Origin of the sequence: Streptomyces sp. VNUA24 (genome assembly GCF_029167005.1) — a bacterium.
Lineage (GTDB): Bacteria > Actinomycetota > Actinomycetes > Streptomycetales > Streptomycetaceae > Streptomyces > Streptomyces scabiei.
Genome location: NZ_CP119143.1, coordinates 2,985,423 through 3,446,795, shown reverse-complemented (window position 1 = coordinate 3,446,795; position 461,373 = coordinate 2,985,423). Strand labels below are relative to the sequence as shown.

General features: G+C 72.2%; 372 protein-coding genes and 3 pseudogenes (2 of these 375 running past the window's edge). 189 read left to right on the top strand and 186 right to left on the bottom strand.

Features of this window, described 5'->3' with window-relative positions; genetic code table 11:
* Positions 1-116, top strand: partial view of a ferrochelatase gene (locus tag PYR72_RS14360; protein WP_275455726.1) — the final stretch only. It extends 1,015 nt beyond the left edge of the window; the window shows 116 of its 1,131 coding nt (coding positions 1,016-1,131); the start codon falls outside the window, past its left edge; the stop codon is at positions 114-116.
* Between the two features lie 8 nt (positions 117-124).
* A complete protein-coding gene (locus tag PYR72_RS14355; protein ID WP_275455725.1) occupies positions 125-943 on the top strand; it encodes an inositol monophosphatase family protein in 819 nt (272 codons plus the stop codon).
* A gap of 130 nt (positions 944-1,073) precedes the next feature.
* Here the strand turns inward: PYR72_RS14355 and PYR72_RS14350 are convergent, their stop codons facing one another.
* The gene (locus PYR72_RS14350; protein ID WP_005481595.1) at positions 1,074-1,238 is read right to left on the bottom strand and encodes a hypothetical protein; all 165 of its coding nucleotides are present in this window, start codon (positions 1,236-1,238) and stop codon (positions 1,074-1,076) included.
* 418 nt (positions 1,239-1,656) lie between these two features.
* Here PYR72_RS14350 and PYR72_RS14345 point away from each other — a divergent pair, with 418 nt between their 5' ends.
* From PYR72_RS14345 to PYR72_RS14330, 4 genes are all read left to right on the top strand, one after another.
* Positions 1,657-2,310 (top strand): response regulator transcription factor, encoded by a 654-nt coding sequence (locus PYR72_RS14345; protein WP_009340866.1) that lies wholly within the window; start codon positions 1,657-1,659, stop codon positions 2,308-2,310.
* Between the two features lie 6 nt (positions 2,311-2,316).
* Positions 2,317-3,579, top strand: coding sequence for a HAMP domain-containing sensor histidine kinase (locus PYR72_RS14340; RefSeq protein ID WP_275455724.1), 1,263 nt, complete (start codon positions 2,317-2,319; stop codon positions 3,577-3,579).
* 404 nt (positions 3,580-3,983) lie between these two features.
* Entirely contained in the window at positions 3,984-4,280 is a 297-nt protein-coding gene (locus PYR72_RS14335; protein WP_005481602.1) for a DUF4193 domain-containing protein, read from the top strand.
* A gap of 13 nt (positions 4,281-4,293) precedes the next feature.
* On the top strand, positions 4,294-5,244 hold the full coding sequence (locus tag PYR72_RS14330; protein WP_275455723.1) for a hypothetical protein: 951 nt from the start codon (positions 4,294-4,296) through the stop codon (positions 5,242-5,244).
* Between the two features lie 55 nt (positions 5,245-5,299).
* Here the strand turns inward: PYR72_RS14330 and PYR72_RS14325 are convergent, their stop codons facing one another.
* Entirely contained in the window at positions 5,300-5,761 is a 462-nt protein-coding gene (locus PYR72_RS14325) for a DUF3093 domain-containing protein (RefSeq protein ID WP_275455722.1), read from the bottom strand.
* Positions 5,762-5,873: 112 nt separating this feature from the next.
* On the opposite strand from PYR72_RS14325, the gene PYR72_RS14320 reads away from it, so the two are divergent.
* From PYR72_RS14320 to PYR72_RS14290, 7 genes are all read left to right on the top strand, one after another.
* Positions 5,874-6,458, top strand: a complete 585-nt coding sequence (locus PYR72_RS14320; RefSeq protein WP_275455721.1) for a PaaI family thioesterase — start codon at positions 5,874-5,876, stop codon at positions 6,456-6,458.
* Positions 6,455-6,988: a dUTP diphosphatase gene (gene dut, locus PYR72_RS14315; protein WP_275455720.1), complete on the top strand. Its 534-nt coding sequence runs from the start codon at positions 6,455-6,457 to the stop codon at positions 6,986-6,988. The genes PYR72_RS14320 and dut overlap by 4 nt, the downstream gene beginning before the upstream one ends.
* Position 6,989: 1 nt before the next feature.
* A complete protein-coding gene (locus PYR72_RS14310; protein ID WP_013000212.1) occupies positions 6,990-7,769 on the top strand; it encodes a DUF3710 domain-containing protein in 780 nt (259 codons plus the stop codon).
* 241 nt (positions 7,770-8,010) lie between these two features.
* Entirely contained in the window at positions 8,011-10,650 is a 2,640-nt protein-coding gene (locus tag PYR72_RS14305) for a sensor histidine kinase KdpD (protein ID WP_275455719.1), read from the top strand.
* Complete coding sequence (locus tag PYR72_RS14300) at positions 10,647-11,330, top strand: response regulator (protein ID WP_275455718.1); 684 nt, start codon at positions 10,647-10,649, stop codon at positions 11,328-11,330. The genes PYR72_RS14305 and PYR72_RS14300 overlap by 4 nt, the downstream gene beginning before the upstream one ends.
* Positions 11,331-11,373: 43 nt before the next feature.
* On the top strand, positions 11,374-11,772 hold the full coding sequence (locus PYR72_RS14295) for an OB-fold nucleic acid binding domain-containing protein (RefSeq protein ID WP_005481623.1): 399 nt from the start codon (positions 11,374-11,376) through the stop codon (positions 11,770-11,772).
* Between the two features lie 3 nt (positions 11,773-11,775).
* Positions 11,776-12,534, top strand: a complete 759-nt coding sequence (locus PYR72_RS14290) for a DUF3159 domain-containing protein (RefSeq protein ID WP_275455717.1) — start codon at positions 11,776-11,778, stop codon at positions 12,532-12,534.
* A 130-nt stretch (positions 12,535-12,664) separates the two neighbouring features.
* Here the strand turns inward: PYR72_RS14290 and PYR72_RS14285 are convergent, their stop codons facing one another.
* The gene (locus PYR72_RS14285; RefSeq protein WP_275455716.1) at positions 12,665-13,342 is read right to left on the bottom strand and encodes a TrkA family potassium uptake protein; all 678 of its coding nucleotides are present in this window, start codon (positions 13,340-13,342) and stop codon (positions 12,665-12,667) included.
* Entirely contained in the window at positions 13,342-14,013 is a 672-nt protein-coding gene (locus PYR72_RS14280) for a TrkA family potassium uptake protein (protein WP_013000206.1), read from the bottom strand. The genes PYR72_RS14285 and PYR72_RS14280 overlap by 1 nt, the downstream gene beginning before the upstream one ends.
* A 471-nt stretch (positions 14,014-14,484) precedes the next feature.
* On the opposite strand from PYR72_RS14280, the gene PYR72_RS14275 reads away from it, so the two are divergent.
* Complete coding sequence (locus PYR72_RS14275; RefSeq protein WP_275455715.1) at positions 14,485-16,590, top strand: APC family permease; 2,106 nt, start codon at positions 14,485-14,487, stop codon at positions 16,588-16,590.
* A gap of 109 nt (positions 16,591-16,699) precedes the next feature.
* A complete protein-coding gene (locus PYR72_RS14270; protein WP_275455714.1) occupies positions 16,700-18,028 on the top strand; it encodes a class I SAM-dependent RNA methyltransferase in 1,329 nt (442 codons plus the stop codon).
* 136 nt (positions 18,029-18,164) lie between these two features.
* On the opposite strand, the gene PYR72_RS14265 is transcribed toward PYR72_RS14270, so the two are convergent.
* On the bottom strand, positions 18,165-18,629 hold the full coding sequence (locus PYR72_RS14265) for an Lrp/AsnC family transcriptional regulator (RefSeq protein ID WP_275455713.1): 465 nt from the start codon (positions 18,627-18,629) through the stop codon (positions 18,165-18,167).
* Between the two features lie 109 nt (positions 18,630-18,738).
* Here PYR72_RS14265 and PYR72_RS14260 point away from each other — a divergent pair, with 109 nt between their 5' ends.
* Positions 18,739-20,013 (top strand): DMT family transporter, encoded by a 1,275-nt coding sequence (locus tag PYR72_RS14260; RefSeq protein WP_275455712.1) that lies wholly within the window; start codon positions 18,739-18,741, stop codon positions 20,011-20,013.
* 15 nt (positions 20,014-20,028) lie between these two features.
* On the opposite strand, the gene PYR72_RS14255 is transcribed toward PYR72_RS14260, so the two are convergent.
* From PYR72_RS14255 to PYR72_RS14245, 3 genes are all read right to left on the bottom strand, one after another.
* Complete coding sequence (locus PYR72_RS14255) at positions 20,029-20,676, bottom strand: NAD(P)-binding domain-containing protein (RefSeq protein ID WP_275455711.1); 648 nt, start codon at positions 20,674-20,676, stop codon at positions 20,029-20,031.
* Positions 20,673-21,758 (bottom strand): superoxide dismutase, encoded by a 1,086-nt coding sequence (locus PYR72_RS14250; RefSeq protein ID WP_275455710.1) that lies wholly within the window; start codon positions 21,756-21,758, stop codon positions 20,673-20,675. Before PYR72_RS14250 ends, PYR72_RS14255 begins: the two co-directional genes overlap by 4 nt.
* Before the next feature lie 104 nt (positions 21,759-21,862).
* The gene (locus PYR72_RS14245; protein ID WP_275455709.1) at positions 21,863-22,642 is read right to left on the bottom strand and encodes an MBL fold metallo-hydrolase; all 780 of its coding nucleotides are present in this window, start codon (positions 22,640-22,642) and stop codon (positions 21,863-21,865) included.
* Positions 22,643-22,768: 126 nt separating this feature from the next.
* On the opposite strand from PYR72_RS14245, the gene PYR72_RS14240 reads away from it, so the two are divergent.
* The 20 genes from PYR72_RS14240 (at position 22,769) to PYR72_RS14145 (ending at position 45,364) form a co-directional block, all read left to right on the top strand.
* A complete protein-coding gene (locus PYR72_RS14240) occupies positions 22,769-23,695 on the top strand; it encodes a helix-turn-helix transcriptional regulator (RefSeq protein WP_275460411.1) in 927 nt (308 codons plus the stop codon).
* Between the two features lie 1,114 nt (positions 23,696-24,809).
* On the top strand, positions 24,810-25,457 hold the full coding sequence (locus tag PYR72_RS14235) for a response regulator transcription factor (RefSeq protein ID WP_275455708.1): 648 nt from the start codon (positions 24,810-24,812) through the stop codon (positions 25,455-25,457).
* 185 nt (positions 25,458-25,642) lie between these two features.
* Complete coding sequence (locus PYR72_RS14230) at positions 25,643-26,788, top strand: DegT/DnrJ/EryC1/StrS family aminotransferase (protein ID WP_275455707.1); 1,146 nt, start codon at positions 25,643-25,645, stop codon at positions 26,786-26,788.
* The gene (locus PYR72_RS14225; protein WP_275455706.1) at positions 26,785-27,360 is read left to right on the top strand and encodes a dTDP-4-dehydrorhamnose 3,5-epimerase family protein; all 576 of its coding nucleotides are present in this window, start codon (positions 26,785-26,787) and stop codon (positions 27,358-27,360) included. Before PYR72_RS14230 ends, PYR72_RS14225 begins: the two co-directional genes overlap by 4 nt.
* 86 nt (positions 27,361-27,446) lie before the next feature.
* Complete coding sequence (locus tag PYR72_RS14220) at positions 27,447-29,027, top strand: MFS transporter (protein WP_275455705.1); 1,581 nt, start codon at positions 27,447-27,449, stop codon at positions 29,025-29,027.
* Positions 29,028-29,166: 139 nt separating this feature from the next.
* Entirely contained in the window at positions 29,167-30,234 is a 1,068-nt protein-coding gene (locus PYR72_RS14215; RefSeq protein ID WP_275455704.1) for a glucose-1-phosphate thymidylyltransferase, read from the top strand.
* Complete coding sequence (gene rfbB / locus PYR72_RS14210; protein ID WP_275455703.1) at positions 30,231-31,271, top strand: dTDP-glucose 4,6-dehydratase; 1,041 nt, start codon at positions 30,231-30,233, stop codon at positions 31,269-31,271. The genes PYR72_RS14215 and rfbB overlap by 4 nt, the downstream gene beginning before the upstream one ends.
* 86 nt (positions 31,272-31,357) lie before the next feature.
* Complete coding sequence (locus PYR72_RS14205) at positions 31,358-32,704, top strand: NDP-hexose 2,3-dehydratase family protein (protein WP_275460410.1); 1,347 nt, start codon at positions 31,358-31,360, stop codon at positions 32,702-32,704.
* Entirely contained in the window at positions 32,701-33,441 is a 741-nt protein-coding gene (locus tag PYR72_RS14200) for a class I SAM-dependent methyltransferase (RefSeq protein ID WP_275455702.1), read from the top strand. Before PYR72_RS14205 ends, PYR72_RS14200 begins: the two co-directional genes overlap by 4 nt.
* Before the next feature lie 40 nt (positions 33,442-33,481).
* Complete coding sequence (locus PYR72_RS14195; protein WP_275455701.1) at positions 33,482-34,747, top strand: activator-dependent family glycosyltransferase; 1,266 nt, start codon at positions 33,482-33,484, stop codon at positions 34,745-34,747.
* Positions 34,748-34,786: 39 nt separating this feature from the next.
* Positions 34,787-35,767, top strand: coding sequence for an aldo/keto reductase (locus tag PYR72_RS14190; RefSeq protein ID WP_275455700.1), 981 nt, complete (start codon positions 34,787-34,789; stop codon positions 35,765-35,767).
* Between the two features lie 177 nt (positions 35,768-35,944).
* Complete coding sequence (locus tag PYR72_RS14185; RefSeq protein ID WP_275455699.1) at positions 35,945-36,793, top strand: hypothetical protein; 849 nt, start codon at positions 35,945-35,947, stop codon at positions 36,791-36,793.
* A gap of 52 nt (positions 36,794-36,845) precedes the next feature.
* The gene (locus PYR72_RS14180; RefSeq protein ID WP_275455698.1) at positions 36,846-38,084 is read left to right on the top strand and encodes a cytochrome P450; all 1,239 of its coding nucleotides are present in this window, start codon (positions 36,846-36,848) and stop codon (positions 38,082-38,084) included.
* Positions 38,081-39,808 carry an FAD-dependent monooxygenase gene (locus PYR72_RS14175; protein ID WP_275455697.1) on the top strand — a complete coding sequence of 576 codons (1,728 nt, stop codon included), beginning with the start codon at positions 38,081-38,083 and terminating at the stop codon, positions 39,806-39,808. The genes PYR72_RS14180 and PYR72_RS14175 overlap by 4 nt, the downstream gene beginning before the upstream one ends.
* An 85-nt stretch (positions 39,809-39,893) precedes the next feature.
* Positions 39,894-40,547, top strand: coding sequence for an antibiotic biosynthesis monooxygenase (locus PYR72_RS14170; protein WP_275455696.1), 654 nt, complete (start codon positions 39,894-39,896; stop codon positions 40,545-40,547).
* 131 nt (positions 40,548-40,678) lie between these two features.
* The gene (locus PYR72_RS14165; protein ID WP_275455695.1) at positions 40,679-41,320 is read left to right on the top strand and encodes a monooxygenase; all 642 of its coding nucleotides are present in this window, start codon (positions 40,679-40,681) and stop codon (positions 41,318-41,320) included.
* A 185-nt stretch (positions 41,321-41,505) separates the two neighbouring features.
* Positions 41,506-42,834 (top strand): FAD-dependent monooxygenase, encoded by a 1,329-nt coding sequence (locus PYR72_RS14160; RefSeq protein ID WP_275455694.1) that lies wholly within the window; start codon positions 41,506-41,508, stop codon positions 42,832-42,834.
* 32 nt (positions 42,835-42,866) lie between these two features.
* On the top strand, positions 42,867-43,451 hold the full coding sequence (locus PYR72_RS14155) for an NAD(P)H-dependent oxidoreductase (protein ID WP_275455693.1): 585 nt from the start codon (positions 42,867-42,869) through the stop codon (positions 43,449-43,451).
* A gap of 145 nt (positions 43,452-43,596) precedes the next feature.
* The gene (locus PYR72_RS14150) at positions 43,597-44,496 is read left to right on the top strand and encodes an alpha/beta hydrolase (protein ID WP_275455692.1); all 900 of its coding nucleotides are present in this window, start codon (positions 43,597-43,599) and stop codon (positions 44,494-44,496) included.
* A gap of 169 nt (positions 44,497-44,665) precedes the next feature.
* Complete coding sequence (locus PYR72_RS14145) at positions 44,666-45,364, top strand: phosphatase PAP2 family protein (RefSeq protein ID WP_275455691.1); 699 nt, start codon at positions 44,666-44,668, stop codon at positions 45,362-45,364.
* 219 nt (positions 45,365-45,583) lie between these two features.
* On the opposite strand, the gene PYR72_RS14140 is transcribed toward PYR72_RS14145, so the two are convergent.
* From PYR72_RS14140 to PYR72_RS14015, 26 genes and pseudogenes are all read right to left on the bottom strand, one after another.
* Entirely contained in the window at positions 45,584-46,909 is a 1,326-nt protein-coding gene (locus PYR72_RS14140) for a glutamate-1-semialdehyde 2,1-aminomutase (RefSeq protein ID WP_275460409.1), read from the bottom strand.
* A gap of 7 nt (positions 46,910-46,916) precedes the next feature.
* Positions 46,917-47,480, bottom strand: coding sequence for a dTDP-4-dehydrorhamnose 3,5-epimerase family protein (locus PYR72_RS14135; protein WP_275455690.1), 564 nt, complete (start codon positions 47,478-47,480; stop codon positions 46,917-46,919).
* Positions 47,477-48,739 carry a polysaccharide pyruvyl transferase family protein gene (locus PYR72_RS14130; protein WP_275455689.1) on the bottom strand — a complete coding sequence of 421 codons (1,263 nt, stop codon included), beginning with the start codon at positions 48,737-48,739 and terminating at the stop codon, positions 47,477-47,479. The genes PYR72_RS14135 and PYR72_RS14130 overlap by 4 nt, the downstream gene beginning before the upstream one ends.
* Positions 48,736-49,683 carry a glycosyltransferase family 2 protein gene (locus PYR72_RS14125; protein ID WP_275455688.1) on the bottom strand — a complete coding sequence of 316 codons (948 nt, stop codon included), beginning with the start codon at positions 49,681-49,683 and terminating at the stop codon, positions 48,736-48,738. The genes PYR72_RS14130 and PYR72_RS14125 overlap by 4 nt, the downstream gene beginning before the upstream one ends.
* Positions 49,680-50,978, bottom strand: coding sequence for a hypothetical protein (locus tag PYR72_RS14120; protein WP_275455687.1), 1,299 nt, complete (start codon positions 50,976-50,978; stop codon positions 49,680-49,682). Before PYR72_RS14120 ends, PYR72_RS14125 begins: the two co-directional genes overlap by 4 nt.
* Complete coding sequence (locus tag PYR72_RS14115; RefSeq protein WP_275455686.1) at positions 50,975-52,246, bottom strand: DUF4910 domain-containing protein; 1,272 nt, start codon at positions 52,244-52,246, stop codon at positions 50,975-50,977. The genes PYR72_RS14120 and PYR72_RS14115 overlap by 4 nt, the downstream gene beginning before the upstream one ends.
* Entirely contained in the window at positions 52,243-53,268 is a 1,026-nt protein-coding gene (locus PYR72_RS14110; protein ID WP_275455685.1) for an NAD-dependent epimerase/dehydratase family protein, read from the bottom strand. The genes PYR72_RS14115 and PYR72_RS14110 overlap by 4 nt, the downstream gene beginning before the upstream one ends.
* A gap of 3 nt (positions 53,269-53,271) precedes the next feature.
* Positions 53,272-53,919 carry a PIG-L deacetylase family protein gene (locus PYR72_RS14105; protein WP_275455684.1) on the bottom strand — a complete coding sequence of 216 codons (648 nt, stop codon included), beginning with the start codon at positions 53,917-53,919 and terminating at the stop codon, positions 53,272-53,274.
* A complete protein-coding gene (locus tag PYR72_RS14100; RefSeq protein WP_059081550.1) occupies positions 53,916-54,710 on the bottom strand; it encodes a hypothetical protein in 795 nt (264 codons plus the stop codon). The genes PYR72_RS14105 and PYR72_RS14100 overlap by 4 nt, the downstream gene beginning before the upstream one ends.
* Positions 54,707-55,942: a class I SAM-dependent methyltransferase gene (locus tag PYR72_RS14095; protein WP_275455683.1), complete on the bottom strand. Its 1,236-nt coding sequence runs from the start codon at positions 55,940-55,942 to the stop codon at positions 54,707-54,709. Before PYR72_RS14095 ends, PYR72_RS14100 begins: the two co-directional genes overlap by 4 nt.
* Positions 55,939-57,147 (bottom strand): glycosyltransferase, encoded by a 1,209-nt coding sequence (locus tag PYR72_RS14090; RefSeq protein ID WP_275455682.1) that lies wholly within the window; start codon positions 57,145-57,147, stop codon positions 55,939-55,941. Before PYR72_RS14090 ends, PYR72_RS14095 begins: the two co-directional genes overlap by 4 nt.
* A gap of 2 nt (positions 57,148-57,149) precedes the next feature.
* The gene (locus PYR72_RS14085) at positions 57,150-58,382 is read right to left on the bottom strand and encodes an O-antigen ligase domain-containing protein (protein WP_275455681.1); all 1,233 of its coding nucleotides are present in this window, start codon (positions 58,380-58,382) and stop codon (positions 57,150-57,152) included.
* 1 nt (position 58,383) lies between these two features.
* On the bottom strand, positions 58,384-59,904 hold the full coding sequence (locus PYR72_RS14080) for a right-handed parallel beta-helix repeat-containing protein (RefSeq protein WP_275455680.1): 1,521 nt from the start codon (positions 59,902-59,904) through the stop codon (positions 58,384-58,386).
* Between the two features lie 9 nt (positions 59,905-59,913).
* Complete coding sequence (locus PYR72_RS14075) at positions 59,914-61,872, bottom strand: alginate lyase family protein (protein ID WP_275455679.1); 1,959 nt, start codon at positions 61,870-61,872, stop codon at positions 59,914-59,916.
* Positions 61,872-64,049, bottom strand: coding sequence for a bi-domain-containing oxidoreductase (locus PYR72_RS14070; RefSeq protein WP_275455678.1), 2,178 nt, complete (start codon positions 64,047-64,049; stop codon positions 61,872-61,874). The genes PYR72_RS14075 and PYR72_RS14070 overlap by 1 nt, the downstream gene beginning before the upstream one ends.
* Before the next feature lie 16 nt (positions 64,050-64,065).
* The gene (gene asnB, locus PYR72_RS14065; protein WP_275455677.1) at positions 64,066-66,000 is read right to left on the bottom strand and encodes an asparagine synthase (glutamine-hydrolyzing); all 1,935 of its coding nucleotides are present in this window, start codon (positions 65,998-66,000) and stop codon (positions 64,066-64,068) included.
* A gap of 3 nt (positions 66,001-66,003) precedes the next feature.
* Entirely contained in the window at positions 66,004-67,524 is a 1,521-nt protein-coding gene (locus PYR72_RS14060; RefSeq protein ID WP_275455676.1) for a Wzz/FepE/Etk N-terminal domain-containing protein, read from the bottom strand.
* Complete coding sequence (locus tag PYR72_RS14055) at positions 67,521-68,891, bottom strand: Wzz/FepE/Etk N-terminal domain-containing protein (protein WP_275455675.1); 1,371 nt, start codon at positions 68,889-68,891, stop codon at positions 67,521-67,523. The genes PYR72_RS14060 and PYR72_RS14055 overlap by 4 nt, the downstream gene beginning before the upstream one ends.
* Entirely contained in the window at positions 68,888-70,210 is a 1,323-nt protein-coding gene (locus PYR72_RS14050; protein WP_275455674.1) for a glycosyltransferase family 4 protein, read from the bottom strand. The genes PYR72_RS14055 and PYR72_RS14050 overlap by 4 nt, the downstream gene beginning before the upstream one ends.
* On the bottom strand, positions 70,200-71,516 hold the full coding sequence (locus PYR72_RS14045; RefSeq protein WP_275455673.1) for a nucleotide sugar dehydrogenase: 1,317 nt from the start codon (positions 71,514-71,516) through the stop codon (positions 70,200-70,202). Before PYR72_RS14045 ends, PYR72_RS14050 begins: the two co-directional genes overlap by 11 nt.
* Positions 71,517-71,598: 82 nt before the next feature.
* The gene (locus tag PYR72_RS14040; RefSeq protein WP_275455672.1) at positions 71,599-73,062 is read right to left on the bottom strand and encodes a sugar transferase; all 1,464 of its coding nucleotides are present in this window, start codon (positions 73,060-73,062) and stop codon (positions 71,599-71,601) included.
* Positions 73,063-73,894: 832 nt separating this feature from the next.
* Complete coding sequence (locus PYR72_RS14035; RefSeq protein WP_275455671.1) at positions 73,895-74,401, bottom strand: hypothetical protein; 507 nt, start codon at positions 74,399-74,401, stop codon at positions 73,895-73,897.
* Positions 74,385-74,885, bottom strand: coding sequence for an RNA polymerase sigma factor (locus PYR72_RS14030; protein ID WP_275455670.1), 501 nt, complete (start codon positions 74,883-74,885; stop codon positions 74,385-74,387). Before PYR72_RS14030 ends, PYR72_RS14035 begins: the two co-directional genes overlap by 17 nt.
* Positions 74,886-74,962: 77 nt before the next feature.
* A pseudogene (locus PYR72_RS14025) lies at positions 74,963-75,579 on the bottom strand (class F sortase).
* Positions 75,576-75,962, bottom strand: coding sequence for a Tat pathway signal sequence domain protein (locus tag PYR72_RS14020; protein ID WP_275455669.1), 387 nt, complete (start codon positions 75,960-75,962; stop codon positions 75,576-75,578). The pseudogene PYR72_RS14025 and the gene PYR72_RS14020 overlap by 4 nt, the downstream one beginning before the upstream one ends.
* Before the next feature lie 255 nt (positions 75,963-76,217).
* A complete protein-coding gene (locus tag PYR72_RS14015; protein ID WP_275455668.1) occupies positions 76,218-80,405 on the bottom strand; it encodes a molybdopterin-dependent oxidoreductase in 4,188 nt (1,395 codons plus the stop codon).
* Positions 80,406-80,775: 370 nt separating this feature from the next.
* Between PYR72_RS14015 and PYR72_RS14010 the strand changes: the two genes are divergently transcribed.
* The 4 genes from PYR72_RS14010 to PYR72_RS13995 all read left to right on the top strand — a co-directional run bounded on the left by PYR72_RS14010 (position 80,776) and on the right by PYR72_RS13995 (position 84,238).
* A complete protein-coding gene (locus PYR72_RS14010; protein ID WP_037701140.1) occupies positions 80,776-81,165 on the top strand; it encodes a cell division protein SepF in 390 nt (129 codons plus the stop codon).
* An 816-nt stretch (positions 81,166-81,981) separates the two neighbouring features.
* Positions 81,982-83,157: an ATP-binding protein gene (locus tag PYR72_RS14005; RefSeq protein WP_275455667.1), complete on the top strand. Its 1,176-nt coding sequence runs from the start codon at positions 81,982-81,984 to the stop codon at positions 83,155-83,157.
* On the top strand, positions 83,144-83,506 hold the full coding sequence (locus tag PYR72_RS14000; protein ID WP_275455666.1) for a nucleotide pyrophosphohydrolase: 363 nt from the start codon (positions 83,144-83,146) through the stop codon (positions 83,504-83,506). The genes PYR72_RS14005 and PYR72_RS14000 overlap by 14 nt, the downstream gene beginning before the upstream one ends.
* Positions 83,507-83,758: 252 nt before the next feature.
* The gene (locus tag PYR72_RS13995) at positions 83,759-84,238 is read left to right on the top strand and encodes a DUF6099 family protein (protein ID WP_037724058.1); all 480 of its coding nucleotides are present in this window, start codon (positions 83,759-83,761) and stop codon (positions 84,236-84,238) included.
* A gap of 181 nt (positions 84,239-84,419) precedes the next feature.
* Here PYR72_RS13995 and PYR72_RS13990 read toward each other — a convergent pair whose 3' ends face one another.
* Positions 84,420-84,587 (bottom strand): hypothetical protein, encoded by a 168-nt coding sequence (locus PYR72_RS13990; protein ID WP_275455665.1) that lies wholly within the window; start codon positions 84,585-84,587, stop codon positions 84,420-84,422.
* 238 nt (positions 84,588-84,825) lie between these two features.
* Between PYR72_RS13990 and PYR72_RS13985 the strand changes: the two genes are divergently transcribed.
* The 4 genes from PYR72_RS13985 (at position 84,826) to uppS (ending at position 92,128) form a co-directional block, all read left to right on the top strand.
* Positions 84,826-85,749 carry an LLM class F420-dependent oxidoreductase gene (locus tag PYR72_RS13985; RefSeq protein ID WP_275455664.1) on the top strand — a complete coding sequence of 308 codons (924 nt, stop codon included), beginning with the start codon at positions 84,826-84,828 and terminating at the stop codon, positions 85,747-85,749.
* Positions 85,750-85,961: 212 nt separating this feature from the next.
* Positions 85,962-87,452 (top strand): 3' terminal RNA ribose 2'-O-methyltransferase Hen1, encoded by a 1,491-nt coding sequence (locus tag PYR72_RS13980; protein ID WP_275455663.1) that lies wholly within the window; start codon positions 85,962-85,964, stop codon positions 87,450-87,452.
* Entirely contained in the window at positions 87,449-90,001 is a 2,553-nt protein-coding gene (locus PYR72_RS13975) for a polynucleotide kinase-phosphatase (protein ID WP_275455662.1), read from the top strand. The genes PYR72_RS13980 and PYR72_RS13975 overlap by 4 nt, the downstream gene beginning before the upstream one ends.
* A gap of 273 nt (positions 90,002-90,274) precedes the next feature.
* Positions 90,275-92,128: a polyprenyl diphosphate synthase gene (gene uppS / locus PYR72_RS13970; protein WP_275455661.1), complete on the top strand. Its 1,854-nt coding sequence runs from the start codon at positions 90,275-90,277 to the stop codon at positions 92,126-92,128.
* A 205-nt stretch (positions 92,129-92,333) separates the two neighbouring features.
* On the opposite strand, the gene PYR72_RS13965 is transcribed toward uppS, so the two are convergent.
* Positions 92,334-93,230, bottom strand: coding sequence for a hypothetical protein (locus tag PYR72_RS13965; RefSeq protein ID WP_275455660.1), 897 nt, complete (start codon positions 93,228-93,230; stop codon positions 92,334-92,336).
* Positions 93,227-94,342 carry an SPFH domain-containing protein gene (locus PYR72_RS13960; protein ID WP_275455659.1) on the bottom strand — a complete coding sequence of 372 codons (1,116 nt, stop codon included), beginning with the start codon at positions 94,340-94,342 and terminating at the stop codon, positions 93,227-93,229. The genes PYR72_RS13965 and PYR72_RS13960 overlap by 4 nt, the downstream gene beginning before the upstream one ends.
* 154 nt (positions 94,343-94,496) lie before the next feature.
* Between PYR72_RS13960 and PYR72_RS13955 the strand changes: the two genes are divergently transcribed.
* Positions 94,497-95,720: an arginine deiminase gene (locus PYR72_RS13955; RefSeq protein WP_275455658.1), complete on the top strand. Its 1,224-nt coding sequence runs from the start codon at positions 94,497-94,499 to the stop codon at positions 95,718-95,720.
* 116 nt (positions 95,721-95,836) lie between these two features.
* The gene (gene argF, locus PYR72_RS13950) at positions 95,837-96,844 is read left to right on the top strand and encodes an ornithine carbamoyltransferase (protein ID WP_275455657.1); all 1,008 of its coding nucleotides are present in this window, start codon (positions 95,837-95,839) and stop codon (positions 96,842-96,844) included.
* A 27-nt stretch (positions 96,845-96,871) separates the two neighbouring features.
* On the opposite strand, the gene PYR72_RS13945 is transcribed toward argF, so the two are convergent.
* The 3 genes from PYR72_RS13945 to PYR72_RS13935 all read right to left on the bottom strand — a co-directional run bounded on the left by PYR72_RS13945 (position 96,872) and on the right by PYR72_RS13935 (position 98,719).
* Positions 96,872-97,336: an ATP-binding protein gene (locus tag PYR72_RS13945; RefSeq protein WP_275455656.1), complete on the bottom strand. Its 465-nt coding sequence runs from the start codon at positions 97,334-97,336 to the stop codon at positions 96,872-96,874.
* 243 nt (positions 97,337-97,579) lie between these two features.
* Entirely contained in the window at positions 97,580-98,449 is an 870-nt protein-coding gene (locus tag PYR72_RS13940; protein ID WP_275455655.1) for a PaaX family transcriptional regulator C-terminal domain-containing protein, read from the bottom strand.
* 66 nt (positions 98,450-98,515) lie between these two features.
* On the bottom strand, positions 98,516-98,719 hold the full coding sequence (locus PYR72_RS13935; RefSeq protein ID WP_275455654.1) for a DUF5999 family protein: 204 nt from the start codon (positions 98,717-98,719) through the stop codon (positions 98,516-98,518).
* Between the two features lie 269 nt (positions 98,720-98,988).
* Here PYR72_RS13935 and PYR72_RS13930 point away from each other — a divergent pair, with 269 nt between their 5' ends.
* Positions 98,989-99,438, top strand: coding sequence for a DUF6299 family protein (locus tag PYR72_RS13930; RefSeq protein ID WP_275455653.1), 450 nt, complete (start codon positions 98,989-98,991; stop codon positions 99,436-99,438).
* Between the two features lie 80 nt (positions 99,439-99,518).
* On the opposite strand, the gene PYR72_RS13925 is transcribed toward PYR72_RS13930, so the two are convergent.
* The 6 genes from PYR72_RS13925 to PYR72_RS13900 all read right to left on the bottom strand — a co-directional run bounded on the left by PYR72_RS13925 (position 99,519) and on the right by PYR72_RS13900 (position 107,020).
* A complete protein-coding gene (locus tag PYR72_RS13925) occupies positions 99,519-100,334 on the bottom strand; it encodes a carbonic anhydrase (protein ID WP_275455652.1) in 816 nt (271 codons plus the stop codon).
* A 209-nt stretch (positions 100,335-100,543) separates the two neighbouring features.
* Positions 100,544-101,221 (bottom strand): class F sortase, encoded by a 678-nt coding sequence (locus PYR72_RS13920; RefSeq protein WP_275455651.1) that lies wholly within the window; start codon positions 101,219-101,221, stop codon positions 100,544-100,546.
* A gap of 149 nt (positions 101,222-101,370) precedes the next feature.
* Positions 101,371-101,895 carry a hypothetical protein gene (locus tag PYR72_RS13915; RefSeq protein WP_275455650.1) on the bottom strand — a complete coding sequence of 175 codons (525 nt, stop codon included), beginning with the start codon at positions 101,893-101,895 and terminating at the stop codon, positions 101,371-101,373.
* 147 nt (positions 101,896-102,042) lie between these two features.
* On the bottom strand, positions 102,043-103,032 hold the full coding sequence (gene meaB / locus PYR72_RS13910) for a methylmalonyl Co-A mutase-associated GTPase MeaB (protein WP_275455649.1): 990 nt from the start codon (positions 103,030-103,032) through the stop codon (positions 102,043-102,045).
* Positions 103,029-105,212: a methylmalonyl-CoA mutase gene (scpA, locus tag PYR72_RS13905; protein WP_275455648.1), complete on the bottom strand. Its 2,184-nt coding sequence runs from the start codon at positions 105,210-105,212 to the stop codon at positions 103,029-103,031. The genes meaB and scpA overlap by 4 nt, the downstream gene beginning before the upstream one ends.
* Positions 105,212-107,020, bottom strand: a complete 1,809-nt coding sequence (locus PYR72_RS13900) for a methylmalonyl-CoA mutase subunit beta (RefSeq protein ID WP_275455647.1) — start codon at positions 107,018-107,020, stop codon at positions 105,212-105,214. The genes scpA and PYR72_RS13900 overlap by 1 nt, the downstream gene beginning before the upstream one ends.
* Positions 107,021-107,233: 213 nt before the next feature.
* Between PYR72_RS13900 and PYR72_RS13895 the strand changes: the two genes are divergently transcribed.
* From PYR72_RS13895 to PYR72_RS13865, 7 genes are all read left to right on the top strand, one after another.
* Entirely contained in the window at positions 107,234-107,458 is a 225-nt protein-coding gene (locus PYR72_RS13895) for a heavy-metal-associated domain-containing protein (RefSeq protein ID WP_275455646.1), read from the top strand.
* Between the two features lie 149 nt (positions 107,459-107,607).
* Positions 107,608-108,117, top strand: coding sequence for a hypothetical protein (locus PYR72_RS13890; RefSeq protein WP_275455645.1), 510 nt, complete (start codon positions 107,608-107,610; stop codon positions 108,115-108,117).
* Between the two features lie 135 nt (positions 108,118-108,252).
* On the top strand, positions 108,253-109,767 hold the full coding sequence (locus PYR72_RS13885; RefSeq protein WP_275455644.1) for a flotillin family protein: 1,515 nt from the start codon (positions 108,253-108,255) through the stop codon (positions 109,765-109,767).
* 715 nt (positions 109,768-110,482) lie between these two features.
* Complete coding sequence (locus tag PYR72_RS13880) at positions 110,483-111,727, top strand: cation:proton antiporter (RefSeq protein WP_275455643.1); 1,245 nt, start codon at positions 110,483-110,485, stop codon at positions 111,725-111,727.
* 35 nt (positions 111,728-111,762) lie between these two features.
* The gene (locus tag PYR72_RS13875) at positions 111,763-112,938 is read left to right on the top strand and encodes a helix-turn-helix domain-containing protein (RefSeq protein WP_275455642.1); all 1,176 of its coding nucleotides are present in this window, start codon (positions 111,763-111,765) and stop codon (positions 112,936-112,938) included.
* Positions 112,939-113,068: 130 nt separating this feature from the next.
* Complete coding sequence (locus tag PYR72_RS13870) at positions 113,069-116,179, top strand: BTAD domain-containing putative transcriptional regulator (RefSeq protein ID WP_275455641.1); 3,111 nt, start codon at positions 113,069-113,071, stop codon at positions 116,177-116,179.
* A gap of 98 nt (positions 116,180-116,277) precedes the next feature.
* Positions 116,278-116,652, top strand: coding sequence for a peptidase inhibitor family I36 protein (locus tag PYR72_RS13865; protein ID WP_275455640.1), 375 nt, complete (start codon positions 116,278-116,280; stop codon positions 116,650-116,652).
* A 164-nt stretch (positions 116,653-116,816) separates the two neighbouring features.
* Here the strand turns inward: PYR72_RS13865 and PYR72_RS13860 are convergent, their stop codons facing one another.
* From PYR72_RS13860 to PYR72_RS13850, 3 genes are all read right to left on the bottom strand, one after another.
* Complete coding sequence (locus PYR72_RS13860; protein WP_275455639.1) at positions 116,817-118,346, bottom strand: UDP-N-acetylglucosamine 1-carboxyvinyltransferase; 1,530 nt, start codon at positions 118,344-118,346, stop codon at positions 116,817-116,819.
* Positions 118,347-118,449: 103 nt separating this feature from the next.
* A complete protein-coding gene (locus tag PYR72_RS13855; protein ID WP_012999948.1) occupies positions 118,450-118,647 on the bottom strand; it encodes a DUF4236 domain-containing protein in 198 nt (65 codons plus the stop codon).
* Between the two features lie 116 nt (positions 118,648-118,763).
* The gene (locus tag PYR72_RS13850) at positions 118,764-119,486 is read right to left on the bottom strand and encodes a VOC family protein (RefSeq protein WP_275455638.1); all 723 of its coding nucleotides are present in this window, start codon (positions 119,484-119,486) and stop codon (positions 118,764-118,766) included.
* Between the two features lie 923 nt (positions 119,487-120,409).
* On the opposite strand from PYR72_RS13850, the gene acnA reads away from it, so the two are divergent.
* On the top strand, positions 120,410-123,127 hold the full coding sequence (gene acnA, locus PYR72_RS13845; RefSeq protein WP_275455637.1) for an aconitate hydratase AcnA: 2,718 nt from the start codon (positions 120,410-120,412) through the stop codon (positions 123,125-123,127).
* Positions 123,128-123,270: 143 nt separating this feature from the next.
* Here acnA and PYR72_RS13840 read toward each other — a convergent pair whose 3' ends face one another.
* Entirely contained in the window at positions 123,271-124,287 is a 1,017-nt protein-coding gene (locus tag PYR72_RS13840; RefSeq protein ID WP_275455636.1) for a helix-turn-helix transcriptional regulator, read from the bottom strand.
* Between the two features lie 61 nt (positions 124,288-124,348).
* A complete protein-coding gene (locus tag PYR72_RS13835) occupies positions 124,349-128,047 on the bottom strand; it encodes a S8 family serine peptidase (protein WP_275455635.1) in 3,699 nt (1,232 codons plus the stop codon).
* A 490-nt stretch (positions 128,048-128,537) separates the two neighbouring features.
* On the opposite strand from PYR72_RS13835, the gene PYR72_RS13830 reads away from it, so the two are divergent.
* Together PYR72_RS13830 and PYR72_RS13825 are read left to right on the top strand one after the other, a co-directional pair.
* The gene (locus tag PYR72_RS13830; RefSeq protein WP_275460408.1) at positions 128,538-129,020 is read left to right on the top strand and encodes a hypothetical protein; all 483 of its coding nucleotides are present in this window, start codon (positions 128,538-128,540) and stop codon (positions 129,018-129,020) included.
* A 254-nt stretch (positions 129,021-129,274) separates the two neighbouring features.
* Complete coding sequence (locus PYR72_RS13825; protein ID WP_275455634.1) at positions 129,275-130,348, top strand: lytic polysaccharide monooxygenase; 1,074 nt, start codon at positions 129,275-129,277, stop codon at positions 130,346-130,348.
* 56 nt (positions 130,349-130,404) lie between these two features.
* Here PYR72_RS13825 and PYR72_RS13820 read toward each other — a convergent pair whose 3' ends face one another.
* Entirely contained in the window at positions 130,405-134,202 is a 3,798-nt protein-coding gene (locus PYR72_RS13820; RefSeq protein ID WP_275455633.1) for a GH92 family glycosyl hydrolase, read from the bottom strand.
* 473 nt (positions 134,203-134,675) lie between these two features.
* On the opposite strand from PYR72_RS13820, the gene ngcE reads away from it, so the two are divergent.
* The 9 genes from ngcE to PYR72_RS13775 all read left to right on the top strand — a co-directional run bounded on the left by ngcE (position 134,676) and on the right by PYR72_RS13775 (position 147,069).
* Entirely contained in the window at positions 134,676-136,148 is a 1,473-nt protein-coding gene (gene ngcE / locus PYR72_RS13815; protein WP_275455632.1) for an N-acetylglucosamine/diacetylchitobiose ABC transporter substrate-binding protein, read from the top strand.
* A 137-nt stretch (positions 136,149-136,285) separates the two neighbouring features.
* Positions 136,286-137,215 (top strand): sugar ABC transporter permease, encoded by a 930-nt coding sequence (locus PYR72_RS13810; RefSeq protein ID WP_275455631.1) that lies wholly within the window; start codon positions 136,286-136,288, stop codon positions 137,213-137,215.
* Positions 137,216-137,235: 20 nt separating this feature from the next.
* Positions 137,236-138,168 carry a carbohydrate ABC transporter permease gene (locus tag PYR72_RS13805; protein WP_275455630.1) on the top strand — a complete coding sequence of 311 codons (933 nt, stop codon included), beginning with the start codon at positions 137,236-137,238 and terminating at the stop codon, positions 138,166-138,168.
* Positions 138,169-138,370: 202 nt separating this feature from the next.
* Positions 138,371-139,570, top strand: coding sequence for an ROK family transcriptional regulator (locus tag PYR72_RS13800; protein ID WP_059079708.1), 1,200 nt, complete (start codon positions 138,371-138,373; stop codon positions 139,568-139,570).
* Positions 139,571-139,706: 136 nt separating this feature from the next.
* Positions 139,707-140,798, top strand: a complete 1,092-nt coding sequence (locus PYR72_RS13795; protein WP_275460407.1) for a substrate-binding domain-containing protein — start codon at positions 139,707-139,709, stop codon at positions 140,796-140,798.
* Between the two features lie 285 nt (positions 140,799-141,083).
* A complete protein-coding gene (locus PYR72_RS13790) occupies positions 141,084-141,875 on the top strand; it encodes an ATP-binding cassette domain-containing protein (protein ID WP_012999938.1) in 792 nt (263 codons plus the stop codon).
* Entirely contained in the window at positions 141,872-143,203 is a 1,332-nt protein-coding gene (locus tag PYR72_RS13785) for a sugar ABC transporter permease (RefSeq protein ID WP_275455629.1), read from the top strand. Before PYR72_RS13790 ends, PYR72_RS13785 begins: the two co-directional genes overlap by 4 nt.
* Positions 143,204-143,480: 277 nt before the next feature.
* Positions 143,481-145,400 (top strand): 1-deoxy-D-xylulose-5-phosphate synthase, encoded by a 1,920-nt coding sequence (gene dxs / locus PYR72_RS13780; protein WP_275455628.1) that lies wholly within the window; start codon positions 143,481-143,483, stop codon positions 145,398-145,400.
* Positions 145,401-145,545: 145 nt separating this feature from the next.
* A complete protein-coding gene (locus PYR72_RS13775; RefSeq protein ID WP_275455627.1) occupies positions 145,546-147,069 on the top strand; it encodes an amino acid permease in 1,524 nt (507 codons plus the stop codon).
* 77 nt (positions 147,070-147,146) lie between these two features.
* Here the strand turns inward: PYR72_RS13775 and PYR72_RS13770 are convergent, their stop codons facing one another.
* The 5 genes from PYR72_RS13770 to PYR72_RS13750 form a co-directional block, all read right to left on the bottom strand.
* Positions 147,147-147,521 (bottom strand): NTP pyrophosphohydrolase, encoded by a 375-nt coding sequence (locus PYR72_RS13770; RefSeq protein ID WP_275455626.1) that lies wholly within the window; start codon positions 147,519-147,521, stop codon positions 147,147-147,149.
* A gap of 103 nt (positions 147,522-147,624) precedes the next feature.
* A complete protein-coding gene (locus PYR72_RS13765; RefSeq protein ID WP_275455625.1) occupies positions 147,625-149,751 on the bottom strand; it encodes a 3-hydroxyacyl-CoA dehydrogenase NAD-binding domain-containing protein in 2,127 nt (708 codons plus the stop codon).
* Positions 149,748-150,998: an acetyl-CoA C-acyltransferase gene (locus PYR72_RS13760; RefSeq protein ID WP_275455624.1), complete on the bottom strand. Its 1,251-nt coding sequence runs from the start codon at positions 150,996-150,998 to the stop codon at positions 149,748-149,750. Before PYR72_RS13760 ends, PYR72_RS13765 begins: the two co-directional genes overlap by 4 nt.
* A gap of 225 nt (positions 150,999-151,223) precedes the next feature.
* Positions 151,224-152,246, bottom strand: a complete 1,023-nt coding sequence (locus tag PYR72_RS13755) for a LacI family DNA-binding transcriptional regulator (protein ID WP_275455623.1) — start codon at positions 152,244-152,246, stop codon at positions 151,224-151,226.
* Positions 152,243-154,609, bottom strand: a complete 2,367-nt coding sequence (locus tag PYR72_RS13750) for a glycoside hydrolase family 2 protein (protein WP_275455622.1) — start codon at positions 154,607-154,609, stop codon at positions 152,243-152,245. Before PYR72_RS13750 ends, PYR72_RS13755 begins: the two co-directional genes overlap by 4 nt.
* A gap of 160 nt (positions 154,610-154,769) precedes the next feature.
* On the opposite strand from PYR72_RS13750, the gene PYR72_RS13745 reads away from it, so the two are divergent.
* The 3 genes from PYR72_RS13745 to PYR72_RS13735 are packed head-to-tail and all read left to right on the top strand — an operon-like array spanning position 154,770 to position 157,911.
* Positions 154,770-156,086, top strand: a complete 1,317-nt coding sequence (locus tag PYR72_RS13745) for an ABC transporter substrate-binding protein (RefSeq protein WP_275455621.1) — start codon at positions 154,770-154,772, stop codon at positions 156,084-156,086.
* Positions 156,086-157,057 (top strand): sugar ABC transporter permease, encoded by a 972-nt coding sequence (locus tag PYR72_RS13740; RefSeq protein WP_275455620.1) that lies wholly within the window; start codon positions 156,086-156,088, stop codon positions 157,055-157,057. The genes PYR72_RS13745 and PYR72_RS13740 overlap by 1 nt, the downstream gene beginning before the upstream one ends.
* A complete protein-coding gene (locus tag PYR72_RS13735; RefSeq protein ID WP_275455618.1) occupies positions 157,054-157,911 on the top strand; it encodes a carbohydrate ABC transporter permease in 858 nt (285 codons plus the stop codon). Before PYR72_RS13740 ends, PYR72_RS13735 begins: the two co-directional genes overlap by 4 nt.
* Before the next feature lie 232 nt (positions 157,912-158,143).
* On the opposite strand, the gene PYR72_RS13730 is transcribed toward PYR72_RS13735, so the two are convergent.
* The 3 genes from PYR72_RS13730 to PYR72_RS13720 all read right to left on the bottom strand — a co-directional run bounded on the left by PYR72_RS13730 (position 158,144) and on the right by PYR72_RS13720 (position 161,309).
* Positions 158,144-159,439, bottom strand: a complete 1,296-nt coding sequence (locus PYR72_RS13730) for a ribonuclease D (protein WP_275455617.1) — start codon at positions 159,437-159,439, stop codon at positions 158,144-158,146.
* A 198-nt stretch (positions 159,440-159,637) separates the two neighbouring features.
* Entirely contained in the window at positions 159,638-160,297 is a 660-nt protein-coding gene (locus PYR72_RS13725) for a response regulator transcription factor (RefSeq protein ID WP_037724432.1), read from the bottom strand.
* A 340-nt stretch (positions 160,298-160,637) separates the two neighbouring features.
* Positions 160,638-161,309: a DUF3000 domain-containing protein gene (locus tag PYR72_RS13720; RefSeq protein ID WP_275455616.1), complete on the bottom strand. Its 672-nt coding sequence runs from the start codon at positions 161,307-161,309 to the stop codon at positions 160,638-160,640.
* Between the two features lie 186 nt (positions 161,310-161,495).
* Here PYR72_RS13720 and hemE point away from each other — a divergent pair, with 186 nt between their 5' ends.
* Complete coding sequence (hemE, locus tag PYR72_RS13715; RefSeq protein WP_275455615.1) at positions 161,496-162,575, top strand: uroporphyrinogen decarboxylase; 1,080 nt, start codon at positions 161,496-161,498, stop codon at positions 162,573-162,575.
* Between the two features lie 13 nt (positions 162,576-162,588).
* Here the strand turns inward: hemE and PYR72_RS13710 are convergent, their stop codons facing one another.
* Positions 162,589-163,398: a rhomboid family intramembrane serine protease gene (locus PYR72_RS13710; protein WP_275455614.1), complete on the bottom strand. Its 810-nt coding sequence runs from the start codon at positions 163,396-163,398 to the stop codon at positions 162,589-162,591.
* 139 nt (positions 163,399-163,537) lie between these two features.
* On the opposite strand from PYR72_RS13710, the gene PYR72_RS13705 reads away from it, so the two are divergent.
* Positions 163,538-163,876 carry a hypothetical protein gene (locus tag PYR72_RS13705; protein ID WP_012999921.1) on the top strand — a complete coding sequence of 113 codons (339 nt, stop codon included), beginning with the start codon at positions 163,538-163,540 and terminating at the stop codon, positions 163,874-163,876.
* Positions 163,877-164,502: 626 nt separating this feature from the next.
* Here the strand turns inward: PYR72_RS13705 and PYR72_RS13700 are convergent.
* A complete protein-coding gene (locus PYR72_RS13700) occupies positions 164,503-165,906 on the bottom strand; it encodes an FAD-dependent oxidoreductase (RefSeq protein ID WP_275455613.1) in 1,404 nt (467 codons plus the stop codon).
* Positions 165,907-165,944: 38 nt separating this feature from the next.
* On the bottom strand, positions 165,945-166,976 hold the full coding sequence (locus tag PYR72_RS13695) for a DUF4349 domain-containing protein (RefSeq protein ID WP_275455612.1): 1,032 nt from the start codon (positions 166,974-166,976) through the stop codon (positions 165,945-165,947).
* A gap of 213 nt (positions 166,977-167,189) precedes the next feature.
* Between PYR72_RS13695 and hemG the strand changes: the two genes are divergently transcribed.
* Positions 167,190-168,674, top strand: coding sequence for a protoporphyrinogen oxidase (gene hemG, locus PYR72_RS13690; RefSeq protein ID WP_275455611.1), 1,485 nt, complete (start codon positions 167,190-167,192; stop codon positions 168,672-168,674).
* Between the two features lie 5 nt (positions 168,675-168,679).
* Positions 168,680-169,411 carry a hydrogen peroxide-dependent heme synthase gene (hemQ, locus tag PYR72_RS13685; protein ID WP_059079725.1) on the top strand — a complete coding sequence of 244 codons (732 nt, stop codon included), beginning with the start codon at positions 168,680-168,682 and terminating at the stop codon, positions 169,409-169,411.
* On the opposite strand, the gene PYR72_RS13680 is transcribed toward hemQ, so the two are convergent.
* The 7 genes from PYR72_RS13680 to PYR72_RS13650 form a co-directional block, all read right to left on the bottom strand.
* Positions 169,408-170,961 carry an alpha/beta hydrolase gene (locus tag PYR72_RS13680; protein WP_275455610.1) on the bottom strand — a complete coding sequence of 518 codons (1,554 nt, stop codon included), beginning with the start codon at positions 170,959-170,961 and terminating at the stop codon, positions 169,408-169,410. The two genes, hemQ and PYR72_RS13680, sit on opposite strands and share 4 nt — an antisense overlap.
* Positions 170,962-171,091: 130 nt before the next feature.
* Entirely contained in the window at positions 171,092-171,859 is a 768-nt protein-coding gene (locus tag PYR72_RS13675; RefSeq protein WP_275455609.1) for a TIGR04222 domain-containing membrane protein, read from the bottom strand.
* 132 nt (positions 171,860-171,991) lie between these two features.
* The gene (locus tag PYR72_RS13670) at positions 171,992-172,768 is read right to left on the bottom strand and encodes a DUF4142 domain-containing protein (protein WP_275455608.1); all 777 of its coding nucleotides are present in this window, start codon (positions 172,766-172,768) and stop codon (positions 171,992-171,994) included.
* A 248-nt stretch (positions 172,769-173,016) separates the two neighbouring features.
* On the bottom strand, positions 173,017-174,360 hold the full coding sequence (locus PYR72_RS13665) for a DUF692 domain-containing protein (RefSeq protein WP_275455607.1): 1,344 nt from the start codon (positions 174,358-174,360) through the stop codon (positions 173,017-173,019).
* Between the two features lie 196 nt (positions 174,361-174,556).
* The gene (locus tag PYR72_RS13660; protein WP_275455606.1) at positions 174,557-175,360 is read right to left on the bottom strand and encodes a DUF4142 domain-containing protein; all 804 of its coding nucleotides are present in this window, start codon (positions 175,358-175,360) and stop codon (positions 174,557-174,559) included.
* Positions 175,361-175,501: 141 nt separating this feature from the next.
* On the bottom strand, positions 175,502-176,110 hold the full coding sequence (locus PYR72_RS13655; protein ID WP_275455605.1) for a DUF4142 domain-containing protein: 609 nt from the start codon (positions 176,108-176,110) through the stop codon (positions 175,502-175,504).
* 385 nt (positions 176,111-176,495) lie between these two features.
* On the bottom strand, positions 176,496-177,248 hold the full coding sequence (locus tag PYR72_RS13650; protein ID WP_275455604.1) for an aminoacyl-tRNA hydrolase: 753 nt from the start codon (positions 177,246-177,248) through the stop codon (positions 176,496-176,498).
* Positions 177,249-177,318: 70 nt separating this feature from the next.
* Here PYR72_RS13650 and PYR72_RS13645 point away from each other — a divergent pair, with 70 nt between their 5' ends.
* Positions 177,319-178,272, top strand: coding sequence for an ATP-binding cassette domain-containing protein (locus PYR72_RS13645; protein ID WP_275455603.1), 954 nt, complete (start codon positions 177,319-177,321; stop codon positions 178,270-178,272).
* Positions 178,272-178,943: an ABC transporter gene (locus tag PYR72_RS13640; protein WP_275455602.1), complete on the top strand. Its 672-nt coding sequence runs from the start codon at positions 178,272-178,274 to the stop codon at positions 178,941-178,943. Before PYR72_RS13645 ends, PYR72_RS13640 begins: the two co-directional genes overlap by 1 nt.
* Here PYR72_RS13640 and PYR72_RS13635 read toward each other — a convergent pair.
* From PYR72_RS13635 to zapE, 10 genes are all read right to left on the bottom strand, one after another.
* Entirely contained in the window at positions 178,935-179,126 is a 192-nt protein-coding gene (locus tag PYR72_RS13635; protein WP_275455601.1) for a hypothetical protein, read from the bottom strand. The two genes, PYR72_RS13640 and PYR72_RS13635, sit on opposite strands and share 9 nt — an antisense overlap.
* 32 nt (positions 179,127-179,158) lie before the next feature.
* The gene (locus PYR72_RS13630) at positions 179,159-180,037 is read right to left on the bottom strand and encodes a polysaccharide deacetylase family protein (RefSeq protein WP_275455600.1); all 879 of its coding nucleotides are present in this window, start codon (positions 180,035-180,037) and stop codon (positions 179,159-179,161) included.
* 39 nt (positions 180,038-180,076) lie between these two features.
* Positions 180,077-180,349 (bottom strand): DUF397 domain-containing protein, encoded by a 273-nt coding sequence (locus PYR72_RS13625; protein WP_275455599.1) that lies wholly within the window; start codon positions 180,347-180,349, stop codon positions 180,077-180,079.
* Positions 180,346-181,167 carry a helix-turn-helix transcriptional regulator gene (locus PYR72_RS13620; protein WP_275455598.1) on the bottom strand — a complete coding sequence of 274 codons (822 nt, stop codon included), beginning with the start codon at positions 181,165-181,167 and terminating at the stop codon, positions 180,346-180,348. Before PYR72_RS13620 ends, PYR72_RS13625 begins: the two co-directional genes overlap by 4 nt.
* A gap of 127 nt (positions 181,168-181,294) precedes the next feature.
* Positions 181,295-182,668 carry a PhoX family protein gene (locus PYR72_RS13615; RefSeq protein ID WP_275455597.1) on the bottom strand — a complete coding sequence of 458 codons (1,374 nt, stop codon included), beginning with the start codon at positions 182,666-182,668 and terminating at the stop codon, positions 181,295-181,297.
* Between the two features lie 108 nt (positions 182,669-182,776).
* Positions 182,777-183,613, bottom strand: a complete 837-nt coding sequence (locus PYR72_RS13610) for a slipin family protein (RefSeq protein ID WP_275460406.1) — start codon at positions 183,611-183,613, stop codon at positions 182,777-182,779.
* A 268-nt stretch (positions 183,614-183,881) separates the two neighbouring features.
* On the bottom strand, positions 183,882-185,396 hold the full coding sequence (locus PYR72_RS13605) for a SulP family inorganic anion transporter (protein ID WP_275455596.1): 1,515 nt from the start codon (positions 185,394-185,396) through the stop codon (positions 183,882-183,884).
* Between the two features lie 59 nt (positions 185,397-185,455).
* Complete coding sequence (locus tag PYR72_RS13600) at positions 185,456-186,034, bottom strand: carbonic anhydrase (RefSeq protein WP_059079787.1); 579 nt, start codon at positions 186,032-186,034, stop codon at positions 185,456-185,458.
* An 81-nt stretch (positions 186,035-186,115) separates the two neighbouring features.
* Complete coding sequence (locus PYR72_RS13595) at positions 186,116-186,514, bottom strand: hypothetical protein (protein WP_275455595.1); 399 nt, start codon at positions 186,512-186,514, stop codon at positions 186,116-186,118.
* A 236-nt stretch (positions 186,515-186,750) separates the two neighbouring features.
* Complete coding sequence (gene zapE / locus PYR72_RS13590; RefSeq protein ID WP_275455594.1) at positions 186,751-187,866, bottom strand: cell division protein ZapE; 1,116 nt, start codon at positions 187,864-187,866, stop codon at positions 186,751-186,753.
* A 37-nt stretch (positions 187,867-187,903) separates the two neighbouring features.
* Between zapE and PYR72_RS13585 the strand changes: the two genes are divergently transcribed.
* The 4 genes from PYR72_RS13585 (at position 187,904) to msrB (ending at position 191,244) form a co-directional block, all read left to right on the top strand.
* Positions 187,904-188,734 carry a pyrimidine reductase family protein gene (locus PYR72_RS13585; RefSeq protein WP_275455593.1) on the top strand — a complete coding sequence of 277 codons (831 nt, stop codon included), beginning with the start codon at positions 187,904-187,906 and terminating at the stop codon, positions 188,732-188,734.
* Positions 188,735-188,854: 120 nt separating this feature from the next.
* Positions 188,855-189,310, top strand: coding sequence for an indole-3-glycerol phosphate synthase (locus PYR72_RS13580; RefSeq protein WP_275460405.1), 456 nt, complete (start codon positions 188,855-188,857; stop codon positions 189,308-189,310).
* Positions 189,311-189,437: 127 nt separating this feature from the next.
* Positions 189,438-190,823 carry a UDP-N-acetylmuramate--L-alanine ligase gene (gene murC, locus PYR72_RS13575; RefSeq protein WP_275455592.1) on the top strand — a complete coding sequence of 462 codons (1,386 nt, stop codon included), beginning with the start codon at positions 189,438-189,440 and terminating at the stop codon, positions 190,821-190,823.
* 13 nt (positions 190,824-190,836) lie between these two features.
* A complete protein-coding gene (gene msrB / locus PYR72_RS13570; RefSeq protein WP_012999892.1) occupies positions 190,837-191,244 on the top strand; it encodes a peptide-methionine (R)-S-oxide reductase MsrB in 408 nt (135 codons plus the stop codon).
* A gap of 56 nt (positions 191,245-191,300) precedes the next feature.
* Here the strand turns inward: msrB and PYR72_RS13565 are convergent, their stop codons facing one another.
* The 4 genes from PYR72_RS13565 to PYR72_RS13550 all read right to left on the bottom strand — a co-directional run bounded on the left by PYR72_RS13565 (position 191,301) and on the right by PYR72_RS13550 (position 198,611).
* Positions 191,301-192,272, bottom strand: coding sequence for an alpha/beta hydrolase (locus tag PYR72_RS13565; protein WP_275455591.1), 972 nt, complete (start codon positions 192,270-192,272; stop codon positions 191,301-191,303).
* A 229-nt stretch (positions 192,273-192,501) separates the two neighbouring features.
* Positions 192,502-193,371 carry a helix-turn-helix domain-containing protein gene (locus PYR72_RS13560; RefSeq protein ID WP_275455590.1) on the bottom strand — a complete coding sequence of 290 codons (870 nt, stop codon included), beginning with the start codon at positions 193,369-193,371 and terminating at the stop codon, positions 192,502-192,504.
* Positions 193,372-193,474: 103 nt separating this feature from the next.
* Positions 193,475-195,490 carry a BTAD domain-containing putative transcriptional regulator gene (locus PYR72_RS13555; protein WP_275455589.1) on the bottom strand — a complete coding sequence of 672 codons (2,016 nt, stop codon included), beginning with the start codon at positions 195,488-195,490 and terminating at the stop codon, positions 193,475-193,477.
* A 31-nt stretch (positions 195,491-195,521) separates the two neighbouring features.
* Positions 195,522-198,611, bottom strand: coding sequence for a BTAD domain-containing putative transcriptional regulator (locus PYR72_RS13550; protein WP_275455588.1), 3,090 nt, complete (start codon positions 198,609-198,611; stop codon positions 195,522-195,524).
* 274 nt (positions 198,612-198,885) lie between these two features.
* On the opposite strand from PYR72_RS13550, the gene PYR72_RS13545 reads away from it, so the two are divergent.
* Positions 198,886-200,262 carry a monooxygenase gene (locus PYR72_RS13545; protein ID WP_275460404.1) on the top strand — a complete coding sequence of 459 codons (1,377 nt, stop codon included), beginning with the start codon at positions 198,886-198,888 and terminating at the stop codon, positions 200,260-200,262.
* Between the two features lie 393 nt (positions 200,263-200,655).
* On the opposite strand, the gene PYR72_RS13540 is transcribed toward PYR72_RS13545, so the two are convergent.
* The gene (locus PYR72_RS13540; protein ID WP_275455587.1) at positions 200,656-201,114 is read right to left on the bottom strand and encodes a GNAT family N-acetyltransferase; all 459 of its coding nucleotides are present in this window, start codon (positions 201,112-201,114) and stop codon (positions 200,656-200,658) included.
* 292 nt (positions 201,115-201,406) lie between these two features.
* On the opposite strand from PYR72_RS13540, the gene PYR72_RS13535 reads away from it, so the two are divergent.
* The 4 genes from PYR72_RS13535 to PYR72_RS13520 all read left to right on the top strand — a co-directional run bounded on the left by PYR72_RS13535 (position 201,407) and on the right by PYR72_RS13520 (position 208,450).
* Positions 201,407-202,663 (top strand): MFS transporter, encoded by a 1,257-nt coding sequence (locus tag PYR72_RS13535; protein WP_275455586.1) that lies wholly within the window; start codon positions 201,407-201,409, stop codon positions 202,661-202,663.
* 87 nt (positions 202,664-202,750) lie between these two features.
* Positions 202,751-204,526: a beta-galactosidase family protein gene (locus PYR72_RS13530; RefSeq protein ID WP_275455585.1), complete on the top strand. Its 1,776-nt coding sequence runs from the start codon at positions 202,751-202,753 to the stop codon at positions 204,524-204,526.
* Positions 204,526-206,922 (top strand): beta-galactosidase, encoded by a 2,397-nt coding sequence (locus PYR72_RS13525; protein WP_275455584.1) that lies wholly within the window; start codon positions 204,526-204,528, stop codon positions 206,920-206,922. The genes PYR72_RS13530 and PYR72_RS13525 overlap by 1 nt, the downstream gene beginning before the upstream one ends.
* Positions 206,923-207,349: 427 nt before the next feature.
* Positions 207,350-208,450: a LacI family DNA-binding transcriptional regulator gene (locus PYR72_RS13520; RefSeq protein ID WP_275455583.1), complete on the top strand. Its 1,101-nt coding sequence runs from the start codon at positions 207,350-207,352 to the stop codon at positions 208,448-208,450.
* Positions 208,451-208,520: 70 nt separating this feature from the next.
* Here PYR72_RS13520 and PYR72_RS13515 read toward each other — a convergent pair whose 3' ends face one another.
* The 3 genes from PYR72_RS13515 to PYR72_RS13505 form a co-directional block, all read right to left on the bottom strand.
* Positions 208,521-209,336 (bottom strand): SAM-dependent methyltransferase, encoded by an 816-nt coding sequence (locus PYR72_RS13515; protein ID WP_275455582.1) that lies wholly within the window; start codon positions 209,334-209,336, stop codon positions 208,521-208,523.
* 121 nt (positions 209,337-209,457) lie between these two features.
* Positions 209,458-209,718, bottom strand: coding sequence for a DUF397 domain-containing protein (locus PYR72_RS13510; RefSeq protein ID WP_275455581.1), 261 nt, complete (start codon positions 209,716-209,718; stop codon positions 209,458-209,460).
* Position 209,719: 1 nt separating this feature from the next.
* Positions 209,720-210,595 (bottom strand): helix-turn-helix transcriptional regulator, encoded by an 876-nt coding sequence (locus tag PYR72_RS13505; protein WP_275455580.1) that lies wholly within the window; start codon positions 210,593-210,595, stop codon positions 209,720-209,722.
* Positions 210,596-211,090: 495 nt separating this feature from the next.
* Between PYR72_RS13505 and PYR72_RS13500 the strand changes: the two genes are divergently transcribed.
* Entirely contained in the window at positions 211,091-211,531 is a 441-nt protein-coding gene (locus PYR72_RS13500; protein WP_275455579.1) for an ATP-binding protein, read from the top strand.
* 195 nt (positions 211,532-211,726) lie between these two features.
* Positions 211,727-212,638, top strand: a complete 912-nt coding sequence (locus PYR72_RS13495) for an adenosine kinase (RefSeq protein WP_275455578.1) — start codon at positions 211,727-211,729, stop codon at positions 212,636-212,638.
* Between the two features lie 43 nt (positions 212,639-212,681).
* On the opposite strand, the gene PYR72_RS13490 is transcribed toward PYR72_RS13495, so the two are convergent.
* From PYR72_RS13490 to PYR72_RS13480, 3 genes are all read right to left on the bottom strand, one after another.
* Positions 212,682-213,284 carry an ATP/GTP-binding protein gene (locus tag PYR72_RS13490; RefSeq protein WP_275455577.1) on the bottom strand — a complete coding sequence of 201 codons (603 nt, stop codon included), beginning with the start codon at positions 213,282-213,284 and terminating at the stop codon, positions 212,682-212,684.
* Between the two features lie 44 nt (positions 213,285-213,328).
* On the bottom strand, positions 213,329-213,757 hold the full coding sequence (locus tag PYR72_RS13485; protein ID WP_059079803.1) for a roadblock/LC7 domain-containing protein: 429 nt from the start codon (positions 213,755-213,757) through the stop codon (positions 213,329-213,331).
* Positions 213,758-213,831: 74 nt separating this feature from the next.
* Entirely contained in the window at positions 213,832-214,113 is a 282-nt protein-coding gene (locus tag PYR72_RS13480) for a hypothetical protein (RefSeq protein WP_275455576.1), read from the bottom strand.
* A gap of 764 nt (positions 214,114-214,877) precedes the next feature.
* Between PYR72_RS13480 and PYR72_RS13475 the strand changes: the two genes are divergently transcribed.
* Positions 214,878-216,113 carry an acyl-CoA dehydrogenase family protein gene (locus PYR72_RS13475; protein ID WP_275455575.1) on the top strand — a complete coding sequence of 412 codons (1,236 nt, stop codon included), beginning with the start codon at positions 214,878-214,880 and terminating at the stop codon, positions 216,111-216,113.
* Positions 216,114-216,368: 255 nt separating this feature from the next.
* Here the strand turns inward: PYR72_RS13475 and PYR72_RS13470 are convergent, their stop codons facing one another.
* The 6 genes from PYR72_RS13470 to PYR72_RS13445 all read right to left on the bottom strand — a co-directional run bounded on the left by PYR72_RS13470 (position 216,369) and on the right by PYR72_RS13445 (position 221,729).
* Positions 216,369-216,953: a GAF domain-containing protein gene (locus PYR72_RS13470; RefSeq protein WP_059079806.1), complete on the bottom strand. Its 585-nt coding sequence runs from the start codon at positions 216,951-216,953 to the stop codon at positions 216,369-216,371.
* 37 nt (positions 216,954-216,990) lie between these two features.
* Entirely contained in the window at positions 216,991-217,593 is a 603-nt protein-coding gene (locus tag PYR72_RS13465; protein ID WP_059079807.1) for an ATP/GTP-binding protein, read from the bottom strand.
* The gene (locus tag PYR72_RS13460; protein ID WP_012999871.1) at positions 217,571-217,939 is read right to left on the bottom strand and encodes a DUF742 domain-containing protein; all 369 of its coding nucleotides are present in this window, start codon (positions 217,937-217,939) and stop codon (positions 217,571-217,573) included. Before PYR72_RS13460 ends, PYR72_RS13465 begins: the two co-directional genes overlap by 23 nt.
* 4 nt (positions 217,940-217,943) lie before the next feature.
* Positions 217,944-218,378, bottom strand: a complete 435-nt coding sequence (locus PYR72_RS13455) for a roadblock/LC7 domain-containing protein (RefSeq protein WP_012999870.1) — start codon at positions 218,376-218,378, stop codon at positions 217,944-217,946.
* Positions 218,365-220,212, bottom strand: coding sequence for an ATP-binding protein (locus PYR72_RS13450; protein WP_275455574.1), 1,848 nt, complete (start codon positions 220,210-220,212; stop codon positions 218,365-218,367). The genes PYR72_RS13455 and PYR72_RS13450 overlap by 14 nt, the downstream gene beginning before the upstream one ends.
* A 536-nt stretch (positions 220,213-220,748) precedes the next feature.
* Positions 220,749-221,729 (bottom strand): helix-turn-helix domain-containing protein, encoded by a 981-nt coding sequence (locus tag PYR72_RS13445; RefSeq protein ID WP_275455573.1) that lies wholly within the window; start codon positions 221,727-221,729, stop codon positions 220,749-220,751.
* 365 nt (positions 221,730-222,094) lie between these two features.
* Here PYR72_RS13445 and PYR72_RS13440 point away from each other — a divergent pair, with 365 nt between their 5' ends.
* The 5 genes from PYR72_RS13440 to PYR72_RS13420 are packed head-to-tail and all read left to right on the top strand — an operon-like array spanning position 222,095 to position 226,235.
* On the top strand, positions 222,095-223,483 hold the full coding sequence (locus tag PYR72_RS13440; RefSeq protein ID WP_275455572.1) for an ATP-binding protein: 1,389 nt from the start codon (positions 222,095-222,097) through the stop codon (positions 223,481-223,483).
* On the top strand, positions 223,480-223,893 hold the full coding sequence (locus PYR72_RS13435) for a roadblock/LC7 domain-containing protein (protein WP_275455571.1): 414 nt from the start codon (positions 223,480-223,482) through the stop codon (positions 223,891-223,893). The genes PYR72_RS13440 and PYR72_RS13435 overlap by 4 nt, the downstream gene beginning before the upstream one ends.
* A complete protein-coding gene (locus PYR72_RS13430) occupies positions 223,890-224,249 on the top strand; it encodes a DUF742 domain-containing protein (RefSeq protein ID WP_275455570.1) in 360 nt (119 codons plus the stop codon). Before PYR72_RS13435 ends, PYR72_RS13430 begins: the two co-directional genes overlap by 4 nt.
* Positions 224,227-224,883, top strand: a complete 657-nt coding sequence (locus PYR72_RS13425) for an ATP/GTP-binding protein (protein WP_275455569.1) — start codon at positions 224,227-224,229, stop codon at positions 224,881-224,883. The genes PYR72_RS13430 and PYR72_RS13425 overlap by 23 nt, the downstream gene beginning before the upstream one ends.
* 50 nt (positions 224,884-224,933) lie before the next feature.
* Entirely contained in the window at positions 224,934-226,235 is a 1,302-nt protein-coding gene (locus PYR72_RS13420) for a cytochrome P450 (RefSeq protein ID WP_275460403.1), read from the top strand.
* 312 nt (positions 226,236-226,547) lie between these two features.
* Here the strand turns inward: PYR72_RS13420 and PYR72_RS13415 are convergent, their stop codons facing one another.
* Positions 226,548-227,795, bottom strand: coding sequence for a cytochrome P450 (locus PYR72_RS13415; protein WP_275455568.1), 1,248 nt, complete (start codon positions 227,793-227,795; stop codon positions 226,548-226,550).
* A gap of 200 nt (positions 227,796-227,995) precedes the next feature.
* Between PYR72_RS13415 and PYR72_RS13410 the strand changes: the two genes are divergently transcribed.
* Positions 227,996-228,409, top strand: coding sequence for a hypothetical protein (locus PYR72_RS13410; protein WP_275455567.1), 414 nt, complete (start codon positions 227,996-227,998; stop codon positions 228,407-228,409).
* 166 nt (positions 228,410-228,575) lie between these two features.
* On the opposite strand, the gene PYR72_RS13405 is transcribed toward PYR72_RS13410, so the two are convergent.
* Positions 228,576-228,986 (bottom strand): DUF6114 domain-containing protein, encoded by a 411-nt coding sequence (locus tag PYR72_RS13405; RefSeq protein WP_275455566.1) that lies wholly within the window; start codon positions 228,984-228,986, stop codon positions 228,576-228,578.
* Positions 228,983-229,645 carry a DUF6230 family protein gene (locus PYR72_RS13400; RefSeq protein ID WP_275455565.1) on the bottom strand — a complete coding sequence of 221 codons (663 nt, stop codon included), beginning with the start codon at positions 229,643-229,645 and terminating at the stop codon, positions 228,983-228,985. Before PYR72_RS13400 ends, PYR72_RS13405 begins: the two co-directional genes overlap by 4 nt.
* Before the next feature lie 738 nt (positions 229,646-230,383).
* Between PYR72_RS13400 and PYR72_RS13395 the strand changes: the two genes are divergently transcribed.
* Complete coding sequence (locus tag PYR72_RS13395) at positions 230,384-231,037, top strand: Tat pathway signal sequence domain protein (protein ID WP_275455564.1); 654 nt, start codon at positions 230,384-230,386, stop codon at positions 231,035-231,037.
* A 94-nt stretch (positions 231,038-231,131) separates the two neighbouring features.
* Here the strand turns inward: PYR72_RS13395 and PYR72_RS13390 are convergent, their stop codons facing one another.
* On the bottom strand, positions 231,132-232,220 hold the full coding sequence (locus tag PYR72_RS13390; protein WP_275455563.1) for a lytic polysaccharide monooxygenase: 1,089 nt from the start codon (positions 232,218-232,220) through the stop codon (positions 231,132-231,134).
* 385 nt (positions 232,221-232,605) lie between these two features.
* Between PYR72_RS13390 and PYR72_RS13385 the strand changes: the two genes are divergently transcribed.
* The 4 genes from PYR72_RS13385 (at position 232,606) to PYR72_RS13370 (ending at position 236,934) form a co-directional block, all read left to right on the top strand.
* Complete coding sequence (locus PYR72_RS13385; RefSeq protein ID WP_275455562.1) at positions 232,606-234,417, top strand: S8 family serine peptidase; 1,812 nt, start codon at positions 232,606-232,608, stop codon at positions 234,415-234,417.
* Positions 234,418-234,553: 136 nt separating this feature from the next.
* Positions 234,554-235,165 carry a hypothetical protein gene (locus PYR72_RS13380; RefSeq protein ID WP_275455561.1) on the top strand — a complete coding sequence of 204 codons (612 nt, stop codon included), beginning with the start codon at positions 234,554-234,556 and terminating at the stop codon, positions 235,163-235,165.
* Entirely contained in the window at positions 235,158-236,318 is a 1,161-nt protein-coding gene (locus tag PYR72_RS13375; RefSeq protein WP_275455560.1) for a damage-control phosphatase ARMT1 family protein, read from the top strand. Before PYR72_RS13380 ends, PYR72_RS13375 begins: the two co-directional genes overlap by 8 nt.
* Positions 236,319-236,670: 352 nt before the next feature.
* Positions 236,671-236,934 (top strand): DUF397 domain-containing protein, encoded by a 264-nt coding sequence (locus PYR72_RS13370; RefSeq protein ID WP_343245525.1) that lies wholly within the window; start codon positions 236,671-236,673, stop codon positions 236,932-236,934.
* A gap of 885 nt (positions 236,935-237,819) precedes the next feature.
* Here the strand turns inward: PYR72_RS13370 and PYR72_RS13365 are convergent.
* Positions 237,820-238,743, bottom strand: a complete 924-nt coding sequence (locus PYR72_RS13365) for a helix-turn-helix transcriptional regulator (protein ID WP_275455558.1) — start codon at positions 238,741-238,743, stop codon at positions 237,820-237,822.
* Positions 238,744-239,172: 429 nt separating this feature from the next.
* Between PYR72_RS13365 and cyc2 the strand changes: the two genes are divergently transcribed.
* From cyc2 to PYR72_RS13345, 4 genes are all read left to right on the top strand, one after another.
* Positions 239,173-241,380 (top strand): germacradienol/geosmin synthase Cyc2, encoded by a 2,208-nt coding sequence (gene cyc2, locus PYR72_RS13360; protein WP_275455557.1) that lies wholly within the window; start codon positions 239,173-239,175, stop codon positions 241,378-241,380.
* A gap of 147 nt (positions 241,381-241,527) precedes the next feature.
* Positions 241,528-242,145 carry a PDZ domain-containing protein gene (locus tag PYR72_RS13355; RefSeq protein ID WP_275455556.1) on the top strand — a complete coding sequence of 206 codons (618 nt, stop codon included), beginning with the start codon at positions 241,528-241,530 and terminating at the stop codon, positions 242,143-242,145.
* A gap of 259 nt (positions 242,146-242,404) precedes the next feature.
* The gene (locus PYR72_RS13350) at positions 242,405-243,478 is read left to right on the top strand and encodes an aminopeptidase P family protein (RefSeq protein WP_275460402.1); all 1,074 of its coding nucleotides are present in this window, start codon (positions 242,405-242,407) and stop codon (positions 243,476-243,478) included.
* A gap of 48 nt (positions 243,479-243,526) precedes the next feature.
* Entirely contained in the window at positions 243,527-244,453 is a 927-nt protein-coding gene (locus PYR72_RS13345) for an aminoglycoside phosphotransferase family protein (RefSeq protein WP_275455555.1), read from the top strand.
* 42 nt (positions 244,454-244,495) lie between these two features.
* Here the strand turns inward: PYR72_RS13345 and treZ are convergent, their stop codons facing one another.
* The gene (treZ, locus tag PYR72_RS13340) at positions 244,496-246,241 is read right to left on the bottom strand and encodes a malto-oligosyltrehalose trehalohydrolase (RefSeq protein WP_275455554.1); all 1,746 of its coding nucleotides are present in this window, start codon (positions 246,239-246,241) and stop codon (positions 244,496-244,498) included.
* A gap of 255 nt (positions 246,242-246,496) precedes the next feature.
* On the opposite strand from treZ, the gene PYR72_RS13335 reads away from it, so the two are divergent.
* From PYR72_RS13335 to PYR72_RS13325, 3 genes are all read left to right on the top strand, one after another.
* Positions 246,497-247,048 (top strand): DUF1707 and FHA domain-containing protein, encoded by a 552-nt coding sequence (locus tag PYR72_RS13335; protein ID WP_012999847.1) that lies wholly within the window; start codon positions 246,497-246,499, stop codon positions 247,046-247,048.
* Between the two features lie 153 nt (positions 247,049-247,201).
* Positions 247,202-248,566: a M14 family zinc carboxypeptidase gene (locus PYR72_RS13330; protein ID WP_275455553.1), complete on the top strand. Its 1,365-nt coding sequence runs from the start codon at positions 247,202-247,204 to the stop codon at positions 248,564-248,566.
* The gene (locus tag PYR72_RS13325) at positions 248,563-248,970 is read left to right on the top strand and encodes an SSI family serine proteinase inhibitor (protein ID WP_275455552.1); all 408 of its coding nucleotides are present in this window, start codon (positions 248,563-248,565) and stop codon (positions 248,968-248,970) included. Before PYR72_RS13330 ends, PYR72_RS13325 begins: the two co-directional genes overlap by 4 nt.
* Before the next feature lie 58 nt (positions 248,971-249,028).
* Here PYR72_RS13325 and PYR72_RS13320 read toward each other — a convergent pair whose 3' ends face one another.
* The 3 genes from PYR72_RS13320 to glgX form a co-directional block, all read right to left on the bottom strand.
* A complete protein-coding gene (locus PYR72_RS13320) occupies positions 249,029-250,282 on the bottom strand; it encodes a M14 family zinc carboxypeptidase (protein WP_275460401.1) in 1,254 nt (417 codons plus the stop codon).
* Between the two features lie 209 nt (positions 250,283-250,491).
* Positions 250,492-252,834 (bottom strand): malto-oligosyltrehalose synthase, encoded by a 2,343-nt coding sequence (gene treY / locus PYR72_RS13315; protein ID WP_275455551.1) that lies wholly within the window; start codon positions 252,832-252,834, stop codon positions 250,492-250,494.
* A 114-nt stretch (positions 252,835-252,948) separates the two neighbouring features.
* Positions 252,949-255,081, bottom strand: coding sequence for a glycogen debranching protein GlgX (glgX, locus tag PYR72_RS13310; protein ID WP_275455550.1), 2,133 nt, complete (start codon positions 255,079-255,081; stop codon positions 252,949-252,951).
* A 327-nt stretch (positions 255,082-255,408) separates the two neighbouring features.
* Here glgX and PYR72_RS13305 point away from each other — a divergent pair, with 327 nt between their 5' ends.
* The 3 genes from PYR72_RS13305 to PYR72_RS13295 all read left to right on the top strand — a co-directional run bounded on the left by PYR72_RS13305 (position 255,409) and on the right by PYR72_RS13295 (position 258,007).
* Complete coding sequence (locus tag PYR72_RS13305) at positions 255,409-256,656, top strand: SAV2148 family HEPN domain-containing protein (protein ID WP_275455549.1); 1,248 nt, start codon at positions 255,409-255,411, stop codon at positions 256,654-256,656.
* Between the two features lie 149 nt (positions 256,657-256,805).
* Complete coding sequence (locus PYR72_RS13300; RefSeq protein WP_275455548.1) at positions 256,806-257,525, top strand: 3'-5' exonuclease; 720 nt, start codon at positions 256,806-256,808, stop codon at positions 257,523-257,525.
* Positions 257,522-258,007, top strand: a complete 486-nt coding sequence (locus tag PYR72_RS13295) for a GNAT family N-acetyltransferase (protein ID WP_275455547.1) — start codon at positions 257,522-257,524, stop codon at positions 258,005-258,007. Before PYR72_RS13300 ends, PYR72_RS13295 begins: the two co-directional genes overlap by 4 nt.
* 36 nt (positions 258,008-258,043) lie before the next feature.
* Here the strand turns inward: PYR72_RS13295 and PYR72_RS13290 are convergent, their stop codons facing one another.
* Positions 258,044-258,907 carry an aminoglycoside phosphotransferase family protein gene (locus PYR72_RS13290; RefSeq protein ID WP_275455546.1) on the bottom strand — a complete coding sequence of 288 codons (864 nt, stop codon included), beginning with the start codon at positions 258,905-258,907 and terminating at the stop codon, positions 258,044-258,046.
* 146 nt (positions 258,908-259,053) lie between these two features.
* Here PYR72_RS13290 and mgt point away from each other — a divergent pair, with 146 nt between their 5' ends.
* Positions 259,054-260,256, top strand: a complete 1,203-nt coding sequence (mgt, locus tag PYR72_RS13285) for a macrolide-inactivating glycosyltransferase (RefSeq protein ID WP_275455545.1) — start codon at positions 259,054-259,056, stop codon at positions 260,254-260,256.
* 39 nt (positions 260,257-260,295) lie between these two features.
* Here mgt and PYR72_RS13280 read toward each other — a convergent pair whose 3' ends face one another.
* Positions 260,296-261,960: a sigma-70 family RNA polymerase sigma factor gene (locus tag PYR72_RS13280; RefSeq protein WP_275455544.1), complete on the bottom strand. Its 1,665-nt coding sequence runs from the start codon at positions 261,958-261,960 to the stop codon at positions 260,296-260,298.
* A 415-nt stretch (positions 261,961-262,375) separates the two neighbouring features.
* Here PYR72_RS13280 and PYR72_RS13275 point away from each other — a divergent pair, with 415 nt between their 5' ends.
* Positions 262,376-263,809, top strand: coding sequence for a glycoside hydrolase family 43 protein (locus PYR72_RS13275; RefSeq protein WP_275455543.1), 1,434 nt, complete (start codon positions 262,376-262,378; stop codon positions 263,807-263,809).
* Between the two features lie 380 nt (positions 263,810-264,189).
* Complete coding sequence (locus tag PYR72_RS13270; protein ID WP_275455542.1) at positions 264,190-265,146, top strand: CDP-alcohol phosphatidyltransferase family protein; 957 nt, start codon at positions 264,190-264,192, stop codon at positions 265,144-265,146.
* Between the two features lie 94 nt (positions 265,147-265,240).
* Here PYR72_RS13270 and PYR72_RS13265 read toward each other — a convergent pair whose 3' ends face one another.
* Positions 265,241-267,505, bottom strand: a complete 2,265-nt coding sequence (locus tag PYR72_RS13265; RefSeq protein ID WP_275455541.1) for an MMPL family transporter — start codon at positions 267,503-267,505, stop codon at positions 265,241-265,243.
* A 236-nt stretch (positions 267,506-267,741) separates the two neighbouring features.
* On the opposite strand from PYR72_RS13265, the gene PYR72_RS13260 reads away from it, so the two are divergent.
* Both PYR72_RS13260 and PYR72_RS13255 read left to right on the top strand, forming a co-directional pair.
* Positions 267,742-268,290, top strand: a complete 549-nt coding sequence (locus PYR72_RS13260; RefSeq protein WP_275455540.1) for a DUF1697 domain-containing protein — start codon at positions 267,742-267,744, stop codon at positions 268,288-268,290.
* 52 nt (positions 268,291-268,342) lie between these two features.
* Positions 268,343-268,960, top strand: a complete 618-nt coding sequence (locus PYR72_RS13255) for a TIGR03086 family metal-binding protein (protein ID WP_275455539.1) — start codon at positions 268,343-268,345, stop codon at positions 268,958-268,960.
* A gap of 207 nt (positions 268,961-269,167) precedes the next feature.
* On the opposite strand, the gene PYR72_RS13250 is transcribed toward PYR72_RS13255, so the two are convergent.
* From PYR72_RS13250 to PYR72_RS13160, 20 genes are all read right to left on the bottom strand, one after another.
* Entirely contained in the window at positions 269,168-269,911 is a 744-nt protein-coding gene (locus PYR72_RS13250; protein ID WP_275455538.1) for a sirohydrochlorin chelatase, read from the bottom strand.
* Between the two features lie 5 nt (positions 269,912-269,916).
* Entirely contained in the window at positions 269,917-270,819 is a 903-nt protein-coding gene (locus PYR72_RS13245; protein WP_275455537.1) for an ABC transporter permease, read from the bottom strand.
* Positions 270,806-271,618, bottom strand: a complete 813-nt coding sequence (locus PYR72_RS13240) for an ABC transporter ATP-binding protein (protein ID WP_275455536.1) — start codon at positions 271,616-271,618, stop codon at positions 270,806-270,808. Before PYR72_RS13240 ends, PYR72_RS13245 begins: the two co-directional genes overlap by 14 nt.
* A gap of 12 nt (positions 271,619-271,630) precedes the next feature.
* Positions 271,631-272,740, bottom strand: a complete 1,110-nt coding sequence (locus PYR72_RS13235) for an aliphatic sulfonate ABC transporter substrate-binding protein (protein ID WP_275455535.1) — start codon at positions 272,738-272,740, stop codon at positions 271,631-271,633.
* A 219-nt stretch (positions 272,741-272,959) separates the two neighbouring features.
* Positions 272,960-274,294 (bottom strand): GTP-binding protein, encoded by a 1,335-nt coding sequence (locus PYR72_RS13230; RefSeq protein ID WP_275455534.1) that lies wholly within the window; start codon positions 274,292-274,294, stop codon positions 272,960-272,962.
* 2 nt (positions 274,295-274,296) lie between these two features.
* Complete coding sequence (gene cysD, locus PYR72_RS13225; protein WP_059083568.1) at positions 274,297-275,235, bottom strand: sulfate adenylyltransferase subunit CysD; 939 nt, start codon at positions 275,233-275,235, stop codon at positions 274,297-274,299.
* Positions 275,232-275,837, bottom strand: coding sequence for an adenylyl-sulfate kinase (cysC, locus tag PYR72_RS13220; RefSeq protein ID WP_275460400.1), 606 nt, complete (start codon positions 275,835-275,837; stop codon positions 275,232-275,234). Before cysC ends, cysD begins: the two co-directional genes overlap by 4 nt.
* 47 nt (positions 275,838-275,884) lie before the next feature.
* Positions 275,885-276,640, bottom strand: a complete 756-nt coding sequence (locus PYR72_RS13215) for a phosphoadenylyl-sulfate reductase (RefSeq protein WP_275455533.1) — start codon at positions 276,638-276,640, stop codon at positions 275,885-275,887.
* Positions 276,637-276,816, bottom strand: a complete 180-nt coding sequence (locus PYR72_RS13210) for a hypothetical protein (protein ID WP_012999822.1) — start codon at positions 276,814-276,816, stop codon at positions 276,637-276,639. The genes PYR72_RS13215 and PYR72_RS13210 overlap by 4 nt, the downstream gene beginning before the upstream one ends.
* Positions 276,813-278,504, bottom strand: coding sequence for a nitrite/sulfite reductase (locus PYR72_RS13205; protein ID WP_275455532.1), 1,692 nt, complete (start codon positions 278,502-278,504; stop codon positions 276,813-276,815). Before PYR72_RS13205 ends, PYR72_RS13210 begins: the two co-directional genes overlap by 4 nt.
* A gap of 169 nt (positions 278,505-278,673) precedes the next feature.
* Entirely contained in the window at positions 278,674-278,757 is an 84-nt protein-coding gene (locus tag PYR72_RS42950) for a putative leader peptide (protein ID WP_309474722.1), read from the bottom strand.
* A gap of 92 nt (positions 278,758-278,849) precedes the next feature.
* Positions 278,850-279,431, bottom strand: coding sequence for a GNAT family N-acetyltransferase (locus tag PYR72_RS13200; RefSeq protein ID WP_275455531.1), 582 nt, complete (start codon positions 279,429-279,431; stop codon positions 278,850-278,852).
* Positions 279,432-279,507: 76 nt separating this feature from the next.
* Positions 279,508-280,941: a hypothetical protein gene (locus PYR72_RS13195; protein WP_275455530.1), complete on the bottom strand. Its 1,434-nt coding sequence runs from the start codon at positions 280,939-280,941 to the stop codon at positions 279,508-279,510.
* Between the two features lie 191 nt (positions 280,942-281,132).
* Entirely contained in the window at positions 281,133-282,461 is a 1,329-nt protein-coding gene (locus PYR72_RS13190; RefSeq protein WP_275460399.1) for a helix-turn-helix domain-containing protein, read from the bottom strand.
* Between the two features lie 360 nt (positions 282,462-282,821).
* Positions 282,822-284,465, bottom strand: coding sequence for an acyl-CoA dehydrogenase family protein (locus PYR72_RS13185; protein WP_275455529.1), 1,644 nt, complete (start codon positions 284,463-284,465; stop codon positions 282,822-282,824).
* A 111-nt stretch (positions 284,466-284,576) separates the two neighbouring features.
* Positions 284,577-285,587 (bottom strand): 2,3-diaminopropionate biosynthesis protein SbnA, encoded by a 1,011-nt coding sequence (gene sbnA, locus PYR72_RS13180; RefSeq protein ID WP_275455528.1) that lies wholly within the window; start codon positions 285,585-285,587, stop codon positions 284,577-284,579.
* Positions 285,588-285,634: 47 nt separating this feature from the next.
* Positions 285,635-286,675, bottom strand: coding sequence for a 2,3-diaminopropionate biosynthesis protein SbnB (sbnB, locus tag PYR72_RS13175; RefSeq protein WP_275455527.1), 1,041 nt, complete (start codon positions 286,673-286,675; stop codon positions 285,635-285,637).
* The gene (locus tag PYR72_RS13170) at positions 286,672-287,724 is read right to left on the bottom strand and encodes a TauD/TfdA family dioxygenase (protein ID WP_275455526.1); all 1,053 of its coding nucleotides are present in this window, start codon (positions 287,722-287,724) and stop codon (positions 286,672-286,674) included. The genes sbnB and PYR72_RS13170 overlap by 4 nt, the downstream gene beginning before the upstream one ends.
* Positions 287,721-290,183, bottom strand: coding sequence for an amino acid adenylation domain-containing protein (locus PYR72_RS13165; protein WP_275455525.1), 2,463 nt, complete (start codon positions 290,181-290,183; stop codon positions 287,721-287,723). Before PYR72_RS13165 ends, PYR72_RS13170 begins: the two co-directional genes overlap by 4 nt.
* 14 nt (positions 290,184-290,197) lie before the next feature.
* Positions 290,198-292,708 (bottom strand): Pls/PosA family non-ribosomal peptide synthetase, encoded by a 2,511-nt coding sequence (locus PYR72_RS13160; RefSeq protein ID WP_275455524.1) that lies wholly within the window; start codon positions 292,706-292,708, stop codon positions 290,198-290,200.
* Between the two features lie 566 nt (positions 292,709-293,274).
* Here PYR72_RS13160 and PYR72_RS13155 point away from each other — a divergent pair.
* Together PYR72_RS13155 and PYR72_RS13150 are read left to right on the top strand one after the other, a co-directional pair.
* On the top strand, positions 293,275-294,399 hold the full coding sequence (locus PYR72_RS13155; protein WP_173402848.1) for a YihY/virulence factor BrkB family protein: 1,125 nt from the start codon (positions 293,275-293,277) through the stop codon (positions 294,397-294,399).
* A gap of 59 nt (positions 294,400-294,458) precedes the next feature.
* Positions 294,459-295,145, top strand: a complete 687-nt coding sequence (locus tag PYR72_RS13150; protein WP_275455523.1) for a helix-turn-helix domain-containing protein — start codon at positions 294,459-294,461, stop codon at positions 295,143-295,145.
* Positions 295,146-295,166: 21 nt separating this feature from the next.
* Here PYR72_RS13150 and PYR72_RS13145 read toward each other — a convergent pair whose 3' ends face one another.
* The 3 genes from PYR72_RS13145 to PYR72_RS13135 all read right to left on the bottom strand — a co-directional run bounded on the left by PYR72_RS13145 (position 295,167) and on the right by PYR72_RS13135 (position 298,939).
* The gene (locus tag PYR72_RS13145) at positions 295,167-295,577 is read right to left on the bottom strand and encodes a VOC family protein (protein ID WP_275455522.1); all 411 of its coding nucleotides are present in this window, start codon (positions 295,575-295,577) and stop codon (positions 295,167-295,169) included.
* 109 nt (positions 295,578-295,686) lie between these two features.
* Positions 295,687-297,693, bottom strand: a complete 2,007-nt coding sequence (locus PYR72_RS13140; RefSeq protein WP_275455521.1) for a sulfatase — start codon at positions 297,691-297,693, stop codon at positions 295,687-295,689.
* A gap of 205 nt (positions 297,694-297,898) precedes the next feature.
* The gene (locus PYR72_RS13135) at positions 297,899-298,939 is read right to left on the bottom strand and encodes a LacI family DNA-binding transcriptional regulator (RefSeq protein ID WP_275455520.1); all 1,041 of its coding nucleotides are present in this window, start codon (positions 298,937-298,939) and stop codon (positions 297,899-297,901) included.
* Positions 298,940-299,288: 349 nt separating this feature from the next.
* Here PYR72_RS13135 and PYR72_RS13130 point away from each other — a divergent pair, with 349 nt between their 5' ends.
* Together PYR72_RS13130 and PYR72_RS13125 are read left to right on the top strand one after the other, a co-directional pair.
* Positions 299,289-300,299, top strand: coding sequence for a helix-turn-helix domain-containing protein (locus PYR72_RS13130; protein WP_275455519.1), 1,011 nt, complete (start codon positions 299,289-299,291; stop codon positions 300,297-300,299).
* A gap of 214 nt (positions 300,300-300,513) precedes the next feature.
* The gene (locus tag PYR72_RS13125; protein ID WP_275455518.1) at positions 300,514-302,133 is read left to right on the top strand and encodes a carboxylesterase family protein; all 1,620 of its coding nucleotides are present in this window, start codon (positions 300,514-300,516) and stop codon (positions 302,131-302,133) included.
* A gap of 19 nt (positions 302,134-302,152) precedes the next feature.
* On the opposite strand, the gene mmuM is transcribed toward PYR72_RS13125, so the two are convergent.
* The gene (mmuM, locus tag PYR72_RS13120) at positions 302,153-303,106 is read right to left on the bottom strand and encodes a homocysteine S-methyltransferase (RefSeq protein ID WP_275455517.1); all 954 of its coding nucleotides are present in this window, start codon (positions 303,104-303,106) and stop codon (positions 302,153-302,155) included.
* A 134-nt stretch (positions 303,107-303,240) separates the two neighbouring features.
* Here mmuM and PYR72_RS13115 point away from each other — a divergent pair, with 134 nt between their 5' ends.
* Complete coding sequence (locus tag PYR72_RS13115; RefSeq protein WP_275455516.1) at positions 303,241-304,713, top strand: amino acid permease; 1,473 nt, start codon at positions 303,241-303,243, stop codon at positions 304,711-304,713.
* A gap of 59 nt (positions 304,714-304,772) precedes the next feature.
* Here PYR72_RS13115 and PYR72_RS13110 read toward each other — a convergent pair whose 3' ends face one another.
* The gene (locus PYR72_RS13110; protein ID WP_275455515.1) at positions 304,773-306,884 is read right to left on the bottom strand and encodes an autotransporter; all 2,112 of its coding nucleotides are present in this window, start codon (positions 306,882-306,884) and stop codon (positions 304,773-304,775) included.
* Between the two features lie 236 nt (positions 306,885-307,120).
* On the opposite strand from PYR72_RS13110, the gene PYR72_RS13105 reads away from it, so the two are divergent.
* Both PYR72_RS13105 and PYR72_RS13100 read left to right on the top strand, forming a co-directional pair.
* Complete coding sequence (locus tag PYR72_RS13105) at positions 307,121-308,194, top strand: glycoside hydrolase family 43 protein (protein WP_275455514.1); 1,074 nt, start codon at positions 307,121-307,123, stop codon at positions 308,192-308,194.
* An 11-nt stretch (positions 308,195-308,205) separates the two neighbouring features.
* Positions 308,206-309,618, top strand: coding sequence for an RICIN domain-containing protein (locus PYR72_RS13100; RefSeq protein ID WP_275455513.1), 1,413 nt, complete (start codon positions 308,206-308,208; stop codon positions 309,616-309,618).
* 7 nt (positions 309,619-309,625) lie between these two features.
* Here PYR72_RS13100 and PYR72_RS13095 read toward each other — a convergent pair whose 3' ends face one another.
* Positions 309,626-311,320 (bottom strand): rhamnogalacturonan lyase B N-terminal domain-containing protein, encoded by a 1,695-nt coding sequence (locus tag PYR72_RS13095; protein WP_275455512.1) that lies wholly within the window; start codon positions 311,318-311,320, stop codon positions 309,626-309,628.
* Positions 311,321-311,508: 188 nt separating this feature from the next.
* Between PYR72_RS13095 and PYR72_RS13090 the strand changes: the two genes are divergently transcribed.
* A complete protein-coding gene (locus PYR72_RS13090) occupies positions 311,509-312,555 on the top strand; it encodes a rhamnogalacturonan acetylesterase (RefSeq protein ID WP_275455511.1) in 1,047 nt (348 codons plus the stop codon).
* A 310-nt stretch (positions 312,556-312,865) separates the two neighbouring features.
* Positions 312,866-314,617 carry a DUF2264 domain-containing protein gene (locus tag PYR72_RS13085; protein ID WP_275455510.1) on the top strand — a complete coding sequence of 584 codons (1,752 nt, stop codon included), beginning with the start codon at positions 312,866-312,868 and terminating at the stop codon, positions 314,615-314,617.
* Here PYR72_RS13085 and PYR72_RS13080 read toward each other — a convergent pair.
* Entirely contained in the window at positions 314,562-315,977 is a 1,416-nt protein-coding gene (locus PYR72_RS13080) for a hypothetical protein (protein WP_275455509.1), read from the bottom strand. The two genes, PYR72_RS13085 and PYR72_RS13080, sit on opposite strands and share 56 nt — an antisense overlap.
* Before the next feature lie 87 nt (positions 315,978-316,064).
* On the opposite strand from PYR72_RS13080, the pseudogene PYR72_RS13075 reads away from it, so the two are divergent.
* A pseudogene (locus PYR72_RS13075) lies at positions 316,065-316,434 on the top strand (dihydrofolate reductase family protein); the annotation flags it as partial.
* Between the two features lie 31 nt (positions 316,435-316,465).
* Here PYR72_RS13075 and PYR72_RS13070 read toward each other — a convergent pair.
* The 3 genes from PYR72_RS13070 to PYR72_RS13060 form a co-directional block, all read right to left on the bottom strand.
* Complete coding sequence (locus PYR72_RS13070) at positions 316,466-317,062, bottom strand: TetR/AcrR family transcriptional regulator (RefSeq protein WP_275455508.1); 597 nt, start codon at positions 317,060-317,062, stop codon at positions 316,466-316,468.
* A gap of 209 nt (positions 317,063-317,271) precedes the next feature.
* The gene (locus PYR72_RS13065) at positions 317,272-318,591 is read right to left on the bottom strand and encodes a jacalin-like lectin (protein ID WP_275460398.1); all 1,320 of its coding nucleotides are present in this window, start codon (positions 318,589-318,591) and stop codon (positions 317,272-317,274) included.
* Between the two features lie 299 nt (positions 318,592-318,890).
* A complete protein-coding gene (locus tag PYR72_RS13060; RefSeq protein WP_275455507.1) occupies positions 318,891-319,067 on the bottom strand; it encodes a hypothetical protein in 177 nt (58 codons plus the stop codon).
* On the opposite strand from PYR72_RS13060, the gene PYR72_RS13055 reads away from it, so the two are divergent.
* Entirely contained in the window at positions 319,066-321,084 is a 2,019-nt protein-coding gene (locus tag PYR72_RS13055; RefSeq protein ID WP_275455506.1) for a calcium-binding protein, read from the top strand. The genes PYR72_RS13060 and PYR72_RS13055 overlap by 2 nt on opposite strands.
* Positions 321,085-321,183: 99 nt before the next feature.
* On the opposite strand, the gene PYR72_RS13050 is transcribed toward PYR72_RS13055, so the two are convergent.
* The 6 genes from PYR72_RS13050 to PYR72_RS13025 form a co-directional block, all read right to left on the bottom strand.
* Positions 321,184-324,102 (bottom strand): glycoside hydrolase family 2 TIM barrel-domain containing protein, encoded by a 2,919-nt coding sequence (locus PYR72_RS13050; RefSeq protein WP_275455505.1) that lies wholly within the window; start codon positions 324,100-324,102, stop codon positions 321,184-321,186.
* 21 nt (positions 324,103-324,123) lie between these two features.
* A complete protein-coding gene (locus PYR72_RS13045; protein WP_275455504.1) occupies positions 324,124-325,008 on the bottom strand; it encodes a carbohydrate ABC transporter permease in 885 nt (294 codons plus the stop codon).
* Entirely contained in the window at positions 325,005-325,970 is a 966-nt protein-coding gene (locus PYR72_RS13040; protein ID WP_275455503.1) for a sugar ABC transporter permease, read from the bottom strand. The genes PYR72_RS13045 and PYR72_RS13040 overlap by 4 nt, the downstream gene beginning before the upstream one ends.
* 23 nt (positions 325,971-325,993) lie before the next feature.
* Entirely contained in the window at positions 325,994-327,259 is a 1,266-nt protein-coding gene (locus PYR72_RS13035) for a sugar ABC transporter substrate-binding protein (protein ID WP_275455502.1), read from the bottom strand.
* 249 nt (positions 327,260-327,508) lie between these two features.
* Complete coding sequence (locus tag PYR72_RS13030) at positions 327,509-328,798, bottom strand: ROK family transcriptional regulator (protein ID WP_275455501.1); 1,290 nt, start codon at positions 328,796-328,798, stop codon at positions 327,509-327,511.
* A gap of 304 nt (positions 328,799-329,102) precedes the next feature.
* Positions 329,103-330,350, bottom strand: coding sequence for an FAD-binding protein (locus PYR72_RS13025; protein ID WP_275455500.1), 1,248 nt, complete (start codon positions 330,348-330,350; stop codon positions 329,103-329,105).
* A gap of 155 nt (positions 330,351-330,505) precedes the next feature.
* On the opposite strand from PYR72_RS13025, the gene PYR72_RS13020 reads away from it, so the two are divergent.
* From PYR72_RS13020 to rsgA, 6 genes are all read left to right on the top strand, one after another.
* Positions 330,506-331,513, top strand: coding sequence for a hydroxyacid dehydrogenase (locus PYR72_RS13020; RefSeq protein WP_275455499.1), 1,008 nt, complete (start codon positions 330,506-330,508; stop codon positions 331,511-331,513).
* Between the two features lie 121 nt (positions 331,514-331,634).
* Positions 331,635-332,006 carry a hypothetical protein gene (locus tag PYR72_RS13015; protein WP_275455498.1) on the top strand — a complete coding sequence of 124 codons (372 nt, stop codon included), beginning with the start codon at positions 331,635-331,637 and terminating at the stop codon, positions 332,004-332,006.
* 232 nt (positions 332,007-332,238) lie between these two features.
* Positions 332,239-333,582 (top strand): radical SAM protein, encoded by a 1,344-nt coding sequence (locus tag PYR72_RS13010; RefSeq protein WP_275455497.1) that lies wholly within the window; start codon positions 332,239-332,241, stop codon positions 333,580-333,582.
* Positions 333,583-333,905: 323 nt separating this feature from the next.
* A complete protein-coding gene (locus PYR72_RS13005) occupies positions 333,906-335,456 on the top strand; it encodes a cellulose-binding domain-containing protein (protein ID WP_275455496.1) in 1,551 nt (516 codons plus the stop codon).
* Between the two features lie 201 nt (positions 335,457-335,657).
* A complete protein-coding gene (locus PYR72_RS13000) occupies positions 335,658-336,494 on the top strand; it encodes an alpha/beta hydrolase (protein ID WP_275455495.1) in 837 nt (278 codons plus the stop codon).
* Between the two features lie 319 nt (positions 336,495-336,813).
* Positions 336,814-337,923, top strand: a complete 1,110-nt coding sequence (gene rsgA / locus PYR72_RS12995; RefSeq protein ID WP_275455494.1) for a ribosome small subunit-dependent GTPase A — start codon at positions 336,814-336,816, stop codon at positions 337,921-337,923.
* 47 nt (positions 337,924-337,970) lie between these two features.
* Here the strand turns inward: rsgA and PYR72_RS12990 are convergent, their stop codons facing one another.
* Positions 337,971-338,453, bottom strand: coding sequence for a DUF456 domain-containing protein (locus PYR72_RS12990; protein ID WP_275455493.1), 483 nt, complete (start codon positions 338,451-338,453; stop codon positions 337,971-337,973).
* 332 nt (positions 338,454-338,785) lie between these two features.
* On the opposite strand from PYR72_RS12990, the gene PYR72_RS12985 reads away from it, so the two are divergent.
* On the top strand, positions 338,786-340,837 hold the full coding sequence (locus tag PYR72_RS12985; RefSeq protein WP_275455492.1) for a protein phosphatase 2C domain-containing protein: 2,052 nt from the start codon (positions 338,786-338,788) through the stop codon (positions 340,835-340,837).
* A 442-nt stretch (positions 340,838-341,279) separates the two neighbouring features.
* Positions 341,280-341,774 (top strand): ATP-binding protein, encoded by a 495-nt coding sequence (locus PYR72_RS12980; protein ID WP_046774269.1) that lies wholly within the window; start codon positions 341,280-341,282, stop codon positions 341,772-341,774.
* 226 nt (positions 341,775-342,000) lie between these two features.
* On the opposite strand, the gene PYR72_RS12975 is transcribed toward PYR72_RS12980, so the two are convergent.
* Positions 342,001-343,059, bottom strand: coding sequence for a DUF2637 domain-containing protein (locus PYR72_RS12975; RefSeq protein WP_275455491.1), 1,059 nt, complete (start codon positions 343,057-343,059; stop codon positions 342,001-342,003).
* Positions 343,060-343,394: 335 nt separating this feature from the next.
* Positions 343,395-344,261 (bottom strand): (2Fe-2S)-binding protein, encoded by an 867-nt coding sequence (locus PYR72_RS12970; protein WP_275455490.1) that lies wholly within the window; start codon positions 344,259-344,261, stop codon positions 343,395-343,397.
* A 198-nt stretch (positions 344,262-344,459) separates the two neighbouring features.
* Here PYR72_RS12970 and PYR72_RS12965 point away from each other — a divergent pair, with 198 nt between their 5' ends.
* Positions 344,460-345,350: a GntR family transcriptional regulator gene (locus tag PYR72_RS12965; RefSeq protein ID WP_275455489.1), complete on the top strand. Its 891-nt coding sequence runs from the start codon at positions 344,460-344,462 to the stop codon at positions 345,348-345,350.
* A gap of 137 nt (positions 345,351-345,487) precedes the next feature.
* Here PYR72_RS12965 and PYR72_RS12960 read toward each other — a convergent pair whose 3' ends face one another.
* Positions 345,488-346,264, bottom strand: a complete 777-nt coding sequence (locus PYR72_RS12960; protein WP_037724290.1) for a hypothetical protein — start codon at positions 346,262-346,264, stop codon at positions 345,488-345,490.
* Positions 346,265-346,414: 150 nt separating this feature from the next.
* On the bottom strand, positions 346,415-348,100 hold the full coding sequence (locus tag PYR72_RS12955) for a PucR family transcriptional regulator (RefSeq protein WP_275455488.1): 1,686 nt from the start codon (positions 348,098-348,100) through the stop codon (positions 346,415-346,417).
* 340 nt (positions 348,101-348,440) lie between these two features.
* On the opposite strand from PYR72_RS12955, the gene PYR72_RS12950 reads away from it, so the two are divergent.
* From PYR72_RS12950 to PYR72_RS12925, 6 genes are all read left to right on the top strand, one after another.
* On the top strand, positions 348,441-349,331 hold the full coding sequence (locus PYR72_RS12950) for a xanthine dehydrogenase family protein subunit M (protein ID WP_275455487.1): 891 nt from the start codon (positions 348,441-348,443) through the stop codon (positions 349,329-349,331).
* Complete coding sequence (locus PYR72_RS12945; protein WP_275455486.1) at positions 349,331-349,933, top strand: (2Fe-2S)-binding protein; 603 nt, start codon at positions 349,331-349,333, stop codon at positions 349,931-349,933. Before PYR72_RS12950 ends, PYR72_RS12945 begins: the two co-directional genes overlap by 1 nt.
* A 3-nt stretch (positions 349,934-349,936) precedes the next feature.
* Entirely contained in the window at positions 349,937-352,324 is a 2,388-nt protein-coding gene (locus PYR72_RS12940; protein WP_275455485.1) for a molybdopterin cofactor-binding domain-containing protein, read from the top strand.
* A 300-nt stretch (positions 352,325-352,624) separates the two neighbouring features.
* Positions 352,625-354,070 (top strand): NCS2 family permease, encoded by a 1,446-nt coding sequence (locus PYR72_RS12935; RefSeq protein ID WP_275455484.1) that lies wholly within the window; start codon positions 352,625-352,627, stop codon positions 354,068-354,070.
* A gap of 52 nt (positions 354,071-354,122) precedes the next feature.
* On the top strand, positions 354,123-355,289 hold the full coding sequence (locus PYR72_RS12930; RefSeq protein ID WP_275455483.1) for an XdhC/CoxI family protein: 1,167 nt from the start codon (positions 354,123-354,125) through the stop codon (positions 355,287-355,289).
* Between the two features lie 91 nt (positions 355,290-355,380).
* Positions 355,381-356,136: a hypothetical protein gene (locus tag PYR72_RS12925; protein WP_275455482.1), complete on the top strand. Its 756-nt coding sequence runs from the start codon at positions 355,381-355,383 to the stop codon at positions 356,134-356,136.
* A 31-nt stretch (positions 356,137-356,167) separates the two neighbouring features.
* On the opposite strand, the gene PYR72_RS12920 is transcribed toward PYR72_RS12925, so the two are convergent.
* Both PYR72_RS12920 and PYR72_RS12915 read right to left on the bottom strand, forming a co-directional pair.
* On the bottom strand, positions 356,168-356,821 hold the full coding sequence (locus tag PYR72_RS12920) for a class I SAM-dependent methyltransferase (RefSeq protein WP_275455481.1): 654 nt from the start codon (positions 356,819-356,821) through the stop codon (positions 356,168-356,170).
* Between the two features lie 87 nt (positions 356,822-356,908).
* Entirely contained in the window at positions 356,909-357,364 is a 456-nt protein-coding gene (locus tag PYR72_RS12915; protein WP_275455480.1) for an SRPBCC family protein, read from the bottom strand.
* 158 nt (positions 357,365-357,522) lie between these two features.
* Here PYR72_RS12915 and PYR72_RS12910 point away from each other — a divergent pair, with 158 nt between their 5' ends.
* Entirely contained in the window at positions 357,523-358,788 is a 1,266-nt protein-coding gene (locus tag PYR72_RS12910) for a cytochrome P450 (RefSeq protein WP_275455479.1), read from the top strand.
* Positions 358,789-358,898: 110 nt separating this feature from the next.
* On the opposite strand, the gene PYR72_RS12905 is transcribed toward PYR72_RS12910, so the two are convergent.
* A complete protein-coding gene (locus tag PYR72_RS12905) occupies positions 358,899-359,375 on the bottom strand; it encodes a hypothetical protein (RefSeq protein ID WP_343245524.1) in 477 nt (158 codons plus the stop codon).
* A 144-nt stretch (positions 359,376-359,519) separates the two neighbouring features.
* Here PYR72_RS12905 and PYR72_RS12900 point away from each other — a divergent pair.
* The 3 genes and pseudogenes from PYR72_RS12900 to PYR72_RS12890 form a co-directional block, all read left to right on the top strand.
* A pseudogene (locus tag PYR72_RS12900) lies at positions 359,520-360,164 on the top strand (carbohydrate ABC transporter permease); the annotation flags it as partial.
* A gap of 2 nt (positions 360,165-360,166) precedes the next feature.
* Complete coding sequence (locus tag PYR72_RS12895; protein ID WP_275455478.1) at positions 360,167-360,784, top strand: hypothetical protein; 618 nt, start codon at positions 360,167-360,169, stop codon at positions 360,782-360,784.
* A 42-nt stretch (positions 360,785-360,826) separates the two neighbouring features.
* Positions 360,827-361,273 (top strand): ankyrin repeat domain-containing protein, encoded by a 447-nt coding sequence (locus PYR72_RS12890; RefSeq protein WP_275455477.1) that lies wholly within the window; start codon positions 360,827-360,829, stop codon positions 361,271-361,273.
* Positions 361,274-361,327: 54 nt separating this feature from the next.
* Here PYR72_RS12890 and PYR72_RS12885 read toward each other — a convergent pair whose 3' ends face one another.
* Positions 361,328-362,344 (bottom strand): LacI family DNA-binding transcriptional regulator, encoded by a 1,017-nt coding sequence (locus PYR72_RS12885; protein ID WP_275455476.1) that lies wholly within the window; start codon positions 362,342-362,344, stop codon positions 361,328-361,330.
* A 111-nt stretch (positions 362,345-362,455) separates the two neighbouring features.
* On the opposite strand from PYR72_RS12885, the gene PYR72_RS12880 reads away from it, so the two are divergent.
* Positions 362,456-363,607 (top strand): Gfo/Idh/MocA family oxidoreductase, encoded by a 1,152-nt coding sequence (locus PYR72_RS12880; protein WP_275455475.1) that lies wholly within the window; start codon positions 362,456-362,458, stop codon positions 363,605-363,607.
* A 60-nt stretch (positions 363,608-363,667) separates the two neighbouring features.
* Here the strand turns inward: PYR72_RS12880 and PYR72_RS12875 are convergent, their stop codons facing one another.
* Both PYR72_RS12875 and iolD read right to left on the bottom strand, forming a co-directional pair.
* Positions 363,668-364,438 carry a GntR family transcriptional regulator gene (locus PYR72_RS12875; protein WP_275455474.1) on the bottom strand — a complete coding sequence of 257 codons (771 nt, stop codon included), beginning with the start codon at positions 364,436-364,438 and terminating at the stop codon, positions 363,668-363,670.
* A 139-nt stretch (positions 364,439-364,577) separates the two neighbouring features.
* Positions 364,578-366,455, bottom strand: a complete 1,878-nt coding sequence (iolD, locus tag PYR72_RS12870) for a 3D-(3,5/4)-trihydroxycyclohexane-1,2-dione acylhydrolase (decyclizing) (protein WP_275455473.1) — start codon at positions 366,453-366,455, stop codon at positions 364,578-364,580.
* Between the two features lie 533 nt (positions 366,456-366,988).
* Here iolD and PYR72_RS12865 point away from each other — a divergent pair.
* From PYR72_RS12865 to fxsT, 8 genes are all read left to right on the top strand, one after another.
* Entirely contained in the window at positions 366,989-368,008 is a 1,020-nt protein-coding gene (locus tag PYR72_RS12865; RefSeq protein ID WP_275455472.1) for a sugar ABC transporter substrate-binding protein, read from the top strand.
* 5 nt (positions 368,009-368,013) lie between these two features.
* Complete coding sequence (locus PYR72_RS12860) at positions 368,014-369,090, top strand: ABC transporter permease (RefSeq protein WP_275455471.1); 1,077 nt, start codon at positions 368,014-368,016, stop codon at positions 369,088-369,090.
* Between the two features lie 8 nt (positions 369,091-369,098).
* Complete coding sequence (locus PYR72_RS12855) at positions 369,099-370,103, top strand: ATP-binding cassette domain-containing protein (RefSeq protein ID WP_275455470.1); 1,005 nt, start codon at positions 369,099-369,101, stop codon at positions 370,101-370,103.
* A gap of 401 nt (positions 370,104-370,504) precedes the next feature.
* Positions 370,505-370,660: an FxSxx-COOH cyclophane-containing RiPP peptide gene (gene fxsA / locus PYR72_RS12850; protein WP_063649857.1), complete on the top strand. Its 156-nt coding sequence runs from the start codon at positions 370,505-370,507 to the stop codon at positions 370,658-370,660.
* Positions 370,661-370,693: 33 nt separating this feature from the next.
* Positions 370,694-373,099, top strand: a complete 2,406-nt coding sequence (locus PYR72_RS12845) for an FxsB family cyclophane-forming radical SAM/SPASM peptide maturase (protein ID WP_275455469.1) — start codon at positions 370,694-370,696, stop codon at positions 373,097-373,099.
* A gap of 238 nt (positions 373,100-373,337) precedes the next feature.
* Positions 373,338-373,925 (top strand): TIR-like protein FxsC, encoded by a 588-nt coding sequence (locus PYR72_RS12840; RefSeq protein ID WP_275455468.1) that lies wholly within the window; start codon positions 373,338-373,340, stop codon positions 373,923-373,925.
* A 4-nt stretch (positions 373,926-373,929) separates the two neighbouring features.
* On the top strand, positions 373,930-375,264 hold the full coding sequence (fsxC, locus tag PYR72_RS12835; RefSeq protein WP_275455467.1) for an FxsC protein: 1,335 nt from the start codon (positions 373,930-373,932) through the stop codon (positions 375,262-375,264).
* A complete protein-coding gene (gene fxsT, locus PYR72_RS12830) occupies positions 375,261-379,250 on the top strand; it encodes an FxSxx-COOH system tetratricopeptide repeat protein (protein ID WP_275455466.1) in 3,990 nt (1,329 codons plus the stop codon). Before fsxC ends, fxsT begins: the two co-directional genes overlap by 4 nt.
* A gap of 69 nt (positions 379,251-379,319) precedes the next feature.
* On the opposite strand, the gene PYR72_RS12825 is transcribed toward fxsT, so the two are convergent.
* Together PYR72_RS12825 and PYR72_RS12820 are read right to left on the bottom strand one after the other, a co-directional pair.
* A complete protein-coding gene (locus tag PYR72_RS12825) occupies positions 379,320-380,258 on the bottom strand; it encodes an alpha/beta hydrolase (protein ID WP_275455465.1) in 939 nt (312 codons plus the stop codon).
* A gap of 1,095 nt (positions 380,259-381,353) precedes the next feature.
* Positions 381,354-383,090 (bottom strand): serine/threonine-protein kinase, encoded by a 1,737-nt coding sequence (locus PYR72_RS12820; RefSeq protein ID WP_275455464.1) that lies wholly within the window; start codon positions 383,088-383,090, stop codon positions 381,354-381,356.
* Positions 383,091-383,255: 165 nt separating this feature from the next.
* Here PYR72_RS12820 and PYR72_RS12815 point away from each other — a divergent pair, with 165 nt between their 5' ends.
* From PYR72_RS12815 to PYR72_RS12790, 6 genes are all read left to right on the top strand, one after another.
* Positions 383,256-383,687 (top strand): PPOX class F420-dependent oxidoreductase, encoded by a 432-nt coding sequence (locus tag PYR72_RS12815; protein ID WP_275455463.1) that lies wholly within the window; start codon positions 383,256-383,258, stop codon positions 383,685-383,687.
* An 81-nt stretch (positions 383,688-383,768) separates the two neighbouring features.
* Positions 383,769-386,078: a SpoIIE family protein phosphatase gene (locus tag PYR72_RS12810; protein WP_275455462.1), complete on the top strand. Its 2,310-nt coding sequence runs from the start codon at positions 383,769-383,771 to the stop codon at positions 386,076-386,078.
* Positions 386,079-386,166: 88 nt separating this feature from the next.
* Positions 386,167-386,835: an SDR family NAD(P)-dependent oxidoreductase gene (locus PYR72_RS12805; RefSeq protein WP_275455461.1), complete on the top strand. Its 669-nt coding sequence runs from the start codon at positions 386,167-386,169 to the stop codon at positions 386,833-386,835.
* Positions 386,836-386,928: 93 nt separating this feature from the next.
* Positions 386,929-387,759: a VOC family protein gene (locus PYR72_RS12800; RefSeq protein ID WP_275455460.1), complete on the top strand. Its 831-nt coding sequence runs from the start codon at positions 386,929-386,931 to the stop codon at positions 387,757-387,759.
* 152 nt (positions 387,760-387,911) lie between these two features.
* Positions 387,912-388,823, top strand: coding sequence for an alpha/beta hydrolase (locus tag PYR72_RS12795; protein WP_275455459.1), 912 nt, complete (start codon positions 387,912-387,914; stop codon positions 388,821-388,823).
* Between the two features lie 144 nt (positions 388,824-388,967).
* On the top strand, positions 388,968-389,663 hold the full coding sequence (locus PYR72_RS12790; RefSeq protein ID WP_275455458.1) for an alpha/beta hydrolase: 696 nt from the start codon (positions 388,968-388,970) through the stop codon (positions 389,661-389,663).
* Here PYR72_RS12790 and PYR72_RS12785 read toward each other — a convergent pair.
* From PYR72_RS12785 to PYR72_RS12765, 5 genes are all read right to left on the bottom strand, one after another.
* Positions 389,635-390,441, bottom strand: a complete 807-nt coding sequence (locus PYR72_RS12785; RefSeq protein ID WP_275455457.1) for an MBL fold metallo-hydrolase — start codon at positions 390,439-390,441, stop codon at positions 389,635-389,637. The genes PYR72_RS12790 and PYR72_RS12785 overlap by 29 nt on opposite strands.
* 355 nt (positions 390,442-390,796) lie before the next feature.
* Complete coding sequence (locus PYR72_RS12780; RefSeq protein WP_275455456.1) at positions 390,797-391,462, bottom strand: response regulator transcription factor; 666 nt, start codon at positions 391,460-391,462, stop codon at positions 390,797-390,799.
* A 270-nt stretch (positions 391,463-391,732) separates the two neighbouring features.
* Positions 391,733-392,743 carry a LacI family DNA-binding transcriptional regulator gene (locus PYR72_RS12775; RefSeq protein ID WP_275455455.1) on the bottom strand — a complete coding sequence of 337 codons (1,011 nt, stop codon included), beginning with the start codon at positions 392,741-392,743 and terminating at the stop codon, positions 391,733-391,735.
* A 213-nt stretch (positions 392,744-392,956) separates the two neighbouring features.
* The gene (locus tag PYR72_RS12770) at positions 392,957-395,839 is read right to left on the bottom strand and encodes a Tat pathway signal protein (protein WP_275455454.1); all 2,883 of its coding nucleotides are present in this window, start codon (positions 395,837-395,839) and stop codon (positions 392,957-392,959) included.
* A 178-nt stretch (positions 395,840-396,017) separates the two neighbouring features.
* Entirely contained in the window at positions 396,018-397,031 is a 1,014-nt protein-coding gene (locus PYR72_RS12765; RefSeq protein WP_275455453.1) for a hydroxyacid dehydrogenase, read from the bottom strand.
* A gap of 371 nt (positions 397,032-397,402) precedes the next feature.
* Between PYR72_RS12765 and PYR72_RS12760 the strand changes: the two genes are divergently transcribed.
* The 5 genes from PYR72_RS12760 to PYR72_RS12740 are packed head-to-tail and all read left to right on the top strand — an operon-like array spanning position 397,403 to position 402,978.
* Positions 397,403-398,728 (top strand): extracellular solute-binding protein, encoded by a 1,326-nt coding sequence (locus PYR72_RS12760; RefSeq protein WP_275455452.1) that lies wholly within the window; start codon positions 397,403-397,405, stop codon positions 398,726-398,728.
* A 33-nt stretch (positions 398,729-398,761) separates the two neighbouring features.
* The gene (locus PYR72_RS12755; RefSeq protein ID WP_275455451.1) at positions 398,762-399,715 is read left to right on the top strand and encodes a sugar ABC transporter permease; all 954 of its coding nucleotides are present in this window, start codon (positions 398,762-398,764) and stop codon (positions 399,713-399,715) included.
* Positions 399,712-400,578 carry a carbohydrate ABC transporter permease gene (locus PYR72_RS12750; RefSeq protein WP_275455450.1) on the top strand — a complete coding sequence of 289 codons (867 nt, stop codon included), beginning with the start codon at positions 399,712-399,714 and terminating at the stop codon, positions 400,576-400,578. The genes PYR72_RS12755 and PYR72_RS12750 overlap by 4 nt, the downstream gene beginning before the upstream one ends.
* 7 nt (positions 400,579-400,585) lie before the next feature.
* Positions 400,586-402,181, top strand: coding sequence for a glycoside hydrolase family 43 protein (locus PYR72_RS12745; protein WP_275455449.1), 1,596 nt, complete (start codon positions 400,586-400,588; stop codon positions 402,179-402,181).
* Entirely contained in the window at positions 402,178-402,978 is an 801-nt protein-coding gene (locus PYR72_RS12740; protein WP_275455448.1) for an alpha/beta hydrolase, read from the top strand. The genes PYR72_RS12745 and PYR72_RS12740 overlap by 4 nt, the downstream gene beginning before the upstream one ends.
* A gap of 536 nt (positions 402,979-403,514) precedes the next feature.
* Here PYR72_RS12740 and PYR72_RS12735 read toward each other — a convergent pair.
* Positions 403,515-404,699 (bottom strand): magnesium and cobalt transport protein CorA, encoded by a 1,185-nt coding sequence (locus tag PYR72_RS12735; RefSeq protein ID WP_275455447.1) that lies wholly within the window; start codon positions 404,697-404,699, stop codon positions 403,515-403,517.
* 267 nt (positions 404,700-404,966) lie between these two features.
* Here PYR72_RS12735 and PYR72_RS12730 point away from each other — a divergent pair, with 267 nt between their 5' ends.
* Positions 404,967-406,097, top strand: a complete 1,131-nt coding sequence (locus tag PYR72_RS12730) for a winged helix DNA-binding domain-containing protein (RefSeq protein ID WP_275455446.1) — start codon at positions 404,967-404,969, stop codon at positions 406,095-406,097.
* A 111-nt stretch (positions 406,098-406,208) separates the two neighbouring features.
* Here PYR72_RS12730 and PYR72_RS12725 read toward each other — a convergent pair whose 3' ends face one another.
* The 3 genes from PYR72_RS12725 to PYR72_RS12715 all read right to left on the bottom strand — a co-directional run bounded on the left by PYR72_RS12725 (position 406,209) and on the right by PYR72_RS12715 (position 411,306).
* Entirely contained in the window at positions 406,209-407,000 is a 792-nt protein-coding gene (locus PYR72_RS12725) for a serine protease (RefSeq protein ID WP_275455445.1), read from the bottom strand.
* Between the two features lie 355 nt (positions 407,001-407,355).
* Positions 407,356-410,214, bottom strand: coding sequence for a LuxR family transcriptional regulator (locus tag PYR72_RS12720; protein WP_275455444.1), 2,859 nt, complete (start codon positions 410,212-410,214; stop codon positions 407,356-407,358).
* 192 nt (positions 410,215-410,406) lie between these two features.
* Positions 410,407-411,306: a LuxR family transcriptional regulator gene (locus PYR72_RS12715; protein ID WP_275455443.1), complete on the bottom strand. Its 900-nt coding sequence runs from the start codon at positions 411,304-411,306 to the stop codon at positions 410,407-410,409.
* A gap of 101 nt (positions 411,307-411,407) precedes the next feature.
* Here PYR72_RS12715 and PYR72_RS12710 point away from each other — a divergent pair, with 101 nt between their 5' ends.
* Entirely contained in the window at positions 411,408-413,087 is a 1,680-nt protein-coding gene (locus PYR72_RS12710) for an AMP-binding protein (protein ID WP_275455442.1), read from the top strand.
* On the top strand, positions 413,084-414,676 hold the full coding sequence (locus PYR72_RS12705; RefSeq protein WP_275455441.1) for an AMP-binding protein: 1,593 nt from the start codon (positions 413,084-413,086) through the stop codon (positions 414,674-414,676). The genes PYR72_RS12710 and PYR72_RS12705 overlap by 4 nt, the downstream gene beginning before the upstream one ends.
* A gap of 41 nt (positions 414,677-414,717) precedes the next feature.
* On the opposite strand, the gene PYR72_RS12700 is transcribed toward PYR72_RS12705, so the two are convergent.
* Positions 414,718-415,422, bottom strand: coding sequence for a hypothetical protein (locus tag PYR72_RS12700; RefSeq protein ID WP_275455440.1), 705 nt, complete (start codon positions 415,420-415,422; stop codon positions 414,718-414,720).
* Positions 415,423-415,704: 282 nt separating this feature from the next.
* Here PYR72_RS12700 and gcl point away from each other — a divergent pair, with 282 nt between their 5' ends.
* The gene (gene gcl / locus PYR72_RS12695) at positions 415,705-417,489 is read left to right on the top strand and encodes a glyoxylate carboligase (RefSeq protein ID WP_275455439.1); all 1,785 of its coding nucleotides are present in this window, start codon (positions 415,705-415,707) and stop codon (positions 417,487-417,489) included.
* Positions 417,490-418,531: 1,042 nt separating this feature from the next.
* Here the strand turns inward: gcl and PYR72_RS12690 are convergent.
* Together PYR72_RS12690 and PYR72_RS12685 are read right to left on the bottom strand one after the other, a co-directional pair.
* Positions 418,532-419,422 carry a 2-hydroxy-3-oxopropionate reductase gene (locus PYR72_RS12690; RefSeq protein WP_275455438.1) on the bottom strand — a complete coding sequence of 297 codons (891 nt, stop codon included), beginning with the start codon at positions 419,420-419,422 and terminating at the stop codon, positions 418,532-418,534.
* 83 nt (positions 419,423-419,505) lie between these two features.
* Positions 419,506-420,345: a TIM barrel protein gene (locus PYR72_RS12685; protein WP_275455437.1), complete on the bottom strand. Its 840-nt coding sequence runs from the start codon at positions 420,343-420,345 to the stop codon at positions 419,506-419,508.
* 136 nt (positions 420,346-420,481) lie between these two features.
* Between PYR72_RS12685 and PYR72_RS12680 the strand changes: the two genes are divergently transcribed.
* The 6 genes from PYR72_RS12680 (at position 420,482) to PYR72_RS12655 (ending at position 424,385) form a co-directional block, all read left to right on the top strand.
* Positions 420,482-420,733: a hypothetical protein gene (locus PYR72_RS12680; RefSeq protein WP_012999707.1), complete on the top strand. Its 252-nt coding sequence runs from the start codon at positions 420,482-420,484 to the stop codon at positions 420,731-420,733.
* Complete coding sequence (locus PYR72_RS12675) at positions 420,730-421,092, top strand: helix-turn-helix domain-containing protein (protein WP_275455436.1); 363 nt, start codon at positions 420,730-420,732, stop codon at positions 421,090-421,092. The genes PYR72_RS12680 and PYR72_RS12675 overlap by 4 nt, the downstream gene beginning before the upstream one ends.
* 86 nt (positions 421,093-421,178) lie before the next feature.
* Entirely contained in the window at positions 421,179-421,697 is a 519-nt protein-coding gene (gene uraD / locus PYR72_RS12670; protein ID WP_275455435.1) for a 2-oxo-4-hydroxy-4-carboxy-5-ureidoimidazoline decarboxylase, read from the top strand.
* Complete coding sequence (uraH, locus tag PYR72_RS12665) at positions 421,694-422,086, top strand: hydroxyisourate hydrolase (RefSeq protein WP_275455434.1); 393 nt, start codon at positions 421,694-421,696, stop codon at positions 422,084-422,086. Before uraD ends, uraH begins: the two co-directional genes overlap by 4 nt.
* A gap of 3 nt (positions 422,087-422,089) precedes the next feature.
* On the top strand, positions 422,090-422,995 hold the full coding sequence (pucL, locus tag PYR72_RS12660) for a factor-independent urate hydroxylase (RefSeq protein WP_275455433.1): 906 nt from the start codon (positions 422,090-422,092) through the stop codon (positions 422,993-422,995).
* A 10-nt stretch (positions 422,996-423,005) separates the two neighbouring features.
* Positions 423,006-424,385 (top strand): 8-oxoguanine deaminase, encoded by a 1,380-nt coding sequence (locus tag PYR72_RS12655; protein WP_275455432.1) that lies wholly within the window; start codon positions 423,006-423,008, stop codon positions 424,383-424,385.
* A 114-nt stretch (positions 424,386-424,499) separates the two neighbouring features.
* Here PYR72_RS12655 and PYR72_RS12650 read toward each other — a convergent pair whose 3' ends face one another.
* The 5 genes from PYR72_RS12650 to PYR72_RS12630 form a co-directional block, all read right to left on the bottom strand.
* Entirely contained in the window at positions 424,500-426,698 is a 2,199-nt protein-coding gene (locus PYR72_RS12650; RefSeq protein WP_275455431.1) for an alpha-N-acetylglucosaminidase, read from the bottom strand.
* A 452-nt stretch (positions 426,699-427,150) separates the two neighbouring features.
* Complete coding sequence (locus PYR72_RS12645; protein ID WP_275455430.1) at positions 427,151-427,573, bottom strand: acyl-CoA thioesterase; 423 nt, start codon at positions 427,571-427,573, stop codon at positions 427,151-427,153.
* A gap of 83 nt (positions 427,574-427,656) precedes the next feature.
* Complete coding sequence (locus PYR72_RS12640) at positions 427,657-428,310, bottom strand: hypothetical protein (protein WP_275455429.1); 654 nt, start codon at positions 428,308-428,310, stop codon at positions 427,657-427,659.
* A gap of 45 nt (positions 428,311-428,355) precedes the next feature.
* Complete coding sequence (locus PYR72_RS12635; protein WP_275455428.1) at positions 428,356-428,955, bottom strand: histidine phosphatase family protein; 600 nt, start codon at positions 428,953-428,955, stop codon at positions 428,356-428,358.
* Between the two features lie 9 nt (positions 428,956-428,964).
* On the bottom strand, positions 428,965-429,534 hold the full coding sequence (locus PYR72_RS12630; protein WP_275455427.1) for an HAD domain-containing protein: 570 nt from the start codon (positions 429,532-429,534) through the stop codon (positions 428,965-428,967).
* A 98-nt stretch (positions 429,535-429,632) separates the two neighbouring features.
* Here PYR72_RS12630 and PYR72_RS12625 point away from each other — a divergent pair, with 98 nt between their 5' ends.
* Positions 429,633-430,286, top strand: a complete 654-nt coding sequence (locus PYR72_RS12625) for a class I SAM-dependent methyltransferase (RefSeq protein WP_275455426.1) — start codon at positions 429,633-429,635, stop codon at positions 430,284-430,286.
* A 71-nt stretch (positions 430,287-430,357) separates the two neighbouring features.
* On the opposite strand, the gene PYR72_RS12620 is transcribed toward PYR72_RS12625, so the two are convergent.
* Positions 430,358-431,566 carry a pyridoxal phosphate-dependent aminotransferase gene (locus PYR72_RS12620; protein ID WP_275455425.1) on the bottom strand — a complete coding sequence of 403 codons (1,209 nt, stop codon included), beginning with the start codon at positions 431,564-431,566 and terminating at the stop codon, positions 430,358-430,360.
* A gap of 95 nt (positions 431,567-431,661) precedes the next feature.
* Between PYR72_RS12620 and PYR72_RS12615 the strand changes: the two genes are divergently transcribed.
* Positions 431,662-432,294, top strand: a complete 633-nt coding sequence (locus tag PYR72_RS12615) for a winged helix-turn-helix transcriptional regulator (RefSeq protein WP_275455424.1) — start codon at positions 431,662-431,664, stop codon at positions 432,292-432,294.
* 263 nt (positions 432,295-432,557) lie between these two features.
* On the opposite strand, the gene PYR72_RS12610 is transcribed toward PYR72_RS12615, so the two are convergent.
* The 3 genes from PYR72_RS12610 to PYR72_RS12600 all read right to left on the bottom strand — a co-directional run bounded on the left by PYR72_RS12610 (position 432,558) and on the right by PYR72_RS12600 (position 436,334).
* A complete protein-coding gene (locus PYR72_RS12610; protein ID WP_275455423.1) occupies positions 432,558-433,373 on the bottom strand; it encodes a hypothetical protein in 816 nt (271 codons plus the stop codon).
* Positions 433,373-434,653: a VWA domain-containing protein gene (locus tag PYR72_RS12605; protein WP_275455422.1), complete on the bottom strand. Its 1,281-nt coding sequence runs from the start codon at positions 434,651-434,653 to the stop codon at positions 433,373-433,375. The genes PYR72_RS12610 and PYR72_RS12605 overlap by 1 nt, the downstream gene beginning before the upstream one ends.
* A gap of 178 nt (positions 434,654-434,831) precedes the next feature.
* Positions 434,832-436,334 (bottom strand): IucA/IucC family siderophore biosynthesis protein, encoded by a 1,503-nt coding sequence (locus PYR72_RS12600; RefSeq protein WP_275455421.1) that lies wholly within the window; start codon positions 436,332-436,334, stop codon positions 434,832-434,834.
* Between the two features lie 264 nt (positions 436,335-436,598).
* Here PYR72_RS12600 and PYR72_RS12595 point away from each other — a divergent pair, with 264 nt between their 5' ends.
* Complete coding sequence (locus PYR72_RS12595; protein ID WP_275455420.1) at positions 436,599-438,236, top strand: IucA/IucC family protein; 1,638 nt, start codon at positions 436,599-436,601, stop codon at positions 438,234-438,236.
* Between the two features lie 20 nt (positions 438,237-438,256).
* Here PYR72_RS12595 and PYR72_RS12590 read toward each other — a convergent pair whose 3' ends face one another.
* Complete coding sequence (locus PYR72_RS12590) at positions 438,257-439,129, bottom strand: aldo/keto reductase family oxidoreductase (RefSeq protein WP_275455419.1); 873 nt, start codon at positions 439,127-439,129, stop codon at positions 438,257-438,259.
* 139 nt (positions 439,130-439,268) lie between these two features.
* Between PYR72_RS12590 and PYR72_RS12585 the strand changes: the two genes are divergently transcribed.
* Positions 439,269-439,703, top strand: coding sequence for a helix-turn-helix domain-containing protein (locus PYR72_RS12585; protein WP_275460396.1), 435 nt, complete (start codon positions 439,269-439,271; stop codon positions 439,701-439,703).
* 79 nt (positions 439,704-439,782) lie between these two features.
* Here the strand turns inward: PYR72_RS12585 and PYR72_RS12580 are convergent, their stop codons facing one another.
* Positions 439,783-442,656, bottom strand: a complete 2,874-nt coding sequence (locus PYR72_RS12580; protein ID WP_275455418.1) for a LuxR family transcriptional regulator — start codon at positions 442,654-442,656, stop codon at positions 439,783-439,785.
* A 249-nt stretch (positions 442,657-442,905) separates the two neighbouring features.
* On the opposite strand from PYR72_RS12580, the gene PYR72_RS12575 reads away from it, so the two are divergent.
* From PYR72_RS12575 to PYR72_RS12545, 7 genes are all read left to right on the top strand, one after another.
* A complete protein-coding gene (locus PYR72_RS12575; RefSeq protein WP_275455417.1) occupies positions 442,906-445,794 on the top strand; it encodes an AAA family ATPase in 2,889 nt (962 codons plus the stop codon).
* Between the two features lie 320 nt (positions 445,795-446,114).
* Positions 446,115-446,966, top strand: coding sequence for a hypothetical protein (locus PYR72_RS12570; RefSeq protein WP_275455416.1), 852 nt, complete (start codon positions 446,115-446,117; stop codon positions 446,964-446,966).
* A 99-nt stretch (positions 446,967-447,065) separates the two neighbouring features.
* Positions 447,066-447,446, top strand: a complete 381-nt coding sequence (locus PYR72_RS12565; RefSeq protein WP_275455415.1) for a beta/gamma crystallin domain-containing protein — start codon at positions 447,066-447,068, stop codon at positions 447,444-447,446.
* 225 nt (positions 447,447-447,671) lie between these two features.
* A complete protein-coding gene (locus tag PYR72_RS12560; protein ID WP_275455414.1) occupies positions 447,672-448,055 on the top strand; it encodes a beta/gamma crystallin domain-containing protein in 384 nt (127 codons plus the stop codon).
* Positions 448,056-448,384: 329 nt separating this feature from the next.
* Positions 448,385-449,335 (top strand): SDR family NAD(P)-dependent oxidoreductase, encoded by a 951-nt coding sequence (locus PYR72_RS12555; protein ID WP_275455413.1) that lies wholly within the window; start codon positions 448,385-448,387, stop codon positions 449,333-449,335.
* A gap of 94 nt (positions 449,336-449,429) precedes the next feature.
* Positions 449,430-450,344, top strand: coding sequence for a HipA family kinase (locus tag PYR72_RS12550; RefSeq protein ID WP_275460395.1), 915 nt, complete (start codon positions 449,430-449,432; stop codon positions 450,342-450,344).
* Positions 450,341-450,628, top strand: coding sequence for a SelT/SelW/SelH family protein (locus PYR72_RS12545; RefSeq protein WP_275455412.1), 288 nt, complete (start codon positions 450,341-450,343; stop codon positions 450,626-450,628). Before PYR72_RS12550 ends, PYR72_RS12545 begins: the two co-directional genes overlap by 4 nt.
* Position 450,629: 1 nt before the next feature.
* Here the strand turns inward: PYR72_RS12545 and aceB are convergent, their stop codons facing one another.
* Positions 450,630-452,264, bottom strand: a complete 1,635-nt coding sequence (aceB, locus tag PYR72_RS12540; protein ID WP_275455411.1) for a malate synthase A — start codon at positions 452,262-452,264, stop codon at positions 450,630-450,632.
* Between the two features lie 187 nt (positions 452,265-452,451).
* A complete protein-coding gene (locus PYR72_RS12535; RefSeq protein WP_275455410.1) occupies positions 452,452-453,069 on the bottom strand; it encodes a nucleotidyltransferase family protein in 618 nt (205 codons plus the stop codon).
* A 235-nt stretch (positions 453,070-453,304) separates the two neighbouring features.
* Here PYR72_RS12535 and PYR72_RS12530 point away from each other — a divergent pair, with 235 nt between their 5' ends.
* Positions 453,305-453,622 (top strand): DUF5955 family protein, encoded by a 318-nt coding sequence (locus PYR72_RS12530; RefSeq protein WP_275455409.1) that lies wholly within the window; start codon positions 453,305-453,307, stop codon positions 453,620-453,622.
* Between the two features lie 421 nt (positions 453,623-454,043).
* Here PYR72_RS12530 and PYR72_RS12525 read toward each other — a convergent pair whose 3' ends face one another.
* Entirely contained in the window at positions 454,044-454,853 is an 810-nt protein-coding gene (locus PYR72_RS12525) for an IclR family transcriptional regulator (protein WP_275455408.1), read from the bottom strand.
* Between the two features lie 271 nt (positions 454,854-455,124).
* Between PYR72_RS12525 and allB the strand changes: the two genes are divergently transcribed.
* Complete coding sequence (gene allB / locus PYR72_RS12520) at positions 455,125-456,465, top strand: allantoinase AllB (RefSeq protein ID WP_275455407.1); 1,341 nt, start codon at positions 455,125-455,127, stop codon at positions 456,463-456,465.
* A gap of 52 nt (positions 456,466-456,517) precedes the next feature.
* Positions 456,518-457,657, top strand: coding sequence for an allantoicase (alc, locus tag PYR72_RS12515; protein ID WP_275455406.1), 1,140 nt, complete (start codon positions 456,518-456,520; stop codon positions 457,655-457,657).
* A 48-nt stretch (positions 457,658-457,705) separates the two neighbouring features.
* Here alc and PYR72_RS12510 read toward each other — a convergent pair whose 3' ends face one another.
* The gene (locus tag PYR72_RS12510) at positions 457,706-457,909 is read right to left on the bottom strand and encodes a hypothetical protein (RefSeq protein ID WP_275455405.1); all 204 of its coding nucleotides are present in this window, start codon (positions 457,907-457,909) and stop codon (positions 457,706-457,708) included.
* 179 nt (positions 457,910-458,088) lie between these two features.
* Between PYR72_RS12510 and PYR72_RS12505 the strand changes: the two genes are divergently transcribed.
* Both PYR72_RS12505 and PYR72_RS12500 read left to right on the top strand, forming a co-directional pair.
* Positions 458,089-459,375, top strand: coding sequence for a histidine kinase (locus tag PYR72_RS12505; RefSeq protein ID WP_275455404.1), 1,287 nt, complete (start codon positions 458,089-458,091; stop codon positions 459,373-459,375).
* 272 nt (positions 459,376-459,647) lie between these two features.
* A complete protein-coding gene (locus PYR72_RS12500; protein WP_275455403.1) occupies positions 459,648-460,493 on the top strand; it encodes a hypothetical protein in 846 nt (281 codons plus the stop codon).
* 19 nt (positions 460,494-460,512) lie between these two features.
* Here the strand turns inward: PYR72_RS12500 and PYR72_RS12495 are convergent, their stop codons facing one another.
* A protein-coding gene (locus PYR72_RS12495) for an aldo/keto reductase (RefSeq protein WP_275455402.1) crosses the window boundary here: on the bottom strand, positions 460,513-461,373 show its 3' portion. Its footprint extends 168 nt past the window's final position; 861 of the gene's 1,029 nt are visible here — the last part of the coding sequence; its start codon lies beyond the right edge, outside the window; it ends in the stop codon at positions 460,513-460,515.

The following is a 461,373-nucleotide window of genomic DNA, read 5'->3' as shown; positions in this document are numbered from 1 at the left end:
TCACCCCGTGCGCCCTCGGTGCGCTCGGCGCGAGCCACAACCTGTGCCCGGTCGGCTGCTGCCCGGCCCGCGCCCCCAGGCCCGCAGCCGCGGGCGCCGACAGCCCGTACGCGTGAGGAGCACCGTGACCGACCAGCCAGAGCACCCCGAGGGCCTGCGGGCCGACCTGCTGGAGACCGCCCTGGAGGCGGCCCGCCGCGCGGGGACCTTCCTGCGCGACGGCCGCCCCGCCGACCTGGGGGTCGCCGCCACCAAGTCCAGCGCGGTCGACGTCGTCACCGAGATGGACATCGCCTCCGAGAAGCTGATCACCGGCCTGCTGGCCGAGCGCAGGCCGCACGACGGCGTGCTCGGCGAGGAGGGCGCCAGCGTGGAGGGCACCAGCGGTGTCCAATGGGTGATCGACCCCCTCGACGGCACCGTCAACTACCTCTACGGGCTGCCGAGTTGGGCGGTGTCCATCGCTGTCCGGGTGAACGGCGAGACGGTCGTGGGCGTGGTCCACGCCCCGGAGCGCGGCGAGACCTTCCGGGCCGTCCTCGGCGAGGGCGCGTACCTGAACGACCGTCCCGCACGCGTGCGCCCCGCCCCGGAGATGGGGCTGGCCCTGGTCGGCACCGGCTTCGGCTACCGCGCCGAACGGCGGGCCCGGCAGGCCGACGTGCTGCGCGAGCTGATCCCGTACGTGCGGGACATCCGGCGCGGCGGCTCGGCCGCCATCGACCTGTGCGACGTGGCCGTGGGCCGCCTGGACGCCTACTACGAGCGGGGCCTCAACCCCTGGGACTACGCGGCGGGCGACCTCATCGCCCGGGAGGCGGGCGCCCTGACCGGTGGCCGCCCCTCGGAGCCCCTCTCGCCCGAGCTGACCGTCGCAGCCCCGCCCGGCCTCTTCGAGGTCCTCCAGACCCGCCTGGAGGACCTCGGCGCCTGGCACGACTGAGCGGGGCACGACTGAGCGGACGCGCGAAAAAAAGCGGCGGGCCCCCGGCCTGGATCTGGCGGGGGCCCGCCGTGGTGCGTGCGGGCTGGGGCGGTGGGCCGGGAGAACCGGACGACCAGGGCCTGTGGCCCTAGGCGCCGACCTCCACGCCGTGGTCGGCGGCGAGGCGGCGCAGGTCGTCGAGCTCGCCCTGCTCCACCTCGGCGAGGAAGTCGTCGCCCTCGTCGCGAGCCCTGGTCAGGTCGGACTCGGTCGTCCTTATGCGCTGCAGAAGTCCTGCGGTGAAAGCGTCCATGCTGCGCCCCCTCGTCCTGGGTCGTGGGTCGATGGCACGGGGGTGTGCCGTTCGGAAGGGGCGATCACGTCTCCTGTGGATGCCCAGCGCCACCCGGGCCGGGCGGCGACGGTGCCGGACACCCACGCCCGCTCCTGCGGAAAAGCGGATTGCCGCGTACCGCATGGTGGTGCGGCACAAGCGGAGCGTGATCGCGGGGTGTAAAGCCGTCCTCCCCCCGGTCTCCCGGACGGAAACCTCGGCCGGACGAAAAAATCCCGCGTGCGGCGCCCCGCGCCCGCGGCCTTCCCGCCGAAGGGCCGCCTTACAGCCGACTTACGGCTGAAAAAGGCAGGATGGAGGTCCACACACCCACGCACACCCCGCCCGTGCGCGCCCTCGGCGCGCTACGCGGGTGGACACAGGAAGGACAAGCGACGTGCGCGTACTCGTCGTCGAGGACGAGCAGCTGCTCGCCGATGCGGTGGCCACCGGACTGCGCCGGGAGGCCATGGCCGTCGACGTCGTGTACGACGGTGCGGCCGCCCTGGAACGCATCGGCGTCAACGACTACGACGTGGTCGTCCTCGACCGCGACCTCCCCCTCGTCCACGGCGACGACGTCTGCCGCAAGCTCGTCGAGCTGGGCCTGCCCACGCGCGTGCTGATGCTGACCGCGTCCGGTGACGTCAGCGACCGCGTCGAGGGCCTGGAGATCGGCGCCGACGACTATCTGCCCAAGCCGTTCGCCTTCAGCGAGCTGATCGCCCGCGTACGGGCCCTCGGCCGGCGGACGAGCGTGCCGCTGCCGCCGGTCCTGGAGCGGGCCGGGATCAAACTGGACCCCAACCGCCGCGAGGTCTTCCGCGACGGCAAGGAGGTCCAGTTGGCGCCGAAGGAGTTCGCGGTGCTGGAGGTGCTGATGCGCAGCGAGGGAGCGGTCGTCTCGGCGGAGCAGCTCCTGGAGAAGGCCTGGGACGAGAACACCGACCCGTTCACCAACGTCGTACGGGTGACCGTCATGACGCTGCGCCGCAAGCTGGGCGAGCCCCCGGTCATCGTCACCGTGCCCGGCTCCGGCTACCGGATCTGATCCGCCGTGGCCCCCGCCCCCGCGCCGCCCCAGGCGCCCCCGAAGCCCACCTGGGACCCCCGGCGGGCGCAGAACCCGCTGCCCTGGCTGCGCCCGACCATCCGGATACGGCTCACGCTGCTGTACGGCGGCATGTTCCTGATCGCCGGGATCCTGCTGCTGTCGATCATCTATCTGCTGGCCGCCCAGGCCGTGAGCACCGGCAACACCCCGGTGTTCAAGATCGAGGGCGGCGACAACATCAGCGTCTCCAGCGCCCTGTGTCCCACGGTCGACGCCAACACGGCCCCGACCAACCTCAAGCTCGGCGAATTCAACGCGGCGATCTCTGCCTGCATCGACGACCATCGGCAGAAGGCCCTGGACACCCTGCTCAGCCGCTCCCTGCTGGCCCTGCTCGGGCTCGCGGTGATCGCGTTCGCGTTCGGGTACGCGATGGCGGGCCGGGTGCTCGCGCCGCTCGGCCGGATCACCCGCACCGCGCGTGCGGTGGCCGGCTCGGACCTGTCCCGCCGGATCGAGCTGGACGGTCCGGACGACGAGCTGAAGGAGCTGGCGGACACCTTCGACGAGATGCTGGAGCGGCTCCAGCGGGCCTTCACGGCCCAGCAGCGGTTCGTCGGCAACGCCTCGCACGAACTGCGCACCCCGCTCGCGATCAACCGCACGCTCCTCGAGGTGCATCTCTCCGATCCGGGCGCCCCGGCCGAGCTGCAGCAGCTGGGCAAGACACTGCTGGCCACCAACGAGCGCAGTGAGCAGCTCGTCGAGGGTCTGCTGCTGCTGGCCCGCAGCGACAACCAGATCGTCGAGCGCAAGCCCGTGGACCTCGCCGAGGTGGCCTCCCGGGCCATCGACCAGGTGCGCTCCGAGGCGGACGCCAAGAAGGTGGAGATCCGTGGCGAGTGGGCCCCCGCGGTCGTCCAGGGCAACGGCGTCCTGCTGGAGCGGATCGCCCTGAACCTCGTCCAGAACGCCGTCCGGTACAACGTGCCGGGGCCGGGCGGCTGGGTCGAGGTGACCACGGAGCTGCAGCACGGTCAGGCGGTCCTGGTGGTCACGAACACCGGGCCCGTGGTCCCGGCGTACGAGATCGACAATCTTTTCGAGCCGTTCCGGCGGCTGCGGACGGAGCGCACGGGCAGTGACAAGGGCGTGGGCCTCGGCCTGTCGATCGTCCGGTCCGTGGCCCGCGCGCACGGCGGCCATATCGCCGCCCGGCCACGTGAGGGAGGCGGACTCGTGATGCGCGTGACCCTGCCCGTCTGAGAAAATGACCCCGGTTTCCAGGACGTGTTCGCTTTGCGCGGAATTTCCGGGGTACCTGATCGAATCGGTCGTGCACGACCGATGTGTGATCGATCACATGGGCGAATTTCCAGCCATCTACCGAGCGTGATCATGTGACCTCCGGAAAGCCGGGATAATCCGGGTTTTCAGGGGTTGAGATCACGGGAAGTACATGCTGAAGCGCCTTTGATATGCAGCCTCAGGACCGTGTACGGTCCCGTTCGCCATCCAAGCCGATCACTCTTGAGGAGTCCGGTTGGGTGTCGATTGAGTAACAGACCTTGATGTGAGGCAAAATCTCCGCCTCAGGTCGGGCACAAGTCCGGCCTCTCACGCGTTACGTGCGCTGGAGACACCGCAGACACCCAGAGGGGGAGAGCGACATGGCAACGGATTACGACACCCCACGCAAGACCGACGACGACGTCGACTCGGACAGTTTGGAAGAGCTCAAGGCTCGCCGGAACGACAAGTCGACTTCCGCCGTGGATGTAGACGAGTTCGAGGCCGCGGAGGGCCTGGAACTGCCCGGGGCCGACCTCTCGAACGAGGAGCTGGCCGTCCGGGTGCTGCCCAAGCAGCAGGACGAGTTCACCTGCATGAGCTGCTTCCTGGTGCACCACCGCAGCCAGCTGGCCCGCGAGAAGAACGGTCAGCCGATCTGCCGCGACTGCGACTGAGGCAGGGTCGGCCGTGACCGGCTCGACCCCTCCTTGGAAGCGCCGCTCCCGCAAGGGGGCGGACCCGGGGCCCCACGGCGGCTCCGACGGCGTGCGTGACGACGAGCGAGGCTCCTCCGACCAGGGAGCGGCCTCGCTCGAACGTGCGTCCGACATGGCGTCGGGGGGCGCCACGGATGAGCAGGGGCGCCTGCCCGTACCGGTGGAGGCTCCGGCGCCGGTCGCCGGCCGGCGCGCGGCCGTCGTCCGCGCGGGACTGAAAGAGGGCCTGAAGGTCGGGGCCCGCAAGAGCGGTGACCGGGCCCGAGCGGGGCTCGCGTACATCACCGACCGGATCATCGAGATCGCCCCGCGGATTCCCGTACGCGACCTCGCGGCCCTGCGTGCCCAGTTCCCGGGGCTGGGGCCCGAGCAGATCGCCGACAAGCTCGTCGCGGGGGCCGCCTACGCGACCTCCACGGTGGGCGCGGGCGTCGGGGCCGCCGCGATGCTGCCCGCACCGCCCGCCATGCCCGCGGAGCTGGCCGCCGAGATCACCGGGGTCGCCGCGATCGAGCTGAAGCTCATCGCGGAACTCCACGAGGTGTACGGGGCGCGGCCCCCGGGGAACCTGCGGCAGCGCAGCACCGCCTACCTGAACTCCTGGTCCTCGGAACGCGGCATCGACGTGACCAGACCCTCCACGGTCAACTCCGCGCTCGGCGGACAGATGAAACGGCAGCTGCGGCAGCAGATCATGAAGCGGATGGTGCGCGACCTGCCGAACCTGATGCCGTTCCTGGTCGGCGCGGCGGTCGGGGCGGTCATGAACCACCGGGACACCAGACGCCTCGCGGAGCGCATCCGCAAGGACCTGCGGCGCACCCAGGTGCCGTGGGAGGCGCTGCCGGAACTCCCGCCGCTGGAGAAGCCCGCCGACCCCCTGACGGTGGGGGAGCTGCCGAAGGAACTCGGCGGCGGCTGAGCCTCCGGCGGTAAGAGTTCGGCGAGAAAACGCCCCCGCAGGGGCCCGCGGCGCGCTACGCCGGAGTCCTCGCCGCCTCCAGGGCGGCCACCAGGCGCTCCGGTTCGCGCGTCGACAGGTACACGTACGGCGTCGGGTCGGCCGGGTCGGTGACCGGGACGCGCACGGCGGTGGGAACGTATGCGCGCAGGAGCATGAACGCGTGGGGGTTGGCCTTGTACGTGCGCCAGGCCTGGGCCTCCTCGCGGTCCAGGATCTCCGGCTCGCCCAGGGCGCTCACCGGGATCTTCGCCTCGCCCGCGATCAGGGAACCCCCGACGACACGGATGCGGACCGAGCCGTAGGAGCTGGCGACGACCGCCGCGACCGCCGTGCCGCCGGCCAGCCCGCCCAGGAGGGGGAGGGTGCCGAAGGGCAGCAGGATGAGGGCCATCGAGACGCCGACCAGGAAGCACACGAGCCACCAGGAGCGGGGCGCGGTGAGGCGTTCTTCGTACGGCGGGGCGGGGGGCTGCATGGCGTCTAGCTTGGCACGGGCGCCCTCGGGCCCGGGACGAGGGGCGGGCGAGGGGAAACCCTGCCCGTAGGGACGGTGGCCGGACGCTGACGGGCGGGTAAGGTCTGCGCCTGTGAGAGGTACTTCCGCGGCCCTGCGACCCCCGGCGGACGCCCAGGCGCCCGTACGGCATCCCGAGGCGCCCGCCCCCGGTGAGTCGCTCGGCGCGCACTACGGGCAGTGTTTCGGCTGTGGCGGCGAGCAGCCCCACGGGCTGCACCTGGAGGCGACGGCCGGTGAGGGCGTCACCCTCACCGCCGAGTTCACGGTGCGGCCCGCGCACCAGGGGGCGCCCGGCCTCGCGCACGGCGGGGTCCTGGCCAGCGCCCTGGACGAGACCCTCGGCTCCCTCACCTGGCTGCTGCGCACCATCGCGGTGACCGGGCGGCTGGAGACGGACTTCCTGCGGCCCGTCCCCGTCGGCACCGTGCTGCATCTGCGGGCCGAGGCGACGGCGGTGGCGGGACGCAAGATCTTCGCGACGGCGGAAGGGCGCATCGGCGGTCCCGACGGCCCCCTGGCCGTCCGCGCCGACGCGCTGTTCGTCGAGGTGAAGGTCGACCACTTCATCGACCACGGGCGCAACGAGGAGATCCAGGCGGCCATGAACGACCCGGACCAGGTCCGGCGGGCCCGCGCCTTCGAGGTGAACCCGTGAGCGACGGCCGTACCCCCGTGGACGTCCTGATCCGGCGCGTCGACCCCGATGTGCCGCTGCCGGACTACGCGCGGCCCGGTGACGCGGGAGCCGATCTGCGCACCACGCAGAGCCGGGAGCTGAAGCCCGGCGAACGGGCCGTCCTGCCCACGGGAGTTTCCATCGCACTCCCGGAGGGGTACGCGGCCTTCGTACACCCACGGTCCGGCCTCGCCGCCCGCTGCGGCGTCGCCCTGGTGAATGCCCCGGGGACGGTTGATGCCGGGTACCGTGGGGAGATCAAGGTGATCGTGGTGAATCTCGACCCGCACGAAGCCGTGCGGTTCGAGCGCTTCGACCGGATTGCCCAACTGGTCGTCCAGCAGGTCGAGAAGGTGCGCTTCCAGGAGGTGGCGGAGCTTCCCGACTCGGCGCGGGCCGAGGGGGGCTTCGGGTCCACCGGCGGTCATGCCGCCGTGGGCGGCACAACAAGCGGCACAACGGGTGGGAATCGATACGCTTCGGTCGTATCCGACCGGGAAGGACAGTGACGTGTTCGGACGTCGCAAGAAGAAGGGTTCCGCCGAGGACGCGGCGGACGCGGCGAGCGAGGCCGAGCAGGTCGACGGCGTCGCTGGGGACGCCGACACCGAGGCGGACGAGGTCGGCCGGGAGCGCGTGCGGCTCGAACCGGAGCCCCGCCCCGACGGGCCGTGGGACAGCACCGAGGTGCGCGAGCCCGGCGAGGGCCGGGTGGACCTCGGCGGCATCTTCGTGCCCGGAGTCGACGGCATGGAGCTGCGGGTCGAGGTCGCGGGCGACGCGATCGTCGCGGCGACCGTCGTGCTGCGCGACAGCGCGGTCCAGCTGCAGGCCTTCGCCGCACCCAAGCGCGAGGGCATCTGGGGCGAGGTCCGCGAGGAGATCGCCTCCGGCATCACCCAGCAGGGCGGTGTCATCGACGAGGTCGAGGGTCCGCTCGGCTGGGAGCTGCGCGCCCAGGTGCCGGTCCAGCTGCCGGACGGCACCGGCGGCTTCCAGGTCGTCCGGTTCGTCGGTGTGGACGGGCCCCGCTGGTTCCTGCGCGGTGTCATCTCCGGCCGGGGCGCGGTGGAGCCGCAGACCGCCGGGCTGCTGGAGCAGATCTTCCGCGACACGGTCGTCGTCCGCGGTGAGGGCCCCATGGCCCCGCGCGACCCGATCGTCCTGAAGCTCCCGAACGACGCGCAGATGGTCCCCGAGGGCGTCCAGCAGGACGAGCAGGCGGGCTCCCGCTTCTCCGGGGGCATGGGGCAGCTGCAGCGCGGACCCGAGATCACCGAGGTGCGCTGAGCGTCCACCGCTCGGCGAGACCGCCACGAGCCGACCGCCACGAGCCGACCGCCACGAGCTGTGGAGGGGCCGTACTCCCTTGTGGAGTACGGCCCCTTCGTCGTGCGCGCGGCCGTCCGCCGGGGGCGCGTCAGGGTTGCGTCAAAGAGCGGCTCCGGCGCGTCTCCCGTCCCCTTTGCCGTGATTATTGGCCGTAGGGTCGACGCTGCGTAGGCGGCGGTCACGGGAAGACAATGAGGACATGGGACGCGGAAAGCTCCGGATCTACCTCGGCGCGGCACCGGGCGTCGGCAAGACGTACGCGATGCTGTCCGAGGCGCACCGCCGGATCGAACGCGGCACCGACTGCGTGGTGGCCGTCGTGGAGCACCACGGCCGGCCGCGCACCGAGGTGATGCTGCACGGTCTCGAACAGATCCCGCGCCGGGAGCTGGCGCACCGGGACGCGGTCTTCACCGAGATGGACGTGGACGCCGTCCTCGCCCGGCGGCCGCGCGTCGCCCTGGTGGACGAGCTGGCCCACACCAACGTGCCCGGCTCCCGCAACGAGCGGCGCTGGCAGGACGTCCAGGAACTGCTCGCGGCCGGCATCGACGTCGTGTCGACCGTCAACATCCAGCACCTGGAGTCCCTCGGCGACGTCGTCGAGTCGATAACGGGTGTACGGCAGCGCGAGACCGTGCCCGACGAGGTGGTTCGGCGGGCCGACCAGATAGAGCTGGTCGACATGTCCCCGCAGGCCCTGCGGCGGCGGATGGCGCACGGCAACGTCTACCAGCCCGACAAGGTCGACGCGGCCCTGTCGAACTACTTCCGCCCCGGGAACCTGACCGCGCTGCGGGAGCTCGCGCTGCTGTGGGTGGCGGACCGGGTCGACGAGTACCTGAACGCCTACCGCAGCGAGCACCAGGTCTCGCGGATCTGGGGATCGCGCGAGCGGATCGTGGTCGGACTGACGGGGGGCCGCGAGGGGCGGACCCTGATCCGGCGGGCCGCCCGGCTCGCCGAGAAGGGCGCCGGCGGCGAGGTCATGGCCGTCTACATCGCCCGCAGCGACGGGCTGACCTCCGCCTCGCCGAAGGAACTCGCCGCCCAGCGCACCCTCGTCGAGGACCTCGGCGGCACCTTCCACCACGTGGTCGGCGACGACATCCCCGCGGCGCTGCTGGCCTTCGCGCGCGGGGGCAACGCCACCCAGATCGTGCTCGGCGTCTCCCGCCGCAAGAGCTGGCAGTACGTGTTCGGACCGGGCGTCGGCGCGACCGTCGCCCGGAACTCCGGACCCGACCTCGACGTCCACCTCATCACCCATGACGAGGCGGGCAAGGGCCGCGGGCTGCCCGTCGCCCGGGGCGCGCGGCTCGGCCGGGTCCGGATGATCTGGGGCTGGCTGGTGGGGACGGCCGGACCGCTGCTGCTCGCGCTGGTGCTGGTCGCTTCCTCGACCGACCTGGGGCTCGCCAACGACATGCTGCTCTTCCTGTCGCTGACGGTCGCCGCCGCCCTGCTGGGCGGACTGCTGCCCGCCCTCGCCGCCGCCGTGCTGGGGTCGCTGCTGCTCAACTGGTTCTTCACGCCTCCCGTCCACACCCTGACCGTCGACGACCCCACGAACATCGTCGCCATCGTGGTCTTCATAGGGGTCGCGGTGGCGGTGGCGTCCGTGGTGGACCTCGCGGCCCGGCGCACCCACCAGGCGGCCCGGCTGCGCGCCGAGTCGGAGATCCTGTCGTTCCTCGCGGGCAGCGTGCTGCGCGGCGAGACCAGCCTGGAGGCGCTCCTCGAAAGGGTCCGGGAGACCTTCGGCATGGAGTCGGTGGCCCTGCTGGAGCGCGGGAGCGACGTGGAGCCGTGGACCTGCGCGGGCAGCGTGGGACCCCGGCGGGTGGACCGCCCGGAGGCCGCGGACGTGGACATGCCGGTCGGCGACCACATGGCGCTCGCCCTCTCCGGGCGCGTCCTGCCCGCCGAGGACCGCCGGGTGCTGGCCGCGTTCGCCGCGCAGGCCGCCGTCGTCCTGGACCGGCGGCGCCTGCAGCAGGAGGCGGGCCGGGCCAGGGAACTCGCCGAGGGCAATCGCATCCGCACCGCGCTCCTCGCCGCCGTCAGCCATGACCTGCGCACCCCGCTGGCCGGGATCAAGGCCGCCGTCTCGTCCCTGCGCTCCGACGACGTGGCCTGGTCGCCGGAGGACGAGGCGGAACTGCTCGCGGGCATCGAGGAGGGCGCCGACCGGCTCGACCACCTCGTGGGCAACCTCCTCGACATGTCCCGCCTGCAGACCGGCACCGTCAGCACGCTGATCCGCGAGATCGACCTCGACGAGGTGGTTCCGATGGCCCTGGGCGGGGTGCCCGAGGGCAGCGTCGGGCTGGAGATCCCCGAGAGCCTGCCCATGGTCGCCGTCGACCCCGGGCTGCTGGAGCGGGCCGTCGCCAACATCGTCGAGAACGCCGTCAAGTACAGCCCGCCCGGTACGCCCGCCCAGGTCTCCGCCAGCGCCCTCGGCGGCCGCGTCGAGGTCCGGGTCACCGACCGGGGCCCCGGCGTCCCCGACGAGGCCAAGGAGCGCATCTTCGCCCCCTTCCAGCGCCACGGGGACGCTCCGCGCGGGACCGGCGTGGGACTGGGCCTGGCGGTCGCCCGCGGCTTCGCCGAGGCCATGGGCGGCACGCTGGACGCCGAGGACACGCCGGGCGGGGGACTGACCATGGTCCTCACGGTGCGGGCCGTGCGGAAGGGCCCCGGGCCCGATACACCCCCGCCGTCGGGCACCGGCCCGGCCGTGGACACGTCTACGTGGACAGACGCCGTCCCGTCGGGGGGCACGGCCGCCGACGCGTTCGGCACAGCCGCATCGGCAGAGAGGCGGGGCATATGACCCGGGTGCTCGTGGTCGACGACGAGCCGCAGATCGTGCGGGCCCTCGTGATCAACCTCAAGGCACGCGCGTACGAGGTGGACGCGGCCCACGACGGCGCGACCGCCCTCGCACTCGCCGCCGCGCGCCACCCCGACGTCGTGATCCTCGACCTCGGGCTGCCCGACATGGACGGCGTCGAGGTGATCGACGGACTGCGCGGCTGGACCCGGGTGCCGATCATCGTGCTCTCCGCCCGCCACACCTCCGACGAGAAGGTCGAGGCCCTGGACGCCGGGGCCGACGACTACGTCACCAAGCCCTTCGGCATGGACGAACTGCTCGCCCGGCTGCGCGCCGCCGTCCGGCGCGCCGAGCCCGTCGGGGGCGAGGAGGGCGACGTGATCGTGGAGACCGGCGACTTCACCGTGGACCTGGCCGCGAAGAAGGTGAACCGGGACGGCAGGGACGTCCGGCTGACCCCCACCGAGTGGCACCTCCTGGAGGTACTGGTCCGCAACACCGGGCGCCTGGTCGGCCAGAAGCAGCTGCTCCAGGAGGTCTGGGGGCCGTCGTACGGGACGGAGACCAACTATCTCCGGGTCTACATGGCCCAGCTGAGGCGCAAGCTGGAGGGCGATCCGTCGCGGCCGAGGCACTTCATCACCGAGGCGGGGATGGGGTACCGCTTCGAGAAGTAGCCGGGGGTACGGCTTCGTCGGCGGGCCCCGGTACGCTTTTGTCATGAGTGCTGTTCCTCGTTCCGAGAAGCCGGCGGGCCGGTTCCGGCGCATGCTCGACCGGCTCTCCTCGTCCCAGACGGACCTGGAGTCGGAGGAGCTGCGCGAGGACGCGGACACCGCGGGCTGCACCCGCATCTGTGACTGCCACGACCGACAGATCGTGACGGTTACTGGTACCTTGCGCACGGTCACGCTGCGCCCCCGGGCCGGTGTCCCCGCCCTGGAGGCCGAGCTGTTCGACGGATCCGCCGCGCTGGACGTGGTGTGGCTGGGCAGGCGCTCCATCGTCGGGATAGAGCCGGGGCGCAAGCTGATCGCATCCGGCCGGGTCTCGATGAGCCGGGGCCGCAGGGTGCTGTTCAACCCGAAGTACGAACTCAGACCCCTCGGACGGGAGTAGCCGGTGACGTCGCTCGACAAGCCGACGGAAGACGCCCAGCACGGCGTCCAGGACGCACAGAGCGGACAGGACGGCTCACAGGACTCCAGGGCGGTGACGGAGGCCGCGCTGTTCGAGGCGTTCGGTGGCGTGCGCGGCATGGTCGAGACCGTGCTCCCCGGCCTGCTCTTCGTCTCCATCTTCACGATCAACAAGAACCTGCACTTCGCGGCCCTCGCCGCCCTCGCCGTCTCGGTCCTGCTGGTCGTGGTGCGGCTCGTCATGAAGGACACCGTCAAGCACGCCTTCAGCGGTGTCTTCGGGGTCGCCTTCGGCGTGGTCTTCGCGATGATGACCGGCAACGCCAAGGACTTCTATCTGCCGGGCATGCTGTACACGCTGGGCCTCGGCCTCGCGTACATCGTCACCACGCTGGCCGGGGTGCCGCTGATCGGACTGATGCTCGGCCCGGTCTTCAAGGAGAACCTGTCCTGGCGGACACGGAACCCGGGCCGCAAGAAGGCGTACGCCAAGGCGAGTTACGCGTGGGGGGCGATCCTGCTCGCCAAGTGCGCGATCCTCTTCCCGCTGTACTGGTGGGCCGACACCACCCAGCTGGGCTGGGTGCTCATCGCCCTGAAGATCCCGCCGTTCCTGCTCGCGGTGTGGCTGACCTGGGTCTTCCTCGCGAAGGCGCCGGCGCCCATCGACGTGTTCGCCGAGATGGAGGCGGAGGAGCGGGCGGCGGAGGAGCGGAAGGCCGCTGCACGGGCGGGCGAGTAGACATCCGGCGGTGGTGCGGGCCTCGCGGGGGCCGCGCCCCCGGACCCCTGCGAGCGCGGGGACCGAAGGCGACGAAGACTTGGGGGCGCCCGGAAATCTCCGGGCGCCCCCAAGCTCGTACCGGAACCCGCTAGCTCGTCGCGTCCTCGCGGCGCACCGACAGCAGGTCCTCCAGCTGCTCCTCACGGGCCTGGGCGGCCACGAACAGCAGTTCGTCGCCTGCCTCCAGGGAGTCGTCCGCGGTGGGGGTGAGGACCCGGGTGCCCCGGATGATCGTGACCAGGGAGGTGTCCTCCGGCCACTCGACCTCGCCCACCTGCGTGCCGGCCAGGGCCGACTCGGGCGGCAGGGTCAGCTCGACCAGGTTCGCGTCGCCGTGGCTGAAGCGCAGCAGCCGGACCAGGTCACCGACACTGACCGCCTCCTCGACCAGGGCCGACATCAGACGCGGGGTCGACACGGCCACGTCCACGCCCCAGGACTCGTTGAACAGCCACTCGTTCTTGGGGTTGTTGACGCGGGCGACGACCCGCGGGACGCCGTACTCCGTCTTCGCCAGCAGCGAGACGACCAGGTTGACCTTGTCGTCGCCGGTCGCGGCGATGACGACGTTGCAGCGCTGGAGCGCCGCCTCGTCCAGGGACGTGATCTCGCAGGCGTCGGCCAGCAGCCACTCCGCCTGGGGGACGCGCTCGACCGAGATCGCGGTCGGCGCCTTGTCGACGAGAAGGACCTCGTGGCCGTTCTCCAGCAGCTCGCCCGCGATCGAACGGCCGACCGCTCCGGCTCCGGCGATGGCGACCCTCATCAGTGACCGCCCTCCTCGTCGGGGCCCTCGGCGAAGGACGCCTCGACCTTCTCCACGTCGTCCGTCCGCATCATCACGTGCACGAGGTCGCCCTCCTGCAGCACCGTCTGGGAGGTCGGCAGAACCGCCTCGCCCAGGCGGGTGAGGAAGGCGACGCGGACGCCGGTCTCCTCCTGCATCTTGCTGATCTTGTGGCCCACCCAGGCCGACGAGGCGTGCACCTCGGCGAGTTGGACACCGCCGGTGGGGTCGCGCCACAGGGGCTCGGCGCCGGACGGCAGCAGCCGGCGGAGCATCTGGTCGGCGGTCCAGCGGACCGTGGCGACCGTCGGGATGCCCAGGCGCTGGTAGACCTCGGCGCGACGGGGGTCGTAGATCCGTGCCGCCACGTTCTCGATGCCGAACATCTCGCGGGCGACGCGGGCGGCGATGATGTTCGAGTTGTCGCCGCTGGAGACGGCGGCGAACGCGCCCGCCTCCTCGATGCCCGCCTCGCGCAGGGTGTCGCGGTCGAAGCCGACCCCGGTGACGCGCCGGCCGCCGAAACCGGAGCCCAGACGACGGAAGGCCGTGGGGTCCTGGTCGATCACGGCGACCGTGTGCCCCTGTTGCTCCAGGGTCTGGGCGAGGGTGGAACCCACTCGCCCGCAGCCCATGATGACGATGTGCACGACCGTCCTTCCGGTGTCAATAGCTACTGTTCAGCCGAAACGTCGAAAACAGGGTCTCAGACCGTCGCCCAAGCTACACACGTGCGGTCCACCGGGGGCACCCCCGTGCAGACTCCGGTCACATCGTGGGACGACGCCGGCTGATCCGGCGGACGCTGATCCCCGTCAGGACGCCGAGCCCGAGTAGGGAGGCGAGAGCGCCGATCAGCTCCGCGGTCGCGGCCTGCATGAGGTCTCCAGGGAGTAGAGGGGGCGAGAACGTCACGGGTTCCGTCGGACGCCCGGTCCACACACGGCAGTACAGGGGACGGACGGGATGCGTCATACAGACGTGAGGACGTCGTCCATGAGACCGGAGGATGCGTGACGTGACGCACTTCGCAGCCGTCGGGGGACGGATTTCACCCCGGGGCCCGCCGGGATTTCACCCGGATGTGCCCAGAACCAGCCGGGGCGCTTACGATCCTCTGCGTGTCCAAACTGACCGACGTGCCCAAACGGATCCTGATCGGGCGGGCCCTGCGCAGCGACCGGCTGGGCGAAACGCTCCTGCCGAAGCGCATCGCACTCCCCGTCTTCGCCTCCGACCCGCTCTCGTCCGTGGCGTACGCACCCGGAGAGGTGCTGCTGGTCCTGTCCATCGCGGGCGTGTCGGCCTACCACTTCAGCCCCTGGATCGCGGTCGCGGTCGTCGTGCTGATGTTCACCGTCGTGGCGTCCTACCGGCAGAACGTGCACGCGTACCCGAGCGGCGGCGGCGACTACGAGGTGGCGAACACCAACCTCGGCCCCAAGGCCGGCCTCACCGTCGCCAGCGCGCTCCTCGTCGACTACGTCCTCACCGTCGCCGTGTCGATCTCCTCGGGCGTGGAGAACCTCGGTTCGGCCATCCCCTTCTTCGTCGAGCACAAGGTGCTGTGCGCGATCGGCATCATCGTGCTGCTCACGCTGATGAACCTGCGCGGGGTGAAGGAGTCCGGGAAGCTCTTCGCGATCCCGACCTACGTGTTCGTCGTCGGTGTCTTCCTGATGATCGCCTGGGGCGCGTTCCGCGGGCTCGTCCTCGACGAGACCATGCGGGCGCCGACCGCCGACCTGGCGATCAAGCCCGAGCACCAGGGCCTCGCCGGCTTCGCGCTCGTCTTCCTGCTGCTGCGCGCGTTCTCCTCCGGCTGTGCCGCCCTCACCGGGGTCGAGGCCATCTCCAACGGCGTCCCCGCCTTCCGCAAGCCCAAGTCGAGGAACGCGGCCACCACGCTCGCCGCGATGGGCCTGCTCGCCGTCACCATGTTCTGCGGCATCATCGGCCTCGCCATGGCCACCAAGGTGAGGATGGCGGAGAACCCGGCGAAGGACCTGTTCCGCGACGGCACCCCGGTCGGCGACTCGTATGTGCAGAACCCGGTGATCTCCCAGGTCGCCGCCGCGGTCTTCGGGGACGGCACGTTCCTCTTCGTGGTGCTCGCCGCCGCCACCGCCCTGGTGCTGTTCCTGGCCGCCAACACCGCCTACAACGGCTTCCCGCTGCTCGGTTCGATCCTCGCCCAGGACCGCTACCTCCCGCGTCAGCTGCACACCCGCGGCGACCGCCTCGCCTTCTCCAACGGCATCGTGCTCCTCGCGGGCGCGGCCGTGCTCCTGGTGTGGATCTACGGCGCCGACTCCACGCGCCTGATCCAGCTGTACATCGTCGGGGTGTTCGTCTCCTTCACGCTCAGCCAGACCGGCATGGTCCGGCACTGGAACCGCCATCTGCGCACCGAGAAGGACCCGGCCAAGCGGCGCCACATGGTCCGCTCCCGCGCGATCAACACCTTCGGCGCCTTCTTCACCGGGCTGGTCCTGATCGTCGTCCTCGGCACCAAGTTCACGCACGGCGCCTGGGTGGCCCTGCTCGGCATGGTGATCTTCTACGCGACGATGACGGCCATCCGTAAGCACTACGACCGGGTCGCCGCGGAGATCGCCGCACCGGACGGGCCGAGCGACGACGTCGTCCGGCCGTCGCGGGTCCACTCCGTGGTGCTGATCTCCCGGATCCACCGCCCCACCCTGCGCGCCCTCGCCTACGCCAAGCTGATGCGCTCGCACACGCTGGAGGCGCTCAGCGTCAACGTCGACCCGGCGGAGACCAAGGCGCTCCAGGAGGAGTGGACGCGGCGCGGCATCGACGTTCCGCTGAAGGTCCTCGACTCCCCGTACCGCGAGGTCACGCGGCCGGTCATCGAGTACGTCAAGGGGCTGCGCAAGGAGTCGCCGCGGGACGCGGTGTCGGTGATCATCCCGGAGTACGTGGTCGGTCACTGGTACGAGCACCTGCTGCACAACCAGAGCGCGCTCCGGCTCAAGGGCCGGCTGCTGTTCACGCCGGGTGTCATGGTCACCTCCGTGCCCTATCAGCTGGAGTCCTCCGAGGTCGCCAAGCGGCGGGCGCGCAAGCGGCAGGAGTGGAGCGCGCCGGGTTCGGTCCGGCGCGGACCGGCGCACGAGCGGCCGAAGGAGTCCTCGGGCAAGGCGTCGGCCAAGGCGTCGAACAAGTCCTCGTCCTCGGGCGAGGGGCCGGGGGACAAGGGCTGACGCGCGCCCGGCCCGGCGTTCGTGGTCGGCGGCCGGACGGCACCCACGTAGACTGGTGGGTCGTTGTCCGGCCGTTGTCGCGTTCCCCATCTTCTGGAGTCACCCCACCATGCAGGCAGAACCGAAGAAATCGCTGGTGGGAGAGGAGTACGAGGTCGAGGTCGGCCCCGTCGCCCACGGTGGCCACTGCATCGCCCGGACGTCCGAGGGCCAGGTCCTCTTCGTACGGCACACGCTGCCCGGCGAGCGGGTCGTGGCGCGAGTGACCGAGGGCGAGGAGGGCGCCCGCTTCCTGCGGGCGGACGCGGTCTCGGTCCTCACGGCCTCCAAGGACCGCGTCGAGGCCCCCTGCCCCTACGCCGGCCCCGGCCGCTGCGGCGGCTGCGACTGGCAGCACGCCAAGCCGGGCGCCCAGCGGCGCTTCAAGGGCGAGGTCATCGCCGAGCAGCTGCAGCGGCTCGCGGGCCTCACGCCGGAGGAGGCGGGCTGGGACGGCACGGTCATGCCGGCCGAGGGCGACAAGGTCCCGGCGGGCGAGGTACCGGCGTGGCGCACGCGCGTGCAGTACGCGGTGGACGCCGACGGCCGCGCCGGACTGCGCAGGCACCGCTCGCACGAGGTCGAGCCGATCGACCACTGCATGATCGCCGCGCCGGGCGTCTCCGAGCTGGGCATCGAGAAGCGCGACTGGGCGGGCATGGCCTCCGTCGACGCGATCGCCGCCACCGGGTCGCAGGACCGCCAGGTGATCCTCGAACCCCGGCCCGGTGCGCGGCTGCCCCTGGTGGAACTCGACAAGCCGGTGTCCGTGATGCGGGTCGAGGAGAAGGACGGGGGCGTGCACCGCGTGCACGGCCGCCCCTTCGTCCGCGAGCGCGCGGACGACCGGACGTACCGGGTCGGCAGCGGCGGCTTCTGGCAGGTCCACCCCAAGGCGGCGGACACCCTCGTCAAGGCCGTCATGCAGGGCCTGCTGCCGCGCAAGGGCGACATGGCGCTGGACCTCTACTGCGGGGTGGGCCTGTTCGCCGGCGCCCTCGCGGACCGCGTCGGCGACAAGGGTGCCGTCCTCGGTGTCGAGTCCGGCAAGCGCGCGGTCGAGGACGCGCGGCACAACCTCGCCGGCTTCGACCGGGTCCGCATCGAGCAGGGCAAGGTCGAGGCGGTGCTGCCGCGCACGGGCATCGAAGAGGTCGACCTCATCGTCCTGGACCCGCCCCGCGCCGGCGCGGGCCGGAAGACGGTCCAGCACCTGTCGTCCCTGAACGCCCGCCGCATCGCGTACGTGGCCTGCGACCCGGCGGCACTGGCGCGGGACCTCGGGTATTTCCGGGAGGGCGGGTACCGGGTGCGGATGCTGCGGGCGTTCGATCTGTTTCCGATGACGCATCATGTGGAGTGCGTGGCGATTCTTGAGCCCGCCACAAAGGGCCTTTGAGCTGCGACTTTCCTTCTGGCGAGGCGTCACCGTAGGGGCGGGGGCGGCGTGGGTACGACGGCATCCGCCGCTCCCCGCTGCGCTTCTGGCCCGCGAGTTGGTCGTCGCCGTGGTCGCGGCGGTGAGGGTGCCCGGCTCAGGGGATGGGGAGTGGCGAGGGCGGTTTGGTGACGGCGAAGGCGAACGTCGTCTTGATCGAGGACAGTGACGGGAGGGTCCGCAGCTCTCGCCGGACGAGGTCTTCGTACGCGGCGAACGAGTCGATGACGATCTTGACGAGGTAATCGTCGTCGCCGGCGAGCAGGTACGCCTCGACCACCTCGGGAATCGAGCGGATCTTCTCCTCGACGGCGTCGACGACCTCCGAGGTATGTGCGAGGAGCGTCATCCGCACGAAGGCGGTGATGGACAGCCCGAGCGCGTCCTGGGAGAGCATCGCCGCGTAGCGGCTGATCACGCCGCTGTCCTGCAGCGCCCGCACGCGCCGCAGGCACGGTGACGGGGAGAGGCCCACGCGATCCGCCAGCTCCTGATTGGTGAGTCTGCCGTCTCGCTGGAGTTCGAGGAGGATGTGCCGGTCGATGTCATCCAAGGTCATCATGTAGCAGATTCTGCCACCGGAGAACGATATCGCGGCAGGATTCGCAATCGTCTGCTACGGCATCCTTCCTAAAATTGCTCACCTGGAGCAGGGACGGAAGGAGACGGCCATGGCCGATCGGATGCGTACAAGGTTGACGGGTGGGGCCGCTCTCGTTGCCGCGGTCGTCTTGTGGTCCTCGTTCGCCCTGACGGTCAGGGGGATCGGCTCGTCCAGCCTCACCTCGATCGACGTGGCGTTCCTCCGCTTCGCGACACCCGTCGTCATCCTGGCGCCGTGGCTTCCGCGCACCGTTCGCGCGCTGCGTGGCGAACGGATCGGTGTCCTGCTCCTGCTCGGTGTCGGTGGCCTGCCGCACTTTCTTCTCTCCGCACTCGGCGGACGTCTGACCTCCGCCGCGCTCATCGGTCTCCTCGTCCCCGGCACGGTCCCGCTGTTCGTCACGGTGATCCTGTATCTCCGGTGGCGGGAACGGATCTCCTCCCGGCGTCTGATCGCCCTCGCCGCGATCACCACGGGTATCGCGGCGACCGCGATACAGACGACGTCCACCTCGACGACCGCGGGCGTCGGCATTCTCCTCACCGCCGGGTGCGCCTGGGCCGTCTACACGATCGGCCTGCGCCAGACGGGGCTCGGTCCGGCCGGCGTCGTGCTCACCGTGTGCACACCCGCCGCGATCGCGGCGGCCCTGCTCGCCGCCTCCGCCGCGATGCCCTCGCATCTGATGACCGGCACCGCCGGCATCTCCGACGTTCTGCTCTTCACCGGCCTTCAGGGCATCGGGACGGGACTGCTCTCGACCGTGTGCTACGCCTACGCGGTGCGGGCCCTGGGCAGCACCCTCGCCGCAACGGCCGGCGCGATCAGCCCCGTCCTGGCCGCCCTCCTCGCAGTCCCCCTCTTCGGCGAGCCCATCACCTCTGGCGTGAGCGCTGCCCTCGCGCTCATCGTCACGGGCGTGACGGTCTTCAACACCGCCCCGCGCCGTCGTGACCGAGCGTGTCTGCGGCTTCCGCGCCGGGTGCGTCGTTCGCAGGGCGTCCTGCTCGACACACAACGCTCACCGCGCGGTTCGATCTCAGGTAACGCCCCCACGCGGATCGCGGACGATCTGACGGGCGAAGGAGAAGGTCAGATAGGCCGATCCGGTGCGGTCGACGGTGATGTTCTCGGGCTGCTGCTCGGCGGCGAGGCTGAAGTGGGCCGCGATGCGCGGCCGGGAGAGCGGCTCGCTCGTGGCCGTGGCGGTCGCCGCGGAGGCCAGCAGGGCCGCGGCCGCTGCGAGCGTGGTGATGGTGGTGCGGGCGTGCAGGGGGGTTCTCCTGGTGTGCCGGTCCTCTGCCGGCCCGTGGGGGAGGAGCGGGCCGGCAGAGGTGCTTGAGGGGGCTGCGCTGGTTCAGGGTGCGACGATCTTGATCGTGCTGGCCCAGCCGTGGCCGCCTTCGCGGATCTGCAGGGCCATGTGCAGCAGTTGGAAGCCTTCGAGTGCGCGTGCGTGCTTGAGCGCGCCGACGTCGACCGGGTTCAGTGCGCCGGAGACGACGAGGTCGGCGACCTCCTTGCGGGCGGCCTCGTCGTCCCCGGCGACGAAGACGTCAAGGGGCGTGCCGCCCACCTGACCGGAGACCAGGGTGGTGGCGAAGGTGGTGTTGAACGCCTTGACCACGCGTACCCGCGGTCCCGCGGCTTCGGCGATCCGCTCGGCGGCGGAGGTGCCGGGAGCGACGACCAGGGCGTCGAGCGAGGCGTCGACGGGGTTGCTGATGTCCATCAGCACCTTGCCGTCGAGTCGCGGCCCGTAGGAGGCGGCGAGCTGCCTGGCTGCCGCGAAGGGCACCGCGAGGATGACGATGTCCGCCTGGTCGACCGCCGATTCGTCCGCGGCGCTCACCCGCCCGCCGTGCTCCTGCCCGCGAAGCTCGTCGGCGAGTTGTCCGGCCTTGACAGGGTCCTTGGCGGTGATGGTGACGTCGTGGCCGCCGGCGAGGGCGCGGGTGGCGATGCCTCGGGCCATGTTCCCGGCGCCGACGAGGGTGATCTTCATGGGTGTGGTCCGTTCTCTTCGCTGGACTGCCGCACGGCTGCCTTCGCTGGTGGTCCGCCGCGCTCCTGCCTGAAACCGGTGTGCACCCGCACGACGTCGAACGGCAGCTTCGGCTCGGTGATCTGGAACTGGAAGTTGACGATCAGCAGGTCGTCTCCGTCGAAGGCGGCGGTGGACGGGCTGTGCATGCCGTGCCCGTGGACCGTGCGGACGAGGTGGGCCTTGGTGTAGTCCCTGTTCAGCTTCAGTACGGCGATCTGGCCGTCGGGGTTGTCGAGTTCGGTGACGGCGGTGAGGGTGTGGCCCTTGATCAGCAGGCCGTCTCCGGAGATTCCCTCGGCGCCGCCGAGGTCGATCCGGACGACCTCGTGGGTGCGGACGTCCACGCGGTAGAAGGCGTAGCCGTTGTAGTCGGCGAGCAGCACGTAGCGGCCGTCGCCGGTGACCACCAGGCCGTTGCCGTTGAAGCCGGCGTCGTAGACCATCGGCGAGCGGGTCAGGTCGACTCCCACGCGCAGGGGCCGCTCGACGGTCCTGCTCTGCAGCTCCGCGGCGGTGATGCGCCACAGCGCCGGGTGAACGGAGTCGGAGATGTACGCGTCACCGTTGGGCGCGAGGGCCACGTCGTTGAGGAAGACGTCGGTGCGGCCGGTGTCGAAGACGTGCAGCAGGGCTCGGGTGCGGGTGTCGTAGACGAAGACCTTGCCCGTGGCGCCTCCGGCGATGATGAGCCGTCCGGCGCGGTCGGCCTTCATGCCGGCGACCGACACGCGTCCGTCCTTGCCGCCGGGCAGGAACACCTGGGTCGCGCTCCGGCGCACGTCACCGCGGTAGACGGTGCCGTCGGTGGTGCTGCCGACGTAGAAATAGGGCGTGCCCTGCTGGCGGGCGATGCCCTCGGGGTAGGTCTTGTCGCCGGGGATGGTGTAGCTGGTGGGCCGGGACTGCCGGGGGGAGGGGACGGGGTGCCGGGGTAGGTCGCCGCCGGGGGTGGCGAGGGCCGGGGCCGCGGCGCCCAGGACGAGGAGGGCGGCCGCGGCGACGGCCGCGATGCGGGGACCGCGAGCACGCGATGAGGACATGGCGGATCTCTCTGAGGACAGGGCGGATCTCTTCGGGGACATGGCGGATCTCTTCGGGGATGGATGAGCGTGTGCCGGAGGGGAGGTGAGAAACCGAGGGGGCGTCAGCCTGCGGCGGGGAAGAGGGAGCGGTTGGCGATGTCGATGATGAACGGGCCGACGTGGTCGGGGTACTTGTCGACGATGGCCTTCTTGTAGGCGTCGCCGTCCTCGCCGAGCAGCTCGCGGGCGTCGTCGAGGTAGCGGCGGATGCCGTCGAAGACCTCGGGGCCTGTGGGGGCGCCGTGGCCGGCGAGGATCGTGTCGTAGCCGGACTCGGCGGCCATGGCGTCGACGGCCTGCTGCCAGCCGGTGATGTCGTTGTTGCCGAGGTAGAGGTGGACGTCGTGGTAGACGAGGTCCTGGGCGACGAGGACGCCCTGGTCGGGCAGCTTGACGAGGAGTTCGTCGGCGGCCTCACCGCCGGAGACGGCCTCGAAGACGAACTCGACGCCGTCGATGACTTCGCGTCCGGGGGTGATGTCCACGCTTCCGGGCAGGTCGGTGGCGGGGACGGCCAGGCCGCCCGGCAGCTGGGCCGCGGGACGCGCGGCGATCTGCTCGCGTACCAGGGGCAGGACGTGGACCGGTGCGTCGAAGCGGTCGGCGCCGTTGTAGTGGTCCGGGTGGGCGTGGGTGACGACGAGGCGGTCGATCGGCTTGCCGAGACCCTTGGCGTAGGCGACGGCCTCGTCGGCGTAGGCGGGGTTCAACTGGGCGTCGATCGCGATGATCCGTGCCGGGGTCTCGATCAGCTGGGTGGTGACGTGGAAGGTGTCGGCCGGGGACATGTAGCTGTGGATGCGGACCGCGCCCCTGTCGAGAACCGTGACCGTGCCGTTCATGATGATCTCCTTGAGGTGGGGCGGCCTCGCGCCGCCTTGACGACCTCCACTGTTGTCGGAACGCCGCAGGCAGGCGAGATACGCTGGAGACGTCCCATGGTCAATCGAGGACATCTGGAGATCGTGATGCATCCCGCGGGCCTCGACGACGGTGCTCCCTCCCCGGCCGGCGCCATCCTCAGACTGGACTTCAACCCGCCCGAGGCACGGGTCCCCGGCTTCGAGATCATCGATCTGGCCACCCTGCACGAGCGACGTCGCCGACGGGGGAGACGGCCCGATCTGGTGCACCGGGTGGACTTCCACACCCTCACGCTGATCACCGAGGGCAGCGGAGAGCACGCGATCGACTTCGTGACCCATCCGTGCCGCCCCGGCACCCTGTTGTGGGTCCGGCCCGGCCAGGTCCAGCGTTTCGTCCGGCCGGGCACGGCGAACGGCACGCACCTGCTCTTCACGCCGGCTTTCCCGCCGCACACCAGCAGCGCCGACCGGCTGGTGAAGGAGTGGTACGGGCCGGCGTGCCGGCAACTGGGTGCCAGCCCCCAGTACGCCGTCCTGTCGACCCTGCTCGGTCAGATGCGGGCCGAGTACGACCGCCCGGAAGAGACCGTGTCCGCGGAGATCCTCCAACTTCTGCTGGCCACCGTGCTGTTGCAGGTCGACCGCCTGCCCCACCCCGACAGCGGCGGGGACCCGCACGCCGGCGGCGAGGTGTACCGGCGTTTCCGCGCCGAACTGGAGCGCATGTACCCCACGACTCGTCGCGCCGCCGACTACGCCCAACGCCTCGGGTACACCGTCAAGACCCTCACGCGTGCCTGTGTCGCCGCCACCGGACAGCCCGTGAAGCACGTCATCGACGCCCGAGTGGCTCTCGAGGCCCAGCGGCTGCTCGCCCACACCGACGAAACCGTGGCGACCATCGCCCGCCGTCTGGGATTCGTCGAACCCACCAACTTCGGCAAGTTCTTCACCCGTCACACCGGCGTCACCCCAGGCGCGTTCCGCCTGACCCATCAGCACGCGACGAACCCGTCCGAGGGTGCCTGACCTCGGCGTATCCGTGCGGCGCTGAGCGACGGGGCTTTCAACACCAGCCGCCGTGGCGGTGCGCCGGAGAGCGTCGTCTCGGTACTCCGTGACGAGGGGGTGCGCCCGCACGGCATACCCGCCGGTGAGGAGCGCTGGGGGAAGGTCCAGAACGGCTCGCGCCCGCGCGGGAACACCTCGCAGGATCTCGCAGGCCGGGCAACCGCAGACTGCGTCCGGGTACGCGCCGTCCCAAGGCTCCGGCCCCGGGATTCCACGGATCGGGGTGTCCGGTCGGCCCCCGCCCTGACACGCGGAGCGGCCCGGCAGAGCCGTCGCGACTGCACATGGCTGAGGCCGCCATGGTCACCGATCCGGCTCCGCTCACTGGCCTTGCAGGTCGGTGTCCGGGTGCCTGAGTCGGACCTGGGAACGGATCGCCGCAGGGCTTCGACGTGGCCGTCGGCCGGGTCGATGCCGACGTGGTCACCCCCCAGGCGGCCCTGGATGGCCTGTACCGTGCGACGCCGCGCCGGTTTCCCGTGCGGAAAAGGCACCTTGACCAGCGCTGGGGCGGGTGTGACGCGCAGGGGCGCACGATGCTGAATGGCTTGTTCAGAGTAGTTGCAGCAGGCATTTTATTAACGCATGATGGTTCAACCTTTACCTTTGCGCGGGATTTGCTGACCGCTCGCTCCGCGCCGGTGAATGTGCGGCGAGGGCAGTGGTCGACGGGGGAGATGCAGTGAGGGACGAAGCACACGACGATTCAAGACGCCGGTTCACCTGCCGGACGGAGTCTCGGGCGCGCAGGCACCCGCACGTACGCCGTCGTCGGCCGTTCGGGACGTCTTCGGAGATGAACCACCTGCGCGTCGAACAACGTCGGGCCCGTCCCGACGGGCGCCGACACACGCGTGTGGGGAAGTGGCACGGCGCGAGGTGCTCGCGGCTGTCGCCTGTCCTGGCGTAGGCGTAGGTAGGCGTAGGCCCAGGCGGATGCGGAAGGCCGTGGGCCGACGTGTCAAGTACGCGTGTCAGTAGGGGATCTGTGCCTCACGGGCTCAGTGGGTGCGCTTCAGGGATCCCTTTTTCGCACTGCAGCGAGAAAAGCTCCTCGGGAGGAAAGTCAGTCATGTCTGTCGTCCGTGTGCTCCTCGCCTGCGAGAACAGACTTCTCCAGGACGCTGTGGCCGGGGTTCTCTCCCTGCAGCAGGACATCCAGGTGCTGGGCGCGGCGGGTGTGAGCGAAACGGTGGGCCGCGCCGCCACGTTGCACCCCCACGTCGTGGTACTGGCGCCATGGGCGACTCCTGTGGCGGCCCGCGCCGTGAAAGTCCTGCGAAGAGCGGCGCCGAGGACGGCGGTGCTGGTGTTCGGCGCGCCCGGTGTCAGCCGCACGCAGATCATGGCGGCGGGGGCGCACCGGTACCTGCCCGAGGGGTCGGGCCAGGAGGAATTGCTGTCTGCCGTACGGGAGTTCGCGGTGAGCCATGCGGCTGCCGCCCCCGTGCCGCAGCCCGACATCAAACTGTCGCCGCGCCAGCAGGAGGTATTGGTGCTGGTCGCGGAAGCCCTGTCGAACAAGCAGATAGCCCGGAGCCTGGACATCAGCATCGGCACTGTCAAACGACACCTGCACGTCGTCTTCCAGAAGCTGGGAGCCGTGTCCCGGCTGGACGCGGTCGCGCGAGCCCACGCAGCAGGGTTGCTGCCCTTCGCCGGCCGACCGGCCGCAGCGGGCTCCAGGCCCGCCGACCGTCCGGTCCTCACGAAGATCTGACGGGACTTGACGCAGATCTGACATGAGCAGCATTGTGCCCGACGGAGATGGCGAAGAAAGTAGTGAGTACGTTCCGGTGAGTTGTTCCCGAGGGTAATCCCGGGGGCGAGGCGGAGTGGGACAGCTCGAACCGTTGAACCTTGTCGCTCTGATGACAGGGTTACGCATGGGTGAATGGAGCCCCCGTGATCAATGTGTTTCAGCCCAGCCTGGGACAGGAAGAACTCCAGGCTCTCGCGGAGGTTTTCTCGGACAACTGGCCCGGGCACGGGGCGCGGACCGCCGGGTTCGAGAAGGAGTTCGCGGCCCATATCGGTGTGCCGGACGAAAGCGTGCTCTTTCTCAACAACGCCACGGCGGGACTTTTCCTTGCCATGGAGCTGCTGATGTTGAAGCGCGGCGACGAGGTGGTTCTGCCCTCGGTCAGCTTCGTGTCCGCGGCCAACGCCGTCGCGGCCACCGGCGCGGTCCCCGTCTTCTGCGACGTGGACCCGTACACGCTCAACCCCACCGTGGAAGACATCGAGGCTGCGCTGACGCCCAGGACACGTGCCGTGTGCATGCTGCACTACGGAGGATATCCGGGGGAGGTGGCCCGGATCGCGGACCTGTGCCGCAGTCGTGGCATTCCGCTGCTGGAGGACGCGGCCTGTGCCGTCGCCTCCCGTGTGGAAGGGCGGGCCTGCGGCACGTTCGGAGAACTGGCGACCTGGAGTTTCGACTCCATGAAAACCCTCGTCACCGGCGACGGTGGAATGCTGTATGTACGGGACGAGAAGCTGATGGAGACCGCCCGTCGACTGGCCTACTACGGCACTGGGCAGCGGAGTGGATTCACCTCCGCACGCGTCTCCGACCGGTGGTGGGAGCTGGATGTCGAAGGCTTCGGACGGCGGCTCATCGGAAATGATCTGACGGCGGCGATAGGCCGTGTTCAACTGCGCAGACTGCCCGGTTTCATTTCCGCCCGCGAGAAGGTCGCCGCACGCTACACCGAGTTGCTGGCCGATATGGAGGGCGTGCGGCTCCCGCCCCCCGCGCCGCCCGGTCACACCCTTTCCCACTATTTCTACTGGGTGCAGCTGGACAGCAGCCTGCGGGACCAGGTGGCCGCGGACCTCCGGGACCGGGGTGTCTACACCACGTTCCGGTATCCGCCGCTGCACCGGGTCCCGGCGTACGGATCCCGGAAGACTCTGCCGGCCACCGACCGGGCGGCGGAGGAGACCCTGCTGCTGCCCCTGCACCAAGGGCTGTCCGAGGAGGACGTGGAGCAGGTGGCGCGCGAGCTCAGGGCGGCTGTGGCCCGGCGGGGCGGTGGGGGCACATGAAGATCCGGACCACCGCACTCGAGGGTGCGTACGTCGTCGAGCCCGAGCACCTCGACGACGTACGCGGCACGTTCTACGAGGCGCTGCGCACCGAGGAGCTCCAGCGGGTCACCGGACGACCCTTCTCCGTGGCGCAGGTCAACTACTCGGTTTCCCGGTACAACACCCTGCGGGGCCTGCACGGCGTCACCGACCCGCCGGGGCAGGCGAAGTTCGTCACCTGCGTACGGGGCGCGGTGCGTGACGTCATCGTCGACCTGCGGCCCCACAGCCCGACGTTCGGCGCCTTCCACATGAGCGTCCTCGACGCCGCCCGTGGGAACGCGATCATGATCCCCGAGGGGTTCGGGCACGGCTTCCTCGCGCTGACGGACGACACCTGCGTCGGTTACCTGCTGTCCACCGCCCATGTCCCGGGCACCCAGATCGACATCGACCCCCTGGATCCCGAACTGGCTGTTCCGTGGGGGTTCGAGGAGCCGCCGCTCATGTCGCAGAAGGACGCGCGGGCGCAGAGCCTGCGCTCCGCGCTGGCGTCCGGAGTGCTCTCTTCCAGCTCCCCGAAGACGTGATTGACCTCAACCGCGCTTGAGGTCCTAGGGTCTGACCGACCCCCACGGGCCGATCCCGTCGGCCGTCACCGAAAGGAAGAGTCCTGATGCAAGAGAGCTCGTTACGGGCGACGAAACGGGAGTGGATCGGCCTGGCCGTTCTCGCGCTTCCCTCCATGCTGGTCACGATGGATCTGACCCTGCTGCACCTGGCGGTGCCGCAGATGAGCGCGGACCTGAACCCCAGCAGTTCGCAACTGCTGTGGATCACGGACATCTACGGCTTCCTCATCGCCGGATTCCTCGTCACGATGGGCACGTTGGGCGACCGTGTGGGGCGCAGGCTCCTGCTGATGCTCGGTGCCGGGGCCTTCGGTGTGGCTTCCGTGCTCACGGCGTACGCCGAGACGCCGGAGATGCTCATCCTGACGCGCGCCGTGCTGGGCGTGGCCGGAGCGTGTCTGGCCCCCTCCACCCTGTCGTTGATCCGTAACATGTTCCCCTCACCCACCCAGCGCACCACCGCGGTCACCATCTGGTCGACGAGCTTCATGCTGGGCGGCGCTCTGGGACCCGTGGTCGGCGGCGTCCTTCTGGAGTACTTCTGGTGGGGCTCGGTCTTCCTGCTGGCCGTACCGGTGATGGTGCTCCTGCTTGCCGTCGGACCCTTCCTGCTGCCGGAGTACCGTAACCCGCAGGGCGCGCGGGTCGACCTGATCAGTTCACTGCTGTCGCTGATCGCCGTGCTCGCCATGATCTACGGCCTCAAAGAGGTGGCCAAGTACGGCCTGGAACCCGTCCCGCTCGTGGCGATCCTGGTCGGTGCGGCCGTCGGCTACGTCTTCGTGCGGCGTCAGCGCACGCTGGCCCACCCGCTGCTCAACCTGAGCCTGTTCGCCAACCGGGCTTTCAGCGCTTCCCTTTCGACCTTGCTGCTCACCGTCATGTTCCTGATGGGGATCCAGTTCGTCATCGCACAGTTCCTGCAGAGCGTGCTCGAACTCTCGCCGCTCCAGGCAGGGTTGTGGCTGCTGCCCGCAGTGATCTCCGGCATGGTCGCGGCCCTGGCCGCCTCCGGCATCGTCGCCAAGGTGCGCCCGGCCTATGTCTTCGGTGCCGGGATGATCCTGGCCGCCGTGGGGTTCATGGTTCTCTGGGGAGTCTCCGCGGACTCCGGGCCCGGCGTGGTGATGCTGGCGTCGATCCTGATGTTCGCCGGTCTCGCCCCGGTCTCCGCTCTCGGAATCGACATGATCGTCGGCGCCGCGCCGCCGGAGGAGGCCGGCCCCGCCGCCGCGATCTCGGAGACGTCCAACGAGTTCGGTGGCGCCCTCGGTATCGCCGTGGTCGGCAGCATCGGCGCCACCGTGTTCCGGAGCGGCATGGCCGACAGCTACCCGGACGGCGTTCCCGCAGGTGCCGACGACACGCTGGCCGGGGCGCTGGAAGCCGCGGCGCGTATGCCGGGTGAGGGGGGCGAGGCCCTGGCCGCCGCCGCACGCGACGCATTCGCCAGGGGGCTGCAGGTCAACTCGTTCGTGGCCATGCCCCTGATGCTGCTCATGGCCCTGGGCGTCGCCTTCCTGCTTCGACAGGTGAAGCCCGCCGCGCACGAGGAGGAGCTGCCGGCCACCGCCGAGCAGGCCGTCCCCGCCACCGGCGGAACAGAACCCTCGACGATCCGCTAGGAGTCACACCGCACCACCAGAAGTCAGCCCGCACGTCTCACCTTCGCAGGGGTGTCGCCTCGTCACGGGGCGGCGCCCCTGCTTCCTATGCACCGCCGTGGTCCGCCGCACACGGCACGTGGCGGAGGAGAGGAAAGCCATGAAGGCCCTGGTGCTCGCGGGCGGAGCGGGAACCCGCTTACGCCCGTTCAGCTACTCGATGCCCAAGCAGCTCATACCCATCGCGAACAAGCCCGTCCTCGCGCACGTCCTGGAGAACATCAGGGACCTGGCCGTGACGGACGTCGGGATCATCGTGGGCGACCGTTCCTCGGAGATCGTCGAGGCGGTCGGCGACGGATCCCGATTCGGCCTGAGGATCACGTACCTCCCGCAGACGGAGCCCCTGGGGCTGGCGCACTGCGTGCTGCTCGCCCGCGACTTCCTGGGTGACGACGACTTCGTCATGTATCTCGGTGACAACATGCTCCCCGAAGGTGTCAGGGGCATCGCCGCCGAGTTCCGCGCGCGGCGGCCGGAGGCCCAGGTCGTCGTGTACAAGGTGGCCAACCCCCAGGCGTTCGGCGTCGTCGAACTCGGGACGGACGGTTCCCTGCTGCGGCTCGTGGAGAAGCCGCGCGTACCGCGCAGCGATCTCGCCCTCATCGGCGTGTACTTCTTCACGGCGGCCATCCACGGCGCGGTCGCGGCGATCAGCCCGAGTGCCCGCGGGGAACTGGAGATCACCGACGCCGTCCAGTGGCTGCTCGACAGTGGCGCGCGGGTGGCGGTCAGCAGGTACACCGGGTACTGGCGGGACACGGGACGGGTCGAGGACGTCCTGGAATGCAACCGCGACCTCCTCCGGGACCTCGAGCACTCGATCGAGGGCGTGGTGGACGAGTCCTGTCACATCCGCGGGCCGATCGTCGTCGAGGCAGGAGCCCGCGTGACCCGCTCGTGCATCGACGGGCCGGCGATCATCGGCGCCGGCACCGTCGTGGAGGACAGTCACATCGGTCCGGACACCTCGATCGGGCGGGGGTGCGAACTCCGGGGCACCCACATCGACTTCTCCATCGCCCTGGACGGTGCCCGGATTTCGCACGTGACCGGACTGCACGGCTCGCTGATCGGTCGTGGCGCGACGGTCGGGCCCCGGACCGACCGGACCGCGCACCACCGGCTGGTCGTCGGTGACCACACACACATCGAGGTGTCGGCATGAGGATCATGGTGACCGGCGGCGCCGGTTTCATCGGTTCGCACTACGTACGTACCCTCCTCGCCGGAGGGTACCCGGGAAGCGACGACGTCTCGGTCACCGTGCTGGACAAGCTCACCTACGCGGGCAACCCGGCGAATCTGCCCTCGTCCCATCCGCGCCTGGATTTCGTCCGCGGCGACGTGTGCGAGCCGTCCCTGCTGCGGGACCTGCTCCCAGGACATGACGCCGTGGTGCACTTCGCCGCGGAGTCCCATGTGGACCGGTCCGTCGCGTCCTCCGGGGAGTTCATCCGGACGAACGTCGGCGGCACGCACGCCGTGCTCGACGCGGCCCTCGCCACCGGCGTTCCCCGGGTCGTGCATGTCTCCACCGACGAGGTGTACGGATCCATCGACGAGGGGTCCTGGACGGAGGAGTCGCCGCTCCTGCCCAACTCCCCGTACGCCGCGAGCAAGGCGGCCGCCGACCTGGTCGCCCGCTCCTATCACAGGACGCACGGCCTGGACGTCTCGATCACCCGCTGCTCCAACAACTACGGCGCCTACCAGCACCCGGAGAAGCTGGTCCCCCTGTTCGTCACCAACCTGTTCGAGGGACGGACCATCCCGCTCTACGGCACCGGTGACAACCGGCGCGAGTGGCTGCACGTGGACGACCACTGCCGTGCGGTGCACAGCGTGCTGCTGGGCGGCAGGGCCGGCGAGGTCTACAACATCGGAGGCGGCAGCGAGTACAGCAATCTCGCGGTGACGGAACTGCTCCTCGAACTGTGCGATGCCGACCGTTCCCTGATCCGCCACGTCACGGACCGCAAGGGGCACGACCGCCGCTATGCGCTCGACGGCACCAAGATCCGTGAGGAACTGGGCTACGTGCCCGCGGTCTCCTTCGCCGACGGACTGGCGGACACGGTCGACTGGTACCGGTCGAACCCGGCCTGGTGGAAGGCGGCGAAGTACGGCGGCGACGGCGAGCGGGCCACGGACGTTCACGCCGTCGCCACGCGGGTCGCGGAGCACGGGGGCGTGGCCCGGTGATCGGGCGGCGCGCGGCCGTCGGGGTGGGCCCACGCCTCGCGGAGCGGATCCTGCGGCCGCGGGCGGACGCCGCGCACGCCGAGCGTGTGGCCGCCTCGCTGGCCGCGCGGGACAGCGCGGTGAAACCCACCGCGGAGGTGACCCGATGGCTGGAGGAGAGGCGTGACGCCCACGCCTTCCGGGTGCGCCGGATTCCCTTCCGTGAACTCGACGGCTGGCACTTCGCCGCGGACACGGGCGACCTCGTCCACCGCAGTGGACGGTTCTTCGCGATCACGGGACTTCACGTGGCGGTCGAGGGCGACCGCACGACGTCCTGGCGGCAGCCGGTGATCCGGCAGCCCGAGACCGGGATCCTGGGCCTGCTCGCGAAGGAGATCGACGGCGTTCTGCACTTCCTGATGCAGGCCAAGATGGAGCCGGGAAACCCCGGCATGCTCCAGCTCTCTCCGACCGTCCAGGCCACGCGCAGCAACTACACGCGGGCCCACGGGGGAGCGAGGGTGAAGTACCTCGACCACTTCCTCAGCCCCGAGCCCGGCCGTGACCACGTACTCGCGGACTCCCTCCAGTCCGAGCACGGCTCGTGGTTCCACCGCAAGAGCAATCGCAACATGGTGGTGGAGACGCGGGACGCCCCCGTCGTGGACGAGGACTTCTGCTGGCTGACCCTCGGCCAGATCGGTGAACTTCTGCGTCTCGACGACGTGGTGAACATGGACGCGCGCTCGGTGCTCGCCTGTGCGCTGCCCGACGGCGGCCGGCAGGCGCTGCACCCCGACACCGACGTGGTCTCCTGGCTGACCGCGGAGAGGTCCCGGCAACCGCTGCTGGCCCGTCCGACGCCGCTTCGCGAGGTGGCGGGATGGACCGTCGGCGAGGAGGCGATCGAGCGCCCCGACAGCCGCTACTTCCGGGTGGTGGCCGTCGCTGCGGAGGCACCCACGCGGGAAGTGACCGGCTGGTCCCAGCCTCTGGTCGAGCCCTGTGGCGAGGGGATCGCCGCCTTCCTGACGCGCCGTTTCGGAGGCGTACGGCACTTCCTGGCACAGGCCCGCGCCGAGGGAGGACTGGTGCACGGGCCGGAGGTGGCGCCCACGGTCCAGTGCACACCCGGCAACTACGCGCACCTTGCCCCGGCGGAGCGTCCCTTGTTCCTGGACACGGTCCTGGCCTCCGCCGGAAGCCCTCGGATCCGCTACGAGGCGGTCCACTCCGAGGAAGGGGGGCGCTTCCTGAACGCGCAGAGCCGTTACCTGGTCATCGAGACGGACGAGGAGCAGACGCCCCGCGAACCGCCGCGCGGCCACCGCTGGGTGACGTACGGCCAGCTCGCCGCTCTGGCCCGGCACGGGCACTACCTGAACGTCCAGGCCAGGACCCTGCTCGCCTGTATCGGCACCAACCCCGAGTTACGAGGAGACGCCCTGTGATCGCCGATTCCACGACGGAATCCATGGCCTACAGCACCGAGCACGCCGAGATATACGACAGGATCCACGCGAGCCGCGGCAGGGACTGGGCCGCCGAGGCCGACACGCTCGCGGACATCGCCCTTGAACTGCGGCCCCGTTCGGTCTCCCTCCTCGATGTCGCCTGCGGCACGGGGGAGCACTTGAGGCGCTTCGCCGAGCGCTTCCCCACCGTGGCCGGGGTGGAACTCTCCCAGGGCATGTGCCGGATCGCCCGGGGGAAGCTGACCGCGGTGCCCGTCCATCAGGGTGACATGCGCGCGTTCGATCTGGGACAGCGCTTCGACGTCGTCACCTGCATGTGCTTCTCGCTGGGCTACATGACCTCGGTGGACGAGCTGAACCAGGCCGTCGCGAGCATGGTGCGGCATCTGAACCCCGAGGGTGTCGTCATCGCCGAGCCGTGGTGGTTCCCGGAGAGGTTCCTCGACGGGTTCGTGTCGGGCGCGGCGACCCAGGACGAGCACGGCGTGATCAGCCGAGTCTCGCATTCCGTCCGGGAGGGGCGCAGCAGCCGTATGACCGTGCGCTACACGGTCGCCGGCCCGGCCGGCATCACGGACTTCACCGAAACCGAGGTGCACTCGCTGTTCACACGCGACGAGTACGAGACCGCCTTCCGCCTCGCCGGTGTGAAGGCGGTGTTCCGCGAAGGCGGGCCCAACGGGAGGGGCCTGTTCGTCGGGACGCACACGTGATCCACGGCCACCCACACCCAGAGGAGGACCCATGCGTGTCATGATCGCGACATTCCCGTCGACTTCGCACCTCTACCCCGTCATCCCTCTCGCCTGGGCCCTGCAGAGCGCGGGCCACGAGGTCTGCGTCGTAGGACACCCCGGTATGGGGTCGGACGACATGGCGGCCACCGTGACCGCTGCCGGAGTGATGGCCGTACCCGTGGGGGAGAGCGTGGCCACCGCCGACGTGGCGGCGGAGGAGGGCAGTCACCTGGACATTCCGCCCGACGCCTTCGCCCTCGACGTGCAGACCAGCGGCCCGGCCGAGTGGGAACTGCTCCAGCAGCGGCTCCTGTCGATCATCGGCCAGTGCTATCCGCTCGGCGACGACAAGGGCATGGTCACCGATCTGGTCGACTTCGCCCGCTCATGGGGGCCCGATCTCGTGCTGTGGGACCCCCTGTGCCTGCCCGCCGCGGTCGCGGCACGGGTCGCCGGAGCCGCCCACGCCCGAGTCCTGTGGGGCCAGGACAAGATGGGGTGGGTCTGGGAGCGGGTCGGCGGACGCTCCGCCGAACGCGACCCGATGGCACGGTGGATGCGGCCGCTGCTCGATCGGTACGGGTTGGACTTCTCGGAGGAGATGCTGCTCGGCCAGTGGAGCGTGGACCTGGTCCCGCAGGCGGCGCGGCTCCCTCTGGACACCCGTACCGTGCCGCTGCGCTGGGTGCCGTACAACGAGGCGTCAGTCGTCCCCGACTGGCTTCGGGAACCCCCGGAGCGCCCCCGTGTCTGTCTGACCCTGGGTGTCAGCTCACGGCATCTGTTCGGGAAGGACACCGGCTTCCCGCTGGAGGAGATGCTCGACGTCGTGGCCGGCTTCGACATCGAGGTGGTGGCCACGCTGAACCGGGCGCAGCTGACGGGCCTCGACCGAATCCCGGACAACGTCCGTACCGTGGACTTCGTCCCGCTCAACCAGCTGCTTCCCTCGTGCGCGGCCATCGTCCACCACGGCGGCTGGGGGACCTTCTCCGCCGCGGCCACGCACCGGGTGCCGCAGCTCATCCTCCCGGTGCCCACGTGGGACGAGCGGGTCGCCGCGCGGTACGCGGCGCGGCGCGGCGCGGGCCCGCTGCTGCACCCGGCGAACCTCACCCCGGAGGAGCTGGGCCGACAGCTCCGCCGCGCCCTGGAGGAGCCCGACTTCCGGCAGGGCACGGCCGCGCTCCGGAGCGACCGTCTCGCGACGCCCTCGCCCGCGGAGATCGTCCCCGTCCTGGAGCGGCTGACGGCACATCACCGCGGCCTGCCGCCCGGCTGAGCCGGTCCGGCACCGGTCGGCAGAAACCGAGGAGTGACGATGGAGTACACACAGCTGGGTCGCACCGCCCTGCGCGTCAGCCGACTGTGTCTGGGCACGGTCAACTTCGGCGGCAGGGTCGACGAGGACGCGGGTCACCGCCTCATGACCCGGGCGCTGGAGCACGGGCTGAACTTCCTGGACACCGCCGACATGTACGGCTGGCGCGTCCACAAGGGGTACACCGAGGAGACCATCGGCCGCTGGCTCGCCGACGACCCCTCGCGCCGGGACCGCGTCGTGCTGTCCACCAAGGTGGGCAACGAGATGTCCCCGGCGCCCAATGACTGCGGGCTGTCCGCCCGTCACATCGTCGCCTCCTGCGAGGCGTCGTTGCGGCGGCTGGGTACCGACCGGATCGACCTCTACCAGATGCACCACATCGACCGCAGCGCACCCTGGGACGAGATCTGGCAGGCCATGGATCTGCTCGTCGGCCAGGGCAAGGTCCTCTACGTGGGCTCCTCCAACTTCGCGGGCTGGCATGTCGCGATGGCACAGGAGGCGGCGCTGCGCCGGCATGCGCTGGGGCTGGTCTCGGAGAGCTGTGTCTACAACCTGGTGTCCCGCCAGGTCGAACTCGAACTTCTCCCCGCGGCCCGGGCGTACGGCATGGCGGTGCTGCCCTGGTCCCCGCTGCACGGCGGTCTGCTGGGCGGCGTCCTGGACAAGCTCCGTGAGGGTAGGGCCGTCAAGTCGGCACAGGGGCGTGCGGTGCCGGCGCTCAAGGAGCACGAGCAACGCATCGAGTCGTACGAGAACCTGTGCCGGGAGATCGGCGAGCCGCCCGCCCGGGTGGGCCTGGCCTGGGTGCTGTCGCGCCCCGAGGTGACCTCGCCGGTGATCGGACCCCGTACGGACGAGCAGTTGGACGGGGCGGTGGCCGCGCTGGGGCTCCGGCTCGGCCCCGACGTCCTGGGCCGTCTGGACGAGCTGTTCCCCGGGCCGGGTGCCGAGGCGCCGGAAGCGTGGATCACCTGACCCTCCTCTGCCCTCGCGTCGTCCGTTCGCCGTGTACGACCGCCCGGTCCCGTGCCCGAGGCGGTGGTCGGCGCGTCCTGTTCATCCCGTTCACCACGACACTTCCGAGGAGCCATGCGATCGAGACATCCGGCGCCGGCCGGCCCCGTGCCGTACGCACGTCGTTGCGCACAGGCGTTGAACAGCCTGCACTCCATCCTCTACTTCACCGCCGACCTCCGTGAGGAACTCGCTCCCTTCGGTGTCGAGGAGCACTCCAGTGTCTACATGGCGGGCCGCGCCGCGCCGCTCGGGGCGGTCGGTTCCGAGCTGGTCACCGGCGTGTTCAACTCCTTCGCACCCGGCTTCGTGGCCTCCAGGGTGCCCGCGGTGTGGGACGGTGTCTCACCGGTGCGGGCCGTCGAGGCCCGGCAGAGGGCCGCGGACACGGTTCTGCGGCGCCTGCTGGGGCGGGCCGTCGTGGAGTCACGGGCCATGGCTGACGCGGCCGAACTGGCCACCGAGGCCGCTGCGGCGGGTTCGCTCGCCGGCCGGCCTCTCTATGCCGCCAACGCAGCCCTGGTCCGGCCGGACGAACCGCACGTCGCCCTGTGGCACGCCGCGACGCTGCTGCGCGAGCACCGCGGGGACGGACATGTCGCGGTCCTCGACTGGTTCGAGGTAACCGGCCTACGGTCGCTGGTCCTCGACTGCGCGAGCGGGCACGGCATGCCGAAGGAGATCGTCATGCCGATGCGCGGCTGGACCGAGGAGGAGTGGTCGGCCTGCCGCGACCACCTGGCCGCGAGCGGCCTCATCGACGGCCAGGGCAGGCTGACCCCGCAGGGAGCCGAACTACGGGACGAGATCGAGTACGACACCAGCAGGCTCGACCGGCAGCCCTACGAGGCCCTGGGCGGCGAGCGCACCGAGAAGCTGGCGCGGTTCGTGCATGGACTGGTCAACAGCGCGGCGGACGCCGGTGTGTTCCCCCCTCCGCTGCGTGATTTCTTCGCCCCGCCCACCGAGAAGTGGAACGACCTGTGAGCCGCGCCGTCCGCAGCGCGTGCGACCGACTCACCCGGAGAGAGGACCGAACATGACGTCAGCCCTGGCACCGGGCGTTCCCGCACTGTTCTCACCCGCCTACTACCAGAATCCGCACCCCACCCTCGCCTGGCTCCGCGACCATTCGCCGGTCCACGAGTTCCCCTTCCCGGTCGGCGAGGTCCGGACCTGGATGGTGACGCGGTACGACGACGTCAGGGCGGTCCTCGCCGACTCCCGGTTCAGCGCGGAGACCGGCGCCTGGGCCGGCGACGATTTCCGTGAGGCGGGGCTGGTCAGCGCCGCCGGGACGATTCTCGAGCGGGGCATCGCCGTCATCGATCCGCCGGACCACACCAGGCTGCGCAGACTGGCCATGAGCGCGTTCACCACCCGGCGGATCGAGCAGTGGCGGGACACCGTACGGTCGGTCGTCGACCGCGTGCTGGAGGACTGCGCCCGGCGCGGCACCTTCGACGTGATGGACGACTACGCGGGTGAGGTGTCGGCCGGTGTGCTGAGCGCCATCCTCGGCTTCCGCATCGAGCGGCACCGTGAACTCGTCACCGCCCTCAACGAGGCGTTTCCCTCCGATCCGGCGCTGATGCACCGGGTCCCGGCGGCGTTCGGCAGGATCTGCGAGTACGCCGGGGAACTCGTCGAGGACAAGCGGCGCCATCCCGCCGACGACCTGACCTCGGCCCTGATCCAGGCCCGTGACGAGGAGAACCGGCTCGACGGCGACGAACTGACCGGTCTGGTCGCGGCGTTCATCATGGGGGGCAGCGACACCGTACGCGGCTTCATCGGCAACGCCGTCCTGGCGCTGCTGGACCATCCCGGCGAAACCGCCCGCTTGCGCGCGAAGCCCGGCCTGGCAAGGAGCGCCATGGAGGAACTGCTCCGCTACGAAGGGGCGTTGCACACGGCGCTGTTCCGGGTCACCACGGAGCCGGTGGAACTGTCGGGCGTCAAGCTGCCCGCCGGGGCCCCCGTGATCGCCGGGCTGCTCGCGGCCAATCGCGACCCGCGCCGCTTCGCCGAGCCGGACCGCCTGCGCCTCACCGGCGAGAGCCCGCGCCATGTCGGCTTCGGACACGGTCTGCACAACTGCATCGGCGCCGCCCTGGCACGGATGGAGGGCGAGATCGCGGTACCCGCTCTGGTGACCCGCTTCCCCGGCCTCGCCCTCGCGCTGCCCCGGGACCAGGTGCGCTACATCGAGAACTGGGCCATTCGGCGGCTGACGTCGCTTCCCGTCACCCCGCGGACGGAGCGCGGAGAGCCATGACGCGAGCCGTGGCCCACGTGGACCGGACGCTCTGCTTCGGCACCGGGATGTGCGAGGCGATGGAACCCACGCTGTTCGAGCTGACCGAGGACGGACACGCCGTTTTCCGCACCACGGGGGTCGGGGAGAGCGAGCGGCACGACACGGGCGGCGACAGCGGGCTGACGCGCCTGCGGGAGATCGCCGAGTGCTGCCCGGCGGGCGCGATCACGGTGACCACGACACGGAGCTTGGTACGAAAGGTGCACCCAGGTATGGAAGGGGATGTGATCGTCGTCGGAGCCGGCCCGGCGGGGCTCATGCTCGCCGCGGAGCTGCGGCTGGCCGGAGCGTCCGTCGTGGTCCTGGAGAAGGAGGGCGGCCCCAACTCCGAGTCGCGCGGCATGGGCTTCACGGCCCGCACCCTGGAGGTTTTCGAGCAGCGGGGGCTGTTGGAGAGGTTCGGCCCTCTCGGGCGGGCGCCGGGCGGCCACTTCGGGAGCGTGCCGGTGGACTACGCGGTCGGGGACGGCGCGCACGCGAGCGCCACCGGCGTCTCCCAGGCGCGCACCGTGGCGGTACTGGGCGAGTGGGCGCGGGAACTCGGCGTCGAACTCCGCTACGGACATCGGGTGGTCGCCGTGGAGGACGAGGGCGGTCAGGTCACGGTCGGGGTGGAGACGGCCGCCGGGGAGCAGCGGATGACCGCGCCCTACCTGGTGGGGTGCGACGGTGGCCGCAGCCTGGTACGCCGGTCGTACGGCTTCGACTTCCCCGGTACCGACGCGACGACGGAGCTGCTGCTCGCCGACGTCCGCGGCCTGGAGCTGGACCCCCTGTGGTCGGGAGGGCGGCGCCCCAAGGGCATGCTCCTCGCGGCACCCCTGCCCGACGGGGTGATGCGGGTGGTCGTACATGAACGCGGCGAGCCGCCCAGGGTGCGTTCCGGGCCGCCCGACTTCCACGAAGTGGCCGAGGCGTGGCAGCGGGTCAGCGGGGACGACATCTCCGGGGCCACGCCCGTCTGGGTGAGCTCCTTCGGAGACGCGGCCCGGCAGGCGAGCGAGTACCGGCGCGGGCGGGTCCTGCTGGCCGGGGACGCCGCGCACGTGCACCTGCCGGCCGGCGGCCAGGGCATGAACGTGAGCATCCAGGACGCCGTGAACCTGGGCTGGCGGCTGGGAGCCGTGGCGACGGGGCGCGCGGATGAGTCCCTCCTGGACGCGTACCATGCCGAACGGCACCCGGTCGGTGCGGAGTTGGTGCGCAACACGCGCGCCCAGGCGGCACTGTTCCTCGGTGGTGAGGAGATGCAGCCGCTGCGCGAGGTGCTCGGCCATGTCTTCCGCGGCGAGGAGGCGGCCCGGGAACTGGCCGGCATGGTCAGCGGACTCGACATCCGCTACGACGTCGGCCCGGGCGACCACCCGCTGCTCGGTCGGCGGCTGCCGAAAATCTTTCTCTCCCTGCCCGGCGGCGGCCGGAGCACCAGCATGGAACTGCTCCACCCTGCCCGAGGAGTGCTCCTGCTGCTCGGCCCGGACCACGGCGGCACGGCCGTGGCCGAGGGCTGGAAGGACCGGGTCGACGTGGTGACCGCGCGTCTCGACGGTGACCCCGGGACGAGCGAGCTGTCCGGCACGGACGCCGTTCTGGTCAGGCCGGACGGGTACGTGGCGTGGACGAGCGCCGACGGCGACCTGGAGACGGCCCTGCGCCGCCACTTCGGCCCGGCCTCGGTGTGAGTCCCCAGCACGGACGAACCTCGTACGGAACACCTCGCACGCGATCCGGACGTGCGGGGGAGGACCAGCCCTCGTGGAGACGGCCATGACCGAAAGCGTTGCCGAACAGACCACCACGCCGGACATCGCGCGCCCCGACGCGCGCGCGGTCTTCGTCAGCCACTGGTACGTGGGAGACCCCGACCGGGCGCGGTCCGTGCTCGACGGTGTCACGGACGCCTGGCGGCGGGCCCCGTGGCCCGAGGAGGTCCTCACCTTCTCGTGCTACCTGAGCGTGGAGGGCGACACGGTGATGACCTACACGCAGTGCACGGGTGCCCTCACATACCGGGAGTTCGTCGGTGCCCTGCCCGTCGCCGACGCCCGCAGGGAGCCCGTCGAATACCGGCTGCACCGCAGCGTGGTGACGGAACCCGCGGCCGCGCCGCCCGGGGCGCTCGTCACCGCCATGTTCGACGTCGACGGGCCCGAACGACAGCGATTCATCGTGGACTCCATCGCCCGCCGGCTGGAGGAGGCGCCGGCGGACGAGCACGCGGGCATGATCGGCTCCCACTTCCACCTGAGCATCGACGGGACACGGGTGACCAACTTCGCGGAGTGGACGACCGACGAGGCACATGCCGCGTTCCTGGAAGGCGGCACACGGCACGGAAATCTGCGGGTCACGGAACAGACGCCGGGCGTGCGCCCGATCGGCTTCCGGCGCTACCACCTGCACCGGAGTCTCGGCTCGTGAACGTCCGGAAACCGCCCTCAACCAGGCCCGATCAGGCGCCTCGGGAAGGTTAACCTGCAGGCGGGGCACGGTAGTTCACGCTTGTGAAGACCGTGCCCCGGACAGTTCCCGACACCGAGGAGAACCCGAGCATGACCCCTCCGACGACGGCCCCCTTCCCGGACGTCAGCCGTTCCGACTGCGGCATCGTCCTGGTCACGCCGCTGTACGTGGGCTCAGCCGACGCCCAGCGCGCCGAGGCCGAACGAGTCATGGCCCCCTATCGGGAAGGACCGCTCCCGGAGGGCATGCTCTCGATGAGCGTCTTCACCTGCACCGAGGCGGAGAACGTTCTGACGTACGCGCAGTGGACCTCCGACGAGGTCTACCGCGAGTACGTCCGCGGCACGGGCCGGTACGACAAGGAGCCCGACGCCGTCGAACCCGTCCGGTATCGGCTGTACCGGGGCCGGACCCTGGAACCGGGCAGCGTTCCCACTCTGCTCGTACCCCCTGTCTTCGACGTCGACGGCCGGGAGCGGCAGCGGCGCGCGGCGGACAACCTGCTGGACGGACCGCTCGGCACGCCGTTCGCCGGCCTGGTCTCCTCGCACTTCCACATCAGTGTGGACGGCACGCGCGTTCTCAACTGGGCACAGTGGGTGGACGAGGAGTCCCACGAGCGCTTCATGCAGAGCGAGCGCCCCAAGGAGTGCTTCGAGGCGCTCACCATGCCCGGAGTGCGCGGCATCGGGGGCAAGCGCTACCGCCTGGCCGACTCGGTGGTGCGCTGACGGAAAGACAACCGCTTCGGGACAGAGCGCTCCGAACGGGCTGACACAGGTGGGCAGGGCCCCTGTCCGGACGACGATCCTCGGATCGGCCGTCCGGACAGGGGCCCTGCGCGTGCCTGACGACTGCCGGCCGTTCGCCGTCTGCCCGTGTGGACGCAGGCCCTGGATCAAGGAGGAGAGGACAGATGGACACGGATGTGATCGTCGTGGGCGCCGGTCCGGCCGGGCTCATGCTCACCGGCGAGCTGCGCCTGGCCGGCGTGGACGTCATCACGCTGGAGAAACTCCCCGAACGGACCGGCGAGTCACGGGGACTGGGTTTCACCGCCCGCACGATGGAGGTCTTCGACCAGCGCGGCCTGCTGAGCCGTTTCGGGGAGGTGGAGACCAGCAACGTGGGCCACTTCGGCGGGCTGCCCGTCGACTTCGGCGTGCTCGAGGGCGCCCACCAGGCCGCGAAGACCGTTCCCCAGTCCCACACCGAGGCCGCCCTGGAAGCCTGGGTCGGCGACCTGGGGGGTGACCTGCGCCGCGGCCACGAGGTGCTCTCCGTCACCGACGAGGACGACCACGTCGCTGTCGATGTGCGCACTTTGGACGGTGACCCGGTACGGCTGACGGCGCGATATCTGGTCGGCTGTGACGGCGGGCGCAGCATGGTCCGCAAGGCGGCGGGGTTCGACTTTCCCGGCACCGCCGCCACGATGGAGATGTTCCTCGCGGACGTGCGCGGCCTGGAGCTGGCCCCCCGGATGATCGGTGAGACCTTCGAGGGCGGCATGGTCATGGTCGGCCCGCTGCCCGGCGGTGTCACCCGGCTCATCCTGTGCGAACGCGGCACCCCTCCGCAGCGGCGCACCGCGGCCCCCTCCTACGAGGAAGTGGTCGCCGGCTGGAAGCGGGTCACGGGGGAGGACATCTCGCACGGTGAACCGGAGTGGGTCAGTTCCTTCGGGGACGCCACCCGGCAGGTCACGACGTATCGGCGCGGTCGTGTCCTGCTCGCGGGAGACGCCGCCCACATCCATCTGCCGGCCGGTGGGCAGGGCATGAACACCAGCATCCAGGACGCGGTCAACCTCGGTTGGAAGCTCGCCGCGGTCGTCCGGGGCAGGGCCGGAGAGGAACTGCTCGACACGTACCACACCGAGCGTCACCCCGTCGGCACGCGTCTCCTGCTGAACACCCGCGCACAGGGCCTGCTCTTCCTCTCGGTGAGGGGGTGCCTTCCGTCCCGAACCGCCGGGACGGATCGGGACTCGTGCGAAAGCGACTGGGTTGTTGCGACACGTGCTCCTCCTGCGGAACGGCCGTGGGGGGCGGGAGAACGCGGGCTGCTGCGCTCGAGAACGGATGCTCTGTGCGGGACACCGGTACGCCGCGGTGCGCGTAGTGACTCTGGCATACGTACTGGCCGGTCGGTGTGGTTGATGGCACCTTGGTTGACCATGCTCCTCAACTGCGTTGCGCCGAACGATCTCTTGCTCATCCCTGTCGTACCGACAGCGACGTGACCGCCCTTGGAGGGCCTGGTGGAAGGAACAGCATGAACAACGAGCACTTAAGGCTGGCCGTGGTGGTCGGCAGCGTCCGTGACGGCCGGATGGGCATCGACGTGGCCCGTTGGGTGGCCGCCCGGGCGGCCTCGCACGGGAGGTGGGACGTGGACCTTCTGGACCTCGCCGATCACCCACTGCCCCTGGACGTCCCGGGCATGGGCCGGCCCCTGGACGCCGAGGTGCAGCGCGTCAAGGACGGGATCACGCCCCGGGTGGCCGCAGCCGACGCCTTCGTGGTGGTCACACCCGAGTACAACCACTCCTTCCCCGCGTCGCTCAAGAACGCGATCGACTGGCATCTGCAGGAGTGGGCGGCCAAGCCGGTGGGCCTCGTGTCCTACGGGGGAATGGGTGGGGGGCTGCGGGCCGCGGAACAGCTGCGGCAGGTGTTCCCGGAGGTGCACGCGCTGACCATCCGGGAAGCGCTCTCCTTCCACAACGCGTGGGGAGCATTCGACAACGGGGGAGCACCGCAGGGCGCGGAGGTGGCCGTCAAGACGTTCCTCGACCAACTCGCCTGGTGGGCAGACGTGTTGAGCGAAGCCCGGCGCAACCGCCCCTACCGGTTCTGATCACACCGTGCCTGCCGCCGGGGTCGGGGAGCGGGAGGGCGCGCTCCGGCGCCCGGCAGTCCGGCCCCGGCCCGGGGCGGCCGGATGGGCAGGTCCCCCTGGGCGTTTCACGTCCCCCGGCTGCCCGACAACCTACGGAGATCGCATGTCAGAGTCCGCCCGGGCACCGATGACACCGAAACGGACGCCGTCGTCCCCGGTCGTGGAGAAGGTCGAGTTGGCGGCGGGGGACGTACGGTTGTCGGGACTGCTCGCTCTCCCCCGCGGGCAGGAGCCGCGCGCCGTGCTCGTCGCGCTCCACGGCGGAGGCATGGGCGCGGGCTACTTCCACGGCCAGGCCGATCCGTCCCTCTCGTTGCTGTCCCTTGCGGCCGCGACCGGTTACGCGGCCCTCGCCATGGACCGTCCCGGCTACGGCGCTTCCGCGGGCCGCCTGCCGCACGGCATGCGCCTGGCCGAGCAGGCCGCCTGCGTGCGGGCAGCGCTGCGTACCTACGCCGTCGAGCGTGGGCAGGGTGCCCCGTTCTTTCTGGTGGGCCACTCGCTCGGCGGCAAACTCGCCCTGACGACGGTCGCGACGGCGGAACCGGAGGACGGGCTGCTGGGGGTGGACGTCTCGGGAGTCGGTGAGCGATGGGCCCTGTCGCCGACCCAACTCGCCACTGTCGGACAGCGACACGACCACCGCCTGCACTGGGGGCCGCTCGCACTGTATCCACCGGGTACGTTCCGGCTGGCGCGGCATCTTGTCGGTCCCGTCCCGTCCCGCGAGGCCGAGGAGATCCCGCAGTGGCCTCTCCGGTACGCCGGACTGGCCCGCCGCATCCGGGTCCCGGTGCGTTTCACCTTCGCCGAACACGAGCGCTTCTGGGCCTGTGACCCCGAGGCCGTACGGGAACTGACCGCCCCCCTGCTCACCCCGCTGGTACGCACCGACCGTCTGACGGGCGCCGGACACAACATCAGCCTCGGCTACGCGGCACGCCGCTATCACCTGAGCGTGCTGTCCTTCCTGGAGGAATGCCGCGCCCGCGCCACCGCATGAACGTCGGACGACGACATCGTCCCCGCCGTACGCGACGAAGCGGCTGAACCCACGGATTTCGGCAGCCGTCGGGCACGGCGGCGGGCACAATTGATCCGGTCCCCACCGGCGCCGCCACCGAGGCGATCGACGGGACGGGTGGCCGCCAAGGACACGACGGGGGGCGCGGGTGACGGAAGTCGAGGACCACGTCGGTGTCGGGCCCGGCGGACCCGGGAAGCGGTCCGCGCCGTCCGTGCTGCCGTCGGTGCTGCGCGGGTGGCTCGGGGTGGTGGCTGTTCTCGCCGGGCTGGGCGTCGCCACGGGTGCGGTTCTCTTCGCCGGTGACAGTGAGCCCGGTGCGGTGGACGCGCGGGTCTCGGCGGTCGTGGACGGGGTGGGGCCGCCGTGGCGGCACGTCGCTCTGGCCGTCGACTTCCTCGGGGAGCCCGTGGGGGCCGCGGCGCTGGTCGTGACCGTCGTGGCGGGCTGTCTCCTGCTGCTGCGGAGCCTGCGGGCCGCGGTGTTCGCCGTCGCCGCGATCGGCGTCACCGTGGGAGCGGGCACGCTGCTCAAGTCGCTGGTCGGACGCACCATCCACGGCGACGGCAACCTCTCGTACCCGAGCGGGCACACCGCCTTCCTCACCGCCCTCGCCCTCGTGGTCGCGCTGCTCGCGGCCGGCCGGCTCCGCCTCGGCAGGGCGGCCGGCCTGTCCCTCGTGCTCGCCGTGGCGCCGGTCGCCGGGGCCGCCATGGGCTGGGCCCAGGTCGCCCTGGGCGCGCACTACCCGACCGACGTCCTCGGCGGCTGGTGCACCGCGCTGGCGCTGACACCGGCGACCGCGTGGCTGGTGGACCGGACGGCCGACGGCCGACGGCGTCGCTGACCCGCCCCGGACCACCCGGCGGTCGGGCACCGGCTCGCCGACCGGCCCGGAAGCGGGGTCGCCCGCTGTCCGGCGATTCCCGGTTCGCCGTGCACACCCCGGCTCGCCCCGCCGATGCCGGAAGGCCGACGCCGACCGCAACCGCAACCGCAGCCGCGCTGACGTCGGCTCACCCTTCCCTCAGGCGGCCTCGCTCCCCCACTCGTCGACGGTCCGTCCTCACACCCGCCGCCGGAACACCGGCTTCACCGGACGGCCGCCCAGCCACGGTGTCGGGTCGCCGGCGTCCAGGGCCTTGCGGTACACCGCGCACGCCTCCGCCACCACGTCGACCGTGTGCTCGATGTCCGAGTCGTCCAGCGCGGCGCTCACCACGAACGACGGGGCCAGCACCCCGCCCGCGAGGAGCCGGCGCAGGAACAGGGTGCGGTACTCCTGCGACGGCTGCCCGTGCTCGTCGAGGGTGGCGAAGACCAGGTTGCTGGCCCGGCCCCGGACGACGACGTGGTCGCCCACGCCCATGGCGGTGGCGGCGTCGCGGACACCGGCCGCCAGCCGTTCGCCGAGGGCGTGCAGCCGTGCGGTGACGCCCTCCTCGACGTACGTGCTCTGCACGGCCATGGCGGCGGCCAGGGAGTGCGTCTCCGCGCCGTGCGTGGTGGACAGCAGGAACACCCGCTCCCCGGAGGTCCGCAGCCCGCCCAGCTCCATCAGCTCGCGGCGCCCGGCCAGCGCGGAGACGGCGAAGCCGTTGCCCAGCGCCTTGCCGAAGGTGGAGAGGTCGGGGACGACGCCGTACAGACCCTGGGCGCCCGCCTCCGACCAGCGGAAGCCGGTGATCATCTCGTCGAGGACCAGGACGCAGCCGTGCCGGTCGGCCAGTTCGCGCAGGCCCGCGAGGTATCCGGGCGGCGGCTCGGTGTGGGTGGCGGGTTCCAGGATCAGGCAGGCGATGTCGTCCGGGTACCGGGCGAGCAGCTCCTCGGTGGCGGCCAGATCGCCGTACGGGAACGTCACGGTGAGGTCGTGGGTGGCCGCCGGGATGCCGGCGGACATCGGGGTGGTGCCGATGAACCAGTCGTCCGTGGAGAAGAACGGATGGTCGGCGCAGAGGGCCACCCGCGAGCGCCCGGTGGCGGCGCGGGCCAGGCGTACCGCGGCGGTGGTGGCGTCGGAGCCGTTCTTGGCGAACTTCACCATCTCGGCGGTCGGCACCGTCGCCAGGAAGCGTTCGGCGGCCTCGACCTCCACGACGGACGGCCGGACGAAGTTGCCGCCGCGGTCGAGTTCCCGCCGCACCGCCTCGGTCACGCGCGGGTGGGCGTGCCCGAGGCTGACCGACCGCAGGCCGGAGCCGTACTCGATGTAGCGGTTGCCGTCGACGTCCCACACATGGGCGCCGTTGCCGTGGCTGATGACCGGGGCCAGGTGCTCCGGGTACTGGTCGTCGCCCTTGGCGTAGGTGTGCGCGCCACCGGGGACGAGGGCGTGCAGCCGCTCGTTGGCCGCCCGGGACCGGGGCAGTGCGAAGTCTTCGGTGTCCATCACGGTCTCAGCTCTCCCTGTGCTTCAGGACGTGCTTCAGGACCTCGGCCAGGCCGGGCGCCTTCCGGTCCCGCTCGGACATCGACGTGACCGGGAGCGGCCAGGGAAGGGCGAGTTCGGGGTCGTCGAAGGCGATCGTCACGTCCTCGGACGGGTCGTGCGGGCGGTCGATCCGGTACGAGGTGTCGGCGGTCGGGGTCAGGGCCTGGAAGCCGTGCGCGCAGCCCGCCGGGATGTAGAGGGTCGTCTGGGTCTCGCCGGACAGCTCGAAGAAGGCCCGGCCGAGATAGGTCGGCGAGCCCGGCCGCAGGTCCACGACGACGTCGAAGATCCTCCCGTACGAGCACCGCACCAGCTTGGCCTCGCCCGCGCCGGAGCGCAGGTGCAGGCCGCGCACCACGCCGCCCGCCGAGCGGGACATGCTGTCCTGGAGGAAGGCGTTCGGGTCCAGACCCACCGAGCGGACCACGTCGGCGTCGAAGGTGCGGCAGAAGAAGCCGCGTTCGTCGGCGTACGGGGTCGGCTCGAAGAGGTACGCGCCGGAGATCTCCGGGACGTCCGTCGCTTTCATGGCGTCTCCTGCCGGGGGTGCGTGGGCATGGGGGAGGGGGAAGGGGTGCGGGCGCGGCCGGTCGCCGGGAACAGGGCCGCCGCCAGGGCCGCGAACTGCTCGTCGAGCTGCCGGGTGACGGCCCGGTTCCGCTCGGCGAGGGTCCGCCGGGTGTCCGCCGCGTTCTTCTCCAGCTCCCGGAACTGTTCGAGCAGACGGTCGGCGTCGACCTCGCGGGCCGGGTGGCAGTACGCGTCCACGCCCATCAGCGCCATCAGCGCCTCGCTCTTCGCCGCGTAGGCGAGGGCGAGCGTCGGGGTGCCGGCCCGCAGCGCGCAGACCAGGTTGTGGTAGCGGGTCGCCACCACGGTGTCGGCGGCCGCCGTCTCCCTCATCAGGTCGGCCAGCGAGGCCGCCTCGGCGACGGTGACCAGCGGCGAGTCCACCGCGTCGACGATCGCGGCGGCCACCGGCGCGTCGCACGCGTCACCCGTGAGCAGCCGCACGGGCCTGCCCTCCTCGGCCAGCGCGCGGACGAAACGGGTCGTGCCGTCGAGGTAGCGGCGGTGGATCTCCTCGGCCCGGTCGCGGTCGTCGTCGCCGCCGTGGAAGTCCATGACACCGACGCACACCCGGCCCGGCGGGCCGCCGGGCGCGCCCGGTTCCGGTGCAGGCAGGGCGAAGGCGAGGTCCGGGTGGACCGCGTCGCGCGCGGTGTCCACGCCCATCGCCCGCATCGCGTCGCGGGACGGCTCGTCCCGGTACGACCGGTGGGCGGCCAGCCGTGCCGACCAGCGCACCAGGGTCCGGGTGGCCCGGTTGCCGATCGGGCCGGCCCCGACGCCGACCAGCGCGACCCGGGTGCCGGTCAGCCTGCCGCTCGCGCAGAGCAGGAACAGCGCGTACGGGAAACCCCACGGCCGCAGCGGCAGCGTGGCCTCCAGGACGCCCATGCCGGGCACGACGACCACGTCGTGCCGGCGCACCCAGGCGGCGGTGCGGAAGACGTCGACGAGCTTGCCGAGGCCCTTGCCCGCGATCGCGCCCGCGCGGGAGGCGGTCCGGTACTCCCCGCGGTACCAGTGCAGCCGGGTCGCGGGGATGCCGTACCGGGCCGTGACGACCTCGGGTCCGCCGCACAGCGCGTCCACGGCCGCCTCCGGGTGCGCTGCGCGCAGCAGACCGAGGACCGCCTCCAGCGACCCGTCGTTGCCGAGGTTGCCGGAGCCGAGGAGGCCGAACACCCCGACGCGCACCGGTGTCCGGGGCGCGGACGTCATGCCTGCCTGCCTTCGCGGCCGGCGACCAGGGCGTCCACGGAGACGTCGTACCGGCCGGGGTCGACCGGGGCGCGGTCCTCGACCCGTTCGCCCGCGCCCGGCCGGACCCGGCTGGTCATCCACGCGGCCAGATGGCGGTGGCACGCGCGCCGGTCGGCGGAGGACAGCGGCGCCCGCCGGATCGCCGAGACGAAACCCCACACGTACTCGGCGAGCAGCCGGGGCGTCGGATGCAGCGGGCCCGCCCGGCGCGGGTCCAGGTTGACGCACCGGGAGCGCTTGGAGGGGTTCGCCCGCTCGGCGCGGGTGGGGTGGTCGCGGCGGAAGTACAGCAGCTCGGGCACCTGGTGGAAGGGCCCGTGCAGGGTGATCTCGGCGACGAAGGTGCGGTCCGCGTGGTGATAGCTGTCGTGCGGCTTCACCCGGCGCAGCATGTCGGCCCGCATCACCCCGTAGAAGTCGTCGCCGCCGGGCTCGAACAGCAGGCTGCGGAAGCGCTCCGGCGCGTGCGGCGAGTCGGTGGCGAGCCCGTACGCGTAGGGGACCTTCACCTTGCCGTCCTCGTCGATGACCGCCTGGCCGCTGTGCGCGAGGACCACCTCCGGCCGCTCGTCCAGCGCCTCGACACAGCGCAGCAGCAGGTCCCGGGCGTACAGGTCGTCGTGCGAGGCCCACTTGAACAGCTCGCCCCGGCACTCGGTGAACACGTAGTTGTGGTTGGGCGCGGCGCCGATGTTGCGGGGCAGCCGGATGTAGCGGACGCGGGAGTCCTTCGCCGCGTACCGGCGGCAGATGTCCTCGGTCCCGTCGGTCGAGGCGTTGTCGGAGACGACCAGCTCGAAGTCCTCGTAGGTCTGGCCGAGCAGGGCGTCGAACGACTCGGCGAGGTACTCCTCGCCGTTGTAGACGGGCAGGCCGATGCTCAGCCGGGGTCGGTCGGTCATGGCGTCCTCACTTCGCGGATGGAGTCCTGGTGGTGCTCGCGCAGGGCGGAGCGCAGCTGCAGCCACCACACGGCGGAGCCGGCGAGGGTCGCGGCGGCGACGCCCCAGGCCGAGCCGACCGTGCCGGCCGCGGCCGCCCCGCCGAGTCCGCCGCCGACATAGCAGGCGGAGGCGAACAGCTGGCAGCGCAGACTGCGCCGGGCCGCGCCGAGCGCGCGCAGCCCGGCCGCCGCGCCGGTGCCGAGGCCGGCGCCCGCGACGCCGAGCGTGGCGGGCACGATCAGCTGCGAGGCGGCGCTCCAGACGCCGCCGAGCACGAGTTCGCCGTACCGGTCCGGCACCAGCAGCAGCGCCGCGCCCCAGAGCAGCGCGGCGACGGCCTGCGCGCCGCCGAGCAGGAGGCAGAACCGGCCGAGCCGGTGCGGGGCCCGCCGCAGCACCCGGGCCGCTTCCGCCACGGTGACCAGCGACAGCCCCATCAGCACGGCGAGGAACGGGCCGAGCAGCAGTTCGGCGCCCCGGACCACCCCCACCGCGCCGACCCCGACGATCGCGCCGAGCCCGTACGCCCGCAGCTGGGCCGCGCCGCTGAGGGAGGTGTTCTCGACCAGGTAGCGGGAGCCGAGGTCGCGGTGGTCGCGGAGCCAGGCGCGCGCTCCGGCCAGGTGGGGGCGGATACCGGACTGGAAGCAGCCGTACACCGCGGCCACCGCGGCGGACGCGCCCCAGGCGAGGACGAACGCGGCGACGGTGCCCACGCGGGCCGCCACGACCATGGCCGGGACGAGCGCGACGCCCCACACCAGGTCGTTGACGAACGCCTTCCGTCCGGTGCCGGCGGCGAAGAACGAGTACCGCCACGCGTCCTGCAGCAGCAGCCCCGGCAGCATCACGCCGAGGCAGGCGAAGGCGGGCCCCACGTGGCCGCCGGCGGTCGGTCCGACCGCCAGGCAGGCCGCGCCGATGACGCCGCCGACGCCGAGCGCGGTGCCCGACGAGCGGGCCACCGCCCCCCGCCAGGCGGCGTCCGGCACACCGCTGAAGCGCACCACGAGCGGGTCGGTGGCCAGCCCCCGGGAGACGCTGAGCACCACGCCATAGGTCACCCAGGCCAGGCTGAACGCGCCGAACGCGGTGAGCCCGAGCGAGCGGGCGACGTAGATCCCCACCGCGAAGTTGGTCATGCTGGAGGCGGCCTGGTCGGCCAGTCCCCAGGACAGCCGGCCGAGCAGGGCCCGCCGGGCGGGCCGCGCCCGTGCCCTCGCCTTCTCCTCCTCGGTGGTCATGTGCGTCATGCCTTGATCAGTCCGGCACCGTGCAGGGCGCCGGCCGCGGCGGCGACGGTGCCGAAGGGCAGCCCGGACCGCTCGGCGACGTCCAGCAGGCCGTGCTCGCCGTCGGAGAGGCTGAGCACCCACAGCATGGCCATCTGGGCCTCCTTGGCGTCGCTGCGGCCGCCGAGCGAGTCGTAGAGGCCACGGCGGCCCAGCTGCGGTTCGCCGTACGGGCTGAGGTTGACGTACCGCCGGTTGCCGTCGAGCACGGCGAACGCCTCGCGGCACAGGTCCAGGGTGTCCGTCATCGCCTCCGGGGTGACGAAGTCCGGGTTGTCCGCCGAGGTGTGGTACTCCGGGTAGCCCGCGTACGGGGTCCGGCTGAGCGAGCCGACGCCGAGGTCGAAGCCGGGTGAGCAGTACTGGCGCTCGTCGTAGCCGTACGGGGTGAACTCGGTGACGCGGTGCGGGCGTCCGGAGGCGTTCAGCACGTGCCGCATCACCCGGTCGATCTCCGCGTCGCCCCGTCGGCTCTGCTTGTACGTCACCTCGCCCCGGTCACCGGCGCAGGCCAGCACCAGGCCGTGCTTGACCCGCTCGATCCGGTCCGCGTTGCGGGCCAGCCAGGTGATCGCCCCGATGGTGCCGGGTGCGTAGATGAACCGGTAGGTGTAGTACGGCGTCCGCTCCGCCAGCGCACGGGCCAGGAACGTCGCCACCGCGACGCCGGCCAGGTTGTCGTTGGCCAGCGACGGGTGGCAGACGTGGCAGGAGACGATCACCTCGTCGGTGACCTGACCGGGGACCACGTGCTCGGCGTACGTGAGGTGACCGTCGGCGAGCGTGGAGTCGACCCGCACCTCGTACGCGCCGTCCGGCATCGCGTCCAGGGTGTCCTGGGCGAGACAGAAGCCCCACTGCGGCTGGTAGTAGCTGGTGCGGTACGGCACCCAGGACGGGTGCTCCGGCAGGGTGTACAGGTGTTCGCGCAGTTCGGCCAGCGGCAGGGTCGCCGACACCGGCACGCTGTAGCCGAGCACGTGCAGACTGGACGCGCGGAAGTCGACGACCCGCCTGCCGGAGGCGTCCGCGATCCAGGCGTCCCGGATGTTCCACTCCTGCGGCACCGTCCAGTCGAGCACCTGGGTCCCGGTCGGCACCTCGTGCACCTGGAGCGGGACGTACTCGCCGACGATGTCCAGGGTGGCGCGCACCCCGTCGCCGGTGATGCTCCGGCACAGCGGGTACAACCGCTCCACCAAGGCGTGCATCTCCTCGCCGACGGTCATCCGCGCCACCGCAGCGTGTCGTCGACGGTGCCGGCCTCGGACGCCGCCCGCAGCACGGCCAGCCGGGTGAAGCGGCGCTCGAAGTCCTCCTGGGTCAGCCCGAACTTCCGGTAGGCGTCGACGAGTTCGAGGGCGCCCCGTTTCACCGACCACGCGCAGTCGAAGCCGGGGATCGCCGCCCGGAACCGGGAGAAGTCCACCCGGTAGGACCGCGGATCGGCGCCGTTCTCGCCGGTGATCCTCACCTTCGCGCCGGACACCGCCTCGGCGACCTGCTCGGCGATCTCGGCGACCGTGACGTTGTTGGCCTCGCTGCCGATGTTGAACGCCCGGTCGTGCACCGCCTCGCGCGGCGCGTCCAGCGCGGCCGTGAACGCCCGCGCGATGTCGGCGGCGTGCACCAGCGGGCGCCAGGGGGTGCCGTCGGAGAGCACCAGCACCTCGCCGGACAGCAGCGCGTGGCCCACCAGGTTGTTCAGCACGATGTCCGCGCGCAGCCGGGGGGAGTACCCGAAGGCGGTGGCGTTGCGCATGTACACCGGGCTGAAGTCGCCGTCGGCCAGCGCGTGCAGGTCGTCCTCCACCCGCACCTTGGACTCCGCGTACGGCGTGACCGGGCGCAGCGGGGCGTCCTCGGCCACGAGTTCGTCACCGCCGGCGGCGCCGTACACCGAGCAGGTCGACGCGTACAGGAACCGCCGCACCCCGGCGTCGCGGGCCAGCCGGGCCAGCCGCACGGACGCGTGGTGGTTGATGTCGTAGGTGAGCTGCGGCGCCAGCGAGCCCAGCGGGTCGTTGGACAGGGCCGCCAGGTGGATCACGGCGTCCACCCCGGCCACGTGCTCGGCCGTGAGGTCGCGCAGGTCCACCCGGTGCCCCTGCGGGTCGGCGGGCGCCGGGCCCAGCACGCAGTCGGCGAACAGCCCGGCGTCCAGGCCGACGACCTCGTGCCCGGCCTCGGCGAGGACCGGGGCCATCACGGTGCCCAGGTAGCCCTGGTGTCCGGTCAGGAGTACGCGCATGGTTCAACCCCCCAGGTTGAGCGTGAGTTTGGTGACCGCGAACGCCTCGGCGTAGCGCTCGTGGCATTCGATGCCGCGGATCCGGGCGAGGCCGAGGAAGGCCTCCCGGTCGTACCAGGGCCGGTGGCGCTGCGAGGGGTAGTGCTCCTGCAGCAGCCGCACCTTCTGTTCGGCGGTCTCCGCGGCCAGCGGCTGGTAGGCCGCCATGCGGCCGAGGTCGCCGTCCCACTTGACGATCTCGTAGCCGAGCACCAGGTGGTCGCGGAACGCGGTGGGGATCAGCCGCGCCAGGCCGCGGTGGTCCTGGTGGGCGTCGTCGGTGCGCGGGGCCAGCACGAGGTCCGGCTCCGTCGCCGCCCGCAGCTCCTCGACCGCGGACTTGGCCTCCTCCCAGTGCGCGGGCAGCCGGCCGTCCGGCAGCTTGCCCACGGTCAGCCGCAGGTCGGCCCCCGGGCAGAAGGCGGCGAGCGCGGCCCGCTCCTCCTGCTCCCGGTCGGTTCCGCCGCCGGTCAGCACCAGCGCGTCCACGCGCAGGCCCGGCCGTGCCCGGCACAGCGTCAGCAGCGTGCCGCCGGCGCCGATGGCGATGTCGTCGCAGTGCGCGCCCACCGCGACGACCCGGTCGGGGCGGCCGGCGCCGAGCCGGATCACGCGCCCACCCCGGTGGCGTCGCGTTCCCACACGGCCCACGGGCGGTCGCCCCGGGCGTACGCCTCGTCGAGCGCGGCCCGCTCCTTGACGGTGTCGGTCGGCTTCCAGAAGCCGCGGTGCTGGTGCGCCACCAGCCGGCCCTCCTTGGCCAGCCGCGCGCAGCCGTCGGCGACCAGGTCACCGCCCTCCGGGATGTGGTCGAAGACCTCCTGGCGGAGCACGAAATAGCCGCCGTTCTCCCACAGCGGCATGTCGCTCACCGCGGTGATGCCCCCCACCAGGCCATCCTCGCCGAGGTCCACGCAGTGGAACGAGGACTGCGGCGGCACCACCATCATCGACGCGCCGGCGTCACGCCGGGCGAAGGAGTCGATCATCTCCGGCAGCGGGGCGTCGGTGAGCACGTCCGCGTAGTTGGCGAGGAACATCTCGTCGCCGTCCAGGTGGTGCCGCACCCGGCGCAGCCGCTCCCCGATCGGCGACTCGACGCCGGTCTGCGCGAAGGTGATCGTCCAGTCGGCGATGTCGGTGGACAGCAGCTCGGTACGGCCGCCGCGCAGCACGAAGTCGTTGGACGTCGTCTCCTCGTAGGTGAGGAAGAAGTTCTTGATGTGGTGGGCGCCGTACCCGAGGCAGAGGATGAACTCCTTGTGCCCGAAGTGCGCGTAGTAGCGCATGACGTGCCAGATCAGCGGGCGCGGGCCGACCATCGCCATCGGCTTGGGCACATCGTCGGAGGTTCCGTTGCGCATCCGCATGCCGTAACCGCCGCAGAACAGGACGACCTTCATGCCTTGACCTCGACAATGCTCAGTTCCGGTATCGGGAAGACCAGCCGGCCGCCCCACTCGTGCACGTACGCCAGCTGCTCCACCAGCTCGGCCCGCAGGTTCCACGGCAGGACGAGCACGTAGTCCGGCTTGTCGGCGGCGATCCGTTCGGGCGGCAGGATCGGGACGCGGGTGCCCGGGGTGAACCTGCCGTGCTTGTAGGGGTTGCGGTCCACGGTGTACGCCAGCAGGTCGGGCCGGATGCCGCAGTGGTTGAGCAGGGTGTTGCCCTTGCCCGGGGCGCCGTAGCCGACGACCGTCTCGCCGCGCTCGGCCGCGTCGATGAGGAACCGCAGCAGGTCCCGGCGGACCTTGGCCACCCGGGCGGAGAACTCGGTGTAACCGGACAGCTCCTGCAGCCCGGCGGCCTTCTCCCGGGCCAGCACGTCGGCCACCCGCCCGGTGGGCTCGCCGGCCACCTCGGCCGGGCGGGCCCACAGCCGGATCGACCCGCCGTGCGTGGGCAGCAGCTCGACGTCCACGAGCGTCAGCCCGCCGCTCGCGAGGGCCCGGATCGCGGAGGCGACGGTGTAGTACTGGAAGTGCTCGTGGTAGATCGTGTCGTACTGGTTCTCCTCGATCAGGGTCAGCAGGTGCTGCACCTCGATCGAGACCCAGCCGTCGTCGGCGACCAGCGCCCGCAGCCCTCGCGTGAACCCGACCACGTCGGGGATGTGCGCGTACACGTTGTTGGCCACGACCAGGTCCGCCGGCCCGTGCTCGGCGCGGACGGCCGAGCCGGTCTCCGGGGACAGGAACGCCGTGAGCGTGGGCACGCCCGCCTCCCGCGCCGCCGCCCCGACGTTCACCGACGGCTCGACGCCCAGGCAGCGGATCCCCCGGTCCACCACATGCCTCAGCAGGTATCCGTCGTTGCTCGCCACCTCGACCACGAAGGCGTCGGGGCCGAGGCCCGCCCGCTCCACGGCCTCACCGACGAACGTGCGCGCGTGCTCCACCCAGGAGGTCGAGAAGGAGGAGAAGTAGGCGTACTCCTCGAAGGTGTCCTCCGGTGTGATCAGCGGAGGGATCTGCGCCAGCCAGCAGTCCGTGCAGACCCGCAGGTGCAGCGGGTACGCCGGCTCCGGCAGGTCCAGTCGGTCCGCGGCGAGAAAGCTCTCGCACGGTGGCGTCGCTCCCAGGTCGACGACGCTCTCCAGCGCCGTCGAACCGCAGAGTCGGCATCCGTTCATCTACTGCCCCCCAATGATTCCGTCCGCCCCGCGATCGCGGCGCGGTACCCCTCCACCAGGTGCTCCAGCCCGACCTCCGGGCTGAAGTCCCGCTCGTAACGGCCCCGGGCCGCCCGGCCCATCTCCCGGCCCGGGGCCGGATCGGCCGTGATCCGGCGCAGACACGACGCGAGCGAGGCGGAGTCGCCCGGCCGGTGCAGCAGCCCGGTCACCCCGTCCTCGACGAGTTCGACGAAGGCGCCGTGACCGGCGGCGACGGCCGGGACCCCGGCCGCCATCGCCTCCACGACCACCAGGCCGAACGCCTCCAGCCACGTCGAGGGAGCCACCACGGCCACCGACCGCGCGACGGCCTCGCGGACCTGCGCCGTGTCGTACAGGCCGGCGTACCGCACGTCCTCGCGGCCCGCCGCCCAGGCGGTCACCTCCCGCTCCAGCGGCCCCGCCCCGGCGATCACCAGCGGTACGCCCACCCCGCCGCCGGCGGCCAGCTCGTCCCAGGCCGCCATCAGCAGCCGTATCCCCTTGGCCTCCGCCAGCCGGCCCAGGTACAGCAGGTGCTCGCCGTCGCCCTCCCGGCGCCGGCCCGGGTCGGGGACGAAGTTGTGCTTCACCGTCAGCCGCTCGGCCGGCATGCCGGAGCGCACCAGGACCTCGCGCTGCGCCGCCGAGATGCAGAAGAACCGCTCCACACCGGTCCACCACCGGCGCCGGTTCACCGAGAGACTGACCGCGAGCGGCACCGTCGCCAGCCGGGAGTTCCGGTAGCAGCCGTGCCGGACGGCGGGCAGCGGCGTGGACCCGACGCACTCGGCGCACGGCCGGCCGTCGCGCTGCAGCGTGCCGGGCGGACACACCTGGGTGTAGTTGTGCAGGGTCGCGACGGCGGGCACTCCGGCGTCCGCGCAGGCGGCCAGGACCGCCGGCGACAGCAGCGGGAAGACGTTGTGGACGTGCACCACGTCCGGCCGCCCGGCGCGCAGCCGCGCGGCGAGTTCTCGGCGGACCGCCGGGTTCCACGGCACCAGCAGCGGGATCGCGGCCTTGCCCGGCAGCGACCGGGCGGCGATCTCGTCGCTGCGCCGCTCGAACAGCTCGACCCGGTGGCCGGCCGCGCGCAGCAGCTCCACCTCCTGGTCGACGACCTTGTTCTCGCCGCTCGGCTGCGCCGAGGCGTAGCGGTTGTGCACCACGAGCACGTCCATGCTCAGGCCACCTCCGATCTTCTGACCCAGCGCGTGACGCGCCGTCGGGGGACGGTGGGGGGCGGCGGGGCGCCGGCCTCGGCGGGCACCGCCAACAGCGAGGCGGCCACCGCCAGATGCAGCAGATACGGTGAGGCGTCGCCCAGTCCGGCCTCGGTGTACGACGCGATGCCGCAGTAGCTGATCAGGAAGATCGCGCAGGCCCTCGACAGCGACGGCGGCCGCAGCAGCGCCACCCCGCCCAGGACGACGACGATCGCCGCCACCAGCGTCACGCCGGTCATGCCCTGTTCGTTGAAGACGGCCAGCCAGCTGTTGTCGATCGGCAGTCCGCCGAAGGACTTGTCACCCAGGCCCATGCCGAACAGGTACTCCGAGGTCGTGCGGGGCGCCGCCAGCAGCGCCTCCCAGACCTTGGCCCGGCCGGTGAGGCTGGTGAAGTTCTCCTGGCTCTGCCCGCGCAGGAACCACGCCCGCAGCGCGGGCCCGAACCCCACCGCGGCGACGGCGGCGCACAGCACCACCCAGGCGAAGAACCGGCGGGCGGCGGTGCTGGTCAGGAAGAGCGAACCGATCGCCAGCACCAGCCCGATGAGCATCCCGAGCGTCGCCGTGCGGGTGTGGGTGAGCGCGAGCAGGACCAGGGAGGGCACGATGACCAGCGCCGCACTGCCCCGGGTCGTCCGGCGGCCCAGCAGGAGCAGCGCGGACAGCCCGATGATCACCGCCGCGTACTGTCCGATCTGCGGCGGGGTGAGCGGCCAGAGCGCGCCGACCAGCCGCCCGCCGTAGAGCTCGGGCAGGGCGGCGCCCGGGGAGACGACGGCGCCGAGGGCCACCGAGCCGAGGACCACGAAGTACATCCGGATGTGCAGCCGGACGAACCTCAGCTCACCGTCCCACCAGCGGGTGAGCAGCCACAGCGTGCTGACGAAGAGCGCCAGCCGGGCGCAGCGGAACACCGCGCCGAGCCCGGACTCCAGGTCCGCGCTGGAGATCACGCTCGGCACCAGCAGCAGGGTGAGCAGGAACAGATAGGCGTTGGGGCGCACGCGCAGCCGGGGATTGACCAGGAGCGCCAGCGCGAACGCGGCGACCAGCGCGCCCATGGTGACCATCTGGATGAGGGAGCGGGGCAGCGGGACGATGGTCCTCGCCCCGGCGGAGCCGAGCGTGTTGAGGACCAGCAGCCCCCAGACCGTCCCGACGATCTTCGACGTGTGGTCGGTGGCCATCTCAACCGCCCTTCCCGGCGCGGTACCTGCTGCCCGCGTCCTGCCGGTACGGCGTGTCCCGCCACTGGGCGAAGTCCAGGACCCGGCTCGGGTCGTGGACGACGAACCTCCAGGGCCCCCGGTAGACGTTGTCGTGCCAGCGGTTGTGCTGCTTGCGTGTGATCGCCTCGGCCACCCGGTCGCCCCGGTAGGGCGACCAGTCCGGATAGGTGCCGTAGTTGGCCAGCACCGCCATGCGGTCGCACTTCACCGCGCAGTCGAGGACGGCCTTGTCCAGCACGAAGCGGTTGTCGTGGATGTCCACCCGCTGCGTCCGCCACCGGCAGTCGTCGTACAGCGGCGCGGTGGCGATCGCCGGCCGCTTGCAGCGCCCGATGTCCTTCACCAGGAGCGTGCACTCGCCGGAGGAGGTGTTGGCCGGGCTGTTGCAGAACCGGTCCGCGTTCTCCCACAGGGTGATCCCGGACCAGTTGTTCTCCAGCACGTTCCGGTAGATCTCGATCTTGTCGGTGCGGGCCGGGACCCGCGGTTCGCCGCCGGACTCGGAGATGTAGACGGTCGCGAACGGGAAGGTGTCGCCGCGGTCGGCGTAGTCCCGGCCCTCGACCCAGTTGTTCCGCCGGATCCTGTTCTGCCGGATGACCGCGTTGTAGCTGGTCTCGTAGATCAGCGCGGCGCCGTCGTTGTCCTCCAGCAGGTTGCCCTCGATGCGGAAGTCGTTGTTGTTGGTGTCCGCCCACAGCCCGGCCCCGCGGTTGTCGTGCACCCAGTTGCCGCGTACGTCGGCGCCGTCGACCGCCCAGAACTTCACGCCCCCGGTGCAGCCGCAGCCCGGCCGCCGCTTCTCCCAGTCGTCCGTGTTGTTGCCGGTGATCTCGTTGCCCTCGACCACCAGGCCGGTGATACGGCCGTCGGCCTTGTAGGCGTTCATGCCGTACTGGCCGTTGTCGCGCAGGCAGTTGCCGCGCACCCGCTGGCGTGCCCCGGCCATCAGCCCGGCGCCTGAGTTGTTCTGGACCCTCGTGTGCTCGATGACCCAGCCGTCGGCCGAGTCGTGGTTGACGACGCCCTCGTCGTGCGGCGCGACGAACCGCTGCACGGTCAGATGACGGATCGTGACGTCCCGGGCGCTGCCGCCGAACGCGTACTGGTTGGTCTTCCGCCCGTCGAGCACCGCACCCGGCGCCCCGACATAGGTGTCCCCCTCCTTGGGCAGCACCTGGGCATAGCGGTCCGGCCCGAGCCGGTGCTTGCCCGGGAGCAGCCAGAACGTGGTGCCCGGCGGGTTCTCCTCGGTCTTCACCGCCAGGTCGCCGGGCACGGCGGGATCGACCGTCACCGCGCCCGCCGGCGCCTTCGACGGCCCCGCCGGGCGCTCGGCGCACACCCCGGCCACGGCCGTGGGCGGTGCGGTGGGCGGCTTCGGCCGCGCGTCCGGCGTGCTGTCACAGCCGGTCGCCGCCAGCAGGGCCAGCACCACGGGTGCCACGGCCCATGCCCGGTGCCGCCACGTGATCCCCAAGCGTCCTCCCTAGCCGCGGAACCCGAGTACGGTGGTGAACCCCTCCACGCCGTCGGCGAAGCCCGTGCCGATCAGCGTGGTGGCGGGTTCCTTGCGACCGAAGCCGGCCGAGTACCAGCCCAGCGGCGGGTCGCTCTCACCGCGATGCGCGCTCCAGGTCAGCTGCCCGGGCAGGTCGAGCACCGCCGAGCGGTCCTCGCCGTCCCGCGTCCAGGTCAGTTCCGCGCGGTGGCCCACCAGGTCCGCGGCGATCGCCGGGCCGAGGTGGAACGCCAGCCGCACGGCCCGGCGCGGGCCGCGGACCTCGTCGACCACCCGCAGCTCCCGGCTCGCGGCCGTCAGCTCCACCCGTCGGCGGTGCACCGAGGGCGCGTAACCGTCGTGCTCGGCGCACCAGCGGGCCACCCCCTCCCCGGACGTCTCGGACACCAGGACGCGGCTGCGGGCCTGCCGCGTCCACAGGAACGGGCCGCCGGAGACGGACTGGTCGGCCCCGTCCAGCTCCAGCGTGTTGTGGCCGAGGGTCGACCGGAAGTAGCGCCGCCACTCCGGCTGCCCGTGGTAGCAGTACGTCCCCGGGTCGGCGAGCACGTCGACCCCGTCGTGCCGGACCTCCAGGGACAGCGCGTCCGCGTGCGCGTGCGCGGCGATGGACAGGAACCCGTGCGGCCCGCCGTCGCAGCGCACCCAGATCTCCCCCGGGCCACGCAGGATCGTCATGCCGGCGTCGGCGAAGCGGGTGGGGCGGCTCGCCGGGCGGGTCACGGACCGTTCGGTTCCGTTCTCCGGGTACGGCTTGATGAGCGAGGCCAGCAGCGGGGTGCGCACGTCGGTGCCGGTCACCGTCGGCCACCAGTCGAGGCGGCCGAACACGGCGTCCCCGGTGGCCAGCAGCGAGGCCCAGCGGTCGGTGCCCGCGCCGTCCACGATCAGACCGTGCCCGTCGTCCGCGTCTCCCTGACGCGGCGGCCGCAGACGGTTGTCCACGACGGCCGCGAGCGCGTCGGTCATGCGCAGCAGCACCGGGCGGACGGTCGGGGGAACCGGCACCCCGGCGGCGTCCGCCTCGGCCAGCGCGGCCAGGCCGAGCTCCAGGACCAGACCGTGGTACTCGGTGGCCAGCTCGCGGTTGAGGCCGGAGAGATACGTGTTGGCGCGCAGCTGCCGCTCCAGCGAGCGCAACGCGCCGGCCCGCCAGCGTGCCGACTCGGGGAACCAGCCGAACGCGCAGGCCGCGGCCAGCTGACCGGCATCCTCGGCGATGACGTGGTTGTTCGCCGAGGAACCCCGGCTGGGGAAGGCGGCCAGCCAGCGCTGGTGGTGCCAGATCTGGTTCCGCGCCACCGGGTTGTCCTCGAACAGCCCGGCCGCGCCCGGCCAGCCGTCGAGCAGCCGGCGGACCCACACCCAGGACAGCAGCCGGATGCCCAGCTCGATGCCGCTGAGCCAGTGGACGCCGCGCAGCGGGGGGTTGGCCTCCCACCACGACCGCAGGTGCTCGGCCACGCGCTCGGCGTACCGCTCGTCGCCGGTGAGCGCGTAGGCGGCCGCGAGCCGGGTGAGGTACTGGTGCCGGGACGGCTCCCAGATCTGCTTGATGTCCCCGACCGCGTCCTCGCTGCGGTACGGCACGTCGAAGGCGTAGCCCTCGGGGGCCCGGCGCCCGGTCTTCGGGTCGAACCACCAGTCCGGGTCGGCCAGGTCGTCGCGGACCACGCCGAAGAACTCGGCGTGTCCCTCCATGAGCAGGTCCGCCTCGGCGACGAGACGCTTCGCGGCGTCCGGGGGTACGGCGGCGATCGTCCCGGCGGGCAGCACCGCGGTGAACCGGGCGCCGGTCACGCCCGGGCAGTCGGGCGGCGTCGCCCGCCAGCGCCGTCTGCGCAGGGTGTCGCCCACCCGGCCCGCGACCTCCCGCGGCCCCATCCGGGACAGCCGCCGGAGGTACCAGCCCACGCTCATCGTCATCAGGGCCTCGCCAACGTCACCGGCACGCCACCGGCCAGGCCGGCCTGCACGGCGAGGGTGGCCGCCGTGGTGGCGACCAGCGACTGAAGCGGCACCGGCATCGGACCGCCGGTGCGCACCGCCATGACGAACGCGGCCAGTTCGGCGTTCTGGCCCTTGTCCCGCGCCTTGGGCAGCCGCGAACTGACCCACTTCTTACGGCCGTACACCGAGGCCCGTACGAAGTCGTCGAGGCGCAGCGCGCGGCCGTCCGCGACCAGGTCCAGGGTCTCCTTGGGGAAGCCGGAGGGGCCACTGGTGACGTAACTGATCGTGGCGGTGGAGCCGTCGGGGTAGCGCAGCACGACCTGGAGGTCCTCGTTGCCGGACGTGGCGGTCGCGTACACCGAGACCGGGTCCGCGTCGAGCAGCCAGCTCGCCGTGTCGATGAAGTGTCCGCCCTCGCCCACGAACCGCGAGCCCTCGGAGCCCTGCTGGAGGTACCAGCTGCCGTGCGCGAGGCGGCCCGCGTTGACGAGGTAGCGCAGGTGCGCCGGACCGCTCCGGGCGCCGAAGTGGGTCCTGGCCTCCTGGAGCAGCGGCGCGAACCGGCGGTTGAAGCCCACCTGGAGCCGGTCGTTGCCGGACTCCTCCACCGCCGCGAGCACTCCGGACAGCTCGTCCTCGGTGAGGGCCAGCGGCTTCTCCACGAACACCGTCTTGCCGGCCAGCAGTGCCTGCCGGGTCAGGGCGGCGTGCGAGCTGTGCCGCGTCACCACGAACACCGCGTCGACGGACTCGTCGCCGAGCACGGCGTCGAGGTCGGTGGTCGCCTTGGCGAAGCCGAACTTCCGCTGCGCGTTGGCCCCGGACAGCGAGGTCGTGGTGACGACGGCCGACAGCTCGACACCCTCGCGCCGCGCGAGGTGCGGCAGCAGCATCGACGTCGCGTAGTTGCCGGCGCCGACGAATGCCAGCTTCACCGGCGTCTTGGCGACGCGGGCCGGAGCCGTCTTCACCTGCACCGCCGGCACGGCGACCGCCGGGGCCGTCGCCTCCTCCGTCTCCCCCGCCTGCTCGGGGTACCGGAACAGCGCGGTGACGGCCTTCAGCTCCCCGTCCTTCAGGCGCCGGTAGGTCTCCACCGCGTCGTCGAAGTCGGCGACGTGGGAGATCAGGGGCTCCACGTCGACCTTGCCGCGGGCGGCGAGGTCGAGGAAGCAGGCCAGGTTGCGGCGCTCGGTCCAGCGGACGTAGCCGATCGGGTAGTCGCGGCCCTCCAGCTCGTACGACGGGTCGTAGCGCCCGGGGCCGTAGCTGCGGGAGAAGCGGACGTCGAGTTCCTTCTCGTAGTACGCGTTCCACGGCAGGTCGAGGCGGCACTTGCCGATGTCGACGACCCGGCCGCGGTCCCGGGCCAGCTTGGCGGCCAGCTCGACGGGCTGGTTGCTGCCGCCGCCGGCGGCCAGGTACACCTGGTCCACGCCGTGTCCGTCGGTGAGTTCGGCGACGGCGTTCTCCACGGCGGTGGAGGCGGGGTCGCCGCAGGCCGCGGCGCCCAGGCGCTCGGCCAGCTCGCAGCGGGCCGGGTCGGGGTCGGCGCCGACGACGCGGACGCCGGAGGCGGCCAGGAGCTGCACCACCAGCTGGCCGATCAGCCCGAGGCCGATGACCAGGGCCACCTCGCCGAGCTGCGGCTCGCCCTGGCGGACGCCCTGCAGGGCGATCGACCCGACGGTGCCGAAGGCGGCGTGCTGCGGCGCGAGGCCGTCCGGCACCGGGACGTAGAGGTTCTTCGGCACCCAGTTGAGCTCGGCGTGCAGCGCGTGCTCGTTGCCGGCGCAGGCCACCAGGTCGCCGACCTTCACGTCGTCGACGCCGGCACCGGCCTGCTCGACCACGCCGCACAGGGAGTAGCCCAGCGGTGTGTAGGAGTCCAGTTTGCCCATCACCTTGCGGTACGTGGCGGGCACCCCGTTGGTGGCCACGCTCTGCATGACCTTGGCCACCTGGTCGGGGCGGGAGCGGGCCTTGCCCAGCATCGACATGCCGGCCTCGGACACCTTCATCATCTCGGTGCCGGTGGAGATCAGCGAGTAGACGGTGCGGACCAGCACACCGCCCGGCTTGCACCCGGGCACCGGCACGTCGAGCACCGCCAGCTCGCCGCTCTTGTAGTTCTGTACGACCTGTTTCACCGAAGTCCCCTGATTCCTAAGCCGTTTGCCGAGTGCTCTGGTCGGAGCGGGAGGTCGCGTCGCGGTACCAGTACTCGAGGGTCAGCACATGCCACAGATGCTTGGAGAAGTCCTGCTGTCCGGCGGCGTCCTCGGCGACCATCCGGTTCAGCGCGTCCCGGCGCAGGAAGCCGGACCGCACGAGCTCACCGTCGTTGACCACCTCGCGCACCAGCGGCGCCAGGTCCCGGCTCATCCAGGCCCGCAGCGGGGCGCTGAACAGGCCCTTGGGCCGGTAGACGATCTCCCGGGGCAGGATCGAGGTGGCCGCCTCCTTGAGGACCGCCTTGCCCTGCCGTTTGACGATCTTGCGGTCGCCGGGCACGGCGAACGCCGCCCTGACCACCTCGACGTCCACGTACGGCACCCGCACCTCGGTCGAGGCGGCCATGCTGGAGCGGTCCGTGTAGGTGAGGTTCAGGCCCGGCAGGAACATCCGGGCGTCGGCCAGGCACATCCGGTTGACGAAGTCGTCGAGCGTGTTGTCCGCGTAGGTGTCGGCATGCTCGGTCAGCACGTCGTCGACCGTCCCGGCCAGGTCCGGGTCGACCAGGGCGAGCAGGTCGTCCTGGTCGTACATGGTGTAACTGCGCCGGAACGCGGTCTCCTCCGGCAGGCCGGCGAAGGAGAGGAAGCGCTTTGCGAAGCGCACCGAGCGCAGGCCCCGGCGGGACGTGGCGACCGGCAGCCGGTCCACGATCCCGGACACCCCGCGCCGCAGGGGCCCCGGAACGCGCTGGTAGCGCAGGGCGAGCAGGTTGGCCAGGTGTTTGCGGTACCCGGCGAACAGCTCGTCGGCGCCCATGCCGGAGAGCATCACCTTGACCCCGGCCTCGCGCGCCGCCTGGCAGATCAGGAAGGTGTTGATCGCCGCGGGGTCGCCGATGGGCTCGTCCAGGGAGTACGTCATCTGCGGCAGCAGGTCGAGCACGTTCGGGGCGATCTCGATCTCGTGCAGCTCCACGCCGAACCGCTCGGCCACCTGCCGGGCGTAGCGCAGGTCGTCGGGCATGGCCTCGAACCGGGCGTCCTCGGCGCGGAACCCGATCGTGTAGGCGGAGATCCCCGGCTGGTGGCGGGCCGCGAGAGCGGTCAGCCAGCTCGAGTCCAGGCCGCCGGACAGGAAGGTGGCCACGGGGACGTCGGCGAGCAGGTGCTTGCGGGTCGACTCCTCCACGATGGCGGCCAGGTCCGGCCGTTCACCGGCCCGGGCCCGTGCCCGGCCCTCGGCGGCGACGTCCCGCAGGTTCCAGAACCGGCCCCGCTCCACCCGGCCGTCGGCCCGGCAGCGCAGCCAGCTCCCCGGCGGCAGCTTCTCCGCCTCACGGAACGCGCACCGGGAGTCCGGCACCCAGTAGTACAGCAGCGAGGCCACCAGCGCCGCGTGGTCCACCTCCAGCGACCCGCCCGTCACGGCCGCCAGCGCCTTCAGCTCGGAGGCGAACACCAGCCCCTCGCCGCGCCGCAGCAGGAACAGCGGCTTGATGCCGAGCTGGTCGCGGGCGAGCACCAGATCACCGGTGCGCTCGTCGAAGATCCCGAACGCGAACATCCCGCGCAGCCGGGGCAGACAGTCCGTGCCCCACCGCCGCCAGGACTCCAGCAGCACCTCGGAGTCGGAGGTGCCGCGGAAGCGCACCCCGGCGGCCTCCAACTCGGCCCGCAGTTCGGGCGCGTTGTACAGCTCCCCGTTGTACGTCAGGACGAGGCTGTCCTTGACCATCGGCTGGGCGCCGGTCTCGGACAGGTCGATGATGGACAGCCGGCGGTGCCCGAGGTGCACCTCGCCGTCACCGACGGGGTGGCTGTACCGGCCGGCCCCGTCCGGACCGCGATGGGCGAGGACGTCGGTGAGCCGGTCGGTCACGTCCTTCCCGTCGGGCCATCGGTACGTACCTGCGATGCCGCACATGTGCTACCGCGCCTCCTGGTCGCTGTCCGGGACCCGCTCCGCCCACATCGGCAGGCGCTCCGTCCGCCGCCTGCCGGTTCCGACCGGCCGGCCCCGCCGTTCGCTCCGGCCGCGCACCGCCCCGTGCGGCCCGTCCCACAGCGTGCCGTCGGTCCGGTCCCGCGGGTCGGGGTCGATCAGCACCACGCCGACCACCGCGATCCGCTGGTCCGCGAGCTGCCGTGCCACGGTGTGCAGCCACGCGACGCTGCCGTGCCCGGCCCGCACGACGAGCACCGTCCGTGTGCCGAGGTACTGCAGGTCGGTCCACGCCGTGCCGGGCGCCACCGAGCCGACGCCGATCCTGAGGTCCTCGGGCGCCATGGCCTCCGCCTGCGCGCCGCCGACCACGGCCGGGCCGCCCGGCTTCGGGCGGCGGCCCGAGAGCTCCCGGCCGGGCAGTCCGTCGACGACGGCCACCGGCCCCTGGGCCGCCAGCGCCCCGGCGAGGTCCAGGGCGATCTCGCTCGCGTTGCGCGCACAGCCCAGCTCCAGCAGCGACAGCGGGTCCGTCGAGCCGCGCACGGCGCGGGTCAGGGTGAGGGTGAGCCGTTCCCGCGCGGCCCGGGCCGACCGGCGCCGCCACAGCCAGGGCGGCCGGCGGGGCAGCTCCGACAGCACCGAGGTGCCGAGGTGCGCGGCGATGTCCCGACGCAGCACGGGGCGGTCGGCCACGACGGTGCCGACCGCGGCCACCGCGAGACCGAGGGCCAGCCCGAGGACGAGCCCGATCGCCGCGTCGGTCGCGGCGGTCCTGGGCAGCGAGTGCCGCACCGCCCGCGGCGCGTCCACGATCCGGGTGCCGGCGACCAGCTGGGGCGTGCCGATGCGCGCCTCGGCCGCCCGCTGGTCGAAGTCGGAGATACGGGAGGTGAGTTCGGCCCGGCGGGCGAAGAGGGACTCCATGTCCGCCGAGGCGCTCGGGTTGCCCTCCGGGGTGCCGTCGCCGATGGCCTTGTTGACCTTGGCGAGGTCGGCCTTGATGCGGTCGCGCTGCTTGAGCAGGGCCTTGGCCTCCGCGTCCGCCGCCTCCTGGATCCGTCGTACGTGGTCGGCGACGAACGCGTCGGCCAGTGCCTTCGCGCGGGCCACCGCCACCGCGTCGCTGTCCCCGCTCACCTCGATCTGCAGCAGGTTGTTGGTCAGGCCGACGCCCCCGTAGTCCTCCATGAAGTCCTCCGGCTTCTCCGAGGACCCGAGGGACTTCAGGGCCTTCCCGGCGATCCGGGTGGTCTGCAGCAGGGCGACGTCGGTGCGGATCAGCGTGCCGGGGTCGTTGGGCTGGTCCTCCTGGTGCGCGACCAGCACCTTGGTCACCGCGGTCGGCGGCGGCGGCAGCAGGACCGCCACGCCCACGCCGCCGAGCAGCCCCAGCAGTGCCATGGAGCCCCAGAGCCGGCGCCGCCTGCGCACCGACACCACCAGCCCCTGCAGGTCCAGCAGCGGGGCGGCGGCCGACGACTCCGGAGTCGTACTCGTCGTCACCGTGCACCTCTTCTCGCGTCCTCGCCGACCGCGAGCGCGGGCTTCACGGCTTCCGGCGCCGGGCCGGCGGCCCGGGACGTACGCGACGCCCGGACCGGGCCGGCGAGGACGATGCCGACGATCTCGTGCTTGGCGTCCGCGCACGCCTCGGTGATGCCCGCCAGCTCCGCGGCGGTCCAGCTGCCCGGGCTGAGCACGACCAGGACCCCCGACTCGTGGACGCGGTCCGGCACCATCGGCCGGGCCACCGGAACGCCCACCACCCGCAGCAGCGGATCGCTTCCGGCCTCGACGACGAGCCGTTCGGCGGCGCTGCGGGCGGTCTCGTCGCCGTCCGGGACGACGGCCAGCAGCCGCCGGGGGGCCGGTAGCTGTTCCCGCAGCCGGCCGCAGACCCGCCGGTAGCGGATCTGTCTGCTGGCCTCGTCGCCGGAGGTCCGCGGGGCGGGCAGGTCCCACCGGACGTCGACACCCAGCAGCCGGCGCAGGAGCGCCCCCGGGCCGCGGCCGCCCGGCCGGTGCGCGGACCGTCCCACGGGGACGTCGACGGCGCCCAGCAGCACCGAACCCAGCGCGGCGGCGATCTCCGTCTCGGTCCGCAGCCGGCGGCTCATCCGGGCGGCGACGAGATGACCGGCGACCGTGCACAGGAAGAACAGCAGGGCCCCGGCGGCGATGAGCTGGGTCCTGGTGGGCGGGGCCTCGCCGACCGGCCGGGCCGCGGAGCCCATGACCACCAGGTTGGCGGCCTGTTCGTCGGCCGGGTCGGCCTGGTCCAGCTTGTCGATGGCCTCCTGCAGCGTGGTGCGCAGCTTCGCCAGCTCGGTGCGGGTCTGCACGCTCTCCACGGTCTCGCCCGAACCCGCCTGCTCGGCCAGCTCGGTGATGCGGCGGCTGGTCTTCTTCACGGTCTGCCGCAGCGCCTCGGGAGCCCCGGTCTCGGGGTCGGCGCTCTCGCCCGCGACCTGCTTGGCGAAGGCGACGAACTGCCGGGCCACCTGGTCGGAGAGCTGCTGGGCGTGCTCCGGGGTGTCGGAGGTGCCCGAGATCTTGATGATGTTCCCGTCGGTGGACTTGGCGCTGACGTGCTCCCGCACCTCGTCGCCGTCGACCCCGGTCCAGCCGAGCGCCTCGGCCGCGCGGTCCACCACCACCGAACTGGTCGCGATCTCCGCCTGTGTCAGCAGCTCGCGCTCCTCCCACGCCCCCGGCAGCAGCACCGACGCCGAGGTCGTGTACCGGGGCGGAAGCAGCAGGGAGGTGCCGTAGCCGACGAGCGCGCCCACCACGGTGAGGATGATGAGGAGCCGTCGGCGCCGGCGGAGAATCCGCCCGATCGTGACCAGGCGTATCGTGTCTTCACTCAACGGGGCGGCCTCTTTCCCGGCCCGTCCGCGCCGCCCGCCCCGTCCCCTCTGCCGCCCGGCCCGTCCGGACCGCCCGCCTGCGCCGTGCCCGTGGCCGGGCGCGGGGGACGGTCGCCGCAGGCCGCGGCGTACGCGGCGAGCAGCGACCGCTGGGAGTTGCTCCAGGACAGCGCCCCGCCGATCCGCTCCTGGCCGATCTTGCCCATGTGGGCGCGCCGGTCCGGGTCGTCCAGCAGCTCCGCGACGAGCCCCGCGAAGGCCGACTCGTCGTTGGCCGGCGCGTAGACGGCGGCCTCACCGGCGGAGACCCGCGCCTCGCGGAGGTCGAACGAGACGATCGGCCGGCCCATGACCATGTACTCCAGCACCTTGTTCATGGTCGACACGTCGTTGAGCGGGTTGCGGGGGTCGGGGGAGAGACACACGTCCGCGGTGGACAGATAGCGCGCCAGGTCGGCGTCCGGGATGCGCCCGGTGAACTCCACCCGGTCCGCGAGCCCGAGCCGCCGGGACAGCTCCACCATCGCGTCGAAGGTGTCGCCGGCGCCGACGAACACCGCGTGCCAGTCGGTCCGCCCCCTTTCGTCGCGCAGCTTGGCCAGCGCCCGCAGCGCGTAGTCGACGCCGTCCTGCGGACCCATGACACCGAGGTAGCACAGCAGATGGGGCTTGCCGCGCTTCAGCTCCGGCTCGGGCGGCACCGGGTGGAACCGGCCGGTGTCGGGGGCGCTGCGCACCACGAAGACGTCCTCGGGCCGCTTGCCGCCACGGTGTACGGCGACGTCCCGGTAGCTCTCGTTCGTGGCGAGCACGACGTCCGCGGCCCGGTAGGTCCGCCGTTCCAGCGCGCACACGGCGCGGTAGAGCAGGTCCTCGCCGCGGTCGAACCGCGACAGGTACAGCTCGGGCACCAGGTCGTGCTGGTCGAAGACGAAGCGCGCGCCGCGCCGCTTCATCCACAGGGCGGGCAGGAACAGCAGGTCGGGCGGGTTGCAGGCGTGCACCACGTCCACCGGGCCGACCTTGCGCGCCAGCCGGACCGTGTGCCACAGCGCCGAACCGTACTCCCGCAGATAGCCGGACGGCCCCCCGGTGGCCGCGCGCAACGGGTAGCGGTGGATCCGCACCCCGTCGATCTCCGCCTCGGGCTCGGTGTCCCGCTTGGTCCCCTGAGGGCAGATGACGTGCACCGTCCAGCCCGCGTCCCGCAGCGTCGTGCACTCCTGCCACACCCGCCGGTCGAACGGTACCGACAGGTTCTCCACCAGAATCAGCGCGCGCCGGCCCGGCCGGCTCCCGCGCCTCGCGTCACCAGGCAAGGCCCACGTACCCCGGTTCGGTCCGGCGCGCGTCGGCGTCGGGAAGGTGGACGAGGTCGACGATCACCCGGCCGTCGCCGTGCGGCAGCGCCGCCAGCACGGCCGGGTCCCGGGTGCCGACCAGGACCACCTCGGCGTGTTCGAGCACCTCCTCGACGGAGTCCGCGAGCAGCTGGGCGAGGTGCGGCAGCCGGGTCTCGATGTACTCGCGGTTGGCGCCGAGCAGCCGGGAGAGGCTCACGTTGGCGTCGTAGATCTTCAGGTCGTACCCCTTGCCGAACAGGCGCTCCGCCAGTTCGACGAGCGGGCTCTCGCGCAGGTCGTCCGTGCCGGGTTTGAAGGACAGGCCGAACAGTCCCGCCCGGCGCCTGCCGGTGCGCTCGACCAGTTCCACCGCGCGCTGCAGATGGTCGGCGTTGGAGGGCAGCACATGGGACAGGATGGGCACGGACACGTCGGCCCGCTGGGCCGCGTGGACCAGGCTGCGCAGGTCCTTGGGCAGGCAGGAGCCGCCGAAGGCGAAGCCGGGCCGCAGATAGGCGGGGCTGATGTTCAGCTTGCGGTCGGCCAGGAAGACGTCCATCACCTGGTGCGAGTCCACGCCGAGGGCCTGGCACACCGCGCCGAGTTCGTTCGCGAAGCCGATCTTGAGGCCGTGGAAGGCGTTGTCCGCGTACTTGATCGCCTCGGCCGTCGGGACCGGCACCCGGAACACCTCGCCGGGCAGACCGTCGTAGAGCGCGAGCACCGCGTCGCCGCTCGCCGTGTCGAGTTCGCCGATGACGGTCTTCGGCGGGTCGAAGAAGTCCTTGACGCTCGTGCCCTCGCGCAGGAACTCGGGGTTGACCGCGACCCCGACGTCCACCCCGGCCGTGCCGCCGACGTACTTCTCCAGGATCGGCACCAGCAGGTTCAGACAGGTGCCCGGGAGCATGGTGCTGCGGAACACGACCGTGTGCCGCCCGCCCCGTTCGGCGAGCGCGGCGCCGATCTCCTCGGTGACCCGCTCCAAGTAGGTGGTGCACAGGCTGCCGTTGGGCTCCGAGGGCGTGCCCACGCAGACCAGCGACACCTCGCTGTCCATGATCGCCTCACGGACGTCGGCGGTGGCGCGCAGCGCGCCGGTCCGTACGACCTCGGCGATCAGTTCGCCGATCCGCTCCTCCACCACCGGGGCCTTGCCGTCGTTGACCAGGTCCACCTTCACCTGGTTCACGTCCACCCCGACGACCTCGTGCCCCATGCTGGCCAGGCACGCGGCCGACACGCAGCCCACGTAGCCGAGCCCGAAAACGCTGACTCTCATGACCCGTTCCTCCCCCCAGGCAGGCCCCCACGGCCTGCGGTCCGCGCTTCGGCGGCATCGTCGAGTTGCGGTTCCCGGCGCATCAGTAGGCCCCCTGGCCGTGGATCACCGCGCGCAGCGTCTTCCAGAGGATCACGCTGTCGAGGGCGAGCGACCAGTCCTCCACGTACCGCAGGTCCAGGCGCACCGCCTCCTCCCACGACAGGTCGCTGCGTCCGCTGATCTGCCACAGACCGGTGAGGCCGGGCTTGACCAGCAGGCGCCGCCGGATGTCCGGGCCGTACGCGGCGGACTCCTCCGGCAGCGGCGGGCGCGGACCGACGAGCGACATCGATCCGGTGAGTACGTTGAGGAGCTGGGGGAGTTCGTCGAGCGAGTAGCGGCGCAGCACCGCCCCCACCCGGGTCACCCGCGGATCCCGGCGGAGCTTGAACAGCGGCCCGGCGCCCTCGTTGCGGTCGGCCAGTGCGTCGCGTGCCTTGTGCGCGCCGGTGACCATGGTGCGGAACTTGAGGATGGTGAACTCGCGGCCGTCCTTGCCGACCCGGCGCTGGCGGTAGAACGCCCCGCCCCGGCTGTCCATCAGCACGAGCAGCGCCACGAGGGCCATCAGCGGCGCGAACAGCATCAGCAGAATCGTTGCGCCTATGCGGTCGACGACTTCCTTGACCGCCCGGCGGCCCCCGGTGAAGGTCGGCATGCTGACCCGCAGCAGCGGGATCCCGAGCACCGCGTCGACGTGCAGCCGGGGGCCGGCCACCTCCATCAGCACCGGGGCCACGACCATCTCGGCGTCGCTGCCCTCCAGGTTCCAGGCCAGCCGCTGCAGCCGGTGCGGTGACCAGTGCGGGTCCGGGGTGACGGCGACGACGCGGTAGCCGTCGCGGCGGACATGGCCGGCGACGTCCGCCAGACCGCCGACCACCGGCACGCCGTCCAGGAACTCACCGCCGAAGCCGAGGCCGTCCGTGGTGCACACCGCGTCCACCCGCCAGCCCAGGTGCGGGAACTTGCGTGTCCGGGCGATCAGATCGCGCACGGTGTCCGGGCTCCCGGCGGCGAGCACGGGTCTCAGACACCTCCCCTCTTTGCGCTGTCTGTGCAGGGAGAGGCGCAGCAGATAGCGCACGGTCATGGTGACCAGCGCGATCGCGGGAATGGCGACGAAGATCCAGAGTTTGATGTTGCGCGAGGTGAGAGCGATTCCGCCGAGCGCGAGCACGACGGTCGCCGTGAACAGGGAGCGTCCGAGCCGGCGGAATTCCTCGGCACCCTGGCCGAGTACGGCGGGAGCCCATGCCCGGCTCACCGCGAGCGCACCCAGCACCAGCAGTTCGGTGCCGAATGCAAGAATTCCCCACTTCTCGTGCCAGTTGGCCGCGTCCCGGGCCCCGAAGAAATTGCCGATCGCCGCCACCACGGTGGCCGTGGCCACGGTGTCGCTCATGATCACGGTACGGCGGTAGCGCTGCTCCCACTCGATCGTGGTCCCGCTGATGGCCCCGCTCGCCAGACGCCCCCGCGCCGACGGAAACGGGCTGACCAATTCCCCTTGCCGCACAGAACCCCCCAAGGTTCCCAGTGGTTCGACGTGTTCGCCGCACACTGTTTCCTCGCCCCGGGAGGCCCCCGCCCCCCGTACCGTCCCTCCCCTCGGGAGGCCCCCGCCCCCGCGTTCGCGCTTCGTTCTTCCGGGAGGCCCCCGCCTCCCGCACAGGACATCCGGCCGTGCCGGTACGGCTCGGTCCACTCACCGCGGCGGCGGTGGACGCATACGGCCCATGGGCTTTCGAGGCGCGCGAGAACTCTCGAAATCCCGGGTGCTCCCCGCACCCAAGGCCCCCTCCCGGGCTCCGGGAATGATCACCCCAACACCCGGCGACGGGGTCGCGAAAACAGGCTTTCCCCAGGGCCGGACCTATTGATCATTAACGGTCGCCTCGTGCTCGAACAGCTGAAGCACGGTCAATCTAGACCATCGGGGCCAGTCTTGAAGAGGGGATGTGTGTAATTTGTGTTCAAGCTTTGGGGCTGAAACGACCAAGGGTGGCCGCCTATGGATGCCTTTACGCCACCGGGTGTTTGACAAGCCCCACCCGGCCCCCGGACCCGGATTCCGCGACGCCCGGTTCCGGCTCTCCTTTCCGCTGGTCAGGACAGGCGGCCGAGCCGTCCGTCCGCCTTGCCGGAACGGCGTGATCGATCAGCCCCGCGAGGCCCGCGACTTGATCGTGACGGTGCCCCGACGGCACCCGCCCCGCGTCCGGCCCGGCCGCGCACCGCGCGCGGCCGGACCGGACGACCGCCGTGATCGTCCCGGGCGCCACTCTGTTCGACAGGCGCACCGCTTCGCCGGAGCGTGCCGGCGGCGTCGGCTCTCAGCCCGTGCCGGGCGTCGCGCGCCGGGCCGGGGCTTCGGAGGGGCGGGCCGGGGTCGGCGACGACGCGGCGGGCCGCTCCGCCCGTTCGGCGGCCTCGGAAGGGCTCGCCGACGGCACGGTGGTCTTGGTGACGGTCCTGTCCGGCCGGGTCGAGGGGGCCGGGGTCGGGCGCTGCTCGCCGGGAGGAGGCGTGCCGGAGGCACCGGAGTCCGACGGGGCGGGGGAGGGGCTGCCGGTCGCGGGGGGCGGGGCCAGGGGGACCGAGGGGGAGCGGGGGGCGTCGCTCCCGGCGAGGCGCACCGGCAGGACGACGAGCGCGACGGCCGCGCAGGCGGCGGCCGCACCGGCCGCGGCCCGCACCAGCCGGCGCCGGGCGGCCGCGCGGCGCACGGTCTCGAACTGGCCGGGGGGCGGCCCGAGATGGACGGCGGGGGGACGCAGGACGACCGTGAGCGGGTCGTCGTCGGGCTCGGACCCCGGGCCCTCGTCAGGGCGTGTGGTCAAGGCTTCTCCTCAGATGGGCGCGGAGCAGTTCGCGGGCCGCGTGGAGGTCGGCCTTGACCGTTCCCTCCTTGCGTCCGGTCAGCACGGACACCTCCCGGATCGGCATGTCAGCGTAGTAGTGCAACAGGATCGGCACGCGCAGCCGTTCGGGCAGCGACTGCACCAGCAGCCGCACCGAGGGGTCGGACGACTCGGCGTGGTCCGGCAGCGGACGCACCGCGGCCTCGGCGGTGGCCCGGCGCATCGCCCTGCGCTCGCGTTCCGTCCTGCGCCAGTGGTCCCGCACCAGGTTGGCCGCGGTGACGTAGAGGAAACCGTGCGGCTCCGCCACGGACGTCCAGCGGGCCCAGAGCCGGGTGAACGCCTCCGACGCGATCTCGTGGGCCGTCCCGTCGTCGTCGACGAGCCGACGGCACCAGCCGGCGAGGCGCGGATAGAGGGCGGCGAACAGTTCGGACGCGGCCTTCTCACGGGACCGTTTCAACGCTCTCCATGGTCGTGGTGGTGCGGCGAGCGGCAGCGGGGACGGGCCGGCCGCGGGCTCCGGGTGCGGGCCGGGGGTCACCGGGCCGGGGGGCTCAGCGTGGCGAAGACGATCACGTTGTCGCGGTACTCGTTCCCCGTGCGCGGGCCCCCGCAGGTGACCAGACGCAGGGCGGGACGGGCCACGTTCCCGTACACCTCGTCCGTCGGGAAGGCGGACTTGGCGACCGTCGTCACGGCGTCCACGGCGAACCGAGCCGCCGTGCCGTTCTCCAGGCGCGCCTCGATCCGCTCGCCCCGCCGCAGCGACGCGAGCCGGCGGAACACCCCGTCGCCGTGACGGCCGACCGTGACATGGCCCAGGATCACCGACGGGCCGGTCTGTCCCGGCGTCGGTGAGTGCTCGTACCAGCCCGCCCGGTCGTGCGCCGTGATCGGCGGCACCTCCACCGTGCCGTCCGGGGCCAGCCCCAGCCGGAGCAGAGGGGTGTCCACCCCGATGCTTGGGATCAGCAGCCGGACCGGGACCGAACGGCCGAGGGGCCGTACGGCGCCGGACGGCGAGGCCGGGGCTGACGGGGCCGGGTCGCCCGAGGGGGCGCGGTCGTGGTGCGGTCGGTCCGCCCATCGTCGCAGCCCACGAGCAGCGAGGCCGCCGCCGCGGCGGCGAAGGCGCGCCTGGAGAACAAGGTCACGCCCCGTTCGCCCGCCGACGGCGCAGCAGCACGACGGCCGCGCCGCCGCCGACGAGCAGGGCGGTGGCGCCCGTACCGGCCAGCACGCCCGTGCTGCCGGATCCCTCCGAGCCGGTCACCGCCCCCGTGTCGGGCGCGCCGCTGGGAACGACGGAGACCTGGCTCGGCGCCGGGCTCGCGTCCCGGCGGTCCGGGACCTTGGTGGGTCGGGTCGCGGGCTCCTCGGCCGGGGCGGAGGGGACCGCGCTCGGTGCCGCGCTCGGTGCGGTGGATGCCTCGCGCGGGCCGGTGGTCGGGCTCGTGTCGTCGGCGAACGCGGACGGTGCGGTCGCCAGTACGGCGGTGAACACGAGTGCCGTGGCACTGAGGACGGTTCGGCGCATGGGTCGCTCTCTCTCGTCGGGCTGGGCGGGCCGCACCGGCCGCCGTGTCCGGCGGGGGCGACGGCCTCGTGTGCCGCCCGGCCGGGTCACCGGCACGCGGCGGCGTCAGATGTCGAGCGGAGAGACGAGACAGCGGGGGAGCACGTTGTAAAGAAATGGCAAAGCCGTCAGGGGGTGGAGGACCTTCAGAGGGTGGAGGACCTTCAGAGGGTGGGGGACCTTCAGGGGGTGGAGAAAAGAGGAGGGAGCGCGGGCTCAGTACACGTCGCGGACGTACCGCTTCTCCGTCGCGAGCTGCTTCACGTACGCGGCGGCCTCGTCCTCGGTCATCCCGCCGTGGGCGACCGCGACGTCCCGCAGGGCCCGGTCCACGTCCTTCGCCATGCGGGACGCGTCGCCGCAGACGTAGAAGCGGGCGCCGTCCTGGAGCCAGTGCCACAGCTCGGGCCCGTGCTCGCGCATACGGTCCTGGACATAGACCTTGGCCCGCTGGTCACGGGAGAATGCGGTGTCCAGCCGGCCGAGCACACCGGACTCCCGGAGGTCCGCCAGCTCCTCCCGGTAGTAGAAGTCCGTCGCCCGGTGCTGCTCCCCGAAGAACAGCCAGTTGGGCGCCCGGTGTCCGAGGGCCCGCCGTTCCTGGAGGAAGCCGATGAAGGGGGCGACGCCGGTGCCCGGACCGACCATGATCATGGGGGTCGCCGGGTCGGCGGGCGGCCGGAAGTGCGGCGAGCGCTGCACGAAGACCGGCACCTCCAGGTCCGTCCCGCCGTCCGCGAGGAAGGGCGAGCAGACCCCGCCGCGCGGGAGCCCGCGCAGGTTCTCGTACCGCACGACCGACACCGTCAGCGAGATGTGGTGCGGATCGACGAGCGGGCTCGACGAGATCGAGTACAGCCGGGGCTGAAGCCGTTTGAAGACACCCGCCCACTCCTCGCCGGAGGCCCGCACGGCGAACTCGGCCACCACGTCCACGGCCTGCCGGCCCCAGGACCACTGGGCCAGCCCGTCCTTGTTGTCCGGACGCGTCAGCTTCTTCAGCTCCCGGTTGTCCCGCGTCCGTTCGGAGACGAAGCGGAGCAGGTCCGGGGTGATCCGGGTGATGTCGAGATGCCGGTGCAGGGCCTCGGCGAAGGGCACCGCGCCCACCCCGGCGACCTCCACCGGAGCCGAGCCGTCCAGGCCCGTCACCGCCAGCCATTCCGCCACCAGACCGGCCGAGTTGACCGGCCGCACCCCGAGCGCGTCGCCCGCCTCGTACGACAGGCCGGTCCCGCTGGTGTCGAAGGTGAAGCGGCGCACCTCCTTGCCCGCCCCGGGCAGGCTGAGCAGCCGGTTGCCGACCAGCCGGGCGGTGGCGGGCGCGGGCTTCGCGGGCCGGACGGGCGCGGGCACGAGTGCGGGGGCGGCGGGAACGGCGGCGGTGGCGGCCCCCGGTGACGCCGTCCCTGTCCCGGCCCTGCCCGCGTCCCGGGTGCCGGCCGTGCCCGCGTCCGTCTCCGTGGCCAAGGCGGTGATGACCTGGCCCAGCCAGGCGTCCGCCGACGGTTCGTAGTCCGGCTCGCAGTCCGTGCGCGGGGCCAGCCGCACCGCGCCCAGCTCGTCGAGCCGGGCGTCGAGGCGGCGCCCGTGCCCGCAGAAGTCGTCGTAGGAGGAGTCGCCGAAGGCCAGTACGGCGTAGCGCACCCCGTCCAGGCGGGGGGCCTCCCGGTGGGAGAGCGCGTCCCAGAACCCGGAGCCGTTGTCGGGCGCGTCACCGTCGCCGAAGGTGCTGGTGATCAGCAACAGGTCGGCCCCGAGCGGCAGTCGCTCCGGTTCCGCCTCGTCCATCCCGACCAGCGTGGCCCGGTGGCCCGCCGCTCCCAGATGCTCGGCGGCCGCCACCGCGAACTCCTCGGCCGTGCCGGTCTGCGAGGCCCACAGCACCACGACCTCCCGCCCGGCGGTGGCGGTACCGGCGACGGGTGCGGGGGCCGGGGCCGCCGTCCGCGAGTACATCCCGGCGAGCACCCCGTTCACCCACAGCGCGTGCTCGGGGCTGAACGGCGCGTCCGCCGGCAGGACGGGCACCCCCTGCACCCCGGAGCCGAGCCCGGCGAGGAAGCCGGTGAGGTACCGGCGCTCCTGGGCGGAGAGCACGGGCGGCGGTGAGGGGTCGAGACCGAAGACGTCGGCACCGGGGGTGACCGCGGTCGGCACGGTCACCGCGGTCGGCACGGTCACCGTCGCCGGTACACCGGCGCCCGTCGGCGCGGCGGCGGGCGCCGCCGGAGTGCGCACCGGCGCCGCCACCCTCGCCAGCGACACCGCGCACACCTTCAACTCCGGCTGGAACGACAGCGGATCCACCGCGTCGCTCGTCACGGCGTTGATGCTCAGGTACTCCCCGAACAGGTCGTTCCAGTGGAACGGCGCGAACACGCAGCCGGGCATCACGCGGTCCGACACCACCGCCGGGAGCACGGCACGCCCCCGCCGCGAGGCGACCTCGACACTGTCCCCGTCGCGCAGGCCCAGTTCGTCCGCGTCCCTGGGATGCACCTCCACGAACGGCCCGGGATTCAGCTTGTTGAGCTTGGCGACCCGGCCCGTCTTCGTCAGGGTGTGCCACTGGTGCTGCAGCCGCCCGGTGTTGAGCACGAACGGATAGTCGTCGTCCGGCATCTCGGCGGCCGGCAGATGCGGCCGGGCGTGGAACACGGCCCGTCCACTGGCGGTAGGGAAGAGGAGTGCGCCGTCCGCCCCGGCCCCGGCGTACCGGATCGGATTGCGTGCCGGTCCGTCCTCCGCCGCCGCGGGCCACTGCACGGACCCCGACCGCAGCCGCTCGTAGCTCACACCCCGCAGATCCCACCCGGTCTTCGGGTTCCACGCCTGCTTGATCTCCTCGAAGACCTGCTCGGCGGTGTCGTACGAGAACCCCTTCTCGAACCCCATCTCCCGCGCGACGGCCGCGATGATGCGCCAGTCGGCCATCGCCTCGCCCGGTGGGTCGGCGGCCGGGGCGGCGAGCGTGAGGGTGCGTTCGCTGTTGACGAGGACGCCCTCGGACTCCGTCCACAGGGCACCGGGCAGGACGACGTCGGCGTACGCGTTGGTCTCGGTGTCGGCGAAGACGTCCTGCGTGACGACGAACTCGGCGGCCTCCAGGCCCTCGATCACGGTCCTGCGGTTGGCGACCGAGGCGACCGGGTTGGTGCAGATGATCCAGCAGGCCCTGATCTCCCCGTCGGCCATCTTCCGGAACATCTCGACCGTGCCCTTGCCGACCCCGTCGGCGCGCAGGCTGTCGGGAGCCAGGCCCCACAGCTCCTCGACGAACGCCCGCTCCTCGTCCACCAGTACGGACCGCTGCCCCGGCAGCCCCGGGCCCATGTAGCCCATCTCGCGCCCGCCCATGGCGTTCGGCTGCCCGGTGAGCGAGAAGGGGCCGCTGCCCGGCCGGCAGATCGCGCCGGTCGCCAGATGCAGGTTGACGAGCGCGTTGGTGTTCCAGGTGCCGTGCGTGGACTGGTTGAGCCCCATGGTCCAGCAGCTCGTCCACTCGGCGGCCTCGCCGATGAGCCGGGCCGCCTCGCGGATGTCCTCCGCCGGGATGCCGGTGATCTCGGCGACGGCGTCCGGGGCGTAGTCGGCCAGGAAGCCGGGCATCGCCTCCCAGCCCTCGGTGTGGGCGGCGATGAAGCCGGGGTCGGTGTGCCCGTTCGCGTGCAGCAGGTGGAGGAGTCCGTTGAGCAGGGCCAGATCGGTTCCCGGACGGATCCGCAGGAAGAGATCGGCCTTCTCGGCCGTCGCCGTGCGGCGCGGGTCGACGACGATCAGCTTCGCGCCCGCCTTGACCCGGTCCATCATCCGCAGGAACAGGATCGGATGGCAGTCCGCCATGTTCGAGCCGATGACGAGGAAGACGTCCGCCCTGTCGAGGTCCTCGTACGAGCCGGGCGGTCCGTCGGCGCCCAGGGACAGCTTGTAACCCGTACCCGCGCTCGCCATGCACAGCCGGGAGTTGGACTCGATCTGGTTGGTGCGGATGAAGCCCTTGGCCAGCTTGTTGGCCAGGTACTGGGCTTCGAGGCTCATCTGGCCGGAGACGTAGAAGGCGAACGCGTCGGGCCCGTGCTCGTCGATGATCGCGCGCAGCCGCCGCGCGGTCTCGGTGATCGCGTCGGAGACGGGCGCGGGGGCCGGTTCGTCGCCCCGGTCCGCCCGTACGAGGGCGGTGGTGAGGCGGCCGGGCGCGGCCAGCATGTCGGCCGTGGTGGCGCCCTTGGTGCACAGGCGGCCGAAGTTCGCCGGGTGCGCCTTGTCGCCCGTCGCCCTCAGAACCGTCCGCCGGCCGTCGGGACCCATGCCGACGTCCAGGAGCATGCCGCAGCCGACGCCGCAGTACGAGCACACGGTCCGCACCTGGGTCGTGGTGCCCTGCGGGCCCTCGGCGGCCACGGGCGGCCCCTCTCTGTCGGCGTCCGGGGTGTCCGGTCGGTCGTGCGGACCGGCCCGCCGTCGCTGTCCGGTACGGCGGGCCGGTTGCTTCTCAGGTACGGCGGAGGGTCGGCTTCCGCTCAGCTCCGGGGCGCGGCCCGGCAGGCCCGATCGTACGAATTGCCCGTTACGCCTGTGTCACATGACCTGATCATGAGGCGTTACGCCCGCCACACAGGGCCGCGCAAGGGGCTGTGAGGGCGGGTTCCGGCCGTTGTCCCGGAAGCAGGGGTCGCGGTCCGTGTCGTTGTTGGGCCGAACGGGTGACCATGCGTAAGAATTGGCTGATGCAGTCATTCAGTGCGAGCCAGGGGGAAGGCCGGTGAACAGGGTGAACAGCCACGATGTCACCGACGAGCAGTGGGAGGGGCTCGCCCAGGTCGTGCCGTTGCGGGGCCGGGACGCCTGGCCGTCCGCGGTCGGCCACCGGACCATACCGGAAGCCGAGACGGAGGCCCGCCGCCGCTTCGTGGTGCTGCGCGTCAACGTGTTCGCGGACGCCCGTGACGTGGCGGAGACGCTGATGGCGGGCATTCCGGTGCTGCTGGACCTCTCCGGCGCGGAGACCGACACCGCCAAGCGTGTACTGGATTTCAGCACGGGGGTCGTTTTCGGCCTCGCCAGCGGAATGCACCGCGTGGACAGGAACGTGTTCCTTCTCACCCCGCGCGGCACGGAGGTGCGGGGGCTGATGGAGGGGGCCGGGGTTCCGGGCGTCTGAGGCGGGGCGGTCGGGCTTGAGCGTGCCGGAGTCGGCGGCGGTCGAGTCCGATGGCTGTGGCTGTGGCTGTGGCTGTGGCCCGCCCGGCCTGTTGTCGTGGGCGAGCGGGTCGCGAAAGGCGCGTCACGGGACGTACCGAGACGCTCCGGTGCGCGACTCCGGGTCCTGGGGTGACCACGACGGGCGCGGCGCCGAGGCGCGCGTGCGGCGCCGGGCGCCCGGGGTGCCTGATGCGCTCACGCGCCAGGGTGCAGGAGGTGACGCACGCGCCGGAGTGCCCGATGACGCACCGCGCTGGGGCGCCCCATGTGACACACGTGCCGGGGCTGTGCGGCGGAGCCCGCCGCAGAGCACGCTCGACAGGGTCCGGGGCCCTCGCTCTCCGGCGATCGAAGCCCGTTGCGGGCGCTCCCCGCTCCCCCTCGTTCTTCACCTCTCCCGCCCCCGGCCCGGGGGGTACGTGACGCCGGTCTTCGTGCTGCCGCCGCTCTCCGACGGCCCTTCTCCGGCCGGCGCTCCCCGCCGACTCGATCGACAGGTCGCCCCGCCCTTCTGCCTGTGCCCCCCCGCCGGGCTGCGCCACTCACGCCCCTCCGCTGTCCCTTGTCCCTGCCCTGCCCGCCGGAGACGCTCGGTGTCGCCTGCCCCTCCGGGTGCGGGGCGGGGCGCCCGAGGGCGGGGCCGGCCGCTCCCGGATGCCGCGGGGCGCTCCCGTCGGGGCGGGGCGCCCTCGGCCCGTCGAGGGCGCTCCCTCGATCGTAGGAAGATCCACTCGGTGGAACGGTTCGCCTGGCGCACCGCCCCTACGGTCCGCATATGACCGTGTCATCCCTGTCGTCGATGCCGCCCGGCGCGGACGCCGGAGCACGTCCGGAGCGGCCGAGCGTCATCGAGCTGCGGCTCTCCGCCTTCGCCGGACACCGGGGCGCCTTCCTGCCGCTGGGCCCCCTGACCCTGCTCGCGGGCCGCAGCGGCAGTGGCAAGACCACCGCGCTGCGGGCCTACGAGGCGCTGGCGAGACTCGGCGGCGGCGCCCACCTGGACGAGGCGTTCCCCGACCCGGGCGGCTGCGTCCCCGAACGGGCCCGCCCCGACGCCCAGCGGCGCCGCGGCTTCCGCATCGGCTGCACCACCGACGGCCCCGAAGGCCCCGTACACCTCGACATCGCCGTGCAGGCCGAGCCCGAACTCCGCATCGTGGGCGAGCGGTTGACGTCCGGCGGCCTCACCCTGCTGCAGACGGCTCTCGTCGACCCGGGCCGCCCCGTCGTCCAGGCATCCTGGCACACCGCCGGCACCTCCCCGGTCACCCGCGGCCCGCTCCCCGACGACCGCCTCGGCACCGCACTGCTCCCGCTGCGGGTCGCCGGGAAGACGGACGGCCAGCGCCGGGTCCTCGCCGCCGCCGAGCAGACGGTTGTCGCGCTGCGCTCCGTCTACGCCTGCGATCCGCGCCCCGGCCGGATGCGCGCGGCCGTACCGCTCGGCTCCGGCCGGCTGCTGCGCGGCTGCGACAACCTCGCCGAGGTGCTGTGGCGCACGCGCACCGAGTGCGGCCGACGGCACGCGCTGCTCGTCGGGGCCGTACGCGACGGCTGCGCGGGCCCCGTCCTCGACCTGCTGGCCGAGCCGCTGCGCGACGGCGCGGTCCGGGCGGTGCTGGACCGGGGCGACGGGGTGCGGACGGCCCTGGGCCTGCTCGGCGACGGGGAACTGAGGTATCTGGCGCTCGCCCTCGTGCTGTTCACCGGGCCCGGTGTCCTGGAGGTCGACCCGGTCGCGGAGGTGCCTGCGGCGCTGCAGACGCTCACGGTCCTGGCCGACGGCCTCGACCGGTCCCTCGACCCGCGACAGGCGCTGGAACTGGTGCGGCTGGCGGCGCGGATGTGCGAACGCGGCCACATCCGGCTGGCCGGAGCGGTGAGCGACGCCTCCTGGGCCGCCGGGCTGACGGGAGTGACGGTGGTAGACCTGAACCGTGAACGATCCTGAACCCGCCCGGGAGCCCGCGCGAGAACTCGACGTGGCGACCCTGCAACGACGGCTCGCCGAGTTCGCCGCCGCCCGCGACTGGCGGCGGTACCACACGCCCAAGAACCTGGCCTCCGCGCTGAGCGTGGAGGCGTCCGAACTCGTCGAGATCTTCCAGTGGCTGACGCCGGAGGAGTCCGCGCACATCATGGCGGACCCCGGGGCCGCCCACCGTGTCACGGACGAAGTGGCGGACGTGCTCGCCTACTTGCTCCAGCTCTGCGAGGTGCTGGGCATCGATCCGCTGGCGGCCCTGGACGCGAAGATCGACCGCAACGAACGGCGGTTCCCGGTGCCGGGGCGGCCCTGACGCAGCCCGACCGGTTCGGTCGCGTCGGGTCGCGCCCGAACGGGCCCCGGGTCGCGTCCGATCGCGCAGGACGGCTCCCACGCTCCTTCATTGTCACTCTCCGGAGTCAAAAAGTTCTCCACAGCCGACTTGTTATCCACAGATTTCAGACTTCCTCTGGCTTTCCGTCTCAGTGACCCTCACTGTGGGTAATGAACAGGCAGGAGTTCAGGCGGACGTGCGCGAGCGCGTCGCGACAGTCGGGGGCAGCGCATGGATGCGGTGCGGCTCATCATGGCGAGCAGGCGTGCACTGGCGGGCAGCGCCGAGGGGCCGCAGCTCATGGCGGAGGCATGGCAGTCCTATGCCCTCGCCCAGGCGATCGGCAGCCGGCTCGCGGTCTCGGGACCTCCCGAACTGCGCGGCGAGGCACTCGGGTTGACCGAGCTGGCCGGCAGCGGCTGCGGCATACTCGGCGCACCCCCGCTCGGGGTGGGCGCCTTACGCGCCGCCCAGCTCACGGAGTTGGGCGACGCCCACGACTCGCTCGTGCGGCTCGGTGTCCTCCTCGGCGAGGTCGGCATCGCCCTCGTCGGCCTGGCCAGCGGCGCCGGCGACGAGGCGACGTACTGGCAGTGCATGGAGGCGATCGACGCGGCGGACGAGGCCCGGGACCGTGTCCTGGAGATGCTGCGACGCCTGGCGGTGCGGGACCAGGTCCTGTCGGAACGGGACGCCACCACCGGCGGCTGAACCGGGTCGCCGCCCGCTTCTCACGGAGCACACGCCCCCGCTCTTCCAGGGGCGCGGGGAACCGCGCGACCAGCCCCCACTCGCCCGCGCCGGCCCATCGACGCCGACCCACGCCCCTCATGACGAACGCCCGGCCACAGAAGAGGAGGCCGGGCGCGGGACGACACGACTCGGGGAGGGATCAGACGGCGCCGCTCTCCTCCGCGGCAGCGCCCCGCGGCGCCGAGAGATCCGCGTCGAGCTGGGACAGGTCCGCGTTCAGGGCAGCCATCAGCTCCTCCATCTGCTGGAGCAGGCCCTTCGGCTGCGCAGGCGCGGCAGCCTGCTCCGGCACGGCTTCCTGGGACATGTGACGGCCTCCTCGGCCCTCGCCCCCGAGGGGGCACGTGTGCGTGCGTCCCGGCAGCGGCCGCCGGCGACGGGTGCCGGGCGGTCCGGCTCCTCACGGGCAACGACCACCGTTCCCGCCGGTCACTGGAGCGCGCCCGCCCCAGGTGCCGGAGCGGCGCATTTTCACCCGACCGTGGCCCCACGGCACCGGCGGGACCGGTGCCGTTGACCGGGGCCCGGGCATGCAGGATGGAGGTATGGATCTTCGCATCTTCACCGAGCCCCAGCAGGGCGCCACCTACGACACCCTCCTCACCGTCGCCAGGGCCACCGAGGACCTGGGCTTCGACGCCTTCTTCCGCTCCGACCACTACCTCAGCATGGGCTCGTCGGACGGCCTGCCCGGCCCCACCGACGCCTGGGTCACGCTGGCCGGACTCGCCCGCGAGACCAAGCGCATCCGTCTCGGCACCCTGATGACCGCCGGTACCTTCCGGCTGCCCGGCGTGCTCGCCATCCAGGTCGCGCAGATCGACCAGATGTCCGGCGGCCGCGTCGAACTCGGCCTGGGCGCGGGCTGGTTCGAGGAGGAGCACAAGGCGTACGGCATCCCCTTCCCCAAGGAGAAGTTCGGCCGCCTGGAGGAGCAGCTGGCCATCGTCACCGGCCTGTGGGCCACGGAGACCGGCAAGACGTTCTCCTACGAGGGCACCCACTACCAGCTGACCGACTCGCCCGCGCTGCCCAAGCCCGTGCAGGCCAAGGTGCCGGTGCTGATCGGCGGTCACGGCGCGAGCCGTACCCCGCGCCTCGCCGCGCGCTACGCCGACGAGTTCAACATGCCGTTCGGCTCGGTCGAGGACAGTGAGCGCCAGTTCGGCCGGGTCCGCGCGGCCGCCGAGGAGGCCGGCCGCAAGGGCGACGACCTCGTGTACTCCAACGCCCTGGTCGTCTGCGTGGGCAAGGACGACGCGGAGGTCGCCCGCCGCGCCGCCGCGATCGGCCGCGAGGTCGACGAACTGAAGGCCAACGGCCTCGCCGGCTCCCCGGCCGAGGTCGTCGACAAGATCGCCCGGTATCGGGCCATCGGCTCCCAGCGCCTCTACCTCCAGATCCTCGACCTCGACGACCTGGACCACCTGGAGCTGATCTCCGGCCAGGTGCTCTCCCAGGTGTCGTAGCCCGAGCGCCGGCCCGCCCCCCCCCCGGAGCGGGCGTGCCCCTCTCCGGGGAGGCGGGGGAGCGAGCGGAAAATGCCTGAGTGCGGCCCGAACCCGGCCTGTACGTTGGAAGGCGCGCGCCGAAACGTGACGATGCGCAGGTATCCGCAGTTCAGACGCCTTCCTCGACCGGGGCAGCCGCCCCGGACAACTCATCACGAGGCCATCCCACCGTGTTCCTGACGATCAGTACCACCGGTACCCCAGAACGCCCCGCGACCGATCTCGGCTTCCTGCTGCACAAGCATCCCGACCGGACGCAGGCGTTCTCCACCTCCTACGGCAAGGCCCACGTCCTCTACCCCGAGGCGGACGCCGAGCGGTGCACGGCCGCGCTGCTGCTGGAGGTGGACGCGGTGGCGCTGGTCCGGCGCGGCAAGGGCAAGGGCCGCGGCGGGGCGCCGGACGCGGCCCTCGCGCAGTACGTCAACGACCGCCCGTACGCGGCCTCCTCCCTCCTCGCCGTCGCACTGAACGACGTCTTCTCCAGTGCGGTGCGCGGCCAGTGCAAGGCCCGGCCCGAACTCCCGGAGCAGACACGCCCGTTGCGCGTCGAGATACCGGCGCTGCCCGCACGCGGCGGCCCGGACCTCGTGGTCGCCCTGTTCGAACCGCTCGGCTGGACCGTCACCGCCGAACCGGTGGCGCTGGACTCCGCGTTCCCGGAGTGGGGCGCCTCCCGTTACGTACGTCTGGTCCTGGAGTCGGAGTCGCTGACGCTGGCCGAGGCGCTGCGCCACCTGTACGTCCTGCTGCCGGTCCTCGACGACACCAAGCACTACTGGGTCTCCTCGGACGAGGTCGACAAGCTGCTGCGCGCGGGCGAGGGCTGGCTCCCCGCCCACCCGGAGCACAAGCTGATCACCAGCCGTTATCTGTCCCGCCGCTGGTCGCTGACCCGGCAGGCCATGGAGCGCCTGGAACTCGTACGGCTCGCGGAGGCGGACGACAGCGAGGTCGAGGCGATCGACAACGCCGTCGCCGAGAGCGCGGACGGCGAGCCCGAGGGCGAGGAGAAGCCGACGCCCCTCGCGGTGCAGCGGCGGGACGCGATCCTCGCCGCGCTCCGGGAGGCCGGCGCGGCGCGCGTCCTCGACCTGGGCTGCGGCCAGGGCCAGTTGGTGCAGGCGCTCCTCAAGGACGTCCGCTACACCGAGATCGTCGGTACGGACGTGTCCATGCGCGCGCTCACCGTCGCCGCACGCCGCCTGAAGCTCGACCGCATGGGCGAGCGCCAGGCCGCCCGCGTCCAGCTCTTCCAGAGTTCCCTCGCCTACACCGACAAGCGGCTCAAGGGGTACGACGCCGCCGTGCTCAGCGAGGTCGTCGAGCACCTCGACCTGCCCCGGCTGCCGGCCCTGGAGTACTCCGTCTTCGGTTCGGCCCGGCCGAGGACCGTCCTCGTGACCACCCCGAACGTCGAGTACAACGTCCGCTGGGAGAGCCTGCCCGCCGGCCACGTCCGGCACGGCGACCACCGCTTCGAGTGGACGCGGCAGGAGTTCCGGACCTGGGCGGCGGCGGTGGCCGAACGCTACGGCTACGAGGCCGCGTTCGTGCCCGTGGGACCCGACGACCCGGAGGTGGGACCGCCCACCCAGATGGCCGTGTTCACACGGCGCGACGCGAGCGACAGCAACGAGAAGGAGGCGAAGGCGGCATGAGCGAGGACACACAGCGGACCACCCGGGGGCGCGTCCTGCCCGTCACCGACCTCTCCCTCGTGGTGCTGGTCGGCGCGTCCGGCTCGGGCAAGTCGACGTTCGCCCGGCGGCACTTCAAACCGACCGAGATCATCTCGTCCGACTTCTGCCGCGGTCTCGTCTCCGACGACGAGAACGACCAGAGCGCGACCAAGGACGCCTTCGACGTCCTGCACTACATCGCGGGCAAGCGCCTCGCGGCCGGCCGCCGCACGGTCGTCGACGCCACCAGCGTGCAGCAGGAGTCCCGCAAGCAGCTGATCGAGCTGGCGCGCCGGCACGACGTCCTGCCGATCGCCATCGTGCTCGACGTGCCGGAGGAGGTGTGCGCCGAGCGCAACGCGACCCGCACCGACCGCGCCGACATGCCGCGCCGCGTCATCCAGCGCCACACCCGCGAACTCCGCCGCTCCCTGCGGCACCTGGAGCGCGAGGGTTTCCGCAAGGTGCACGTCCTGCGCGGGGTCGAGGACGTCGACCACGCCACCGTCGTCACCGAGAAGCGCTTCAACGACCTCACCCACCTCACCGGCCCGTTCGACATCGTCGGCGACATCCACGGCTGCGCGAGCGAACTGGAGGCGCTGCTCGGCAAGCTGGGCTACGTCGACGGCGTGCACCCGGAGGGCCGTACGGCCGTCTTCGTCGGCGACCTCGTCGACCGGGGCCCGGACAGCCCGGGAGTGCTGCGCCGGGTGATGTCCATGGTCGGCTCGGGCGACGCCCTGTGCGTCCCCGGCAACCACGAGAACAAGTACGGCCGCTTCCTGAAGGGCCGCAACGTCCAGCACACCCACGGCCTCGCCGAGACCATCGAGCAGATGGAGGGCGAGAGCGAGGAGTTCAAGCAGCAGGTCCGGGAGTTCATCGACGGGCTCGTCAGCCACTACGTCCTCGACGGCGGCCGACTGGTCGTCTGCCACGCCGGCCTGCCGGAGAAGTACCACGGCCGGACCTCCGGCCGGGTGCGCAGCCACGCGCTGTACGGCGACACCACCGGCGAGACCGACGAGTTCGGACTGCCGGTGCGCTACCCGTGGGCGGAGGACTACCGGGGCCGCGCCGCGGTGGTCTACGGCCACACCCCGGTGCCCACCGCCACCTGGCTGAACAACACCATCTGCCTCGACACGGGCGCCGTCTTCGGCGGCAAGCTCACCGCGCTGCGCTGGCCGGAACGCGAACTCGTCGACGTACCCGCCGAGAAGGTCTGGTACGAGCCGGCCAGGCCGCTGGCCACCGAGGCGCCCGGCGGGCACGAGGGCCGGCCGCTGGACCTGGCGGACGTGCACGGCCGCCGGGTCGTCGAGACCCGGCACGCGGGCCGGGTGTCGGTCCGCGAGGAGAACGCGGCCGCCGCCCTGGAGGTCATGAGCCGCTTCGCGGTCGACCCGCGTCTGCTGCCGTACCTGCCGCCCACCATGGCTCCCACGGCCACCTCGCACATCGACGGCTACCTGGAGCACCCGGCGGAGGCGTTCGCGCAGTACAAGGAGGACGGGGTCGCGCGGGTCGTGTGCGAGGAGAAGCACATGGGCTCGCGGGCCGTCGTCCTGGTCTGCCGGGACGCGGACGCGGCCCGGGAGCGCTTCGGTGTGGCCGGACCCACGGGCTCCCTCTACACCCGCACCGGCCGGCCGTTCTTCGACGACGAGGCCCGCACCGAGCTGGTGCTCGGCCGGTTGCGCGAAGCGATGAGAGAGGCCGGGCTCTGGGAGGAACTGGCCACCGACTGGGTGCTGCTGGACGCCGAGCTGATGCCCTGGTCGCTGAAGGCGTCCGGGCTGCTGCGCACCCAGTACGCGGCCGTCGGGGCAGCCTCCGGCGCGGTCTTCCCGGGCGCGCTGGCCGCCCTGGAGGGCGCGGCCGCCCGCGGCGTGGACGTGGGGGAGCTGCTGGACAAGCAGCGCGAGCGGGCCGCCGACGCGGCCGCGTTCACCGACGCCTACCGCCGTTACTGCTGGCCCACCGAGGGCCTCGACGGCGTGCGGCTCGCCCCCTTCCAGATCCTCGCCGTCCAGGGCCGCAGCCTCGCCGCCCTGCCGCACCACGAACAGCTGGCCCTCATCGACCGGCTCGTGGAGTTCGACGTCAGCGGTCTGCTGCAGACCACCCGGCGCCTCTTCGTCGACACCGGCGACGAAGGCTCGGTGCGGGCCGGGATCGACTGGTGGCTGGAGATGACCGGCCGCGGCGGCGAGGGCATGGTCGTCAAGCCGGTCGAGGCCGTGGTGCGCGACGGCCGGGGAAGGCTGGTCCAGCCGGGCATCAAGTGCCGGGGCCGGGAGTATCTGCGGATCATCTACGGACCGGAGTACACCCGCCCCGAGAACCTCGCCCGGCTGCGCGGCCGGTTCCTCAACCACAAGCGCTCGCTCGCCCTGCGCGAGTACGCCCTCGGCCTGGAGGCCCTGGACCGGCTCGCCGAGGGGGAGCCGCTGTGGCGGGTGCACGAGGCGGTGTTCGGGGTACTCGCCCTGGAGTCGGAGCCGGTCGACCCCCGTCTGTGACCGTCCGCGTCCGGGGCCCACGGGTCCCGGACGCGAGTTCGGCGGGGCCCCGGTCCGTGCCGGACGGAACCCCCGTCCGGCACGAACCGACCCACGCCCGGGGGGCGACAATGCGGCTGATAATGTCGCAGTCAGGCGTGGCCGTTCACTGCGTTCGAATGGTTCCGGCGGTTCCGGCAGTGCTCGGGGGAGGGTGATCGCGGCCAGTCGCACGCGATCGCTGCCACCCGAGTCGGTCCCATCGGTCCCATTCGAAGGTATGTGGGGTTTCCCATGCGTCGCAGCATCACGCGGTCCGTGTCACGGCCCGGGCGAGAGCGATCGGCACTCGACGCCGCGTACGAGGAGTGCCGCAGGCTGGTCCGCTCGACCCGGCCCACCGAGTACGCCCTGATGCAGCTGATGCCCCCGGCCGTACGCCCCGCCTGCTGGGCCCTGTACGCGGCCCTCGCCGCCGCCGACGACCTGGTCGACTCCACCGAGGGCACCCCGAGCGAGCGCGCCCGGCGGCTGCAGGACTGGCGGGCCGCGCTGGAGGCCGACCTGGCCCGCGGCACCAGCGACGACCCGGTCCGGCACGCGCTGACCGACGCGGTCTGGCACTGGGGGCTCGACCTCGGCGACCTGCTGGGCTCCCTGGACGCGGTCGGCCGGGACGAGGGCCGCGAGGGCGTCGCGACCTGGCAGGAGTGGCGGGAGCGGGCGCACTCCCAGAACGTCAGCTGGCCCGAGCAGCTGATGCGGATGCTGGTCCGGTCCGGGCTGCCCGTGCCCGTGCGCCTGCGGGACCTCCCGGGCTTCACCCGCTTCGTGGACGGCCTGTTCCTCACCGACATGCTCCGCGACCTCCCCGAGGACCTCGACGCCGGGCAGGTGTGGTTCCCCGCCGAGGTGCTCGACCGTTTCCAGGTCACACCGGCCGAGCTGCTCTCCCGCGAGTGGACCCCGGGCGTCCGGCGGCTGGTCGCGCATCTCGCGGGCCAGGCCCGCCAGTGGCTGGAGAACTCCCGCCGGGCGCTGCGGAACACGCTGCCGCTGGGCCCCGCCATCGTGCTCGACAGCGCCGTCGAACTGTTCGGGGCGGAGCTGGACGCGATCGTCCGCGCCGGATCGGCGGTCCTGCACCGGCCGGTCCGTGTTCCCCGGCACATCGAATGGCGCATCCTCGGCCCGGCGCGGGCGCGGGCCTCCGTGGTGTGGCGGCTGACGCTGCCGCCCGGCGACTCCCCGGCGAGGCCGGCGGCCGGGGCCCGCGCGGGTGGGACGACATCCGCCGACGGTTCCCCGGACGGTCCGGCGCCCGCCCCGGCCGACGGCTCCGAACGGCTCACCACCCGGATCGCCGAACCGCCCCTGCCGCCGCGCCCGCACCGCGACGGGGCCCGTCCGCCGGCCATAGCCGACGCTCATCTTCCGCGGCACGTGGCGATCGTCATGGACGGCAACGGCCGCTGGGCGACCGGGCTCGGACTGCCCCGCGACGAGGGCCACCGCGCCGGAGCGGTCGCCCTGCGGGACGTCGTCCAGGGTGCCCTGGAGATCGGCCTGGCCCATCTGACGGTCTACGCCTTCTCCACGGAGAACTGGAAGCGGTCGCCCGACGAGGTCTCCAAACTCTTCGCGATCATGCGCGCCGAACTCCTCGACGGCGAACTCCTCGACCACGACGTACGTCTGCGCTGGGTGGGTTCGCCCGACGGCCTGCCGGAGGACGTGGTGGAGGTCCTGCGGGCCCAGGAGCACGCCACCCGCAACCGTACGGGCCTCACCTTCAACGTCTGCGTCAACTACGGCGGCCGGGCCGAACTCGCCCGCGCGGGGGCGGCGTTGGCCCGCGCCGCGGTGGCGGGTGAGGTCGACCCCGCGCGGGTCTCCGAGCAGCTCTTCGCCGCGTACCTGCCGCATCACGCGCTGCCCGACGTGGACCTCCTGTGGCGCACCAGCGGAGAGATCCGCACCTCCAACTTCCTGCCCTGGCACGCCCACTACGCCGAACTGCACTTCACCGACGAGCCCTGGCCCGAGGTGGACCGCCGGGATCTGTGGGAGGCCGTGGTCGCCTACACCCACCGCAAGCGCCGCAAGGGCGCCGCGTCGGTGCCGGCACCGGTGGAGGAGGCTGAGTAACCGGGTGCGGGGCGGCTCGATTCGTTGTCGGGTGCGGCTCCGGTGGGGCTTCTCGCGCAGTTCCCCGCGCCCCTGAAAGCATCAGGCCCCTGCGGGCCTGAAAGCACCAGGCCCCTGCGGGCCTGAAAAGCTCGGGGCGCAGCCCCCGCTTTTCAGGGGCGCGGGGAACTGCGCGACCAGCCCTCACGCACCCGCACCCGAATCCTCAGCCCACCAACCGCAACCGAACCCCCGCCACCCCCACCCGCACGGTCTGCCCCCACGTCAGCTCCAGCGCGTCCCCCTCCATCCCGTCCCCGAAGACGATGAGCCGGTCCGACTCGACGGTGAGGCACAGCCGGGCGGCCGCCGCCAACTGCCCCGCCACCAGCGACGTCCCGGTGGCCGGCGAGGGCCACGCCTCGCGCACGAACCACAGCAGCCGGTCCTCGCCGGGCCCGGGCAGCGCCAGCTCGCTCGCCCGCTCCTGCCACACCGACCGGATCCACCCGCTCGCCCCGGTCCCCGTCCCCACCAGCACCCCGGACGAGGCCTGGGGTTCGACGGCACCCCTGTCGCCGTCGAACCCCAGGCGGTACCGGGCGGTCTGGTGCCCCGCCGCGCCGAGGTAGATCTCGTTGAGCGCCACCAGCCGCTGCGTGTCGTCGGCGACGGCCTCCACCATGGTCAACTCGTCCGAACCCACGCCGTGCTGGGAGGAGAGCAGCAGCTTCCCCGCCTGATCGGGCCGGTGACGCACCAGGACCCCAGGATTGCGCCGCGGGTCGGGGTTGATCCCCACCACCGGCTGCCCCGCGAGGTACTTGGCGACATTGGCCACCAGCCCGTCCTGCCCGACGACGACCACGACGTCCTCGGGGGCGAACAGGAACCGGTCCAGATCCCCCCGCTCGACCCGCGCCTGACGCCAGGTCAGCGGCACCGAGGACGTGACCTCCGCCAGCGCCCCGCGCTCGCGCCGGTGCCGCTCGGCCACGTCCTCGATGTCCCGCCCCCGGGACCGCAGGAAGAAGGCGGCCTGCCCGTGCGTCCCGTGCCGGGCCACCAACTCCTCGTACTCGGTGGTGCGATGGACCAGCACCACCCGTGGCGCGAGACTCACGCCGAGCCCCCGCCGCCGCCCGCCCCGCCGAGCCGGGAGAGCAGTCCGGTCAGCACGTCCGGCGACACCGTCACGCTCTCGATGTGCGGCAGGTTCTCCGCGAGCCGCGTCGCGGTGAGCGCGTTCAGGGTCGCCGCGTCCACCTCGGCGTGCACCCGCAGCCAGGCCGCCTGCGCCTCGGCCCGCGCCTCGCCCACGGTCCGCGCGGCCCGTGCCTCCGCCTCGGAGAGCCGGACCTGCCGCTCCGCCTCGGCCTCGGCCAGCTTCACGCTCCGCGCCGCCTCCGCCTCCGCGAGCTTCACCGTCCGCTCGGCCTCCGCCTCGGTCAGCCGTACCGTCCGGGCCGCCTCCGCGCCCGCCTTCACCGCGTCGGCCGAGGCCCTCTCCTCCGCCTCCCGCCGGGCGTTCGTGCCTCGCTGCTCGACCAACTGCTCCTCGCGCCGGGCGAGTTCGATCTGGCTGGCCAGCTCGTTCTCCGCGATGGCCCGCTCCCGCTCGACGGCCACCGCCCGCCGCTCGTACGTCGCCCGGTCCGCCTCCTGCTGGATCTGCTCCCGCGCGGGCGTGCGCAAGGCGCGCTCCACCTCGGGCTCGGGCCGCAGCGCCACCACGCGTACGGCCACGATCTCGATGCCGGTGGCCGGCAGCCGGGGCTCGGCCGCCAGGCCGCTCGCCACCCGCTCACGAACCGCCGCGACACCGTCGACGAGGGCCGACGCCAGTGTCGTACGGGCCAGGACGTCCAGCGCGTGCTGCTGGGCCGTCTCCGTCAGCAGGGTGGACAGCTGTTCCAGGGGAGCGCCGCGCCAGACGCCCGTGTCGGGGTCGATGGAGAAGTCCAGGCGGACGGCGGCGGTCGCCGGGTCGCTCACCCGGTACGTCACCGTCGCCTGCACCGCCACGTCCTGGAAGTCGGAGGTGCGGGCGTGGAAGGTCATCGCCAGCTCCCGGTCGTCCACCGGTATCTCGGAGAGCGCGGCGCTCAGCGACCGGTACCAGAAGCTCAGCCCCGGGCCGTCGTGCACGAGCCGTCCGGAGCGGTGGTGACGGATGTGCGCGGTGGGCGCGCCGCGCAGATGCCGCCAGCCGAGCCGTCTGGTGATGTCGGCCATGGATGATCCCCCTCGCCACGATGACTGATCGACACCGCTTAGTGTCACTCAGACGATAATGGAGTGGCCCCTTATCGTCAAGGGGACGAGATGGAAGGGTTCCGATTCGGCCGACCGGAGGGTGAACACGCGCCCGAATGGTCAGGATGAGGACATGGGATTCCATGTCGACTCCGAGGCCGGGCGGCTGCGCCGCGTCATCCTGCACCGGCCGGATCTTGAGCTCAAAAGGCTCACCCCCAGCAACAAGGACGCGCTGCTCTTCGACGACGTCCTCTGGGTGCGCCGGGCGCGCGCCGAGCACGACGGCTTCGCCGACGTACTGCGCGACCGGGGTGTCGCCGTCCACCTCTTCGGCGACCTCCTCACCGACGTCCTGCGCGTCCCCGAGGCCCGGGAACTGGTCCTCGACCGGGTCTTCGACGAGAAGGAGTACGGCCCGCTCGCCACGGACCACCTCAGGGCCGCCTTCGAGTCGCTCCCCCTGACGGAACTGGTCGAGGCGCTGATCGGCGGCATGACCAAGCGCGAGTTCCTCGACGCGCACATGGAGCCGGCCTCCGTCCGCTTCCACGTCATGGAACTGGACGACTTCCTCCTCGACCCCCTGCCCAACCACCTCTTCACCCGCGACACCTCCGCCTGGATCTACGACGGGGTCTCCATCAACGCCATGCGCTGGCCGGCCCGCCAGCGCGAGACCGTCCACTTCGAGGCGATCTACCGGCACCATCCCCTCTTCCGCGACGAGACGTTCCACGTCTGGTCGGAGGGTCAGGCCGACTACCCGTCCACCATCGAGGGCGGTGACGTCCTCGTCATCGGCAACGGCGCCGTCCTCATCGGCATGAGCGAGCGCACCACCCCCCAGGCCGTCGAGATGCTCGCGCACAAGCTGTTCGCCGCCGGTTCCGCGCAGACCATCGTGGCCCTCGACATGCCCAAACGCCGTGCCTTCATGCACCTCGACACCGTCATGACCATGGTCGACGGCGACACCTTCACCCAGTACGCCGGGCTCGGCATGCTCCGCTCCTACACCATCGAACCCGGGGTCGGCGAGAAGGAGCTGAAGGTCACCGACCATCCGCCGGAGCACATGCACCGCGCGATCGCCGCCGCGCTCGGCCTCGACTCCATCCGGGTCCTGACCGCCACGCAGGACGTCCACGCGGCCGAACGCGAGCAGTGGGACGACGGCTGCAACGTCCTGGCCGTCGAGCCCGGCGTCGTCGTCGCCTACGAACGCAACGCCACCACCAACACGCATCTGCGCAGGCAGGGCATCGAGGTGATCGAGATTCCCGGGAGTGAACTGGGGCGGGGGAGGGGCGGGCCGCGCTGCATGAGCTGTCCGGTGGAGAGGTCCGCCGTGTAGGCACGCGGGCGCGCGGCCGAGGTCACACGGCAGGTGACCGTATAGAAATGTGGAACATCGTATAGACTTCCAGTCTTCCTTACGCCGATCCCGTCCCGCCGACCCAGGAGCGCCCCATGGCGACCGTTCCCCACGCCCTCGCCGGGCGCCACTTCCTCAAGGAGCTGGACTTCACCGCCGAGGAGTTCCGCGGGCTGATCGAGCTGGCCGTGGAGCTGAAGGCGGCCAAGAAGGCCGGGGCGGAGACCCAGCACCTGCGGGGCCGGAACATCGCGCTCCTGTTCGAGAAGACCTCGACGCGCACCCGCTGCGCGTTCGAGGTCGCCGCGGCCGACCAGGGGGCCCGGACGGTCTACCTCGACCCCTCCGGCTCGCAGATGGGCCACAAGGAGTCCGTGAAGGACACCGCACGGGTCCTCGGCCGCATGTTCGACGCGATCGAGTACCGGGGCGACAGTCAGGCGAACGTCGAGGAGCTGGCCGCCCACGCCGGCGTCCCCGTCTACAACGGTCTCACCGACGACTGGCACCCCACCCAGATGCTGGCCGACGTGATGACCATGACCGAGCACTGCGACAAGCCGCTCGACGAGACGGCCTTCGCCTACCTCGGCGACGCCCGCTTCAACATGGGCAACTCGTACCTGGTCACCGGGGCCCTGCTCGGCATGGACGTCCGGATCGTCGCCCCGCAGGACTACTGGCCCGCCGAGGAGGTCGTCACCCACGCGCGCAAGCTCGCGGAGACCAGCGGGGCGCGCATCACCCTCACCGAGCACATCCACGAGGGGGTCGAGGGCGCCGACTTCGTCGCCACGGACGTCTGGGTCTCCATGGGGGAGCCCAAGGAGGTCTGGGACGAGCGCATCGGAGCCCTGTCCCCGTACGCCGTGACCATGGACGTCCTGCGGTCCACCGGCAACGCGGACGTCAAGTTCCTGCACTGCCTGCCGGCCTTCCACGACCTCGGCACGAAGGTGGGGCGCGAGATCCACGAGCTGCACGGGCTGGACTCGCTGGAGGTGACGGACGAGGTGTTCGAGTCCTCGCACTCGGTCGTCTTCGACGAGTCGGAGAACCGGCTGCACACGATCAAGGCGGTGCTGGTGGCGACACTGGGCTGAGCGCCGGTACGGCCCCCGCGTCGCCGGCTACGGGTGGCGGCGCTGGGGCGGCACCGTCGGCAGCCTGAACCACACGGCCTTGCCGGACTCCGTCGGCCGGTGACCGCAGGCGGAGCTGAGGGCGCGGATGAGCAGGAGACCGCGACCGTGCTCCTGCCAGGGATCGGGGTCGAGAGTCCCGGGCGTGGTGAGATCACCCGGGGGCGCCGGGTCGGGGTCGTGGACCTCCACCTTGCAGCCGGTCGGCACCAGCTCGACGACCAGCTCTATAGGGCCCTCCCCGGCCGCGTGCTCGATCGCGTTCGCGACCAGCTCCGCCGTGAGCAGCTCCGCCGTGTCGCAGTCCGCCCCGTGCTCCAGCTCGGTCAGCGCCGTACGCACCAGCGCGCGGGCCACGGGCACGGCCGCGGCGGTGGGCGGCAGCGCGATGCGCCAGGAGGCGGGGGCGGAGGGTTCTTGCAAGGCGGCTGGTCCGTTCATGGAGCAGGTCATGGCTCGTCCTGCTTTCAACGTGATGAATGGTACGGCGCCAACCGGCGAAGTCGCTCGGCGGGCGCCGCGGGGGACCTTCGGCCCCGTTGCCGCCGGTCTACCCGGGGCAACGCCTCGCCGCGCCCGGCGGAGCCCGCCGTTACGGCCTTGTCGAACGCCCGTGACCGAGTCACGGGAGCGTCCCCGGGCACCGACGACGGGCGGCTCGCCCTCGCCACGACCGGTTCCGGGGGAACGCGGTCGTCACCGCTCCTCGGCGGTCCCGGACATCCCCGCGGCGCCGTCGCTGCCCTGCCGCGGTGCCAGGCCGGCGAAGACCGCCCCCGGGTCCCGCAACCGTGCGTGCAGGGCCCGGAACACGGCCGCCGAACGCGCTCCGGGCCAGTCCGCCGGAAGCAGCGCGGCGGGCAGCCCGGGGTCGGCGTACGGAAGGTGCCGCCAGGAGTCCAGGGCCATGAGGTAGTCGCGGTACGCCTCCGGCGGCGGGGTGTCCTCGCGGCGCTCCCAGGCGCGCAGCACGGGCGCGTACCGGTCGAGGAACGCCTCGTGCCGCTTGGCGAGCCCGGTCAGGTCCCACCACCGCGCCACGGCCTCGGCGGTCGCCGCGAACCCGAGGTGCTCGCCCCGGAACAGGTCCACGTACGGGTCGAGCCGCAGCCGGGTGAGGGTGTGCCGGGTCTCCTCGTGCAGCCGGGCCGGGGCTATCCACACACCCGGGGCGGCCGTGCCGAAGCCGAGTCCGGCCAGCCGGGAGCGCAGTACATGCCGTTTCTGCCGCTCCGACTCCGGCACCGAGAACACCGCGAGGACCCAGCCCTCGTCCCGCTGGGCCGCCGGCGCGTGGATCCGCCGGTCGCTGTCGTCCAGGAGCCGGCGCGCGTCGTCCGACAGTCCGTATCCCGCCGCCCCCGTCGCCGTCCGGGACGGCACCAGCAGGCCGCGCCGTTTCAGCCGGGACACCGAGGAGCGGACGGAGGGGGCGTCGACCCCGAGCGCCGCGAGCAGCCGGATCAGTGCGGAGACGGGCACGGGACCCGGCACCGAACGGCCGTACGCGCCGTAGAAAGTGACGATGAGCGAGCGTGGTGCGTGCTGTTCCGACACGTTGATCATTTTAGGTTGCCGGTATCGCCGCTGGTCACGCAGGGTGCGTCGCTTCCGTGAGGGTACGGCGGAGGCTCAGGCGGCGGTCGCCAGCGTGCCGGGGGCCGGGCGGCGCGGGGCGATCACGCTGCCGTCGGGAAGGAGTTCACCGGTGTCGTCGAAGACGATCGCCCCGTTGCACAGCAGGTTCCAGCCCTGCTCGGGGTGGGCGGCGACGACGTGGGCGGCGTCGCGGTCCGTGCGGTCGGTCGAGGGGCACTGGGACTGGTGAGCACACATGGCGCACCTCCACGTCGTGGTGAGTGCCGGCGGCGAGTCACCGCCTCGCACCACAGACCATGCCCGCGCCGGAACCCCGTGGCCACATGGTTCCGCGAGACGTGACAGCACCCGGACGTGCCGTGACAGGACGCGGACACTACGCCCGGCGCGCGGGGCGCCGCCGGTAGTGAGGACGGCCGAACCGACGCGCCGACGCGGGGGTGACGATCACCGTCGCGCACCGGCCGGGCCGGTACCCCTGGAAACCCCGTCCAAGGAGGTATCCCATGCCCTTGCCCCCCGTCTTCTCGCAGGTCCCGCGCGTGCTCGGCGCCGCCGCCGGTGCCGCGGCGCTGCTGTTCGCCGCCGCCGCGTCCGCCGGCGCCGTCCACGATCCGGCCGAGACGGTGACCGTCGACCCCACCGGGCACGTCGCCCCGGACGGCACGCTCACCCTGTCCGGCACGTACCGCTGCCTCGCCGGCAGCGGCCCCGTGTTCGTCTCGTCCTCGCTCCAGCAGGGCGACAGCAGGGTCCGCAAGGGGGTCGGCGGGTCGTCGGCCGTCTGCGACGGCGCCGAGCACACCTGGACCAACACCGACCGGGCCGAGCCGGGCCGCTATGTGCCGGGCCCGGCCCGGGTGGAGGCCACCGTCACCGAGCTGTCGGGCGGCGGTCTGCCGCTGCCCCGGTTCCACGCGGTACGGCAGCAGGACATCACCCTCGTCGAGGGCTGAGCCGACGACCGTGCACGGCAGCACGAAGGCGGCCCCGGTGGTGGGTGGTCCACCGGAGCCGCCTTCCGTCTGCCGGTCCCTTACTTGAGCAGGTGCACGCGCTGCGTCGTCAGGTCGTAGCGGGCGCCCACCACGGCCACCTTGCCGGCCTTCAGCCGGGCGGCGACGTCGGGGTCGGCCTCGATCTTGGAGCGGACGAGCCGGACGTTGGCGTCGATGGTCGCCGCGACCCGGGCGTCGCCGGTCACGCTGTGGTCGATGGCCGGAGCGATCTCGTCGGCGATGTACTGGATGCCGCTCGGCAGCTCCTCGCCGCTCTCGTCCACCGCGACGGCGGCCTTCACGGCCCCGCAGGACTGGTGACCGAGCACGACGACCAGCGGGATGTTCAGTTCGAGCACGCCGTACTTGACGCTGCCGAGGACCGACCGGTCGAGCACCTCGCCCGCGCTGCGCACGGTCATCAGGTCGCCGAGGCCCTGGTCGAAGACCAGCTCCGGGGGGACGCGCGAGTCGATGCAGCCGAGAACGAGGGCGAAGGGCTGCTGACCGGTCGTCAGGGCCTTGCGCAGGGCGTAACCCTCGTCCGGGTGCTGCTCGTGCAGGGTCCGCCAGCGGCGGTTGCCCTGCGAGAGTTCCTTCAGGGCCTCCTCCGCCGTGGCCGGACGCTTGTGGGCGGGGGGCGTCTGGTGCGCGGGGGTGGCGCGGGAGACGGACTCGGCGTTCGCCGGGAAGGCGCCGACGGCGAGACCGCCGCCGACGACGGCGGTGCCGGCCAGCGCGGCGCGCAGGAGTGAGCGTCGGCCGCGAGGCTTCGCGGCGGATATCGGAGCGTCGGCGCCGCCGGCGGTCGCCTCGGCGGTGTCGCCGCTGTGGGGTGCTGCGTCAGGATTCACGGGCAGGAACGTACGTCCGGCCTAAACGCTCAAACGTTCAAGATGCCGAATCATGAATGATTGTTGATCAATCATGGCTGACCCTTGAATGGTTCTTGGTCAGTTCGGGGCCGGTCCTTGGGCAGCCGGTCGCCTGCCGTTCAGGCCGCGGGACGGGAGCGCTCTCACCGGCGGCCCCGGCTGTGCGGCTCCCACGTCCGGTGCGGCCCTCATGTCCGGTGCGCGAAGACCACCAGGTTCTCGGTGTAGTCCATGACGCTGCGGTCGTAGGCGCCCGCGCACGTGATCAGCCGGACCTCCGGCCGGGAGGCGTCGGCGTACACCCGCTCGTCGGGGAAGTCGTCCTTCGCGAACGTCTCGACGTCGTCGACCACGAAGGACACCCGCTCGCGGTCGGCGCGTACGACGTGGAAGACGTCCCCCTTCTCCAGTTCGCCGAGCCCCGCGAAGACGGCCGGCGAGGTCTTCGTGTCGACGTGCCCGGCGATGATCGCCGTGCCCCTCTCCCCGGGGACGGCGCCCTCGGCGTGCCAGCCCACGAGGTTCACGTCGTCGGCGGGCGGAGCCTGCAACTGCCCGGAGCGGCCGACGTACAGGGGGACGAAGGGGGCGCTCACCCGGATCCTCGGGATGAGCAGCCGGACCGGCCGGGACCCGCTCGCCCGCTGTGCCGGGGGCTCCGCGGGACGGGCCTCCTCGGCGGGGGCGGCCTGCGGGGCGTGCCGGGCGTTCGGCGGGCCGGAGGCGTCGGTCGGGGAGTCCTCACCGCCGAACAGGCTCACCGCCAGGATCATCAGGCCCACGGCGCACACCGCGGTCAGGTTGACGCGGGCACTGGGACGGGTCGGCACCGGATCGGCGCCGGGAGGAGAAGGGCGGGCTGCCATCGGACACCACCTCACCAGGTACGGCAGCGGAAGGGACGGACGGGCGCAGGGGCCGCCGGGTCACGCCGGAACGCCGGCCGGGCCGCCACACGACACACGGTGTGGCGGCCGCGGCCGCTATCGGGCCAGGTATCGCGCCCGGCATGGGCTCAGGCCACGCTTCCGGCGGTCTTCCTGCGCCGCAGGGCGTACAGGCCCGTACCCGCCACCGCGAGGACGGCCATCCCGCCCGCGGTCACCGTGGGCGAGGCGAGCGCGCCGCCACCGGTGTGCATACCGCCGCGCGGCTTGTCGTGGTCGTTCTTCCAGGACCCCTGCTCCTCGTCCTTCCAGGAGCCCTTGTCCTGCTCGCCCTTCCACGACTCGTTGCCGTTGTCGCCCTTCCAGGACTCCTTGTCCTGGCCCTCCTTCGTGGCCTCCTCCTTGTCCCAGCCCCCCGCGTCGGGCTTGGCGCCCCGCTCCGAGCCCCAGCCCTCCTCGGTGTTCAGCGAGGTCAGCGCACCGCCACCCGTGTGAATCCCGCCGCGCGGTCCGTCGTGGCTGCTGTCCTTGTCGTGCTCCTTGCTGTAGCCATGGTCCTCGTGGTCCCACGTGTCGGCGTAGGCGCCGGGTGCGGCGAGGGCGAGAACGGCTCCGGCCGCCGCGGTGGCGAGAAGCGTGCGAGCAGAACGCATCTGATGGTCCTTCCGTCACGGCCGGGCAGCTGGTGCTTCGTCAGCTGACTTGACCCGGCTCCGACGTGATCCACCGTCAGCCGGATCCCGTCCCGCCACCACTCGGGGCGCTCAGCCGGGTGAACCGCGGCGTCCCGCCCGGCGCGCCTACCCCTCCCGTACGGAGTCCCCGAACGCCTTCAGGATCCGCTCGGCCGCCAGCGTGGCCGTCAGCTCCCCGTCCCTGACCCGCTGTTCGAGGTCCGGTGCCAGGGAGCGGACGCCGGGGTGGGTGCGCAGGCGGTCGAGGAGTTCGTCGCGGACCATCGACCAGGTCCAGTCGACCTGCTGGTCCCGCCGCCTGGCGGCGAGCCGGCCGGTGGAGTCGAGGAGCGCGCGGTGCTGCTCCAGGCGCTCCCACACGACGTCCAGACCGGTCGACTTACGGGCGCTGCAGCTCAGCACCGGCGGCGTCCAGACCGCGTCCCTGCCGTGCATCAGCCGCAGCGCGCCCGCCAGCTCACGGGCCGCCGTACGGGCGTCGCGCTCGTGCGGGCCGTCCGCCTTGTTGACGGCGAGCACGTCGGCCAGCTCCAGGACGCCCTTCTTGATGCCCTGGAGCTGGTCGCCGGTGCGGGCGAGGGTGAGCAGGAGGAAGGAGTCGACCATGTTCGCGACGGCAGTCTCGGACTGGCCGACGCCGACGGTCTCCACCAGCACCACGTCGTGGCCGGCCGCCTCCATCACCACGATCGACTCGCGGGTGGCCTTGGCGACCCCGCCGAGCGTCCCGGCGGTGGGGGAGGGCCGCACGAAGGCCGCCGGGTCGACGGCCAGGCGCTCCATCCGGGTCTTGTCGCCGAGGATCGAGCCACCGGTACGGCTCGACGACGGGTCCACCGCCAGGACCGCCACCCGGTGCCCGAGCGAGGTCAGCATCGTGCCGAACGCGTCGATGAACGTCGACTTGCCGACGCCCGGCACCCCGCTGACCCCGATCCGCCGTGCCCGGCCGCTGTGCGGCAGCAGCTCGGTCAGCAACTCCTGTGCCAGAGCGCGGTGTTGGGGTCGGGTGGACTCGACGAGGGTGATGGCGCGGGCGACGACCGCCCGCTTTCCGCCGAGCACCCCCTCGACATAGGCGCCGACATCGATCACAGGTCGTGCCCGAGGTCGTGCGACAGCCTCTCCACCAGGTCGTACGCCGCGTCCGGGATCACCGTCCCGGGCGGGAACACGGCCGCCGCGCCCATCTCCAGCAGCGTGGGCACGTCCTGCGGCGGGATCACCCCGCCGACCACGATCATGATGTCCGCGCGGCCCTCCTCGGCCAGCTGCTCCTTCAGCGCCGGGACGAGGGTGAGGTGGCCGGCCGCCAGTGAGGACACGCCGACGATGTGCACGTCCGCCTCGACGGCCTGCCGGGCCACCTCGGCCGGGGTCTGGAACAGCGGGCCGACGTCCACGTCGAAGCCGAGGTCGGCGAAGGCGGTCGCGATCACCTTCTGGCCCCGGTCGTGGCCGTCCTGGCCCATCTTGGCGACGAGGATGCGCGGGCGGCGGCCCTCGGCCTCGGCGAAGGACTCCACCAGGCTCCGGGTGCGCTCCACGTTCGGGGACTCGCCTGCTTCGTTGCGGTACACGCCGGAGATCGTACGGATCTGGCTCGCGTGCCGGCCGTACACCTTCTCCAGGGCGTCGGAGATCTCGCCGACCGTGGCCTTGGCGCGGGCCGCGCGCACCGCCAGCTCCAGCAGGTTGCCCTCGCCGCCGGCGGCCCGGGTGAGCGCGTCCAGCGAGTCCCGGCACTCCCGCTCGTCGCGGTCCGCGCGCAGCCGGCGCAGCTTCTCGATCTGCTGGGCGCGGACGGAGGAGTTGTCGACCTTGAGGACGTCGATCTGCTCGTCGGTCTCGACGCGGTACTTGTTGACGCCGACGACCGGCTGGCGCCCCGAGTCGATCCGGGCCTGGGTGCGGGCCGCCGCCTCCTCCACGCGCATCTTGGGGATCCCCGCGTCGATGGCCTGGGCCATGCCGCCCGCCTGCTCCACCTCCTGGATGTGCTGCCAGGCGCGGCGGGCGAGGTCGTACGTCAGCTTCTCGACGTAGGCGCTGCCGCCCCAGGGGTCGATGACCCGGGTGGTGCCCGACTCCTGCTGGATGAGGAGCTGGGTGTTGCGGGCGATGCGGGCGGAGAAGTCGGTGGGCAGCGCCAGCGCCTCGTCGAGGGCGTTGGTGTGCAGCGACTGGGTGTGGCCCTGGGTGGCGGCCATCGCCTCCACACAGGTCCGCGTGACGTTGTTGAAGACGTCCTGCGCGGTCAGGGACCAGCCGGAGGTCTGCGAATGGGTGCGCAGCGAGAGGGACTTGGCGTTCTGCGGGTCGAACTGCTTCACCAGCTTCGCCCACAGCAGGCGGGCCGCGCGCAGCTTGGCGATCTCCATGAAGAAGTTCATGCCGATCGCCCAGAAGAAGGACAGCCGGGGCGCGAACGCGTCCACGTCCAGGCCCGCCTCGCGGCCCGCCCGGATGTACTCCACTCCGTCCGCGAGGGTGTACGCCAGCTCCAGGTCGGCCGTCGCACCCGCCTCCTGGATGTGGTAGCCGGAGATGGAGATGGAGTTGTAGCGGGGCATCCGCTGCGAGGTGAAGGCGAAGATGTCGGAGATGATCCGCATCGACGGCTTCGGCGGATAGATGTAGGTGTTGCGGACCATGAACTCCTTGAGGATGTCGTTCTGGATGGTCCCCGCCAGCTTCTCGGCCGGCACCCCCTGCTCCTCGGCCGCCACGATGTACAGCGCGAGCACGGGCAGCACCGCGCCGTTCATCGTCATCGACACGGTCATCCGGTCCAGCGGGATGCCGTCGAAGAGCTGCCGCATGTCGAGGATCGAGTCGATCGCCACGCCCGCCATGCCGACGTCACCCGTCACGCGCGGGTGGTCGCTGTCGTAGCCGCGGTGGGTCGGCAGGTCGAACGCGACCGACAGGCCCTTCTGGCCGGCCGCCAGGTTGCGCCGGTAGAAGGCGTTGGACTCCTCGGCGGTGGAGAAGCCCGCGTACTGCCGGATGGTCCACGGCTGGTTGACGTACATCGTCGGGTACGGGCCGCGCAGATACGGCGCCATGCCGGGGTAGGTGCCCAGGAAGTCCAGGCCCTCCAGGTCCTGCCCGGTGTACAGCGGCTTGACCCCGATGCCCTCCGGGGTCTCCCACAGCAGGTCGTCACCGCCGGCCGCGTTCTTCACCGCCGTACGCCACTCGTCGGCACCGCCGCCGACGGCCGGGGAACCCAGCTCGATCCCGGAGAAGTCGGGGACGGAGGGGACGGTCATCAGGACACTCCCATGCGGTCGAGGGCCGCGGACAGCACGGCCACGGCGTCGCAGCCCGCGAAGACGAAGGCGTCGACATCGGTGTACGGCCCGGGGCGGCCGGCGAGGAACACGTGCGCGGCGCCGGCGGCCTTCAGCCCGGCCGCCTCGGCAGCGGCGCGCTCCTCGTAGAGCGCGTCGCTGGAGCACAGGCAGACCTCGGCGGCGCCGCTCTCCTCGAACGTGCCCTCGGTGACGGGTTCGATGCCGCCCGCCTGGAAGAGGTTGGCGGCGAAGGTCGTCCGGGCGGTGTGCGCGGCGGCGGGGCCGAGCGAGGCCAGGTAGAGGCGCGGGCGGGAGCCCGTCGCGGCGAGATGGGCGTCCGAGCGGGCGCGCAGCGCCTCGAACGCCTCGTCGCGGCTGACGCGCGGGAGACCGCCCGACGGCGGCTCGGGCGCCGGCTCGCGGACGACCGGCTTCTCGGCCAGATGGGGGAACTCGCTGACGCCGGTGACCGGTTCGCGCCGCTTCGCGAGCTTCACGCTGCGGGCCGCCCAGGTCGCGGCGAGGCGCTCCCGTACGACTCCGGAGCGCAGGGCAGCCGCCTGGCCGCCCGCGCGCTCGATCTCCTGGAAGAACTCCCAGCCCGCGTGGGCCAGTTCGTCCGTGAGACGTTCCACGTACCAGGAGCCGCCCGCCGGGTCGATCACCCGGGCGAGGTGGGACTCCTCCACGAGGACGGTCGAGGTGTTGCGGGCGATGCGCCGGGCGAACGCGTCCGGCAGCCCGAGCGCGTGGTCGAACGGCAGTACGGTGACGGAGTCGGCGCCGCCCGCCCCGGCGGCCAGCGTGGCGATGGTCGTGCGCAGCATGTTCACCCACGGGTCGCGGCGCGTCATCATCACCGGCGAGGTCACCGCGTGCTGGAGCTGTGCCCCGGCCGCCGGCGCCCCGCACACCTCGGCCACCCGTGCCCAGAGCCGCCGCGCCGCCCGCAGCTTGGCGATCGTCAGGAACTGGTCGGCGGTGGCCGCGTAGCGGAACTCCAGCTGCGCACACGCCTGTTCGACGCTCAGCCCGGCCCCGGTCAGCTCCCGCAGATACGCGACACCGGTGGCCAGCGAGGCACCCAGCTCCTGGGCGGCCGAGCCACCGGCCTCGTGGTAGGGCAGCGCGTCCACGGTCAGCGCCCGCAGCCCCGGGTACTCCTCGGCGCACCGGCGCGCGAGACCGGCCACGGGGGCGAAGTCGTACGACTGCCCGGTGCGGGCCTCGTGGCCCAGGGGGTCCGCGCCGAGGTTGCCGCGCGCCGCCTCCCCGGCGACGCCCCGCTCGGCGTACAGGCCCAGCAGCTCACCGGCCGCGGACTCCGTCTCGGCGCCCGCGTCCAGGACGACCGGCGCGAGGTCGAGATACACGCCGTCCAGGACCCGGCCGAGCGAGGACACCGGCAGACCGGCCGCGCCGAGGACCAGCCACAGAGAGGTGACGCCGTTCTCCAGGTCGGCGAGGACCGCGCCGCCGTCCGCGGCCGTGTGCCGCTGGCGTACGTCCCAGCCGCCGACGGTGTTGCCCGCGGCCCGGCCTCCTCGTACGAAGGGCGGGAAACCGGGGAGACCGGACGGGGGCGCGGTGTCGTGCGTGGTGTAGAGAGGGCGGGTGCGCAGCCCGTCCTCCAGCGCGGTGGACAGGGCTTCCTCGGCCTGAGCGCCCTCGACGTCCTTGCCCGACTTGCGCAGCACGCCCGCAACGAGGCGTTGCCACTGCTCGTGGGTTGCGTCAGGGAACTCGCCGGCCAGCTCAAGCCCGTCGTCAGGCAGGACCGTCATGCTCGGATGCTAGGCCAGAGGCGCAAAGGAGCAGCAGGGGGCACGGCTGTGACCTTGCCCTCCCCGGGGTGACCTTGAAATCGGGCCGGTTACCTGCCGGTCACTTACGGGCCCCGGATGAACGTCGTGGGGCGGTCCGCCGTACCTCGTGCCACGCGGCCCGTGCGCCCCCGACGGCACGGTCACCGGGCCGCCCGAGGACAGGAGCGACCCATGGCCGAGAAGTACTTCACCGTGTCCGGAATGAGCTGCGAGCACTGCGCCACGAGTGTCGCCGAGGAGGTCGCCGCGGTGCCTGGCGTCACCGAGGTCGACGTCGACATCCGCGCCGGCCTGGTGACCGTACGCGGGGAGGCGGCCGAGGACGCGGCCGTGCGTGCGGCGATCGCCGAGGCCGGTTACGAGGTCGCGGAGGTCGTGCGGCGGGCCGCGGCCTGAGCCGGAAAGCCGGAAGGGAAGCCGGAAGGGAAGCCGGAAGGAAAAGCATCCGAACATTGCCGGAATCCGGCAGTGAACCGGCCCCCGGACCCGTGTGACGATCCCTCCGAGCCGGAGACCGGCGGCGGGACGGGAGGGGGACGGCGCGTATGGCCTGGTTCTACGGACTCGGCATCACGGGGGTGGCGCTGCTCGTCCTGTCGCTGGTCTTCGACGGGATGCTCGACGGCGCGTTCGACGGTGCGCCGGGCGGTGTCCTGGACGGATGGCTGTCGTTGCCGGTCGTCGCCGGATTCCTGTCGGCGACCGGGTTCGGCGGGGTCCTCGCGGCCGAACTGCTGGGTGCGGGACCGGTGCTCGCCACCGGATGCGGTGCGGTCGTGGGGGCCGCCGCGGGCTGGTCGACGTACCGCTTCGGCCGGGCCCTGGCGGGCGACCGGACGGCCGTCGCGCCCCGGGGTGCCGATCTGGTGGGTACCTCGGGGCGGGTGGTGACCGCCATTCCCGCCGACGGGTTCGGTGAGGTGCTGGTCCGTCTCGCGGGGCAGCCGGTGAAACTCGCCGCGCGCAGCGGGGGGCCGGTGGCGCGGGGGGCCGAGGTGTGGGTGGAGGCGGCGCCGACGGCCACGTCGGTTCTGGTGCGTCCCGTGGAGCGCTGAGCCGCCTCCGCCTCTTCCCTGCGTCCTTCGTGTCACCCGCCGGCGCTCCGCTGCACCCCTCTCTGCGCCCTTTCCGGCTCTTTTTCGGCTTTTCCTGTTCTTTTCTTTCCTCTTTGTGATTCGGGGGCGTTCTTCATGAGTCCAGTTCTTTTCGCGGTGGTGGGAGTCGTCGTACTCCTGGTCCTGCTGGCCCTGGTCGTGGTCACCCGCTACAAGGTCGCGGGGCCCAGCGAGGCGTTCATCGTCACCGGCCGGCGCGGCAAGCAGGCCACCGATCCGGAGACCGGGCGGGTGTTCACCGACAACAGCGGCCAGAAGGTCGTGGTCGGCGGCGGGGTGTTCGTCATGCCCTTCGTGCAGCAGCGGTTCACCCTGGACCTGTCGTCGCGTCACATCCCGGTGGCCGTGCGCGGCGCGGTCACCCTGCGCGGGATCAAGGCGAACCTCGAAGGGGTCGCCATCGTCAAGGTCGGCGGCACCGAGGACTCGATCCGGGCCGCCGCCCAGCGGTTCCTGATGCAGCAGGACGGCATCGTGGGCTTCACCCAGGAGGTGCTGTCGGGTGCGCTGCGGGCCATCGTCGGCCGGATGTCCGTGGAGGACGTCATCCGCGACCGGGCCGCGTTCGCCGGCCAGGTCGCCGAGGAGGCGGAGGCCAGTCTCTCCGGGCAGGGCCTGGTGCTGGACGCCTTCCAGATCCAGGACATCACCACCGAGGGCTCCTACCTGGAGGACCTCGGCCGCCCGGAGGCCGCGCGCGCCAAGCAGGAGGCCGACATCGCCGAGGCCGTGGCCCGGCGCGCCGCCGAGCAGGCCCGGCTGAAGGCGGAGGAGGAGATCGCGGTCGCCCAGCGGACCTTCTCCCTCAAGCAGGCCGAGATCAAGGCCGAGACGGACTCGGCGGCGGCGCAGGCGAACGCGGCCGGACCGCTCGCCGAGGCGGCCCGGCAGCAGGACATCCTCACCCAGCAGGAGAAGGTCGCCGAGCGACAGGCCGCGTTGAAGGACCGTCAGCTCGACACCGAGGTCCGCAAGCCGGCCGACGCCCAGCGGTACGCCGCCGAACAGGAGGCCGAGGCCCGTCGGGTCGCCCGGGTGAAGCAGGCCGAGGCCGAGCGGCTGGCCGAGATCGCGGGCGCCCAGGCGGAGGCGGAGCGGGCACGGCTGACCGGTGAGGGCGAGAAGCAGCGGCGGACCGCGCTGGCCGAGGCCGAGGCCGTCGAGGGCCTCCGTCAGGGCGAGTCCGAGCGGGCGCGGCGGGCGGCGATCGCGGAGGCGGTACGGCTGGAGGGCGAGGCGGAGGCCGCGGCGATCGGCGCGAAGGGCGCGGCCGAGGCCGAGGCGATGCGGCAGAAGGCGGACGCCTTCGGACGGTACGGCGACGCCGCGGTGCTGCAGATGCTCGTCGAGGTGCTGCCCCAGGTCGTCGCCAAGGCGTCCGAACCGCTCGCCGCCGTGGAGAAGATGACGGTCATCTCCACCGACGGTGCCGCCCGCATCCCGCGCGCGGTCGCCGACAACGTCGCCCAGGGACTCGAACTGCTCGGTTCCACCACGGGTGTCGACCTCGCGGAACTCCTGAAGGGGGTCACCCGGGACAAGGCGTCGGCGCGGGCCGGTGACAACGGCAAGGTGGAGATCGGCGAGTGACAGGATGAACCTGAGGCAAAGGGAAATGGGCAGCGCTTTACCTATTGTGTGATTTTACCTTTTCGTAGTGCGCTAGAATCCTTTACCAAGCGCTTACGCTCTGCTGAGCGCTGATTTGCTCATTCGTTCGAGTGTGGATCGGTGGCATACCGACCGCGTGTGGGGAGGCGTGACATGGGGCGGATCATCCGCGTGCGCGTCCTGAACGCCGCGCGCGACGCCGTACCCGATACCGGCCGCGCCGTGGGTCCGAGCGACCGCCGCGCGCACTGACACCCCCACCGCCGTAGAGAAGTCCGTCGACCGCCCGACGCCGTCGGGCGGTCGACGCCTCGCCATGTGAGCGATCGCTCCAGGGGTGGCACCCGCATGCCCGTACGCCACGGCCGGCCCGTCCGTCCGGCGCGCCGGCCCGCGGCAACGGCCCCGACCGCCCGGGTTCTTCGCGTCCCCGCGTCCGCACGCGCACCCGCCATCGAACCCGAACAACGCACTCGACCACGCACCCGCACCGAACCCGACAACGAACCCGCCACCGCACTCGAACAACGCACCCGACCACGCACCCGCACCGAACCCGACAACGAACCCGCCACCGCACCCGAACAACGCACCCGACCACGCACCCGCACCGAACCCGCCAACGAACCCCGCCACCGCACCCGAACCAGGCACAGACGCCGTCACCGCACCCGTCAACGGAGGACAGACGCCCGTGCACGACACCACCGCCATGCTCATCGAACTCGGGGCGATCATTCTCGCCCTGGGTCTGCTGGGCCGCCTCGCCGGCCGGGTGGGCTTCTCACCCATACCGCTCTATCTGCTCGCCGGGCTCGCCTTCGGCCAGGGCGGCATACTTCCCCTGCAGGCCAGCGAGGAGTTCGTCGCCACCGGCGCCGAGATCGGCGTCATCCTCCTGCTGCTCCTGCTCGGCCTGGAGTACAGCGCCTCGGAACTCGTCACCAACCTCAAGACCCAGTACCCCTCCGGCGCGGTCGACTTCGTCCTCAACGCCGCCCCCGGCGCCGCGATGGCGCTGCTGCTCGGCTGGGGCCCGGTCGCCGCCGTCGCGCTGGCCGGCGTCACCTGGATCTCTTCCTCCGGCGTCATCGCGAAGGTCCTCGGCGACCTGCGCCGCCTCGGCAACCGCGAGACCCCGGTCGTGCTCGGCGTCCTCGTCCTCGAAGACCTCTCCATGGCCGTCTACCTGCCGATCCTGACCGCCCTGCTCGCCGGGGTGAGCCTGGCGGGCGGCGCCCTCACCCTCCTGATCGCCCTGGGCACGGTCGGGGCCGTCCTCTACGTCGCCCTGCGCCACGGCCGGCTGATCAGCCGTGCCGTCTCCTCCGACAGCGCCGAGATGCTCCTCCTGGTCGTCCTCGGCCTCACGCTCGTCGTCGCCGGGGTCGCCCAGCACCTCCAGGTCTCGGCGGCCGTGGGCGCGTTCCTGGTCGGCATCGCGCTGTCCGGTGAGGTCGCCGAGGGCGCCAGCAGCATCCTCAGCCCGCTGCGGGACCTGTTCGCCGCGGTCTTCTTCGTCTTCTTCGGCCTGCACACCGACCCCGCCGCCATCCCGCCCGTCCTCCTCCCGGCCCTCGCGCTGGCCGCCGTCACCACCCTCACGAAGATCGCCACCGGCTACTGGGCGGCCCGCCGGGCGGGGATCTCCGTCAAGGGCCGCTGGCGGGCGGGCGGAACGCTGGTCGCCCGGGGCGAGTTCTCCATCGTCATCGCCGGCCTCGCCGTCGGCGTCGAGCCCCGCGTCGGTCCCCTCGCGACCGCGTACGTCCTCATCCTGGTCGTCCTCGGCCCCCTCACCGCCCGCTGGACCGAACCCCTGGCCACCCGGCTCACCCGGTTCGTCCGCCGCGGGTCGGCCGAGGACCGGCGGACGCCGGCGACACGGCCCGCACCCGACCCCGAGCCCACCGCCGAGGCGGTCCACGCGAACGTGTGACCCACCGCGCGAACCGAACGGGGAGGACAGGAACCATGAACGGTCACCACGGGAACCTCACGGCCGTCGACCGCCCGGACGTGACCGGCCGGGGCGGCGGCGTCCGGACCCCGGCCGGTGACGGTGCCGCCGTCGCCGGTGCCACCGCTGCCGGTGAGGACTTCCTCGACGGCTTCGAGCGGGTCCTCGCGGACGCCGCGCCCACCGGCCGCCGTCTGACCCGCGACGAGATCGAGTCGCGGCGGGCGCTCGGCGCACGGGCGGCCGAGGCCGGGCACGGCTGGCGCTCCCTGGTACGGGCGCATCTCGTGGCCGGCCGCGAGAACTGGCCGCGCGCGGCCGACCCGGACAGCGTCCTCGCCGTCATCGAGCAGGCCGTGGACGCCTTCGCCGACGGCTACGAGCGAGCCCAGCGGCTCGTGGTCCGCAAGGAGGAGGCCGCCCGCCGCGAGTTCATCGACGACCTGCTCCACGGCCGCGGCGACCAGGGCCAACTCGCGGCCCGGTCCGAGCGGTTCGGACTGCGCCTGTCGCGCGCGCACGCGGTCGCCGTCGCCGAGGGACCCGAGAAGTACGACGAGACCGACCCCGTGCCCCGGCAGGTGGCGAGCGACCTGTTCGCCCGCTTCGAGAACCGCCGCATCCTGTTCACCACCAAGGACGGCCGGATGGTGTGCATCGCGCCGGGCGACCAGGACGACGTCCTCACCCACTTCGCCAAACGCTCCTACGCCGCCACCGGCCGGGCCCAGGTCGCCATCGGCCGTTCCCGGTCCGGCACGGTCGGCATCGGCCACAGTTACGAGGAAGCGCTCAACGCCCTGGACGTGGCCCAGCGCATGGGCCTGGAGGAGCCCCTGCTCCGCGCCGCCGACCTGCTGGTCTTTCCCGTCCTCGCCCGCGACCGGCAGGCCCTCGTCGACCTGGTCAGCAGCACGCTCGGCCCCCTGGAGCAGGCACGGGGCGGGGTGCGGCCCCTGCTCGACACCCTCACGGCCTACTTCGACACCGGGTGCGTGGCCGCGTCGACCGCCCGCCGCCTCTCCCTCAGCGTGCGCGCCCTCACCTACCGGCTGGCCCGCGTCCACACCCTCACCGGCGCGGACCCGGCCGACCCCGCCGACCGCTACACCCTCCAGACGGCGGTCATCGGCGCCCGCCTCCTGGACTGGCCGACCAGACCCCTGAGTCCGGCGGAGACCACGCCGTAGCGGGGTTCGGCCAATTCCCGGCCCGCTGGCCGGTGTGTGTCTGGCGTCGGATGGGCGGCACGGGGATCGTGGACGGCGAGGGCTTCGAGTGGCGGCGCACACGACCGGTGCGCCACGGTGATCGGGAGCCTTGGGGGAACAGGTGGAGTTCCGGGTGCTGGGGCCGGTCGAGGTGTGGACTCACGGACGAAGGCTGCCGCCGTTCCCGCGCAAGCCGACCGCGCTGCTCACCGCCGGGCTGGTGGAGGCCGGGAAGCTGGTGTCGGTCGACCGCCTGGTCGACGCGGTCTGGGGGGACCGGCCCCCGGCGTCGGCGGCCAAGCTGGTGCAGGGGTACGTCCTCCGGCTGCGCCAGGTGCTGCACGGCGCGGACGACCGGGAAGTGATCACCACGCGCCCCCGTGGCTATGTGTTCGAGCCGGAGGAGGGACAGCTGGATCTCCAGCTGTTCCGGACACTGCTGGAACGGGGACACGTACAGGCGGCCCGGGGCGAACACGGCGGCGCGGCGGACCTCTTCGAGGAGGCGCTGGGCCTGTGGAGGGGACCCGCCCTCGGCGCCCCGACGACCCCGGTGCTCCAGGCCGAGGCGGCCCGGCTGGAGGAGATCCGGCTGGCCACCGTGGAACGCGTGCTCGACGCGCGGCTGGTGGTGGGCGGCGGAGCGGAACTGGTGGGGGACCTCACCGGACTGGTGGCCGAGCATCCCCTGCGGGAACGATTACGGGTGCTGCTCATCACCGCCCTGGACCGCTGCGGACGCCGGGCGGACGCCCTGGGGGTCTACCGGGACGCCCGTCGCCGGCTGCGCGGCGAGCTGGGTATCGAACCCGGCCCGGAGCTGAGGGAGGTGCACGCCCGGCTGCTGGCGGCCGACCGGCCCGTCGGAGTCGGAGTCGGAGTCGGAGCCGGGGTCCTGGAGGAGGCGCGCGCGGGCTGGGGGGCAGGGGCGGGGCGCCCGCCCGGCGGGACGCCGGCGGCCCCCGTGCAGTTGCCGGCCCCGCCGACGTGGCTGACGGGGCGCGAGAGGGAGGCGGCCCGTCTGGAAGCCGCGCTGCGGGAGAGCGGGGAGCACGGCCGGGTCTGCGTCGTGCACGGGATGGCGGGCGTCGGAAAGACGGCACTGGCGCTGCATGTCGCGCACCGGGTCGCAGCCGCCTTCCCGGACGGGCAGCTCCATGCCGGACTGGGCGGTGGGGACCCCGCGGGGACGGCCGACCCCGCCGAGGTCCTCGCGGGGTTCCTGCGCGCGCTGGGCATCGGCCCGGGCCGGATCCCCCCGTCGCTGCCCGAACGGGCCGCCGCGTTCCGAACTGTGCTGGCGGGTCTGCGGGTGCTCGTGGTGCTGGACGACGCCACCGGTGAGGAGCAGGTGCGGCCCCTGCTGCCGGGAGCGGGCAGCGGCAGCGCCGTGCTGATCAGCAGCCGGAAGGCCCTGCACGGCCTGGACTCTGTCGAGCGGGTGGGCCTTGAGGTGCTGAGCCCCGCCCACGCCCTGCGGCTCCTGGCCCGCCTCGCGGGGGCCGACAGGACGACGGCGGAGCCCGAGGCGGCGGCCGAGATCGCCCAGATGTCCGGAGGGCTCCCGCTGGCTCTGCGTATCGCGGGATCCCGGCTCGGCACCCGCAGCGCCTGGCCGCTCGGTGCCCTGGCCGAGCGGCTGCGCGACGAACACGTCCGGCTGGACGAGATGGCCTCCGGGGACCTGGACGTACGCGCCGGGATCGAGGTCAGCTACCGCGCGCTGCCGGAGCCGGAACGACTGGTCTTCCGCCGGCTCGGCATGCTCACCTCACCGGACCTCGCCCCCTGGGTGGCCGCGCCGCTGGCCGGCATCGACGTGGCCGACGCGGAGCGCCTGGTCGACCGGCTGGCCGACGCCCATCTGCTGGAGCCGCTGGGGGCGGACGGCACGGGCCGCGTGCGGTACCGCTTCCACGACCTGGTCCGTCTGTACGCCCGGGAGCGGGCCGAGCTGGAGGACACCCGGCGGACCCGGTCCGTGGCGCTGTCACGGCTGCTGCGCACCTGGCTCGCGCTCACCCGCCGGGCCGGGGACCTCGACCCCACCGGGGTGCCGCGTCTCGCTCCCCAGGGCGCCGGAGAGGGCTCCGACCTGGGACTGGGCGGGCGGCTGCTGGCCGATCCGCGGGCATGGCTGCGGGCCGAGCACGGTTCGCTGGTCGCCGGGGTGATGCTGGCCGCGCGCCTCGGCCTCGACGAGGAGGCGTGCGACGTGGCGGCGGCGCTCGTCCAGGCATCCTTCCGGGTGAACAACCAGTTCGAGGAGTGGCAGCGGACCCACGAGGCCGCCCTCGGCGCCGTCCGCCGGGCGGCGAACCCGCGCGGGGAGGCCGTACTGCTCACCGGTCTCGGACAACTGCGCTACGAACAGGACCGGTTCGACGAGGCCGACCGCCACTTCCGCGAGGCGCTGGCCGGGTTCGAACGGCTGGGCGACCTCGGCGGCCGGGCCACGGCCCTCGCGGGGATCGCCGCCGTCGGCAGGGAGCGGGGCAACTTCACCGAGGCGACGGCCTGTCTGGAACAGGCCCTGTCCGCCTTCGAGACACTCGGGGACGACGTGGGGGCGGCGGGTGCCCGCTACGACCTCGGGTCCATCCTGCGGGAGAAGGGCAACTCCCCGGAGGCGACGGCCCACCTGCGCGAGGCGCTCACGCTCTACCGGTCGATCGGCAGCCGGCGCGGTGAGGGGCTGGCACTGCGCGCGATCGGCCTGGTGCACCGTGCGGACGGTGACCTGGCGCGCGCCGAGGAGCACTGCGCGCGGGCCCTGCACCTCCAGCGGTCGGCCGGCGACCGGCTGATGGAGGCGTACGCCGTACAGGCGTTGGCCAAGGTCCGCTTCCGGCTGCGGCCCGACGACGCGGAACTGCCCGCGCTGCTCGGCGCACTGCGGGTGTGCCGGGAACTGGACGACGGGTTCGGCGAGGCCCTGCTGCTGCGCACGCTGGGCGAACTGCACCTCGCCCAGGGGCGGGTGGACCACGCGTCGGCCTGCCTGGGGCAGGCACTGGACCTCTGGACACGGCTGAGGCACCCGGTCTTCCGCGCCCGCACCCTGCGCGATCTGTCCCGGCTCCACGAACTCGTCGGCGACCGGCCCCGCGCCCGCGCGCTGCGCCAGGAGGCGCTGCTGACCTTCCAGCTCTACGGCACCCGGGAGTACGCCGAGCTCCGCGCGGCCGAGGAGCAGGACCCGAGCGTGCGCACGGGCTGAACCAGGACTGAACCGGCACTGCGCTCCGGCTGCACCACCGTCGCCCACAGTGAGGGGGCACCGCAGGAACACGACCCGAAACAAGGGGGAAGAAACCGATGCGCAAGCGCACCATCGCGACTCTGTCCGCATCCGCCGCCCTGGCCGCCGTGGCCGTCGTGGCACCCACCGCGTCCGCCGAACCGAATCCGCCGGGCTGCGACCGAGGAGCGTTCTGCATCTACTCCGGCCAGAACCAGACCGGTTCCCTGCTGGTGGAGAGCCAGGGCAACTGGTCCGGCAGTGTCAGCGGGCTGTCCGTCTTCAACAACGGCACGAGCTTCCCCGGTGGCGACCACATCCAGCTCACGTGGACCTACAACGGCGGCACGTACAGCGACTGCCTCCACTTCAACCCGGGTCCCGGCGACTACAAGTGGAACTTCGTGTCCGGCGTCGTCTTCAAGAAGGCCACCTGGCGCGGCGAGTGCTGATCCCCGCCACCGTACGCACGGCCGCCGCGGACACCCGCGGCGGCCGTGCCACGTCCCGGGTCGCCGGGTGACCCGACCGCCGTACGGCCTCCATGATCGCGACGCAGGGGTGGATGGCCGGGTTCGGGCGGGGTGAGGGTGATCCCGGCTTCGTGATCCGGCGGTCAGATGTCCCGGAAGATCTCGATCTGTGCCCCCACCGTGTTCAGGCGTTCCGCCAGGTCCTCGTAACCCCGGTTGATGACATAGACGTTGCGGAGCACCGACGTGCCCTCGGCGGCCATCATCGCCAAGAGGACGACCACGGCCGGGCGGAGGGCCGGCGGGCACATCATCTCGGCGGCGCGCCAGCGGGTGGGGCCCTCGACCAGGACCCGGTGCGGGTCGAGGAGTTGGAGGCGGCCGCCCAGGCGGTTGAGGTCGGTCAGGTAGATCGCGCGGTTGTCGTAGACCCAGTCGTGGATGAGGGTCTGGCCCTGTGCGGAGGCGGCGATGGCCGCGAAGAACGGGACGTTGTCGATGTTCAGGCCGGGGAACGGCATGGGGTGGATCTTGTCGATCGGCGCCTGGAGTTTCGAGGGGCGGACGGTGAGGTCCACCAGGCGGGTACGGCCGTTGTCGGCGACGTACTCCGGTGAGCGGTCGTGGTCGAGCCCCATCTCCTCCAGGACCGCCAGTTCGATCTCCAGGAACTCGATCGGCACCCGGCGCACGGTCAGTTCGGACTCCGTGACGACGGCGGCGGCCAGCAGGCTCATCGCCTCCACCGGGTCCTCGGAGGGCGAGTAGTCGACGTCCACGTCGAGGTGCGGTACCCCGTGCACGGTGAGGGTGGTGGTGCCGATGCCCTCCACCCGTACGCCGAGCGCCTCCAGGAAGAAGCAGAGGTCCTGGACCATGTAGTTGGAGGAGGCGTTGCGGATGACCGTCACACCGTCGTGGCGGGCGGCGGCCAGCAGCGCGTTCTCCGTCACCGTGTCGCCGCGCTCGGTCAGCACGATCGGGCGGCCGGGGGTGACCGACCGGTCCACCTCGGCGTGGTACAGCCCTTCGGTGGCCGTGATGTCGAGGCCGAACCGGCGCAGCGCGATCATGTGCGGCTCGATCGTCCGCGTCCCCAGGTCGCAACCGCCCGCGTAGGGCAGCGTGAAGTGGTCCATGCGGTGCAGCAGGGGGCCGAGGAACATGATGATCGAGCGCGTGCGGCGGGCGGCGTCCGCGTCGATCGCGGCGAGGTCCAGCGCGGCCGGCGGCACGATCTCCAGGTCGACACCGCCGTTGATCCACCGGGTGCGTACGCCGATGGAGCCGAGCACCTCCAGCAGGCGGTACACCTCCTCGATGCGGGCCACCCTGCGCAGCACTGTGCGCCCCTTGTTCAACAAGGAGGCGCACAGCAGCGCGACACACGCGTTCTTGCTGGTCTTCACGTCGATCGAACCCGACAGCCGACGCCCGCCGACCACCCGCAGATGCATCGGACCCGCGTATCCCAGCGAGACGATCTCGCTGTCCAGGGCTTCACCGATTCGGGCGATCATCTCAAGGCTGATGTTTTGATTACCGCGCTCGATACGATTCACCGCGCTCTGACTCGTACCGAGAGCCTCCGCCAGCTGCGACTGTGTCCAGCCACGGTGCTGCCTTGCGTCACGGATGAGCTTGCCGATGCGTTCGAGGTAGTCGTCTGCCATGAGGTGAGGTTATCTCAGATATGAGATTGCGCCTCTTGGGGGGCCTGTGGGGGGTGTGGCGAGGGGCCGTTCAGGTGACGTGGTGTCAGCCGCGTGATGCGGCTCAGTGGCGCCGGGCGTTGCGCGTGCGGCGCCAGCCGAAGGGGCCGGGCAGGTCCATCGAGGTCGTACGGCGCCCCGTGCTGCTGTGGGTGTGGCGGGGGCCGTTGCGGCCCCCGGTGGTGATGGACCAGGAGCGCTTGTTGATGTTCAGTCGCACACCCGGCAGGATGCGGAAGCTCTTGCGGAACGTGAGCGGCATGTGTGCCTCCCTCCCGACTACTTGACGCGGACCGGGTACCCCGCCCGGCGGCGTGCATCCCTGTCGTGCGACGGCAACTGCGCCTTCCGGGTGGGGCGTTGGCTCGGGAGTGCGCGTCAGCGGGGCGGCAGTACGCAGAACTCGTGGCCGTCGGGGTCGGCCAGCACCACCCAGTCGACGTCGCCCTGGCCGATGTCGGTCCGCGTGGCGCCGAGGGCGACGAGGCGGTCGACCTCCGTCTCCTGGTCGCCGTCGGCGGGGAGGGCGAGATCGAAGTGGAGGCGGTACTTCCCGGTCTTCGGGGCCACCGGCGGACCTCCCCAGGTGATCTTCGTGCCGCCGTGCGGTGCCTGGATCGCGGTCTCCTCGTCCTGGTCCCAGACCAGGGGCCAGCCGAGGGCCCGGCTCCAGAAGTACCCGACCTCCTGCGAGCCGTCGCTCGCCAGGGCGCCGACGAACCCACAGCCGGCGAGGAACGCGTTGCCCGGCGGGATGACACAGAACTCGTTGCCCTCGGGGTCGGCGAGGACCACGTGTCCCTCTTCCGGGAGCTGGCCGATGTCGATGTGCCGGCCGCCGAGGCCGAGCGCCCTCGCCACGACCTCTCGCTGGTCCTCCAGGGACTGGCTGGTGAGGTCGAAGTGCATCTGGTTGGGGACGGTCTTCTCCTGCCGGCTCGGCAGGAAGCGGAGCCGGAACCCCTTCTCGTCGGCCGGGGCGAGCGCGACGGCGCCGTACGGGTCGTCGGTGGTCTCCCAGCCCAGGACGCCGGCCCAGAACCGCGCCAGACCGACGGGGTCGTGCGCGTCGAAGCAGAGTGCGTGCAGGTGGGAGGTCATGTCGGGGGATCTCCGATCCGCTGACTCACGGCCGCGCACCGGGCTCGTCCCCGTGCCCATGAGGCCCACCATGCTAGGAAGCCCGCGAATCACCGTGCAACGCAAATAGAACGCCCACACGCGCCACGCCACGCCCCGCCACGCGGAACGGCTCGGGGCGTGGATGGAGCGGATGGAGCGGGTGGAGCGGATCGGTGGGGCGGCGGTGGCTGGCCGGTCTGTGAGGCGGACGGGCTGTTGGTGCGGGAATCCCGTCGGGGGCGGTGGCGGCCGGAGGGTGGTGACGGGCCGGCCTGTGGTGGGGGCGGACCAGCCCATGGGGCACGTCCGGCGCGGACGGACGGCCTGGCGCGGACGGAGGGCCCGGTGCGGACGGAGGACCCGGCGCGGACGGGCGGCCCGGCGCGGACGGACCCTCTGGTGCGGGGCGGACGAGCGGCGCGCGGCACGGATAGCCCCTCCCGGCGTCGCGGATGACCTCTCCCCGCGTCGCGGATGACCTCTCCTCGCGGCGCGGACGGACTGCGCCCGCGAGCCGACGAGCCCGGACTGCGCCCGTGAGCCGACGAGCCCGGAATGCGCCCGTGAGCCGGCGAGCCCGGAATGCGTCCGTGAGCCGACGAGCCCTCCGGCGCCGCGAAACAGCCACCCCCGCAGCGCGCCTGAAGTGCCACCCGGCACCATCCGGGCCCGGTGGCGATCGTCCCTCGCCCCGGCGAGATTGGCGCACGCCACATCGGGCCGGGCATGACCAGCCCGCGCCCATGTACTACTGTTATCTCGACATCGAGATATCTGCCGAGGCGCACCTCGGCCGCCACCCCGGTAAGGGGTACCTAACTTAGCCTTACCTTAGCGGATCGGCCAAGAGGGCCTGGCGGCAGGATGCGGTGGTACGCGCACATGGAATGAAGGAGACTGTCGTGTCGGCGAACAGCTTCGACGCCCGCAGCACGCTGCAGGTGGGCGACGAGTCGTACGAGATCTTCCGGCTGGACAAGGTGGAGGGCTCGGCTCGCCTGCCCTACAGCCTCAAGGTCCTGCTGGAGAACCTGCTCCGCACGGAGGACGGCGCGAACATCACCGCCGACCACATCCGTGCCATCGGCGGCTGGGACTCGCAGGCGCAGCCCAGCCAGGAGATCCAGTTCACCCCGGCCCGCGTGATCATGCAGGACTTCACGGGCGTGCCCTGTGTCGTGGACCTCGCGACCATGCGTGAGGCCGTCAAGGAGCTCGGCGGCGACCCGGCCAAGGTCAACCCGCTCTCCCCGGCCGAGCTGGTCATCGACCACTCCGTCATCGCCGACAAGTTCGGCACCCACGACGCCTTCGCCCAGAACGTCGAGCTGGAGTACGGCCGCAACAAGGAGCGCTACCAGTTCCTGCGCTGGGGCCAGACCGCCTTCGACGACTTCAAGGTCGTACCCCCCGGCACCGGCATCGTCCACCAGGTGAACATCGAGCACCTGGCGCGCACGGTCATGGTCCGAGGCGGCCAGGCGTACCCCGACACCCTCGTCGGCACCGACTCGCACACCACCATGGTCAACGGCCTCGGCGTTCTGGGCTGGGGCGTCGGCGGCATCGAGGCCGAGGCCGCGATGCTGGGCCAGCCGGTCTCCATGCTCATCCCGCGCGTCGTCGGCTTCAAGCTCACCGGTGAGCTGACCCCCGGCACCACCGCCACCGACCTCGTGCTCACGATCACCGAGATGCTCCGCAAGCACGGTGTCGTCGGCAAGTTCGTCGAGTTCTACGGTGAGGGCGTGGCCGCCACCTCGCTCGCCAACCGCGCCACCATCGGCAACATGTCGCCGGAGTTCGGCTCCACCGCCGCGATCTTCCCGATCGACGACGAGACCATCAAGTACCTGAAGCTGACGGGCCGCGACGCCCAGCAGCTCGCGCTCGTCGAGGCGTACGCCAAGGAGCAGGGCCTCTGGCTGGACCCGGCCGCCGAGCCGGACTTCTCCGAGAAGCTGGAGCTGGACCTCGCCACGGTCGTCCCCTCCATCGCCGGCCCGAAGCGCCCGCAGGACCGTATCGTCCTCGCGAACGCCGCCGAGCAGTTCAAGAGCGACGTCCTCAACTACGTCGACTCCGTGGACGAGTCCGGCAAGGAGTCCTTCCCGGCCTCCGACGCCCCGGCCGTCGCCCCGAACGGCGCCCCGTCCAACCCGGTCACCGTGACCGCCCCCGACGGCTCGACGTACGAGATCGACCACGGCGCGGTGACGGTCGCGGCCATCACCTCCTGCACCAACACCTCCAACCCCTACGTCATGGTCGCCGCCGCGCTCGTCGCGAAGAAGGCCGTGGAGAAGGGCCTGACCCGCAAGCCGTGGGTCAAGACCACCCTCGCCCCGGGCTCCAAGGTCGTCACCGACTACTTCGACAAGGCGGGCCTGACCCCGTACCTCGACAAGGTCGGCTTCAACCTCGTCGGCTACGGCTGCACCACCTGCATCGGCAACTCCGGCCCGCTGCCGGAGGAGGTCTCCAAGGCGGTCAACGACCACGACCTCGCGGTCACCTCGGTCCTCTCCGGCAACCGGAACTTCGAGGGCCGGATCAACCCCGACGTCAAGATGAACTACCTGGCCTCCCCGCCGCTGGTCGTCGCGTACGCCCTCGCGGGCTCCATGAAGGTGGACATCACGCGTGACGCCCTCGGCACGGACCAGGAGGGCAAGCCGGTCTACCTGTCCGACATCTGGCCCTCCGAGGCCGAGGTCAACGACGTCGTGGCCAACGCCATCGGCGAGGACATGTTCAACAAGTCCTACCAGGACGTCTTCGCGGGCGACGCCCAGTGGCAGGCGCTGCCGATCCCGAGCGGCAACACCTTCGAGTGGGACGCGGAGTCGACGTACGTCCGCAAGCCCCCCTACTTCGAGGGCATGACGATGGAGACCACCCCGGTCTCCGACATCGCCGGCGCCCGCGTCCTCGCCAAGCTGGGCGACTCGGTCACCACCGACCACATCTCCCCGGCCGGCGCGATCAAGGCCGACACCCCCGGAGGCAAGTACCTCACGGAGCACGGTGTCGAGCGTCGTGACTTCAACAGCTACGGCTCGCGCCGCGGCAACCACGAGGTCATGATCCGCGGCACGTTCGCCAACATCCGCCTGCGCAACCAGATCGCGCCGGGCACCGAGGGCGGCTACACCCGCGACTTCACCCAGGACGGCGGTCCGGTGTCGTTCATCTACGACGCCTCGCGCAACTACATCGAGCAGGGCATCCCGCTGGTCATCCTGGCCGGCAAGGAGTACGGCTCCGGCTCCTCCCGCGACTGGGCGGCCAAGGGCACGGCCCTCCTCGGCGTCAAGGCCGTGATCGCCGAGTCCTACGAGCGCATCCACCGCTCGAACCTCATCGGCATGGGCGTGCTCCCGCTGCAGTTCCCGGAGGGTGCCTCGGCCGCCTCCCTCGGCCTCACCGGCGAGGAGACCTTCTCCTTCACCGGCGTCGAGGAGCTGAACAACGGCACCACCCCGCGCACGGTGAAGGTCACCACCGACAGCGGCGTCGAGTTCGACGCGGTCGTCCGCATCGACACCCCCGGTGAGGCCGACTACTACCGCAACGGCGGCATCATGCAGTACGTGCTGCGCAGCCTGATCCGCAAGTAAGCGGCTCGGTACGGCAGTCGAGGGCCGCATCCCCGTGGTACGGGGATGCGGCCCTTCGCCGTGCCGTGTGCGACCGTGCGGCGTGCGAACCGTGCCGCGCGCGACTCGTGCCGCCCGCGCAAGGCGCCTCGGGCGTGCGGGTGCTACACCCAGCCCCGCTGGGCGGCCCTCACTCCCAGTTGGAACCTGCTCGCCGCCCCCAGCCGCTCCTGGAGCTCGCTCACGCGGCGCCGCAGGGTTCGAAGGCTCACCCCCAGATGGCGGGCCACCGCCTCGTCCTTCATGCCGGCCGCCAGCAGCCGGATCAACGCGCGCTCGCCTTCGAGGAGTTCACCGTCGACGGTCGGCTGGCCGAGCGGCGTCGCCTGCTGCCAGGCCATCTCGAAGAGCTTCTGCAGGGCTTCGGTCACCGCCGAGTGCCACACCACGACGGCGCAGTAGCCGCCCGCCGCCGAGGCGGTCAGCGGCAGCATCGCCCGGCACCCGTCGACCACCAGCAGTTTGAGGGGCACGGACGGCAACACCCGGGCCTGCTCGCCCAGTTCCACCATCTTCCAGGTGCGGGACAGTATTTTCGGGTCCTCCAGGGCCGCCGCCGCGTACACCCCGCGGGAGACGATCCCGCGGCGCAGCAGATCGGCCTGGAGATCCACCTGCGGCGCGGGCGGGGCGAGATACGGCGGCGTGTCGAAAAGGCACACCTCCCGCTCGGCGCGTGCGTACATCTCCTCCAGACGCGCCGCGATGGCGCCCTCGCCGGAGGCGACCTCGATCAGCCGGGAGGGTTCCTCCCGCAGGAGGCCGGCCTCGTAGGCGGTGCCCATCTCCTCGGCGGTGGCGGCGAGCAGTTCGGACTCCGTCTCGCGCCGGCGGATCAGCGCGCGGACCGCCACCCGTGGGTCGACCGCCCGTAACCCGCCCATGGAGTCCGGGGGCTGGAGCAGCCCGAGTCCGAGCAGCTGGTTGCATGCCTCGCGCACCCGGGCGGGGGAGGTGCCGGCCAGCAGGGCCCAGCCGGCCGCACCGGCGTCGGGTTGATGGAGGATCGCCTGGTACACCCGTTCCTCGAAGGCGGACACCCCCACCGCGGCCCAGGGGCTCGCGGCAGGGGTGCGTCCCGCCGTGTTCTGTCCGGCCGTGTCACGTGCCGTGTTCACCATGGCTCGGCACGGTAGACGATCTTTGTTAAGGCTGGTGTCGAGCCGGTCGGGCCGCCGCCGTCTACTTCAGACCGAAGGCCCGCACCACGGTCTGGTCGACCGCGTTGCCGTCCCGGTCGGCGGCCCGTACGCGCAGGGACACGAACTCGGCGCCCTTCGGGTGCTTGAGTTTCGCCTTGCCGCCCCGGACCTTCACCTCCTTCCAGGACGCGCCGTCGTCGTACGACACCCAGGCCGTCAGCTCAGGAGCCGTGATGCCCGACTTCTGGTCCCGGACGGAGAGTTCGAGCTTTGACTTCCACGTCGACTCCGTCCGGTTGAGGAGATCGAGCCCGTCCAGGCCGTAGGCGACGGAGAGCAGCGGCAGCGCGGTCTGCTGGTCCGTGTGCGCCGACGCGAAGGACCACTCGGTGTGCGTGCTGGTGGAGTACGTGGCCCACTCGGCCGTGCGCCGCGCGTCGAGCACGAAGCGGTACGAGGACTTCGCCGCCGGCACGTCGAAGGTGCCGTAGCCGCCGAGCGCACTGTTGCCGACCGGCTTCCCGTCCATGTACAGCGTGCCCTTCGCGGTGTCCTGAACGCCGTCCACGCTCGCGTAGTGACCCGGTGTCGAGTCGCTCAACTCCGGCATTCTGAAGGTGAGTTTGTCGCCCGTGCGCTGGGAGAGACCGAACCGTTCGCTGCTCGCCGGGCGGACGACCTGCCGCAGCCACTCCTCGGCGGGCGCCCTGCCCGCCTCGGCGAAGGTCCGCAGGTCGTTCCACTGGCCCCTGTTGGTCTGCCAGTGCGGGGAGACGGTGTTCCAGATGCGGGTGTCGGGATCCACGTTGTAGTACTCGGTGCGGGTCGTGCCGAGGGGGACGTTCTGGCCGGTCTCGATGGCGGCCGACTGCCAGGGGCGGTACCGGTAGACGGCGTCCTTGCCGACGTCCCCGGCCCGGCTCCCGTGGTAACGGACCTTCTGCTTCACGGTGGTGGAGCTTTTCAGCGGGTACGTCTGGTTCTTCGAGATGGCACCGGTCTGCGGGAACATCACGTTGTAGACGTACGGGCTGACCGCGGTGCCGTCCAGATCCAGCGTGACCTTCCTGCCGCTCCTCAGCAGCGCGCCGAGCCTCGCGCCGTCCTCACCGGTGGCGACCATCAGCGGGATCGTCGTGCTGTCCACCCAGGAGATCCAGTACCCCGGCCTGTCCTGGTACGCGATGACGTAACCGGCCCCGGCCTTCGTCGCGTTGGCCACCGCCTCGTCGGCCGTCTTCCCACCGGCCAGCCGGACCACCGCCACCTTGCCCTCGACGTCGAGCCCTTGGAAGTCGGCCACGGTGCCACTGCCGGCGTCCACCGCCCGCACCGTGCGCTTTCCGCTGAACTTCACCGGGAGGCTGTCGCTCACCTGCGAGTAGTCGAGGGGCAGCGCGTACTTCTCGGGGCTGCTGACGCTCGCCGTCAGCTCCTTCTCGTACAGACGGAACTTGGAGCTGAACTCGAACAGGCCCTCGGTGACCTTCTCGGTCGGGGCGACATAGACGCGGTCGGTCCACCAGTTCTGGGCGTAGGTCGCCCCGAAGGCGGTCCCGGGCCCTTGCCTGTGCCAGGTGGTGCTGAAGCTCTGGAACTCGGAGTTCTCCTTCGTCACCGGCTTGATCTCGACGGCCTTGCGGGCGTCGAGGACGACCTCGGTGTCCTCGTCGACCTTGATCTCCGGATCACCGACGACGGAGGTGGCGACCTGCAGTCCGGCCGCGTCCCGCTCCGATATCCAGGTCGCCATGGAGTACGTACCGGCCGGCACCTTGAAGGTGTACCCGCGGCCGAGGAACCCGTGCGAGTCCGGGTACGCGCCGTTCAGCTCCTGCAGGACGAAGAGCGACGCCGAGGTGGACGGCTCGCCCGCGCGGTTGACCAGCGAGACCTTCAGGTCGTAGGTCTTCGGCAGTTTCTCGAAGCCGACGGCCGTGGTGACCTGGATGCCGTCGGCGGTGGCGGTGACGTGACCTGTGTACCGGCCCTCGGCCTCCTCGGCGGGCTCGACCGTGACCGTGGCGGTGGCGGTGCCCTTAGCCGGGACGGTCAGGACATCCGCGCCCAGGGCGGCCTCGGTGAGCGACGACGCCAGCTTCAACTCCATCGCTGTGTCGGTGGTGTTGGTGTACGTGATCTCCTTGCTCACGGCCTCGGCGTCGTCATCGTCCTCGTACAGGCCGAAGCTGAGCGCCGGGGTGGCGAAGACGCCCTGCCCGACGGCCCGTACGGCGTCCACGCGGCCGTCGCCCTGCTCGAACACGGAGGCGTCGGGGCTGGTCCTGGCGGTGGTGGCCAGGGCCTGCTTGATCTGCTGTCCCGTCCAGTCGGGATGCGCCTGCGCGACCAGTGCCGCGGCGCCCGAGACATGCGGGGTCGCCATCGACGTGCCGCTCGCCTTCGTGTACCTGTCGTCGACAGGCGTACTCCCCGGCATGTTGGTGCCGAGGGAACGGGCCGCCGTGATCCCCACACCGGGCGCGGTGATCTCCGGCTTGACGGCCGAGTCGCCGAGCCGTGGGCCACGGCTGGAGAACGAGGCCGGCTTGTCGGACCCGTCGACAGCGCCCACGGTCAGCGCCGAGTCCGCGATGCCCGGGGTGCCGACGGTCTTCTCGGACGGGCCCGAGTTACCGGCCGCGATCACGAAGAGGGCGCCGGTGGACGCGGACAGCTCGTCCACGGTCTCACTCAGCACGTCGGAGGGGCCGGACGCGTCACCGCCCAGCGACATCGAGACGATCTTCGCACCGGAGTGCGCGGCCCAGTCCATGCCGTCGAGGATCCAGGAGGTCTGCCCGCGGCCGTCGTTCGCCAGCACCTTGCCGACGAGCAGCTCCGCACCGGGCGCCACGCCCTTGATCCTGCCGTTCGAGGCCGCGCCCGAGCCGGCGACCGTGGACGCCACATGGGTTCCGTGGCCGTGGCCGTCCTGCACCGTCTGGTCCGGCACGAAGCTCTTCGTCTCCGTGAGCTTCCCCGCCAGGTCCGGGTGGCCGGTGTCCACGCCCGTGTCCAGGACGGCGACCTTGACGCCCCTGCCGTCGAAGCCCGACCGCCACACCTCGGGCGCGCCGATCTGTGGGACGCTCCTGTCGAGGGACACCTGCACCTGGGCGTCCAGCCAGATCTTCTCGATGCCGTCGCCGAGCCGCCGCGCCGCCTTCGAGGTGGGCTCGGTGCCGAGCGCGGGGGCGATGTCCGCCCAGAAGGCGGTGGACTTCCTCGCACTCAGCGCGGCGCCGTCGATCCCCGGGAGCGCGAGCGTGCGGCGTGCGCCGTCCGGGGTCGCACTGCCCTTGGTGTACGTCGCGATCACGGGGGTGGTGCCGGTGGCGGCGTCCGTGTACCCCTGCTTCACCAGCTGGGTGATGTTGAACAGCGCGGGATCGAGGCGGCCCGCCTGCACCAGCGGGATCGCGTCCGCGGGCAGCACGCTGACCTCGCCGTCGCGTTCGGTGGACAGGAAGGTGGCGGCCTCCCGTCCCTTGCCGCGCCGGACGTCGACGGCGCTCTTGCCGTCCGGACCGGCGGTGAGCGACACCGTGTCGCCGGTGAGGAGGGTGACGGTCTGCGTGGTCCCGGCGCGGGCTTGTGCGCCGGCTCCCGCGACGGTCCTCGTGGTCGCGTCGGTCTTGGTGGGCGATCCGTCGGGACCGGCCGTCGCGGGCGTGACCGCCGCCACGAGCAGTCCGGTCGTTCCGGCCACGGCCCAGAGGGCGCGGAGTCTTCGCATGGGTGGACGTCCTCCCCAGAACACTGACGACGCTTCCGGCCCGGTCGGCGGAAGCCAGTGATCAGAGTGGGCGGCGCGACGAGCGGGGCTCAAGGGATTCCTGTGGCCGGTCCGTGCCAACGCCCTCTTCGGCCAGGGCCGTTGGTGAGTTCCGCACGTCCCCGTAGGGGGTTCCGTCCATGCCCGCCGACCAGGTCGCACGGCTCCGGCTCAGCCGGAACACAGGGTTCCCCCGGGCAACGGGGACACGATGCTCTTCTGCGGCCGCGCGGCCGCGCGGCCGCGCGGCCTCGCCGAACTCGTCCGCGAGGTACGCCGCCTCACCACGAGCCAAGTCCGACAGGCCGGCGACACGGCGGAAACCATGCGGAGGCGACTGCCGGGTGAGTGAGCCGGGAACCGCGCGAACCGGCGTCACGAACGTTCGCCGGCCCGGCACCCTGGCGATGCCGAGGCCGGAGGGCGAAGACTTGTCCTCATGGATGCACCGATGCGCCGCCGTGACCACCTGCCCTTCGTCGACGAACACACGATCCTCATCGAGGCGGCCGCCGATGAGGTCTGGTGGGCCCTCGCCGAGACGCTCGACTGGGCCTTCTCCCGTCCCGCCGCTGTCCGTTACGCCAGGCTCGTGGGCTGCGCCGACCACACGGCCTCCGGCCCGCGGCCGCCCGTGGCGGGCTCGACGACGTTCCCCGGCTTCCGCACGGCGGCCGCGGTCCCGCCCCGGGAGCTGACCCTCCTGGGCCGTCACCGCTTCTCCTCCTACACCTGGACCTTCCACCTCGACGCGGAGGGCCCGGACCACGTCCGGCTGCGCGCGGAGACCCACGCCGTCTTCCCGGGCCCGGCCGGGGGCCTCTACCGCCTCCTCGCCCTGGGCACCGGGACGCACGCGAAGCTCACCCGCCGGCTGCTGGCCGACGTCCGCCGGCGCACCGAACGCCGCTGGACGCGGGAGCCGGTGACCTGAGGCGGCCTCGCGGGCGACAGGGGGCGCCCGCAGCCGTTTACAAGCGCGGCGCTCCGCGCTAGCTTCCGGAGTAGGTGGGGGTGGGAGCGCTCCCATATGTGCGGCGGACCGGAACCCGTCGTGCCCGGAGCGGCTCCCACCCCACACCACCCTCCACGCACGGGCACCGCGCACCCGCACAGCGCACCTCCGCACCTTCGCACCGGCACGCGCACGTCCCCCACCTCCCGGCCGTACATGCAAGGAGATCTGTCATGCGCATGACCAATCTTCGATTAAGGCTGCCCCGACGCCACCAGGCACTCCTGCTCGTGCTGCTCGCCCTCGTCACCACGATCCCGGCCCTCGGCCTGGTCGTCACGGCCGGCAGCGGCAAGGCGGAGGCGCACGGCACGCCCATGAAACCCGGCAGCCGCACGTTCCTGTGCTGGCAGGACGCGCTGACCGACACCGGTGAGATCAAGCCGATCAACCCGGCGTGCCGTTCCGCCCAGCAGGTGAGCGGGACGACCCCCTTCTACAACTGGTTCTCGGTGCTCCGCTCGGACGGCGCCGGCCGCACCCGCGGCTTCGTCCCGGACGGCCAGCTGTGCAGCGGCGGCAACACCAACTTCACCGGCTTCAACACCCCGAGCGCCGACTGGCCGTTGACCCATCTGACCTCCGGCGCGACCATCGACTTCTCCTACAACGCGTGGGCGGCGCACCCGGGTTGGTTCTACGCCTACATCACCAAGCCCGGCTTCGACCCGACGAAGACGCTCACCTGGAACGACCTGGAGGCGCAGCCCTTCCTGAGCGTCGACCACCCGCCGCTGAACGGCAGTCCGGGCACGGTCGAGGCCAACTACTCCTGGCGGGGCCAGTTGCCAGCGAACAGGTCGGGCCGCCACCTCATCTACATGGTGTGGCAGCGCTCCGACAGCCAGGAGACCTTCTACTCCTGCTCCGACATCGTCTTCGACGGCGGCAACGGCGAGGTGACCGGCATCAAGCAGCCCGGCAACCCCAGCGAGCCGGTACCGGGCACGTGCTCCGCCACCCGCCGTACGACGGGCAGCTGGTCCGGCGGCTACCAGTCCGAGGTCGTCGTCACCAACACCGGCGACGTGCCGATGCTCGGCTGGATGGTCGACTGGACGTTGCCCGCCGGGCAGAAGGTCGACAGCCTCTGGAGCGGCAGCGCGACCTACAACGGGCAGAACGTGATGGTGCACAACGCCAACTGGAACGGGTCGCTGGATCCGGGCAGGACCGCGACCTTCGGCTATGTGGTGCAGGGGCCGGGAGGTGATCCCGCGACGACCTTGCCCTGCCGGGTGGGCTGAGGGCCCGGCCGTCCGGCCGGGGCCGGGGGCGTCGCCGCTCCCGGTCCCGGCCGCGGTCAGGCCAGCAGCTCCACCTCCGCCAGCGTCGCCGTGCCGTCGAGAACGAGGCGGTAGTGGTCGTACGCCTTCGGGGCCGTGATCGAGAAGGCGCGGGTCTGGCGGTCCCAGGCGAAGGATTCGCCGGAACGCCTGTCGAGGGTCTTCCAGGTGGTGCCGTCGGCCGACCCCTGGAGGGTCCAGCCCGCCGGGGCCTCGTCCCGGCCCGCCGAGGTCAGCGTGTACCGGACCGCCCTTGTGCGGGCCGGTACCGCGAGCGGCACCGTCCCGGCCAGCGCCTTGGTCGCCGAGGTGTCGTCGAACAGCGCGCCCTCGCCCCGGGCGGCGTCCGAGCGGGGCGCCGGAACCCTGTCGTCCTTCGTGATCGAGACCGGAGCCGCCTTCTCGCCGGTGCCCCAGCGGGACGGCTCCGGACCCATGGCGAACCTCAGCGTGCCGCCCCGGGCGAGGAGCGAGTGCGGCAGCGAGGTCGACGTCCAGGGCCTGCCGTCGACCGTCAGCCCCTGGACGTACACGTTCCGCGCGCTGTTCCCGGGGGCCTCGACCACCAGGTCCCTGCCGTTCTCCAGATGGACGGTCGCCCTGGTGAACAGCGGGGAGCCGACGGCGTACTCGCCGCTGCCCATCACCAGCGGATAGAAGCCGAGCGCGGAGAACAGGAACCAGGCGGACTGCTCGCCGTTGTCCTCGTCGCCGTGGTAGCCCTGGCCGATGGAGCTGCCGACGTAGAGCCGGGACAGCACCTCGCGCACCTTCCCCTGGGCCTTCCAGGGCTGCCCGGCGGCGTCGTACATGTAGATCGCGTGGTGGGCGACCTGGTTGGAGTGCCCGTACATGCCCATGCGCACGTCACGGGCCTCGGTCATCTCGTGGATGACACCGCCGTAGGAGCCGACGAGGTCGGGGGAGGCCGTCTCCGGGGTGGCGAAGTACGTGTCCAGCTTCCTCGCCAGCCCGTCGCGGCCGCCGTACAGGTTGGCCAGGCCCCTGCTGTCCTGCGGCGCGGTGAAGGCGTAGCCCCAGCCGTTGGTCTCGGTGTAGTCGTGGCCCCAGACGCGGGGGTCGTACGCCGAGGAGTCGACCCGCCAGGCCCCCTGGGCGTCCCGGCCCTGGAAGAAGCCGGCCTTCTCGTCGAACAGCCGCACATAGTTCCGGGCCCGGTCGAGGAAGTAGGCGGACTCCTCCGCGTAGCGCTTCTCACCCGTCCTCCGGTACAGGGCCCGGCCCATCCGGGCGATGCCGTAGTCGTTGAGATAGCCCTCCAGCGCCCAGGACAGGCCCTCGTGGGTGTCCGTGGAGGTGTAACCGAGGAAGGGGGAGGTGGCCATCCCCTTGCGGCCGACGCCCGGCGAGGGCGGCACGACCGTGGCGTTCTTCAGGGCCGCCTCGTACGCGCTCTCCGCGTCGAAGTCCACTCCCTTGACGTACGCGTCCGCGAACGCCACGTCCGAGGAGGTGCCGGTCATCAGGTCCGCGTAGCCGGGGGAGGACCAGCGGGAGGTCCAGCCGCCGTCCTCGTACTGCTGCACGAACCCGTCGGCCATTTCGCCCGCCTGACCGGGCGTCAGCAGCGCGTAGGCGGGCCAGGTCGTCCGATAGGTGTCCCAGAAGCCGTTGTTGACGTACACCTTGCCATCGACGATCTTCGCCCCGGTGCGGGTCGGGGTGTCCTCACCGGTCATGGGCGAGAACGGCGAGGCGTACCGGTGCTTCGACCCCACCTTCTCGAAGCCCGAGTTGGGGTACAGGTACAGGCGGTAGAGGCTGGAGTACAGCGTGGTCAGCTGCTCGGGGGTCGCGCCCTCCACCTCGACCTTGCCGAGGATCCGGTCCCACTGCGCCCGTGCCCGGTTCTTCACCGTCTCGAAGGCCGTGCCGTCCGGGATCTCCCGGCGCAGGTTGTCCTTCGCCTGGTCCAGGCCGATGAGGGAGGTGGCCAGGCGGAGCGTCACCGTACGGTCCTCGCCGGCGTCGAAGCGGAGGTGGCCCTTCACCCCGGCCGAGCCGCCGTCCGTGACGGGCGCGTCGAAGACCCCGTACACGAAGAGACGGGTCGCGCCCGTGGAGAGCCCGGACTTCACGTCCGAGAATCCCGTGACGACGCCCGCCTCCTTGTCCAGGGTCAGGCCCGCCTGGTCGGTCACGTTGTCGAAGAGGACGCTCGCGTCGTCGCCGGGATAGGTGAAGCGCAGCACCGCCGCGTGGTCCGTCGGCGCCATCTCGGCCCTGACGCCGTTCTCGAAGCGGACCCCGTAGTAGTACGGCCGGGCCGTCTCGTTCTCGTGCCGGAACGCCAACGCCCTTGCGGAGCGGCTCAGTTCGGGGGTGCCGGCGGCGGCCGAGGGCATCACCTGGAAGGTCTGCCGGTCGCCCATCCACGGGCTCGGCTCATGACTGGCGCTGAACGCCTGGAGGGTGGGGAGGTTGTCCGCGTCGTTGGCCCGCGCGTAGTCGTAGAGCCAGCTCAGTGAGCCCGCGTTGGTGACCGGCGTCCAGAAGTTGAAGCCATGGGGCACCGCGGTCGCCGGAATGGTGTTGCCGCGGGAGAACCCGCCGCTGGAGTTCGTTCCCCTGGTCGTCACCGCGTAGTCGGAGAGATGCGCCTTCGGCCGTTCGGGGGCCCGCACCCGCAGGGTGACGTCGTCGAGCCAGCCGCGGAACCTCGCCGGGCCCTTCGGGGAGTCGTACGCCACCACGATCCGGTCCACGGTCCGCCCGGCCGCGACCGAGCCGATCCGGGAGACGACGTCGTTCCACTGGTTGACGTACAGCACCTTCGCCGTGCCCTGGCCGCGCGGCGACAGCGGGAACCCGTGTCCGTCCACCGCCCCCAGCTCGCTCAGCGAGGTGCCGTCGGTGAAGACCAGGTCGACCGAGACGTTCGTGGCGTCGTAATCCAGGTCCCCGGCGGCCATCGACGGGAAGATCCGGTACGCCAGCTCGGTGTTCCGCTCGACGGCCACGTCGACGTCGAAGATCTTGTTGTACGCGTACGCCCGGCCCTGTGCGGTGTGCCGGCCCGCGTATCTGAGCGCCCGCGCGCCGGTGAAGCCCGCACCGGCCTTCGCGGTCGCCGAGCCGCTCGGACCCCGGTCGACCAGCGACAGCATCTCCTTCGGCGCGGGTGCCTGCCCGCCGCCCGTGGAGAAGCGCACGTCGGCGAGCTGGGTGATCATCGAGGCGCCGTTGTTCCTGGTGATGTCGAGCCGGAAGTGCCGGTAGCCGGCCACCGCGCCCGCGGGGATGTCGTACGACTTCGTGAGGAACCGCTGCCCGAAGCTCTCACCGGACCGGGTGTCGAGGGTCTTCCACTCCTTGCCGTCGGTCGAACCCCGCAGGGTCCAGTCCTTCGGGTCGCGCGTCTCGGCGTCGTTCGCCGAGGTCAGCGCGTAGGTGACGACCTCGGCGGGCCGGTCGAGGTCGAACTCCGCCCAGCCGGTGGGCTGGAAGGTGAGCCACTTGGTGCCGGGCTCGCCGTCGACGAGGTTCTCCTTCACCTCACCGCCGCCGGTGTTCTCGCCACTGGCGCGTACGTCGGTGACGCGGTCGGTGACGTCCCCCGGGATGCCGGTGGTGTAGCCGCCGTCGACGCCGGACGCGCGGGGGGAACCGTCCGGTGCCGTGTCGGTCGTGCTGAGCCAGTCCGGCGCCGGGTCGTCCGGTTCGAACGAGGAGGCGAACTCCCGCTCACCGGCCGCCGGCCGGTCCGGTAACGCGACCGCCGCGCCCTGCGAGGCCACCACCAGGGCGAAGGCGGCGGCGCCGAGCGCCCCTGTGAAACCCCGTCCGTGCCGCATCGGCGAGCACCCTCCCTACGTCCGGAAGACATTTCTCGATCAAGGAACGACCGAATGGGGACAACGTTGTCGACCGCGTGAACGCAGGGACCAGTAGGGGTGGAAGTGATGAGTGATGTCAAGGGTGTTGAGCGCGCCGTCCGGGGCGAATGGCGGGAATTTTCCGGTCGGACGACGCGAGGCCGTTCAGATTTCCGGGAGGTCTCAACTCGGAAAAGACCGAAGGCGAACCTTGCATTCGATCTTGCCCCTCTGGCGGGAAGTGGACTATACCTGTCGGCGTCCGCATCGTGGTCACCCAGGCGCGGACGGGCCCTACCTGGGGGGAATTACCGGCGGTCGCGGACGTGTCCGCGCGCGGACCGCCGTCTTGCCCCTGTTGAATCCTCACGCACGACCCCAGCTTGAACCGACCGCGGTGCCGGGAGGATCCGGTTCACCGCCTGAGTCCTGGAGAAGGCGAGGACTTGAGCATGGGATCCACGACCGCCGAGAACGACCACGGCCCCGACGGGGTCGTCGGCACCGGCCCCGAAGGCGTAGGCCGCCGCGATCTGATCAAGCGTTCCGCCGCGCTGGGCCTGATCACCGTCCCGACCATGAGCGTCCTGTCCGCGTGCGCCAGCGGCGGCGGCGGGGACGACACCTCCGAGGAGAGCCAGGGCAAGACCTCCGCGTCCAACCCGTTCGGCGTCAAGAAGGGCGGCAAGCTCGACGTCGTCATCTTCAAGGGCGGCTACGGCGACGCCTACGCCAAGGCGTGGGAGGCCGCCTTCCAGAAGAAGTGGGGGGTCACCTCCACCCACACCGGCACCCAGGAGATCACCGGCAAACTCCAGCCGCGGTTCAACGCGGGCAACCCGCCGGACATCGTCGACGACTCCGGCGCCCAGCAGATCCCGATCGACGTCCTCTACAAGAACGGCCAGCTCCTCGACCTCGCCGAGGTGCTGGACGCCCCCTCGATCGACGACCCGGCCAAGAAGGTCCGCGACACGCTGATCCCCGGCACGCTCGACGCGGGCATGCAGGGAGGCAAGGTCGTCGCCCTCAACTACATCTACACGGTGTGGGGCCTGTGGTACTCCGGCAAGCTCTTCAAGGAGAACGGCTGGGAGGCGCCCAAGACCTGGGCCGACTTCCTCACCATCTGCAAGGAGGCCAAGGCCAAGGACATCGGCGGCCTCGCCCACCAGGGCAAGTACCCGTACTACATCAACGTCGCCATCATGGACCTGATCGCCAAGACGGGCGGTCTGGACGCCATGAAGGCGATCGACAACCTCGACCCGAAGGCGTTCGTCGGCTCCGACGCCGCGAAGGCCGGCGTCGAGGCGATCTACGAGGTCGTCGAGAAGGGCTATCTGATGCCCGGCACCAACGGCCTCACCCATACGGAGTCCCAGGCCCGCTGGAACCAGTACAAGGCCGTGTTCATCACCTCCGGGTCCTGGCTGGAGAACGAGCAGCTGAAGCAGACCCCGGACGACTTCGAGATGACGTTCATGCCGATGCCCCTGCTGCCCGACAGCGTGATGCCGTTCGAGGCGATCCGGGCCGGCTCGGGCGAACCGTTCATCATCCCGGCCAAGGCGAAGAACCTCCCCGCGGCCAAGGAATTCATGCGGATGATGCTCTCCAAGGAGTGGTCGACGCTGTTCGCCAAGGAGGCGAACTCCCTGACGATCGTGAAGGACGGCGTCGACACCGGTGTCTCCCTGCGGCCCGGTACGCAGTCGACGGTGGAGGTGTCCAAGGCCGCCGGTGACAACACGTTCCGTTACCTGTACACCGAGTGGTACAGCGAGATGGACACGGCGATCCAGAACGCGTCGAACGAACTGATGGCCAAGCGGATCCAGCCGGCCGAATGGCTCAAGCGGGCCCAGGCCGCCGTGGACAAGCAGGCCAAGGATCCCGACTCCAAGAAGAACCATCGGGACTAGTCCGGGCGTCGGAGCGCCGGGAGAGCTGCGCACTGTGGTGAGCTGCGGGTTCGTGGCGGCTCGCCGCGCAGTTCCCCGCGTCCCCGGAAAACAGGGCGCGCCTTTCGTCTCATGGAAGCCGAGGCAGGGAAACGGCAATGCGTAAAGGACAGAACCGGTTCGTCGCGGGGTTTCTCCTCGCTCCCGTGGCGCTTTATCTGATCTTCGTGATCTGGCCGTACATCCAGACGTTCGGCTATTCGCTGACCGACTGGAAGGGCCAGTCGCAGACGTTCTCCTTCATCGGCCTGGACAACTACACGGCGTTGTTCCGGGACGACATCTTCCTGCAGGCGATCTGGCACAACATCCTGTTCCTGGTGTTCATCCCGGTGATCACCATCCTGCTGGCGCTGTTCTTCGCGTTCATGCTGAACGCGGGCGGCCGCGGCCGGGCCGGCGGGGTCTCGGGGGTCGCCGGGTCCGGGTTCTACAAGATCGTGTACTTCTTCCCGCAGGTCCTGTCGCTGGCGATCCTCGCCGTGCTCTTCGGGGCCGTGTACCGCAGCGACAGCGGCGGCATGCTCAACGGTCTCCTGCTGAAGCTGGGGCTGGTCGACAAGAGCAGCCCCGTCGAGTGGCTGAACGAGCCGGACATCGTCCTGTGGGCCCTCATCCTCGTCGTGGTCTGGCACGGCGTCGGCTTCTACCTGGTGCTGTTCTCCGCCGCGATGCAGGCCATCCCCAGGGACATCTACGAGGCCGCGCTGATCGACGGCGCCGGCCGCGCCCACACCTTCTTCCGCATCACCCTGCCGCTGCTGTGGGACTCCGTGCAGACCGCCTGGGTCTACCTCGGGATCGCGGCGATGGACATGTTCATCCTGGTCTCGACCATGACCGCGGGCGAGTACGGGGGCGGCCCCGACCACCACAGCGAGGTCATGGCGACCGTGATGATGCGGAACTTCCTGTTGTACGGCAGGAGCGGCTACGCCTGTGCCATGGGCGTCGTGATGCTGCTCCTCACCCTGATCGTGTCGGTGGTCATGCTGCGCGCCACCCGTCGCGAGCGCGTCGAGTTCTGAGCGGGAGAGACGACTGAGTGATGAGTGCACCCCTCAAGACCGCCTCGCGCGGCGACTCGGTCCCCACCGGCCCGACGGTGGACGGGCGCCGGACCGGCCCCGGCGACGAGCGCGGCGAAGGCGTCGTGCTGAACGTGTTCTCGCACGGCTTCCTCGCCCTGTGGGCCCTGCTGATCGTGCTGCCGCTGCTGTGGCTGGTGCTCAGCGCCTTCAAGACCGACGCGCAGATCGGCGGCTCGGCCTTCGGCTGGCCCGAGAACTGGTCCCTGGACGTCTTCTCCCGTGCCTGGGACAAGGGCATCGGGGACTACTTCGTCAACACGGTGATCGTGCTGGTCTTCTCCGTGCCGCTGACCATGCTGTTCGGCTCCATGGCCGCGTACGTCCTGGCCCGCTACCCCTTCACCGGCAACCGGCTGCTGTACTACTTCTTCGTCGCCGGGGCGATGTTCCCGGTCTTCCTCGCCCTGGTGCCGCTGTTCTTCATGGTCAAACGGCTGGACATGCTGAACACCTACCAGGGGCTGATCCTGGTGTACGTCGCCTACTCGCTGCCGTTCACGGTGTTCTTCATGCACGCGTTCTTCCGGACGCTGCCCACCGCGGTCTTCGAGGCGGCCATCCTCGACGGCGCCTCGCACACCCGGACGTTCTTCCAGGTCATGCTGCCGATGGCCAAGCCGGGACTGATCAGTGTGGGGATCTTCAACACGCTGGGGCAGTGGAACCAGTTCATCCTGCCCACGGTCCTGATGCAGCCGCAGAGCGGCGACGACCCCGAGCGGTACGTCCTCACCCAGGGCCTCATCCAGCTCCAGCAACAGCAGGGCTACGCGTCGGACCTGCCCGTCCTCTTCGCCGGTGTCACCATCGCCATGATCCCGATGCTGGTGGTCTACCTCTCCTTCCAGCGCCAGGTGCAGGCGGGCCTCACCTCCGCCACCCTCAAGTAGCCCGGCCCGGGACCTCAAGTAGCCGCAGAGTGACATTTAGTGGTCATTCGGTGGCCCCAGTTTCCCTCAAGGACTTGACTGCGGTAACCCGTTCAGCGGAGCTTGGAGTTCACAACTTGTAAGTGACCCGGGTTCAGCGGCTGTGGCCTGGGTCACGGGCGGCGTGCGGGCCGCCCGTCCTGGGACGGGAGTGGATGAGTCGATGGAGACTCCGGGGTCGCAGTCGTCGCTGCACCGAGCAAATCTCGAACGCGTCGTCCGGGCGGTACGCCTCGCCGGGTCGCTGACGCAGGCGGAGATCGCCAGGACCACCGGTCTGTCCGCGGCCACGGTCTCCAACATCGTGCGCGAACTGAAGGACGGCGGAACCGTCGAGGTCACGCCCACGTCGGCCGGTGGCCGGCGGGCGCGCGCGGTCTCGCTCAGCGGGGACGCGGGGATCGTGATCGGCGTGGACTTCGGGCACACCCATTTGCGCGTCGCGATCGGGAATCTCGCCCATCAGGTGCTCGCCGAGGAGGCCGAGCCGCTGGACGTGGACGCCTCCTCGACCCAGGGCTTCGACCGGGCGGAGCAGCTGGTCACCCGTTTGATAGAGGCCACCGGGGTGGATCGCACGAAGATCGCCGGCGTGGGACTGGGTGTCCCCGGCCCGATCGACGTGGAGTCCGGTTCGCTCGGCTCCACCGCCATCCTGCCGGGCTGGACCGGCAGCAAGCCCGCCGCCGAGATGCGCGACCGCCTCGGCGTGACCGTGCACGTGGACAACGACGCCAACCTCGGCGCCCTCGGCGAGCTGGTCTGGGGCAGCGGCCGGGGGGTGCGGGACCTCGCGTACATCAAGGTCTCCAGCGGCGTCGGGGCCGGACTGGTGATCGATGGCAAGATCTACAGAGGCCCGGGTGGCACAGCGGGAGAAATCGGGCATATTACTCTTGATGAATCCGGCCCTGTCTGCCGCTGCGGCAACCGGGGCTGCCTGGAGACCTTCGCGGCCGCGCGCTATGTGCTGCCGCTCCTCCAGTCCAGCCACGGCACCGACCTGACCATGGAAGGGGTCGTACGGTTGGCGAGGGACGGGGACCCGGGCTGCCGTCGGGTGATCGCCGACGTCGGCCGACACATCGGAAGTGGAGTCGCGAATCTCTGCAATCTGTTGAACCCGAGCCGCGTGGTCCTCGGTGGCGATCTCGCCGAGGCCGGAGAGCTGGTTCTCGGACCCATAAGGGAGTCGGTCGGCCGGTACGCGATCCCGAGTGCCGCACGTCAACTCTCAGTGCTGCCAGGGGCACTTGGCGGCCGAGCCGAGGTCCTCGGGGCCCTGGCGCTGGCCCTCAGTGAGATGGGTGATTCGACCCTTTTGGACGGGACCCTCTCCGCGGCGACCCCTGTCTTCACTTAGAGAACGAAACACGCCGTTGCCAACCCGTTAAGGATTTACTTCTTGACGTCGCACGTGTGGCCGAGTTGACTTCCAGCCACCTCGGCCGCAGTGCTGCGGCCCGTGTCAGGGAGGCACAACCCAAATGAACGCAACGATGCGTAGAGTCGCGATCGGCGCCACCGCGGTTTCGCTGGCGCTGTCCGTCGCCGCCTGTGGCAAGGCCGGCGACGACAAGGACTCGGACAGCGGCAGCGACGGCGGCTCCGGCAGCAAGACCATCGGTCTCCTCCTGCCCGACAACGTCACCGCGCGCTACGAGAAGTTCGACCGGCCGTACTTCCAGGACAAGGTCAAGGAGCTCTGCTCCGACTGCAAGGTCGACTACGCGAACGCCGCCGCCGACCCCACCAAGCAGGCTCAGCAGATGAGCACCATGGTGACCAAGGGCGTCAAGGTCATCGTCATCTCCGCGCAGGACTCCGCCGCCATCAAGTCCTCCATCCAGTCCGCGGTGGACAAGGGCGTCAAGGTCATCGCCTACGACCGCCTCGCGCAGGGCCCGGTCTCGGCCTACGTCTCCTTCGACAACGTCAAGGTCGGCGAGCTGCAGGGCCAGGCCCTCCTCGACGCGCTCGGCGACAAGGCCACCCCCAAGGCCAAGGTCGTCATGATCAACGGCGACGACGCCGACCCGAACGCCGGTCAGTTCAAGGAGGGCGCGCACAAGGCCCTCGACGGCAAGGTCGACATCGCCTACGAGCAGTCCGGCCTGTGGAAGGACACCGTCGCCGCTCAGAAGATGTCCGCGGCCATCACCCAGCTGGGCGCCAAGAACATCGCCGGCGTCTACGCCGCCAACGACGGCATGGCCGGTGGCATCGCCAACACCCTCAAGGGTGCGAAGATCAGCGGCATCCCGCTGACCGGTCAGGACGCCGAGCTGGCCGCCATCCAGCGGATCGTCGCCGGCACGCAGTCCTCCACGGTCTACAAGGCCTACAAGCCGGAGGCCGACACGGCCGCCGAGCTGGCGGTCAACCTGCTGGAGAAGAAGGACATCAAGTCCCTCGCCGACACCGAGGTGACCAGCGGATCCGGTGACAAGGTCCCGGCGAAGCTGCTGGTCCCGGTCTCCGTCACCAAGGAGAACATCAAGGACACGGTGGTGAAGGACGGCCTGTACACGGTCGCCGACATCTGCACCGCCGAGTACGCCAAGGCGTGCAAGTCCGCCGGCCTGGAGTAGCCGCTCCGGTCCACTGAGCCTGTCCGGCGCCCGCCCCATCCATACCCCGCTTCCGGGGCGGGCGCCGGACGGAACCGCCGCCGAGGCGCTCCGCTGGATCTGCCACGACGGGCCGTCGGTTCCCGACCGCTCCGTCGTGGCTGGTCGCGCAGTTCCCCGCGCCCCTTCAGGGCGCGGGTGGGCACGGCGGATCCACGCATGTTCCCCTGTAAGTCTTGTGCGTCACGCACATCCTCCGCGCCCGGTTCCCGGCGCGGCATCCCCGCCGGTCAGGCGGCGAAGGAGATGGTTCACGTGTCCGCTACGCCCGTGTTGGCGTTGCGCGGAGTCTCCAAGCGATTCGGTGCGGTGCAGGCACTCACCGACGTCGAGCTGGAGGTCCACGCCGGAGAAGTGGTCGCCCTGGTGGGCGACAACGGCGCAGGAAAGTCCACCCTGGTCAAGACGATCGCGGGTGTCCACCCCATCGATGACGGCGTCATCGAGTGGCAGGGAGATCCGGTCAGGATCAACAAGCCGCACGACGCGCAGGGACTCGGCGTCGCGACGGTCTACCAGGACCTCGCGCTGTGCGACAACCTCGACGTCGTCGGCAACCTCTACCTCGGGCGCGAGCTGCTGCACCGCGGCGTCATCGACGAGGTGACGATGGAGAAGAACTCCCGGGAGCTGCTCTCCACGCTCTCCATCCGCATCCCGAGCGTCCGCATCCCGATCGCCAGCCTCTCCGGCGGTCAGCGACAGGTCGTCGCCATCGCCCGCGCCCTCATCGGCGACCCCAAGCTCGTGATCCTGGACGAGCCCACCGCCGCCCTCGGCGTCGAGCAGACCGCGCAGGTCCTCGACCTGGTCGAGCGGCTGCGCGAGCGCAACCTCGCCGTCATCCTCATCAGCCACAACATGGCCGATGTCAAGGCGGTCGCGGACACGGTCGCCGTACTGCGCCTGGGCAAGAACAACGGCTCCTTCTCCGTGAAGGACACCAGCCACGAAGAGATCATCGCCGCGATCACGGGGGCCACGGACAACGCCGTGACCCGTCGCGCCGAGCGGCGCACCACGGAGGCGGCAAAGTGAGCGACACGTCCAAGACCGTGAAGAGTGATTCCCCCCAGGCCGCGGCGGAGGGCCAGACCACGGTCGCGCCCGCCGACGACCCCACGGCCGCGCCGGTCACCGTCGTCGACCCCCGTCTGCTGATCCGTGAAGAGGGTCTCAAGGGCTACGTCACCGAGTTCAAGCGCAAGGTGAAGGGCGGCGAGCTGGGCTCGCTGCCGGTGGTCATCGGACTGATCGTCATCTGGACGATCTTCCAGCTTCAGAACGATCGTTTCCTCAGCGCCGACAACCTCTCGAACATCAGCTACTTCCTCTCGGCCACCGGCATGCTCGCCATCGGCCTGGTGTTCGTCCTGCTGCTCGGCGAGATCGACCTGTCGGTGGGCTCGGTCAGCGGTCTGGCCTCCACCGTGTTCGCCGTGCTCGCGGTCAACCAGGGCATGAGTCCCTGGCTGGCGGTGGTCCTCGCGATCCTCACCGGCATCGCCATCGGCGCGCTGCACGGATGGTTCTTCGCCCGGGTCGGCGTACCCGCGTTCGTCGTCACCCTGGCCGGCTTCCTCGGCTGGAACGGTCTGATGCTGTGGCTGCTGGGTGACAGCGGCACGATCAACATCCCGTCCGACACGGGTCCGATCCGGCTGCTCGGCCAGAGCTCCTTCTTCATGGACCAGGCCATCATCGGCGCTTGGCTGCTGGCCGGTCTCGCCGTCGTCCTCTCCCTGGTCGGCAACCTCAACGAGCAGCGCCGTCGCCGGGCCGCGGGCGTCCCGTTCCGGGCGACCAGCGAGATCCTGCTGCGCGTCGGCGCGCTCGCCGTCGCCTCCTTCGCCGCCGCCGCCGTGCTCAACAACGCGTCCGGGGTCTCCAACGCGCTGGTGATCTTCCTCGCGGCGCTGGTGATCGTGGACTTCGTCCTGCGCCGCACGACGTACGGCCGCAAGGTGTTCGCGGTCGGCGGCGGCATCGAGGCCGCCCGCCGTGCCGGTATCAACGTGCCGATGATCCGGATCACCGTGTTCGCCATCTCCGGTGGCTTCGCGGCGATCGGCGGCATGTTCTTCGCCGGCCAGACCGCGAGCGCGACGCTGTCCGCGGGCAGCGGCAACATCCTGATGCTCGCGATCGCCGCGGCGGTCATCGGCGGCACCAGCCTCTTCGGCGGACGCGGTTCCGTCTGGTCGGCACTGCTCGGCATGCTGGTGATCCAGTCGATCCAGACCGGTCTCGACCTGCTGAACATGAACACGTCGATCCAGTACATGATCACGGGTGCGGTGCTGCTGGGCGCGGTCGTCATCGACTCCGTCAGCCGTCGGAGCCAGAAGGCCGCCGGTCGCGCCTAGACGCCGTCGGGGTGCGGTGGGCCCGCGAGTGCTGGTCCGTCGTGGCTGGTCGCGCAGTTCCCCGCGCCCCTTCAGGGCGCTCATGTGCCCGGTGCCTTCAAGGTGCCGGGCACTTCTGTTTGTTGTCGGACGTTTCGTACGGGTACGTCTGCGCAGGATGGTTTACGCCGTTCGCGTGACGTGACAGTCGACCGCCCGGCGGTCGGCCGTCCGCGCGGAAGATTAGACTTCGACGAGCCCGGTAACGCTCGAACAGCACTATCGCAAGGAGGCACGGGTGCCGCTGCTGACCCGCATCAGGGGACCGCGCGATCTGGACCGGCTCAGCCTGGAGGAGTTGGACCAGCTGGCGGAGGAGATCCGGACCTTCCTCGTGGAGGCGGTGTCGAAGACCGGCGGTCACCTCGGCCCGAACCTCGGCGTGGTCGAGCTCACCATCGCGATGCACCGTGTCTTCGACTCGCCGAGGGACAAGGTGCTGTGGGACACGGGCCACCAGTCCTACGTCCACAAGCTCCTCACCGGCCGTCAGGACTTCTCCCGGCTGAAGATGAAGGGCGGTCTGTCCGGCTACCCCTCGCAAGGAGAGTCCGAGCACGACGTCATCGAGAACAGCCACGCCTCCACGGTGCTCGGCTGGGCCGACGGCCTCGCCAAGGCCAACCAGGTGCTGAAACGCGACGACCACGTGGTCGCCGTCATCGGTGACGGCGCGCTCACCGGCGGCATGGCCTGGGAGGCGCTCAACAACATCGCCGACGCCAAGGACCGCCCGCTGGTCATCGTCGTCAACGACAACGAGCGCTCGTACGCGCCGACCATCGGCGGCCTCGCCAACCACCTGGCGACCCTGCGGACCACCGACGGCTACGAGCGGTTCCTGGCCCGCGGCAAGGACCTGCTGGAGCGCACGCCCGTCGTCGGCCGCCCCCTCTACGAGACGCTGCACGGCGCCAAGAAGGGGCTGAAGGACTTCATCGCCCCGCAGGGCATGTTCGAGGACCTCGGCCTCAAGTACGTCGGCCCGATCGACGGGCACGACATCGAGGCGCTGGAGTCCGCGCTGGCCCGCGCCAAGCGCTTCGGCGGCCCGGTCATCGTGCACTGCCTCACCGAGAAGGGACGCGGCTACCAGCCCGCCCTCCAGGACGAGGCCGACCGTTTCCACGCCGTCGGCAAGATCCACCCGGACACGGGCCTGCCGATCGCCTCCTCCGGCGCCGACTGGACCTCCGTCTTCGGCGAGGAGATGGTCAAGCTCGGCAAGGAGCGCGAGGACATCGTCGCCATCACGGCGGCCATGCTCCAGCCGGTCGGCCTCGACAAGTTCGCCAAGGCGTTCCCCGAGCGCGTGTACGACGTCGGCATCGCCGAGCAGCACGGCGCGGTGTCCGCCGCGGGCCTCGCCACGGGCGGTCTGCACCCCGTCTTCGCCGTCTACGCGACCTTCCTCAACCGCGCGTTCGACCAGGTGCTGATGGACGTCGCCCTGCACAAGTGCGGGGTCACCTTCGTCCTGGACCGGGCCGGCGTCACCGGCACCGACGGGGCCTCGCACAACGGCATGTGGGACATGTCGATCCTCCAGGTCGTGCCGGGCCTCAGGCTCGCCGCGCCGCGCGACGCCGACCAGGTCCGCGCCCAGCTGCGCGAAGCCGTCGAGGTCACCGACGCGCCGACCGTGGTGCGCTTCTCCAAGGGCGCCGTGGGCCCCGCCGTGCCCGCCCTGCGCCGCGTCGGCGGCATGGACGTGCTGCGTGAGCCGGGCACCGACACCCCGGACGTGCTGCTGGTCTCGGTCGGCGCCCTCGCGCCGATGTGCCTGGAGATCGCCGACCTGCTCGACAAGCAGGGCATCACCACCACCGTCGTCGACCCGCGCTGGGTCAAGCCGGTCGACGAGCACATGGCGCCCCTCGCGGACAAGCACCGCGTGGTCGTCACCGTCGAGGACAACTCCCGCGTCGGCGGCGTCGGCTCGGCCGTCGCCCAGGCGCTGCGCGACGCCGGCGTGGACATCCCGCTGCGCGACTTCGGCATCCCGCCGCGCTTCCTCGACCACGCGTCCCGCGCAGAGGTCCTGGCCGAGATCGGGCTCACCGCGCCCGACATCGCCCGCCAGGTCACCGGACTGGTCTCCAAGATCGACGGCCGGTTCGGCGACGCCGCGGCACCGGTGGAGTCCGCCCGCGACTGATCGCCCGGTTGGTCCGTTCGGGCCGGTCCCGCCATCCTTTACGGTGGCGAGACCGGCCCATTCGCGTGAAACCCCTCGCGCCGGGGCATACGCTCCACGCCCCCTCTCGATCATGTCGAGGACGACAAGCGTGGGAGGTACGCCTGTGAGCAGCACACTCTTCCGGACGAAGAAGGTCGAGCAGTCCATCCTCGATACCGAGGAGCCAGAACACGCGCTCAGGAAATCCTTGTCCGCGCTGGATCTGACGGTCTTCGGCGTCGGTGTCATCATCGGCACCGGCATCTTCGTCCTCACCGGCACGGTGGCCAAGAACAACGCCGGTCCCGCCGTGGCCCTCGCCTTCGTCGTGGCCGGCGTCGTCTGCGCGCTCGCCGCCCTGTGCTACGCGGAGTTCGCCTCCACGGTCCCGGTCGCGGGATCCGCGTACACCTTCAGTTACGCCTCCCTCGGGGAACTGCCCGCCTGGATCATCGGCTGGGACCTCGTCCTGGAGTTCGCGCTGGGAACGGCGGTGGTGGCGGTCGGCTGGTCCGGCTACATCCATTCGCTGCTGGCCAACGCCGGCTGGGAACTGCCGGCGGCGCTCGGCACCAGGGACGGGGCCGACGGCTTCGGCTTCGACATCCTCGCCGCCGCGCTCGTCCTGATCCTCACGGCCATCCTCGTGGTCGGCACCAAGCTCTCCGCGCGTGTCACCTCCCTCGTCGTCGCCATCAAGGTGACGGTCGTCCTGACCGTGATCATCGCGGGCGCCTTTTTCATCAAGGGCGACAACTACGACCCGTTCGTCCCGAAGGCGCAGGCGGTCGAGGCGGGGGACGGCCTCCAATCGCCGCTCATCCAGCTGATGTTCGGCTGGGCGCCCTCCAACTTCGGGGTGATGGGCATCTTCACGGCCGCCTCCGTGGTCTTCTTCGCGTTCATCGGCTTCGACGTCGTCGCCACGGCCGCCGAGGAGACGAAGAACCCGCAGCGCGACATGCCCCGGGGCATCATCGGCTCCCTCGTCATCTGCACCACGCTGTACGTGGCGGTCTCCATCGTCGTCACCGGTATGCAGCACTACACGAAGCTGTCGGTGACCGCGCCGCTCGCCGACGCCTTCAAGGCGACCGGGCATCCCTGGTTCGCGGGCTTCATCAGCTTCGGCGCCGCCGTCGGCCTGACGACCGTGTGCATGATCCTGCTGCTCGGCCAGACCCGGGTGTTCTTCGCGATGAGCCGGGACGGGCTGCTGCCGCGCTTCTTCTCCCGCGTCCACCCCCGGTTCAAGACCCCGCACCGGCCGACCATCCTGCTCGGTGTGGTCATCGCGGTCCTCGCGGGCTTCACCCCGCTGAGCGAGCTGGCCGAGCTGGTCAACATCGGCACGCTGTTCGCCTTCGTGGTCGTCGCGATCGGCGTGATCATCCTGCGCCGGACCCGCCCCGACCTGCCCCGGGCGTTCCGCACCCCCTGGGTGCCGGTCATCCCGATCCTGTCGGTGTGCGCCTCGCTGTGGCTGATGCTCAACCTGCCCACGGAGACCTGGCTGCGCTTCGCCGGCTGGATGGTCCTCGGCTTCCTGGTCTACTTCGTCTACGGCCGCTCGCACAGCCGTCTGGCACGCCAGGAGGGGGCCGCCACGGGTGACGCCGGCGTCCCGCCCGGTCGCGACGTCCCGTAGCGGCGCCGAGCCCGGTCCCTCGTCCTCCGGCCCCGTACGCCCCGCCCCCGGGTGGGACGTACGGGGCCGGAGGGCGTTCAGGACGTGCCGCGCACCGCTCTCGGCCCCGTCACCTCGGCGCCCAGCTCGCCCACCCGGCGCCGCAGTTCGCGGTCGGCGGTGACGACCAGGCAGGGGCGGTCACGGGCCTCCTCGGCGACCAGCTCCACGATGCGGTCGTCGCCGCTGCGCGGGGCCGCCTCGACCCGTACGCCGGGGACCGGCTCCACGCCCCGGGCCGCGCCCTCGACGACCAGCACCAGCTCGACGGGTTCCTCCCGGCCGGGCACCCCGTCCCGGGCGAGCCGGTCGCGCAGACGTTCCGCCGCGCCGCGCCGGTCACGCCACCAGCCGTCGGGCACGGAGCCGACGACGTTGGCGGCGTCGACGATCACGAGCAGGGGGGCGTCCATGGGGACAGGGTCGCACGGGGTTCCGTCGGCCCGGTGAAGGCGGGTCACATGAGAGGAGGGCCCCCGCCCGGCGGCGGAGACCCTCCTCACTTGTGCATGACCGTCACGCGGGGACCGAAGCCACCCCGGTCTCCAGGAACTTCTTGCCGTTGACCCGCTCGCTGACGCCCTCGCGGTCCAGGTACGGCGTGATGCCGCCCAGGTGGAAGGGCCAGCCGGCGCCGGTGATCAGGCAGAGGTCGATGTCCTGCGCCTCGGCGACGACACCCTCGTCGAGCATCAGCCCGATCTCCTGGGCGACGGCGTCGAGCACCCGGGCCCGCACCTGCTCCTCGTCCAGGACGGAGTCGCCCTGCTTCAGGAGCGCGGCGACCTCGGGGTCCAGCTCCGGCTTGCCGGAGTCGTAGACGTAGAAGCCGCGCTTGCCGGCCTTGACGACGGCCGCCAGGTTGGGGGAGACCGTGAAGCGATCCGGGAAGGCACGGTTGAGGGTCTCCGAGACGTGCAGGCCGATGGCCGGGCCGACCAGCTCCAGGAGCACCAGCGGCGACATCGGCAGACCCAGCGGCTCGACCGCCTTCTCGGCGACCTCGACCGGTGTGCCCTCGTCGATGACGTTCTGGATCTCGCCCATGAAGCGGGTCAGGATGCGGTTCACGACGAACGCCGGGGCGTCCTTCACCAGGACCGCGGTCTTCTTCAGCTTCTTGGCGACGGCGAACGCCGTGGCCAGGGAGGCGTCGTCGGTCTGCTCGCCGCGGACGATCTCCAGGAGCGGGAGGATCGCGACCGGGTTGAAGAAGTGGAAGCCCACGACCCGCTCGGGGTTCTTCAGCTTCGACGCCATCTCCGACACCGACAGGGACGAGGTGTTGGTGGCGAGGATCGCGTGCGCCGGGGCGACCGCCTCGACCTCCGCGAACACCTGCTGCTTGACGCCGATCTCCTCGAAGACGGCCTCGATGATGAAGTCCGCGTCGGAGAAGCCCTCGGCCTTGTCCAGCACACCGGTGACCAGGGCCTTGAGGCGGTTGGCCTTGTCCTGGTTGACGCGGCCCTTGAGCAGCAGCTTGTCGATCTCGGCGTGGACGTAGCCCACACCCTTGTCGACGCGCTCCTGGTCGATGTCGGTCAGCACGACCGGCACCTCCAGGCGGCGCAGGAAGAGCAGCGCGAGCTGGGAGGCCATCAGACCGGCGCCGACGACACCGACCTTGGTGACCGGGCGGGCCAGGTTCTTGTCCGGGGCGCCGGCGGGGCGCTTGCCGCGCTTCTGCACCAGGTTGAAGGCGTAGATGCCGGCGCGCAGCTCGCCGCCCATGATCAGGTCGGCGAGGGCGACGTCCTCGGCGTCGAAGCCCGCCTGGAGGTCGCCGTCCTTGGCGGCGGCGATGATGTCCAGCGCGCGGTACGCGGCCGGGGCGGCCCCGTGCACCTTGGAGTCCGCGATGAAGCGGCCCTTGGCGACGGCCTGGTCCCAGCCCTCGCCGCGGTCGATCACGGGACGCTCGACCGTGACCTCGCCCTTGAGGACGTTCGCCGTCCAGATCAGCGACTGCTCCAGGAAGTCGGCGCCCTCGAAGATCGCGTCCGCGATCCCGAGGTCGAAGACCTGCTGGCCCTTGAGCTGCTTGTTCTGGTTGAGGCTGTTCTCGATGATCACCGAGACGGCCTTGTCGGCGCCGATCAGGTTCGGCAGCAGCGCGCAGCCGCCCCAGCCGGGGACCAGCCCGAGGAAGACCTCGGGGAGGGAGAAGGCCGGGATCGCCTGGGAGACGGTCCGGTAGGCGCAGTGCAGACCGACCTCGACGCCACCGCCCATCGCGGCGCCGTTGTAGTACGCGAAGGTCGGCACGGCCAGCGCGGACAGCCGCTTGAAGACCTCGTGGCCGCCCTTGCCGATCGCGAGCGCGTCGTCGTGGTTCTTCAGCAGCTCGACGCCCTTGAGGTCGGCGCCGACCGCGAAGATGAACGGCTTGCCGGTGACACCCGCACCGACGATCTCACCGGCCGCGGCCTCCTTCTCGACCTGGTCGATGGCGGTGTTCAGGTTCGCCAGCGACGCCGGGCCGAAGGTGGTCGGCTTGGTGTGGTCGAAGCCGTTGTCCAGCGTGATGAGCGCGAAGCGCCCGGCGCCGAACGGCAGGTCGAGGTGGCGTACGTGCGCGGACGTCACGACCTCGTCGGGGAACAGCTCGGCCGCGCCCTTGAGGAGTTCGGTGGTGCTCACTTGTCGCCTCCGGCGTCCTTGTGGTGCGGGTTCTCCCAGATGACCGTGGCGCCCATGCCGAAGCCGACGCACATGGTGGTGAGGCCGTAGCGGACCTCCGGCTGCTCCTCGAACTGGCGGGCCAGCTGCGTCATCAGACGCACACCCGAGGAGGCCAGCGGGTGACCGAAGGCGATGGCGCCGCCGTACTGGTTGACGCGCGCGTCGTCGTCGGCGATGCCGTAGTGCTCCAGGAAGGCGAGCACCTGGACGGCGAAGGCCTCGTTGATCTCGAACAGGCCGATGTCGTCGATGGACAGGCCCGCCTGGGCGAGCGCCTTCTCCGTCGCCGGGATCGGGCCGTAGCCCATGACCTCCGGCTCGACACCCGCGAAGGAGTACGAGACGAGGCGCATCTTGACCGGGAGGTTGTTCTCGCGGGCGAAGTCCTCGGAGGCGATGAGGGAGGCGGTGGCACCGTCGTTCAGACCGGCGGCGTTGCCCGCGGTCACTCGGCCGTGGACGCGGAACGGCGTCTTCAGACCGGTGAGGTTCTCGATGGTGGTGCCCGGCCGCATCGGCTCGTCGGCGGTGACCAGGCCCCAGCCGGTCTCGCCCGCCTCGCCCGCGGCGGAGCCGCTGTCAGGCACTGCGGTGCGGCGCACGGAGATCGGTACCAGGTCGGCCTGGATCTTGCCGTTGGCGTACGCCTTGGCGGCCTTCTCCTGGGAGCGCACGGCGTACTCGTCGGCGCGCTGCTTGGTGATCGTCGGGTACCGGTCGTGCAGGTTCTCGGCGGTCATGCCCATGAACAGGGCGGACTCGTCGACCAGCTTCTCGGAGACGAAGCGCGGGTTGGGGTCCACGCCCTCGCCCATCGGGTGGCGGCCCATGTGCTCGACACCGCCGGCGATGGCGACGTCGTACGCGCCGAAGGCGACGGAACCGGCGACCGAGGTGACGGCGGTCAGGGCGCCGGCGCACATGCGGTCGATGGAGTAACCGGGCACCGACTGCGGCAGCCCGGCGAGGATGCCCGCCGTGCGGCCGATGGTGAGGCCCTGGTCACCGATCTGCGTGGTCGCGGCGATGGCGACCTCGTCGATCTTCGAGGGCTCCAGACCGGGGTTGCGGCGCAGCAGCTCCCGGATCGCCTTCACGACGAGGTCGTCGGCGCGGGTCTCGTGGTAGATGCCCTTCGGGCCCGCCTTGCCGAACGGGGTGCGGACGCCGTCGACGAAGACGACTTCCTTGACGGTACGAGGCACGATGGCTCTCCTCCAGAGGTGCGGGACGGCACTGCTGCGACGCGCAACCGCTGAGCGCGCGCTCAGGCCCATGCTACTTGCGAGTAACAGTGCTGCCCACCCCTGAGCGGGGGAGCGGCGAAGGTCACATCGGGTTCAGATGTTACCGCCGGTTACCCGAAGCCGCCCCGGGGACGCGACGAACGGCGCGACCAGCCGAAACGAACCCGCCCTCCGGTACGGCGCTCAGGGTGCCGTCGCGGTGGACCCTCGCGGAACCAGCACCGGCGTGGCCACCGGACGGGACTCCCCGCCCCCGCCGATCACCTCGAACAAGGTCCGCGCCACCTCCGCCCCGAACCCGTACACGTCATGACTCATCGCGGACAGGGTCGGCCGCGTCAGCCGGCACAGCTGCGAGTCGTCCCAGGCCAGCAACGACACCTCCTCCGGCACCCGCACCCCCATCTCGGCCGCCACCGACAGCCCGGCCACCGCCATGATGTCGTTGTCGTAGACGATCGCCGTGGGCCGGTCGTCCCCCGCCCCGGCCAGCAGCGACCGCGTCGCCCGGGCCCCCGCGTCCCCCGAGAAGTCGGTGGCCACCTGCCGGGCACCCGCGAGCCGCAGCTCGCGCGCCACCCGGTCGAACGCGGCCGTGCGGATCGCCGTGTGCCCCAGCGCGGCGGCGCCCCCCACCCGCGCGATCCGCCGGTGCCCGAGCGCCGCCAGATACCGCAGCGCCTCCGCCACGGCGGTCGCGTCGTCCGTCCACACCGAGGTCAGCCCACCGGTCAGCGACGGATGCCCGACGGCCACCACCGGCATCCCCAGCCGTCCCGCCGCGGCCACTCTCGGATCGTCCGCGCGGAAGTCCACGAGGATCGACCCGCTGACCTGCCGCCCCCGCCACCACGCGTCCTGGACCCCCACCTCCTCGTCCACGGTGCGCACCAGCCGCAGCAGCAGCGCGCAGTCCCGCTCGGTCAGCACGCTCTCCACCCCGGAGACGAACTCCATGTAGAACGGTTCCAGCCCGAGCAGCTTCGCGGGCCGGCAGACCGCGAGCCCCACCACGTCCACCCGCCGGCTCGACAGCGACCGGGCCGCCAGGTTCGGCGCCCACCCCAGCTCCCGGGCGGCCGCGGAGATCCGGTCGCGGGTGGCGTCGGCCAGCCCCGGCTTCCGGTTGAACGCCAGCGACACCGCCCCCTTGGACACCCCGGCGCGGGCGGCGACGTCCTTGATGGTCACGCGGGGGGTGGTCATCGGTGGGGCTCCAGGCAGTACAGGGCCGCCCGGGCGGCGTCCGGACCGGGAGTCTCCCAGCCGTCGACCCCGATGGTCACCCGTTCCCCGGGAAGCAGGGTGACGAGCCCCCGGTCCGCCCGCGCCCGCGGGTCCAGCCGGTCGGCCTGCAGCAGCAGGTCCCGTACGAGGGTGCGGGCCGTCACCGTGACCGAGCCCGGGGCGACGGTCACCTCGAACTCCGGCCGGGGATAAGGGATGTCCCGGTCGGGGCAGGGGAACCGCAGGGCCCGCAGCCCGTCCGCGTCCGCGACGAGGAACTCCTTCGGCCCGGCGGGCTCCAGCCCCTCCGGCACGTCGACCCGGGCCACCGTCCGTCCGGCGGCCGTGAACGCGGTGTACGCCTCCCCGAGCACCGCCCCGTCGACCGACATCCGCCGCAGCCGCACGGAGCCCGTCCACTGCCCGGCCGCCTGGTTGACCACGGCCAGCGTCCCGGCCGAGAGCGTCAGCAGCCGGTCCGCGTACAGCCGCCGCAGCTCGTGGTAGAGCGGCTTCTCCCGGCCGTCCCCGTCGATCGCCGCCCAGGAGGTCACCGGCCAGCAGTCGTTGAGCTGCCACACGATCGTGCCCGCGCACACCGGCCAGTGCGACCGCCAGTGCTCGATCCCGGCGGCGACCGCCCGCGCCTGGTTGACCTGCGTCAGATAGTGCCAGCGGTCGAAGTCCCCCTCGGGCGGGACGAAATGACGCGCCAGGCCCCGGTCCAGCTTCCCGTTGCCGTCCTCGGCCTTCTGGTGGTGCAGCATGCCGGGGGAGTCGGGCGCCGGCTCCTCACCCGGCAGCGCCCGCCGCAGCGTCGCGTACGCGGGCGGCGCCTGCCAGCCGAACTCGGCCACGAAACGCGGCACGTTCGCCCGGTACGCCGCGTAGTCCTCCCGGTTCCACACCTCCCAGGAGTGGTGCGTGCCGTGCGCGGGGTCGTTCGGATGCCGGTCCCAGGACCCCGACCACGGGCTGCCCGCCGTGTACGGCCGCGTCGGGTCGCACTCCGCGACGACCCGCGGCAGCAGCCCCAGGTAGTACCCCTCGCCCCACGACTCCCCGGCGAGCCGCTCCTCCCAGCCCCAGTCCCGGAAGCCCCACAGGTTCTCGTTGTTGCCGTTCCACAGCACCAGCGACGGGTGCGGCATCAGCCGGACGACGTTCTCCCGCGCCTCGGCCTCCACCTCGCCCCGCAGCGGCTGTTCCTCCGGGTAGGCAGCGCACGCGAACGGGAAGTCCTGCCACACCAGCAGGCCCAGCTCGTCGCAGACGTCGTAGAAGTCCTCGCTCTCGTAGATCCCGCCGCCCCAGATCCGTACGAGGTCGACCCCGGCCTCGGCCGCCCGGGTGAGCCGCGCGCGGTACCGCTCCGGCGTGATCCGGGACGGGAACACGTCGTCCGGGATCCAGTTGACCCCGCGCGCGAACAGCCGCTCCCCGTTGACGACGAGGGTGAATCCGGTGCCGTGCTCGTCGGCGCTCCGGTCCAGCTCCACGCTCCGGAACCCGACCCGCCGCCGCCACCGGTCGAGTGCGCCGCTCTCGCTGTGCAGCGTCACCTCCACCTCGTACAGCGGCTGTTCGCCGTACCCGCGGGGCCACCACCGCTCGACGCCCGGGACCTCCAGCCGTACGGTCCCGCGCGTCCCCTCGACCTCCGCGACCGCGCTGACGCCGCCCACCCGGGCCTCGATCCGCAGCCCGGCCTCCACGGCCGACCGCTCCACGTCGACGAGCAGTTCCACGTGCCCGGTCGTGCCGTCCACGGTCACCAGCGGCCGTACGCGCGCGATCCGGGCCGTGGACCATCTCTCCAGCCGGACGGGCCGCCAGATCCCGGCCGTCACCAGCGTCGGCCCCCAGTCCCAGCCGAAGGAGCAGGCCATCTTCCGGATGTACTGGAAGGGTTCGGGATAGGCGTTCGGCCGTTCGCCGAGCCGCTCGCGCACCGCCTCCGCCTCGGCGTACGCGGAGGCGAAGCGCACGGAGAGCCGGCCGCTCAGACCGGTGACGTCGAAGCGGTACGAGCGGTGCATGTTCCGCACGGACCCGAGGACCCGGCCGTCGAGCCGGATCTCGGCGGCGGTGTCGAGCCCGTCGAAGACCAGGTCGCTCTGGTCGTGCCCGCCGGGCACGCCGACGCCGGGCAGCTCCACCTCGTACGTCCACTCCCGGCGGCCCACCCAGGCCACCTCGGTCTCGTTCCGCCCGAGGAAGGGGTCCGGGATCAGCCCCGCCGCCAGCAGATCGGTGTGCACGCACCCGGGCACCCCGGCCGGAAGGGACTCCCCCTCGTGGCGCAGGATCCAGCCCTCGGTGAGCGGTGTGGCGTCCAGCATGCGCACTCCTAAACCGGTCCAGTCGGCTGCCCGGCACCGTCGCGAAACTATTTCGACAGCCTTGGCGGGATAGGGACTTTACCGGTTCAGTAACGGGCTGCCAGAGTGCCGAACCAGCCAACCCACCCGTGCTCGTCCGTCCCGAACGGAGCTGGTGCACATGAACCACCGAAGGACACTCACCGGAACACTGGTCGCGGCCGCCCTCCTGGCCTCCGGCTGCACCGGCGGCGGAGGCAGCTCCAAGGGCGCCGACGCCGAGGCCGCCGAGGACCCGGCACGGGTCTCCGGAACCATCACGGTTCTCACCCACCGGACCGACATCGTGCAGGACGGCACGATGCAGAAGTACGCCGACGCCTTCAACAAGATCTATCCCAAGGTGAAGGTGAAGTTCGACGCGATCACCGACTACGAGTCCGAAGTCAAGATCCGTATGAACACGGAGAACTACGGCGACGTCCTCATGATCCCGGCCGTCGTGAAGAAGAACGACTACCCCAAGTTCTTCGCCTCGCTCGGCACCCGCGACAAGCTAGCCGAGAAGTACCGCTTCACCGGCTTCACCACCGTCGACGGCAAGGTCTACGGGCAGAGCCCGATGGGCGCGGCACCCGGATTCCTCTACAACAAACGGATCTGGGCCGAGGCCGGCGTCACCGACTGGCCGACCACCCCTGCGGAGTTCCTCACCGCGCTCAAGGCCATCAAGTCCAAGACCGATGCCATCCCGTACTACACCAACTTCGCCGCCCAGTGGCCGCTGAGCCAGTGGACCGGCGTGAACGGCTCGGTCAGCTGCGACACCGGCGCCACCACCCGGCTCGCCGAGGGCGACCCCTGGGGCGAGAAGGGTGAACTGCGCGTCGCCGACCGGCTGTTGTACGACATCGTGCACCAGGGCCTGATCGAGAAGGACCCGACCACCACCAACTGGGAGAACTCCAAGCCGCGGCTGGCCAAGGGCGAGATCGCCACGGCCTGGCTCGGCAGCTGGGCGATCAGCCAGTTCCAGCAGGCCGCCGAGAAGGCCGGGGCCGATCCCGACGACATCGGGTTCATGCCGTTCCTGTACCGCGTCGACGGCAAGGCATGCGCGACCGTGAACCCCGACTACAACCAGGCCGTCAACATCCACTCCGACCACAAGGAGGCGGCCCGCGCCTGGATCGACTGGTTCACCGACAAGTCGGGCTACGCCGACGACAACCTCTCCATCTCCACGCTGAAGAAGGCCCCCCTGCCCGAGGTTCTGAAGCCCTACGAGGAGCAGGGCGTCGAACTCATCGAACTCGACGACGCCGACGGCGGAAAGGTCAAGGAGATCGACAGCGCCTCGGAGGTCGGCATCAACGCGCCCGCGTACCGCCAGGACCTGGTCGACCTCGCCCGCGGCGCCAAGAAGGGCAGTCTGGACGACTTCCTCGCCGACCTCAGCGACCGCTGGACCGAGGCACAGAAGACCGTGGGGTCCTGATGCCCCCCGCGCCCACGACGGACCCCTCACGCGCGGTGCGGAAGGCGGCGCGGCCCTCCACGGCCGCGCCCCGGCCCCCCGTGCCCCGGCGCGCCCCTCGCGGGGTGCGCCTGTGGCGCGGGCTCACCCCCTGGCTCTTCCTGGCCGCCCCGCTGGCGCTGCTGATCACCTTCACCTACGCACCCGTCGCCAACATGCTGGCGTACAGCTTCACCGACTGGGACGGCGTCAGCCCGGAACTGAACTACACGGGCGCCGACAACTACGTCGAGATCTTCACCCGCCCCGAGCTGTTCCAGGTCTTCTTCGTCAGCGGCTACTACCTCGCCGCCTCGGCCGTCCAGATCGTGCTCGCCCTCTACTTCGCCACGGTCCTCAGCTTCAACCTCCGCTTCCGCAACCTCTTCAAGGGCGTCCTGTTCTTCCCGTACCTGATCAACGGGGTCGCGATCGGGTTCGTCTTCCTCTACTTCTTCCAGGACGGCGGCACCCTCGACTCGGTCCTGGCGCTCTTCGGCCACACGTCCGACCGCGCCTGGCTCGGCACGGAGACGTCCGCGAACGTCTCCCTCGCGAGCGTCTCCGTCTGGCGCTACATGGGCCTGAACTTCGTGCTTTTCCTCGGCGCGATCCAGTCGATCCCGGGGGAGCTGTACGAGGCCGCCGAACTCGACGGCGCGAACCGCTGGCACCGGTTCCGCTACATCATCGCGCCCGGCATCCGCCCGGTGCTGAGCCTGAGCGTCATCCTCTCGGTCTCCGGCTCCCTGTCGGTCTTCGAGATCCCGTACATCATGACCGGCGGCGCCACCGGCACCGAGACCTTCGTGATCCAGACGGTGAAGCTCGCGTTCCAGTTCAACCGGACGGGCCTCGCGTCCGCCGCCGCGGTCGTCCTGCTGCTGATCATCCTGGCGGTGACGTGGCTGCAGCGCCGGCTGGTCCCCGACGACAGGGTGGACCTCGTATGACGGCTCCGACGATTCCCGCCCCGGTGCGCCGCGGGCGAACCGCCCGCACGCTCACCTACCTGTCCCTGGCCGGCGCGTCGGTCGTGGTCCTGCTGCCCCTCGTGGCGGTCCTGCTGACCTCGCTCAAGACCGAGCGCCAGATGGCCGAGGACAGCGGCGCCCTCACGCTGCCCGACAGCTTCCTGAACCTGGACAACTACGCGACCGCCTTCCGCGACGGCGAGATGCTCGCCGCCTTCGGCAACACGGCCCTCATCCTGCTCGTCGCCGTCACCGGCACGGTCGTCATCGGCTCGATGGCGGCCTACGCGATCGACCGCTTCACCTTCCGCTTCCGCAGGCTGGTGGTCGCCCTGTTCCTGGTCGCCACCCTGGTCCCCGGCGTCACCACCCAGGTCGCGACCTTCCAGATCGTCGACAGCTTCGGCATGTTCGACACCCTCTGGGCCCCGATCGCCCTCTACATGGGCACCGACATCGTCTCGATCTACATCTTCCTGCAGTTCGTGCGGTCGATCCCGGTCTCCCTGGACGAGGCCGCCCGCCTGGACGGCGCCAACCACTTCACGATCTACCGGAAGATCATCTTCCCGCTCCTGAAACCCGCGATCGCCACGGTCGTCATCGTCAAGGGGATCACCGTCTACAACGACTTCTACATCCCCTTCCTCTACATGCCCTCCGACGACCTGGGGGTGATCTCCACGTCCCTCTTCCGCTTCAAGGGCCCCTTCGGCGCCCACTGGGAGACGATCTCGGCGGGAGCGGTCCTGGTGATCCTGCCGACCCTGCTCGCCTTCCTGCTGCTGCAGAGGTTCATCTACAACGGCTTCATGCGGGGCGCCACGAAGTAGGCCCCTGGGCGGGGGAGCGAGGCTCCCCCGCCGCGGCGGCCGGACCTAGGACCTGTCGTTTGGATCACGCCTGGGCCGCGGGGCTTGGCACGCACATCTGCGGCGTTGTCGTCAGTTGCCGACGCTCCGCGTCGACGCCTTCCTCCGCCTTGCAGCTGCACGCACCAAGCCCCGCTCACCGGCGGTCATCAGACACTGTGGCCTGAAGCCGGCATGATCCAAACGACAGGCCCTAGGCGTCCTTCGCCACCGCGGACATCGCGCCCACCAGCACCGGCGTCACCAGTTCCACCTGCCAGGCCCGCGCCCCGTGGCCCGCGAGCACCGCGCTCACCGACTCCGCGTCCAGCGACCTCGGCGGTTCCCAGCACAGCCGCCGGACCGTGTCCGGGGTGATCAGGTTCTCCTGCGGCATGTTGAGCTGCTCGGCCAGCGCGGACACCCCGGCCCGCGCGGCGGACAGCCGGGCCGCCGCCGCGGGATCCTTGTCGGCCCACGCCTTCGGCGGGGGCGGCCCGGTCACGGGCTGCCCGTGCGCCGGCAGCGCCGAGTCCGGCAGCGCCCTGGCCCGGTCGACGGCCGCCTGCCACTGCTCCAGCTGACGCCGGCCCATCCGGTGCCCGAAGCCGTTCAGCGCGGCCAGCGCGGCCGCGTTCACCGGCAGGGCCAGGGACGCCTCGACGATCGCCGCGTCGCTCAGCACCTTGCCCGGGGAGACGTCCCGGCGCTGCGCGATCCGGTCCCGCGCCTCCCACATCTCCCGGACGACCGCCATCTGCCGCCGCCGGCGCACCTTGTGCATCCCGGACGTCCGCCGCCACGGGTCCTTGCGGGGTTCCGCGGGCGGCGCGGAGGCGATCGCGTCGAACTCCTGGCGGGCCCACTCCAGCTTCCCCTGCCGGTCCAGCTCCTTCTCCAGGGCGTCCCGCAGGTCCACGAGGAGTTCCACGTCGAGCGCGGCGTAGCGCAGCCAGGGCTCGGGCAGCGGACGGGTCGACCAGTCGACCGCGGAGTGGCCCTTCTCCAGGACGTAGCCGAGCACGCCCTCGACCATCGCGCCGAGGCCGACCCGGGGGAACCCGGCGAGCCGCCCGGCCAGCTCGGTGTCGAAGATCCGCGTCGGGACCATGTCTATCTCGCGCAGACACGGCAGGTCCTGGGTGGCGGCGTGGAGCACCCACTCCACGCCGGAGAGCGCCTCGCCGAGGCCGGAGAGGTCGGGACAGGCCACGGGGTCGATGAGCGCGGTGCCCGCGCCCTCGCGGCGCAGCTGCACCAGATACGCGCGCTGACCGTAGCGGTAACCGGACGCGCGTTCGGCGTCCACGGCGACGGGGCCGGTGCCGGCGGCGAAGGCGGCGATCACCGCGGCGAGCGAGTCCTCGTCCGCGACGACGGCCGGAATGCCCTCCCGGGGCTCCAGCAAAGGGATCGGCGCCCCCGCTTCAGAAGATCCGCCGTCGTCCGGAGGGGCGCCTCCGGTGGTTCGCAGGGTCCTGTCTGCTGCGGTCTCTTGGGCGTCGGTCACCTGTCAAGGGTATCCGTGTATGGACGAGGCCCGCCGACGGAACGTTCCGCCGACGGGCCATCCAGGGGCGTAAACCAGTCACGTATCACACGTGTCAGTGAATATGTCCGGCGAAACCGGAGGAGTCAGACATCGATCGCGGATTTCGGCCCTTTCCTGGCGCCGTGTCCTCGGTGTCCCGCCCTCGGGCCCCCGGTGTCAGTGGATGATCCCGGTGCGCAGGGCCACCGCCACCATCCCGGCGCGGTCGCCGGTGCCCAGCTTGCGCGCGATTCGGGCCAAGTGGCTCTTGACCGTGAGTGCGGACAGGCCCATGGAGACGCCGATCGCCTTGTTCGACTGTCCCTCCGCGACCAGGCGCAGCACCTCGACCTCGCGGCCCGACAGCTCCCGGTAGCCGCCCGGGTGGCTCGGGGCTCCCGGGGGGCGGCGGTGCATACGGGCGGCGGAGCCGAGGGGGGCGGCCCCCGGGCGGGTGGGCAGTCCGATGTTGGTGCGGGTGCCGGTGACGACGTATCCCTTCACACCGCCCGCGAGGGCGTTGCGTACGGCGCCGATGTCGTCGGCGGCGGAGAGGGCGAGGCCGTTGGGCCACCCCGCTGCGCGGGTCTCGGAGAGGAGGGTCAGGCCGGAACCGTCCGGCAGGTGAACGTCCGCGACGCAGATGTCGCGGGGGTTGCCGACGCGGGGACGGGCCTCGGCGATGGACGAGGCCTCGATGACATCGCGGACCCCGAGGGCCCACAGGTGCCGGGTGACGGTGGACCGGACGCGGGGATCGGCCACCACCACCATCGCGGTCGGCTTGTTCGGACGGTAGGCGACCAGGCTTGCGGGCTGCTCGAGGAGAACGGACACCAGGCCTCCTGGGTGCGGGACGGGGGGCTGATTCGCCGGGCTCGTGGGGTCGAAGCCGGGACGAACCGTGCTTTCAAGGTCACAGAGGTCTTCGGCACCAAACCTCTGCTCCTTTAGAGAATGATCACGATTTAGTGAGTAACAATCCGTGCAATTCGGACACGTCTTCGATCATTCGAAGACCGAACGGTGTCGCTTCGCGTCGATACGCGGCCGAAAGTGGCCGTATCGACAAAGTGACGGGAGTGGCCGGTGTGATGGTCGGGATGGTTGCTCGCACACGAAAAAGGACCGTGCTCCGTGGAGCACGGTCCTGGGGGTCGAGCGGCCGGCGGGGAGGTCAGCGGGTCTGCGGGCCCCGCCGTTGCGGCAGCGTCACCACCGCCGCGTCCCCGGGGTCGACCGCCGGGGGCAGCCCCGCGATCTGGCCCAGCAGATCGCACCACGAGGCGAGATGCGCGGCGGTGTCGGGCACGCCGCCCAGCACCTCGCGCGGGGTCCACGAGGCGCGGATCTCGATCTGCGACGCGGCCGGCCGCGCCGCCAGCCCGCCGAAGTAGTGCGAACTCGCCCGCGTCACCGTCCCGCTCGGCTCCCCGTACGACAGGCCCCGGGCCTGCAGCGCACCGGTCAGCCACGACCAGCAGACCTCCGGCAGCAGCGGGTCCGCCGCCATCTCGGGCTCCAGCTCCGCCCGGACGAGTGTCACCAGCCGGAAGGTGCCCTGCCAGGCGTCGTGCCCGTCGGGGTCGTGCAGCAGCACCAGACGGCCGTCGGCGAGGTCCTCGTCCCCCTCGACCACCGCGGCCTCCAGGGCGTACGCGTACGGGGCGAGCCGCTGCGGCGGTTTGGTCGACTCGATCTCGATCTCCGGCCGCATCCGTGTGGCCCGCAGCGCTTCGACGGCCGAGCGGAACGGAGCCGGTGCCGTCCTGCTCGCATCGCGCTCCCCCTCCTTCGCCTCGTCCATCCCGCCAGCGCCGTCCGACAGTCGTCCCTGAGCCGCAGCCATGCCGGAACATTAAGGGGAACCGGGCCCCGGCGCAGGGCAAGACACCCGTGCGCTGGGTCACTGTCGCATCGCGCTCAGCGAACGCGGGCCGCGCCGCGGGCCGGGAGCCGCGGCCGGAGCAGCGGGCCTCGCGCCCGGCCCCGGCCCCGGCCGTCGGCGCCGGTGAGCCGTGGGAGACTTTTCCTCGTGAGTGCCAATGCCGGCCCCTCGGGCCACCAGCCGACCGCCACCCGCGCCGCCGTCGAGAACTCGGCCTTCCTGAAGGCGTGCAGGCGTGAGCCCGTGCCGCACACACCGGTGTGGTTCATGCGGCAGGCCGGGCGTTCGCTCCCCGAGTACCTGAAGGTGCGCCAGGGCATCGGGATGCTGGACTCGTGCATGCGGCCGGAGCTGGTCACCGAGATCACCCTCCAGCCGGTGCGCCGGCACCAGGTGGACGCGGCGATCTACTTCAGCGACATCGTCGTCCCCCTCAAGGCCATCGGCGTCGACCTCGACATCAAGCCCGGCGTCGGCCCGGTCGTCGAGAAGCCGATCCGCAGCCGCGCCGACCTCGCGCAGCTGCGCGACCTGACCCCCGAGGACGTCTCCTACGTCACCGAGGCGATCGGGATGCTCACCGCCGAGCTGGGGGAGACGCCCCTCATCGGCTTCGCCGGCGCCCCCTTCACCCTCGCCAGCTACCTCGTGGAGGGCGGCCCGTCCCGCACCTACGAGAACGCCAAGGCGATGATGTACGGCGACCCGGAGCTCTGGGCCGACCTGCTCGACCGCCTCGCCGGGATCACCTCCGCGTTCCTCCGGGTCCAGATCGAGGCGGGCGCCTCAGCCGTCCAGCTGTTCGACTCCTGGGCGGGTGCCCTCGCGCCGGCGGACTACCGCCGCTCGGTGCTCCCCGCCTCCGCGAAGGTCTTCGACGCCGTCGCCGGGTACGGGGTCCCGCGCATCCACTTCGGTGTCGGCACCGGTGAGCTGCTGGGCCTCATGGGCGAGGCCGGCGCGGACGTCGTCGGCGTCGACTGGCGCGTCCCGCTCGACGAGGCCGCCCGCCGCGTCGGCCCCGGCAAGGCGCTCCAGGGGAACCTGGACCCGACCGTCCTGTTCGCCGGCACCGAGGCCGTCGAGGCCAAGACCCGCGAGGTCCTCGACGCCGCCGCCGGCCTGGAGGGCCACGTCTTCAACCTCGGCCACGGCGTCATGCCCAGCACGGACCCGGACGCCCTGACCCGCCTCGTGGAGTACGTCCACACGCGCACGGCGCGGTAGCGGGTATCCCGACTCACCAGCCGGGCCGCGCCCGTCTGCCGAACAGCAGACCGCGCGGCTCGGGCGGGGGCGGGGTGCCGGGGCGCAGCGGCCAGGCCAGCAGCATGCCGGCCACGAAACCGACCAGGTGGGCCGCGTACGCCACCGTGCCGACGTCCAGGGCGCCCGCGCCGGCGGAGTTGAACGCCTGGAGCACGAACCAGAAGCCCAGCACCAGCCAGGCGGGCAGTCGCAGCGGCAGGAAGACCAGAAAGGGCACGAGGACCCAGACCCTGGCCCTCGGGTAGAGGACCAGGTACGCGCCGAGGACGCCGGCGATCGCGCCGGACGCGCCGATCAGCGGGTCGGTGGAGTCGGCGTTGACGAAGGCGTAGCCGTACGACGCCGCGTAGCCGCAGGCCACGTAGAACAGGGCGAACCGTACGCGGCCCAGGCGGTCCTCGATGGTGGTGCCGAAGATCAGCAGGAAGAGCATGTTGCCCAGCAGGTGCAGCCAGCCCGCGTGCAGGAACAGCGCCGTCAGGACGGACAGCGCGGGCGACTTGTCGTAGCCCGGCGGACCCAGCGCGCAGCCGCCCGACGGGGCGAGTGCGCCGGTGGGGACGAGTTGCGGCAGCTGATGACGGATCAACTCCGCCGGCACGGCCGCGTACTGCTCCAGGAACGCCTGGGTGTGGCACAGCCGGGCCAGTTCGCCGTCGCCCGGCGCGGAACCGGCCAGACCCGGCATGAAGACGAAGACGAAGACGTTCGCGGCGATCAGCGCGTAGGTCACGTAGGGCGTGCGGCTCACGGGGTTCACGTCGTGCACGGGGATGACCACACCAGAACTTCTGCCCGGGAAGAGGGGCAGGAATCAGCGCCCGCGGCGGCGGCTCGGGCCCCGGCTCCGCCGCTGGTGAACGTACGGGGCGGGTGGTGCGTATGACTCCTCAACCGCGGATCTACGTGAGGAACAGGCGATGAACGACCGAGTTGTCCCGGCGATGCACGCCACCCCCGATGGTGAGGCCGAGATCTCGCTGGTGGTGCGGCTGCCCTGGGAGGACGTCGCCGCGCTCGGCCAGGAGGCCGGGCGGCTGGCGGCGCGGATGCAGCGGCCCGTGACCCTGGACGAGGCGGTGAGCCACCGGCTGCGGTCGGCCCGGCCGGCCGCCGCGCACGCGAAGCCGGCGGCCGCGCCGACGGCTCAGCCGGCCGCGGTGACGTCCGCGGCGTCGGTGTCCTCCCTGCCGTCCCGCCCCCCGACGGAGCAGGCCCGCCAGGCCATCGACCGCATCACCGGCACCTCGGCCGTCTGACGAACCCCCGCCGGGTCTCCTGGGCCTGCGCCGAACCCCTGGACGTGCACCGGGCTTCCGGGCCCGCTCCGGGCCCGGGCACGAGCCAGGCCCCTGGGCCTGCACCGGGCTTCCGGGCTTGCTCCGGGCTCCTGGGACACTCTGGCTTTCCGGACCTGCCCCGGGCTCGGGCACGCGCCAGGCCCTTGGACCTGCGCCGGGCTCCCGGGCCAGCTCCGCGTCTCCTGGGTCTGCGCCGGTCTCCTACGTGCGGCGGGCTCCTGGACGTGCGGCGGGCTCCCGGGCCCGCTCCGGGCTCCTGGGACACACCGGCTTTCCGGACCCGCCCCGGGCTCGGACTCGCGCCGGACTCCCGAACCCACGCCGGGCCTTCCGAGCACGTGCCGGGCTTCCGTGCACGCTTCCGGCTCCCGGGAACGGTCCGGGCCTCCCGGATCCACGCCGGGCTCCCGCGCACGTGCCGGGCTCCCGGACACACTGGCATTCCGGGCACGCTTCGGGTCCCCAGCCGGGCTCCGGCGCACGCGCCGGGCCCCGGACACGCGCCGGGCCCGGGCACACCCCGGGCCCGGGCACACCCCGGGCCCCGGGCACACCCCGGGCTCCCCGGGGGCGGTCCGACTCGGCTAGGCGCCGGCCGATCTGACCGCCGTCGTCGCCTTTCTCGCCGCTACCAGGATCGGGTCCCAGACCGGGGAGAAGGGTGGGGCGTAGCCGAGGTCCAGGGCGGTCATCTGTTCCACCGTCATTCCCGCGGTGAGGGCCACCGCCGCGATGTCGACGCGCTTGCCCGCGCCCTCCCGGCCGACGATCTGGACGCCGAGGAGCCGGCCGGTGCGGCGTTCGGCGAGCATCTTCACCGTCATCGGGGCCGCGCCGGGGTAGTACCCGGCGCGGCTCGTCGACTCGACGGTGACGGTGACGTACTGGAGGCCGGCCCGGTCGGCGTCCTTCTCGCGCAGGCCGGTGCGGGCGATCTCCAGGTCGCAGACCTTGCTGACGGCGGTGCCGACGACACCCGGGAAGGTGGCGTACCCGCCGCCGGCGTTGGCGCCGATGACCTGGCCGTGCTTGTTGGCGTGGGTGCCGAGCGGGATGTGCCGCAGGCTGCCGGAGACCAGGTCGAGGACCTCGACGCAGTCGCCGCCGGCCCAGATGTTCTCGTGGCCCCGCACCCGCATGGCCAGGTCGGTCAGCAGGCCGCCGTGGTGGCCCACGGGCAGCCCCGCCGCCCGGGCGAGCGCGGTCTCCGGGCGTACGCCGATGCCCAGGACCACCACGTCCGCCGGGTACTCGGCGTCCTTGGTCGCGACCGCGCGGACCCGGCCGTCGGCGCCGGTGGGCAGGGCGGTGACCTCGGCGTCGTCGACCATCGTGATGCCGAGGCCCGTCATGGCCCTGTGCACCAGCCGGCCCATGTCCGGGTCGAGGGTGGACATGGGCTCGCTGCCCCGGTTGACGACCGTGACCTCGTACCCCCGGTTGATGAGCGCCTCCGCCATCTCCACGCCGATGTAGCCCGCGCCGACGACCACGGCCCGGCGGCCCTCGGTGGCGGCCAGGGTGTCCAGGAGGGCCTGGCCGTCGTCCAGGGTCTGCACGCCGTGCACCCCGGGGGCGTCGACGCCGGGCAGGTCCGGGCGGATCGGCCGGGCACCGGTGGCGATGACGAGCTTGTCGTACGCGGTCCAGGACTCGGTGCCCGCGTCGAGGTCCCGCGCGCGCACGCGGGCGCCCTCGACATCGATCTCCACGACCTCCGTGCGCATCCGCAGATCGATGCGGCGCGCCCGGTGCTCCTCGGGCGAGCGGGCGACGAGCCGGTCGCGTTCGGGGACGTCGCCGCCCACCCAGTAGGGGATGCCGCACGCCGAGAACGAGGTGAAGTGGCCCCGCTCGAACGCCACGATCTCCAGCTCCTCGGGCCCCCGCAGCCGGCGGGCCTGCGACGCGGCGGACATGCCCGCCGCGTCACCGCCGACGACCACCAGGCGTTCCCGTGAACGTTCTTCCGTACGGCTCATGTTCATGGGGACACGCTACGGCGGTCCCGCCTCCCGGTTCCGCGTCACTCCCGCTCCGACCGCTCCTCCCGCTCCGACCGCTCCTCCCGCTCCGACCGCTCCTCCCGCGCCGACCGCTCCGACTGCTCCGACCGCTCCTCCCGCTCCTCCGGCACGGGAGCGGCGGCCGTCGCCGGGGCGGGCCGGCGGGTGCGGGTCAGGCGCAGCCACAGGAACACCACGACCGCGGTGACCACCGCGAAGGGGAGGATCGCGGCGAGCGCCATCGCCAGCCAGCGGAACACGGCGACGAACGCGTTCCAGCCGCCCGCCAGCGCGTCCACGAAGCCCGGCTCGTCGTCGGCCTTGTCGGCCTTCTTCACCGCGGTCTCGGACAGCGACAGCGTGATGGTGGCGAGGCTCGTACGGTCCTTCAGCGACTTCTGCTGGGCCAGCAGGGACTCCAGGTCGGCCTGCCGGCTGCTCAGCTCGCCCTCCAGGGTGACCACGTCACTGAGCTTGCCCGCCCGGTCCATCAGCTCACGGATCCGGGCCACGCTCGCCCGCTGTGTCTTGATCCTGCTGTCCACGTCGACGACCTGGTCGGTGACGTCCTCGGCCCTCTCCTTACGTGCGATCAGCTTGCCGGTGCCCTCCAGGTCCCCGAGGACCTGCTCGTACTTCTCGGACGGCACGCGCAGGACGACCCGGGTGCGTTCCCGGTCCTCGCCGTCCAGGGTCGTGGACTCGCTGCCCACGAAACCGCCCGCGCTCTCCACGGCGGTACGGGCCTCGTCCAGGGCCTTCGGCACGTCCTTGACCCGTACGGTCAGCGAGGCGGTGCGGATGATGTGGCTGGGCGCGATCTTGACCGGCGCGTCGGCGGCGCCCTGCTTGCCGTAGCCGCTGCCGCTGCCGCTCTCGTCGTTCAGGGCTCCCTCCTGCCGGGCGGCGGACCCGCCCGACTTGGCCGAATCGGCGGAGGCGCCGCCGTCCCGGGGGTCGGAGCAGCCCGTGAGCGCCAGGGCTCCCGTGAGCAACAGCGCGGCGAGAGCCCCTGCGGGCCGCCGGGAACGTCGTACGTGTGTGTGGGCCATTTGCGGCGTACCCCCCGAGGGTCGTGGCAGGCGTGGGTCCGCCCGCACTGCTGACGACCCTTCGACGCCCGAGGCGGCCGGAACGTTGGCGGCCGCCGGTCCCGAAGCGGTCACGGTCGGGACTCGGCGGGGCCACAGGGAGGGCCGGGTCCCGGGCGGGCCGGGGGCGGTACCGGCGTCATGACGGTCCGTGAGGTCTGAGAGGCTGGAGCCATGAGCGGATCAGGTACGGACGCCGGGCGCGGCGCCGGGCACGTCGTCGTCATCGGGGCCGGCATCGCGGGGCTGGCCGCCGCGCACAGGCTGGTGGACCGGGGCGCGAGAGTGACCGTCCTGGAGGCCGCGGACCGGGTCGGCGGCAAGCTGCTGCCCGGTGAGATCGCGGGCGCGCGCGTCGACCTCGGCGCCGAGTCGATGCTCGCCCGCCGCCCCGAGGCGGTCGCCCTCGCGCGCGAGGTGGGTCTCGCCGACCGGCTCCGGCCGCCGGCCACCGCCACGGCCTCGCTGTGGACCCGGGGCGCCCTGCGGCCCATGCCCAAGGGCCATGTCATGGGGGTCCCCGGCACCGCGTCCGCGCTCGCGGGGGTCCTGTCCGACGAGGGCCTGGCCCGGATCGAGCGCGACGCCGACCTGCCGCGCACCGAGGTCGGCGACGACGTGGCGGTGGGGGAGTACGTGGCGGCCCGCCTCGGCCGCGAGGTCGTCGACCGTCTGGTCGAACCCCTGCTCGGCGGTGTGTACGCGGGCGACGCGTACCGCATCTCGATGCGTTCGGCCGTGCCGCAGCTCTTCCAGGCGGCGCTCACCCACACCTCTCTCACCGAGGCCGTCCGGGGCATCCAGGAGCGCGCGGCCGCCGCCGGGCAGACCGGGCCGGTGTTCATGGGCATCGAGGGCGGGATCGGCCGGCTGCCGCTCGCGGTGGCCGAGTCGGTGCGGGCGCGCGGCGCCGAGATCCGCACCCGCACGTCCGTCACCGAACTGCGCCGCGAGGCCCCCGGCGGCTGGCGTGTCGTCACCGGCGGTACGGGCGACGGCGAGGAACGTGTCCTGCGCGCCGACGCCGTGGTCCTGGCCGTCCCCGCCCCGGTCGCCGCCGCCCTCCTGCGCGCCGAGGCCCCCGGCGCCGCGGCCGAGCTGGCGGGCGTGGAGTACGCCTCGATGGCCCTGGTCACCCTCGCCTACCGCCGGGCCGGACTCACCCTGCCCGAGGGCAGCGGCTTCCTGGTGCCGCCGGTCGACGGCCGCACGATCAAGGCGTCGACGTTCTCCTCCCGGAAGTGGGGCTGGCTCGCCGAGGAGAACCCGGACCTGCTGATCCTGCGCACCTCGGTCGGCCGGTACGGCGAGACGGCGATCCTGGACCACGACGACGCCCACCTCGTGGACGTGTCGCGGACCGACCTGCGCGAGGCCACCGGCCTGACCGCCGCCCCCGTCGAGACCCGCGTCACCCGCTGGGACGAGGGCCTGCCCCAGTACCCGGTCGGCCACCACGCGCGCGTGGCCCGCGTCCGCGAGCACCTGGGCAAGCTGCCGGGCCTCGCGGTCTGCGGAGCGGCGTACGACGGTGTCGGCATCCCCGCCTGCGTCGCGAGCGCCACGGCGGCGGTCGACGAGATCCACGGCGACCTGCGCGCGCTGCGGGATCTCACCGCCGACCCGGTGCAGAGCCTCCACGGCGGAGCGGGAGAATAGGAGCCATGAGCGACGTCGCCCCCACCCCCGAGACCGGCCGGATCCCGAACAAGGGCAAGCTGGCCAAGGACCTCAACGAGGTCATCCGCTACACCCTGTGGTCCGTCTTCCGGCTGAAGGACGTGCTGCCGGAGGACCGCGCGGGTTACGCCGACGAGGTCCAGGAGCTGTTCGACCAGCTCGCCGCGAAGGACGTGACCGTCCGCGGCACCTACGACGTGTCGGGCCTGCGCGCCGACGCCGACCTCATGATCTGGTGGCACGCCGAGACCAGCGACCAGCTCCAGGAGGCGTACAACCTCTTCCGCCGGACGAGGCTGGGCCGCGCGCTCACCCCGGTGTGGTCGAACATGGCGCTGCACCGGCCCGCCGAGTTCAACCGCTCGCACATCCCGGCGTTCCTCGCCGACGAGACGCCCCGCGACTACGTCAGCGTCTACCCCTTCGTGCGCTCCTACGACTGGTACCTGCTGCCCGACGAGGACCGCCGCCGCATGCTCGCCGACCACGGCAAGATGGCCCGCGGCTACCCGGACGTCCGCGCCAACACCGTCGCGTCGTTCTCGCTGGGCGACTACGAGTGGATCCTCGCCTTCGAGGCGGACGAGCTGTACCGCATCGTCGACCTCATGCGGCACCTGCGCGCCTCGGAGGCCCGGATGCACGTCCGCGAGGAGGTCCCCTTCTACACGGGCCGCCGCAGGTCGGTGGCCGAGCTGGTCGAGGGTCTCGCCTAGCCCCGCGCGGGGACGGGCTCCGGACGCGGTGCGCACGCCGCGCGCCGCTCCGGCAGCCGCCCCTCCAGCAGGTACGCCTCCAGGTGGCCGTTGACGCAGCGGTTGGTCCCCCAGCCGACCCCGTGGTTGCCGGCGTCCCGCTCGGTCACCAGTACCGACCCCCACAGCCGCCGGTGCAGCGCGATCGCCCCGTCGTACGGTGCGGCCGCGTCCCGCTCGGCCGCCAGGATCAGCGTGGGCGGCAGCTCACCGGGACCGGTCCGCACGTCGAGCGGCCGCTGCCGCGGACCCTTCCAGTACGCGCACGGCAGGTTCGCCCACACGTTGTCCCACGTCTCGAAGGGCGCGGTGCGCGCGAGCCGCGTGTTGTCGCGGTCCCACACCCGCCACTCGGTGGGCCAGGGGCCGTCGTTGCACTCGACGGCCGTGTAGACGGCGCTCGCGTTCTCCTGCTCGACGGCCCCCTCCGGGGACGGACCGGCGATCTGCACCAGCGGCTTCGGATCGCCCTTCAGATAGGCGGACAGGGCCAGGGCACGCTGCGGCCAGTGGTCGTCGTAGTACGCGGCCTGGAGGAACGCCCCGTGCAGCTGTCCCGGTCCCACCCTGCCCCCGGCGGGCCGGGCCGCCAGCCGCGCCGCCGCCCGCTCGTAGCTGCGCAGCACCTTCTCGGGGGTGTCGCCCAGCCCGTACACCGCGTGGTGCCGGGCGGTCCAGGCCCGGAAGTCCGCCCAGCGTCCCTCGAACGCGGCCGACTGGTCGAGGTTGTTGCGGTACCAGATCTGCTCGGGGTCCGGGTTCACCACCGAGTCGAACACCATCCGGCGCACGTGGGAGGGGAACAGGGAGGCGTACAGCGCCCCCAAGTAGGTGCCGTACGACGCTCCCACGAAGGTCAGCCGAGGCTCGCCGAGAGCGGCGCGCAGGACGTCGAGGTCGCGGGCGTTGTTGAGGGAGTGGTAGTGCCGCAGCGTGCTCCCGCCCCGCCGCGCACACCCCCGCGCGAACGCCTTGGCCCGCGCGATGCGTTCCTTCTTGTACGCCCCCGAGGGGTGCGTCGGTGCCGCCGAGGGCCCCCGGTGCAGTGTCCTCGGGTCCCGGCAGGACAGCGGCGCCGAGCGGCCTACCCCGCGCGGGGCGTACCCGACGAGGTCGTAGGCGGCGCCGAGCCGTTTCCAGTCCGGGAGGTAGCCGACGAGGGGGAAGAACATCCCCGAGGCTCCCGGGCCGCCCGGATTGAACACGAGCGCGCCCTGCCGGGCCACCTTCCTGCCCCGGGCGTCCTTGCCCTTGGCGCGGACCCGGCTGACGGTCAGTGAGATCTGTCTGCCGTTCGGGCGCGCGTAGTCGAGCGGTACCTTCACCGTCCCGCAGCGCACCCCGTCCGGCAGGCCCTCCGCCGCCGGACACGTCCCGAACCGGATGCCCTCGTCCGCGGCCCGCCGTGCCACCGGCCCGGTGAGCGTGTCCGTCGCGGCTGCCGGGGGAGCGCCGAGGAGACCGATCAGCAGCCCCGCCGCGACGGTCACATGGAGAACGGCAGCCCGCATGGCGAATCCCTCCGAAGCACGACAGCGTCACAGGGATGTTTGGTGCGGAAGGGGGCGAAAGTAAAGCACCGGCGGGCGGTGTCGCCGCCGCGTGCCCCTACGGTGTCACGGCTGTTCGAACGCCACGGTGTCACCGCTGTTCGAACGCCGCCCGCAGTTCGGGGGAGCCCACCGCCCCCACACCCCGGACGGCCACCGAGACCAGGTCCGGGACGTCGCCCTCGTTCCGTCCCAGCACCGCGTCGAGCACCCGGGTGCCCTCCGGCGACGCCCACCGCGTGCCCGGCGGCCCCTCGACCCGTGCGATGACCAGGCAGCTGAGCGTCAGCACCAGCGGCAGCGCGAACCACAGCGCCACCAGCGCCCGGTGTTCGGCGAACCCCTGCGAGGGCAGCATCAGCGCCAGCGCTCCGAGGCCGCACACACCGAGCGCGGCCCCCCGTACCTGGGTGACCGCGTCGGCCACGCCCGTGCGCGCGGCGTCCGGTACGGCCAGTCCCGCCGCGACGAGCCGGTCGGAGAGGTGCCGGACCGGCTCGGCGGCCGCGGCGGCCCGGCGTACGGGCGCTATCAGGGACTGTCCGTCCGGGCCTATCGCGCCGATGACGGCGCGTTCCATCGCGTCCCGGCCCACGGGGTCCACGACGGTCACCCAGCCGGTGTGGGCGAGGAGGAGCCGGCGCCGGCAGGCCATGGCGACGAGGGTGAGGTCGGCGACGCGCGCCGGGCCGCCCGACAGGAACGCCGCCTCGTACAGGGTGAGCCGGTGGCAGTGGTGGACGTGGTCCGCCCGGATGTCGTCGTCGGCGGCGGCCGCCCGCAGCGAGGTCAGGCAGAGGCGGGCACAGGAGACGCCGGCGGCGGCCCAGGCCAGGAGGAGGAAGAGGACCCAGAGCATGGCGTGTTTCTACGGGCCCGCCCGGAGCGGCCGCAGGCGTTGACCGGAATCCTGAGGGAAGGTTCCCGGTCTCGCCCGTTTGTACGCCGCCTCGGCCCGCAATTGCCAGGCCGTGAGGTGGCGTGCGGTGCTTCAGCCGTCGTCCGAGGGGCCGTTGGCGGCCGGTGGCAGGGAGTAGACCGACGGGGACGGGGAGGGGGTCACCGGGACCGGGGAGCCGGGGCCGGCCTGCCCGTCGGCCGGCGGGGCCGGGGAACTGGTCAGGGGCGGGGTGCTCGCGGAGGCGGTGTCGCGGGCGATCGCGTCGTAGTCGACGAGGCCGGTGGCCTCCAGGACCTTGATGTGGTCGAGGACGGTGGTGTTGGCGTCGTCGGCCAGGGCGCGGACCAGGGAGTTGCGGGTGGTGGCGCGGACCTGGGCGACCACGGAGAAGACCCTGCCGTGCGCCAGCCGCAGGATGTTGGCGAACTCGCGGTCGTAGCTCTCGCCCCGTGCCGCGTCCAGGGTGGCCAGCCACTGCTTCTGCTGGTCGTTGGGCTGGTTGGGCAGCGGCAGGTTCAGGCGCGCCGCGACGTCACGGACGCGGGCGTCGAGGAAGGTGTGCCCCTCGATGAGATGCTCGCCGGCGGTCCGTACGGCCGCGGTGGTGCCCTTCGTCTCGGCCTGCTGTCCGGCGGGCAGCTCCCACAGCCCGGCCAGCCTGACCTTCGTGATGAAGTCGCGGTCCAGGGCGGACAGCGGACCGTACCGCGTCGTCATGGTCGTCGCGTTGAGGACGCTGACGCCGGTGCCGGAGCGGTCCGCGTACGACCAGACCGGGAAGACCAGCGCGACGAGCGTCGCCGTCAGTCCGGCGACGATGAGTCCCGTACCACTGAAGAGTCCTCCCCTGCCCCTGGTGGTGCGCATGACGCCTCCTGCTCGCGGCACCGCACGCGGATGCGCGGCGGGTGCTTGTCGGCCTACGGACCGGTATGTTACTGCCCGGTCCGCGCCAACTGCCGTATGCGGAGGAACGGTTGAGGAGGGGGCAAAACCCGCCGAACGGGGCGTGCGATGTGCCGGACCAATCGGTTCCAAACGGGTCACACGCGACGGTAAACCCGTGCGGGGGACACGGGTCTGTTAATCGCAGCACACTCGGACGGGGCCCCGGCTCAGCGGCGCAGCAGCACCCTGCGGGTGGCGCGGGCCAGCCGGGCCGCGGGACGCCGCGACAGCGGGGCGGGGCCCGAGCGCTCCAGCCACCAGCGGCGCACCTCGCGCAGGACGTCCCCGTCGTCGGGGCGGCCGGTCAGCAGCACGTGCTCGGCGAAGGACAGGGCGTCGCGCCGGTAGCCGTCGGTCATCGGGTTGCCCTGCGCGTACGCCACGAACGCCGGCCGGTACGACGGGCCGAGGATCTCCGGCAGCTCCGGCGCCACCTTCGCCACGACGTCCGCCCGCTTGGCCGCGAGGGACCGTGCCTGGACGCCCAGCCGCACCCGGTCGAACCCCTCGGGCACCGGTGTCCCGGCGACCAGCGCGGACAGCAGCGCGGCCTGCGCGAGCCCGAGCCGCTGCCGGGCGACGGGCTCGGCCTCGGCCTCGGCGGCGGGCCCGGCCTCGGCGGCGGATGCCGTCCCGGCGACGAGGGACCCCGTCCCGGCGTCGCGCACCTCGGCCTTCTCCAGCACGCCCCGGACGGACGCCAGCTCCCGCTCCAGCTCGCCCGGCTCGGGGAAGTTGTCGTCGCGCTCCAGCAGGACACCCGGCGGGGTCACCCGGGAGGCGAGGTCGGCGAGGATGTCGAGGACCTGCGGGGGGACCGGGTGGGCGTGGCTGTCGTGCCAGACGCCGTCCCGCTCGAAGCCGCCCGCGACATGGACGTACGCGATGGCCTCGACCGGCAGCTCGTCGAGCGCCTTCGCGGGGTCCTCGCCCCGGTTCACGTGGTTGGTGTGCAGGTTCGCCACGTCGATGAGGAGCCGGACGCCGGTGCGGTCGACGAGGTCGTAGAGGAACTGTCCCTCGGTCATGTCCTCGCCCGGCCAGTTGATCAGGGCGGCGATGTTCTCCAGCGCGAGCGGCACGGGCAGCGCGTCCTGGGCGATGCGGACGTTCTCGCACAGCACGTCGAGGGCGTCCCGGGTGCGGGGCACCGGCAGCAGGTGCCCGGCCTCCAGCAGTGGGGACGCGGTGAGGGCGCCCCCGGCCCGGACGAACGCGATGTGCTCCGTCACGAGGGGGGCGCCCAGCGTCTCCGCGCGCTCGGCGAGGGAGCGCAGGCGCTGCTCGTCGGGGCGGTCGGCGCCGCCGAGGCCCAGGGAGACACCGTGCGGCACCACCGTCACGCCGCGCTCGCGCAGCCGCAGCAGCGACTCGTGCACATGGCCGGGACAGACGTTCTCGGCGACGGCCTCGACCCAGTCGACCCCGCCCGACCCCGCCATGCGCTCGACGGCGTCGGCGATCTCCGGCCGCCAGCCGATCCCCGTCCCCAACTGTGCGATCTGCTCCATCGTCCCCTCCACGGTCACATCGGCCACGGCTTCACCAGACCCTGTGCGTCTCCTCACGGCGGACCTGTGCTGCGGTGTGACGGAGTCATGGCCCCGGGACACGGGACCGAACCCCTGGGAGGGGACCTTCAGAGCAACATTTGAGCTTTCCGCTGAGCTTCTCACTGAGCTTTCGTCGAGCTGTGTGCCGAGCCCGCTACTGGACCGCCGGCTGGCCCTGGTCCTTGTTGATCTCCTCCGGGTCCGGGCGGCCGGTGGGCACCGCCGACTCGAAGGGCGACGGCTTCGACTGGGTGTCCGGGTTGTTGGACGGCACGGCGGGGGGCGCGGCCGGCGGCACCTGTCCGGCGACGGGCGGCGGCGGGCCGGTCGGGCTGGCCGTACCGGTGACCGAGTTCTGGGCGATGGTCGCGAAGTCGACCTCGCCGGTCGCCTCCAGGATCGTGATGTGGTCCAGCACGGTCTGGTTGGCGTCGGAGGCCAGCTGACGGATCAGCGTGTTGCGGGTGGAGTTCCGCACGGAGGCGATCGCCGGGAAGATCTTGCCGTGGGCGGTCCGCAGCAGGTTCGCCCAGACCTTGTTGTAGTCGGCCTCGGTCTTCGCGGCCGTCATCTGGTCCAGGAAGCCCTGCTGCTCCGCCGTCGGCTGGTTCGGCAGCTCGACGCCCAGCTTGGCCGCGATGATCCGGGACCGCTTGTCCAGGTCGGTGTGGCCCTTGATCAGGTGGTCCGCGGCCTCCCTGACGGACTTGCTGCCGCTGCGCTCCAGGGCCTGCTGCCCGGCCGGCAGCTCCCACAGTCCCGCCAGCCGCACGCGGATGAGCAGGTCGCGGTCGCCGGGGGTGAGCGGCCCCCACTGCGTGGTCACCGTGTCACCGGTGAGCGCGGCCGCGGCCGTCGCGTTGCGGTTGGGGTACGAGTAGAAGATGGGATAGGCGACCGCGGTGAGCGTGCCGGCGATCGCCAGGGCGACGAGGACTGAGCCCTTCGAGCGTCGCAAAAGAGCCTCCCGGAGGAAACCAACTGATCGTTGGGGTCTGACTGTTGCTTGGGGGTGCGGGGGTGACCGCTGGTGCGGAAGATGACCGCTGGGTGTGTCCGGTGGTCCGCGGCCTTCGCCCGGGGCGGGGCCGGGGACGGGTCAGATCGTGCCGTTGGCGATCGCGTCGAAGTCGACCTGGCCGGTCTTCTCCAGCATCGTGATGTGGTCCAGCACCGTCTGGTTGGTGTCCGAGGCCAGCTTGCGCACCAGGGTGTTCTCGGTCTGGTTCCGGATCGCCCCGACGGCCGGGAAGATCTTGCCGTGCGCGGAGCGCAGCAGGTTGGCCCACACCCGGTCGAACTGGTCGTCCGTGGCGTTGTCCATCTGCGCGAGGAAGCCCTGCTGCTGCTCGTTCGGCACGTTCGGCAGCTCGACGCCCAGCTGGGTCGCCACCGCCCGCACCCGCTCGTCGAGGTCCTTGTGGCCCACGATCAGGTGGTCCGCCGCCTCCTTCACCTTCGGGCTGCTCGACCGCGCCATCGCCTTCTCGGCGGCGGGCAGCTCCCACAGTCCCGCGAGGCGTACGCGGATGATGAGATCCCGGTCGGAGGCCGTCAGCGGCCCCCACTGGGTGTTCACCGTGCCGGCGGCCATGTTGGCCTGCGCGGTGCCCGAGCGGTCGGCATAGGACCATACGGGGAACGCCAGGGCGCCTACGGTGACGACGAGAGCCAGGCCGGCGATGAGCGAGCCGTTGAAACGCGCCAAGGTGATTCCTCCCGGATGATGCCAACTGGTCGTTGGGGCAGTTACGTGGCCAGTGCCGGAAGATACGCGCGGGGCGGCGGAGTTGTTCAACGGCCGGTGAACGGCCTGAGGAAGCCCGGTGGAGGCGGACACGATTCAGCGGGGCGCGGACGGGTGCGGTCCGGTGCGGGCGGCGAGGCGTCGGCTGTTCGGCTGCGGGTGGGTGGGGGCTGATCGCGCAGTTCCCCGCGCCCCTGAAAAGCAGGGGCTGCGCCCCGTGCTTTTCGTCCCTGAGCGGCCGTAGGCCCTCAAGGGGCGCGGGGAACTGCGCGACCAGCCCCCACCGCCCGCAGCCGGAGACGCAGGACGCAGCCCCTGGCGCAGGTACGGGTAGGGGGCCTCGGGTTCAGGTGCGCAGGGGGCGGTGATCCGCGACCACCGTGCTGGAGCCGGGGGCGACCTCGGTGAAGCCGGCGTCGCGGACGAGCGGGAGGCCGCTGGTGGTGAGGTTTTCCCAGAGGGACGGGGCGGCGGTGCGTACCGAGAGGGGGAAGCCCGCGTCCCGCCAGGCGGCGCGGGCCCGGTCGTCCAGGTCCCACCAGGCGAGCTGCGCGCCGTGACCGGCCTGGGCCATGGCCTTGCCCGCCGACATCTCCACTCCGGGGTTCAGCCAGAGCACCGGCGCGGCGGGGTCGGGCCCGGCCGGCGGTTCCGGGTCGTCGAGGTCCGTGCCCGAGACCTGGAGGCGGGCCAGATCCTTGGGCCAGCCGTCCAGCGGCACCGGCGGGAAGACGCGCACCTCCGCCGACTTGCCCGCCACGGTGATCCCCGGCAGCGCCTCGGCGCGCCGCCACTCCGCGCCCCGCGCCCGCCGGACCACCTTGCGGATCCGGGCGTCCTGCCAGCCGCGCATCGCCTCGGCCCACTCGCCGTCGCCCAGCGACCGCGCGTCGCTCAGCATCACCAGCACCGCCCGCGCCGCCGTCTCCAACGCGTCCGTACGCGCCGGAGGCGCCCCCCGCTCGATCCGCGCGACCAGGGGCAGGACGTACTGCGGCCCCTCGTCGCGCGAGGTCCGCTCGTCCCGGAAGGGGCTGTCCTCGGCGGCGGACGCCGAGGTGGCGGGGGCGGGGTCGGGGGTCGGGTCGCTCGTGGTCACCCGCCCAGTCTGCCAGGCGAAAAGGGCCCTGCCCCGCCCCGCACTCGCCCGTCTGTACGAGGATGGGGCCATGGAACGCGAGTTACTGCTGAGGCTGGATGGCGTCGGCCGCCGGTACGGATTCCGTGGCCCCTGGGTGCTGCGCGATGTCGACCTGGAGATCGCCCCCGGCTCGCTGACCCGGGTCGAGGGCGCGAACGGCACCGGCAAGTCGACGCTGCTCCGCGTCCTCGCCGGACTCGACGCGCCCACGGTGGGCCGCGCCACGGGGCGCCCGCGCACGGCGTACGTCCCCGAACGCTTCCCCGCCGCGCTGCCGTTCACCGCCGCCGAGTACCTCACCCACCTCGGCGCCGTCCACGGCCTCGACCGCGCGGCCGCGGCCCGCGCCGCCACCGAGTGGCTGGAGCGCTTCGGCGCCGCCGAGTACGCCCGGACACCCATGGGGGAGCTGTCCAAGGGCAGCAGCCAGAAGGTCGCCGTGGCGCAGGCCCTGCTCGCCGCGCCGGAGTTGCTCGTCCTCGACGAGGCGTGGACCGGTCTGGACGCCGACGCCCGGGAGGAGCTGGAGCGCGTGGTCGTCGAGCGGACCGCTGCCGGGGCCGCGGTGGTGTTCGTGGACCACGATCCGGGGCGGCTCGCGGGGGTGCCGGACGCGGTCTACACGGTGGTCGGGGGCGCGCTCGCGCTCCGGGAGGGAAACGGGACCGCACGGGCGGGTGCGGACGGCACCGCGGCCGTCGCCGCTGTCGTCGTCGAAGGGCGCGGCGTCTCGGGGCGTCAAGTGCCGGACGCGATAAGAGAGTTGGCCACAGAGGTCGAGGAGAGCGGCGCGGGGACCCACCGGTTCACCGTCCCGGCGGCGGCCTCGGACGCGCTGCTCAGGGCCCTGCTGGAGGCCCGCCCGCCCTGGCACGTGGTGAGCGTGGGCCCGGCACCCGACCCCGCGCCTCTGACCGCACCCGACTCCGCCGCCGCACCGGAACCCGCACCGCAACCCGCACTGGAAGGCGAACGCGCCTGATGAACGCCCTCCTCCGCTACCAGGCGGCCCTCCTCGTCCGCTCCCAGCGCTGGCTCCCGCCCGTCATCCTCTACGCGGCGTTCCTTGCCATCGGCGTGCAGAAGGGGCAGCCGGTGCTCGACTCGCTCGGCTACACGGCCGCCGCGCTGCTGCCCGTCGCCGCCTGGCTGATGCGGATCTGCGTCACCAACGAGCCGCCCGCGGCCCGCAGTTGTACGGGTGCGGCGGCCGGACCCGGCCGGGCGCACCTGGCCTGCGTCCTGGTGGCGTTCGCGGCGGCAGCCCTTCTCGGCACGGTGGCCACCGTCCTCGTCACGATCATCAGTGCCCCCACGAGCACGGACCACCAGACGCGCGTCGAGTCGCTCCCGGCGGCGGGCGCCGGCCTGCTGGCCGCGCTGGCCTGCGCCCTCCTCGGCACGGCCGTCGGCGCGCTCACGAACTGGCCCCTGCTCCGCTCACCGGGCCGGTCCGTGCCGACCCTGCTGCTGGGGGCGCTGCTGGCCCTGGTCGTGGCCGGCTCCCCGGCCCGGATCGCGGTCACCGCCCTGGTCGACGGCTCGCGGCGGGCGGCCGTCCCGGTCCCCGTCCTGCCGCTGATCGCGGCCGGTGTGCTCGCGGCGGCCGCGACCGCCGTGGCGTGCGCCCTGACGACCCGCCGCTCAGCCTGAACAGACGGCCCGCTCGGCCTCCCGCCACTCGCACACCGGGCAGAGCGTGATCCCCTTGTGGGACTCCGGGTACTCGGTGGGCTTCCGGCACAGGACGCACTCGGCGAAGGGCTCCGCCCCGTCCGCGGCAGGGGCGGACCCCTGAGCCGCGGTCGTCTCTTCGGCTCCGCGGTAGTCGCTCATCCGTCCAGCGTAGAACGACCGGGCGCGTCCCCTCAGCGCGCGACGGCCGCCGCGGCCGTCTCCGTCGCCGCCGCCGTGCCGACCAGGTCGGACACCTTCACGAACCGGTAGCCGCGGGCCCGGAGCACCGGCACGATCCTCCGTACGGCCTTCTCCGTGACCGGGGCGGCACTGCGCGTGCAGTGCATGACCACGACCGACCCCGGCCGCACCCCGTCCAGCACCTGCCGCACCACGTCGTCCGCGTCCGACGCGAACGCGTCGCCGCTCACCACGTCCCACTGCACCGCCGTCACCCCGGACGCGCCGATGCTGCGCAGCGCGCGGCTGTCGTAGCAGCCGCCGGGGAACCGGAAGTACGGCATCGGGTCCGTCACGCCCGCCTCCCGGAACACCCGGTAGGCGCGCTCCAGGTCGGCCCGCATCCGGTCCGGCGCCATGGTCGGCAGGCCGTGGCAGTCCTCGGTGAAGGCGTGATGGCTGTACGAGTGGTTCGCCACCTCGAACAGGGGGTCCCGCCCGATGGACCGCGCCTGGATCGGGTACTCCTCGACCCACCGCCCCGTCATGAACACCGTGGCCGGAACCTTCAGCTGCCGCAGCGCCGCGATCAGTTCCGGATTGTCGAACCGTTCACCGGCGGCGGCCCGCGCCCCCTGGTCCGCGGTCATGTCCGCGTCGAAGGTGAGCGCGACGGTCTTGTCCGCCGTCGTCCGCAGGCCGTGCTCGAACACCGGGGTCAGCCCGGCCGGGCCCGGCGCGAGCGTGGGCGGCCGGGACGCCGAGGGGTCGGCGGTGGCGGTGGCGGTGACGATGCGCGTCGAGGGCTGCGGGGTGCCACAGGCGGCGAGGGCGGCCCCGAGCACGCCGACCGCACAGAGCGCGGTGACTCTTCGTACAGGACTGATCACCGTACGAACGTACGGCGACGGGCTCGGCGGACGGCCGGTTCAGCCGCCGAACGACAGGGAGTCCGGCGCGAAGTCACCCGCCTGGGCGACGAAGGGTGCCCAGGCGGCGGTCGAGAGGACCAGCTCCGGGCTGCCGGGGACCTTGGAGTCACGGACGTGGACGGCGGAGGGGAGGGTGGCGACTTCTACGCAGTCGTCGCCCTGGTCGCTGCTGTACGTCGACTTTCGCCAGGCGAGCGCGATCTCTACGCAGCTGTCGCCTTCGGTGCCGCTGTAGCTGCTCTTGAACCAGGCGAGTTCGGGCCTGCTCATGACGCTCCTCGCAATCGCTCCAACAGCCCCTCGGAATCGGCGGGTGAGAGGGCCTGCGAGCGCAGTGTCGCATACCGCCGACAGAGCACACCGACCTCTTTCACGTCGGAGATCAGACGACCGCTTTTCTGCCCTTCCGCGTAGGCGTGACGTCGCCCGTCCGGCAACTCCACGAGTTGTAGGGGGCCGTCGAGGCAGGCGTGATGCCTGCTGTTCAACGGCATGACCTGCACGACGACGTTCCGCAGCCGGATGCGCTCCAGCAGATGGTCAAGCATCCCGCGTGTTACTTCCGGGCCACCCAACTCCCTTCGCAGGACGGCCTCTTCGATGATGAAGCTGAACGAGGTGTGGGGCAGTTCCCGGAACAGCCGCTGTCGTTCCATGCGGGCGGTCACCTGGGCTTCGAGTTGGTCGTCGGTCCGGGGCGGGATGCTCTCCCCGAACACCGCCCGCACATACGGCTCCGACTGCAACAGCCCCGGCACCAACCGGCACTCGTACGTACTCAGACTGACCGCCTGGCCCTCCAGCCGCGCCCACTTCCGGAACCACGAAGCCAGCCCCGGCTGCCGCGACAGATGCTTGCCCGCCCTCAGCAACGCCCCCGTCCCGCCCAGCACTTCGTCCGCCCGCTCGACGAACACCTCGTCCGCCATCCGCCTGCCCAGCTCGATCGAGGCGACCGTATGCACGCTGAACCGCACCAGCGGCGCGAACTGTTCCCTCGTGTGCCCGTGATGCTCCCGCAGGGCCTGCACGAACGCCCCGAACGTCTTCAGACTGTCGGACGGGTCGGGTTCCCAGTCGACGCTCATGCTCGGCCACCTCCGGGTGAGTCGGATCTCCCCACGATCAACTCACCCAGAGTCACGAACGGTTACGCGTACTGTCCATCGAACACGCATGTACGGCGACGCGCCGTACATGCGTGTTCCCCTCGGGTCAGGTGCGGCGCCACGGTCCCGTCACCGCGAACGTCGTCCCCGGGGTGTAGCAGTTGACGTACATCGTCCGGCCGTCGGGGGAGAACGTGACGCCGGCGAACTCGCCCCATTCCGGTTCGGCCGGGGTGCCAATGTTCTGCGCGTTGCGGGCCATGGCGTAGACCTCGCCGTGGCGGGTGACCCCGTAGACGTGCTGCGCGCCGTTGCCGTCCTCGCAGACCATGAGGCCGCCGGAGGGGGCGAGGCAGATGTTGTCGGGGGACTCGCCGGGGAGCTGGAGGTCGGTGTCGGGGCCGAAGGCGATCACCAGGGTGAGGGTGCGGTGGTCGGGGTCGTAGCGCCAGATCTGGCCGTAGTGGTCGGCGGCCGAGCCGTCCGCGCTGCGGGCGAAGGACGAGACGAAGTACACGCAGCGCCCGCCCCAGTAGCAGCCTTCGAGCTTCTGCGCGTGGGTGATGCCCTTGGGGCCGAAGTCCTGGTGGCGGATGGCCGTCGTCGTGGCCAGGGGGTCGGGGACGTCGACCCACTCGATGCCCTCGAAGCAGGCTCCGGGGTCCTGGATGGGGGACAGGTCCGGTACGCCGGGCACCCGCATCGCCTGGAGCCGGCCGCCCGCGCGGAGTGAACCGAGGCCGCCCTTGGGCTTCTCGGGCAGGAAGCGGTAGAAGAGGCCGAAGGGGCGCTGGAAGGCGTCCTCCGTCTCGTAGACCACACCGCGCTTGGGGTCGACGGCGATGGCCTCGTGCTGGAAGCGGCCCATCGCGGTCAGGGGCACGGCTCCCGAGCGGCGCGGGTCCGCCGCGTCCACCTCGAAGATGAAACCGTGGTCCTTGGTGTAGCCGTTGGTGCCGGCCCTGTCCTCGGTCTCCTCGCAGGTCAGCCAGGTGCCCCAAGGGGTGGGTCCGCCCGCGCAGTTGACGGCCGTGCCGGCGATGGCGACGCCCTCCGCGAGAACCTTGCCGCGGGCGTCGAGCGTCAGGGACGTACAGCCGCCCTTGCCCATCGGGTCGTAGGTCAGGCCCTCGACCGTGGGGACCGGGATGCGGCCGGTGTGCCGGTTCTCGTGGTTGCGGACGAGGTGGACCCGCCCGTGTCTGCCGGGGAAGGCGGACATGCCGTCGAAGTTGCTGGGGACCAGGCCCTCGCCGGAGCGCAGGGCGTCGCCCTCGCGGGAGAGGACCTGATAGCGGAAACCTTTCGGCAGGTCGAGCAGGCCGTTCGGGTCGGGGACCAGGGGGCCGTAGCCGGAGTGGCCGAGGTCGTTCTGTGCGGCGGCGGAGCCCGCGAAGAGTTCGGAGAGGGCTCCGGTGAACGCGATACCTGCGACGCCCGCGCCGGAACGGGCGAGGGCCTGACGGCGGGTCACTGACATGGGGGGACCTTCCTGTTGGCGGACAGGATGTGACCCGCCTGTGTGTACCACGCGGTCACGGCCACGTGAACCACGCGCGTAGAGGGAGGCGGAGGAGTCGGTCCCGTGTCACTCGGTCGGCGGGGGCGGGGACACGGGGGGCGGGGAGGGCGCCCGGGGCGGCTGGGACGGGTCCTGCGGGGGGCCTGCCTGGGCCCGTTCCAGGAAGCGGAGCAGTTCCACCGGGAAGGGCAGGACGAGGGTGGAGTTCTTCTCCGCCGCGACCGCCACCACCGTCTGCAGCAGGCGGAGTTGGAGGGCGGCGGGCTGCTCGGACATCTGCTGCGCGGCCTCCGCGAGCTTCTTGGACGCCTGCAGCTCCGCGTCCGCGTTGATGATCCGGGCCCGGCGTTCGCGGTCGGCCTCGGCCTGGCGGGCCATCGAGCGTTTCATGGTGTCGGGGAGGGAGACGTCCTTGATCTCCACGCGGTCGATGGTGACCCCCCACTCCACGGCCGGGCTGTCGATCATCAGCTCCAGGCCCTGGTTGAGCTTCTCCCGGTTGGAGAGCAGATCGTCGAGGTCGCTCTTGCCGATGATCGACCGCAGGGAGGTCTGGGCCATCTGGGAGACGGCGAAGCGGTAGTCCTCGACCTGGACGACCGCGTTCGCCGCGTCCACGACCTGGAAGTAGACCACCGCGTCGACACGGACGGTGACGTTGTCGCGGGTGATGCCCTCCTGGGCCGGCACGGGCATCGTCACGATCTGCATGTTGACCTTGCGGATACGGTCGATGCCGGGGACGACCATGGTGAACCCGGGGGTCCTCGGGGCACCGCGCAGGCGGCCCAGCCGGAAGACCACGCCCCGCTCGTACTGCTTGACGACCCGGGCGGCGGCCACGACGTAGACGACCGCGGCGGAGCCTACTGCCGCGGCGGCTATGAGCAGGGATTCCAGCATGACGACCCCCTTGAGTCGTCCCGTATCCATGGGATTACCACGATATGTCGGGGGTGGGGGCGTAGGCGAATGCCCGCTGGGCTCGGGCTCGGCTGTGGCTGGGCGGGGGTGGGTGCGTCCCCGGGGCTGTGGCTGGGCGGGAGTAGGAGGCGCTTGCCGCGCTCACAGGGTGCCGCCTGCGCCCACCCGTGCCGCCCCAGCGGCACGACTGCCCGCAGGTGGGGGCAGCCATGGCTGGGTCGGCGCGGGTGGGGTGGTTACGGCGTGGTCAGGGCCTTGCTGACGTGGCCTTTTCTGGTTCCGGCACCGTCATGCGCACCGGCTCCGTGCCGGTCGCGCTGTGGCGGGAGGCCCAGTTCTCCAGGGCCGTGCGGCAGGCATGGTCGAGGTGGTGCAGACCGGTGAGGTGCAGCTCCACCGGACGGTCCTGGGGCAGGGACTCCAGGTTGTCGAGGATCTTCGGCAGGCGCAGGAAGGTCGCGTTGCCGGAGAGGTACGCCTGGACGGGACCCGCGCCCTTGTCGATGACCTCCAGCCTGATGTGCGAGGCCTCCCAGGCGGTCTTGGCCACGGAGAGGGCCAGACCGATCAGCACGCCCTCGAACATGTTGACCGCGACGATCGCCACCGCCGTGGCCACCAGGATCAGCGCCTCGCCCCGGTGGGTGCGCCACAGGGAGACGACCCCGCGGAACGGGATCAGCTTGAAGCCCGCGTGGACCAGGATGCCGGCCAGGGCGGGCAGCGGGATCAGGGCGAGGGCGCCGGGCAGCAGGGCCGCGAAGAGCAGCAGCCAGACACCGTGCAGGACCCGGGACGCCTTGGTCCGCGCACCGGCCTGGAGATTGGCGGAGCTGCGCACGATCACGGCCGTCATCGGCAGCGCGCCCAGCAGCCCGCACACGGTGTTGCCCGCGCCCTGGGCCATCAGCTCCTTGTCGTACGCGGTGCGCGGACCGTCGTGCATCCGGTCCACGGCCGCCGCGCTGAACAGGCTCTCGGCGGAGGCGATGAGGGTGAAGGCGAGGATCGTGCCGAGGATCGCCACGTCCGCCAGCTGCCCGAAGGCGTCGAGGCCCGGCGGCTGGACGGCGTCCAGCAGCCCCTTCACCTCGACGTTCGCCACCGGCAGGTCGAAGGCCAGGGAGGCGAGCGTGGCCAGCAGGACCGCGGCGAGGGCGCCGGGGACCAGCTGGACCTTCTTCGGCAGCCGCTTCCATAGCACCATCACGGCGACGGTGCCCGCGCCGATCGCCAGCGAGGCGAGCGCGGTGGTGCTGCCCAGCGCCCCGACGAGGGCGCCGGGCAGGCCCGCGAGCTTGTCGAGGCCGGAGGCGGGAGCCTTCAGCCCGGCCGCCGCGTAGAGCTGGCCCGCGATGATCACGAGACCGATGCCGGCGAGCATGCCCTCGACCACGGAGACGGATATCGCGCGGAACCAGCGGCCCAGCTTCAGCGCGCCCATGGCGAGCTGAAGCAGACCGGCGGCGAGCACGATCACCCCGAGGGCGGGCAGCCCGAACTGGCGTACGGCCTCGAAGACCAGCACGGTCAGCCCGGCCGCCGGGCCGGAGACCTGGAGGCTGCTGCCGGGCATCATCCCGGCGACGAGACCGCCCACGATGCCGGTGACCAGGCCGAGTTCGGCCGGGACACCGGAGGCGACGGCGACGCCCACGCACAGCGGGAGGGCGACCAGGAAGACGACGAGCGAGGCGCCGAGGTCCTGTCGCAGATGGGGGAACCGGGATATGAGGGGGGACGGGGAGGATGCGGAAGACATGGGGGAGGTCCTGGAACTCTCGGAGGTCTGGTCGGTCGTCTCGGACACCTGGCCGTCGCTCACAGGGTCTCGAACCGGTCGGTGTCCGCGCGGTGTTCGCGCACGGCACCGGTGTGGACCTCGTAGTACCAGCCGCGCAGCCGCAGCCGGCCGTCGGCGAGGCGCTTCTCCACGCACGGGTAGGACCGCAGGCGCAGCAGCTGGCTGAGGACGTGGTTCTGCACACCGTCGGCGACGGCCGGGTCCTCCACGGCTCCCTCGGGGCGCGGGGTGGCGCGGGTCAGCCAGTCCCGGACGGCCGGTACGGCGTCCAGGTCGTCGCCGCGCACCAGGGCGCCGACGGCCCCGCAGTGCGAGTGCCCGCAGACCACGATGTCGGTGACGCCGAGGACCTCCACGGCGTACTCGATGGTGGCCGTCTCACCGGTGGGGCGGTCGGGGGCGTACGGGGGGACGATGTTGCCGGCGGTGCGCAACTCGAAGAGCTCGCCGGGGCGGGCGCCCGTGATCAGGGCCGGGACGACCCGTGAATCGGAGCAGGTGATGAACAGGACCTCGGGGGACTGGCCTTCGGCCAGCCTGGCGAACTCCTCAGGGCGCTGTCCGAAGGTACGGGCGTTGTCGATGAGGGGCTGCATGATGGGGTGACTCCTCCTGGCGCGCCTCGGCGGCGCGTCGGGCTCGCACGGCAAGGTGTGGGGGGAACGGGCTGACGTGACTCAGCAGCGGAAGACCTGGAGCGCGGCCGGGGTGGGGGCCGTGCGGGATCTCGCCGCCCGGTGGTGCCGGGGCGACGGAGGTTCGGACCGGCTCGTGGCCGCCGGGTCCTCGTCCCGCGACGGACGCGCGGGGGGACCGGGAACGGTGTGCGGTGCCGCGCGATGCCGGTCGCGGGTGCGGAGCGGACCGGTCGGGTCCTGAGCGGGTGCGCAGGTGCGGTGGGTGGCCGCCTTGTCACGCACCGGCTTCGCGGTGGGAGCGTTTCCGGGCTCGGCTTTGGCCTTGGCATGACCGGATGTGTGCGCGGCTGCGAAGGAAGCCGCGGGAGCGAAGAACGTGAGGGTGAGCAGGACGGCGGCGAGGACCGACAGGGCGGTCCGGGTCGTCGTACCACGCAAAAGGGGCCTCCTCCCTGGCAGTTCTCGCTGTCTCCCGCGCGTCCGCAGGTGCTCGACTTGGTCAACCGTTGGTCAATCGCTGGTCAAGAAACACGTTAACCCTGCAAAGTTGTTTGCTGGGTTAACTTAACGTTGCGAGCTGAAGAGAGCCTGAAAAGCGTAGGCGGGTTGGCCGAAATCGACCCTTGACCTGGGGGAGTTCGTCAGGGGCGGTGCGTGAAGGGGTGCTGGTGGAGTCAGTGCTCCACGAGTCGCTTCGCGTCGCGCGCGAGGGCGGTGAGGCGCGAGATGGCGCGGAAGTACTTCTTGCGGTAGCCGCCGTTCAGCATCTCCTCGCTGAACAGCCGGTCGAAGGGGAGCCCCGAGGCGAGCACGGGCACCTCGCGGTCGTACAGCCGGTCGGCGAGCACCACCAGCCGCAGGGCCGTGGACTGGTCCGGGACCGGCTGGACGTCGGTCAGACAGACCGCTTTCAGGCCGTCCGTGAGCGCGCCGTACCGGCTCGGGTGGACGCGCGCCAGGTGGTCCAGCAGATGCGGGAAGTCGTCGAGCGAGGCGCCCGCGGTGGCGTACGCCGCCTTGGTGACCTCCTCGTCGGAGTACGGCGCCGGGGCCTCGGGCAGACCGCGGTGGCGATAGTCCTCGCCGTCGATGCGCAGCGAGCGGAAGTGGGCCGACAGGCCCTGGATCTCACGCAGGAAGTCGACCGACGCGAACCGGCCCTCACCGAGCTTGCCCGGCAGTGTGTTCGAGGTGGCGGCCAGGGCCACCCCGGCGTCGACCAGCTTGCCGAGCAGGGTCGACACCAGGACGGTGTCGCCCGGGTCGTCCAGCTCGAACTCGTCGATGCACAGCAGGCGGTGCCCCGAGAGCGTCTGGACCGTCTCCTGGAAACCGAGGGCGCCGACCAGGTTCGTCAGCTCCACGAAGGTGCCGAAGGCCTTGAGCGAGGGCTCGGCCGGGGTGGCGTGCCACAGGGAGGCGAGGAGGTGGGTCTTGCCGACGCCGTAACCGCCGTCCAGGTACACGCCGCGCGGGCCCGCCGGGACCTTGGGGGCCTTCGCCCTGCCGAAGCCGAGGGAGCCGAGGAGGCCGCGCCTGCCCGCGCCGGTCGCGTGCGCCCCGCCGAGGCCCGCCGCGAAACCGCTCAGGACGCGGACGGCCTCGGTCTGGCTGGGCTGGTTCGGGTCCGGGAGGTATGTGTCGAAGCGGACCGCGTCGAAGCGGGGCGGCGGCACCATCTCGGCCACGAGCCGGTCCGCGGGGACATGGGGCTCGCGGGCGCACAGGGACGAGGGGCCCGCTTCGGGTATCGGGCCGATTCCGGACACGGTGGCTGAGGACGACGACACGGTTACCGAGTCTAAGGGTCATGCCAGACTGCACGACATGCGACGCCTGTTCCCTGTGACCGAAGAGACAGTGGCCCCGGCACCCGGCGCGGCCGGCGGTGCGGAGGCGGCCGCGGTACGGACGCCCGGCTCCGTCGACCGGGAGTGGAGCCTCGCCGAGCTGGCCGCCGCGTACGCCTATCCCGCGGCGGCGCCGGGCGGCCGGGAGCCGTGGCTGCGCGTCAACATGGTGTCCACGCTCGACGGTGCCGCCCAGCACGACGGCCGCTCGCAGCCGATCTCCAGCGACGCCGACATGCGGATCTTCGGCACCCTGCGGGGGCTCGCGGACGTGGTGGTCGTCGGCGCGGAGACCGTACGCCAGGAGGGGTACCGCCCGGCCCGGGCGCGCGAGGCGTTCGCCGAGGCGCGCCGGGCGGCCGGGCAGACGCCCGCCCCGGCCGTCGCCGTGGTGAGCGCGAGTCTGGACCTGGACTTCTCGCTGCCGCTGTTCGCCTCGCCGTCCGTCCCCACCCTCCTGCTGACCGGTGCCGCCGCGCCCTCCGACCGGGTGGCGGCCGCCGAGAAGGCCGGTGTCCGGGTCCTGGTCGCCGGGGACGGCACGGGGGTCGACCCCGCGCGCGCCGTACGGGCCCTCGCGGGCCTGGGACTGACCCGGCTGCTCAGCGAGGGCGGGCCCCGGCTGCTGGGCCAGCTGATCGCCTCCGACGTCCTCGACGAACTGTGTCTGACCGTGTCGCCGATGCTCACGGCCGGGGACGCCCAGCGGATCGCCGGAGGACCCTCCGTGCAGGTGCCCAAGCGCTTCGCGCTCGCCTCGCTGCTGGAGGAGGGCGGGTTCCTGTTCGGTCGTTACCGTCGTACGTGAAAGCGGGCGGAATCTTCCGTTCCGTTCAGCGTTCGCCGGGCACACTAGAACCCTGAGGAGTGAGGGCCGCGGGGCCCTCCGACGAGAAGGGCGCCTGTGGTGTCGTTCACCAGCGTATTGATGATCGAGAAGGCTCTGACGTCGGCGGACGTGGAGTTCGTCACGAACCTGCACGGCGACGAGCAAGCCTTCTTCCATGTGCTGCTCCAGCCCCGGGGCAATCAGGCCGACCGGCTGCTGCGGGCCATCGACGACCTCGCCCTCGGCGAACTGGACGAGGCGGCCCGTGAAGGGGAGACGCCGGAGGGGGAGCAGGCGCTCGACGCCGGGGAGCGGGCCCTGGAGGTGTCGTTGCAGGCGCTGCGGGGTGCCGGGAGCGAGGCCGAGGGCCGGCTGATCGAGGACCACCCGCTGGACGCGCTGAAGTCGCTGGTGGAGGAGGTGGGCGCCGATGAGGTGCTGGTGCTCACCGATCCCCATTACGTGGAGGAGTTCTTCCACCGGGACTGGGCTTCCCGGGCCCGGCACAAGGTCGGGGTGCCGGTGCTGAAGCTGTTCTCGCACAGCCGGGCGTAGCCGAGGCGCGCCCCGGAGGGCGCGGCGCCGGGCCACGGCTACAGGGGCGCCGAGGTGTGTGGCTAGGGTGGGGGCGCGCCTGCTGTGGGGCGTGGATCGTCTTCGTACCGTCGCTTGGAGAACAGACATGGCACCCGGACTGCCTTCCGCCATGGATCGGCCGCACTTCATCGGGATCGGTGGGGCCGGGATGTCCGGGATCGCCAAGATCCTGGCGCAGCGCGGGGCGAAGGTCGCCGGCAGCGACGCCAAGGAGTCGGAGACGGCCGAGGCGCTGCGGGCGCTCGGGGCGACCGTGCACATCGGGCACGCGGCGGACCACCTCGCGGACGACGCCACCTGCGTCGTCGTGTCGTCGGCGATCCGGGCCGACAACCCCGAGCTGGCCCGCGCCGCCGAGCTGGGGATCCCCGTGGTCCACCGGTCGGACGCGCTCGCCCGGCTGATGGACGGTCTGCGGCCGATCGCCGTGGCCGGGACGCACGGCAAGACCACCACGACGTCCATGCTGGCGGTCTCGCTGGGCGAGCTGGGGCTGAAGCCGTCCTACGCCATCGGCGGCGACCTCGACGTCCCCGGGTCCAACGCGCTGCACGGGGACGGGGAGATCTTCGTCGCCGAGGCGGACGAGAGCGACCGGAGCTTCCACAAGTACGCGCCCGAGGTCGCGATCGTCCTCAACGTCGAGCTGGACCACCATGCCAACTACGCCTCCATGGACGAGATCTACGCGTCCTTCGAGACGTTCGCGGGCCGGATCGTGCCCGGCGGCACCCTGGTGATCTCCGCCGACCACGAGGGCGCGCGGGAGCTGACCTCCCGGCTGTCCGGGGTGCGCGTGGTGACGTATGGCGAGCGCGAGGACGCCGACGTGCGGGTGCTGTCGGTCGTCGCACAGGGACTCAAGAGCGAGGTCACGGTCCTGCTGGACGGGCAGGAGATCACCTTCGCCGTGTCCGTGCCGGGACGGCACTACGCGCACAACGCCGTGGCCGCGCTGGCGGCGGGCGTCGCCCTCGGGGTGCCGGCGGCCGAGCTGGCGCCCGCGCTGGCGGCGTACACCGGGGTGAAGCGGCGCCTGCAGCTCAAGGGCGAGGCGCGGGGCGTCCAGGTGATCGACTCCTACGCCCACCACCCCACCGAGATGACCGCCGACCTGGAGGCCATGCGGTCGGCCGCCGGGGACGCGCGGATCCTGGTGGTCTTCCAGCCGCACCTGTTCTCCCGCACCCAGGAGCTGGGCACCGAGATGGGGGAGTCCCTGGCGCTGGCGGACGCCTCGGTCGTCCTCGACATCTACCCGGCCCGTGAGGACCCGATCCCCGGGGTCACCAGCGAACTGATCATCGAGGCGGCGCGGAGCGCGGGCGCGGACGTGACGGCCCTGCACGACAAGGCGGAGGTGCCCGGCACCCTCGCGGGAATGGCGAAGCCCGGTGATCTCGTTCTCACCATGGGCGCGGGTGACGTGACGGACCTGGGCCCGCAGATCCTGGACCGACTCTCCGAATGAGGGGCTGAGACGCATGTCGTACGACGTCGAGAAGCCGGACGAGCAGTGGCGCGCGGAGCTGACACCGGCCGAGTACGCCGTGCTCCGGCAGGCCGGCACGGAGCCCGCGTTCGTCGGTGAGTACACCGACACCAAGACCAAGGGCGTCTACTCCTGTCGCGCCTGCGGTGCCGAACTCTTCACCTCCGACACGAAGTTCGAGTCGCACTGCGGCTGGCCGTCCTTCTACGACCCGAAGGACACCGACGCGGTCGAGCTGCTGTCCGACCGCTCGCACGGCATGGTCCGCACCGAGGTGCGCTGTGCCCGGTGCGGCTCGCACCTCGGGCACGTCTTCGAGGGCGAGGGGTACGCCACCCCGACCGACCAGCGGTACTGCATCAACAGCATCTCGCTGACGCTGACCGCCGACGAGAGCTGACGACCGGACGGCGACCGGACGGCGACCGGCCTGTGGCGGGCCGGTCGCCGGGTGGCTCAGCCGCCGTGCAGGGCCGTGCGCAGTGTGCCCGTGGCCAGGGTGATCGCGGCCTGCGCGGCGTGTGTGCCGCGCAGGGCGTCGAGCATGACGAAGTCGTGGATGACGCCCTGGAAACGCACGGCGGTCACGGCCACGCCCGCCTCGCGCAGCTTGTTGGCGTACGCCTCGCCCTCGTCGCGCAGGACATCCGCCTCGCCGGTGATCACCAGGGCCGGGGGCAGGTCCCTGAGCTGCTCGACGCCCGCCCGCAGCGGGGAGGCGGTGATCTGGGCGCGCTCGGCCTCGTCGGCCGTGTACTGGTCCCAGAACCACTGCATGCCGTCGCGGCGCAGGAAGTAGCCGGTCGCGAACTGGTGGTAGGAGGCGGTGTCGAAGTTCGCGTCCGTCACCGGGTAGAACAGCACCTGCTGGACCAGCGGCACGTCACCGCGCTGTTTGGCCATCAGGGTCAGCGCGGCGGTCATGTTGCCGCCGACCGAGTCCCCGGCGACGGCCAGCCGGGTGCCGTCCAGGTCCTTGGAGGCGCCCTGCTCGACGACCCACCTGGCGACCGCGTAGTTCTGCTCGATGGCGACCGGGTAGCGGGCCTCGGGGGAGAGGTCGTACTCGGGGAAGACCACGGCGGCGTTCGCGCCGACGGCCAGTTCGCGCACCAGACGGTCGTGGGTGTGCGCGTTGCCGAACACCCAGCCCGCGCCGTGGATGTAGAGCACCACCGGCAGGACGCCCTCGGCACCGGCGGGCCGCACGATGCGCGCCCGCACACTGCCCGTCGGACCGCCCGGGACGGTGACCCACTCCTCGTCGATCTCCGGTTTCGCGATCTCGCCGGACTGCACCTCGTCGACCGCCTTCCGTCCCTCGGCGGGCGGCAGTTCGAAGAGGAAGGGCGGGTTGGCGGTGGCCTCCGCGAACGCGGCGGCCGCCGGTTCCAGGACCGGGCGGGTCGGCTCGAAGGTGTCGGACATGGGGATCTCCTGGTCTGGTGCGGTGTGTCTGGTGCGGTGTGTGCTGCGGTGCGTGTGCTGATGTGCGGGTGCGTCTGACGGGACAGGCGCGTGGCGGGCGGGTGTGGTGCCTCGTCCGCTTCCGGCGCCTGCTCAGGCCGGCAGGCTAGAAGCGGAAAGCCGTGGCCGATCGCCCGCCGGCGCACCGGAACCGGTCCGAGAGCGCACGGACCGGGTGAGCCGCCGCCGGTCAGGTCCGCCTGCCGGAGTGTCCCGCCGTGTCCCGCCACTCGCTCGGCGACATGCCGTACGCCGCCCGGAACACCCGGCTGAAGTGGGTGGCGCTCAGGAAGCCCCAGCGGCCGGCGACCGAGGCGATGGTGCGGCGGTTGCGCAGCCCCTGCACGAGGTCGCGGCGGCACTCCTCCAGGCGGCGGCGCTGGATCCAGCGGCCCACGGTCGTGCCCTCGTCCCGGAAGAGCTTGTGCAGATAGCGCACCGAGATGTGGTGCGCCCCGGCGATCACCTCGGGCGACAGGTCCGCGTCGGCGAGGTGCTCGTCGATGAACCGCACGACACGCGCCACCATCGGCGACCGGACGCCCGGCGTCCGCGCCACCTCCCGCCCGGACCGTTCCGTGGCGAGGGTGGCCAGCAGGTTCACGGCGTTGCGGGCGAGCATCTCGGCGACTGGGGGATCGGCGGAGACCGTGTCGGCCAGCTCGGACAGGAACGGCGACAGCAGCGTCCCCAGCCGGGAGGTCCGGGCGACCGGGGTCGCCACGACGCGCCGCAGATCGCCGTCCTCCAGTCCCAGTTCCTCGCGCGACACGAGGAACACCTTCAGCCGGCAGTGCGCGGGCAGATCCGGCGACGGCGGGTGGCCGGCGTCGTAGAAGCAGATGTCGCCCGGCCGGAGATGGACGTCCGGGATCCGCCCGGCGAGCGGGGCGCCGGTCCCGCCCACCCCCACCAGCAGATAGGTGCCGCCGGTCCGCCCGGTCAGCCGGTACGCGTCCGCCGCGGGCCGGCCGTCCCCGGGCAACGCCCCGGCCGCCCCGTCGAGGACGGCGACACGCAGGCCCGTCGTCTCCACGAAACCGGTGTCCGACCTGGTCATCTCTCTTCTCCTCCGGGGCAGTTCCAGCACGGCGTCAGCCACTGCCCTCGGAGCGTAGGAAGGGAGATGTGAAAAAAGAGTGACGGTGAAGTGCCGGCGGCCGCTACGGGGTCTGTGGACCTGCGCGATGGCCGTGGGCGGCCGCCAGTTCGGCGGCGAAGACGCGCAGCAGCTCGTGCTGGGCGTAACGGCCGGGCGCGCGCTCGGTGACGAGGTGGGCGTCGGCGAGTCCGTCCAGCAGGAGCCGGGCGCGACGGGCCGGGAGCCCGGCCAGCGCGGCGGCCGCCTCGGGGGTCAGACCGGGCCCCGGGTGCCGGGCCAGCAGGCGGAACAGCCGGGCGCTCTCCGGCGGCAGCCGGCGGTAGGACCGGGCGAACACGGTGCGCAGGTCGGGCGGTGCGCCGGGGTGCGTGCCGGGCTCACGCCCGTGGCCTGCCGGGTCGGTGGCGGCGTCGGGCCTCCTCGCCGGGGCGGCGAAGGCGTCCAGGGTGTCCCGGGTGCGCCGGAGCTCGCTCGCGAGGGCCGTGAGCGGGATGTCCGGGCCGGCGACCGCGTGGGCGGCGGCGATCGCCAGGGCCAGCGGCAGCCGGCCGCACCGGGTGACGATCTCGTCGGCCGCGCCGGGCTCGGCGGCCGGCCGGGCGGGACCGGTGTGCGCCGCCAGCATCGCGCGCGCGTCCGCCGCCGACGGCAGGTCCAGGCGCAGCGGATGGGTGCCCGAAGCGATCAGACCGGCCAGCCCGTGGCGACTGGTGACCAGGGTCAGACAGCCGGGCGAGGCCGGCAGCAGCGGCCGTACCTGCTCGGTGTCCGCCGCGTCGTCCAGCACCAGGAGCAGCCGCCGGCCGGCCAGCAGACTCCGGTACAGGCCGGCCAGGGAGTCCGTGCGCTCCGGCATCCGCGCGGCGGGCACCCCGAGCGCGGTGAGCAGCGCGCGCAGCGCCGCCGCCGGGTCCAGCGGTGCCCCTTCGGGGCCGGACCCCCGCAGCCCGACATCGAGCCGGCCGTCGGGGAAGCGCCCGGCCACCCGGCTGGCCCAGCGCAGGGCGAGGGCCGTCTTCCCGATGCCGGGCATCCCGCTGATCAGCACGGACGCGGGTGGGCCCGGGGCGGTCCCGGTGGCGGGGGCGGCCGCGTCCGTGATCTCCGCCAGACGGCCGAGTTCGGCACGCCGTCCGACGAACACCGGTGACGGGAGCGGTAGTTGCCCGGTTACGGTCGTGGCGGTCGTGGCGGTCGTGGCGGTCGTGGCAGCCGACGGGTGGGGTGCCGGTGTGCGCGGGGAAGGACCCGACGGCGCGGGGGGTGCGGGCGGCCGGAGGGTCGCCCGGTCCGGACCCGTCGTCGCACGCGACCGGGTCGGCCCCCACTCCTGGCGGAGCACCCTGCCGTGCGCCGCGACGAGTTCCGCGCCGGGCGCCACCCCCAACTCCTCGGCCAGCAGCCGTCGTACGCGGTCGTACGCGGCCAGCGCCTCCGCCTGGAGGCCGGAGGCGGCCAGGGCCATGACGAGCGCGGCCTGCAACGACTCGTCCAGCGGGTCGCGTTCGAGGGCCTGCCGCAGCCGGGGCAGCACCTGCTCACTGCCACCGCTCAGGAGCGCCGCGTCGGCGGCCATCCGTGCCGTGGCGGCCAACTCGCGTTCCACTTCCGCGAAGACGGCGTGCTCCCGTACGGCGGCGGGCACCCCCATCCCCACCGGGCCCCGCCACTCGCCGAGCGCGTCCACGAAGTGCCGTGACGCCACCTCCGAACGCCCGGTGGCCGCCGCCCGCTTGCCCCGTTTCGTGAGCGCGCGGAACCGCAGCAGATCGACCTCGTCCTCGGCCGCCTCCAGCACATAGCCCCCGGCGCCGCGCAGCAGCCGCCGTCCGGGTGCCCGGGGCGGCAGCCCGGGTTCGAGCAGCCGCCGCAGCGAACCGGCGTACCGGCGCACCACGTTGCGCGCGCTGGCCGGTGCCCGCTCCGGCCACAGCACGTCCACGATCTCGCCCGCCGGCACCGGCCGGCCGGCCCTGACCACCAGCAGGGCCAGGAGCGCCCGTTGCTGGGGGAACCCGAGGTCGAGTTCCGCCCCGCCCCGGCGGACCCTGAGCGGCCCCAGCACCTCGAACCGCATCAACGACACCCCGCGAGGCCCGGGCCGCCGGTCACCCGCACCGCTCGCTCGCGATCACGTCCCGTACCCGGTCGGCGTCGGGGTGCCCGAGGGTGATGAGGAGGGTGAGGGCCTGCTGGCGGACCTCGTGGGCGGTGCGGTGGTCGCCCGTCGCCGCGTGCGTGTCCCCGATGTCGACGAGGGTGCAGGCCTCCAGGTACGGCACGCCCAGCTCCCGGTAGAGGGCCAGGGAGTGGCCGTAACCGACGAGGGCGTCGGGATGACGGCCCTGGTGGCCATGGGCGTACGCGAGGGTGTGCCACGTGGCGGCCTGGCCGTAGCGGTCGCCGAGCCCCTGGAGCAGGACCAGGGCCTCCTGGCAGTGACGCAGGGCCTCCCCGTACTCGCCGAGCAGCGCGTGGTACCAGCCGACGGAGTTGAGGACACTGGCGTACGCCGCCTGGCGGCCCGCGCCCCGGAACAGGTCCATCGCCAGCCGGTTGTGGTGCAGGGCGCCGGGCAGGTCGCCCTCCTGGTCCCTCGTCCAGCCGAGACTGCGATGGGTGTCCGCCTGTCCGATGTCGTCCCCCAGCTCGGCGAAGAGCCGTAGCGCCCGGTCGAGGCGGCGGCGGGCGGAGCCCTGCAGACCGAGCCGGCTCTCGGCCCGGGCCAGCGCGCGCAGCCCCCGGGCCTCGTACACGGGATCGGCCAGCCGCAGGGCGGCGTCGAGGGCGGTCCGCTGGATCGTCGCCCAGTCGTGCCAGTGGCCCCGGCGGTCGAGGAACGGCTCCAGCGACCAGGCGAGCAGACACGCCGACCGGTCGCGGCCGGACCGGGCCGCCGCCCCGACGACGGCGAGCAGCACCGGATACTCGGCGGTCAGCCAGGCGAGCGACTGCTCGTGGCCGACGAGCGGCTCGGCGTGGACCCCGGCGGGCAGCGGCCCCGGGGGCATCGGGTCGGCGTACGGGGCGAGGAGCGGTTCGGTGGCGTGCGCGGTGTGCAGGTAGTACGCGTACAGCCGCTCGACGGCGGCCTCGCGCCCGGCGTCCGGGACCCGGTCCTCCAGGAGTTCGGCCGCGTGGGCGCGCAGCAGGTCGTGCAGGGCGTACCGGCCGGGGGCGGGCTCGCCCACCAGGTGGACGTCGGCCAGCTCGGCGAGGAGCGACCGGGTCCGGCGGGCGGGCAGCCCGGCCAGCGCGGCCGTCGCGGACACCGAGAAGTCCGGCCCGGGGTGCAGGGCGAGCAGCGGGAAGAGGCGTGCCGCCTCGGCCGACACGGCGGCCAGCGACCAGGAGAAGACGGCGCCCACGTTCGCGGAGGCGTCCGTCCGGCTGAACGCGTCCAGGCTGCCGTGCGCCGCGCGCAGCTCCGCCGCGATGGCCGACAGCGCGAAGTCGGGGTGGGCGGCGGCCCGCGCGGCGACACAGGCCAGCGCCAGCGGCAGTCCGCCGCACAGCGCGGCGATCTCCGCCACCGCCGCCGACTCACCCGTGAGCCGCCGGGCGCCCAGCCTGCGTTCGAGGAACGCCCGTGCCTGTCCGGCGTCCAGAGGGCGCAGCGCCAGGGTGTGCGCGCCGTGCGCGGACACCAGGCCCGACAGCTGGTCGCGGCTGGTGACGATGGTGAGACAGCCGGGCGTTCCGGGCAGCAGGGGCCGCACCTGCTCGGTGTCCCGCGCGTTGTCGAGCAGGACCAGGAACCGGCGCCCGGCCAGCAGGCTGCGGTACAGCGCGGCCTGGGCGTCCACCCCGTGGGGCACCCGCTCCGGCGGGACGCCCAGTGCGTCGAGGAAGATCCGTACGGCCTCCCCCGACCGCATCACCGCACCCGCGGGCGTGAACCCCCGGAGGTTGACGTAGAGCTGGCCGTCCGGGTAGCGGTCCGCGACGCGATGCGCCCAGTGCACGGCGAGGGTGGTCTTGCCGATGCCGGCCATCCCGCCGATGGCGCTGATCACGACGGTGCCGGCGGAGGGCGGGGCGTCGCCCGCGCCGCCCGGGTCGTCGCCGGGGGCGTCGAGAAGGGCCAGGACCTGCTCCAGTTCGGCCCGGCGGCCGGTGAACGTCGGCAGGTCGTGGGGGAGTTGGGCGGGGACGGCGGCGGGCGGAGGGGGCGGCACCGGAGCGACGGGGGGCATGGCCGGGGCGTCGGCCTCTGCTCGGGGCTCGGCTTGGGCCTCCGTTCGGGCCTCCGCCGGGGTTTCGGCGGGGGCCCGCGTTCGGGCTCGGGTCCCGGTGCCGGGCTCGGTTCCGGTCCCGGCTTCGGCCTCGGCTCGGGCCCCGGCTTCGGCCTCGGTTCGGGCCCCGGCCCCGGCCTCGGCTCGGGCTTCGGCCCCGGCTCCGGATGGAGCGGGCGTGGTCGTGCCGGCGGCGCGCACGACCGTCGCGTGGGCCTCGCGGAGTTCCGCTCCGGGATCGATGCCCAGCTGGTCGGCGAGCCGCGCGCGGGCGGCCCGGTAGGTGCTCAGCGCCTCCGCCTCGTGCCCGGCGGCGGCCAGGGTGAGCACGAGCCTGGCCAGCAGCGGTTCGTCGCAGGGGTCGTCGGCCGTGGCCTGCCGGAGCAGGGGCAGGACGGCGGCGGGGGTTCCGGCCCGGAGCGCCGCGTCGGCCGCGTCCCGCAGGGCCGCGGGCCGTTCACGGTCGACCGCCCGGAACCCGGCGCGCTCCCGCACCTCCTCGGGCAGCCCCGCCGCGACGTGGGGCCCCCGCCACAGGCCGAGGGCCTCGGTGAGCAGCGCCACGACCCGGCCCGGCGACGCGCGGCCGTCGGCACCGAGGCGACGCGCCTCGTCCCGCAGTCGGCGGAACCGCAACAGGTCCAGGGAGTCGGCGTCGACCGCGAGCCGGTACCCGCCCGCGTCCCGTATCAGCCACCGGCCGGTCGCCCGGTTGGGCAGGCCCGGCTCCAACAGCCGCCGCAGCGTGCCCACATGACGTCTGATCACATTCACCGCGCTGTCCGGAGGGCGGCGCCCCCACAGCACGTCGACGATCTCGGCGAGTGCCACGGGCTGCCCCGCCCGTACCGCCAGCAGTGCCAGCAGCGCCCTTTCCTGCGGACGCCCCGGCACCGGCTCCGCCCCCGCCCGCTCCACCCGGACCGGCCCCAGAACCGCGAACCTCACCGGCTCCAGCGCCAATTGGCCCTCCTGATATCTCGTATCTCGTATCTTCCCCGCGCCCCACGACGATACGTGAGAGGCGGAAGCACCGAGAGTCACCCGTGCGTCGCGTTCGGTGGGCGGGCCGGACCCGGTCCCGTCTCCGGTGTGCCGATCCGGAGGCTCACCGGCCACGGTGATACTGCTGTGCATCAGATGGATCTCCGGAAAGAAAGGGGTGCGGTCGGTGAACTCGATACGGACGGAAAGCCGTTCGATCTCAGCGGGGGCGGCCGGATCCGCGGGGCGGCACGTGGTGATCGTCGGGGGCAGCCTCGCGGGGCTGCTCGCCGCCCGGGCCCTCGTCGGGCACGCGGGGCGGGTGACGATCGTGGAACGGGACCGTTTCCCGAAGGGGGACGCGCGAGGAGGGGCGTCCCGGCCGGGGGTGCCGCAGGGGCGCCACCCGCACGTCCTGCTGGAGGGCGGACAGGTCGCCCTCGACGCGCTGCTGCCCGGGTTCATGGCCGAACTGACGGCGGCCGGCGCGCCCCGGATCGGGATGCCGGCGGACATGGCGGCGTTCCAGAGCGGCCGCTGGTTCCGGCGGATGCCCGCCTCGACCCACATCCACACCGGGTCACGGGCGCAGATCGAGGGGCTGGTCCGGCGCCGGGTCCTCGCCGAGCCGTCGGTCACCCTGGTCGAGGGGACGGAGACGGTCGGCCTGACCGGGGACGCCGCGCGCGTGCGGGGCGTCCTGGTGCGCGAGCGCGGTGACGGGGCCCGGGGCGAACAGCGGGAGATCGCCGCCGATCTGGTCATCGACGCCTCCGGCCGCGGGACGAAGGCGCCGCGCTGGCTGGCCGCCCTCGGTGCCCAGGCCCCGCGCGAGGAGATCATCGACACCGGGCTCGCCTACGCCTCCCGCGTCTACCGCGACACCACCGGCACCCTCGGCGACGGCCCGGCCGCCGGCACCCTCGGCCTGCATGTCGTGCCCGACCCCACGCAGCCGTACGGTGCCGTCGTCGTCCCGCTGGAGGACGGCACCCATCTGGCCACCTTCTCCGGTCTGCGCGGCGACGAACCGTCCACGGACGAGGAGGAGTTCGAGGCGTACGCCGAGCGGCTGCCGCATCCCGTGGTGCACCGCTGGATACGGGACGCCGAGCCGCTGTCGCCCGTCTCCGGCTTCCGGCGCACCGCGAACGTGCGGCGCCGCTACGACCTGCCGGGCCGCCGCCCCGCCGGCTTCCTGGCCACCGGCGACGCCCTGTGCACCTTCAACCCGATCTACGGGCAGGGCATGGCCGTCGCCGCGATGGGCGCGGTCGCCCTGCGGGACGCGCTGGCCGACCCGCGCCGTACGCCCACCACCCGCAGGGTGCAGCGGGCGCTGCTCGCGGCGTCACGGCAGGCGTGGGACATCTCGGCCGGGGCGGACAAGGCGATGCCGGGGGCGATCGGCAACGCGGTCGCGGGCCGCCCCGTCGACCGTGTCGCCGGCTGGTATCTGCGGCGGGTGCGGGTGCGGGTCCCGGGCGATCCGGTGGTGGGCCGCGCCTTCCGCTCCGTCGTCTCCCTCAAGGAGCCGCTGAGTGCCCTGCTGGCCCCCGAGGTGGCGCGGGCGGTCCTCTTCGGGCCCGTCAAGGAGACGCCTGCCGAACCGCCGATGACACGGGAATGAGGTGCGGGTGCGAGGTGCGGAGAGAGCGATGCCTCCCGGCCCTTGACGCCGATGGAAAGCGCTTGCCGCACTCGCGGCCCGCCCCCTGAAGCACCTGCCGCCACACCGCCGTACGGCCCCGGGCCGCCGTGGGCCCGCGCCACTCCAGGTCAGCGGCGCACGGCGGCGCCACGACCGCCGCACGGCCCGGTCGAATCGCGTTCGACACGGGCCGCCGACCGGGCCGCCTTCCGGGCCTCGGCCGGTCCCGACCGGTCCCGACCGGTCCCGACCGGTCCCGACCGGTCCCGACCGGTTACAGGGCGCGCCCGGCACCCGCTCCCGGGCGCGCCCGCGCTTCCCCCTCGCGCGGTGGCCGGACGGGGGCGCGGTCCCGCGCGCGGGTCGTGCGGGTCAGGCCGGCGCCGCCGCGTAGCACCGGACGGTCACCGTCCGGTCCGGGCCCCAGCGCTGCTCGACCGTGGCCAGGAACTGCCAGCCGAGCCGTTCGTAGAGCGCCGCCGCGGCGGTGTCGGACGCCACCACGTCGAGCACCGGATGCAGCCCGCGCCGCCGTGCCTCGGCGCCCGCGCGGGCCAGCAGTTCCGCGCCGAGCCCCCGGCCCCGCGCGGACGGGGCGACGAACAGCCGGCTGATCACGGCCGTCCGGTCGACACCCGCACCCGTACGCTCGCTCCACAGCCCGGGTGCCGCGTCCCCCGCGCCGCTCCGGGCCAGGCCCACGTGACCGGCGATCCGGCCGTCCAGCTCCGCCACCCAGGCGGCGAGGAGCGCCGGAGGGCTCAGCCAGGCGGCGGGCCGCTCGGGCCAGTCGACCGGGTAGCCGTCGCGCCCGTGCACCTCCGCGAGCACCCCGGCACACCCGTCGAGATCCCCCTCGACGCGACACCGGACCTGGGGGCCGCGCTTCCACCGGTTACGTTCCCGATCTTCACCGCGGCATGGAACCACGGGTCCGGCACTGTCGGCCATCGGGTTTCGCCGGGGGCGTCCCGTGACCGTCGGCCACCTTTTCGGCGTCCCCCGCAACCCACGCGTCACCCCCGCCCCATCCCTCGGCACACAAGCCCGCCGGAGAGCTTGACGGCGGTGATGTTACCGGTAACACTTCGAGGGTTCCCGTCACGGAGAGGTGGATTCCGGCGTGCCCGAAGCATCGACCGCGCACGAGGTGAAGCCCGTCCGCACGGCCCCCGAAAGCCGGGTCTTCAGCCCGGCCGCCGTGGTCGCGTCGTGCGGCGGATTCGTCCTCATCGGCGCGCTCCAGGCGCTCTACGGGCCCTCCATCCCGGCCTTCCGCGACGACTTCGCGCTGTCGCCCTCGGCCGCCGGCCTCGGGCTCAGCGCCCACTTCTTCGGCGGGGTCGCCGGCGTCCTGGTCTTCGACCGGCTGTACGGGCGGCTGGGCAACCGGCTGCTCCTGGGCGCCTCGTACCTGCTGATGGCCCTCGGTGCGGCGGGCTTCGCGCTCGCCCCGACCTGGCCCGTCGCGCTCGTCGCCGCCCTGCTCGCCGGACTCGGTTTCGGCGGCATCGACTACGGGCTCAACCAGCTCTTCGCCGTCGGCTTCGGCCACCGCTCCACCGCCATGCTGAACATCCTCAACGCCCACTTCGGGGTCGGGGCCATCCTCGGCCCCGCTCTGGTCGCCGCCGTGGGCGCCGAGCACTACCCGGCGCTCTTCCTCGCCTTCGCCGCCGCCAACCTGCCACTGCTGCTGTGCCTGCGGGGCGTACGCGACCAGGTGCCCCAGCAGGCCCCCGGCACGGCCGGCACGGCGGCGGGCGGCTCGCCCCTCTCCCGGAGCCTCGGCTCGGTGCTCGCCGTGTTCGTCGCCCTCTACGTCCTGCACGTCGGCATCGAGGCCGGTGTCGGCGGCTGGGAACCCACGCACCTGGAGGCGGTCGGATACGGGGCCGGGGCCGCCGCGACCGCCACCTCCGGCTACTGGCTGATGATGACGGCCGGCCGTTTCCTGGCCGCCCCCCTCGCCCTGCGCCACTCGCCCCGGACGATCATCACCGTGTCCTGCGCCGGCATGACGGTCTGCCTGCTGCTGGCCTCGGTGCCCGCGCTCGCCCCGTACGCCTACGCCGGAGTCGGCCTGTTCATCGCACCGATCTTCCCCACCGGCCTGCCCTGGCTGAACGCGGCCGCACCCCGGGCCCGGCGGGCCGGAGCGCTCGTCATCGCCGCCTCCATGATCGGCGGAGTGGCGGCGGGCCCGGCCCTCGGCAAGGCCATCGAGTGGTCCGGCGTCCGCGCGGTCCCGCTGCTGCTCGGCGCGGTGTCGGCCCTGTGCCTGCTGGCCACGCTGTGGCTGATCCGCGCCACCCGCCCGCCCGCGCCCGTGCCCTCTCCCGTGCCCTCTCCCTCGCCCTTGCGCTCCGCCTCACCGTAGCCAAGCCGCGGGCGACCGCCCCGCCGCCCGGCCCGTACGCCGGACCGTCCCCGCACCCCCCGTACACCCCGCCGAAGGGAAACAGCCTTGAGCACGCCCGCTCTGACCACGTCGTCCGACGGTTTCCTCCTGAACGGTGAACCGTTCCGGATCGTCTCCGGCGCGATGCACTACTTCCGCATCCACCCCGACCTGTGGGCCGACCGGCTGCGCAAGGCCCGGCTGATGGGCCTCAACACCGTGGAGACGTACGTCCCCTGGAACCTCCACCAGCCCGACCCCGACAGCCCGCTCGTCCTCGACGGGCTGCTCGACCTGCCCCGCTATCTGAGCCTCGCCCGCGCCGAGGGCCTGCACGTCCTGCTGCGCCCCGGCCCGTACATCTGCGCCGAGTGGGACGGCGGCGGCCTGCCCTCCTGGCTGACCTCGGACCCCGGCATCCGGCTACGCTCCAGCGACCCCCGCTTCACCGACGCCCTCGACCGCTACCTCGACATCCTGCTGCCCCCGCTGCTGCCCCACATGGCGGCGAACGGCGGCCCCGTCATCGCCGTGCAGGTCGAGAACGAGTACGGGGCGTACGGCGACGACACCGCGTACCTCAAACACGTCCACCAGGCGCTGCGCGCACGGGGCGTCGAGGAACTGCTGTTCACCTGCGACCAGGCCGGCTCCGGCCACCACCTGGCCGCCGGCAGCCTGCCCGGCGTGCTGTCCACCGCCACCTTCGGCGGGAAGATCGAGGAGTCCCTGGCGGCGCTGCGGGCGCACATGCCCGAAGGGCCCCTGATGTGCTCGGAGTTCTGGATCGGCTGGTTCGACCACTGGGGCGAGGAGCACCACGTCCGGGACGCCGAGAGCGCCGCCGCCGACCTCGACAGGCTGCTGGCCGCCGGCGCCTCGGTCAACATCTACATGTTCCACGGCGGCACCAACTTCGGCTTCACCAACGGCGCCAACCACGACCAGTGCTACGCCCCGATCGTCACCTCCTACGACTACGACGCCGCCCTCACCGAGTCCGGCGACCCCGGCCCCAAGTACCACGCCTTCCGCGAGGTCATCGCCCGCCACGCGCCGGTCCCCGAGGAGCCGGCCCCGGCGCCCGCCCCCAAACTCACGGGGATCACCGTGGAGTTGGACCACCGGGCCCTCCTGCTGCCGTACGCGACCGGCCTCGCCGCCGCCGCGGAGCGCACCGAGCAGCCGCCGACGATGGAGGAGCTGGGGCAGCGCTCCGGCTACGCCCTCTACCGCACCACCCTCCCCGAGGCGGGGGACGGCCTGCTGCACTTCGACGGCGGCGTCGGCGACCGCGCCCAGGTCTTCGTGGACGGCGCCCCCGTCGGCGTACTGGAACGTGAACGGCACGACGAGACCCTGCCGTTGCGCGTCCCGCGCGCCGGCGCCACCCTCGACGTGCTGGTCGAGAACATGGGCGGCGTCAACTACGGCCCCCGCATCGGCGCCGCCAAGGGCCTGCTCGGCCCGGTCACCTTCAACGGCACCGCCCTGCACGGCTGGGACACCCACCGGCTCCCGCTGGCCGACCTGTCCGCGGTCCCGTTCGCCCCGGCCGAGGCGGCCCCGGTCACCGTCCCCGCCTTCCACCGCGGCACCTTCGAGATCGACACCCCCGCCGACACCTTCCTCTCGCTGCCCGGCTGGACCAAGGGCCAGGCGTGGATCAACGGCTTCCACCTCGGCCGCTACTGGAACCGTGGCCCCCAGCGCACCCTGTACGTCCCGGGCCCCGTCCTGCGCCCCGGCGCCAACGACCTGGTCCTGCTGGAGCTCAACGCGACGACCAGTTCCCGCGCCGAGTTCACCGACGTCCCCGACCTGGGTCCGGTGAAGCCCTGATGGAGCGGCCGCTCCGCGTGCGCCTGCCACGGCTCGCCGACCCGCCGCTGCGCGGGCACCTGCCCTTCGCCGACGCGCCGGGCGTGCCCGACGCCGTCGAGGTCACCAGCCGCTGGCTGACGCGGGGCGGCCGCCCCTGGTTCCCCGTCTCCGGGGAGTTCCACTTCTCCCGCTGTCCGGCGGGGGAGTGGGAGGAGGAGCTGCTCAAGATGAAGGCGGGCGGGGTCACGGCCGTCGCCGCCTACGTCATCTGGATCCACCACGAGGAGACCGAGGGCCACGTCCGTTTCGACGGCGACCGCGACCTGCGGCGCTTCGCGGAACTCTGCGCCCGCCACGGCCTGGACCTGATCCCCCGCATCGGCCCCTGGGTGCACGCCGAGGTCCGGAACGGCGGTCTGCCGGACTGGGTGCTCGCCCGCACCGACGCCCCCCGCACCGACGACCCGGCCTACCTCGGCCCGGTACGCGCCTGGTACGCGGCGATCGCCGGACAGTTGCGCGGCCTGGACCGCGCGCACGGCGGCCCGGTCGTCGCGATCCAGATCGAGAACGAGCTGTACGACCAGCCGGGCCATCTGCTCACGCTGAAGCGGACGGCCCAGGCGGCGGGCCTGTCGGCCCCCCTGTGGACGTCGACGGCCTGGGGCGGGGTGCGGCTGCCGCCCGACGAACTCCTGCCCCTGTACGGCGGTTACCCCGAGACCTTCTGGACCGAGGCGGACGGCGGCTGGCCCGACACCTGCCGCACGCACTTCTTCTTCACCCACGAGCGCGACGACGAGGGCATCGGCGCGGACCTCCGCCCGACGCGCGAACACGGCCGTGAGGGTGCGCAACAGGCGGGCCGGTTCCCCTGGGCCACCTGCGAGCTGGGCGGCGGCATGGCGGTGGCCTACCACCGCCGGCCGCGCGTCGACGCCGCCGACGTCGGCGCCCTCGCCCTCACCAAGCTCGGCTCCGGCTCGGTCTGGCAGGGCTACTACATGTTCCACGGCGGCACCAACCCGCCGGGCGAGCGCACCACCCTCCAGGAGTCCCACGCCACCGGCTACCCCAACGACCTCCCGGTTCTCACCTACGACTTCCAGGCCCCCCTCGGCGAGTACGGCCAGTACCGCGCGTCCTACGACGAACTCCGCCTCCAGCACCTGCTGCTGGCCGACTTCGGCCCGCTTCTCGCCCCGATGGCCTCCGTCCTGCCCGAGCGGCGGCCGACGGGCCAGGACGACCGGGAGACCCTGCGCTGGGCGGTCCGCGGCGACGACCGGTCCGGCTTCCTCTTCGTCAACAACCACCAGCCGCACGAGCCGTTGCCGGACCACCCGGGGACGACGTTCACGGTGGACTTCCCGGACGGGCCCGGCGGGGGGCTGTCCCTGCCGAGCGAACCGGTCACGATCCCCCAAGGGGCATATTTCTGCTGGCCGTTGCGGCTGGACATCGCCGGACTGCGGCTGGAGTGGGCCACCGCGCAGCCCGTCTGCACGGTCGACGACGGCCGCGGCCGCACGGTCCTGGTCCTGGCCGCGACCGACGGCATCGCCCCCGAACTCGCCCTGGACGTCCGTACGGTGACGACGCTCTCCGTACCTTCGGGCGAGGTCACCACCGTCGGCGACCGTGTCCTGGTGACCGGAGTGCGGCCGGGCACGGACGCGCTGGTCGAGGTCGACACCGCCGACGGCGGCCGGGCCGGCCTCCTGGTCCTGGACGCGGCCACGGCCCGCACCGTGTACCGGGGCTGGGCCTGGGGCGCCGAACGGCTCGTCCTGTGCGGGTCCGGCGGCGGGGTCGTCTTCGACGCCCCCGCGGACGAGGTACGCCTCCACGGCCCGGCCCCGGAACCGTCGTTCGCCGTCCTGCCCGCCCCCGAGCGGCCCCCGGTGGTGCCCGGGGCGGTGGTGAAGGAGGCGGCCGACGGCGTCTTCGTCCGCTACACCGTGGTGCCGGACGAGGACGGGCGCCCCGCCGCGCCCGGCGCGCCGCCCCTCACGCTGATCCGGCCCCCGGGCGAGGCGCCCCCGGTCACGACGGGTGTGCTGGGGCGGGCCAGTGCGCCGGCCGACGAGTACTTCGACACGGTGGCCGCCGAGTACGCCGTCGACGTACCGGACGACGTGCCGCCCGGCACCCTGCTCCGTCTCCACTGGACCGGCGACGTGGCCCGCGCGTACGTGGGCGGCCGTCTCGTCGCCGACCAGTTCTATTCGGGCCAGGTCTGGGAGATCGGCCTGGACCGGCTGCCCTCCGGGCGCCTGAACCTGAGGGTGCTCCCGTTGCCCGCGGGGGCGCCGGTGCACGTGCCGGGCCGGCCGGGCGACCGCGCCGTCCCGGCGACGATCACCCGAGCGGAGTACATCCCCCACCGGACATGGCCCCTCCGCCCCGGCTGACCTCGTGGGGCGCGTTGTCGGGTGCGGGCCCGGTGGGGCTTCTCGCGCAGTTCCCCGCGCCCCTAAAAGCATCAGGCCCCGGCGGGCCTGAAAGCCCAGACCGTCCGCAGGGCCTGAAAGCCCAGACGGCCCGCGGGTCTGGAAGGTGGCCGGTGTCGGGTCTGAAAAGCAGGGGGCGCAGCCCCCGCCTTTCAGGGGCGCGGGGAACTGCGCGACCAGCCCCCACCGGGCGGACGTCTGGGGGTCGAAGGGGCGCAGCCCCTTGAGGATGGGACGGGTAGGGGCGGCGGGGGCGAGAATCCCCCGCCCCACCACCCCGCCCCTATCCTGTGCCCCACACCCCACACCGAACCACCCCACACCGGACCAGCCACCGGACCCAGCCACCGGACCACCCCAGCCCCCTCACAGACAGGAAGACAGCCGCATGCCCCCCAGCACCACGGACGGCACCGCGGCCGAGCCTCCCCCCGCCCCCAAACCCACCCGCACCCGCAGCCGCCGCAACTTCGCCGGCGCCCGCCCGGTGATGGACGACGTCGCCCGCCTCGCCGGAGTCTCCAAGCAGACCGTCTCCCGCGTCCTCAACGACCACCCGGCCGTCCGCACGGAGACCAGACAGGCCGTGCTGGAAGCCATGCGCACCCTCGGCTACCGCCCCAGCCGCAGCGCCCGCTCCCTGGCCAGCGGCCGCACCCGCATGCTCGGCGTGATCTCCTTCGACGCCGCCCGCTACGGCCCCGCCTCCACCCTGACCGCGATCAACACGGCCGCCCAGAAGGCCGGTTACCTCGTCAGCTCCATCGCCCTCGACACGGCGGACCGGAACACCGTCGTCGAGGCGGTCGACCGGCTGTCGGCCGAGGGCGCGGACGGCATCATCGCCATCGCCCCCCAGCGCCCGGTCGCCACCGCGCTCGCGCGAGCCCGCCCGGACACCCCGCTGGTGATGCTGGACAACGGCCTCGGCGACGGCACCCCGGTGGTCTCCTCGGACTTCACCGCGGGCGCCCGGCTGGCGACCGGACATCTGCTGGACCTCGGCCACCCCACCGTCCGGCACATCGCGGGCCCCACCGGCTGGACCTCCGCCGACCGGCGCGCGGCGAGCTGGCGCGAGACCCTGACGAGGGCCGGGGCGCGCGTCCACGAGCCGCTGGTCGGCGACTGGAGCGCCGACTCCGGCTACGAGCTGGGCCGCCGGCTGGCGGGAGACCGGGACGTCACCGCCGTCTTCGTCTCCAACGACCAGATGGCGCTCGGCCTCCTGCGCGCCCTGCACGAGGCGGGACGCCGGGTCCCGCAGGACGTGAGCGTCGTCGGCTACGACGACATCCCGGAGGCGGCGCATCTGCTGCCGCCGCTGACGACGATCCGTACGGACTACTCGTCGATCGGCACGATGGCGCTGCGGCTGCTGCTGCGGCAACTGGACGGCCCGGAGCCGACGGCGGACGAGCCGGAGCGGGACCCCGTCGTCCCCGTCGAGCTGATCGTCCGCGACAGTACGGCGGCGGTCTCTCCCTAGCGCGGACCCGGGAGTGACGAGACCCCCGGTCCGGCGCAGCGCGCCGGGCCGGGGGCGGGACGTGCGGGGCTCAGGGCTTGCGTGCGATCGCCCCGTACATCGCGATGTCCTCGTCGCGGATGTCCTTCTCGCCGGTGCCGTCCGGGTGCCACTTGTGCACCTGGACGATCCCGGGCTCGACGAGTTCGAGGCCGTCGAAGAACTCGTGGGCCTCGTCGATCGTGCGCAGCCGCATCGGCATGTCGCGGGCGGCGTACTCGCGGGCGACGCGGCCCACCTCCTCGGGGGCGAACTCGGCGGTGCCGATGGTCATCGCCAGGTAGCTGCCCGAGGGGAGCGGTTCGAGGAGCCGGCGGACGATGCCGACCGCGTCGTCCTCGTCCAGGACGAAGTGGACGATCGCGATCACGGTGAGCGCGACCGGCTTGCTCAGGTCGAGGGTCTCCGCGAACTCGGCCGAGCCGAGCACGGTCTCCGGGTCCTGGAAGTCGGCCTCGATGTAGGCGGTCCTGCCCTCGGGAGTGCTGGCCAGTAATCCCTGGGAGAGGGTGAGGACGATCGGGTCGTTGTCCACGTAGACGACCCGGGACTCGGGGGCCACGGACTGGGCGATCTCGTGGAGGTTGGGCGAGGTGGGGATGCCGGTTCCGATGTCGAGGAACTGGCGCATGCCCGCCTTCTCGGCGAGCCAGCGCACCGCGCGGTTCATCCAGTCGCGGTTGGCGCGCATGTGGACCGGCAGGGCCGGCCACTCGTGCGCCATCGCGTCACCGGCCTCCTTGTCGGCCGGGTAGTAGTCCTTGCCGCCGAGGATGTAGTCGTAGATACGCGCGGAGTGCGCGTGCTCGGTGTCGATCCGGTCGGCCGGCCATCCGTTGTCGGGCAAAGCCGTCCCTCCCATCAGGTCGTGTCATGCATGTGTACGGTCGGGCGGTGCCGGGGGTTCGGCAGACGGGGAACCCCCGGCGAAACAGGTGGTGCGTCAACGAGGCGTGGCAGCAAGCAGGTCAGAGCAGGAAGTCGGCCTCGCCCGCCTTCACACCGGCCAGAAAACTGGTCATCTCATGAGGGGTGAACAGCAGCGCCGGCCCGTCCGGGTCGGTCGACTGGCGGACGGCGACCCGGCCGTCGGCGAGCTTCTTCACCTCCACGCAGGCACCGCCGGCGTCGTCGCTCCAGGGCCGGTGCCAGTCCTGCCTGCCGAGTTCGCGGGCGGGCATGCCGTTGCGGACGTCGTCGTGTACTCCGTCGGGTATGGGGTGGTGCACGTCAGAGCTCCTTGCGTAGCGCACCGAGGAGGGCCTCGGTCTTTCGGGCGGGCGCCGACTGCGCGCCCAGCCGGTCCAGGGCCTCGCGGTAGACGACGACGTCGTCGCCCTTGTCGAGGTAGACGGCGCCCACCAGACCATTGAGGTAGACGATGTCCGGCAACTCCGGTGCCCTGAACCGGAACAGGTGGAACGCACCGGCCCGCATCGCCGGATGCGGACCGTTGTGGAACGGCATGAGCTGGACCGTCACGTGCGGCAACCGGTTCAGCTCGATCAGGTGGTCGATCTGGGCGCGCATCACCTCCGGGCCGCCGACCGGCCAGCGCAGCACGGTCTCGTCCATCACCACCCACAGCCGGGGCGGCTGGGCGCGGGTGAGGAGTTCCTGGCGCCGCATCCGCAGCGCCACCCGTCGCTCGGTGTCCTCGGGGGCCGCGTGCGGATTCCCGGCGCCGAGCAGGGCGCGGGCGTACTCCTCGGTCTGGAGCAGACCGTGCACGAACTGCGCCTCGTAGGCGCGGATCTGGAGCGCCGCCTGTTCCAGGCTGAGGTAGGCGGCGAACCAGTCGGGCAGTACGTCGCGGTAGGTGTGCCACCATCCGCGCTTGTTGGCCTCGCGGACGGACTTGAGGAAGGTCTCGATCTCCTGCTGGTCCCGCACGCCGTAGACCTGGAGGAGTTTCTCCACGTCCGGGAGGCGCAGCCGGGCGACCTTGGCGGCTTCCAGACGGCGGATCGTGGAATGGCTGACACCGATCGCCTCGCCGGCCTGCTCGAACGTGAGTCCGGCGCGCGTGCGCAGTTCCTCCAGCTGTCTGCCGAGGATCATGCGCAGGACGGAGGGCGCCCCGCCCCACTCGGTTTCCGCGGTCACGCCCACCACCCCCTCACGCCGAGCACTGAGGTCATGTCGAACTGCCTTACGGCTCTTGCGCATTTTCGTTCAAGGCTTGCGCGTTGTTGTGCGAGTCGCTTCGAGTGCGCAGTCTGACACGATCTTGGCTCGATCGGCGACGACATGCGCCCCGCAAAATGCAAATTTCAACTTGCTGGTTGCGAGGTGTTGTTCGCGGATGCCACAGTGGGCATACCGTCACGGCTTCGGCGAACACCGGAGCTGCGCGGCCAGGTTGGGGGAGATGTGGCCGCAACTCAGCGCTGTCCGCCATGAGTTGCCACAGCTCGCGGCGTACGGCGAGACGGCCGTGGCACCGGTGCCCCTCCGGTGCGAAGGGCCAACGAAAGGCTTACGGCGATGGCTTCGCCCACTCTCCCCCCCTCCACGGACCGGTTATTCCCGACCATGTACCCACCCCTTGGAACAGAGACCTACGAACCGCACCGAGCGGGCGTTTTCGGACTGCCCGCGGTGCCCGCGTCGGCGGGCGAGGCGCGCAGAACCGTGCGCGAGCTGCTCGGTGAGTGGGAGGTGCCCGCGGAGACGGCCGAGGACGTCCTCCTGATCACGTCCGAGCTGGTCACCAACGCCCTGACCCACACGGACAGCGAGTGGATCGTGTGCCGCCTGCAGTTCACCGGCCGTCGGCTCCGTATCGAGGTCGAGGACCAGAGCGGCGGTCCCACACAGCCGGCCCGGCGTCGACCGGGCCCCGACGACCAGAACGGGCGTGGGCTCATGCTGGTCGGCATGCTCAGCAGCGACTGGGGGGTGCGCGACACCCCACAACGGTCCGGTCGTGTCGTCTGGGCAGAACTGCCGTCGGAGGGCCGGGAAACCCCCGAGCCCGCCCCTCCGACGGCTCCGCACGAGAACGAGGCCCTTCCGATGAGCGATCCCTCCTGGACCTAGCAGGCCCTGCTCCCACCCCCCCCGCGCCGGGCTGACGGCCCACCTCCCGCCGGGCCCACGGCCCACCCCCCGCCGGGCCCACGGCCCGGCCCCCCGCGGGCCGGTGCGGGTGACCGGAATCCCGCTCCGGTCACCCACCGGCCCGCCCGGACGTACGCTGCCTCCACAGTCGAACCCCTCGCCTCTGGAGGCCCGTTGCACACCGAGTCCGAGATCGATGTCCTCGTGCTGGGCGGGGCCGGCGTCGACACCATCGTCTACGTCCCCGAGCTGCCCCTTCCGTTCGCCGACAGCCATCTGGTGCCGGCCATCGAGACCCGGGCCGGGCAGACCGGCGACTTCCTGGCGGTGGCCGCGCACGGCCTCGGCCTGCGCACCCACCACCTGGACCTCCTCGGCGACGACCACGAGGGCGACCTGGTCCGCGCCCTGCACCGGGACCGGGGCGTGCCGCTCACCGAGGGCCCCCTGCCCGGCGGCACCCGGCGCGCGGTGAACCTGGTCGGCCCGGACGGCCGCCGCTGTTCCCTGTACGACGGCAGCCGCAGCCAGGAGGTGGACGAACTGCCCCCGGACGCCGTCCGGGCGCTGGCCGGCGTCAGCCGGCACGTCCACGTCTCCATCAGCCGGCCGTGCGCGGCCTCCCTGCCCCTGCTGCACGAGCTGGGCGTGCCCGTCTCGACCGACCTGCACGACTGGGACGGCTCCGACCCGTACCACGAGGCGTACGCCCACGCGGCCGACCTGGTCTTCCTGTCCGCCGCCCGGCTCGCGGACCCGGAGCGCACCATGCGCCGGATCATCGAGCGGGGCCGTGCGCGGACGGTCGTCGCCACGGACGGGGCGCGGGGCGCGTACCACCTGGTCGACGGCGAACTGAGCCACGTCCCGCCGGTGACCCCGCCGTCACCGGTCGTGGACTCCAACGGCGCCGGGGACGCCTTCGCGGCGGGCTACCTCTTCGGCCGGCTCACCGGCGAACCGCCGCACCGCTGCGCCCTCTACGGGGCGATCGCGGGCGCCCACGCCTGCACCGTCCCCTCGACCCGCACCGACTCCGTCAGCCGTGCCGAGCTCCTCGCCCGGGCCGGGGAACCGGCCCGCTGAGCCCGGGCCCGGCCCTCCGGCCGGTCCCGCGGGGCCGGTTCGCTCAGCCCGGCCGGAGGCCCGCCGCGACCAGCCGGGCCTCCATCTTCCGGCGGGCCGCGCCGAGCACGGCCAGCAGCAGTTCCCTGCCGGACTGGCGCTGGCGCACGTCGCACAGGAGGACCGGGACGGTGGGCGCCAGGTCGAGGGCCTGGCGGACCTGCTCGGTGTCGGCCTCACGGCGGCCGTCGAAGCAGTTGACGCCGACCGCGAAGGGGATGGCGCGCGACTCGAAGAAGTCGACCGCGGCGAAGCAGGCGTCGAGCCGCCGGGTGTCGGCGAGGACCACGGCCCCGAGGGCGCCGCTGCACAGGTCGTCCCACATGAACCAGAAGCGGTCCTGGCCGGGCGTCCCGAAGAGGTAGAGCACCAGTTCGGGGGAGACGGTGATGCGGCCGAAGTCCAGGGCGACGGTGGTCGACACCTTCCGCTCGACACCCCGGAGGTCGTCCACCCGACGGCCCGCCGCGCTGATGTGCTCCTCGGTCGCCAGCGGGGTCACCTCGCTGACCGCGCCGACCAGGGTGGTCTTGCCGACACCGAAGCCACCCGCGATGAGGATCTTCAGGGCGGTGGGTACGACGGTCTCGGAGCTGACGGACACCATCCATCACCCTTTCGACGAGTTCCGGGCCCGGCCGCCGCGGCGGCTCACGCGTCCTGCACGTAGTCGGACGGCGTCTCCGCACGGGGCGCGGCGCTCAAGTACTTGCCGACCTGCTTGACCAGGGTGCCCATCTCGAACGCCATCATCCCGACGTCCACCTCCTCCGAGGCGATCGCGGCCAGCCGAGCGCCCCGGCCCGCGGCGGTGACGAAGAGGAACGCCCGCTCCATCTGGATGACCGTCTGCTGGACCTCGCCGCCGTGGAAGTGGCGGGCCACACCCCGGGCGAGGCTGTGCATGCCCGAGCCGACCGCGGACAGGTGTTCGGCGTCGTCGAACCGGATGTCCCTGGACTTGCCGATGAGGAGGCCGTCCCCGGACAGCACGATGGCGCAGCGGATCTCGGGTATGCGTTCCACGAGCCCGTCCAGCAGCCAGTCCAGTTGGGGACCGGTTCGTTCCTGCTCTGTCATGTCGTGCGTGTTCCTCACGGTCGGTCGGCGCCGGGGTGGGCGCCGGTTCGTCGGGGCGCCGGGGGGAGCGCCCGTCAGGCGGCGTCGGGGCCGGGCCGTGGTGCCGGCCGGCCGTCGGCGCCGTCGGTGTCGTCCGGTCCGGCGAGCCGGGCGCGGTCCGAGCCGCGCCGGATCGCCGCCATGGCGCGGGCCAGGGACTCCGGGGAGAGGGTGTCGTCCGTGTCGTCGTGCGTTCCGGGGGCCCCGGCCGCGTCCTCGGCGGTGGCGGGCGCGGCGGAGGTGCCGCGGGGCCGGCGGGGCAGGCCCTGGAGGCGGTGCGGGCCGACGGCCTCGGTGCGGGGCGTGTCACCGCTCATCGGGGCCGCCGTGTCGCGGTCGTGTCGCGCGTGGCGCCGATGCGGGGGAGGGTGCCTGGCATCTGCTTCCTCGTACGACAGCGAACGTCCGATGACGGTGGGGGCGCCGCCCGGCAGCCCTGTGCTCCGGCGGGACACACGGCGGCGGGTATCAGCGGGCGGACGGAACGGTATCAGGACACGAGCCCCGTCGTCAGCAATCTCCGGACCGCAACTTGGCGTCGGGGGCCGTCACTTGACGGTCCGTACGGAGAGTGCCCTGGCGGGTCCGGGGCCGTTCGGCGGAACCGTCACCTCCGTCGACGGCGGTGAATGGATACTTGTCGACACGTCAGGGTCTCCGAATCGCCACGGTCCAGCCACATTCGTCGCTTGCTGAGGTGGCTTGAAATATGTGTAACCTTGATCAAACCTGCCCGGACGACGTGTCAGTTTGGTATTTGGGGGTGCACAGCGCCGAGGGAAGCCCTGTCCGGGCGGGGGTGCCTGGTGGTCCGGCCGATGTCTGCCCGAAGTCGGGTCGGGGTGGCCGGGCAAGTTCGGCTTGGAAAGTATCAAAATGTGGACAACCCCCCTTTCCTTTCTCACATTTACGTTCAGATTTCAACTGTCAATGTTTCGGCCAAACCCTCTTAACGATCTTGGCGTTAGAGGTTGATTTGTAGACCATGTTGCAGGTCGGCCCGTCTCCCGAACGGAACCACGGCTGACGCACCGCCACCGCGTCTCCCCCGGGCGCGGGGTAACGCTCAGAAGGGCTCGGCGTGGAACACGTCTTCACCACCCAGGAACACGAGGATCTACGGCAGCGCGTACGCGAGTTCGCCGAGCACGTGGTGCGGCCGCTGATACCCGAGATGGAGGCCTCCCGCACCGCACTGGTGGGGCTCTCCCGGCAGATCGCCCGACAGGGCTGGATCGGCGCCACGATCGACCCGGTCCACGGCGGGATGGGCGCGGGCCACCTCGCCAAGACGGTCATCATCGAGGAACTGTCCCGCGTCAGCGGCGCGATGGGGGCCATGGTCCAGGCGTCCCAGCTGGGAGTCGCCAAGATCGTCCACTTCGGCGACGACGACCAGAAGAGCCACTGGCTGCCGAAGATCGCCGCGGGAGAGGTGCTGCCGACCATCGCGGTCACCGAGCCGGGGTCGGGGGGCCATGTGGCCGGCATGGAGAGCAGCGCGGTCCGGGACGGCGACGACTACCTCCTCAACGGCCGCAAGATCTTCGTCGGCAACAGCCATGTGGGCGATGTGCACGGCGTCGTGGTCCGTACCGGTCCGGGCTCCGGCGGCATGACGGCCTTCCTGGTCGAGTCCGACCGGCCCGGCTTCTCCCTCGCGGAGCAGGTGCCCTCCATGGGGCTGCACGGCTTCAGCTTCGGGGAACTGGTCTTCGACAATTGCCGGGTTCCCGCCGCCAACCGGCTCGGCGAGGAGGGCGAGGGACTGGCCGTCGCCTACTCCTCGTCCGTCCTCTACGGCCGCCTCAACCTGACGGCGGTGTCGCTCGGCATCCACCAGGCGGTGTTCGAGGAGACCGCGCGGTACTGCGCCGAGACCGAGCGCTACGGAAAGCCGCTGGGCCATCTGCCCAACATCAAGATCGAGCTGGGGCGGATGCTGCAACGTCTCACGCTCGCGCGGCAGAGCGCCTACCTCGCCGCGCATCTGCTGGACCAGGGGCGGCCCTGCGACATCGAGCTGATGTCCGCGAAGCTCTTCAACGTCGAGTCGTCCATCGAGTCCGCCCAGGCGGCCGTCAAGATCCACGCGGCCTGCGGCCTGTTCACCGACCGCCCGGTGGAGCGCTACCTGCGCGACGCCTTCCACATCTACGCCCCCGCCGGCACCTCGGAGATCCAGGGCCTGCGGCTCGGCGAGTTCGCACTCGGCGAGAACAAGGGCCAGTGGTCCGAACGCCTCGCCGACCTGGTCCGCACGTCCCGGCCCGAGGCACGGGAGCCGGAACCGGTCCCGGTCGGCGAACTGGTCTGACCACGGCGGCCGGGCGCACCCGAGGGCCCACGGGGGAGCCCTCGCACGTCACGGCCGGGCGGCGGTGCCGGGAGGGTCGGGCACAGCCCCGCGCGGCGGATCGGCCGTCGGCGCCCGGCCGCGGGCGTGGCCGCGTCCCGGAACGCGGAGAAACCGCGGACACGGTGTCGTGTCCGCGGTCTTCGTGTGCGTGGGGGGTGGGCGCTCGCCGGTCCGGTTGTTCTCGACCCGGGGACCGGCGGCCTCCGGCCGGGCTCAGCGGCCCGAGGCGATCGCGTGGATCTGGTCGGACATCTCCTGGGCCATGTGCTTGATGATCTCCAGCCGCTGCCGGCCCCAGGTGCGGGAGTCGGTGTCGACGACGCAGATCGTGCCGAGGTTCATCCCCGCCAGCGTGTCGACCAGCGGCGCGCCCATGTAGGAGCGGATGCCGATCTCGTCCACGACCGGGTTGCCCGCGAACCGCGGGTAGTCGCAGACGTCGTCGAGCACCAGCGCCGCGGTCCGCTTGACGGTGTGCGGGCAGAAGCCGTGGTCCAGGCGCATCTCCCGGCTCATCGAGCTCTCGCTCACCAGCCCCTGCGCGATGTTCACCGGCCCGGCGTCCGGGGTGTAGAGCCCGGCGAAGAACTGGCGCTTGTCGTCCACGAAGTTGACCATCGCGTACGGCGCGTCCAGCTCCAGCGCCAGTCGGCGCGCGAACGCGTCGAACTCGGCCCGGGGGATGTTGGCGAGCCCCAGCTGGGCGAGCCGGGCGGCGCGCTGCGGGCCGCCCGGATCCTCGGGGGTGAGGAGCAGGCGGTCGAGCGGAGGCTCATAGGAGGAATAGGGGCTGTTCATCGGAACTCCGTTCGCGGTAGGCCGAGTTGGAGAAGTATCAACGGAGCACGGGTGGCTCGTACGTCGCCACACCGGGGGTCATGCCGAGCAGGTGCTGCACGAGTTCGACGAGCACACCCGTGCCGGAGCTGCAGTGCCGGGCGTCGCAGAACACGATCGGCGCGTTGGACTTCAGGCCGATGGCGTCGCGCACCTCCTCGACGGAGTACTGGTACGCCCCGTCGAACTCGTTCACGCCCACCACGAACGGGATCCCGCGCACCTCGAAGAAGTCCACCGCGGGGAAGCACGCGTCGAGCCGGCGGGTGTCGGCGAGCACCACCGCGCCCAGCGCCCCGTCGGACAGCTCGTCCCACATGAACCAGAACCGTTCCTGCCCGGGGGTGCCGAACAGGTACAGGACGTGCTCCGAGTCGAGGGTGATCCGGCCGAAGTCCATGGCCACGGTGGTGGTGGACTTCTCCTCCACCCCGTCCAGACTGTCGGTGCGGACACTGGCCGTGGTGATGACCTCCTCGGTGCTCAGCGGAGCGATCTCGCTGACCGCCCCCACGAAGGTCGTCTTGCCCACCCCGAACCCTCCCGCCACCAGGATCTTCAGAGCGGTCGGGAAGGGGTCAGAGCCGTGCGCGTAGGCCATTGAGCACCGCCTCCAAAACATTTCGGTTGGCGGCGGAGGCCGCCTCGACCGCACGGGGCGCCCGTGCGGTGAGCGCCTCGTGCTGCACCAGGTCGGACAACAGGACTTTGGTGACGGCGATCGGGAGGTTCATCCGCGCGGCCACCTCGACCACCGGCACCGGCCTGAGGCACAGGCCGAGCACCAGGTCGTGGTCGGGGCCGAGGTCGGCGGCCGGCCGGACTCCGGTCGCCATCACCAGGGTGAGCAGGTCGAACGACGTCGAGGGTCGAGTGCGCCCGTTGCTGACGGTGAAGGGCCGGACTAACCGTCCGGCCTCCTCGTCCAGGAACAGCTCGTCCGTCATCACGTCACATCCCCGCGCCGGACGGCGCGTTGGGTCGACGGGCCGGAGTGGCGAGGAACGGCTGCACGGCGCGGATCAGCATGCCCATCTCGTAGCCGAGCGTCTCGGTGTGCGTCGTCGCGTCCGCGGTGACCGCCAGCACGGCGCCGTGGCCCGCCGAGGCCACGATGAGGATGCCGTTGTGCAGTTCCACGATGACCTGCCGGACGGTGCCGCCGTTGCCCAGCACCCTGTCGTGGCCGAAGGAACGGCCCAGGGAGTTGAGTCCGGAGGCTATCGCCGCCAGCCGGTCGGCGTCGTCGGTGCTCAGATCCACATGTGCCTTGCTCAAGCCGTCGGACGACAGCAACAGGACCTGCCGGGTGCCGGGGACGGTCTTCTTGAGGTTGTCCAGCAGCCAGTCGATGTTCTGTCCGGTGGGGTGGCTATCGCTCACCATGGTGGGGTTCTTCTCCTTGCGGTCGGGGCGGGGCCCAGCGCGCGTCGTCGACGGGGATCGCGTCGGAGGTCGCGCCGGCGAGACCGAAGCCTCGGTTGATACCGGCCAGGAGGCCGGGACTGAAGGTGAGGTCCTGCTCGTGGGGCTCGGGGCGTGCGGGAGGTCCCTGGCGCAGCTCGGGCGCCAGGTGCTCCATCGCACGGCGCTTGGGCAGGACGGGCCTGGCGGACCCGCCCGACGCCGGACCCTCGTAGCCGGACGAAGGCCGGTACTCGGACCGTGCGCCGGAGACGGGCTGCGACCGCTCGTTCCGGGCCGCCGCCGGCCGGGGGGCGGCCGACCGCTGCGGCACACCGGCCGGGGGACCGGCGTGGGAGTGCGCCGGGGCACCCCCGTGCGACGGTACGGCGCCGGGTGGCGGCGCGGGGGACCTGGCCTCCCAGGCGGGCGCGGGCTCCTGCATCGGGTGGGACGCGGCGGGACCGGCCTGCATCGGGTGGGGCGCGGCGTGGTGTGCCTGGACCGGGTGCGGTGCGGCGGGGTGCGCCTGGACCGGTGGCGGGACGGGCGCCTGGACGGGCGCCTGGATGGGGGTGTGCCCCTCCTCGTCGCCCAGCAGCCCCTGCGGGAGCACCAGGACGGCCTGGACACCGCCGTAGATGTTGCCCTGCAGCTGGACCGCGATGCCGTGCCTGCGGGCCAGCGACGAGACCACGAACAGTCCGATCCGGCCGTCGGCGAGCAGCTTGGCGACGTCGATGCGGGCCGGGTCCGCGAGCAGCGTGTTGATGCGGTCCTGGTCCTCCTGGGGGATGCCGAGGCCGCGGTCCTCGACCTCGATGGCGATGCCGGCGGTCACCCGGCGGGAGCGCAGGAGGATCTGGGTGTCCGGGTGGGAGAACATGGTGGCGTTCTCGACCAGTTCGGCCAGCAGGTGGATGACGTCGGCGACCGCGTGGCCGCGCAGGGTGCCCTCGATGGGCGGCACCAGCTTGACGCGGGAGTACTGCTCGACCTCGGCGATGGAGGACCGCAGCACCTCGGTCAGGGTCACCGGGTTGGTCCACTGGCGACGGGAGATCGCCCCGCCGAGCACCGCGAGGTTCTCGGCGTGCCTGCGTATTCGGGTCGCCAGGTGGTCGATGCCGAAGATGCGCCGGAGCAGGTCCGGGTCCTCGACCTGGTTCTCCAGGTCGTCCAGTTCACGGATGGTGCGGTGGACCAGCGACTGCAGCCGGCGGGCGAGGTTGACGAACACCTCGACCTTGTCGCTGTTGTCGTCGGAGGCGGCCTGGAAGTGGCTCGCCGCCCAGACGAGGGCCTCCCGCGCCCGGTGCTGGGCCTCCGTGACCTCGTACTCCAGCTTCTGGTACGGGTCCTCGGCGCGCGACGCCTGGTAGGCGAACCCGCGCGAGAGCAGGGGCTCGCCGCGCTTGAGCCGGGTCAGGTCCTCTTCGAGGGCCCAGTTGCCGCTGGTGATGGTCTGCCGCAGCGACTCGGCGCGCTTCGCGTCGGACCGGGCCCGTGACCTGGCCGCCCGCACGGCCCCGGCCAGGCAGCCGCACCCGAGGACCGCGCCGCCCGCCAGCACACCCCAGGTGGCGCCGTCGGCCGTGCCCTCCTGCAGCCGCAGGACCGTGCCGGTGACGGCGGTGGATATTCCGGCCATGACGGCGGCCGGCAGCACGGCGAGGCGGGTCAACCGTGGCTGGACCGAGGAGGAGTTCGCGGAATCCGACGCCCCGGACTTTCCGTGCCGGTGCCGGGACGGGGGAGCCGTCGCATCCGGCCGACCGCGTTCCGGGGTCGCTGCGAAGGGCGGGGGTTCAGGCATCGGAGTCCTCTCGATCAGCCAGTACGCGACAGAGTAGCGAAGAACGTCAACCAGCTGACCAGCGGTCCTGGACGCTCGGGGGAGGTCTGTCACCTGAGATGCCGTCAGTGACGGCACGGGTCTGTGACGCCTTTCTACCGTCAATTCAGGAGGCGGTGCCGCAGCAGTTCTTCACACCTTCGCCACGGTCCCCGGCAGTCTGTGAAAGACGGCCGCCGGGTGGCGGGCCACCTGCGGGTTCCTCGTCCCGCGGGTCCGCCGGGAGCGCGCGCAGCGCACAGTTCACGCCATTCCGTCGCCATGCTGTCTCGTGTCAACTTCTTCTGTGGCATGCGGAATCGGGCGCGGAACGGGTTCTGTCGCACAAGGCGCGCACCGCGTACCCGAGGAACATTCACACCGGACGGCCCGGAAATCCGGCCGGACCGGGGGCCCGGACATGCTTTGAACAAGCTTTATACTTCAATCGATCGGCGGGCCGGTCCGGTGTGACACCCTGGCCGGGAAAGGCCCAGCCGTAGGTTTCTCGCCGAACTCTAAGGATTTCCGCCGCAGTTGGGCTGACGTACGCTCTGACGCATCTCCCGCGGGCTCACGTCGTAGCGTCGACGGAAGGCCGTGCTGAGGGCGCTCGCGGACGAGAACCCGGCCGCGTAGGCGAGATCCGTGATCGTCATGTGCTCGCACTCCGCACACAGCAACCGGTCCCGGACCAGGCGCAGTCGCTCCTCCCGGATCAGCTCCCGGGGTGTGGTCCCGGCCTGCTGCAGGGCCAGCTGGATCTGGCGCAGCGACCAGCCGAGGGCGCGCGCCACCGCCGTACCCGTGAGGTTCGGGTCGGCCACGTGGTCGCGCACATAGCGGCGGACCAGGGCCTCCACCTCGCCCAGCTGTCCCGGGGCGTCGGGGCGGTCGTCGCCGGCGGTGAGCATGCACACCAGCTCCACCACCCGGTCCGAGACGGCGTTGAACTCCGCGTCGGACAGGTGCTCCCGTTCCTCGTGCAGCCCGGTCAGCATCGAGCCGACGATCCGGCCGAGGCCGGCGGTGAGGTCCAGGCCGCTGGCCACCGGCGACCGGGTGCCCAGCCGCCCGTCCACCTCGCGGGCCGGGATCGTGAGGACGAACGCGTCGATGGCGTCGCTCTGGAGGCACTGGAAGGGCGCCGCGAAGGTGACCAGCGCCGCCGTCCCGCGGGTCAGCCGGGCCTCGCCGCCGTCCTGCCGCAGGACGATCTCGCCGCTCATGGGGAGCAGCAGCCGGTAGTCCTCGTCCGGGTCCCGGCGGACCTGACGCATCGTGCGGGTGTACTCGATCTCGTCGGACCGGTACTTCACCAACTGGTACGTGTCGGTGCGCTGGCGGACGGTCTCGCCGCGGAAGTCGTCGGAACGGGCGTACCCGAAGCCCATCCGGGACTGGTACGAGCCGATCCGCTCGGTCCAGAAGTCGGCACGCTCGCGCGGGTCCACCTCCTCGGTGCTCAGCGCCTCGACGCTGTAACTTCCCGCGGGCAACGCCGCTCCTCCCTGGTGCCGGCCCCCGAACGCCTGCCTGTGGTCCTCTACGGATCCCGGCGGGAAAATCTTCAATCTCCGAGTGATCAAAGGTAGTTACCGCCCGGTCGGACCCGAAGGGCACCCTAGCGCGGCGAGCGGTCGCCCCGTCGCGGACCGACGGTGGCCGACTATGCCTCCGGAAGAGTCACCGCTTCCCACGCGTCCCTTGCGTCACTCGTGCGCCCTGTGACAACTTCCCTGCGCGTCCCGGAAAGTACCCGCGCGGCGGCGGCGCTAGCGTCGGGCGCTCCGTCAACTCCCGTCCGCCGTCCCGCATCCGCCGGCCGGCGCCAGGGACTTGAGGACGTAAGGACTCGTACTCCATGACCGAACCGATACCGCAGCCGGTGACCTGGGCGCTCGCGGCCGCCCTCCTCGCCGCCGCCGTGCTCCTGCTGCGCCAGTGGGGGATCGCCAGGCGGCAACGCGCGAGGAACGCCGCCCTGGCCGAGGACGTGCGGGCCCGGGAGGAGGAGCTGCGCCATCTGGTCACGGTCCGTCTGCCGGCCCTCGCCGACCCGGCCGGCCGGACCGTCCCCGCCGTCGGACCGCTCGACGCGCGGCTCGCCGGCACGGAGTTCGGCCAGGGCCTCGACGAGGTGCTGACCCGCTTCACCGGGACCGTCGAGCACGCGCGCACCCGTGCGGACCGGTCGGCCAAGGCCGCCCTCAAGGCGTCCATGCGCGCGATCCAGGCCCTCGCCAACGAGCAGCAGGTCGCCATCTCCGAGATGCAGGACCGGCACGACGACCCCGACGTGCTGCGCGACCTCCTCGAAGTCGACCACACCAACGCCCAGTTCGGCCGGCGTGCCCAGGCCATCGCCGTCCTCTGCGGCTCCTGGCCGGGACGGCAGCGCGCCACCTCCCCGCTCGTGGAGGTCGTCCGGGGCGCCACCTCCCGCATCCGCGACTACCGGCGCGTCCGCGTCCACGGCCAGGCCGGCATCGCCGTGGTGAGCCGCGCCGTGGAACCCGTCGTCCTCGCCGTGGCCGAACTGCTCGACAACGCCGCCCGTCACTCGCAGCCCGGCACCACGGTCGAGGTCGACGTCCAGCACGTCCACAACGGCGCGTGCGTCGTCATCGACGACGCGGGCGTCGGCATGGACGCCCACGCCGTGGCCCGCGCCACCCAGCTGCTCGGCGGCCAGGACGAGGTGGACGTCACCCGCCTCGGCGACCCGCCCCAGTTCGGCTTCGCCGTCATCGGGATGCTCGCCCGGCGCTACGGGTTCACCGTCTCCGTGGACACCCGCTCCCCGTACGGCGGCGTCCGCGCCGTCGCCTTCCTGCCCACCGAGCTGCTCACCCAGCCGGAGCCCGCCGTCCCGGAGCCGGCGGCCGGCCCGGCACCTGCGGTCGCGCCACCCGCGCCCGGGTCGGCCGCCCGGCCCGCCCCCGCCGGGAACGGCACCCCCGCGCCCGCCTCCGAGGACACCCCCGTGGGCACCACCGTGGGCGGGCTGCCCAGACGCCGCCGGCGCACCCCCGGGAACACGCCCGCCCCCGAGCCGCGGGAGGCGCCCGCCGCCGAGGACAAGCCCGGCCGTTCGCCCGAGGACAACGCCCGCATCATGGGCGCCTTCGCCCGCGGCACCCGCTTCGGCCGGGCGGCCGGACGCATCCTCGACGAGGACGAGTACGTCCCCGACACCGCCGCCGGGACCGGGCGGACCACCCCCCACGACGAAGGGACCCCCCACGCATGATCGAGCCCACGAACAACGAGCTGGGCTGGATGCTCGACGACGTGCTGAAGGTGCCGGAGGCCCGCCACGCCATCCTGCTCTCCGCCGACGGCATGCTCCGCGCCCACTCCGCCGACATCGACCGCGACGACGCCGAGCGGCTCGCGGCCGGACTCTCCGGACTGCAGTCGATCAGCCGCAGCACCGCCGAGTTCTGCGGCCCCTCCCCGAGCCCGTGGCGCCAGACCCTGATCGAGTTCGGGCACGGCTACGTCTTCCTCGTCGCGGCCGGCGAGGGCGCCTACCTCGCGGTCTCCACCGGCGACGAGGTCGACATGGAGTCGGTGACGTACCGCATGCACAAGCTCGTCGACCGGCTCGGCAAGGAGCTGTCCAGCCCGGCGAGGCTGGACACGGGAAGCAGGGCATGACAGCCCGCCGCCGGCCCGCGGAACGTCTGGTGCGGTCCTACGTCGTCACCGGCGGCCGTTCCCGTCCGACCCGCAACACCCTCGACCTGGTCACCCTGCTGATCGCCACCGGTGGCCCGCCGCCCGCCGGTCTCACCCCCGAGGCGCGCCGGGTCACCGAGCTGTGCCGCCCCGGCGCCCTCTCCCTCGCCGAGGTCGCCGGCCGGCTCTCGCTGCCCGTCAGCGTGACCAAGGTGCTGGTCGCCGACCTCATGGACAGCGGCCACATCGTCACCCGCGCCCCGGTCCCGGCCGCCCGGCCGTCCGACGCCAGAATCCTCCAGGAGGTCCTCGATGGGCTCCGCGCCCACCTCTGACGACGTCTACCTGCGGCCCACGGTACGGACGGCGGCCAAGCTGCTCGTCGTCGGTCACTTCGCGGTCGGCAAGACCACGTTCGTCGGCACCCTCTCCGAGATCCGGCCGCTGCGCACCGAGGAGGTCCTCACCGAGGCCGGTGCCCTGGTCGACGACCTGGCCGGCACCCGGGACAAGGCCACCACGACGGTCGCCATGGACTTCGGCCGGCTGACCCTCGACGACTCCCTGGTGCTCTACCTGTTCGGCGCGCCCGGACAGCAGCGCTTCACCCGGCTCTGGCGCGACATGACCCGCGGCGCGCTCGGCGCGCTCGTCCTCGCCGACACCCGGCGGCTGTCCCACTCCTTCGACGTGATGGGCGCCCTGGAGGACATCGGGCTGCCGTACGCGGTCGCCGTCAACGACTTCGACGGTGCTCCGGTGCACGGGCTGGACGAGGTGCGCGAGGCGCTCGACCTGCTCGACGAGACCCCGCTGGTGCGCTGCGACGCCCGCGACCCGGACTCCTCCACCCGGGCCCTGATCGCGCTCGTCGAGTACCTGCTCGGCCGCGAGACCGACACCGACACCGACACCGAGGCCGGGACCAAGTCCGGGACCAAGTCCGAGACCGAACCGGAGCCCGCGTGACCGCCCCGCCCCCACCCGGACCGCCTCCCGGCTGCCCGGCCCACCAGCCCATGTACGGACCGGAGTTCGCCGCCGACCCGGCCGCGTTCTACCGGCGGGCGCGCGCGCACGGCCCCACCGCCCCCGTCGAGCTGGCCCCCGGGGTCCGGGCCACCCTGGTCACCTCCTACGACGCCGCGCTGCACGTGCTGCGCGGCACGGAGACCTTCGCCAAGGACGCGCGCCGCTGGAGAGACCTCGGCGACGGCACGGTCCCCCCGGACAGCCCCGTCGTCCCGATGATGATGTACCGGCCCAACGCCCTGTTCTCCGACGGCGAGGAACACCGGCGGCTGCGCGGCGCCATCACCGACAGCCTCGCCCGCGTCGAGCCCCACACCCTGCGCGGCTACGTCGAGCGCAGCGCCGACACCCTCATCGACCGGCTGGCGCCGACCGGCGGCGCGGACCTGCTCGGCGAGTACGCCCAGGTGCTGCCCCTGCTCGTCTTCAACCACCTGTTCGGCTGTCCGGCCGAGCTGGGGGTCAAGCTGGTCGAGGGCATGTCCGCCATCTTCGACGGGGTCGACGCCGAGCGCGCCGACGCGCTGCTCACCGCCACGCTCTTCGAGCTGGTCACGCTGAAGCGCGAGCGGCCCGGGCCGGACGTGACGTCGTGGCTCACCCTGCACCCGGCGAAGCTCACCGACGAGGAGATGATCCACACCCTCGTCGTCCTCATGGGCGCGGGCACCGAACCGCAGCAGAACCTCATCGCCAACGCCCTGCGCCTGCTGCTCTCCGACGACCGCTTCGCCGGTGACCTGTCCGGCGGCAGCCTCCCCGTCGAGGACGCCCTCGACGAGGTGCTGTGGACCGACCCGCCGATGGCCAACTACGCCGTGCACTACCCGAAGCGGGACGTGCTCCACGGTGGCGCGCTGCTGCGGGCCGGTGACCCGGTCGTCGTCTCGCTGGCGGCCGCCAACACCGACCCCGCCCTCGGCACGGACCAGCGCACGGGCAACCGGGCCCATCTGGCCTGGAGCGCCGGTCCGCACAACTGCCCCGCCCGGAGCGAGGCCCGGCTGATCGCCTCGGTGGCGGTCGAGAAGCTCCTCGACCGTCTGCCGGACATCGAACTCGCCGTACCGGCCGAGGCGTTGGAGTGGCGACCCGGCCCCTTCCACCGGGCCCTGGCCGCGCTGCCGGTGACGTTCCCGCCCGCACCGGCCCTCGCCGCCCCCGCCCCCTCGGCCACCCGACCCGCACCGGAGCCGCCCGCCACCCCCGACGCGCGCCCGCGCCCGCCGGAGCCCGCCCGCCCGACGAACGGCTGGACCCGGCTGCTGTCCTGGTGGCGCGGCGAGTAGACGGCGAGGGCAGGACACCGGGCACGGCGGACGCGGTGCGCTCGCCGGAGCCGCGCACGGGGCGTGCGGGTATGACCACCGGCTCACGTCCCCGCGCCTCGAAGGGGCGCGGGGAACCGCGCGAGAAGCCCCACCGGACCGAGCCCGTCCTCCGAAGTGGTGGACGACGCCTGTCCACCGCGCGCCCGTCCACCGCACGGCATGTCGGCCGTGCAGAGCGCCGGGGCACTCCCCGGGCCGGTGGGAGCGGCTCTCCCGCCCGTCGGCGCGAGGCCCGTCCCGCGCCCCGCCGGACGCGAGGCGCGGTGCCCGTCAGCCTCTGCGGACCGGCAGTCGGCGGTGACCGTTGGAGATGAAGGACTCCACGTGACCCAACTCCTCTTCCGTGGCCCCCAGTTCGAGGTCGGGGAAGCGTGCGAAGAGGGCCGGGAGCGCGATGCGTGCCTCCATGCGGCCGAGCGGGGCGCCCAGGCAGTGGTGCACGCCGTGGCCGAAGGCCAGGTGTTCCTTGTCGGCGCGGGTGACGTCGAAGACGTCGGCGTCCTCGCCGTGGCGCCCGGGGTCGCGCCCGGCGGCCGCGTAGGCGGCCAGGATCGGGTCGCCCTGGGCGATCACCACTCCCGCCGGGCCCCCGAACTCGCCCAGGTCGAGGTCCTCCACGGCGTAGCGCAGCGGCAGGTTCGCCACCGGTGCCTCCACCCGCAGCGTCTCCTCGATCACGTCGTCCCAGGTCGCGCGGCCCTCCCGGACATGGGCCAGCTGTCCGGGGTGGGTGAGCAGGGAGTGCACGGCGCGGTCGAGGAGGTTGACCGTGGTCTCGTGCCCGGCGCTGACCACCAGCACCAGGGTGTCGAGGAGTTCCTGCTCGCTGAGCCGGGTGTCGTCCTCGTCGCGGGCGGCGATCAGCCCGCTGGTGAGGTCGTCGCCCGGTGACTCCCGCTTGGCGGCGACGAGTTCGCCCAGCACGCCGTACATCCGCTCGTAGGCGGCCGTCATCTCGCCCGGCTCGGCCGAGGTGTCGAACAGCTTGTCCACCAGCTCCTTGAGCACCAGCCCCTTCTCCTCGGGGAGCCCGAACAGCTCGCTGATCACCTGGATCGGCAGCGGGTAGCAGAACTCCTTCCGCAGATCGACCGTCCCACCGCGCCCGAAGCCCTCCTCGACACGGTCGAGCAGTTCCTCGGTGATCTCCTCGATACGCGGCCGCAGCGCGGCCGTCCGCCGCGCCGTGAGCGCCTTGGACACCAGGATCCGCAGCCGCCTGTGGTCACCGCCGTACGCGGTGAACATGTTCTGCACGGCGACCCAGGTGAACAGGGGCCACTCCGGGGTGATCTCGCCGGCGGCCAGCCTCGGCCAGTGCTGCCGCGCGTCCTTCGACACCCGGGGGTCGGTGAGCAGCCGCTTGAGCAGATCGGGGCTGCTCACCGCCCAGGCCTCGACATCGTGCGGCCCCGGGAGCAGGACCCGGGTCGCCGGGCCCCGTTCGCGGATCCGGGCGGCCTCACCGTGGATGTCACGGCCGGTCGGGTCGATCACCAGGGGGCTGGGGTGGCCCATGACGGGTCCTCCTGCGGTCTAAAGGAGTCCAACAGCGCAACGTGCGAGCCCGGTCACGCTACGGCTCCGCGGCGCCGCCCGGCGAGATCCCGCACCCCGCGCTGCGTACGGCGGCAACTTCCCTGCGCGTGCCCGCAAGTCGGGTGCGGCGCCCCGCTCCTAGGATCGGCCGCACCCCCCATCAAGAGCCGGTGAGTGCCATGACTGTCAGCAGGGTTCCGCGCTGGTTGTGTTCCTACAGCCGCGACGTACGTACCGTGCCGGCCGGCCGCTGGTGGTCCGCCGTGCGGGTGCCGGCGGCCCTCGGCGCCCCGGTGCTGGAGCTGCTCGGCGACGAGACGGGCGCCGTCATCGAGGACGGCTACGGCGGCATCCTGTACTGGCTGGTGCCGCCGGGCGCCGCCGTGGGACGGAAGCCGCCCGGTGTGCAGGTCCTCGGCCGCGGCAGCCATGTGGCCGTCCCGCCGCCGGGCCGTACCTCGGGCCCCGGCCTCTACTGGCGGGTCCCGCTCTCCCACGACAGCTACTGGACGAACGCGGAGCGCCTGCGCGCCGCCCTGGCCGAGGCGGTGGCCACCACCTCCCGGAACGACGGATCCCCGCGCCCCGTCTGAGGGGACGCGGGGATCCGCGCGAACGAAACGATCACGGACGGCCGTGACCGGGTGCGGACGGTCGTGAGCCGCTGCCGCAGGACCGGGAACGGCTGCCGTACGACCGCGAGCGGCCGCTGGGCCGCGCGTGTCCGCGAGCCGTCCGCACCCGGCGGACGGCTGTGGACTAGCCGATGTCCAGGGCGTGCTTCTCGCCCTGCTGGGCCGCCGCCCGCTTGGCCGACCGCTTCTGGCGGGGTTCCTGGTCCGGCAGCCAGCCGAAGGCCATCGTGCTGCCCACGGCTCCCATCAGCAGACCCACCACGAAGCCGCCGATGTTCGACGTGAGCCAGGTGCCCAGGGAGAGCATGATCCCGAGAATGGAGTAGAACAGCCGCTGCGTGGGGTTGAAGAGGATCAGCAACCCGCACACGATCATCAGCGAGGGCAGCAGGTAACCCGCCAGACCCTGCATTCCGATCTTCAGGATGACCGGCAGCGGTGCCTTCATGGTCAGCAGGATCTCGGCGCCGCCCAGCGCTAGCAACACACCACCGGCGAACGGCCGGTTCCCCCTCCACTCCCGGTATCGGCTCACTTCGGGCAGCCCCCGCTCGTGAAGTTCATGTGCAGGTCGGGCAGCTTGAAGACGGCCGCGGTGGCGGCGTAGTTGTGCTGGTACAGGTCGGTGATGGTGACCGAGTCGGCCTGCTGGCCGTAGACACCGGGGGGACCCTGCTGGTCGACCTTGTCGAACGTGCTGGAGTCCCGGCCGATCTCGATGTTGTTGAACGAGGCGTCACCCGAGATGTCGTCCGAGTCGATCGCCAGGTTCTTCACGCTCACCGGCGTGCCCTTGTTGCCGGCCGTGAGGACGAGCTGGATGCCGCCGAGGTCGACGCTCTGGCACAGGTTCGTGAGCTTGCCGTTCTTCACGACCGAGGTCACGACCAGCACCTGGCCGCCGGTGTCACCCTCGTTCGGGCTGTTCTCGATCATGTGGTCGAGCGCGCCGAACTGGGCGAAGCCCTGGCCTTCGAGCTTGTCGGCGGTGACCACGAAGGGCATGCCGGAGATGGCGAACTGGACACCCAGAGCGCCCTGTGCGGTGAGGATCATCAGACCCGCGGCGACCGCCGTGGCCGGCACCGCCATGATGGCGGCACGCTTCAGACGGACCCGCCCGCGTCTTCCGGACGCTTCGGGACCCTCGGGTCTTTCGTTGGTGGACGCCGTGGCGTCCGAGGACGAGGCCATGTGTGCTCCCTGGACTTCCATGTCATTGCAGGTGGGGCTTCGACGGCACGTTGTCCTGGCGCGGACACCGGTAGCGGCGCAAGGCTCGACGCACCTCCCGTGGGTGCAAGGGCTTACTTGCTACGCCGCAGTAGCCATTTGGGAAGTTACCGGTGGTTACTTTCAAGGGTCAAGGCGCTTGTGGCAAAAGGATGTTGGTTGTGCCGCCCCTGTGAAACGTGAACATCTCTCACCTTTGGTTTTACCGTCGAGGGCCCTCGAATTTCGGCCAACCCCGCCGTGATCAAGGGCAGCAACTTGCCTACGACGCCTTGACGTTGACTCTTCCTCAGGTCTACAACTCATCGGGGTTTCCCCCACGGATCCGTGGCGCCGGATCCGACGCGCAGCGCATGCCACCGTCCCGAACTCCCCGTCGCAGGCGAGGAGTGGGTGGTACCACCTGATCGCGCTGCGCGGCCCGACGCAGCACCACCCTTCGCCGCGGTGCCGGGCACGGTCGCCTTCCCCTCCACTGGGCCGTGTCCGGACCCCGGCTGTCGCTGTCGATCCGTCACGTACGGAGAAGGCGTGCCACGGATCGGCAGCGACCGTACGGCGCCCTGCGGCATCGCCGCGTCACCCCCGCGCGAACGGTGCCGTTCTCGCGCCCTCAGTCCAGCCCGCTTCCTGAGGGCTGTCACCCGCACCTCCGAGAGCCGTCACCCGCGGCCTCACTTCATGAGAAGAGGCTCCCCCATGCGTACGCGATCCCTCCTTGCCCTCGCCGCCGGCACCGCCGCCCTGATGGTGTCGGCCATCAGCCCCGCCTCCGCCGCCGACACCGTGCTCACCACCGGCGGCCTCGCCGGTGACGCCGTCGCGGTCGGCGACGTGCTCAACGCCTCGCTCGCGGCCGGCACGACCGGCAAGTTCTACTCCAGCGCGACGGGCACGAGCGGCGTCAACTGTGCCGCGTCGACCTTCACCGCCACGGTCACCGACAACCCGGCCGCGCCGGGCACCGCCACCGAGCGGGTCGACGCCCACACCTTCGGCAACTGCACCAGCAACGTCTTCGGTGTCACCGGCGTCAACAGCGTCACCGTCAACAACCTGCCGTACACCACCGCCGTGACCTCGGACGGCGTCGTCACGGTCACCCCGTCGGCCGGTTCGGTCCTGCAGACCACCGTCGTGCTGCGCACCCTGCTGGGCACCATCAACTGCGTCTACCAGGCCGCCAGCATCACCGGCACCTCCAGCAACGCCGACAACAGCATCAACTTCACCGCCCAGCCGTTCACCAAGACGTCCGGCTCGTCCCTGTGCTTCGCCACCGGCTACTTCACGGCGAAGTACTCGCCCGTCACCGACGCCAACCAGGGCAACGCGACGGTCTTCACCAACTGACCCGACCTGGACGTCGGTTACCGGTCCGGCGGCCGGTAACCGACTCGGCCCGGACGGGCCGGCCGCCCGACCGGCGGCCGGCCCGTCAGGCCGGTCAGTCGTCGACACGAGAGCGGTGCCTGCGTCCGCGGAGGAACAGGACGGCGCCCACGGCCAGGACCAGGGCCGTGGCGCCGCCCGCCACCAGCGGTACGGAGGTGCCGCTCTCGTTCGTCGTGGAGGCGACGGGAGCGCCGGGGTCGGCCGCCGGTGCCCCGGCGCCGCTGTCCGGGGGCGGGGCCTGCGTACTGCCGCTCGGCGCCGCCGAGGCGGGCGCGGGCGTCCCCGGGGCCGGCTTCCCGGCCCCGGCCCCCTCGCGTGCGGCGGGCGTCTTCGCGGAACTCGCCCCGCCCGTACCGGAGTCGGCCCGCTTCGTCTTCGGGAACACCACGTCCGAGCACGAGTAGTAGGTGTCGACCGTGCTCGTGTTCTGCCAGATCGTGTACAGCACATGGCGCCCGGACCGGTCCGCCGGCAGCTTCGCCGAGAACCGGTACGAGCCGTCCCGCAGCGGCGGGTCCGTGACCGAGGCGAACGGCCGCTCGGGCAGATCGGACCAGGACAGCGGTTTCGTGGGGTCGTAGCCCGGCTTCGTCAGGAACAGCTTGAAGGTCCCCGTGTGCGGAATCGTCGACCGATAGGTCAGGTTCAGCGTGCCGCCGGGGGAGAGGCGGGTCGAGGGCCAGTCGGCGCGGGCCAGGTCGAGCCCCTTGTAGGGCGCGAGCCCGCCGCTGCACAGCTGCCCGTCCGGGACGACCTGGCGGTCCCGTCCGTTCACCCCGGCGATCCGCAGGTTGTCCCACGCGGTGAAGGGGCCGCCGTTCGCGGCGACGGCCGCCCTGCACGCCGCCGAGCCCTGCGCCTCGCCTTCGGGCGAGCACGCCGAGACCCGGCTCACCGGATCCGTCGGCGCGCCGTGCGCGCGCGCCGGGGTGGCGGTGCCCGCGGTGAGGAGCAGCGGGGCGACGACGACGGCGGCGGCCGTCGCGACCGCGGCCCGGCGGCCGCCGTCGCCACGGCCGGCGTCGCGGTGGGCGGCGTCGCGGTGGGCGGCGTCGCCGTGGGCGCCGGGCCGGTGGGCACCGGCCGGGTGGGTGCCGGTGCGGCGGGCGGACAGGCGGTACATCCGATACGTCCGATCCAAGGGGGCGGGAGGCTGACGGTCCACCGTGTCGTACGGGACCCGGGGGTGCCGCGTTCAACGCCGCGATCCCGTTCGACCGGCCGGATCCGGCCAGGCGCCGCGGGGCGGAGGTGCCTCGGCAAACCCGGCGAAGCGGCACATCGGGACCCGACTGCACTGCCGCATAGGGGAGTTCCCGGGGGGTCGAGGGTTTTCCCCGTATCCCCATGACCAGCACTTTGCCTACTGTCATCGCACAGCCGAACCATAGGTAACCCCTGGTGGACGGCTCGCGCTTGGCCGGCTTTCTGCGCCATCCCTTTCCGGACCCCCCGCCGCTTCGATGAAGAAGCGTTTCACCGCCCGCTCCTCCCCTGACATGAGCAGGCCACGAAAGGCGAAGCCCTTGCGAACCTCCACCTCTCGCCCCACCGGACGGAAGCTCATATCCGTCGCCGCGGTCTCCGTCGCCCTCGTGGCCGGCATGACCTCCTCCGTCGCCGTCGCCCAGACCCCCTCCGCCAAGGCCGACACCACGCCCGCCGTCGCCGGTGCCACCGAGGCCGCGCCCGGCACCACCGCCGAGCGCCTGATCGTCGGATACAAGTCCGGCGCCACCGAGGCCACCTCGAACAAGGCGGCCGACGCCGACGCCGCGGCCAAGGGCAAGGAGACCGGCGAGAGCCTGGACTTCCAGCGCCGGCTGGGCAGCGGCGCCGCCCTCGTCGACCTGGGCGACGACGTCACCAAGGCGGACGTCGCCGACGTCATCGCCGAGTACCGGGCCGACCCGCAGGTCGCCTATGTCGCCCCGGACCGCCTCAACAAGGCGATGGCCACCCCGAACGACACCGAGTACAGCAAGCAGTGGGACCTGTACGAGGCCACCGCGGGCATGAACGTGCCGGGCGCCTGGGACAAGGTCACCGGCACCGGGGTGACGGTCGCCGTCATCGACACCGGTTACGTCGCCCACTCGGACCTCGCCGCGAACATCGTCGGCGGCTACGACTTCATCTCCGACACCACGGTCGCCAACGACGGCAACGGCCGTGACAGCAACCCGGCCGACCCGGGCGACTGGACCGCGGCGGGCGAGTGCGCCGCGGGCGACCCGGCCAGCACCTCCTCCTGGCACGGCACCCACGTGGCCGGCACCATCGCCGCCGTCACCAACAACAGCAAGGGTGTCGCCGGTATCGCCTACGGCGCCAAGGTCTCCCCGCTGCGGGTCCTCGGCAAGTGCGGCGGCTACGACTCCGACATCATCGACGCCATCACCTGGGCGTCCGGCGGCACCGTCTCCGGCGTGCCCGCCAACACCAACGTCGCCAAGGTCATCAACATGAGCCTCGGCGGTGGCGGTGCCTGCACCTCCGCGACCCAGACCGCGATCAACGCCGCCGTGAACCGCGGCACCACGGTCGTCGTCGCGGCGGGCAACAGCAACGCCAACGCGGCCAACTACTCGCCGGCCAGCTGCAACAACGTGATCTCGGTCGCGGCCACCAACCGCGCCGGCTCCCGCTCGTACTACTCCAACTTCGGTTCGGTCGTCGACATCGCGGCCCCCGGCGGCGAGACCCGCACCGTCGAGTCCGGCGGCATCCTGTCCACGCTGAACGCGGGTGCCTCGGGCCCCGGCAGCGAGTCCTACGACTACTACCAGGGCACCAGCATGGCCGCCCCGCACATCGCGGGCCTCGCCGCACTGGTGAAGTCGGCGAACTCCGCGCTGACCCCGGCCCAGATCGAGTCCGCGATCAAGACCAACTCGCGTGCTCTGCCGGGCACCTGCTCGGGCGGCTGCGGCGCCGGCCTCGCCGACGCGGCCAAGACGGTGCAGGCGGTGACCGGTGGAGGCTCCACGGGGGGCACCACCTTCACCAACACCACGCCCCTGTCCATCCCGGACAACGGCGCCGCGGTCGAGTCCTCGATCTCCGTCACCGGTCGCACCGGCAACGCGCCCTCGGCGCTCCAGGTCGGCGTGGACATCACCCACACCTACCGCGGTGACCTGGTCCTGGACCTGGTGGCCCCCGACGGCTCGACCTACCGTCTCAAGGCATCCAGCTCGGACAGCGCCGACGACCTGGTCACCACCTACTCGGTGAACGCCTCCAGCGAGGTCGCCAACGGCACCTGGAAGCTGCGCGTCCAGGACGTCGCGGCCGCCGACACCGGCCGCCTCAACAGCTGGAAGCTGACCTTCTGATCCTCGGCCCCCGGGCCGAACCCCCGGCCGGACGGCCGGACCGCAGGACCGCCACCCCCCACTGCCGGCGGCCGGCCGATGCGAGCGGGCATCGGCCGGCCGCCGGCTCATGTGCGCCGGGCGTTAGCGTATGCGTATGCCGACAGAGAACTCCGAGGCGCCCGCACCCGTGCCGGCCCCGGTGACCTGCCCCCGCTGCGGGGCCTCGGGGCCCGCGGTGCGCACGGTCCCGGACGCCTGCGCCGACCCCGACTCCCGTCGCTCCGGCCTCTCCGACCGGCTCGCGAAGGCCCCGGGCGCGCATTCCCGGTTCGACAGCTTCACGCACTTCCTGGAGGGCATGGTCCTCGCCGGCATCGGCGCGGGCCTCGCCTACAGCGGCGCACAGAACGACAAACCCCTCTACACGGCGGGCGGCGCGGTCCTCGCCGTCCTCCTCCTCGCCGGCACCCTCTGGGTGATCCGCGGCGAGGCCCGCGAACGTGCCGCCGTCACGGCGGGCGGTCCCCGCGCGGACGCCCTGTGGCGGCCCGCCCACCACTGCGCCCCCTGCGACCGCGTCTTCTACCCCACGGGCAGCCCGTGGCCGGTGCCGCTGACGACGGACCAGTTCCGCAAGTACGTCTGGACCGAGGCCGGTTTCGAGCGGTACATGGAAGGACGGCTGGCCACCGTGGAACTCCCGCCCCGGACACCCGCCGGTCCGGCCGGCCCCGCCGACCCGAGGGGCACCTACGGCCATGCCTGACGCCCCCGTCGTCCACGCCGACGACCCGGCCTCCTTCCCGCACGGCGTCCTCGCCGAACGGCACCCGGCCCTCCTCCGCAAGGTCCGCGACGCGACCCCCTACGGCCCCGAACAGCGCCGCGCCCTGGACGCGTTGCTGGACAACACCCTGCACGGCGCGGTCGAACCACCGCCGGACGACGACTGGTGGGACACCTGGGACGTACGCCGCCACGCGGGCCGCTCCTGGTTCTCCCTGCCCTTCCTGGTCGCCGAGAGCTGCTTCTACCGCCAACTCCTGCGCGCCGTCGGCTACTTCGGCCCCGGCCCCTGGCAGGGCGTCGACCCGTTCCGCCCCTTCAAGCTCGCCGAACTGGACACCCCCGAGGCGGCCGCCGAACTCACCGCCCTGGGCCCGCTGTCGCAGCGGCCCCTCCCGGACCAGCTCCTCGCCCTCCTGCACGGCTCCCTCTGGGGCAACCGGGCGGACCTGGGCTTCCGCCTCCAGACCGCGCAGGCCGACGAGAGCGCCGCCTCGTCCCCGCTGGTGGCGGACGACACCGACGCGCTGCTCACCCTGCTGACGGGCGGCGACCACGCCACCGCCGGACGCGTCCTGTGCCTGGTCGCCGACAACGCGGGCCGGGAACTGATCCCCGACCTCCTCCTCGTCGACCACCTCCTCACCCACGGCCACTTCGCCCGCGCCGTCCTGCACCTGAAGCCGTACCCGTACTTCGTCTCGGACGCCACAACCGCCGACACCCTCGACGCCGTACGCCACCTGGTCGCGGCGAAGACCGACGCGGGCCACCGGCTGCACGCCGCCCTCGCCGAGGGCCGCCTGACCCTGCGCGCCCACCCCTTCTCCTGCGCCCCGCTGCCCTACGCGGACATGCCCGCCGACCTGCGCGCCGAGTTCGCCTCCGCCGACCTGACCCTGATGAAGGGCGACCTCAACTACCGCCGCCTGGTGGGCGACCGGCTCTGGCCCCCCACCACCCCCTTCGCGGAGGTCACCTCCACCTTCCCCGGCCCCGTGGCCGCCCTGCGCACCCTCAAGTCGGACGTCGTCACGGGCCTGACCCCCGAGACGGAGACGGCCCTCGTCACCGCCGAGGGACAACGCTGGCGGACGAGCGGGACGAGAGCGCTGATCCAGGTCAGGGGCTGAGGCGGTTGGCGGGACATGCGGCCCGCGCAGCCACGGTTGCCCCGTTTCCGAAGACCTTGCGCGAGTGGGCGATCGGCCATGGCTCCCGCCCTGGAGACAGCGGACCTCGCATTCGTGGGGACTCGACTTGTCGGATCGGCTTATGAGCCGACTGCACGGGAGGTCACGTGCAGGGAGGGGGCGTGCCGTGACGGCATGACACTTCGGCTTTTGCTGAGCGGGGGGTTGGCAGGTGGCCTATCCTCATGGCTGCGCTGCTCGAGTTGGGCTCGACAACTACCGTGATCTGGGCGGCCGCTGATGGTCAAGTGCCCCGCGTTCCCTGTGTACGATAGGGTCCCTGCCGTCCGATATGTCGGAATGTGCGCACTCTTCTGTTCTGCTGCCGAAAGAATCGGGCTCGATGTACCACTCGTGGTCGTATCGCAAATCGACCTTCAGCGATATCGCAGGTAATCAGTGTGTCGAAGTCGCATCTACGGGGCGTGAGGTCCGTGTGCGGGATTCGAAGGGAATGGATCCCGGAGTGTTGACCTTTCGGCCAGAGCCTTGGCGGGCGTTCCTCGGTACGGGTCTCTTGGTGAGTGATGAGAGATCCGCATCCGGCGATATGTGACCTGTTGCCGGACGCGAATCCCCGGTCGCCCGCGGCGCTTGCGCAGCTGCGGTAGATCTCTTGAGTCGTGACGCCTTATCGGCCTGAACCGCCGAGTTGGCCCGCGAGGGCCAGTCCGGCAGTTGCCACTGCTCCCGCAGTCGCAATTCCTGTCTCATCGGGTGTGAGAATCAGAACGATGACCGCTGCGGCCAGTGAGGCCACCGCAACAAATGCGGAGGCCAAGGCGTTGGTGTGAAGACGGTGGCGAGAGTGGGCGTTTCGCGATTCCTGCCCCGACTGTTCGGGTGCGGATTCGTGATCATGCATCGATGTACTCCAGATGGCCCGGGTCTTGGTGGTGCGGAGCACCCTCGCTTGCAGGCGATGGTCTCCTGCAGGGCGAATTCCCTCGGTCCCGCGTGATCATTCATCAGGTGTTGGTCGATGCCATGCGGAACTCTCGAATCCACCGGGTCTGGTCATGGAGTCGGTACATCATTTTGGCGCGCTGCCGATTGCGATCTCGCCACACGCCATGTAGCAGATTGGTGGTTTATTCGGTTGCTTCGGTGAGCACACCTACCTACACGTGGTAGCGCCGCGTCGGCCCGCCCCCTGCATCACCTGGGTGATTGCCATCCGGGCCGTGGTGCGCGACCGTGTTTCCATACGCTGATCTCCGGTGGCCCGGGCGATCAGCAGGGGGCGCGTCTCGTTGCAGCGAAACCGCCCCCGCTGTGGCTTCGCCTGTGCGGAGCCACAGTCATGTGGCCGGACGTTCATCGATGCGACTAGGCATGCTTCTGTGCGCCCCCTTGTGTATGCCGAGCGCCAGCCCCTGCTGCCTGTCGGCCGGTGCCGAGCGCGCTGGGTGCGATCGAGAGAGGACGAAGCCGCGTTGATTCAGGCGGTGTGGGAGATCTCGTCCTCGCCTTCCTGGGAGGGTGGCCTCAGGTCATCCGGCTCCGCCTCGATGTACTCGGCCATCCGGAGCAGGATCCGAGGCACCGTCTCTCCCTTGATGGCTTGCTCCTCCAGTGCCCAGAACAGCTCAAGAAACTTGACGAATTCCTCGGTCGCCGTGCTGACACTGGCGGTCCCGCGAAGGTTCTCCAGGTAGACGAACGGCGGCATGCCCTCTTCGAACTCGAACAACGTGAAGGGACCTTGAGACGCGAGGATGCCGCAACTGAAGGGCAGGATCATGATCTGTCTGCGTGGATGGGCCGCGAGCTGGGCCAGTCGGCGCAACTGCGCCCGCATCACGCCTGGGCCGCCCACCTGCCTTCGCAGTACCGCCTCGTCGATGAGGAAGTAGAACTCGGCGTCATCGCGTTCCAGGGACTCCTGACGGAGCATGCGCCCCTCGAGCATGCGTTGCCGCTGATGCTCCGAGAACCGTTCCGGAGTGAATGCGCGGATGACTTCCGCCGCGTACTCCTCGGTCTGTAGCAGTCCTGGTAGGGCCAGGGGCTGGAAGCTGCGGGTCACCAGTGCAGACGATTCCATTGCGAGGAAGTCCAGGAACTCTTGCCCGTAAATGTCTCGATACTCGACGAACGGCATCTTGCGGCTTCCCCGAGCCAGTTCGAGCAGCCGATCAATCATCACGCGATCGGTGATGTTGTACAGCCTCATCAGCGAGCGAAGATCGTTCGCTGAAATGCCTACCTCGCCCGACTCTATACGGAGCAGCTTGCTCGGCGACCACTCCATCTCGTGCGCCACCTCGCGTTGCGTCAGGCCGACGGTGTTCCTGGCCTTCCGCAGTTCGGTGCGCAGCTGCAGTCGCTGTATCGCGGGGCTTCCTCTGCTCGGTGTCGCCATCCGTCCCCCAAACTGCTATACCGCTGATTGTCGCATCGCCAACTGGAAAATGACTGACCAGTACGACGCATAAAGCAGGCCGTCTTTCTGCGGAGTCACATGACTCGGCCCGCTGTCTCATACACCCCATGCACCTCAGATTTCACTTCGGTCGGCAGGCTGATGTGCAGTCAGCGGTCACATCCGGTCTGTTGACGGTCGGCAGGCGTCGTCCAGGCCTGCGCTCGGCAAATGATTTCGTTCTTAAATTCGCCTTATTGCAGGAAACGCAACGTGCTAGCACGGAGCGTCGGACACATGACGGCCTCCGACTGAGCGGACGGACGCACCTGGAGGGGGAGGTACGAAGAAATCGTCCAGGTTCACGCGATGGTGTGATCATGTGCCCCCGTCCGGATGCCCGCCGGGGGCCACGGGTAGGGCCCGGCCATGACGCAGCCGTTCGCACTCCCGCACTTCTACCTGCCGTATCCCGCGCGGCTGAACCCCCACCTCGAAGAGGCCCGTGCCCATTCCTCCGTGTGGGCGCGGGAGATGGGCATGCTGGAGGGCTCCGGCGTATGGAACCAGGCGGACCTGGACGCGCACGACTACGGACTGCTGTGCGCGTACACCCATCCCGACTGCGACGGGCCGGCGCTCTCGCTCATCACCGACTGGTACGTGTGGGTGTTCTTCTTCGACGACCACTTCCTGGAGCTCTACAAGCGCTCCCAGGACCGGCCCGGCGGCAAGGCCCACCTCGACCGGCTCCCGCTGTTCATGCCGCTGGACCTCTCCGTCCCCGTACCCGAGCCGCGGAACCCGGTGGAGGCGGGCCTCGCCGATCTGTGGGCCCGTACGGTGCCGTCGATGTCGGCGGACTGGCGCCGCCGCTTCGCCGTGGCGACCGAGCACCTGCTCAACGAGTCGATGTGGGAGCTGTCCAACATCAACGAGGGCCGGATCGCCAACCCGGTCGAGTACATCGAGATGCGCCGCAAGGTCGGCGGCGCGCCCTGGTCGGCCGGACTGGTCGAGTACGCGACCGCCGAGGTGCCGGAGTCCGTCGCGGACACGCGGCCGCTGCGGGTGCTGATGGAGACGTTCTCCGACGCCGTCCACCTGCGCAACGACCTGTTCTCCTACCAGCGGGAGGTCGAGGAGGAGGGCGAGAACAGCAACGGCGTGCTCGTCCTGGAGACCTTCTTCGGCTGCGGCACCCAGCAGGCCGCCGAGACCGTCAACGACATCCTCACCTCCCGGCTGCACCAGTTCGAGGACACCGCGCTCACCGAGGTCCCCGCGATCGCCGTGGAGAAGGGCCTCACACCGGGCGAGCTCGCCGCCGTCGCGGCCTACACGAAGGGGCTGCAGGACTGGCAGTCCGGCGGCCACGAGTGGCACATGCGCTCCAGCCGCTACATGAACGAGGGCGCCACGTCCGCGCGCGGCCCCCTGGACCTCGGCGGCGCGCTCCTCTCCGGCCCCGCCCTGGCCACCCGGGCCGGGCACGGCACGTCCGCCGCGGACGTGGGCGCGCTGCTCGCGACCGCCGCCGCGCAGCGACTGCGGGCCCACACGCACCAGCCGTACCAGAAGGTCGGTCCCTCGCGCCTGCCCGACTTCCTCATGCCCTTCCGGGTCGCGCTCAGCCCCCACCTGGACGGCGCCCGACCCCGCCTCACCGCCTGGGCGCACGCGATGGGCATCCTGTCCGAGGGCGTCTGGGACGAGGAGCGGCTCGCCGCCGCCGACCTGCCGCTCTGCTCGGCCGGCCTCGACCCGGACGCCACCCCCGGGCAACTCGACCTCAGCTCCGCCTGGCTGGCCTGGGGCACCTACGGCGACGACTACTACCCCCTGGTCTTCGGCCACCGCCGCGACCTCGCCGCCGCCCGCCTGACCACGGCACGCCTCTCCGACTGCATGCCCCTCGACGGCGAGCAGGTCCCCCTCCCGGCGAACGCCATGGAACGGGCCCTCTTCGACCTGTGGACGCGGACGACGGCGGCGATGACCCCCGACGAGCGGCGCGGTCTGAAGGAGTCCGTCGACAAGATGACCGAGAGCTGGGTGTGGGAGGTGTTCAACCAGATCCACCACCGCGTCCCCGACCCGGTGGACTACCTGGAGATGCGCCGCGCCACCTTCGGCTCCGACCTCACCCTCAGCATGTGCCGGATGGGCCACGGCCCGCAGATCCCGCCGGAGGTGTACCGCAGCGGCCCCGTCCGCTCGCTGGAGAACGCGGCCATCGACTACGGGTGCCTCATCAACGACGTGTTCTCGTACCAGAAGGAGATCGAGTACGAGGGCGAGGTGCACAACGCGATCCTCGTCGTGCAGAACTTCTTCGGCTGCGACTACCCGGCCGCGCTCGGTGTGGTCCACGATCTGATGACCCAGCGGATGCGGCAGTTCGAGCATGTCGTCGCCCATGAACTCCCCGTCGTCTACGACGACTTCCGGCTCTCGCGGGAGGCGCGGGCCGTCATGGGCGGCTATGTGACCGACCTGCAGAACTGGATGGCCGGCATCCTCAACTGGCACCGCAGCGTGGACCGCTACAAGCCGGAGTTCCTGGCCCGCCGCGCCCACAACTTCGTCCCGGACCGCCCCCCGGCGCTGTCCTTCACACCGGTGCGCACGGGCTGACTCCCGCCGGGGTCCGCCGGGCGGGGCGCCGCCGCCCGGGTCCCGGCGGGCGCCTGGGGTCGACATGACGGGGTGTCAGTCTCACTCTTTCGTGGCTCGTCGGGCCATGACGGGCCGGGTAGGTGTCCGGCCGGAGGTGGCGACACCATGGAACAGACCGCGTTGAGACCCAAACCCATGCCGGGCCGGGAGTCCGGTGACGAGCGCCCGTCGGGCATCGCCCGGCGCCCGCACGCCGCGCCCCGTCGCGCCCGGCAACGACTGATCACCCTGCTGTCCGCCCTGGTCACCTGCGTGATCCTCGTTCTGTCGGGCGTGGGGCTCGGCACGATGGGCGCCACGGTGACCGGCATGAGCCGGCTCGCCCCGTCGCGGGAGCCGGCGCCGGCGGACGCCGCCCGGCCCGACGACGGCCGCTCCCGGACGACACCCCTGAACTCCGTGTCAGGGCGGGGGAGTGCACCGCCCGCGGTCCCCGTCGCGGCCGTACGCCCGACCCTCGGCGTCGATGTCGTCGACGCCCCGGGGGACGCACAGGGCAGGGGCGCGCTCGTGGCCGGGGTCCATGTGCCCGGCGCCGGGTACCGCGCGGGCCTGGTCCGCGGTGACGTCGTCCTGTCCCTGGGCGGCACCCGGACCGCCACGGCGGCCGACCTCGCGCGGGCGGTCGCCGCCGCCCGCCCCGGAACGGCCCTCAGACTCGCCGTACGCCACGCGAACGGCGCCCGGCAGTACCTGGTCGCCGTGCCGGGGGTGGCCACCTGACCGCCGCCGGCGCACGCGAGCCCATGGCGGGGGCCCCGCGCCGGCCGGCGTGATGCCGCAATGGGCTCGCGTGCGCCGCGGCGGAGGGGCAGGATGCTGCCCGTAGGCCCAGGGCAGCTCCGAGCGGACGGAGGCAAGGATGACCGGCACATCCGGCGAGGGGGACGCCGCCGCGCCCCGTGGCTCCGACGGCCCGCCCCCGCCCGTCACCGCCGGGGCGCCACTGCCGCCCTTCACCGCCGACGACCACCGGGCCCGGATGCGGCGCGCGGCCCGGGCCGCCGCGGACGCCGGGCTCGACGGGCTGCTCGTCGCGCCCGGCCCCGACCTGGTGTGGCTGACCGGGCACCGGCCGCCGGAGACCGAGCGGCTGACGATGCTCGTCCTGCGCGACGGCGAGGACCCCGTGCTGGTGGTCCCCACCCTGGAGGCCCCGGACGCCGCCGCGGCGCCCGGCGGCCCCGCGCTCACGCTCCACGACTGGACGGACGGCAAGGACCCCTACGAGGCGGCCCTCGCCGTCCTCGGCCCGGGCGGCCGCTTCGGTGTCAGCGACAACACCTGGGCGCTGCACCTGCTCGGTCTGCGGCGGCGGCTGCCGGGGACGTCGTTCACGGCGCTCACCGAGGCCCTGCCCATGCTGCGGGCGGTGAAGGACGAGGCCGAGCTGCGGCGGATGGCGACGGCGGGCGCGGCCGCCGACCGGGCCTACGAGGAGATCCGGCAGGTGTCCTTCGCCGGACGCCGGGAGGCCGAGGTCGCCGCGGACCTCGCCGCGCTGCTGCGCCGGTTCGGGCACTCCCAGGTCGACTTCACCATCGTCGCGTCGGGCCCGAACGGCGCCAACCCGCACCACGAGGCCGGGGACCGCGTCATCCGCGACGGCGACATGGTCGTCCTCGACTTCGGCGGCCTCAAGGACGGCTACGGCTCCGACACCTCCCGGACCGTCCACGTCGGTGAGCCGGCCGCCGAGGAACGCGAGGTGCACGACGTGGTGCGGGCCGCCCAGGAGGCCGGTTTCCGCGCGGTACGGCCCGGCGCGGCCTGCCAGGACGTCGACCGGGCCGCCCGCGCCGTCATCGCCGACGCCGGGTACGGCGACCGCTTCGTCCACCGCACCGGGCACGGCATCGGCGTCACCACCCACGAGCCGCCGTACATGATCGAGGGGGAGGAGCTTCCGCTCGTGCCCGGCATGTGCTTCTCGGTCGAACCCGGGGTCTATCTGCCGGGCCGTTTCGGCGTCCGGATCGAGGACATCGTGGCGGTGACCGAGGACGGCGGCCGACGCCTCAACAACACCACGCGCGAGATGGCGGTGGTCGAGTGACCCACCGCGTACCCTCGCTGCTCTGAGCCCCCGGACGACGGCGCGACCATGACCCAGGCACCGACACCCACCGCGGACAGCGTCCGCCTGCTGGTCCGTTCCCTGCTGCGGAACGGGGCCGGCCGCAGCGGCGACGGACCCGACGTACGGCCCGTCGCCGGGGACGAGACCCACCGCACCTGGTGGGTCGGCACCCGCCATGTGCTGCGTCTGACGACCGACCGGCACGCCGTCGTACGGCAGAAGCGCGAGCTGCGGCTGCGGGACCTGGTGCGTCCGCACATCGGCGTGGCCGTCCCCGTGAGCGTCGCCCACGGGGAGTGGTCGGGCGGGCTCACCTACACGCTCGACACGAGGCTGCCGGGCGGTACGGCCGAGGACCACGATGTGTCCGCGGTGGGCGAGGCCGACCTGGCGGCGCTGCTGACGGGGCTGCGCGAGGTGCCGGCCCGGCAGGCCGAGGCCCTCGGGGTGCCGCGGCTCGCCCCGCGCTCGCTGGAGACCCTGCGGACGGCGGCCGGGCGGGCGGCGCGGGTCCTCGCCGGCGCCGACGAGTTCGACGCCGGGCGGCTCGGGCAGCTGACGTCCGGGAGCGCCGCGCAGCTGACGGCGCCGGGGGCGGTGCTGGTCCACCACGGCCTGACGGGCGACCATCTCGTGGTGAGCGCGGACGGCCGGGTCCGGGGGGTCCTCGACTGGACCGGGACGGTCGTCGGCGACCCCGCCGAGGACATCGCCGGTCTCGCGACGGCCGTCGGTTCCCCGGCCGCCGTCCGCGCGGCCACCCTCGCGGGGTACGGCGCCCGCCCTTGCCTGCGCGGCCTCTGGCTGGCCCGCTGCGACACGGTCATCGCCCTCGCGGAGGGCCTGCGCGGCCCGGCCCCGGCCGCGCTGCCCGCCCTGCGGCACCGCCTGCGGCACGCCTGGGAGGCGATCCTGCTGGAGCGGGTGACGGATCTGCGGGGCGAGGACTGAGGGCGAGGACCGGGGGGAGAGGGGCCGGGGGAGGCCCGGGGATCACGCCACCGTCAGGACCACGCACGACTGCCCGCCCAGCGTCAGCACCCCGTCCGCGCCCGGCGCCGCGACCGGGTCCCAGGACGCCAGCACCCGCGCGTGCGGCACCCCCACCGGGATCGAGGCGGTCTTCTCGCCCAGGTTCAGCGCCACGCACACGTCACCCCGCCGGAAGCCGAACCACCGCGCCTCCTCGTCGTGGGCGACCTTGACGTCGGAGAGGTCGGGGTCGGAGAGGTCGGGGTGGGCGCGGCGCAGGGCGATGAGGGTGCGGTACCAGGCCAGCATCCGGGCGTGCGGCTCGCGCGCCGGTTCGGACCAGTCGAGGCAGGAGCGGTCGCGGGTCGCGGGGTCCTGGGGGTCGGGGACGTCCTCCTCGGCCCACCCGTGCGCCGCGAACTCCCGGCGCCGCCCGCGCCGTACCGCCTCCGCGAGGTCCGGATCGGTGTGGTCCGTGAAGAACTGCCAGGGGGTGGAGGCGGCCCACTCCTCGCCCATGAAGAGCATCGGGGTGAACGGGCCCGCCAGCACGAGCGCGGCCGCGCAGGCCAGCAGGCCGGGGGAGAGGGTCGCGGCGAGGCGGTCGCCCTGCGCGCGGTTGCCGACCTGGTCGTGGGTCTGGGTGTAGCCCAGCAGCCGGTGCGCGGACAGGCTCGTACGGTCCAGGGGGCGGCCGTGGTGGCGCTCCCGGAACGACGAGTACGTGCCGTCGTGGAAGTAGCCGCCCGTCAGGGTCTTCGCCAGACCCGAAAGGCCGGCCCGCGCGAAGTCCTCGTAGTAGCCCTGCGACTCACCGGTCAGGGTGGTGTGCAGGGTGTGGTGGAAGTCGTCGTTCCACTGGGCGTGCAGTCCGAGCCCGCCCCGCGAGCGCGGGGTCACCAGGCGCGGGTCGTTCAGGTCCGACTCGGCGATCAGGAACAGCGGCCGGTCCACCTGGGCGGCGAGCGCGTCGACGGCCGCCGACAGCTCCTCCAGGAAGTGCAGGGCGCGGGTGTCCCGGAGCGCGTGCACCGCGTCCAGGCGCAGTCCGTCGAGGCGGTAGTCGCGCAGCCAGGCGAGCGCGCTGTCCAGGAAGTACGCCCGCACCTCGTCCGAGCCGGGCGCGTCCAGGTTGACCGCGGCCCCCCAGGGCGTGTGGTGCCGCTCGGTGAAGTAGGGCCCGAAGGCGGGCAGATAGTTGCCGGAGGGGCCCAAGTGGTTGTGCACGACGTCGAGCACGACGCCGAGGCCCTGCTCGTGCGCCGCGTCCACGAACCGCTTCAGCGCCTCGGGACCGCCGTACGGTTCGTGCACGGCCCACGGCGAGACGCCCTCGTAGCCCCAGCCGTGCGTCCCCGGGAACGGGCACAGGGGCATCAACTCCACGTGGGTCACGCCCAGTTCGACCAGATGGGCGAGGCGTCCGGCGGCCGCGTCCAGGGTGCCCTCGGGCGTGTACGTGCCCACGTGCAGCTCGTACAGGACCGCGCCCGGCAGCCCGCGTCCCGGCCACGCGGCGCGCCACGCGTACCGCCCGTGGTCGACGACCGCGCTCAGCCCGTCGGGGCCGTCCGGCTGCCGGCGCGAGCGCGGATCGGGGAGGACCGGGCCGTCGTCGACGGCGAAGCCGTACCGCGTGCCGTCCGCGGCCTCCGCCTCCACGGTCCACCACCCCGGCCGCCGCGGATCGCGCTCCATCGCGTGCGTCGCGCCCGCGCGGTGGAGCGTCGAACGGTCGGCCTGCGGTGCCCACACCTCGAACTGCACGGAACGGTTCTCCCTCGGCTGCCGGTCGTCGTCATGGGTGGTCGGGGGCCGAGCCGCTCCGGCACGCACCCGACGCGTCACCGGAACCGCTCGCCTCCATCGTGCGCCACACGGGATCTCCGCGCGGCCGGATCGCCGCATTCGCCCCATGGGTCGCACCTCCGGTCCGGCGGGTGTCCGGGGATGTGTCCGGGGATGGTCACCGTTCACGGCTTGTCTGGACACCCCCGGCTCCCCTGACCGACAATCACACGCGTGACGTCGTCCTTCGAGTTCCACACGTATCCCGCGCGGTTGTCGGACGCCGAGCGCGACCGCGCGCTGAGGGCGCTCCGTGACGGCGTCGCACTCGGCCGCCTGTCCCACGACACGTTCATCCGGCGGATGGAGCTGGCGCTCACCGCCCGGCGTTCCGACGAACTCGCCGCGCTCACCGCCGATCTGCCCGTCGAGAAGCGCTGGTCGCGGCTGGTGCTCGGCACCGTCGGGGCGGTCTCCGGCTTCGGTGTGAAGCTGCGCCGCGCCTGGCAGGCCGAGCGGCTCCCGAAGCTCCAGCTGCCGCACCCGGGGAGCGATCACGCCCTGCGCATCGGCCGCGACCCCGGCAGCGGTCTGCGGCTCAGCCACGAGACGGTCTCCCGGGTGCACGCCGAGCTGAGCCGTCAGGGCGGCCTGTGGATCCTGCGCGACCTCGGCTCCACCAACGGCACCACGGTCAACGGCCGTCGGGTGATCGGCGCGGCCGTCGTCCGCGACGGCGATCAGGTCAGTTTCGGCCGGATGAACTTCCGGCTCTCCTCGGAGTGACCTTCCGACCGAACCCACGGCAAAGCTCTGGCCTGGTCTTTACGCAGCGAGTTTGTCACCTTCCCTTGCCTTCCAGGGTGTTGACGCACGTTCTCGGCCGTGACTGACTGTGGGTACACCATGCACACCAGGTGAACCGACGGCACCACATTCGTGGAGGTGTGTGCCCTGCCGCCACTCCTCCGTTATCCGACCGTGGACGAGTTGTCCGCCCGTGCCGCCCGGCTCGTCGACCGCCACCCGCACCGCGCCCGGCTGCGCCGCGTGGGCACCTCGCGGGCCGGCACCCCGATGTGGCTGCTGTCCGTCGGACGGGGCGACCGCCACGCCCTCGTCGTCGCCGGCCCGCACGCCAACGAACCCGTGGGCGGCGCCACCGTCCTCCGGCTCGCCGAACGGATCCTGGCCGACCCCCGGCCGGCCGACGCCGCCGACACCACCTGGAACCTGCTGCTGAGCCTCGACCCCGACGGCTCCCGCCGCAACGAGGGCTGGCTGTCCGGCCCGTACACCCTCGGGCACCACTTCCGGCACTTCTTCCGCCCCGGCTTCCTGGAACAGCCCGAGTGGCTGCCCGACGGCGCCGGCGGTGCCGTCATGCCCGAGACCCGCACCCTGCTCGACCTCCAGGACGAGCTGCGGCCCTTCTTCCAGTGCTCGCTGCACGGCGTCGACGTCGGCGGCGGCTTCGTGGAGCTGACCCGTGACCTGCCGGGTCTGGACCGGCGCGTCGCGGGCGCCGCGGCCCGCCTCGACATCCCGCGCGAGCTGAGCCCGTACGACACCCTGTACTGGCCCCGCCTCGGGCCCGCCGTCTACCGCATCCCGCCCCCGAGCCGCGGCGACCTCGCCGCCGCCATCACCGAGGCCGCCGTCGAGTCCACCTGGTACCACCCCCACCGGTACGGCACGGTCACCGCCGTCGTCGAGGCACCGATGTGGGGCGTGAGCGCCGTCGAGGACGCCTCCCTGCCGGCCGACGCCGACGCCGTGCTCCGCCGGGTCAGCCAGGCCCTGCGCCGCGACACCCGGCTCCTGGAGGGCATCCTCGCCCGCGTCCGCCCCTCGGTGACCCGCGGCCCGGACGCCGCCCGGTTCCTCGCCCCGGTCGACGACTACCTCCTGGTCGGACCCGGCCTCGCCGACTCCTGGGACCCCGACGTCCACGACGCCGCCGCCCGCCCGCTGCCCCCGCTCGACACCGCCCGGCTCACCACCCTCGCCATCTCCGGACGCCGGGTCGCCCTGCGCACCGCCGGGCTGCTGCACCAGCTGGTGACCCGCGCGGGACACGACCCGGCGGACGCGCTGCCCGAGCTGGACCGGCTCGTCGACCTGTGGTGCGCCGACTACCGCGACGGCTACCGGGCGCGCTGGATCCCCGTCGCCCGCCAGGCGGAGTACCAGGCCCGCGTGGTCCTCGCCGCGTTCGAACTGGCCGCCGGACGGGCGGACGACTCCCTTTCGGGTGAGCCGGGATGGAGTTCCGAGCCCGTCGTGCCGATGCACCGGGAATGACGCACTCCACCCGCGCGGCCCGCGCCGGCCTGCTCGCAGCCCTCGCCCTCCTCACCGTCGCCGCCTCGGCCCCCGCCCGGACCGCCGCCGTCCAGGGCGACTGGCTCTACGTCTCCCTCACCCGGGGCGACGCCCGCTCCTCCGACACCCGCGGCACCCTGCTCCTGTGCGACCCGCCCCAGGGCCACGGCCGCGCCACCCAGGCCTGCGCGGACCTCCGCGGGTCCGACGGCGACATCGCCCGCATCCCGCACCGGCCCGCCGTCTGCACCGAGATCTACGCCCCCGTCCGGGCCTCCGCCGAGGGCCGGTGGAGCGGTCGGCAGGTCGCCTACGAGCAGACCTTCGCCAACGCGTGCGTGATGGCGGCCCGGACGGGAGCGGTGTTCGCCCTCGCGGACTGACGCCCGCGCCGCCTCCCCGGCCCCGCGCCGTGCCCGGCGGTGCGCCGGGCGGGCACGCTCAGAACCCCGCGTCCCCCCGCGCGCAGGCCGCGGCGGCCAGCACCGTCCGCACCTGGTGCTCGACCTGGTCGGCCAACGGCACCCGCCGCGCGCGGAACCGGTCGGCGAACGACTCGCACCACTCGGCGACCAGGTCCTCCAGGAACGGCGCCCCCGGGGCGTCGGCGTCCGCCAGGACACGCCGCAGCATCGCCGCGGCCCGCAACGGCAGCCGGCGCCCGAAGGCGTCCACACTGCCCACGTACGCCGTCGACAGGTCCGGCGGCGGCCCGTCGGTCCAGTCCCGGGCCAGCCCCGGCACCAGGGCCAGCGCCCACCGGGCCGCCCGCAGCAACGGCCCCTCGGGCCCCGGCAGCCGCGGCAGCTCCTCGGCGAGCACCCGCTCCACCCGGCCCGCGTCCGCGAGGAGCCGCCGCGCCAGATGCCGCAGCGCCGCCGCCGGGGCCGGGTGCGGGGCGATGTCGTCCACCAGGTCGCTCGCCCACATCGGCACCTCGACGACCGCGGTCAGGCCGCCGTACCGATGGGCGTGGTACCAGGTGCTGTGCCGGGCGTCGTCCGGCAGGCTCGGGTAGGCGGGGTGACCGCCCGGCCGGGGCATCACGAACACCCCCGGCCCGGACACGGGCCAGCCCGCGGCGTCCGAGGCGCTCCTCTCCACCGGTATGCCCAGCTCGGCCGCAGACTTGGCGAACGGCTCGGCCAGCCCCGGCACGTTCCTCGTCAGCTGCACCCAGCTGCCGCCGAGATCCGTGCCGTGCAGGGTCACCTGGAGGTAGGGCCGCAGCTCGTCCAGCACGCCGAACAGGGCGTGCGTCTCGGGCGGCAGCCGGTCCGGCGGCAGCACCGACGGCGACCACTCCGGCTGCTCGGGACCGGCCGGACGGAAGAACCCCAGGTGGTAGTCGAGGAGCGTGCGCGGCGCCGGGGTCGTGTGCAGGCTCGCCCCGTCCGGGTCCGCGCAGAGCACGAAGTGCCAGGAGACGCCGGAGCGCAACTCCCGCTCCCGCGCCACTCGTTCGGCCAGCGCCAGCACCGTGGAGCCGCCGGTCGGCTCGTTCGCGTGGGCCCCCGCGACGACCAGGACCGCCCGTCTCGCATGGCCGACGGACAGCAGCCGCAGCGGCCGGCCCGCACGGGACACCCCGATCCGCCGCAACGAGCACAGCCCCGGCCGGCGCTCCGTCAGCGTCCGTGCCCCCGCCTCCAGTTCCGCCACCGTGGGATAACCGAGCTCCGACAGCAGACCCACCCCCGTCCAGTCCACCTGGCATCAGCATCCGCGCACCCGGCGCGGCCGGGTGGGAGATATGCCCAGTGTCCGTCCATATGGGGGGCGGCGCCCAGGGGCGCCCGAGCGCACTCGTCGTTTTCGGCCACGCGGGCCGTCGCTCCCCGGCCGCCGGCGTCCGCGTCACCCGGCGGGGCGCCGGCAGGGCCGCGTCCGCGCCGAAGGGCCCGTCACACTCCGACCCGCTCCAGCAGCGCGACCGGCAGGGTCGCGAAGAGGTCCGCCACCCGTACGTCGCCGGTGAACTCCCGTCCCCCGCCCGCCACCTCGGCCCACCGGCCCTCCGGCAGCCTCAGCCGGGTGTCGCCCCAGCCCCCGGCCTCCGCCAGCCGCAGCGACAGACGCGTCACCGCCGTGACCACCTCCCCGGACCGCGCGAAGGCCACACAGTGCCCGGCCCGCGGTCCGTCCGCCGGCAGCGGCACGTACGTCGCCGCGTCCCCGAACACCTCCGGCCGCCGCGCCCGCAGCCGCAGCGCGGCCGAGGTGAGCCGGAACTTGTCGGTGCCGGTCCCGTCGGGCTCCTCGTCCCGCGGCGCGAAGGGCCGGCGGTTGTCCGGGTCCACCAGCGCCCGGTACTCGCCCTCCGTGCCCTGGTAGAGGTCCGGCACCCCCGGCATGGTCAGCTGCACCAGGGCCGCGCCGAGGCTGTTGGCCCGCACGTACGGCTCCAGCTCCTCGCGCAGCGCGGCGACCCGCGCGTCCACGGCGGGGCCCTGGGCGACGAAGTCCGCCACTGCCCGTTCGTACTCCGGGTCCTGCTCGGTCCAGGAGGTCTGCAGACCGGCCTCCCGCACATGCTTCAGCAGGGCCTCCCGCAGCCGGTCCGGGTCCGCGGGTCCGAGCCCGAACGCCGTCTGCCAGGCCGCCCACGCCAGCTGCGGATCCGGTGCGCCGGGCCCGTCCCGGGTCACGTCCGCCAGCACGCCGGCCCATCGCCCGGGGCACTCGGCGAGCACCGCGACGGCCGCCCGCACATCCGCGCTGCGCTTGGTGTCGTGGGTCGACAGCACGGTTCCCGTGGCGGGCCAGTCGCGCTGAATCCGGGCACAGTAGGCGTGGAAGTCCCGCACCGACACGGCCGGACTCCCGGGATCGCCCCCCACCTCGTTCGCCGACAGCAGCGGGACATAGCGGTAGAACGCCGTGTCCTCCACCGACTTCGCCCGCAGCGCCGACGAGGTCTGTGCGAACCGCGCCCGGAACTCCGCGTGTTCGGGCCCCTCACCGCCCCGGCCCAGCACCAGATCCCGTACGGCGTCCACCGAGCGGGCCTCCTCGGGCACCACGAACAGCGCGCGTGCCTCGGCCGCGGCCTCCTCGGTGACGACGAGCGAGGCGTCCTGGGAGGGGTAGGGCCGGTACACCTCCATGCGCGCGAGCAGCTCGCACAGCGCGGTGCGCAGCGCCCACGGCGCCTGGTCGCGCAGCGCGAGGTCGGGGGAGCGTTCGCAGAGCCGGTGCGCCACCCGGGTGAGCCGTTCCACCTCGGCGACCAGCTCGTGCGTGAGCACCCGGTACGCGGCCCGGCGGACGGTCGCCTCCCACGCGCCGCCCCGGTCCGGCTGAGCGGCGGTGAACCGCCGGTATTCGCCCAGCAGTTCACCGGCCCCCGCCGGGTCCGTGAACAGCCCGTCGACGTGCCGCAGCGCGTCGTAGCCGGTGGTCCCCGCGACCGGCCAGTCCGCCGGCAGCGGCTCCCCGTCCGCCAGGATCTTCTCGACGACGGTCCACCGCCCGCCCGTCGCCCCGTGCAGCCGCCGCAGATAGGCGCCCGGATCGGCCAGCCCGTCGGGATGGTCGACGCGCAGCCCGTCGAGGACGCCCTCCTCCAGCAGCCGAAGGACCGTCGCATGGGTCGCGTCGAAGACGTCCGGGTCCTCGACCCGCACCCCGATCAGCTCCGAGATGCTGAAGAACCGCCGGTAGTTCAGCTCCGTCCGGGCCAGCCGCCACCACACCGGCCGGTACCACTGCGCGTCCAGCAGCTGCGGCAGCGGCAGCTTCTCGGTGCCCTCGCGCAAGGGGAACCTGTGGTCGAAGTAGCGCAGCTCCCGCCCCTCCACCACGAACCGCCCGGCCTCCGCGCCGAGCGGCCCGCCGAGCACCGGCAGCAGCACCCGGCCGCCCTGTGCCTCCCAGTCGATGTCGAACCACCGCGCGTACGGCGACTCCGGACCGTCCCGCAGGACCTCCCACAGCGCCCGGTTGTGCCGGGGTGCCATGGCCATGTGGTTCGGCACGATGTCCGCGACGAGACCGAGCCCGTGGTCCCGGGCGGTCCGGGCCAGCGCCCGCAGCCCCTCCTCACCCCCGAGCTCCTCCCGCACCCGCCCGTGGTCGACCACGTCGTACCCGTGCGCGGACCCGGGCACGGCCTCCAGCACGGGGGAGAGGTGCAGATGGGAGACGCCGAGGGAGGCGATGTACGGCACGGCGGCCGAGGCGGCGGCGAACGGGAAGCCGGGCTGGAGCTGGAGGCGGTAGGTGGCGGCAGGCACGACAGAGGTCATGCAGTCCTACGTACCCGCCCCACGACATTTGGAGCACCCCGACACGCGACGCCGCCCGGTCCGCCGCCTGCGCGACGCCGGGCCGGGCGGGTCCGGGCGGGTCCGGGCGTCCGTCTAGGCCCGCCTCCGGAACACGGCCATGCTCCGGTCCACCAGCGCCACCCGCTCCCCGGCCGCGACCTTGGGTCCGTCCGCGGGGACCGCGTCCTCGCGTCCCGTGTCCACGACCAGCTGCCACTGCGGCCCGTGGTTGACCGGCACCACGAACTCCAGCCGCTCCGCCGACGCGTTCACCATCAGCAGGAACGAGTCGTCGCTGATCCGCTCGCCGCGCGCGCCCGGCTCCGAGATCGCGTTGCCGTTGAGGAACACGGTCAGCGCCCCGGCCTGCGCCGAGTCCCAGTCCCGCTGCACCATCTCCTGTCCGCCCGGCGTGAACCAGGCGATGTCGGACAGCTCGTCGTGCGTGCCCTCCACCGGGCGGCCGTGGAAGAACCGCCGTCGCCGGAACACGGGGTGGTCCTTGCGCAGCCACACCATCGCGCGGGTGAACTCCAGCAGGTCCCCGAAGACGTCGTCGCCGGCGTCGCCGTCCTCGCCGGACGGCCACGGCACCCACGACAACTCGTTGTCCTGGCAGTAGGCGTTGTTGTTGCCGCCCTGGGAGCGGGCGAACTCGTCCCCGTGGCTGAGCATCGGCACACCCTGCGAGAGCATCAGGGTGGCGATGAAGTTGCGCATCTGGCGGACCCGCAGCCCGGTCACCCCGGGGTCGTCGCTCTCGCCCTCGGCCCCGCAGTTCCAGGACCGGTTGTGGCTCTCCCCGTCCCGGTTGTCCTCGCCGTTGGCCTCGTTGTGCTTCTCGTTGTAGGAGACCAGGTCCCGCATCGTGAAGCCGTCGTGGCAGGTCACGAAGTTGATGGAGGCCAGCGGGCGGCGCCCGTCGTCCTGGTACAGGTCGGAGGAGCCGGTCAGCCGGGACGCGAACTCCGCGAGGGTGCGCGGCTCGCCCCGCCACAGGTCCCGCACGGTGTCGCGGTACTTGCCGTTCCACTCGGTCCACAGCGGCGGGAAGTTCCCCACCTGGTAGCCGCCCTCGCCCACGTCCCAGGGCTCGGCGATCAGCTTGACCTGGGAGACCACCGGGTCCTGCTGGACGAGGTCGAAGAACGACGACAGCCGGTCGACCTCGTGGAACTGCCGGGCCAGCGTGGCCGCGAGGTCGAAGCGGAAGCCGTCGACGTGCATCTCGGTGACCCAGTACCGCAGCGAGTCCATGATCAGCTGCAGCACGTGCGGGGACCGCATCAGCAGGGAGTTGCCCGTGCCCGTGGTGTCCATGTAGTAGCGCGGGTCGTCCGTGAGCCGGTAGTACGACGGGTTGTCCAGGCCCTTGAACGACAGCGTCGGCCCCAGGTGGTTGCCCTCGGCGGTGTGGTTGTAGACCACGTCGAGGATGACCTCGATCCCCGCCTCGTGCAGCGCCCGCACCGCCGACTTGAACTCCAGCACCTGCTGCCCGCGGTCGCCCCAGGAGGCGTAGGCGTTGTGCGGGGCGAAGAAGCCGATGGTGTTGTAGCCCCAGTAGTTGCCGAGACCCATGTCGGCCAGCCGGTGGTCGTTCACGAACTGGTGTACGGGCATCAGCTCCAGTGCCGTGACGCCCAGGGCGGTCAGGTGCTCGATGATCGCCGGATGGGCCAGCGCCGCGTACGTGCCGCGCAGCTCCTCGGGCAGCCCCGGGTGGCGCATGGTGAGACCCTTGACGTGGGCCTCGTAGATGACGGTGTGGTGGTACTCGGTGCGGGGCCGCCGGTCGTCGCCCCAGTCGAAGTAGGGGTTCACCACGACGGAGGTCATCATGTGGGGGGCCGAGTCGAGGTCGTTGCGCTCCTCGGGCGCCCCGAAGCGGTAGCCGTACACCTCCTCCCCCCACTTGACCGAGCCGCTGATGGCACGCGCGTACGGGTCGAGAAGCAGCTTCGCGGAGTTGGAGCGCAGTCCGCGCTCCGGCGCGTACGGGCCGTGCACACGGAAGCCGTACCGCTGTCCCGGCATCACACCGGGCAGGTACGCGTGCCGCACGAACGCGTCCGACTCGCGCAGTTCCACCGCCGTCTCGGAGCCGTCGTCGTCCAGCAGACACAGCTCGACTCGATGCGCGGCCTCCGAGAAGACCGCGAAGTTGGTACCGGCGCCGTCGTACGTGGCACCGAGGGGGTACGCCTGTCCAGGCCAGACCTGCATGGATACGACTCTTCCAGTTGTCGCGCGCCGCTGGGGCGACTCCGAGGGGAGTCTCCCCCAAACTGACAAAACCTCCTAGGACATACGTCCCTCCTGCCCCGTGACGGGCACTTCGTGACGCCCCGGAGGCCGCCGGTGTCGCCTCCGCGCCGCCCGCCGCCGTGAAGCGGCTCACTTCCGCGACCGACTGCGGGCCGGAACGGCCGGGTCACACGCGGTAGTTGGGAAACGACCTGTCCATCCGGCTGTATCGTCACCCGCTACCGGAGTACCCTTCCTTGATCGTTGAGTAGGGGCGAGCTCGGGTGAGCGGAAGGCGGTGCGCGGGTGGGCTCGGGAGGGCTGGAGCTTCCTCCTGGTGACACGGGCGACACGGGTCACGAGGGGAACTCCACGGATGTCCCGCCCGGCGCGGTGTCCCTGGCACGGCCGATGGAGACGGGTTCCATCGGCCCGGAACTGGACTGGAACGCCGACGCCTGGCTCGAAGTGCGCACCCGCGCCCAGCGGGCGGGCCGCGCCTACATCTGGCTGAACCTCGTCGAGCAGCGGCTGCGCGCCGTGGTGGCCGCCGTGTTGCGGCCCGTCTACGAGCCCGTCCACGGCGACGACTGGGTGGTCGCCGCCGCCGGGCCCGCCGGCCAGGAATGGGTGCAGCGCGCCGTCGCGGTCCGCGAGGTCAGCCGCCGCAAGGGCTATCTGCTCGACCCCGCCGACGACAACGTGCTCAGCTTCCTCACCCTGCCGCAGCTGCGCGAGCTGATGGTGCAGCACTGGCCCTGCTTCGAGCCCTACATCGACGAGCGCCGCGACGTGGAACTGGCCCTGGACGAGCTGGAGGTCACCCGCAACGTCGTCTCCCGCAACCGGGCCCTGTCGGAGGCCGTCCTCGCGCAGGCCGAGCGCGCCTCGGCGAAACTGCTGGAGATCCTCGGCGCGGGCAGCGACGTGCCCTCCGCGCGCCGGCTGCCCGTCGACGCGGTCGAGGAGCTGGTCGGCGACCGGTACGCGGACGTGGTGGGCGTCCACCCCGACCGGGTGCGGCTGCTGCGGCAGTTCCCCGCCGAGGACCTCTTCGGCGGCGCCCGCCGCCTCGACGCCATCGGCATAGGGCTGAACCTCCTCGTGCAGAACTTCTCCGGGCGGCGGCTCGTACGGCTCGCCGAGTCCGGCTGCCGGGCGCGGCTGCTCTTCCTCAACCCGGCCTCCAGCGCCGTCAAGCGGCGCGAGCGCGAACTGGGCATAAAGAGGGGCGAGCTGAGCCGCGCGGTCGAGATGAACATCCTCCACATGCGCCGGGTCCGCTCGCGGCTGCGCGACCCCGGCGCCTTCGAGATCCAGGTCTTCGACGAGACACCCCGCTTCACCGCCTACCTCGTGGACGGCGACGGCTCGGACGGGGTCGCGGTCGTCCAGACGTATCTGCGGCGGACCCGGGGCATGGAGGCACCGGTCCTCGTCCTGCGCGGCGGCAGCAGGGTCCTCAAAGCCGACGAGAACGGCGAAGCCGGGCTTCTGGACACCTATCGGGAGGAGTTCGAAGTGGCGTGGGCGGACTCGCGACCCGTGTCGTGAGCCGGACGTGACGCGGGCGCCGCACGGCCGGTGACGGTGGCGGTGACGGTGGCGCGCGGGCGCCGGGCGGAAGGCGGTCCCCGGATTGTCAGTGGCCCGTGCGATGGTGGTGGTCACTGGGGGAAAGCACCACCGAGGAGGGGGGCCACATGGGTTGGCACCGGCAACTGCTGATCGGCTTCGACCTGGAGACCACCGGGACGGACCCGCGTGAGGCGCGGATCGTCACGGGCGCGGTGATCGAGGTCAGGGACGGGGAGCGGATCGGACACCGGGAATGGCTGGCCGACCCGGGCGTGGAGATCCCGGAGGAGGCGGTGGGCGTCCACGGCATCACCAACGCCCGCGCGGTGGCCGAGGGCAGACCCGCCGACCGGGTCGCCGACGCCATCGCCGACGTCCTCGTCTCCTACTGGCGCACGGGCGTCCCGGTCGTGGCGTACAACGCGGCCTTCGACCTGAGCCTGCTCTCCGCCGAGCTGCGCCGGCACGCCCTGCCGTCCCTGCGCGACCGGCTCGGCACGGACCCGGCGCCGGTCATCGACCCGTACACGATCGACCGCTCCGTCGACCGCTACCGCCGGGGCAAACGCAACCTCGAAGCGGTCTGCGGGGAGTACGGCGTGGCGCTGGACAGCGCGCACGACGCCTCGGCCGACGCCCTGGCCGCCGCCCGGCTCGCCCGCGCGATAGCCGAGCGCCACCCGAAGGTCGCCGCTCTCGGCCCGGCGGAACTGCACCGCCGCCAGATCGAGTGGTACGCCGAGTGGGCGGCCGACTTCCAGGCGTTCCTGCGCCGCAAGGGCGACCCCGAGGCGGTCGTGGACGCGACCTGGCCGCTGCGCGAACTGGAGGACGAGACGGTATGACCGCGACAGCGATCTCCCTGCGCGAAGTACGCGACGGCGACCTGCCGTTCTTCTGGCGGCACTGGTCCGATCCCGAGGCCCGGCAGGTGGCCGCCTTCACCGGGGCCTACCAGTACGACCGGGCACTCTTCGACCGGCACTGGGCGAAGCTGCGCGCCGACCCCGAGGTGCTGAACCGCACGGTGGTCGCGGACGGCGAGGTCGTCGGCTCGATCGCGGTCTACGGCCCCGCGGACGAACGCGAGATCACCTACTGGATCGACCGCGCCCACTGGGGCCGCCACATCGCCACGGCCGCCCTCACCGCCCTGCTCGACCTCGTGCCCACCCGCCCCCTGCACGCCCGCGCGGCCGCCGACAACACCGGCTCGATCCGCGTCCTGCAGAAGTGCGGCTTCGTCGTCACCGGCCACGACCGGGGTTTCGCCCGCGCCCGCGACGCCGAGACCGACGAAGTGGTGCTGATACTCCGGGCCGCCTGAGCCGGCACCGTTCCGCTTCCTTCCGCTCCGCTCCGCTCAGAACGGGTACCAGCGGACCGTCTCGTCCCCGTCGCGCAGCGAGGCGACACGGCGTTCGAACTCCGCCAGCGCCCCGGGACTGCTCGGCGCGTGCTGGGCGACCCAGGCGCAGCTGGCCGTCTCACGGGCGCCCCGCAGCACGGAACAGCCCTCCCACTCCCGTACGTCCCAGCCGTAGGCGGCGGTGAAGGCGTCGTACTCGTGCGCCGGCAGGCCGTAGCGGTCGTGGGAGAGGGCCATGACGACCAGGTCGTGCTCGCGCAGGTCGCCGGAGAAGGTCTCCAGGTCGACGAGGACCGGGCCGTCCGGGCCGACGTGCACGTTGCGGGGCAGGGCGTCGCCGTGGATCGGGCCCGGGGCCAGCCGCGGGGTGAGGGCGGCCGCGGCCGCCGCGAACCCGTCCCGGCGCTCACGGAGATACGCCGCGTCCGCCGGGTCGATCGCGTCCCCGGCCAGGCGCAGCCAGCGCTCCACCCCGCCCAGCAGGTCACGGCGGGGCAGGGCGAACGGCGGGGCGGGCAGGGCGTGGACCAGCCGTAGCAGTGCGGCCACATCGGCGGCGCCGGCCGGGCGGACGGGGTCGGGCAGGCGGTGCCACACCGTCACCGGGTGCCCCTCGACGAGCAGGGCCCGCGCCGAGGCGGCCCGTACGGCCGGGAGGCCCGCCTCGGCGAGCCAGGCCGCGACGGTCAGTTCATGGCGGGCCCGGTCCAGGAGTTCGGCGTCGCGGCCCACCCGGACCACCAGGTCATCGGCGGCGAACACCGCGTTCTCGCCCAGCGCGAGCAGCCGCGCCTCCCGGGCCGCACCGGGCAGTACACCGGCCGCGTCCAGGACGTCCCGCGCCCGTGCCTCGTCCATCCTTCGCCTCCGTGTTCGTACGGCCGGCGCTCCCCTCCGGGGGCACCGGGTTCACGCCCATGGGGCCAGTCTCGCATTCGCACAGGTCGGGGCCTCTGCAGGGAAAGTAGTTGCACGAGACGTCTCGTCTCGCGTACGGTCGGCGCATGACCTTCCACATCGCCATGTTCTCCATCGCCGCCCACGGTCACGTGAACCCCAGCCTCGACGTCATCCGCGAGCTGGTGGCCCGGGGGCACCGGGTCACGTACGCGATCCCGCCGGCCTTCGCGGAGAAGGTGGCGGAGGCCGGCGCCGAACCGAAGCTCTGGCACTCGACCCTGCCGGGACCCGACGCGGACCCCGAGGCGTGGGGGACCACGCTGCTCGACAACGTGGAGCCCTTCCTCGACGACGCGATCCAGGCCCTGCCCCAGCTCGCCGAGGCGTACGAGGGGGACGAGCCCGACCTCGTGCTGCACGACATCACCTCCTACCCGGCGCGGGTGCTCGCCCACCGCTGGGGCGTCAAGGCGATCTCGCTCTCCCCGAACCTGGTCGCCTGGACCGGCTACGAGGAGGAGGTGGTCGAGCCCCTGTGGGCCGAGCCGAGGAGGACGGAGCGCGGCCGGGCCTATTACGCCCGCTTCGCGTCCTGGCTGGAGGAGAACGGGATCACCGAACACCCCGACCCCTTCGTCGGCAGACCCACCCGCTCCCTCGTCCTCATCCCGAAGGCACTGCAGCCGCACGCCGACCGGGTCGACGAGAGCCGGCACACCTTCGTCGGCGCCTGCCAGGGCGACCGCGCGGCACAGGGCGGCTGGGCGCGGCCGGAGGGCGCGGAGAAGGTGCTCCTGGTCTCGCTCGGCTCCGCCTTCACCAAGCAGCCCGACTTCTACCGCGCCTGCGTACGGGCCTTCGGCGACCTGCCCGGCTGGCACGTGGTGCTGCAGGTCGGCCGGCACGTCACCGCGGCCGAGCTGGGCGAGGTCCCGGCCCGTGTGGAGGTGCGGGACTGGGTGCCACAACTCGCGATCCTCAAGCAGGCCGACGCGTTCATCACCCACGCGGGCGCCGGGGGCAGCCAGGAGGGGCTCGCCACCGCCACGCCCATGGTCGCCGTGCCGCAGGCCGCCGACCAGTTCGGCAACGCCGACATGCTCGAGTCGCTCGGCGTGGCCCGGCACCTCCCCCGGGAGGAGGCGACGGCCGAGGCCCTGCGCGAGGCGGTCCTCGCCCTCGTCGACGACCCCGAGGTGGCCCGTCGGCTCGACGTGATACGGCGGGAGATGGCGACGGAGGGCGGCACCCGGCAGGCCGCCGACCTCATCGAGGCGGAGCTGGACGGGATGTCCCCGGCCGCCTGACGCCACGTCACATGACCGTCCCGGACGGGGCGTTCGACGTCAGGCCCAGGGCGCCACGAGGACGAAGGAGCGACTGGCCCGGTACGCGGCCGTGTTCTCGGAAGGGTCGAGCCACAGTTGGAGATCGTCCCGGTGGCGGAGGTAGCGGCCGGGGTAGTTGTACGACTCCAGGGAGACCGAACCGGCCGTGGAACCGGGGCGGGGGCAGAACGTAACGTCCTTGCGGAAGATGGCGGAGCCGTCGTCGGCGTCCAGCCGGACACGGAACGCGTAGTGCCGCAGATACCTGCCCGCGGCGTCCCTGAGGGAGTAGCAGCGGGGGTCGGCCAGGCCGGGAACGAAGGTGAAGGTGGCCGCCCGACGGGTGGCGGCGGAGCTGGCGGCGTTGACCGGGCTCAGGGCGCCGAACCGGCCGGAGCCGCTCACGTAGTCACCGTGGTCGTCGACCGAACGGAGGGAGTGCCGCCCCGAGAGGGGCGCCTCGGCCGTCACGGTCGGTGCCGCTGCCGGCGGCTGTGTCCGTTGCTGCTTCTGCTTCTGCTTCGGTGACGGCGTCGGCTTTCGTGGGGCGGAGGTCCTCGGGGAGGGCAGCGCGGACGAGGGGGCGGGTGACGGCGGGGCGGCGACGGCGGGCCGCGGAGCCGGCTCGTGCGCTCCCGTGAACGTGTACCAGGCGACTCCGGCCGCCGCGAGCGTGACGACGGCTGCGGCCGAGGCCGCGACTGCGGTCGCCGCGGGCTTGGCGGCCGTGGTGCCGATCGTCCGCGCCGCACCATGCGTACCGCCCGCCGCGCTCTTCGCGCTGCCCGCCGCCTCCTTCGCGCCGCCCGTCGCATCCTTCGTGCCGTCCGCCGGGCGCGTGCCCGCCCCCGCGGCCGCTCCGGCGGTGTCCGCCCCCGGCACCCTGGCCAGGACCAGACCGGCCAGGCCGACCGGCACCGGCACCAGCGCGAGGCCGGCCAACAGCCTCTCCGCCGGTATCAGGTCGGACGAGTTCGACAGGCATTGCGGGCAGTCCCGGACATGGCGGGCCAGCCGCTTGCGCCACAGCCCTGACGGCCGCCCGTCCCATGGGGCGAGGGCTGCGGCCAGGTCCGTACAGCGCGGCGAGGCCGTCACGGCCCGGACGACCGTGCGGGCCGTCTCCAGCCGTTCCTTGACCCGCTGGATCCGTACCGCCGCATGTTGCGGCGCGAGGCCGCAGGCCGCCGAGAGTTCGCCCCGGGTCAGTTCGCCGGCGCTCTCCATCCACCACAGCGCGAGCACCTCGCGCTCCTCGTCCTCCAGCCAGCGGGTGGCCTCGACCGCTTCGCGCCGCTGGCCCGAGAGCGCGAGCCGCAGCACCACCAGGCCGGTGAAGTCGGCCTGCGGATCGGCGTCGTGGGCGCTCGCCTCCAGGGGCTCCGCCGTGAGCCAGGGCCGCCCCCTGCGCCACCGGTCACGGATCTGTCGCACGGTGATGGCGACGAGCCAGGACCGGAACCGGTCCGGTCGCTCCAGCCCGGGCAACCCGTCCAGGACCCGCATCATCGTCTCCTGGACCACGTCGTCGACGTCGCCGTGGCCGTTCAGCGCCCGGCCGACGATGTTGTAGACCAGGGGCAGGCAGTCCCGTACGAGCTGTTCCGCCGCCTGCCGGTCCCCGGCCCGCGCCGCCATGACGACGGCGACGTCCGTCCGTTCCCGCGCGTCCTGCGAGCGCACCCCGCCTCACCTGTCCCGTCGCCGTGCCGATCCGTCGCGGCGACAGTGTGCCAGGAGCAGATCCGGAGGACCGGCGCGGGTCACTCCCGTCCTCACCCCACGCACCCCACGTCTCCTCGCCCCACGTCTCCTCGGGGTCGGCGCCATGTGTGCGGCGATTTCCGTACGGCGATTTCTGTTATGCGCGGCGTAGACGGCGCGTCTCCTGTGCGTACCGCTGCCTCTGTCCCTCCTCCCTCTTGACTCCCGTTCTTACGCAGCTCTAACTTCGTGCCCGACTTTACGAACAATGTTCGCAATGTCGAACAAGAGGGATGTGTCGGACTTCCGGCCCGCTCCCGCGGTACACACGCCCGGCACTTCGCTCCCCACTCCGTCCCGGCACCCGCACCCGCACAGAGACAGGAAAACGCGCATGGCAAGGGTTCTCACCCGGCTCGCGGCGATACTGGTCGCAGTCGGCCTCCTCTTCACCTCGCAGTCCCTGACCACGGCCCAGCAGGCGGCCGCCGCCGACCCCGGCTACCTGATGGTGCACTTCACCGGCGAGGGGGCGGCCAACCAGCAGATGTACCTCTCGCACAGCGCGGACGGCGTCCACTGGAACGACCTCAACGGCGGTGCCATGGTGCTGCGTTCCACGATCGGCACCAAGGGGGTGCGCGACCCCGCACTCGTGAGATCCCCCGACGGCAAGAAGTACTGGATCATCGCGACCGACCTGTGCATCGGCTGCGGCCAGGACTGGAACGCCGCCATCAACAACGGCAGCCGCAACCTGGTGGTGTGGGAGTCGACGGACCTGGTCTCCTGGTCGCAGCCTTGGCTGCTCAACGTCGCCGGCGCGATCCCCGACGGCCGCAACGCCTGGGCCCCCGAGGCGATCTGGGACTCCGCGACCAACGACTACGTCCTGTACTGGGCGACGAACGTCCCCCTCAACGGCAAGACGAAGCACCGCATCTACTACGCCCGCACCAGTGACTTCCGCACGATCGGCGCCCCGCAGACCTACATCGAACGTCCCGGCGCCCAGGAGATCATCGACACCCAGATCATCGAGATGCCCTCCGGCGTGGGCAACTACCGCTACGTGCGCGCCTCCGGCGACGGACAGATCACCCTGGAAGGCAGCAACTCCATCCTGGGAACGTGGACCGACCTCGGCAACCTCTCCGGCATCGGTCTGACCGGCGCGATGGTCGAGGGCCCGATGTGGATGAAGTTCAACGGGCAGAACAAGTGGGGCCTCTACCTCGACCAGTACGCCGCCGGCCGCGGCTACATGCCGGTCCTGACGACCGACCCGTCCAACCCCGCCTCATACCAGACGCAGGCTGCGGGAAGCTACGCCATGGGCGGCACGAAGAAGCGTCACGGCTGGATCCTGAACCTGACGGCCGCCGAGGAGAGCCGGGTGCTCGCCCGCTGGCCCAACACCCCGGTCCAGCGCCTGCAGTCGTTCAACTTCCCGGACCGGTACGTGCGTCAGTCCGACTTCGACGTGCGCATCGATCCCGACGTGAGCCCCGCCGACGACGCCCAGTTCCGGATGCGGCCCGGCCTCGCGGGCACCGGGACCGTCTCCTTCGAGTCGGTGCGGTTCCCCGGGTACTTCCTGCGCCACGCCAACTACGACTTCCAGCTGGTGCGCTACGACGGCACCGCGCAGTTCGCCGCCGACGCGACCTTCCGCAAGGTCGCCGGCCTCGCCGACCCGGCCTGGTCGTCGTTCCAGTCCTACAACTTCCCCGACCGCTACCTCCGCCACTACGCCTACCAGCTGCGCCTCGACCCCGTCACCACCGCGACGGGACGGAGCGACGCCACCTTCCGCCTGACGGACTGACCGTGACCCGGGGCAGGCCGGCGCCTCCGTGAGGGAGCGCCGGCCTGCCCGCTTCGGATGGCTGACGTCACCGGCGGTCACGGCCTCCATCGTGATCGCGAAGGCGACGAGAGCGTTCGGCTCGTCACCGGTGAGAGGGCGGATAGCGGGGCAAGCCGTCAGGTTCCACGTGAACCGTGAAGTCCCGGCACATTTTAGGTAACGGTCCGGTCTTTTCATAACGTTGAGGTAACGCCCGTCCCGCGAGGCGGACGCATCGACTCTGATGCCGGGTTGGACCGTTACCCCCTGCGAAAGGTTGTGGTCGGCGCTTCTTGTACCTCGGATGAAGCGAACCCAAGCTGGGTGTGAATTCATTTCGAACGCCAGGAAGTTGACCCATGCGCCGAGACATACCCGACCTCGCGGAAGTGCGCCGCGTCACGCAGAAGAAGCGCGACGCCTGGTGGACCGTGCTGCTCGTCGACCCGGTCGCCACCCCGCTGGTGCGGCTGACCGCGAAGTACACGAGGATCACACCCAACCAGCTGACCTGGGGTGCCTTCGTGCTGGGTCTGGTCTCCGCGGCCTTCTTCGCCCTCGGCGACTGGCGCTGGCTGATCGTCGGCGCCCTTGTCTACCACCTGAGCTTCATCCTCGACTGCATGGACGGCAAGGTCGCCCGGCTCACCGGCCAGGGCTCCGTGTTCGGTGCCTGGCTCGACTTCGTCTTCGACCGCGTCCGCGTCGCCGCGTGCTCGGTGGCCCTGATGGCCGGCCAGTACCACCGCACGGGCGACACCCTCTACATCTGGCTCGCCGCCGCCGTCATCGGCTGCGACGCCCTGCGCTACATCAACTCCCTGGAGACCTTCAAGGTCCGCCACACCATGCGCAAGCAGATCAAGGCCCGGCTGCGCGAGGCCCGCCGCGCCGAGAACGAGCGGGAACTGGCCTTCATGGAGGACCTGCTGCGCGAGAACCCCGAGGCCGACATCGAGCAGGACCTGCGCACGGCCGCCGCCGAGGTCACCCGGACCGCGCCGCAGGCCCAGGTCGTCGACCTCCACCAGGAGTTCCGCCGCCGCTTCCCCGCCTATCTGCGCGTCCGGTCCTTCCTGCTGCGCCACCGGGTCCGCCCCCACCTGGTCAGCGGCATCGAGTTCCAGATGGGCGTCTTCATGATCGGCCCGTTCGTCGACTCCGTGCTGACGGCGACCGTCGTCTCCGGCGCGCTGCTGCTCGTCTTCGAACTCGCCATCGTCTACAAGCTGCTGCTCTCGACCCGCGACTTCACCCGCACCCTCGACTCCTTCGACCGGGGAGACGTACGCGAGGACGTGGCCCAGGCCGCCTGAGCCGGCGGACGCGCCTGTGGGCCGGGGGGCGGTGACACCCCCCGGCCCACAGGCACGTCCGGAGATCCGGAGATCCGAAGACCCGGAGATCCGGTCAGACCCGTACCCGCGTGTCCCGCCCGGCCGGCACGGGCTCCGGGCCCGGCTCCGGCGACTCGTCGTGGGTGAGGTCCGGCAGCCGGTTCAGCCACGCCGGCAGGTACCAGTTGCGCTCGCCCAGCAGGGCCATCACCGCCGGGAGCAGCACACCCCGGATGATCGTCGCGTCGATGAGGACGGCGGCGGCCAGGCCCACGCCCATCTGCTTCATCGACTGCATGGACAGCGTCCCGAAGATCGCGAACACGGCGACCATGATGACGGCGGCACTGGTCACGACCCCCGCCGTGGTGACCACCCCGTGCCGGATCGCCTCCTTCGTCGTACGGCCCCGCAGCCGGGCCTCACGGATCCGCGAGACCACGAACACGTGGTAGTCCATCGACAGCCCGAACAGGATCACGAAGAGGAACAGCGGCAGCCAGGTGATGATGGCGCCGACGCCCTCCGCACCCACCAGCGAGGCACCCCAGCCGTGCTGGAAGACCGCGACGAGGATGCCGTACGCGGCGCCCACCGACAGCAGGTTCAGCACGATCGAGGTCACCGCGATCGTCAGCGAGCGGAACGACAACAGCATCAGCAGGAAGGCGAAGACCACGACGAAGGCGAAGACCGGGACGACCGCTCCGGTCAGCTGGTCGTTGAAGTCCTTGTTGCCCGCGACCTGCCCGGTGATCGGCGCCTCCACCCCGTCGACCTCGCCCAGTGTGGCGGGCCGTACCTCGTCGCGCAGCCGGTCCAGGCTCGCACCCGCCCGGTCCTGGTCGGAGCCGCCCACCAGCGGCACGTACACGAACGCCACGTTCTGCGCGTCGTGGACCTTGATCTCCACCGGACCGCGGGAGGCGCCCGAGGCCACGGCCTCCTTCTTGAAGTCGGCCAGCGCGCCCCGCACCTCGGGGGCGTTGATGTCCTTCGCCTTCACGACCACCTCGGCCGGCTCCGAGCCGCCCGGGAAGGCCTCGTTCACCCGGTTGTAGGTCTGCACGATCGGCAGCGAGTCACCGAACTCCTGGTCCAGCGTGAGGTTCTGCGTCTTCATCCCGACCGCGGGCGCGGCCACGGCGAGCAGCGCACCGGCCGCCACCACCAGCGACAGCGCGGGCCTGGCGAGGACGACCCGCAGCACGGCGTTCCAGAAGCGGCTCTCCGCACCGGCCCCCGAGCGGCCGTTCTTCCGCCGCTTCTCCGGGTGCAGGAACGGGATGCGGCCCTTCTCGACCCGCCCGCCCAGCAGCGACAGCAGCGCCGGCAGCACCGTCACCGAACCGACCATCGCCACGGCGACGACCATCAGCGAGGCCAGGCCCATCGCCTCGAACTCGGCGAGCCCGGTGAACAGCATGCCCGCCATCGCCACGCACACCGTGACACCGGAGACGATGATCGCGCGGCCACTGGTGGCGGCCGCCACCCGCAGCGCGGTCTGCGCGTCCCGGCCCGCCGCACGCTCCTCGCGCTCGCGGCGCAGATAGAACAGGCAGTAGTCGACGCCGACGGCCAGACCCACCAGCAGCATCACGGAGTTGGCGGTGTCGCTCATCGGGATCACATGGCTGACGATGGCCATCAGACCCATGGTCGCCATGATCGCGGTGACGGCCAGCGCCACCGGCAGCAGGGCCGCGACGACGGCGCCGAACGCGATCAGCAGGATGCCGAGCGCCACCGGCACGGCCGAGTACTCGGCCTTCTGGAAGTCGTCCCCGAAGGCGTCGTCGAACGTCTTCATCATCGAGGCGCCGCCGATCTCCTCGATCCGCAGCGACCCGTGCTCCTTCTGGACGCCCTCGACGGCCTTCAGCACCGGCTCGATCCGCTCACCGGCGGTGTCCGACGCGCCGCGCACGTCGAACTGCACCAGCGCGCTGCGGCCGTCCTTCGAGATCGTCCCCGTGTCGTACGGCGAGGTCACGTCGCCGACCCTGCCGGTGCGCCCGACGGCCTCCATCACGTCGTCCACGGCGGCCCGGAACGCCGGGTCCGTGGCCTTGGTGCCGTCGTCCTTCGCCTGGACCAGGACGCTCTCCCCGGCGGGCTCCTCGATCCCCGCCTTCTCGACGATGTGGGCCGCCGCGCTGGTCTCCCCCTTGAGCTGGTCGCTGTCCTTGACCTCGACCGAGCCCATCGCCGAGCCGATCCCCATCGTCAGCACCACGAACAGCACCCAGATCCCGACGGCCGCCCATCGGTGCCGGGCGCTCCAGCCGCCGGCGCGGGCGGCGATCCCCCGCACCCGTACGTCTCCGTTCCCCATGACGGGCCAGCCCCCTCGGTGACGATGGCGGCCCCCTGCCGCCATCTTTCGTTTCGAAGGTATGGGCCGGATAAGCGCATCTCATCGTGCTGCCCGGTGAGCGCCGACGCCTACGGGTCCTCCCCTCGGACCGCACCCTCTCCCCACCAGGGAGGACAGTGGCCCCCTACATCTATCCCGCCCCGTCGGGGCCGCCCCTGAGGGTGCACCGGCCCCGGCCTGCCTATCGTGGCTCCATGACGACGTACGCGGCGCTCCTGCGCGGGATCAATGTGGGCGGAAACAAGAAGGTCCCCATGGCCGATCTCCGCACCCTGCTGACCGGCCTCGGCCACACCGGCGTGGCCACCTACCTCCAGAGCGGCAACGCGGTCTTCACCAGTGACCACGGCGACGAGGACTCCCTGGCCGCCGAACTGACGACCGCCCTCGCCGGGCACTTCGGCTTCACCGTCGACGTCCTGGTGCGCGACCACGCCTACCTGGAGGCCGTCCGTGCGGCGTGCCCGTTCCCGGCCGCGGAACTGGAGGGCAGGCAGCTGCACGTCACGTACTTCTCGGAGACCGTGGAGGCGAGCCGCTTCGAGGGCGTCGACCCCCGGGACTTCCTTCCCGAGGAGTTCGGGCTCGGCGACCGCGCGCTCTACCTCCACACCCCCGACGGCCTCGGCCGCTCCAGGCTGGCGGAGACCCTGGCCAAGCCCCGCTTCCAGAAGGGCCTGATCGCCACCACCCGCAACTGGAACACGGTGGCGAAACTGGCGGAGCTGACCGTGGCGGGCTGACTGTCGCGTTTGTTCAAGAGGACCGGGGCGCGCCGTCCCTAGCGTGGGCCCCATGGAGAGCCACGACAGCACCACGCACCCGCACCACCCGCACCACCCGCACCATCCGCACATGCGCGCATGCGCCGCCGAGGCGGCCCGGATCGCCCGGGGCGTCACGCCGGACCGACTCCCCGCGCCCACCCACTGCGGCGACTGGGACGTGCGCGCCCTGGTCAACCACTGGGTCCTGTACACCTCGCACGGACTCGAACACCGCGCCCTGCGCGCGCCCCTCCCCGAGGAACTGACACAGCGCGACTTCACCGCCGCACCCGACTGGGCCGACGCCTACGCGGCCCGGCTGGACCGCGCGGTCACGGCCTGGGCCGACCCGGCGGTGTGGGAGGGCGACATCGACCTCGGCATGGGCCCGCTGCCCGCCGCCGACCTCGCCGGCATGATCATCAAGGAGATGGCCGTCCACGGCTGGGACGTGGCGACCGCCACCGGCCAGTCCTTCCGGATCCCGGACGACACCGCCCGTTTCGTCCTCGGCGTCGTGGAGACCCACGGCGACCTCTACCGCCGCTACGACGGCTTCGCCGATCCGGTCCCGGTACCGGCCGACGCACCGGTGTTCGACAGGGCGCTGGCGTCGAGCGGCAGGAATCCCGCACGCGGCGTCTGACGCCGGGCGCGGCGGCGGGACGGACTCAGGCCGCGGCGAGCTGCCGCTGTCCGAGGGCGGCGGTGTAGCGGCGCAGCAGCAGCGCGGCCAGTTCGGGGGAGGGGCCGAGCGCCTCGGCGAGGACGTCCGTGTTCGACAGGGCGCTGGCGTCGAGCGGCAGGAATCCCGCTCGCGGCGTCTGACGCCGGGCGCGGCGGCGGGGCGGACTCAGGCCGCGGCGAGCTGCCGCTGTCCGAGGGCGGCGGTGTAGCGGCGCAGCAGCAGCGCGGCCAGTTCGGGGGAGGGGCCGAGCACCTCGGCGAGGACGTCCGCGCCCGCGTCGGCCGCGCCGGCAGCGATTCGGTCCGGCAGCCGTCCGGGGGCGATGACGTACGGCGCCACGGCCACCCGCTCGCAGCCGAGGGCCCGCAGTTCGCGGACGGCGTCCTCGGTGCGGGGCAGGGACGCGGAGGCGAACGCGGGCCGCACGGCGCACCAACCGGTGTGCCACCACTCCCGCGCGATGTCGGCGATCACCGCGATCGCCTCCGGGTCCGAGGACCCCGCCGAGGCCAGCACGACCCCGGTCGAGGACTTGTCGGCGGGGCTGAGCCCCGCCTCGTACAGCCGGCGTTCGAGCGCCGACAGCAGCAGGGGCGAGGGGCCGAGCACCCCTGCCCGGCGGACGCGCAGGGAGGCGGGTGCCTCCCGCAGGACCGCCGGGATGTCCGCCTTGGCGTGGAAGGCGCGGGTCAGGAGCAGGGGCAGGGCCACCACGTCCCGGACGCCCTGGGCCGCCAGCGACTCCAGCACCGCCGGGACCGAGGGGGTGTCGAAGTCGAGGAAGCCGGTCTCCACGCGCAGCCCGGGGCGCAGCGCCCGCACCCGCCGGATGAGGGCGTGCACGGTCGCGGCGTGCCGCGGGTCACGGCTGCCGTGGGCGACGACGAGGAGAACCGGATGCTCGGTCATGGGGACTAGCTCTTCACCAGCAGGCCGCGGCTGCGCAGCACCCACCGCTCCAGCGGGCTGAACAGCAGCAGGTCGATGGCGATACCGACGATCAGGATCAGGAAGATCGCGAGGAACACCTGCGGCATGCTGCTGTTGGTGCGGCCCGCCTCCAGCATCTGCCCGAGGCCCGAGCCGATGTCGGGCGCCTTGGCGATGATCTCGGCGGCCATCAGCGAGCGCCAGGAGAACGCCCAGCCCTGCTTCAGTCCGGCCACATAGCCGGGCAGCGCCGCCGGCATCACGATGTGCCAGGTGCCCTTCAGTCCGGTCGCGCCCAGGGTGCGGCCGGCCCGCAGGAACAGCGGCGGCACCTGGTCGATGCCGGACACCAGACCGTTGGCGATCGACGGGACCGCGCCGAGCAGGATCACCGTGTACATCACCGACGGCTCCAGTCCCAGCCAGACCACCGCGGCCGGCACCCACGCCACCGACGGCAGCGACTGCAGACCGGACAGGATCGGGCCGATCGCCGCGCGGACGATCCTGACCTGGGCCACCAGCAGCCCCAGCGGGGTGCCGATCGCCAGCGCGGCCAGGAAGCCGAGCAGACCGCGCGAGACGCTGGTCCAGATGGATTCCAGGAGGGTTCCCTGCAGCCACGCCTGCCGCACCTCGTCCCACACGGCGGAGGGCGCGGGCAGCTTGTAGGCCGGCGCGACCTCCACCAGTACGAGGAGCTGCCAGACCGCCAGCACCAGGGCGATCGCGATGACCGGGGGCAGCACCTTCTGGACGAGCACCTGGCGCAGCGGCGGTCGCCCGGTCTGCACCGTGTCCAGTGCGTCGAGGCCCGCCTCCAGCCCGGCGAGATCGTCCGTGTCGTCGGCGGGTCCGGGGCCGCTCTTGGTCTCAGTGCTGGCCATGGCGGCGGATCTCCCTACGCAGTTCTTCGGTGATCTCGACGGACAGCTCCGCCACGGCGGTGTCCTCGATACGGCGCGGCTGCGGGATGCCCACGGTCCACTCGCGGGCCACCCGGCCGGGGCGCGAGGACAGCAGGACGACCCGCTCGGCCAGCCGCACCGCCTCGCGCACGTTGTGCGTCACGAACAGCACCGACACCTGTGTCTCGCGCCAGATCCGGGTCAGCTCGTCGTGCAGCACGTCCCGGGTGATGGCGTCGAGCGCGGCGAACGGCTCGTCCATCAGCAGCAGCTTGCTCTCCTGCGCCAGGGCGCGGGCCAGGGCCACGCGCTGGCGCATACCGCCGGACAGCTCGTGCACCCGCTTGCCGTACGCGCCGCGCAGCCGGACCAGACCGAGCAGGTCCTCGGTCCGTTCGCGCCGTTCGTTCTTCGGAACTCCCCGCAGTTTCAGGGCGAGTTCGATGTTCTTGCCCGCGGTGAGCCACGGGAACAGGGCGTGCTCCTGGAACATCAGGGCCGGACGCCCGTCGGTCGTGATGCTGCCCGTGGTCGGGGCGTCGAGACCCGCGACCAGGTTGAGCAGCGTCGACTTGCCGCAGCCCGAGGCCCCCAGGAGGGTGACGAACTCGCCGGGGGCGACATCGAGCGTGATGTCGTCCAGGACGAGCTGCTGCCCGGCCGGTCCGGAGAAGGACTTGGATACGTGCTCGATACGGGCGGCGTGCTCGGCCGCCTGGACGCCGTCGGCGGCCTTGGCGAGTGCGGTGGCCACGGTCGTCACCTCCTGGGAACTCATCGGACTTCGCGGTTACTTGACGCCGAGACCGGCGTCGCTGACCTCGTCGTCGCCCTCGGCCTTGAGGACCTTGTTGAGCAGCGTCAGGTCATAGATCCCGTCGAGCTTCGGGTTCTCCAGCAGACCGGCCTTGACCGCGTGGTCGGCCTCGGTCTGCAGGGTGGACGCCAGCGGGTCGTTGATGAACTGGATGGACTTCCACGCCGGGTCGAGCACATCGGCCGGCAGTTCCTTGCCGGAGTCGGCCTTGAGCTGGGCGTTGGCCGCGGCCTTCGCCTCGTCCGCGTGGGAGTTGATGAAAGCGTTGGAGTTGACCGAGCCGCGCAGCACGGCCTCCACCACGTCCGGGTGCTCCTTCAGGAACTCCTGGCGCACGATGATGTTCGTGATCACGAACTTCTTGTCCGGCCACAGGTCGGCCTCGTCGAGCAGCACCTTCCCGCCCTCGGCGACCAGCTTGGACGCGGTCGGCTCCGGCACCCAGGCACCGTCGATGGCACCGGACTTGTAGGCGTCCGGGGTGACGGAGTTCTCCGTGCGGACCACCGACACATCGCCCTTGCCGGTGTTCGCGTCGACCTTCCAACCCTGCTCCGCGATCCAGTTGAGGAACGCCACGTCCTGGGTGTTGCCGAGCTGCGGGGTGGCGATCTTCTTGCCCTTGACGTCCTTCAGGGACTTGATCTTGTCGGGGTTGACGACGAGCTTCACACCGCCGGACGCCGAACCGCCGATGATGCGCAGGTTGGCGCCGTCGGCCTTGGTGTAGCCGTTGATCGCCGGGGACGGGCCGATCCAGCCGATGTCGATGGAGCCGCCGTTGAGGGCCTCGATCTCCGAGGGGCCGGCGTTGAAGGTCGTGTACTTCGCCTTGGTGCCGCCGAGCTCCTTCTGGAAGAAGCCCTTCTGGATACCGACGAGAGCGGTCGCGTGGGTGAGGTTGCCGAAGTAGCCGATGTTGACGGTGTCGAGGCCGTCGATCTTCTTGGCGCCGGCGGCGACCTTGTCGGTCGTGGACTCCGTGGACTGGGAGCCGTAGCCGCAGGCGGCCAGGGCCAGCAGCGGGAGAGCAGTGAGGGCCGCGAGGGTGCGGCGGAAGGCGGCGGAGCGCGGAGCAGGCACGGGAGGTGTTCCTCTCGGAGGCCCGGCGGTCACGGTCTCTCAGGTCGTGGCCGGGAGGTCGGGTTTTCGTCTGCGGCGGTGGGGGGTGAGGGCGCGCAGGCAGTGCGCGTACGTCAGCGCACACATCGCGCCACTCCACCCTGTCCGCTGCCGAGGGCGCCGCTGCCCACGCGGCCGCCCTCCTTCGCGAACGTCGCGTAGAAGTCCTGGGTACTCATGTCAGAAGTCCCACCCGTCGTCCTCGGCCTCGTCCTTGACGGGCTCCGGGGAGGCGAACGACTCGCCGACCATGCCGGCGGTCAGCGTCGTGCCGTCGTTGGGGTCGATCAGGATGAACGAGCCCGTACGGCGGGAGTCGGCGTACGAGTCGACCGGCAGGGCCTCCGCCGTGCGGATCTTCACCCGGCCGATGTCGTTGGCGACGAGCTGTCCCGGGTGCGGGTGCAGGGACAGGTCGTCGAGCGTCAGCCGGGACGGGATGTCCTTGACGATCGCCTTGACCGTGCGCGTGCCGTGCTTGAGCAGCACCCGGTGGCCCACGGTGAGCGGCTGGTCGGCGACGTGGCAGACGGTCGCCTCGATGTCCTGCGTGGTCGCCGGGGCGTCCTTGCTGGGCACGATGAGGTCGCCGCGCGAGATGTCGATGTCGTCCTCGAGGAGCACGGTCACCGACTGCGTGGTCCAGGCGACGTCGACCGGCTCGCCGAGCAGGTCGATGCCGGAGATCTTCGAGGCACGGCCCGAGGGCAGCACCGTCACCGACTCGCCGACACGGAACGAACCCGCGGCGATCTGACCGGCGTACCCCCGGTAGTCGGGGTGCTCGGAGGTCTGCGGACGGATCACGTACTGCACGGGCAGCCGGGCGTGGCAGTGGCTCAGGTCGTGGGTGACCGGGACCGTCTCCAGGTGCTCCAGGACGGTCGGGCCGCCGTACCAGTCCATGTTCGAGGACGGCTCCACCACGTTGTCACCGGCGAGCGCCGAGATCGGGATCGCGGTGACCTCCGGGACGCCCAGCTCGGTCGCGTACGCCGTGAACTCCTCGGCGATCGCGGCGAACACGGGCTCCTCGTAGTCGACCAGGTCCATCTTGTTCACGGCGAGCACCACGTGCGGCACGCGCAGCAGCGCCGCGAGGGCCGCGTGCCGGCGGGTCTGCTCGACGACCCCGTTGCGGGCGTCGATCAGGATCACCGTCAGCTCGGCGGTGGAGGCGCCCGTCACCATGTTGCGGGTGTACTGCACGTGCCCCGGCGTGTCCGCGAGGATGAACCGGCGCTTGGCGGTGGCGAAGTAGCGGTAGGCCACGTCGATGGTGATGCCCTGCTCCCGCTCGGCCCGCAGGCCGTCGGTGAGCAGCGCGAGGTCCGGGGCGTCCTGGCCGCGGCTGGCCGAGACCCGCTCCACGGCCTCCAACTGGTCGGTGAGGACCGACTTGGAGTCGTGCAGCAGGCGGCCCACGAGGGTGGACTTGCCGTCGTCGACGGAACCGGCGGTCGCGAACCGCAGCAGCGTGGTGGCCGAGAGCTCCTCGGCGGTGATCGTGCTCATGCTTAGAAGTACCCCTCGCGCTTGCGGTCTTCCATCGCGGCCTCGGACATCTTGTCGTCGGCGCGGGTCGCGCCCCGCTCGGTCAGCCGGGAGGCGGCGATCTCGGTGATGACCTGCTCCAGCGTCGCCGCGTCGGAGTCGACGGCGCCCGTGCAGGACATGTCACCGACGGTCCGGTAGCGCACGAGGCGCTTCTCGACGGTCTCCCCGTCCTTGGGGCCGCCCCACTCACCGGCCGTCAGCCACATGCCGGCCCGCTGGAACACCTCGCGCTCGTGGGCGAAGTAGATCTCCGGAAGCTCGATGCCCTCGCGGGCGATGTACTGCCAGACGTCCAGCTCGGTCCAGTTGGAGAGCGGGAAGACGCGGACGTGCTCGCCGGGCGCGTGGCGTCCGTTGTAGAGGTTCCACAGTTCGGGGCGCTGGCGGCGCGGGTCCCACTGCGAGAACTCGTCCCGCAGCGAGAACACCCGCTCCTTGGCGCGTGCCTTCTCCTCGTCCCGGCGGCCCCCGCCGAAGACGGCGTCGAACTTCTCCGCCTGGATCTTCTCGGTCAGCGGCACGGTCTGCAGCGGGTTGCGGGTGCCGTCGGGCCGCTCGCGCAGGACGCCACGGTCGATGTAGTCCTGGACGGAGGCCACGTGCAGCCGCAGTCCGTGGCGGGCCACCGTGCGGTCGCGGTACTCCAGCACCTCCGGGAAGTTGTGCCCGGTGTCGACGTGCAGGAGGGAGAAGGGGACCGCCGCGGGGGCGAACGCCTTCAGCGCCAGGTGCAGCATGACGATGGAGTCCTTGCCGCCGGAGAAGAGGATCACCGGCCGCTCGAACTCGCCCGCGACCTCGCGGAAGATGTGGACGGCCTCGGACTCCAGCGCGTCCAGGTGGGACAGGGTGTACGGGGTGCCGGTCTCTCCCGGGACGGCGGCGACGGTGGTCGTCATGCCAGACCCCTCTCGGTGAGCAGCTTGTGGACGAGCGCCGCGGACTCCTGGACCGTCTGGTCCTGCGACTCGATGCGCAGGTCCGGGGTCTCGGGAGCCTCGTACGGGTCGTCGACCCCGGTCAGACCGGAGATCTCCCCGGCCGCCTGCTTGGCGTACAGACCCTTCACGTCGCGCTCCGAGCACACCTCGACCGGCGTGGCCACGTGCACCTCGACGTACGCGGCACCGCTCGCCGCGTGGTGCTTGCGGACCGCCTCGCGGCTGTCGGCGTACGGTGCGATGACCGGTACGAGCACCTTGACGCCGTTACGGGCGAGCAGGTCGGCGACGAAGCCGATGCGCTGCACGTTGGTGTGGCGGTCGGCGCGGCTGAAGCCGAGGCCCGCGGTGAGGAACTCGCGGATCTCGTCGCCGTCGAGGACCTCCACGAGGTGGCCGTCCTCGCGCAGGCGGCCCGCCAGCTCATGGGCGATGGTGGTCTTGCCGGCGCTCGGCAGACCCGTGAGCCAGACGGTGGCTCCGGTGGCTCCGGTCGTCACGTGGTTCTCCTGGTTCGTCGCGGGGGCACGGCCCGTCCCGGGGCCGGTGCTCCCGACAATGTCGGCTGTCTCTGCGGTGTCTGCGGTGTCTGCGGGCTCTGCGACGCTCACAGGTGCAGCCCGCACTCGGTCTTGTTGTTGCCCGCCCAGCGGCCGGCCCGCGCGTCCTCGCCCGGGGCGATGCGGCGGGTGCAGGGGGCGCAGCCGACGGAGGCGTAGCCGTCCATGAGCAGCGGGTTGGTGAGCACGCCGTGCTCGGTGACGTAGGCGTCCACGTCGTCCTGCGTCCAGCGCGCTATCGGGGAGACCTTGACCTTGCCGCGCTTGTCGTCCCAGCCGACGACCGGGGTGTTCGCCCGGCTCTCGGACTCGTCGCGGCGCAGCCCCGTCGCCCATGCGTCGAACCGGGTCAGACCCTCTTCGAGCGGCTTCACCTTGCGCAGGAAGCAGCACAGGTCGGGGTCGCGGTCGTGCAGCTTCGGCCCGTACTCGGCGTCCTGCTCGGCGACGGTCTGCCGCGGGGTGATCGTGATGAGGTTGACGTCCATCACGGCCTCGACGGCGTCCCGGGTGCCGATGGTCTCCGGGAAGTGGTAGCCGGTGTCCAGGAACACGACGTCCACGCCGGGCCTGGCCCGGGAGGCGAGGTGCGCGACCACCGCGTCCTCCATGGAGGACGTCACGCAGAAACGCTCGCCGAAGGTGTCCGCGGCCCACTGGAGGATCTCCAGTGCCGAGGCGTCCTCCAGGTCGCGGCCGGCCTGCTCGGCGAGGGCCTTGAGCTCGGCGCGCCTCGCCTCGTCCTGGCCGGCCGTGTCCGGCGAGGAGGCCGAAGTGCCGGAATCCGCCTGGACGGCAGTCATATGTGATCCCCTCCGCTGTCGGCTCGCTGGAGTCCCCGGGACAGCAGCCCGAGGAACTTCAACTGGAAGGCTCGATTGCAGGCTCCGCATTCCCACGCGCCGTGTCCGGTCTCGTTGGGGCGCAGATCCTCGTCACCGCAGTAGGGGCAGTAGAAGGGTGCGGCTCGCTCACTCACGACAGCGCCTCCTCGGAAGCACGCGTGACCCACGCGGCGAACCGCTCGCCGTCCTCGCGCTCGTCCTGGAAGCGCTTGAGGACGCGCTCGACGTAGTCCGGCAGTTCGTCGGCCGTGACCTTCAGACCGCGCACCTTGCGGCCGAAACCGGCCTCCAGGCCGAGCGCGCCGCCCAGGTGCACCTGGTAGCCCTCGACCTGCTCGCCCGCGTCGTTCAGGACGAGCTGGCCCTTGAGACCGATGTCCGCCACCTGGATACGCGCGCAGGCGTTCGGGCAGCCGTTGATGTTGATGGTGATCGGCTCGTCGAACTCCGGGATGCGGCGCTCCAGTTCGTCGATCAGCAGCGAGCCGCGCGCCTTGGTCTCGACGATGGCGAGCTTGCAGTACTCGATACCGGTGCAGGCCATGGTGCCGCGCCGGAACGGCGAGGGGTTCACCGTGAGGTCCAGCGCCTCCAGGCCGGCGACGAGCGAGTCGACCTGCTCCTCGGTGACGTCGAGCACGATCATCTTCTGCTCGACGGTGGTCGCGACCCGGCCGGAACCGTGCGCCTCGGCGAGGTCGGCGATCTTCGTCAGGGTGGTGCCGTCCACGCGGCCGACGCGCGGGGCGAACCCGACGTAGAAGCGGCCGTCCTTCTGCGGGTGGACGCCCACGTGGTCGCGCCAGCGGGCCACCGGCTGGTCGGGCGCCGGGCCGTCGACGAGCTTCCGCTTCAGGTACTCGTCCTCCAGCACCTGGCGGAACTTCTCCGTGCCCCAGTCGGCGAGCAGGAACTTCAGGCGGGCGCGGGTGCGCAGCCGCCGGTAGCCGTAGTCACGGAAGATCGAGATGACGCCCTCGTACACGTCCGCGACCTCGTCCAGCGGCACCCACGCGCCGAGCCGCTGTCCGATCTTGGGGTTGGTGGAGAGGCCGCCGCCGACCCACAGGTCGAAGCCGGGGCCGTGCTCGGGGTGGCGGACGCCGACGAACGCGATGTCGTTGATCTCGTGCGCCACGTCGAGCAGCGGCGAACCGGAGATCGCGGACTTGAACTTGCGGGGCAGGTTGGAGAAGTCCGGGTTGCCGATGATCCGCCGCTGGATCTCCGCCATCGCGGGCGTGCCGTCGATGATCTCGTCCGCGGCGATGCCCGCGACGGGTGAGCCGATGATCACACGCGGGGTGTCACCGCAGGCCTCGGTGGTGGACAGGCCCACGGCCTCCAGCCGCTCCCAGATCTCCGGCACGTCCTCGACGCGGATCCAGTGGTACTGGACGTTCTGCCGGTCGGTGATGTCGGCCGTGCCCCGCGCGAACTCCTGCGAGATCTCGCCGATCACCCTCAGCTGGCGGGTGGTGAGGCGGCCGCCGTCGATCCGCACCCGCAGCATGAAGTACTTGTCGTCCAGCTCCTCCGGCTCCAGGATCGCGGTCTTGCCGCCGTCGATCCCGGGCTTGCGCTGGGTGTAGAGCCCCCACCAGCGCATCCGTCCGCGCAGGTCGTTGGGGTCGATCGAGTCGAAGCCACGCTTGGAGTAGATCGTCTCAATGCGCGTCCGCACATTGAGACCGTCGTCGTCCTTCTTGAACTGCTCGTTGCCGTTCAGCGGGGTGAAGTGTCCCGCGGCCCACTGGCCCTCACCACGGTGACGGCTCACCTTGCGGCGGGGCGTGGCGGGGTTCTGCGGGGTGGCGGCCATGGGTGTATGTCCTTCGGGAAAGGCGGGGAGGCGGCTCTGACCTGCGCTTGCGCGCGCATGCGAGCACACGCGGGCAGCGTGTGCGGCGCCTGCGCGTCCTTGCGCCGGCTGAAACAGAGGTGGGTGCGGCGGTGTGGCCCGGGGTCGTCCAACCCCTCGCGGTCGGGCGTCAGCTCACCGGACAGATGGCGCTGGACATGCGGCCGAGGTCGACGTGCCGCCGACTCACCAAGGCAATTCCAGTTCCAGACATGACGGAAGCGTGGCACGGCTCTTTAGACCGAGTCCACCGTCATCCACATGTCGGACAAGGATGTCTCGCATCGCGAGACGGTGTGATGTGGGTCATGGTGTGGGAACGGCCGCTCCGGGCCAGGGGCCCGGTGCCGGGACGTCCGGCTCCTCCGTCACCTTCGTGTCGAACAGCCGGAAACCCCGCCGCCGGTAGTTCCCCATGGCGTGCTCCCCGTCCAGGGAGCAGGTGTGCAGCCAGACCCGCTTGGTCGGCGGCAGCTGGGGCCAGCGCTCGGCGAGGTCCCAGGCGCGGGCCGTCCCGTACGACAGCAGATGTCCGCCGATGCGCCGGCCCCGGAACGCCGGGATCAGCCCGAAGTACGCGATCTCCACGACCCCGTCGTCCTGCGGGTCCAGCTCCACGTACCCGGCGGGCGTGCCCCGGTCGTGGGCGACCCAGGTCTCCACACCCGGGCGGCCCAGGTGCCCCAGCCACCGCTCGTACGGCCACGACAGCCGGTCGATCCAGCGGATGTCGCCGCCCACGGAGGCGTACAGGAACCGGCTGAACTCGGGGGAGGGGACCTCGGCCCGCACGATGCGGACGTCGTCGCCCTCGGGTGCCGCGGCGGGAAGCAGATCGCTGGGCGAGGTCTGCTCCAGGGACCAGGTGGTGATGGGGCTGCTGCTCATGGGCCCAGACAACCACGGGGCCCGGCCCGCCTCCAAAGGCGGGCCGGGCCGCCGGGGTGCGGACCGGGCGGGCGGCCTACTCCAGGGCGCCGTCGACGTCCCGCAGCCGCACCGCGTAGAGCAGGCGCTCCGGGATCGGGTCGGTGAGCGTCCACAGCTGGCCCGTCTCCGGCGAGTAGGAGAGGGAGGAGGTGTGCCGCCCCCAGCAGGCGTACGACTCCAGGTCCGCGCCCGAGGCGCCGCTCGACCCGCCCGCCGGGCACTTGGCGGCGTCGGCCCCGCCCTCGTCCTGCCGCCAGAGCGTGCCGTGCGTGCCGCGCTCCTCGGCGGCCTGGTCGACGTACCAGCCCCCGTGGCGGGCGAGGACGCCCCGGACACCGGTGGCCTCGGTCTCGTACGCCTCGGTGGCGACGGCGTCGCTCCGGTGTCCGCCGGTGGTGAGCAGGCCGGTGCGGTCGCCGGTGATGTCGAGGGCGTAGCGCCAGACGCGGGCGGGCTCCTCACGGCCGGGCCGGAACCGCTCGGTCGCCACGACCGTGGGCGGGGTCGACGTCCGGTCCAGGGAGAGCGAGCCGAGGCAGGGCACCCCGTCGTTGTCGCGGGCGTCGCAGCCGTCGCCCGCCGGGGGGCTGTAGGCGGCGACCGCCGGCAGCGCGTACCGGTAGTGGTGCGCCGACCAGCCCTTGGCCGTCCTGCCGATCGCGTCGCTGTCGGTGACGTCGGCGCGGAGGAAACGGGCCAGGTCGAACACGTACAGGGAGTCGTCCTGCCCGCCGCGGCCGTGCGGGCCCCGCGCGGTGACGATCAGTTTGTCGTCGTACCAGGCCATGCCGCCGAGCCGGGAGCGCAGGCCCTCGAAGCCCTGTCCGCCGGAGGTCGGCACGACCAGCAGGACCCATCGGTAGACCAGGTTCGCCGGGTCGCTCGCGTCGACGAAGGCGACCCGGGCGAGTCCCTTCTCGTCGACGGTGACGGCCGCGCCGCCCCCGCGGCCCGTGCCCGGGCGGTCCGCGTTCGCCGAGCCGCCGCCGGGCGGGACGCTCCGCAGCCCGGTGTGCGACCAGCCGGCCGCGATCACCCGGTTGTCCCGGGACGTGGTCACCGAGCGGGGGACCCACTTGGCGTCGACCGCGTCGCCCGCCTCCCAGCAGTACGCCCGCACGGCCGCCGGCTCGACGGGCAGGTTGCCCTTCTCGCTGTCGAAACAGTCGCCCCGGCCGCGCATCGCGTGGTTCGCGCTGCGCAGCACCTCGTCGACACCGACCGTGCCGCCCGTCCGGCCGGCCAGGGTGCGCAGCGCGGAGGGGTCGGTCAGGGTCTCGCGCAGCTGGAGCCTGCTCAGCTCACCGGCCGAGGTGATCGAGGAGAGCGCGCCCGGCGTGCTGCCGCCCGCGGCCTGTGACGTGCTGATCAGGGTGGCCGCCGCCGTGAGCGCCAGCGCGGTGCCCGCCAGGGACGCGCGCAGCGCACGTCCCCGTCTGCGTCGTCGGTGCCTGCCACGGTGCTGCATAAAACCTCCCGGGGACGGCCAACTGCCGCCCGTGAAGAAGATCTTGACGGGGAGGCAGGTGGGGCGGCCTGGCAGCGATGCTACGGCAGTGGGACACGTGTCACGCCGAGGTCCCCGGAAATACAGGGAGATCCCTCACTCCGAGGCCATGATCCGTTCACCGGGAGCTGCTGCGGATGTTCGAGCGGGGCTCATGGGACCGGCCCGGCGCGCTCGTGTCCCGGTGGCTCCTCGTGCTGCGGGACGCCGAGCGGAACGGCCCCCCGCGCCCGCACCACCCCGGGTGCCACCGAATGCGGCAGCAGGTCCAACGGGACCTCGGGCAGCCGCACTTCGACGTCGGCCCGCTCGGTGAAGCGGTACGGGCGGTGGTCGAGGAAGGCGCCGAGGTAGCGGCGCACCCGGGACATCTCCGCGCGGACGGTGACCGTGCGCGCGGGGTCGCCGAACATGTCGGCGGCGAGGGCGGAGGCGCTGCGGCCGCCGCGGTGCAGGGCGAGCAGGTACAGCAGTTCGGCGTGGCGGGGGGTGAGTTCGTGCGTCCAGGAGCCCGCGCAGCCGGCCACCGTGACGCTCCAGTGGCGCGGACGGGAGACGTCGAGGGTGATGTGCGTGGCGGCCGGGGTGAGCGCCGGATCGGCCGTGGGGCGTATCAACCAGCCGCCGGGCAGCGGCTCGACGGTGCACGGCCCGAGCGCCGGGAGCCGGCAGCGGCCGGGGGAGAGCGACGTGGGCAGGGCCAGGCGGCTGGTGTACGGCATGCCGGTCACCGCCGCCGTCCAGCCGTCCCGGTCGACGGCGACCGCGCGGCCGCCGATGCGGGCGAGGACCGGCGCCGCCACCGCCCGCAGCTGTTCGAGCGAGGTCAGATGCAGGTCCCGCAGCCGGGCCTGGGCGAGTCGGGCGACCGCGTCGACCAGGGCGAGGGTGGAGGGGTGCAGCGTCTCCAGGGGGCCGCTGATGTCCACCACACCGAGCAGCCTGCCGTCCCGCGGGTCCGTGACCGGGGCTCCGGTGCAGGTCCAGGGGTGCAGCGCGCGCACGAAGTGCTCGGCGGAGAAGACCTGTACGGCCCGGCGCGAGACGAGGGGCGTGCCGATGCCGTTCGTGCCGACGGTCTCCTCGCGCAGGTCCGCGCCGATCCCGAGCCCCTGTCCGTCGGCCTTGCGGAGCACGGCCGGACTGCCCTCCCGCCACAGCACCCGGGCGTCGGCGTCCGCCACCATCATGATGTGCTGCGTGGTGTCCGCGAGGGAGAGCAGCCCTTCCCGCAGGACCGGCAGGACGTGACGCAGCCGTGTGGTCCGGCGGCGGCGCTCGATCTCGTCGCGGCCGAGGAGATCGGACCGGAAGTCGTGATCGGGATCGACACCGCTGCGCACCGTACGCCCCCAGGACTCGCGGATCGCGGGGCGCGGGGCGGGTTTCGAGGGCCGTCCGTCGAGGGTGTGGGCGTGTACCTCGCCGAGGACGCGGGCCGCCCGGGCGGCGTCCGTGGCGGTGAGCCGCGCGACTTCCATCGGCGAGTGCGGCACTCGTTCCTCCCCGGCAGGCCGGTGACTCCTCGGCCCCGGTGGCCGCGGAAGCCCGGATCTGCGCGACGGCGTTGACTGCGGGCTTCATAGTCTGCCGCTTCTCGGCCACGGAGGGGCGCACTCCGGCCACAGAGCGCGGACGAGTTGCAACCCCCTGCAACCCTGGCGGACGACCGGGGCCCTCCTCGAAACTTGTGCCACGTCGCCCGGTGCGGCGTACGTGCTCCGCTCGTGGGGGCTCTGGTGGCGGGGGTGGTGCCGTGTCGGCGCAGCACCACCCCCGCGCCGGACCACCCGGAAGAGGGGCGCCCGCCCCCGGCGCGGCGTCCCTCCCGGGGCGGAGCCTCAGCCGACCGGGCGCGCCCGCTCCACGATCGACGCCAGATCCAGGGTGTGCGGCAGGGTGCCGAACGCCGAGCCCCGGTCGCCGCCCAGCCGGGAGGCGCAGAACGCGTCGGCGACCGCCGGCGGCGCGTACCGCACGAGGAGCGCGCCCTGGAGGACGAGGGCGAGCCGCTCCACGAGCCGCCGCGCACGGGCCTCGACGCCCTCCAGGTCGGCGAGTTCGGTGAGCAGGTCCTTGATCGCTCCGTCGAGCCGGTGGTCGGCGCCCCGGGCCGTGCCCACCTCCCGCAGATAGGCGTCCAGGGCTCCCGGCTCGCGCTGGAGCGCGCGCAGCACATCGAGGGCCTGCACGTTCCCGGCGCCCTCCCAGACCGAGTTGAGCGGGGACTCGCGCAGCAGCCGGGGCATGCCGGACTCCTCGACGTAGCCGTTGCCGCCCAGGCACTCCGCCGCCTCGGCCACCAGCGGGGTGCAGCGCTTGGTCACCCAGTACTTGGCCACCGGCACCGCCAGCCGCAGGAACGCACGTTCGTTCTCGGCGCCCGCCTCCGCCGCGTCGTAGGCCGCGGCCACCCGCATCGCCAGCACCGTCGCCGCCTCCGACTCCAGCGCCAGGTCCGCGAGCACGTTGCGCATCAGCGGCTTGTCGATCAGCGGCCCGCCGAACGCCTCCCGGTAAGCGCAGTGGTGCACCGCCTGCGCCACCGCCTGCCGCATCAGCGAGGCCGCGCCCAGCGCGCAGTCCAGCCGGGTGGCCGCCACCATCCCGATGATCGTCCGCACCCCGCGGCCCTCGTCCCCGACCCGGCGCGCCCACGTCCCGTCGAACTCGACCTCGGCGGAGGCGTTCGACCGGTTGCCCAGCTTCTCCTTCAGCCGCTGGATACGGAACACGTTCCGCGACCCGTCGGCCAGCACCCGGGGCACCAGGAAACACGTCAGCCCTCCCGGAGCCTGCGCCAGCACCAGGAACCCGTCCGACATCGGCGCCGAGCAGAACCACTTGTGGCCGGTCAGCTCGTACGTCCCGTCCTCGGCCAGCGGCCGCGCCGCGGTGGCGTTGGCGCGCACGTCGCTGCCGCCCTGCTTCTCGGTCATGCCCATCCCGAAGAGGGCACCCGCCTTCCGGGCGGCGGGCCGCATGTCCCAGTCGTAGAGCCGGGACGTCAGCCGCGGCTCCCACTCCGCGGCGAGCGCCGGGTCCGTGCGCAGGGCGGGCACCGCCGCGTGCGTCATCGACAGCGGGCAGCCGTTGCCCGCCTCGACCTGCGTCCAGACGACGAACGCCGCCGCCCGCCGCACATGCCCGCCGGGCCGCGTCCAGGCCGCCGTCAGCCCCGCCGAGACGCCCTTGCCGAGCAGCCGGTGCCAGGACGGATGGAACTCCACCTCGTCCACCCGGTTCCCGTACCGGTCGTACGCCCGCAGCTTCGGCGGGTTCTCGTTCGCCAGCCGCCCCCACTCCTGCACCTGGGCGGAGCCCGACGTCCGGCCGAACCCCGACAGCTCCTCGCGGGCCTCGTCCACCAGCTCCGGCGCCAGATGCCGTGCGACCGCCTCGTCGAGCACCTTGTCGGCGGCGAAGACGTCGTAGTCCACCAGGGGCGGAGCCTGATTGGTCACTTCGTGGGTGCTGGATGCCATGTCCGGAACCTACCCGGCGGCGGGACGTCGTCACGGAGATGCCACCGGTGTCCGGCTGACGGGTGTCCGGCGCGGACCAGGACGGTCCGGCGCCGGATCACGGCGGCCGCCTCAGACGGGCGCCGCCAGTTCGCCCGTCCCCACATCCCCCGTCCCGAACTCCGCCTCGGGCGCCGCCACCGCCTCCCCGTACTGCTCCTGCGGCCAGCCCGGCCGGTAGATCGTGTCGAGATAGCGCTCCCCGAGGTCCGGGGAGATCGCCACCGCCGTCATGTCGGGCGAGCCGTTGCGGGCCAGCCAGGCGCCCGCGCCGCTGACGACCGTGCCGGTGGACCCCCCGAACAGGAACCCGCGCCGGGCCATGCCGTGACAGGCCCGTACGGTGTCGATCTCCTCCACCCGGACGACGTCGTCCACGCACGACGCGTCCAGCAGCGCCGGGGCCACGCTCGTGCCGAGCCCCGGGATCATCCGGCGGCCCGGCGCCCCGCCGAACGCCACCGAGCCGACGCTGTCCACGGCCACGATCCGCACCCGGCGCCGCCGTTCCCAGAACCACTGGGCGCACCCCATCAGCGTCCCGGAGGTGCCGACCCCGACGAACAGCACGTCCAGGCTCGGGAACTGCCGGGCGACGGCGGGCGCGGTGGTGCGGTAGTGCGCCTGCCGGTTCGCCTCGTTGGTGTACTGGTCCAGCCACACGTACCCCGGGTCGGTGGCGCACAGCGCGCGGACGTACGAGATCCGCGCCCCCAGGAAACCGCCGTGCGGGTCCGGTTCGGAGATGACGTGGACCCGGCTGCCCAGCGCCTCGATCATGCGCCGGGTCTGCGGATTGCACCGGGAATCGGTCACACACAGGAACCGGTAGCCCCGGCTCGCCGCGATCATGGCCAGCGCCACGCCCAGATTGCCGGACGACGACTCCACGAGCGTCGCCCCCGGCCCGAGACGCCCCTCCCGTTCGGCCGCCCGCACCATCTCGGACGCGGCCTTGAGTTTGATCGAGCCGGCGAAGTTGAACCCCTCGCACTTCAGGAAGAGCCGATGTCCGACGACCTGGCGCAGATCGACGTACAGCTCCTCCTCGTTGAAGTCCGTGGGAACGGATATGACTGGCACCGCTGCCCCCCTGGTCGTGCACTGTCGTACGCGCTGCGCCCGGCCCCTCAGCCGTGGCGGCGCAGCTCGTGGAAGAAGTCGTCCACGACCCGCAGTCCGCCGGAGCGGGCCACTTCCCCGTGGACATGGGCGCCGACCGCGAGGTCGAGGACCCCGAGGCCGAAGGGTGAGAAGACGACCGGACGGTCGTCCGGCACGTCCGCCCGGCCGGTGAGGACGTCGTGGAGCGTTCCGTCGAGGAAGTCCCGGTTTCCGGTGAGCCGTTCGGTCAGGTGCGGTGAGGTGTCCGCCTTGAGGCAGTGCTCGACGTCGTCGACGAAGTTCGCCGACGCGAGCAGCACCTCGGGCGCGAGATCGCGCAGCGACACGTGCAGCACCAGCGGGTGGTGGGCGAACCACTTCGGTTCACGGACGTGCGGCTCGCCCGCGATCGTCGCGAACACCACCAGGTCGCTGGCCCGGATCAGGCCCTCGGCACCGTCGTGCACGGTCACCCGGCCCGTGGCGCCGGACCGCTCCAGGTACCCCCGGAACCCGGCCGCGCTGTCCGCGGACAGGTCGTGCACCCCCACCTCCTCGAACACGAACCCGGTCGCCGCGAGGAACGTGTGGACGTACCGGGCGATCAGGCCGGTGCCGACGAAGCCGACCCGGGCCGGGCGCGGCGCCCCCCGGCGCGCGCTCAGCCGGTCGGCGGCCAGCGCCGCCGACGCCGCCGTCCTCGTCGCGCTGACGACCGAGGCCTCCAGACACGCGAACGGATAGCCGGTGGCATGGTCGTTGAGGATCAGCACGGCCGAGGCGCGCGGCAGCCCGGACGCCGTGTTCTCCGGGAAACTGGAGATCCACTTCAACCCGTCCACCCGGACCTTCCCGCCCAGCGAGGCGGGCAGCGCGATGATCCGCGCGGACGGACGGTCGGGGAAACGGAGGAAGTACGACGGCGGGTTGACCGTGTCCCCCGTGTTCCCGTCGCCGTGCAGGAGATAGACGGACTCGACCAGGTCGACGATCTCCCGCTCCCGGCCCCGCAGGGCCTGCTGCACCTGGGCGCCGGAGATCACGGCGAAACCCGGAACCTCGGTCATACGCGACTCACCTCGTCCTTCGTCGGGAAACCGGCCGCCCGTACCGGATCGGCCAGGCCCACCAGCAGCTCGCGGGGCCCCTCGAAGGGCTCACGGCCGTGGGCACAGCGGATGTTGTCGACGAGGAGCAGGTCGCCCGGCCGCCACGCCCGGCGGACGGTGTGCGCCTCGTAGACCTCGTTGAGGGTCCGGACGACGTCGGCGCCGATCGCGGTGCCGTCGCCGTAGCGGGTGTTGAAGGGCAGTCCGTCGGCCCCGTACACGTCCACCAGGTACGCGCGCACCTCGGCGTCCAGGGTCCACTCGCTGAGGAAGGCGATCTGGTTGAACCAGCAGCGGCGTCCCGTCACCGGGTGCCGCAGCACGGCGGGGCGCCGCTGCCGGGTGCGCAGCGACCCGTCGGGCCGCCAGTCGACGTCGATCGCGTGCGCCCGGCAGTAGGTCTCGACGGCGGCACGGTCGTCGGTGCCGAACGCCTCGGCGACCGACGCCCCGATCTCGTCGTTGTACGAGCGGGTGAGCAGCCAGCCCTCCCGCTCGAACCGCTCGGTCACCTCCGCCGGCAGCGCGTCCAGCACGGCGGCCGCGTCGGCGACCCCGGTCGCCCCGCCCCGCCCGGCGGCCTCCAGACAGGCGAAGAGCAGCAGGCCGGGGAAGTCCAGGGCGTAGCTCGACTCGTGGTGCATGCACATCGGCTGGTTCGACGGCCAGGCCGTCGGCGCGTGCACCCCGTCCCCGTACGTCCGCCGGGGCGCGAACGCCTCCCGCTCGACCGTCAGGGTGTCGGTCAGGCCCCGGAAGACCCCGCCCACCTCGGCGGCGTCCCGCAGCCCGAGTCCGCGCACCAGCAGCGAACCGTGCTCCGCGACGGCGGCCCGCAGCGCCCCCCGTCGTCCGGCCGCCCACCGGGAGGCGGGTTCGCCGGGGGTGACGGTGAGGAGCGGCGGACCGTCGGTCGACAGCACGATGTCCGGCAGCGGAAGGGAGACCCCGGTCGCCGTGTCCTCCCGGCGGCGCCCGGCGGCCCGGCGGCGGCTCAGGAAGCTCATGACGGCCTCCCCGCTCCGGCGGCGCCGGCCCTCGTGTCGATCAGCGCGGCCAGCCCGGACAGCACCGGATGCGCGGTCACGTCGGCGGGGGAGACCGCTCGCCGCAGCGCGATCGCGAGCCGCACCGCCGCCAGCGAGGTGCCGCCCCGGTCGAAGAAGTGGTCGTGCCGGCCGATCCGGGCCCGCGGCACCCCGAGCACCTCGGCCCAGGCATCGGCCAGCCGCTCCTCGGTGGCCGTCGCGGGCGGCCCGCCCGCCTCCCGGTCCCCCGTGCCGAGTTCCTCGGCCAGCGCCGTCAGCGCCCGCCGGTCGGTCTTGCCGTTGGCGGTCAGCGGCAGGCTCTCCCGCCGGTGGAACACCGACGGCACCATGTACGCCGGCAGCGAGGCCGCCAGCCGGTCCCGCAGTTCCTCGACGGGCAGGGGCCGGCCCGAGTGGAAGGCCACCAGGTGCCCGCCCCCGGCGACCACCACCGCACCGTCCCGCACGCCCGCCACCCCGAGCAGCGCGTTCTCCACCTCGCCGATCTCGATACGGAAGCCGCGCACCTTGACCTGGGTGTCCCGGCGGCCCAGGAACTCCAGCTTCCCGTCGGGCCGCCAGCGTCCGTGGTCCCCGCTGCGGTAGAGCCGTTCGCCGGGCCGGTACGGGTCGGTGGTGAAGGCGTGCGCGGTGCGCTCGGGGTCGTTGACGTACCCCCGCCCGACACAGACCCCGGAGAAGACGATCTCCCCGGGCGCGCCCAGCGGCACCGGCGAGAGGCTCTCGTCGACGACGTACACGCGGACGTTGTGCACGGGACGGCCCAGGGGCACCCGGCTCCCCTCGGGGGCCCGGTCCATCACCTCGTGATTGGTGTCGTCGGAGGTCTCGGTCAGCCCGTAGGCGTTGACCAGGGGTGTGCCCGGCTCGTGCGCGAACCAGCGCTCCACCAGCTCCTTCTTCAGCGCCTCCCCGGTCACCGACACCCGCCGCAGGTCGGGCAGGGGGCGCGGGTGCCGCTCCAGGTGGGCGAGGACCGCTTCGAGGTACGACGGCACGACCTGGAGCACGTTCACCCGGCCGTCCACCACCCGGTCGACGAACCGTCCGACGTCCAGGATCGCCTCCTGCTCCACCAGCAGGGTCCGGCCGCCCGCCAGGGGTCCGGCCAGCAGCTGCCACAGGGAGATGTCGAAGCACTGGGGGGCGGTCTGGGCGACCGTGTCCCCCGCGCCGATGCCGAGGTCGTCGAGCTTGGCGTACAGGTGGTTGAGCATCCCGGCGTGCTCGCACATCGCGCCCTTGGGCTCGCCCGTGGAACCGGACGTGAAGTAGATGTAGGCGAGCCGGTCCGGTCCGATCTCCAGGCCGAGGTCGCCGTCCTGGTGGGCCTCGTCGTAGGCGTCCTCCACCAGCAGCCGCCGTACGCCGGGCAGGGCGGTCAGAGCCTCGTCCAGCGTGGCCGTGGAGCCCCGCTCGGTGAGCACCTGCTCGCATCCGGCGCGGGCCAGCGTGGTCGCGACGCGCCCGGCGGGGAAGTGCGGCTCGACGGGCAGATAGACACCACCCGCCTTGAACACCGCGAGGACGGCCGCCATCCAGTCGAGGTTCCGCTCGGTCACCACCGCGACCACGCCCTCGGGGCGCAGGCCCCGGGCCAGCAGGGCCCGACCGAGCCGGTTGGCGCGGGAGTTGAGTTCGCGGTACGTCCACCGCCGCTCGCCGTGGACGGCCGCGACGGCGTCCGGGCGGGTCACGACCCGCCGCTCGAACAGCTCGTGCACCCGGCGGTCGGGCAGGTCGCGGTGGGGCCCCGCCAACCCGTCGAGCTGGAAACGGAGTTCGTCGTCCGGCACCAGGCTCCGCCGCTCGTGCCCTTCGTCCGGTGCGGTGGCCAGCAGAGTGAGGGCGGTGACGTGGTAGCCGGCGATCCGGGCCGCGGCGTCCTCGTCGAGCGCGTCGGTGCGGTAGCGCAGCCGCAGCGCCGGGCCGTCGGCGCGGTGCACCAGCCCCACCCGCAGGACCGCGTCCCCGCCGAGGCCGTCGTCGCCCCCGCCGGTGTCGAGCACCGTCTCGAACGGCGGCTCCCCGAGGCCCAGTTCGTGCCGCAGGGCGTCCACCGGATGTCCGGCGTGCGTCCGCAGCTCCGCCGTGGCCCGCCGCGCCCCCTCCCGCAGCGCGCGCCAGGTGCCGCCGGGTGCGACGGTGATCCGGCAGGGCAGCGGGCTGCCGTCCACCAGCAGGCCGGTGACGACCTCGCTCTCGCCCGACAGTGCGGCGAGCACCTTCGCGTGGGCGGCCGTCAGCGCGGCCGTACCCTCCCCGGCGGTGGGCCATTCCTCGGGCAGGGCGACGTCCAGGACGCCCGTCCCCTTCTCCGGGTCCGTGCTCCACCGCGGTATCACGGTCCGCCCGCCGGCGGTGAGCACCTCGTGCCAGTACGCGCGGGCGGCCTCGCCCGACTCCGACCGATCCATCGTTCTCCCCCGATTCACCGTGCTCCGGTGTTCTCCGTCGCCGGGTTCCCGCCCCAGCGCGCGTGCGGTGGCACCTGCTCGCCCTTCATCAGGAAGGAGTCCGGCGCGAGCACCGCTCCCTCGCCCAGGACGACGCCGTAGTGGACGAACGCCCCGACCTCCAGCGTGGCGCCGGCGCCGATCGTGACGTGGTCGGACTTGTAGGTGCCGTCCTCCTGCGAATGCGCCTGGATCTTGCTGCCGGCGGCGAGCGTGCAGTCGTCCCCGACGGCCGTCAGCGTCCGTTCGGTGATGTACACCCCGTCGTCGAAGACCCGGCGCCCGATCCGCACCCCCAGCAGCCGCCAGACGAGGGGTTTGTACGGGGTGCCGTTGAGCACCTCCAGGTGGGCGTCCGGCAGTTTCCACAGCCGCTCCTGCCGCCAGAAGACGGGGTCGTAGATGGAGCACAGCCGGGGCCGCAGCGGCCGGAAGCGGGTCAGGGTCCGTTCCACCAGCGCGTGGAACAGGACGGTGAACACCAGCGCCGCCAGGGGCAGCGCGGCGAGCGCGAGCAGTTCGTGCGGCTCGTCCCCGTGCCCGTAGAGGTCGTAGGCCGCGAAGCCGAGGACGGTGAGCGCGCAGGTGTGCAGCCAGCGCAGGAACAGGAACAGTGCCATCGAGCGCAGGTTGAAGCGGTTCTTCGCGGCGAGCCTGCGGCCGAGTTCCGGGCCCTCGCGCAGATGGTCGAAGCGGCTGTCGCGCTCCACCGAGCGGGGGATCTCGAAGGGCGGCGAGCCGAGCAGCCCGACCCCTTCGCGGATCTCGCCGTCGAGCGGCACCAGCACCTTCGTCGCCAGCAGACAGTTCTCGCCGGTCCGCCCGCCCACCGGGTAGGCGATGGCGTTGCCCAGGAAGTTGTGCCCGCCGATCGCCGTGCGGGACACCCGGAAGGAGGTGGAGGAGTATTCCGCGTTCATCACCGACAGCCCGTCCGCGACCATCGTGCCGCTGCCCACCCGCACCAGGTACGGCGTCTCGTGCTGCACCGCGGTCCCGAAGTTGGAGCCGGTCTGCTCGACGCGCGCGAGGTCGTACCCGAGGGCCCGGAGGCAGGGGACGATGTACGAGCTGTCGCCGCACAGCCAGGTGAAGAACTTCCGGTTGGTCGACCGGACGATCGCGCGGTGCACCGAGTAGTGGAAGCCGTACAGCGGATAGGTACGGTCCGGCCGCACCAGCGGGCGCAGCAGCCGGGGGACGAGGAACACGGAGACCGCCGCGACGACGACGGAGCCGGCGAACAGCGCGAGCGACAGGGCCGTCGCCTCCGCGTAGAAGCGGGCCGAGGTGAGGTGCAGCGCCGCCGGGTCGAGCAGGGTCTCCAGCTCGGGTGCGGCGGTGAGCAGCAGATGGGCGCCGCCGACCGTCAGCGGCACGTACACCAGCAGTGCCTGGAGCAGGGCGGCGAGGCCGTAGCCGGCGCGCCGGAGCGTGCGGCTGGGCAGCGGGGCGACCCGGATGTGGTCCACGGCGGTGCGCCGGGCCGGTGAGCCGTGCCAGCTCTCTCCGGCCGGCACCGACTCGCCGTCCCGCAGCGCGGAGGAGTGGCCGAGCTGGGCGCCGTCTCCCAGGGCGGTGCCGATGTCGAGGACGGTGTGCTCGCCGACGAAGGCGTCCCGGCCGAGGGTGACGGGGCCGGTGCGGATGTGCCCGGCGCGCGCCCGGTAGCAGAGGAAGGCGCAGTCCTTGCGGATGACCGTGCCCGCCCCGATCGTCAGCAGATCGGTGCAGACCGGGAGCGTGCGGCTGAGGATCGTGACGCCCGGTCCGATGCGGGCCCCGAGCGCGCGCAGGTACAGCACGTACAGCGGGGTGCCGACGAGCAGGATCATCGGGCTGGTGCGCAGCAGCGTCCTGACGGTCCAGAACCGCAGGTACGCCGGCCCCCAGACGGGGAACTCCACGCGTTTCCACCGTCCCACCAGCAGCCATTTGGCGGCGACCGGCAGGGCGCACAGGGCGGTCAGGGCGAGCGCGCCGAAGACCGCCGAGCGCAGGTAGACCGCGACGAGCCCCGAGGCGTCCGCCACCCACGCGTACCCCCGTGCGTATCCGGCGGTGGCGAGCAGGCAGTACCCGGCGAAGAGGAGCAACTGCAGGGCCCCGCACAGGGCGTAGCGCAGGGTGCTGCCCACGGGCACGGGGCCGGCGGGCGGCGGCGGGGCGGGTGGCCCGGCCGGGGCGTTCGTCAGCGCGGCGGCGAGGCTGCGGACGGTGGGGTGACCGTAGACGTCCCGGATGGACACCGACGGCAGTTCGGGGTGCTTCCTGACGCGGGCGCAGAAATGCGCCATGGTGAGCGAGTTGGCCCCGAGATCGTCGAAGAAGTGGCTTTCTGCGGGCACGTGTTCGACGCGAGCGACATCGGCCAGGAGTTCGGCCATAAGTCGTTCGATGGTGGTGTTCGATTTCTCCGCGTCCGGCTCGGCCCTCTTGGCCTCGCCCGGTTCTTCCGCCACGGACCGTGGCGCTGGACGTGTCATTGAATTTCTCCGCGACAGGTAGTGCGATGGAAGGCGCCCGGGGGTGAACGGGACGGCGCGCGGAATGACAGAAGGAGGGGAGGGGTGCGGAAAAGGAAAGCGGTGACGTGAGGGACGGAATCGATCGGACCTGCCGGGGACCGAAGGGGATTGCCCGGCCTGTGCTCTGCCGGCACCTGCTCCGGACGGGCGCGGCGGAATGCAATCCGGATTCTTTCGGTACATTCGGGAACGGGTCAAGCAGGGTCGGGTGATTGACGCTTTCCCGCCCTTTTTCCGCTCTCTCCCGTGATGTCGGACCCGAACCCGCCCCCGGCTTCAGCGGGCAACTCTCCAGGAAAAGAAAAGAATGCGCCGGATCGTTCACCTTCGGGTCTCGTCATGATTCGGCCAGCACGTGCATGACAGAAAAGGCGATCCGGAATCACCTTTGATTTCTCCTGGGTTTCCCCGGGTTTGCTGTCTCGTCACGCGACCGGAGGGAACCGTGCGTCGCACGCGGACCCCGGCGCGGCCCACGGCACCGGGAGGTGAGGGTGACACGCGCAGGCGGATACCTTTAGGGCGTGCAGCCAGCAAGTCAGTCACCCCCACCGTCGGCGAGCCCCCATGGGCGTCTCCACCGCGCGCGCGCCCTCTACCGGGACGTGTCCAAGCGCAGGACCGCCTGGCTGCTCCTGAAGGACACCGTCAACTCCTGCATCGAGTACCGCATCCTGGGCCTGGCGGCCGAGGCGGCGTTCTTCACGCTGCTCTCCGTGCCGCCGCTGCTGCTCAGCATGATCGGCCTGCTCGGCTACGTCGACGACTGGACCGGCGCCGACACCATCGCCAGCCTGGAGCTCAACCTGCTGGAGGCCTCGCGGACCGTCCTGTCCGAGAAGGGTGTCGCACAGATCGCGCAGCCGATCCTGGACGACGTGATGAAGGGCGGTCGCCCCGACGTCATCTCCATAGGCTTCCTCTTCGCCCTGTGGTCCGGCTCCCGCGCGGTGAACGTCTTCATCGACACCATCACCGTCATGTACGGCCTCGACGGCGTCCGCGGCATCGTCAAGACCCGCCTCATGGCGTTCCTGCTCTTCCTCGTGGCGCTGCTCATCGGCTCGATCGCCCTGCCGCTGATGGTGGCGGGACCCGACGCCGTCGTCCGGATCGTCCCGTGGTCCGCGACCGTCGTCCAGGTCCTCTACTGGCCCGTCGTGATCGTCCTGTCCATCGTCTTCCTGACGACGCTGTACCACGTGTCGGTGCCGGTCCGCTCTCCCTGGGTCGAGGACGTCCCCGGCGCCCTCGTCGCCCTCGGCATGTGGGTGCTGGGCAGCTTCCTGCTGCGCATCTACCTCACCAACACGGTCGAGGGAGCGACGATCTACGGCTCGCTGGCCGCCGCCGTCGCCGTCCTGCTCTGGATCGGTGTGGGCGCCTTCGCCGTGCTCGTCGGCGCCGCCGTCAACGCCGCGATCGACCGCGTCTGGCCGGCCGCCGCCACGGCCGCCGCCCGCGCCGCCAACGAGCGCCTGCGCGAGGAACAGGCCGCCGAGTACGTCGCCCGTGCCGCCGCCGCCCGCACCTACGATCCCGAGGACCCCGACATGCCCTCCGAGTTCCCGGAGCGCTGGTCCCGCTTCCTCCCCCCGGAGGACGTGACCTCGCGCCTGCGGTCACCCGTGAAGAAGGGCGAGGACTGACGGCGGCCCCGCCCGCAGGGGCGGACGCGGGCCGGCCTCCCGGGCGTAGCCTCGTTCCCGTGTACGAGGAAAGGGCTTCCCGGCTGGACGGGGCCGTGGTGTGGAGCGACGGCCCGGGCGGACCGGGCTCCGGGCGGGTCCTGCCCGACGGGTGCATGGACCTGCTGTGGCACGAGGGGCGCCTGCTGGTCGCCGGCCCCGACACCCGGGCGTACGTCACCGGCGGGTCGCCCGGCGGCTGGGCCGGGCTCCGGTTCTTCCCCGGCCAGGCGCCCGCCTTCCTGGGGGTGCCCGCGCACGAACTGCGCGACCGGCGGGTGGCGCTGGCCGACCTGTGGTCCCCGGCGGACGTACGGCGGCTCACCGCGCGGGTGAACGCGGCCCCGGATCCCGTGCGCGGACTCGAAGAGGCGGTCCTGGAACGGGCTGCCCAGGTGGCGCGGCCCGACCCGGTGCTGCGCCAGGTCGTCGCCGCCCTCGACGCGGGCCGGCCGGTCGCGGCGACCGCCGACGAACTCGGCCTCGGAGCACGGCAGTTGCACCGCAGATCGCTCGCCGCGTTCGGCTACGGCCCCAAGACCCTGGCCCGTGTGCTCCGGCTGCGCCGGGCGCTCGCGCTCGCCCGGGACGGCGTGCCCTTCGCCGAGACGGCGGCCCGCAGCGGGTACGCCGACCAGGCCCATCTCGCCCGTGACGTGAGGGAGTTGGCGGGCCTGCCGCTGGGTGAACTGCTCGGCGGGCGCTAACGGCCCCCGCAGGGCCCCGGGCTACTCGGGGGCGGGGGCAGGGGCCGGCAGGGGTGCGAAGAGGTCGACGCCGTGGCCGTCCGGGTCGAGGACGACCGCGTACCGCTGGCCCCACACCGCGTCCCACGGCGGGGTCTCGCCCCGGTACCCGGCCTCCACCAGCTCCGCGTACACCGCGTCGACCTCGGCCGGACCGTCGCACAGCAGGGCCAGCCCGGCGCCGCCGCCCGTCCCCGGGCGGAACCCCGGACGGAAGGACCGGACGGTCTCCACGGTGTCGAGCAGCAGCCGCAGCCCGCCGGGCAGGTGGGCCTCGGCGTGCGGCAACTGCTCGGCGCCCTCGGGGAAGGCGAAGCCGAGGCGGCGGTAGAAGGCGACGGAGGCGGCCATGTCCGAGGCCACCACGCCGATCGCGTCGAGTCGTGGAGTCATGCGGCCACCGTAGGCGGACCGCCGCGGACCGGTCTTGAAGGAATCGGACACGGGCCCCGCATCCGTCGCGGGGCCCCTCCGGGGCCGCGGAGTCCGCCGCCCGTGTCCGTCAGGAGGTACCGCCCGGCCGCTGCGGGCCGAACGCCGTCATGAAGCGGTCGCGGAACTTGTCCATCCGCCACACCGGGGTGTTGTCGGCGGGCTGGAGACCGTCGGTCCAGCCCCAGTCGGCGACCTTCTTCAGGACCTCGGGGTCCTTGGCGACGATGGAGACGGGCACGTCGTGGCTGGGGTTGGCGCCGGTGACCGTCTTGTTGGGCTGGTGGTCACCGAGGAAGACCAGGACGGTGTCCCGGGAGCCGTGCTTGGCCACGAAGTCGACGAGACTGCTCACCGAGTACTGGATCGACTTGCGGTACTCGTCCCGTACGGCCAGCGGGTCCTTCCAGACCTCCGTGGGGTCCTTGCCCTCGGCCTTCTGCAGCCCGTGGTAGACCGACCCGTCGCCGACCTGGTCGTCGGGGATCGTGCTCGGGATGGGCGCCCACGGGTTGTGGCTGGAGGTCAGGATGATCTCCGCCATCATCGGCTCACGGTCCTTCTTGCCGTGCTCCAGCTCCTCGAACGCCTTCAGCGTGTACTGGTCGGGCATCGTCGACCAGCTGAACTTCGGTCCCTTGTAGCCGAGCTGGTCCGAGTCGTAGATGTGGTCCAGGCCGAAGTACTTGCCCTCCGGCCACGCCTTCTGGGTACCCGGCACGACACCGACCGTGCGCCAGGCGCCGGTGCGCCGGAACGCCTCGGTGAGGGTGAGCCGGTCGCTGGCGACGAGGTTGGCGTAACGCGACTGGTTCTTGATCCACAGACCGGACAGGAACGTGGAGTGACCCAGCCAGCTGCCGGCGCCCGTGATGGGGGAGCGCAGCCAGCCGCTCTGCGACGCGTACCCGGCGTCCTTCAGCTCCTGCGTCTTCTGCGCGAGCGTCCGGCTGAGCGGCTCGCCCATCCGCGGGTCGTCGATCGCGGAGCGGCCGTAGCTCTCGATGAACGTGATCAGGACGTCCTTGCCGCGCAGCCCCGTCAGCAGTTGCTCGGGCGGTACGTCCGCGAAGGCGTCCACGGCGGACTGCTTGCGGAACGCCTCGCCGTCCTTCAGGCCGTCGCTCACCGACTCGATGCGGTTCTCCACGAGGGTCGCCGCGCTGTGCGAGGCGACCGGGACGTCGGCCACCTCCAGCGTCAGCGTCGAACTGACGATCCACGCGGTGCCCAGGACGAGCAGCGTCCGGCCCGCCGTGTGGCGGTTGCGCGTCATCAGCCGGCTGATCCGTGCCACCGCCAGTGTCATCAGCACCGGCAGCACCAGCGTCAGCGCGATCACCCCGACCGTCACCGCCAGCGCTGCCGTGTCGCCGAGCGAGTCCTGGACGAACGTCCGCGCGTTGTCCAGCAGGATCCAGTCGAGCACCAGGTCGAACGGGCGGTCCAGGGTCCAGTACGACCCCATGTCCAGCATCTTGAGCGTCGTCAGCAGCCCGAGCAGCACGCCGACCACCACCACCGCCACGCGCCGCGCCTTCGCCGGCAGCACGAGCAGCAGCCCGCCGACCAGGATCCCCTCCGCCGGGAGGCGCAGGAACCGTCCGAACTCGATCTTCGTGACGTCGTTCGGCACGAGCAGCGCGAACAGGACGAGCGCGACGGCCAGTCCGGTCACGGCCCAGGTGACGTAACGCGCGGCCCGGGGGTGCGTGGTGCGCCAGCCGGAGGAGGGTGCGGGGGATGCGGGGGTGGAGGCGGGTGCCGGGTCCGGCGACGGGGCGGACGACTCCGCCTCGGTCTCCGTCTTCGGCTCCGACTCGGGCTGCGCGTCCGTCTCCGTCTTCGGCGTGGATTCCGGCCCGGCATCGGGTGCGGACGTGGAGTCGGGCTCGGCGCCGGTTGTGGCCTCCGCCCCCGTACGAGCCTCCGCTTCCGCCTGTTCGCTCGCTGTCGCCGTCGCGTCCGGCGAAGCCGCTACGGACGTCGGCTCCGGAGGGTTGGCTTCGTCCGGGGTCCTGTCGTCGTCCGGTGCCGGTGTCGGTCCCGGAAGCTGCGGCGAGCGTATGTGCGACAACCCGAAGGTCCTTCCCTGTGGAGCATGTGGAGCTCGGTGCTGGTGGAGCGGAGTGGGCCGGGGCCGCTGGAACCGCCGGACCCCCCGAGGGGCCGATTTGCTATGCCGTACGGTCCCACGACGCCCACCGTTCACCCGCACTCAGGGTCTTCGCAACCACTTGACCGAACCAAAACGCGCCCATCGCCAACCCGTTCCCACCTGCTCAGACCGAGCGTGGCGCCCCCGTGCTGGACCGCTCCACCAGCCGAGTCGACAACTCGGTGCGTGTGCCCTCCGGTTGGTCGCCCTCCATCATCCGCACCAGCAGCCGGAGCGCCGTCTGCGCCATCTCCGACAGCGGCTGACGGACCGTGGTGAGGCCGGGAGTCGCCCAGCGGGCCTCGGGGAGGTCGTCGAACCCGACCACGCTGATGTCGTCCGGCACCCGCAGCCCCCGCTCGGCCAGCGCCGCGTACACCCCGAGGGCCATCTTGTCCGAGCAGACGAACACGGCGGTCGGCGGCTCGGGGAGGTCGAGCAGCTGGAGCATGCGGTGATGGGCGGTGGTCTCGATGAAGTTGCCGTAGCGCACGTACTCCGGCCGGTACGGGATCTTCGCGGCCGCCAGCGCCGAGCGGTAACCCGCCACCCGGGCGCCGCTGCACATCTTGCGCCGGTACCCGGCGATCACCGCGATCCGCTCGTGCCCCAGGGACAGCAGATGCTCGGCCGCGGTCATCCCGCCCTGCCAGTTGGCCGCGCCGACCGACACCACGCCGGGCGGCGGTTCGAGGACCGGGTCGATGAGCACGAACGGGATGCGGTGCTGGGTGAGCCAGGAGTGCTGGGCGGGGGACAGCTCGGCCAGGTTGAACAGCACGCCCGCGGAACCCCGGGCGGTGAGCCTGTCGAACCAGCCGCGTTCGGGACGCACGCCCCGGGTGCGGCTCAGACCGGCCGAGACCACGACCTCCAGGCCGGCGTCGTGGGCGGCCTGTTCGACACCGTGCAGGACCGCGCCCGACCAGGAACTCTCCAGGGAGTGGACCACCAGGTCGACCATGCGCGGCGGCTTCGTCACCTCGAACCGGGGTCTGCGGACGTATCCGAGCCGGTCCAGCGCCTCGGTGACCCGGCGCCTGGTCTCCGGGGCCACGTCCTCCCGGCCGTTGACCACCTTCGAGGCGGTCGGCACGGACACCCCGGCCTCGCGTGCCACCACCGCGAGCGTCGGCCCGGCCGTCGCGCTCCCGCCACGCACCATCGCGACTCCACCTCTCAGGCCCCGTCCCGGGGGCCGGTGAAATTTTCGAACAGCGTCGCCCGCGCGACGGAGGCGTCCCTCGCGTAGCAAGCGCTTCCTACCGTAAGCCCAACTCAACACGGCGGGAAGAAGCAGGGATTCACAGGACCGCCCGTGCCAAAACTTTCGAAACTTCGAACAAGGGGTTCCGGGTCGGTCGGCCGATCGGGCTGAGCGATGGAATTCGGACGCAGCGGAGCGCGAGGGACGCGAGCCCGTCGCCCGTGGCCCCTCCGGAGCGGGCCGCACTGCGCACCCATGTTAAAAAGTGACGCCGTAAGTGCCCGGCGGGGGATCGATGGGGGACGGGATGATCGGGACGGTGTTCCGGAGCGAGGACGTACCGGAGGCGGACAGATTCGACTACTGGCGGGAACTGATCGCCCGGACGCGCTCGAACGATTTCATCAGCACCCACTCCGCCGCGTTCTTCGGGCAGCTGGGCCTGCTGGAACTGGGTCCGGCGACCGTGATGCGCACGTCCTTCCTGCCGACGCGGTTCCGGCGGAGTCCGCGCATGGTGCGCCAGTGCGACCGCGAGCTGTACCACCTGACCCTGATGCTCGACGGCGGCATGGTGCTCGACCACGCCGGACGGATCACCACGTACCACGCGTACGATCTGCACCTGGTCGACAGCTCGCAGCCCTACGACTTCCGGCCGGCCGACGACCGGGAGCGCCGGGTCCTCCGCGGAGTCGGCGTGGACCTCCCGAAGGCGCTGCTGCCGCTGCCGCCGCACCGGGTGGGGGAGCTGCTGAACCGGCGGCTGTCGGGGCGCGAGGGAATCGGTGCGCTGCTGCTGGACTTCCTCGCCGGACTGGAACGGCGGGCGGACTCGCTCCAGCCCTCCGACGCCCCCCGGGTGGGGGTGGTCGTGACGGACCTGCTCGCGGCCTGGGTCGGTCAGCTGCTCGACGCGGACGCCGCCCTGCCGCCCGAGACCCGTCTGCAGGCCCTGGCGGAACGTATCCGGGCGTTCGTGCGGCAGAATCTGCACGACCCCGAACTGACGCCTCCCGCGATCGCCGCCGCGCACCACATCTCCGTCAGCTACCTGCACCGCATCTTCCAGCAGTACACGCAGGGGGAGACGGTCGCGGCCTGGATACGGAGACAGCGGCTGGAGGGCACCCGCCGCGACCTGGCCGACCCGGCCCTCGGCACCACACCGATCCATATGATCGCCGCGCGCTGGAACTTCCCGCGCGCCGCCGACTTCACCCGGGCCTTCCGCGCCGCCTACGGCCTCACCCCCGGGCAGTACCGGCTGCAGGCGCTCGCCGAGCGGGAGCAGCCACGGCCCGCGCCGATGCCGTAGTCACCCGGAACGGCGGCCCGACGGCCGTCCGCACCGAACGGCGGCCCGACGGCGTACCGGCAGGAGCCCGGCCGCGCACCCCGGCGTACTCCGGCCGGGTACCCGTCCCCCGAACGGCCGTCCCAGCCCCGGCACGACCGGAATACCGCGAAGGGATGTGGTGCTCTGAGGTGGACGACGGTCCACGAGCGGGCGGGCGTGAGGAGCTGGTGCGATGACGGCAGACCGGCAGGGCCCCGTGGTGAGGACGCCGTACGGTGCCGTACGCGGCGTGTACGAGTACCGCGACCAGGGCGGGAACGGGGACGGCCGCGGCGAACGGATCGCGGTGTTCCGGGGCATCCCGTACGCGGCCCCGCCCTTCGGTCCGCGCCGGTTCCGTCCGCCCGCGCCGCCCGAGCCCTGGACGGGGGTGCGGGAGGCCGTCGCCTTCGGGCCGACTCCCGCGAAGCCGCCGTACTCGGAGGCGTTCGCCCGCCGTCTCTCGGACCCCGTCGTCCCGGGCGACGACTGCCTCAACCTGAACGTGTGGACACCGGACCCGCGCCCGGGAGCCCGGCTGCCGGTCATGGTCTGGATCCACGGCGGCGCCCTCACCCGGGGTTCGTCGGCGGTGCCGGTCTACGACGGCGCCGCCTTCGCCCGTGACGGTGTGGTGCTGGTGTCCCTCAACTACCGTCTGGGAGTGGAGGGTTACGGCCTCTTCCCGGACGCCCCGCCCAATCTCGGGCTGCGGGACCAGCTGGCCGCGCTGGAGTGGGTGCGGGAGTCGGTCGGCGCCTTCGGCGGCGACCCGGACCGGGTGACCCTGGCCGGGCAGTCGGCGGGAGCCATCAGCGTCGGCGCGCTGCTGGCCGTCCCCCGCGCGCGGGGCCTGTTCCGACGGGCGGTCCTGCAGAGCGGGCCGCCCGAGGCCCTGGACCGGGACAAGGTGCGGCGCATGGTCCGCCGGATGGCGACCCGGCTGAAGGTCCCGGCGACCGCCGAGGCGTTCGCGGCCGTGGAGCGGTCCGCTCTCGTCGAGGCGCAGGCGGAGGTCGGCCGTCTCAGCAGTCCGGTGCTGGGCGGTCCCGCCTTCGGCATCGTCGTCGACGGCGAGCTGCTGCCCACCGATCCGCTGGAGGCGCTGACCGAGCACGGCGCGGCCCCGGGCACCGACCTCCTGATGGGCTGGACCCGTGACGAACACCGTCTCTGGCTCGTCCCCGGCGGCCTCCAGGAACGCGTGGACCGTCTCGGCGCGGTCGCCCTGGCCGGCGCACGGGCCCGCTGCCGCTGCGGTCCGGAGCTGCCCCGCGGCTACCGCGACCTCCACCCCGACATGGGAACCGCCGACCTGGTCGGCCGGCTCGTCACCGACCACCTCCTGCGCGTTCCCCTGCACCGGGTGGCGGACGCCCGCCTCGGCCAGGCCCACTCCTACCTCTACGAGTTCGCCTGGCCCTCCGGCGTCCCCGCCCTCGGCTCCTGCCACGCCCTCGAACTCGGCTTCGTCTTCGACACGGGCGACACCCCTGCCTCCACCAAGCTCGCCGGCGAGAACCCGCCGCGCGACCTGGCCGCCGCCATGCACACCGCCTGGGTCCGCTTCGCGACGGAGGGCACCCCCGGCTGGCCCGCCTGGGACCCCACCCACCCGGTCCGCGTCTTCGACACCCCGGACACCCCGGACAGTCCGGACGGCCCCCGGATGGTGCTCGGCCCCTACGACCCCGAACTCGCGCTCTGGGACGCCGACACCCGGCGCCCCCGGCGGGTGCAGGGCGCGGGCACCTTCGTCACCTCGGGCGGAGGCCCGCTCCCGGCCCTGCGCCGCTTCCGCCGCAGTCCGTGAGACCGGGCCGGGCGGCCCCTCAGGCCAGGGTCCGCGCGATCGCCGAGATGGCCTCCGGTCCCACCCGGCAGCAGCCGCCGATGAGCCGGGCCCCGGCCGCCCGCCACCCCAGCACCTGTTCCGTGGTGAACGTGGACCGCCCGGTCCAGGACCGGGCCGCCGCGTCCCAGGTCTCGCCGCTGTTCGGATAGACGACGACCGGCTTTCCGGTGACCCGGACGGCCGTCTCGATCGCGCCGTCCACGTCCTCGGACGCGCAGCAGTTCACCCCGACGGCGACGATCTCCTCGGCGTCGGCGGCCAGTGCGAAGGCCTCCTCCAGGGGCTGCCCGGCGCGGGTGCGGTCACCGGCGACGGTGTACGACAGCCAGGCGGGCACGTCCAGACCGCGCACCGCCCGCAGCAGGGCCTCGGCCTCGTCGGTGTCCGGGATCGTCTCCAGGGCCAGCACGTCGGGGCGGGCGGCGGCCAGCACCTCCAGCCGGGGCCGGTGGAAGCGCTCCAGCTCGGCCACGCCCAGCCCGTAGCGGCCCCGGTACTCGGAGCCGTCCGCGAGCATGGCCCCGTACGGGCCGACCGAGGCGGCCACCAGCAGCGGGCGTGCGCCGCCGCGGGTCCCGGCCTCCGCCGCCGCGTCCGCGGCCAGCCCGATGCTCAGGGCCATGAGTTCGGCCGCCCGGTCGCCGTCGATCCCGCGCTTGGCGAAGCCGTCGAAGGTGGCCTGGTAGCTGGCGGTGATCGCCACGTTCGCGCCCGCCTCGTAGTAGGCGAGATGGGCCTCGGTGATCGCCTTCGGGCTCTCCGCGAGCAGCCGCGCCGACCACAGCTCGTCGCTCAGGTCGTGCCCGGCCGACTCCAGCTGGTTGGACATACCGCCGTCGAGAACGAGGACGTCGTCGGCCAGGGCCGCGGCGAAGGGGCCGGACGGAGGGCCGGGGACGGGGGAGGGGCTGCCGGATGCGTTGCTGGTCATGCCGACGACGGTAACCGAGCCACGGGGGCGGACCCACCCCGTGTGTGTCCATCAGATGAACAGATCGCCCACCATGTGGAACGCGGCGGTACGATCGCGCCCTCCCCTTCCCCGCTCATCCCCCGGGAACCGCCATGACCACCACCAGCACCCCCGAGGCCACCGAGCCCGAACCGGCCCCGGCCACCGGCACCGAGGCGACCGCGGCCTCCGGGCCGGGCGCGCCGGGCGAGGCCGTCCCGGGCCGGAAGTTCGGCGTCGTGGCGGCCACCGCCCTCGTGATGGGCAACATCATCGGCGGCGGCATCTTCACGCTCCCCGCCGCCGTCGCCCCGTACGGCACGGTCAGCCTGCTCGCCTTCGGCGTCCTATCCGTGGCCGCCGTCCTGCTGGCGCTGCTCTTCGGGAAGCTGGCCCGGCGCAGCCCGGTCACCGGTGGCCTCTACGTCTACCCGCGCGACGCCTTCGGGCCGTTCGCGGGCTTTTTGTCGGCCTGGTCGTACTGGACGATGTGCTGGGTCAGCATCGCCGCGCTCGCCGTCGGTGTGGTCGGCTACGTGGACGTGCTGATACCCCTGGGCGACAGCAAGGCCGTCCCGGCGCTGGTGGCCCTGGCCGCCCTGTGGCTGCCGGCCGCCGCCAACTTCGCGGGCACCCGCTATGTGGGCGCCGTGCAGGTCGTCTCCACCGTGCTGAAGTTCGTACCACTGCTGCTGGTCGCCACCATCGGCCTGTTCTTCGTCGACGCCGACAACTACGGCCCCTTCAACGCCTCCGGCGAGAGCACGCCCGGTGCGATCGCCGCCGCCGCCGCGCTCCTGCTCTACAGCTTCCTCGGTGTCGAGTCGGCCGCCGTCAGCGCGGGCGAGGTCGAGGACCCGGAACGCACCGTGGGCCGCGCCAGCGTCCTCGGCACGCTCGCCTCCGCACTGGTCTACATCCTCGGCACGGTCGCCGTGTTCGGTCTGGTCCCGCACAAGGAGCTGGTGGAGTCCGGGGCGCCCTTCGCCGACGCCGTGAACGCGATCGCGGGCGGCAGCTGGGGCGGCACGGTGATCGCGCTGGTCGCCGTCGCCTCGATCGTCGGCTGCCTGAACGGCTGGGTCCTGCTCAGCGCCCAGATGCCGTACGCCGCCGCCCGCGACGGCCTCTTCCCCCGGCGCTTCGCCCGGGTCGGCAAGGGCGGTGTGCCCGGCTTCGGCGTCCTCGCCACCGCCGTGCTCGGCACCCTGCTGATCGTGATCAACTACGCGGACGACCCGGACACCGCCTTCCGCGTCCTGGTCCTCATCACCACGTTCACCGGCTGCGTCCCGTATCTGCTCTCCGCCGCCGCCCAGCTGTACTGGCTGGCCCGGGGCACCCGCGAGCGGGTCCGCCCGGCCGGACTGGTCCGGGACCTGATCGTCGCCGCGCTCTCCTTCGCCTTCTCCTTCTGGCTGATCGCCGGCGCCGGCTACGCGGCCGTCTACCAGGGCGCCCTGTTCCTGTTCGCGGGCATCCCGGTCTACGTGTGGCTGCGGGGCCGGCAGGAGGGCACCGAGGAGACGGACGCCGGGAGCGGGCCCGAGGGCGGGGCGGAGGCGGTCGCCGAGGTCCGGGCCTGAGCCGCGGCGCGGCAGCACACCGCCCCACCGCGCCCGGCATGCCGGGCGCGGTACGCGGCTCAGCCCGCGGCCGCGTGCCGGCCGCCGCCCTTGCGGCGGCCCCTCCCGCGGTGGCGGGCCACCGGAACCAGCAGCCCGCACAGCCCGCCGAGGGCGAGCGCGTACGGCCACCAGCCGAGTCCGGAGTCGGCGGAGGCGCTCAGGGTCCGCGTACGGGTCTCGACGGCCCCGGCACCGGCGGTGCTCTCGGCCGACGGTGCCCGGTGCGCCTTCACCCGGGTCAGCACGACGTCGTTGCCGTCACCGCCGCGGTAGGAGATCCGGTACGTGTGCTCGGCCGGCCGCACCTCGGCGCCCTCGGGCAGCCCGGTGAACGTACCGGTGGTCCGGCCGTTCCCCCGGTGGTCGATCACGGTGACCCGCGCGCCGGGACGGCCGTCGGAGACCAGCGCCGCGAGGTCCAGTCCGCCGGCGAGCCGGGCCGCTCCGTTCACCCTCAACGGCCGGTCGCGCAGCACCAGTTCGCCCTTCGCGGTCTGGGTGTAGCCGCCGGTCACCGTGAGACCGGTGGCGACCACGCCCGCGTTGGTCACCGCCCCCTCCACCGTGCCCCTGCCGGACAGCGACCTGGTCACCCTCAGCCCGGCCGCGCCGACGTCGAGCCTCGCCCCCGCGGTGGTGAGCCGAACGGCCCTGCTCCGGCCGAGAGTCGCTCCGTCCCGGAGCGCCAGGGTGCCCTTCGTGACCGTCGTCGCCCCGGTGTAGGTCACCTCGCCGCCGGTCAGGGTCGTGGTGGCCGTGCCCGCCTGGGTGAGCGAGCCGCTGCCGCCGACCCGTGCCAGGGTCACCGGCTTCGCGACGTTCCGCACGATCAGCGAGCCGTCGTCGATCACCCGGCAGAGGGCGCCCGCGGTGCGCAGACCGCCGTCCCCGCCCGGCCTGCCGCTGCCCAGCCGCAGCACCGCGCCCTTCTCGACGGTCGTCGACCCGTCGTAGTACTGGACGGCGGCGAAGGTGACGTCGTTGCCCCGGGTCCCCGCGATGACGACGTCCCCGGCGCCCGGCGCGGAGAGCGTGTCGTGGAAGCGGCCGCCGCCGATGGGGGCGCCCAGGGTGACCGGCCCGTCGTAGTCGAAGGTGAGCCGTGAACGGGAGCGCGCGGCGAGGAGGTTGATGTAGACCGTCTCGGCGGTGCCCGGCATGAAGATCTTGTTCGTCGTCCCGTCGCCCCACTGGACGTTCGCGCCCTTGATGTTGGTGCCGCGCTTGTTCACGTTCTTGCGCGCCGGCGTCCAGTTCAGGGCGGGGTCGCTGAGGGAGGGGTTGGTGTCGCCGCCCCGGTCGGACCAGCTGTACTGACCGGTGAGGATCACCTTGCTGCCGGGCCGCGACTGGACGTTGATGTCGCTGCCGTACTCGCGCTGGTAGAAGTCCATGCCCTGGGTGACGGTTCGGCCGAGCGGGGTGTCCACGGTCCAGGTGCCCTGGTTGAGGACCTTGCGCGCGTGCGGCAGCGCGGTCGCGAACTCCGGGCGCCCGGCGTTCACCTGCGTGCCGTTGTCGATGACGCCGGTGAAGGGGTGGGTGCCCGAGAGGTCCCAGGTGGCCCACAGGAACCTCGGCTGGCTGACCAGGCCGGAACCGCTGATCGTCCCCAGGTTGTACGCCACGTCCTTCAGGGCGAGCCGCAGGGTGCCGTCGACGCGGATGTTGTTCTGGTTCAGCCGGAACGCCGGGGTGCCGTACGGGTAGTGGCCGATCACCCCGGTCGCACCGCGGTTCCCGTACTGGAGGGTCGCACCCCGCTCGACGGTCACGGCCGGCGGGTCCGGGCGGGTGACGGTGACGTACGGGTGGTTGCCGCCGAGGATCCGCACGCGTTGCCGCTGCCGGGGCTTGGGCAGGGTGAAGTCGCTGTCCCGGGTGAGGACCAGCGTCCCGGTGCCGCGCACGGTGAGGGTGCCGGTGCCGCTGAACACACCGTCGTACGTGGTCGTCCCGGGCGGCACGGTCACCACCGTGTCCCCGGTGAGCGTGACGTCCCGCCCGGCCAGTACGTCGGGGGTCGCGTCGCGGGGGCCGGCGGCGGTGGCGGTGGGGGCGCCGAGCAGGAGGGCGGTGACCGCCAGGGCTCCGGCGGCGGCCGCTGTCTTGTGGGTTTGGCTGTGCACGGTTCGGAGACGGTCCGGGGCGCACGCCGATAACAGAAACCTCGCGAGGTCCGGCTTTTCTCCCCATCGGTTCGTTCCTGTGAGCTTGTGTTCGTCTCGCCCGACCCGTTGACCTGGACGTAACACACCCTTACCTTTTCGCCGTTCGACATGACCGATCTTGTGCGAAATGTCGAACGATTCTGTTTTCTTTTGTCTCCCCCCACCGTGCAGCACTCTGCAGAGAGGCAGACCGCGTGAGCCGCGAGCACGAACTCCCCCAGCCCCCCGACCGAAGGCTGCTCCTGAAGGGCGCCCTGGCCGCCGGCGCCCTCGCCGCCCTGCCCCCCACCGCCGCCCACGCGTCCCCCGGCCGGCCCGCGTACGTCAACCCGCTGGTCCGCAACCGCGCCGACCCGCACATCAACCGGCACACCGACGGCTTCTACTACTTCACGGCGACCGCGCCCGAGTACGACCGGATCGTCCTGCGCCGCTCCCGCACCCTGCGCGGGCTGTCGACGGCCGCCGAGTCCGTGATCTGGCGCAAGCACGCCACGGGTGTGATGGGCGCGCACATCTGGGCGCCGGAGATCCACCGCATCGACGGCAAGTGGTACATCTACTTCGCCTCCGCGCCCGCCGAGGACATCTGGGCCATCCGTATCTGGGTCCTGGAGAACTCCCACCGCGACCCCTTCAAGGGCACCTGGGTCGAGCGCGGGCAGCTGAAGACCGCCTGGGAGACCTTCTCCCTGGACGCCACCACCTTCACCCACCGGGGCTCCCGCTACCTCGCGTGGGCACAGCACGAGCCCGGCATGGACAACAACACGGCGGTCTGGCTGTCGAGGATGGCCGACCCGCTGACCCTGACCGGCCCTCAGGTGCGGCTGACGACACCGGAGTTGCCCTGGGAGGTCATCGGCTTCAAGGTCAACGAGGGGCCGTCGGTCATCAGGCGCAACGGGCGGCTCTTCCTGACCTACTCGGCGAGCGCGACCGACTCGCACTACTGCATGGGCCTGCTGACCGTCGACGCGGACGCCGACCTCATGGACCCCGCCAACTGGTCGAAGTCCCCGACACCGGTCTTCACCAGCAACGACACCACCCACCAGTACGGTCCGGGCCACAACAGCTTCACGGTCGCCGAGGACGGGTGCACCGACGTCCTCGTCTACCACGCCCGCCAGTACAAGGACATCGTCGGTGACCCCCTCAACGACCCCAACCGCCACACCCGGATCCAGCGCCTCGGCTGGAAGCCCGACGGCACCCCCGACTTCGGAGTCCCCGTAGCCGACACGACCACCCCGAACACCCGGTAAGGAGAGCTGACATGAGACGTGTGTACGCGACGCTCCTCGCGCTCTGTCTGGCGCTGGCCGGCGCCCTCGTCACCGCCGGCCCCGCCCAGGCGGCGCCGCAGACCGTCCCCAACGGCACCCAGTTCAAGGACACGTCGGGCAACCCCCTGCACGCCCACGGCGGCGGTGTCCTCAAGGTCGGCGCCTACTACTACTGGTTCGGCGAGAACCGCAACGCCGACAACACCTTCAAGTACGTGTCGGCGTACCGCTCCACGGACCTGAAGACCTGGGAGTTCCGCAACCACGTCCTGACCGAGGCCACGGATCCGGAACTGGCGACCGCCAACATCGAGCGGCCCAAGGTCATGTACAACGCGGCCACCGGCAAGTTCGTGATGTGGATGCACAAGGAGAACGGCGTCGACTACAGCGAGGCCCGCGCGGCCGTCGCCGTCTCCGACACCGTCGACGGGAACTACACCTGGCGGGGCAGCTTCCGGCCGCTCGGCCAGCACATGTCCCGGGACATCACCACCTTCGTGGACACCGACGGCACCGGCTACATGATCTCGGCGGCCCGCGAGAACTACGACCTGCAGATCTACCGGCTCACCGCCGACTACACCGGTGTCGCCGCCCTCGTCGCCGACCCCTGGCACGGCGGCCACCGCGAGGCACCCGCCCTGTTCAAGCGGGGCGGCGTCTACTTCATGCTCACCTCGGGCGCCACCGGCTGGAACCCCAACCAGCAGCAGTACGCCACCGCCACCAGCATCGCGGGCCCCTGGACCGCCATGACCAACATCGGGGACTCCACGGCCTTCGGCTCGCAGACCGCCTACGTCCTGCCCGTGCAGGGCACCTCGGCCACCTCCTACCTCTACCTGGGCGACCGCTGGGGCAACTCCTTCGGCGGCACGGTCAACGACTCCCGCTACGTCTGGCTGCCGCTGACCTTCCCGACCTCCACCACCATGTCCCTGTCCTGGACCCCCGAGGTCACGATCGACACGGCCACCGGCACGGTCGGAGGGACGAGCGCCACGTACAACACGCTGATCGCCCGCCACTCCTCCAAGTGCGCCGACGTCACCAGCCAGTCGCAGTGGCCGGGAGCCCAGATCAAGCAGTACACCTGCAACGGCGGCAACAACCAGAAGTACTGGTTCAAGTCCGTCGGCAGCGGCTACTACCAGCTCATGACCCGGCACAGCTCCCTGTGCGTGCAGGAGAACACCGGCACGGTCACCCAGGAGAACTGCGACTCCTCGAACACGGCCCAGCAGTTCTCGCTCGTCACCACCGGCTCCTACGTGAACGTCAAGTCCCGCGCGACCGGCAAGTGCCTGGACGTCAGCGGCGCGTCCACCGCCGACGGCACCGCCGTCATCACGTACGCGTGCGGCAGCGGCACGAACCAGCAGTGGACGCGCGGTACATGACGTCTCGTCAGCTCAGGAGGTCGATCGCGTCGACCGACGTTCCCGCGCTGAGATAGGACGTCGACCCCGATCCGCTCACCACGTTGATCCGCAGCACGTTGTACTGACTCGTGTCGGTCAGCCAGGCCGACGCGGGCACGCTGTAGGTGAACGTGTGGTTGTTGCCCCGGTAGGACCCGTTCGTCAGTGACCGGGTGTTCGGCTGGGTGGGCGGAGAGGGGATCGCCGAGGTCCACCGGTCGTTGACGACGACCTGCGGCCGGCCGTTGGCGTAGGCCGTCGTCACCCCGATGCGCAGGGTGTGGGCGGCGGCGGCCTGCGCGGCGGTCAGCCTGAAGTACACGAGGAGACCACTGTTCACGTCCTTCCAGAGGTAGCAGGGGAAGCCCGAGGTCTCGGTACCGCTGCCGACGACCACATTGCCGGTCCAGGCGGCGGCCCGGACGTCCGACGGATGCGCGTACGTCATCAGCTCGGCGTTCTTGAAGCCGCCCGGGGTGCCGTTCCAGTCGTTGATCCGCCAGATCGCGCTCGCGTTGGACGGGTCGTTCGAGGACGGGATCGCGATCGAGTTCAGGGCCGTCGTACCACCCGCGGTGACCGTCACCGAGGTGGTGTACACCGCCAGTTCGCCCTTGAAGACCGTCAGCGTGTACGTCCCCGGCAGCACCCCCGTCATGGAGAACCAGCCGTCCGACGCCCGGGCCGGACCCCAGTACTGGGCGGCCGCGTTGGCGAGTCCGACCGTGTACGCGTACGCCGTGTTCCGGCCGGTGATGCCGACGCCCGTGACCCGGCCCCGGCCGCTCGCGGGGACGTATCCGGACAGGCCGAGCGAGTCCGCCCACGGGGTGGTCAGCGTGCCCGGGAACAGCGACGAGGAGGGCGCCCCGCCGTCCGTGAAGGCGATCACGTAGGGCCCCTGGAGACCGAACCGCTGGTCCTCGGTCTGGTTCTGGCCGTAGTACAGGATCTCGTAGAGGCCGCCGCCGTCCGCGCTCTGGTGGCGCAGCAGGGAGCGGTAGAAGGGGCCGCCGGAGGCCTTCTCGTGGTTGCTGCGGACCATCCACAGGCCGACCGAGCCGGTCCTCCAGCCGATGTGGTCGTAATCCATGACCCGCAGCCGGGAGTAGTGCTTGGAGCGGGTCTGGCCGTCGGACTTGGCGAAGACGTCCGACGCCTCGATGGTGGTGGGCGCGTAGGTGTACGCGTCGGGCTCGTCGTTGAGGAAGAGGCCCGCCTTCACGCGGACGATGTAGCGGGTCGCCGACACCGAGGTGTCGGCCTTGTGGGTCCACAGGTAGATGTTGTTCTCGCCGCTGCGGGCCGCGTAGTAGTGCTTGAGCGTGCCGTAGGCGACGGAGACGAGGATCGTCGAGCCGGACTGCCTGATGGTGACGCTGGAGGCGCCGAGACCGGACTCGATGTGCGAGTTCATGCCGCCGTAGCCCTGGTACTCCGTGCCCCGGTAGACCAGCGAGGAGAGGTCGCCATTGCTCTTGCGGACCTTGAACACGAGGTTCGCGCCGGTGTCGATCACGTAGTGGGTGCCGTCGTCGGTGTAGCCGAAGGCCGCGGCCCGGGCGGTGCCGGCCAGGGGGCCGGTGAGCGCGGCCCCGGCGGCGGTCGCGGCGGCGCCGACGACGAAGGCGCGGCGGCCGGGGCCGGACGCGACCTCGGACGGGGTGGGGGATTCGGCCATGAGGGCTCCTCGGGTGCCGTGGGGGGAGTGCGGTGATTCGGAAGGGTGACAGTTGAATCGTTTTCGCGAAAGGGCTTTCGCGCGACGGAAGTTGGCAATCATGTGAATGACGCGACACCTCTAGAAAGCGCTTGTCGAACGATGTACCGTCCAGCCGCCGGGCTATGTCACCTCTCGGAGGAGCCGCAATGAGACGTTTCACCCTCGCCGCGCTGACGGTGGCGACGACCCTGGGCGCCGTGCTCACGGCCGTACCGGCCGAGGCGCGGGCGGACCGGCTCGTGCTGGGCCCGGAGAACTGCGCCGGGAACGCCTGCCACTTCGACGTCCCCGCCGGGACCTATGAGGTGAGGGTCCGCCTCGGCGGGGACGCGGCGGCGCGCACGGCCATCACCGGCGAGACGCGCCGCACACTCCTGGCGGAGACGGCCACGGACGCCGGTGAGCACGTCCGCCTCAGCTTCACCGTCGACGTCCGCACCCCCGAGGGCGAGCCGACCGGCCCCGACGGCACGCCCGGCCTCGATCTCCACGTGGGCGGCTCGGCGCCCGCCCTCGCCGACATCCGGGTGACCCGCGCCGAGCGGGCCCGCCAGATCCTCCTCGTCGGCGACTCCACGGTCTGCGACCAGCCCGGCGACCCCTACTCCGGCTGGGGACAGCAGCTCCCGCAGTACTTCGGCAAGGGCCTCTCGGTCGCCAACCACGCCGACTCCGGGGAGAGCACGGTCTCCTACCTCGCCGACTCCCGGCTGTGGGCCACCGTCCAGCCGCGGATCCGCCGCAACGACCTGGTCCTGATCCAGCTGGCCCACAACGACAAGCAGACCGACGCGGCCACCTACCGGGCCAACCTCGAAACCCTGGTCGCGGGCGTCCGCGAGAAGGGCGGCAAGCCCGTGCTGGTCACCCCGATCGTGCGCCGCTGGTTCAACGCCGACGGCACCCTGAACAACGGCACCGCCCTGCTGGTCAACGGCCTGGGCGTCGACCACCCCGCGGTGACCCGCGCGGTCGCCGCCGACCGGGGGGTGCCCCTGATCGACCTCACCGCGAGGACGAAGGCGCTGGTGGAGTCGCTGGGCACCGAGGGGTCCAAGGCGCTGTACCTGTACAACGAGAAGCGGGACAACACCCACACCTCGGTGCGCGGCGCGACCGTGTACGCCGGCCTCGTCCGGGACGAACTCGTCGCCCAGGGGCTGGTGCCCGAGGGGAAGACCAGGGTGGGATAAGACCCCTGGGGCGCCCCGACCGGAACCGGGGCGTCCCAGGTCTGTCCGCGTGAGGGCCTGCCGAGCGGGGTGCGTGGCCGGGTGCGGGTCCGGTGGGGCTTCTCGCGCAGTTCCCCGCGCCCCTGAAAAGCAGGGGCTGCGCCCCGTGCTTTTCAGGCCCGCAGGGCCGGTGGCTTTTCAGGCCCGCAGGGGCCTGATCTTTTAGGGGCGCGGGGAACTGCGCGACCAGCCCCCACCCACCCGCACCCGAGAACGCACCCCACCACCCCGAAACCGCCCCCCCCCGCCCCCCAGAGAAAGAGCGCACCCCATGCCCACCCCGCCGCAGGCAGACCGCACGCTCAGCCCGTACACCGGCTACACCCGCGCCCACTGGGAGGCCGCGGCCGACGCGCTGCTGGCCGCCGTGGAGCCGTACGCCAGTGCCGACGGGGCGCTCTACCAGCTGCCCGGCGACCGGACCAGCTGGACGGGCCGGCTCTCCGACGGGCTGGAGGGGTACGCCCGTACCCTGCTGCTCGCCGCCTTCCGCCGCGACGAGAAGGCGCTCGCGCGCTACGCGGACGGCCTCGCGGCCGGAGTCGCGGGCGTCTGGCCGCGCATCGAGGACCGTACACAGCCCCTCGTCGAGGCCGCGTCGATCGCCTTCGCGCTGCGCGTGACCCGGGACCTGCTCTGGGACCGGCTCGACGACGGCGTCCGCCAGCGCGCGGCGGCCTGGCTCGGCGACGCGCTCACCGCCGAACCCTGGCCCTGCAACTGGGAGTTGTTCCCGGTGACGGTCGGCGGATTCCTGGAGGAGATCGGCCACGAACCGGAGCTGGCCCGCCGGGTCGTCGACCAGCGCCTCGATCGCATCGAGCAGTGGTACCTCGGCGACGGCTGGTACACCGACGGCGACGGCCGCAAGTTCGACTACTACAACGGCTGGGCCATGCACCTCTACCCGGTCCTGCACGCCTGGCTCGCCGACGACGAGCGTCTCCTCGCACGCTACGGCGACCGCCTTTCGGTCCATCTCGGCGACTACGCCCGGCTGTTCGGCGGCGACGGCGCCCCCCTGCACCAGGGCCGCTCCCTCACCTACCGCTTCGCGACCACCGTCCCGCTGTGGCTGGGCGCCCTCACCGGCCGTACGCCGCTGTCGCCGGGCCGGACGCGGCGGCTGGCGTCGGGCGCGCTGAAGTACTTCCTCGACCGGGGCGCCGTCGACGAGCACGGCCTGCTGTCGCTGGGCTGGCACGGCCCGAACCCCGCCGTTCTGCAGGGCTATTCGGGGCCCGCCTCCCCGTACTGGGCCAGCAAGGGCTTCCTCGGCCTCCTGCTGCCCGCGGACCACGAGGTGTGGACGGCGACGGAGGAACCGGGCCCGGTGGAGTGCGAGGACGAGCTGCGTCCCGTCGGCCCGCCCAACTGGCTGCTCCAGAGCACGCGTTCGGACGGTCTGGTCCGCCTGCACAACCACGGCAGCGAGGACGTCCGCTACGACCCCTTCTACACCCGGCTCGCCTACTCGACGGTGACCGAGCCCGTACCCCTGGCGGAGCCCGCCGACGCGTACGACAACAGCGTGATCGTCGGCGGCGACGCGAGCCGCACCGACATCGAACCGCTGGGGGTGGGGGAGGGCTGGGCGGCCTCCCGGCACACGGTCGGCGAGGACGGTGTCCGGGTCACCGGCCTGGTGGTGGCCCGGGGGGCCGTCGAGGTCCGGGCCCATCTGGTGACGGGCGCGGCGCCCGGCACCCCGGTGCGGGTGACGGGCTGGGCGCCCGCGGAGGGCGTGGAGAGCGCGGTGCGTCCCGTGCACGGCCTGTCGGACGCCGCCACCGGGCAGGGCCTCACCGGGGAGACGGCCGACGCGGACGCGACCCTCTTCGTCGCCCTCGCGCGCCTCACCGGCGACCCCGCCCCGCGACCCCTGGGGGAGCTGGTCTCCGTGGAGGTGCGGGGCGCGTACGAGCTCTGGGTGGACTGGGCCGACGGCGAGCGGGCCCGGTTCGTGTTCACGGCTTCAGACGGGCGATCCTCAGCGTCTTCGTGGTCGGTGACGCCCCGTTGAGGGCGGTCGTGTAGGACGGGGTGACGGGGGCGTAGGCCCAGGTCAGCGTCCCGTCCTTCAGGACCGCGATGTCCCCGGAGAGACGGGCCCTCACGACCTGGTCGGCGCCCCGGAGCTTCCCGTTCCAGTCGACGAGGCGGAGGTGGGTGCCCGTGAAGGTGCCGGTGCAGGTGCCGCTCGCGCACGTGGCGTTCCCGAGGGTCTCGTAGGAGACGAGGAGCCGGTCCTTGCCGTACGGGGCGACGCGCACGTTGACGTGCTCGGTGCCTTTGGCGGAGGTGAGGTACACCGGCTTGCCCGCGGGCGCGGTGCGGTTCTTCAGGAACGCGATCGCGACCTGGTGGGTGCCGGTCTTCGGCTTGACCGTCCAGCCCCGCCTGCTGGAGTCGTCCGGGTTCTTCCCGGCGGAGGCCGCGCCGCGCGAGCCGAAGGCGGTGGCGTAGCGGCCGGTGGAGGACTTCACCAGGTCGCCGGTGCGGCTCGCGAAGGTGCCGCCGCAGTAGCCGGCCCAGCACTGTTCGCGCTGGACGACGGGCGCGTCGTCCGGTGCGGCGATGCCGGTGGAGACGAAGAGTCCCGAGCGCCAGTCGTCGAAGCAGAGGGAGGCGAAGGCGCCGCTTTTCTCGGCGCGCAGGGCTATGCCCTCGTTGTGGGAGCAGCCCCAGCCCCAGCCGCCGTCGAGCTTCCCGCCCTTCGCGCCCACATAGGACAGCTTGTCGCCGAAGTGCCCGTCGGCGAAGCCGCCCGCCCCGTGCACGACGAAGTAGGCGCCGTACTTCGTGCCGTTCCAGGCGAGCTGCCCGTCGAGCAGCGGGGCCGTGTCATGGGTGGAGGTGCCGGTGAGCCTGGTCCGCCAGGCCTGCTCGCCGTTCCGGTAGCGGATCAGTGCGGCGGCCGTCTCCTTCCACTTGTTGGTGTCGGCGACCCGGGTCAGCAGCGCGAACCCGTCGTTGTGCGCGACGAGTCCCCCGACCTCCTTCGTGCCCTTGACCACCGTGTCGGCACCCGAACGCTTCCCGGCGGCCGTCAGCGGGGTGACGTGGACGCCGTCCGGGGCGGGCCAGGCGACCCGCAGTGTGCCGTTCGGCGCCACGGCCGTCGCCGTCCGCGTCCACTCCCGGCTGTTGTTGTAGCCCGCCGAGAGGTAGGGGAACTTCGCGGACAGGGCCACGGTCGTGTGCGTGACGGCCAGGCCGCCCGCCGCGGGGGCCGTGGGCGCCGCCCCGGCGGTCGCGTACCAGGCGCCCGCCAGCACGGACGCGGCCACGAGCGACCCGATGACGGGCTTCCGCGCGCCATGGCGGCGGCGGTGGCGGGACGGGGCCGAGGAGGCGGAGGGGACGGGTGTCGCAGGTGTCATGTCCCGTGGTCGTCCCCGGATGGCGAAAGGTTGCCGCCGGACAGGCCATTGCTTGATACCTCAAGATGATGCCGCGAGAGACATTCCTCCGAGGTCGCGCGGGGCCAGCTCACCCGCATCCGGGAGGGTGCGACGACGTGGCGCTGCTCGGCCGGGTCAACGCCGAGGGGTTCCTGGGCTACTGGCCGAGTGTCGCCGAGGACGAGAACGCCGATCCGCGCGACCGCGGGTACGCGAAGTGGCTGGTGGACACAGAGAAGGTGGTCCTCTCCACCACCTTGATCCGCTCCTCGCGGCAGACCTGGTCGACCGGCTGTACCTCATGATCCTCCCCGAGATCGCCGGAGACGGGCAGCGACTGTTCGACGACGGCCTGCCGTCCACGAAGTGGAAGCTCTCCCACCAGGAGACCGGCGGGCTGGGCGAGCTCGCCATGGTCTACGACCGGGTCCGCTGAGCCGGCCGGGCGGGTTTCCGGGCCGTCCGGGTCACACCCCGGTCCCGGCCTGCGCGGGGTCGTCGCGGGGCCAGTGCGTGAGCGCCAGGTGCAGTGCCTCGACGGACCGGTCCCACGACTTGCGTACGTCGCGCGGCGCACCGAAGCCGCCGCCGGCCTCCAGGGCGCAGAAACCGTGGAAGGTGCTGCGCAGCAGCCGTACGGCGTCCGTGAGATCGGGTTCGTCGAGGCCGTACGCGCGGAGCATGCCGTAGGTGATCTCGGCGGTCCGGCGCAGGGCGGGGGAGTCGGTGACGGTGGCCTGGTCGAGGGGGAGTTGCGTGGCCGCGTACCGGCCGGGGTGGCGCAGGGCGTACTCCCGGTAGGCCCCGGCGAAGGCGGCCAGCGCGTCCTTGCCGGCCCGGCCGGCGACGGCCGCCGCGATCAGGTCGATCATCTCGCCGCCGGCCAGCAGGGCCATCCGGCCGCGCAGGTCCTGGAGATTGCGCACGTGCGAGTACAGGCTCGCGTCCTTGACCCCGAAGTGGCGGGCCAGGGCGGACAGGGAGACGTTCTCGAAGCCGACCTCGTCGGCGAGATCGGCGGCGGCCGCGGTGATGCGGTCGGGCGTGAGACCGGCTCGGGGCATGGGCCACCTCTGGACGGGACGAGAACCTAGGGTCTCTAGGTTAAGGCCGCGCACCCCCGTGAGGTTGAGGCCGCACGCCCCCGTGTCCTGCCTTGCCTTGCCCGGCCCGGCTCCGGCGATGGCGGCCCCGGCGCGGCGGTGGTCCGGCCGGCCCCGCCCCGTGCTGTTCGGGGGTGGGACCGGGGGACCGTCGCCGCGCCGGGTGGTGCTCAGCCGATCGGCGCGTACAGCACGCCCAGCTTGTCGATCTCGTCGCCCGAGCGGCCGGTGAAGCCGACGATCTGCCAGCCGGCGGGAGCGGTGAAGGTCTTCGCGTCCGAGGTGGCCGTGCCGGAGGCGAGGGTACGGCCCTTGTCCGTGCCGAAGGAGGCGGAGAAGATCCGCGTACGGCCGTCCTTCTGGCCCTGCGTCAGCTTCACCGAGGTCAGGTGTTCACCGGAGGCCAGGGTGAGGGAGGCCGCGGTGCCGCCCGTGCCGCCGTGGGTCAGCGTCGTGCCCCCGTCGTGCGTGAGCGAGACCGCGTCGAGGCGCGAGGCGCCGCGCAGGGTCAGGGTGCGGGGCGAGACCGTCGAGGGCAGGTCGTCCGCGTCGCTGAACGCCGTGCCGTGCGGGCCGCCGGCGAAGTCGCTGGCCCGCAGGCGCGGGTTGAGCTTCCAGGAGAAGTCGACCGTGTGCGGGAAGTGGTCGGAGAGGTTGCCGCCCGCGGAGTCGAGGAACTTCGCCCACTCGTTGTTGTAGCGGTTCGCGGTCAGGTCGACGACGTTGCTGTCCCGGTAGAGGACCTTGTCGACGACCTCGCAGTCGTTGGCCGGGGCCGTCTTCGGGCAGACCAGCGGTTCGGCGCCCAGCGCGGGGGCGACCCCGCCCTTGACCAGCTGCACCCAGGGGTCCGTCAGGCCGTTGTCACCGACGATGCTGCGGATGTTGTCGCCGGTACGCGTGTAGCGGGTGTTGGTGTCACCCATGACGATCACCGCGTTGCCCGCCGAGTTCGCCTTGATGAACTCCGAGAGCTGGGTGATGTTGGCGCGGCGCGCGGCCAGGGCCGCCGCGTCGTCGTCGGCGTTGGTGTGCACGTTGTAGAGGTCGACGTAGACGCCGTCGTCGAGCCGCACCCGGGCGAGGGAGAAGCCCTTCGGGGTCAGGCAGTTGGTGCCGGTGCAGGTGTTCCACTTGACGCGCTGGAAGTCGTCGAACGCGTAGTCGGAGAGGGTGTTGAGGCCGTCGCCGAACGGCACCCCGCCGCTGGTCGCGGTGCGGTAGGGGTGGTCGTCGCCCGCGTACAGGGCCGCGTGGTAGTTGAAGTCCTCCTGCACGTTGACGATGTCGTACGCGCCGAGGCGCGGCGAGATCAGCGGCGTGTTCGTCGCGGGCTTGCCGGAGCTCAGCCCCTCGGGGAGGCCGGCGACGTTGTACGTCAGCACGTTGAACGTGCCGCTGGTGGCCGCCGCGGCGGGGGTCGCGCCGGTGGTGGCGAGACCGGTGACGGCCAGCGCGCCGGCGGCGAAGGCGCCGAACAGTCTTCGCAGCGGGCGCGGCGGGTTCGCAGAAGTCATGGGGGCTCTCCGGGGAGGCGTGGGGAAGTTGAGCGATGCTCAGATTCGATGGCAATCAGTGTGACGCGCAAGGTCAGTTGGGGAAACAGTGAGGGACGAGAAGTTCAGATGTCTTTACGTCGTCACGTCCTGAGGCGATCCGTGCGTCCGAGGCCCCGAACAGGGGCCACGGACAGGTCCACGCACAGGTCCACGGACAGGTCCACGCACAGGTCCATGGGCAAGTCCATGGGCGGGCCCGCGGACAGGCCCCGGACAGGCCCCGTGCAGGCTCACGGGCAGGCCCCGTGCAGGCCCGTGCAGGCACGGTCGGGCCGGGTGTCCCGCCCGGGGCCGGGGCCCGTCCCGGCGGACCGTTCACCCGGCAGGTGGAACTCTGCGGCCCAGTGAGCCGATCCGCTGGCCAGCCGCTCCCGGGAGCCGAGGGAGCGTCCGGACGCTGACGGCATGTCCATCCTTGCTTCCCTACGGGGACCCCTGCGCGCGGTGGCCGTCCTGGCCACCGCGCTCGCGTGTGTCGTCGCCGTGCCCCACGGCGCCTTCGCCGCACCCGGTGACCTGGACACCACGTTCGGCACCGGCGGAAAAGTCAGCATCCCGACGCCTTCCTTCGCCGACGGCCGGGACGTGGCGATCCAGGCCGACGGCAAGATCGTCTCGGTCGGCTTCGAACAGGACCCGGTCAGCCAGGACGCGGAGTTCGCCGTGCTCCGGCACAACCCCGACGGCAGCGCCGACACCTCCTTCGGCGGTACGGGGGGCGGCGCCGGCGGCGAGGTGCTGACCGACTTCGAGGGCGGCGACGACGTCGCCCAGGGAGTGGCCGTACAGCCCGACGGCAAGATCGTCGTGGTCGGCCGCCACCAGGAGACCGACGACGAGTTCGCCGGCTGCTGCTGGTTCACCGTGGCCCGCTACACCGCCGACGGCAGCCTCGACACCACCTTCGGCGGCGGGGACGGCTGGGTCAGTCCCGGGCTCGCCGGTGGCGCCGAGGACGCGGCCGGGGTCGCGGTGCGGCCCGACGGCAGCATCGTCGCCGGCGCCAGGGCCGGGGGCCTGTTCGGGCTCGTCCAGTACCTGCCGAACGGCACCCTGGACACCGCCTTCGGCGGCGGGGACGGCGTGGTCACCACCGCGCTCTCCGACGCGCCGGACGTCGGAGCCACCGCCCGAGCCCTGACCCTCCAGCCCGACGGCAGGATCGTCATGATCGGTGACGTCGGCCAGACGGCCTTCGACTTCGCCCTGGCCCGCTTCACCGCCGACGGCAGCCTCGACACCACCTTCGGCGGCGACGGCAAGGTCACCACGGACCTCGGCGGCTACAACTGGGGCGAGGCCGTCGTCGTGCAGTCCACCGGGAAGATCGTCGCCTCCGGATGGAGCGGCGGCCGCTTCACCCTCGTGCGTTACCAGCCCGACGGGAGCCTCGACAGCGGCTTCGGCACCGCGGGCGTGGCGACCACCGACTTCGGTACGGGCGCCGGCGTGAACGACCTCGTGGTCCAGCCCGACGACCGGATCGTGGCCGGCGGCACCGCGGGCGGCGACTTCGCGCTGGCCCGCTTCCACGCGAACGGCACCCTCGACACCGGCTTCGGCACCGGCGGGCGCACCACCACCGACTTCGGCACCGGCGACAGCGCGTACGGCCTCGCCCTCCAGTCCGACGGCAGGACCGTCGCCTTCGGCAGCAACGCCGACGGCGTGCGCGGTCTGGCCCGCTACCTCGGCGGCGAGGGCGCCCCGCAGCCCACCGGCGTCGACCTGGCGGTCACCAAGACCGGCACCGGCACGGTGAGCATCGGCGACCGCGCCACCTACACCGTGACGGTCACCAACACCTCCACCACCACCGCGGCCACCGGCGTCGGCCTCACCGACACCGTGACCGGCCCCGCCGCCACCGTCGTCTCGGCCACCCCGGGCCAGGGCACCTGCACCACCTCGGCCACCGGCGCGACCTGCGCCCTCGGCACCCTCGCCGCCGGAGCGAGCACCACGGTGACGGTCGTCGTCGAACCCCGGGCCACCGGGGCCCTCACCGACCGCGCCACCGTGAGCGGCGCCCAGAGCGACCCCGACCCGGGCGACAACACTGCCACGGCCACCACCACCGTGAACAACGCCCGGGGCTGCACCCGCATCGGCACCAGCGGCGACGACACCCTGACCGGTACCAGCGGCAACGACGTCATCTGCGGCCTCGGCGGTGCCGACACCATCAACGCCGGACTCGGCACGGACACCGCCTACGGCGACTTCGGCAACGACCGCGTCGACGGCTCCGGAGGCAACGACACACTGAACGGCGGCCCCGGCAACGACAACCTGATCGGCAACGCGGGCAACGACCGCCTCACCACCGTCGACGGCGTCTCCGCCAACGACACCGCCAACGGCGGCACCGGAACGGACACCTGCACCACGGACCCCGGGGACACGCGCGTCAGCTGCCCCTGACCCGACGGGCCCCGGCCCGCTCCCGCCGGGGCGCGCACAGGAGCGGCCGGCCGGCGTGATCGCCGACCGGCCGCTCGGATCCGGCCTACTCCCTGCCGCCTACGCCTTCGTGGTCGAGAACACGAACGAGAACTCCGCCGGCCCGGCGAGCAGCTGGTACTGCGGCAGCGCGCCCGGCCCGCAGGACTGGGAGCCGATGCCCGTCTGGCCGTGGTCCAGGTTGACCCACACCGTGTCGCCGGCCCGCAGGTCGGTCAGGTGCGTGGCGGCGTCCAGCTGTTCGGTGGTCCAGCGGCGGGCCGTGAACCCGAACTCCGGGTCGCCCTCGATCCGCAGGCCGCCCAGCTCCGCCCAGCGGACGTCGGGGCGGGCCCCGTTCTCCTGGGGGCGGAGGTACGGGGTCTGCAGCTCGTCGACCGTGGAGTGGTGGCGGTACACCATGGCCGCCGCCTTGGTGTCGGGGTAGCCCTCGCCGGGGCCGCCGCCGTACCACGTCACGGCGTCGGCCGACGGCAGGCCGAAGCGGATGCCGAGCCGGGGCAGCGGGACGGTCCACTGGCCCTCCGGGACCACCGACACGGTCAGCTTCAGCCGGGTGCCGTCGGAGGTCCACCGGTAGGTCGTGCGCAGGCCGACCTCCCGGGCCGCGGGCGCCACCCGCGTCCGTACGGTCAGCGCGTCCTCACCCGGCTCCACCGCGTCCAGGCGGTGCCGCATCCGGTGCAGGCCGAGCGTGCGCCACAGCTCGCTGTTGCGCGTGCCGTCCTTCCAGGAGGCGCCGTCGTCGTTGTCCGTCGGCGCCCGCCACACGTCCAGCCGCAGCCCGGTCACGTCGAGCGAGCCGATGGTCTTCAGCGCGCCCGTACGGGCATCGAAGGAGGCCGGGCCCAGGTAGATGAGCTTCTCGCTCGCCGTGGGCCGGTCGGTCGGCGCGACGGACGGCGACGGCCGCTCCCCGCCCGGCAGCTGGGCCCAGGCGACCTGATGGTCCTTCCGGCCCCAGGCCGTGTCCTCCGCCAGCAGTGCCCGTACGGTCCACAGCGCCTCGCCCGCCGGTCCGCCGGACGGCGGCTGCGGCAGCTTCACCTCGGCCGACTCGCCGGGCTTCAGGGCGGGCACGGCGAGCGCGCCGGCCTCCACGGTCTTCCCGTCGACCTGGTACGACCACTCGAAGGCCAGCCCGGACAGGTCCGCGAAGTCGTAGGCGTTGCGCACCCGGACGGTCCCGGTGGTGCCGTCGCCGTCGATGCGGACCGGCTCGATGACCTTCTTGAACTCCAGCAGGCCGGGGGACGGCGTCCGGTCCGGGAAGATCAGGCCGTCGCACACGAAGTTGCCGTCGTGCAGCTCCTCGCCGAAGTCGCCGCCGTAGGCGTAACCCAGCTCGGGGTGGGTGATCCCGTGGTCGATCCACTCCCAGACGAAGCCGCCCTGGATGCGCTCGTGGGCCTCGAAGATGCGCTGGTAGTCGGCGATGCCGCCGGGACCGTTGCCCATGGCGTGGCCGTACTCGCACTGGATGAAGGGAAGCTGCCGGCGCCTGAGGGGGCCGCCGTCCAGGCGCTTGCCGATGAGTTCGGTCTCGGCGTGGTCGGCGTACATCCGGGAGTAGACGTCGGTGTCCCGGCAGTCCCAGTCGCCCTCGTAGTGCACGAGCCGCGAGCCGTCGCGGCCGTGGATCCACTCGGCCATGGCGGTGAGGCCGCGGCCGGTGCCCGCCTCGTTGCCCAGCGACCACATGACCACCGAGGGATGGTTCTTGTCGCGCTCGACCATCCGGGCCGCGCGGTCCAGGAGGGCCGGGGTCCAGCGGTCGTCGTCGACGGGGTTGTCCCGCCAGTTCTGCTCGGTGAAGCCGTGGGTCTCCAGGTCGCACTCGTCGATGACCCACAGGCCGTACTCGTCGCACAGGTCGAGGAAGGCGGGGTGCGGCGGGTAGTGCGAGGTGCGCACGGCGTTGATGTTGTGCCGCTTCATCAGCAGCACGTCCTCGCGCATGGTCTCCAGGTCGAGCGTGCGGCCCTTCTGGGGGTGCCACTCGTGCCGGTTGACGCCCTTGAACAGGATCGCCTTCCCGTTGACCTTGAGCAGACCGTCCTCCAGCGCGACCGTGCGGAAACCGATCCGCAGCGGGACGCGCTCGCCCGCCAGGACCAGCTCACCGTCGTACAGCCTCGGGCTCTCGGCCGTCCACGGCTCGACCGGGACCGTCACCGGCTCACCGGTCGCGACATCGATGTCGAGGGCGGGCACGAGGACCCGGCCGTCGACGTCGGAGTCGACCCGCAGGGTCCCGGTACCGCCCCCATGGTCGTAGGAGGCGTGCACGAAGAAGTCGAGGGCGCTGTCCGCCGGACGGTGCAGCAGCGTGACGTCCCGGAAGATGCCGGGCAGCCACCACTGGTCCTGGTCCTCCAGGTAGGAGCCCGCCGACCACTGGTGGACCCGGACGGCCAGGACGTTGCCCGCCGGCTTCAGCAGGTGCCCGACCGTGAACTCGTGCGGCAGCCGGGACCCCTTGAACTCACCGATGTCCGTGCCGTTCAGCCACACCCGGGCGCACGACTCCACACCGTCGAACCGCAGCACCGCCCCGCCCTCGTCGAGAGCGGGCCACCCCTCGGGCAGGTCGAAGAACCGCAGGTGATCGCCGGTCGGGTTCTCCGACGGCACCCTCGGCGGGTCCACCGGGAAGGGGTACAGGTGGTTGGTGTAGATCGGCGCCCCGAAGGCCCCGTCCCCCTGCAGCACCCAGTGGCCCGGCACCGCCACCTCGGCCCACCCCCCGGCGTCGAACCCCGGCGCCGCGAACGAGTCGTCCTCGGCGTCGGCGGTGGGGGAGAGCCGGAAGCGCCAGCTCCCGGCGAGCGACAGCGACCGGGCGTCGGAGGACGCGTACCAGGCGCGGGGCGGCAGGGCCCCGCTGCCCGGTGAGACGTCCTCGACGTAGTCGACGGATGTGCCGGTGGCGGTCCCGGCCTCGGTGGTGCCGGTGGTGCCGGTGGTGCGGACTGACATCGCTCTCCTTGCTGGTTCTTCCTAGCCCTTGATCCCAGTCTGCGCGATGCCCTGCACCAGCCAGCGCTGGAGGAAGAGGAAGACGAACACCAGGGGCAGGATGGATATGGCCGTGGCCATGAAGATCAGGTGGAAATTCACCGTCTGGCCGGTCATGTAGTTCGAGAGCGCGACCTGGACGGTCCATGCGCTCGGGTCCTGGCCGATGACCAGGGGCCACAGGAAAGAGTTCCACCCGCTGATGAACGTGATCGTCGCCATCGCGGCGAAGAAGTTCAGCGAGTTGGGTACGACGACCCTCCAGTACGCGCCCATGTAGCCGAGCCCGTCCACCCGTGCCGCCTCCTCCAGCTCCTTGGGGAACCCCAGGAAGTACTGCCGGAACAGGAAGCAGGTGAAACCACTGAAGAGGCCCGGGATGATGAGACCCCGGTAGGTGTCGATCCAGCCGAGGGACGACACGAGCACGAAGCTGGGCACGAAGGTCACGGCGGTCGGGACCATCAGGGTGCCGAGGACGGCGTAGAAGACCTTGTTGGCGTGCTTGTACGGGATGCGCGCCAGGCCGTAGCCGGCGAGCGAGCAGACCAGCAGGGTGCCGACGGTGTGCAGGACGCCGACGACGGCCGAGTTCCACAGGGAGCGCGCGAAGTCGACCGACGGGTCGTCGAACGGTTCGCTGATGTTGCCCCACTGGATGTCGGTGGGGAACCACTTCCATTCCTCGCCCGTGATCTCCGGGTCCGTCATCAGCGCGTTGCGCACGATCAGATAGAACGGGATGAGGAAGAGGAGCGCGGCGAAGCCGGTGGCGATGTACAGCCCGGTCGAGCCGATCACACTGCCGGTCCGCACGCGACGCGGCTTGGCCGACAGGTCCGCCGGAGGTGTCGTGGTGGTGGTCACTTGGACTCCTCACCCCTTCCGAATCCCAGGAACTTGCCCTGGAGCAGGGTCACGAGGCAGATCAGTACGGTGAGGATCAGCGCGCCCGCGCTGCCCGCGCCGTAGTCCTGGCTGTCGCCGAGCGCCGTGTAGTAGAGCTCGACGAGAGGCGGCCGGCCCCAGGTGGTCTTGCTCAGCAGGTTGAAGAACTCGTCGAAGGCTTGGTACGCCGCCACGAGCAGCAGCAGGATCACTGCGGTGGAGGTCGCCCGCAGCTGCGGCAGGGTGATGTGCCAGAAGGTCTGCCAGCCGGGCTTCGCGCCGTCGATCGAGGCGGCCTCGTACATCTCCTGCGGGATGTTCTGCAGGGCCGCGATGAAGAGGATCATGTAGAACCCGGCCTGCAGCCAGAGGCGTACGCTCAGGATGACCAGCCAGTACCACGGCGGGTCGGGGCTGGCGAGCCAGGCGGTGTTGTCGATGCCGAACAGGCCCAGGAAGGTGTTCGCGAGACCGAAGCGGACACCGTTGAAGATGGACATCTTCCAGACCAGCGAGGCGGCGACATAGCTGACCGCCGTGGGCAGGAAGAACACCGACCGGAAGAACGCCCGCATGAACCGCAGCCGGTTCACCATCAGCGCAAGACCCAGCGACGTGCCCCAGGTCAGCGGCACGATGAAGGCGGCGAAGACGGTGAAGGTGACGAGGGAGCCGGTGAAGTTCTCGTCGGTCAGCATCGTCACGTAGTTGTCGACGCCGACGAACGTGCTCGGGGTGACCGTGAAACGCGCCTCGAAGAACGACAGATACAGGCTCCACAGGATCGGCAGATAGACGAAGATCGCCAGGCCGATCAGGAACGGCCCGGTGAAGAGCCAGAAGTTGACGGTGGGTGTGCCCCGCAGCCCCCGCCGCGGCTTGGCCGGGGAGGCCGTGGCCGGGGCGGGGCTGGAGACGCCGTCCTTGGTGAGGGTCGACATGTCGTGAGTACCTGTCCGCCGGTCTATCCGAACAGCTTCTTCAGTTCCTTGTTGACCGTCGCGTCGGCCTTGGTGAGTTCCTTGTCCGGGTCGCCGCCCTTGCGGACGGCGTTGGCGAGGACGTCCTCCAGGGCGGTGATGCTCTTCTGGGTCCAGCCGATGTTGTCGAAGTGGCCGTAGTCGGTGAACAGCTTGACGCCCTCAGCGGGCAGACCCGACTTCAGCTTCTCGGCCGACTGCGCGATGGAGGTGCGCGGCGGGATGTGGAAGCCGTACGAGAGCGCCCAGTCCTCCTGGTACTCCTTCTGGTCGATCCACAGCCACTTCACGTATTCCTTGGTCTCGTCGACGTTCTTGCCCTTGGCGTTGACGAACATCGACCAGCCGCCGTTGTAGACGGAGAGCTTGCCCGCGTCGCCGACCTTCGGGAACGGGAAGATGCCGAGGTCGTCGCCGAGCGCCTCCTGCATCTGCGGCATCGCCCACATGCCGCACCACTGCATGGCGGTCAGGCCCTGGTTGAGCGCCGACGGGTCCCAGAAGTCGGTCGGGGCGTCGAGCAGCAGGTCACCGCTGGTGAACAGCTTGCGCAGCTGCTTGAAGCCGTCGACGACCGCGTCCGTGTGGTAGGCGATCTGGTTCTTGTCGTCGAGGTGCTGCGCGCCGGCCGACCAGATCAGCGGGTTGACCATCGAGTGCAGGGTGTTGCCGAGGTAGGCGCCCTTGACCTTGCTGGTGGTCAGCTTGGCGGCGGCTTCGGCCAGCTCCTCCAGCGTCTGCGGAACCTCGACACCGGCCTTCTCGAACAGCGACTTGCGGTAGAAGAAGAACTGCGGGTCGTCGATCATCCGGATGCCGTATATCTTCCCGTCGACCGTGTGCGACTGGATGTCGGCCGGGTTGAAGTCGTCCTTGACCGGGTCGATCAGGTCGCTCAGGTCCGCGACCTGGCCGCTCTCGATCATCTGCAGCTGCGGGTGGAACTCGAAGCAGTCGGGGGCCTTGTCCGTGAGCAGCGTGGCGAAGAGCTTGCTCTCGAAGTTGGAACCGGTGATCCACTGCGTGGTCACGTTGGCGCCCTTGTAGGCCTTGGCGTACCTCTTGATCGCCTGCTCGGTGCCCGCCTCGCCGTACGCGTGGAAGAACTGCGTGAGACCGGCGCCCGACCCACCGCCGTTGCTCCGACCGGTGTTGCTGCCGCATGCGGCCAGACCGCCGGCGGCGGCCAGACCCATGGCGGCCCGCAGTACGGAGCGGCGGTCGAAGTTGCTGTTGCTCATTGCCGACATGCTGACGTCCTTGTCTCGAGTACGGCTGTGGCGCTGCGCCTGAAGGCTCTGCGGCTCAGTGCCTGTTGACCCAGTGGCTCAAAGAGGCTTGCGGTGCGGGACGTTAACCTTCGGCTAAGGCTTCGGCAAGGGGTTGGACGAAGTCTGTTCGAAGCGTTGTATTCGGTTCGGTGTTCCGAACGTCCGTGCGGTGCGGCCGATTTGACGGGGAAAGGAGGGCCGCCGGGTCAGGGTCCGGCGGCCCTCGGCTCAGGGGTGGGGGTGGAGTCGTTCGCGCTCTTCGGAGCGCCCCCGGTGTCGTACCGCGGGCTGGACCGGGGCCGCGCGCCGGCCCGGTTTCTGTCCGACCGACTGGAGCGCGCCCTCGAGCGCGAACGTCGCCGCGCCCAGGCACGCCGGGTCGGTCGGGATCAGCGAGAGCACGATGTCGGTGGCGGCCATCGGACGCGGCAGCGCGTGCCGGGCTACGGCCTCGCGCACCTCCGCGACCAAGGGCTCGCCCAGGGCGGCGGCGACCCAGCTGCTGAGCACGACCACCTCGGGATTGAACAGGTTGACCAGGTCGGCGATGCCCGCGCCCAGGTAGCGGGCGGTGTCCCGCACCACCTTGACCGCCACGGGGTCCTGCCGGGCCACCCCGCGCGCGAGCGCGGCGATGGTGGCCGTCTGGTCCTCGGGGTGCAGCAGACTGCTGCGCGGACTCAGCTCCCGGAGGTTCAGCATGATCCCGGGGGCGCCCACGTACGTCTCCACGCAGCCGTGGTTGCCGCAGTGGCACAGGCGGCCGTCCAGCACGATCGTGGTGTGGCCCCACTCCCCGGCGCTGTTGCTCACGCCCCGGTGCAGTCCGCCGCCCAGGACGAGCCCGGCTCCCACGCCGGTCCCGAGGTTGACGATCACGGCGTCGCCGTGCCCCCGCGCGGCCCCGAACCACAGCTCCGCCACCGCGACCGCGCGCAGCGGGTTGTCCAGGTACAGGGGGTAGGCGATGTGCTCGGTCAGCAGGTCGAGCAGGGGCACGTCGTGCCAGTCCCAGTTCGGCGCGTACTCCGAGATGCCGGTGGCGCGGTCCACCTGACCCGGCACGCTCACCCCGACGCCGAGCACCCGGGCGCCCTCGACGCCGGCCTGCGCGACCACCGAGCCGACGGCTGCGGCCACGTGCCCGACCACCTGCTCGGGCAGGTTCTCGCCGGACCGGACGTCCTCCTCGGCCCGGGCCAGGACGTTCAGCGCCAGGTCGAACAGCTCGACATGGACGTACGTCTCCGCGATGTCGACGCCGATCAACGCGCCCCCCGACGCGTTGACGGCCACCAGCCCACGGGGGCGGCCCCCGGCCGAGTCCTCGAACCCGACCTCGGTGATCATGCGGAGGTCCAGCAGCTCGCCCACGAGTGTGGCGACCGTGGCCAGGCTCAGCCCGGTGGCCGCCGCCAGCTCCTGCCGGGAGGTGGGAGACTTGGCGATGATCTGGCGCAGCACCTCGTACCGGTTCGCGGTGCGAATGTCGCGTGAGGTGCGCTTCACCGACGACATGATCCCCTCGATCCCTCCAGGCCATGACGAGGCCTGCTGCCCCGGCGCGGTCGAAGGCTATGGCGCGGAAGGGGCTTTCTACAAGGGGTTAGGAAAGGGGGTTTACGAAGTCGACCGGAGAATCACCCGCCCGTGGCCGGAGACCGACGGCGCACGACCGCGCACGACCGCGCACGACGGGTCCCGGCGGCGGACGCCGAGCCACCCGGGTACGCGCACGCCGTGTGTGGGCTCGCCCCCCGCACGCACGCACCCGCACCGCACGCGCCCGCCCCCCCACGCTGCCGCGCCCACCGCGCGCGCCTCAGGCGCCGAGAACCTCCCGCACGAAGGCGTTGCGGAACTTGCCCGCCGGGTCCAGTCCGTCGGCCACCCGCCGGAAATCACCCAGCCGGGGGTACAGCGGCCCCAGTTCGGCGGCCGGCACGGTGAACACCTTGCCCCAGTGCGGCCGGGCCTCGAACGGGGCGAGCACCTCCTCCACCCGCCGCACCACCGGCAGGACGGGCGCCGCGTCCGCGATCCACGTGAAGTGCAGCGCGACCGTGTCCCGGCCCTCGGCGGGGCTGATCCACTGCCCGTCGGCGGCCATCGTCCGGACCTCGCAGACCTGCAGCACCGGTGCCACCGCGTGCCGGATCGAGTCGAGCGCGCGCAGGGCGTCCAGGGCGAACGGGCGCGGCATCAGGTACTCCGACTGCAGTTCCTCCCCGCTGCTCGGCGTGAACTCCGCCCGGAAGTGCGGCAGCCGCTCGTGCCAGGGGCCGGGCACCCCGAACTGCTCGGTGCAGTTCACCGCCGGCATGCCCGGCACCGGATGCATCGCCTCGGCCGCGGGCTCGGCCCACGGGAAGTCCGTCACGGGCCGGTCCTGGCGCCGCTTGACCCACACCTGGTCGAAGCCGGAGTGCTGCCAGCGGGTGAAGAGGCTCACGCTGTAGGCCGAGGCCGTGACGGCGGCGAAGTCCAGCCCGTCCAGGGGGAGTTGACCGAAGACGTGCTGGGTCATCCCGAAGGCGGGTTCCAGGTCGAGGGTGAGCGCGGTGACCACGCCGAGGGCCCCGAGCGAGGTGACCGCCGCGCCGAAGCGCTCGTCGCCGCGCGTCAGCGTCAGCGCCGACCCGTCCGCCGTGACCAGCTCGACCTCGCGCACCGCCGCCGCGAGCGGTGCGTTGCCGTCGCCCGAGCCATGGGTGCCGGTGGCCACCGAGCCCGCCACGGAGATGTGCGGGAGGGAGGCCATGTTGTGCAGGGCGAGACCATGGGCGTGCACCGCGCGGGCCAGCTCCGCGTACCGGACACCGCCGCCGACCCGTACCGTACGGGCGGCCGTGTCCACGTCGATCGCCGCCGGCAGCCCGGTCAGGGAGAGCAGGACACCCCCGGGGCCGGGCTCCGCGATCTCGTTGAACGAGTGCCCGCTGCCCAGCACCCGCACGCGCTCGCTGCCCGCGACCAGGGCCCGCAGCGCGTCGGCGGAGTGCGGCCGGTGCAGCTCCTTCGCGGTGTACGTGATGTTCCCGGCCCAGTTGGTCAGGGTCTCCGTCGTCATGCGGCTGTCCTCCGCGCTCCGTGAGCCGTCGCTGTCGAGGGTCATCCTCTCCGTTCCGGGCCGGTCCCCGTTCATTGACCCTCTCCGAGCGCCTGCCTACCGTAGAGAGCGGTTGCTGCCGCGACCACCTCCTCCTCCGTCCGGAAGGCCCTTCCTTGCCCGAGCGTCCGCTCGCCCTGTTCGCCATGACGGCCGAGAACGTTCCGCAGGTCTTCCCGCCGGAGGTGCTGTCACGGCTGCGCGAGACCGTCGAGATCGATCCCGCCCTCGTCGCCGAGGACTTCTCCGACCCCCGGGTCCGCAAGGCACTGGCCGAGACCGAGATCCTGGTCACCGGCTGGGGCTGCCCCCGGATCGACCGCGCGGTCCTGGACGCGGCGCCCGGGCTGCGGGCGATCCTGCACTCGGCGGGCTCGGTGAAGGGGTTCGTCACCCCGGACGTCTGGGAGCGCGGGATCACCGTCTCGACGGCCGCCGACGCCAACGCCCTGCCCGTCGCCGAGTACACGCTCGCCATGATCCTGCTCGCCGGCAAGGACATCCTCAACCGCCGTGAACGCCTGCGGACCGAGCGCGTCTCGCCGGGCTGGGGGTTCGTCCCCGGCATCGGCAACCACGGCCGCCGGGTCGGTGTCGTCGGAGCCTCCCGCATCGGCCGCCGCGTCATCGAGCTGCTGCGCCCCTTCGACCTGCGGGTGAGCCTCACCGACCCCTACGTCGACGAGGCCGGGGCCGCTGCCCTCGGCGTACCGCTGCTGCCGCTCGACGAGCTGCTGCGCACCTCCGACATCGTCACCGTGCACGCCCCGGACACCCCCGAGACCCACCGGCTGCTCGACCGCCGCGCGCTCGCCCTGATGCCCGACGGGGCCGTCCTGCTCAACACCGCGCGCGGCGCGCTCGTCGACCACGACGCGCTCGTCGACGAGCTGCGCACCGGCCGGCTCTCCGCGATCCTCGACGTCACCGACCCCGAACCACTGCCCGCCGACTCCCCCCTCCTCGACCTGCCGAACGCCTTCGTCACTCCCCACCTGGCCGGCTCCCAGGGCAACGAGGTCGCCCGCCTCGGCCTGGCGGTCACGCAGGAGGCCGAACGGCTCGCCGCCGGAGCGGGACTCGCGTACGCGCTGGACAGGTCGACCCTGGAACGCATGGCGTGACGTCCACCAGCGGTTTTCGACCCTGGTCGAAAGGGGGTGCGGACGAGTCCCCCGGGTCGGCAGGCTTCGGTGCGGGACAGGGCCGAAGGGCTCGTGTCATGACACGAAGGGAAACACGTACATGAGGTTTCGATGGCTGGTCGCCACCGCCGGCCTGGCCGCCGCGCTCGGCACGACCCTCGCGGCGCCGTCCGCGTCCGCCGCGTCCAACTGCTGGCGGCACGAGGACGGCATCAGGTGGTGGTGCAACAACGTCTCCGGCGCCCCGGTGTACGGATCGGTGGGCAACAACCCCCTGTACCCCAACCCCAACCAGATCGTCGGGACCATGAACACCAACCCGAGCTGGTTCTTCTGCAAGATGGACAACCAGGCATGGGTGGGCGGACCGCACCCGACCCGCTGGATCAAGACCGTCGCCGACAACGGCAAGCTCGGCTGGATGAAGGACACCGCCATCTACAGCGAGACGGACCCGCTGCGCGACTGCTGACCCAGGGGAAGGCCCACACGGCCCACTGCTCGCGCGGGGAGCCGCGCGAGCAGCCCCCGCCTCCGCCCCCGCCCCCGCCTCCGCCCCCGCCCCCCTCCCGCGCCCTTCCGGCCGCTCTCGTCGACGCGCCCCCCACCCCCCCACCCCTCGGCCCGACCGCCGGAGGCATACCGTGGGGAGGTGCGTGCGGGCGATCCCCGGACGTCGTCGTCGTGAGCGAGGAGACAACGGGATGGATGGCAGCCGCACCGCACTGGTGGAGGACCTGATGGAGAGGTTCCCGCACGTGCCACGGGAAGCCGTCTTCAAGGAGGACCTGCTCAGGGGCGGTGTGGCCTTCGACGCCTCCGCGCTGAGCGACAACGAGAAGGGCGAGGTGAAGCCGAAGTCATACTTCATCTTCTCCTTCGACCACGGCACCCTCCCCGAGCTGGGCGAAGCCGCGCTGCGCCGCCCGCCGGAGGAGATCATCCTCACCGGCGGCCCGTACGACCTGCGCCGCACGGTCGTCTCCGTACGGGTCAACCCGTCCTCGCCCTACCGGGTGGCGTCCGACGAGGACGGCCTGCTCGGCCTGTACCTCGACGGCAGGCGCATCGCCGACGTCGGCGTCCCGCCCATGCCGGAGTACTACAAGCACACCCTCTCCAACGGAAAGTCCGTGATGGAGGTGGCCCCCACCATCCAGTGGGGCTACCTGATCTACCTCACCGTCTTCCGCGTCTGCCAGTACTTCGGCGCGAAGGAGGAGTGCCAGTACTGCGACATCAACCACAACTGGCGCCAGCACAAGGCGGCGGGCCGCCCCTACACGGGCGTGAAGGACGTCGACGAGGTCCTCGAAGCCCTGGAGATCATCGACCGGTACGACACGGCGAAGACGTCCACCGCGTACACGCTCACCGGCGGGGCCATCACCAAGACGGTCTCGGGCCGGGACGAGGCCGACTTCTACGGCCACTACGCCAAGGCCATCGAGGAGCGGTTCCCGGACCGCTGGATCGGCAAGGTCGTGGCGCAGGCGCTGCCGCTGGACGACGTCAAGCGCTTCCACGACTACGGCGTGAAGATCTACCACCCCAACTACGAGGTGTGGGACGAGTACCTCTTCAAGCTGTTCTGCCCCGGCAAGGAGCGCTACGTCGGCCGCGACGAGTGGCACCGGCGGATCCTGGACTCGGCGGGTGTCTTCGGCGCGCGCAACGTGATCCCCAACTTCGTGGCGGGCGTGGAGATGGCCGAGCCCTTCGGGTTCAAGACCGTCGACGAGGCCATCGCCTCCACCACCGAGGGCCTGCGCTTCTTCATGTCGCACGGCATCACGCCCCGCTTCACCACCTGGTGCCCGGAGCCCACGACCCCGCTCGGCAAGGCCAACCCGCAGGGCGCGCCGCTGGAGTACCACATCCGGCTGCTGCAGGCGTACCGCGCCACGATGGACGAGTTCGGGCTGTCGTCGCCGCCCGGATACGGCCCGCCCGGACCCGGCAACGCCGTCTTCTCCGTCAGCTCCTTCATGGACAGCCTGCCGGCCGTCGAGGAGACGACCGAGGGAGCGGTGAAGGGGGACGGCTGACGAGCCGTCCCCGGGCAGGGGCAGGGGCAGGGGCAGGGGCAGGGGCAGGGCGAGGAGTGGGCAAGGGGGCCGACACGGAGAGTGCCGACGATGTTTCCGTTCGGTAACTCCTGTGGCGGTTGAGTAATTCGGGACAGGCGTACGTACAACTCCCCAAGCGTGACCGCTGGTAACGGCTTTTGAAGACGCAGCTTGTCAGTTGTGCGGAAAGCGTGAAAAGCTCTGGGCCACCCGCAAGGTGGTCCCCCCGAACTCCCTTGAAGCAAAGGGTAGTTGACCGCTTTTGCGAACTTCCCCCCTCGCTCTGTGGATGCAGGAGACCCATGCCCGACCTGCCGAAGCCCCAGGACGCCGCCGAGGCCGCGCTGTTCTCGGAGTGCTGGGACGCGGTCCTGTCGTACGCCGACCTGTGCACCTCGGGGTCCGCCGCGGCGACCCAACTGGCCACCGACGCCTTCACGCACGGCATGCACGAGGCGCAGGCCCTGGAGTTCGACACGGGAGCCGAGCGCGGCGCCGGACGGCGTGCCCTGCGGCTGCCGCGCATACCCTTCCTCCTGACCTGGGTCAGGACCACCGCCGCGGCCTGGGAGGCGGGCGGCCAGGGCCACCGGCTCGACCCCGACCTGCGCCTGTGGCTCAACTCGGACAAGGCCGCGCGCTACACCGGCCCGCCGCTGTACCGGCCCCTCGCCCTGCGCGCCCTGCGGGACATGCAGGAACCCGACGCGGCGCTGCTGTGGCTCGCCGAGGTCGAGTCGCTGCCGTTGGGCTCGGTGGCCCGCCGCCTCGGCCTGGACCCGGCGGTCGCCGCGTCCGAACTCGACCAGGTGCGGGCGCTGTTCAGGGACCGCTGCCACCGCAGCCAGCTCGACACGCCCATGAACCCCGACTGCCGCGTCTACGCCCGGCTGCTCGACGCGGTCACCCGCTCACCCGGCACCGACACCCCCGACGACCTGTCGCGCCACCTCGCCACCTGTGTGGGGTGCGCGGAGGCCGCGGCCTGTCTCGGTCTGCACGGCGGCGGACTGCCCGCCGCGCTCGCCGGCGGTGTGATCGGCTGGAGCGGGCTCGCCTATCTGGAGCGCCGCCGCCGCGCGGCCGACGCGGGGATGCTCCCCGGACGCGCCGACGCCACCGGCACCGACCGGGGCCTCTCGCCGGGCCGTGAGACCAGGTCCCGGTTCACCCTCAGCCGCAACGGGCTGCTCGTCGCCGCCGGCGTCGTCTCCGTGCTGACGCTCGCGGTCTCCCTCACCCCCTTCGGCGGGGACGACACGACCGCCGGCGGCTCCTCCGACGGATCGCCGGTGGTCCAGCAGGACCCCAGATTCCCCGTGACGGGGGCCCCGTCCGGCGACGGGTCCGAACTGCAGAGCACGGCACGGCCCGATGCGACCGGTTCCGGTGCGAAGGACGACGCGGGCGACAGCGACGGCAAGGACAAGGACAAGAGCAAGGACGGCAACGGCAACGAGGAGCCGCAGGGCGACGCCTCGACGCCGGCCCGTGTCTCCCACAAGCCGGTCGACCCCGGCAAGTCGCCCGCCGCCGCCTGCCACGTCCGCTACGAAGTCGTCAACGAATGGCCCGGCGGCTTCCAGGCCACCCTCACCGTCACCTCCAAGAAGGCGCTCGACGGCTGGCGCCTCGGCTGGACCTACGCGGGCGACCAGCGCGTCACCCAGATGTGGGACGGCACCTTCGACCAGGAGGGCTCCCAGGTCAGCGTCACCGCCGCCGACTACAACAAGACCGTCGCGGCGGGCGGCACCTTCGGCGTCGGCTTCCTGGGCATCTGGCAGGGCTTCGACAACCCCGCTCCCGTGAAGTTCACGCTCGACGGACGCCCCTGCGCCACCGGGAAGTGAGCGCGACCGGGCGAGCGGCTCCGCCCGCCCGGTCCTCGGCTCCGGTCCCGGCCCTCGCCTCCGGCCATGTTGCACTACGGGGCAAGAACCGGTGCACTCGCGGACGAGTGACAGGGGTTCGTTCTTCCTAGGGTCGTCCCAGTCCCGCACTGCGGGCCGCCGGCCGGACGCCGGCCATCGTCGAACGAAGGAACGATCCCCTTGCCGTACATCACCGTGGGTCAGGAAAACTCCACCACCATCGACCTCTACTACGAGGACCACGGCACGGGGCAGCCGGTCGTCCTCATCCACGGCTTCCCCCTCGACGGCCACTCCTGGGAGCGGCAGAGCGCCGTCCTGCTGGAGGCGGGACACCGCGTGATCACGTACGACCGCCGTGGTTTCGGACAGTCCAGCCAGCCGACCACGGGCTACGACTACGACACCTTCGCGGCCGACCTGAACACGGTCATGGAGACCCTCGACCTGCGGGACGCCGTCCTCGTCGGCTTCTCCATGGGCACCGGCGAGGTCGCCCGGTACGTGTCCGCCTACGGCACCGAGCGGGTCGCCAAGGTCGCGTTCCTCGCGTCGCTGGAGCCCTGCCTGCTGAAGTCCGACGACAACCCCGACGGGGTCGCTCCGAAGGAGTTCTTCGACGGAGTCGTCGCGGCCGTCAAGGCGGACCGCTACGCCTACTACACGGACTTCTACAAGGACTTCTACAACCTGGACGAGAACCTCGGCACCCGGATCAGCGAGGAAGCGGTCCGTCACAGCTGGGACGTCGCGGCGGGCGGCGGGTTCTTCGCCGCCGCCGCCGCGCCCTCCACCTGGTACACCGACTTCCGCCAGGACATCCCGGCCATCGACGTGCCGGCCCTGATCCTGCACGGCACGGGCGACCGCATCCTGCCCGTGGACGGCACCGCGCGCCTGTTCCACAAGGCGCTCCCGTCCGCCGACTACGTCGAGATCGAGGGTGCCCCGCACGGTCTGCTGTGGACGCACGCGCAGGAGGTCAACACCGCGCTCCTGGCCTTCCTGGAGAAGTGACGTCCCGCACGGGGCCGGCGCCCGGGGAGACCCGGGCGCCGGCCCCGCGGCGGTCGTTCGAAGCCGCCCGGAAAACAGGTGGCGTCCGCCGCCGGCTGTTCCTATCCTGAGGGGGCTTCACACGGTGGCCCGAGGCCACCGGTGTCGGACGTGTGTCAGTCGTACGGAGAAACGGGAGGTGTGACCGATGGCTGTCTCTGTGATGGGCGCTGCCCGCAACCAGAAGATCATCCACTCCACCTCCGTGGCCTCCGGCTGACCTTTCCCACCACAGCGCGCACACGCGTGCCGCCGGGGCCGCCCTTGTGAAGGGTTTCCCTTGAACCACCTTTCTCCTTCGGCTTCCTCGATCTCCTCGCACCCCCTCACCCCGTACGGCTGGGACGAGGGCTGGGAAGCGGAGTTCGCCGTCCACGCCGAGCAGGGCCTCCTGTCCGGCCGTGTCGTCCGCGTCGACCGAGGTCAGTGCGACGTCATCACCCCGGACGGCCTGCTGCGGGCCGACACCGCCTTCGTCACCCCCCACGACCCGCTGCGGGTGGTGTGCACGGGCGACTGGGTGGCCGTGGAACCCGCGGGCGACCCGCGGTACGTCCGCACCTTCCTGCCCCGCCGCAGTGCCTTCGTACGCTCCACCTCCTCCAAGCGCGCCGAGGGGCAGATCCTCGCGGCCAACGTCGACCACGCCGTGGTCGCCGTGTCGCTCGCCGTGGAACTCGACCTCGGCCGCGTCGAACGGTTCCTGGCGCTGGCCTGGGAGTCCGGGGCGCAACCGGTGGTCGTGCTCACCAAGGCCGACCTCGTGCCGGACGCCGCCACGCTGGCGCACCTGGTGCAGGACGTGGAGACCGTCGCGCCCGGCGTCGCCGTGCTGACGGTCAGTTCCGCCCTCGGTGAGGGCCTCGACGTCCTCGCCGCGGTGCTCTCCGGCGGGACCTCCGTCCTGCTCGGGCAGTCCGGCGCCGGCAAGTCGACCCTCGCCAACGCGCTGCTCGGCGAGGACGTGATGGACGTCCAGGCCATCCGTGACGTGGACGGCAAGGGACGGCACACCACCACCACCCGCAACCTCCTCGCCCTGCCCGGCGGTGGCGTCCTGATCGACACCCCCGGGCTGCGCGGCGTCGGCCTCTGGGACGCCGAGAGCGGGGTCGGGCAGGTCTTCGCCGAGATCGAGGCCCTCGCCGCCGACTGCCGCTTCCACGACTGCGCGCACATCGCCGAGCCCGGCTGCGCGGTCCTCGGCGCGGTCGAGTCCGGTGAACTGCCCGAGCGGCGGCTCGACAGCTACCGCAAGCTGCTCCGCGAGAACCAGCGGATCGTCGCCAAGAGCGACGCGCGGGTGCGGGCCGAGATCCGGAAGGACTGGAAGCGCAAGCACGCCGAGGGCCGCGCGGCCATGGAGGCCAAGCGGGGTGGTCTGCGCTGACCGTCCCGGCGGGCGGCTGAGCGGGGCCGGGCCTGCCCGGCCCCGGCTCAGTTCCCCAACACCACGCCCACCCACGCCCCCGCCACCAGCAGGCACGCGAAGAGTTCCGCCAGGACACTCGACCCGCCCTCGCGCATCGCCGTGCGGGTGGCGGCCCTCGCCGCCCCGTGGCGGCCCAGCCGCAGCCGTTCGGAGAGGTAGATACCGCCGACGAAGCCGGGGATCGCGCCGAGCACCGGGAGCAGCACGAAGCCGAGGAAGGCGCCGGAGCCCGCGTACACGCCCATGCGCGGGGTGGCGCCGCTCTCGGTCAGACGACGGGGCGGCAGGCCCCAGCGGACCGCCCAGGACGCCAGCAGCACCACGGTGGAGCCGACCAGTACCCACCAGGCGGCGGGCCGGGGGTCCTCCAGCGCCCACCACATGACCCCGGCCCATACCAGCCAGGACCCCGGCACGCCGGGCACCAGCACTCCGCACAGGCCGAGCAGCAGCACCACCGCGACCAGCAGGAGTTCCCACACTCCCATCTGCCCAGGGTGCAGGACCCCGCCCGAAAGCGCAGGTCAGGCAGGCCGGTCCCGGGCCACCACCGGGTCCCGCGGCGGGGTCCCGTCCCCGTCGGCGACCGAGGGATCCAGCCCCCACGGCGGTACCCCAGAAGCGTCGCGTACCCGGCACCGCGGCCTGGGCGGCACCGCCCGGCGGTCCCCGGACGCCCCCGTCCCACCGGTCTCCCGACTCCCTTGCCTCGCACCGGAGTTCGACGGGTAGTCCGACACGCCGCGTGGTCGTCGGCTCCGCAGGCTGATTTTCCGGATGCCCCGTTTTCATACGGCTCCCGAGGTGGACAATCAAGGGCATGAGCCAGCAGGGGGAGAGGCCCACCGGTCACGAGGACGACTGGTGGCGGCAGTTGTACGACGACACCACTGGGGACACCGGCCCCTCGGTCGCGGCCGATTCCCTCGACGACCGCTTCGCCTCGGCGGCGGACACGGTCGGGGAGTCGCCGGAGACACCGGAGACACCGGGCGGCGCGCCGGACGCGTCGGACGTGCCAGGGACGCCGGGGGCGTCGGGGACGTCGGGATCGGTGGGGGCCTCGGGGACGCCAGGGGCCTCGGGATCGGCGGGAGCCTCGGGATCGCCGGGCCCGGCCGGTCCGGCGGACGCGCCGCGGGCGGCGGGCGCGCGAGGTGCCTGGGGGGCCGTACCGGGCACCTCCGGTGCCTGGGCGGCCGTGCCGGGCACGTCGGCCGCGAGGAGCGCGTCCCGCGGCGGGTCCGAGGGACGCCCGTCCGGGCCGGTCGCCGGCCCGGACACGGCGAGGGGCTCCACTGGCGCGGCCCCGCGGCCCCCCGACCGCGCCCCGGTCCCGCACACGGACAGGGTGCCGCCCCAGAGCCGGTCGGCCGGATCCCGGGGCCGGGAAGGCGGGAGCGAGCAGGACGAGCACACGGTTCCCCTCGCGCCCTCGTCCCCGCCCACCGGCGCCACCCCGAACCCCGGCCCCACGACGCCGTCCGACCGGACGCCTCCGCCCCCCGACCACGCGCCTCCGCCCCCGGTCCCGGACCACGCCCCTGCGCCCCCGGCCCCCTCCCACGCGCCTGCGCCCCCGGCTCCCGCCCTGCCCCCCGACCGTGTGCCGCCTCCGGCGCCCCCCACCCCCGCCGAGGACCCCCGCCGGCACAGCGGGCTCGTCTCGCGGCGTGCGCCCTGGGAGCCGCCGGCGGCACAGCCGTCCGGGCCGGTGACCTTTCCGTCCGGGCCCACCCCGCCGGGCGTACGCGCGGTCGCGCCCTGGAGGGGCGCGCCCGCGCAGCGGTCCGCGGGCGGACAGCTCGCCGTGAGCCCGACGGCCGCCTCCTCGGCCGAACCGTCCGACGCCCCGCCCCCCACCCTCCAGGCGCAGGAGGTCACCCTGGTCACCGGGAGTCAGCGCGTCCGGGTCGACTACGTGGGGTCGGGGCCGCCCACGTACGACGCCGAGCCGACCACGCTGCCGCCGGCGGACCCGGAGGATCTCGGGGACCTGGTCTCGGACACGGTGCTGGACGGCGCGCGCTACGGGGCGTGCACCCTGCGTGCCGCGTCGCTGCGCGGCGATTCGGCGCGCTACCGGGGCGAACCGCGCCGCGACGCGCTCCTCACCGCCCGCTTCGGTCTCGGCGAACAGGCACTGGTCCTGGTGGCCATGGCGACCGGCGCCCGCGCCACCCCGGGTGCGCACCGCGCGGCGGCGGAGGCGTGCCGGTGGATCGGGCGGGCCGTCGGGCTGAGCCACGCCCGGCTGGTGGAGGACATCCGCGCGGCCCGGCGCGGTGACCTCAAGTCCGGGCTGCACCGGCTCACCGACCGCAGTCTCGGCAAACTGCGCGCCGGCGCGGTCGAGCAGGGGCTCGACCCGGAGGAGTACACGGCGAGCCTGCGCTGCCTGCTGATCCCGGCCGACCCCGGGTGCCGTACCCGCGTGTTCTTCGGGGTGGGTGCCGGCGGGCTGTTCCGGCTGCGGGACGGGGAGTGGCAGGACATAGAGCCCCGGGTCGCCGACACGGCCGGCGCGCCGGTGCTCGGCTTCGGCTCGCTGCCGCACGAGACCCCCGAGGGCGACCGCCTCACCATGGACCTCGGCATCACGACACCCCCGAGCCCGTACGAACCCGCTCCCGCGCCACCCCGCGAACCCTTCCGCTTCCGGGCGTCCGTGGCCCGGGAGGAGGACGTTCTGCTCCTGTGCAGCAGCGGTCTGGCCGAACCCCTGCGGGGAGAGGCCCCGCTCGCCGATCATCTGGCCTCGCGCTGGGGGGCGGGCGAGCCACCCGGTCTCGCCGCCTTCCTCGCCGACGCCCAGGTCAGGGTCAAGGGCTACGCGGACGACCGTACGGCCGCCGCCGTGTGGGAGGCGTGACGGCCCACCCGCGCGGTGAGGAAGGGGCGTCAATCAGCCGCGCCCCCTCGCGGTGGTGGCCCGTTCCGGCGCAGGTTTCCGGCCAATCAACATCATCGAGCCGGGTGGCCGGTTCGGGCGGGGAGCGCGGCGCGCGCGAGGTGGCCGTCTCCCGGTGTGCGGCGGCCGGATCCGCGCCCCCGCATGGGCGGTTGCGTCGGTCCGCCGCCCCGGGCGCGCGGTGCCGGACGTGCGGCGGGGCCGGCTCCGGCGGGCCATGTGAGGGTTTCGGGAGGGAACAAGCGCTCTCACGGCGTGCGGCGGCTGGCTTGACCCTGTGCGTTTGAGAGCGCACGGAGGGTCGTTGACGATTCGACATGAGTGCCGCGATCCGGACGGGGCATGGATCCCCGTGTACGTGTTCGGAACAGGGGGAATCGTCATCGGCGCGTGGGCGGGGGTCATGAAGAGGCAGGCACGAGGGAGCGGTCCCGTGGCGACAGGGGCCACCTCGGCAGAGACGGTGGAGGATGCGGTCGGCGACCCGATGGACAAGGCCGACGCCGAGCAGTTGGAGCGCACCCTGGGGCGGGCGGACCTGAAAGCCGTGCCCGAGGCCCGCAGGGCCCTGCGGGAACTGCTGCGGCAATGGGGCCGGCCGGAACGATCGGAGATAGCGGAGCTGCTGACGAGCGAGCTGGTCACCAACGCACTCATCCACACCGACCACGACGCGGTGCTGACCGCGACGGTCTCACCGAGCGGACTCCACGTGGAGGTCCGGGACTTCGTGGGACGCAGGCCCAGACCGAGGGTGCCGAACGGCGACGAGAGCACCGGCGGACGCGGCCTCTTCCTCGTCCAGGCCCTCGCCGACGCCTGGGGCGTACGGCCCCACGGGGTGGGCAAGGCGGTGTGGTTCGACCTCGACGGCGGGCTGACGGCCCCCTCGACGTGAGCCGGTCGATGCCCGGAACGGCCAATGCGCGAACGGCCAATGCGCGAACGGCCAATGCCCGAACGGCCAATGCCCGAACGGCCAATGCCCGAACGGGCGATGCCCGAACGGGCGATGCATGAACGGTCCATGCATGAACGGTCCATGCAGGAAACGGACAGGGGCGCGGCTTCCTGCCGCGCCCCTGTCCGATGTGTGGCTCCTCTGTTCGAGCCCTCGTTCGTGCTCAGCCGAACTGCTGCTCCAGGTCCTTGAGCTTGCGCTCCAGGGAGTCCAGTCGCGGCAGGGCCATGGTGTCGTCCTCGGCGGTGAGGTCGACGGTGAGCGACTTGTCAGCGTTGCGCACGGGCTGCAGGGAGGGACGCGAGCGCACGGGCAGCTGCTCCGGCGTCGATATGGCAGGCTCCGAGGCCACCTGGGCCGCGGGTACACGCTCCACGGTGGTGTCCACCTGGCGCTGGCCACCGCCGCCGCCACCGCCGCCACGACCGGGCAGACCCCGGTGGCCGCGGCTGATCGCCTTGAGGTGGGCGCGCTCCAGACGCTCCTGCTCGCGCTTGCGTGACCGGTTCTCCTCCTTCATCCGCTTGTCCTCGCGGACCTCGTCCACGGCCTCGTCCAGGCTGCGCACGCCCTCCAGGAGCATCAGCGACCAGGCCCGGTACGTCTCACGCGGGGCCCGCAGCCAGCGGACCACGCGGATCTGCGGCAGCGGACGCGGCACGAGGCCCTGCTCGCGCAGCGCGGCCCGGCGGGTCTGCTTCAGAGCGCGGTCGAACAGCACCGCGGCGGAGAGGGACATGCCGGCGAAGAACTGCGGGGCGCCGTCGTGGCCGAGGCCCCGGGGTGCGTGCACCCAGTTGAACCAGGCCGCCGCACCGGCGAACGTCCAGACGAGTATCCGGGAGCCCAGGGCCGCGTCGCCGTGGCTGGCTTCGCGCACCGCCAGCACCGAGCAGAACATGGCGGCGCCGTCCAGGCCGAACGGAACGAGGTACTGCCACCCGTCGGTGAGGCCCAGATTCTGCTCACCGAAGCCGACCAGCCCGCGGAAGGAGAGCGCGGCGGCGACCGCGGCACAGCAGAAGAGGAGGATGTAGGAGAAGAGGCCGTAGAGGCTCTCCTTGCGCCTGCGGCGTTCCTCGCTGCGTTCCCAGGAATCCTCGGTCTTCGCGTGCTCCCCGGAGCGCTTGCCGCGCGCGAGCACCGCAACCGCCGCCAGCATCCCCAGGAGCAGTACGGCGCCCGGAAGCAGCCAGTTCAGCGATATGTCGGTCAATCTCATCAGGGGTCCCTTGCATTGGGATAGGGCGTAACGCCCGCCATAGTGGCCCAATCCTCGCGGCCCTCAGGGGGTTTCGGGGCAAGAGACCGCCAAGGAAGTGCAATGAGTGACGCCAGGCGGCATTCTGCTCGAACTACCGCGCGAGGGACGGGAGTTGAGTGCGAGTGAGATTACCCGTTCGAGTGGTTCCACGGAAAGTTCCTGCGCCAAGTGAGGAACTTGTGAACTACCTGTAATCAAACGGGGGCCCACTCGGATTTGATCTTACGGCACATGCCGCGGGCGATCACCGGGGGGTCACCCGGCGAGAAGCATCCCCGTCCCGCGAGGGTCCGTCAACTGGTGGAGGCCGCCGTCAGTTTGCCGATCCGGTCCGCCTCACAGGTGCGCGGGCAGGTGACGCAGGTGTCCTGCGGGGCCAGCGTGTAGAACATGCAGCAGCTCGCCCGGTCCCGGGTGGGCAGCGACTCGCCGCCGGGCCCGGTCAGTTCGCGGAAGCCGGCGGCGCCCACGTACGGCCGGGTCGCACCCGGCAGCAGCAGTTCCAGCTCGCGCCTGCAGCGCTCCTGCTCGTCGGCGCCCAGGAGTTCGGAGACGTACCAGATCCCCTCGACGATCTCGTCGGTCGCCATGCCCCACAGTGCCCGCCCGCGCCGCCGCATCCGGGGGCCGAAGCCGCCGAGCACCGGCTCTATGTGCTCGGCGAACGCCGCCCGCACCTCGGTCCGCAGCGCCTCCTCGTCCGGCACCACCCGGGCGCCCGGCTCACCGGCCGCCGGATCGCCCGGCAGGCAGCTGAACGTCCCGCCGCGCACCGCCAGCCGGCTCTCCTCGCGGTGGAACGCCACCTCCCCGGCGGGGAACCGGGGCACCCGGCGCCGCAGGAACCAGGGGACGGTGAACAGGAGGCAGGCGTACCAGGCGTACCGGTGCAGTCCGAAGGCCGCCACCACGTCCGGGCGCCCCTCGCGGCCGTGGTCCCGGCGGATCTGCGCCTCGTCCCAGGCGAGGAAGGCGTCCAGCTCGGGTCCGGCCGCCGCGAGTCCGGCGGCGGACACCCACCCCTCGCCGTCGGGCAGCGGATCCATGGGGGAGAGTTCTGTCACGCTCACCATCGGCAGGACCTCGGTCAGACGGGCGTACGCCGCCGTCAGCGGCGACGTGCGCGAGGCCGGGGCCGGTGCCGGAGCTGAGGGGGGCATACGGGGACCGCCGTTTCACCATCGCTGCCAGGTAAGGCTTACCTTACCCGAGGTGGTCGAGGTTTGAACTGAGGGCATGTGCGCCTATGGTGCTTTACGACCGGTAACAACCCCAGTAGTGACCTAAGCGCCCCGATGTACCCCGGCGGGCCGCGCTGCTCGATCACTCGACACACGACTCGGCTCGCAGGAGGACCCGTGGAGCAGGCCGGACCGCGCTCGCGTCAGGCCACCCCGCGTGCGCCGGAGGCCGCCGCCGCCCGCCCCGCGTCGGCCTACCGCGTGCCCGCGCAGCCCGGTGTCGCGGACGTCGACCGGGAGCGGGGCATCGCCGCCGACGGCGGCGGCCCGGCCGCGGTGCGCCGCGACACCGGCACCGGCGCCGACACGGTCCGAGGCGAGCACACCCACAGCGAGACCCCCATTCCGCTGCCGCGTGCGCCCGAGCGCCCCGTCGTCCAGCGGTCCTCCGTGCGGGGGCAGATCCTCGACGCGCTGCGGGCCGCGCTCGCGGGCGGCGAGCTGACGCCGGGAGAGGTGTACTCGGCGCCCGCGCTGGGCGAGCGGTTCGGGGTCTCCGCGACCCCCGTGCGCGAGGCGATGCAGCAACTGGCCATCGAGGGCGCGGTCGAGGTCGTGCCCAACCGGGGGTTCCGCGTCGTACGGCGGGGCGCCCGGGAACTGGCCGAGCTGGCCGAGGTGCGGGCGCTGCTGCAGGTGCCGGTGGTGCTGCGGCTCGCGCGCACGGTGCCGGCCGACCGCTGGGGCGAACTGCGGCCGCTCGCCGACGAGACGGCCCGCGCCGCGTCCTCCGGGTGCCGGGCCACGTACGGGGACGCGGACCGGGCCTTCCACCGGGGGGTGCTGGGGCTGGCCGGGAACGAGCAGCTTCTGCAGATCACGGACGATCTGCACCGGCGTACGCAACTCCCCCTGGGGACCGGGCGCTCGGGTGAGGCCGGGAGCGGGGGCCGGGTCGAGCTGATGGCCGACGCGGCGGAGCACATCGCGCTGCTGGACGCGTTGGTGGCGGAGGATCTGGAAGCGGCGTGCTGTCTGGTGGAGAAGCACTTCGGGGTGGGCGGCTGAGGTCGCGTCGGCGGCCGCGGCCCGGTGGGGCTTCTCGGGCAGTTCCCCGCGCCCCTGAAAAGCCGGGGCTGCGCCCCATGCTTTTCAGGCCCGCAGGGGCCTGATGCATTCAGGGGCGCGGGGAACTGCGCGCCCCGTCACGCCGTCGCGGCCGGCGGTGGCGCCAACTGCCGGGCCAGCCACGTCGGTACGCCGCCGAGCAGCCGGAACAACCGCCCCGCCTCCTCCCGCAGCCGGGACGCCTCCGGTTCGGACTCGGTCTCCGCGAGGGCGACGAGCGCCGGGGCGGTGCCGACCAGATAGCCCAACTCCTCCCGAATACGCAGGGATTCGGCGAACCCGTGCCGCGCCTCGGCCAGCTCGCCGTCCCGCAGGGCGAGCCCGGCGAGGTGACGCCAGGTGAAGGACTGCAGCAGCAGGTCCTCGTGGGCGGTGGCCCCGGCGTGGGCCCGGCGGTAGGCCGCGCGGGCGGCCTGCGGGGAGCGGGCCAGGTTCTCGGCGAGGACGCCCCGCCGGAAGTCGAGCAGGGCCCGGCCGGGCGCGCCGGGAGCGATCAGGGCCGCCGCCCGGCCGAGCGCGGCCCGCGCCTCGTCGGCGCGGTCCCGGACACGCAGCAGCGTGGCCGCGTACGCCAGTTGCCCCCGCTCGCAGGCCGCGGCGCCCCGCTCGTCGTCGGTGCGGGCCTGCGCCTCGGCCGTGCGCAGCGCGTCCTCGGCCTCCTCCCAGCCCTGCTCGGTGTAGAGGCAGCGTTCGACGAGCAGCGAGGTCCGCTGCAGCGCGGCCTGTGGGGTGTCGGGCTCGATCAGGGCTGCCGCGTCGACCCAGCACGCGCGTGAGCGCAGCCGCCATACCGCGGTCTGGAGTGGATCGTCACCGGCGGTCGTTCCGTTACCAGACATGGCGGTATGCGCCACGTTGCCCTCCCCGAGCACGCCCTTGAGCTTTGAGTGGTGGCCGCATCTCAGCACGGATTCCGGCGCCCGGCCAAGGGGGTGGGTGAAGGAATTCACAAAGTCATGGGGTGCGGACGGCGCACTTGGATCTTCGCCCACCACCCCATCGCCTCAGCTCATGCGCAGGGCCAGGAAGAAGTCCAGTTTGTCCTCCAGTCGGGAGAGGTCCCGTCCCGTCAACTGCTCGATGCGGCCCACCCGGTAGCGCAGCGTGTTGACGTGCAGGTGGAGCCGCGCGGCGCAGCGTGTCCAGGAGCCGTCGCACTCCAGGAACGCCTCCAGGGTGGGGATCAGCTCGGCGCGGTGCCGCCGGTCGTAGTCGCGCAGGGGGTCCAGGAGCCGGGCCGTGAAGGCGCGGCGCACGTCGTCGGGGACGAAGGGCAGCAGCAGCACGTGCGACGCCAGTTCCTGATGGCCCGCCGCGCACACCCGGCCAGAGCGGGCCGCCGCGACCCGGCGGGCGTGCCGGGCCTCCTCCAGCGCGCCGCGCAGGCCCTCCGCCGAGTGCACGGCCGCGCTCACGCCGAGGGTGAGCCGTCCGTCGTCGTCGAGTCCGGCGGCCAGCGGGTCCCGTACGGCGGTGAGGAGCGTGTCGGCGTGGATGCCGGGCTCCGTTCCGTCGGGCCCCGAGGCGAGCGCGGGGAGCGGGACGAGGGCGACGGCCTCCTCACCCGTGTGGGCGACGGCGATACGGTCCGAGGGCTCCGGCCCCGTCGCCAGGGGGTCGACGAGGATCTCCTCCAGCAGCGCCTGGGTGACCGGGCCGCCGTCGGCCGCCTCGCCGTCCCGGTCGAGGCGGGCCACGACGATCTGCCAGTGCGGCGCCGACCCGAGGCCGGGCAGCAGCACCGGCGCGGCCACCCGCAGCCGGGCCGCGATCTCGGCCGGGGCCGCCCCCGCCTGCACCAGCTCCAGGACCTCCTGCGCGAGCCGGCGCCGTACCGTACGCGCCGCGTCGCGCCGGTCCCGCTCGACCGCGATCAGCTGGGTGACGCCGTACAGCAGGTCGAGCCGCTCGGCCGGCCAGTCCCCGGCGTCGGCCTCGACCGCGAGGAGCCACTCGGACAGCACGGCCATGCGCTCGTCGCGGGCGGCGGCCCCGCCGGAGTCCGTGCCGCGGCCCGCGCCGCCGACCGGGAAGAGCGAGTACGTGGTGGTGCCGACGCTCACGCGGTGCGGTCCCCGGCGTCCCGTGCGGGTCGCGGCGAGGTGCTCGGCGGCCAGCCGCGCGCGCAGCTCCGCGGGCAGGGCGGGCCCGCCGTCCTCGGGGCCCGCGACGAGCCGGCCGGTGGGGGAGAGCACCCAGGCGCGCAGGTCCAGGTCCGAGCCCAGCAGGTCCAGCACCACGTCCGGGCCGCCGCCCGCGGGGCCCGAGGTCATCATCCGGCGGTGCCGGTCCACCACCGCCGCCAGATCCCCGGCGCGCTCCCCGGAGACCTGCCGTACGACGTGCTCGGTGATCGTCGCGAAGGCCACCGACTCGTGGACCGCGAAGAGCGGGAGCCGGTGCCGGGCGCAGGCCACGACGAGGTCCTCCGGAATGTCGCCCAGCTCGGCCTCCCCGGCCGCCAGCGCCGCCACCCCGGCACCGGCCAGGAGCCGTACGAAGGGCTCGGAGTCGGCGGCGTCGCGGCGCCAGGCCAGGCCGGTGAGCACCAGCTCGCCGCCGGAGAGGTAGCGGCTGGGGTCCCTGAGATCGGTGGTCATCACACCGCGCACGGTGCGGTCCAGCTCGTCCCCGCCGCCGAGCAGCCGCAGACCCAGCGCGTCGGTGTCCAGCAGTGCGCGCAGCCGCATTCTAGTCGCCGCCGTTCTTGTCTAGAAAACAACGTTCGGTTCGCCCGGGAAGCAGGTCCGGGGCTTCCGGGGGAGGGTGGTCGTGGAGGCCGGGACCCCGCGTGTGTGCGGGATGTTTCCAGCCGAAAACGCAGAGGTTGCTGACGGCCTCCGTTCATACGAATCTACAAGATGCGCCCCTTGGCCAGCCAACTCCTTCATGTTTTCCGTGACTGACCGGGGCCCGGCGGGCGCTGTGTACTGAGACACACCACACGTGAACAGCCCATGGACGAGCCGGGCCCGCCACACACGATCTGGCTCAAAGAGAACGACACAGACGAAGAAGAGAGCCGGTCACATGGACTTCCTTCGCCCCGCCAGCTGGGAGGAGGCGCTCGCCGCGAAGGCCGAGCACCCCGCCGCTGTGCCGATCGCCGGCGGCACCGACGTGATGGTCGAGATCAACTTCGACCACCGGCGGCCCGCACACCTGCTCGACCTGAACCGGATCGGCGAACTCTCCGAGTGGGAGGTCGGCGCGGACACGGTCCGCCTCGGCGCGTCCGTCCCCTACACCCGGATCATGGAGAACCTCCGTACCGAGCTGCCCGGCCTCGCCCTGGCCTCGCACACGGTCGCCTCCCCGCAGATCCGCAACCGCGGCGGCGTCGGCGGCAACCTCGGTACCGCCTCCCCGGCCGGCGACGCCCACCCGGCCCTCCTCGCGGCGGGCGCCCAGGTCGAGGCCGAGTCCGTACGCGGCACCCGGCTCATCCCCATCGACGACTTCTACACCGGCGTCAAGCGCAACGCCCTCGCCCCGGACGAGCTGATCCGCGCCGTCCACATCGACAGGGCGGACGGCCCGCAGCAGTACTCCAAGGTCGGCACCCGCAACGCCATGGTCATCGCCGTGTGCGCCTTCGGGCTCGCCCTCCACCCGTCCTCGCGGACCGTCCGGACCGGCATCGGCTCGGCCGCGCCGACCCCCGTCCGGGCCAGGGCCGCCGAGGAGTTCCTGAACGCGGCGCTCGACGAGGGCGGCTTCTGGGACAACGGCCGGATCATCACCCCGTCGGTCGCCAAGCAGTTCGCCGACCTGTGCGCCGGCGCCTGCAACCCGATCGACGACGTCCGCGGCACCGCGAGCTACCGCCGCCACGCGGTCGGCGTCATGGCCCGCCGCACGCTGATGTGGACCTGGGAGTCCTACCGCGGCACCGCCGCCACCACGGAGGGAGTCGCGTAATGCGCGTCCGTTTCACGGTCAACGGCCGTCCCCAGGAAGCCGACGACGTGTGGGAGGGCGAGTCCCTGCTGTACGTGCTGCGCGAGCGGATGGGCCTGCCGGGTTCCAAGAACGCCTGCGAGCAGGGCGAATGCGGCTCCTGCACCGTCCGGCTGGACGGCGTGCCGGTGTGTTCGTGCCTGGTCGCCGCCGGACAGGTGGAGGGGCGGGAGGTCGTCACGGTCGAAGGGCTGGCCGACTTCGCCAAGCAGCGCGCGGAGAAGGGCGGTTGCGCGGCGGGCGCCTGCGATACGGCCGGTGCGGGCGGGACCTCGCTCGACGAGGCCAAGCGGTGGGCGGCCCGGGGCACCGACTCGCAGACCGGCGAGGGCGGCGAACTGTCGCCCGTCCAGCAGGCGTTCATCGACGCCGGCGCCGTGCAGTGCGGCTTCTGCACGCCGGGCCTGCTCGTCGCCGCCGACGAGATGCTGGAGCGTACCCCGAACCCCAGCGACGCGGACATCCGCGAGGCGCTGTCGGGCAACCTGTGCCGCTGCACCGGCTACGAGAAGATCATGGACGCGGTCCGCCTCGCGGCCGCCCGGCAGTCCGAAGGGGTCTGAGCCATGGGAACCACCGGCCTGCCCGTCCACCTCACCCAGGGCTCGCGCACCCGGGGCGGCATCGGCGAGTCCACACTCCGCCCCGACGGCACCCTCAAGGTCACCGGCGAGTTCGCGTACTCCTCCGACATGTGGCACGAGGACATGCTCTGGGGCCAGATCCTGCGCTCCACGGTCGCCCACGCCGAGATCGTCTCCATCGACACGGCCGAGGCCCTCGCCACCCCCGGCGTGTACGCCGTCATGACCTACGACGACCTGCCGACCGACGTCCGGAACTACGGCCTGGAGATCCAGGACACCCCGGTCCTCGCGCACGGCAAGGTCCGCCACCACGGCGAGCCCGTCGCGATCGTCGCCGCCGACCACCCGGAGACCGCGCGCCGCGCCGCCGCCAAGATCAAGGTGGAGTACCGCGAACTGCCGGTCGTCACCGACGAGGCCACCGCGACCGCGCCGGACGCCGTCCTCGTCCACGAGGGCCGCACCGACCACCATGTCGCGCACGTCGCCCACCCGAACATCGTCCACCGCCAGCCGATCGTCCGCGGCGACGTGGCGGCGGCCCGCGAGCGCGCCGACGTCATCGTCGAGGGCGAGTACGTCTTCGGCATGCAGGACCAGGCGTTCCTCGGCCCCGAGTCCGGGCTCGCCGTGCCCGCCGAGGACGGCGGGGTCGACCTCTACATCGCCACCCAGTGGCTCCACTCCGACCTGCGCCAGATCGCGCCCGTGCTCGGCCTGCCCGAGGACAAGGTCCGCATGACCCTGGCCGGCGTCGGCGGCGCCTTCGGCGGCCGCGAGGACCTGTCGATGCAGATCCACGCCTGTCTGCTGGCCCTGCGCACCGGCAAGCCCGTGAAGATCGTCTACAACCGTTTCGAGTCCTTCTTCGGGCACGTCCACCGCCACCCCGCGAAGCTGCACTACGAGCACGGGGCCACGCGCGACGGCAGGCTGACCCACCTCAAGGCCCGCATCGTCCTCGACGGCGGCGCCTACGCCTCCGCCTCCCCGGCCGTCGTCGGCAACGCGGCCTCCCTCGGCGCCGGACCGTACGTCGTCGAGGACGTCGACATCGAGGCGATCGCCCTCTACACCAACAACCCGCCCTGCGGCGCGATGCGCGGTTTCGGCGCGGTCCAGGCGTGCTTCGCCTACGAGGCACAGATGGACAAACTGGCGGCGAAGCTCGGCATGGACCCGGTGGAGCTGCGGCAGCTCAACGCCATGGAGCAGGGCACCCTGCTGCCGACGGGCCAGCCGGTGGACTCCCCGGCGCCGGTCGCCGAACTCCTGCGCCGCGTCAAGGCGATGCCCCTGCCGCCGGAGCAGCAGTGGCTCACGGCGGGCGAGGCCGCGGACGTACGCCAGCTGCCGGGCGGCCTGTCCAACACCACACACGGCGAAGGGGTCGTCCGGGGAGTCGGCTACGCCGTCGGCATCAAGAACGTCGGCTTCTCCGAGGGCTTCGACGACTACTCCACGGCCCGCGTCCGTATGGAGGTCGTCGGCGGAGAGGCCGTCGCCACCGTCCACACGGCCATGGCGGAGGTCGGCCAGGGCGGCATCACCGTCCACGCGCAGATCGCCCGCACGGAACTGGGCGTCGCCCGGGTGACGATCAACCCCGCCGACACCCAGGTGGGTTCGGCGGGCTCGACCTCCGCGTCCCGGCAGACGTACGTCACGGGCGGCGCGGTGAGGAACAGCTGCGAGCTGGTGCGGGAGAAGGTGCTGGAGCTGGGGCGCCGCAGGTTCGGTTCCCATCATCCGGCCTGGGCCACGGCCGAGTTGGTGCTGGAGGGCGGCAAGGTCGTCACCGACGGCGGTGAGGTGCTGGCCGACCTCGTGGACGTCCTCGGTGACGAGGCCGTCGAGGTCGAGGCGGAGTGGCGGCACCGGCCGACCGAACCCTTCGACCTGCGCACCGGGCAGGGGTTCGGCCACGTGCAGTACTCCTTCGCCGCGCACCGCGCGGTCGTCGAGGTCGACACCGAGCTGGGCATGGTCAAGGTCGTCGAACTGGCCTGCGCCCAGGACGTGGGCAAGGCGCTCAACCCGCTCTCCGTGGTGGGCCAGATCCAGGGCGGTACGACCCAGGGGCTCGGCATCGCGGTGATGGAGGAGATCATCGTCGACCCGAAGACCGCGAAGGTGCGCAACCCGTCCTTCACGGACTACCTCATCCCCACGATCCTCGACACGCCGACCATCCCCGTCGACGTGCTCGAACTCGCCGACGACCACGCGCCGTACGGGCTGCGGGGGGTCGGCGAGGCTCCGACCCTGTCGTCCACGCCGGCCGTCCTCGCGGCGATCCGCTCCGCGACGGGGCTGGAGTTGAACCGGACGCCGGTGCGGCCGGAGCATCTGACCGGTACGGCGTAGTTGTCGCCGCCGGGCGCGGGTCCGGTGGGGGTTGGTCGCGCAGTTCCCCGCGCCCCTGAAAAGCCGGTGCTGCGCCCCGTGCTTTTCGGCCCGCAGGGCCGGTGGCTTTCAGGCCCGCAGGGCCTGGTCTTTCAGGGGCGCGGGGAACTGCGCGACCAGCCCCCACCCACCCGCACCCGACAACGCAACCCACACGCACACCCCACCGTCTCGGGCCGTCCCCCGGGTCGGGCACCATCCCAAATCCCGCCGAAGCCCAGTGCAACGGCCGGGTCCCTGTGAACCTTGGGAGAACGCCCCATGGCCCAACAGTCGCTCCAGCCGAGGACGGCCGGCGACGGCACCCCCGACCCGACCGGCCGGTCCCGTCTCGACCGGTACTTCCAGATCACCCACCGAGGATCCACGCTCGCCCGAGAGGTCCGCGGCGGCGTCACCACCTTCATGGCGATGGCGTACATCCTCCTGCTCAACCCGCTCATCCTGTCCGGCCGGGACGCCGCCGGCACCCCCCTCGGCCAGCAGGCCCTGATCACGGCGACCGCCCTGGCGGCGGCCGTCACCACCCTCCTCATGGGCTTCGTCGGCCGGGTCCCGCTCGCCCTGGCCGCCGGCCTCTCCGTCTCCGGTGTCATCGCCTCGCAGGTCGTCCCCCGGATGACCTGGCCGCAGGCGATGGGCATGTGCGTGATCTACGGCGTGATCATCATGCTCCTGGTCGTCACCGGCCTGCGCGAGCTGATCATGAACGCCATCCCGCTGGCACTGAAGCACGCCATCACCATGGGCATCGGCCTCTTCGTCGCCCTGATCGGCTTCTACAAGGCCGGCTTCGTGCACCAAGGCGAGGCGACTCCGGTCAGCCTCGGGCCCGCGGGGGAGCTGGCCGGCTGGCCGGTCCTGCTCTTCGCGCTCACCCTCCTCGCGATCTTCATGCTCCAGGCCCGTGGCGTTCCCGGCGCGATCCTGCTCGGCATCGTCGGCGGTACGGTCCTCGCCGTCGTCCTCAACGCCCTCGGTGTCATCGACCCGAAGCAATGGGCGGGCGGCGCACCGGAGTTGCGCGGCGGCGCTATCTCGATGCCGGACTTCTCGCTGTTCGGGCACGTCGAGTTCGGCGGCTGGGGGGATGTCGGCGCCATGACGGTCGGCATGATCGTCTTCACACTCGTGCTCGCCGGGTTCTTCGACGCCATGGCCACCATCATCGGGGTGGGGACCGAGGCCGGGCTCGCCGACGACAGGGGCCGGATGCCGGGTCTGTCCAGGGCGCTGTTCATCGACGGCGCGGGCGGTGCGATCGGCGGGGTGGCCGGCGGCTCGGGCCAGACCGTCTTCGTCGAGTCGGCGACCGGCGTCGGCGAGGGCGCCCGCACGGGGCTCTCCTCGGTCGTCACCGGCCTGTTCTTCGCGGCCTGTCTGTTCCTCACCCCGCTCACGGCGATCGTGCCCGGCGAGGTCGCGGCCGCCGCTCTCGTCGTCATCGGCGCGATGATGATGACGAACGCCCGGCACATCGACTGGTCGGACCGGGCCACGGCGGTACCGGTCTTCCTGACCGTCGTCATCATGCCGTTCACGTACTCCATCACCGCGGGAGTCGCCGCCGGGGTCGTCTCCTACGCCGCCGTCAAACTGGCCCAGGGCCGGGCGCGGGAGGTCGGCGCGTTCATGTGGGGCCTGACGGCGGTCTTCCTCGTCTTCTTCGCCCTCCATCCGATCGAGGGCTGGCTGGGCGTGCGCTAGGCGCCCGGCGCCGAGTACCGTCCGCGGACCCGTTGCTTCAAGGAGACCGAACATGCTGGACATCGCCGAGGAACTGCACCGGTGGGTCGGGCAGGGGCGCGACTTCGCCGTGGCCACCGTGGTGGCCGTCGGCGGCAGCGCTCCCCGGCAGCCGGGCGCCGCCCTCGCGGTGGACGCCGAGGGCACGGCGATCGGCTCGGTCTCCGGCGGGTGCGTGGAGGGCGCCGTCTACGACCTGTGCCAACAGGCGCTGGCGGACGGCGAACCGGTGCTCGAACGCTTCGGCTACAGCGACGAGGACGCCTTCGCGGTCGGTCTGACCTGCGGCGGCGTCATCGACATCCTCGTCACCCCGGTCCGGACCGGCGACCCGGTCCGTCCGGTGGTCGCCGCCGCGCTCCGTGCCGCCGCGGGCGGGGAGGCGGCGGCGCTGGCCCGGATCGTCTCCGGCCCGGCGGACCTGCGGGGCCGCGCCCTGCTGGTCCGCCCGGACGGCTCGTACGCCGGCGGCTGTGGCGCCCATCCCGAACTGGACCGCACCGTGGCCGCCGAGGCCCGTGCCCTGCTCGACACCGGTCGCACGGGCACCCTGGAGATCGGGGAGCGGGGCTCACGGTGCGGAGCACCGCTCACCGTCCTCGTCGAGTCGTCCGTCCCGCCGCCCCGGATGATCGTCTTCGGCGCGATCGACTTCGCGTCGGCGCTGGTCCGCGTCGGCAAGTTCCTCGGCCACCACGTCACCGTCTGCGACGCCCGCCCCGTGTTCGCGACCCGCGACCGTTTCCCGGAGGCGGACGAGATCGTCGTCGACTGGCCCCACCGCTACCTGGAGCGGACCACCGTCGATGCCCGTACGGTCCTGTGCGTCCTCACCCACGACGCCAAGTTCGACATCCCGCTCCTCCAGCTCGCCCTGCGGCTCCCCGTCGCCTACGTCGGAGCGATGGGCTCCCGCCGCACCCACCTCGACCGCAACGAACGGCTCCGTCAAGCAGGCGTCACCGAAGGGGAGTTGGTCCGGCTCCGGTCCCCGATCGGCCTCGACCTCGGGGCCCGCACCCCGGAGGAGACGGCCCTGTCCATCGCCGCCGAGATCGTCGCCGCCCGGCGCGGCGGCAGCGGCGTCCCCCTGACCGGCGCGCACACCCCGATCCACCACGACGCTTCCCCCGACCGTTCACCCGCCGCCACGCGACTGCCGGGCCTGCGGGTCTCCTGAGCCCCCGACCCGAACCCGCGCCCGCGACTTGACCTCCGCAGGGCGAGGACGGACCGTTGCTCCAGGACAACAGCACTACGGGGGCGGTCAGTTGAGCGCGGCGAACGACGACGGGCGCCCGGCCGCGGGCGCGGACGACAGCGGAAGTGACGCCGGGAACGAGGACGGACGCGCCGACGGCACGCCCGCGGGCGAGCGCACCGACGACCGGGACCCCGAGACCGACGACCGGGACCCCGGTACGGACGGCGACCCAGGCGCTCCCGCCCCCGACCGTCGGCTGTCCACCGTCTCGACCACCCTGCTCGGCCTCTTCCTCCTCGCCGACGTCGTCTTCGTCTGCGGGGCCCTGGTGACGCTCTGGCCCGTGGTGCTCGCGACGGTCGAACCCGGGGCGGAGCCGACGGCCACCGCGCGCTGGTCACCCTTCGGCCTCGGCGACTGGTCCCTGACCGCCGACACCGCGATGCTGCTCGCCGTGGTCGTGTGCAGCGCGCTGGGCAGCTTCGTCCACGCGGCCACCTCGTTCGCGACCTACGTCGGCAACCGGCGGCTCTACGCGAGCTGGCTGTGGTGGTACCTCCTGCGCGCCGGCATCGGCGTGGCCCTGGCCCTGCTCGTGTACCTCCTGCTGCGCGGCGGCCTGTTCGCGGGCAGCTCCGGTGCGGGGGCCACCAACCCGTACGGCTTCTCCGGCATCGCCGGGCTCTGCGGACTGTTCTCCAAACAGGCCACCGACAAGCTCCGCGAGATCTGCGACACCCTCCTCAGCACCACGGGCGACGGCGACCGCGACCGCCGCGACGGCCTGGCCACCCCCCGGAACGGCGACCCGGGCACACCCTGACCACCGCCCGGTCCGCGATGCTCCCGGAGGTTCACACGGGCTTGCGCGCCAGCACGTACGCCTGCGGGGTGGCCGCAGTGGTGTCCGGCCCGTCCGCCTCCCGCACCAGCCGCGCCGACTCGACGAACTCGGCCTGGACCAGTAGCTCCGCGACCAGACCGGGCGGAAAGCGGTGCACGTCGAGGTCGAGGGAATGACCGTACGCATGCGACAGGTGCACGGACTCGTCCCCCACCTTGTACGCCAGCGCGAGCAGGCCGCCGGGGGCCAGGACCCGGTGGAACTCGCGGAAAAGGAGCGGGAGTTCGGCGGGCTGAGTATGGACTGTCGAGTACCACGCGAGCGCGCCCGCCAGCGAGCCGTCTTCGAAGTCGAGCGCGGTCATCGCGCCCACGTCGAACCGCAGCCGCGGGTGCGCCCAGCGGGCCACGGCGACCATCTCCGGCGAGAGGTCGATCCCGCAGATGTCGAGCCCCAGCGAGGCCAGATGCCCGGTGACCCGCCCTGGACCGCATCCCAGGTCCGCCACGCGGCCCCCTCCTGCGCCCAGCACCCGCTCGGCGAACACCCCGAGCATCGCCCGTTCGAACGGGCTGTTCGCCAATTCGTTTCTGAGCAGCTTCTCGTAGTCGCCGGCGACCGTGTCGTAGGACGCCCGGACGGCGTGCTCGTGGTGAGTGGTCATGCTCCGCGACGGTAGCCGGGAGGTCTGACAACGACGCCGGGACCGGGGCCCTTAGCGCCGTCGGGCGAACGCCCTGGTGGCCGGGGCTCAGTCCTGTTGTCGGCCGTCGGGTGCGAGCAGTGTGTCCACCGCCCGGCCGAACGTCCGTCGTGCCACGAGCGCCAGCGGTCGGTCGAGGAGGGTCGGTAGTCCGCGCACCCGCAGGTCCTCCCGCCACACCACACGGGACGTACCGGCGTCGTGCGGGTGGACCTCGATCTCCGCCCATCCGGTGACGAACGAACCGTGCTTGACCAGACGGCAGTGCCCGGGCGCCCCTCCTTCCGGCGGCTGCCAGACCGTGACCTCCATCGGGTCGTCGAAAGCGAGCGGGCCGAGGCCGCTGCGGGCCACGAAGACCGTGCCCAGCGCGTTCGGGGGAGGTGTGCGGACGGTGACGCGGGTCAGCGGGACGACTCCGGCGTGCCGGGGCCAGTCGGTGAGACGCTGCCAGGCGCGGTCCGCGGGGAGCGGGGGGAGGCGTTCCAGGAGGAAGAGAACCACGATGTGATCGTAGGCGCCCCGGTCCGTCCCTACCCCGTGCGACCCGCACGGGGTAGGGACGGCGAGGGGTAGGGCCGGCGCGGAGCCCTACCGACGGCCCCCGCCGTACGGCACCATGAGGCGCGACCGCACGTCCGCCCCGGCCGGAAGGTGCTCCCGTGGATGCCGAACTGCACGGCAGGCTCGACGAGTTGCAGCGCGATCCGTATCCGCACTACGCGCGGGCCAGGGCGGCGGAGGGGCTGACGTACGTCCCCGAGCTGGACTCCTGGCTCGTCGCGCGGGACGCCGACGTACGGGAGGTGCTGCGGCGCCCGGAGGACTTCTCGTCGGCCAACGCGCTGCGCCCCGACGTCATGCCCGCCCCCGCCGCGCTGGCCGTGCTCGGCGGCGGGTTCGGCGGCCGCCCCGTCGTCGTCACCGCCGACGGCACCCTGCACCAGGAGCTGCGGGCCCCCATCGTGCGCGGGCTGTCACCGGCGAGGGTCGCCGCCGTCCTCCCGTACGCCGAGGAGCGGGCCGCCGCCCTGATCGACGGCTTCGCCGAGAGTGGGCGGGTCGAGCTGATGTCCGCCTATGCGGGCCGCCTCCCCGGGGAAGTCGTCGGACGCCTCGTCGGCTTCGACCCGGAGGACGTCCCGGCGCTGGTCCGCGCCGGTCACCGGGCCGAACGGCTGCTGTTCCGGCCCATGACGGAGGCCGAGCAGATCGCGGCTGCCGAGGAGGTGGTCGCCGCAGCCCACCGTCTCGACGCGTTCGTGCGGGCCCGGCACGCCGACCCCCGCGAGGATCTGGGCACCGAACTCATCAGGTCCGTCGTCGGCAGTGGAAACGACAACGGCAACGACACCGCCACCGGTACGCACACCGACGTCGGTGAGCTGACGCTCGATCACCGCCACCAAGTCGTCTCCCATCTGCAGAACCTCCTGATCGCCGGACACCTGACCACGACCGCCCTCATCGGGACGGCCCTGCTGCACCTGCTGCGCGACCGCCGGCAGTGGGAGCTGCTGTGCGCCGAGCCGGAGCGCATCCCGGCCGCCGTCGAGGAAGCCGCCCGTCACGACACCGCGTTGCAGGGCTTCCGCCGGGTCACCACCCGGCCGGTCACCCTCTCCGGCACCGAACTCCCGTCCGGGACACCGGTGTTCCTGGCCTTCGGCAGCGCCAACCGGGACGGCTCACGCCACCCGCGCCCCGACGACTTCGACATCACCCGGCCCGCCGCCGGCCGCCACCTCTCCTTCGGCCTCGGCGCCCACGCGTGCCCGGGCTCGCAGCTCGCCCGTGAACAACTGCGCATCACCCTGCGGCTGTTGACGAGCCGCCTGCCGGGCCTGCGCCTCGCGGAGGACCAACGGATCACCATGCGCCCGACATTGATCCACCGCGCCCCGGAACGCCTCGACCTCGTCTGGTGACCTCCGGCGACATCCGCTGAACTCCAGGGGGCCGCTCCGGCACCGCCCCCGGACGACCCGCCCCCGGACGGCCCGGACGCGAACGGCCCGGACGCGGACCGGGCGGCGGTTCAGACGTCCAGCACCTCCCGCGCCGCCACCGGCACCCCCGTCTCCAGCGACCGGTTCGCCGCCAGCCCCGTCACCAGCGAGCGTGCCCCGTCCACCGCGTCGGCCGCCCGCCCCAGCGCGTCCGGTGCGCGCTCCCCGAACAGGTCGGCCAGCATGCGGACGTCGCCGCCGCCGTGCCCGCCCTCGCCGACGGCCGGCCTCACCTCGCGCGGCGGCTCCCAGAAGCGGCGGACCAGCAGTTCGGTCCGGCCGGCCCCCTCGCCGGCCTCGGCACCGTGCAGGACCGGGCCCGCGCCGGTCCCGCGGACGCCGGGGCGGGTCCAGGTGGACTCCTCCACCAGCAGTTCGAGGCGGCCCTCGCTGCCGTTGAACGCGACGCGGTAGCCCTCCCAAGGGGAGTAGGCCGTCAGGTGGTACGTCAGCGTGGCGCCGGAGTCGTAGCGGACGAGGACCGCCATGTCGTCCTCGATGCTCACGCCGGGGGCGAAGACGTTCCGGTCGCGGTGGTAGCCGTCCTCCCGCTCGGCGTCCAGGTAGAGGGAGGTGAGGACGGGGGAGTCCCGCAGGTGGAGGGCGAAGGGGTCGGTCTCGGCCGCCGGGGAGCCGTGGGCGCGGGTGTACGGCTGCTCGGCAATTCCCTGCTGATCGCGGGCGGCGCGGTCGTCGGGAACGTCCTGTCCTGCTCCCTGGCGGCGTACGCGTTCGCCCGCCTGCGATTCCGCTTCCGCGGACCGCTCTTCGCCTTCATGATCGCGACGATCATGCTGCCGCACCACGCCGTACTGATCCCGCAGTACATCATCTTCAACCAGCTCGGCATGGTGAACACCTACTGGCCGCTGATCCTGCCGAAGTTCCTCGCGACGGAGGCGTTCTTCGTCTTCCTCATCGTGCAGTTCGTGCGGGGCCTGCCGAGGGAGTTGGAGGAGGCGGCCCGCATCGACGGATGCGGACCCTTCCGCAGCTTCTTCTCGGTGATGCTGCCCCTCACCCGGCCCGCCCTGATCACCACCGCGATCTTCACCTTCACCTTCACCTTCATCTGGACCTGGAACGACTTCTTCACCCAGCTGATCTATCTGTTCTCGCCCGAGAAGTTCACCCTGACCCTGGCGCTGCGGTCCTTCGTCGACGCGTCGAGCACCTCGGCGTTCGGCCCGATGTTCGCCATGTCGGTGATCGCCCTCCTGCCGATCGTGCTGTTCTTCCTGGCGTTCCAGCGGTTCCTCGTGGAGGGCATGGCCAACTCCGGGATCAAGGGATAGGGGTGAGCGGTGTGCGCACCGGCAGGGAACGGGAGCCGGGCGAGATCTTCGGCCCGCGGATGACACTGTTCGCGGACGTGCTGAGCATCGGGATCGCGGTGACGGTGGTGAGCCTCCCCCTGGTGACCCTGCCCGCCGCGCTCTCCACGGCCTGCGCGCTGCTGCGGGGCGTACGGGAGGACCGTCCGGTCACGGCCGGCCGCTTTCTCGTGGCACTGCGGCGGCGCCTGCGCCCGGGTGACCTCGCCGCCGGACTCGTGGCCCTGACCGGCCTGGCGCTCGTCCTCGCCGATCTGGCCCTGGCGGCCGCCGGACTTCCGGGCGGGAGGGCCTTCGCCTTCCTCGCCGCGGCCGTCGGCGCGGGCGCCGCTGTGACCGGCCTGCGCGCCTGCGCCCGCCCGGAGTCGGTCGACGACTGGCCGGCGGCACTGCGGGCGGCGGCCCGGGACACGGTCCGTGATCCGGGCGGCAGCGCACTGGTCGTGCTGGCCGTGGCCACGGCGGCACTGAGCGCCTGGATGCTGCTGCCGCTCGCCCTCCTCGTACCGGGCCCGCTGGCGCTGGCCCTGACCGCCGTGGACCTTCGCGGAAAAGAGGTCGCCTCCCGGCCGGGCGTGTGATGGGCTGACGCACTCGCACGTCAGCGGCAGGAGGAGCGCAGGGTGAACAGGCGGCGGCGCAAGAAGTGGTCCGCACGGCTGGTGTCGGCCGCGATGGTCGGGGACACGACACGGGTCCGCGCGCTGCTGCGGGCCGGAGCCCCGGCCGAGACGACCGACGCCGAGGGGACGACACCCCTGTACGCGGCCTCCGTCCACGGAGCCGCGGACACGGTACGCGTGCTGCTCGCGGCCGGGGCCCGGCCCGACACCGAGAGCGGACGCGGCACGGAGGGCACGCCGCTGTGCGGCGCCGCGTGCTGGGGGCACACCGAGACGGTGCGGGCACTCCTCGACCACGGCGCCGACCCCGGCCTCCGCGAGGACCACGGCACGGGCCGCACCCCGCTCGACTGGGCGACCGCCGGCCCGCACCCAGAGACGGCGGCCCTGCTGCGCGCCGCGGAGGCGCGGTCGTCCGGGATATGTGACGAACAGTCAGAAAGCTGACGGGCCAAGGCAGTCGGTCTCCTCGGGCCAGGGCGGACCCGTCGCGCCGACGCCTCAGTGACCGGCCGGCGGGCCCGTGGTGCCGCGTACCTCCAGGGTCGGTGTGGTCAGGACGAGCCGGCCGGCGCGCGTCGGGTCCGCGATGCGGTCGAGGAGGCACTGGGCGGCGGCCCGGCCCACGTCGTGGCTGGCGTTGTCCACGGTCGTGAGCCAGAGGTGGCGCAGGCGGGCGACGTAGGTGTTGTCGTAGCCGACGAGGGAGAGGTCGTGCGGCACCCTCAGGCCCAGTTCCTCGGCGGCGGAGAGGGCGCCCACACAGGCCATGTCGTTGAACGCCACGACGGCGGTGGGGCGTTGGGCGGTGCCGAGCAGCCGGACCGTGGCGCGGTAGCCGCCCTCCTCGGTCAGGTCGCCGCGCTCGACGGAGGCGAGATCGCCCAGTCCGTGCTCGCGCATCACCGTCTCGAAGCTGCGGCGGCGCAGCGCGCCGACCACGCCGTCCCCGGCGATATGGGCGATGCGCCGGTGCCCGAGGCCGATGAGGTGCTCGGTGGCGAGACGGGCGCCGAGCTGGTCGTCGCCCGCGACGACGTCCACCCGGGGCAGCGTGGGCTCCCGGGCCCCCGCCACCACGGTCGGGACGAGCCCGGCCGCCGTGCGCAGGGCCTCGGACGGGGGCAGGGTGCCGACCGCGATCAGCCCGTCGACCCGCAGCTCGGTGAAGGTGCGGGTGAGGTCCTCGCCGAGCCGCCGGTTGAGATGGCCGTCGGCCAGCAGCATGCGCAGACCGTTGTCGTGCAGACGGGAGTTGAGGCCGTCCAGCAGCTCCACGAACCAGGGGTTGCGCATGTCGTTGAGGAGGACGCCGACCGTGCGGGTGCGGCGCTCGCTCAGGCTGCGCGCGGCGGCGTTCGGCCGGTAGCCCAACTCGTCCACGGCGGCCAGCACGGCCTGCCGCTTCTCCTCGCGCACCTGCTCCGAGCCGCGCAGCACCAGCGAGACCAGGGACTTGGACACACCGGCGCGCTCGGCGACGTCGCGGATCGTCGGGTTCGCGGGTCCGGGTCTCATGGCCTGGACCGTTCCACAGCACCGTGCCCGTGTCAAAGGGCTTGACAGTCCAGGGGCCTGCCCTCAGTGTGAGCGGCGTACGTGTTTGGAACGGTCCAAAAAGGGATGGTCATGGTGAGTGCGCTCGGTGTCGCCGTGGTGGGGTTCGGCTGGATGGGGCGGGTGCACACGCAGGCGTACGCCCGCGTGGCCCACCACTTCCCGCAGCTGCCGCTCAGGCCCGAGCTGGTCACCGTCGTCGAGGAGGTGCCCGGCCGCGCCGAGGAGGCCGCCCGGCAGTTCGGCTTCGCCTCGACCGCCCGGGACTGGCGCGAGGTGGCCGCCGACCCCCGCGTCCAGGCCGTCAGCATCACCGCGCCGAACTTCCTGCACCGGGAGATCGGCGTCGCCATGGCCGAGGCCGGCAAGCACATCTGGATCGAGAAGCCCGTCGGGCTCACCGCCGCCGACGCCCGCGCGGTCGCCGACGCGGCCGCCCGGTCCGGCGTCCAGGGCACCGTGGGCTTCAACTACCGCAACGCGCCCGCGGTGGAGGCCGCCCGCGAGCTGATCGCCGCCGGCCGGATCGGCACGGTCACCCACATCCGCATCCGCCTCTTCAGCGACTACGCCGCCCACCCCGAAGGCGCCCTGACCTGGCGGTACGAGCGCGAGCGCGGCGGCAGCGGCGTCCTCGGCGACCTCGCCTCGCACGGCGTGGACCTGGCCCGCTTCCTGCTCGGCGACCTCGCCTCCCTCACCGCCGACACCGCCGTCTTCGTCCCCGAGCGGGCCCGGCCCACCGGCGCCACCGCCGGGCACAGCCGCGCCTCGGGCGGCGAACTCGGCCCCGTGGAGAACGAGGACTACGTCAACTGCCTCCTGCGCTTCGCCTCCGGCGCCCGGGGCGTCCTGGAGGCGTGCCGGGTCTCCGTCGGCGAGCAGAACAACTACGGCTTCGAGATCCACGGCACCGAGGGCGCCCTCTTCTGGGACTTCCGCCGCATGGGAGAGCTGGGCGTCAGCAGCGGCGACGCCTACCAGGACCAGTCCGTGCACACCCTCTTCGTCGGCCCCGGCCACGGCGCGTACGGAGCCTTCCAGCCCGGCTCCGCCAACGCCATGGGCTACGACGACCTCAAGGTCGTGGAGGCGCACAACTTCCTGCGCTCGATCGCCGAGGGCACCCCGTACGGCACCACCCTCGCCGACGCCGTGCACAGCGCCACCGCGCTGGACGCGATGAGCCGCTCGGCGGCGTCGGGGGCGTGGGTGCACCTCTGAGCCGGGCGGCGGACACCGCCCCTGGACGGCTCCCGCCCCCGAACTCCCGCTCCCCGTGCGTCAGTTGCGGACGAGGAGCTGGAAGTCGAAGGAGTAGCGCGAGGCGCGGTAGACATGGGTGCCGTACTCCACCGCGCGCCCGGTGTCGTCGTACGCGGTGCGCTGCATGGTGAGGAGCGCGGCGCCCTCCGGCTCGCCGAGGCGCTCGGCCTCCTCGGCGGTGGCGAGACGGGCGCCGACGCTCTGGTGGGCGCTGTGCAGGGTGATGCCGGCGTGGCGCATCAGCTGGTACAGGCCCGTCGACTCCAGGCGTTCGGTGCCGAGGTCCAGCAGCCCGCCCGGGACGAAGTTGGCCAGGTACGCCACCGGCTGGCCGTGCGTCAGGCGCAGCCGCTCGACGAGGTGCACCTCGTCGCCCTCGGTGAGGCCCAGGGCCGCCGCCACCTCGGCGGAGGCCGATCGGACCTCGCTCAGCAGCACCCTGGTCGTGGGCCGCTGCCCGGCCGCCTCCAGGTCGTCGTAGAGGCTGCTCAGCTCCAGCGGCCGTTTCACCTGACTGTGCACCACCTGCGTGCCGACACCCCGGCGGCGGACGAGCAGCCCCTTGTCGACGAGCGACTGGATGGCCTGCCGCACGGTCGGGCGGGACAGGCCGAGCCGGCCCGCGAGTTCGATCTCGTTGCCGAGCAGGCTGCCGGGGCCGAGGGCGCCGTGCTCGATCGCCGACTCCAGCTGCCGGGCCAGCTGGTAGTACAGCGGCACCGGGCTGCTCCGGTCGACGCTGAGGCCGAGACTCCCTGTACTCCCCGTGTTCGAGCTGGTCACGCCCATGAGAGTAGCCGTCCGTCCGGATGACAGGAACCCCTGTCATCGCATTGTCCTGACATGAGCGGTGCGGGCCGGGAGTCCGGCCGGGTGCGGCACCGGGGGCCCGCCCGGCGGGGCCCCTCGCAGACGCGCGGCGCCCGGGTCAGAGGTGGCGTCGCCGGCCCGCCGCCGCGCGGTCGTACGCTTCGCGCGCCTCGACGGCGGCCGGACGGGAGGCGGTCTCGGCGACCGGGACGTCCCACCAGGCTTCCGCCGGCGGAGCGGTGGCCGCCGGGTCGGTCTCCACGTACACACAGGTGGGCCGGTCCGAGGCACGGGCCGTCGCGAGCGCCTCGCGCAGCTCCTTCACCGTCCTGGCGCGGACGACGTCCATGCCGAGGCTGGCCGCGTTGGCGGCCAGGTCCACCGGAAGCGGGGCGCCGGAGAAGGTGCCGTCGGCGGCGCGGTAGCGGTAGGCGGTGCCGAAGCGCTCGCCGCCGACCGACTCGGACAGGCCGCCGATGGAGGCGTAGCCGTGGTTCTGGAGGAGGACCAGGTTGACCGGCAGGCCCTCCTGGACGGCTGTGACGATCTCCGTCGGCATCATCAGGTACGTGCCGTCCCCGACCAGCGACCAGACGGCCGTGCCGGGCGCCGCCTGCTGGACGCCGATGCCCGCGGGGATCTCGTAGCCCATGCAGGAGTAGCCGTACTCCAGGTGGTACTGGCGCGGGCTGCGGGCCCGCCAGAGCTTGTGCAGGTCTCCGGGGAGCGACCCGGCCGCGTTGATGACCACGTCCTCGTCCCCGACGACCGCGTCCAGCGCGCCGAGCACCTGCGTCTGGGTGGGCGCGGCGTGCTCGTCGGCCGGGGTGTAGGCGGCCTCGACGACCCGCTCCCAGCGCTCCTTGCCGGCCCGGTACTCCGCCTCGTACGCCTCGCTCACCCGGTGGCCCTCCAGCGCCTCGGTGAGCGCCGTGAGACCGGCCCGCGCGTCGCAGACGACCGTCCGTGCCGAGAGCTTGTGGGCGTCGAACGCGGCGATGTTGAGGTTGACGAAGCGGACGTCCGGGGTCAGGAACAGGGTGTTCGAGGCGGTGGTGAAGTCGGTGTAGCGGGTGCCGACGCCGATGACCAGGTCGGCCGTGCGGGCGATGTCGTCACAGACGGCCGTGCCGGTGTGGCCGATGCCGCCGAGGTCGCCCGGGTGGTCGAAGCGCAGCGAACCCTTGCCGGCCTGGGTGGACGCGACCGGGATGCCGGTGGCGTCGACCAGCGCCTTCAGCGCCGGTTCGGCCTCGCTGTGGTGGACGCCGCCGCCCGCGACGATCAGCGGCCGCCGCGCGCCGCGGATCGCCCGCACGGCCCGGGCCAGCTCCACCGGGTCGGGCGCCGGACGCCGTACGCGCCACACGCGCTCGGCGAAGAACTCCTCCGGCCAGTCGTACGCCTCGGCCTGGACGTCCTGGGGGAGGGCGAGGGTGACCGCGCCGGTGTCGGCCGGGTCGGCGAGGACCCGCATGGCGTTCAGGGCGGCCGGGATCAGTGCCTCGGGGCGGGTGATCCGGTCGAAGAGGCGGGAGACCGGGCGCAGGGTGTCGTTGACCGAGACGTCGGCCTCGCTCGGGTGCTCCAGCTGCTGGAGCAGCGGGTCGGCGGTGCGGGTGGCGAAGTAGTCGCCGGGGAGGAGCAGTACGGGCAGGCGGTTGATGGTGGCGAGGGCGGCGCCGGTGACCAGGTTGGTGGCGCCGGGGCCGATGGAGGTGGTGACCGCCTGCGCGGAGAGCCGGTTCAGCTGGCGGGCGTAGCCGACGGCGGCGTGCACCATCGACTGCTCGTTGCGGCCCTGGTGGAACGGCATCGCCTCCTCGCCGGCCTCCAGGAGCGCCTGGCCGAGGCCCGCGACATTGCCGTGGCCGAAGATGCCCCAGGTCCCGGCGATCAGCCGGTGGCGCTCTCCGTCGCGCTCGGTGTACTGCACGGACAGGAACCGCACCAGCGCCTGGGCGACGGTCAGACGGCGGGTGGGCGACGGGGACATCGGGACCTCACGATTCGTGCGGGTAGGGGTGCGGGCGTCGGGCGGGGTGCCGCGGAGCTGTCAGTGTGGGGGCCGGTGCCTCGCGCCGGGCCGCGCCGCGGGGTTCGACACGCGCGGGAAGGCCGCCGATGTGCAACGGATGGAGATCGATTCCGACACGGCCGTCGTGACCGGATCGGGGGATTCGGCGGGCTCGGGCATGCGCGGCGCTCCTCGGGCGGGGGATGCGGGCCTCCGGACGCCCGCGGCGCCCGGGGATGCGCGCGCTCGGGTCCGGATGTATCCCAGGAATAGGACCCGAAGCGACCCCCTGTCAAGGCTTTGTACTGACATCCTGACTTGCTCCTGAAATAATGTCTTAACAAAGCCTTGACAGGGGGGTCCGGCAGGGGTTTGTATCCCGTCCCAACGAATCAGCGCAGTCGGCCTACCGGCACAATGATCCGGACTTTCCGAGTCCGGGCCCGCGCGGGCGCTCCGCCCGACGCTGTCCCGATCCCTTTCCCCCCGTCGCACAGTGAGGTGCAGGAAAGATGGACCGCACGTTTCACTCCCGCTCGCGCAGAGTGGCCCCCTTCTTCGCCATGGCGGCCGCGTCCGCGCTGCTGATAGCCGGCTGCTCCAGCGGTTCCGGCGGCAAGAAGTCCGAGGAGGGCGGGGCGGACGCCTCCGCGGGCAAGGCGAACACCCCCCGGATGAAGGTCGCGCTGGTCACCCACCAGGCCCCCGGCGACACCTTCTGGGACATCGTCCGCAAGGGTGCGCAGGCGGCGGCCGCCAAGGACAACATCGAGCTGATCTACTCGGCGGACCCGAACGCCGGCAACCAGGCCAACCTCGTCCAGAACGCGATCGACCAGAAGGTCGACGGCATCGCCATCACCCTCGCCAAGCCCGACGCGATGAAGGACGTCGTGGCCAAGGCGACCCAGGCGGGCATCCCGGTCGTCGGCCTCAACTCCGGTCTGAGCGACTGGCAGAGCCTCGGTCTGATGTCGTTCTTCGGGCAGGACGAGAGCGTGGCGGGCGAGGCGTTCGGCAAGCGGCTGAACGAGGCCGGCGCGAAGAAGGCCGTCTGTGTCGTGCAGGAGCAGGGCAACGTCGGCCTGGAGCAGCGCTGCGCCGGTGTGAAGAAGACCTTCGAGGGCGACACCCAGATCCTCAACGTCACGGGCACCGACATGCCGTCCGTGAAGTCGACCATCACCGCCAAGCTCAAGCAGGACACCGCCATCGACTACGTCGTCGCCCTCGGTGCCCCCTACGCCCTGACCGCGGTCCAGTCGGTCGCGGACGCCGGCAGCAAGGCGAAGGTCGCCACCTTCGACCTGAACAAGGACCTGACGGACGCGATCAAGAGCGGTGACATCCAGTTCGCGGTCGACCAGCAGCCGTACCTGCAGGGCTACCTGGCCGTGGACTCGCTGTGGCTCTACAAGAACAACGGCAACTACAGCGGCGGCGGCGAGCAGGCGGTGCTGACCGGCCCCGCGTTCGTCGACAAGAAGAACGTCGACACGATCGCCAAGTTCGCCGCGAAGGGCACCCGGTGATCTGAATGTCCCAAGCAACGGCTCCGGCGGCGAGTTCCTCGCCGCCGGCTCCGCCGGCCGGCACCCAGAAGGACGGGCGCACCGCACAGCGCTCGCTCGGACGGCGGCTGCTGGCGCGCCCGGAGGTCGGCGCGCTGATCGCCGCGATCGGGGTGTACCTCTTCTTCTTCTCGGTGGCCCCGTCCTTCCGGGAGGCCAGTTCGCTGGCGACCGTGCTCTACCAGGCCTCCGTCATGGGCATCATGGCGATCCCGGTGGCCCTGCTGATGATCGGCGGCGAGTTCGACCTGTCCGCCGGTGTCGCGGTCACCACCTCCGCCCTGACCGCCGCGATCCTGAGCTTCCAGCTCACGGTGAACGTGTGGACGGGCGTGATCGTCGCGCTGATCGTGTCGCTGGCCGTGGGGGCGTTCAACGGCTGGCTGCTGATCAGGACCGGTCTGCCCAGCTTCCTCGTGACCCTGGGCTCGTTCCTGATCCTCCAGGGCTCGAACCTGGCGGTGACGAAGATCTTCACCGGCAACGTCGCCAGCGACTCCATCAGCGACATGGACGGCTTCGACCAGGCCAAGAGCGTCTTCGCCTCCGAGGTCGGCATCGGCGGCGTCGAGGTCAAGGTCACGGTCTTCTACTGGCTGGCGTTCGCGGCGATCGCGACCTGGCTGCTGCTGCGCACGAAGTTCGGCAACTGGATCTTCGCGGTCGGCGGGAACAAGGACAGTGCGCGGGCCGTCGGCGTGCCCGTGAACTTCACCAAGGTCGCCCTGTTCATGGGCGTCGGCGCGGGCGCCTGGTTCGTGGGCATGCACCTGCTGTTCTCGTTCAACACCGTGCAGTCCGGCGAGGGTGTGGGCAACGAGTTCCTGTACATCATCGCCGCGGTGATCGGCGGCTGTCTGCTGACCGGCGGTTACGGCTCGGCGGTGGGCCCGGTGATCGGTGCCTTCATCTTCGGCATGGTCTCCCAGGGCATCGTCTACGCCAACTGGAACCCCGACTGGTTCAAGGCCTTCCTCGGCGTGATGCTCCTGATCGCCGCCCTCGTCAACTTGTGGGTCCGCAGCCAGGCGACCCGGAGGTGAACCACCCCATGACCGACCCCAACGGATCCCCGGCCGACGGTGCGACCGCGCACGACGCCGTGAAGGACACCGACGCCGTGAAGGACACCGACGCCGCGAAGGGCACCGCCGGCGCGAAGGACACCGCCGGCGGTGCCGCGCGGGAGGCGGCGCCCGCCTCGGACCGCCCGATCGTCGAGCTGCGGGAGGCGGGCAAGTCCTACGGCAACATCCGCGCCCTGCACGGCGTGAACCTCACCGTCCACCCCGGCCGCGTCACCTGTGTCCTGGGCGACAACGGCGCCGGAAAGTCCACCCTCATCAAGATCATCTCCGGGCTGCACCAGCACACCGAGGGCGAGTTCGTCGTCGACGGGGAACCGGTGCGCTTCACCACCCCGCGGGACGCCCTGGACGCCGGTATCGCCACCGTCTACCAGGACCTCGCCACCGTGCCGCTGATGCCGGTCTGGCGCAACTTCTTCCTCGGCTCCGAGATGACCAAGGGCCCCTGGCCCGTGCGCCGTCTCGACATCGAGCGGATGAAGAGGACCGCGGACGAGGAACTGCGCAACATGGGCATCGTCCTGGACGACCTCGACCAGCCCATCGGCACCCTCTCCGGCGGCCAGCGCCAGTGCGTCGCCATCGCCCGCGCCGTCTACTTCGGCGCCCGGGTCCTCATCCTGGACGAGCCCACCGCCGCCCTCGGCGTCAAGCAGTCCGGCGTGGTGCTGAAGTACATCGCCGCCGCCCGCGACCGCGGACTCGGCGTCATCTTCATCACCCACAACCCCCACCACGCCTACATGGTCGGCGACCACTTCAGCGTCCTGCGCCTGGGCACCCTCGAACTGAGCGCCGCCCGCGACCAGGTCAGCCTGGACGAACTCACCAACCACATGGCGGGCGGCACCGAACTCGCCGCCCTCAAGCACGAACTCGCCCAGGTGCGCGGCGTCGACGTCGACGAACTCCCCGAGGCCGAGGAACTCACCGCATCCGCGGCCGCCCCGAAGGACGGGGCCGCGTAACACCCCGGCCGCCGCTCCCCGCGGGCGGTCACGCCGACGCCACGGCCGGGCCGACAGGACGGCCACGCCGACGCCACGGCCGGGCCGACAGGACGGTCACGCCGACGACACGGCCGCGGTCGTCAGGACGGCTCCGCTCATACGGGCGCCCCCCTCGGAGAGGGCGCCCGGGAGAGCCGTCCCGACGACCGCGGCCGTGCGTGCCGGCGGCGGTCCGGGAGGCGAAGTCCCCCGCCGGCCCCCGCGGTTCACCAGGCCCGGACCCACCTCGCGGCGCCGCCGCCGGCGCCGCGGCGATGTCGGCCCGATTCACGACTTGGCTGGCGATCGCCTTGCTGTTCGGTTACCGGGCCGTCACCATGAGGTGTGCCGCCCGGAGCCGTACGCTCGAGGAGACGCCTATGGACAGGTACGAGCAGCCCTTCGCCACGAGCGTCGTCAGGGACTTGCACGACACCTCACTGGACGAGGTACCGGAGTCCGCTCAGGAGTCGGCCATGGCAAGGACGCTCGCAGGTGGCGGAGAGCCGGTGGCCGCCTTCCAGTCCTCGCTCTGACCGGCCCGGCCGGAACGACGGGGAACCGTACCGGTGACGGTGGCGGCGCGGCCCTTCCGCCAGTTCGTGATCAAGGTGCACAGCCGGTGCGATCTGGCCTGTGACCACTGCTACGTCTACCAGCACGCCGACCAGAGCTGGCGTGGGCGTCCGGGGACGATGTCCGAGGAGACGTTCCGTCGTACGGCCGAGCGGATCGCCGAGCACGCCGCCGCCCACCGGCTCCCCCGCGTCCATGTCGTCCTGCACGGCGGCGAACCGCTGCTCGCCGGACGGGAACGCCTGCGCGGCTACGCCCGCGCGCTGCGCTCGGCCCTCGACGGCGTGGCCGCGCTCGACCTGCGGATGCAGACCAACGGACTGCGGCTGGACGAGGCGTTCTGCGCGATGCTCGTCGAGGAGTCCGTCGTCACCAGCGTCTCGCTCGACGGGGACCGGGCGTCCCACGACCGCCACCGGATCAGACGGGACGGCTCCGGCTCCCACCACGACGTGGTGCGCGCGGTGCGCCTGCTGGGCGCACCGGCCCACCGCGCCGCCTTCGGCGGGCTGCTGTGCACGATCGACGTCGAGAACGACCCGGTGGAGGTGTACCGGGCGCTGGCCGAACTCGACCCGCCCGCCGTCGACTTCCTGCTGCCGCACGCCACCTGGGAGTACCCGCCGCCCCGCCCCGGCGGGGAGACCGCCACCGAGTACGCCCACTGGCTGATCGCCGTGCACAAGCAGTGGACCGCCGACGGCATGCCGATGCGGATCCGGATGTTCGAGTCGATCAGCCGGCTGAGCCGCGGTCGCGGCAGCCTCACCGAGGCGCTGGGGCTGGGCAGTTCGGACCTGCTCGTGGTGGAGACCGACGGCGCCCTGGAGCAGGCCGACTGGTTGAAGACGGCCTATCCCGGTGCCCCCGAGACCGGGATGCACATCGACACCCACCGCCTGGAGGAGGCGGCCGCGCACCGCGGCATCCAGGCCCGCCGCGCCGGACTGGACGGCCTCAGCGCGCAGTGCCGCGCCTGTCCGGTCGTGACGGTCTGCGGCGGCGGCCTCTACGGACACCGCCACCGCAGGTCCAACGGCTTCGACAACCCCTCCGTCTACTGCGCGGACCTGCTGAGGATCATCGAGTACGTCCAGAGCGCGGAACGCGACGACGCCGACGTCCGGCACGGCTGGCACGGCCTGTCCTGGGTCCACTTCGACGAACTGGCCGCCGGACACGGCAGCACGGCGGCGGTCCGGTCCCTGGCCGCGGCCCAGAACAGCCAGCGCCGGGCGCTGCTGGCCGCCGCCCGCCGCGCGGACACCCGGGGGCCTGGCGTCCAGGTGCCGGGGAATCCGGTGCCGGGCGGCCCGGCGGACGCGGCACCGGGCTGGGACGCGGTCCTCGCCCTGCCCGCCGCCGCGCTGGACGTGCTGCTCGCCGACCCGTATCTGCGCGTCTGGGCCCTCGCCTGCGGCCAGTCGGTGCGCCGGCGGGCCGAGGGCCACCCGGCCGAGGCCGCCCTGTCGGCCGTCGCGCGCACCGGGGGCCGGCTCACCCTGGCCGTTCCGCTGCGGCACGGCGCCGAGGGCGCGGCGGTCCATCTGCCCGGCATCGGGCGGCTGTTGCTGCGCGACGGCGGCCGCGACCGGCCCTCCCGCACGGTGACGGTGACGGCGGCGGACACCGCCCTCGTCGTCGAAGGACGCACCCTGGGCCGGGAGCGGCCGCCCGACGGCATGATCTGGCAGCCGCTGCGCCACCTGTCCGCGGACGGGCTGGACGTGGCCCTGGACGACCTGGACCCCTCCCGCGACTGCTACGGCTACGCCCCCCGGCCCCGGCTGTCCGAGGCCGAGTTCCGGCGCTGGGAGGCGATGTTCGCGCAGGCATGGGAGCTGATCTCGACCGAGTACGCCGACTACGCGCAGGGCATCGCGGCCGGCCTCACCACGGTGACCCCGCTCGACCCCGCCCCGTCCGGCGACGACGTCAGCGCCACCTCGCGGCACGCCTTCGGCGCCGTCGGCATCGCGCTGCCCCGCTCGGCCGAGGACCTCGCCCTGTTGCTGGTCCATGAGTACCAGCACGTCAAACTGGGCGCGATGCTCGACATGTTCGACCTGATCGACGGCGCCGACCAGCGCCGCTACCGCGTGCTGTGGCGGCCCGACGCCCGGCCCCTGGACGCCGTCGTGCAGGGCGCGTACGCCCATCTCGCCGTCGCCGACGTGTGGCGGATCAGGGTGCGGCGCGGTGCGTCGGGTGTGGACGCCCCCCTGTACGAACGCTCCCGCGCGGAGGCGGACAGGTGGCGTACGGCCGTGCTGGACGCCCTCGACACCGTGGCCGGAACCGGCTCGCTGACCGCCTTGGGCCACCGTTTCGTCCGCGGGCTGAGAGGCGAGGCGGAAACCCTGGGCGGGGTGGCCGAAACGGGTCCGATCGCGGTGTAATGGTCAGTCATATCCCGTTCCTCGCACCCGTGTCCGGTACAACTTGCTCCGGCCCGACCCCTGGCACCGGCGGTGGTTCTCGCGTTCCAATGGATCCCTGGAGGAGATCCAGCTGCGATGTCCGGGCCTGGGAGGGGCCCGCGGTGGGCTTACGGGGGAGGGGAAAGGCGAGTCCATGGTTCAGGCGGTATCTCAGGCGACTCGGTCGGCGGGTTCCTCCGATCCGTACGTGTTCTTCATGAGCTACGCACGGACGCAGTTGGCGGGGGTTCGGGCCAGGAAAGACGCCTCGGACGTGGCGCTGGAACAGTTCCACGTCCAGTTATGCAGCGACATCATGCAGTTGACCGACCACGACGGTCAGGAACTGCCGGGATTCCTGGACAAGAGAATGCATCCCGGAGACGACTGGGAGGGCCGGCTCAAACAGGCCCTGGCCACCTGCCGGGTCTTCGTTCCGATCTACAACAGCCGGTACTTCAGGCGGGAATGGTGCGGAAAGGAATGGGACGCCTTCGCGCGGCGCCAGCAGCTCCGCACCCGGCCCTACACGGGCAACGCGATCATCCCCGTCCTGTGGGTGGGAGAGCAGCATCTGACGCTGCCGACCGTCGCGGCCAAGGTGCAGTACGCCCACACCGATCTGGGTAAGGATTACCTGCAGTCCGGTCTCTACGGACTGAAGCAGGCGGGCCGCCACGCCAAGTACCGCAGCTCCGTATGGGCGCTCGCCCAGATGATCGTCAGAGTGGCTCAGCAGACCAGCCTGGAACCGTGCGACGTGGAGCTCTTCAGTGACCTCCGGAACGTCTTCGAGGGGGAATAGCGGGATGCCGATGTTCTTCATGAGCTATGCGCGGGTTCCTGCTCCGCGGCACCGCGACATCTCCCAGGACCCCAACCGGCTGGTCTTCCGGTTCTTCGACGAACTGTGCGGGAAGGTGGCCCGCCACGCGAGAGTCTCGCGGGAGGAGGCCGGTTTCGTCGAGCGGCCCGGGGCACCGGGAGACAGGACGATCAAGGCCCTCCTCGGCTGCCAGGTCTTCGTTCCCCTGTACTCGCAGCGCTACTTCAGCAGTCCGCAGTGCGGACGCCAGTGGACCGCCGTCACCCAGGGGACGAGGCAGGGCATCGTCCCGGTGTTGTGGACGCGCTACTCGCCCACCTCCCTTCCTGCGACGATCAAGGAGAAGCAGCGCTACCCCGAGGTGCCGGAGGGCTTCGGCGAGGCCGCCGAGAACTACGCCTCCATGGGACTGCACCGGCTGCTCGACCAGGTGCTCGACCTGACCGAACGGCCCGACCCGGACGACGAGCACATGGCGGCGCAGTTCTCCGCCCAGGTCTCCCAGCTGACCGACTGGCTCGCCCGGCGGATCGTCGACGAGGCGGCCGCCGTGCCCCGCCAGCCCCCCGCGCACTCCGGCGGCGGACGGACGGCCGAACCGACGACCCTGGCCGGGCTGGACGACGCCTTCGCCGATCCGCCCTTCGCCTCCCCGCTGCACATCACCGTCCTCGCCCCGACCGAGGAACAGTTACCGGTCGGCCGGGACAACACACGCTACGGGCCCCGTGTCGACGACTGGCGGCCCTACGGGCAGGCGGTGGGACCGCTGGTCGAGCAGATGGAGGCGCTGGCCCGCAACCTCGGCTTCGAGCCCACCGTGCATCCCTTCCACAAGCACCAGGCGGAGCTGAGGAGCACGGAGATCCCTACGGCCCCCTGGATCCTGGTGGTGGATCCCTGGGCCCTGGAGGATCCTCAAATGGCGGCCCAGGCAAGGGAGTTCGACCGGGCCCGCCGACCCTGGACGGGGGTGCTGAGTACTCTGGCGGGGGACGACCTGCAGACCAAGGAGCAGTCCGACCGGCTGCGCGGTCTGCTGCTCTCCCACTTCCCCCGCTTCCTCAGCGAGGGGCGGACGGGGGAGCAGGAGGCGGTACGCGGCCTGACCGGCGCGGATGTCTTCACCCGCTGGTTCAGCGAGCTGGCCGAGGCGACCAAGATCCGCTATCTACGGTACATTCATTCGCAATTGTCCCGGAGCGCCGTTGACGCCCGGGATGTTCCGGAATCCGGTGCGGACCTGCCCCGACGGCCCGACGCCGGCAGGGACGACGGGGCACCGAGCGACGGACGTCGCGTGGAGGGCAGGCCATGACCGGCGACGACGCGGGCAGGATCATCACGTTCTACTCGTACAAGGGCGGTACGGGACGGACGATGGCGCTCGCCAACACGGCCTGGATCCTCGCCTCCGCGGGCAAGGCGGTGCTGGTCGTCGACTGGGACCTCGACGCTCCGGGCCTGGACCGCTTCCTGCACCCCTTCCTCAGCGAGAACCAGCTGCGCTCCACGCCCGGCGTCCTCGAACTGGTCAGCCGCTCCACCCAGTCCATGCTCCAGTCCTCCGCCGTCGCGGAACAGAAGCGCCCGGGCGAACTGGATTCCGAATCGTCGATCTCGGTCGACATGTGGGCGGCCGACGGCATCCCCCTCAACAGCTGTCTGATCCAGGTCGACTGGGACTTCCCCGAGGGCGGCCAGCTCTACTACCTCCCGGCCGGGACGAAGAACAAGGGCTATCTGTCGGCGTTCTCGCAGTTCGACTGGAAGCCCTTCATGGACGGACCGCTGGCCACCAGGTTCCTGGAGGCGCTCAAGCGGGAGTTCGTCGGCAACTTCGACTACGTCCTCATCGACAGCCGCACCGGGCTCAACGACATCTCCGACATCTGCACCGTCAACCTGCCCCACACGCTGGTCACCTGCTTCACCCCCAGCAGCCAGAGCATCGAGGGCGCGGCCGGCGTCGCCGAGCGCATCGACGGCATGTACGGCAACCGGGACATCCGCATCCTGCCGGTCCCCATGCGCGTCGAGAACGCCGAGGCCGACCGGCTGGACGCCGCCCGCGGGCAGATCCAGTACCGCTTCGACCGCGTCGTGCGCAAGCACATCCCGCACCAGGACCCGGAGGTGTACTGGGGGAGCGTGGAGATCCCCTACCGGCCCATCTACTCCTACGAGGAGACGCTCGCCCCCTTCCGTGAACAGCCCGGGGACCCCAAGAGCCTGCTCGCCGCCTACGAGAGACTCACCGAGGTCATCACCGACGGCCAGGTCACCTCGATGCCCCGCATCGACGAGCCGCTGCGCCGCAAGACCCTGGAGCGGTACACCCGCCACCGTCCGCCACGCATCTCCGACGTCTACGTCAGCTTCGTTCCCCAGGACCGGAGTTGGGCCCACTGGGCGGGCGCGGTCCTGGAGCAGGCCGGCTTCAAGGTGCACCTCGCCCAGGAGGGCACGGTCGAGAGCGCCCAGCGCAGGGACGAGATCGAACGCGGCGTCGAGTCGGCCTCGCACACCCTGGTCATCTTCTCCGAGGCGTATCTGAGATCGTCCCGCTTCCGCACCACCTGGGAGGCGGTCTACGCCGAGGGCGACCGGCGCTCCCACCAGCTGGTCTCGATGCAGGTCGACCGCAAGCTGTCGCTGGACGCGCCCTTCACGGAACAGCTCGCCGACATGACCCGCTGCGACACCGGGGAGGCCGGCCGCGAGGCGCTGCTGAGCAGCTTCGGCCGGTCGGCGGAGGCACTGACCCGCAACGGCTTCACGGGCGCCGAGCAGAAGCTGCCCCGGTTCCCCGGGGCGGAACCGCCGATCTTCTCGGTCCCGCTGCGGACCTCGTCCTTCACCGGCCGCACCGAACTGCTGGAGGGCATCCGGGCGAAGCTGTGGCGGGAGGACACCAGAGCCCTGGTCCTCAAGGGCATGGGCGGCGTGGGCAAGACCCTGCTGGCCCAGGAGTTCGCCTACCGCTACCGGAGCGACTACGACGTCATCTGGCACATCCAGGCCGAGCAGCGCATCCTGGCCGTCGAGCGGTACGCGGGCATGGCCGAGCCGCTGGGACTGCCCGAGCGCACCAACCCCACGGACACCGCCAAGACGGTGTACGAAGCGCTCAACCACGGTGAGCCGTACGGGAGTTGGCTGCTCATCCTGGACAACGTGACCGAGGCCGACCACCTCCCCGAGTTCATGATGGACGGCCGCGGCGGCCACATCCTGATCACCAGCCAGCGCTCCGAGGGCTGGGGCCGGTTCGTGGACACCGTCGACGTCCCCGTGTTCGAACGCGACGAGAGCATCGCCCACCTGCACAGCCGCCTGCCCGACTGCGGCTGGCCGGAGGCCGACCAGATCGCCGAGGCCCTGGGCGACCTGCCGATCGCCATCGAGCGAGCCGCCGCCTACATCGAGCAGACCCGGGTCGACGTCCGCGGCTACATCAAGCAGCTCCAGCCCCAGGCCACCGGAGCCCCCGCCGACAACACGGTCGGCGAGGTCGTCAAGTCCAGCACCAACACCTGGGAGTTCGCGCTCGGACAGCTCAAGGAGAACTTCCCGCCGGCGGTGAAGCTCCTGCAGATCTGTTCCTACTACAGCCCCGAGCCCATCTCCATGGACCTGCTGGAGGGCGTGGAGGTCTCCCGCGCCCTGGGCGGGGCCCGTACGGTCTCCCGCGCCTACAAGGAACTGAGCCGGTTCTCCCTGGTCACGGTCGACCGCAAGGCCCGGAGCCTGACGGTGCACCGCATGATGCAGATCGCCATGCGGGAGGAGATGACCGAGGCGGAGCGCGAGGACGCCCGCGAGGTGGTCTACCGCTCGCTGATCGCCGCCCGGCCCAACGGGGACGACCCCGAGAACCCCAACACCTGGGAGAAGTACCGCATCATCTGGCCGCACCTCGGCACACCCTGGGCCGAGACGTCGTACGACGAGGGCATCAGGGAACTCTTCGTCGACCGCGTCCGCCAGCTGCGCCGCCGGGGCGAACTGACCCAGGCCATGGACTACAGCGTGCGCCGGGTGGACGCCTGGACCGCACTGGGCCCGCCGGACGAACGCTGGACGCTCCACATGCGCTTCCAGATCGCCAACATCCTGCGCGCCCAGGGCAGATACGAGGAGTCGCTCTCCCTGGACCAGGAGATCCTGGAGCGGCAGCTCGCCGTGCTGGACGACGAGGACGACCAGCACATCCTCATGACCACCAGCAGCATCGCCGCCGACCTGCGCGGTCTGGGCCGCCTGACGGAGGCCCTGCGGTACGACGAGGAGACGTACCAGAGATACGAGCTGATCTACGGCGAGGACCACGCGCGCACCCTCAGCGCGGCCAACAACCTCGCGGTCGCGCTGCGGCTGTCCGGCGACTACTACAAGGCGCGCGAACTGGACCGCAGGACACTGGAACTGCGGGAGGCGATCCAGCTCCACGACCATCCGCTGACCATCGAATCGGCCGTCAACCTCGGCCGGGACCTGCGTGACTGCGGGGACTACGAGGAGTCCGTCACCCTGCTGAAGCGCGCCTACGAACGCTGTCTGCGCAATCCGCGCCTCACCCAGGGCTCGCCGACCGTGCTCAACACGGCCAAGGGCCTGGCCGGTTCACTGCGCCGCGCGGGCCAGCCGGTGGAGGCCGAGGAACTCGTCCGCCATGTGCTGAGGAGCACCCCCGAGGGCGAGAAGGGATCGTCCTCGGAACGCTCGCTGCTGGAGATGAGCCTGGCGGGCGACATGGCCGCCCAGGGCCGCGTCGAGGAGGCACTGACCCTCATCCGCAGGGTCCTGGAGGACCTGCGCAACAACCTGGGGGACGGCCACTCCCAGACGGTCGCCTGCTCGGTCAACTACGCCGTCCTGCTCCTCGACGACATGGCCACCATCCGCCCCGAAGCGGCGGAGAGAGCCTATGAGTTGCTGCTCTGGGCACAGGCGACGTTCTGCGAACTCAACGGCGACCACCATCCCTATGTGCTCATCTGCCGCGCCAACCTCGCCGTCGCGGAGGCCGCGCTCGGCAAGTGGGACGAGGCCAGGAAGACCAGCCACGACGCCTACGAGCTGCTCAAGGAGGTGCTCGGCCCCACGCACCCGTCGACGCTGACCTGCGCAGGGAACCTGGCCGTCGTGCTGAGCCACCTGGGCCGGGCCGACGCGGCCCGCACCAAGCACCATGACACCCTGGCCGCGCTCAGCAAGCGCATCGGCCGGGAACACCCCCGTGTGGTGGGCCTGCAGGAGTGGAAGCTCAGCTGCCTCGACCTGGAGCCGCACCCGATCTGAGCGACGCCCGGACGCGCGGCGGCTGCCGGCCATCGGTGGCGGCCGCGCACCGGGCGGGGCTGTGCCGGGTCAGCCCCCCGCCTTGTCCCGGGCCCAGGCGAGCACCTGGGGAAGGGCCGGCAGCGCCGCGAAGTGGGCGGCGGACGGCTGCAGTACGGCCTTGGCCGAGGGGATCCGCTTGGCCAGCCAGTGGAAATGGGCGACCGGGGCGAACACGTCGCGCTCGCCGTGCCAGAGCATCACCGGCACGGAACCGTCGATCTCCTTGAGTTCGAACCCCCAGTGCGTCCGGAACGCGACCAGGTCGTCCACCCAGCCCATCGGCGCGCGCGGATCGACCGACTCCTCCGCGCCCTGTTCCGCCCCGCCCACCGCCGACAGATAGTTCCGCAGGAGGTGCTGGCGGATACCGGCGTCCTCGACGATCACCCGGTCCACGTTCGGCATCTCCTCGCGCAGCGAGGCCAGGAACAGGGTCGGATCGCGGCGGATGGTCTCGGCGTTACGGGCCAGCAGCGCGCCCAGTTCGGTCACGTCGGGGGCGTGGCGGTCGAGCAGTTCGTAGGTCGACACATTGGACTCGGACATCTCCTTGTGCCAGTCGAGTCCGTCGCCGTCGGCATCGGGCGGGGCGAGCGAGACCAGCGCCGCGACGCTCGCCACCTGGCTGCCGATGTTCCGGGCCGCGCAGGCCAGGGCATGTGGTGCGCCTCCCGACCTGCCCACCACGGAGTACTTCTTCAGGTCCAGGTCCTCGGCGATGACGCTGACGTCCACGGCCGCGTCGACCACCGTACGTCTGCGATGGCGGTCGGAGTCGCCGTACCCCGGCCGGTCGTAGGCGATGAGGCGTACGCCCAGCTTGTGGAGGTCGAAGGTGCGCAGCCGGGGCCCGAGCCGGCTTCCGGGAGTTCCGTGCAGCAGAAACACCGGGTGTGCCTTCGGATCGCCCCAGGTCTCGTAGGCGATCGTCCGTTCGCCGGACGGCGTCTTCACTGTCTTGAGCACCCGATGCCCTCCCGTGCCGGCGGCTGTGGAGTGAAGCGCGGGACCTCCCAGCATTACGCATGGGAGGTCCCGCTCCTAGTAGCTGCTCAGCCGTTCTGGCTTCATGTGGCAAGAATTGGGTAAACGTGGGCCACTCGGCTGTTCACGCCCCAAGGTAGTGCACCAGGACACGAGTCGCCGGGTGAGGAGGGAATTCATGGTGGCCGAGTGAGTCATGGGATATGCCGCCTCATCGCGCTTCCGACGTCCGTTCCGCACCTTCGTGATGCCCGGCACCTGGGTGAACACACATCCACCCGTACGGAGCAGGACGGACGCTGACGTTCCGGGAAGTGGCGCGGGTCACGCCCCCGGCGCCGGTTCGGGGCGGTGGACTCGCGGCCGATACAGGTCGTCGGGCGTCTGGTGGTGCAGTACGCGGTGGCGGCACTCGCACCGTCGAGCGCACCACCGCCTCCCACCATGACGGGGACCGCACCGCCACCGAGCTGCGGTGCCTCGGCGGCGGTGCGGTCGCCCTGTCTGCTGACCGGCGCCCACGCCATCCCTATCGCGTACCGTGAACCATCCCGGAGATCGTCGAGCGCATCCGGAGCAGGGGTTGCGATGAGACGTAACGGATCAGCTGTCCGCCAGATTGCAAGCCCTGACGGCGTGTGCCCCGCTGACCTCGAGGTCCCTGAGCAGTTGCACGCACATCCCGAAATCGCTGGGGCCGCCTCCAACGATCGCGGTCGCCGCGAGGGATGATGCCGAGGCTCCTGCGAACAGTCTTTTCGCTTTGGTCACGAACTCACGCCTTCCGACAGGTGGAGACTCTGTTCTCTCGGCTCTCGTGGTGGCGAGAGCTGCCGTTGAGGCTACCCTCGGGTAGATCAACTGGGCGTACCAGAGGGCGAGTTGACTTGCCGCTGTCTCTGCGTTCCGTGTTGTACGACCGGTCGCCGGGATTGATGCCGGACGGGAAGGATGTCGGGACGCACAGGGAGACGTATCGTCCGCCGACAGCCTTCACCGGCCGGTCGGATGCTGCCTGCCCGTTCTGGAGCGGGCTGGAGGAACGGGCCGCCGTTTCGTGCGGCCAGGGGCTCCACGCTAGGAGCGGGCAGACACAGTGAAGCCGTCCCTGACCTTGTCGAAGGTGGGGCGGTAGGTGTCCCAGTCGACGTCAGGGGCCGAGAGATAGATGTCGTACTCGCGTCCGCCCTCTCGGCCGTAGCCGAGGTCGATGGCGCGGAAGGTGCGGGCCCGTCCCTGGAAGGTGAACTCCCACACCGCGGCAGGCTGCCCACGGAAGGTGGTCTTCTGCATACGCAGCTTCCGGTAGGAGGTGGGGTAGTTGACCTTCGTGTTCGCTTCAATGTCCTTGAAGTGGGCCAGGGGGTGCGAGCCGGCGGGGTCCACGAAGCCGATGGCGAGGCGGACCAGCCCTGTCTCGTCGGTGTAGACGACTTCCCCCGACGTCCGCTTCTTGGCCTTCCAGCCGTCAGGAACGGGGAAGGAGACGCCGAGCCCCTTCTCCGTGACCAGTCGGAAGCCCTTGGGCACCGGCGAGGGGGAGTACGAAGGGGTGGCGGAGGACTTCTCGCTGTTCGGGGCGGTGTCTCCACTTGGGTTCGATCGCGCGTAGAGAGTGGCTCCGACGACCGTGGCCGCCACGGTCACGGCGACAGCGATGGTCACCGGCAGGCGACTGAGGCGCCGCGCCCGGCCGCCTTGACCGTGGTCCCGCCCCTCTCGACGGAAGGTGCCGTCGCCGTTGGGCTCCGGGCCGACCGGTGCGGCTCCCACCCCAGTTCCCTGGCTGGACGAACGACCACCTTCGCCGCCGGTTGCCAGGCCGGATGCCCGGTGAGTCTGCCGGACGGCACTGGCGGTGACTTCCTCGACGACTCCCCGATCCGCCCGCCCACCGGACATGTCCCCACCGGGATGCCTGGGCGACGCGGTCGTCGTCTCTCTGGACACCACCGCCCGCAGGGCCCGTTCCGTCTGCTCGACGGTGGGGCGGTCCGCGGGGTCCTTGGCGAGGAGGGCCTCGACGAGGGGTGCCAGGGTGCCGCCCTGCTTCAGGGGCTCCAGCGGGTCCACGGCGATGGCGTACGCGGCCTCCATGGCGGTGAGGCGGCGGAACGGCGGGCGGCCCTCGACGGCCTGGTAGAGGGTCGCGCCCAGGGCCCACAGATCGGACGCGGGGCCGGGCTTCCGGCCCCGGATCCGCTCCGGGGCCATGTAGTGGATGGAGCCGACCATCTCGCCGGTCTTGGTCAGGGTGGAGGCGTCCGCGGTCATCGCGATGCCGAAGTCGGTGAGGACGACCCGCCCTTCGGCGGCGAGCAGGACGTTGCCGGGCTTGACGTCCCGGTGCAGCACGCCGGCGGCGTGCGCGGCGCGCAGCGCGGCGACCATGCCCAGACCGATACGGGCCGCCTCCTCCGGCGGCAGGGTCCGGCCGTCCGTGAGGAGGTCGGCGAGCGTGGGCGCCGGGACGTACTCCATGACGATGCAGGGCGGGCCGTCCCCGGTGCCGCCCTCGAAGGCCCCCTGCACACCGTCCTTCTGACCGTCCGCGTGGTCGTCCACGACGTCGTGGACGACGATCACGTTCGGGTGCGCGATCCGGGCCGCGCTCCGGGCCTCGCGGCGCGTGCGCTCGTACAGGGTGACCAGGTCGTCGGGGGAGAGATGGGGCTGGACGTGCAGCCGCTTCACGGCGACCTGACGGCCCAGGACCTCGTCCCCGGCCCGCCACACCGTGCCCATGCCGCCGCGGCCTATCTGCTCCGTGAGCCGGTAACGCCCGGCGACGAGCCGCCCTACGTCCGACACCACGTGCCCTCCGCCAGCCCCGCATACGTTCGATTCGCCTCGTCAGCCTATCCGGCCCCCGGCAAGGACCCGACAGGAGGAGCGGGTTCCGGGCGCACGGGGGCGGCGGTGCCCCGCACGGCGTGGCGCTGCCGCCCGGGAACCGCGGTGGGCGCCGATGATGGTCGTATGACCGCCAATTCGTTCGATCCGCATGCCCTGCTGGCGAAGAGCCGGCTCGGTGTCCTCGCCACCCTCAAGGCCGACGGCCGCCCCCAGCTGTCGCCCGTCATGCCCTCCTACGACCAGGAGGCCGGGGTCATCCGCATCTCCACCACCGAGGCGACCGCCAAGACCGCGAACCTGCGCCGGGACCCGCGCGCCGCACTGGAGGTGACCAGTGCCGACGGCAGGTCCTGGGCCACGGCCGAGGGCACGGTCCACCTCGTCGGACCCGGCACCGACCCGGAGGGCCCGGAGGTCCGGGCCCTGGTCGACTACTACCGCGCCGCCGCCGGGGAGCACCCGGACTGGGACGAGTACCGCGCGGTGATGGTCTCCGAGCGCCGGGTCCTCGTCGTCCTGTCGGTCGACCACGTGTACGGGGCCGCGCTCGGCTGACGGCGCTCGCGGGCCGGGGCGCGGGTCGGCCACGGGGCCAGCGGTGGGGCGTGGACGACGGTTCGGCGTACCGTCGTGACTGTGGACCTCACGGCAGACGGTCTCGTGTCCCGAGTGGCGCGTGAGCTCGTCCCCAGGGCGGACGAACTGACCGCCGAGGTGGAGTGGTGCCTGCGCCGGGAACTGCCCGCACTGTGGGAGCACCCCGACGCCATGGCGTCGCAGAACGTCGCCGAACACGTCACGGCGGTGCTGTCCGCCCTGCAGTACGGCGTCGACCCGGGCGGTATCGAGGTACCGGACAGCGAGCTGGAGCGCGTCCGCCGCTTCGCCCGGCACGGCGTCCCCGTCAGCGCCGTGCTGCGGGCGTTCCGGCTGGGCCAGGCCATCCTGCTGGACCATCTGCTGGAGGAGATGGTCCGGCGCACCGACGACGCGGCCCTGATCGGCGAGGCCACCCGCGGCCTGATCGCCACGGCGACCGGGTACGTGGACCGCACCTCCGAGCAGGGCGTCGTCGCGTACGAGGAGGAACGGGACCGGCGCCTGCGGTGGCGGCTGTCGATGGTGAACGAGGCGAGCATGCGCATCGGCACCACCCTGGACATCGCCCGCACCGCCCAGGAGCTGGCCGACTTCGCCACCGAGCACTTCGCCGACCTCGTCACCGTCGACCTCCTCCATTCCGCGCTCGACGCCCATGACACCCCGGCGGACGCCCCGCCCGCGTCCCCTGCGCTGCACCGCCTGGCCCGTCGGTCGGCCGCCCACCCCGGCACCGGGCCCGCCCGTGGGCACCCCCACACCTTCCCGCCCGGCTCACCGCCGGCCCGCGCCCTGAGCACGGGCCGGCCGACCCGGCACCGGCTCGGCGTCGACGGCCGGGGACCGCACGAGAGCGCGGGGCCCGCGGACGCCGGGCCCGCGGACGCCGGGCCCGCGGACGGCGGGTGCGCGGGGGAGGGCGGGCCGGACGACGGCCCGGCGGCCGCGGACCGCGCGCCGCCGGCACATGCCCGGCCGGTGCACTCCACGCTGGTGGTGCCGCTGCGCGCCCGGGGCGCCACGCTCGGTGTCGCGCAGTTCTGCCGGGACCACAACCCCGACGCGTTCGACGACGAGGACCTGCTGCTGGCCCAGGAGATCGCCGCCCGCGCGGCGGTCGCCGTGGACAACGCCCGCCGCTACACCCACGCCCGTGCCACCGCCCTCACCCTGCAGCGCAGCCTGCTCCCGCGCCGTACCCCGCCGCAGTCCGCCGTCGACGTCGCCTTCCGCTACCTGCCGGCCGACTCCCGCGGCGGGGTGGGGGGCGACTGGTACGACGTCATCCCGCTCTCCGGGGCCAGGGTCGCCCTCGTCGTGGGGGACGTCGTGGGCCACGGCATCCACGCAGCCGCCACGATGGGCCGCCTCAGGACCGCCGTACGCACCCTCGCCGACATCGACCTGCCGCCCGACGAGCTCCTCACACACCTGGACGACGTGGTGATCCGCCTGGCCGCGGAGGTGGCAGAGGTGGCGGACGAAGACGGAGGCGCCGCAGGGGCCGGGGACGGGACCGGAACGGCCGAGGGCGTCGGCGGAGGCGGGGACATCGGCGCCACCTGCCTCTACGCCGTGTACGACCCCGTCTCGCGCCGCTGCACCCTCGCCCGCGCCGGGCACGTGCTGCCCGCCGTGGTGCGGGCGGACGGCGGCGTCGACATCCTGGACCTGCCCCCGGGCCCGCCCCTCGGCCTGGGCGGGCTGCCCTTCGAGACGGCGGAGATCGACCTGCCCGAGGGCAGTCTGCTCGCGCTCTACACCGACGGACTGATCGAGGCACGGGACCACGACATCGGCGCGGGCCTGGACCGGCTGCGTGCCGCCCTCGCCCGGCCCGCGCCCTCCCTGGAGGCCACCTGCGACGCCCTCCTCGACGCCCTGCTGCCCGCCCGGCCGCCCGACGACGTGGCCCTGCTCCTGGCCCGGACCCGGACCCTCGGCGCGGGCCAGGTCGCCACCTGGGACCTGGCGGACGAACCCGCCGCCGTGGCGAAGGCCAGGTCCCACGTCACCCGGCAGCTCGGCGCCTGGGGTCTCGCGGAGGCGGAGTTCACCGCCGAGCTGGTGGCCAGCGAACTCGTCACCAACGCCATCCGCTACGGCAGGCCCCCGATCCGGCTGCGTCTCATCCACGACCGCACCCTCCTGTGCGAGGTCTCCGACTCCGGGGGCACCACCCCGCACCTGCGCCGCGCCCGCGCCTTCGACGAGGGCGGCCGGGGCCTGCTCCTGGTCGCCCAGCTCGCCGACCGCTGGGGCACCCGCCGGGCCCGCCGGGGCAAGACGGTCTGGGCGGAGCTGAACACCGCCGCCGCCCCGTTCCCGGCCCTGGCCGTCCTCTAGCCCGCCGGCCCGCGGGGCTCGTGCACGATGGGGACCGTCGAGCGCGCCATCGGGGCTCCGCTCCTCGGCAAGGAAGGCCGGAAAAGCCATGAGCACCATCGCCGTCATCGGAGCCGGGCCGGGTCTCGGCGCGGCCGTCGCCCGTCGCTTCGGCCGGGAGGGGTTCGCCGTGGCGCTCGTCGCCCGCGACGCCGAGCGGACGAGGGCACTCGCCGCGGACCTGGCCGGCCAGGGCGTCACGGCCCGGGGTTTCGCCGCGGACGTGCGCGACCCGGACGCCCTGACCGCCGCGCTCGACGCGGCGCACACGGCCCTCGGGCCGATCGAGGTCCTGCAGTACAGCCCGCTCCCGCACCCGGACTTCATGCGGCCGGTGCTGGAGACGAGCCCCGCCGACCTGGTCGGCCCGATCGAGTTCTCCCTCTACGGCCCGGTCGCCGCGGTCCGGCACGTGCTGCCCGGCATGCGCGGCCTCGGCCGCGGCACCGTCCTCCTCGTCAACGGCGGCACGTCCGTGGTCCCGCACCCCGACCGGGCCGGCACGTCCGTCGCGTTCGCCGCGGAGAGCGCGTACGGCCATCTGCTGCACGACGCCCTGGCGGGGGAGGGCATCCATGTCGCCCAGCTGGTCGTGCCGGGCGCGATCGTCGCCGGGCACCCCAGGAAGGACCCTGCCGTCCTCGCCGACACCCTGTGGGGCCTGCACCGAGACCGGCACGGCTTCCGCCACTTCGCCGACGACCTGGACGCCTCGTAGGGGCTTCGCACCGCGCCCCGCCGCCGACGCGCGGTCGTGCGGGGCGGGTGTCAGGCTGAGATCACCGGATCCGCGAACGCGAAGGGGCATCCCGTGATCACCACCGACCTCATGCCCGGCTCCCCCTGCTGGCTCGACCTCGGCGTTCCCGACGTACCGGCCGCCGCGGCCTTCTACCGATCCGTGCTCGGCTGGGAGTACGAGCCCATGGGCGGCGGCGAGGCGGACGAGGGCATGGAAGGCGAAGGGGGCATGTTCCGCAAGGACGGCAAGGTCGTCGCCGGGCTCGGCCGACTCACCGAGCAGGGCGCCCGCCCGGCCTGGATGATCTACTACACCGTCACCGACGCGGACGCCACGACCCAGGCCGTGGAGCGGGCGGGCGGCACGGTGCGGGTGGCGCCGAGGGACCTCGGCGAATGGGGGCGGATGGCGCAGTTCAGCGACCCCCTCGGCGGCCAGTTCGCCGTCTGGCAGCCGGGCACCAACGCCGGTTTCGAGCTGGCCGACGAGGCGGGCTCCCTGTGCTGGACCGAGCTGTACACGACCGACGCCGCGGCCGCGAAGGAGTTCTACGGCGGCGTGCTCGACTGGCAGTTCGGCGACATGCCCCTGCCGGGCGGCTCGGGCACGTACCACCTCGTCAGGCCCGCCGGGCTCCCGGAGGAGCGGATGCACGGCGGCGTGATGCAACTCCGCCCGGAGGACCTCGGGCTGACGGGCGGACGGCCCTACTGGCACCCCGTCTTCGCCGTCACGGACTGCGACGCCGCCGTCGCGGCCGTCACCGGACACGGCGGCACTCTGCAGATGGGGCCCGCGGACATGGAGGGCGTCGGCCGGCTCGCCGTCTGTCAGGACCCCTCCGGCGCGGACTTCGTGCTCCTCGCCCCCGACCCCGGCCCCACCCCCGCGGAGAGCTGACGCCCGCTCCCCGCGCCGCCCCTCCGCCTCCGCGTTCGTCCCGCCCCGCCCTTCGCCGCCCCTCGACCATTGCGCGAAACAGAATCAGCGGCCATCATCCCATCAACAGGAATCCTGTTAATTCAACGTTGTAGGGATGGGCGGGGCCGATCATGCCGTTCAGTGCCAGAATCCAGGCCAGAGGGATCCAGCTGCTGCTCAGCGGCGTCATGACCCGGGTCCACAAGGACCTGCGCTTCACCGACGTCCCGAAGCGGACGGAATCCCTCCGGGTGGAGACCGGCGCCGGACCGGTCGACTGCACCGTCTACCGCCCGCCGGCCGACACCGCCGGCCCGGCCCCCGTGTACGTCAACTTCCACGGCGGCGGCTTCGTCGTGGCCCGCCCCGAGCAGGACGACCACATCTGCCGCTTCATAGCCGCCACGGCCGGGTGCGTGGTCGTCAACGTGGACTACGCCGTCGCGCCCCGGCGGACCTTCCCCACCGCCGTCACCCAGGCGTACGACGTCACCGCGTGGGTCGCCGAGAACGGCCCGGCGCACGGCTGGGACGGCTCCCGGCTCGCCGTGGGCGGACACAGCGCGGGAGCCAACCTGACCGCCGGGATCTGCCGTACGGCCCGCGACCGGGGCACCTTCACCCCGCGCCTGCAGATCATCGACTCCGCACCGCTGGACCAGGTCGCCGACCCGGCCACCAAGCGGTCCCGCATCGCCAAGCCGCTGCTCAGCCCCCAGCTCATGCGGATCTTCACCGCCGCGTACGTCCCCGACCCGGCCGACCGCGCCGACCCCCTGGTCTCGCCCGGACTCGCCGACGACCTCGCCGGACTGCCGCCCGCCCTGGTCATCACCGCCGAGAACGACCGGCTGCGCGACGAGGGCGACGCCTACGCGAGGGCCCTCGCGGACGCGGGCGTCCCGGTCACCCACCGCCTGTTCGAGGGCGTCGACCACTACTTCACCCACACCGGTCCGGTGCCGGCGGGCAAGGAGGCCATAGCCCTGATGGCCGACGCCCTGCGCACCGCCCTCGGCACCACGGTCCCCGACGCCGCCTGACCGCGTCCGCCCGCGGTCACCGCACTGTGTCGACGGCCCAACAAGGCTCGGTCGGCGGCCCGACAGGGCTTGTCCGTAAAGCTTTTGAGCATCGCAAGCCGCCGATGGCGCTAGCCTGGGGCGACGACGGACGAAAGGGTTGACGTGCTGCTCCACACCCGCCAATGGGGCACAGGCGACCGGACGGCCCTGCTCGTGCACGGCATCATGTCCGACTCCCGTACCTGGCGGCGGGTGGCCCCGGCGCTCGTGGAACGCGGCTACCGGGTGATCGCCGTCGACCTGCGCGGCCACGGCACCTCGCCGCGCGGTGAGTACAGCCCGGAACTCTTCGCCGACGACCTCGTCGACACGCTGCCCCGGCAGGCGGACCTGGCCCTCGGCCACTCCCTGGGCGGGCTCACCCTGTCCCTCGCCGTGGAGCGGCTGCGGCCCCTGCGCGCGGTCTACTCGGACCCGGCCTGGTCGTCGGCCGACCCCGCCCGGCACATCGGCCCCGAGATCTTCGCCTCCTTCAAGCACGCCACCCGCGGGCAGACCGTCGCGCTCAACCCGCGCTGGGACGCCGAGGACGTCGACATCGAGATGGCCACGCTGGCCGCCTGGGACGCGGCCTCCGCGCACTTCCTCGGCGGCCGCCCGCTCACCGGCTTCGTCCCCGAGCGCCCCGCCGTGCCCTCCCTGGTCCAACTCGCCGACCCCAGCTTCCTGGTCGGGGCCGAGGACACCGACCGGCTCCGGGCGGCCGGCTTCGAGGTCCGTACCGTCGCCGGCGCGGGACACACCATCCACCGCGACGACTTCGACGGCTTCATGAAGTCCCTGGACGGCTGGATCTGACGTCGCGCGCCCTCTCCAGCAGCACGGGGTCGTGCGCGTTCACGACGAACACCCCGGGGTCGTCGCGCCCGTGCAGCTCGGCCAGCCGGGCGTGGTTGTCGCGGACCCGCCCCCGGTCGTCCGCCAGCAGACCCTCCACCGTGCGGAGGGTGCGCGGCGCCGGGCGACCGTCGAGCGTGGCCCGGTGGAAGAAGGCGTCACCGGCGTGCAGGATCCAGCGGGACCCGGTGTCCACCGCGACGCAGGCGTGCCCCCTGGTGTGCCCCGGCAGGGAGATCAGGACGATCCCCGGGGCGACGGCGTCGAGTTCCCGGGCGGCGGCGAAGCCGCGCCACGCCTCGCCGTCCGGGGTGTGCTCGACGATCTTCGGGCCGTGGGCCCACTGGACCGGCCGGTACCGGGACCGCTCCCGCCGGGACGGGGAGACCATGGACCCCAGTACCTCGGCGGCGGTCGTGTGCACCTGCGCGTCGGGGAAGTCGGCCAGCCCTCCGATGTGGTCGAGGTCGAAGTGGGTGACGACGACGTGCCGGACGTCGTCACGCCGGAACCCGAGCGCCTCGACCTGACGCGCGGCCGTCTCCTCGGCCCGCAGCACGGGCCTGAGCAGCCGCCGGTCCCGCCCCAGACGTCCCCGGGGATCGGCGACGTCGCGCAGCCCGAACCCGGAGTCCACCAGCACCAGCCCGCCCGGCGCCTCGACGAGCAGGACGTGGCAGACCAGCGCGCCGGTGAGCGGCGGGACCATGGTCCCGCAGTTGAGGTGATGGACCTTCACGGCAGCACCGCTTTCGCGACGTCGAGGGGGAGAGCGACGCGGCCCGCTCCCGGCCCTCCTGCCGGAAGACCGGGAGACAGCGTACGGCCACGGTCGGGCCCTACAAAGGGCAGCGGGCTCCCGCGGATTCAGTCACGGGCGGGCCAGGTCCGGGGTGAGCGTGGGGGTGTTGGACGGGGCCCGGGGCCGGCCGGTCGTCACGGCCGGGCTTTCGCTGCACCAAGGGAGCCCGAGCGCGATCGGCCCGGCCGACGGTCGACGGCCGGCGGCTCCGCCCCGGCAGGCCCTCCGCATGGCCCGACGAGACGGATGACGAGACGGATGACGGATGACGGATGACGGATGACGAGACGGTTCAGGAGCGGCCGTCCGGCGGACGGATCCCGGCGTCGTGCGCCAGGATGGCCGCCTGGACGCGGTTGGCGCAGCCGAGGGCGGCGAGGATACGGCTGACGTGCGTCTTGGCCGTGCCTTCGCTGATCAGCAGCGCCTTGCCGATCTCGGCGTTGGAGGAACCCTCGCGGAGCAGGAGCAGCACGTCACGCTCGCGGTCGGTCAGGGCCGCGACACGGCGCCGCGCCTCGTCGGCCTGGCCCGGGTCACGGCTGACGCAGCGTTCGATCAGCTGCCTGGTGACCCCGGGCGAGAGGACGGGTTCACCGGCGGCCGCCACCCGGACCGCCCTGATCAGATCGTCGGGCGGGGTGTCCTTGAGGAGGAACCCCGCGGCGCCGCAGCGCAGCGCCCGGGTGACGTACTCCTCCTCGCCGAACGTGGTCAGCATGACCACGCTGGTCCGCGGGGCCACCGTCCCGATCCCGGCCGCCGCGGCCAGCCCGTCGACGCCGGGCATACGGATGTCCAGCAGCGCCACGTCGACGAGGTGTCTGCGAGCGAGCTCGACGGCGTCGGCCCCGTTGTCCGCCTCGGCCACGATCTCGATGTCGTCGGCGACTTCGAGCACGAACCGGATCCCGGCGCGGATCAACACCTCGTCGTCGGCCAGAAGCACCCGAATCACTTGCACCCCACTCAGTCGACCGTGACGACCCCGACGGCCCACACGCGAGCCGGCTCCGGCCAGGACACGGCGAGTGCCACGGGCACCGGCACCCCGATTATCGACGAACGCCGAGACGGTACCCACCGAACGGCGACACGGGGAGTTCCAGGCCGGTCCGACGACACATGCCGGCCCCGTCGCCCTCCGGTCGTCCACGGCACAGCGCGGCGAGGTCCGAGCGCCACCCTTTTGACCCCTCGGGATCGTGACCGCCTCGGCCCGGCGTCGTCATCCCGGCCGGCGGACCGACTGCCGTATCACCAGCTGTGTGCTGAGCACGACGTGGTCATCGGCCGTCAGACGCTCTCCGCGGCCCAGTGCCAGCCTGACCGCCGTGCGTCCCAGGTCCTCGTAGGGGACCCGGACCGTGGTGAGGGCGGGACTGAGGTCGGCGGCGAAGGGGACGTCGTCGAAGCCCACCAGGGACACGTCACCGGGGACGTCGAGACCGGCCTCCCGCAGCGCGGCCAGCGCGCCGGTCGCCACCACGTCCGTGCCCGCGAAGACCGCGGTGAAGTCCAGCCCGGCGGCGAGCGCCTCCCGGATCCTCTGGTAGCCCGAAACCCGGGTGTAGGGGCCGGGCATGTCGAGTTCCTCGGCGAGCGGCACTCCGTGGGCCCGCAGCGCGTGCAGCCACCCTTCGCGGCGTCGTTCGGCCGTGCTCAGCAGCGGGTCGCCGCCGAGGAACAGAATGCGTCGGTGTCCGGCGGTGAGGAGGTGGTCCACGGCCTGGAAGGCGCCCCCGCGGTTGTCGTACTCGATCACCGTGACGGGAAGACCGTCGGGCAGCGGCGGCCGGCCGACGAGCACCAGGCGGGACCCCGCGGCGTCCAGGGCCCTGGCGTACCCGGCCATGCGCGCGCGGTACGCGTCGTCCTGCACCGCGCCGCCCACCAGCACCACCGCGCCCGCGTGCTGTTCGCGCATCAGCTGCACGAGGTCGTCCTCGCGGGCCGCGTCCCCGTGCGTGGCGCAGACGAGGCTCAGCCTGCCGCGGTCGGCCGCCTCCTGTTCCACTCCGGCCGCCACATGGGCCAGCGACGGGCCGGTGATGTCCTGGATGACCAGGGCGATGGGACCGGCCACCCGCCCCGAGAGGGCCTTGGCGTGCACGTTCACCACGTAGTGCAGCGAGTCCACGGCGGCCATGACACGGGCACGCGTGGTGGCGGACACCGGGTAGTTGCCGGCGAGGGTGCGGGAAACGGTTGCTACCGAGACACCGGCCCGGGTGGCCACATCGCGAATCGTGCTGGGCCGGTCGCCGCCCTGTGCGCCGTTGGGCCCACGCCTGGACCGTCTGGCCTGTCCGCTGTCCGAGGAACTGTTTCCCGCGCTCGTCACAACCCGACGTTACTGCATCCGAACCCCCTTGCGAGGACCGAGTACGGGAAACCACCGTCCAGGAACGGTAAACGTTTACCCCATTCTGTCGCCTTCTCGTGCACGTACTCAGCGCCTGCGCAGCACCACCGTGGTGCCGGGCTTCACGGTCAGCTCGGCGCCGTCACCCACGTGCGCGCCGCTGACGAGATTCACGCAGTCGCCGAAGTCCTCGGTGGAGAGCGTGTAGCTCCGGTCGCCGGTGGTGTTCATGCCGATCAGGTACGGGCCGTACGCGCACCGGTAGAAGGAGGCGCGCCCGGCGAAGGGGGTCTCGACGCCCAGCGGGGAGTCCGGCACGTCGTCGGGTGCCTTGGCCAGGGGCAGCACCTGTCCGGCGAACGCCTGGTGCAAGGTGTCGCCGGGCGGCGGGAAGCCGCCGCCGGGGAGGTTCAGGTCGGCCACGCCGAACTCGAAGTTGACCCAGTCGGGCTCGGTCGCGGCGCGGCCGTCGGGGACGTACTTCACGTCCTGCGCCACGGTCGCCGAGCGTTCGATGCCGTCGGCGTCGATGAGGTGGACGCGGGCGAGCCGGTTGACGCCCCAGCGGGCCCGCCAGTACAGCGAGACGTAGAGGATCTCGTCGCCGTGCTTGACGGCGACCACGCCGTTCTCCTCGTCGGAGAAGACGAAGCCGGGCTGCCCGGGGGTCATGGGCAGCCGGGTGCCGTTGTCCGCGGCACCGCTGACGTACGCGTGGTCGTCGGCCGTGCTCAGCAGGTTGAGGTTGGTCCGGGACGTGGCTCCCAGGTCGTAGGTCTCCTTGAGCACGTGGAAGACCTGGTTGTCGGTGAGGGACTGCCGCGCGTACGCGGTGATGTCGGGGTCCTTCAGCAGGGCGGCGAGCCGCATCGGGTGGCCGTCCCACTTGCTGCCCTCGTCGTAGGCGATCACCCCCGGGTACTCGGGGTCGCGCCAGCCGATGACGGCTTCGATGCGCATGGTCCGGTAGCCGTCGGCGTCCAGCGCCGGGTGGTGGAAGACCGCGCGGGCCTTGACCATCTTGACCAGGTGCGCGCGGAGCTCGTCGTCGTCGACGCCGCCGACGCCGATGACCGCGTCGTACACGAGCGCGAGCCAGTCCTGCAGCTCGCCGTAGTTCCCGGCGTAGCCGAGCTCCTTGGAGATGCCGGCCCTGGTGACCTGGTAGTAGGAGGCGCCCAGGGGCTCGGTCGGGGTGCCGTCGGCCTTCTCGGCGCCGAGCCAGGGGGTCAGGCCGACGGACTGGTGGATGTAGGTGCGGGCCTTGGTCTCGCCCCACGCGTCGGCCGAGCCGAGGAGGCTCAGGCCGCGGTCGGCGAGGTAGAGGCCGATGGCGCAGATGATGGCCTGGTTGGTGTACTGCGGCCAGTTCTGCCGCCAGTACTCGCGGCTGTCCCGCAGCATCTTCGTCCACGCGTCGCGGCGGATCACGGGCTTGGCGGTCGCCGTGGCGGGCGGGGTGAGGGTGAGGTCGTCGAACCAGGCGGTGCCCGCGCTCGCGAGGCGGACCTGGACCTCGGCCTGGGTGGCGGTGGCGGGGGTGGCCAGGCGTGCGGTCACGTGCTCCCAGTCGTGGGTGCCCGCCGAGGCGTAGAACTTGTGGTCGCCGCCGACCAGGGCGCCGGAGGCGTTGAAGAAGAGCACGTCGAGGTAGGCGCCGTTGGTGGCGACGCCGTCGGTCTTGATCCAGGCGCCGTAGGTGTAGGTGCCCTGTTCCAGCGGGACGCGGGCGCTCGGGGCGAGGCCCACGGTGCCCGAGAAGGGGACGGTCACCTTCGCCGAGGCCGTACCGCCGCGCGAGACGGTGGTGTCGCGGCGGACGGTTCCGCTGCCCGACCAGGTCACCGAGCGCCAGCCGGTGGGGGAGGTGGTGCCGAACTCGAAGCCGGCGTTGGTGAGGGTGCCCGGGGAGCCGATGACCGGCTCGTCGAGCAGGGGCTCGTAGGTGTCGCCGAGCAGCAGCAGGACCAGGCCGAGGCGGCCCAGTCCCATCCACTGCTGGGCGGAGTCGGTCATCACCGTCCGGTCGCCGAGGTACTTCCAGTACAGGGCGTCCAGGCTGCTGGTGATCTGCAGGGGGACGGCGCTGTCGTGGTACGCGGCGGTGGACGGCATCGCGTAGGCCCGTGCCAGGAACTCCAGGTACCACGGGTCGAGCTGCGGGGAGGTCCGGGACGCCTCGGCGGCGGCCTGGGCCACCACCCGGGTGTTGATGGCGTCCACGACCTCCTTGCCCGGGGAGGGGCGCAGCCGGGAGCCGGGCAGGGTGCCGGTGACGTCGTGGCGGTCCAGCCGGAAGTACGGCTGCCGGTGGGTGTAGAGCCGGTAGACGCCCCGGCTGGGGCGGGCCATGGGCTTGTAGTAGTCGGCCGCGGACTGCGCGTACCCGGAGATGCGGCCCATGGAGCGGATCTCCAGGGAGACCGAGCGCTTGCCGTGGGTCAGGTCGGTCGGCAGCGGCAGGGTGTGGAAGTAGAACCGTTCCGGGGTGCGCGGGTCGTCGGCGGCGATGTCGAGGGGGTCGACGGCTCCGAGGTGGTAGTGGCCGACCTGCTTGCCCTCGGCGAACAGCTGCAGCCGGCCGAGGTCCTCCCCCGCGTCCGAGCCCCACAGTTTGATCGTCACGTAGGTGGTGCCCTTGGGGCGGCAGGCCATGGTCACGGCCAGGGTGCCGCCCCAGAAGTCCGCGGTGTCCTTGGGCTTGAGGACCCGGGCCGACTGCCCGAGGCCGCCGGTGACGACGTCGGAGAGCGTGGCCGTCAGCCTGTGCTCCGTCTCGGACGTGCTGTCGCCGAGGACGAGCGTGTCGAGGGCACGCGGCGCCTGCTCCGCGTCGTCCGCGTCGGTGAGGAGCGCCGGCGGAGACAGCGCGTCGGCGGGGGCGGCCTGCCAGAGCTGGCCGACGGTGAGGGCGCCGGCGGTGCCGGCCGCCGCTTTGAGCAGGGATCTGCGCTGAAGGGCTTCGGACACGGGGGATTCCTTTCGGGTGCGGCTGCGGCCGCCCGGGGTGGTGGCCGCCCGGGGTGGCCGCCCGGTGCGGGCGCGCTGCGTCGACGGGGCATCGACTGCGGCGGAGCGCCGTGCGACGGGGGCTGGTGAGGGAGGAGCCGGGGAGCCTCTGCGAGGGGAGGGAGGGAGAGAGACGGGCTCAGGCGCTGATGGCGAGTTCGGCGCGGCGGACCGCGTGCGCGGGTGCGAGACCGGCCGTGAGGCGCTCCAGCTCCTCCACGGCCGTACGGCCGAGGCGGGCCAGTTCGTTGCCGAGGGAGCCGGCGATGTGCGGGGTGAGGAAGACGTTGGGCAGCCGGTAGAGCGGGGAGCCGGCGGGCAGCGGTTCGGGCTCCGTGACGTCGAGCACGGCACTGAGCCGGCCGGAGACGAGTTCGTCGGTGAGCGCGTCGGAGTCGACGAGGTTGCCGCGCGCGGTGTTGATCAGGACAGCGCCGTCGGGCATCAGGGCGAGCCGCTCGCGGCTGAGCATCCGGTACGTCTCCGGGATGTCGGGCGCGTGCACACTGACGATGTCGCTGGTGCGCAGCAGCTCGTCGAGCGGCAGCGGTTCGGCGCCGAGCGCGCGGGCCCCGGCCTCGGGGACGTACGGGTCGTACAGGCCGACCCGCAGATCGAAGGGGCGCAGCAGTTCCAGCAGGCGGCGGCCCACCCGGGAGGCGCCGACGACACCGACCCGGCGGCCGAGGTTGCCGACCGCGGCGTACGCGCCGGGGGCGGGGTACGCGTGCTCGGCGCGGAAGCGTTCGCGGAGCCCGAAGGCGTCCTTGCCGGCGAGCAGGATGGCGGCCAGCGTGTACTCCGCGACCGGGAGGGCGTTGGCGGCGACGGCGCTGGAGAGGGTGAGGCCGCGGTCCCAGAACGCGTCCCCGACCATGCTGCGCACGCTTCCGCCGGTGTGCAGGACGGCCCGCAGCCGGGGGGCGGCGTCCAGCACCGCGGCGCCGAGGTGCGGGCAGCCCCAGCCGGTGATCAGCACGTCGGCGGTGGCCAGCGCCCGGGCCGCGGTCGGCTCGGCGAAGTCCCGTACGACGAGGCCCGGGTCGACCGTCGCCAGCTCCCGCAGCCGGGCCATCAGGGGCGGGGGGAAGAGCTCGGGCAGATGCACGGGGTTCATCGCGAACACGGCGACGGGCGGCGGTGAGGTGGGCATGACGCTCCTGCATGGCGATGAAGGGGAGCGAACCGGACAGTGCGGTTCAGTAAACGTATTCCACGCTACGGAGACGTCGAGGGGCCGGTCAATACGCCGATGACGGTAACCTGGGCGACGCATGCGATCACGGAGAGTGTGAAGGCTTGATAATCTGCGAGGTCAGGCGGCTGTTGAAGTAACGGCTCGGCAAGATTGGTGAAACAATCTCAATCCACCCTCTTGTGCCTGCGTCGCCCGGGGCCTACGGTCCACGACAGCAAACGGTTACTTTTCTCGGACAGTGGATGCGGATTCCCTGTCCCGTCTCATCTCTGACCGCGCCGGCACCCCCACAGCGAGCGCCGTCCAGTTCCCTGCGTGGAGGACCGATGTCCCAGTTCCGTACCAGAGCCCTCGCCTCGGCCGCCGCCGTGGCCTCCCTGTCCCTGCTGCTCGCCGCGTGCGGGGGCGGCGACGGCTCCGACTCCGCGGCCAAGACCACCAAGGGCAAGGTCACGCTGGAGTTCTGGAGCTGGACCGAAGGCATCGAGGCCCAGACCGAGGTGTGGAACAAGGAGCACCCCGACACCCAGGTCAAGTTCGTCAACGCGGCCGGCGACACCGTCTACCAGAAGCTGCGGGCCGCGGTGAACGCGGGCACCGCGCCCTGTCTGTCCAAGATGGACGGCATGAACCTGGCGAGCTTCGCCGCCGACGGGCTGCTGACCGACATCACGAAGCCGGCGGCCCGGTACAAGGGCGCGTACACCGTCCCCGCGTGGAACGCGGTCAGCCCCGGCGGCACCACGTTCGGCATCCCGATGGGCTCCTCACCGCTGTTCACCGCCTACCGCGCCGACCTCTTCGAGAAGTACGGGATCGAGGCCCCGAAGACCTGGGACGACCTGATCGCCGCCGGTAAGAAGGCGCAGAGCGAGAACAAGAACGTCAAGATCTTCAACATGGCCGGCGAGGACCCGAGCACCCTGGTCGACCTGTCCTGGCAGGCCGGTGCCCAGTGGTACAAGGTCGACGGCGACCACTGGGTCATCGACTTCACCTCGCCCGACGCCCTGAAGGCCGGTGACGTCGTGCAGCGGCTCGTGGACGACGGCCTGGCCTCCAGCGCCTCCTACGCCGACCCGGGCGTCTTCAAGACCTGGGACCTCGGCAGGACGATCGCGATGACCACCTCCACCTGGCAGCTGCCGATCTACGACACCAACTTCCCCAAGTCGAAGGGCAAGTGGGAACTCTCCGACGCCCCCGTCTTCGACACCGCCCAGCCGCGCACGTCCAGCAACTTCGACACCACCGCCGTCCTGAAGGGCTGCAAGTACCCGGACCGCGCCGCCGAGTTCGCCGCCTGGCTGTCCAGCAGCAAGGAGTCGCTGACGACGCTCACCGACCCGGCCTCCAAGTCGGGCCTCTTCCCGGCGGTCAAGGACGTCTCGCCGTACGTGGACAAGATCATCCCCACCGAGATGTTCAACGGGAGGTCCGACAGCGCGAAGGTGATCACCACGGCCGCCTCCCGGGTCGGCGACCAGTGGCAGTACGGCCCGAACTACGCCCCCATGTACTCCGAGATGCAGAAGCAGTGGGGCCGGGTCATGAAGGGGGAGCTGAAGGTGAAGGACATGCTGGCCTCGCTGCAGAAGTGGACCCTGGACGACCTGAAGTCCAAGGGCATCAAGGCCGTCGCCGGAAGCTGACCCGTCCCGTAGGCACCACGTCTGGAGACACCCGTGTCCACCCTGACGCGACCCGCGCGGGTCGCCACCGACTCCCCGGGCCGGCGGCCCTCCCCCCGCCGGCCCGGGCGAAGGGGAGCCCGCAAGGGGCTGCTCTTCGCACTGCCCTTCCTGCTGGGCTTCCTGGCCACCTATGTCGTACCGATCGGCTACGCCTTCAGCCAGAGCCTGTACGAGAAGAAGGGCAGCGGTCTCGGCTTCGGCCCGACGCGGGTCGTCTTCACCGGCTTCGCCAACTTCTCCTCGGTCCTGGGCGACACCGCCTTCTGGACCAGCATGCTGCGCACCCTGGCCTTCGGCACCGTCCAGCTCACCGTCATGCTCGGGCTGTCCCTGCTGCTCGCCCTGCTGCTGGACGGGGTGGCCGCCCGCGCGGTGCGCTTCTTCCGGGCGGCGCTGCTCATCCCGTACGTCGTACCCGCCGTGGTGTCCACCGTGATGTGGCTGTTCCTCTACAGCCCGACCGGCTCCCCGCTCATCGACATGGCCCACGGCGCGGGCACGGACATCGACTTCTTCGGCGGCCTCAACACCTATCTCTCGCTGGGCAACCTGCTCACCTGGCAGGGTGTCGGCTTCAACATGATCCTGATCTCCGCCGCGCTCCAGGCACTGCCGCGCGAGCTCTACGAGGCGGCCCGCCTGGACGGGGCGCGGGAGTGGCGGATCGCCTGGTCCATCAAGATCCCCAACATCACCGGGATCCTGGTCCTGACGGGCATGTTCTCCCTGATCGGCCGGCTGCAGCTGTTCGCCGAGCCGCTGCTGCTCCGCCAGGTCGCGCCGGAGTCGATCAACACCGACTTCACTCCGATGATGGAGATCTACGACAAGGCGTTCAGGACCGGCAACTACCAGTACGCCGCCGCCGAGTCGCTGATCCTGGCCGTGGTCACCGGGATCATCGCCTTCGTCTTCTACCGCGTCACGAACAGGAAGATGTCATGAGCAGCATCGTCGACGGCGGCGCGGTGCGCCCCACCCGCCGGGCGGTGGCCCTGACCACCGGCCTGCTGGTCCTCTTCCTGCTCTACTCGCTCGCCCCCACCTGGTTCCTGGTCGTCTCCGCGACCAAGAACCAGACCGACCTCTACTCCACCTTCGGCCTTTGGTTCTCCGACAACCACCTGGGCGGCAACCTCAAGGACATCTGGACCTACCACGACGGGGTCTTCACCCGCTGGATGGGCAACTCGATCCTGTACTCCACCCTGGGCGCGGCGGGCTGCACGCTCGTCTCGCTGGCCGCCGGGTACGCGATGTCGAAGTTCGAGTTCCGGGGCCGGGGCGCGCTCTTCGCGGTCATCGTGGGCGCCTCGCTGCTGCCGAGCACCCTGCTGGCGTTCCCGCTCTACCTCGTCTTCGCGAAGATCGGCCTGACCGACACCATCTGGTCGATCCTCGTCCCGTACTTCATCAACCCCTTCGCGGTCTACCTGGGGAAGGTGTACGCGGACAGCTCCGTGCCCACCGAGCTGATGGAGGCCGCCCGCATCGACGGCGCGGGCGAGTTCAGGATCTTCTGGACGGTGGCGCTGCGGCTGATGCGGACCGGCGGCATCACCATCTTCATGCTCGTCTTCATCGACATCTGGAACAACTTCTTCCTGCCGCTGTTCATGCTCACCGGAGAGCGGACCTTCCCGGTCAGCCTGGGCCTGTACTCCTGGCTCCAGCAGGCCCAGAACGCCCGGGACATGAACACCCTCGTCCTGACCGGATCCCTGCTGTCCATCGTGCCGCTCGCGGTCTTCATGTTCTCGCTGCAGAGGTACTGGCGCAGCGGCATCCTCATGGGCAGCCTCAAGTGAGGTACGCGTGATCCACAACCCCGTCCTGCGCGGCTTCGAACCCGACCCGGCGATCCTGCGGGTCGGCGACGACTTCTACATCGCCACGTCCACCTTCGAGTGGTACCCCGGGGTACGCCTCCACCACTCCCGGGACCTGGTCGACTGGCGTCCCCTGGGCGGCGTCCTGGACAGCAGGCGCCTGCTCGACCTCGCCGGCGTACCGGACTCCGGCGGCGTCTGGGCCCCCGGACTGTCGTACGCGGACGGCCTGTTCCACCTCGTCTTCACGGTCGTCGACACCTACGCCGAGGGCTGGAAGGACCTGCCCAACTACGTCACCACCGCCCCCGCTGTCGAGGGCCCCTGGTCGGACCCCGTACCGCTGCACGGACGCGGCTTCGACGTCTCCCTCTTCCACGACCACGAGGGCGACGGCCGCAGCTGGCTGCTGAACATGCGCTACGACTGGAGGCCCGGGCACGAGTCCTTCGCGGGCATCGAACTCCAGGAGTACGACCGCACGACCCGGTCCCTGCGCGGCGAGGTCCGGACGATCTCCGTGGGCACCCCCGCCGGGGTCGCCGAGGGCCCGCACCTCTACCACCGGGACGGCTGGTACTACCTCGTGCACGCCGAGGGCGGCACCGGCTACGCACACGGGGCGGCCGTGGCCCGCTCCCGCGACCTCCTCGGCCCCTACGAACCCGACCCCGCCGGGCCCCTGCTCACCTCCCGGCACGACCCGAAGCTGGAGCTCCAGAAGGCCGGCCACTGCTCCCTGGTCCGAACGCAGAAGGGCCAGTGGTACGCGGCACACATCACCGCCCGCCCCTACGGCGAGCGCGGACGCTGCGTACTGGGCCGGGAGACCGCGCTGCAGCCGGTGACCTGGACCGAGGACGGCTGGCCCCGCATCGCGGGCGCGGTCCCGGCCGTGACCGTGCCCGCGCCCGGTCTGCCGTCCGCCCCCGCGCCGGAGCGGTCCCCCACGGACCGGTTCGGGACGCTGGGCCCCGACTGGTCCACCCTGCGCCGCCCGGCCGGCCCCGACTGGGTCGAACCCGCCCCCGGGCGGCTGCGCATCCGGGGCGGCCAGTCACCGGCGGGCCGTCGCACCCCCAGCCTGGTCGCCCGCCGCGTCACCGCCCGACAGTGCGTCTTCGAGACCGAGGTGACCTTCGCGCCCCGCACCCCCGACCACCTCGCCGGACTGACCGCGTACTACAACACCCGCAACTGGCACTACCTGTACGTCACCGCCGAGGACGACGGCTCCCCGGTGCTCCGGGCCCTGAGCTGCGAGGCCGGAAAGCCGACCGCGCACCCGTCCCGGGTCCCCCTCGCATCGGGCCGCCCCGTCCTGTTGCGGGCCGAGTTCGACGGCCCCGACCTGCACTTCTCCTACGACACAGGCTCCGGCGGTCTCCAGCCGCTGGGACCGTGCCTCGACGCCACCGTCCTGTCGGACGAGCACGCCGACGAGTTCCACGACGGACAGCTGAGGGTCCTCGGCTTCACCGGCGCGATGGTGGGGCTGTGGGTGCAGGACCTCGACGGAGCCGGCGTCCACGCGGACTTCACCCGTGCCACCTACCGACCCGTACCGGACGGCGGCCGATGACCCTCCTCGACCTCGGCCGCATCCGCCTGTTCCGCACCGCCCTCGGCCCGGCCGACGCGCCCGCGCTGCTCCTGGTCCACGGCTGGGGCGGCGACGGACGGGAGTGGTCACCGCACGCCGAGGCGCTGAGCGACGGCTTCCGCGTCCTGGTCCCCGACCTGCGCGGTCACGGCCGCTCCGAGGTCCCGGACCTGGGCAACACCCCGCAGGAGATGGCCGACGACCTCGCGGCACTGATCGACACCATGGTCACCGGGCCGGTGACCGCCGTGGGCCACTCCATGGGCGGCCAGGTCGTCAACCTGCTCGCCGTCCGCCATCCGCACCACGTCCGGTCGGTCGTCGCTCTGGACCCGGCCCACGGGGCGCACGGCGAGGAGGTCGACCGGATGCCCGACCGGCTCGCCGCGTACGAGGAACACGGCGCCCGCGCCGCCGCCGCCTTCGTGGCCGGGGCGTTCTCCCCGCAGGCCCGGCCCGGTCTGCGCACCGCGCACGTCCGCACCATGCTGGGCACCCCCGACCACGTCATCGCCCAGAGCTACGCGGGCATGTACACCGACCCCGGCGCCGTCGGCGTCCGCCCGCACAGCGAGGCCCACCTGCGCCGCCGCTCCCAGCGGGCCCTGACCGTGTGGACGTCCGCGGAGGCCGCCGCATGGGAACGCGGCACCCTGCACGTGCCCGGCTCCCGCGTGGAGCACTGGCCGCACACCGGGCACTACCTGCACGAAGAACGAACGGAACGCACGATCCGCCTGATCCACGACTGGGTGACGGGGGAGAGCGCCGGCTGAGTCCCGCAACGGCGACCGCACACCGGTCACCGACCTGACGCTGCGGCAGCTCGCCCCGCCGTGCCCGTGTCGCCGGGGACCACGGTGACGCCCTTGACGGGCGCGCACCGGCGGCGAGCCGCTCCCGTATCGGGCATTGCCGCACAGGACATGGTGCCGGGGCGGAGACGGATGGGCGGAGGAAGGGCGTTCGGCCGACCCGGAACTCTTCCGACCGGATCGGCAGGGCGGAGCAGATCCGTCAGGAAGCGGAGGACGAGGTCTTCGGCACGGTCCAGCTGATAGCGGGCACGAATCCGCAGCTCGTGATCAAGTTCCCGGACAGCGGCAGCGGGAAGTACGTCTTCGGGCCCCCGGGCCTGCGGATGGTAACTGTCCAGCAGCCGCTCTGTTCCGGCCCCGCGCAGGACCTCACGGTGTCCGCGACGTTGGTGGAATTCGACTCCGGCGACGTGACGGAGGAGAAGAAGGTCATCGGAACTAGGGCCACCTCACGCAAGAGAAAAGCCCTCAAGAGCCGACTTCCCGGCGACGGTTCAGAGCCAGTCCCGCCGTTTGAAGATGACGTACAGACTGGTGCAGACGACCGCCATCAGAACGATCGCGAAGGGGTAGCCGAAGACCCAGCGCAACTCGGGCATGTGCCTGAAGTTCATCCCGTAGATCGTCCCGACCAGCGTCGGGGCGAAGAGAATCGCCGCCCACGACGAGATCTTCTTGATCTCCTCGTTCTGTTCGAAGCCCGCCTCCGCCAACGCCCGCATCTCCGCGTTCTGTTGCTGCGTGACGAGGGTGGCGTTCACCGTGAGGATCTCGGTGAGGGCCTGGCGGAAGCCGTCGACGCGTTCGCTGGTGTGGGTGACGTGGTCGGCGACGTCGCGGAGGTAGCGCTGGAGTTCGTCGTCCGTTTCGTACTTGGTGAAGCCGGCCATGAGGCCGTGGAGCATGCCGACCAGGGGGCGGGTGGCGCGCTGGAACTCGACCATCTCGCGGGAGAGTTCGTAGATGCGCCGGGAGACCGCCGGGTCGCCGCGGAAGACCTCCGTCTCGATCTCGTCGACGTCGTTCTGCACCCCGGCGACGACGGGCGCGTACCCGTCGACCACCGCGTCGAGGATGGCGTAGAGGACCGCCTCGGGGCCGAGCCTCAGCAGTTCCGGGGTCTCCTCCATGCGGCGGCGGACGGCCGACAGGTCCGGTGCCGCGCCGTGCCGGACCGTGATGACGAAGTCCGGGCCCACGAAGACGTGCAGCTCGCCGAAGTCGACCTCCTCGGAGGCGTCCAGGTAGCGGGCGGCGCGCAGGACGACGAAGAGGGTGTCGCCGTAGCGCTCCAGCTTGGGGCGCTGATGGGCCTCCATCGCGTCCTCCACGGCGAGCGGGTGGAGGTCGAACTCGGCAGCCAGGGAAAGCAGTTCCCCCTCGGTCGGGCGCGCGAGCCCGATCCACGCCATCCCGGCCGGCGCCTCCCGCAGCTCGCGGTAGGTGTCGGCCAGCGTGGCGGGGGAGGAGACGCGCACGCCGTCCTGGTACAGGGCCGCCTCCACCACGCTGGCCGCCCGCTCGGCCGGGGCCCCCTCCGCCGGTTCGCGGGTCCGGGACGCGGGCGGGACGGGTGGTGTCGTCGGAGGGGGCAGGGCGCGGCGCCAGCCGGACTTCCGGTCGCCCCTCCGGGCGGAACCGGCACTCCCGGGGGCCGGGCGTGCGCGTCGATCGGCCATCGCGGATGCCTCCCGAGGTGCGCGTACACGTACGACTGTGCGATCACCGAGCAGGATATACGGGGCAAACGGCCCGGGGGCGGCGAGGGGCGGCGAGGGGCGGCGAGGGGCGGCGCGGGGCGGTGAGGGCCGGTCGGGGGCCGGGCAGGGGTGCTCCGGGGCGCCCAGGCAGTTCGGCGACGGCGTCTCGGGCCCATCGGAAGCATCGGCCGCGTCGCGGACCATCGCGGACAGAACCTGTCCGCAACCCCCGCTAGCGTGCACAGCATGACGAACAAGGCGACCCAGACCGCCCCCCGGATCGGCACCCGCGCGCTCAACCGCGCGACCCTGGCCCGCCAGCTCCTGCTGCGCCGGGAGCCCCTGTCCGCGCACGCCGCCATCACCCACCTCCTCGGGCTCCAGGCACAGAACGTACGGCCGCCGTACTACGCCCTCGCCGCCCGGCTGGACGGCTTCGCGCCCGAGCAGTTGTCGGCGCTGATGGCCGACCGGGAGGTCGTACGCATCGTCACCATGCGGTCCACGATCCACACGCACACCGCAGACGACTGCCTCGGCCTGCGGCCGCTGGTGCAGCCGGCCCGGGAGCGGGAGCTGAACATGTTCCGCAAGGGGCTGGCCGGGGTCGACCTCGAACGGCTGGAGACGATCGCGCGGGAACTCGTCGAGGAGCAGCCGCGCACCCTCAAGCAGTTGCGCGAGGCACTGATCGTGGAGTGGCCCGACGCCGACCCGTTCGCCCTCGGTCTGGCCGCCCGCTGCCGGCTGCCGCTCGTGCAGGTCACCCCGCGCGGTCTGTGGGGCAGGAGCGGGCAGGTCGCCCTGACCACCGCCGAGCACTGGCTCGGCCGCCCGGCCGAGGAGGCCCCCGCCCCGGAGACCGTCGTCCGGCGCTATCTCGCCGCCTTCGGACCCGCCTCCGTCAAGGACATGCAGGCATGGGCCGGAGTGACCCGCCTGCGCGAGGCGTTCGAGCGGCTGCGCCCCGAGCTGCTCGTCCTGCGCGACGACCGCGGCACCGAGCTGTTCGACCTTCCCGACGCGCCCCGCCCCGACCCGGAGACGCCGGCGCCGCCCCGGCTCCTCCCCGAGTTCGACAACCTGCTCCTCTCCCACGCCGACCGCTCCCGGGTGGTCCCGCCGGACCTCAAGGGCCGTTCCTGGCAGGGGAACCAGGCCCATCGCACCTTCCTCGTCGACGGATTCCTGGCCGGCCTCTGGAAGCTCGGCGACGGCGCCCTCACCCTCGAACCGTTCGGCCCGCTCACCCGGCAGCAGCGGGCCGACCTGGTGACGGAGGCGGAGCGCACGCTCACGACCCTGCGCGAGGACGCGGGCGGCGCCCACCCCGACAGCACCGTCCACGACATCCGCTTCGGCACCGTGGCCGGCTGACATCGGGCATGGAGAGGGGGCGCCGCGAACCGCTCGTGGCAGGTTCGCGGCGCCCCCTGTGTGTTCCCGGGGACGTGCCCCGGGAGCCTGTCGGGTCGCGCCCGGCCTCGGTTACGAGGCGATCTGCGCGGCCACCGTGCTGGAGAAGGTGGTCAGGCGGGTGTAGATGCCGGGGAACCCGGCGTCCGCGCACCCCTCGCCCCAGGAAGTGATGCCTGCCAGGACGCCCCCGATGAGCAGGGGACCGCCGCTGTCGCCCTGGCAGGTGTCGACGCCGCCGGAGGTGTATCCGGCGCAGACCATGTCGCTCGCGATGAAGTCGGAGCCGTAGGAGGTGCGGCAGCTGGAGTCGGACACCAGCGGCACGGTCGCGGTGCGCAGCTGGTTGGAGGAGCTGCCGTTCGAGGCGGTGGCTCCCCAGCCGAGGATGCGGGCGGTGGTGCCGGCCGCGTAGACGCCCGTGTTCGAGGACGAGACGTACTTCGCCGTGGTGTACGGCATCGCCGTGGACAGGGTCAGCACGGCGACGTCGTCACCGGTCTTGACGTCCCGGAAGCTCGGGTGGACCCATATCCTGCTCACCCGGCTGACCGTGCCGTTGGTGCCGTTGGCGTAGGTGCGGCCGCCGACGACCCTGACACTGCTGGTGGTCTCGCCCTCCATGCAGTGCGCGGCGGTGATCACCTTGGTGGGCGAGACGAGGGTGCCCCCGCAGAACTGGTCCTGGGAAGCGTCCGTGATCTGCATGACGAAGGGGTACGCGGACGCCGTGGTCGTCGTGCCGCCCACGATGGGCTGGGGAGCGGCGGCGGCGCCCGGCGCGGTGAGCAGCGCGGCCGCGGCGGCGGCAGCGGTGACCGTCGCGGTCGCCATCGACTTCTTGACACGGTTGAGCCCGAACATGGTGCTCCTGAGGGGGAGTTGCCGGTGGGGAGACGCGCGGGTGGGGGGTGGAGCACAGAGCCTGCGGTGCCGCCCCCGCTCGGGGGAGCCGAGCGGGGGCGGCGGGCCGGTCTGTGTGCCCTGGCGTGCGGCACGTCACAAAAAATAGGCGCGGGAGGGATCGCCTCCCAAGGGGGGATCCCCCTAGGGGAGTTGGGGAGGGAAAACCCTCGATGACCCGGGCCGGGGTGTGAGCCTAGGCTGGAGCCGCAAGGTCGCCGCGCGCTCGTGGTCCCGCCCGGGCGCGGCAGAGCGGGAAGGTGACGACAGGGCCCGGGTCCCGGGAGAAGGGACTCGTCATCCGGTGCCGGGGAGGTCAGTTCGTACGGTGTCCCGCCGCCAGTCGCACGATGTCCACACGCGACCGGATGCCCAGCTTCCGGTAGACGCGCGTCAGGGTCGCCTCGACCGTCTTCACGCTGATGTACAGCCGGCCGGCGATCTCCCGGTTGGTCGCGCCCTCCATGACCAACTCCGCGACCTGCCGTTCGGTCGCCGCGAGCACGGCGAGGGCGTCCAGCGCCGAAGGGGCGATCGCGGGCTGCCGCGGGGGCGCCGGGGCGACGGACGCCTCCTCCACCTGACGCAGCCAGGGCAGGGCGCGGCAGCGGCGGAACAGCCGGGACGCCTCGTCGTACGAACCGGGCCCGGAAGCCGCCGCCGCTGTCGGCCGGGCGAGACCGGGCCCCTGCGGCAGGACCCGCAGCCCCGCCAGGGCGAACGCGGCCCGCGCCTCCTCCAGGCCGTAGCCCAGCTTGGCCAGCCGGTCCTGCGCCGACGTCAACTGCCGTACGGCGGCGTCCTGTTCACCGCGTGCCGCGCGGACCAGCGCCTCGGCCCGGTCGAGTACGGCGAGCACGCTCTCCCGGCCGAGCCGCAGGGCCTGCTGCCGGGTGACGTCGATGACGTCCTGCGCCTCCGTCAACTCGCCCACCCGCACCAGCGCTTCGGCGAGGTCGCCGTGCCACCGGCCGCGCGCGGGGTCGTAGATCCCCAGCCCGTCCTCCAACTCCCGGACGCGGCGCAGGGACTGCACCGTGCCCGGCGCGTCCCCGGCCACCAGCTGGGCGTGCCCGAGGGCGCCCAGGGCACGGGAGAGGTACATCAGGTCGCCGTCCTGCTCGGCGCGGTCGGCGGCCTCGCGGGCCAGCGCCCGGGCCCGCTCCACATCACCGCCGGCGGCCTCCGCCAGCGAGGTGAGCATCGCGGACGCGCCCTCGCCGATACCGGAGTCGCGGGCCAGGACGTACCCCTCGCGGGCGAGGTCGAGCGCCCGGCCGCAGTGCCCGGAGCGCAGCTCGGTCTCGGCGAGGAAGCGCACGTAGTGCACCTCGCTCTCGACCATGCCGCGCCGGCGCACCTCGCGCAGCAGCGAGGTGATCGTGGCCCGGGCCTCGCCGAGCTGGTCGCTCATCATCAGCCAGCGGAAGCGGGTCGCACCCGCCCCGTTGTGGTGGCAGGCGAGCTGCGGGTCCTGCGGCTCCTTCAGCGCCCGCTTGATCGTCACGGGCGCGTCCGGGTGGCCCATCAGCATCTCGGTCTGCGCCTGGAAGGAGAGCGCGAGCAGTTCGGTGCGCCGGTCCTCGGCCCGCGCCGCCAGCTCCGCGGCCCGGGCGGCCTCCTCCCGGCTCTGGGCGAAGTCGCCTTCGAGGACGAGGGCGCGCCAGGCCAGCTGGTAGCGGACCAGACCGAGCAGCCGCGGGTCGTCGCCGGCGTCGGCGAGGACCTGCGGGTAGACCGCGTCGACCTCGGCGAGCGACTGCCCGGCCGCGTCGATCACCACCATCCAGGCGCGGACCCGCTCGGCGGGCTCGGTGGCCCGGCTCAGCACCTCACGGGCGATGTCCCGGCCGAGGTCGTTCTCCCCGGCGGTCAGCGCGTCCTCGGCGGCCTGCAGCCGCCGCTCGTCGGGACCCGGCGTCGCGTCCGCCGGGGTGCGCCGGGCCGCGAGGAGCCCCAGCTCGGCGGCGACCGAGGGCGCGCCCCGGTCCCGGGCCACGGCCGCGGCCTCGCCGAGCCGCGCGGCGACCAGCGGATCGGCGCCGTGGGTGGACAGTGCCAGGTGCCGGGCCCGTTCGATGGGGTCGACGGCGGCGGTGGACAGCGCCGCGTGGGCGGCCCGCCGCTCCTGGGCGGTCGCCTCGGCGTACAGCGCGGCGGACACCAGGGGGTGCGCGAACCGCACGCCCGGGCCCTCGCGCTCCGGGGCGAGCAGCCCCAGCTCGACGGCCTGGGCGGTCTCCGCCTCGGCGTTCTCCCGGCCGGCGGCGCGCAGCAGCGCCACGGTGGGCCGGGCACCGGCACTGGCCACGAGCAGGGTGCGGCGGGCCTCGGCCGAGAGCATGTCCAGCCGGTTCAGGACCAGGGTCCGCAGCGAGGTCGGCACCGGCAGCTGCTCACCGGGACGCGGCGGCGTCGGGCTGTCGGCGAGGGCGCGGCCGAGCTCCAGGGCGAAGAGCGGGTTGCCGCCGCTGGTGCGGTGGATGTCGCGCACGGCGGAGCGGGGCAGCCCGGTGTAGCCGCGGTTCTCCAGCAGCTCGGCGACGTGCGTCCGGGACAGCGGGGTGAGCCGGAGGGCGAGGGTGTCGGGCGGGGACGCGCGTAGATACCTGTCCTGCTCGTGACCGTGCGGGTCCGTCGAGGTGCGCACGGCGCACAGCATGCGCACCGGCAGCTCGCCCAGCCGCCGCGCCGCGAAGCCGAGCAGCTCGACACTGGCCGGATCCAGCCACTGGAGGTCGTCCGCGACGATCAGCACCGGGCCCTTGGCGGCCAGGGCGCGCAGGGTCGACAGCACCGCCAGCCGGAGCGCGAGCCCGTCGCGCTGGAGGGTGGACTCGCCACGGCCGGTGAGCGCGGACTCCAGCGCGGTGCGCTGCGGGGCGGGCAGCTGGTCGGACACCTCGTCCAGGACCAGCCCGAGCAGGTCGGTCAGGGCGAGGAACGGCAGATGCGACTCGGACTCGGTGGCCGAGCAGCGCAGCACCGTCCGGGCCGATTCCTCCTCGACGGCGGCCAGAGCGCGCAGGATCGTCGACTTCCCGATCCCCGCGGAGCCGTGCACGAGCACGCTGCCGCCCCGCGCCAGCTGCTCACGCGCCCCGGTGAACAGCTCCTCCCGGCCAATGACCAGGTCGGGGCGGGGTCTCCCAGGCTCCTTGAACTCCCGTCGCACGGGCCACCGCTCCCCTCGAGTGTCGTGTCCGGGCCAATATTAGGCGTCCAGTCTTTGAATTTCGGAACGTAGGCCCGGTGTGGGAAATAACAGGAAGGGTACGGCATAAGGAATTTCACATGCCCGTTACATGAAAGCCCGCCTCCGCAACGCCCTCGTCACGGGGCACTCCTCCTCCCGCGCGAGCGCCCGCTACGGCAGCAGCCCCGCCCGGCGGGCCGCCACCACCGCCTCCAGACGGGTGTGCGCCGCCAGCTTGCGCATGGCCGACCGCAGATACGCCTTCACGGTCTCCGGACGCAGTCCCAGCCGCTCCGCCGCGACCGCGTTCGTCGCCCCCATCGCCACACAGGCCAGCACATCCACCTCACGCGCGGTGAGCACGACCGGCTCGCCGCTGTCCCGGACGGACGCGGCCGGACCGGGCGCGTCCTCCCCGGAGGCGGACGCGCCCGCCAGCCGCCCGCACACCCGCAGCAGCTCGGCCCGCAGCGCCGGATCGTCGATGCGCGGGGCCAGCGCGCGCAGCGCCCCGTGCGCCTCACGGACCTCCTCCCACGCCCCGGCCGAGTTCCCGTGCGCGGTGCCCGCCCGGGCCGTGGCCAGCAGGTTCCGTGCCTCGTCCCGCACCACCAGCGCCTGCTCCAGGTCCCGTGCCGCCTCCAGCGCGGCCCCCACTGTGCGGTCGCCCAGCGGCTGGGCCGCACGCAGCGCGCCGTACAGCACCCCGCGCACCTGACGGCGCACGACGACGGGTACCGCGAGGACCGAGCGGATGCCCTCGGCGGCGACCGCGGCGTCGTACTCGTGGCTGATCTGCCGTGACAGCGAGTAGTCGGTCACCCAGCAGGGGCGGGCCAGTGCCACCGTCTTGCCGCCGAGGCCGTTGCCGGAGTGCACGGCCAGGCCCTGGAGCGCCGTCGTGCGGTTGCCCTGGAGTTCGCTGATGCGCAGTTGCCCGGGGCCGGGCTCGACCAGCCCGGCGAAGGCGAGCGGCAGGCCGGTGGCCCGCCGCAGCGTGCGCAGCGCGCCCCGCAGGTCCGCCCCTCCCGACCGTGCCGTCCCGACGGAGTCCGAGGGTTCCGATGCCACGAACGCACCCCTTCCGCGCGGCGCACCCCCGTTCGGGGGTGGTGAGACGTGTATCACGCATTACACGATGTCAGGCAACGGTCCGGCAATGAGGAGGACACATGTCGGCGAGGACGAGCGCCACGGACGAGTTCCGGGCGGCCCGGGACTTCCTGCTGGCCCATCGTGAGGACTACGCCACGGCCTACCGGGGTTTCACCTGGCCGCGCCCGGAGTACTTCAACTGGGCGCTCGACTGGTTCGACGTGATCGCACGAGGGAACGACCGCACCGCGCTGCACATCGTCGAGGAGGACGGCACCGAGACCGTCGTCTCCTTCGCCGAGATGTCCGAGCGCTCGTCCAAGGTCGCCAACCGGCTGCGGGACCGGGGGGTGCGCGCCGACGACCGCATCCTCGTGATGCTCGGCAACCAGGCGGAGCTGTGGGAGACGGCCCTCGCCGCGATGAAGCTGCGGGCCGTCGTCATCCCCGCCACCCCGCTGCTCGGCCCCGCCGACCTGCGCGACCGGGTGGAACGCGGCCGGGTGAAGCATGTGATCGTACGGGCCGAGGACGCCCCCAAGTTCGAGGACGTGCCCGGCCGTTACTCCCGGACGACCGTCGGCGGCACCGTGGACGGCTGGCGGCCGTACGAGGAGGCGTACGCGGCCCCCGCCCGCTTCGAGCCGAACGGGCCGACCAACGCCACCGACCCGCTGATGTTGTACTTCACCTCCGGCACCACCGCCCGGCCCAAACTGGTCGAGCACACCCATGTGTCCTACCCCGTGGGCCACTTGGCGACCATGTACTGGATCGGTCTGCGGCCGGGCGACGTGCACCTCAACATCTCCTCGCCCGGCTGGGCCAAGCACGCCTGGTCCAACCTCTTCGCGCCCTGGAACGCGGAGGCGACGGTGTTCATCCACAACTACACCCGCTTCGACGCGGGACGGCTGCTGTCGGAGATGGACCGCGCGGGGGTCACCACGTTCTGCGCCCCGCCGACCGTGTGGCGGATGCTCATCCAGGCCGACCTCGCTCAGCTGAAGACCCCGCCCCGCGAGGTCGTCGCCGCCGGCGAACCCCTCAACCCCGAGGTCATCGAACAGGTACGCCGCGCCTGGGGCGTGGACATCCGGGACGGCTTCGGCCAGACCGAGACCGCCGTACAGGTCTCCAACAGCCCCGGCCAGCCGCTGAAGACCGGCTCGATGGGCCGGCCCGGCCCCGGCTTCAAGGTGGTCCTCCTCGACCCCGTCTCGGGCGCCCCCGGCGCCGACGAGGGAGAGATCGCCCTCGACCTCTCCAACCGCCCGGTCGGCCTGATGACCGGCTACCACGGAGACCCGGACCGTACGGCCGAGGCGATGGCCGGCGGTTTCTACCGCACCGGCGACATCGGCGCGCGCGACGCGGACGGCTACATCACCTACGTGGGACGCGCCGACGACGTGTTCAAGGCGAGCGACTACAAGATCAGCCCCTTCGAGCTGGAGAGCGCCCTCCTGGAGCACGAAGCCGTCGCCGAGGCGGCGGTCGTGCCCGCGCCGGACGAGGTGCGCCTCGCCGTGCCGAAGGCGTACATCGTGCTGGCGGCCGGCTGGGAGCCGGGCCCGGACACCGCGAAGGTCCTGTTCGAGCACTCCCGGACCGTCCTCGCCCCCTACAAGCGGCTGCGCCGCCTGGAGTTCGGCGAACTGCCGAAGACCGTGTCGGGCAAGATCCGCCGTATCGCGCTGCGCGAGGCCACCGCGGCGGGCTCGGACGCGGAGTACCGCGAGGAGGACTTCCGGTGAGCGGCGAGCCGTCGTACACGCACGGGACGAGCGCGACCGCCCTGCTCGGCGACACCATCGGCGCCCACCTCGACCGGGCCGTCGCCGCCTGGCCGGACCGTGAGGTCCTCGTCGACGTGCCGTCCGGCCGCCGCTGGACCTACGCCCGCTTCGCCGCCGACGTCGACGCGCTGGCGTACGGGCTGCTCGCGAGCGGTGTGGACAAGGGCGACCGGGTCGGCATCTGGGCCGTCAACTGTCCGGAGTGGGTGCTCGTCCAGTACGCCACCGCCCGCATCGGCGCGATCATGGTCAACATCAACCCGGCCTACCGCACCCACGAGGTCGAGTACGTCCTCGACCAGGCGGGCGTCGGCCTGCTGTTCGCCTCGCCGAGTCACAAGGGGTCCGACTACCGGGCGATGGTCGAGCAGGTGCGGGTCCGGTGCCCGCGGTTGAGGGAGACCGTCTTCATCGGCGACCCCGGCTGGGACGCGCTGATCGCCCGTGGGACACCGGTGCCGTATCCGGAGCTGTCCTGCGACGACCCGATCAACATCCAGTACACCTCGGGCACCACGGGCTTCCCCAAGGGAGCCACCCTCTCCCACCACAACATCCTCAACAACGGGTACTTCGTGGGGGAGTCGCTCGCCTACACCGAGCAGGACCGGATCTGCGTGCCCGTGCCGTTCTACCACTGCTTCGGCATGGTCATGGGCAACCTCGCGGCGACCTCGCACGGCGCCTGCGTCGTCGTCCCGGCCCCCTCCTTCGACCCGAGGGCCACCCTGGAGGCCGTCCGAAAGGAGCGCTGCACCTCCCTGTACGGCGTCCCGACCATGTTCATCGCGGAGCTGAACCTCCCCGACTTCGCCTCGTACGACCTCTCGTCCCTGCGCACCGGCATCATGGCGGGCTCGCCGTGCCCCGTGGAGGTGATGAAGCGGGTCGTCACCGAGATGCACATGGGGGAGGTCGCCATCTGCTACGGCATGACCGAGACCTCGCCCGTGTCCACCCAGACCCGGCGCGACGACGACGTGGAACACCGCACCGCCACCGTCGGCCGCGTCCTGCCGCACATCGAGGTGAAGGTCGTCGACCCGGTGACCGGTGTGACGCAACCACGCGGCACGGCAGGCGAGTTGTGCACGCGCGGCTACAGCGTGATGCTCGGCTACTGGAACGAGCCGGAGAAGACCGCCGAGGCCGTCGACGCCGGCCGGTGGATGCACACCGGCGACCTGGCGACCATGCGCGAGGACGGCTACGTCGAGATCGTGGGCCGGATCAAGGACATGATCATCCGGGGCGGCGAGAACATCTACCCGCGCGAGATCGAGGAGTTCCTGTACGGCCACCCGAAGATCGCCGACGTCCAGGTGGTGGGCGTGCCGCACGAGCGGTACGGCGAGGAGGTCCTGGCCTGCGTCGTCCCGCGCGAGGGCACCGAACCGCTCACCCTGGAGGAGCTGCGGACCTACTGCGAGGGGCGGTTGGCGCACTACAAGATCCCGAGCGCGCTGCGCGTCCTGGACTCCTTCCCGATGACGGTGTCGGGGAAGGTGCGGAAGATCGAGCTGCGGGAGCGGTACGCCCCCGGGTAGCCGCCGCGCGCCCCCGGGCCCCCGCGTACCGGGCGCCCCTCTCAGGCCCCCGCGCCCTGGGCGACCAGCTCCGTCGCCGCTCCGTTCACCGGCTGCGGGGTGCCCGTGAGGTCCAGCACGAACAGGCAGACGCCCAGGCCGTCGGCGCGGTCGCGGGCGTCGGCGGTGTACCCGGCGAGGGAGAAGTAGGCGCAGCCGGCGGACTCCGTCATGGCGGTCAGCCACAGGCACTCGACGTCCCGCGCGCAGGCCGGGCGGACCGACGGGTCCACCTGGGCCAGCACACCCCGCGCGGCCAGACCGATGCCGGACGGCTGGCGCTGGTCGGCGCGGCGGACGTCCCGGTAGCCCAGCCAGCGCAGATAGAGGGCGACGGCGGTGACCGCGTCGCGGGCCGTGCGGATGGTCAGGGGCCGGAAGACCGCCCGGGGCCCGGCGGGCGCTCCGGCGGGGCCGGGGGCGGAGCCGGGCCTCCGCGCCGCCGGGGTGCCGGCCACGGGCACCCGCAGCACGGTCCCGCAGGCGCAGCCCAGCTCCGGGTGGGGCCACTGGCCGGTGCGTCCGCAGCCTCCGCAGCGGACGCTGATCCAGTCCTCGTCCCAGGTGCGGTGGGTGACGGAGGTGGCGCCGGCGCGGCGGTTCAGGGGCGGGGCGACCGGTGTGCCGCACGCACAGGGATACGCCGGGGCGGCGTACGGGTGCTCCCGCCCGCAGTCCGGGCACCGCACCACGATGCTCTCGTCCATGCTCTTCACCCCACCACCGAGCGGCCTCGAAAACGCCTTCCCATCATCCTCCGGCCGGGGCCGCCGCGGCAGGCGAACACCCCGAGACGCCGCACCGGATCCCCGGCGCCCGCGCCCTTGACGCTCCCTGCCACCCCTCCTACTCTGATTCCAGATAGCAGAAAAAACTTTCCGCATCATGGAAATCAATCAAGATGCGGAAACGTCAACCGACGGGATGACGGAAGTGCTCACCGCGGGGCGCGACGGGAGTGACTCCGGCAGCTGAAGCAGGAGTACGCAATGGCTCGTATGACCGCTGCCCGCGCGGCAGTCGAGATCCTCAAGCGCGAGGGTGTCCGTGACGCGTTCGGTGTCCCCGGCGCGGCGATCAACCCCTTCTACGCGGCCCTGAAGGCCGCCGGAGGCATCCAGCACACCCTGGCCCGGCATGTCGAGGGCGCCTCGCACATGGCCGAGGGATACACCCGCGCCCGCCCCGGCAACATCGGCGTGTGCGTCGGCACGTCCGGACCCGCGGGCACGGACATGATCACCGGGCTCTACTCGGCCATCGGCGACTCCGTCCCGATCCTCTGCGTCACGGGCCAGGCACCCACGGCCGTGATCCACAAGGAGGACTTCCAGGCGGTCGACATCGCCTCCATCGCCAGGCCGGTCACCAAGATGGCCGTGACCGTGCTGGAGGCCGCGCAGGTCCCCGGGGTCTTCCAGCAGGCGTTCCACCTCATGCGCTCGGGGCGGCCGGGGCCGGTCCTCGTCGACCTCCCCGTCGACGTCCAGCTGACCGAGATCGAGTTCGATCCCGACACCTACGCGCCGCTCCCGGTCTACAAGCCGGCCGCCACCCGCGCCCAGATCGAGAAGGCGATCGGGCTGCTGAACGCCTCGCGGCGACCGCTGATCGTGGCGGGCGGCGGTGTCATCAACGCCGACGCCGCCGGACTGCTGGTGGAGTTCGCCGAGCTGACGGGTGTTCCGGTCGTGCCCACCCTGATGGGCTGGGGCGTCCTGCCCGACGACCACGAGCTGAACGCCGGCATGGTCGGTCTGCAGACCTCGCACCGCTACGGCAACGCGACCTTCCTGGAGTCCGACTTCGTCCTCGGCATCGGCAACCGCTGGGCCAACCGGCACACCGGGAAGCTGGACGTCTACACGGCCGGACGGACGTTCGTCCACGTCGACATCGAGCCCACCCAGATCGGCCGGATCTTCGCCCCCGACTACGGCATCGCCTCCGACGCCGGGGCCGCGCTGGACCTGTTCGTCACGGTGGCACGGGAGTTGCGGGAGGCCGGCCGGCTGCCGGACCGCTCCGCGTGGGCGGCGTCCGCGCAGGACCGCAGGGCCCGCCTGCAGCGCCGTACGCACTTCGACGACATCCCCATCAAGCCGCAGCGCGTCTACGAGGAGATGAACAGGGCCTTCGGTCCCGAGACCCGGTACGTCTCCACGATCGGGCTCTCCCAGATCGCCGGCGCCCAGATGCTGCACGTCTACCGCCCGCGGCACTGGATCAACTGCGGCCAGGCGGGACCGCTCGGCTGGACGGTCCCGGCCGCGCTGGGCGTCGCGAAGGCCGATCCGGAGGCGCCCGTCGTCGCCCTCTCCGGCGACTACGACTTCCAGTTCATGATCGAGGAGCTGGCGGTCGGGGCGCAGCACCGCATCCCGTACGTGCACGTGCTCGTCAACAACTCCTATCTGGGCCTCATCCGCCAGGCCCAGCGCGCCTTCGACATCGACTTCCAGGTCAACCTGGAGTTCGAGAACGTCAACTCGCCCGAGCTGGGCGTCTACGGCGTCGACCACGTCAAGGTCGCCGAGGGCCTCGGCTGCAAGGCGATCCGGGTGACCGACCCGGCCGACCTGGGCGCCGCCCTCGAACAGGCGAAGAAGCTCGCGGCGGAGTACCGGGTGCCGGTCGTCGTCGAGGCGATCCTGGAGCGCGTCACCAACATCTCGATGTCCACGACGAACGACATCGGCGACGTGGTGGAGTTCGAGGAGACGGCGACGGAGCCGGGCCACGCGCCCACGTCGATCAGGCCGCTGCGGGTCTGAGATTCCGCGGGGGCGTCGGGTGCGGCTCGTCCGGGGGGCGGGCCGCACACGTCCGGGGGAGTGGGACTGCGGACGGGGAGCGGGACGACGGACGGGGGGAGGCCCTGCGGAGGCACGGCCTCGCAGGACGCGAGTCGCTGTACCGTGCCGCCGCAGGGCCTCCCCCCGCCGCCCCCGGGTCTCCCCCGATCCCGGGCCCCCGTCTCCCCCGTCTCCCCCGATCCCCCGTGGTTCCCCCGTGCCTCCGCGTTCCCCCGTGGAGGCTTCCCCCGTCGAGGCCCGCCGCCCCCGTGCCGGCGGGCCTCATGTGTCGAGAATGTGCCCTGCATCACCGGTAGTTGAAGCCCCCACGCACGGGTTCAGAGGTTGATTTGAGGGTTCCGTAGACGGCCTACGCACGCTTGCGTAGGCAGGCGTCCTCCGGTGGTGGCCGGTGATCGGGTTGTTCGCGTCGGACCACCCAGGGCGGCAGCGGACGAGGACCGGACCGCGGGGTGCGGTCCGGTCCTGGTCGGGTCCCACCGGCCCGGAGCGGCGGTACGCGCCGGAACGCGGATGTTCTCGGGGGAGGGACGGACCGCGGCGGGGTGCGTCGGCGTCGGTTCCGCGTCCCTCACGTCGAGACGCGGGCCGGAGCCTTCGCCACCGCACTGGCGCGCACGCCGCCGCGGTCCGTGCCGTGCCCGCGGGCGTCCGGCCGGCACCCCTCATCCGGGGCGGTCGGAAACGGTCGCGGGCGGTGCGTCCGGTGGCTGATGGGTGATCATCAGGGACCGGACGCCGTCGGGAAATGCATGAAGTCGATCGCCGGAGGAGGCTGTTCCCGCAGTCCGGGAGCACCTCCCCGGCGTCGGCCAGACCCTCACCCGCCGTCAGGAGGCGTATCGGTGTCGAGACGCGCCGCCGACGCGGCCAGGGAAGTCGGCGTATCCGGAATGGTGGTTCCGGGTGCGCCGGAACGGTGGTTCCGGCCCGCGGCGGTGCCTGGGCGCGACAGGACAGATGTCGGCGCCGCCGCGGACCGGAAGTCGGGGAGTGTGCCTCAGACCCGGGCGCCGGAGAGGCGCTCCACGGCCCGCAGCAGGGCCGAGTGGTCGAGGCCGCCGTCGCCCTGGGCCCGCAGCGAGGCGACCAGCTGGGCCACCACGGCGCCGGCCGGCAGGGCGGCGCCGACGGTCCGGGCGGCGTCGGTGACGATGCCCATGTCCTTGTGGTGCAGGTCGATGCGGAACCCCGGCCTGAAGTCCCGGTTCAGGAAGTTGTCCTTCTTGCGGGTCAGCACGGTCGACCCCGCGAGCCCGCCGTTGAGGACGTCGAGCGCGGCCGCCAGGTCCACGCCCGACTTCTCCAGGAAGACCACGGCCTCGGCGCACGCCTGGATGTTCACGGCGACGATCAGCTGGTTGGCGGCCTTCACGGTCTGTCCGGCGCCGTGCGGACCGCACAGCACGATGGTCCGGCCGAGCGCCTCGAAGAGCGGCTCGGCCTCGGTGAAGTCGGCGCGTTCGCCGCCGACCATGATGGACAGCACGGCCTCGACCGCGCCCGCCTCACCGCCGGACACCGGGGCGTCCAGCACCCGGATGCCCTTCTCCTGCGCGGCCGCGGCCAGTTCGACGGAGGTCCGCGGGGTGATGGAGGACATGTCGATCAGCAGGGTGCCGGGCCGGGCGTTCTCCAGGATGCCGTCGGGGCCGTACGCGACGGCCTCGACCTGGGGGGAGGCGGGCACCATCGTGATGACGACGTCGGCGTCCCGCACGGCCTCGGCGACGGAGGCCGCCGCGGTCCCGCCGGCGGCGGCCAGCCGGTCGAGCTTGTCCTGCTCCAGGGTGTGGCCCGTGACGTCGTAACCCGCCTTGATCAGGTTCTCCGCCATGGGGGACCCCATGATGCCGAGACCTATCCACGCGACCTTGGGACGATTGCTCATGGTGAGGGTGCCTCTCTGACTGCTCTGCTGCGTCTACGGGGACGGGGCCGCCGGCCGCGCGGCGGGCCCGCGACGGCGGGGGCTCAGCGGGCCGCCCGGGCCTCGCGGGGGAGCCACTCGAAGGCCCCGGCGCTGGGCAGGTCGCCCGGCTTGTACTCCAGGCCGACCAGCCCCTCGTAACCGGCCTTGGCCAGCTGGTCGAGGAGGTCCTCCAGCGGGAGGCCGCCGGTGCCGGGGGTGCCCCGCCCGGGGTTGTCGGCGATCTGCACGTGACCGGTCCTGGCGGCGTGCTCGGCGATCACCCGCGGCAGGTCCTCGCCGTTCATGGACAGGTGGTAGAGGTCCATCAGGAAGCGCGCGTTGCCGAGCCCCGACGCCTCGTCGACCCGGTCGGCCACCTCGACGGCCGCCGGGGCCGACACCAGGGGATAGCGCGGCGACTCCACCCGGTTCAGGGCCTCGATCAGCAGGATCGCCCCGATCCGGTCGGCCGCGCGGGCCGCCGCCACCAGGTTGTCCAGGGCCAGCGCGTCCTGCTCGGCCGGGTCCACGCCGTCGACGCGGTTGCCGTACAGGGCGTTGAGCGCCGTGCAGCCCACCGACTCGGCGAAGGCCGCGGCGACCTCGATGTTGGCGCGGAAGCGTTCCGCCTCCTCGCCCGGGATCGACAGGGCGCCCCGGTCCGGACCCGGCAGCACGCCGGAGTAGAAGTTCAGCCCGGTGAGCCGCACGCCCGCGCCCTCCAACGCGCCTCGCAGCGCGTCGAGTTCGGACCGTGCGGGGGTGGGGGAGTCGACCCAGGGCCACCACAGCTCGACCGCGGTGAAGCCGGCCGCGGCGGCGGCCGCGGGGCGCTCCAGGAGCGGGAGTTCGGTGAAGAGGATCGACAGGTTGACGGTGTAGCGCTGCTCCGCGAATCCCATGGGCCTCGGGCGCCCCCTTCCGTGCTGATTTCCATATAGTGGAAGTTGGTTTCTGCTTAATGGAAGATTGCCGCCGGTCGTCGGGGCTTGTCAAGAGGGCTCGGTGGAAAACGGCGCCGCGCGTTAGGTTGGGCCCGTGCGATTGAGAGTGGAGTTCACGACCGAGCCCTTCGACCTGGACGAGGCCCCGGCGCACGCGCTCGTGGCCCGTGAGGTCGTCGAGGCGGCCGCCCTCGACGCGGTCGACGTCGGCCCGTTCGGCAACACCGCGGAAGGCGGTGCCGACGCGGTGCTCGGTGCCGTGGACGCCCTGCTGCGCCGGACCCTGGAGTCCGGCGCCACCCGGATCTCGCTGCAGATCAACGTGCTCGGGGAGGGCGGCGAGTGACCGGCGCCGGTGACGAACCCTTCGTCGCGGCCGTCAAGCCGCTGGTCGACGCCATGGGCGGGCTCCTGCTGCCGCCGGACGAGGCCGGCCCCGACGACGTCGTCCTGTCCTGGGAGGGCGCCGACGTCGTCGCCGTACGGCTGCCGCAGCTCGCCGAGTCCCTGGACCACATCCTCGCCGCGCTGGAGCGCCGGCAGGGCCGGCCGCTGGCCGACCTCGACCGCAGGGCCAAGCAGGAGGTCGTACGGATGCTGGAGGCGCGCGGCGCCTTCTCCGTGCGCCACGGCGTGGAGACCGTGGCGAGCGCGCTCGGCGTCAGCCGCTTCACCGTCTACAACTACCTGAACCGGGACAAGTAGGGGAAAGGGGGGCCGCGAGGGCCCCGGCGTCCCGAATTTTCAACAAACTGTTGACGTGATGTCGTGCGGGAGCGTTAGCTGATCGCATGACGCCGACATCCGTGCCCCCGGGCCTGGCCCGGTTCAACGCGCTGGAGGAGCCCGCCGCGCACGCCGTGCTCCACGAGGCGTGCGCCTCCACGGCCTGGGTGAAGCGGCTGCTGGCCGCCCGGCCGTACGCCACCGCCGAGGACCTCTACGCCACCAACGACACCGCCATGGCCGCGCTGACCGCCGACGACCTCGCCGAGGCCATGGCCGGGCACCCGCCGATCGGCCGCCCCACGCCCGGCGACGCGACCTCCGCCCGGGAGCAGTCCGGGATGGCCTCGGCCGACGACGCGCTCAGGGCCGAGATGCTCGAACTGAACCTGGCGTACCAGGAGAGGTTCGGGCATGTCTTCCTGATCTGCGCGACCGGCCGCAGTGCCGAGCACATGCGCGACGCGGTCAAGGAGCGGATCGGCAACGCGCCGGAGCGGGAACGCGAGATCGTCCGCGTCGAGCTGGGGAAGATCAACCGTATCCGGCTCGCCCGCGTCGTCGAAGAGGACCGATCGTCATGAGTACGCGCACCACCGCCTCCGTGTCCACGCACATCCTGGACACCAGCGTGGGCCGCCCCGCCGAGGGGGTCGCCCTCAGGATCTCCGCCCGCTTGGGCCGGGGCGCCGCATGGCAGGAGCTCGGCGGCTCCGCGACCGACCAGGACGGGCGGTGCAAGGACCTGCCGGCGCCGCCGGAGGGGACCAGCCATGTACGGCTCGACTTCGAGGTCGAACCGTACTTCCTGAAGAAGCAAGCCGATGCGCAGCAGGACGCCCCCGCGAACCGGGACAGCGGTGCCGTGTTCTTCCCCGAGGTGGCCATCACCTTCGCCGTGACGCCCGGGGAGCACTACCACGTACCGCTGCTGCTCAACCCGTTCGGCTACTCCGTATACCGAGGGAGCTAGCGCATGCCCACCATCCTGGGACAGAACCAGTACGGCAAGGCCGAGAACCGGGTCGTCACGATCACGCGGGACGGTGCCACCCACCACATCAAGGACCTGAACGTGTCCGTGTCGCTCTCCGGCGACATGACCGAGGTCCATCTGTCGGGATCGAACGCGAACGTCCTGCCGACCGACACCACCAAGAACACGGTGTACGCCTTCGCCAAGGAGCACGGCATCGAGTCCGCCGAGCAGTTCGGCATCCACCTGGCCCGGCACTTCGTGACCTCCCAGCCGGCCATCCACCGGGCCCGCATACGTGTCGAGGAGTACGCCTGGGAGCGCATCGAGCACGGCGGCGAGGGCGCGCACTCCTTCGTCCGCAGGGGACAGGAGACCCGGCTCGCGCAGATCACCTACGACGGCTCGTCGTGGGAGGTCGTCTCCGGCCTCAAGGACCTCACCGTCATGAACTCGACCGACTCCGAGTTCTGGGGCTACGTCAAGGACGCCTACACGACCCTGCCCGAGGCGCACGACCGCATCCTCGCCACCGAGGTCTCCGGCCGCTGGCGCTTCAACTGGACCGACGACGCCCGGGAGATGCCCGACTGGGACACCTCGTACGAGCAGACGAAGCAGCACCTGCTCCGGGCCTTCGCCGAGACCTACTCGCTCTCGCTCCAGCAGACCCTGTACCAGATGGGCTCGCGGATCATCGAGCACCGCGACGAGATCGACGAGGTCCGCTTCTCGCTGCCCAACAAGCACCACTTCCTGGTGGACCTGAAGCCCTTCGGCCTCGAGAACGCCACCGAGGACGGCGCCGTGTACGTCGCCGCCGACCGGCCCTACGGCCTGATCGAGGCGACCGTCCTGCGGGACGGGCGCGAGGCGCGGATCCCCGCGGACCTGACCAACCTCTGAGGGGCCCACCATGACAGCACTTCAGCGCACCGTGATCGAGAACTGCTCGATCGCGACCGTGGACGCCGACGACACCGAGTACGCCGACGGTCATGTCGTCATCGCCGGCAACCGTATCGAGTCGCTCGGCGCGGGCCGGGCCCCCGAGGGCCTTCCGGACGTCGTACGGCGTATCGACGCCACCGGCCACCTGGTGACACCCGGCCTGGTCAACACCCACCACCACTACTACCAGTGGATCACCCGGGGCCTGGCCACCGACCACAACCTCTTCGACTGGCTCGTCGCGCTGTACCCGACCTGGGCGCGCATCGACGAGGAGATGGTCCACGCGGCGGCCCAGGGGTCGCTCGCGATGATGGCCCGCGGTGGCGTCACCACCGCGATGGACCACCACTACGTCTTCCCGAAGAACTCGGGCGACCTGTCCGGGGCGATCATCCGCGCCGCCCGCGAGACGGGCGTCCGCTTCACCCTCGCCCGCGGCTCCATGGACCGCAGCGAGAAGGACGGCGGACTGCCCCCGGACTTCGCCGTCGAGACCCTCGACGGCGCCCTGGCGGCGACCGAGGCCACCGTCAGGGAGCACCACGACTCCTCCTTCGACGCGATGACCCAGGTCGCCGTCGCCCCTTGCTCGCCGTTCTCCGTCTCCACCGAACTCCTGCGGGAGGGAGCCGAGTTGGCCCGCCGCCTCGGCGTACGGCTGCACACGCACGGCTCGGAGACCGTCGAGGAGGAGCAGTTCTGCAAGGAACTGTTCGGCATGGGCCCGACCGACTACTTCGAGTCCACCGGCTGGCTCGGCGAGGACGTGTGGATGGCGCACTGCGTCCACATGAACGACTCCGACATCGCCGCCTTCGCCCGGACGAGGACGGGTGTCGCCCACTGCCCCTCGTCCAACGCCCGTCTGGCCGCAGGCATCGCCCGCGTCCCGGACATGCTCGCGGCCGGCGTCCCGGTCGGCCTCGGCGTCGACGGCACGGCGTCCAACGAGTCCGGCGAACTCCACACCGAGCTGCGCAACGCGCTGCTCATCAACCGGCTCGGCGCGCACCGGGAAGCGGCGTTGAACGCCCGCCAGGCCCTGCGCCTCGGGACGTACGGCGGCGCCCAGGTCCTCGGCCGCGCCGCCGAGACCGGCTCGCTGGAGGCCGGCAAGCTCGCCGACCTGGTGCTGTGGAAGCTCGACACCCTCGCCCACGCCTCGATCGCCGACGCGGTCACCGCGCTTGTCCTCGGTGCGGCGGCCCCGGTCACGGCCTCGTTCGTGAACGGCCGTCAGATCGTCGAGGACGGCAGGCTGTTGCACGTCGACGAGGACGCCATCGCCCGCTCCACACGGGAACAGGCCCGGCGGCTGGCGCGGATCGCCGCCGGGGCGTGACCCGTCGAACTCCGGTCGAGGGGGACGGCCCTCGGCCGGAGCCGCGGACCCGCGCGGTCCGCGGCCGCGGTCTCCGGGGCGCGACGAACGTACGCCCCGGAGACCGCCCACCCGTCAGGCGAGCGCCGCGAGCCGGTCCCGGACCCGCGCCGCGACCGCGTACGTGTCCCCGGCCGGCTCGGTCGCGAGCGGGCCCGGGTTCCGTGCCCAGCGGTCCTCCAGGGCGAACCAGTCGATCTTCTTCGGTGCCCGGCCCTCCGCCAGCGCGGCCCGCAGCTCCTCGAAGTACGTCGCCCAGCGCAGCCGGTACAGCCCGCCGACCAGCCCCGCCCACTCCCGGTTGGCGTAGTCGCGCAGTCCCGCGTCCGCGCCCTCCCGCGTTCCCCACACGGTCAGCAACGACAGGGCGTCGTACGCCAGCTCCGTCCGCTCGCTGGAGCCCACGGCCCAGGAACGGGCATCGGCGACCCAACGCCCCAGCAGATGACGGGAGTCGGTGGCCACCAGCTCGTCCAGCAGATCCATGAGGGAGAGCCAGTCGCGGCTCGCCCCCGCCAGCCGCGCGGTGTCCTTGGTGTCGTAGGCGGCCTTGATCTGCGGCAGCATGACCCGGCTGCGGTTGGACAGCGCCTGACGGGCCACGTCGAGCAGGTCGCGGCGGTAGGCGGACGACTCCCTCAGCTCCGCCCGCACCTTCAGCATCTCACCGAGCGCGGGCTCGAAGTCGGCCGCGCCGTAACGGAGTTGCTTCGGTGACCAGCGGCCGGCCCGTACGGCGGTGAGTGCGGGCCGGGAGCCGAACAGGCCGTCGGCGCCCTCGCTCCACGAGTCGGCGCGGGTGGTGCCGTACGCGGTGCGGCGCAGGATGTCCCAGGCCGCCTCGGCGTGCGGGTCACGGGCCCCGTACCGGGCGTGCGCCCACTCGGCGAACCAGGTCTCCAGGTCCAGCTCGCCCTCCCGCCAGGCCAGTTCGGAGAAGAGGGCGAAGGCGGCCGGGTTGTTGTCCGCCGCCTCCGGCATCAGGGCGATCCCGTGCAGGGTGCTGCCGTCCTTGGTGCGCCACTTCTCGTAGAGCGCGGCCCAGTCGGGGGTGTTCGCGCCGAGCGCGGTGTGGCCGCCGAAGTTCCAGATCGACCCGAAGGCGTACGGAGTGCCGCCCCAGTCGGCCTCCCGGTCGGTGACCGTGGGGAAGCGGTCGGAGAGCCCGTCGACGACGAGCATGTGCTGCTTGTCGACGGCGTCGACGATCGCGCGCGGCGGGTTGTGCTGCCAGCCGAGCATCACCCAGGTGGCTCCGGGATGCGCCCGCTGGAGCGCCCGCTCGACACCCTGGGCGGCGTCGGCGACGGGCACGTCCCCCGGGTCGCCCCCCTCGTGCAGCAGATCCATCTTGTACAGGGCGGACGGGCCGAACATCTCGTCCTGCGTCCGGTAGAAGGCCGCCGCCACCCGCGCGAACTCGTCGGTGCGCGGGTCCAGCCAGTCGGGGCGCGCGAAGCCCATCCACTGGCCCTGCGGCACGGTCCGCGCCCCCGGCACCCGCTCGGCGAACCCGGCCGGGACCGTCCCGAAGTAGCCAGGGAACACCGGGAGCATGCCCAGCTCGCGCACCCGGTCGGCGATCCGGCGGCCGAGGCCGGCCCGCGCGTCGAGGAGCTGCCGGGAGACGGGGGAGGGGAAGCCGGACAGGTTCTGCAGCAGCCACCACGGCTGATGGGCCGGGCCCGGCACCCACGCCCGCAGCTCCTCCTCCGTGTACCCGAACTCCTGGAACACCCGGTGGTACAGCGCGTCCGCGCCCGCGTAGACCAGGACCTCGTTGTAGCCGTGCAGCGCCAGCACGTCCAGCTCGCGCTCCCAGTACGTCCAGTCGAGGTAGGCGCCCGTGTAGCCGTCGTTGGTGTCGTTGAGCGCGAAGCGGTGGGTGACGTTGGCCCGGCGGCCGACCGTCCCGTCGAGGCCGGGCAGCTCGCGCGGCAGGAGGTCCGTCTGCTCGCCCGCCCAGTTGATCTCGGCGTACGCGATGTGCCGCAGGTACCAGTTGAGACCGGTGAGCTGGGTGGCCGGGGTGTCACCGGCCACCGTGATGCGCCCGGTGCTCCCCGACACGCGGAAGGTGTCGTGCTCCCTCCCCTCCGTGAAGGTGATCTGCCGCCAGTGGTCCGGCAGCAGCCGCCGGGCCGCCGCCGAGGCCGTGCGCAGTGCCCGGTCGGCACGGGGTGTGTCGTCCGAGGGGAACGCGCGGGCCGGGGCACAGGCCACCGCGGGACCGGCGGCGAGGGCGGCGAGCAGGGCACGACGGGCGAGCGGCATGGTGTCTCCGGGGTGCGGTGGGGGTACGCCGTGGCAGGAATACCCGCCGAAACCGCACTTGTGCGCAGACATGCGGCCACACGGGGGAGAACCCGGCATGAACGACTCCTTCCGTACCGGCGGGACCGCCCGCCCGCGGGCCCCGACGGGACCGCCGATGGCGACCGGGCGGCGGGACGACCTGACGGCCGGGTGACCTGCCGGCGGGACGACCTGACGACCGGGTGACCGGAAGACCGGAAGACCGGGAGGGCCGGGTGACCGGACGACCGGAATGGCCGGGTGGACGGGGGGACGGCCGGTGGCTGACGGGCCGTCCGGCCCGTTCGGCCGCCCGTGGCGCGGAGCCCCGGCGTCGGCGGTGGCGACGGCCCCGTCTCCGGACGCCCCGAACGGGTTGTGCCGCTCGTGCCGGGCCGAGGCGCGCGGACCCGTCGGCGGCGGGCGTACGGTCACAGACCGAACAGCGTGGGGTCCTTCGCCAGCGTCCGGAAGTACTCCCCGGGGTCCGCCACCAGTTTGCGGAGCTTGAGGTCCATCAGGCCGCCCACGCCGGTGATCTCGGCCGCGACGGTGCCGTCCGTCCGGCGGACCGTCTGCTCGATGCGGAACGTTCTGCCCTCGCCCCAGACGAAGACGCACGTCACCTCGACCTCGTCGCCGGCCAGCAGTTCACGCCGGTAGCTGATCGTCGTCTCCAGCGCCACCGGCCCCACACCCCGCGCCATCAGGTCCGCCTGGCGGATCCCGGCGGCCTGCAGCAGCGACCAGCGCGCGTGCTCGCCGTACTGCAGATACACGCTCTGGTTCAGGTGCCCCTGCACATCGGTCTCGTACCCCCGCACGGTCACCGGAACGGAAAACGGCTCGGCCATGACTTCCCCTGCCTGACGCTGAGGCGAACACAACGCCCACCACCTTACTGAGCGCTTGCTCAGGGAGCGTGCGGGGCCCGCCTCTACGCGCGCCTCGGCGAGGCCAGCAGATACCGCTCCCTGGTGCGCGGATCGGTGTGCTCGCTCACCTGCCAGCCCGCACCCTCCAGCGTCGCCGCGCAGGCCGCCAGCGCCGCCGGGTCGGGCTCCCGCACGGCGACGGCCTCCGGCTGCGGAGTGGCCCGCACGCGGTAACCCCCGCGCGCCGGCGCCGGGTCCGCGTCCGCCGGCCGGTGACCCGCGGCCTCCAGGGCCAGCGCGGCGGCCCGCACCAGATGGGTGCGCTCCCAGCCGCAGGGGCGGTCCGTGACGCCGCCCGGATTGGTCATCCGGCGCAGCTCCAGGAGTCCCTGCCAGGCGCTGTGCACCTCCCGGTCGCGGGCCGGGCCACCGGCGGCGGCCTCCTCGCCGCCGACCCGGGCGGCGAAGACACCGGCCCCGGCGGGCGCGGTGCCGGTGTCCTTCGGCGCCGCCTCCGGGGCGCCGGCCGGTGCCGTCTCCCGTACGCGGTGCCCGGCCGGCGTCAGGAAGTGGCCGTGCGGCGGCCGCGGATGCCGGAAGGCCAGCCCTCGTTTCACCAGCGCGGCCAGCTGTGCCTCCGTGCCCGTCAGCCGTCCGGTCACCGGCTCGGCCGCGTCGATGATCCGCCGCTGGGCGGCGGTCGGCGGTCGTGTCACGGCACCCTCCCTCACCCGAACCCGCTGAGCACCCCACTCGGAAGGCTACGAGGCGGGTCTGACATTCCACCCCGCGACGACCGGACGCCCGTGCTCCGTGCCGAGGCGGCAGACCGTGCCCGTGGCCAGCTGGAACAGCGCGCCGCCGGAGGCCGGCAGGCCGAGATAGCGGGCCGTGAGAACGCGCAGGAAGTGCCCGTGCGCCACGAGCACCACGCTCCCCTCGGTGTTCCCCAGCGCCGCGTGGGCCTTCTCCAGCATCCGGTCCGCGCGCGCCCCGACCTCCTGCGGGCTCTCCCCGGGGTGCTCCGGCGGACCGGGCGCGACCCCGTCCGTGAACAGGAACCAGTCCGGCCGCGTGCGATGGATCTCGACGGTCGTGACGCCCTCGTACCCGCCGTAGTCCCACTCGACGAGATCCGCGTCGACGCGCGCCCCGGTGAGCCCGGCCAGCTCCGCGGTCTCCCGGGCGCGCTTCAGCGGGCTCACGAAGACGGCGCCGACGCGATCGGAGCCGAGCAGCGGGGCGAGGCCGCTCGCCTGCTCGCGGCCGCGGTCCGTCAGCGGGATGTCGGTCCAGCTCGTGTGCTGCCCGGACGCCGACCACTCGGTCTCGCCGTGCCGCACCAGAAGAAGATCACCCATGTCCCCAGGCTACGATCCCGCCCCGCCGATGCCCGCCGTGCCGCCGCCCAGGGCGCGCGCCCACCGCTCCAGCTCCCTGAACTCCTCCTCCCCGAGCCCTCGGCGCGGATCGATCCGCAGCAGCAGGGCCGGGGTGCCGTGGTGCTCGGCCACGTGCCGGACGTCGAGGTCGGTGATCATGTCGTCGACCCAGACGAACGGCCGCCCCGCCGCCCACGCCAGGACCTCCCGGGTCTTCCAGTAGAGCCCGTCCGCGTCCGGGGCGAAGAGGTTGCCGAACTCGATGACCGGCAGATCGCGGGGCAGCCCGATCACCGGCCCGATCATCTCGTTGGCCTCGTGCATCCAGGTCGTGGCCCACGCCAACTCGTAGGGCAGCGCGAGCAGTCGCTCCCCGTGCGCCGGGTTCAGCCGGACCCGGAGGCCCCGGCGCAGCCGCCGGGACCCCGGTTTCTGCCGCGCGGACCAGACCGAGGGATGCAGCCGGCGGGTCACGTAGCCGCGTGGGCGCCACCACCGGGCGCCGAAAGGGTTGAGGGGACCGTCGACGTCGAGGAGGAGCAGGGGCCGGTCAGTCATGGGGGAGGTCTACCCATGCCGGGGCGGTCCCCGCACGTCCCGGCGACGGTGACGTCGACGGCCGTGCCGCCGACCGCTGTCGCGCTACTGTCGCGGGCATGACCGCACACGATGCCTTCGGCGCCACCCGGGACGCCTACGACGCCGTCGCCCCCACCTATGCGCGGATGTTCGCCGACTCGTTGCGGGACAGCCCCCTGGACCGCGCGATCCTGGGCGCCTTCGCCGAGGTCGCGCGGGCGAGCGGGGACGGCAGGGTCGCGGACCTGGGGTGCGGGCCCGGCCATGTCACCGCCCATCTCGCCGGGCTGGGGCTGGACGCGTTCGGTGTCGACGCCTCGCCCGCGATGATCGAACTGGCCCGGGAGGCCCACCCCGGCCTGCGGTTCGAGGTCGGCTCGATGGCCGCGCTGGACCTCGCGGACGGTGTGCTCGGCGGCGTCCTGTCGCGGTGGTCCGTCATCCACACCCCACCTTCCGAAGTCCCGCTCCTGCTGGCGGAGTTCCACCGCGTGCTGGCGCCCGGGGGACATCTGCTCATCGGCTTCTCGGCGAGCGAGGGCCCGTCCCGCCCCACGCAGGTCTTCGACCACACGGTCGCGCCCGCCCATCGCTGGTGGCCCGATCACCTCGCCGCGCTGCTGCGCGCGTGCGGGCTGGCCGAGGTGGCCCGGATGGTGTGCGAGCCGCAGCCCACCGACCGCAGACAGTTCAAGGGGATCCAGCTTCTGGCCCGCAAGACCGAGGAGTGACGTGGGTCTCCGGGGCCGGCATCCCCGGCACGGCGGACGCGTGCGGCCGGGGCGGCTACCGACCGGGGTTGCTACTGCCGGTACCCGCTCAGGAACCGGCCGATCCGGCTGATCGCCGCGTCCAGGTCGTCCGCGTGGGGGAGGGTGAGGATGCGGAAGTGGTCGGGGGCGGGCCAGTTGAAGCCGGTGCCCTGGACGACCTGGATCTTCTCACGCAGGAGCAGGTCCAGGACGAACCTCTCGTCGTCGTGGATCTTGTGGACCTTGGGGTCGAGCCGGGGGAAGGCGTAGAGGGCGCCCTTGGGCTTCACACAGGAGACGCCGGGGATCTCGTTGAGCTTCTCCCAGGCCACGTCGCGCTGTTCGTACAGGCGGCCGCCCGGCGTCGTCAGCTCGGTGATGGACTGGCGGCCGCCGAGCGCGGCCTGGATGGCGTACTGGGCGGGCGCGTTGGCGCACAGCCGCATGGAGGCCAGCATCGTCAGCCCCTCCAGATAGTTGCGGGCGTGCTGCCGGGGGCCGGTGACGACCAGCCACCCGGAGCGGAAGCCCGCGACGCGGTAGGTCTTCGACAGGCCGCAGAAGGTGAGCACGACCAGGTCGGGGGCGAGCGCGGCGGCCGAGTGGTGCACGGCGTCGTCGTACAGGATCTGGTCGTAGATCTCGTCGGCGAAGACCATCAGGCCGTGGCGGCGGGCGAGGTCGAGGATGCCCTCGATGATCTCCTTCGGGTAGACCGCGCCGGTGGGGTTGTTGGGGTTGATGATGACGACGGCCCTGGTGCGGTCGGTGATCTTCGACGCCATGTCGTCCAGGTCCGGGTACCAGTCGGCCTGTTCGTCGCAGAGGTAGTGCACCGCCTTGCCGCCGGCGAGGGTGGTGACCGCCGTCCACAGGGGGAAGTCGGGGGCCGGGATCAGGATCTCGTCGCCGTCCTCGATCAGCGCCTGTACGGCCATGGAGACCAGCTCGGAGACGCCGTTGCCGAGGAAGACGTCGTCCACGTCGACGTCCAGGCCCCGGTCCTGGTAGCGCTGGGCCACCGCGCGGCGGGCCGAGAGGATGCCGCGCGAGTCCGTGTAGCCGTGGGCCCTCGGCAGCATCCGGATCATGTCCTGGAGGATCTCCTCCGGTGCCTCGAAGCCGAAGAGCGCGGGGTTGCCGGTGTTGAGGCGCAGGACGCTGTGGCCCGCCTCCTCCAGTGCGTTCGCCTGCTCGATCACGGGTCCGCGGATCTCGTAACAGACCTCGCTGAGCTTGCTCGACTGCCGGAACTCCATGCGCTCTCGCCCTCCGGTTCGTGATGTCGCCTGGTTCGCTTGGTTTTACCAAGTAGACGCTTGGAAAGTCCAACGACTTGTCTAGACTGCGTCCCATGTCACCTCGCCGAAGCTACGACCAGTACTGTTCCGCCGCTCGGGCACTCGACCTCGTCGGTGACCGCTGGACCCTGCTGATCGTGCGGGAACTGCTCGCCGGGCCGCGTCGCTACACGGACCTGCACGCGGACCTGCCGGGCGTCAGCACGGACGTCCTCGCTTCGCGGCTGAAGGACATGGAGCGGGACGGGGTGTCGACGCGGCGGCGGCTGCCGCCGCCGGGGGCCGCGTACGTGTATGAACTCACCGACCGGGGGCGGGCGTTGCTGCCGGTGCTGCAGGCGCTCGGGGAGTGGGGGGAGGGCGCGCTCGGGGAGCGGCGGCCCACCGACGCCGTACGGGCCCACTGGTTCGCGCTGCCGCTGCTGCGAGCGCTGGGGGGAGCGACCGCCGGGGTCGTCGAAGTCCGGCTGGAGGAAGGGGAGTTCCATGTGCGGGTGGGCGCCGGGGAGGGGCCGGTGTACGGGGAGGGGGCCGCGCCGGGGGAGGCGGACGTACGGCTGACCCTCGACACGGACACCTGCGGTGCGCTGGGCCGGGGGGAGCTGGGGTTGCGGGAGGCGGTGCGGCGAGGGCTGGTCGAGGTGATGGGGGAGGGGGCGCTGGCCAAGGAGCTGCGGGACGCGTGAGGTCCGTCGTCGGCCGCGGCTCCGGTGGGGGCTGGTCGCGCAGTTCCCCGCGCCCCTGAAAGCAGGGGCTGCGCCCACTGCTTTTCAGGCCCGCAGGGCCGTTGGCTTTCAGGCCCGCAGGGCCTGGGCTTTTAGGGGCGCGGGGAACTGCGCGACCAGCCCCCACCGGGGCGCGGACGGAATCGAAAGGGTCCCGGGCTCGGCGCCCTACAAGCACGGGGCCCGCCGACCCGGAAGGGTTCGGCGGGCCCAGAGGGTGACCGTCAGGCGCCCGGCGGCGGTACCCGGGCCGGGCGGCCCGAGCCCCGGGTCAGCGTGTAGCCGCCGATGCCCGCCAGCGCCGCCAGCGCCGCGCCCAGCGCCGTCCACACCCAGCGGTCGCTCCACCAGCCGGAGGCCCACCCGTCGTCGGGTTCGAGCGAGGAGAGGACGGCCTCGGCCGAGGAGTCGTCCTCGGCCTCGTCCCGGGCCGAGGTGACGGCGATGCCGGGCACCAGCGGCTGGGCCAGCGAGCCGTCGACGGCCGCGGCACCGCCCATGTCCTTCGACTCGACGCCGACCTCGGCACCGACGGGCAGCCCCAGGTCGGCCGTGGCCAGCCGGATCGTGGTGAGACGGAGGTAGTACGTGCCCGGCAGCGGATCGTCGGCCCACGGCTCCGACCAGGCGCGCACCGTGCGCAGGGTGCAGGACAGCTCGACGGAGGCCGCCCCCGCCCCGGCGGTCCGGGTCTGCGCCCCGTACTGGCACGCCTGGCGGCGCCGCAGTCCGTCGTACACGTCGATCTGCCAGGTGGAGGAGGACTCGGCGCCCTCGGGCAGCTTCACGGTCGCCCGCACGGTGGGCCGTTGCCCCGCGTCGGCCGGGAACGACCAGTAGAGGTAGTCACCGGTCGAGGCGTTCGCCGTCGCGGTCTCCCCCTGCTCGAACTCCGTGGCCGTACGGAAGGAGGTGCCGGCCTCCGTGGGCGCGTCACCGTCCTTCGCGGGGCTCGCGGAGGGGGTGGAGTCGGCGACCGCCGGGGACACGGCCAGGCCGAGCATCAGCAGGGCCGCACCCAGCACACGTGTGATCCGCATCAGTTGGTCCTCCAGACCGCGACCCGCCAGCGTGACAGCCAGCCCCACAGCACACCCGCCAGGAACCCGACGAGCACCAGCACACCCAGCAGCCACCAGCCGCGGCCCAGGCCGAAGGAGGCCACGTCGGCTGCCTGGTCGGGACCCTCCACGACGTCGACGGTGATCTCGAGCGGCAGACCGGGGGTGGTCTTCACCCCGCTCGCCGGCGCGTAGGAGTGGGTCACCTGGAGGCACACGGTCTCGGCGGCGCCCTCGTCCGCGGAGTCGTCCGCGTCGTCCTCGGCCTCCGCCTTCGGGTAGCGCAGACCCGTCGAGATCATGTCGGTACGGCCGTTGCCGGCCGCCTCGCCGCGGACGATCTCGCGGTTCCCGGCGGTCACCGCGCGCAGCAGCACCCCGTAGTCCGGGTTGACGTCCCGGTCGGCGGCGACGCTCACCGAGGCACGCAGCTCCTGACCGGGCTTCACGTCCACGCGGTACCAGCGCTGCCGGGCGAACTCCTCGCGGTCGGTGTACAGACCCGAGGTGAGCTTCGGCGCGTTCGCGCACGCCTCGGCACCCTCGACGGCCTTCGGCACGACCACCGGGTCGGCGGCCCGGTCGACCAACTGGTTGACACGGTCGGTGAGTTCGTCACGGTGCTCGATCGAGGTGTACGTGCCGCCGGTCGCCTCCGCGATACAGCTGAGCTGGACGCGCAGCTTGGCGTTCGGGACCAGGCCGAGCGTGTCGATGGTCAGGCCGATGCCCTTCGCCGCGATCTCGCGGGCCACCTCGCACGGGTCCAGCGGGGCGCAGGTGTCCTCACCGTCGCTGATCAGCACGATCCGCTTGGTGCCCTCGCCGCCCTCCAGGTCGTCGGCCGCCTTCAGCAGCGCCGGGCCGATCGGGGTCCAGCCGGTCGGGGCGAGCGTCGCCACCGCCGTCTTCGCCTCCGTACGGTCCAGCGGCCCCACCGGGTACAGCTGCGCGGTGTCCTTGCAGCCCGTCCTGCGGTCGTCGCCCGGGTAGTCGGCGCCCAGGGTGCGGATGCCGAGCTGCACCTCCTTCGGCGTGGCGTCCAGCACCTCGTTGAACGCCTGCTTCGCCGCGGACATGCGGGACTGGCCGTCGATGTCCTTGGCCCGCATCGAACCGCTGACGTCCAGCAGGAGGTTGACCTTGGGCGCGGTGGCCGAAATCTCGTCGGCGACGGCCGTGGTCGGGACCGCGATCCCGGCCGTCAGGACGGCGAGCAGGACGAACACCCCTGCCGCCAGCCGTTGTCTTGTGATCATCGGCGGATCCTATTGATCCGGAGGGTCACGCTTCAAAACGAGACCGCCTGTTGACGATCCGTTCACCGGGCGCACGGCGGGCGGGCGCGGCCCCTGCGGACCTTGTCGGTCACCGCAGGCGGAACTCGCCGGTCACCGCAGGCGGAACTCGCCGGTCACCGCAGGCGGAACTCGCCGGTCACCGCAGCGGACTCGCCACCTCCGCCCAGATGTCACCGGGCCGCTCCGGCGAAAGACGCATCAGCGTCAACGCCTTCGTCGGTACCGGCCCCTCCAGCAACGTACCCAGATCGGGTGTGTGCGGCAGATCCCGCAGGGCGGCGGACAGCGCCTCGCGCAGCACCGGTGTCGAACCGGCCGTGGCCCCCAGCGTGCCCGTGATCAGGGCGCCGAACAGCTTGCGCCGCAGGACGGTCTCGTCGTCCGTGATGATGCGGCCGGACATCGCCGGGGCGGGGACGCCGTGCCGGGCCAGGCGCGCGGGGCTGACCCGGATGTCCGCGAGGTCCCGGTAGACGAGCCGGCGGGGGGCACCCGAGGGGGACAGGACCACCAGGAGGTTCTGGCCGTGCGCCTCCAGGGCCACGCCGAGGTCGAGCAGCCGGAGACAGACGGTGAGGGCGAGCCGGGCGAAGTCCGCCAGCCAGGACGGCGACCGGGGCAGCTCGGTCGCCGCGAGCGCGGCCACCGGCAGGACCCGTTCGCCCGTCGCTGTGTCCGCGTACGTCTCCGGCGACTCGCGCAGCACCGCCGCGAGATCGGGCGAACCGGCGGTGACCGCGCCGAGGGTGCGCGTGACGTGCAGCAGCCCCTCGGTGCGGGCGGCGACCTCCGTCATGAAGTCGGACACGATCGCCGACGTCTCGATCGAGTAGACCGAGATGTCCCGGACGGACGAGGTCAGCCGGGCGCTCAGCGCGGTCTTGACGTGCGGGCCGCCGTCCGCGAGGGCCAGGGTGCGCAGGGACATCAGTGGGTGCGCCTCGATCACCTCCCCCGGCGGGCACTTGAGGACATGAGCCGCCTGCCACGGATGCACCGGCACCAGCACGCGTCCGCCGTCCCGGAACTCGGCCGGCCACTCCCCGACGACCAGCGCGTCCTCCACCGGCGCCAGGCCCAGCCGTACGACCTGCCGGTGCTCCGGCCCGTAGGCGAGCTGGTCGCCCGCGGAAAAACCTGGCCGGGAACGGCAGTTGGGGTGGAAGGGGTGGCCGTCGACGATCAGCTGCTCCCACTGCCAGCTGGTGGCCGGTGCGGCGGCGGCCTCCGCGGCACCGGCCCGGGACAGCGCCAGCGAGGCCGCACTGTGGTCGAGCTCGACGGCGAAGGCCGCGCCGTGCGGCACCGCGAGGGCGGCCATCAGCCGGGCCGGACGGTCGTAGGGCCGCTCGTCGCACCACACCTCCTCGGTGTGGGCGGTGGTGTCGTACGGGTCCACGGCCGGGCCGTGCAGCCGGCGGCCGTCGGCGAGGCGGAGCGTGACGCCGTCGGACCCGGCCGTGTCCCGGCGCACCACCCACGGCAGCGGCTCATGGACGAGGCCGCGCCACAGCCGGGACAGCACGGCCGCTCGGGCGCCGGGCAGGGCGGTGGTGTACGGCAGCACCAGATCGGGGCGCACGGCCCCCAGTTCGGCGCCCAGCGCCGCCTCGGTGTCGGACAACGGGTGACGGTCCACGGAACGGGCTCCTCGGTTGAGGGACGGGCACGGAACCCGCATCGGCATCGACATCGGCGTACGACCCCTGCCCGCCCGCCACCGCCGCGACGCCCCACGGTGGCACGGCGGGAGCCCCGCACGGCCGCTTCTCGACGCCGACGCGCACGGTCCGCCCCGGGCCGGGACGGACGGGGGCGCTTCCCGCCGGAACCGCCCCGGACGGCTTCGCGACCCGGCGCGACGGGCAGACATACTGATCACGAGTGCACCGTAAGGAACGGAATGGACCCCGTGGACACCGACCCGCCTCGTGACATCCCCGGCCCGCCCGGCGCCGCCCCCGATCCCGCGGCCCCCGACCTGGCCCGCGCCGCCGACGCCCACGCCGCGGCCCCGCTGCTCAACTGTCTGCTGCGGGAGGCGGCCGAGCCGGTCGGGGAGTCGGACGGGGGCGTGGTGCACCGGCTCCGGGCCGGAGGGCGGCTGCTGCGGGTGCGGGGCACCCGGCGTCCCGCGCACCCCGAGGTGCGTGCGGCGGGGGCCTGGCAGCCGCTCGGCCACACCGACCTCGTCAAGCTGGCCGCCGAGGAGCTGCGCGCCCTCACCGGCCTGTCCGACTCCGAGCTGCCCGCCGAGATGCTCGACAGCCGCGAGGCCGTGGCCGCCCTGCTCGCCGCCCGGGCCCGCACACCGGCGCCCGAGGACCTCTACCGGCGCTCCGAGCAGTCCCTGATCACCGGGCACCCCTTCCACCCCGCCCCGAAGGCCCGCGGCGGCGGTCCGGTCGCCGGCTGGCTGCCGTACGCGCCGGAGGCGTACGCCGCCTTCCCGCTGGTCCTGCTCGGGGTCCGTGAGGACGTGGTGGTCGAGGAGGGCGACACCAGCGCCCTCGACCGGCTCGGCGCGGCCCCGCCCGGCTACCGCCTCCTGCCCGCCCACCCCTGGCAACTCGACCTGGTGGGGGAGGAGTTGGCCGAGGCGTTCGCGGACGGCCGGCTCGTACGGCTGGGGAGGACGGACGCCGAGGTGTGGCCGACGGCCGCGATCCGCACGGTGTACGTCCCCGGAACACCCGCCCCCGGAACACCCGCCCCCGAAGGACCCGCCCCCGGACCGGCCCCCGGGACCCCGGACCTCTTCCTCAAGTTCAGCCTGGACGTGCGGATCACCAACGACATCCGCCGTCTGTGGCGCCATGACCTGCTCAGACTGCGCCGGACGGACCGGGCGGCCGCCCGTGCCTTCGCGGACGGACCCGGCGCCTGGCTGAGCGACCGCGGCCACCGCACCGCCGACTTCGCCTTCGAGGAGCTGGCGGTCCTGGTCAGGGACGGCCTGCACGACCGTGTGCCGCCCGGCACGACCCCCCTCCTCGCCGCCGCCCTCACCGAGGACACCGACGTCTTCCCGGACAACCCTCTCGCCCGAGCCGCGGACCCCGACGCCTGGTGGGAGGCGTATCTGCGCGCGGTGATCCCTCCGGCCCTGGCCGCCTTCCACGGCCACGGTGTCGTCGTGGAGGCCCATCTGCAGAACACCCTCATCGCCTGCGACGCCTCGGGAACGCCCGTCCGGGCCCTCTACCGGGACGCCGAGGGCGTGAAGCTCCTCCCGGAGGTGACGCGCGAGGCGGGCTGGGAACGCCTGGTCTACTGCCTGTTCGTCAACAACCTCCTGGAGATCGCGGCGGCCCTGACCGAACACCACCCCGGCACCGACCCCTGGCCGGCCGTACGACGGCAGCTGGCCCACCACGGCGACGTACCGGAGGCCGCCGGCCTCCTCGACTCGCCCACCCTGCCCGGCAAGACGAACCTGCTGCTCAGATGGACGGGGGCGGACGGCGCGGACGCACGCTACCTGCCGCTGCCCAACCCGTTCGGGCGCCCACCGGGCCGAGGCGGGCCACGGCCCGCCTGAGCCGTTCAGGACGGTGGAGTTCAGCGGCCGATGTCGTCCAGTTCGGTCAAGTCCTCCTGCGAGAGGGAGAGTCCGGCGCCGGCGATGTTCTGGCGCAGGTGGGCCGTCGACGAGGTGCCGGGGATGAGCAGGATGTTGGGTGATCGTCGCAGCAGCCAGGCCAGTGCGACGGACATCGGTGTCGCGCCCAGGCGGGCGGCGACCGTCGAGAGCGCCGAGGACTGCAGCGGGGTGAAGCCTCCGAGAGGGAAGAAGGGCACGTAGGCGACGCCGTCGGTGGCGAGCCGGTCGATGAGCTTGTCGTCGTGGCGGTGGGCGAGGTTGTACAGGTTCTGCACGCACACGATCGGCGCGATGCTCTGTGCCTCGGTGACCTGCTCCTCGGTGGCGTTGCTGACGCCGAGGTGGCGGATCAGGCCCTGCTGCTGGAGTTCGACGAGTGTCCCGAACGCCTCGGCGAGCGAACCGGGCTGGGGGCCTTCGGCGTTTCCGAGTCGGAGGTTGACCAGGTCGAGTGCGTCGAGCCGGAGAGAGGTGAGGTTGTCGTGGACCTGGCGGCGCAGATCTTCGGGTCGTCGGGCCACCGGCCAGCCGCCCTGTTCGTCGCGTGTCGCGCCCACCTTGGTCACGATGTGCAGCGACTCGGGGTAGGGGTGCAGTGCTTCACGTATCAACTCGTTGGTGACGCGCGGTCCGTAGGCGTCGCTGGTGTCGATGTGGGTGATCCCGGCGTCGACCGCTTCCCTCAGAACGGTCAGGGCGCCCTCGCGATCGGCGGGCGGCCCCATGACCCACGGGCCGGCCAGTTGCATGGCGCCGTAGCCGAACCGGGTGACGGTCAGGTCACCCAGGGTCCAGGTGCCGCCCGGAAGGGAGAGGAAGGGGCTGCTCATCGTGGTGCCTTTCGTCGTGCACTCGGGGGTGGCGTCTGCTGCCTGCCTGCATCAGCATTGGAGAGAAACTTCCTGTCGGGAAGTAGGCACTTGAAAGTGCGTAACCCACCCATCGGAGAGAGCGCGATCAGTGACGACGATGAAGCCGGCCCAGAAGCGGGCCCAGGCCAAGGCCGAGTACGACGCGTTCCTGGCCGAGTGCCCCAGTCGGCAGCTACTCGACCGAATCTCGGACAAGTGGGTCGTCCTGATCCTGTGTGCGCTGGGCGGCGAGAACAGCCCTGGTCGGCCCGGCGCAGCACACACGGACGCCCCGAAGGCGCTGCGTTACTCCGAGATCGCCCGGCTTCTGGCCGGCGTCAGCCAGAAGATGCTGACCCAGACGCTCCGCTCACTGGAACACGACGGCCTGCTCACCCGTACCGTGACGCCGACGGTCCCCGTCACCGTCACCTACGAGCTGACCGACCTCGGCTGCTCGCTCCACCACATGACGCGCGGGCTCAGAGACTGGGCGCAGACGCACATGGCCGAGGTCCTCGCGAACCGTGAGAACTACGACTCTCGCAGCTGAAGGGGTTGACGGGGCGGCCGCCGCGCTTCGGTGCCGACGCGGTGCTCGTGCGTGCCCGGTGCGGCTGCCCCTCACGCGGTCAGATGTCGTTGCCAAGGGTGCCGTTCAGCCAGGCGGCGGCCAGTTCTGCCCGGGAGCGGGCACTGGTGTGCTGGAACAGCCGTGTCAATCGCTGTTCCACGGTCTTGGTGCTGCAGTCGAGTTCCGCCGCGATCTGCCGGTTGGTCGCGCCGTTGCTCACCATGCGTACCAGGGTGATGTCGGGTTCGGTGAGCTTCTGCCGGGCTTGGCGGGGCCTGGGCAGGGGAATCCCGCGCAGGTGTGCGACGCGAGTGACGGCGGTGCGGAAGGGGCGCCCGAGGGCGAGGCTTTGGGCGTCGCGCACGGCCTCGGTGAGCCAGGTGCGGGGGTCGTCGGCGATGCGTGCCAGGCACATGCCGGAGACGACGCCCAGGTGGACGTCTCCGCGACGCCGGATCGAGCGGTGGGCGGTCAGCGCGCTGTCGGTGTCGTGACGGCTGATACCCCGGGCGATGAGAAGAGTCTCGTACGTCATGGGCGTAGCGGCCTCTTCGTGCAGGGTTTCCAGTTCCTCCAGTGCCCGCTGAGCCAGGGACGACCGGTGCCGCCGGGCGGAGAGCGACAGGATGCGCAGCAGAACCCGCTCGATGCCCGCGAGTTGGCCGTTCTTGCGGGCCTGCCCGGCGTCGCTCCAGGCCCTCTCCAACGCCTCCTCCTGCCGGCCCGACCGGTAGGGGAGGGCCAGGCGGGCGCGTGTCGCCAGAGGATAGCCGAGGGTGTCGGGGACCAGATCGAGCCATGCCCGGGCGCGTGTGAGGTCCCCGCGGGCGCCGTGAATCTCCGCGGCCAGCACACGTGGCAGGTGCGGGTCGCCCGCCGTGCCGTGGGTCCGGCAGCGGACCTCGATGCGGCGGGCTGTCGTGAGCGCGGCGTCCCAGTCCCCCGCCAGGTAGTCGCGCACCATGCCCTGGTACTGGACGGCGACGCCGTCGGGGGCCGCGGTGTACCGGTCGCCGAGAACGGCCGCGAGCGCGCCGGCGAGGTCCGCGTACGCGGCGGCGTGGCGCAGCCGGTCCAGTGCCTGGTCGTCGATGGCGTCGGGAGGCAGGTTCCGCCGCGCTCGGCCGAGTTCGGTATGGCTGCCCACCGCGGCGGCCGCCAGTCGCAGTTCGGCGGGTGAGGGCAAGGGCGTACGGCGGCGACCGGGGTCGGCGTGAGGGGTGGGGCCCGCAGTTGTCGCAGGCCGGGGCATCAGTGGGCCGATGCCGTACAGGCCGCCGAACGCCACCAGCCCGGCCGCGGACGGGAGTCGGCCGGCCGTCCGCCCACGATGGAGGGCGCGGTTGCCGTCGGTGTGGAGAACGCGGTGTTCGTGCAGCGCCGCCCACGTCCATGCGGCGATGACGCCCTGCAGGCCGGATGGTTCCTTCCCCTTCTCGGTGCGTTGGGCGCGCGGGGTGTCCGCGTGGGCGAGCAGCGGTTCGGCGAGGGCCAGAAGTCCGGCGTGGTCGCCGTGGAGCAGGCTCAGCTCGCTCGCCTCGTGGAGCACGTCGGGGGTGCGCTCGTCCTGCGGTGCGAGCCGGCGAAGCGCCGCCGCGTAGGCGCGGGCCGACCGGGGCCAGTCGGCCCTGGCCTCCTCGCGGGCCGCGGCGAGTAGCAGCGGTATCGCGAGTTCGTCGTCCACGAGCGGGCCGGAGGCCGCGACCCGGTCGGCCAGCCGCGGATGGCCGCGGCCGGTGGCCTCGGCGCCGAGCCGGTCCGCCAACCGCGTCACGTACCGGGCGGAGTTGCCCTGCACATCGCGCTGGACGGGCAGGGCCCGCAAGGCCGCGGCGAGCGCCGGAACGGCGAACGACAGCCCGCCCCGCGGATCGGCGGTCAGGACGCGGTCCGTGATCAGGCGGTCCAGTGCGTCCTCAAGGGCTCGCGCGCCTGCCGACGGCGTCATCCTGAACGCGTCGTCGATGTGCACGTCGGCGTGGTTCAGCACGTGGGCGGTGACGATCGCCGCGTTGAGGGTCGCGGGGTACGGAAGCGACGGGCGCCGCCCCCACCCGAGGAGGAAGGCATCCTCGGTGGTCAGTCGCAGCAGCTTCTCCGCACGCGTCAGACACATCCGGCCGTCGAGTTCCAGCACGTCCTCGCTGCTGAGGGTGCTGAGGACCGACAGCACGGCGCGCGGGTTGCCCGCCAGTGTGCCCAGGGCTCGCGCCACGGCGTCCGCCAGCGGGGGGTCGGCCGGGTGGTGGAACCGCCGGGTGATGTGGAGGTCGACGAGCGCGGCGGCGTCCGTCGGCCGTAGCGGCGGCAGTTCGAGGACGCGGTCGGCCGCGGCTGTCAGCCCGGCCGGACCGTGGTCCGCCGGGGGGCGGGGCCTTCCGGCCATCACTACGGGGACGCCGTGCGGGCGGAAGATCCGCAAGAGGAGTTCCAAGGTGCCGGCGATGCGCTCCGGCATGCGCTCGACGCCGTCGACGACGAGCGCGAAAGGTAATCGGCGGGCCGCCGCGGCCAGTGCGTCGGAGAACGCGGCCAGTCCGTTCACGCCGCCCTTGCGCGCCGCGGCTGCCAGCCGTGCCCGGTGGGAGGCGGGCAGAGGCAGCAGACAGTCGTCGGGGTCGGCGAGGAACAGGCCGCTTCCGACGGTGACGACGATCGCGTCGGCAAGAGCCGTGGCGCCCTCGATCGGCGTTTCGTCCGACGCCGTCCCCGTTGCCCCTTCGGGGTCCTCGTCGTGCCAGCCGAGCCGGAGCACTGCGGCTCCGTCCCGGAGCGCGGCACGTCGCGCCTCCTCCAGCACGGCTGTCTTGCCCATGCCCGCCCCGGCGACGACCAGCACGACGCGCGCCGCCTCCCCGGTGGTGCGCAGGGTGTCCGCCAACGCGCGGACGACGCCTTCTCTGCCGATGACCGTGTCACGCCGGTCCCGCATGGTGCCACCTCGTTCGTCTCGCCCCGAGAGGAGAGAGGGCACCCGTCCGCTCGCCGTTGTCCTGCCGGAGCGGAGATCAATGTCACGTTCAGCAGGGCGAGTCGGTGCGGAGAGGACTTGGCAGTTCACGCGCGATGGCGCCGCTCATACTGGCAGCGCACCGACGAAGGGCCGGGCGCGAGCGCACGGCCGGTGACAGTGTGTCATCACCCGTCGGGCGGATCTCCGAGACGAAGGATGTACGCGACAGTGGCTGCGTGGTGGTCGGGCACCGACGAACTGGTCCGCTGGGGCACACCGGCCCGTATGGACCGTACCGACCGCCGGCTGCTCGGCCGCGAGGACGAGTCGGCGCAGATCGACGCCCTGCTGGGCGACCCCGAAGGCCCGCGGCTGGTTCTCGTACGAGGTGAACCCGGCGTGGGCCGAAGCGCGTTCCTGCACGCGGCGGGTGAGCGCCTGGGAGCCCGGGGAACCGCCGTCCGCACAGTGCTCTGTGCTTCCGCCGACGGTGAGCGGCCGCTGCTGCTGGTGCTGCGCCTGCTCATGGCACTGGAGGAGTGCCCGTCCGGCCCGGAAGAGCACCAGGCGGCGCAAGGGCCGGTCGCCCGGGCCTTGTCGGCCGTCGACCGGCGGGATCGGTCCGCGATGGAGACGCTGTTGCGCACCGCTCTCGACCGTGGCGCCCCGGTGGCGGTCCTGGTCGACGACGTCCAGTACGCCGATCGCGACTCTCTGGACGTGCTCAGCCGGATGGAATGGCCTCGGGGCGCTCCCGATGCCCGGTTGGTGATGTCGGCGGCACGGCACGTCGTACCGGGCGGGGGCGGAGCGGTGGACCGGCCGGCGGGCGTCGAGGGTGCGCGCACGATCGTCCTGGGCCCGTTGGGAACGCACGACATCACCGAGCTGGCGGCGCGGTGGTTGCGGGCCGAGCCCGATGCCGCCCTGGCCGGGCGGACGGCCGCACTGACGCGCGGGGTTCCGGGGGCGGTCGACGCCCTGCTCACCGGCTGGACCCGCCGGGGCGACATCCGCATCGCCGACGGTCACGCCTTTCTCGGTGCGCGGGCCCAGGTGCCGGTGCTGTCCGACGACGACCGGTACGTCGCGGCACTGGACCGGCTGGGCGGGCCGTCGCGCGCGGTGGCCGCCGCGCTGAGCGTTCTGGGACCGCTCGGCCCGGTGGCCCTTGAGCTGACCGCGGTCCGGACCGGTCTGTCCCCCGCCACCGTCGGCGACGCCGTCCGCGGTCTGGTCGAGGCGGGCATCGTCGACGAACTGCCCGGACCGGGCGGAACGGCCGCAGGGGGCTGGGCCTTCCGTCTCCCGCTGACCGCGCACACCGTCCGGGAACGGCTGAGCCCGGTGGAACGCAGCCGGCTGTCCGCCGCGGCCGTGGAGGTCCTCTGGGAGTCCACGGACTCGCCGGGCACCGGACCGGCGATGCTCCGGGCGCCGGGCCTTCTCGACGGGACGAGCGAGCCGGTCTACCGGGCCGACCGCATCGCGGAGGCGGGCAGCCTGGTCGACCGGGAACGCGCGGTGGCGGAACTGACGGCTGCCGCCCGGCGGATGAGGCCGGGTACGGACGACGGGCGGGTCCTTCGGTGGCTGCAGGCCGCCCGTGATCTGACCGAGCACGCCGACGCCCGCGATCCCGTCCTCCAGCAGTACGCTGCCGCCGCCTACTCGGCGTGCGACCACTCCACGGGCCGCGCTGTCGGGGAGCTGCTGCTCCGCGACCCCGGGCCGACGCTGGACGAACTCGACCTCCAGGAGGCGGCCTGCCTGGTCGTGGCGGTCACGGCCGGCCAACGTGACCGGCCCACCGTGTCCCGGCTCGCGACCGCCCACTGGTGGGACGGACTGCCGGTCCCCGCCCTGGCCGGGGTGACCGGCCGGGCCCTGGCCCTGTGCCACCTCTCACGATGGCGGGAGACGGCGGAACTCCTCGAACGCACCGAGGAGGTGTGGAACACGAGCCCCCGTGCCCGCGTGACACCCACCGTTCTCCGCGCCCTGGCCGACCTGGCCATGGGCCGCCCGGAACGGCACCTGCAGGCACTGGCCATGACCGATGCCCCCGAGCTGCCGCCGGGCAAGGTGTACTCACTGGCCGGTGACCTGTTCGACCATCTGCTCACCTCCTACGACCTCGACGCGGCCCGCACCCTGCTCCAGACCGTCGGCCTGCCCGTGGACGTGCTGCCCCCGCTCAGCAGGTTCCTGTACGACCACGCGACCGGCCGGTGGGACCGGGCCCTGGAATCGGCCCGCCGGCTGCTGGCCAACGGCGAGATCCGTTCCACCCCGGCGTCGGACAGTTCCCTGCTCCCGGCCCGCACGGCGGCCGTGCTCCTCGCCCGAGGCCGTGTCAACAGCGCCCTGCAGACGGTCGAGGACACGCGCGCCCCCGACGGCAGCCCGCCTCAGTGCGCACTGCACGCGTCCGAGGCACAGGCGCGCCTGCTGCTCGGCGATCTGGACGTGGCCGAGAGGACACTGCGCCACGGCCTGGGCACGGCGCGGGCGCACGGTCAGGTCCACGGCACGGACGAACTGTGGGCCCTGCTGGCGGAGACGACGACCCGGCTGGGTCGCGCCGCCGAGGCGAGCGCCTGCCGTGAGCACCTTCAGCGGATCGCCGCCCGGACCGGCAACGACCGGTCCGGTCTGCTGCACCGGTTGGTCTCGGCCCGCCTCCCGCGACCGGACTCGCTCGACACCGCCCCTCGCGACCTGCGCGAGGCCGTGGACCTCGCCCGTGTCCGCGGCCTGCCCTTCGAAACGGCGACCACCCTGCTCACGGCCGCGACCGCGGGCGCGGTCCCGGCCAGGCTGCTGCACGAGGCGTACGAACTGTTCGGCACGATCGGTGCCGCCCTGTGGCGCCACCACACACGGACCGCCCTGCGTGCGGCCCAACTCCCCGTCCCCGACCGGAAACGGACCACCTACGAGAACGACCACCTCCTGGCCACCCTCATCGCCGAAGGGCTCACCAACCACCAGATCGCCGGCGTCCTCCGGCTCAGCGAGGACGCCGTCGCCCAGCGCCTGTCCCGCCTGTTCAGCCGCACCGGCCTGCGCTCCCGCACCGAGGTCGTCACCGCCGTACTGACCGGCTCCTTCTGACAGAGCCCGCCGGTGTCAGGGACCTGGAGCCGGGCGTCCGCCGGTTCGCGTCAGTTTTCCCTGTACTTAGCCTGTGGAGCGCCCACGAAGCGGAATCGGCTGTTTCCCCGTGCCACGATCGTGTGTGTCGGCAGCCGGTGAGGCGTCGGTGGAGCAGCAGCGAGGCTCCGCACGGCACTCCGCGGTCCGCCGCCGCGCCGATGACCGCGCGGGTCGACGTCTCCCGGGCAGCGACCCCGCTTCTGCTTCGAAAGGCTTGTCCAGCGATGGCATCAGCTCCTGCCGCACTCACCACGAAGCGGACTCACCCTGTCATGGGCATGGCATGTGCGGTGATGGCCGCCGCCGGCCTGCTGGCCACCGGCTGCTCCGCGGAACGCACGGGCGGCGCCACGGGCATGGCCCCACCGGACATCGCGGCCGAGCCGGCAGCGCCCCTCACCGGCTACGACGGACTGACCGGGCTGCCGCTGTCCGCCTACGGCACCTCCCAGCAGGAGGACGTCGTGCTGTTCCGGACGAACGAGGCGCTGGTCGCCCGTTGCATGAACGGCCTCGGACACAAGAACTACTCGGACCGCAAGAAGCCCCAGGACGACACGAAGACGACAGCGGAACGAGAAGCCATCCGCCCGGCCGGAGCCTGGGGCTATATCGGCGGTGGCACCGCGAAGCGCCTCGGTTTCCACGTCGCGATCACCCCTCCGGTCTCCAAGGGCCCGACCGGCCGGGAACTGAAGGACTACAACGTCTGCTGGGACAAGGCCGACGAGCAGGTGCCGTCTCCCACCGGCAGCAAGGGCTGGAAGCTGACCCAGGAGCTGTTCGGCCGGTCGTTCCGGACGGCGGCCTCGGACAGCCGGGTCGTCGCCGCGCGCAAGAGCTGGTCGTCCTGTATGAGCGAGGCGGGACATCCGGCCGACGACCCCGAGAAGCTGTCCGAGGGCTTCATGAGCGCCAGGAAGACGACCGCGAAGGAGATCGCCGCGGCCACCGCCGACGAGTCCTGCACCCGGTCGTCGAACCTGGCCGGCGTCTACTTCGCGGTCCTCACCGGATATCAGAAGCAGCTCATCGCCGCGAACACCGAAGTCCTGACCGGCTACAAGAAGCAGGTCCGGGCGCAGGTCGACCGGGCGGAGCAACTCCTGGCCTCGTCCGGCACGGCCTGAACCGCATCCTCACCCCTCGACTCCGGACGGCGCGTTGTCATGTCGCGTCGCCGTCCGGTCCCTCAGCACGCCAAGAACAGCGAGAACAGGAGAACGTACGTGAATCGACGAGCCAAGCGACTGGTGCTGTCCGCGCTGACCGCCGTCACGGCGGCGGCCTCACTCACCGTCGTCACGGCGCCGCAGGCGTCCGCGATCAATCTGGTCCAGTGCGGCCGGCCCGATTTCACCCACCTGCACGGGACCATGACCCTCAGCCCCGGGGGCCAATGGGACCAGTGTTTTGCCAACGCCGGAGAAATGGACATCAGGCCCTGGGTCGGCAAGATCTGGGTCGACCGGATCGAGACCGGCAACAACCGGGTCCAGTGGCATGGGGACGACAGGTGGCAGCCCAATGCCCCGATCGAGAAGTGGGTCACCTTCACCTGGCCGAACAACCCCGGCGGGGTCCACATCGACAAGATCAAGATCCACTGAACGGCCTACGTCAGGGCGGACCGCACTCCTGACCGGTCACGTTCCCGACGCGCGGGGCCGTTCGCCGAACCCTCAACGAGCCGTTGACCGCGGTGCCGTCGACGTGCGAGCGAGCGGATTCGCAGCCTCGCCGCCGGCCCCGGCACCTCCACCCCCTCGGCCGCTGAACGGCGCCGCGCCAGACCGCACCACTGCCCATCACAGCGAGAAACGGAGAACCCCCCCATGAGTCGATCGGCCAAACGGCTGATCCTGTCCGCGCTGACAGCCGTCATGGCGGCAGCCTCACTCACCGTCGTCACGGCGCCGCAGGCGTCCGCGATCAACAGGGTCGAGTGCAACGGCAGGACCGACTTCCTCCAGATAGGAGCGCACCCGTCCGGCTCCACCACCGGGTCGACCTTCTGCTACGCCAACGCCGGAGAATCGACTTTCCAGCCCTGGTGGGACGACTACGCCTGGGTGACCTGGCTCAGCACCGGTAACAACCGGGTCCAGTACCACGCGGACGGAAACTGGCAGCCCGGCACCCCGATCAACAAGTGGACCTACTACGTCTGGGACCACCACCCCGGCGGCGTCAAGGTGGACCGGATCAGGATCCACTGAACCACCGGTGTCAGGGCGGGTGACGGCGGTCCTGCGCGACCGCCGTCACCCGCCCGCAGGTCCTCTGGGGTCTGTGTGTGTGATCAAGCAGTGTGACCGCGCGCCCGAGTCGACCGACTGAGTGCTCCACCTGGCCGCGCTCGCTCACAGTTCCGCGCCGGTCGCGGGCGCGGCGGCCGTTTCTGCTCTCTGCAGTTGTCCAGAGGGGTGTCGGAAATCTGTCGGCGGTGAGCGTGATCTGTCGGCGGTATGCCGGTGGCGGTTGCGACCTTGGGCGGGTCGGAGCTCTCCATGAGCACGCCGCCCCGGAGCGCAAGGAGTCTGTCATCGTGTCATCCGCACCCCAGAGGCAACCGTGGGACGTTCACCGGCTGCCGTCTGCCGAGGGCAGGACCTTCCTGATCACCGGGGGTAACGTCGGGATCGGCTACTTTGCCGCAGAGCAGCTCGCCGCCACCGGCGCCGTCGTCATACTCGGCAGCCGGGACCGCGCGAAGGCTGACTCCGCCATGGCCTCGATCCGCTCGCGCGTCCCCGGCGCGCACGTGCGGCATCTTCCACTGGACCTCGCCGACCTGTCGTCCCTGAAGACAGCCGCGGACAGGCTGGACGTCGCTCATCTCGACGCGGTCGTCTACAACGCGGGGATCGCGCTCGACGACCCGCCGCGTCGGGAGACCAAGGACGGCCACGAGCTGATGTTCGGCACCAACCACCTCGGCCACTTCGCGCTGACCCAGTGGCTGGCCCCCCTGCTGTCCGCGGCGCCGGCGGGCCGCATCGTGACGGTGGGAAGCTTCGCGGCGCGGTCCGAGCGCCTGGACCTCGACGATCTGCAGTCGACCCAGGACTACCGGCCCAAGCGCGCCTACGGCCGATCGAAACTGGCGCAGATGTGCTTCGGCTTCGAACTCGATCGCCGCCTGCGTGCCGTCGGCAGCACGGTCCTCAGTGCGGTGGCCCACCCCGGCGGCGCACTGGACTCCCTCACCCCGTCCCGCCCGCCGGTGAGCGTGACAACCCTCAGCGAGCGGCTGCGCGCCTTGCCCTCCGCGCTCTTGGTGCAGGGCAAGGACGCCGGAGCATGGCCCGTCGTCCGTGCCGTCCTCGACACGGAGGTGCGGGGAGGGCAGCTGTGGGGGCCGAGGGCCTTCGGCCTGCGTGGCCTACCGAGGCGTGAGCCCGTCCCCCCTCATATGGTCGCCCCAGCCGTCGCCGCTCGTCTGTGGGCCGCCAGCGGCGAGCTGGTCGGCACCGATGCGCACCTGGGCTTTCGGTAGGCACGAGCCGCGCTCGGGCACTCCTCCCCGGCTGTCACGCCTGGTTACTATGCTCCGTGAAATGCAAGGCGATCCGGCAGGGAGTCCTTTGACGATCATGAGAGAGGTCACCGCGACTCGCTACATCGCCCCCCTGCGGGCCGGCGGCTCCGTCCCCGGTGTCGTCGAGGCCGACGACCTGGGGACGTACGTCGTGAAGTTCACCGGCTCCGCGCAGGGGCGCAAGGCGCTGGTCGCCGAGGTGATCGTCGGTGAGCTGGCGCGGGCGCTCGGCCTGCGCTTCCCCGAGCTGGTCCTCACGCACTTCGACCCGGCGATCGCCGACGGCGAGCCCCATCAGGAGGTGCGGGAGCTGCACGGCGCGAGCGCCGGCCTCAACCTCGGCATGGACTACCTGCCGGGCGCCAAGGACTTCACCCCGGAGGTCGCGCGGGAGTTCCGGGTGGACCCCCTCGAAGCCGGCCGGATCGTCTGGCTCGACGCCCTCACCGTCAACGTCGACCGCACCGTGCACAGTTCGAACCTGATGATCTGGCCGACGCTCGGCGTCGCCCCCGCGCGCCTGTGGCTGATCGACCACGGCGCGGCCCTCGTCTTCCACCACCGCTGGGACGCCTCCGACCCCGCGAAGGCGTACGACTTCCGCCACCACGCGCTCGGCCACTACGCCCCCGACGTGCGTGCCGCGGACGCCGAACTCGCGCCGAAGGTGACGGAGGAGCTGCTGCGGCGGATCGTGGCCGAGGTCCCGGACGCCTGGCTGTCCACCGAGGACGGCTTCGCGTCGCCCGACGAGGTCCGTGACGCCTACGTCCGCTACCTCCACGCGCGCGCGGCTGCCTCCGCCGCCTGGCTCCCCACCGACTTCCCCACCCAGGAGGAACGCGCCGCCGAGGAGGCCGTGCGCGCGGCGAAGACCCGGCGGGGCCGGCCGGACTGGCTCAAGCAGGTCCCCGACCTGCACGGCAAACCGTCGGTGCGACAGGACGGATCGGTGCATCTGGGATGACGGGGACACAGCGTGTCGAGATCGAGTACTGCACCCAGTGCCGCTGGCTGCCCCGTGCCGCCTGGCTGGCCCAGGAACTGCTGACGACCTTCGAGACGGAACTGACCGAGCTGTCCCTCAAGCCCGGCACGGGCGGCGTCTTCGTCGTCCGGGTGGGCGACGAGGTCGTCTGGGACCGCCGTGACCAGGGCTTCCCCGAGCCCACGGCCGTGAAGCAGGCCGTACGCGACCGAGTGGCCCCGGGAAGGTCCCTGGGCCACTCGGACAGGATCGGCGGGTCGTAGCTCAGCCCTTGAGCTGCTCGTACGCCGGCAGGGTCAGGAAGTCGACGTAGTCCTCGTCGAGGGAGACCTCCAGCAGCAGGTCGTGGGCCTGCTGCCAGTGCCCGGCGGCGAACGCCTCCTCACCCAACTCCGCACGCAGGCCGGCGAGTTCCTCGGCCGCGACCTTGCGGGCCAGTTCCGGCGTGGCCTTCACCGTCTGTCCGTCGTGCTCGAACTCGACGCCCGCGTTGATCCACTGCCAGATCTGGGAGCGGGAGATCTCGGCGGTGGCCGCGTCCTCCATGAGGTTGAAGATGGCGACGGCGCCGAGGCCCCGCAGCCACGCCTCGATGTACCGGATGCCGACCTGGACGGCGTTGACGAGACCGGCGTACGTCGGCCGGGCGGCGAGGGAGTCGACGGCGATCAGGTCGGCGGCCTTCACCTCGACGTCCTCGCGCAGGCGGTCCTTCTGGTTCGGCCTGTCGCCGAGGACGGCGTCGAAGGAGGCCATGGCGATCGGGACCAGGTCCGGGTGGGCCACCCAGGAGCCGTCGAAGCCGTCGTTCGCCTCGCGGTCCTTGTCGGCCTTGACCTTCTCGAACGCGACCTTGTTGACCTCCTCGTCGCGCCGCGACGGGATGAACGCGGCCATGCCGCCGATCGCGTGCGCGCCGCGCTTGTGGCAGGTGCGGACGAGGAGTTCGGTGTACGCCCGCATGAACGGCGCCGTCATCGTGACCGCGTTGCGGTCCGGGAGGACGAACCTGGCTCCGCCGTCACGGAAGTTCTTCACGATGGAGAACAGGTAGTCCCAGCGGCCGGCGTTCAACCCGGAGGCGTGGTCGCGGAGTTCGTAGAGGATCTCCTCCATCTCGTACGCGGCCGTGATCGTCTCGATCAGGACGGTCGCGCGGACCGTGCCCTGCGGGATGCCGCAGTACTCCTGCGCGAACACGAACACCTCGTTCCACAGGCGGGCTTCGAGGTGCGACTCGGTCTTCGGGAGGTAGAAGTACGGGCCCTTGCCGAGGTCCAGCAGCCGCTGCGCGTTGTGGAAGAAGTACAGGCCGAAGTCGACGAGCGCGCCGGGGACGGGGGTGCCGTCGGCGTCGACGAGATGGCGCTCGTCGAGGTGCCAGCCGCGCGGGCGCATGACGACCGTCGCCAGCTCCTCGTTCGGGCGCAGGCTGTACGACTTGCCGGTGCGCTCGTCGGTGAAGTCGATGTTCCGGGTGTAGGCGTCGGCCATGTTCACCTGGCCGAGGACCACGTTCTCCCAGGTCGGCGCGGAGGCGTCCTCGAAGTCCGCGAGCCAGACCCGTGCGCCCGAGTTCAGGGCGTTGATCGTCATCTTGCGGTCGGTGGGGCCGGTGATCTCGACGCGCCGGTCGTCCAGCGCGGCGGGGGAGGGGGCGACCCGCCATGTGTCGTCGGCGCGGATCGCGGCGGTCTCCGGGAGGAAGTCGAGCGTGGAGGTGCGGGCGATCTCGGCGCGCCGCTCGGCGCGGCGGGCCAGCAGTGCGTCACGCCGGGGCGTGAACCGGCGGTGCAGTTCGGCCACGAAGGCGAGGGCGGCCTGGTCGAGGATCTCGTCCTGGCGGGGCAGGGGCTCGGCGTCGACGATGGCCAGCGGGGACGGCGCTGGTGCGGACATGAGCGGTCACTTCCTTCAGCGGGCGTGGCACCGGGTGTCGGTCGACCCGGGTGGGACGGTGAACGCCCGTGGATGAGCCGGGCGCCTCTGGAAAATGGATAATAGTTTCCTCATGGTGGAAGTTCAATGTTTTGTTGATGTCAAGATTCTTCGGGTCGAGGGGCGGCGGCGCCGGGCGCCGTGACCCTTACTCCAGGTGGGCGAGATCGGCCTCGGTGTCGATGTCGTACGGCCGCGCCACGTCCCCGCACTCGACCAGCGTGAGCGTGCCGCCGTGAGCCCGCAGATAGGCGCGCGCCCCCTGGTCGCCGGTGGCGGACTCGGCGATCCCCGTCCAGTGCGCGGCGCCGAAGAGGACGGGATGGCCTCGCACCCCGTCGTACGCCGCCGCCGCGAGCGAGTCCCGCGACCCGTCCGCGGCGAGGACGCGGGCCACCGCCTCCGGGCCGATCCCCGGCTGGTCGACGAGCGAGACCAGGGCGGCGCCGGCGTCCGTCCCGGTCAGCGAGGCCAGTCCGGCCCGCAGCGAGGAGCCCATGCCCTCGGCCCACTCCGGGTTGTCCACCAGGACGCAGCCGGGCAGGTCGGCCCGCGCGCGGACGGTCGCCGCGTCGGCGCCCAGGACCACATGGATCCGGGTGCAGCCGCCCGCCCGCAGCACCCCGGCCGCGTGTTCGACCAGCGGGCGGCCGCGATGGGTCAGCAGGGCCTTGGGGCGGCCGCCGAGGCGGCGCCCGCCGCCGGCGGCCAGCAGCAGCCCGACGACCGGGCCCCGGGGCCGGCTCTGGGTCTCATGGTGCGTCATGTCCCCCTGCATACCCGACCGGACGCGGGTACCGCGTGAAGCCGGACGGGCCGGCGGTGGGCCGGGCGAGGTCCCGGGACTGAATTTCGGTCCCCGTGGTGGCGCTCGCCACACCAATTGGCGTTAACTGTCCCGCGCCACCTCCGGCGCCCGACCGACGCCACCGGTGGCGGGCCGTGCCCGGACGCACGGCCGTGCCTCGCGCGCGAGGGAGCGGGCGGGGAGGGGGAGGGCTGTGTTGCGGAGCTTGGGGCAGAGGCCAGTGACCGGCAGTGACGAGGATCCGAGGGTGGCGGGATTGCGGTCGGCCGTGTCCCGGCTGCGCCGTGAACTGGCCGCGCACCCGGCCGAGTTCCCCGACCGTGGGATCGCCGAGGACGAACTGGCGGCGCTCGCGGCGATGGCGGTGACCGGCATGCCCGAGGTGCCGCGCTTACGTCGGTCCCTGTTGCTGATCGCGGGGTCGATAGGGTCGGTGAGCGCGTTGGCCAGGGGGCTGGCGGACGTGCGGACGGCGGTCGAACTCTTCGGGGAGCCGCCGCGACGGCGCTGACCTCGCCGACGGTCGACGACCTGCGAAGAGGCGGCGCCGACGGCCCTGCGGGCCGCGGAGGTGCGGCGGTGCGGCCCGCTTTCCGGGGTCCGCGACCCGCCACGAGAGAGACCCCGCCGGATCCACACCCGCCCGCGCACCCTCAGTCCGTACGGCGCCCGCCCACGCGCCCTCATTCCCTGGTGGCGTCCGACCGCGCGCCCTCGGTTCTTCGTGGCGTCGGATCGCCTGCCTTCAGTCCCTGGTGGCGTCCGACCGCGCGCCCTCGGTTCTTCGTGGCGTCGGATCGCCTGCCTTCAGTCCCCGGTGGCGTCCGGCCGCGCACCCTTCCGTTCCTCGCGGCGTCCGCCCGTGTGCTCTCGGTCCCCGGTGGCGTCCGCCCGTGCGCCCTCGGTTCCCCGTGGCGTCCGCCTGCCCGCCTTCAGTTCCCGGCGGCCGTTCCGGCGCCCGAGTTCGCCAGCGCCTCCGACAGTTCCGCCGCCACCTGCCGCAGCACCGGCACGATCCGCTCCGTCGCCGCCTCGGTGACGCGTCCGGCGGGGCCGGAGATGGAGATGGCCGCGGCGGTGGGGGAGTCGGGGACGGAGACCGCGAGGCAACGGACGCCGATCTCCTGCTCGTTGTCGTCGACGGCGTACCCGACCCGGCGGACCTCCTCCAAGGCGCTCAGGAAGCCCTCGGGGGTGGTGATCGTCTTCTCGGTGGCGGCCGGCATGCCCGTACGGGACAGCAGCGCCCGGACCTCCTCGGCCGGGACGTCGGCGAGCAGGGCCTTGCCGACGCCGGTGGAGTGGGGCAGCACCCGCCGGCCCACCTCGGTGAACATCCGCATCGAGTGCTTGGACGGCACCTGGGCCACGTACACGATCTCGTCGCCGTCCAGGAGCGCCATGTTCGCCGTCTCGCCGGTCTCCTCCACCAGGCGGGCGAGGTAGGGCCGCGCCCAGGTGCCGAGCAGCCGGGACGCGGACTCGCCGAGGCGGATCAGGCGCGGGCCGAGGGCGTACCGCCGGTTGGACTGCTGGCGGACGTAGCCGCAGACCACCAGCGTCCGCATCAGCCGGTGGATGGTCGGCAGCGGCAGCCCGCTGCTCGCGGACAGCTCGCTGAGACCCACCTCGCCGCCGGCGTCCGCCATCCGCTCCAGCAGATCGAAGGCGCGCTCCAGGGACTGGACGCCACCGGAGGACGACTTGGTGGACTCGGTGGCGCTGGCGCTGGACGTCGGCACGGGCACGGTCCTTTCGGATGGCAGGGAGGTCGCAGCCTACCGGGCAGTTCATTGACTACTCGCTTGTGCGTCACTACGTTCTGCTCAGTGGAATTCTAATTCCGTCTTGTGAAAACATCCAGAGTGGATGCGGGCGAGGCAGAGTGGAAGGTGCGCCCTTGACGGGGTGCGGGCGGGGGTGAAAACTCCTTCAACAGAACGTTGAATTCCGTTACGCGGAAGTAAATACCGTGACGCGGAAGTGAACAGCGGTACGGCGAGAGGGGTCCGGGTGTCCGAGGCTGAACTGGTGATGCGCTCGACGCGTGTCCTCACCCCCGACGGAACGCGCCCCGCCGCGGTCGCCGTCGCGGACGGCAGGATCACGGCCGTCCTGCCGTACGACGCCGAGGTGCCGCCCGGCGCCCGCCTGGAGGACGTCGGCGACCACGTCCTGCTGCCGGGCCTCGTCGACACCCACGTCCATGTGAACGACCCCGGCCGCACCCACTGGGAGGGCTTCTGGACGGCCACCCGCGCCGCGGCGGCCGGCGGCATCACCACCCTCGTCGACATGCCGCTCAACTCCCTCCCGCCGACCACCACGCCCGACCATCTCCGCGTCAAGCGCGAGGTGGCCGCCGACAAGGCGCACATCGACGTCGGCTTCTGGGGCGGCGCCCTGCCCGACAACGTCAAGGAACTGCGGCCGCTGCACGACGCCGGGGTCTTCGGCTTCAAGGCGTTCCTGTCGTCGTCGGGCGTGGACGAGTTCCCGCACCTGGACCGGGACGGACTCGCCCGCTCCCTGGCCGAGATCGCTGGCTTCGGGGGCCTGCTCATCGTCCACGCCGAGGACCCGCACCACCTCGACGCCGCACCCCAGCGGGGCGGCCCGCGGTACGCCGACTTCCTCGCCTCGCGCCCGCGCCACGCCGAGGACAGCGCCATCGCGACCCTCGTCGCCGAGGCCCGCCGCCTCGACGCGCGCGTCCACGTCCTGCACCTCTCCTCCGCCGACGCGCTCCCGCTGATCACCGAGGCCAAGCGGGACGGCGTCCGCGTGACCGTCGAGACCTGCCCCCACTACCTCACCCTCACCGCCGAGGAAGTCCCGGACGGGGCCAGCGAATTCAAGTGCTGCCCGCCCATCCGGGAGTCCGCCAACCAGGATCTGCTCTGGCAGGCCCTCGCGGACGGCACGATCGACTGTGTGGTCACCGACCACTCCCCGTCCACGGCCGACCTGAAGACCGACGACTTCGCCACCGCCTGGGGCGGCATCTCCGGCCTGCAGCTCAGCCTCGCGGCGGTCTGGACGGAGGCCCGAAGGCGCGGCCACGGCCTGGAGGACGTCGTCCGCTGGATGTCGTCGCGCACCGCCGAACTGGTCGGCCTGGACGACCGCAAGGGCGCCATCGAGGCGGGCCGCGACGCCGACTTCGCCGTCCTCGCCCCGGACGAGACCTTCACCGTCGACCCGGCCGCCCTCCACCACCGCAACCGCGTCACCGCCTACGCCGGGAAGACCCTGTACGGCGTGGTCAAGTCCACCTGGCTGCGCGGCGAACGCATCGTCGCGGACGGCGAGTTCACCGCCCCGAAGGGACAACTCCTCACCCGCACCCCCTGATCCACCCTCCGCACCCGCGGCAGGCGACCACCGAAAGGCAGACCTGATCATCGTGACGGCGCAGCAGCACTCCCCGTCGGCGGGATTCACCGGCGACGCGAGCCCGTACGGCGGCGGCGACCCGTACGCGGACTACCGCACCGCCGACTTCCCCTTCACCCGGTACGCCGACCTCGCCGACCGCAGGCTCGGCGCCGGTGTGGTCGCCGCCAACGACGAGTTCTTCGCCCAGCGCGAGAACCTGCTGGTGCCGGAGCGCGCCGAGTTCGACCCCGAGCACTTCGGGCACAAGGGCAAGATCATGGACGGCTGGGAGACACGCCGCCGCCGGGGTGCCTCGGCCGACCACCCCTGGCCGACGGCCGACGACCACGACTGGGCCCTGATCCGCCTGGGCGCGCCCGGTGTGATCCGCGGGATCGTCGTCGACACGGCCCACTTCCGGGGCAACTACCCGCAGGCCGTCTCCGTCGAGGCCGCGTGTGTGGCCGGGTTCCCGTCGCCGGAGGAACTGCTCGCCGACGACGTCAAGTGGACGACCCTCGTCCCGCGCACCCCGGTCGGCGGCCACGCGGCCAACGGCTTCGAGGTCTCCGTGGAGCAGCGCTTCACCCACCTCCGCCTCAACCAGCACCCCGACGGCGGCGTCGCCCGCCTGCGGGTGTACGGCGAGGTCGTGCCGGACCCGGCCTGGCTGGCCGCCCTCGGCACCTTCGACGTGGTCGCCCTGGAGAACGGCGGCCGGGCCGAGGACGCCTCCAACCTCTTCTACTCACCCGCCACCAACACCATCCAGCCCGGCCGCGCCCGGGTGATGCACGAGTGCTGGGAGACCCGCCGGCGCCGTGACCAGGGCAACGACTGGATCCGCTACCGCCTGGCCGCCCAGTCCGAGATCCGTGCGCTGGAGATCGACACGGCGTACCTCAAGGGCAACGCGGCCGGCTGGGCCACGGTCTCGGTGCGCGACGGCGAGGACGGCGTCGACGGCGACTGGACCGAGATCCTCCCGCGCACCCGTCTGCAGCCCGACAGCCTGCACCGCTTCGTCCTCGACGCCCCGGTCGTGGCCACCCACGCCCGCGTCGACATCTACCCCGACGGCGGCATCTCCCGGCTGCGCCTGTTCGGCTCCCTCACGGGGGAGGGCGCGACCCGTCTGTCGGCCCGCCACCAGGAACTGGGCGGCTGAGCGACCCCGGGAAGGACACGACTCGGCCCGCCCCGTACGGCCGGTGTGTCACCCGGACTTCCGGCCGTCCGCCGCCGCGAACATCGCGAGGGCCAGGACGATCAGCGCGATGCTGACATAGATCTCGTAGCCGTCCAGGGCGCTCCACCGCTGTGTCACCCCCCACCTCAGCCTGCCGGTGAGTTCGTACACGAGACCGCCCGTGCCCTGCATCAGGGCGAGGAACCCGAAGAACTCCAACAACTGCTTCATGCAAGGGATCCTCGCCCCGCGGCACCCGCCCGTTCATCGGCCGCGGGGCGGTCACCCTCCGACCGCGGTACCCCTCCACGGGGCCGCGGGCCGACGAAAGTCGAGCGGGCCGCGACTTTCGTCGCGATCACCGGCGCGGGGGAGGTGACGGGGCCCGTCCCTGCGTAGATTTGTCGACCGTGAATGGTGACAAGCCGGGGCCGGAGCCCGCCGCCCTCCCGGGGCGGAGCTGGCTGCTGCCGTCGGCCCTGCTCGACGACGACCTCGCCACCGTGCCCGGTGACGCACCCGCCCCCGGTCAGGCCCGCCCCGGACGGCGGCCCGTGCGGCCCGCGCGGACCGCGCGTGACTGGGTCGTCGACTTCACCTGCTTCCTGCTGGCCGTGTTCATCGGGCTCCTCGGCGTGGAGACGGTCAGGAACGAAACCGGCCTGCCGCAGACCTTCGCCGTCCTCGACCAGGTGCTGGGAGCGCTCGCCTGCGCGGCCGTCTGGCTGCGCCGCCGCTGGCCCGTCGGCCTCGCCGTGGCGATGGTCCCGGTCTGCTTCGTGTCCAACACCGCGGGCGGCGCCGGCCTCGTCGCCCTCTTCACCCTCACCGTGCACCGGCCCTTCCGGTACGTGGCCTGGATCGGCGGCGCCTCCCTCCTGCTGGCCCCGCTCTTCTTCTGGCTGCGCCCCGACCCCGACGTCTCCTATCCCTGGGCGATCCTCCTCGTCTTCGTCCTCACCGCCGCGATCGTCGGCTGGGGCATGTTCGTGCGCTCCAAGCGGCAGCTCATGCTCAGTTTCCGGGACCGCGCCCGGCGCGCCGAGAGGGAGGCGGCGCTGCGGGCCGAGCAGGCGCAACGGCTCGCCCGCGAGTCCATCGCGCGGGAGATGCACGACGTCCTGGCACACCGCCTGACCCTGCTGAGCGTGCACGCGGGCGCGCTGGAGTTCCGGCCCGACGCGCCCCGCCCCGAGATCGTCCGCGCGGCGGGCGTCATCCGGGAGAGCGCCCACGAGGCCCTCCAGGACCTGCGGGAGATCATCGGCGTGCTGCGCGCCGGCGCACCCGACGAGGCGGGCCGCCCCCAGCCCACCCTCACCGAGCTCGACACCCTCGTCGCCGAGTGCCGCGAGGCCGGCATGAAGGTCACCCTCGACCAGCACGTCACCGACCGCGCCGCCGTCCCCGCCTCCGTCGGCCGCACCGCCTACCGCATCGCGCAGGAGTGCCTGACCAACGCCCGCAAGCACGCCCCCGGGGCCGAGGTCACCGTCACCGTGAGGGGCGCCCCGGGCGGGGGACTCACCGTCGACGTGCGCAACCCCGCGCCCCCGGGGGAGGTCCCGCACGTCCCCGGCTCCGGCCAGGGCCTCATCGGCCTCACCGAACGCGCCACCCTGGCCGGGGGCCGCCTGGACCACGGCCCCGAGGCCGACGGCGGTTTCGCGGTGCGGGCGACGCTGCCCTGGGGGTGACCCCGGACCACACCTTCGAGCGGACCGTCCCTATCGGGGTGCGCAACGCCATCTCGTCCCCCAAGATGGCCAGTTGACCCGTACGGCCGCCGAGGCACGTACGGCACACAGCACCGGAGCGTCCCGGGACCGGGACGGGAGGGGACAGCGCAGTGAGTGTCGGGGGACGGAATCCGTATCAGCCACCCTGGCCGCCACCGGGCGGCGGACCACACCCACCGCCTCCCCCGTACGTCCCGCCGTATCCCCCCTACGGCCCGCCGCCCACGCTCGTGCGGCGGCTGCGGGAGGACGAATGGCCGCCGCTCGGCCAGTTCCTGAGCGGACTCAGGCTGCACGGCTGCCTCTGGGCGCTGGCCGCGATGTGCGCGTGGCCGATGGTCGTCGGTCTGCTGGTCGGCTACCCGCTGGCGCGCTCGGCCCGCCGCCCCGCCCGCCGGATCTTCCCCTCCCGCCCCCGCCACCGCACCCTGGACGACGACGTGCTGCGGGTGCAGCGCAGACGCGCCTGGACGGCCACCCTCATGTCCCTGCTGATCCTGGCGGTGTACGGCAAACCGGAGGACGTCGACCAGGCGCAGCAGCAGTTCATGATGCGGCTGACGGTCACCCCCTGGCTGCTGCTCCTGAGCGCGCCCGTGGTCGTCGCCGCCCTGTTCCGCTGGTCGTCGACGGACGCGCGCCGGGCCATGCGCACCCCGCTGCGCACCGCCGGCAGGTCCGCCCTGTGGTACGTCGGCGCCTTCACGACGATCCCGCTCCTCGCCGGGGCGATCTACTACACCCGCACGCGCCTGGACCAGGACCTGAGCCTGTGGGTGCCCCTCGCCCTGCTCGTTCCCCTGCTCTGGGTGCTGCTGTTCATCGTCTTCGCCACCGGGCCGGCCGTGCGCGGCGCCTTCAACACCGTCGATGTGCATCCCGCGCTCCCCGCGCTGCTCACCGGCGTCCTGGTCTGGGAGTTCTCCGCCATCAACCTCGCCGTCGGCGGCCCGCCGCCGGGCCCGCCCCTGGTGCAGCTCGCCGCCCTCATCGGCGGACCGGCCTCGGTGACGGCCGTCGCGTGGTGGGAGATCCGCCGGCTGCGCACCCGGCACGGGGTACGCCTGCGTGCGTGAGGAGCGCCCCCCGCCGCCGTCACGCCCGGCGCGGCACCACCCGCTGCCCCGCCGCCCCGTACACCCAGGCGGACGCCTCGTCGATGAAGTCACCGGGGAAGCCGACCCGGAAGGCGGTGGTCTCCTCCAGCCGGGCCAGCACCTCCTCGGGGAGGACGAGACGGGCGGCGCCCAGGTTGTCCATGAGCTGTTCGACGCGACGGGCGCCGACGATGGGGTGGACGGCGGGGGAGTGGGCCATGGTCCAGGCGATGGCGATCTGCGCCGGGGTGGCGCCGAGTTCGTCCGCGGCGCTCTGCACGGCCTCCGCGACCGCGCGCTCACGCGCCCCGATCGCCTCGGCCGACAGCCGGGTCGTGGTGCCGGGCGCCACCCCGCCCGGGCGGGTGTACTTGCCGGACAGGACGCCGTTCTGCAGGGGACTCCAGGCCGCCACCGACATGCCGAACGCCTCCGCCATCGGCAGCAGTTCGCGCTCGATGTCCCTCTCCAGCAGGCTGTACGGCACCTGCAGCGCCGACAGCGCCGACCACCCCCGCCATTCCGCGAGGGTGTTGGCGCGCGCGACCACCCAGGCCGGGGCGTCCGAGATGCCGACGTACAGCACCTTCCCGGACCGTACGGCGTCGTCGAGGGCCCGCATCGTCTCCTCGACGGGGGTGTTCCGGTCCCAGATGTGCACCCAGTAGAGGTCGATGTAGTCGGTGCCCAGCCGCCGCAGGCTCGTCTCCAGGGACAGCGCGAGGTTCTTGCGGTGGTTTCCGGCGGCGTTGGGGTCGGTGCCGTCGCGGGAGACGGTGTACTTGGTGGACAGCACGAACCGGTCGCGCCGCCCCTTGAGCAGGTCCCCGACGATCCGCTCGCTCTCCCCGCCCCGGTA

Bases quoted from the DNA above. Each gene is read 5' to 3' on its own strand.
- PYR72_RS14350 (WP_005481595.1), bottom strand. From the start codon at position 1,238: ATGGACGCTTTCACCGCAGGACTTCTGCAGCGCATAAGGACGACCGAG.
- PYR72_RS14335 (WP_005481602.1), top strand. From the start codon at position 3,984: ATGGCAACGGATTACGACACCCCACGCAAGACCGACGACGACGTCGAC.
- PYR72_RS14325 (WP_275455722.1), bottom strand. From the start codon at position 5,761: ATGCAGCCCCCCGCCCCGCCGTACGAAGAACGCCTCACCGCGCCCCGC.
- PYR72_RS14305 (WP_275455719.1), top strand. From the start codon at position 8,011: ATGGGACGCGGAAAGCTCCGGATCTACCTCGGCGCGGCACCGGGCGTC.
- PYR72_RS14300 (WP_275455718.1), top strand. From the start codon at position 10,647: ATGACCCGGGTGCTCGTGGTCGACGACGAGCCGCAGATCGTGCGGGCC.
- PYR72_RS14295 (WP_005481623.1), top strand. From the start codon at position 11,374: ATGAGTGCTGTTCCTCGTTCCGAGAAGCCGGCGGGCCGGTTCCGGCGC.
- PYR72_RS14285 (WP_275455716.1), bottom strand. From the start codon at position 13,342: ATGAGGGTCGCCATCGCCGGAGCCGGAGCGGTCGGCCGTTCGATCGCG.
- PYR72_RS14270 (WP_275455714.1), top strand. From the start codon at position 16,700: ATGCAGGCAGAACCGAAGAAATCGCTGGTGGGAGAGGAGTACGAGGTC.
- PYR72_RS14265 (WP_275455713.1), bottom strand. From the start codon at position 18,629: ATGATGACCTTGGATGACATCGACCGGCACATCCTCCTCGAACTCCAG.
- PYR72_RS14260 (WP_275455712.1), top strand. From the start codon at position 18,739: ATGGCCGATCGGATGCGTACAAGGTTGACGGGTGGGGCCGCTCTCGTT.
- PYR72_RS14255 (WP_275455711.1), bottom strand. From the start codon at position 20,676: ATGAAGATCACCCTCGTCGGCGCCGGGAACATGGCCCGAGGCATCGCC.
- PYR72_RS14250 (WP_275455710.1), bottom strand. From the start codon at position 21,758: ATGTCCTCATCGCGTGCTCGCGGTCCCCGCATCGCGGCCGTCGCCGCG.
- PYR72_RS14245 (WP_275455709.1), bottom strand. From the start codon at position 22,642: ATGAACGGCACGGTCACGGTTCTCGACAGGGGCGCGGTCCGCATCCAC.
- PYR72_RS14240 (WP_275460411.1), top strand. From the start codon at position 22,769: ATGCATCCCGCGGGCCTCGACGACGGTGCTCCCTCCCCGGCCGGCGCC.
- PYR72_RS14235 (WP_275455708.1), top strand. From the start codon at position 24,810: ATGTCTGTCGTCCGTGTGCTCCTCGCCTGCGAGAACAGACTTCTCCAG.
- PYR72_RS14225 (WP_275455706.1), top strand. From the start codon at position 26,785: ATGAAGATCCGGACCACCGCACTCGAGGGTGCGTACGTCGTCGAGCCC.
- PYR72_RS14220 (WP_275455705.1), top strand. From the start codon at position 27,447: ATGCAAGAGAGCTCGTTACGGGCGACGAAACGGGAGTGGATCGGCCTG.
- PYR72_RS14215 (WP_275455704.1), top strand. From the start codon at position 29,167: ATGAAGGCCCTGGTGCTCGCGGGCGGAGCGGGAACCCGCTTACGCCCG.
- rfbB (WP_275455703.1), top strand. From the start codon at position 30,231: ATGAGGATCATGGTGACCGGCGGCGCCGGTTTCATCGGTTCGCACTAC.
- PYR72_RS14195 (WP_275455701.1), top strand. From the start codon at position 33,482: ATGATCGCGACATTCCCGTCGACTTCGCACCTCTACCCCGTCATCCCT.
- PYR72_RS14190 (WP_275455700.1), top strand. From the start codon at position 34,787: ATGGAGTACACACAGCTGGGTCGCACCGCCCTGCGCGTCAGCCGACTG.
- PYR72_RS14180 (WP_275455698.1), top strand. From the start codon at position 36,846: ATGACGTCAGCCCTGGCACCGGGCGTTCCCGCACTGTTCTCACCCGCC.
- PYR72_RS14175 (WP_275455697.1), top strand. From the start codon at position 38,081: ATGACGCGAGCCGTGGCCCACGTGGACCGGACGCTCTGCTTCGGCACC.
- PYR72_RS14170 (WP_275455696.1), top strand. From the start codon at position 39,894: ATGACCGAAAGCGTTGCCGAACAGACCACCACGCCGGACATCGCGCGC.
- PYR72_RS14165 (WP_275455695.1), top strand. From the start codon at position 40,679: ATGACCCCTCCGACGACGGCCCCCTTCCCGGACGTCAGCCGTTCCGAC.
- PYR72_RS14160 (WP_275455694.1), top strand. From the start codon at position 41,506: ATGGACACGGATGTGATCGTCGTGGGCGCCGGTCCGGCCGGGCTCATG.
- PYR72_RS14155 (WP_275455693.1), top strand. From the start codon at position 42,867: ATGAACAACGAGCACTTAAGGCTGGCCGTGGTGGTCGGCAGCGTCCGT.
- PYR72_RS14150 (WP_275455692.1), top strand. From the start codon at position 43,597: ATGTCAGAGTCCGCCCGGGCACCGATGACACCGAAACGGACGCCGTCG.
- PYR72_RS14140 (WP_275460409.1), bottom strand. From the start codon at position 46,909: ATGGACACCGAAGACTTCGCACTGCCCCGGTCCCGGGCGGCCAACGAG.
- PYR72_RS14135 (WP_275455690.1), bottom strand. From the start codon at position 47,480: ATGAAAGCGACGGACGTCCCGGAGATCTCCGGCGCGTACCTCTTCGAG.
- PYR72_RS14130 (WP_275455689.1), bottom strand. From the start codon at position 48,739: ATGACGTCCGCGCCCCGGACACCGGTGCGCGTCGGGGTGTTCGGCCTC.
- PYR72_RS14125 (WP_275455688.1), bottom strand. From the start codon at position 49,683: ATGACCGACCGACCCCGGCTGAGCATCGGCCTGCCCGTCTACAACGGC.
- PYR72_RS14120 (WP_275455687.1), bottom strand. From the start codon at position 50,978: ATGACGCACATGACCACCGAGGAGGAGAAGGCGAGGGCACGGGCGCGG.
- PYR72_RS14115 (WP_275455686.1), bottom strand. From the start codon at position 52,246: ATGACCGTCGGCGAGGAGATGCACGCCTTGGTGGAGCGGTTGTACCCG.
- PYR72_RS14110 (WP_275455685.1), bottom strand. From the start codon at position 53,268: ATGCGCGTACTCCTGACCGGACACCAGGGCTACCTGGGCACCGTGATG.
- PYR72_RS14100 (WP_059081550.1), bottom strand. From the start codon at position 54,710: ATGAAGGTCGTCCTGTTCTGCGGCGGTTACGGCATGCGGATGCGCAAC.
- PYR72_RS14095 (WP_275455683.1), bottom strand. From the start codon at position 55,942: ATGAACGGATGCCGACTCTGCGGTTCGACGGCGCTGGAGAGCGTCGTC.
- PYR72_RS14090 (WP_275455682.1), bottom strand. From the start codon at position 57,147: ATGGACGTGCTCGTGGTGCACAACCGCTACGCCTCGGCGCAGCCGAGC.
- PYR72_RS14085 (WP_275455681.1), bottom strand. From the start codon at position 58,382: ATGGCCACCGACCACACGTCGAAGATCGTCGGGACGGTCTGGGGGCTG.
- PYR72_RS14075 (WP_275455679.1), bottom strand. From the start codon at position 61,872: ATGACGATGAGCGTGGGCTGGTACCTCCGGCGGCTGTCCCGGATGGGG.
- asnB (WP_275455677.1), bottom strand. From the start codon at position 66,000: ATGTGCGGCATCGCAGGTACGTACCGATGGCCCGACGGGAAGGACGTG.
- PYR72_RS14045 (WP_275455673.1), bottom strand. From the start codon at position 71,516: ATGAGAGTCAGCGTTTTCGGGCTCGGCTACGTGGGCTGCGTGTCGGCC.
- PYR72_RS14020 (WP_275455669.1), bottom strand. From the start codon at position 75,962: ATGCGCCGAACCGTCCTCAGTGCCACGGCACTCGTGTTCACCGCCGTA.
- PYR72_RS14005 (WP_275455667.1), top strand. From the start codon at position 81,982: ATGACCGTGTCATCCCTGTCGTCGATGCCGCCCGGCGCGGACGCCGGA.
- PYR72_RS13995 (WP_037724058.1), top strand. From the start codon at position 83,759: ATGGATGCGGTGCGGCTCATCATGGCGAGCAGGCGTGCACTGGCGGGC.
- PYR72_RS13990 (WP_275455665.1), bottom strand. From the start codon at position 84,587: ATGTCCCAGGAAGCCGTGCCGGAGCAGGCTGCCGCGCCTGCGCAGCCG.
- PYR72_RS13985 (WP_275455664.1), top strand. From the start codon at position 84,826: ATGGATCTTCGCATCTTCACCGAGCCCCAGCAGGGCGCCACCTACGAC.
- PYR72_RS13975 (WP_275455662.1), top strand. From the start codon at position 87,449: ATGAGCGAGGACACACAGCGGACCACCCGGGGGCGCGTCCTGCCCGTC.
- uppS (WP_275455661.1), top strand. From the start codon at position 90,275: ATGCGTCGCAGCATCACGCGGTCCGTGTCACGGCCCGGGCGAGAGCGA.
- PYR72_RS13960 (WP_275455659.1), bottom strand. From the start codon at position 94,342: ATGGCCGACATCACCAGACGGCTCGGCTGGCGGCATCTGCGCGGCGCG.
- PYR72_RS13955 (WP_275455658.1), top strand. From the start codon at position 94,497: ATGGGATTCCATGTCGACTCCGAGGCCGGGCGGCTGCGCCGCGTCATC.
- argF (WP_275455657.1), top strand. From the start codon at position 95,837: ATGGCGACCGTTCCCCACGCCCTCGCCGGGCGCCACTTCCTCAAGGAG.
- PYR72_RS13945 (WP_275455656.1), bottom strand. From the start codon at position 97,336: ATGACCTGCTCCATGAACGGACCAGCCGCCTTGCAAGAACCCTCCGCC.
- PYR72_RS13940 (WP_275455655.1), bottom strand. From the start codon at position 98,449: ATGATCAACGTGTCGGAACAGCACGCACCACGCTCGCTCATCGTCACT.
- PYR72_RS13935 (WP_275455654.1), bottom strand. From the start codon at position 98,719: ATGTGTGCTCACCAGTCCCAGTGCCCCTCGACCGACCGCACGGACCGC.
- PYR72_RS13930 (WP_275455653.1), top strand. From the start codon at position 98,989: ATGCCCTTGCCCCCCGTCTTCTCGCAGGTCCCGCGCGTGCTCGGCGCC.
- PYR72_RS13920 (WP_275455651.1), bottom strand. From the start codon at position 101,221: ATGGCAGCCCGCCCTTCTCCTCCCGGCGCCGATCCGGTGCCGACCCGT.
- PYR72_RS13915 (WP_275455650.1), bottom strand. From the start codon at position 101,895: ATGCGTTCTGCTCGCACGCTTCTCGCCACCGCGGCGGCCGGAGCCGTT.
- scpA (WP_275455648.1), bottom strand. From the start codon at position 105,212: ATGACCGTCCCCTCCGTCCCCGACTTCTCCGGGATCGAGCTGGGTTCC.
- PYR72_RS13900 (WP_275455647.1), bottom strand. From the start codon at position 107,020: ATGACGGTCCTGCCTGACGACGGGCTTGAGCTGGCCGGCGAGTTCCCT.
- PYR72_RS13895 (WP_275455646.1), top strand. From the start codon at position 107,234: ATGGCCGAGAAGTACTTCACCGTGTCCGGAATGAGCTGCGAGCACTGC.
- PYR72_RS13890 (WP_275455645.1), top strand. From the start codon at position 107,608: ATGGCCTGGTTCTACGGACTCGGCATCACGGGGGTGGCGCTGCTCGTC.
- PYR72_RS13885 (WP_275455644.1), top strand. From the start codon at position 108,253: ATGAGTCCAGTTCTTTTCGCGGTGGTGGGAGTCGTCGTACTCCTGGTC.
- PYR72_RS13875 (WP_275455642.1), top strand. From the start codon at position 111,763: ATGAACGGTCACCACGGGAACCTCACGGCCGTCGACCGCCCGGACGTG.
- PYR72_RS13865 (WP_275455640.1), top strand. From the start codon at position 116,278: ATGCGCAAGCGCACCATCGCGACTCTGTCCGCATCCGCCGCCCTGGCC.
- PYR72_RS13860 (WP_275455639.1), bottom strand. From the start codon at position 118,346: ATGGCAGACGACTACCTCGAACGCATCGGCAAGCTCATCCGTGACGCA.
- PYR72_RS13855 (WP_012999948.1), bottom strand. From the start codon at position 118,647: ATGCCGCTCACGTTCCGCAAGAGCTTCCGCATCCTGCCGGGTGTGCGA.
- PYR72_RS13850 (WP_275455638.1), bottom strand. From the start codon at position 119,486: ATGACCTCCCACCTGCACGCACTCTGCTTCGACGCGCACGACCCCGTC.
- PYR72_RS13840 (WP_275455636.1), bottom strand. From the start codon at position 124,287: ATGGTGAACACGGCACGTGACACGGCCGGACAGAACACGGCGGGACGC.
- PYR72_RS13835 (WP_275455635.1), bottom strand. From the start codon at position 128,047: ATGCGAAGACTCCGCGCCCTCTGGGCCGTGGCCGGAACGACCGGACTG.
- PYR72_RS13830 (WP_275460408.1), top strand. From the start codon at position 128,538: ATGCGCCGCCGTGACCACCTGCCCTTCGTCGACGAACACACGATCCTC.
- PYR72_RS13825 (WP_275455634.1), top strand. From the start codon at position 129,275: ATGCGCATGACCAATCTTCGATTAAGGCTGCCCCGACGCCACCAGGCA.
- PYR72_RS13820 (WP_275455633.1), bottom strand. From the start codon at position 134,202: ATGCGGCACGGACGGGGTTTCACAGGGGCGCTCGGCGCCGCCGCCTTC.
- ngcE (WP_275455632.1), top strand. From the start codon at position 134,676: ATGGGATCCACGACCGCCGAGAACGACCACGGCCCCGACGGGGTCGTC.
- PYR72_RS13810 (WP_275455631.1), top strand. From the start codon at position 136,286: ATGCGTAAAGGACAGAACCGGTTCGTCGCGGGGTTTCTCCTCGCTCCC.
- PYR72_RS13805 (WP_275455630.1), top strand. From the start codon at position 137,236: ATGAGTGCACCCCTCAAGACCGCCTCGCGCGGCGACTCGGTCCCCACC.
- PYR72_RS13800 (WP_059079708.1), top strand. From the start codon at position 138,371: ATGGAGACTCCGGGGTCGCAGTCGTCGCTGCACCGAGCAAATCTCGAA.
- PYR72_RS13795 (WP_275460407.1), top strand. From the start codon at position 139,707: ATGCGTAGAGTCGCGATCGGCGCCACCGCGGTTTCGCTGGCGCTGTCC.
- PYR72_RS13790 (WP_012999938.1), top strand. From the start codon at position 141,084: ATGGTTCACGTGTCCGCTACGCCCGTGTTGGCGTTGCGCGGAGTCTCC.
- PYR72_RS13770 (WP_275455626.1), bottom strand. From the start codon at position 147,521: ATGGACGCCCCCCTGCTCGTGATCGTCGACGCCGCCAACGTCGTCGGC.
- PYR72_RS13755 (WP_275455623.1), bottom strand. From the start codon at position 152,246: ATGACCACCCCCCGCGTGACCATCAAGGACGTCGCCGCCCGCGCCGGG.
- PYR72_RS13750 (WP_275455622.1), bottom strand. From the start codon at position 154,609: ATGCTGGACGCCACACCGCTCACCGAGGGCTGGATCCTGCGCCACGAG.
- PYR72_RS13745 (WP_275455621.1), top strand. From the start codon at position 154,770: ATGAACCACCGAAGGACACTCACCGGAACACTGGTCGCGGCCGCCCTC.
- PYR72_RS13740 (WP_275455620.1), top strand. From the start codon at position 156,086: ATGCCCCCCGCGCCCACGACGGACCCCTCACGCGCGGTGCGGAAGGCG.
- PYR72_RS13735 (WP_275455618.1), top strand. From the start codon at position 157,054: ATGACGGCTCCGACGATTCCCGCCCCGGTGCGCCGCGGGCGAACCGCC.
- PYR72_RS13720 (WP_275455616.1), bottom strand. From the start codon at position 161,309: ATGGCTGCGGCTCAGGGACGACTGTCGGACGGCGCTGGCGGGATGGAC.
- PYR72_RS13705 (WP_012999921.1), top strand. From the start codon at position 163,538: ATGAACGACCGAGTTGTCCCGGCGATGCACGCCACCCCCGATGGTGAG.
- PYR72_RS13700 (WP_275455613.1), bottom strand. From the start codon at position 165,906: ATGAACATGAGCCGTACGGAAGAACGTTCACGGGAACGCCTGGTGGTC.
- PYR72_RS13695 (WP_275455612.1), bottom strand. From the start codon at position 166,976: ATGGCCCACACACACGTACGACGTTCCCGGCGGCCCGCAGGGGCTCTC.
- hemG (WP_275455611.1), top strand. From the start codon at position 167,190: ATGAGCGGATCAGGTACGGACGCCGGGCGCGGCGCCGGGCACGTCGTC.
- hemQ (WP_059079725.1), top strand. From the start codon at position 168,680: ATGAGCGACGTCGCCCCCACCCCCGAGACCGGCCGGATCCCGAACAAG.
- PYR72_RS13680 (WP_275455610.1), bottom strand. From the start codon at position 170,961: ATGCGGGCTGCCGTTCTCCATGTGACCGTCGCGGCGGGGCTGCTGATC.
- PYR72_RS13675 (WP_275455609.1), bottom strand. From the start codon at position 171,859: ATGCTCTGGGTCCTCTTCCTCCTCCTGGCCTGGGCCGCCGCCGGCGTC.
- PYR72_RS13670 (WP_275455608.1), bottom strand. From the start codon at position 172,768: ATGCGCACCACCAGGGGCAGGGGAGGACTCTTCAGTGGTACGGGACTC.
- PYR72_RS13665 (WP_275455607.1), bottom strand. From the start codon at position 174,360: ATGGAGCAGATCGCACAGTTGGGGACGGGGATCGGCTGGCGGCCGGAG.
- PYR72_RS13645 (WP_275455603.1), top strand. From the start codon at position 177,319: ATGGAACGCGAGTTACTGCTGAGGCTGGATGGCGTCGGCCGCCGGTAC.
- PYR72_RS13640 (WP_275455602.1), top strand. From the start codon at position 178,272: ATGAACGCCCTCCTCCGCTACCAGGCGGCCCTCCTCGTCCGCTCCCAG.
- PYR72_RS13635 (WP_275455601.1), bottom strand. From the start codon at position 179,126: ATGAGCGACTACCGCGGAGCCGAAGAGACGACCGCGGCTCAGGGGTCC.
- PYR72_RS13625 (WP_275455599.1), bottom strand. From the start codon at position 180,349: ATGAGCAGGCCCGAACTCGCCTGGTTCAAGAGCAGCTACAGCGGCACC.
- PYR72_RS13620 (WP_275455598.1), bottom strand. From the start codon at position 181,167: ATGAGCGTCGACTGGGAACCCGACCCGTCCGACAGTCTGAAGACGTTC.
- PYR72_RS13615 (WP_275455597.1), bottom strand. From the start codon at position 182,668: ATGTCAGTGACCCGCCGTCAGGCCCTCGCCCGTTCCGGCGCGGGCGTC.
- PYR72_RS13610 (WP_275460406.1), bottom strand. From the start codon at position 183,613: ATGCTGGAATCCCTGCTCATAGCCGCCGCGGCAGTAGGCTCCGCCGCG.
- PYR72_RS13605 (WP_275455596.1), bottom strand. From the start codon at position 185,396: ATGTCTTCCGCATCCTCCCCGTCCCCCCTCATATCCCGGTTCCCCCAT.
- PYR72_RS13600 (WP_059079787.1), bottom strand. From the start codon at position 186,034: ATGCAGCCCCTCATCGACAACGCCCGTACCTTCGGACAGCGCCCTGAG.
- PYR72_RS13585 (WP_275455593.1), top strand. From the start codon at position 187,904: ATGCGACGCCTGTTCCCTGTGACCGAAGAGACAGTGGCCCCGGCACCC.
- PYR72_RS13580 (WP_275460405.1), top strand. From the start codon at position 188,855: ATGATCGAGAAGGCTCTGACGTCGGCGGACGTGGAGTTCGTCACGAAC.
- murC (WP_275455592.1), top strand. From the start codon at position 189,438: ATGGCACCCGGACTGCCTTCCGCCATGGATCGGCCGCACTTCATCGGG.
- msrB (WP_012999892.1), top strand. From the start codon at position 190,837: ATGTCGTACGACGTCGAGAAGCCGGACGAGCAGTGGCGCGCGGAGCTG.
- PYR72_RS13565 (WP_275455591.1), bottom strand. From the start codon at position 192,272: ATGTCCGACACCTTCGAGCCGACCCGCCCGGTCCTGGAACCGGCGGCC.
- PYR72_RS13560 (WP_275455590.1), bottom strand. From the start codon at position 193,371: ATGACCAGGTCGGACACCGGTTTCGTGGAGACGACGGGCCTGCGTGTC.
- PYR72_RS13555 (WP_275455589.1), bottom strand. From the start codon at position 195,490: ATGCGGTTCGAGGTGCTGGGGCCGCTCAGGGTCCGCCGGGGCGGGGCG.
- PYR72_RS13525 (WP_275455584.1), top strand. From the start codon at position 204,526: ATGGAGCGGCCGCTCCGCGTGCGCCTGCCACGGCTCGCCGACCCGCCG.
- PYR72_RS13520 (WP_275455583.1), top strand. From the start codon at position 207,350: ATGCCCCCCAGCACCACGGACGGCACCGCGGCCGAGCCTCCCCCCGCC.
- PYR72_RS13490 (WP_275455577.1), bottom strand. From the start codon at position 213,284: ATGGTGTCCGTCAGCTCCGAGACCGTCGTACCCACCGCCCTGAAGATC.
- PYR72_RS13485 (WP_059079803.1), bottom strand. From the start codon at position 213,757: ATGACAGAGCAGGAACGAACCGGTCCCCAACTGGACTGGCTGCTGGAC.
- PYR72_RS13480 (WP_275455576.1), bottom strand. From the start codon at position 214,113: ATGAGCGGTGACACGCCCCGCACCGAGGCCGTCGGCCCGCACCGCCTC.
- PYR72_RS13470 (WP_059079806.1), bottom strand. From the start codon at position 216,953: ATGAACAGCCCCTATTCCTCCTATGAGCCTCCGCTCGACCGCCTGCTC.
- PYR72_RS13465 (WP_059079807.1), bottom strand. From the start codon at position 217,593: ATGGCCTACGCGCACGGCTCTGACCCCTTCCCGACCGCTCTGAAGATC.
- PYR72_RS13460 (WP_012999871.1), bottom strand. From the start codon at position 217,939: ATGACGGACGAGCTGTTCCTGGACGAGGAGGCCGGACGGTTAGTCCGG.
- PYR72_RS13455 (WP_012999870.1), bottom strand. From the start codon at position 218,378: ATGGTGAGCGATAGCCACCCCACCGGACAGAACATCGACTGGCTGCTG.
- PYR72_RS13450 (WP_275455574.1), bottom strand. From the start codon at position 220,212: ATGCCTGAACCCCCGCCCTTCGCAGCGACCCCGGAACGCGGTCGGCCG.
- PYR72_RS13440 (WP_275455572.1), top strand. From the start codon at position 222,095: ATGACCGAACCGATACCGCAGCCGGTGACCTGGGCGCTCGCGGCCGCC.
- PYR72_RS13435 (WP_275455571.1), top strand. From the start codon at position 223,480: ATGATCGAGCCCACGAACAACGAGCTGGGCTGGATGCTCGACGACGTG.
- PYR72_RS13430 (WP_275455570.1), top strand. From the start codon at position 223,890: ATGACAGCCCGCCGCCGGCCCGCGGAACGTCTGGTGCGGTCCTACGTC.
- PYR72_RS13425 (WP_275455569.1), top strand. From the start codon at position 224,227: ATGGGCTCCGCGCCCACCTCTGACGACGTCTACCTGCGGCCCACGGTA.
- PYR72_RS13420 (WP_275460403.1), top strand. From the start codon at position 224,934: ATGTACGGACCGGAGTTCGCCGCCGACCCGGCCGCGTTCTACCGGCGG.
- PYR72_RS13415 (WP_275455568.1), bottom strand. From the start codon at position 227,795: ATGGGCCACCCCAGCCCCCTGGTGATCGACCCGACCGGCCGTGACATC.
- PYR72_RS13410 (WP_275455567.1), top strand. From the start codon at position 227,996: ATGACTGTCAGCAGGGTTCCGCGCTGGTTGTGTTCCTACAGCCGCGAC.
- PYR72_RS13400 (WP_275455565.1), bottom strand. From the start codon at position 229,645: ATGGCCTCGTCCTCGGACGCCACGGCGTCCACCAACGAAAGACCCGAG.
- PYR72_RS13395 (WP_275455564.1), top strand. From the start codon at position 230,384: ATGCGTACGCGATCCCTCCTTGCCCTCGCCGCCGGCACCGCCGCCCTG.
- PYR72_RS13380 (WP_275455561.1), top strand. From the start codon at position 234,554: ATGCCGACAGAGAACTCCGAGGCGCCCGCACCCGTGCCGGCCCCGGTG.
- PYR72_RS13375 (WP_275455560.1), top strand. From the start codon at position 235,158: ATGCCTGACGCCCCCGTCGTCCACGCCGACGACCCGGCCTCCTTCCCG.
- PYR72_RS13370 (WP_343245525.1), top strand. From the start codon at position 236,671: ATGTCGGAATGTGCGCACTCTTCTGTTCTGCTGCCGAAAGAATCGGGC.
- PYR72_RS13365 (WP_275455558.1), bottom strand. From the start codon at position 238,743: ATGGCGACACCGAGCAGAGGAAGCCCCGCGATACAGCGACTGCAGCTG.
- cyc2 (WP_275455557.1), top strand. From the start codon at position 239,173: ATGACGCAGCCGTTCGCACTCCCGCACTTCTACCTGCCGTATCCCGCG.
- PYR72_RS13355 (WP_275455556.1), top strand. From the start codon at position 241,528: ATGGAACAGACCGCGTTGAGACCCAAACCCATGCCGGGCCGGGAGTCC.
- PYR72_RS13350 (WP_275460402.1), top strand. From the start codon at position 242,405: ATGCGGCGCGCGGCCCGGGCCGCCGCGGACGCCGGGCTCGACGGGCTG.
- PYR72_RS13345 (WP_275455555.1), top strand. From the start codon at position 243,527: ATGACCCAGGCACCGACACCCACCGCGGACAGCGTCCGCCTGCTGGTC.
- PYR72_RS13325 (WP_275455552.1), top strand. From the start codon at position 248,563: ATGACGCACTCCACCCGCGCGGCCCGCGCCGGCCTGCTCGCAGCCCTC.
- treY (WP_275455551.1), bottom strand. From the start codon at position 252,834: ATGACCTCTGTCGTGCCTGCCGCCACCTACCGCCTCCAGCTCCAGCCC.
- glgX (WP_275455550.1), bottom strand. From the start codon at position 255,081: ATGCAGGTCTGGCCTGGACAGGCGTACCCCCTCGGTGCCACGTACGAC.
- PYR72_RS13300 (WP_275455548.1), top strand. From the start codon at position 256,806: ATGGGTTGGCACCGGCAACTGCTGATCGGCTTCGACCTGGAGACCACC.
- PYR72_RS13295 (WP_275455547.1), top strand. From the start codon at position 257,522: ATGACCGCGACAGCGATCTCCCTGCGCGAAGTACGCGACGGCGACCTG.
- PYR72_RS13290 (WP_275455546.1), bottom strand. From the start codon at position 258,907: ATGGACGAGGCACGGGCGCGGGACGTCCTGGACGCGGCCGGTGTACTG.
- mgt (WP_275455545.1), top strand. From the start codon at position 259,054: ATGACCTTCCACATCGCCATGTTCTCCATCGCCGCCCACGGTCACGTG.
- PYR72_RS13275 (WP_275455543.1), top strand. From the start codon at position 262,376: ATGGCAAGGGTTCTCACCCGGCTCGCGGCGATACTGGTCGCAGTCGGC.
- PYR72_RS13270 (WP_275455542.1), top strand. From the start codon at position 264,190: ATGCGCCGAGACATACCCGACCTCGCGGAAGTGCGCCGCGTCACGCAG.
- PYR72_RS13265 (WP_275455541.1), bottom strand. From the start codon at position 267,505: ATGGGGAACGGAGACGTACGGGTGCGGGGGATCGCCGCCCGCGCCGGC.
- PYR72_RS13260 (WP_275455540.1), top strand. From the start codon at position 267,742: ATGACGACGTACGCGGCGCTCCTGCGCGGGATCAATGTGGGCGGAAAC.
- PYR72_RS13255 (WP_275455539.1), top strand. From the start codon at position 268,343: ATGGAGAGCCACGACAGCACCACGCACCCGCACCACCCGCACCACCCG.
- PYR72_RS13250 (WP_275455538.1), bottom strand. From the start codon at position 269,911: ATGACCGAGCATCCGGTTCTCCTCGTCGTCGCCCACGGCAGCCGTGAC.
- PYR72_RS13245 (WP_275455537.1), bottom strand. From the start codon at position 270,819: ATGGCCAGCACTGAGACCAAGAGCGGCCCCGGACCCGCCGACGACACG.
- PYR72_RS13240 (WP_275455536.1), bottom strand. From the start codon at position 271,618: ATGAGTTCCCAGGAGGTGACGACCGTGGCCACCGCACTCGCCAAGGCC.
- PYR72_RS13230 (WP_275455534.1), bottom strand. From the start codon at position 274,294: ATGAGCACGATCACCGCCGAGGAGCTCTCGGCCACCACGCTGCTGCGG.
- cysD (WP_059083568.1), bottom strand. From the start codon at position 275,235: ATGACGACCACCGTCGCCGCCGTCCCGGGAGAGACCGGCACCCCGTAC.
- PYR72_RS13215 (WP_275455533.1), bottom strand. From the start codon at position 276,640: ATGACTGCCGTCCAGGCGGATTCCGGCACTTCGGCCTCCTCGCCGGAC.
- PYR72_RS13205 (WP_275455532.1), bottom strand. From the start codon at position 278,504: ATGGCCGCCACCCCGCAGAACCCCGCCACGCCCCGCCGCAAGGTGAGC.
- PYR72_RS42950 (WP_309474722.1), bottom strand. From the start codon at position 278,757: ATGTCTGGAACTGGAATTGCCTTGGTGAGTCGGCGGCACGTCGACCTC.
- PYR72_RS13200 (WP_275455531.1), bottom strand. From the start codon at position 279,431: ATGAGCAGCAGCCCCATCACCACCTGGTCCCTGGAGCAGACCTCGCCC.
- PYR72_RS13195 (WP_275455530.1), bottom strand. From the start codon at position 280,941: ATGCAGCACCGTGGCAGGCACCGACGACGCAGACGGGGACGTGCGCTG.
- PYR72_RS13190 (WP_275460399.1), bottom strand. From the start codon at position 282,461: ATGGAAGTCGCGCGGCTCACCGCCACGGACGCCGCCCGGGCGGCCCGC.
- PYR72_RS13185 (WP_275455529.1), bottom strand. From the start codon at position 284,465: ATGGCATCCAGCACCCACGAAGTGACCAATCAGGCTCCGCCCCTGGTG.
- sbnB (WP_275455527.1), bottom strand. From the start codon at position 286,675: ATGACCGAGGTTCCGGGTTTCGCCGTGATCTCCGGCGCCCAGGTGCAG.
- PYR72_RS13170 (WP_275455526.1), bottom strand. From the start codon at position 287,724: ATGAGCTTCCTGAGCCGCCGCCGGGCCGCCGGGCGCCGCCGGGAGGAC.
- PYR72_RS13165 (WP_275455525.1), bottom strand. From the start codon at position 290,183: ATGGATCGGTCGGAGTCGGGCGAGGCCGCCCGCGCGTACTGGCACGAG.
- PYR72_RS13160 (WP_275455524.1), bottom strand. From the start codon at position 292,708: ATGACACGTCCAGCGCCACGGTCCGTGGCGGAAGAACCGGGCGAGGCC.
- PYR72_RS13145 (WP_275455522.1), bottom strand. From the start codon at position 295,577: ATGACTCCACGACTCGACGCGATCGGCGTGGTGGCCTCGGACATGGCC.
- PYR72_RS13135 (WP_275455520.1), bottom strand. From the start codon at position 298,939: ATGGTGCGTGGCGGGAGCGCGACGGCCGGGCCGACGCTCGCGGTGGTG.
- PYR72_RS13130 (WP_275455519.1), top strand. From the start codon at position 299,289: ATGATCGGGACGGTGTTCCGGAGCGAGGACGTACCGGAGGCGGACAGA.
- PYR72_RS13125 (WP_275455518.1), top strand. From the start codon at position 300,514: ATGACGGCAGACCGGCAGGGCCCCGTGGTGAGGACGCCGTACGGTGCC.
- mmuM (WP_275455517.1), bottom strand. From the start codon at position 303,106: ATGACCAGCAACGCATCCGGCAGCCCCTCCCCCGTCCCCGGCCCTCCG.
- PYR72_RS13115 (WP_275455516.1), top strand. From the start codon at position 303,241: ATGACCACCACCAGCACCCCCGAGGCCACCGAGCCCGAACCGGCCCCG.
- PYR72_RS13100 (WP_275455513.1), top strand. From the start codon at position 308,206: ATGAGACGTGTGTACGCGACGCTCCTCGCGCTCTGTCTGGCGCTGGCC.
- PYR72_RS13095 (WP_275455512.1), bottom strand. From the start codon at position 311,320: ATGGCCGAATCCCCCACCCCGTCCGAGGTCGCGTCCGGCCCCGGCCGC.
- PYR72_RS13090 (WP_275455511.1), top strand. From the start codon at position 311,509: ATGAGACGTTTCACCCTCGCCGCGCTGACGGTGGCGACGACCCTGGGC.
- PYR72_RS13085 (WP_275455510.1), top strand. From the start codon at position 312,866: ATGCCCACCCCGCCGCAGGCAGACCGCACGCTCAGCCCGTACACCGGC.
- PYR72_RS13080 (WP_275455509.1), bottom strand. From the start codon at position 315,977: ATGACACCTGCGACACCCGTCCCCTCCGCCTCCTCGGCCCCGTCCCGC.
- PYR72_RS13070 (WP_275455508.1), bottom strand. From the start codon at position 317,062: ATGCCCCGAGCCGGTCTCACGCCCGACCGCATCACCGCGGCCGCCGCC.
- PYR72_RS13055 (WP_275455506.1), top strand. From the start codon at position 319,066: ATGTCCATCCTTGCTTCCCTACGGGGACCCCTGCGCGCGGTGGCCGTC.
- PYR72_RS13060 (WP_275455507.1), bottom strand. From the start codon at position 319,067: ATGCCGTCAGCGTCCGGACGCTCCCTCGGCTCCCGGGAGCGGCTGGCC.
- PYR72_RS13050 (WP_275455505.1), bottom strand. From the start codon at position 324,102: ATGTCAGTCCGCACCACCGGCACCACCGGCACCACCGAGGCCGGGACC.
- PYR72_RS13040 (WP_275455503.1), bottom strand. From the start codon at position 325,970: ATGTCGACCCTCACCAAGGACGGCGTCTCCAGCCCCGCCCCGGCCACG.
- PYR72_RS13035 (WP_275455502.1), bottom strand. From the start codon at position 327,259: ATGTCGGCAATGAGCAACAGCAACTTCGACCGCCGCTCCGTACTGCGG.
- PYR72_RS13030 (WP_275455501.1), bottom strand. From the start codon at position 328,798: ATGTCGTCGGTGAAGCGCACCTCACGCGACATTCGCACCGCGAACCGG.
- PYR72_RS13025 (WP_275455500.1), bottom strand. From the start codon at position 330,350: ATGACGACGGAGACCCTGACCAACTGGGCCGGGAACATCACGTACACC.
- PYR72_RS13015 (WP_275455498.1), top strand. From the start codon at position 331,635: ATGAGGTTTCGATGGCTGGTCGCCACCGCCGGCCTGGCCGCCGCGCTC.
- PYR72_RS13010 (WP_275455497.1), top strand. From the start codon at position 332,239: ATGGATGGCAGCCGCACCGCACTGGTGGAGGACCTGATGGAGAGGTTC.
- PYR72_RS13005 (WP_275455496.1), top strand. From the start codon at position 333,906: ATGCCCGACCTGCCGAAGCCCCAGGACGCCGCCGAGGCCGCGCTGTTC.
- PYR72_RS12990 (WP_275455493.1), bottom strand. From the start codon at position 338,453: ATGGGAGTGTGGGAACTCCTGCTGGTCGCGGTGGTGCTGCTGCTCGGC.
- PYR72_RS12985 (WP_275455492.1), top strand. From the start codon at position 338,786: ATGAGCCAGCAGGGGGAGAGGCCCACCGGTCACGAGGACGACTGGTGG.
- PYR72_RS12980 (WP_046774269.1), top strand. From the start codon at position 341,280: ATGAAGAGGCAGGCACGAGGGAGCGGTCCCGTGGCGACAGGGGCCACC.
- PYR72_RS12975 (WP_275455491.1), bottom strand. From the start codon at position 343,059: ATGAGATTGACCGACATATCGCTGAACTGGCTGCTTCCGGGCGCCGTA.
- PYR72_RS12970 (WP_275455490.1), bottom strand. From the start codon at position 344,261: ATGCCCCCCTCAGCTCCGGCACCGGCCCCGGCCTCGCGCACGTCGCCG.
- PYR72_RS12955 (WP_275455488.1), bottom strand. From the start codon at position 348,100: ATGCGGCTGCGCGCACTGCTGGACACCGACGCGCTGGGTCTGCGGCTG.
- PYR72_RS12950 (WP_275455487.1), top strand. From the start codon at position 348,441: ATGGACTTCCTTCGCCCCGCCAGCTGGGAGGAGGCGCTCGCCGCGAAG.
- PYR72_RS12945 (WP_275455486.1), top strand. From the start codon at position 349,331: ATGCGCGTCCGTTTCACGGTCAACGGCCGTCCCCAGGAAGCCGACGAC.
- PYR72_RS12940 (WP_275455485.1), top strand. From the start codon at position 349,937: ATGGGAACCACCGGCCTGCCCGTCCACCTCACCCAGGGCTCGCGCACC.
- PYR72_RS12935 (WP_275455484.1), top strand. From the start codon at position 352,625: ATGGCCCAACAGTCGCTCCAGCCGAGGACGGCCGGCGACGGCACCCCC.
- PYR72_RS12930 (WP_275455483.1), top strand. From the start codon at position 354,123: ATGCTGGACATCGCCGAGGAACTGCACCGGTGGGTCGGGCAGGGGCGC.
- PYR72_RS12920 (WP_275455481.1), bottom strand. From the start codon at position 356,821: ATGACCACTCACCACGAGCACGCCGTCCGGGCGTCCTACGACACGGTC.
- PYR72_RS12885 (WP_275455476.1), bottom strand. From the start codon at position 362,344: ATGAGACCCGGACCCGCGAACCCGACGATCCGCGACGTCGCCGAGCGC.
- PYR72_RS12880 (WP_275455475.1), top strand. From the start codon at position 362,456: ATGGTGAGTGCGCTCGGTGTCGCCGTGGTGGGGTTCGGCTGGATGGGG.
- PYR72_RS12875 (WP_275455474.1), bottom strand. From the start codon at position 364,438: ATGGGCGTGACCAGCTCGAACACGGGGAGTACAGGGAGTCTCGGCCTC.
- iolD (WP_275455473.1), bottom strand. From the start codon at position 366,455: ATGTCCCCGTCGCCCACCCGCCGTCTGACCGTCGCCCAGGCGCTGGTG.
- PYR72_RS12865 (WP_275455472.1), top strand. From the start codon at position 366,989: ATGGACCGCACGTTTCACTCCCGCTCGCGCAGAGTGGCCCCCTTCTTC.
- PYR72_RS12860 (WP_275455471.1), top strand. From the start codon at position 368,014: ATGTCCCAAGCAACGGCTCCGGCGGCGAGTTCCTCGCCGCCGGCTCCG.
- PYR72_RS12855 (WP_275455470.1), top strand. From the start codon at position 369,099: ATGACCGACCCCAACGGATCCCCGGCCGACGGTGCGACCGCGCACGAC.
- fxsA (WP_063649857.1), top strand. From the start codon at position 370,505: ATGGACAGGTACGAGCAGCCCTTCGCCACGAGCGTCGTCAGGGACTTG.
- PYR72_RS12840 (WP_275455468.1), top strand. From the start codon at position 373,338: ATGAGCTACGCACGGACGCAGTTGGCGGGGGTTCGGGCCAGGAAAGAC.
- fsxC (WP_275455467.1), top strand. From the start codon at position 373,930: ATGCCGATGTTCTTCATGAGCTATGCGCGGGTTCCTGCTCCGCGGCAC.
- fxsT (WP_275455466.1), top strand. From the start codon at position 375,261: ATGACCGGCGACGACGCGGGCAGGATCATCACGTTCTACTCGTACAAG.
- PYR72_RS12815 (WP_275455463.1), top strand. From the start codon at position 383,256: ATGACCGCCAATTCGTTCGATCCGCATGCCCTGCTGGCGAAGAGCCGG.
- PYR72_RS12805 (WP_275455461.1), top strand. From the start codon at position 386,167: ATGAGCACCATCGCCGTCATCGGAGCCGGGCCGGGTCTCGGCGCGGCC.
- PYR72_RS12795 (WP_275455459.1), top strand. From the start codon at position 387,912: ATGCCGTTCAGTGCCAGAATCCAGGCCAGAGGGATCCAGCTGCTGCTC.
- PYR72_RS12765 (WP_275455453.1), bottom strand. From the start codon at position 397,031: ATGCCCACCTCACCGCCGCCCGTCGCCGTGTTCGCGATGAACCCCGTG.
- PYR72_RS12760 (WP_275455452.1), top strand. From the start codon at position 397,403: ATGTCCCAGTTCCGTACCAGAGCCCTCGCCTCGGCCGCCGCCGTGGCC.
- PYR72_RS12750 (WP_275455450.1), top strand. From the start codon at position 399,712: ATGAGCAGCATCGTCGACGGCGGCGCGGTGCGCCCCACCCGCCGGGCG.
- PYR72_RS12740 (WP_275455448.1), top strand. From the start codon at position 402,178: ATGACCCTCCTCGACCTCGGCCGCATCCGCCTGTTCCGCACCGCCCTC.
- PYR72_RS12735 (WP_275455447.1), bottom strand. From the start codon at position 404,699: ATGGCCGATCGACGCGCACGCCCGGCCCCCGGGAGTGCCGGTTCCGCC.
- PYR72_RS12730 (WP_275455446.1), top strand. From the start codon at position 404,967: ATGACGAACAAGGCGACCCAGACCGCCCCCCGGATCGGCACCCGCGCG.
- PYR72_RS12725 (WP_275455445.1), bottom strand. From the start codon at position 407,000: ATGTTCGGGCTCAACCGTGTCAAGAAGTCGATGGCGACCGCGACGGTC.
- PYR72_RS12710 (WP_275455442.1), top strand. From the start codon at position 411,408: ATGTCGGCGAGGACGAGCGCCACGGACGAGTTCCGGGCGGCCCGGGAC.
- PYR72_RS12700 (WP_275455440.1), bottom strand. From the start codon at position 415,422: ATGGACGAGAGCATCGTGGTGCGGTGCCCGGACTGCGGGCGGGAGCAC.
- gcl (WP_275455439.1), top strand. From the start codon at position 415,705: ATGGCTCGTATGACCGCTGCCCGCGCGGCAGTCGAGATCCTCAAGCGC.
- PYR72_RS12690 (WP_275455438.1), bottom strand. From the start codon at position 419,422: ATGAGCAATCGTCCCAAGGTCGCGTGGATAGGTCTCGGCATCATGGGG.
- PYR72_RS12685 (WP_275455437.1), bottom strand. From the start codon at position 420,345: ATGGGATTCGCGGAGCAGCGCTACACCGTCAACCTGTCGATCCTCTTC.
- uraD (WP_275455435.1), top strand. From the start codon at position 421,179: ATGACGCCGACATCCGTGCCCCCGGGCCTGGCCCGGTTCAACGCGCTG.
- uraH (WP_275455434.1), top strand. From the start codon at position 421,694: ATGAGTACGCGCACCACCGCCTCCGTGTCCACGCACATCCTGGACACC.
- pucL (WP_275455433.1), top strand. From the start codon at position 422,090: ATGCCCACCATCCTGGGACAGAACCAGTACGGCAAGGCCGAGAACCGG.
- PYR72_RS12655 (WP_275455432.1), top strand. From the start codon at position 423,006: ATGACAGCACTTCAGCGCACCGTGATCGAGAACTGCTCGATCGCGACC.
- PYR72_RS12650 (WP_275455431.1), bottom strand. From the start codon at position 426,698: ATGCCGCTCGCCCGTCGTGCCCTGCTCGCCGCCCTCGCCGCCGGTCCC.
- PYR72_RS12645 (WP_275455430.1), bottom strand. From the start codon at position 427,573: ATGGCCGAGCCGTTTTCCGTTCCGGTGACCGTGCGGGGGTACGAGACC.
- PYR72_RS12635 (WP_275455428.1), bottom strand. From the start codon at position 428,955: ATGGGTGATCTTCTTCTGGTGCGGCACGGCGAGACCGAGTGGTCGGCG.
- PYR72_RS12630 (WP_275455427.1), bottom strand. From the start codon at position 429,534: ATGACTGACCGGCCCCTGCTCCTCCTCGACGTCGACGGTCCCCTCAAC.
- PYR72_RS12625 (WP_275455426.1), top strand. From the start codon at position 429,633: ATGACCGCACACGATGCCTTCGGCGCCACCCGGGACGCCTACGACGCC.
- PYR72_RS12620 (WP_275455425.1), bottom strand. From the start codon at position 431,566: ATGGAGTTCCGGCAGTCGAGCAAGCTCAGCGAGGTCTGTTACGAGATC.
- PYR72_RS12615 (WP_275455424.1), top strand. From the start codon at position 431,662: ATGTCACCTCGCCGAAGCTACGACCAGTACTGTTCCGCCGCTCGGGCA.
- PYR72_RS12610 (WP_275455423.1), bottom strand. From the start codon at position 433,373: ATGCGGATCACACGTGTGCTGGGTGCGGCCCTGCTGATGCTCGGCCTG.
- PYR72_RS12605 (WP_275455422.1), bottom strand. From the start codon at position 434,653: ATGATCACAAGACAACGGCTGGCGGCAGGGGTGTTCGTCCTGCTCGCC.
- PYR72_RS12595 (WP_275455420.1), top strand. From the start codon at position 436,599: ATGGACCCCGTGGACACCGACCCGCCTCGTGACATCCCCGGCCCGCCC.
- PYR72_RS12590 (WP_275455419.1), bottom strand. From the start codon at position 439,129: ATGAGCAGCCCCTTCCTCTCCCTTCCGGGCGGCACCTGGACCCTGGGT.
- PYR72_RS12585 (WP_275460396.1), top strand. From the start codon at position 439,269: ATGAAGCCGGCCCAGAAGCGGGCCCAGGCCAAGGCCGAGTACGACGCG.
- PYR72_RS12580 (WP_275455418.1), bottom strand. From the start codon at position 442,656: ATGCGGGACCGGCGTGACACGGTCATCGGCAGAGAAGGCGTCGTCCGC.
- PYR72_RS12570 (WP_275455416.1), top strand. From the start codon at position 446,115: ATGGCATGTGCGGTGATGGCCGCCGCCGGCCTGCTGGCCACCGGCTGC.
- PYR72_RS12560 (WP_275455414.1), top strand. From the start codon at position 447,672: ATGAGTCGATCGGCCAAACGGCTGATCCTGTCCGCGCTGACAGCCGTC.
- PYR72_RS12545 (WP_275455412.1), top strand. From the start codon at position 450,341: ATGACGGGGACACAGCGTGTCGAGATCGAGTACTGCACCCAGTGCCGC.
- aceB (WP_275455411.1), bottom strand. From the start codon at position 452,264: ATGTCCGCACCAGCGCCGTCCCCGCTGGCCATCGTCGACGCCGAGCCC.
- PYR72_RS12535 (WP_275455410.1), bottom strand. From the start codon at position 453,069: ATGACGCACCATGAGACCCAGAGCCGGCCCCGGGGCCCGGTCGTCGGG.
- PYR72_RS12510 (WP_275455405.1), bottom strand. From the start codon at position 457,909: ATGAAGCAGTTGTTGGAGTTCTTCGGGTTCCTCGCCCTGATGCAGGGC.